This window comes from Lacinutrix venerupis (assembly GCF_001971745.1).
GTDB lineage: Bacteria > Bacteroidota > Bacteroidia > Flavobacteriales > Flavobacteriaceae > Lacinutrix > Lacinutrix venerupis.
Genome location: NZ_CP019352.1, coordinates 2313015 through 2774387, shown reverse-complemented (window position 1 = coordinate 2774387; position 461373 = coordinate 2313015). Strand labels below are relative to the sequence as shown.

Below are 461373 nucleotides of genomic sequence, written 5' to 3'. Positions count from 1 at the left end.
TTAGGCGACTTTTATACAGACAAAGCTAGATTGTTAGCAGATTTAGTAGAGAAATATGCAGCAGGTGAAATACGTTTAAGCTTAAGACAAAATATATTAATTCCGTTTGTAAAAGCAGATTTGATTCCGTTTTTCTATCAAGAATTAAAAAAGTTAGGTTTTGCAGAAGCTGGTTATAATAAAGCGGTAGACATTACAGCTTGTCCAGGAACAGATACTTGTAATCTTGGGATTGCTAGTAGTACAGGAATTGCGGAAGAGTTGGAACGTGTTATAAAAGCAGAGTATCCACAGTATTTATCTAATAACGATTTAGTAATAAAAATTAGTGGTTGTATGAATGCTTGTGGACAACACAATATGGCAAATATTGGTTTTCAAGGCATGTCTATTCGTACAAAAGACAAGTTGGTTGCTCCAGCCTTACAAGTTTTATTAGGTGGAGGAAATTTAGGAAACGGAAATGCCTATTTCGCAGATAAAGTAGTAAAAATACCAAGTAGAAGAGGTCCTGAAGCGCTAAGAAGAATTTTAAACGATTTTGAAGCCAATGCTAACGGAAAGCTATTTGTGGATTACTACAAAGAAAAAGGTGAAAAGTACTTTTATCAATTACTAACAGATTTGTCAGATGTTGAAAACTTAACACAAGAAGATTTTATTGATTGGGGAACCGAAGAAGCTTATGTAAAAGCAATTGGAGTAGGAGAATGTGCAGGAGTTGTTATCGATTTAATTGCCACGTTATTCTTAGAATGTGACGAGAAAATTGAAGAAGCAGAAGAAGCCCTAAACAACAAAGTATATTCTGGAGCAATCTATGAAACTTACCGTTCTATGGTCAACGCAGCAAAAGCCATTTTGCTTTCAGAAAATGTAAAAACCAATACGCAAGCAGGTATTATTAGTCAGTTTGACGAGCTGTTTGTAAGTACAAATAAAGTAGAATTAGGAAACACCTTTTCAGATTTAATCTATCAAATAAAAGTATTTCCACCAACTAAAGAGTTTGCAATAAATTATTTACAATCGGCAAAAACCTTTTTACAGGTTGTAAAACAGTATCGCGAATCGCAATTAGTTGCTAAAAATTAAATCATTATGACACCAAAATTAACAGTCGTTGGCGCAGGTCCAGGAGATCCAGATTTAATAACCTTAAAAGCTATTAAAGCAATAGCATCTGCAGATGTAATTATGTACGATGCTTTAGTAAATAAGGAGTTGTTGCAATACGCATCAAAAAAAGCAGAGCTTATTTTTGTTGGTAAACGCAAAGGATGTTACGCTTATCAACAAAATCAAATTAACGAGTTAATTGTGGTGCGTGCTTTAAGAGGTAATCATGTGGTAAGATTAAAAGGAGGCGATCCATTTATTTTTGGTCGTGGAGCAGAAGAGCTAGAGTATGCTAAAGAATATGCAATTGAAGTTGCTGTGGTTCCTGGTATTTCTTCATCTGCAGCAGTACCAGCTTACCAAGGTATTCCGTTAACAAAACGTAATGCCTCTCAAAGTTTTTGGGTAATTACTGGAACTACAAAATCGCACGAAATTTCAAAAGATATCGCGTTAGCAGCACAGTCTACAGCAACAGTTGTTATTTTAATGGGAATGGGAAAACTTTCAGAAATTGTTTCCATTTTTTCTTCGGAAGGTAAAGCAGAAACACCTATTGCAATCATTCAAAATGGAACGCGTAAAGACGAAAAAGTTGGTATTGGTACAATCAGTTCTATTGAAGCTATAGTTAAAGAGAAACAATTGTCTTCACCAGCAATTATAATTATTGGAGAAGTAGTAAATCAACGTGTAGATTTAACTTCAATGTATGAAAAAGCAAATCAAACTAATAAAGTGTTACAACGTATTTCAGCATAAAAACTATGGAAAGAAATAATTTATATCCTGTGTTTTTAAAAGTGAAAAACTTACAGGTTTTAATAGTTGGTGGTGGATTTGTGGCAGAAGAAAAATTAACTTTTTTGCTTAAGTCAAGTCCAGATGCGAATGTGACTATGGTTTCTCCAATGTTTAGGGAAGATACTATTAAAATAGCCGAAACCGGAAATGTAACAAGAATAATAGATACGTATAACGATACTTATTTAGAAGGCAAGCATATGGTTGTAGCAACCACAGATAGTCCAGAGGTTAATGTGCAAGTTTACAATGCATGTCGTGCACAAAGTAAATTAGTAAATGTAGCAGATAATCCACCTTATTGCGATTTTTATATGGGAGGAATTGTAACTAAAGGAAATGTGAAAGTGGCAATTTCTACCAACGGAAAATCTCCAACAACAGCAAAACGTTTACGTCAGTTTTTTGAAGATGTCATACCAGAAAACATAGACGATATGGTTAAAAATCTTAATGAATATAGAAAAACTATAAAAGGAGATTTTGAGCAAAAAGTTGAAACTTTAAATGAATTTACTAAAGGTTTAGTAGAAAAAATAAAATAAAATGATTAAAACAGATATATTAATAATTGGAGCAGGACCAACAGGTTTATTTACAGTTTTTGAAGCTGGATTGTTAAAATTAAAGTGCCATTTAATTGATGCATTACCACAACCTGGTGGTCAATGTTCCGAATTATATCCTAAAAAACCTATTTACGATATTCCTGGTTTTCCAGAAATATTGGCAGGAGATTTAACTAGTAATTTGTTAGAACAAGGTAAGCAGTTTCAACCAGGATTTACCTTAGGAGAACGTGCCGAAACTATAGAAAAACAAGACGATGGAAGTTTTATTGTAACCACAAATAAAGGCACAAAACACCATGCGCCAATTGTTGCTATTGCTGGAGGTTTAGGTAGTTTTGAGCCTAGAAAGCCGAAATTAGAAAATATAGAAAAATATGAAGATAAGGGTGTTAATTACTTTATTAAAGATCCCGAAATTTATAGAGACAAAAAAGTGATTATCGCTGGTGGAGGAGATTCGGCTTTAGATTGGTCAATTTTTCTAGCAGATGTCGCTTCAAGTGTGACTTTAGTTCATAGAAGAAATGAGTTTAGAGGTGCATTAGATTCAGTAGAAAAAGTACAAGAATTAAAATTGCTGAATAAAATAAATTTAATTACACCTGCTGAGGTTACAGCATTACACGGTAAAGAGTTTATTGATGGTATTACCGTAACCAAAGATGGTATTGATACTGTTTTAGATACCGATTATTTTATTCCGCTTTTTGGTTTATCACCTAAATTAGGGCCAATAGGAAATTGGGGATTAGAAATTGAAAAGAATGCGATAAAAGTTAACACATTAGATTACCAAACAAACATTCCAGGTATTTTTGCTATAGGAGATGTTAATACTTACGAAGGTAAATTAAAGTTAATTCTATGTGGTTTTCACGAAGCGACTTTAATGTGCCAATCGGCTTATAAAATTTTAAATCCAGGTAAAAAATTCGTTTTAAAATATACCACTGTAAGTGGAATTAACGGTTTTGATGGTACAAGAAAAGAAGCACCAAAAGCAGTTGTAAAAGCCATTGGGTAATGCAAGACGTAACTTTACATATAACAGATAGAGAAGGAAAAAAGCATTCTGTTTTAGCGCCTACAGATATGGCAATGAATGTTATGGAAGTTATTCGCTCTTACGAGATTGCTCCAGAAGGTACCATAGGTATTTGTGGTGGTATGGCAATGTGTGCTTCTTGTCAATGTTATGTCAATTCTAATCACGATATTTGTGAAATGGAAGACGAAGAAGATGCTATGTTGTCTGAAGCTTTCAATGTAAAACATAACAGCAGACTAAGTTGCCAAATTCCTATAACTGAAGCTTTACAAGATTTAGAAATAGAATTGGCTCCAGAAGTGTAAATTAGAAAATATGCAAGAGACATTGCAAATTCCATTTAGGTTTAAAGAAAGAGTTGAAGATTTAGCAAAAGAATTATTTTATTGTGCTTTAGAAGAATTTGAGAAGCAAGAAGCGCTTTTAAATAATATAAAAGAATCTTTCTTTTATGTGTCTAAAGCATTACAATGTGGTGTTTGCGAAAATAAATGGGAACAATTTAATACCGAAATAAAAGCACTGAAATCTAAGCTGCAATTAGATGCGGAAGCTGCTTATAAAAACGATCCTGCTGCCAAAAGTATTAAAGAGGTCTATTTAGCATATCCAGGTTTTTATGCTATAACTATGTATCGTATTAGTCATATTTTATGGAAATTAGACATTCCGGTGTTGCCGCGCATGATATCAGAATACGCACATGGTGTAACAGGAACAGATATTCATCCAGGAGCAACCATTGGAGATTCATTTTTTATAGATCACGCAACAGGTGTAGTTATTGGAGAAACAGCGGTAATTCATGAAAATGTTATTATTTATCAAGGTGTTACTTTAGGAGGAATTAAAGTTGAAAAAGCTTTAAAGAATACAAAAAGACATCCAACTATAAAGAATAATGTTACTATTTATGCAAATGCTACTATTTTAGGTGGCGATGTTGAAATTGGCGAAAATAGTATTATTGGTGCTAACGTTTGGATAACAAAATCTATACCTGAAAATTCAATTGTAACTTATAAATCCGATATTAAAATCACTAATAATTTTAATAGATGAGTATTTTAAAACAAATAGGAAATACGCCATTAGTAGAGGCTTCTAATTTAGTTAATAAACCTAACGTAAAACTTTTTTTAAAATTAGAAGGTAATAATCCTGGAGGAAGCGTTAAAGATAGACCAGCCTTTAATATGATAGCTGAAGCTTTAAAACGAGGAGATATTAAAAAAGGAGGACGTATTGTAGAAGCTACAAGTGGCAATACTGGCATTGCCTTAGCCTATGTTGCTAATTTATTTCAATTAAATATTACTTTGGTCATGCCAGAAAACTCTACCGAAGAGCGTGTTAAAACAATGCGTGCTTATGGCGCAGAAGTAATTTTAACAGATGCCGAACGTGGTATTGAAGGTTCTAGAGATATTGCTTTTAATTTGAGAGATGAAAAAGGTTATTTGTTATTAAATCAGTTTGAAAATAACGATAATTGGAAAGCACATTATAAAACCACAGGACCAGAAATTTGGCGAGATACAAAAGGAGAAATTACACATTTTGTATCTGCAATGGGAACTACAGGAACTATAATGGGAACTTCTACTTTTTTAAAAGAACAAAATAAAAACATTCAGATTATTGGCGCACAGCCTGCAGATGGTTCTAGAATTCCAGGAATAAGAAAATGGTCTCCAGAATATGTGCCAAGTATTTTTAATCCTAAAAAAGTAGATAAAGTAATAGAAGTTAGCCAAGAAGAAGCAACAATTATGACAAAGCGTTTGGCTAAAGAAGAAGGTATTTTTGCTGGAATGAGTAGTGGAGGCTCTGTAGCTACAGCTCTAAAACTCATTGAAAGTATAGACCAAGGTGTAGTAGTTGCTATAATATGCGATAGAGGTGATCGTTACTTGTCCTCAAATTTATTTGATTAGTAATTCTTTATAAGTATTTATGCTTTATTTAATTTAGTTACTTTTGCGACCTAACTTTCTAATTAATGAGGTATTTATTACTTGCTTTTATTTTATTTTTTTCACTGAGCATTTCGGCTCAAGAAAAAGAAAAAAATCCTTTTACAGTAGATGCTAATTATTTCTACGGCACTATTTTAGAACATAATCCAGATATAGCTCATTTAATTACAGACCATCAATCAGGCTTAATTTTAAGTTATAACCAAAAAACCTTTGGAAAAAACGCTTGGGAAAGTAGATTTAATTATCCAGATTATGGTGCGTCTTTCATTTATCAAGATATGAAAAATGAATACCTTGGTGAAAATTACGGATTGTACGCACACTTTAATTTTTATTTTTTAAAACGAAATTTAAAATTCAGAATTGCTCAAGGTATCGCTTATAACACAAATCCTTACGATAAGGTTACTAACTTTAGAAATAATGCTTACGGCTCAGATTTATTAAGTTCTACTTATATACAGTTAAATTACGATAAGCAAAATATATTTAAAGGATTAGGATTACAAGCTGGTGTTTCAATCATTCATTATTCTAATGCTAATTTTAGAGCACCAAATAATTCAACAAATACATTTACTTTTAACATTGGAGCAAATTATATGTTTGGGTATGATGAGCAGCCGGAATATATAGCTTCAACAGAATATAAGAAATTTACAGAAAAAATAAAATATAACTTCGCTTTTAGAAGTGGTATAAACGAAAGTGATGTAAATAATTCTGGGCAATATCCTTTTTATATTTTTTCAGCTTATGCAGATAAACGTATTAATAGAAAGTCTGCTTTTCATGTAGGAACAGATGTGTTCTTTTCTACTTTTTTAAAAGAATTAATTAAATATTACTCAGTCGCTTTTCCTTTAGACAATGTGAGTGGAGATGAAGATTATAAACGTGTTGGCGTTTTTGTAGGTCACGAATTATTTATCAATAAATTATCCTTTGTAACACAATTGGGATACTATGTATATTATCCTTACGATTTTGAAGGTCGTGTTTATAACCGAATAGGTTTAAAACGTTATTTTGGAGATAAATTTTATGGCGCGTTAACACTAAAATCTCATGGAGCAAAAGCAGAAGCGGTAGAATTTGGAATAGGCATAAGGTTATGAGAAAAATAATATACATATTATCAATAATACTGTTTGCATCTTGTAATAGTGAGAATGCGCCAGACTGTTTTCAAAACTCTGGAGATATTATTGAAAAAGAATTTTTAGTTGAAGCTTTTACAGAAATTACAGTTTTTGAGCGCATAGAATTAATAGTTAAAGAAGGACCTGAGCATGAAGTATTAGTGCAAACAGGTGAATTTTTAATGGATGAAATAGAAGTAAAAGTAGAGAATGGAAGGCTACTTTTAAATAATAATAACGGTTGCAACTTAACTCGAGATTTTGGTATAACTAAGGTATATGTAACTGCGCCAAATTTAACAGAGATTAGAAGTAGCACAGGATTGCCAACCAGAAGTGATGGAGTGTTAACTTATCCTAATTTATTTTTAATTTCAGAAGATGATTCAGACGATTATCATACCGATGGTTTATTTATTATGAACATTCAAAATAGCTCTTTAAAATTTGTGGTTAATAACTTGTCTACTTGTTATATAGAAGGAAGTACAAGCGATTTAGATATTAGTTTTGCATCAGGAGATGCAAGATTTGAAGGTAGAAATTTTACCGCTCAAAATGTAAAAATATTCCACAGAGGATCAAACGATATTATTGTAAATCCACAAGTGTCTTTAATAGCTAACTTAGTAAGTACTGGAGATGTTATTGTAGTAAATACGCCTCCCGAATTAGATATTCAAGAACAATATACCGGTCGTGTTATTTTCGAGTAGTTAACTTGTTAACTCTCTAAACATACTCTCTAAACTAGCATTTTTTTGATTTAATTGAAGAATTTTCAATTCGTTATCATGAGCAAAATCAAATACATGAGAGCGCATATCTTCTTTTGTAGAGAAAGTAATTTCATAAATAAAATCATGAGTGTTTTCAACACTTTTTACATTAGGTAATCTTAGTAAAAAAGGCTCTTCTACTCTGTAATCAAATTCTACAATAACAATTTGTGCTTGTCCGTCGCGTAGCTCAGAAAGTTTTTTATTAGCAACAATCTCACCTTTATTAATAATAATTACGCGATCACACATAGCTTCTACTTCTTGCATAATGTGTGTAGAAAGAAAAACGGTTTTCTCTTTTCCTATAGTTTTAATAAGATTTCTAATATCTACTAGTTGGTTTGGGTCTAAACCAGTAGTTGGTTCGTCTAAAATTAAAACATCTGGATTGTGTAAAAGCGCGTTTGCTAAACCTACACGTTGTCTATATCCTTTTGATAAAGCACTTATTTTTTTGTGAGCTTCGGGTTTTAAACCTGTAAGTTCAATAACCTCTTCAATTCTAGATTTACTAACATTATAAATGTTAGCATTAAAAGCTAAATATTCTCGAACGTATTGTTCTAAATATAATGGATTATGTTCTGGAAGGTAGCCAACACTTGATTGTACTTGTTTTGCATGAGTTGTAATATTATGTCCGTTAACTTCAGCATCACCTTCAGTTGGATTTATATAGGTAGTTAAAATTTTCATCATTGTAGATTTTCCAGCACCATTAGGTCCTAGAAAGCCAACTATTTCTGGCTTTTTAACTTCAAAAGACACGCTGTTAAGTGCTTTTTGTTCACCATAAATTTTCGTTATATTTTCAACCTTTATAGACATCTTATAATATTTCTTCAAAAATAAACATTCTTTAATTTAAACAATACTTTGTTTAGAAATCTTTAATTTTTTATCTAAAACACTAAAATTCATGCGTTAGTATTTTGATTTGTTATTTTATTATTTACTTTAGCACTTTAATTACTTATCTGCATTTGCAGAAATATAATAATGACAACAATAAAAAACACATATTATAACTGGTTTTATTTCTTTTTTAGCGAAAAGAACGAGACTTGTTATATGTAATTTTGAAAACATATATTTTTAAAAAAGTCTCGATTTATATCGAGACTTTTTTTGTTTAAAACCAATAAATTTTGATTAAAACTGTAGCCATACAAGGAATAAAAGGATCTTTTCACCATATCGTGTCTCAAGATTACTTTGGAGCACAAACAGCTATTAACGAGTGTTTGTCTTTTGATGATACTGTAGATGCTTTATTAGTAGGTAAAACAGAAGCTGCAATTATGGCTTTAGAAAATTCTATTGCTGGATCAATAATACCAAATTATGCTTTAATAGATAACCATAATCTTCATATTGTTGGTGAGCATTATTTAGATATTCAGCACAATCTAATGGCATTACCCAATCAAAACATTGAAGATATAAAAGAGGTCTATTCTCATCCAATGGCATTATTACAGTGTAAAGCATTTTTTAAAAATTACCCACACATTAAGTTGGTAGAAGATAAAGATACAGCAGATGTAGCAAAACGAATACAGGAAAATAATCTTAAAGGAGTCGCAGCTATAGCAAGCAAATTAGCAGCTTCAATTTTTAAACTAAATATTTTAGCAGAAGGAATTCAAACTATAAAACATAACGAAACACGTTTTGTTATAGTAAAGAAAGAAAACTCTGAAATTTCTAAAAATGAGATAAATAAAGCTTCAATAAAATTTGAGCTAGATCATAAACGTGGTAGTTTGGCCACTGTACTTAACGTTATGAGCGATTGTAAGCTTAATTTAACTAAAATACAATCTTTACCTAAAATTGAAACACCTTGGCTTTATGCTTTTTTTGTAGATGTAACTTTTAATAGTTATAGCGACTTTGAAAAAGCAAAATCTATAATGGAAATTATGGCAACACATTTTAAAGTTTTAGGAGAATATAAAAACGCAAAAAAATAATGGAAGTCGCAAATAGGTTACATAGCGTTGAAGAGTACTACTTTTCTAAGAAATTAAAAGAAGTTAATTTTCTTAAATCTCAAGGAAAACCCATTATTAATTTGGGTATTGGTAGTCCAGATTTACAACCACCAGGAAAAGTAATTACAGCAATAGCTAATAGTTTCGAGTCGGTAAGTGCTCATAAATACCAAAGCTATCAAGGTTTACCAGAGTTGCGTGAGGCAATAGCAGCCTTTTATAAAACACATTTTCAGGTAAATGTTAGCGCAGTAACAGAGGTTTTACCATTAATGGGAAGTAAAGAAGGTATTATGCATATTTCTATGGCTTTTTTAAATCAAGGAGATGCTGTTTTAATACCAAATCCAGGTTACCCAACATATACCTCGGTTACAAAATTATTACAAGCAGAGCCTATATTTTACAATTTAGATGCAGAAAACAATTGGTGCCCAAATATAGAAGAACTTGAAAAACAAGACTTGAGTAAAGTAAAAATCATGTGGTTAAACTATCCGCATATGCCAACAGGTGCAAAAGCCACCAAAACAATATTTAAAACCTTAATAGCATTTGCTAAAAAGCATGATATTTTGTTGGTAAATGATAACCCATATAGCTTTATTTTAAATAAAGAGCCATTAAGTATTCTTAGTATAGAAGGAGCTAAAGAAATGTGTTTAGAATTAAATTCTTTAAGTAAAACATTTAATATGGCAGGTTGGAGAGTTGGAATGTTATTAGGTAATCACAAGCTATTAAATGCTGTTTTAAAGGTAAAAAGTAATATGGATTCCGGTATGTTTTATGGCATACAAAAAGGTGCGGTAGAGGCATTAAACTCTTCAAAGATGTGGTTTGTAAGTTTAAATAATGTTTATGAAAAACGCCGAAAGTTAGTATGGCAATTAGCGACAAAGCTAAATTGTAGTTTCGATGAAGACGCTAGTGGATTATTTGTTTGGGCAAAACTTCCACCATTTTTTAAATCTGAAGAATTTATAGATAAACTTTTAAAAGAAAATAGCATTTTTATAACACCAGGAACCGTTTTTGGTAGTCAAGGAGAAGGCTACGTGCGTTTTTCTTTATGCGCAACAATAGCAGAATTAGAAGAAGCAATTGCAAGAGTATGATAAATAAAATATACATAATAGGAGTAGGATTAATAGGTGGGAGCTTAGCTTTAGATATAAAGAAAAAAAGACCAGAAGCCACTATATATGGTATAGATAATAGTGAACAACATTTATTAGAAGCATTAGAGCTAAATATTATAGATAATAAAGCAACAATAGAGGATTTAGACAAAGCAGATTTGGTTATTTTATCTATTCCAGTAGATGCTGCTGTAGAATTATTACCAAAAGTATTAGATAAAGTTTCAGACTTTGGTTTAGTTGTAGATGTTGGTTCTACCAAATTAGATATATGTAAGGTTATAGAAAATCATCCTAAAAGAAGAAATTTTTTAGCCATGCATCCTATAGCAGGAACAGAATTTTCTGGACCCAAAGCGGCGATATCAAACTTATTTCAACATAAAACGAATATTGTTTGCGAAGTAGAAAAAACAGCGTTTAAGCTTCAAGAAAGAGCATTAAACCTTTTTACAGAAATTGGAATGCGTATGCGTTATATGAATCCTGAATCTCATGATAAGCATATCGCTTACGTTTCACATTTATCTCACATAAGTGCTTTTATGCTTGGTAAAACAGTAATTGAAAAAGAGAAAAACGAACGCGATATTTTTGATATGGCAGGTTCTGGTTTCGAGAGCACAGTTAGATTAGCAAAAAGTTCGCCAGCAATGTGGACACCAATTTTCAAGCAAAATAAAGCTAATGTTGTTGAAACTCTAGAAGATTACATTAAGAATTTAACTCAATTTAAAAACATGATGCAAAACGATGATTTTGAAGGTGTTTTTAATGAAATGAAGGACACAAATTACATAAAACAGATATTAAACGGAATAAAATAAATTAAAAATTAACTTGGTTTTAAAGCCTTGTATATCCTAAAGAGAAAGATTATGGAAAACAAAAAAGAAATGAGAAACTGGTTGGACGACATGAAATTAGATCATCCATTAGTAATCGCTGGACCTTGTAGTGCAGAGACAGAAGAACAAGTTTTAAAAATCGCTCACGAGCTAAAAGATACAGACGTAAGCTATTTTAGAGCTGGTATTTGGAAACCAAGAACACGTCCAGGAAATTTTGAAGGTGTTGGCGCTTTAGGCTTAAATTGGCTTAAAAAAGTTAAAGCAGAAACAGGAATGAAAACATGTACAGAGGTTGCAAATGCAGCACACGTTAAATTAGCTATCGAAAATGATGTAGATTTACTTTGGATAGGTGCACGTTCTACTGTAAGTCCATTCATTATGCAAGAATTAGCAGATGCTTTAGCCGGAACAGATAAAATAGTTTTAGTTAAAAATCCAGTAAACCCAGATTTAGCTTTATGGTTAGGTGGAATAGAAAGATTATATACTGCAGGTATTAAAAATTTAGGAGCAATACACAGAGGTTTTTCTACTTACGAGAAAACTAAATATAGAAATATTCCAGAATGGCAAATAGCTATAGAATTTCAAAATAAATTTCCAGACTTACCATTAATTAACGATCCATCTCATATAACAGGAAAAAGAGACATGGTTTTTGATGTTTCTCAAACTGCATTAGATCTTAATTTCGATGGATTAATGATTGAAACACACTACGACCCAGATAATGCATGGAGTGATGCTGCACAACAAGTAACACCAACTGCTTTGGTACAAATGATGGAAGATTTAAAAATTAGAAAACAAACTGATCCTGAAGCAGAATATAATAGTGAGTTAGCTAACCTAAGAGCTCAAATAGACGTTGTAGATAATCAATTAATAGATTTATTAGGAAAGCGTATGCATGTAGCAGATGGTATAGGAAAACTTAAAAAAGACAAAAACGTTGCTGTTTTACAAAGTAAGCGTTGGAATGAGATTTTAGGAAAAATGGTGCTGCAAGGTGAAGAAAAAGGATTAAGCGAAGAATTTGTTTTAAAATTATTTAAAGCGGTACATCAAGAATCTATTAATCATCAAGAAAAAATTATAAAAGGATAAATTTAGATTTGTAGGTTTTGATATTAATTCTATTTTTGAAGTCTCTTTGTAATTACAAAGAGACTAACCAAAATTAAATTAAATTAAACTTACATGAAAAAATTATTATTAGCAGCGTTATTAGTTCTTATTAGCTCATTTTCAATCGCTCAAGGAACTGAAGCAAAAGAAGTGAATGAAATAGACGAAGTTTACAAACACAACGGAGAAGTTGTTAAGGGTAAAGTTGTTAGAGTCGAAGAATATACAATTGTATTTGTGTATCAAGGTGAAGACACTGAGTATACTATTGGTAAATATGCAGTAGAAAAAATAAAGCATAATAGTGGTAGAGTAGAGGATATAACAGATAAAATTATTGTTAATAACAAAGATGATTGGGAAAACGTTGTTATACTTGAAGATAAGAGCTATATAGCAGGTTTAAAAAAAGGATCTGAAGTTAGAGGGAAGACTGGACTTATTAATTTTCAAACAGGAAATACTGGTGATAAAAAAGCTGAAAAAAAATTAAAAATGGCTGCAGCAAAAAATGGTCATCCGTTTATTTTGCTAACATCAGATAAGTCTACTGTTGGTGCAAGTTCTAACAGATTAGGTGGTTCGCAAGCAATAAAAAAAGGAGTCTCTTATATGTATTAAATTAATCCATATTGATTAATAAAAAAAGAGCTGCCTATGGTAGCTCTTTTTTTGTTTTACTTGATAATAATATCCATCTTTGTATTAATGACAGGACTAGTATATAAATCTACAGGAAGTTGGTACACGGTTAAAACCCAAAACGGTACTACTTACGAATGCCGTATTAAAGGTAAATTTCGTTTACAAGGTATAAAAAGTACAAATCCAATTGCAGTTGGCGATTATGTAGATTTCGAGCTGGATACTAAAAGCGACCAAGAAACAGGTGTTATTAATAACATTCATGATCGAGAAAATTATATTGTCCGCAAATCGGTAAACTTATCTAAGCAAACGCATATAATTGCCTCTAATATAGATCAGGTTTTTTTACTAATTACTATAGATAATCCACCAACATTTACAAGTTTTATAGATCGTTTTCTTGTTACGGCAGAAGCTTATTCGGTTAAAACAGTTTTAGTTTTTAATAAAATAGACACTTACAACGACGATACTATTTTAGAGGTTAAATATCTAGAGCATATTTATAAAAATATAGGATATAATTGTATTAGTATTTCGGCTAAAACAGGAGAGAATATAGATAAAATAAAAGCTTTAATGGAAGGGAAGGTAAGTATGTTTACAGGACATTCTGGAGTAGGCAAATCTACCTTGGTTAATGCTATAGAACCAAGTTTAGATTTAAAAACAAAATCTATATCTGCGCAGCACTCACAAGGACAGCACACTACAACATTTGCAGAAATGTTCGACTTAAGTTTTAATGCTAAAATTATAGATACACCAGGAATTAAAGGTTTTGGTGTAGTAGATATGGAAAAAGAAGAAATAAGCGATTATTTTCCAGAGTTTTTTGAGCTTAGTCAAGATTGTAAATTTAATAATTGTTTACATATTGAAGAACCCAAATGTGCAGTAAAAGAAGCTTTAGAAAGAGACGAAATTGCAGCATCACGATATAGAAGTTATGTGCAAATTATAGAAGGAGACGAGCAACATTATAGAACAGATATTTGGGATAAAGAATAGTATAGATAGTTTTTTTACAGTTTATAAAATTTTATAGGTTAGAAAAAGAGCAAACATGAAAATTGTAATACAAAGAGTAAGTAAGGCAAGTGTAACAGTTGAAGGCGAAAAAGTAGCTTCAATAGGTAGTGGATTGCTAATATTATTAGGTATTGTTGCAGAAGACACTCAAGAAGACATTAATTGGTTAACAAATAAAATAGCTAATATTCGCATATTTGAAGACGAAAATGGCATAATGAATAAATCGCTATTGCAAATAGATGGAGAGGCAATAGTTGTTAGTCAATTTACTTTACAAGCAAGCACTAAAAAAGGAAACAGACCAAGTTATATTAAAGCAGCACGACCAGAAGTTGCAATTCCTATGTATAACGCTTTTAATAGTACATTAGAATCTGTTTTAAAAAAACCTATACAAACTGGAAAATTTGGAGCAGATATGAAAGTAGAATTACTAAACGATGGTCCAGTTACAATTATAATAGATTCTAAAAATAAAGAGTAAATATGGACATTAAAAACGCACAACTAGAAGTAGATAATTGGATTAAAAACCATGGTGTTCGCTATTTTAATGAGCTTACAAACATGGTGCAACTTACAGAAGAAGTTGGAGAAGTAGCTAGAATTATAGCTAGGCGTTATGGAGAGCAAAGTGAAAAAGAAAGTGATAAAAGCAAAGATTTAGGCGAGGAATTAGCCGATGTTATGTTTGTTGTATTATGCTTGGCAAATCAAACAGGAATAGACCTACAAGAAGCTTTCGATAAAAAATTAGATTTAAAAACTAAGCGAGATCACGATCGTCATCATAACAATAAAAAACTTAAATAATTTTTTACAAACTTGCAAAAGCAAGTATTTATTAGTTTGGATATGAATATAAAACTCCACAAATCTTCAGTTAAAAATAACATGGCAATAGCAATAACAGGTTCAAAAAGCGAATCTAATAGATTGTTGTTACTGCAAGCATTATATCCAGAAATTAAAATAGAAAATATCTCTAACAGTGACGATTCTCAATTAATGTCTAAAGCTTTAGCATCTACAGAGCAAGTAATAGATATTCATCACGCAGGTACTGCAATGCGTTTTCTTACTGCATTTTTTGCTACTCGTGAAGGCAGAGAGACAATAATTACTGGATCTAAGCGCATGAAAGAGCGACCAATTAAAATTTTGGTAGACGCTTTAAATCAATTAGGTGCAGAAATTCAATATCAAGAAAACGAAGGTTATCCGCCACTTTTAATTAAAGGTAAAAAGCTAAAAAAACATAAAGTATCTTTAGATGCTAATGTAAGTAGTCAATACATTTCGGCATTATTACTTATTGCTTCAAAACTTGAAAACGGACTAGAATTAACTTTAAAAGGTAAAATAACATCTGTTCCTTATATTAACATGACTTTAGGTTTGTTGAATCAATTAGACATAAAAACTGAGTTTGTAGACAATGTTATTACAGTAAAACCATTACAAGAAAAAGTAGAACCTAAAACTTTAACTGTAGAGTCAGACTGGTCTTCGGCATCTTATTTTTATAGTATTATTGCCTTGTCTAAGGTTGGAACGGTTGTAGAAATTTCTGCTTACAAAAAAAATAGCCTGCAAGGCGATTCAGTATTATCAAATATTTATAAAAGTTTTGGAGTTACAACAACTTTTAAAGAACATGCTGTTATTATTGAAAAAATTAAAACTGTAAGCCCTCAAGATTTAATAAATTTTGATTTAGCAAACTCACCAGATATAGCGCAAACAATTGCTGTTTCGGCTTTTGCTTTAGGTTTAGAATGCAATTTAACAGGTTTACACACGCTAAAAATTAAAGAAACCGATAGGTTAGAAGCACTAAAAACCGAAATCGAAAAATTTGGTGGAGAAGTAAATATTACAGACAAAAGTTTATATCTTAAAAAATCTAAAGTAATTAAAGAAGATGTAAAAGTAGTAACCTATAACGACCATAGAATGGCAATGGCATTTGCTCCATTAGCTTTAAAAACCACTTTAGAAATTGAAGATTATATGGTAGTTTCAAAATCTTATCCAACATTTTGGGACGATTTAAAGCGGTTAGGAATTCAATTTAATGTAAATAATTAAATAATAATCGCTCATTTACTTGACAACGCCTATCTTGAGATTGTATCTTTGCAACTTTCTAAACTAAAACACGATAAGCATGAAAATGAAATTATCTCACTTTGACTTTGAATTACCAGAGGAGTTATTGGCAGAATATCCAGCAGAAAACAGAGACGAGTCTCGTTTAATGGTCTTAAATAGAAAAGATCAAACTATAGAACACAGACAGTTTAAAGACATTATTGATTATTTTGATGAAGACGATGTCATGATTTTAAATAATACAAAGGTTTTTCCTGCGCGTTTATTTGGTAATAAAGAAAAAACTGGAGCTAGAATTGAAGTCTTTTTATTACGTGAGTTAAACGAAGAGCAACGCCTTTGGGATGTTTTAGTAGATCCGGCACGTAAAATTAGAATTGGAAATAAATTATATTTTGGTGATGACGAAAGTTTAGTTGCCGAAGTAATTGATAATACAACATCTAGAGGAAGAACACTACGTTTCCTTTACGATGGATCTTACTCAGAGTTTCGTAAAAAATTAACTTCTTTAGGCGAAACACCTTTACCAAAATACATTAAAAGAGATGTAGAGCCAGAAGACGAAGAACGTTACCAAACTATTTTTGCAAAAAAGGAAGGTGCCGTAGCAGCTCCAACTGCAGGAATGCACTTTTCTAAGCATTTATTAAAGCGTTTAGAAATTAAAGGAGTAGATTTTGCTGAGGTAACATTACATGTTGGTTTAGGTACTTTTAACTCTGTAGAGGTAGAAGATTTATCTAAACATAAAATGGATAGTGAAGAAGTTACTATTGGACCAGAAACAGTAGAAACTATTAATAAAGCATTAAAAAACAGACGTCGTATTTGTGCTGTTGGTACAACTGCAATGCGTGCAGTAGAAAGTGCTGTGTCTTCAAACCAAACACTAAACGAAATAGATGGCTGGACAAATAAATTTATTTTTCCACCTTACGATTTTAGTATAGCAAATGCTATGATTACTAACTTCCATACACCAAAATCTACATTAATGATGATGACTTCTGCTTTTGCAGGACATGATTTTGTAATGCGTGCTTACGAAGAAGCTGTAAAAGAAAAGTACAAATTCTATAGTTACGGAGATGCAATGTTAATTATCTAATGCATTGTTCTTTTTAATATTAATATTAAAAAGCCTTGTCTATTTTAGACAAGGCTTTTTTTGTTTTATATTAGTTTAAGAAAAAATACCAACATGCCATATAGAATTTACGTTATAGAACTATCTAAACGCGTTTATACGGAAAACGCAAAGTTTAGAGCGGCAAATCCGCAGTTTAATGGTGTTTTACAGTGTTTATATGTTGGCATGACGAGTAAGACTCCTAAAGAGCGTTTTACGCAACATAAAACCGGCTATAGAAATAAAAAAGGATATAAGCTATCTTCAAATATTGTAGAGAAATACGGCTCGTATTTAAGACCAAGTTTATATAACCATATCGACCCAATTAAAACCAGAGCAGAAGCACTAAAAATGGAAGAGGCTTTAGCTTTAGAGTTAAGAAGAAAGCGATATGCAGTTTGGTTTAATTGATAGTTAAATGTCTAATATAGTTGTATAGTAGTACAAATAACCATCATCGTCAATTCCATTTACAATTATTTTTACTTTTTTTGTATAAGTTGAGTTTTTAATTTTGTAAGATATATCACCCTTATTATCAGATTTAAGTTGTGGTTTCCAATTAATTATTCCGTAGTGATCAAATTTTTCAGATTGTAAAGAATTATAAAAAGGAATTTTAAATTCTTTTTCAATATCAAAACCAGATGCAACTGTAAATGTTTTGTGATATCCTCTATTTATGTTGTTGTTTATTCCTTTTTTTCTGTAAATACTAATAAAACCACCAGCTGCACCAGCACCTAATCCTGCACCAGATTTAGAAATAAACATTTCTTCTATCTCACTCATTCTTACTCCGGCAAGAAACTCTAAACTGTTTGTTATTGGAGCGTTGTCTAAAAATACTTGGGTAGGGAATTTTGTAAAACCCATATTTCTATTAGAGAAAATAGTAAAACTACCATTAGCTTCAGCAACATCAAAACCTTCTGCTCTAATAAAATCTATAACTAATTGAGATGGATAGGCTTTTTCTATATTTACTCTGTCTTGCTGTCTAGAATTAAAATAATTATTAACTACTTTTTTCTCTTGTTTAACGTTTTCGATATTTACAGTATCTAATGCAACTACATCTGCAGATATAATAAAATTATCTGTATTTATATTTTGTAATATTTCAGGTTTTTGAATATTCTGTTTTAGTCTAGAAACATCTAAAGTATCTATATACGGTATTGGATATAAATTGTAATACGGAAAAACCTTTATAAGTTTTTTGTTTTTATTTCTTAAAACAAAATTAATTTTAGAGTCCTTACTTAAGTAAAGGTTAGTAAATTGAAAATAGTTCTCTTCGTCAGGTGTTGTTTTTATTTGAACAGCATTTAAAGGTGAAATTAATTCTAAAATGTTTTCTGGTTTGTACTCTGTTTTATTTAATTTCCCTTTGACTTGAAAACCAGTATCAAAAGGATAACGAATAATTGGAGGTGTATTTATAATTGAAGTAATGGATTGTCTGCTATTATGTTCAGAAATTAATAAAAGGTCCAGATTGTAAAGAGATTCTCTGGTAATTTTAGTTATATATTTATTATACTTATTCGTGTTCGAGCTAATGTAGGGATCGAATAAAATTTTACTTAAAATTGTATCTTCAAAATTATTGCCTTTAGTGTCTTTTGGTAAAATACTTATGCTAAAGTTTTTAGGAACCTTACTATTACTGCTAATTGTAATTGTTGTTGAGTCTCTTTTTTTATTAGTAGTTACAGACTGTACATTACCAATCTTTAAGCCGTTAGTGTTAAAAATTATGCGCTCTAATACTCTGTCATTATTTTCATTTAGAATAGTTATAATATTTATGCCACTAAATATTTCAGATTTTAATAGAGAAGCATTGTATTGCAAAGATTTTTCGTTGAATTCAATAGGTATGTTTTTTATGTTTCCGTCTCTATGAATTAAAAGTTTGTAGGTCTTCTCTTTTAAAGCTTTAATACTGCTTATATTGGTTTCTAGCTTAATATTATAAGAATCTTTTTTATCAGTAATTTTTATGTTTATTCCTTTCTCTTTAATATCAATTATTGGCTTTGAAAATATGACTTCATTATTTTTATTAATTATCTTAATTATATAATCTTTATCTATTTCGGGTTTAAAATTAAATTTACCATAACCGTCAATGTTAAGATTAATAACTTGTAAAGTTTTATCATTATTATCAAACAGAACTCCCTTTAAATTTGAGTTAGTTAATTTTAAATCTGAATGAAAATTTATTACAAGATTATTAAAAGTATCGTAGATTAAATTTCCTCCTTCGGGTTTTATTTGTAAAGATGTAACTGTTGTTTTGTTAATTTTTGTTTCAGAATTAACAACAAATGTTTTAACGTCAGAAAGGTCTAAGTTAAAATTACGCATCCAGTTTGTGGTGGTTTTTAAATAATATATTCCAGGTTCGTAATCTTTATCTATTTCAATTTGTCCATTAGAAACACCATCTTTCCCTAAAAAAACTTTCTGATCGACTAAAACACCAAATTCATTGTAAACGTTATAATAAATATTACTACTACTTCTATAGAGTTCTGAATTTTTATTAGAATATATGTAGGTTTGAAACCACAATGTTTCACCTAAAACTACATTAGATTTACTTAAGTGAGTATAAATAGTTTCAGGTTTGTTTTCTGAATTTTTTTTATAAACAGATGTGATGCTTTCATTCTGTGTGTTTTGCGAGAAAGAAAATAAAGCAATAGATAATAGAAAGTATAAAAAAGTATTTTTCATTAAATAATTATGCGTTTAATTTTTTAAATATAAAAAAACCTTTATCAGTTTATGAAAATGTTTTTAATTAATTGTTAACGAGCAATTTCTTGTATATATTAGACAATGAATAATTAACCAAGCTCATTAAGTTAGTTTAGTAATTTAAAACTTCTTTAATTAAGTATATATAGATTATGAGAAAAATTGTCTTTTTTTTTAATAGGTTTGATTTTATAATTACACCAACTGTACTTACAATAATTTTCGTGTATTTTAATATTATTAGTGTGAAATTTTCACATATTCTAGTATTTTTTTTATTAGCAATTATTATACATATTGTTTTAAAGAAATTAGCATTATATATTATTTCTTCATAAAAAATATTTAATAAAAAATAGATATTATCATTTTCTGTAACAAGAAAACGCCCTCAGAAATAAATCTGAGAGCGTTTTTTTATTACCTCACATAGTCAACTTTTGTTAATATCAGTGAGTTGTTTATCTATGGCGATTCGCCATTACATCATGCCTGGCATTCCACCACCCATTGGAGGCATTCCGCCACCAGCAGGAGCATCTTCTTTAATATCGATTAATGCACACTCTGTAGTTAAAATCATTCCAGCAACAGAAGCAGCATTTTCTAATGCGATTCTAGTTACTTTTTTAGGATCTATAATACCAGCTTTAAGCATATCTACATAAGTTTCGGTTTTAGCATCGTAACCAAAGTCTTTTTTACCTTCCATGACTTTGTTTACAACAACACTACCTTCTCCACCAGCATTTTCTACAATAGTTCTTAAAGGTGCTTCAATAGCACGTGCAACAATTTGTATTCCTGTAGTTTCGTCTAAGTTTTCTGTAGTAATTTTTTCTAAAACAGATTTAGCTCTTACTAAAGCAACACCACCACCTGCAACAATACCTTCTTCTACAGCTGCTCTTGTAGCATGTAAAGCATCATCAACACGGTCTTTTTTCTCTTTCATTTCTACTTCACTTGCAGCACCAACATAAAGTACAGCAACACCACCTGCTAATTTAGCAAGACGTTCTTGTAGTTTTTCTTTATCGTAATCGCTTGTTGTAGATTCTATTTGAGATTTAATTTGGTTAACACGGTTTTTAATCATGTCTTTATCTCCAGATCCATTTACTACAGTTGTATTGTCCTTATCTATAGTTATGCGCTCTGCAGTACCAAGCATTTCAATAGAGGCATTTTCAAGTGTAAATCCGCGTTCTTCAGAAATTACAGTTCCTCCAGTTAAAATAGCAATATCTTCTAACATTGCTTTACGTCTGTCTCCAAAACCTGGTGCTTTTACAGCAGCAATTTTTAAAGATCCACGTAATTTATTTACTACTAAAGTCGCTAATGCTTCACCATCAACATCTTCAGCTATAATTAATAAAGGCTTTCCTGTTTGTGCAACTGGCTCAAGAATAGGAAGTAAATCCTTCATTGTAGATACTTTCTTATCGTATAGTAATACGTAAGGGTTTTCTAAATCTGCAATCATTTTCTCACTATCTGTTACAAAGTAAGGAGATAGGTAACCTCTGTCAAACTGCATTCCTTCTACAACATCTACATAAGTGTCTGTTCCTTTCGCTTCTTCAACAGTAATTACACCTTCTTTTCCAACTTTTCCAAATGCGCTAGCAATTAAATCTCCAATTAACTCATCGTTATTTGCAGAGATTGAAGCAACTTGCTTTATTTTATCTGAAGAGTTTTTTACTTCTTTAGCTTGTTTTCCTAAGTCTTCAACTAAAGCTGTTACGGCTTTGTCAATACCACGTTTTAAGTCCATAGGATTTGCACCGGCAGCAACATTTTTTAATCCTTCTTTTACAATAGCTTGCGCTAAAACGGTTGCCGTTGTAGTACCATCACCAGCTAAATCGTTAGTTTTAGAAGCTACTTCTTTTACCATTTGAGCTCCCATGTTTTCTAATGGGTTTTCTAACTCAATTTCTTTAGCAACACTTACACCATCTTTAGTTACAACTGGCGCACCAAAAGAACGGCTAATAATTACATTTCTTCCTTTTGGTCCTAAAGTTACTTTTACAGCATTTGCTAATGCATCTACACCACGTTTTAGTCCGTCGCGTGCTTCTATATCAAATTTTATATCTTTTGCCATCGTTAAAATTTTAATTTTATTCCCTTAAAATTGAGAATTGTTTTGTTTTAATTTAATAATCTATTTACAAATAATGAGATTTCTGCGTTTACAGAAATAGGAATTATATAATAGCCATTATATCTTCTTCTCGCATCATTAAATAGTTTACACCATCTAACTTAATTTCAGAGCCAGAATATTTTCCATAAAGAACAGTGTCTCCTACTTTAACCGTTAGTGGTTCGTCTTTTTTTCCGTTTCCAATGGCAACTACAGTGCCTTTGTGTTGTTTCTCTTGTGCGCTATCTGGAATATATAATCCAGAAGCAGTTTGTGTTTCGGCAGGAAGTGCTTCTACTAGTACACGATCTGCTAGTGGTTTAATGTTTAATTTACTCATATTTGTTTTATTTATTCTGTTTAAAAACAGATGGTTTATTTTTATAATGATTTTTATACTAAAAATGTGCCATTAGCAGGCAACTGACAAACTTACAGATTGTAAAAATAGGATAGTAATAAAACAAAAAATGCCAACTTAATAGCTGGCATTTTTTAATTTTATATTTAGGTGTAATTATTCACCATCAGTTTCATTTGTAGTTGTATTTTCTACAGCAGGTGCAGGTGCTGGTGTAACAGGTGTAGATATAGCATCAGGATCTAATGCTTTAGATTCTGCTCCAACTCCTGTACGAGTTATTGTTAAGCTTGATGCAAGTATTAACACTACTAAAATACTAGCTAATGTCCATGTACTTTTGTCTAAGAAATCTGTTGTTTTCTTTACACCACCTAATTGTTGAGTTCCGCCTCCGCCAAAAGAAGAAGATAATCCACCTCCTTTAGGGTTTTGTACCATTATAACTACAATTAGTAAAAAAGCTACTACTACGATTAAAATTAATAATATTGTAAACATGTTATTCTTTATTGTTTTGTTCTTGTAATTCTTTTATTGCTTTAATTTGGTCTGCAAAGAAACCACTTTTTTCTGGATATTTCAAACTTAATATTTTATAAGATTGAATTGCTTTTTTGTAATTTTTTTGCTCAAGATAAATACGTGCTAAAGTCTCTGTCATTAGGGCTTCTGGCTGGATCATTTGTGCTTTAGCAATGTTCTTTTTAGAAGTGGCAACTTTTTTTGCAGCCAATTTAGGACTCTTTTCTATAAATTTTTCGATGAGATCAAACTTTTTTGCTTTAGCAAGTGCTTTAACAGATTGCTTTGGCTCGGTATCTTTATTAGTGCTTTTATTTGATTCAATATCACGATTTATAGGAGTTAGACGTGTTAAACTTAACCACTCGTTAAAGGAATGTGTTTCGGTTTTTTCAAACTGTAGTGGTTTACCTATATTTAAAATGTTTTCAGGCGTTTTTTTGTCTTCAGTTGTTATGTTTAAAGTTTGTGTGCTTTCACTTTTAGGCTCAAATAAATCTGGATTTAATATGTTTTTGGTTTCTTCAATTTGTTGTTTTAAAGCACTGTCAATGGTAATGCTTTTTTGAACCGAAATATCTTCGGCTTGAACTTTTATGTCTAATAAATTTGAAGTGTTTTGTTTTATAAATTGAGACACTTCATTTTGTGTAAATGTTTTAGAGGTAATAAAATCGAATAAAATACTTCTGTCTGTGGTGTAGGCGGCTGTTTTTTTTAAAGCATTATTGTATTTAAAACTTTCGGCGTTTTTTAATCCTTTTAAATGTAATGCTCTTGCAGATTGAAAATAAGGGAAATTGTCTACAACATTTTCTAAATCTGTAGTTGTTTCCTTATTAATATTCTGAGGCGATTTAATTATATTTAAAAACGTTGTCTGATTCATTTTTTTACCACTTAGCTAAAGATGCATTAAATATATCTTGAGTAATACGTTCAAAAATTTCTTCTAATGCTGTGTCTTTTATACTTCCTGTAAGTAGGGAGCTTCCTGCGTAATCGTAAAAGAAAGAAAAAGTTTGTTCAAAGTCATCATCTTCTGCTTTTTTATTATAAAAACGAACTCGTACGCTTACAGATAGTCTGTTTTGTGCAGCTGTATTATCTGCAGTTGCTGTAGTTGGTGAAATACGATATTCTGTAATTTCTCCTTCGTAAACTAAATCTCCATTAGAGTTAACAAGTTCTAAATTAGTTTGGTTTACTATTAAATCTTGTAAGGCAATGGTAAAATCTCTATCAATTCCAGGTTCTACTTGTGCAGCTGTATTTTGAAAATAATTAACCTGAAAAGATTTTACATTATCTTGAATGTTAGTTCCAGAAAAAGAATAAAAACCACAACTAAAAAACGTAAGTGATATTGTTAATAGTAGTAGAGCGTGTTTTATGTATTTCATATTTGTATTAAATTTATAAGAAAAGGCTATTTGTAATAACGAAAATTTAAAGATCAAATTGTTTAATTTTTCTATAAAGCGTTCGTTCGCTTATGCCTAATTCTTCTGCAGCTAACTTGCGTTTTCCACCGTGTCTTTCTAAAGATTTTTTAATTAATTCTAATTCTTTATCATGTAGAGATAAAGTTTCTTCTTCCTCAATTTCTTCTGCGAAATGATATTTGTCTTCAGTTTCGGCTTTGTATGCTTGTTCTTTTTTTACTTCTTGTGGTATTGCTAAAACTTGTAAGTCGTCTAAACTTTCTTCGGTATTATTATCGCCGTAAATTTTTTCAATTAAGCCTTCGTTGTCTTTTTGAACGTCTTTGGCATTTCCGCTTTTCATTAATTCCATGGTAAGCTTCTTTAAATCATTTAAATCGGCTTTCATATCAAACAATACTTTGTAGAGAATTTCGCGCTCACTACTAAAATCGCTTTCAGATTTTGTTTTGTTAATTACAGCAGGTAAGTTAGAGCTTCCTGATGGTAAATAACTCCTTAAAGTTTCGGCAGAAATGGCTCTATTTTGTTCTAAAACAGATACTTGTTCTGCTACATTACGTAATTGCCTAATATTACCACTCCAACGAAATTTTAGTAGAATTTGAATTGCATCGTCTGATAATTTTATTGTAGGCATTTTATATTTTAATGCAAAATCACTAGCAAATTTTCTGAATAATAAATGGATGTCTTCTTGGCGCTCTCGTAATGGAGGTAAATTAATTTCTACAGTGCTTAGTCTGTAATATAAATCTTCACGAAATTTTTCTTTTTTAATAGCTTCAAACATATTAACATTTGTTGCAGCTACTATTCTTACATTGGTTTTTTGTACTTTACTAGAACCTACTTTTATAAACTCTCCGTTTTCCAGAACACGAAGTAATCTTACTTGTGTTGTTAAAGGTAATTCTCCAACTTCATCTAAAAAAATTGTTCCACCGTCGGCAACTTCAAAGTAACCAGATCTTGTAGAGGTTGCTCCTGTAAAAGCACCTTTTTCATGGCCAAAAAGTTCGCTGTCTATTGTGCCTTCTGGTATTGCGCCACAGTTTACAGCAATATATTTATTGTGCTTTCTATGTGAAAGTTGGTGTATTATTTTTGGAATGCTTTCTTTTCCAACACCACTTTCTCCTGTAACCAAAACAGAAATATCTGTTGGTGATACCTGGATTGCCTTTTCAATAGCACGATTTAAAGTAGCGCTATTTCCAATAATCCCGAAACGTTGTTTTGTAGCTTGTATTGATTCCATATTAATAACCCATTTAAATGGGAATCTTTTTAAATTAGTTTTTACTTGCTTTATTAATGAGTTTCTTTAAAAATTTCTCCATTTTATCTTTTTTACTGTCAAAATCTAAAATGTTATTTCTATCCTCATCTAAAATATAAACATTTATAGTTGGTATTTTTGTATATGTAATTTTACCATCTATATTCTCACAACCTTCGCTATATGATGCTTCGTTTACAATTAAGGAACAGTTTTTAGTATTTACTTTTTTAATATTTATATTTTCCCATAAATATATTGTGCCTAAATCTACTTTTGCAGCTTCATTAAAAACACCAAATTCTTTATTTAAAAGTGTTATTAATTTTTTTGAGTTAAATGAAAGGTTAGAAGCTAATGTTTTAACTTTTATATTATTGTTAATTAAGAATGAGCTAGAATACACTTTATTTAGCTCTATTTTTAATTGAGCATAACTAGTTGTAAATAAAAATACAAATCCTAAAAATAAGATAGCGCTTTTATTCATAATCACGTTAATTGTTTTGCGAATAGCCTACGGCTTCTCCTATTAAAGTAGCGGTTGTACAATCTAAAACCTTAACCTTTACTAAATCTCCTACTTTATAATTTTCCTTAGGAAATACAGCAACAATATTTTGTGAAGTTTTTCCGGACCATTGTGCGTTAGATTTTTTAGACTCACGCTCAATTAAAACTTCAACTTCTTTGTTTAAATATTTTTTAATTTGAATTTCTCCATGTTCGCGCTGTAATTGAACAATTTCTGCAAGACGTCTTTTTTTGGTGGCTTCTGGTACGTCGTCATCTAGTTTTCTTTCTGCTAATGTGCCAGGACGTTCAGAATACATATACATGTAACCAAAATTATATTTAACATACTCCATTAAGCTTAAGGTATCTTGGTGATCTTGTTCGGTTTCGGTTGGGAAACCAGCAATCATATCTTGGCTAATGGAACAATCAGGAAGGATACGCTTAATATTATCTATTAAAGTAAAATATTCTTCACGTGTATGTAAGCGATTCATTTCTTTTAAAATACGGTTGCTTCCACTTTGTACTGGTAAATGAATATGCTTACATATATTATCGTATTTAGCCATGGTTTCAATAACATCTAAACTCATGTCTTGAGGATTAGAAGTAGAGAAACGAATTCGCATTTTTGGTTGTGCTTCTGCACAAATTTGTAATAGCTTTGAAAAATCTACAGCTGTAGCTTTCTGCATTTCAGTAGCTTTAGCAAAATCTTTTTTAAGTCCGCCACCATACCAAAGATAGCTGTCTACATTTTGCCCAAGTAAAGTAATTTCTTTGTAGCCTTTGTTCCAAAGATCGTTAATTTCTTCAATAATACTTTGTGGGTCTCTACTACGTTCTCTACCACGAGTAAACGGTACTACACAAAAGGTGCACATATTATCGCAACCACGAGTTATAGAAACTAATGCGCTTACACCATTAGTGTTTAAACGCACAGGAGAGATATCACCATAAGTTTCGTCTTTAGATAAAATAACATTTATGGCGTCATGTCCATCTTCAACTTCTGCTAATAGGTTTGGCAAATCTTTATAAGCATCTGGTCCAACAACAAGATCTACAATCTTTTCTTCTTCCAGAAATTTACTTTTTAAACGTTCTGCCATACAGCCTAATACACCAACTTTCATTTTTGGATTAGTACGCTTTACAGCATTGTATTTTTCAAGACGTTTTCTAACAGTTTGTTCTGCTTTGTCTCTAATAGAGCAGGTGTTTACTAAAACTAAATCGGCGTCTTCAAGTTTGTCTGTAGTATTATAACCTTGATCGTTTAAAACAGACGCAACAATTTCACTGTCGCTAAAATTCATAGCACAGCCATAGCTTTCAATATAAAGCTTTTTAGAATTTTGTTTTTTCTGCTCTAAAATTAAAGCGTCTCCTTGTTTACTTTCGTCTATTATTTTTTCCATATTTATTTCTCGTAAAAACGAAAATCTTATATTTTTTATCCGATACAATAAGTATGCAAAGATACGGTATTTTAAGATTTATGACAATCTGACAGTGTGTTAATTTTTTAATAAGAATTACTCGGTGATTTTATTGGTATATATTAAGGAGAATTTAAACGGTGTTAATGCATAAATAGCGATGATTAAAATTAATGCAACAAAAGGTCTTTTTTTAAATATTATCAAAGAAAAAAATCTTAAAATTTAATAGATTTTAATATAAATTAGGTTCATATATTTTTTTTGATATACATTTGTAACCTTAAAAACGTAAGAATGGCGAAGAATTTAGTAATAGTTGAGTCACCTGCGAAAGCAAAAACAATCGAAAAATTTCTTGGAAAGGACTTTAAGGTAGAATCGAGTTATGGGCATATTTCCGATTTACCTTCCAAAGAATTAGGAGTAGATGTAGAAGGTGATTTTGATCCAAAATACCAAGTATCCTCAGACAAAAAAGCAGTTGTAAAAAAACTAAAAGAATTAGCAAATAAAGCAGAAATGGTTTGGTTGGCTAGTGATGAGGATCGAGAAGGAGAAGCTATTGCTTGGCATTTAGCCGAGTCATTAAATTTAGATAAGAAAAAAACAAGACGTATTGTTTTTCATGAAATTACAAAATCTGCAATCCAAAAAGCAGTTGAGAACCCAAGACAAATAGATTACGATTTAGTAGATGCTCAACAAGCGCGTCGTGTATTAGATAGAATTGTAGGTTACGAGCTGTCTCCGGTATTGTGGAGAAAAGTAAAAGGAGGTTTGTCTGCAGGTCGAGTGCAATCGGTTTCAGTTAGATTAATTGTAGAGCGCGAACAAGAAATTAATGAATTTAAACCAGAAGCATCTTATAGAATTGATGCAGAGTTTTCTAATGAAGAAGGGCAGTCGTTTAAAGCTAAATTGCCAAAAGCAATTAAAACTAAAAAAGAAGCATTAGCCTTTTTAGAAAAAAATGCAAATACAACATTTAAGGTTTCAGATCTAGAAAAAAAACCAGCAAAAAAATCACCTTCAGCGCCATTTACAACATCAACATTACAGCAAGAAGCGTCACGTAAATTATATTTTTCTGTTAGTAAAACCATGACCATGGCACAACGTTTATACGAAGCCGGTTTGATTACTTATATGAGAACAGATAGTGTAAACCTATCTGATGAAGCAAAAAAAGGAGCAGCAAAAGAGATTATTGATGCTTACGGAAAAGAATATGCAAAAGAACGTGATTATAAAGGGAAATCTAAAAACGCACAAGAAGCTCACGAAGCGATTAGGCCTACAAACTTTGCAGTACACTCTGCAGGTTTAGACTATGATCAAACAAGATTATATGAGTTAATTTGGAAACGTTCTATAGCCTCGCAAATGAGCGAAGCAAAATTAGAGCGTACCAATGTTAAAATTAATGCTGCATCACATAAACAAACATTTACTGCAAATGGAGAGGTAATTACTTTTGATGGATTTTTAAAGGTGTATTTAGAAGGTACAGACGATGAAGATTTAGAACAACAAGAAGGTATGTTGCCAGCAATGAAAGTAAATGAGGTGCTTTTAAATAAAAATATCACTGCAACAGAGCGTTACACAAGAGCACCATATAGATTTACAGAGGCATCCTTAGTTAAAAAGTTAGAAGAACTTGGTATTGGTCGTCCATCTACTTATGCGCCAACAATATCTACAATACAAAATAGAAACTATGTAGAAAAAGGTACTGTTGAAGGTGTAGAGCGTAATTATACGCAATTAGTTCTTGAGGAAGGTAAAATAAATGATAATCTACTAACAGAAAAAGTTGGGTCAGATAAAGGGAAATTAGTTCCAACAGATATTGGTATTATTGTAACAAACTTTTTGGTCAATCATTTCGAAAGTATTTTAGACTATAGCTTTACAGCAAATGTAGAGAATCAGTTTGACGATATTGCAGAAGGTAAAGCAGATTGGAAAAAAGTAATGAAATCTTTTTATAAAGATTTTCATCCAAAAGTAATTGACGTTCAAGAAAATGCAGAAAGAGAATCTGGAGAACGTATTTTAGGAGAAGATCCTAAATCTGGAAAACGAGTAAGTGTACGTTTAGGTAAATTTGGTCCTATGGTACAAATGGGAACTGTAGACGATGATGAAGATCCTACTTACGCTAGTTTAGCTCCAGATCAGCAGTTAGCAAGTATTACCTTTGAAGAGGCTATGGACTTATTCAAACTTCCTAAAACTTTGGGAACATATAAAGGAGAGTCTGTAGAAGTAAATAATGGTCGTTTTGGACCATATGTAAAGTTTGGTGGAGCATACGTGTCGTTGCCAAAGGGAAGCGATCCTTTAGAAGTTGAATTAGATCAAGCAATAGAACTAATTAAGGAAAAAGAAAAAGCAGATGCACCTATATATATGTATAAGGATTTGCCTGTGCAAAAAGGAAAAGGACGTTTTGGGCCATTTATAAAATGGAACAATATGTTTATAAATGTCAATAAAAAATACGATTGGGATAACTTATCAGATGAAGATATTGTAGAGTTAATAGAAGCAAAGATTCAAAAAGAAATTGATAAAGTAATTCATAATTGGGAAGAAGAAGGTATTCGTGTAGAAAAGGCACGTTGGGGAAGATTTAATATAATTCAAGGAAAAGTAAAAATTGAATTACCTAAAACAACTGATGCTCCAGCTCTAACCTTAGAAGAAGTTAAAGGGATAATAGAGAAAAACGCACCTAAAAAAAAGGTTAGAAAGAAACCAGCAGCAAAAAAGAAAACTGCTACAAAGAAAAAAACCACTGTAAAAAAGAAATAAACTAGTATGAACTTTAATTTTTTGTCTCCAGTAACAGATGCAGTGTTAGCTCATAACGAGTTATTGTCTATGCAGGCATTAGGACGAAAATTGAAAATTCATTCTTCTCAAAATGGCATTCCAGACTTAGAAGGCGTTTCAATTGCTATAGTTGGAGTATTAGAAAATAGAAACGATGTTAATTATATAGGAGAAGAGTTTCAGCTTAATGAAATTAGGAAATCTTTTTATGCTTTATTTCCTGGAAGTTGGAATACAACAATTGCAGATTTAGGCGATATTAATAGAGGAGAGTCTGTTGAAGATACTTACTTTGCCTTAAAAACAACAGTTTCTATTTTAATTCAGAAAAAAATTATTCCTGTAATATTAGGCGGAAGTCAAGATTTAACATACGCTATTTATCGTGCATACGATAATTTAATGCCAATGGTTAATATTGTTAATGTAGATTCACGTTTCGATCTTGGAGATTCTGCAAAACCAATAAAAAATAATAGTTTTATAGGTAAAGTTATTTTGGATGAGCCATATAACTTATTTAATTATGCAACTATAGGTTATCAAACGTATTTTAACTCTCAAGAAGAAATAGATTTAATGGAGCGTTTGTATTTTGAAGCATATCGATTAGGAGAGATTTCTAACGATATCACCTTAGCAGAGCCAGCTATGAGGGATGCAAATTTGGTGAGTATAGATTTAGGGTCAGTAAAAGCTTCAGAAGTAAGTTTAAAACAAAGACTTTCTCCAAACGGCTTAGATGGAAAAGAAATTTGCGCTATTTCTCGTTATGCTGGAATAAGTAATAAGGTGTCTGCATTTGGTATATTTGAGTACAAACCTTCTTATGATGATGAAGTAACAGCAATGTTAGTAGCTCAAATGTTATGGTATTTTATAGAAGGTGTAAACTGTAGAATTAAAGATGATAATTTTTTAGATGATATTAATCACCAAAAATTCACTACTTTAGCAGACACAGAGCAGTTAGTGTTCTATAAAAGTACAAAAACAGGAAGATGGTGGGTAGAAATACCTTTTTTATCAAATGTTAATAATAAATTAAAAAAACATACGTTATTACCTTGCACGCACAAAGATTATATAGATGCATGTAATGGTAAAATACCAGCCAGATGGTATAAGGCGTATCAGAAAAACAGTTTATAAATAAAAAAAAAGGAGTAAACTTTAACATTTCCAAATCGTTTAAATGCAATTTTAACACGATGAAATGTATTTTTTTTTTGATTAAAAGTTGTTTTTTAAAAAATATATAAATATGTTTACGCTCTTAAAAAATTAGGAGTATATAATTAACCTCGAGTTTTACAATGAATATGAAGAAGTTTGTATTATTAACAGTAGTTTTAACACTTTTAGCCAGTTGTGGTTCTAAAGACAGAGGCCAATTAGTTGGTGTTAAAGGAAAGAAGTGGCATCCAGAGAAGCCTTACGGTATGACTTTGGTTCCTGGAGGAGCATTTATAATGGGTAAAGCTGATGATGATTTGGCTGGAATTCAAGATGCGCCAGCAAAAACAGTTACAGTAAGAGCCTTCTATATGGACGAGACAGAAATCACTAATAGTGAGTATCGTCAGTTTGTAGAATGGGTAAGAGATTCTACTGTTAGAACAAAATTAGCAATCTTAGCCGATGAAGTTGGAGAAACAGGAGAAAGTGGAGAGCCAGGAATTGGTCAGTTTGCTTTTAAAGACGCTAATGAAGAAGAAATGACACCTTATGAGCAGTATATGCTTGATAACTATAGTGGACTTGGAGAAACTGGTTATGAAGGAAGAAAACTAAATCATGATGTTGATTTGATTTTTGATACAGCAGAATATCCAGATGAGTACTATGTGGAAGTTATGGATACTATGTATTTACCAATAGAAGAGTCTTATAATGGTCAACGTACATGGGATGTAACTAAATTTAAGTTTCAGTATTCTTACATGGATATCGAAAAAGCTGCAAAAAACAAGAATTTACGTCGTAAAGATGTTATTATAAAAGAAGAAGTAGAAATTTATCCAGATACTACAGCTTGGATTAGAGATTTTGCTTATTCTTATAATGAGCCAATGCACAACGATTATTTCTGGCACGATGCTTATGGAGATTATCCAGTTGTTGGAGTATCTTGGAAACAAGCAAAAGCTTTTTGCCAATGGAGAACATTATTACATAACTCGTACAGAAAAGAAAAGAAAAGACATTACGTAAATTCATATCGTTTACCATCTGAAGCCGAATGGGAGTATGCAGCAAGAGGAGGTCTTCAAGCAGCAACTTTCCCTTGGGGAGGTCCATATGCTAAAAACGATAGAGGTTGTTTTATGGCAAACTTTAAGCCGTTAAGAGGAGATTATGCAGCAGATCAAGCATTATATACTGTAGAAGCAGACGCTTTCGAACCTAATGATTTTAATCTATATAATATGGCAGGAAACGTATCAGAGTGGGTAAACGCTTCTTACGATCCAAGTTCATACGAACATATGTCTACAATTAATCCAAGTGTAAACGAAGCTAATAACCAACGTAAAGTAGTTAGAGGTGGATCTTGGAAAGATGTTGCTTACTTCTTACAAGTAAGTTCAAGAGATTACGAATATGCAGATTCTGCAAGAAGTTATATTGGCTTTAGAACCGTACAAGATTATATGGGTACAGAAGTAACAGCTAATGCAAGACGATAATAAAACTCTACTAAAATTAAAAATTAACTACAAAAATTAAAACTTAGAAATTATGGCACAAAAAGGTAAAATCACAGTAACTAATATGATTTATGGATTAGGAGCAGCAATTGTAATTGTTGGAGCCTTATTTAAAATCCAACACTGGCCTTATGGTTCAGAAATCTTAACGTTAGGTATGATTGTGGAAGCTTTAGTATTTACATATTCTGCATTCGAAAGACAATCAGCAGATTTAGATTGGTCTTTAGTATACCCTGAATTAGCAGGTGGTGTAACAACAACTAAAAAAGGAAAATTAGTTGAAGAGCCTAAAGATGCTGAAGGTTTATTATCTAAAAAATTAGATAACTTATTAAAAGATGCAAAAATTGATGGAGAATTAATGGCTAGTTTAGGAAACAGCATTAAAAACTTCGAAGGAGCTGCTAAAGGAATTTCTCCAACTGTAGACGCTATGGCTGCACAAAAGAAATATGGAGAAGAAATGACTCTAGCTGCTGCACAAATGGAATCTTTAAACAGTTTATATAAAGTACAAATGGAGGCTGCAAGTCGTCAAGCTACAATTAACGAAGAGTCTGTAGAAAATGCTGCTAAATTAAAAGAGCAAATGCAATCTTTAGCATCTAACTTATCTTCTTTAAATGGAGTATATGGTGGAATGTTAACTGCAATGAACAAAAACTAATTAGTAATTAGTATAACTAATATTAATAATTAAAAAAACTAATTAGACATGGCAGGAGGAAAAGCATCTGCAAGGCAGAAAATGATTAACTTGATGTATTTAGTATTCATCGCAATGATGGCAATGAATATGTCAAAAGAAGTACTATCGGCATTTGGATTAATGGACGCTAAGTTCGAAGAATCTAACGAAGTAGCTACTGAGAAAAATACTGCTTTATTAGCAGATTTAGAAACTAAAGCTGAAGAAAAGAAAGAGGAATTTGCAGTACCTTATAATAAGGCAACTCAAGTAAATACAGTTTCAGATAAGTTTTTTAAATACATTGGTACTTTAAAAGCAGATATCCTTAGAGAAGGAAACTATTCTGTAGATCCAGAAACTGGAAAGTTACCATTTGAGGCAATGGATAAAACAGATATCCTTGACGAAATGTGGTTTACTGGAGACCGTGAAACTAAAAAAGGTCAAGAAGTTATTGCTAAAATTGAGCAATATAAAACTGATATTAAAAACATTCTTGGTACAGACGTTAAGTATCAAAAAGCTATTGAGCGTTTAGAAAAGCGTTTTTCTACAGCAGAGGTTAAAACAAAAGAAGGAGTAACTAAAAGTTGGTTAAACTATAACTTTCAAGGTTTCCCAGCAATTGCATCTTACACAAAGTTAACAGCAATGCAAAACGATGTTAAGATGACAGAGGCTAACATGTTTAACTTATTCTTAGGGAATAGTTTAGATGAAGCTGTTTCGTTAAAAAAATATCAAGCAATTGTATTAGCTGATAAGTCTGCATTCTTTGCAGGAGAAAAGTTTCAAGGTAAAGTTGTTTTAGGAAAATATGCAAACGTAACACCTACAAAATTAACCGTACAAGGAAAAGAAATAGATGTTTCTCAAGCTATTGACTCTACAGGAGCTGCTAAGTTAGATTTTAACGTAGGTAATGTTGGAGAACAAGAAATTAAAGGAACATTTACATTTTTAGAAGATGGTAAGCCTTTAGAAATTCCTATCGTTGGTAACTATGTTGTTGTTCCAAGACCAAATTCAGCAACAATTTCAGCAGATAAAATGAATGTTGTTTATAGAGGTGTAACTAACCCAATGACAATTTCTTTTGCTGGAGTTCCAGATAATAAAGTTTCTGCAAGTGCACCAGGTTTATCTAAAGCAGGTAAAGCAGGTAAATATACAATGGTACCAACATCAGGAAGAGAAGTTACTATTAATGTTAGTGCAACTTTAGACGATGGTTCAAGAGCAAGCGATAAAGCTACATTTAGAATTAAAGATATTCCTAAGCCAACAGGAAAAATGGCTGGTATGTCTTCAGGAAAATTACCTAGAGCAAACGTTGCTGCAGGTACTGTAAAAGCAGAATTAGAAGATTTTGATTTTGATTTACCATTAACTGTAACTGGATTTAAAGTTAAAGTTCCAGGACAGCCAAGTATTACTGTAAGTGGTAGCAAAATGAATGGTCAAGCAAAAGCTGCAATTAACAAAGCAAGAAGAGGTGATGCTGTTACTATTTTTGAAATTAAATCTAGATCATCTGGACCAAAAATGAAACCTGCATCTCCAATAGTTATAGAGTTAGCAAACTAATCAACTTTATAATTAAATTAATATAAAAAGAAGAAACAAATGAATTATAAATCTTTATTAGCAGTTGTATTTGGAGCATTAATGTCTACTAGTGCATTTGCTCAAGCTAACATTTTAAATGCTAAATCTCCAGCAGAGATTGGTGTGAGAACTGAAGAACAAAAAGCTTTAGACAACGATAAGCCTTTAGAATACGGTTATGTTGATGATAGAGATATTATGTTCGCAAAAATGACTTGGGAAAAAATTGTTTTAGACGAGCGTGTAAACTTTCCATTATACTATCCTGTAGATACAAATAATATTGGAAGTAACAGACGTTCTCTTTACGATGTTTTAACAAAGGCTATTGCTGAAGGTGAAATAGAAAACGTGTATAACGATTCTTATTTTTCAGCTAAACGTACAGCTAAAGAAATGCGAGATATAACTACTAAAATTGATACTTTAGATTATGGTTACGATCAATTTAATGCAGAAGGTCGAGTAGATCCAGAGTATATTACAAAAACTGAGATTTCTTCTTATCATATTAGCGCGTATCTTATAAAAGGATTATGGTATTTCGACAAGCGACAAGGTGAATTAAAATATCGTTTACTTGGTATAGCACCAGCAGCACCAGACGTAAATTTCTTGGATGCTGAGAATGCTAACAGCGAACCAAATCCATTATTTTGGGTATTCTATCCAGATGCTAGAGAAGTATTGCATGAAGCAAAATCTTTTAATGCTAAAAATAGTGCTGTACCATTTTCTTTCGATCACATTTTAAATGCACGTCGTTTTAATGGAGTAATCACTAGAGAAGAAAATGTATTTGGAGATCGTAAGGTCGAAGAGTATGTGCCTGAAAACGCATTAATGCAACTTTTAGAATCTGAAAGAATTAAAGAAAAAATTAGAAATTTCGAATTAGATATGTGGTCATACTAATTAGAAAAAGATAATATATTTTAAACGCTCACTTAAAAAGTGAGCGTTTTTTATTGCATAAGATTTAATTTTGTTAAACGTGTTTATTGTGTTTGTTTTTATAAAATTATAATACACTTTATTATATCTTCGTATTATGAAAGTAGATTATATTATAGTTGGTTGTGGATTAGCAGGAATTTCATTTTGTGAGCAATTATTAGCAAATAATAAAACATTTGTAGTATTCGATAATAACTCACAGCAATCATCTACTGTTGCAGGAGGTTTATATAATCCAGTAACATTAAAACGATTTACACCTGTTTGGCAAAGTAAAAAACAATTAGCTTTAGCTATACCAATGTATAATAGTATAGAACAAAGACTAAATGTTAAATTAGATTATAAAGTTCCTGTAAGAAAACGTTTTACATCTTTAGAAGAGCAAAATAATTGGTTTGCAAAATCCGATCAAGAAGGATTGTCGGATTACATGTCTTTAAACATTTATAAAAATGAAAATAAATCTATAACGTCACAATATAATTTTGGAGAAGTACTAGAAACAGGAAGAATAGATACTTCACTCTTAATTTCAGAATATAAAAAGCAATTAAAAAATAAAGGACAATTATTTTGTGAGAGTATAGATTATAATGTTATTCAATTCAATAATAATTCAATATCATATAAAGATATATTAACAACTCACATTGTATTTGCAGAAGGCTTTGGTTTAAAACAAAATCCCTTTTTTAATAGCTTGCCATTACAAGGTAGTAAAGGAGAATTAATAACAATTAAGGCGCCAGAATTAAAACTTGATTTTGTGTTAAAATCTAGTGTTTTTATTATTCCTTTAGGTTGTAGTATTTACAGAATAGGTTCCACTTACGACCATACAGATAAAACTAATGCTATTACATCCCAAGCTAGAGAAGAGCTTTTAACCAAGTTAAAAACACTTATTAATTGCGATTTTGAAGTTATCAATCAAGTTGCAGGAATAAGACCCACTGTAAAAGATAGAAGACCATTGGTTGGAACGCATCCTAAATATAAAAATATGCATGTTTTAAATGGTTTAGGGACAAGAGGAGTAATGATTGGGCCTTACGCAGCACAACAACTCTATAATCACATAGAGCAAAACTCTACTTTGGATAAAGACTTAGATATTGCTAGATTTAATTTGTAATAGAATTAATCTTTTTTAGCTAACGACTTATTGTATTTTATAAAGATATTAATCCAAATATTTCTAGATAATCTTACAATAATAGGATAAAATACTATTTGCGATGCTACAATTGAAATTATGGCAACATTAAGAGAGCAATTTAAAATAAGATAACTAATTACAAAAGCAGCAACAGCAAAAGCAATACCAACTCCATAGCTAACATACATAGAACCATAAAAAAATGAAGGTTCAATTTTATATTTTGTGTTACAATTGCTACATTTTTCATGCATGCTAAAAAGTTGAGTTATAGCATAAGGATTTTTATTTGTGTACATAGATTCTTCATGGCATTTTGGGCAAACACCAGTTATAATTGCGTAAATTTTAGATCCTTTATTAAACATATAATTTATGTATTTTTGCAAACATTAATTAGTTATACAAAGTTAAACTATAGTGTTTAATTTAATGTAACATAAGTCACAAATCAATGCTAAATATCCATAATTTATCTATTTCATTTCAAGGAGAATACCTTTTTGAAGATATTACCTTTAAACTAGGTAACGGAGACCGTGTCGGGCTTATAGGGAAAAATGGTGCTGGTAAATCTACTATGCTAAAAATTTTAGCAAAAGAGTTAGAGCCAGATTCTGGGCAAATAGCTGGTGACAAGGAATTAAAAATAGGGTTTTTAAAACAAGATATAGATTTTGTTTTAGGACGTACAGTTTTAGAAGAATCTTATCAAGCTTTTGTAGAGATTAAAGCTATTGAATCTCAAATGCAAGAGATTAATACTCAATTGGCAGAGCGCACAGATTATGAAAGTGATGGATATAATCAATTAATGATTGATTTAAATGAAATACAACACCAATATGAGATTCTTGGAGGTTATAGCTATCAAGGAGAAACAGAAAAAATTCTACAAGGTTTAGGTTTTAAACGAGAAGATTTTAATAAACTTACAGATACATTTTCTGGAGGTTGGAGAATGCGAATAGAATTAGCAAAATTATTACTTCAAAATAACGATGTATTATTACTCGATGAGCCAACAAACCACTTAGATATAGAATCTATTATCTGGTTAGAAGGTTTCTTAAAAAATTACACTGGTGCTGTAGCAATTGTTTCTCACGATAAAATGTTTTTAGATAATGTTACTAATAGAACAATAGAGATTTCTTTAGGACGTATTTATGATTACCCAAAACCATATACAAAATATTTAGTATTGCGTGAAGAGCTAAGAACTCAACAATTGGCATCTCAAAAAAATCAACAAAAACAGATTGAACAAACCGAAAAATTAATCGAGAAATTTAGAGCTAAAGCATCTAAAGCAACCATGGCGCAATCTCTTATTAAAAAACTTGATAAAATAGATAGAATAGAAGTAGATGAAGATGATAATAGTGTAATGACTTTAAATTTTCCAGTATCAATAACACCTGGAAAAGTGGTAGTAGAAACAGAAGATATTTCTAAAAACTATGGAGAGAATCAGGTACTATCAAACATCAATTTGTTAATAGAGAGAGATGCAAAAACAGCATTTGTTGGGCAAAATGGACAAGGAAAATCTACATTAGCAAAAATTCTAGTAGGCGATATTAAGCATGAAGGTAAGCTAAAACTAGGTCATAATGTTCAAATTGGTTATTTCGCACAAAACCAAGCCGAATATCTTGATGGTAGCAAAACTGTTTTAGATACCATGATTGATGCGGCTAATGAAACTAATAGAAGTAAAGTTCGAGACATTTTAGGTTCGTTTTTATTTAGAGGAGACGAAGTAGAAAAATATGTGCGTGTATTATCTGGTGGAGAACGTAATAGATTAGCACTTGCAAAATTAATGCTTCAGCCATTTAATGTGCTTATAATGGATGAGCCTACAAATCACTTAGATATTAAGTCTAAAAACGTATTAAAAGAGGCACTTCAACGATTTGAAGGAACATTAATTTTAGTATCACACGATAGAGACTTTCTTCAAGGTTTAACCTCTACAGTCTATGAGTTTAAAGATGAAAAAATAAAAAAGTATTTAGGAGATATTGATTATTATTTAGAAAAGAGACAAGTTGATAATTTAAGAGAAGTAGAAAAACGAACCGTTTCTAAAGATGCTCCAAAAGAAAAGAACAATCAATCTTACGAAGAGCAGAAAAAAGTAAAGTCACTTAATAATAAATTAAGTAATACCGAGTCTAAAATTAGCCAATTAGAAAAAGAAATAAAAGAAGCCGATGTCGAGTTAGCAGTTAACTACGATGAAACAGTTTCTAAACCTAACTTTTTTGAAAACTACCAGGCTAAAAAAGATGAGCTTAATAAACTCATGGAAAAATGGGAAGATATCACGCTTCAGTTAGAAGATTATAATTAATTCTTTTTAGGTTTTTTTTAACATTTGAGGTTTAAACTATAGTTTAATTTTGCAGTCTTACTTAAATTAAAACTATACCAAATGCGTAAAATTATATTATCGGTTATTGGCGTTTTGCTAATAATTGCTTCATTTTTATTTGCTCAAAAATTAATTGCCGATAAAAACAAACCAAAACCAGTTCAAGCTAAAGTCGTAAAAACAGTATTTACAGATACTGTACAAAATACAACCATACCAATTGTTATTGCTGCAAATGGTAATCTTGAAGCTAAACGTAGATTAGAACTTTACTCAGAAGTTCAAGGTATATTTAAAAGAGGTAACAAACTTTTTAAACCTGGGCAAGAATATAGAGCAGGACAAACTCTAATAAAAATTGATGCTGCAGAATATTATGCAAGCGTGCAATCGTCAAAAAGTAATTTGTACAATTCTATTTCTGCAATTATGCCAGACTTACGTTTAGATTTTCCGGATATTTATGATAAATGGCAAAATTATTTAAACGGATTCGATTTAAATAAAACTACTCCAAAGTTACCAGAAATGACTTCCGATAAAGAAAATTATTTCATAACAGGACGAAGTATAGTTTCAAATTACTATAACGTTAAAAATTTAGAACAGCGTTTGGCTAAGTATTCTATTACTGCTCCTTTTTCTGGAACTTTAACAGAGGCTTTAGTAACCGAAGGAACTTTAATTAGAAGTGGTCAAAAACTAGGAGAATTTATAGATACTTCTATATACGAAATGGAAGTAGCTATTAGTAAAACTTATGCCAGTTTATTAAAAGTTGGAGAATCTGTAACATTAAATAATTTAGATAAAACCGAAACATATACTGGTACAGTATCTCGTGTAAATGCGAGTATAGATCCTACAACACAAACCATTACTGCATATATTGAAGTTAAGCATGAAAACTTAAAAGAAGGTATGTATTTAGAAGCTAATTTAAATGCAAAAAAAGAAAGTGATGCTATAGAAATTGATAGAAACTTGTTATTAGAAAGCGAGCAGATATTTGTTGTAAAAGATAGCTTGTTAGATGTAATAGATGTAAAGCCTGTATATTTTTCAGATACAAAAGTGGTTTTAAAAAATGTGCCTAATGGTACTGTAATTCTTAAAAAAGCTGTACCTGGTGCATACTCAGGAATGTTGGTAAAGCCTTTTAAAGAAACAAGTAATACAAACAATAAGTATTAAACATGAGAAATCTTATAGCATATTTTATAAAGTATCATGTAGCTGTTAATATTTTTATTCTCGCTTTCGGAATTTTTGGTTACTTAGGTGTAACCTCTATAAAATCATCTTTTTTTCCTTTAACAGAATCTAAAATTATTAATGTTAATGTAACTTATCCAGGAGCTTCACCTCAAGAGATAGAAGAAGGTGTTGTGCTTAAAATAGAAGACAATTTAAAAGGATTAAAAGGTATAGATAGAGTTACATCTGTATCAAAAGAAAATAGTGGAACTATAACTGTTGAGATAGAAAAAGGAGAAAACATCGACTTTATGCTGTTGGAAGTTAAAAATGCAGTAGATAGAGTTCCGTCTTTTCCTACAGGTATGGAGCCATTAATTGTTGCTAAACAAGAGGCTGTAAGAGAAACTATTTCATTTGCTTTAAGTGGAGATAATGTGCCTTTAGCAACCTTAAAAGAAATTGGAAGACAGATAGAGAATGATTTAAGAGCAATTGATGGTATTTCTCAAATAGCCATATCTGGCTATCCAGAAGAAGAAATTGAAATTGCTGTAAACGAAACAAGTCTATTAGCTTATAATTTAACGTTTTCAGAGGTATCTCAAGCAGTTAGTACAGCAAATATTTTAACTACGGGAGGTACTATAAAAACAGATGCTGAAGAGTATTTAATTCGTGCAAATAACCGTTCTTATTATGGAGACGAACTGTCAAATATTGTTGTAAGAGCATCTGCAGATGGAAAAGTAGTAAGGTTAAAAGATGTTGCTATAATTCGTGATCGTTTTTCCGAAACTCCAAATGCAACCTATTTCAATCAAAAATTATCTGTAAATATTTCAATAACAAGTACAAATAATGAAGATTTAATTTCTTCTGCCGATAATGTAAAAGATTACATAGAAACATATAACCAAAAACATAATAATGTACAGTTAAGTGTTGTTAGAGATTTATCAACAACCTTAAACCAGCGTACAGATTTACTAACAGAAAATGCTATTGTTGGTATGCTATTAGTTTTATTGTTTTTATCTATCTTCTTAAATACGCGTTTAGCGTTTTGGGTTGCTTTTGGTTTGCCAATCTCATTCTTAGGGATGTTTATTTTTGCAGCTCAGTTTGATGTAACTATTAATGTGTTATCGCTTTTTGGTATGATTATCGTTATCGGTATTTTAGTTGATGATGGTATAGTAATAGCCGAAAATATTTACCAACATTACGAAAAAGGAAAAACACCAATTAAAGCAGCTATAGATGGAACAATGGAAGTAATTCCACCAGTAGTTTCTGCAATTATTACAACACTTTTAGCCTTTTCACTATTCTTGTTTTTAGATAGTAGAATTGGTGAGTTTTTTGGCGAAGTGGCAGTTATAGTAATACTTACTTTGGTAGTTTCGTTGGTAGAGGCTTTAATTATACTGCCAGCGCATTTAGCACACTCTAAAGCATTAAAACTAAAAGTTGTAGAAGAAAATCCTTCAAAAATAAAGCAGTTTTTCTCTAAAATGCGTGTTATTAATAAGGCAGGAGATAACTTCATGAACTTTTTAAGAGATAAATTTTATACACCTACAATTACATTTGTATTAAATTTTAAATTACTCTCTTTAGGTATCTTTTTAGCCTTACTAATTTTAACTTTTGGAGCTATTGGTGGCGGAATTATTGGAGTAACAATGTTTCCATCTATTGCAAGTGATCGTGTTTCTATTGAATTAGACATGCCTAACGGAACAAATGAAAAAGTTACCGACTCTATTATTTCTATGATTGAAGAAAAATCTTTTATAGTAAATCAAGAACTAACAGAAAAGTATTTAAAAGGAACAGGTAAGCAGCTTTTTGAAAACACAATTTTAACAATAAATAGTAGCTCTAGTGCTAGTTTAAGTATTAATATGTTACCAGGAGAAGAGCGCCCAGACGCTATAAAATCTTCATTAGTAGCAAATAGATTAAGAGAACTAGTTGGTCCAGTAATAGGTACAGAACGATTAATTTTTGGTTCGGGAGGTAATTTTGGAGGTAGTCCAGTTTCAGTATCACTTTTAGGTAATAATATAGAAGAACTAAAAGCGGCAAAGGTTGAGTTAAAAGAAGTTTTATCTACAAATCCTTTATTAAAAGATATTGAAGATAATGATCCAGCCGGAATTAAAGAAATACGTATAGAATTAAAAGAAAGTGCTTACTTGTTAGGTTTAAATTTAAGTACAGTTATGGCTCAAGTGCGATCTGGTTTCTTTGGTACTCAAGCACAACGTTTTCAAAGAGGGCAAGACGAAATTAGAGTTTGGGTACGATACGACAGAAGTAACAGAGCATCTATAAACGATTTAGACGATATGCGTATTGTAACACCAAATGGAGAGCGCGTAACATTAAAAGATATTGCGACTTATACAATAGAAAGAGGTGATGTAGCAATTAATCATTTAGAAGGACAACGAGAAATACAAGTCTCTGCCGATTTAAAAGACCCTAATACAAGTACAACTGATATTTTAGCCGATTTAAAAAACATAACAATGGTGGATTTAAAATCTAAATATCCAACCATTTCTGCTTCTTTTGAAGGGCAAAATAGAGAAAAAGAGAAATTAAACAGTTCTTTAGCAAAAGCAGGAATTCCTATTTTATTTCTCATTTATGTTGTAATTGCATTTACGTTTAGAAGCTATAGCCAACCATTATTACTTATGCTTTTAGTGCCATTTAGTTTAACTGCGGTTGCTTGGGGACATTGGCTTCTAGGCTTCTCAGTAAACATTTTATCACTTTTAGGAATTATAGCCTTAATTGGTATTATGGTTAACGATGGTTTAGTATTTATAGGAAAATTTAATACCAATTTACGAGAAGGCTTGGAGTTTGATAAAGCACTTTTAGACGCTGGAAAATCTCGTTTTAGAGCTATTTTCTTAACATCATTAACCACTGTTGCAGGTTTAGCTCCATTATTATTAGAAAAAAGTAGACAAGCACAATTTTTAAAACCAATGGCAATTTCAATTTCATTTGGTATTGCTTATGCTACAGTGTTAACACTTTTAGTATTACCATTATTTCTTTCGTTTAGTAACTCAATTAAACAAAAAGGAAAATGGTTAATAACTGGAAAAAATGTAACAAAAGAAGAAGTAGAAAGAGCTATTAAAGAACAAAAAGAAGAAAATGAACATTAAAAATATTTGGTTTTTAGTAATTTTAAGTTGTGTTTCTTTAACTAAGGCACAAACCATATTAACGCAAAACGAAGCCGTTAAATTAGCTTTAGAAAATAATTATGATATTCAAATAGCTAATAACGCAGTTGAAGTTGCAGAGAATAATTCTAATATTTTAAACACTGGTTTCTTGCCAACTGTTGTTGGTAATGCTGGAGCAACATATAATTTAGATAATAATGAGTCTACTTTTTCAGACGGTAGAGTAACTACTTTAAATGGAGCAGAAAGTTCTCGTTATAATGCTTCTATAGATTTAAATTATACCATTTTTGATGGCTTAGGCAGACGCTATAATTATAAAAGTTTAAAAGAAGAATATCAATTATCCGAGTTACAGGCTAGAGAAACAATAGAGAGTACAATAATTCAATTGTTCTCAGTGTATTATAATGTAGCACAATTATCAGAAAATGTTTCAGCATTAGAAGAAACTTTAAAAGTTTCAAAAGACCGTTTAGTTAGAGCAGAATATCAATTTGAATATGGGCAAAATACCAAACTAGGTGTCCTAAACGCAGAGGTAGATATTGTAAACGATAGTATTAATATTATTAATGCTGTTCAAGATTTAAAAAACGGAAAGCGAGATTTAAATGTTGTCTTAGGTAATGTACTTCAAAATGAATTTAAAGTAGAAACCGAAATTAATTTTGCATTAGAATTCCAAAAGGATAGTTTGTTTGAAAAAGCAAAAACAAGAAATATAGCATTGCTTCAAACGGAAAAGAATATAGCTATAAGTCAATTAGGTATAAAATCTGGTCAATCTGCTTATCTTCCAACAATTGGTTTAGTAGGAAGTTATGGCTGGAATAAAAGTGAAAATAACGCAGTATCTTTTGTTGCTGGATCTGTAAATACAGGTCTCTCTGCTGGCCTAAATTTAACTTGGAATATTTTTGATGGAGGTAGTACAATTACACGTGTTAGAAATGCAAAAGTAAATTTAGAAACACAAAAACTTCAAAAAGAAAATATCTTAATTAGTATTACGCGCGATTTTAATAATGTTTGGGCTGAATATAAAAATAAACTTGAAATTTATAATTTACAAGAAAACAATATAAATACAGCTCAAAGTAATTTCGATCGTACTCAAGAAAAATTTAAAATTGGACAAGTAAATTCTATAGAGTTTAGGCAGGCTCAGCTTAATTTATTAAATGCGGAATTAAGCAGAAATCAAGCAAAATATGCTGCAAAATTGGCAGAATTAGATTTGTTACAATTAAGCGGAGAATTACTTAATACAGAGTTTTAAAAGGGTAAAATGGTATTTGGTCGTAAATTTTTATTTTTAAATTAATTAAAACTTACCGTTTATCGAAAAAATTTGCAATTAGTGGTGCTTTAGTTTAAATTTGATATATATTAATCCCAATAGACTAACCACCATGAAAAATCTTCAACTTACTTTAATTTTTCTGTTTGCTTCATTATTAAGTTTTGCTGGAATTTCAAATAAAGAAAAGGAAGCTTTAATTGCTTTGCATACTTCAACAAATGGAGAGCAATGGACTAAGAAATGGGATTTAAATGCAGATGTTAGTACTTGGTATGGTGTAAAAATAGAGTCAGATAAAGTTGTTGGTATAAATTTACAATTCAATAATTTAAATGGTACTATTCCTCAAGAAATTGGGAATCTTACAGCATTACAGAGTATAAATTTTGGTCTAAATAAACTTTCAGGAGAATTACCAAATTCTCTATCAAATTTAAAAAACTTAAAGTCTCTAGAGTTATTTTTAAATAATTTTAAAGGAAACATTCCTTCTTTTTTAGGAGCTTTAAATAATTTAGAAGTTTTAGCATTATATAGCAATAGTTTTACAGGAGAAATTCCTTCAGAATTAGCCAAACTAGTTAATTTAAAAACATTGCAATTAGGAAGTAATTTTTTAACAGGAATAATTCCTAGCCAATTAGGTCAATTACATGAACTTGAAACATTAAGTTTAATAGACAATAATTTAGAAGGCGATATTCCTTTAGAATTAACCGATTTAAAAAACCTAAAAGAGCTAATACTTTCAGATAATAAATTAACAGGAAACTTACCATTACAATTTAGCAAATTAAATAAGTTAGGAACATTAATGGTTAGCGATAATAATATGAATGTAGAGTATGCTACGGTTGTAGAAGATAGAGCTAGTGTTAAAAGCGCTATTATTACGTTTAATGATACTTACGTAGTAGAAAGAGACTAATTTCCTTATATAGATAAAAATCTTAATTTAAAGAGCTAACATAATTGTTAGCTCTTTTTTATTTTTGTAATAAATTTTAAAATGATTGAGCATTATTTTCAATGTCCTTATTGTTGGGAAACCATCTCAATGCTTTTAGATAGTAGTGTTAGAACACAAACTTATGTAGAAGATTGCGAGGTATGCTGTAATCCAATTCAATTAACACCACACTTTGAAGAGTCGCAACTTGTTGGTTTTGAAGCAATAAATATTGAACAATAAATTTTATCAAATAAATGCTTGTTATATATAAAAATGGTTGTATATTTGCAGTCCTAAATAATTGGTCGGCATTATGAACCGAAAGTTAAAAGCTAAGAAATTATTTAAGATATTAAATCGCGGGATAGAGCAGTAGGTAGCTCGTCGGGCTCATAACCCGAAGGTCACTGGTTCGAGTCCAGTTCCCGCTACTAAAAAAAAAGCTTTTCAAGAAATTGAAAAGCTTTTTTGTTTTTATATAAGTTTTAGATTAAATGCTTATAAGGTAGTTTTTCTCAAAAATTTTATCGTAAATATCCTTGCTAAACATATATAATTGTGCTGGTCTTTTAGAGACGCCAACTTGTTTTTCATCTAATGCAATTATATACTTTTTGTTTATTAACTTTCTTCTAAAATTTCTATTGTCTATTTCTATTCCTAATATAGATTCGTATAAATCTTGAACATCATTAATAGTAAATTTATCTGGAAGTAATTTAAATATAATAGGTTCCGATAGGCACTTAACTTTTAAATCCTCATAAGCTTCTTGTATTATTTCTTTATGATCAAAACCTAAGTCTGGTAATTTGTTAATAGGAAACCATGCAGCGCTATATTTATTGTTTGTTAAAGAAACGTCTTCTGTTTTTAATAAAAAATAATAGGCTACTGTAATAGTTCTGCTGTTAAATTTTTCATTTTCTATCCAAGGTAAATCTTTTTCACTAGTTAAACGATTCGGGTTTCCAAAAGCCTTAAATTGTTTTTTATATTGGTTTGTTAAACCAGTTAACTCTCTTAAAACTCTGGTTGCTGTTTCATCTAAAGTTTCATGTTTATAAACGTGATAACCAGTTAATACATAATCGTCTACCAAGACGTTGTTATTGGTTTCTAAGTAGCGTTTTATTAATAAAACATTTAAGGATTTTGTGTTAACGTCATATCCAAAAACAACACAGTCAACAGATAGGTTTAATATTTTTTCGGGATTCATAAATGATTTCTATTTTAAATATGTGTTTTAATTTTTTCGTATTAATAAAATCGAATTTTATTAAACGTCATTTAAACACTAGCAATATTAATGTTTTATTTTGATAAAACACTAATATTTTAATCAATTTAGCATATAAAAATGATAATTTAACATATGTTTTTTGATATAAATTAGGTTTTTAATAATTTTTTGTGATACATTTGAAAAACAAACGTAAAAATGACGTTTATAATTTTAGTTGTTTTCTAATACTCCTTTAAAATGGAAAAATTAATAAGAAAAAATGTTCTCAATAGTCTAAATGTTAAAACAAGAGAAGGTTTTAATCGTTTCTTTATAATATGTGCTATGTTGATGCTATTATCATCTAGTTCAATATATGCTCAAGAAAATGAGGCTGATAATAAAAGTATTAGTGAAAACAATTACTCGCCATTTAGTTTAAGTGCTCATCTAAAAAACATGCATACTTGGCATGGTTTTGTAGTACATCCAGGTGCAATGTTAGCGAGTAGTTTGGAATATAATTCTAAAAACAAAAAATTCACTTTTGGTTTTTGGGGAGGAGCGAGTTTTTCATCTGTAGATGTAAAAAATATAAATACTGGTGAAAACGAAAGTGCTTATTATAAAGAAGTTTCAATTTATACAAAATATCGTTTTTCAGATAAATTCTTTATCGAAGCTGTAACACATAATAATTATACAGGAGTAGAAGAAAGAGGAGATAAGTTAAGTTACTGGAGCTATGATAAAACGCAAGGTTACAATTTTGTGGATTTAAATTTTGGCTACAATGTAACACCTAACACCTTATTATATTTCGCAACTATCATAAATGGTGGTTCTGGTGATTATGAAATTCAAGATAATGGAGATTTAAAAGATTCTTGGACACATTACTTTGAGGTTAGTAGTAAAGTATGGCAAAATAGTAATTCTAGTTTGTCTGTTTTTGCAGGAGGTGCTTGGTCTTTTATTACCAATAAAACGTTTTATACAGAAGGAGCAGGAAATATTATAAATGTTGGTGCTACTTATAATAAGCAGTTTGCTGTTTTAAAACATACCATTCCTGTAGATGTAACATTAATGTGGAATCCAGAACAAGAAAAAACAGTAATTCAATTAGATGTTACTTTGTTTTAAATAGAAAAATACGCTTAACTTTAATTGCATTTTAATTATTAAACTTAAAATTATGAAAACAAAAACTTCAACATTCAATTTTAAAAAATTGATTTTCCCATTACTGCTGCTTTTGTTAGTTTTTAATTTATTTAGTTGTGCAGAACAACTAGACCAATCTGAGACTTCTTCTAATGCTTCGGAAGAAATCGGAGATGTTTTTGATAGTAAAATCGATTTAACAGGTAAGAAAATTGGTTATTGCTCACCTTCATTAAATGCACCTTATTATCAAGCTTTATGGCAAAGCATAAAATCTACTACCGAAAAAAATGGCATGCAATTTTTATCTGCGGATGGTCAAGATGATATCAATAAACAAATTGCAGCTGTAGAAGATTTAATTACTAAAGGAGTAGATGCTTTATTACTAAATCCTAAAGATCCAGATGCTTTAGTGGGAGTTACTAAAATTGCTAAAGCAGCAGGTATACCTGTTTTTATTATTGACAGTTCTATTAGTCCGGAAGCAGAATTTGTAACTACTATACAATCTAACAATTTAGCCAATGGCGAATTAGCAGGCGAATGGTTAGCTAAAAAATTTGGAAACAAACCAATGAATATCGCTTTATTAAGCGGAAATGCAGGAAATCCTGTTGGTCGTACGCGTAAACAAGGATTGTTACAAGGGATTACTGAAGAACAATTACGTACACAAGGAAAAATAAATCTTAATGTAAAAACACAAGCTTATACCGAATGGTCTTATGCTGGCGGACTCAAAGCTATGGAAGATATTTTAGTAGCACATCCAGATGTTAATGTGGTCATTACAGAATCGGATGTTTGTGTGTTAGGTGCTATTAAAGCGATTGCTCAAGCTGGTAAAACCGATGATATCTTAATTGTTGCTGGAGCAGATGGACAAAAAGAAGCCATAAAATACATTATGGAAACCGATTTTTATGGTTGTACTGCAATGAATAGTCCTGTGCAAATTGGTAAAAATGCAGTGCAATTTGCGGTAGAGTATATGAATGGTAAAACCGATTTTGATAAAAAATCGTACACAGCGCCTTTATTAATTACCAAAGAGAATGCTGCTAAGTACTACAATCCTAAAGCAATATTTTAATCCTGATAGATATGAAAAATGCAACAAACGAATATCGTTTAGAAATGTCAGGAATTTCCAAAAGTTTTGGTGTTGTTTCTGTACTTAAAGATGTGAACTTAAAAGTAAAGTCAGGTGAAATTCATGCTTTATTAGGTGAAAATGGTGCTGGTAAATCTACTTTAATTAAAATATTAAGTGGTGTGCATCAAAAAGATGCTGGTAAAGTAGTTTTAGACGGACAAGATATCCATCCTAAAAACACACATGAAGGCCAGGTTTTAGGAATTAATGTAGTCTATCAAGAATTGTCTTTAGTGAATGATTTATCGGTTGCTGAAAATATTTATTTACACAAATTAGGAGCTAGTAAATCTTGGATGAACTGGAAAGGTATTATTAAAGATGCACAAGAATTATTAGATTCTTTAGACTTTAAAATTGATGCTTCCGCAAAAGTAAAAGACCTAAGTATTGTACAAAAACAAGTGGTTGAAATTGCTAAAGCTATTTCAGAAGATACTAAAATTTTGGTTTTAGATGAACCAACAACAGTATTTGATCCTAAAGATGTTAAAAAACTGTTTCAAATTCTTTTCCGATTAAAAGAACAAGGCGTTTCTATTATATACATATCACATCATTTAGACGAAATTTTCAAAATAGCAGATACCGTTACAGTACTTAGAGATGGTGTAGATACAGGAAGTATGCCTATTTCTGAAACAGATAAAGATGGCGTTATTCGCTTAATGATTGGTCGTGAGTTAAAAGATTTATATCCAAAAAGAGAGATTAAAATAGGAGAGGTACCCATCTTTCAAGTAAAAAACTTAACTGCAAAAGAAACCATGGTACATAACGTTTCTTTTGAAGTGAAACCTGGTGAAGTACTTGGTATTGCTGGTTTAGGTGGAAGCGGAAGAACAGAAACTGCTAAATTAATTTTTGGTGCAGATAAAAAGAAATCTGGAGTTTTAACGCTAGAAGGAGAAGTAATTAAAACCAATTCTCCAGTAGATGCTGCTGGTTATCAAATAGGTTTTGTTTCCGAAGATAGAAAAGAAGAAGGTGTGTTTTTACCACTATCTATTAGAAGAAATATTAGTGTTACTAGTTTTAAGTCTATTTCTAGTAAACTAGGCTTTATAAACGTAGAAAACGAATACAAAAAGGTATTGGGTTTAATTGAAAAATTAAACATTAAAACACCAAACTCAGAGGTTAATGTAAAAAATCTTAGTGGTGGTAATCAGCAAAAAGTAGCACTAGCAAAATGGTTGAGTATTGATAGTAAAGTCATTTTTATTGATGAACCAACTAGAGGAGTAGATGTTGGTGCAAAAATTGAAATCTATAACCTTATAAATGAGGTTGCTAAAAAAGGTGTTGGTGTTGTGGTAATATCTTCAGACATGCCAGAGATTATGGGGATTTCAGATCGTATTCTCGTGATGCATGAAGGAACCATTTATGGCGAATTACAAAAAGAACAATTTTCAGAAGAAAACATTTTACGTTACTCTATTGGAGAACCATTAAAACAATTAAACTAATTAAATATTTACGTTATGGCTTTAACATTAAAACAACAGCTTAGTGCTCCAGGAGGAATACTAAAGTTCTTAGTCAAGTATAATACAATATTCATTTTTATATTATTAGTCATTTTTTCTGCACTAATATCAGATGTGTTTTTTACTTCCGTAAACCTTTCTAACTTATTAAAGCAAGTGTCTGGTATTGGTATCATTAGTATTGGTATGCTACTAGTAATTCTAACAGGTGGTATTGACTTGTCTGTAGGTTCTATGGTAGCATTATTAGCGGTTACTTTTGCTATTTTGGTCAATATTTTTGCCCTACCATTGGCTATTTTAATGACCATTGTTATTGGTTTTGGTTTAGGAAGTATTTCGGGTTACCTCGTTGCTTATCAAAAAATGGCGCCTTTTGTAGCCACATTAGCTTTAATGACAATTGCTAGAGGATTAAGTTTTATTTATTCTAAAGGTTCTCCTGTAACCTTCACTACAGTTGGAGGTAAATTTATGTCTGACTTTGCAAACAATGCTACTTTAGGTATTCCAAACATTGCAATTGTGTTTTTTATAATCGTGATCTGTGCTATGGTTATGTTGCGATACAATGTTTTTGGACGATTAATTATCGCAATTGGAAGTAATGAAGAAGCCTCTCGTTTATCTGGAATTAAAGTCAATAAATACAAATTTTTAGTCTATGCTATTTCTGGAGCTTTAGCAGCAACTGCTGCTATTATTGTAGCTTCTAGAACCAATTTAGGATCTCCAAATATGGGAATGGCTTGGGAGCTAGATGCTATTGCTGCTGTAGTTATTGGTGGTGCTAGTTTAAATGGAGGAAAAGGAACTGCAATAAACACCTTAATGGGTGTCCTTATTTTAGGACTAATAGGAAACATTTTAAACTTATTAAATGTGCCTTCGTATCCACAACAAGTGGTTAAAGGTGCTATCATCATTTTCGCAGTATTATTACAAAGATTCGAAAGCAAATAAATATAAATTCTGTAATGGAAAACTTAAAATTAAACACGAAAAACCTTTCTGCTATTTCAGAACGAATTGCAGTACCAAAATATAATAGAGAAACAATTAAAACGGGTATTGTACATGTTGGTATTGGCGGATTTCATAGAGCGCACGAAGCCTTTTATACCGATCAATTATTACAAGATGAAAACATAAAAGATTGGGGAATATGTGGCGTGGCTTTATTAGATTTTGATACTAAAATTTACAACACATTAAAGGAACAAGATGGTTTGTATACTTTAATTGTTAAAGAGTTAGATGGTAAACATACCAAACGTGTTATTGGTGCAATAACCGAGTATTTATTTGCGCCTGAAAACCCATCAAAAGTCATTGAAAAAATGGCGAGTCCTGAGGTTAAAATTATCACTTTAACAATTACAGAAGGCGGTTACAATTATAATGAAGCGACTAAAGCATTCGATTTTGAAAATCCGTTAATTATTCACGATTTAAAACATCCTAATGCTCCAAAAACCATATTTGGTTATCTAACACAAGCTTTAAAATTAAGACAAGAACGCGGATTAAAAGGCATTACTATTCAGTCTTGCGATAATATTCAAGGTAATGGTCATATGACACAAAATATGTTATTAAGTTATGTGTCTAAAGCAGCACCTGGTTTAACCGATTGGATTATGGATAACGTCTCTTTTCCAAATGCAATGGTAGACAGAATTACACCTGTAACTGCAGTAGAAGATATTGCACATTTAAAAGAAATTTCAGGAATTGAAGATGCTTGGCCAGTTGTTTGCGAACCTTTTAAACAATGGGTTATTGAAGATAACTTTATTGCAGGAAGACCAGCTTGGGAAACTGTAGGAGCTCAATTTGTAGAAGATGTTGTGCCTTACGAGAAAATGAAACTAAGTTTATTAAATGCAGGACATTCTGTATTAGGTTTGTTAGGCGCATTAATAGGATATCATACTATTGATGAAGCAGTAAATAATATTAATATTAGAACCTTTTTAAAGCAGTATATGGATGAAGAGGTAACGCCAACTTTAGGAGATTTAGAAGGTGTTGATCTAGATGCCTATAAGCAATCGTTGTTAGAGCGCTTCGGAAATATAAATATTAAAGATCAAATTGATCGTATTTGTTCAGAAACTTCTGCAAAATATCCCATTTTTATTCTACCAACTATTCAATCGCAATTAGCAAATAATGGTGATATAGTATTGGCAGCATTTGTAACAGCAGCTTGGGCAATTTACAGTTTGGGTACTAATGAAAACGGAAACTCTTTAAATATAAAAGATGCTTTAAAACAAGAGTTAAACCAAAAAGCAAAAGAAGCAAAACAGAATCCAACTGCCTTTTTAGAGTTAGAAACCGTTTTTGGTGACTTACAGCAAAATGTATTGTTTTCTGAGGCTTACATAAAAGCGTATAACAATATCAATAACAACGGAATAGAATATTGTATAAAACAAATTAATAGTAATTATTAAATAGTAATTAGTATGAAAAATATAGTATGTTTTGGTGAGGTGTTATGGGATGTGTTTCCTACACATAAAAAAATAGGAGGAGCACCTTTAAATGTGGGTTTACGTTTAAAATCATTAGGGAATTATGTTTCTATAATGAGTAGAATTGGTAAAGGTGAAAATGGAAAAAAAATACTTTTTCATATAATTGATAATGATATAAACACAGAAAATTTACAAGTTGATTGCGAATTAAAAACAGGGGAAGTTAAAGTATCTCTTGATAGTCATGGCTCTGCTTCATATGTAATAGAGTCACCAAGAGCTTGGGATTGTATAGAGTTAACCGAAGCAGCAACTATGTATGCAAAAAATGCTGATGCTTTTATTTATGGAAGCTTAGTAACCAGAAATACTACGTCTAAAAATACTCTGTATGAGCTTTTAAAACTTGCTAAATACAAAATTTTTGATGTAAACCTTAGAGCGCCTTTTTATACAATTGAAATTTTAAAACATTTAATGAGTGAAGCAGATTTTATGAAGTTTAATGATGATGAAATTTTTGAAATTTGCAACGCTTTAAGTTTTAATTCTGAAGATATTGAAGAAAATATAAAATTTATTGCAACACAAACAAATACAAAATCTATATGTGTTACTAAAGGTAGTAATGGAGCAGTTTTATATTACAATGATGAATTTTATAGTAATAATGGTTATGTAATAGAAGTGATTGATACTGTTGGAGCTGGAGATTCATTTTTAGCAACGTTAATAAATAAATTATTAAAACAAGTTAACCCGCAAGAAGCTTTAGATTGTGCTTGTGCTGTTGGTGCATTAGTTGCTGGTAGTGAAGGAGCTAACCCAATAATAACTCAAGAACAAATCGCGAAATTTATTAATTCTAATAATAGTTTTGCGACTAAATAGTTGATTAATAGCATATCAATTGTTTAAAGCTTTATGAATTTTCATAAAGCTTTTTTTGTTTCTTTTTTTTTCTAGTGAATGTTAAAAGGTGACGTGCTTTTTAATAACTATTAAAATTCTAACAAAATCACTACAAAATAGTTTAGGGTAATTATAAATTAATATTTAGTGGATTCACGTTTTATTTAAAATAGAAAATCTATTTAGTTTTATCAAAATGCATAAATATGTTAATCCAAACATTTCTAGATAGTCTTAAAATAATTGGTAAACAGAGTATCATAAATATAATTAAAACAACATAAGATGTGTATAAAGAGAGTTTTAAAAGTATATAAGTGATAAATAAACACACTGCTCCAAAAATAAGGCCAATAGGGTAGCTAACATACATGGCTCCAAAAAAAAATGAAGGTTCAATTTTATATTTTGTATTGCAATGGCTACAACGCTCTTGCATTGTTAAGGTGCTAGTAACATTATAAGGATTTTTTACTGTATACATGCTTTCATTTTGACAAACAGGACAACTTCCTGTAAAAATGCTATTAATTTTTGTGCCTTTTAAAAACTTCATAATCAATAAATTTAAAAGTAAAATGCTTTATTAGTAAATTTTATTTTACAAAATTAAGATTATTTGCTTTTAGTAATGTTGTTTAAATGATGCGAGTATTTGTATATTTAAGACATATTTTTGAGTTATGAAAAATTTACCAGTTTTAAGTATAAACCAGTTCGAGCAACAAGAGAGCTTAGTCAATTTTTATAGTAACGATTTAAGTATACATTTAAAAAAAAACGCAAAAATTGTACATAAACCTCATAGTCATGATTTTTATTTATGCGTGTGTTTTGCGGCTGGAGAAGGAACTCACGAAATAGATTTTAATAGTTATAATATAGCAAAAGGAAGTGTGTTTTTTTTACGTCCAGGACAAACGCATCGTTGGCATTTTTCAAGTCCTGCAAAAGGATTTATTTTTTTTCATACTGCCGATTTTTTTCATTTTCAATTTACCAATACTAATTTAAGTCAGTTTCCTTTTTACTTTTCATTAGAAAATACGCCTAAATTGCAACTTGATGATTTTCAGCTAAATAATGTGGTAAAACATTTTGATGTTATTAATAAAGAATATTACGGTCAATTAGCCTTTAAAAAGCAAAAATTAGCGAGCTTAATCAACTTAACTTATATAGATTTATCAAGATATTATACAGCAAACGTTTCAAAAAAAGATGTAGCTTCATCATCTTATTTAAGTATTTTAAATGCCTTAGAGAGAGAAATAGAATTACATTATAAAACAGAAAAAACAGTTAAATTTTATGCAGATGCATTAAATATTACAACTAAGCATTTAAATAGAGTTACAAGAGCGACAATAAATAAAACCACTTCAGAATTTATTTTAGACCGTGTAATTTTAGAAGCAAAACGATTAATAGTTCATTCTAATAATTCTTTGTCTTTAACTGCAGAAGTATTAGGTTATTTTGATTATGCTCATTTTTCAAAACTATTTAAGACTAAAGTTGGGATTACAGCTATAGCATTTAAAAAGAAACACACATATTAAAAGTATTTTTTGTCAATAATTTTTTTGTCTTCAGCATTTGTTTCTGAAATAAATTTCATGAATAAATAAATAGATAAATAATGACAAATAAGAATAAGTACTGTAAATGTTTTGCTATAGAAAAAATACTCGTTAATAGGAGATAAACTAATACTAAATAAAGATGCTATGCCAGACGCAAAAATTAAACCAGTATTTTCATAGTTGTTATTTAGGAATATTCTTGCAAATATTATAACATATATAAACAGACAAGTAGCACAAATTAGAACATAAATTATATTATGATTTGGAATGTAGCTTATTATTAAACTTACTACAGAATAAATTACATATCCAACTAATAAGCAGCCTATTATTACTGATAAAGTAATTAATTTTTTTAAATCAATTTTATGTAAATATTTCCTTAATATTATACAGTATAGTAATAAATAAAACCCTGTTAGTGAGCTTATTACTGTAAAATAATCTTGAAATGAGTAAAACGAGAGATAATTAGCAATAATTTGCGAGAGTAAAGTAATTATAAAAAGCACATTTGCGTTTTTTTTAGTTAAGCTAATGTATTTTAATAAAATAGTTACAACTACTATTGGAGAGATGTATATAAGTTCTGCTCTCTCCTTTAAAATACTAAAAACAATGCATGTTATAAATGTTGCAAAAAACAATACATCAAAAATGTTTGCTTTTTTTAAAATTGATAAAGCGTTTATGTTTTTGTCAGTCATTTATGTAATTTTATTCCATATACCTTATTCCGTTTTCCGTACATTAAATTTAATAAATTTAATAACAACATGTTTAATTATAAATGATTTATTACTGCAAAAAAAAAGTTGCTCGCATACGAACAACTTTTTTATTAAAATTAAGTTTTTAAAATACTACTTTAAACGCTCTAATAATTTTTCTGCAACTAACTCAGACGATGCTGGATTTTGTCCAGTAATTAAATTACCATCTTGAATAGCGTAAGCCGCCCAATCTTCTTTTTTAGAGTAGATTCCACCATTTTCATTTAACATGTCTTCTACTAAAAACGGAACAACGTCTGTTAAACCAACAGCAGCTTCTTCAGAGTTAGTAAATCCTGTTACTTTTTTACCTTTTACTAATGGTTCTCCATCTTTTCCTTTAACACCTTTTAATGCAGCAGGAGCATGGCATACAAATGCTACAGGCTTCTCTTGACTGTTAAATTTTTCAATTAAAGCAATTGACGTTTCATCGTTTGCTAAATCCCATAATGGACCATGACCACCTGGATAAAATACAGCATCAAAATCGTCTGCATTCATATCTGCTAACTTGTGTGTATTCGCAATTAAAGCTTTAGCTTCTTCATCTTTATTGTAACGCTCAGTATCTTCTGTTGCTGCGTCTGGTGAGTCACTACTTGGATCTATTGGTGCAGCACCACCATTTGGTGTTGCAATGGTAATTTTAGCACCTTTGTCTAATAATGTGTAATATGGATTTGCAAATTCTTCAACCCAAAATCCTGTTTTCTTTCCTGTGTCTCCTAATTTATCGTGAGATGTTAATACAAATAATACGTTCATTTCTTTTTCTTTTTCTTTTTTTGTTTCTGTTTTTTCTTCTAAAACGGTTTTAGAAGTTGTGTCGCTTGTTTTGTCTTTACAACTTGAAGCTGTAATAATAGTGAGCGCTAAGGCTATAGTTTTGATTACTTTCATTTAAATGTTTAAAATTTAGTAGGCCATTTTTACAATCTTCTCTGCATCTTCTGGCATTAAAGCTTGACGCTCACCTAATTTCCAACCTCTAGTTTTAAAACGTTTGGCAACTTCTTCAGCTGTTCCTTCGTAATCTTTTGTGTAGTCTGATAACTTCGTATCAATACCAAGTTCATGGAAAAAAGCTTCGGTTTTTGCAATAGCTTCATAGGCTTTATCGTCTGTGCTACCTTCTGTAATATTCCAAACACGTTCACCATATTGTGCTAATTTTTCCTTTTTAGCTTCAAAATTATATTTGTAATGACTTGGTGCAATTACAGCTAAGGTACGTGCGTGATCAATACCAAATAAAGCGGTTAACTCGTGACCCATCATGTGGATTGCCCAATCTCCTGGAACTCCTTTTTGAATTAGTCCGTTTAACGCCATCGTACAACTCCACATAAAGTTAGATGCTGCTTGGTAATTTGTAGGATCTTTTAATACTGTTGGTGCAACTTCTACTAATGTTTGTAATATACTTTCTGCAAAGCGATCTTGTAATAATGCGCCAATTGGATACGTCATGTATTGCTCTAAAACGTGTGTAAAGGCATCGGTTAATCCGTTTGCTAATTGACGTTCTGGAATAGAGGTAATTACTTGCGGATCTAATATTGAAAACTCAGGAAATAAACCTGGTCCACCCATGGCAAGCTTTTCTTTAGTTTCTTCACGTGTAATTACTGCTCCAGAATTCATTTCAGATCCTGTTGCAGGTAAGGTTAACACAGTTCCAAATGGCATTCCTTTTTCGGTTCTAATATTTTTAGTTAAAATATCCCAAGGTGTATCACCATCATACACAGCAGCTGCAGATAAAAATTTAGTTCCGTCAATTACAGAGCCACCACCAACTGCTAGTAAATAGGTGATATTTTCGTCTTTAATTACTTTTAAAGCATCCATTAAAGTTGCGTATTCTGGATTTGCAGGAATACCTCCAAACTCAGTGACATCAACGTCTGCTAAAGCGGTTTTTACTTGGTCGTAAATTCCGTTTTTCTTAATACTTCCTCCACCATAAAGCAATAATACTTTAGCATCTGCTGGAATTTCTTCTTTTACTTTTTCTATGGTATCCTTTCCAAAAATAATTTTTGTAGGATTTTTAAAATCAAAATTGTTCATCTTCTTTTTCTTTTTTGGTTATTATATTTTTACAATCATTTTTCCTTTGTTTTTACCTTCAAATAAATCGATAAAAGCTTGAGGAATATTATCGAAACCATCAACAATAGTTTCGGTATAGGTTAATTTTTCTTCGGCTAACCAACCTGCTAATTTTTGAATGGCTTCCGGGAATTTTTCAGCATAATTACTTACTATAAAACCTTGCATCAACGCACTGTTTTTTACTAAGAATGGTTGTACACTTAAGCTAGTAGGTAATTCAGTTTCATTATAAACCGAAATGGCGCCACAAATTATAATTCTTGCAAATTGATTTATACTGAATAAAACAGCATCTGAAATTGGTCCGCCAACATTATCAAAATACACATCTACACCATTTGGCGCAGCTTCTGCAATTGCAGATTTCATGTCTTTTGTTGTGTTGTAATTTATACCTTCATCAAAACCGAATTTACTTTTTAGCATCTCGATTTTTTCATCTGTACCAGCAATACCAATAACGCGTAAACCTAGAATTTTAGCTATTTGTCCAACAACACTACCAACTGCTCCTGCAGCTCCTGAGACTACAATAGTTTCATCTTTTTTAGGTTTTCCTATTTCGGTTAATCCTAAATAAGCTGTTAAACCTGTCATACCTAAAACACCTAAATAAGTACTCAAAGGTGCTTTTTCTGGATCTACTTTATTTAAACCTTCACCATTAGACACTTGTTGTGTTGACCAGTTTAACATACCAGAAACGTAATCTCCAATTTGGAATTTTTCGTTTTTAGATTCTAAAACTTTAGCCACAACACCAGAGTGTACAGGTTCGTTTAATTTAAAAGGTTCTACATAAGATTTTGCATCGCTCATTCTTCCTCTTAAATATGGATCAACCGAAACGTAGGCTGCTTCTAATAAAATCTCTCCATCTGAAATGGTTAGCGTTTTATCTTCTTCTACAAATTCAAAATTTGAAAGTGTAGGTTTTCCTTCGGGTCTACTTTTTAATTTTATCGATTTCATATGTGTTTTTTATTCAATTACGGTTACCAACTTGTCCATAGGTTTTCTAACCTTTTCAAGATTTACTAACCAATCTTCATCTTCTTTTCTATAACCAACTGGTAATAATACAGCACTACGTAATCCTTTTGCGCGTAGTCCTAGAATTTGATCTACAGCTTCTGCATCAAAACCTTCCATTGGTGTTGTGTCTACACCTTCGTAAGCAGCAGCAACTATAGCATGAGCAAAAGCAATGTACGCTTGTTTTGCAGCATGGTTAAAGTTTTCTTCTGCATCTTTTTGAGGATAAGAGTTTAATAATTGTTGGCGGTAATTTTCCCAACCTTCGTTTTTAAAGCCACGAATATCATTGGTTAAATCGAACATATAATTAATGCGCTCTTTTGTGTAAGTGTCCCAAGCAGCAAAAATGAATAGGTGCGAACAGTCTGTAATTACAGATTGATTCCAGCCAACTTCTCTTATTTTTTCTTTAATGTCTTTATTTTTAATTACTATAATCTCAAAAGGTTGTAAACCTGATGATGTTGGAGCTAAGCGTGCAGCTTCTAAAATACGTTCTATTTTATCTTCGGAAACTTTCTCACCATTCATGGCTTTTGCTGCGTATCTCCAGTTTAATTTGTCTAGTAATTCCATAGTTTTTTAGTTGTTTTTTGTGATTCGTTTTATATCGTTTGAAGTAATAATGACTTCAGAATAATTTTTACTATTTGCCAGATTAATCATGGCTTGTGCCATACGTTCTGGGTTTGTTATTTTGTATTTCTTTAATTTTCCGAAGAATAAAGGTTGAATAACTTTAAATACAGCTTTGCCAATAGCTTCTAAAGTGCGACTTTCTTTACGGTCACCACCAATTAAAGACGGTTGAAAAATAAACGTTTTTTTAATGTCTTGCTTTAACACATCGCGTTCCATTTCGCCTTTTGTTTTATTGTAAAACACACTGCTTTTTGCATCTGCACCCAAGGCTGAAATAACTAAAAAAGTATCAATATCATTGGCTTTAGCTAATTTTGCTGCTGAAACAGGAATACCATAATCTATTTTTTTATATAAGTCCTTATCTGGTGTTTTTGCTTTGGTGGTACCAATACAACAGAAGACTTGGTCTCCAGTAAAATCGTTTTTAAATTGCTCGATTTCTAATAAATCACCAATAAACTGGGTGACTTTACTAGGTAAACCTTCAATTTTAGAACGCGAAAATAACTTGATGCTTTTATAGCGTTCATCATCTATAAGTTGGTTTAATAATAAACCACCTGTTAATCCTGATGCACCTAATATAATTGCTGTTTTTTTCATATTATTGACATACTTTTATACTGCTCCAAGCAGATTGATAAGCTTCTTCTAAATGCGTTTTGTCTAATGTAAAAACACCTCGTTTTTGAATAATCATTAAAAACGATAACGGATTTATAGCATAGGCATATAGTAAATAATCAGACAACGGTTTTATAATACCTTCTTGTCTACCACGTTCCCAAAGGTCGAGTAGTGGCTGTAAGTGCTTAATACCTTCTTGTCTGCTTTCTTCATCTATCATTGGTGTATTATCACATTGCGCTAAAAACATAGCATTTTCGCACTCTTTAAGTTTAAAATCTGCAATACGATTCCAAATGAGTTTAAAACCTTCTTCAACAGACATTGTTTCATTATACGTTTCAAAAGCGTAGCTTGTGTATTGAGCTTTAACTTCTATGTAAGTTTGATTAACAAGGTCTTGTTTATTTTCAAAATACAAGTATATAGTAGCAGGTGAGACCTTAGCCATTTTTGCTATTTTACTCATTGGAGTCGCGTGAAAACCGTTGTTGTTTACCAACTCGATTGTCGCTTTTACCAATGCGTTTCGTTTGTCTATACTTTTTTGAAGTTTTGCCATTTCTGTTTAAATTCTGATGCAAAGATATGTAAAAATGAACGTTCATTCTTTTTTTTAACAAAGGTTTATACTTTAAAAGAAAATTACGTTAAACTTTTGAAAATTAGTCGTTAAAAACAATCCTGTAATATAGTTTTGTAAAAATAGAAACCAAAAATTACTATGAGCAAACAACACCTTTTAACACCTTATAAAAAAAATATATCATTAAATAATAGAGTCGTTATGGCACCAATGACGCGTAGTCGTGCAGATAATGATGGTAAAGTACCAACCAACGATTTACACGGTTTGTATTATGAGCAACGAGCATCGGCTGGATTAATAATTACCGAAGGATCTCAAGTGTCTAAACAAGCTGTTGGTTATATAAACACACCAGGAATCCATACCGACGAACAAGTAGAAGGTTGGAAAAAAGTTACACAACGTGTACACGATAAAGACGGGAAAATTTTCATTCAATTATGGCATGTAGGCCGTATGTCTCATCCAGATTTTCATGACGGCGATTTACCAGTTTCGGCTTCAGCTATAAATCCAAGTGCTAAATCGTTTACACCAGATGGTTTTAAGGATACAGTAACGCCAAAAGCAATGACTATTGAAGAGATTAAACAAACGGTTAAAGATTTTCAAGATGCAGCAGTAAACGCAGTAGAAGCTGGTTTTGATGGTGTAGAAATACACTCGTCTAACGGTTATTTATTTCAGCAATTTTTTAATGCTTGTTCTAATGAAAGAACCGATGAATATGGAGGTTCTATTGAAAATAGAGCGCGTTTCTTTTTCGAAGTTTTAGACGCCATGAAGGAAGTGATTCCGCAGGAAAAAATAGGAGCACGTTTTAATCCATCGTTACATGGCATGTCTGGAATTACTGTAGACGAAGAGACTATTCCTACGTTTGAATACATCATTAAAAAGTTAAACGATTACAACTTAGCGTATATTCACTTATCAGAACCTTTTACAGATGTCTCTGAAGTGCCTTTTGCTGTCACAGACATTGCGAAACATTTTAGACCATTATACAATGGAACATTAATGATTAATACCGATTTTGATCAAGACAAAGGAAACCAAGTTTTAGAAGCTGGTGATGCCGATTTAGTAGCCTACGGAAAGCCATTTATTTCTAATCCAGATTTAGTGGAGCGTTTTGAAAATAATATTGAATTAGCAGATTGGGATAAAGATACATTTTACACCACAGGACCTGAAGGTTACACAGATTACCCAAAGGCATAACACCAATAAATAATAAATATAAAAAGCGTCTAATTAGTTTTTAGACGCTTTTTTGTTTGTGCGTAAAATATTGATTTATATTTAATTGTGTTTTATTTTTAAAAGTGAAGGTCTAAATGTTATAAATATAATCGTGTAAATAAATAATAGTAATAAGTACCAAGTATTAGATACTAAATCTAAGTAATCTATTTTACCATTCGAAAAGCTTAAAATCATTAAGACTTGTGCGCCATAAGGTAAAATACCTTGCACAATACACGCAAAAATATCTAAAATTGAAGCTGTTTTTTTATTGTCTAATCCATACTCATCGTTTATAGTTTTAGCAATTGGACCAGCAATAATTATTGATACTGTATTATTTGCAATTGCCATGTTTATGGTACCAACTAAAGAGGCAATTCCCAACTGTGCTGACGTCTTGTTTTTAATCAGTTTTTTAATATTGTTTAATATGTAATCTATTCCTCCATTTTTAGAGACTAAAGCAGCCAAACCACCTGTTAATAGCGATAGTAAAAATATTTCGGTCATGCTTGTAAAACCTGTGTATGCTATTTTGGTAGATTCAATTAACGTGAAATCGCCGTAAATAATCCCTAAAAGTCCACCAGCAATAACACCTAAAAGTAAAGTTACAAATACGTTAATTCCTATGATAGATAGTATAATAACTAGTAAATAAGGCAGTATTTTAATTACAGAATAGCTGTAAACTGTTGTGTCTTCAACGTTAGTTTCTAATCCTAAACCTTGAATAATTAGTATCGCAATAGTAAATAAAGCTGCTGGTAACGCTATTTTAATGTTCTGCTTAAATTTATCACTCATTTTACAACCTAAAGATTGTGTTGCAGCAATGGTAGTGTCTGATATTACAGATAAGTTATCACCAAACATACTTCCTCCTAAAAGTGCACCGCAAAGTATGGCTAAATCCACACTACTTTTATCTGCAAAACCAATAACAATAGGAGCTAAAGCTACAATTGCTCCAACCGAAGTTCCTGTAGAAACTGATAAAAATGCAGCAATGACGAACACACCAAAGTAAATGTATTGTATGGCTATAAAATCTAATCCTAAATTAACAATAGCATCAACGCTTCCTGTGGCTTTGGTAATAGCCGCAAATGCACCTGCTAATAAATAGATTAAACACATGGTTAAAATCTTATCATCGCCACAACCTTTTAAAAGCGTTTCAATTTTAGAATTTATAGATTGTCTAAACATTAAAAATGCGACAATAATACCAACTATAACTGCAATTGGAGCAGGAAGCGCATAAAAGTCGTTTTGATAAATTCCAACACCTAAAAACGTGAATACAAATACGAATAGCGGAATTAAAGCTGAGAGTTTTGGAGTAATTTGTTGTGGACTTGCCATTTTTCTTTTTCATTTTAAAAAGGAAATAGCAATCAAAATAATAAGAAAGATGAGTTAACATTTGTTCCAATTAATTGGCTTATCTATTTAGCACCTTGCTTGTTATTGCAGGTTGCTATCTCCTTTTAGAGATTCTTGATAATTAATTTTAAGTCTGCAAAAGTAGGGCAGAAAGTAATACGTAATTATTAAAAAGTGTTAATTTTTAAATCTATTTTTCAAAGAATTAGTAAGCGCTTACTAATTTTATTTTTAAATTAGTAAAATAAAACTAATTTATATTGAAAGAAAAAAGCAAATTAAAAGCAATTTCATTATTTAACAGCAACGGTATTGCTAATGTGTCTATGAAACAAATTGCAGATGCACTTAAAATTAGTGCTGGAAATTTAAGTTATCATTATAAAAATAAAGAAATGTTATTGGCTTCAATTTATGACGATATGTATAATGAAACTTTAGATTATATTCTTCCAAAAAACACATATATTACTTTATTTCATTTTGAAGAAATGATGCTAAGGTTTTCTAATTTACAGCAACGCTATTCTTTTTTCTTTAATGATGTAGTTCATATTATAAAAACCTATCCAAAAATCGCAAAACAGTATGAGAAATCTAGCTTAACACGATTTAAGGAGGCGAGAAAGTTAATGGAATATTATATTGAAACACAACGGTTAAAACCAGAAGATAATATAATAGATTATAATAAAACCATACATACCATTTGGATGACAAGCACCTTTTGGCAAGCACAAAAACTTGCTATACAATCTCCAAATTATACTATAAATCAATGCTCATCTATCGATATGCTTTGGCAATTGTTATTACCATATTTAACCAAAAAAGGTAGAGACGAATACCTACAATTAAAACAATTTGTAACTAGAACTAACTAAATTTTATCCCTTATGAGAACTATAGATTCATTATTATCAGAATATGCAGAAAGTCACCAAAAGAAGCTAAATATAGCTATACATTACATTTGTGTGCCACTTATCTTTTTTAGTTTAATAGGTTTGTTAGCAGCAATACCAATGCCTAATAGTATTACTAGCGCTTTGCCTGTAAGTGTTTTACCATATGCCCATTTTGGTACAGTTGTTATTGTATTAGGTCTAATTTATTATTTACGACTTTCAACAGTATTATTCATAGGTATGCTAATATTTTCTGCAATCGTTTTATTTTTAATAAATCTAATAGCTAGTTTAAATTTTGCGCCATTATGGTTAATAATGCTTGTTATTTTTGTTGTAGCATGGATTGGACAATTTATAGGACATAATCACGAAGGAAAAAAGCCATCATTTATAAAAGATTTACAGTTTTTAATGATTGGTCCAGCTTGGACAATGAGTCATTTATTTGATGCTTTAGGTGTAAAATATTAGCCTCGATTTTAATAATTTGTAGGAGTTTATTATTGCAATTATTACTCTCATTTATTATTGTGCTTAGTGTTTAATTAACAATTTATTAGATTTATAGTTTAAGACGTTCTGTAACTTTGTAATGTTAATATGAAGAAGAAAATCCTTGTATTAGGATTAAGCATTACAAGTTATGAAAACATCACACACACTATATTCTATATTAGATCTTGCATTAGTCTCGCAAAACCATACATTAAAACAAACTTTTAATAATGTATTAAAGCTTGCTCAAGAAGCAGAAAAATATGGTTATACACGTTTTTGGTTAGCAGAACATCACAACTCCGAAAATATTGCAAGTAGCGCAACTTCAATATTAATTGGTTATGTAGCGCAAGGTACAAATACATTACGTATTGGTTCTGGAGGTATTATGCTACCTAATCATTCGCCATTAATAATTGCGGAACAATTTGGTACATTAGGTTCGTTATATCCAGATAGAATAGATCTTGGATTAGGTCGTGCACCAGGAACCGACAGAGAAACAGCTCAAGCCATACGGTCTGATTTTATGCAGGCAGCACATTCGTTTCCAAATGAATTAGATAAAATACAACGTTTTTTTTCTAAAGATAATGTGCCTTCTAAAGTTCGTGCTACTGTTGCCGAAGGTGTAAATGTGCCTGTTTATATTTTAGGTTCTAGTACAGATAGTGCGCACTTGGCAGCAAAAAAAGGATTGCCTTATGCTTTTGCAAGTCATTTTGCTACTACACATTTATGGGATGCTTTAAATATTTATCGTAAAGAGTTTAAACCTTCACAAGAATTACAAAAACCTTACGTAATGGCAGGTGTAAATATTATTATTGCCGATACAGACGAAGAGGCACAGCGTTTATCTACATCATTAATACGATTAATTGTAGGAATATTAACTGGTAAACGTGACTATGTACAGCCACCAACAGCTTTAACAGATGATTTAAAGGAAGTTTTAAATCATCCGCAAGTTCAACAGATGTTAAAATATTCTTTTATTGGTAGTAAGTCTACTGTAAAATCTCAAGTAAAAACGTTTATGGAACAATCTCAAGTAGATGAATTAATAGCTGTTTCTCATATTTATGATATTGATGCTAGAATAAAGTCTTATAAAATGTTTTCTGAAATAATGAAAGAGCTTAATTAATTCTTTTTATTTAAACCAGCGCCTCTGTACTTTCTCCAACTTGTGCCTTTAGTACAAGGACAATCGCTAATACCTTGTAGAAAATCTATTCCAATGGTAATAGAATGTGTGCCAGAATTAAAACCAGACAAATCGTTAATTGTTACTTGGTATGAATAGGCAAAATAAAAACCGCTTTTCATTACACCTGCCATAGGTCCAATATTTAATGGTTTTCCAATTTGATCGTTTAAAAAACGATAAGATCCGCCAACCCAATAATAATCTTCTTTACGATTAAATTTTCTATATTTTACATTAATATCTGTACTAGAACGGCCATCGTTATTATATCTTTGATAAAATATAGATGGTTCTATTTCAGTATTCTTTCGTGTTTGAATTATGTAACCAGTATAAGCTTGGAAATTTAATAGTTTACTTGGTTCAATTCCTGTAAAAGCATCAATATCTTTTTCTAAAATATTATTTGCATTTAAGCTTAAATAAAACATTTTATAGCGATAAAGAGCGCCAACATCAAAGTTATTATTGTTTATAGCTCTATCGTCTACAATACTTGGATCTACAATAGGCATCTCTTCTGTACCTTCAAAATTTTCTATATCTATTCTAAAACTATTAATGTTGTAAGATAAACCAAACGATAAATATTGACGTGATTTATAGTCTAATACTAAATGTTGAGCAAACGAAAATTTAGCTCCTTTTTGGCGCGTATTTCCGTTTTTGTCATTATACAATGAAATACCAACACCAGAGCGGTTAGCGATTCTAAAATCTGCATATAGAGCTTGATTGTCTGGTGCATTTTTAATGCCAACCCATTGTGTTAATCCGTTAGCTCTAATTCTTAAATTATCTCCAATTCCTGCATAGGTTGGTGAAATAACAAAATCATTATCTGCTAAATATTGTGTCCAAACGGGTAAATTAAGTTCTTGTCCAAAACTATTAGAAACGATAAAAAGAACGATATATAATGTGATTTTTTTCATGATAATAAATTTTAAGTTCTTTTATCTATATAGTGTAAAATGTCCTACGTATTCTTTCTTTAAGAGTTCGCTATTTGGTCTTACTACATACCAATAGTCACCTGTTGGTAATTCTGTGCCATTATAGCGTCCATCCCAATAATGTCCAACTCGGTAGGTTGCTACTTTTCGACCATAACGATCGAAAATATCGAAGGTTAAATCTGGAAAATCATCTACACAACCTGGAGCCCAAGTATCTGCAGTACCATCACCATTTGGAGAAAAGTAATTAGGTATACAAGGTCCAATTATATCTATATTTATTGAGGCTTGAGCTTGGCATCCTGAAGTGTCTGTAACAATAATGGTGTATGTGCCAACTTGTGTAACAGTAAATTCGTTTGTAGTACCGTAATTTTGGTTATTAAACGTATAGCTGTAAGTTCCAATACCACCGGTAGTTTGCGCAATAATTTCACCAGGAGCATCACCTTCAATTAAATTTAAAGCAAGAGGTTGAAAGTTTTCAATAGTGAAAAATTCGGTGTATTGTATGCAACCGTTTTCATGCGTAACCTCTATATAATGTTCTGCTCCAGACGCATAGTCTACATTGGTAAATACATTACTTGTTTGGGAGCCAATACCATCTAAAGAATAGGATAATACGCTTGTATCTGTAATACTTTCATCTACATATACTGTAACAATATTTGTAAGTGAGTTGTTGTCACATAAATATTCAAGAGTTATTATTGGATCTAACTTAACAGCTTCAGGGAACGTAATATTCCATTCGGATTCACAACCTAAATCATCTATAACATACACAACATGATCACCTCCGTTTAAATTTGTAAAATCAAAAACAGTTTGCGTAGCTGTCCCAACAGTATATGTTCCATTAATATCGTCTAAAGCCACGCTATAAGGTAAACTGCCTCCAGAGATTTCTATACTAAAAGCACCATTTGCTTCGCCTTCACAAGTTTCTTCAAACATAGAATCTGGTACAATTTGTAGAATTACAGGAATAGGATCTGTAATTGTAAATGTATCTGTATAGAAACAACCTAAAATATCTTGTGCAATAAATTGATATGTTCCTGGTGCTAAATTTTCAAAAACATTAGTATCGAAAAATTGATCTAATTGTGGAGAAATAGCATATTTAATAATACCTGTTCCACCGGAAGCGTTAATTGTTAAAATACCATCATTGCTTCCGCTACAAGTAATTTCGTTTACTTCAAAATCTACTTGTAATGGGTTGGTAGGCTCTGTTATTGTTACTGTTTCAGATGTTGTTAAACAGTTGTCACTAATAATATTTACAGTATATGTTCCTGCGGTTAATCCTGTAAAAGATGCAGGACTGTCTGTTGTTGTTGTAATGTTATTAGAAGCATCTTCTAGCTCGTAAGTGTAATTTCCTAAACCACCTTGAGCAGTTGCTACAATACTTCCGTTGCTATCACCAGCACAATTAATTGTAGGATTATCGCTTTGTAAGTTAATTACTAAATCTGGTAGTGTATCTATAGTAATTTCATTAGAAACATTAGCAATACAACCGTTGGCATCTCTTACATAATATTGGTATGTTCCAGGAGTAACAGCTATTGTTGTCGAACTTGTAAATGTTCCTAAAATGTTAGCAAAATTACTAGTGTCACTATAAGTATAAATTCCTGTTCCACCATTTGCCGATAAAGTAAGCTCGTAAGTAATAGGGCAAGTTTGTGTACTTGTGTTAACTAAATTCGCGGTAATTGGTGTTGGTTCGTTTATAACAATTGTAGGAGAGTTTAATTCACAATTATAACCATCTGTAATGGTTATAGAATATGTTCCAGCACCTAAGTTATTAAAAACATTACTGTTTTGTGGTCCAGAAATACTCGTTGTAGGTGAATCTGTATTTAAAGTATATGTGTAATTAGAACCTTGTCCGCCAGTTACATTGCTAACTGTAATACTTGCGTTTTGATCTCCATAACAATCAACAGTATTAGCACTTGCTGTAAATGTTGCGTTTATAGGATTTGGTGTATTTAATGTTATGCTTTCTGAAACAATACAACCTTCATTATCTCTTACATTAACAGTATATGTTCCTGCAGATAAATTTTCGAAAGCTCCATTAGAACTATATGGAACGGTTGCGTCTCCTGTTAATTCATATTCTAGATTTCCCCAACCGCCAGAAGCAACAGCAGTTATTGTTCCAATATTATTATCGCAAGTAACATTAGAAGTTTCTGTAACAGTAAGTGTTAATGCTTCAGAAGGTGAGCTAATAACAACTGTTGAGGTTGCAGAACAAAATGGATTTTCGGTTTCTATAATTTCTACTGAAAAAGTTCCTGCTTGCATACCTGAAACAGTAAGTGGATTTGTTGAGGTGTTAGCATTAACTACACCAGTAACTGATGCTCCAGAACTATCAAAAACATTATAGGTATAAGCACCAGTGTAACCACTAACGTTAATATCAAAAGTTCCAGAATTGTCTCCAAAACAAGTTACAGAAGTTGGTGAAGTTGTAAATGTTGGAGCAGTAGCAGCAGCTAATGAAACAGTAACATCTTCTGTACATGATGTAACGTTATCTGTAACTGTTACCACATAAATACCAGATGGTACTCCAGAAAATATGTTTCCACTTAAACTTATTGATGATGGATTTGGACTAATACTATAACTAAATGATCCAGAGCCATTTAAAGCATCTATTGTAATTTCTCCATCATCATCATTACAAGTTGGTAATGCCGTTACATTAGGAGTAATTGTAATTGGAGCAGGAATGTTTACAGTTACCGTATTGCCACAACCATTGGCATCTTGAACTTCTATAGTATATGTTCCTGAGTATAAATTTGAAATTGTAAATGGAGCATTTTGAGATTGAAAAGCACCACCATTAAAACTATAACTATATGGAGCAATACCAGGATTATCTAGTGTTACATCAATTTCAAAATTTCCTTCATCTGTAGTACATAAATCGTCTACTGTAGCAGAAATAACAGGAGTGTCATCCATTGGTAAAATCACCACTGGACTTGAAATAATACAACCATAAGCATCTATTACATGTACATAATAGTTTCCTGCATCTTGATTAAATGTACTTGCCGTTGCCCAAGCAGGATCTGAAGCTGTTGGAGCAGTAGCAGTTGTTGTTATTTGATATTGATATGGAGCTGTTCCGTTTTGTGCCACAGCACTTATAACTCCAGAATTAGGGTTACAATTTGCATTTTGATCTACTGAAGTGGTTAAGCTTAATAAAAATGCAGATTCTGTAATATTAAAAGGAACTGTAACTATGCCACAACCAGCGTTTGTTCCAGACGTTTCTGTTATTGAAACAAAGTAGTTACCAAAAGGTAACGGACCTAAATTTGTTTCAGTAAAAGAACCGTTTGCAGTTACAGTTCCTGTACCTGAAACACCTGTGGTTTGTAATGATAATGAATTAAAAATTTCGAAAGAAATTGCAGTATCTACACTATAAATGCTATTTACAGTAAAAGAAACATTTCCATCTGCACTACCAGTACATGTAATATTGTTAGCGCTTACTGCATCAACTGTAAGTGTTGAGTTTGTTGGTATTGGAGTAGTTGCAGGCTCATAATAACTACACATTGTCGATTCATCATAAACTATAAATGTATAGGTTACTCCAGAGGTTAAACCTGTAAATGTTGCCGATTGACTACCAGGACTATCTTCTGGTAACCATGTTCCCGTAGGATAAACAGTACTTGGGCCTTCGTAAATACTAAAATGAAATGGTCCTGTACTACTTAAAGTAGAACCAACACTTACTTCGGCTTCACCACCAGTTGTACAATCTACAGTTGTAGTTATATCTATATCTAAATCTGTTGGAGGAGAAGCTACTAATACATCTTGCTGTAAAATAGAACAACCATTAGCATCTACTATATTAATTTCATATAAGCCAAAGTCTACAACATCAAAACTTACAGAAGTAGAACCTGTATTATTTAATTCAGAATTTGAGTATCCATTTGTTCCTGTTACAAAGTAATTATAAGGTGCGGTTCCACCGGTTACTGAAGTAACAATTACCGATCCTTGAGAAACACCAGTACTTGTACACGTAATATCTACAGTATCGTATGTCATTACAATAGGATCTGGTTCACTAATAGTAATGGTTTCTGTTCCTGTACAAGAATTAGCGTCTGTAATTGTTATTGTATAAGTTCCGGCAGTTAATCCAGATGTTTGAGTTCCATAGTTTACACCAGTAGTGTCATTATTAACGTTAATTGTAAATGGAGCTGTACCAACAGTATCGTCAATAGTTATATCAATTGAAGCATTAGCATCTCCATTACAAATAACACTTTGTGATTCTACTACAGCACTTAATGCAGGAGGAGTAATAGGAGTTATAGTAATTTCATTAGATTCTGCAATACAGTTATTAGCATCTGTTATTTGAAATTGATATGTTCCTGGTGTTGAAGTTGCGTAATTAAATGTTGGTGGAGTAGTACCTAAATCTGTGTATGTTCCACCATCTATAGAAACAGCATAAGTATATGGAGCAGTACCAGTAATAGTTCCAGAAATTTCGGCATCTGGTGTTGCAGTACAGTCTAAATTTGAAGTTAATACCACATTTACAGTTGGTGTTACAATTGGATCTATTGTTATAGATTCACTATAAATACAATCGTTTTCATCTCTAACTTGAAAAGTATAAGTATCTGGAGCTAATCCAGAAAATATTGTAGCTGTTTGGTATGCTGTTGCACTAGATGTTGGAGCAATAATTTGATATTCTAAAACACCAGTTCCTCCAGTAGCTGTTAAAGTAACGTCTGCAGTGTTAGTTGGACAAGTTATAGGAGATACATTAAAAGTTAAATCTGTTGGAGGATTTAAAGGCTCTATAGTAATATCGTTACTTGTTTGTGTACAATTGTTGGCATCTTGCACAGTAATTGTATAAGTGCCAGCAGTTAAATTTGAAAATACACTGCCAGTTTGAAACGTAACACCATCTATACTATATTGATAAGGAGCGTTACCACCTGAAACTTGAGTTACACTAATTGTTCCGTTTGTAGAACAAGTATAGTCTGTTGTTAAAGTCGCTGTTACGTTTATTGGGTCGCTTTCAGAAATAGTAACTGTTTGCGGATCTGTATTACAAACTGAAGTTCCAACAGTATATAATAGAACGACATCGTAATTTCCTACAGCTAAACTAGTAAAAACTGGAGAGTTAAAAAATGTAACACCACCATCAATACTATATTCTATAGAGTTTCCATTAGCGTTTGTTACGTTAACTTCAATGCTTCCTGTATCTAATCCTGCACAGGCAATATCGTTGGTAATTACGTTAAAATCTGGTTCAGGAATAACATCTATTGAAATTGTAGTATTAGCACTACAGTTGTTAGAATCTACAACAGTAATATCGTAAACTCCAGCAGTTGTAACTACTATTTCTGGTACAGTTTGAAAATCTGTTGTACTATTTACAAAGTAGAAATATGGTGGTGTGCCACCTTCTGGATAAACAGTTATTTCACCGTCTGTACATGTTAGCGGACTTGTAATCGCTGCTGTTGTTGTTAATAGTGGTGGCTCAGTAATTGTTATATCTTCAGTATAAGTACAACCATTTTCAGTTTCAACTGTAACTGTATAATCGCCAGGATTTAAGTTTTCAAAAGAATACGTGTTATCTACTATTGGACCAACATTATTTATTGAGGTTGCATTTTGAAATAATTCAAAAGAATATTGAGGATCTACATCGTTAGCAGCTAAATAAATGCTGCCTAATTCTCCATGACATAAAGGTTGAGTAACAATTGATGAAACTGTAAAATTTCGATCTCGAATTTGCACATCTAACACACTAAAAATACATGGGTTTGTATCGACACCAATTTGTCTAATATAAACATTATAAAATCCTGCTGTATTGATAGTAAAAATATTACTAGTTTGAAATGTAACGTTATCTAAACTGTACTCATATCCAGAAGGAACATTGTTTACAGTAATACTTCCTGGTGTAGTACAAATTATATCTGTTGCAACTACTGTTGGTTCAAGTAAGTTTTGGTAAACATTAAAATGAAATTGCACAAAGCAACCACCTTGATAGTTAATTGTTAATCTAAATTGTCCAGCAGTATTAGCTATATAGTCTGATCCTGTTGCTACTTGATTCCATACACATGCATTATCTTCATTTGCACAATCTGGATTTGAAACGGCAGCACAACTAGATTCGTCTAATTGTTCCCAAATTATTGACGTTGCTCCAGCAATATTAGTTTGTATGTCTCTAAAATCTCCTGCACCACATAAAAATATATTTGGTAATAATTCACCATCGTTAGGGCAAGTAACAACCTCATCGGCATATGGAATTACAGGATTATCTATTTCGCCACCATAAAGCTCAACATTAAATTGTTGCTCTATAGATTGACATGGCGCAATAGCAGTATTATATACGTAATAAGTTCCTGTTTCTGTAACTGTTATAGATTGATTTGTACCAATTACAGGTGATCCTGTGGGACTTGTAGACCATGAGTACGAATCGTAACCATCTGCGGCAGTGATTTCTAAACTAGAACCACAAAGAATTTCGTCTTGAATAAATTGGCAATCTAAATCGGTTAAGAAATTTGTTGCTTGTGGAGTAAGTAGGCATCCTGTATTGCTACTTAAACTTGGGTCGTCTGTAATTTCAAACGTTGGATTAAAAAAACCATTGTAGCTCGCAAATGCTTGATTATTTATAATATTTGAACAAGCATCTGCTAACTCATTACAGTTATCAACCACTTGAACTTCAATTCTAATTTCGTAAACAGGATCGTTTTCCTCAACTAAAGAATCTTCAATATTAAAAACAATTTCTCTTGTAGTAGGATTGTAACTAGCAACAGTTACACCTGGCGGAAGTACTAAATCTGTAGGATAATTAAAAATTATATTTACAGGTAGAACATCTCTAATTTGAAAATTTGTAGCATTATCATTTCCTGTATTTTGAAAACCAATAACATAGTTTAAAGAGTCTCCTAAATCTACTATTTGTCCGCCAATGTTATTACCAGCATCATCCTCTACAATTTTTGTTAAAACAATATTTGGTTCGATTATTTCTACAGCAAAGGCGAAAAAATACTGAAAATAAGTATCTCCAGCAGTTTCAAGTCTAACTGTTGCTGATGTAGCATCATTTGCAATAACAGAATTTCCAGGATTTGGAATAGCCATAACTCCGGTGTCGAAACCTAAAGTATTTGTACTATTTGGTACTCTATTGTTTACCGGTGTCGCATCGAGTTGAGTAACTGAACTATTAAAAAAGTTGTTAACAGGACGATCTGCGGCAGATAAATTTATACCATTAAGCAGCATTTGATCACCTAAAATAGGACTATCTCCTTCTAATGTAGCAAACGCAAAATTAGCTCTTACTGGAGCAGGAGCTGGTACTGTTCTAAATCCATCTATTAAAATATCTGCAGTTGGATTTTGTGATGCACTAATGGCACTAAAACCATCGAAACTTGTTATTGATTTTCCTGGTAAAGTAGGATCTTCATAAACCACAAAAAGAGACCAACCTGCCGATTGACCAGTACCATTGTATGGGTTAAAGGTTGATGTTTCTCCAGTGCCAGAAGATACGTTAGCAACGGTGTAAGTGCCTAAATCGGCACCAGAACCAAAAGCGGTAACAATATCTGTTACATCTGCATAACATGCATAAGAAAAGCTGTTTCCTCCATCTACAGAATTGCCATTAGCATCGAATATAACAGTACCTTGAATGTCATTATAACCACCACTTGGGCCTTTAAATTTTACATTTGTAATAGGCTCGTTTCCAGGATTTACTGCACCCCAATAAAGTCCTGCATATTTAATTAAATAGCAGTTTGGATTAGGAATGTTTAAATCTGCACTAGAGGAGCTAAAGGTTGTGTTGTCGCTATCAATGTCGATATAATTCATATCAACATTATGATTGTAAACATTATTGTTATTAAAGGCATTATTATTTGGGCCAAGAATGTTGTTACCTATTAATATAATGTCTCCTTTTAAATCTTCATCGAATCTAGGTGTAAATGGTTCAAAATTTTGTCCAAAGGATTTGAGGCTAAGGAAAAGTAGTGAAACAATAAATACTGCTTTAACATAAGTAGGGATTTTCATGTTTTTTCTGTTTTTGGAACAATTTTATTTTTATCTATTAGGCATTGCTAAAAACAAAATATTATTATTAGTTTTCTATTTTCACGATTGACATTTGTTGGTTATATAAGTTAGTCCCTTTAGCGTTTAAGGATTGATTAGCGTCTTGAATATTATCGAATTTTTTATGATAGATGTAATATTTACTAGAATTTACATCGTAGAAAAAATTCACGTTTTTTTCTCCAGACTGTACTACTTTAGTTAAAAAGTCATCACGTTTACTAACGTCACTATGTACAGCGATTACGAGGTAATATCCGCTTTCTTCTTTATTTATGTTTTTAAGAATTTGGATATTATCACTTTGTTTTGTTCCAAAATCGAAATCATCTTGAGTAAGTTGTTCTTGACTTGAAACAGTATTGTTTTTAATGTTTTGTAATGCAGCTCTATCTTGTACATAGCGCTCATCATCATTATCGAACGAAGCTCGTTTAATTCGTCTTCTACGTTCGTATTCTGTAGATACATTAATATCTTTTAATTCGGTATTTAATTGGTTTTTTGCTTGTATTGCTTTGTTTTGTTCTTGTTCTAATCTCTCTATAGTTTTTTTATAGTATAGGTTTACATTTTCTAATGTTATAATGTTTTCTTCTTGATTTTCATTGTATAAATCTTTTAGTTTTTTAATTTCTTCATTTCGATTTTTAATTACAGTTTCTAACGCATCTTTAATTCTATTTAAATTGTTGTTTTCTTCTGTAATACTTTTAAATGGCTTTGGTTTAACAGTAAGACCTTGTTCGCTTAAATCGTTTTCTTCTTTTAAATCTTTTAAATCTTGATCTTTAATTTTTACAATTTCATCAAACTGTTTTAGTAATTGATTTTGTGTGGTTTTTGATGCTTCTGCTTGCTGTGTTATTGCTAGCATTTCTTTTCCTAACTTCTCTGTTGGGTTTAAAATAGCATCATCTAAAACTTCTGTTTCTTTTGTAGCTTGTGTTTCAGCTTTTACTTGCTGTTCAGCTAATAGTTTAGCTTGTTGTTCTGCTAAAAGTTTAGCTTGAGCATCGGCTTCGGCTTTTGTTTGTTGTTCTGCTAGTAATTTAGCTTGAGCATCGGCTTCGGCTTTAGCTTGTTGTTCAGCTAATAGTTTAGCTTGAGCATCTGCTTCGGCTTTAGCTTGTTGTTCAGCTAATAATTTGGCTTGAGCATCTGCTTCGGCTTTAGCTTGTTGTTCTGCTAATAGTTTAGCTTGAGCATCTGCTTCGGCTTTAGCTTGTTGTTCTGCTAATAGTTTAGCTTGAGCATCGGCTTCGGCTTTTGCTTGCTGCTCTGCTAGTAGTTTAGCTTGTGCATCGGCTTCAGCTTTAGCTTGTTGTTCTGCTAATTGTTTAGCTTGAGCATCGGCTTCGGCTTTAGCTTGTTGTTCTGCTAATAGTTTAGCTTGAGCATCTGCTTCAGCTTTAGCTTGTTGTTCTGCTAATAGTTTAGCTTGAGCATCGGCTTCGGCTTTAGCTTGTTGTTCTGCTAATAGTTTAGCTTGCGCTTCAGTTTCAGCTTTTGCTTGTTGTTCTGCAACAACTTTTGCATTATTAGCTTTTCTTTTTCTAGCAGCAATTCTTCTACGTTTATTATTGTTTTCTGAAATTAAACTGCTTACTTCGTCGCCACTGCTATATTCATATCTTTCGGTGTTTTTAAATCTATAAGCTATAGATATTTCATGAGATGAACCAAAATCTGTTAAGTCACCAAATGGTTTTTCAAAATTATACTCGATAGCAATTTGTGGAGAAATATTTAAACCAAGTCCGCCAGAAGCTCCATAAACAGTATTGTAACCAATTTGTGCCCAAATACCTTTTGGAACCGTAAGCATTGCGATACCTGAAATAATAGTTTCGTCTTTTCTAAATTCTGATTTTACTAAGCCAGAAAATTTACTTTCGTCAAAAAAACCACGTGAAGATAAATAACCAGTATACATAATATGACCTTGAATGGCTTGCTCTGGATTATCTTCTATAAGAGCAGATGAGTTAAAGTTATATGATACTATATTTTTTAATGAAACTCCAAAATCGAAAAATCCAGTTCCGTAATTAATTGCTGGATTTACGGTAAGTATAAAGTTTTCTGGAATGTTTTCTAATGAAGGATCAATAAAATTGGTTACAACTTCACCATCGTTTAAACCACTTTTATATGCACCTATGTTTAAACCAAATGTAAGGTTGCTATCTCTTTGTAATCTAGCATTGTATGCAAAATTTAAAATACCTCCAAAGGTAGTAAGTACTCCATAATTTTGTTGAAAAACACCTAAACCAGCACCTATGTTTTCTCCAAATCTACCAGAGTAACTAGCTAAATAGGTTAGTGGTGCGTTTTCAAATTGTGTCCATTCTCTTTTGTTAGATATGCTTATATATTTATTTTGTTCTCTAACAAAACTAAATGTTGGATTTATTGTAAATCTATTAAATGTTAATGAGTTTCTTATAGGAATATTAAGTGCAACAACACCATCATCTACTACTTCTTCTTGAGAAATTAATAGCTGTATAGAACAGATACATAATACTAAAACGAGAAATAGTGTTTTCATATTATTTGATGATTGTTATTGAGCCTTTTTTAACCTCATTATCTTGTGTTGTTATTATGTAATAAAACACTTTATTTACGTTTGTAAGTTCTAAATCGTTTTCTGGCCAATTGTTTAAATAGTCTTTTGTTTGTAATACTATTTTACCACGATTGTCCATTATTAAAACTTCGGTATTTGTACCTGTTACATATTTTGTAGGTAAGGTCCAGGTGTCGTTTATTGTATCTCCATTAGGACTAATAAGGTTAGGAATTTTTTCTACATCTGGAAATGGATCAAAAGCTTCATTAATTGTAAATGTAAATGTTCTAGAGCCTTCGCAACCTGAAGTTTCTGTGATAATTACTGTGTAGTTTCCAAAATTTGATGCATTAAAACTATTTCCTGTCGCTTCTGGAATTAATGTGTTGTCTAAAAACCATTCGAATGCTGGACTCGTTGCTGTAGAAGTAACTGTAATGTTTAGTGTTTCGCCTTCTTCAATTGTATTGGTTTCTTCTACATTAATAGAGGCTTCAAAAAGTTCGCTTATTAAATCTATAACTCCCGAAACCGAGCAATCGCCTAAATCTACTTGTACGGCATAGATACCAGATTCTGTAGTTTCATACATTTGGTTTGTTGCTTCTGGAATACTAACTCCATCTTTAAACCATTGGTAACTATTTCCATTTATAGCACTTAAAACAGTAGGACCTTGATCTGGACAAAATGGATTACCTAAGCTAGATGAAATTCCTGCAGTTGTTTCTCCAGAAGTTACTTCGGTTATAGTTACTCTGTTTGAAAATGAATTAGAGGTACATGAGCCATAATCTGTTTCTACAAAATATGTGCCTTCTTGGTTAACAGAAAGTGTTGCTCCATTAGATACAAATACAGATGTGGTTGGGCTAGTTTCTTTATACCAACTATATGTTAATGAAGGATAGTTTAATGGTGAATTATTATTTCCTGTTCCTGGATTATCTATAGATAATAAATAACTACCGCCAGCACAATAAGCACCAGTTGATACTAAATTATTAATAGTAAATGGAGCATCTTGAATTTTATAGTAAGCAGCAAAAGAAGCAGATCCAGAACTTGTAGCTACTGGTGCAGTACTTTTTATTCTAATTCTATAATTTTCGCCAGCTGTTGTGGTTGGTATTGAAAAATTTAATGTTGCTGGAGATGTAGTTACACTTCCAGCAGTAGAGGTGTATATTGTTGTTGCATTAGAAAAATCACCATTTTCGTTAGATAATTCTATTAAAAATTGATTGGAAGCATTTAAACCGCTTTCAGGAGAAAAAACAAATGTAGTAGAGAAATTATTAAATTCTGTATTTGCGCATGCTTGAGTGAAACCTAAATTAGGAGTTCCTATTACTATTTGTGAGTTTATTTTTTCTTGGGAAGTAAGAATAAAAAAACATAGTAATAAATACAGTTGTTGTTTTGTTTTGTTGGTATACATTTTTGTAGCTTTCTATCCTATAGGCAATTATGTTGTTTTTTAGCGAAATTTTAGTTTAGGATTTTATGGTGTTTTAATCGTCTCTAGAAGCTACAATTTGATTTATTCTTAATCTGTAATCTGGATTTTTTGCATTGTTTGAATCTATAAAAGTTTCAGAATCTGGCCCTTTAGAGTATACATTATTAAACGCTCTGCTTCCGTACCAATTTTCTAAATCTTCGTTGTTGCTTTTGTTTTTAATAAATATATTTCCATTACAGTTGTTAAAATACGTTCTTGAGAATACGATTTTATCTAAATTATCACTGTTAATATTTATTTTGTTATCTAGTATTACAGCAGGATTAAATCCGGATATTACACTTTTATCAATTTTGAAAGTTGCTGTTTCTCCTATAAAAATGGCTTCGTTTACCAAACCAACTTTTATATCGTATTCTAAGTCGTTACTTATATTGTATAGAGTTAAATTTTTAGCATCTACTACCGTTTGGCATTTAGAGAAGTCTGTATTTGGTACTTCATCATGATTTAATACATACAGTGCTCTAGAGGTTTCAGGTCCTGAAACATATGGAGATTTTACAGCTAAAGAGTTTGTAAGATTGCATTGCGATCCATAATTTATTTCATAATCATTATAATTAGATTTATATGATACAAATTGATTTAATGTTAACGAGCCGCCTAAAATTTTAAACGAGCTACCTTGACAATAACTTACCATTACATTATTTAGCTTAGTTTTTCTACCAACACCTGCTAAAGTAAGTGCACTTAAATAACCATACTCTTTTGTTCTTTTACCTGCATATTCAATTCTAACAAAATTTAAAATTCCAGAATCACTATCAAGGTTGTCTCCTCCATAACTAATGTGTTTAGCGTCTAATGTTTCTAAGCCATATGCTATTTTTGCATTATTATCTATTATATTGGTTTGTGCATCTCCAAGAATTATTAATCCTCCCCAATCTCCAGGTTTTTTAACGCTTCTATTAGATGTAAACACAATAGGATCTGTGCTTTTTCCGTCTGCAATTATTTTAGAACCATTAGTAATAGTTAAAGATCCTTTTGTTTTAAAATCTCCTAAAATTACTGTGCCAGGTTCAATTGTTAATGTCGTGCTATCTGTAACAAAAACATCTCCAACTAAAAGGTAAGTATCACTCTTATATAATTTTGTGTCATTGGCTATATTTCCAGTAAGTATTTTAGTTGCTTTATTGTAAACAACTTTATTTGGTTTAAACTCGGTCCAAGATTTTAACCAATTTTCATAACCAGTTATTCCTTTTTCTTGTTGAGCAAAAAGAGTGCCTAATGTTGTAAACAAAAGTAAGATGAGTAAGTAGTTTTTTTTCATCACGGTTAAATTTTTTATTATAGATTATTGGGGATAATATATAGTTCAATTTTAATTAAAATAAGTATGAAACACAAATAATATCGATAAAATGCATGAAATTTAAAAATATTTATGTATTTTCTTACAGAATTATATGTTTTTCATATTTTGTATAAGTATTAAGATGAAAAATGTTTTGGCTATTAATCGACTTTAAAATCATTATAAGTATGTAGCGATTTTAAAGTTTCTTCATAAAATAAAATTGCTGCTATTAAGTCTTTAGAATCTGAATATGGTAAAATTGATTTTTGAAACTGAATTGTACTATCAAAATATTCAACTGAAGCTTTTTCATTAGCTTCTAATGCTTTTTTATTTTCCTTAGTTTCAGGAATTCCTAAGCTTGACATTGTAACATTTGGTTTGGTAGCAAAGGCAATATTTGGTAAAATATTTACAATAACTTCAATGCGTTCTGTATACAAAGTAAGTAAGTCTCCTTTAGGAATTTTTTTAAGCTCTTCAAGAGAATGATATTTACTAATACTAACTTTACCAGTAATAAGTTTAATTTTTGCTTTTTCTTTTTGTGCATAACCGATACTTAATATCATAAAAAAAATAGCGGTAAAAAGGATGTTTCTTGTTTTCATTGTAATGTCCATTTTAACATATAATTATGACAAAACTATGTAAAATATTACACAAAACTATCCTGTTTTTAAATTTTTTTATCGAACAAGTGTTAATTTTATCGGTTTAAATGCATTCTAATTAGATAAAATGCAAAATATAACGTTGTAAAACGTGACATTGAATACGGTGTGTATGTTAGCATTAAATTGGAGAAGCTAAGGTTTGTAGCAATAATAAAAAACTTGTTTATCAAATTTTTTTAAATTACTTGTAGAGGTGAAAAAATATTTACTGTATAAACACCTCTAGAATTCAATTACTTAATTTTGTGTTAAATTAAGAGTTTTACAAAGGCAATTATTGTCAGGTTTGTTTTAAAAATATAAGTTTGCCATCCCAAAAATATATTTTTTTTAAATGAAAAACTTAACCCTAATACTATATTTTATAGTAGCAAATAGTTTTGCACAAGTTGGTATAAATACTACTACACCAGATCCTTCTTCAATTTTAGATGTAGCAAGTACAGAAAAAGGAATTTTAATACCTAGAGTTAGCTTAACTTCTGCGACAGATGTAACTACTATAGCATCTCCAAAGGTGAGCTTGCTAATTTATAACACAGCAACAGTTTCAGATGTAACGCCAGGTTATTATTATTGGAGCGGTACAGAATGGTCGCAAATAGCAACAGTTAAAAATGTAAATGGAGCATGGAATATTTCTGGAAATGATTCTACAGATGATACTGTAAATTTTATTGGTACAACAAATAATCAAAATATAGTTTTTAAACGTAATAATATTCAAGCAGGTTTGTTAAGTTCAAGTAACGCTTCTTTTGGAGTTAATAGTTTGCCACTTAGTGCAACAGGAACAGACAATGCTAGTTTTGGAGTTAATGCAATGTCTTCTAATGTATCAGGAAGAGAAAACACAGCTATTGGTCAAAACGCTTTAAGAGATAATCAAAATGGAAATAGTAATACAGCTGTTGGTTACAATACACTTATTGGTAATACTGCAAATTCTAATACAGCTATAGGCTCAAGCTCACTTGTAAATACTACTACTGGTTCTGGTAATACAGCTGTTGGTGCATTGTCATTAAATCAAAATAATACAGGAGCTAATAATACCACAATAGGTTTGCAGTCAATGACCCAAAATACAACAGGTACAAATAATACTGCAAGTGGTTATTTTGCATTGTTCGATAATACTACAGGAACACACAATACTGCAAATGGCTCAGAATCTTTAACTTTTAATACTAGTGGAGATTATAATACCGCTATTGGTACAAACGCACTTTATTCTAATAAAACAGCTAATGAGAACACAGCTATTGGTGCAAATGCATTATATGCTAATGTAACTGGATTTAATAATACTGCTTTAGGTACAAATTCGCTTAAAGATAATACTGCTAGTAATAATACTGCAGTTGGTAAAGATGCTTTAAATACTAATACTACGGGTAGTAGTAATGTTGCGGTTGGAGTGTTGGCGTTATCAGGAAATAACGGGCATTATAATACAGCAACAGGAGTAAACGCACTTGCTGGAAATACAACTGCTAGTTTTAATACAGCAAATGGTTATAATTCGTTAAACGTTAATACCACAGGAAATAGAAATACAGGAACAGGTTCAAATTCGTTATTTAAAAACGAAACAGGAGCAGGAAATACAGCTATAGGATCAAGTTCTTTATACGAAAATGTTTCAGGAGGTAACAATACAGCGGTTGGTAGTAATTCTTTATTTAATAATACAGGAAGTAGTAATACAAGTATAGGTGCTAATGCACTTTATAGTAACACAACTGGTTTACATAATACTACTAGTGGTGTAAATTCAATGTATTATAATACTTCAGGTAATGGTAATATAGCTAGTGGTGTAAATGCATTGCATAAAAACACTACAGGTAATTATAATGCTGCATTAGGTTTTGGAGCTATGCAGTCTAATACCGAAGGTGGTTATAATGTAGCCATAGGTACAAACACTTTAAATTCTAATACAACAGGTAATTATAATACTTCATTGGGTAGTTCTTCTTCAAATTCTAACACATCAGGATTGTATAATACAGCTGTAGGATATAATGCATTTCCTTCTAATACAACAGGAACAAGGAATGTTGCATTAGGATACAATTCTCTTACCGATAATACTACAGGTTATTATAATATTGGAATAGGATTCAATTCCAACAACTCTTCAAACCCAACAGCAGTTGGTTCAGGAAACAACAATATAGCTATTGGTTATAATGCGGTTGTTCCAGATATAGATGCAAGCAATCAAGTTAGAATAGGAAACACTACAGTAACCTACGCAGGAGTTCAAGTAGCTTGGACTATAACATCAGATGAACGTTGGAAAAACACAATTGAAGATTCAGACTTGGGTTTAAACTTTATTAATACCTTAAGACCTGTATCTTATTTCAGAAATAATAGCGATAGTAATAAATTAGAATATGGTTTTATTGCTCAAGAATTAGAAGAAGCTTTAAAAAATAACAGTTCTAAATCTAATGGAATAATCACCAAAGATAGCGAAGGCATGTTAAGTGTTAGGTATAACGATTTAATAGCGCCTATGGTTAAAGCTATACAGCAGCAAAATAATGAAATTGAATTGTTAAAAGCTGAAAACAAAGCTTTAAAACAAAAACAGCAAGCTATTGAAAATGAGGTTTTAGAAATAAAAAAACTATTGCTTAATAAAGATTAATTAGTTTCAAATTTTTAAAAATTTATAATAACATTAAGAAGCATTTTCAATTAAACATCATTAATTTGATCTCTTATTTTTTTCAATAACTAAAGAGCGTATTATGACAAATAAAATGATTGGTATAGTTGGTGGTGTAGGTAGTTACGCAGGAATCGACTTAATAAAAAAAGTGTACGATTTAACCGAAGCAACTTCAGATCAAGAGCATTTACCTGTGTCTATGCTATCTGTTCCTCATAAAATTATAGATAGAACTAAATATCTTTTAGGCGAAACGCAAACCAATCCTGGTATTGCAATTGCCGAAATTATAGCCTCTTTAATAGCAAGTGGCTCTACCATTATTGGTATTCCTTGTAATACAGCTCACGCCAAACCTATTTTAAGTTTAATTGAAAAAAGTATTCCAGAATCTTGCGTTTTAGTGAATTTAATAGAGGAAGTTGGGCTTCATATTTCTACAAAGCATCCAGAAATTACCAAAGTCGGAGTTTTAGGGACTACAGGAACCATTTTAGCAAAAGTGTATCCTGAAGTATTATCTAAATATAATATTGAAGTCATTCAACCTTCAGAGGATATCCAAGACCTTTTTGTGCATCCTTCAATTTACGATACATCTTACGGTATCAAAGCATTTTCTAATCCTGTAAACGAAAAAGCTAAAGAAAACCTGAGCATGGCAGCAACCTATTTGTCTAGAAAAGGAGCACAAGCAGTAATTTTAGGTTGTACCGAAATTCCGTTAGCCATTCAATACGATAAAATTGAAGATAGTTTAATTATTGATGCCACTACAGTATTAGCAAGAGCATTAATTAGAGAGTCTAAAAAAATGAATTAAAAATTTTTATTTTTATCAGAAACAGCAAAAACTCCCCAATCAGCAATAGATTGCACAACAGGAATTAACGTTTTACCAAAGTCGGTTAATGAATATTCAACTTTTAAAGGCGGTTTAGAGGTGTAAACCTTTCTTTTTACAATACCATCTTCTTCTAAGGTTTTTAATTGTAAACTTAGTGTGCGTTCTGTAACCGTGGGCATTTCTTTTCTTAACTCGTTGTATCTAAGCGTTTTGTTAATTAAATGAAACATAATTACCGTTTTCCATTTTCCACCAATAATTCCCATGGTTAAACTTGCGCAGCATGGATATTCTTTTCCCTTAAACGTATACATAACGATTCTTTTAGTATTTAATCTTTAGCAAATATAAAACACTATACTATTTTATACAACTATACTTTTTATAGTAAATTTAACATTTTCCTAAATGTGTTGATATTGTTGTGTTTACATCATTTTAAACAGTAATAAATTATACTATCATTTTTGACCGTTATTGTTAGTAATACATACTACAGTTACTTTTGCACTATACTTTTTATAGTAAAATCAACTCAAAAAAAAACATACAAATGAATTTAAAAGAAATTTTAAACTGGAGATACACAACTAAGGAATACGATGCAACCAAAAAAATATCTGAAACAGATATGGCTGAAATCAAAAACTTATTAAGAATGAGTCCTTCTAGCGTAAACCTACAACCTTGGCACTTTATTGTTGCAGAAACTACCGAAGGTAAAGCACGCATTGCAAAAGGAACACAAGGTTTTTTCAGTTTTAACGAACCTAAAGTAACTAATGCTTCAGCTGTAGTTTTATTCTGTGTAAAAACAGATGCGGATGATGCATATTACCAACATATTGCAGATACCGAAGATAAAGACGGAAGATTCCCAAATGAAGATATAAAAAACGGATTCTTAGGTGCTGTAAAAGCTTTTGCAGGTATTCATAAATACGATTTAAAAGACCAACAACATTGGATGGAAAAGCAAGTATATCTTAACATTGGTAGCTTTTTATTAGGAGTTGCAACTTTAGGAATTGATGCAACACCAATGGAAGGTATTGATGTAAAAGCTTTAGATGAAGAATTCGGATTAAGAGAAAAAGGATACACATCTTTAGTCGCTGTGTCATTAGGATATCATGCTGAGTCAGATTTCAATTCAACTGAAAAAACACCAAAATCTAGGTTACCAGAAAGTGAAATATTCACTTTAATATAAATACGATTATTTTTAAATATATAGACATGAAAAAATATATCCTAATCGCAATAGCAATAGTTGCTGGTAGTTTTGCAAACGCACAAACACCAACAACAGACGATATTAAGTCTGTAAATGAAGTAGTAACCGCAGACAACGTAGAATGGGGTTGGTTAAATCCGTTACGAGGTGATAAAAGTCCAGCAGCAGGAAAACTTTGGGGAGACCGAACCAAAAACGAACCAGCAGGATTTTTAGTAAAATTCAAAAAAGGATTTTCATCACCACCACACATTCACAACATTACATATCGTGGTGTAGTCATTAAAGGCTTATTGCATAATGACGATGAAAATGCCGAGAAACAATGGTTACCAGCAGGTTCCTATTGGCAACAACCAGCAGGAGAAGCACATATTACTGCTGCAGATGATAACGAAAATATGGCGTTTTTAGACATTCAAGAAGGTCCGTATTTGGTAAAACCAACATCAGAAGCCTTTGATAATGGTGAAAGACCTGTAAATGTTGACAAAACAAATTTGGTTTGGTTAAATGCTAACGACATCCAATGGATAGCTTCAAAAAGTAATGTACAAACCGCTTTTTTATGGGGAAGTCACGAAAAGAATCAATTACGTGCATCGTTAATTAAATTACCAGCTGGTTTTAAAGGAAAAATCAAAAACTTAAGTCCTAATTTTAGAGCTGTAGTTATTTCTGGAGGAATTTCACATCAGTTTTCTAAAAAAGAAGATAAAAAGGAATTAAATGCACCATCTTATTTTGGTGCTGAGGAAAATGGAACGTCATTCATTTCAGCAGAAAAAGAAACGGTTATTTATATTAGAAGTAACGGAAACTACAAAGTGACTTCAAAATAATTTGATTAATAGTTGAATCCCTAATTATTGATTAATAGCAGGAAAAAGTCACAGTTTTGTGGCTTTTTCTATTTTATATATTTTGTAACTTTATAAAAAAAAAGATGGCTAGAACGATTATTGAAAACATTGTGATTGCGCAATATAAAAACCAAACATTTTTTGAGTTTTGCCAGTACACAACCATTCGTTTTTTTGAAATCGTCTATTTCGAAGAAGGTTCAGGAACCATAAAAATTAATGGTAAAACAGTAAATTATACAGCCAATAGCATTTTTGTGTTTATTCCAGATGATATTTATATCCTAAATCCAGAAACAGAAACTTCTACGGTAGCCATTAAGTTTCTAAAGAGTTTTTTTAGAAATACAGCTTCGCAAAATGAAACATTACCTGTTAACGATTGGTTTCGTAAAATTGAAGAAATCTTAAATAGTGAAAGTCATGAACTTCGTGAAATGCAGTTTGAAACCGAAGCAGATCGTTTGCATTTAGTCGCTTTAGTAAACATGGTAGCAACTGAATATCTAAATAAACAATCCTTTGATATCTTCATCATTCAAAATTCATTATCAGTTATTTTACATCTTATTGCTCGAAATATTCAATTCATAAATACTTCCGATTCTGTAAAAGAAGTGAAATCGTCTAAAATTCAGCGAATTATAAATTACATTCATTCTAATATCTATAATTCAGATTTGTTATCGACTAAAAGTTTAGCAGAAGAATTTCATATGGCAGATAATTACATCAGTGAATATTTTAAAAAGCATACCGATGTGTCTTTAAAAAAGTACATCATCAACTACAAATTAAAATTGGTAGAAACCAGACTAAAATATACCGATTTGCAATATTCCGAAATCGCAGCAGAACTCGGTTTTACAGATTCTAGTCATTTAAACAAAACGTTTCAAAGCTATAAAGGCACCAGTTTAAGTGCTTTTAGAGCCAATTTAGCCTAATTTTTTACTAAAACCTCTTTTTTTACTAATACCACTTTGTTTTCTACCAAAATAAAGCTTGGTTCCTATTTTAAATTTGCAGTGTAATTAATACACATACTAACAACTTAAAATAAGATACCATGGACTACAAGAATTTTCAAACATTTACAGCAAAGCAAAACGGAGGAATTTTAACCGTAGATATTAACTTTGGACCAGTAAACGTACAAGGACAAGAAATGCTTGCAGATTTAAGCAGTCTTTGTTTACGATTAGAGTGCGATAGAAGCGTGAAAGTAGTTGTTTTTGAATCTTCAAATCCAGATTATTGGGTATGTCATTATGATACCAACTTATTAAAAGATATGTCTATCGAGGCTGTACCAAGAAACGAAGTCCAGTTATTGGACTTACAAGCTGTATTAGAAAGATTAAGCAACGTACCACAAGCAACTATCGCCAAAATTGAAGGTTTTGCGCGTGGTGGCGGTCACGAAATGGCATTGGCACTAGATATGCGTTTTGCGGCTAGAGGTAAAGCCAAATTCATGCAAATGGAAGTAGGTATGGGCATTTTACCTTGTGGTGGCGGCGCTTCACGTATGGCAAGACAAACAGGATTAGGAAAAGCATTGGAAATTATTTTAGGAGCAAGAGATTGGGATGCAGACGAAGCTGAAAAATTTGGAACTATTAACAAAGCTTTAGACGCAGACGAAATAGGACCTTATGTAGATGCTTTGGCAGAGCGTATCTCCAAATTTCCAGCAGATTCTATTGCAGCTAGCAAACGTGCGGTATATGCGTCTATAGACTTACCAATTAAAGAGGCTTTAAAAGAAGAAGCCTACCAATTGTTTCAGGCTACAAGTAGAACACCAGCCATAAAAAGATTCACCTACGCCGATGAAAATGGCGCTCAGTTTGACCATAACAACCAAAAGAATTGGGAACAAATGGTAATGGATATTCAAGAAGTAAATTAATAAAACAAGAATTATAATTAAATAAAAAAGAAGATTAGATATGAAAGCAATGCTTATAAACAACTACGGAGAAAACGGAAATTTCGAAGTATCAGAAATAGCAAAACCAACAGTAAAGGCAAATCACGTATTGGTAAAAATAGCGGCATCTAGTGTAAATACAATTGACACTATGATTAAGAATATGGGAACCGATTTACCATTATCACCAGCTACACCAGCCTTATTAGGTATGGATTTCTCAGGAACTATAGAATCGGTTGGCGATGGCGTAGAAGGTTTTAAAGTAGGCGATGAAGTATACGGTTGCGCTGGCGGATTAGCCGATTTACCAGGAACCTTAACGGAATATATTGTAGCGGATAGCAACCTTGTAGCGCACAAACCAAAAGGCTTAACAATGCGCGAAACTGCAGCTTTACCATTAGTAGCTATTACAGCTTACGAAGGTTTAACAAGAGCAGGCGTAAAAGAAGGTCAGAAAGTATTGGTACACGGTGGTTCCGGTGGTGTTGGTCATTTAGCGGTGCAGTTGGCAAAGTATTTTGGAGCAGAAGTTTTTGCTACTGGTACTGGTGATAATCAAAAAGCTATTGTTGAAAAATTTGGAGCAACTTTTATCGATTTTAAAACTGAAAAAGTAGCCGATTATACTGCAAAATATACCAATGGTGGTTTTGATGTGGTTTTTGATACGGTTGGTGGTGCAAACCTTACCAATTCTATTGAAGCTGTTGCCTTAAACGGACATATTTCTACTACGGTGTCGTTGTGTGAGTTAGACTTAACTCCGTTGCATTTTAAAGGAGCATCATTACACGTGGTATTTATGCTAATACCAATGTTGCACAATTTTAAAAGAGATGCACACGGAAATATTTTAGAGCGTTTAGCTGAAATTTCTAATGAAGGACATTTAACGCCAATAGTAGATGAAAACAAGTTCTCGTTAGAAGAAGTTGGTGATGCTTACGCACATTTACAAAGCGGAAAAGCTATTGGTAAAATAGTAGTTGAGAACTAAAAACAATAGGGATTTGCAATGTATCCTTATGGTTGATTAATAGTGTTAAATGCCTCTTTTTAGAGGCATTTTTCATTTAAAACATAGCAAAACCTTGTTTTTTACTAAAACCTCCATTTTTACTACCAAAGCTGAACAGCTCTTTGTGCGTAATTTTGTTATAGATAAAAAATACAATAGCAGTAGCTATATTTAAAACATATAATTATGAAAACAATAGAACATACAAATGCACTTGCAGAAGCTCGTGCTTTAGAAGTACCATCAAGAGAATTATCCTTAAGACGCGATCCATCAGTTGCTCAATTTTGGAATGAAAACCGTAAATTGTTAGAAGCTGCTTGGGCAGAATGGGAAATTGAAAACAAAGACGATTTACTAGTTCCTGACGAAACTTTGCTAGACCCACGTTTACGTAAAGCAATTAAGGAAGCTTGGGAAAATCCAGAAAAAGAATCTGCTGTTGCCGATTTATGGAAAGAAATAATTCCAGGCGTTTATGAAACACAGTTTTTTGATTTAGAGCGTTTAGCGGATTTTCGTCAGTATTTAGAAGACGTAGTAAAGTCAGAAATTCCTAAACGTGCGCCTTACGGTATTCAATTAAACCGTTACGGAATGATGTTAGATCCTAGATCTGAAGGATATTTAGCAACACCAAGCTTTCAGGCATTTTATAATGATATAATGGACCGTTATATGCGCCCGATTTCTCGATTATTATTGGGGACTTACGGTTACGACAATCAAACTTTTGGATTTTCAATACAATATAATCCAGATAAAGACAAAGATTTACATGCGCATACCGATGCTTCTGCGGCTACCTTGAATATCAACATTAACTTACCGGATGAAAAGTTTACAGGATCTGAAGTCGATTTTTATTATAAAGCTTCAGGAAATACGGTTCAAGCTATTTTTGAGCCAGGAAAAGCCATCATCCATAGAGGTAATGTGCCACACGCAACACACCCAATTACAAGTGGACAACGTAGTAATTTAGTTGTGTGGCTATACGGAGATCGTATGCAAATACCACGAGGTAGTACTAGCAGTTACGGAAATAGTAGCAGTGACACCATTAAAGATGTTGCTTTGGAAAGCGTAACCGCTCGCCAACGTTGGAGTTTGCCAAATGGTCCTAAAGATACCGTTGCACCATTTTAATTAAAGCAAGCGTAGTTTATTATATTAAACAAAAATTAAATTATTAAACTGGCAATAGTTGTATTGCCAGTTTTCATCAACATAAAAAATACAATGAAACATATATTAATAACAGGAAGTACAGACGGTATAGGAAAACTAACCGCTTTAAAATTAGCAGAAAACGGAAACGCAGTTTATATTCACGGTAGAAGTGAAGCTAAAGTAAACGATACAATTAGCGCAATAAAAACCGCTTCAAAAAATGATAATGTAAAAGGATTTGTGGCAGATTTTTCAGATTTAAATGCTGTAAAACAAATGGCAGAACAAATTAAAAATGAAGTACCAAGTCTAGATGTTTTAATTAACAATGCAGGAGTTTTAAAAACACCTTCTGTTAAAACAAAAGAAGGTTTAGATATAAGAATGGCTGTAAATTATTTGGCACCTTATATTTTAACAGAAAATATTATTTCGGTTCTAGAAAAAGGGTCAGCACCAAGAATAGTAAATTTAAGTTCTGCAGCACAATCTTCAGTTAAAAAAGGCATTTTAACAGGCGATGTATCTATCAGTGCCAACGAAGCTTACGCACAAAGCAAACTGGCACTAACTATGTGGAGTTTTTACTTTGCAAAACAACATTCAAATATTACAACTATAGCTGTAAATCCAGGTTCATTACTAAACACTAAAATGGCTAAAGAAGCCTATGGTCAGCATTGGTCTCCAGCAGAAAAAGGCGTTAATATATTATTTGATTTAGCAACTTCTGATGCTTATAAAGACGCTACGGGAAAATATTTTGATAACGATAAAGGTAGCTTTAGTAATGCACATCCTGATGCTTATAATGAAGATAAAATTATAGATTTATTGAGGATAACTAAATCGTTGTTGAGTAGTATTTAATACCATAAAATATTGATCAAAAAACATTAACAACATTTTAACTTCGATTGGTTCGGTTTGTTCCGAACTTAAATATATATTTGCATAGAAATTTTATTAGACTATTAATTTTTTGTTGAAAAACAACTAAAATAATTAAGACTGATGGACAATATATGTAATGAAAAAATGCGCTTAGTAGAAAAGCTTGGAGTGCATTTAGAAACCAGGGAGCAACTTGCTCCTGTTGCTGCAAGAATTTTAGCATATATAATTCTTACAGGAAAAAAAGGAACCACTTTTGAAGAGATGGTTATCGTATTGTGCGCGAGTAAGAGCACAATTTCTACACATCTTAATCATTTACAAGATTTAAACAAAATAGAGTACTTTACTAAAACTGGTGATAGAAAGAAATATTTTATAATTAATAAAGATTCTGTAATTCAACATATAAATAATTTAATTAAAGAGTGGCAAGAAGTAAGAGAGCTACATGCAGAAATTAAAAATTATAAAAACACAATAAACTTAAATAAAATTGAAAATGATAACGAAAAATTCGATTTAAGTTTTCATGACGATTACATCAAATTTATAGAAGAAGCCTCCGCTTCCATAAATGAGTTAAGAGAAAAATTAGTAAACACAAAATTTGAGATTTAAAACCAAAAAAAATGAAAAATAGAATATTAAATAGCATATCACTACTAAGTATTTTCTTAGTTATTGTAAGTTGTGGAAATAACGAAAAAGCCCAACCTGCAGCAACAGCAGCTGCTCCTGCACCTTTTCCTGTTGCGCAGCTAGAAACAAAAACCGTAACTGGTTTTACAGAATACCCAACAACTATAGAAGGTAAAGTGAACAGTGATGTTAGAGCAAAAACCTCTGGATATATAGAAAAAGTATATGTAGACGAAGGACAAAAAGTGCGTAAAGGACAAGTGCTTTTTAAATTAGAAACGCAATCTTTAAGCCAAGATGCAGGCGCAGCAAAAGCACAAGTAAATGTAGCACAAGTTGAGGTTGATAAACTAATTCCTTTAGTAGAAAAAAATATTATTAGTCCAGTACAATTAGAAACTGCTAAAGCTAATTTAGCTCAAGCAAAAGCGAATTATAGTGGTGTAACTGCAAATATTGGTTATGCGACAATTAAAAGTCCAATAGATGGTTTTGTAGGTGCTATTAATTTTAGAGAAGGTGCATTAATAAGCCCAAGTGATGTTACACCATTAACAACAGTGAGTCAAATAGACGAAGTATATGCTTTTTTTAGTTTTAACGAAGCACAATATATAGATCATTTACAGCGCTCAGAAGGTCAAAACAAAGCAGAGCGTATAAAAAACTCACCAGACTTAACTTTAGTTTTAGCTAATGGTAAAGAATATTCTGAAAAAGGACGTATTCAAACTAGTACAGGACAAATTAATCAAAGTACAGGTACTATTCAAATTAGAGCTGCCTTTAAAAATCCTAACGAAATTTTAACCAATGGAAACAGTGGTAAAATTAAGTTCCCAATTGAATATAAAGACGCTATCGTGGTACCACAAACTGCAACTTTTGAGCAGCAAGGTAATGTTATGATTTACAAGTTAGGAGAAAATAATAAAGTTGAAACTTCAATTTTAAAAATTAAAGGTACAGTAGATAACTTATATGTTGTCGAGTCTGGTTTAAAACCTAGCGATAAAATTGTAGTTTCCGGTATTGGGAAACTAAAAAGCGGTATGGCCATTGCGCCTCAAGAGACCTCTTTTGAAGAAGCAATTAAACCAGTTGCCACTTTATTTAGAAATTAAATAACCACCAAACATATATATCATGTTAAAAACATTTATTGAAAGACCAGTACTTTCAACAGTAATCTCTATTATCATAGTTATGCTAGGTGTTATTAGTATAACTACTTTACCAATAGAGGAATATCCAGATATTGCACCACCAACAATTAAAGTAACAGCAAGTTACACAGGTGCGAATGCAGAAACAGTTTTAGAGAGTGTAATTGTACCAATCGAAGAGCAAATTAATGGTGTAGAAGGTATGACGTATATTACCTCTACTGCATCAAACACTGGTACAGCCGAAATTACAGTATATTTTGATCAAGAAACAGATGCAGATATTGCTGCAGTAAACGTTCAAAACCGTGTGGCTAGAGCCACACCATTACTACCATCAGAGGTAACACAAACAGGAGTTGTAACGCAAAAGCAAGAAACTAGTGCGCTAATGTTTATCTCCATGTATTCTGAAAGTGAAAATTACGATGCAACCTTCATTCAAAATTATTTAAAAATTAACGTTATTCCAGCAATGCAACGTATTAGTGGTGTTGGAGATGTTAGTGTATTTTCACAACAAGATTACGCGATGCGAATTTGGTTAAATCCAGAAAAATTAGCGTCTTATAATTTAATACCTTCAGATATTTCTGCAGCTTTAGCTGAACAAAACTTAGAAGCAGCAGCTGGATCTTTAGGAGAAAATAATGGAGAATCATTTTCATATACACTAACATATAGTGGTCGTTTTAAAGACGAAGCACAATACAGTGATATTGTTATTAAAGCCTTAGGAAATGGAGAGTTTTTACGTTTAAAAGATGTGGCAACCATCGAGTTAGATGCACAATCTTACGCATCTAACGCTATGAGTAAAGGTCATCCAGCAGTTTTTATGGGAATTTTCCAGACTAAAGGTTCTAACGCACAAGAAATTATTGAAAACATTAAGTCTACTTTAGAACAAGTTAAAGCAGATCTTCCAGAAGGTTTAGATATTTTTGTACCATACGATACAAGTTTATTTTTAAATGCCTCTATAGATAAAGTAATTAGCACTTTATTAGAAGCCTTTTTACTGGTATTTTTAGTAGTATTTATATTCTTACAAGATTTTCGTTCTACATTAATTCCTGCAATTGCAGTACCAGTATCTATTATTGGTACCTTCTTTTTCTTGAATGTTTTTGGGTATTCTATTAACTTATTAACATTGTTTGCCTTAGTACTGGCTATTGGTATTGTAGTAGATGATGCTATTGTTGTTGTAGAAGCCGTCCATGCTAAAATGGATGATGGCGAGCATAACCCTAAAAAAGCAACTATAACAGCAATGAGTGAAATCTCTGGTGCCATTATTTCTATTACATTAGTTATGGCAGCAGTATTTATTCCTGTAACTTTTGTAACAGGACCAACAGGAGTATTTTACGAGCAATTTGGTGTAACCTTAATTATAGCCATTTTAATTTCGGCAGTAAATGCCTTAACCTTAAGTCCAGCATTGTGTGCTTTATTATTAAAAGAACATAAAGAAGACGAAGAGTTAAAAGGAAAAGGACCATTAAAGCGTTTTTATACTTTATTTAACCGTGGTTTTAATGCTACAGTTAATAAATATGGTAAATCACTTCAGTTTTTATACAAAAGAAAATTTGTATCGGTTTTATTATTAATTATTGCTGTTGTCGGAATTTATTGGGCTTCAACTACAACGCCAACAGGTTTTGTGCCAGATGAAGATAGAGGAATTGTGTTTGCTAATATCGAATTACCTCCAGGAGCATCATTAGATAGAACAGATGCAGTTGCAAGAAAATTATACGCTCAAATTGAAGGTATAGAAGGTATAGAGGCTGTTAACTTTATTAAAGGTAGAAGTTTAATTAGTGGAGCAGGTACAAACTTTGGTTTTGGTATTATAAAACTTGATAATTGGGAAGACCGTGAAGATCCTTCATTATCTTCTCAAGCAATCACAGGAAAATTATTTGGTGTAGCCGCAGGAATACCAGATGCTAATATTATATTCTTTTCTCCTCCAAGTATTCGAGGATTTGGTAACTCATCAGGTTTTGAGATTAACTTATTAGATAAGTTTGGAGGTGAGTTTACAGATCTAGATAAAGCTAATAAAGATTTTTCAATGGCTTTAATGAGTCATCCAGAAATTAAATATGCAACATCATCTTTTAGTACTAGCTATCCACAGTATGAAATGGAAGTTAATGTACCATTAGCTAAAGAAAAAGGCGTGTCTGTAAGTAGTATATTTTCAACTTTACAAGGCTATATTGGTGGAATTTATGCTTCAGATTTCTCTAGATTTGGAAAACAATTTAGAGTATATATTCAAGCTTTACCAGAAGACAGAGCAGATAAAGATGCATTAAATAGTATGTATGTGCGTACAAATACTGGTGAAATGACGCCAATTACACAGTTTGTAACCTTAGAACGTGTGTATGGACCACAATCGGTAACGCGTTTTAACTTATTTAATTCTACCATGATTTCTGGTGCTACAAACGAAGGTTTTAGTACAGGTGATGCCATTAGAGTTATTGAAGAAGAAGTTGCAAAATTACCAAGTAATTATACAGTGGCATATTCTGGTTTAACACGTGAAGAGGTTAATGCAGGAAACCAAACGACGTTTATATTTATACTTAGTATTCTGTTTGTATACTTTTTATTAAGTGCACAATATGAAAGTTACTTATTACCATTTGCTGTCATATTCTCATTACCATTTGGTGTCTTTGGAGCTTATATTTCGACTAAGTTTTTAGGACTAGAAAATAACATATATTTTCAAATTGCCTTAATCATGCTTATTGGTCTATTGGCCAAAAACGCCATACTTATTGTCGAGTTTGCTTTGGCCAGACGAAAAAATGGCGAGAGCATTGTAGATGCTGCCATACATGGAGCCAAATCACGTTTACGTCCAATTTTAATGACTTCGTTTGCTTTTATTTTAGGATTAATGCCATTAGCATTAGCCAAAGGTGTTGGGTCCGAAGGAAACAACTCGATTGGTACAGGAGCAGCAGGAGGAATGTTGATTGGTACTATTTTAGGAGTATTTGTTATTCCAATCTTATTTATATTATTCCAATGGTTACAAGAAAAAGTTTCAGGTAAACCAGCAGTACAAACTATTGAAGATTAAAACAATGAAATCAATAATAAAACATAGAAATTTAAGTAAAGGTGCATTAATACTAGTTGTAGCATTAACACTGCAAAGTTGTTTTGTAGCTCAAGATTATGTGAGACCAGATTTAAATACTGAAACCGAAGCACTTTACAGAACCGATAATTTGCCAACAGATAGCGTATCTATTGCAGATGTGTCTTGGAAAAGTTTATTTACAGACCAATATCTTCAACAGTATATAGAAGAAGGTCTTCAAAATAATATGGATGTACGTATTGCTTTGCAGCAAATTTTAGCTGCCCAAGCTTATGTAAAACAAGGTAAAGCAGGTTATTTACCATCTGTTAGTGTTGGAGCAAATGCAACACACCAAGAGCTGTCAGAAAATAGTCAATTTGGATCTCTATTTAATGGAGCAATTGATACGTACGATATTACAGCAAACTTATCTTGGGAAGCTGATGTTTGGGGAAAGATAAGAAGTAATAAAAGAGCAACACAAGCTGCATATTTACAAAGTGTAGCTGGACATCAAGCAATTAAAACACAATTAATTTCTAGCATTGCTAATACCTATTATAATTTATTAGCTTTAGATGCGCAATTAGAAATAACAAAACAGACTATTGAAACTAGAGAAAGTGGAGTTACAACTATTAAAGCATTAAAAGATGCAGGACAAGTTACACAAGTTGCGGTAGATCAAAATATTGCACAATACAACAGCGCAAGAGCATTACAAGTAGATATTGAAACAGCTATTTTTAAAACTGAAAATACGCTAAGTATATTATTAGGTAAAACACCGCAACACTTTGAAAGAAGTAGTTTAGATATTCAAAAAATAGAACAAGAACTTGTACTTGGAGTACCTACAACGTTGTTAAGTAATAGGCCAGATGTTATGGCTGCCGAGTATGATTTAATACAATCTTTCGAGCTAACAAATGTAGCTAAAAGTAGTCTATATCCTTCATTAAAATTAACAGCATCTGGTGGATTAGAAAGTTTAGAATTGGATAAATTATTAAATGCTAATTCTTTATTTGCTACTTTAATTGGTGGTATAACACAACCAATTTTTAATCAACGAGCTTTAAAAACTCAAAAAGAAGTTGCTATTGCACAGCAAGAGCAGGCATTATTAACATTTAAAAAGACCTTGTTAGTTGCAGGAGGAGAAGTGTCTAATGCCCTTTTTAGCTATGAGTCTGAAGTTAATAAATTCGAGTTTAGAAAAAATGAAGTAGAAGCTTTACGTACAGCCGAAGCCAATTCTAACGAGTTACTTAAAAACGGTTACGCAAACTACTTAGACTTATTAACAGCAAGAGAAAGTGCTTTAAGTGCAGAGCTTAATGTTATAGATAGTAAACTGCAACAATTAGTTTCGGTTGTAGATTTATATGAAGCATTAGGTGGAGGATGGAGATAATAATATATTTACAAATCTACTTATAGAGTTGTATATTTATTCAAATTTTATTTCTCATGATTAATAGCTTAAGTGTATGGATAACTTAATTGCATTTTCAATTGCTGTATTTACAGCCTTTTTTGCCATAACCAATCCAATATCAAACATGACGGTTTTTTTATCGTTAACAGAAGGTGCAGACAAGAAAACAAAACATGATATAAATAGACGTTCAAACATAATTGCCTTTGTAATTGTTGCAGTTTTTGTACTATTAGGAAAATATATTTTCGAATTATTTAATATTAGTATTCCAGCTTTTAAAATTACAGGTGGTATATTAATATTTTTTATAGGGTTCGATATGCTTCAGTCTAAACGTTCCAATGTAAAAAGTCTTAAACATGTTCATATCGATGAGAATATTGCAGTTTCGCCTTTAGCAATTCCTATCTTAGCAGGACCAGGAACCATTGTTACAGCTATGAATTTTGTGGCAAATGTAGAAACTATACATATAATTCTAGTTATTCTTATCTTTGGTTTAATGAGTTTATTAACTTATTTTACGTTTAGATTAAGCGATCTTATTGTTAAAATTGTGGGTAATAATGTTATTTCTGTAATAGGAAAAATTATGGGATTAATTATAGCAATTATTGGTACTGGTATGATTATTACAGGTATTAAAATTGCTTTTAATTTAGTAGCATAATAACCGTCAAAGTTGAATAATAAAAGTTGTAATTTAATGAGTTAATATTTTATTCATTTATAACTACTTTAGTAATATGAAAAAAATATTAGTGCTTTTTGCACATCCTAAATTCGAAAAATCTAGAGTAAATCAAACTCTAATTAATCATATTCAAGACAAAGAAAATGTGACTATTCACGATTTGTATGAACAATATCCAGATTTTCATATTGATGTTAATGCAGAAAAAGAGCTATTAAATAAGCACGATATAATTATTTGGCATCATCCATTTTATTGGTATAGCTGTCCGCCACTAATGAAACAGTGGATTGATATGGTTTTAGAGTTTAATTGGGCTTATGGTCCAGAAGGTAAAGCTCTGTATAAAAAAACCTGTTTAAATGTTATAACAACAGGAGGTTCTAAAGAAGTGTATTGCTCAGAAGGCTATAACAGTTTCACAATAAGACAATTTTTGAGACCGTTTGAACAAACTGCCATTTTGTGTGGTATGGATTATTTTCCACCTTTTGCAGTAATGGGAACACATAATTTAAGCGATCAAGCTTTAAATGATTATAAAAACTACTACGGCAAATTAATAGATGTTTTACAGTCTAATTTATCGCTTAAAGATATCGAAAGCAAATCATTTATAAACGATATTCCACAATTAAATAGCTTATAAACTATGACAGGAAGTATACTTTTTGAAGCAATAGTTTTTTTGGCAGGAGCTATTATTTGTGTATCTATAGCTAAGCGATTAGGCTTAAGTTCTGTTATAGGATATTTACTTGCAGGTGTTTTAATAGGTCCATATATTTTAGGTTTTATTGGAGAAGAAGGTGAGGATATTTTACATTTTGCAGAATTTGGCGTAGTTGTTATGTTGTTTTTAATAGGATTAGAAATTGAGCCAAAAAACTTCTGGAATATGCGTAAAGCTATCCTTGGAATGGGAAGTATTCAAGTAGGTGCTACTATGTTGTTATCCTACATTTTGTTTACTTTATTAGGTTTCGATTGGAAGGTGTCTCTAGTAATATCAATGGCTGTTGCATTGTCATCTACCGCAATTGCTTTGCAAACGATAAAGGAAAAAGGAATGATGGAAACAACCTTTGGGTCATCATCGTTTTCCATTTTATTGTTTCAAGATATCATTGTAATTTTTATGCTTGGTTTTATTCCTTTATTAGCTAATACAGAGAATGGTGATTCTTCAAAAATTCATTCTGAACAAGCCAGTTTATTAGAAAGTTTGCCTATGGGTTTTCAAACCTTAGCCATAATACTATCTGTAGTGTTAATTATTATAGCAGGTCGTTATTTAATAGTGCCCATGTTAAGAAAAGTGGCAAAAACTGGAGTTAGAGAGTTACTTATTGCAGCAGCACTGTTAATTGTTTTTGGTATTTCATTTTTAATGGAATTTGTTGGTATAAGTCCGGCATTAGGTGCGTTTTTAGGAGGTGTTGTGTTGTCTAATAGTGAATTTAAACATGAACTTGAAAGTACATTAGAACCTTTTAAAAATCTACTGCTAGGTTTGTTTTTTATGGCAGTTGGAGCATCTATTAACTTTATTGTTATTGCAAAAAGTCCTTTAACTATTGGAGGAATTTTAATTGCAATTATTATTTTAAAAGCATTAGTTTTATTTATAACAGGTCATATTTTTAAATTAAAATTAGACCAAAAGCTACTACTAACTTTTACTTTGTCGCAAATTGGAGAATTTGCTTTTGTACTACTGTCATTTGCTTTTGGACTTAATATTTTATCACAAGAACAAATGGATATAATGCTTGTAATTACAGCATTAAGTATGTCTTTAACACCAATATTAAGTATTATAAACGAACGTTTCGTATTACCAAAATTAGGAACTAAGGAGTTTATAAAAAGGCCAATGGATCATATTGCCAAATCTCAAAAAATTATATTAGTAGGTTTTGGACATTTTGGGAGTACAATAGGCCGTTTTTTGCGCTCACACGGTGTAGAAGCAACTATTTTAGATCACGATTCTAACCGCGTAGATTTTCTTAGAAAAATGGGATTCGAAGTCTATTACGGTGATGCTACGCGACTAGATTTATTAGAATCTGCAGGTATTGCAGAGGCAAAAATAATAATCTGTGCAACAAATAAAATTAATGTTTCTAAAGCAATTAGTAAAATTGTTAAAGAAAAATATCCTCATGTAGAATTAATGATACGTACAAAAAATAGATATGATGCGTACGAGCTGCTTAATCTAGGTCATCAAAATATTTATAGAGAATCTTTAGAAACGTCTTTAACTTTAGCTAAAGATGTTTTAAGTAAAATGGGTTTTAGAAAATATACTTTAAACAGGCAAGTTCAAAATTTTATTAAATATGATGAAAACAGTTTAAGACGTTTAGCTTTAGAATCAGATAGAAAAGACGATTATATCTTTAAAGCAAGAAAAGAATTAGAGCAACAAGAGAAATTTTTAAATGAAGATTTTAAACGAGGCCTTGTAGATTTCGATAACCATTGGGATGGAGACCATATAAGAAAACAGTTAGAAAAATCTAATGAATAGTAAACTTTTAAAATTTATAAAACGAATGATATTAAGCATTGTAATTTGTATTGCTGCGATAATACTAATTGTGTTTTTATTTATGCAATTTAGCCCACAATTTGGAGGAAAAGCATCGAAAGATGCTATTGCTACATATAAAATGTCTGAAAACTATAAAGATGGTATATTTAAAAATACTAACGAAGTTAAGCTTGATATGAGTTTAAAGGATATGGGAAAATCGTTATTAGGATTTTTTAAAAGCCAGCCCAATACAAAACCGAACCAGGACTTACCATTAATAAAAATAGATTCTCTAAATGTAGCAAATTATAAAGGTTTAACACGATTGGTTTGGTTTGGTCACTCTACGTTTTTATTACAAACCGAAGGAAAAACAATTTTAATAGATCCTATGTTAGGAGAAGTACCATCTCCACATCCTGCTTTAGGTAGCAAACGGTTTAATAACGAATTGCCAATTACTATAGAGAAGTTACCAAAAATTGATGCTGTACTTATTTCTCACGATCATTACGACCATTTAGATTATGAATCTATAAAAGCGTTAAAAGATAAAGTAGAGCATTTTTATATGCCACTTGGTGTAGGTGCTCACTTATTAAAATGGAAAGTCGATAAAAATAAAATTACTGAACTAGATTGGTGGCAAGAAACAACTTTTAAAGGTTTAAAATTCGTTTGTACACCAGCACAGCATTTTTCGGGAAGAGGTCTATCAGATAGAGCTAAAACACTTTGGTCTTCTTGGATTGTTCAGTCGAGTACAGATAATATTTTCTTTAGTGGAGATAGTGGTTATGCAGATCATTTTAAAAGCATAGGAAAAAAATATGGCCCGTTTGATTTTGCAATGATAGAATGTGGTCAATACAACAAAATGTGGCCAGAAATTCATATGTTTCCTGAGGAAACCGTTCAAGCAGGAATAGATGTTAAAGCGAAAAAAATTATGCCAATACATTGGGGAGCATTTAAATTAGCAATGCATACCTGGACAGATCCTATAGAGCGTTTTACAAGAACTGCGCAGACTAAAGATATAACAGTTGTTACGCCAAAAATAGGTGAGCAAATTTTCCCTAAAGATACTACATATACTGCTAAAAATTGGTGGAAATAACTAATGCAAAAGTATATACCAAATATTGAATTTAACTCTAAAAAAACAAATAATTCTGGTATAGATATTCTTACAATAAAAAGTCTTGCAAAGCGAAAGGATTTGGTTAGAGACCATCATCCAGAAAAAGCCCACCAAGTTGCTTTTAATATGATTGTTTATTATACAGCAGGTGAGAGCAAACAATTAGTAGATTTTGTATGGCATCCTGTAAAGAAAAATACTATTATTCATTTATCAAAAGGTCAAATAAATGCTTTTCAATTCACTGAAAATTTAGAAGGATATATTTTATTGTTTACAGAAGACTTTTTAAAGAAACAAATACATTCATTACCCAAAAACGAAATTATACGGCTCTTTAATGCACATTTATTTTCTCCAGTTATTCAAGTACCCGAAGATGCTAACGTATTAAAATATTTTCAACTTTTTTATGAAGAATACATTAATGTAAACGAAGATTATAATCAAAATAATCTATACGCATCATTACATGCTATTATATTTTCTAAGTTAGAGCATTTAAAGCAAAACGAAACATTGCACTTAAGGTATGAAAGAAAAGTTGTAATTTTTTTAAATTTCAAATCATTATTAGAAGCTAATTTTAGTACAAATAGAAATGCCGATTTTTATGCCAAAAAATTAAATATTACTTATAAGCATCTTAATGAAATTTGTAAAGAAATATTAAATGTTACTGCAAAGCAATTTATAGATGCTTTTGTTATACTTGAAGCCAAAAGGTTACTAATTAATTCTGAAATTAAAAGCACAGAATTAGCTTATAAACTCGGTTTTCAAGAACCTACAAATTTTGTAAAATACTTTAAGAAGCATACTAAATTTACCCCAAATAGCTTTAAAAAAGAATATATTTAGAGTTTAAGGTTCGATATTTACCATTTTTATTATCATATTCATCTTTAAATAATTTACTTACTAATTTAATTTTGTTGTTATAATTTAAAACTTAACAACATGTCCGATGTAAGAATATGCCCAACTTGTGGAGCAAAAGCGAAATACAAAATAAAAGATGAAAAAGAAACATTTACCGCTATTCAAGATGAAGAAGCTTTTAAAAAAGTGGGTCAAATGAAAAAAGCTATGGAGAAATTTAAAATCAAAGCTGAAAATTTAGAGAAAGAGTTACAAGAATTAAAATCAAAAAAATGAAAATAGCAATTACATCGGTAACTGGGCAGTTAGGATCTGCAATAGCCACACAATTAATAAAAGAAATAGGTAAAGAGAATGTTATTGGTATTGCCAGAACTCCAGAAAAAGCAAAACACTTTGGAATAGAAATTAGAAAAGGAGACTATAATAGTCGAGAGCAGTTTAATAATGCTTTAGTTGGAGTAGACACAGTATTGTTAGTTTCTGGGATGGATGCGCCAGAAAAACGAATAGAACAACATAGAAATGTTATAGAAGCGGCTAAATTAAATGGAGTAAAAAAGATTGTTTATACAAGTATAGTAGGTGCAGAGCAAGGTAATGCATTTAGTCCTATCGTGCAGAGTAATAGGCAAACCGAAAAAGATATTCAAGAATCGGGACTTAATTGGGCTATTGGTAGAAATGGAATTTATATTGAACCAGATATTGAGTATATTGAAAACTATATTAAAGAAGGAGAAATAAGAAATTGTGCGCAAAACGGAAAATGTAGTTACACAAGTAGAAAAGAATTAAGTTATGCTTATGTTAATATGCTTTTAAATGATAAACTCAATGATAAAATTTATAACTTGGTAGGCGAAGCAATTACACAAACAGAACTTGCTAATTATATTAATAAGGTTTATGGAACAAATCTTATATTTAACTCAATCTCTGTAGAGGCATATACAAAAGAGAGAAAAACGGAATTAGGCGATTTTATGGGAACAATTATTGCTGGTATTTACGAAGGTATTTTAAATGGCATATATAATTTAAAATCCGATTTTAATATAGTAACAGGAAGGCAACACAAATTAGCTTTAGAAATAATAAAGGAAATAAAACATAATTAATAACAGTATGAGTAGTGTCGAGTATTTTACTAAAGTTAGAGAACAAACAATCTCCTTTTGTAAACATTTAAGTATAGAAGATTACTCTATACAGGTGGCTACATTTGCTAGTCCTGCAAAATGGCATTTAGCTCATACTACTTGGTTTTTTGAGACTTTTATATTAAAAAATTATGTACAAGATTATGTGGAATTCGATGCTAATTTTAATTTTTTATTTAATAGTTATTATAACAATGTAGGTAGCAGAATATTACAAGCTAATAGAGGTAATATGTCGCGTCCTAGTATAGATGAAGTATACAAATATAGAGCACATGTAGATGCTAAAATGCAAGATTTTTTAATAAACCTTAACGATGAAAAAATTCTAGATTTAGTAACATTAGGTTTAAATCATGAGCAACAGCATCAAGAATTATTAATTACAGATGTAAAATACATGTTTGGTCACAATCCTATTTTTCCTGTTTATAACAAAGATTATAATTTAATAAAAGATGTTAATTTAAATAAAAATAGCATAAAAATTAATTCAGGATTGTACAAAATTGGATATCAAGGAAATGATTTTTGTTACGATAATGAATTGGGTGTTCATCAAGTATTTGTAGATGATTTTGAAATAAATAATTATTTAGTTACAAATGGCGATTATATAGAGTTTATAGAATCTGGAGCGTATTCAGATTTTAATTTGTGGTTAGACGACGGTTGGTCTTGGGTGAATAAAAATAAAATTAACGCACCAATGTATTGGCATAAAATAGATAACGAGTGGCATAATTATACTTTAGCAGGATTGCAAAAAGTAGATAAAAAGGCCATATTATGCCATATAAATTATTACGAAGCTCATGCATTTGCAGAGTGGAAAGGCATGAGGTTGCCAACAGAGTTTGAATGGGAAATTGCGGCGCAACAGCTTAATTGGGGAAAACGTTGGGAGTGGACAAATAGTGCGTATTTGGCATATCCAAATTTTAAAAAGGAAAATGGAGCTGTAGGCGAGTATAATGGAAAATTTATGAGTAATAGAATGGTGCTTCGTGGAGCATCTGTTGCCACCTCAAAAAACCATAGCAGATATACGTATCGTAATTTTTTTAACCCAACAGAAAGATGGCAGTTTACTGGAATTAGATTAGTAAAATAGATGATAGATATATTTAAAAAAGAAATAAAACAAGGGTTAGAAAGTAATCCAAAAACACTGCCTTCAAAATATTTTTACAATAAAAAAGGAGACGCATTATTTGTAGAAATAATGAATTTACCAGAATATTATTTAACGCGTAGTGAATTAGATATTTTTCAGAATAAAACTCAAGAATTAATAACTGCTTTGCAATTAAACGTTAATACTCATTTCGAACTAATAGAACTGGGAGCTGGCGATGGTTTAAAAACAAAAAAGCTATTAAGCACTTTAAATAAACAAAACTATAAGTTTGATTATTTACCAATAGATATTTCATTAAATGCTTTAAATCTTTTAAAAAAGGATCTTTTAGGAACCTTGCCAGACGTATCTGTAAAAACACAACAAGGAGACTATTTTGAAATATTGGCTTCTTTAAAACAAAGTAATAAGCCCAAAGTAATTTTGTTTTTAGGTTCTAATATTGGTAATATGAATGATGAAAAAGCAGAACAATTTATATATAATTTGGGTGCTAATTTAAAACCTGGAGATAAATTGTTGCTTGGTGTAGATTTAATAAAATCTAAGGATATTGTTTTACCAGCGTATAACGACGAAAAAGGAATTACTGCACAATTTAATCTTAATTTATTAGAAAGAATAAATCAAGAATTAGATGGAGATTTTAATTTGAATAAATTTAAACACCAACCAGAATACAACGAAACTCAAGGAATAGCAAAAAGTTTTATTGTTAGTACAGCAAACCAAACTGTAAATATTAAAGCCATTGGAGCGTCTTATAATTTTGAAGCTGGTGAAAAAATTCACACTGAAATTTCTAGAAAATATAATGATGCATTAATTAAAAATATTATATCTAATACAGATTTTGCTTTAGATACTAAAATACTAGACAGTAAAAAATACTTTGCAGATTATATATTAACAAGAAACTAAAATGCATAAAACAAATCTTGCTATTTTAGGTTTAGGAAGCCGCTCTACCATATTTTATTTAAACGAATTAAATATTTTATATAATAAAATTAAAGGATGTTATAGTACTTGTCCGTTTATATTATTAAATACAAATTTTAATACTATTAACTCTTTGTTGCCTAACCCATCTAGTCAATTAGATAAGATTTTAAGCGCTTATATAAACAAAATTGAAGCTTTAGATATAACGCATCTTTTAATTCCAAATATTACACTTCACGAAACTATAGATAGAATAAAAACAAAAAAAAATATTCTTCATCCTATTGCTTTAACTATAAAAAAAATTAAACAAAACAATTGGAATACAGTTGTTCTATTTGGTTCTTTTTTTAGTATGAATTCTACATATATTAAAAATGCATTTAATGCAAATGGTATAAAAGTGGTTTTGCCTTCTCAAGAAGATATGTTGTTTATTGATGAGGTGAGAAAGAGAATTTATTCTGAAACAGAATCTATGCAATTAATTGAAAAATATCATTCTTTATTACATAATTACTCAGTAATACATCCTGTTATTTTGTGCTGTACAGAGTTATCTATTTTAAAACCAAAAAATAATGCGCTTATACTAGATATGGCAGAAGTGCAATTACAAGAAGCTGTACAATTTGTTATGTAAAAATTAAATTTTCACATAGAAATCTTATAAAATTATTTTAGTATATACTATAAAAAAACAAAGCACAACCTTTTAAGATTGTGCTTTGTAAGATTAGACTAATTTTAAAATATTTTAAAACCTGTAGGTTAATACTCCGGCAAAGTTTCTTGGATCTGTTTGGTTAATATAGCTTGTTCTGTAAGCGTTGTAACCAATATTATCGAATACATTATTAACTAACACTCTAAAATTAAAGTGCTTATTAAAATTATAAGCCGCTTGAGCATTAACTTGTGTATAAGCATCTACATTAAATGGTTCTTGGTTTGGTACAATACCTTCGTGTGTAACTGCTCCCGCACTCCAATCGTTAATTGGTCTTTCTCCTGTATAATAAATACCTGCTCCAAACGATAAACCTTCTAATTTTTGTTTAAAGCTATAATTAGCATAAGCATTAAAAGTATGTTTTGGAGTGTTTAATGGAGCAGAACCATAAACATAAGATGTGTGCTCTTTATACTGTGCATCTATGTATGAGTAACCAGTAATAACTTCAAGGTTTTCTAAAACACGACCACTAAGTTCTACTTCAACACCTTTACGTTCATCGTTTCCACCTTTAGCATAGTATCCTGTTTCTATCCAGTTTTCGTCGTAAACAGGTAGGTTAATATCTTTGTTATTAATTTTAAAATAGGTGAAATTAAAACGTAATCTGTTGTTTAACCAGTTGGTTTTAATACCAGTTTCAAACTGGTCGTAACGCTCGTTACCTAATTCTTCTCCATTTACATCTAAACGTGTTCCTGTTCTTGGGTAAGAACTATTGGTATAAGAAGCAAATACATTTATGTTTTTAAAAGGCGAAACTATAATTCCTCCTAATGGGTTAAAAGCATCACTCTCGGTAGTTTCTGTTTCTGTAATTGTTCTTGTTTTACTATAACGTAAACCTATAAAGGCTTTTAAATATTTATTAAAAGTAACAACATCTTGTGCTACAAAACCTAAAGCTTTAGATTTTGCTCCTGCTGTAGTTAGCGCAGAAAACTCAATATCGGTTGGTAATATTTTACTGTTGCTAGTAAATACATCTATAGTATCTATAGTTGCTACACGTTGTGATGTTGTGCCGTAATCGCTTGTACGATAATCAAAACCAACTTGAAAAGTATGTGCTATGCTTCCGGTTTTTAAATCGTCTCCAATTAAATCAAACTGTATTACACTATTATTATCTTCTCTTGTAGATGTAGAGTAACCTCTAGATCTTTGGTTGTACATTGCATTCCCTAATTCATCACTAACTACGCCTCCTAAACTTGCGCCTTTATCATCTAACTCTAAATTAGACTTGTAAAAAGCTCCTTTTAAACTTAACTTATCACTTAAAGTTCTATCTATTCTTAAAGAGTATGTTGTGTTTGTTGTTAAAGATTTATCATCTTCATAACCTAAAAATTGATCGTATGGTAAATCGTAAATTAAATTTTGATCATTTTCACCAAGATTTACTGTACCTACATCTGGAGTTCTACTATCTTCAAAATAATCTAATTCAAAAGTAAGTGTGGTTTTATCATCGGCTTTCCACTCAAAAGAAGGATTAATATAAAAACGGTCAGAGTCAATACCACTTCTATAACTATCTGCACGTTCTAAAGCTCCGTTTATTCTAAAGGCTGTATTTTCGGTTTCAGTTAATGGCCCATAAACATCAAATGTTGTTCTTGCTTGTCCGTAACTACCACCGCGTAAAGATACATTTCCACCAAAAACGTATTTAGGTGTTTTTGTTACAAGATTTATAATTCCTCCTGGGCTTCCTAAATCTGTAGCAACACCTTGTGTTATAGATGCTGCACCTTTTAATACTTGAATGTTATCTACACCTTGCATATCTGTTAAGACACCAACTCCTCTAAAATCTGAATGTACTCGTACACCATTTTTTAATATTGGAATTCCTCTAAATCCACGAGAAGACATACTTTCTCTTTTGTTACCATAGGTAGCAAAAGTATAAACACCAGGAACGTTTTTTGTTGCGTCCGAGATAGTTAAATTACCTTGTTGTTCAATTAATTTATCTGAAATTATAGAAATACTTTGAATTTGTTCGTAAGGCGCCAAAGGTAACCTTGTTAAAGCTTCAATTTTATCTGGATGCTCAAAGCGGTGTCCAAACACTTCTACTTCTTGTAAATCGCCATCATTTTGTAATTTGAAAGTTAAAGTTACACTTTCGTTACTATTTAATTTTACTGTATTGGTTTGTGTTTTGTAGCCAACAGAAGATACTTTTACAATGTAAGAACCTTCGGCTAAATTAATGAATTCAAAATACCCATTTTCATCTGCCGAAACACCTTTACTAGTGCCTTCTAACATAACAGATGCAAAAGGAATATTATCGTTTAAATTGTTTGTTACTGTTCCACTTATTTTAGATTGTGAAAACGAAAATTGTATAGCAAATAATACTATAAAGCTTATGTTTTTTAACATGATACTATTTAGATTGGTTTTAAATAAAGCGCAAATATAATATCCAAAAGTAAGTTTACAAAGTTTATTTAGACTAAATCTAAATAAATTTTATACTAAATTGATTACTAATTATTTAAAACGTATTATTTTTTTTAATTAAAATTGTGTTAAATCGTTTTAGTATTTCTAACTAATCGTTTAGTTTTGTACTGTAGTTAATTATTTAGTTTTTGTAGAGAAACAAAATGGCTAGAAAAAAACAGTATAATGAAGTAGAAGTACTAGAAAAGGCAATGAATCTTTTCTGGAAAAATGGTTATAAAACTACTTCTATGCAAATGCTCGAACAAGAAATGGGAATAAATAAATTTTCAATTTATTCTAGTTTTGGTAATAAGCACGGTTTATTTCTTGAAAGTTTAAAGCAATATAAATCTAGAGTAAATACAGTTTTAAAAAAATTTAAGGATGGTACTAATGGTATCGATGATATAAAAACTTTTTTTTACGATTCTGTTAGGTCTAATTTTAAAAAAGAAAATGAAAAAGGCTGTTTTTTAACTAATACTTATAATGAGTTTTGCGAAACAGAAGATGAATTAGTTAAAGAACAAATGGATACTTTTATGAATAGTTTAAAAGAAATTATTATTGAAAAGTTACAAATGGATTCTAATAAAAGCAAAGAAACTGTATTAAAACAAGCTAATTATTTGTTGTTAGCAAAACATGGTTTAGCTGCTGCTGCCAGAGTAAATACTAACGAAGAGATTGAAGATTATATAGAAATGACATTTAAAAATTTATAAAACATTTTTTTTACACAATAACTAAACAATCGTTTAGAAATAAAATAATATTAACTTAAACAAAACAAATTATGACAACTTTAAAAATTCACAACATTGAAACTGCTCCAGAAGAAAGCAAAGCATTATTAGAAAATTCTCAAAAAGCTTACGGAATGATACCTGGTTTACACGGTGTTTTAGCATCGTCACCACAAATTTTACAGGCATACCAAACATTACACGAGTTATTTACACAGTCTTCTTTTAATAACGACGAGTTAACAGTTGTATGGCAAACAATTAACGTAGAGCATTCTTGCCATTATTGTGTACCAGCTCATACTGGAATTGCAAAAATGATGAAAGTTGATGATGAGATTACAGACGCTTTACGTAATGAAACAAAGTTAGAAGACGAAAAATTAGAAGCTTTAAGAACAATGACACTATCTATTGTTAGAAATAGAGGTAATGTTTCACAATCAGATTTAGACGCATTTTATAATGCAGGTTACCAAGAAAAACACGTTTTAGACATTATTTTAGGATTATCACAAAAAACAATAAGTAACTATACAAATCATATTGCAAATACACCAGTAGACGAAGCTTTCAAAAAATTTGCTTGGTCTAAATAATTTAAAAATTATACCAAACAACTGTATTTACAATAACGTAAATTAAAATTTTTAGAATATGAAAGAGAAATTAAAAATAGATATTGTTTCAGATGTGGTTTGTCCGTGGTGTACCATTGGATACAAACGTTTGGAAAAAGCTATTGCAGAACTAGATTTGCAAGATAAAGTGGATATAGAGTGGCAACCATTTGAGTTGAATCCAAATATGCCTGCTGAAGGTCAAAACGTTATAGAACATATTGCTGAAAAATATGGAGCGACTTTAGAACAGCAAAAAGAATCTCAACAACGCATGGTAGAAGCTGGTAATGAGCTCGGATTTACTTTTGATTATTATGATGATATGAAAATGTCTAACACTTTTAATGCACACATATTATTAGAATATGCTAAAGATTTTAATAAACAAACCGAATTAAAAATGCAGTTAACTAAAGCTTTTTTTAGCGATCGTAAAGATGTATCTAAAATAGATGTTTTAAGGCAAGCACTTTTAGAAGTAGGATTAAATGCAGATGAAGCTTTAGCAAAATTGAAAAATGAAGAAGCACAATTAGAAGTTAGAAAAAAGCAAGATTATTGGAAAAATATGGGAGTTAATTCTGTGCCAACCATTGTTTTTAATCGTAAAAGTGCAGTAACAGGAGCGCAACCTGTAGATACTTTTAAGCAAGTATTATTAGAGCTAACAGATAAGTAAGTGTTTAAATAAATTGGTGTTATTAGTACATCTATCAAAATTTTAATTAACAATTACAATTTTATAAAATTACAAACTGAAATTAATGAAAAAAGATAGAAGAAATTTTATTAAAAACCTTGGTATTATGGGAACAACAGGAATGTTAATGCCAAATTTAGTATTAGGACAGACAAAAGAAAATAACAATATTATGGAAAACAAAACGAGACCGAAAGTATTATTTTTTGATGTTAACGAAACGCTTTTAGATCTTACTCAAATGAAAACTAAGGTAGGAGAAGCCTTAAATGGTAGAGAAGATTTATTATCGCTTTGGTTTACTACAATGTTGCAATATTCTTTAGTAACTACAGCAAGTGGGCAGTATGAGCATTTTGGATATGTTGGAGCAGCAGCATTGCAAATGGTTGCTGCAAATAATGGAATTTCAATTTCAGAAGAAGAAGCTAGAAATATTATTGTAAATTCTTTAAGAGGCTTACCAGCTCATCCAGAAGTTAAAGAAGCATTATCTCAATTAAAAAAGGATGGTTATAAATTAGTATCGTTTACAAACTCTTCTAACGAAGGTGTTAAAAAGCAATTTGAAAGTGCAGGCTTAACAGAGTATTTTGAAGAGCGATTAAGCGTAGAAGATATTGGTAAGTTTAAACCATTTACAGATACTTATACTTGGGCAGCTAGAAAAATGGGTGTACAGCCAGAAGAGTGTATGCTTATTGCAGCACATGGTTGGGATGTTGCAGGTGCAGTTTGGGCTGGATGGAGAGCAGCATTTATTAGCAGACCAGGTCAACAATTATTTCCGCTTGCTCCAAGAACAGAAATTGTAGAGTCAGATTTAAAGAAAGTAGCACAATTACTTGTAAAATATAAGTAAGCATTAAAATAAAAAAATCTTAATTAAAGATTTCTTATTTAATATTTAAAGCTTGAATTGGTTTAAAATTTTAAACCAATTCAAGCTTATTTTTTTATGTTTTTTGTTCAGTTATCCAAATCGGTTATTAATTAACGTTATATAGGCAGAGTTTTTATAAGCATATTTATAAATTTGTTATAAACGTCCTTATACAATTTAACTTATGGCTAGATGGTTACGCATATTTTTAATTAGTTTACTTGCAATAACAATGTTATTTGTTGCTTTAGTTTTAAGTACAAATTATCTAATAAAACAAAAAATAGAAAACTTTTTAGACTATAGGTTACCTTCCTATATTACACATACAAATAGTAGTATTAAACTAAATTCTTTTGAAGGAACAATTACAATAAATAATCCTGTAGTAAATATTAAAAATCAAGAAGATAACACTTTACATACTAAAATAGATTTAGATAAAATTATAATTGAAGACGTTAGTTATTGGGATTATATTTTTAAAAATGAAATTCATATTGAAGATATTAAATTATTAAAACCTAATATTTTATATTATAAAGATGTGTTTAATAAAGCAAAAGAAAGGGATACAACGTCAAGTATTATAAAAATTTTTAAGCCTTTTATTATCGACGAATTAAGTATAGATAATACTACGCTTTATATTTATAATCAAAGTAAAGATTCTCTTTTATTGTATGTTGAAGAAGGAATGGTAGAGATTGATGATATTGTAATTAATGCAGAAACTATAACAAAAAAAATACCAGCTACCTTTAAAAATTATGAGTTTAAAGCAGATTCAATTTTTTTAAAAGCTAATAATTTTGAGAACTTAACAACATCAAAAATTAAACTAAAAAATAAGGATGCAATAATTAAAAATATAAAGTTTCAAACCAAATATAGCCGTAAAACCTTATCGAATATTATTAAGAAAGAACGTGATCACTTTAACTTAAATATAGATAGTTTAAATCTTACACAAGTTGATTTCGGATTTAAAAACCGAAAACTATTTGTAAAAACAAGAGCTATAAATATAAACGAGCCTAATTTAAACATCTTTAGAGATAAATTAGTTGCAGATGATTTGAGTATAAAAAAACTATATAGTCATTCTCTTAGAGATATTCCTTTTAATTTAACCATAGATTCCATAAAAATAAATAAAGGTAAAATTGATTATACAGAGAAGGTAAAAGTCGAAAATAATGGCGGTCAAATAGAATTTAAAAATTTTAATGCAACAATAACAAATGTTAGTAATACATATAATTCTCCAGTTAAAACGACTTTAGATATTACTGGATATTTTATGGATGTTACACCATTTAAAGCAAATTGGACGTTTGATGTTAATAATAAAAATGATGATTTTGTATTTAAAATGGATATGGATGCTTTAGAGTTTCCTAGAATAAATGAGTTTACAGAACCCAATTTAAAAGTAAGATTTAAAGGGAAAACCAATAAAATGTATTTTACTATAGATGGAAATAAAACAAAATCTACTGTAGATATGAAGGTAAATTATCAAGATTTAGAAATTAATATTTTAAATAAAAACGGGAACCAAAAAAAGTGGTTGCTATCTAAAATTGCAAACTTATTTGTATCTAAAGATAGTAAAGATAAAGACAATGATTTTAGAGAAGCTATTACAGATGTAGAAAGAGACCAAACAAAATCCGTTTTTAATTTTATTTGGCTTAATACAAAACAAGGTCTTTTAAAAAGCATGACTGGAGATGGAGAAAAACAAGAAAAATAGGTTAACGCTGTTCTCTTTTCTAAACTAATTCAATTAAGTATTAGTATTCTAATTTATAAAATCACGTATTAAAGTAACTCTAAAATACGTTCTAAAGCCATTCCTCTAGAACCTTTAATTAAAATTGTCGCATTTTCTATTTGTAAAGAATTAAAGTTTTCTTTTAACGCATTAAAGGAAGAAAAGCTTTTAATTTTAGTTGAATTACTTTTAGTGTTATTAAAATTTTCTCCAACTATATATATGCTATCAATATCTAATTTTGATGCTAAATCGGATATATTTTGGTGTTCTTTCTCAGCTTCATTTCCTAACTCAAACATATCTCCTAAAAAAGCAATTTTGGTATTGTCTTTAAGTTTACTTAAATTTTCTAAAGCAGCTTTCATGCTTGTTGGGTTTGCATTGTATGCATCCAGAATAATCTTTAAGCTTCCATTTTCTATTATTTGAGACCTATTATTGCTAGGAGTGTAGTTTTCCAAGGCAGTTTTAATATCCATTAAAGGAACATTAAAATATTTGCCAATTATAGAAGCAGCACAAAGATTAGTAAAATTGTATTTTCCTATAAGTTTAGACTCTATTAAAATGTCATCAATTTTAAATGTTACAAAAGGATTAGCTGATACACTTTCTATTTTAAAGAAATTAGAATTTGTTTCAGAGAAGCCAAACTTTTTAATGTAAGAGTTAAGTTTTTCAATTTGTATGCTGTCATCTGCGTTTAAAAATATATAATTATTGTTTTTAATTAAATAGTTATATAATTCACTTTTTCCTTTAATAACACCTTCAACACCTCCAAAACCTTCTAAATGTGCTTTTCCAAAATTAGTAATATATCCAAAATCTGGTTTTGCTATATTGCACAAAAAGTCTATTTCTTTTAAATGATTGGCTCCCATTTCTACAATGCCAATTTGGGTGTCTTTAGACATTGCTAAAAGTGTTAATGGAACACCAATATGATTATTTAAATTACCTACAGTAGCAGTGGTTTTGTATTTTTTAGAAAGAACAGCATTTATTAATTCTTTAGTAGTGGTTTTACCATTACTTCCTGTTAATGCAATTATAGTGGTTTTTAAGTAAGTTCTGTGATAAGAGGCTAAAGCTTGTAACGTTTCTAAAACGTTATTTACTAATATTGTTTGTTTAGATGTATTAAATTTAACTTCATCTATTATTACATATTTAGCTCCTAAATCTAATGCAGTTTGAGTAAAAGTATTTCCATTAAAATTATCTCCTTTTAAAGCAAAAAACATACTGTTTTTTGCTATTTTTCTAGTATCTGTAGAAGTGCCATTACAGGTTAAAAATAATTCGTGTAGTTGTTCTATTTTCATAAAATAAAAGTATAAAAAAAGTCCTAACTAAACGTTAGGACTTTTAATATTATTTAAAACTATTTGTTAGTTTTTAGTCTTGTTTTTAGATTTAGATTTAGAACCTACTCTAGACATAGCACATCTAAACCCAATATAGTCTGTTGCCATATTTTGAGGGAAGTAACGTCTTTGAGCTGGATCTAACCAATATTCTCTATCTTTCCAAGAACCTCCTTTAAATACACGCGCTTCGTCGTTTATTAAAGATGTTCTTTTGCTACTTTTATCCCATTCTCTAATCATATTTCCTGCAGAATCAACTTCAGTTCTATGTTTTGGAGAATTATACATTTTGCTAGTAGTTACTTCTTCTTGACCTTCAATTTCTTCAAAATCATCATAACCACGAGAAGAGCGTCTATCTCCATCTCTAAAGTTACGGTTGTCACTTCTATCAAAGTTTGTTCTTAAGTAAGTTTCATCTTCATCTACAGGTACTTGAGCAATTTCTCCTGGTAAATCTCTAGCTACTACTTTTCCATTAGGTAATGTATCAAAAACAATTTCATCTGTAGTAACAATTTTAACTGTACCATCTTCTGTAATTGCATTTTTAGTATAAACGTTTCCTCTATAGTAGTTAAAATCATTAAACTCATCATCTACAATAGGTCTGTAAACATCAGCAACCCATTCTGCAACATTTCCAGCCATATCATATAATCCGTAATCATTTGGAGCGTAAGATTTTACTTGACCAGTAATATCTGCACCATCGTCAGACCAACCTGCAATTCCACCATAATCACCTTTTCCTTGCTTAAAGTTTGCTAATTGATCTCCTTTTACCTTACGGTTTCCAGAACGAGTGTATTGTCCATCCCAAGGATATTTTTTACGACCTCTATAAACATTATAACTTCTAACTTCAGATAAACCTAAAGCAGCGTATTCCCATTCAGTTTCTGTAGGAAGTCTATATTTAGGAGAAATTATACCTGTTTGTCTAGAAGCATAAACATTAATTTCTTCACCATTAGCATCAGTTTGTGGCTTTAATCTACCACCTCTTAAAATATCTTCATTACCTCCAAAAGTTTGTGTTGGAGCATTTATGTATGTATCTGTACTAAAATTAGCATCTGCAGTTGCTTCGTATTGGCTATCTTGTTTTAAGTATCCTTCTTCTTGTAATGCTTTTTCTTGAACTCTATCCGATCTCCAGTTAGCATACTCAACAGCTTGAATCCAGCTTACTCCAACTACAGGATACTGTCCGTAACCTGGGTGACGTAAATAGTTTTCTGTCATTACTTCATTATAACCTAAACGGTTTCTCCATACTAAAGTATCTGGTACTACACCTTCATATATTTTTCTAAAGTTTTCATCTTCTGGTGGGTATACTTGCTTAATCCAATCTAAATACATTAAGTAATTTTGGTTGGTAACTTCAGTTTCATCCATGTAAAAAGATTGAACGTGTTGTTGGTTAGGTGTGTTATTCCAATCGTGCATAACATCATCTTGAACACGTCCCATTGTAAAGGTACCTCCTTCTATAAACACAGTTCCTGGAGGTGTTTCTTGTTCTTTAAATTTTGTGTTGTATTGAAATCCGCCTTCTTTAGCATTAATTTCCCAACCAGTGGCACTATCTACATTCGATCCGCCAGATCTACCACATCCAACCAAGGTTAGTGATACAGCTAATAGCATTAAAACCCTTGATACAATTACTTTTTTCATACTTAATATGTTTATGTAAGCTAATTATGTTTTTTTTTGGAGACGCAATATAATAATTCTACCTAACTCTACAAGTTATTTTGCAAAATTAACTTAAAAAAATATTACACTTCAACCTATTTATTTACTTTACATCGATTTAAAATTTGTTTTTAAAAACGTTTTTTAACGATGTTTTGAAACATTATAACGTCTGTTTTTTTAATTTATTATTGTAATTTTGAAACGTTTTTATGAAAATGTTAAAATTATAATAATAACATTTAAATAATCACGTTATTTAAAGCAATGAAAAAGATATTATTTGTTATTACAGTACTGCTATGTACTCTAGTATATTCGCAACAAAAGAAATTTAATTTAACTTGGACTGATTCTAAAACTTTAAGCACAGGAAGTTATAGCTTAACGCTCCCTAGTTTTTTGCCTGAAGAAAATTATAGTATCAACCCAAAAACAGGAATAAGTTTTGTCGCTCAATGGGATGTTAGCTCAAGTATTAACGAAGATAATGTTACATTATCTAACGTTAAATATGCTTCAATTTCAAAATCAGAATTAAAAGATCTTGATTTAAAAACGATTCCATCTACTCTTCAATATAGTTTAAAAAATGCTATAGCAAGAGAAAATAGATATGCTCTTCTTACAGTCTCTAGTATTATAAAAACGGGAACAAATGCGTACAAAAAAATTACTTCTTTTACTGTAAACTACGAAAACTCTAATATCTCTTATAGAACTAATAATAATCAAACCATTACTAATTCTGTATTAAGCTCTGGAACTTGGTATAAATTTGGAATAGATAAATCTGGTGTTTTTAAATTGTCTAAAAGTTTTTTAAATAGTTTAGGTATTAATACAGATGTTATCGATCCAAGGACAATTAAAATTTATGGTAATGGTGGGCAAATGATACCTTATTTAAATAATGAGAATTATCCTTTAGATCCTGTAGAGAACGCTATAAAAGTGGTTGGTGAGCAAGATGGTGTTTTTAACGATGGAGATTATGTAATGTTTTATGGAGTGGGGCCTAAAGGTATTGTTGATAATTCAATTATTAATACAAATATAAACCCATATCAAGATGTAACGTATTATTATTTAAATGTTGGTTTTGGTTTTGGAAAGAGAATTCAAAACATGATTGAACCTACGGCCAACGCAACAGTTAATATTTCAACATTTCAAGATTATAAATTTCATGAAGTTGATGAGTTTAATTTAGCTTTTGTTGGAAGAAGATGGTTTGGTGATAAATTGGATGTAGAAACAACTAAATCTTTCGATTTTAATTTTCCTAACATTGTTACAGAAGAATCGGTTAAGTTTAAATTTTTTGGAGCATCTACATCTGGAAGTTCTGCAAATTGGACAATTAGTGCTAATAATAATGTTATTACAACTTTAACAACTCCAGGGATTAACTTAAATGACGATATTTACGGAGTAAATGTAAGCTATAATGGTGATGTTAATGTAAGTTCAGATAATATTTCTATAACAGTAGATTACGATAAATTAGGAGTGCCTAGTGCTGTAGGATATATAGATTATATATCAATTGAAGCAACAAGAAATCTAAATTTTATTGGCACACAATTTGAATTTTACAATCGAATTTCTGCTGAAAATACAGGAGTAGGAATGTACACTATAAGTAATGCGGCTAATCTTTCTGAAGTTTGGGATATTACAGATATAAATAATATTACTACAAAACTTAATTCTGAATCTACATTAAATTTTAAAGCAAATTTAGGAAGTTTAAAAAAATATGTTGCGGTAACGCCGTTTAATTTGTTTGAACCTTTAAATTTAGGAGTGTCAACAGTTTTTAATCAAAACATAAAAGGTACAATATTTAAAAACGCTCAAGGAGATTTTCAGGATATAGATTACGTAATAGTATCACCAAACTCACTTATTAGTCAAGCAAGTCGTCTAGCACAAATAAATAGAGAGAAAAATAATTTAAATGTAAAGGTAATTAGCTTAGAAGCTATATATAGTGAGTTTAATACTGGTAATACAGATATTGCTGCTATTAGAAATTTAGCTAAATACGTTTATGATAATGCAAGCTCAGCAGATAAAAGAATTAAATACCTATGTCTTTTTGGAGATAGTTCGTTCGATTATAAAGGAAGAGTAGCTTCAAATACATATAATACACCATCTTGGCATGCTTATGAGAGTTTTAACCTAACAGGTTCATACGTTTCAGATGATTTTTATGGAATGATGGATCCAAATGAAGGTACAATGATTTCTTCAGATAAACTAGATATTGCAGTTGGTCGATTCCTTGCCGATTCTCCAGATCGCGCTAAAGAAATGGTAGATAAAGTTGAAGTCTATTATTCTACTGCCGCATTAGGTAGTTGGAGGAATAATTTTTTAGCAATTTCAGACGATGTTGATGATGTTTATGAAGCAGAATTGCAAGAAACCACAGATCAAATTGCCGATGATATTACAGCAGCAAAACCATTTTTAAATCCAGTTAAAGTTCACACAGATGCATACCAACAAGAAGCCTCTTCTGGTGGAGATCGTTATCCTTCTGTAACTACAGCAATAGCTAATGCTGTAGAAAATGGAGCTTTAGTGGTTAATTATTTTGGTCATGGAGGAGAAGATGGTTGGGCATTCGAGAGATTGTTTCAAAAACCAGATGTACAAGCTTTAAGAAACGAGTGTAAATTAAGTTGTTTTGTAACCGTAACTTGTGAGTATACACGTTTCGATAATCCATTAAGAGTTACAGCTGGAGAATTAGTATATTGGAATAAAGATGGAGGAGCTATTTCGCTAGTATCCACAACACGTCAAATTTATTTTTCGGTTGGTGTAAATTTTAATAAAAAATTAGAGGAATATCTATTCTCCTATAATGATTCCGATATTTATGAAGATCATGAGTATCCTTCTATAGCAGAAGCTTTAAGGTTAACTAAAGTAAGTAATAGTATAGCTGGTGTAGGGCAAAAAACTTTAGTTTTTAGTTTTGGTGACCCAGCATTAAAATTAGCATTTCCAAAACCTAATGTGCGTTTAACAAAAATAAACGATGTCCCAATAGCAGGTAATAATGAGGTGTTAGAGGCATTAAGTTATGCGAAACTTTCTGGCGAAGTTACAGATGTTGCAGGAAATGTTTTAACAAACTATAACGGAAAAGTAGTTACAACTATTTACGATAAGCCTATTACAAGAGAAACATTAGGTAATGATTACACGTATGATGGACCAAACCTTATTATTATGGAATTCGAAACATTAGGAGAAGTGATTTTTCGAGGGCAATCTACTGTTACTAATGGTGAATTTGAATTCGATTTTATTGTGCCAAGAGATATTGGTGTGCCAGTTGGTTTTGGTAAAGTAAGTTTTTATGCATCTCAAGAAGGGTCTGTTAACGATCAATCTGGTGCTGCAGTAAATACACTACAAATTGGAGGTGTAAATGAAAACGCGGCAGAAGATAATATAGGTCCAAATATAAGTCTCTATATGAATGATGAAAATTTCGTTTCAGGAGGTGTTACAAACGAATCTCCAACATTACTATTAAAATTACAAGACGAAAACGGAATTAATACTGCTAGTGGTATTGGTCATGATATAGTAGCTATATTAGATGGAGATGAAGTAAATCCATATGTGCTTAATAATTATTATGTAACAGAGTTAGATGATTATACTAAAGGATCTTTAACGTATCCATTTAGGGATTTAGAGCCAGGTTTACACACCTTAACATTAAAAGCATGGGATGTTTACAATAATTCTTCTACCGCAGAGTTACAGTTTAGAGTATTTAATGAAGATGAAAGTTTAATAATAGAAAACGTATTAAACTACCCAAACCCATTTGTAAATTATACAGAGTTTTGGTTTACTCATAATAGCTCAGAAACTTTAGATATATCCGTGCAAATTTTTACCGTTTCAGGAAAATTAGTTAGAACATTAAACGGTCAAACCAATGGAGACGCATGTTTAAATTGTGGAAAAGCAGCAAATTCTACATCTAGAGATATTGTTTGGGATGGTAGAGACGATTTTGGTGATAAAATAGGAAAAGGAACTTATGTCTATAAATTAAAAGTGCATTCTAGCGCTACAAATAAAACAGTAGAAAGAATAGAGAAACTTGTAATACTATAATAAAGATTTATATTTGTCAAATAAAAAAAATTATGAAAAAGAATATATTAGTACTAATGGTGTTTGCTTTTGCTTTAAAAAGTTATTCACAAACACCTGCAAATTCATTTGTAGTTCAACCTTATCAAGACACAAGGGTAATAACTACAGGTGTACCTTTTTTATTAATAGCGCCAGATGCTAGAGCAGCTGCAATGGGAGATATGGGTGTTGCCACCTCACCAGATGCCTTCTCTCAGCAATGGAATCCTGCAAAATATGTTTTCTCTACAGCAAAATCTGGAGTAGGAGTTAGTTATACTCCATATTTAAGCAAATTAGTTAACGATATATTTCTTGGTAATGTTACCTATTTTAATAGAATAAACGAGCAAAGTGCATTTGCAGCAAGTTTTAAATATTTCTCGCTTGGAGATATTGAATTTGTTGAAGATGAAAACTCTATCCCATTAATTCAATCACCAAATGAGTTAACGTTAGATTTATCTTATACATTAAGATTAAGTGACCAATTTGGTATGGCTGTAGCTATGCGTTATTTACGTTCAGATTTAAAATTAAATTTAGGAGATAATGATGCAACAGCAGCAAGTACATTTGGTGTAGATATAACAGGATATTATCAAGGAGAAGAGGAAGCTTATAACGATTTTAATGGTCGTTGGAGAGGTGGTTTTGCCATCCAAAATTTAGGACCTAAATTTAAATATGATGAAGGTGGTCAAGAAAATTTTCAACCAACAACTTTACGTTTAGGAGGTGGTTTCGATTTTATTTTCGATCAGTATAACAAATTAGGAGTAACAGCGGAGTTTGCAAAACTTTTAGTGCCAACACCTCCAGTTTTAGGAGATAGAATAGAATATACCGAAAGTGGTGAAACACCAGGTTATCAAGCAGACGAAGACATAACAGTTGCAACAGAAAACAATTATATTATAGATGGTCAAGATAATAATGTAGATTTTGTTTCAGGAATATTTCAATCTTTTGGTGATGCTCCAGGTGGATTTAAAGAAGAACTACAAGAATTTACTTATGCTGTTGGTTTAGAATACTTATATCAAGAATCTTTTGCCTTTAGAACAGGTTACTTTAACGAGCACGAAACAAAAGGAGCTCGTAAGTTTTTTGCTTTAGGAGCAGGTTTTAAATACAATGTATTAAATATCGATTTATCATATTTATTCTCTGCATCAAAGGTGCAAAGCCCATTAGAAAGTACATTGCGTTTTTCTTTAACATTTAATCTTGGAGAAGGAGAATATACAGAGTATTAATAATTTATTTATATTTATACAAATTAAAACTATTGCCCAAAGCAATAGTTTTTTTGTCTAATTTAGTTTTTAGCCCTTTTTAAATATAATATATGAAAGAAGTTAAAATAGAATCGAAACTATATATTTTCGATTCTTTAAAAGAAACTCCAGAAAATATTCAAAGCCTAATGCAAGAAGCAATTAAAGCAAGAGAAAACGCTTACGCTCCATATTCTAACTTTCATGTTGGAGCAGCTATTCTTTTAGATAATGGAGAGATTGTTTCTGGTAGTAATCAAGAAAATGCTTCTTATCCTTCTGGTTTATGTGCAGAACGTACAGCAATTTTTTATGCCGGAGCAAAATTTCCAAAGGCAAAAATTATAAAAATGGCAATTACAGCAGCGTCTAAAAACCAAAAAACTAGCGAGCCAATTCCTCCATGTGGAGCTTGTAGGCAAGCTATTGCAGAGTACGAAACAAAACAAAATCAGCCTGTAGAAATTTATTTTATGGGAGAAGTTGGTAAGGTTATGAAGTCTAATTCATTAGCCAACCTATTACCATTTGGATTCGATTCTTCAAATCTATAACGTTTTCGTAAATAATTTGTCAATTTTCGCTTTTGCATTACCAATTCAAAGTATTACTTTTGTTAGTGCAACTCAATTTTTTAAATTGAAATAATTGATTAATACCAGTTTTTAATTGGTAATAAAAAAAAATGAACGATTTATTTTTTTATAATAAACACCAAAAATGCAGAAAATAACTAAAGAAGTTTACCTTAAATGGTATGAAGATATGTATTTCTGGAGAAAGTTTGAAGACAAACTTGCTGCAGTTTATATCCAACAAAAAGTTCGTGGATTCCTTCACTTATATAACGGTCAAGAAGCAGTATTAGCAGGAGCTTTACATGCAATGGATTTAACAAAAGATAAAATGATTACTGCATACCGTAATCACGTTCAACCTATAGGTATGGGTGTGGATCCTAAGCGTGTTATGGCAGAGCTTTATGGTAAAGCAACCGGAACATCTAAAGGTTTAGGTGGTTCTATGCACATTTTTTCTAAAGAACACCGTTTTTATGGAGGACATGGTATTGTTGGAGGTCAAATTCCATTAGGAGCAGGAATTGCTTTTGGAGACAAATACCACGATAAAGATGCTGTAACTATTTGCTGTTTTGGTGACGGAGCTGCAAGACAAGGTTCTTTACACGAAACATTTAACTTAGCAATGTTATGGAATTTACCTGTTGTTTTTGTTTGCGAAAACAATGGTTATGCCATGGGTACAAGTGTAGAGCGTACTGCAAACCATACAGATGTTTGGAAGTTAGGACGTGGATACGAGATGCCTTCTGGGCCAGTAGATGGAATGAATCCTATTAAAGTAGCTGAAGCTTTTGATGAGGCAATTACAAGAGCTAGATCTGGTGGCGGACCAACATTTTTAGAAGTAAAAACATACAGATATAGAGGTCACTCAATGTCTGATGCACAACATTATAGAACAAAAGAAGAAGTAGAAGAGTACAAGAAAATAGATCCTATTAAACAGGTTAAGGATATAATTCTTAAAGAAAAATACGCTACCGAAGACGAAATAAAAGAAATAGATAAGCGTGTTAAAGCATTAGTTTCAGAATGTGAGAAATTTGCAGAAGAATCTCCATATCCAGAAAAGAGTGTTATGTACGATTCTGTTTATGAGCAAGAAGATTATCCATTTATAGAGCATAAAATAAAATAAATAAGCTATGGCAGAAGTAATAAATATGCCGCGTTTAAGCGACACAATGGAAGAAGGAACTGTAGCAAGTTGGCTTAAAAAAGTAGGTGATAAAGTAGAGGAAGGCGATATATTAGCTGAAATTGAAACAGACAAAGCTACCATGGAATTTGAATCTTTTAATGAAGGTACATTACTTCATATTGGTATTCAAGAAGGAGAGACAGCAAAAGTAGATTCACTTTTAGCTATTATTGGAGAAGAAGGTGAAGATATTTCAGGTTTATTAGAAGGCGGTTCTGCAGAAGAAAAACCAACAGAAAATAAATCTAAAGAAGAAGATAAAGTTGAAGAAGAGTCTGATAACTCAACAGCAACCGAATCAACATCTGAAAGTTTACCAGAAGGAGTTGTTGTTGTAACAATGCCACGTTTAAGTGATACTATGGAGGAAGGTACTGTAGCAACTTGGTTAAAGAAAGTTGGTGATACAGTAGAGGAAGGCGATATTCTTGCAGAAATAGAGACAGATAAAGCAACAATGGAGTTTGAATCTTTTCAGTCTGGAACTTTACTTCATATAGGTTTAGAAGAAGGAGATTCTGCTAAAGTAGATTCGCTTTTAGCAATTATTGGCCCTGAAGGAACAGATGTGTCTTCTGTAGCAAAAAACTTTTCAGTAGAAGGTGCTTCAGCTAAAAAAGAAGAAGCACCAAAAAAGGAAACGCCTAAAAAGGAAGCTCCAAAAACAGAAGCTAAAAAAGAAGCACCTAAAGCTTCAGCTTCGACATCAAATTCTACACCAGATGGTGGTAGAGTATTTGTTTCACCTTTAGCTAAAAAAATGGCAGAGGAGAAAGGTATTCAGCTTAATCACGTTAAAGGAACAGGAGAAAATGGTCGTATTGTAAAGCGAGATATAGAAAACTTTACTTCTACTCAAGCATCATCGGCATCAGCAGCTAAATTTGTACCTACTGGTCAAGAAGATTTTGATGAAGTTCCAAACTCTAACATGCGTAAAGCTATTGCTAAAAACTTAGCAAAATCTAAATTTACTGCACCACATTACTATTTAAATGTAGAGTTTGATATGGAAAATGCTATTGCTTTTAGAAAGCAATACAATTCTGTACCAGATACAAAAATATCTTATAATGATATTGTTGTAAAAGCATGTGCATTAGCTTTAAAACAACATCCACAGGTTAACTCTCAGTGGTTTGACGATAGAATGAAATTAAATAACCATGTACATATTGGTGTTGCAGTAGCAGTACCAGACGGTTTATTAGTACCAGTAGTTAAATTTGCTAACGAGCAAACTTTACCACAAATTGGTGCAGCGGTTAGAGAATATGCTGGTAAGGCAAGAAATAAAAAACTTGCTTTAGACGAAATGGAAGGTAGTACTTTTACTGTTTCTAATTTAGGAATGTTTGGTATAGATAGTTTTACTTCTATTATTAATCAACCTAATTCAGCAATTTTATCTGTTGGAAATATTGTAGAGAAGCCAGTAGTTAAAAACGGACAAATAGTTGTTGGTAATACAATGAAATTATGTTTAGCTTGCGACCATAGAACGGTAGATGGAGCAACAGGAGCACAATTTTTACAAACATTAAAAGGATATATTGAAAATCCAGTTACAATGCTAGTATAATTTTACCATTAAGAGGTAAACCAATAATCTTAATAAAACTAAAAACCTATTTCATAAATATGAAGTAGGTTTTTTTTATCTTTAAACTCAAATAAAAAATAACATGAAAATAATAACTACGCTTAGTGTTTTAGCTTTATTTATAGGTTGCGATTCTGCTAAAAAAACATCTAATACAACTATTCAAAATACCACCGAAAAAACAACGCAAACGGTAGAGAATAAAAAGGAAGATCAAGATTTTATAAATGCTGCAGAAATAAAAGAAATAGTGTCTTTTTTAGCTTCAGATGATTTGAATGGTCGAGACACCGGAAGTGAAGGTATAGACAAAGCAGCAACTTATATTGAGACAGCATTTAAAGATTATGGTTTAAAGCCATATTTCGATACGTATCGCGATAATTTTAAAGTCGAAACACTCGACGCTTTTAATGTTGTTGGGTATTTAGAAGGAACAGATGCTAAGCTTAAAAACGAATTTATTATTATTGGAGCCCATTACGACCATATTGGTTCTGGTAAAGATGTAAATGGAGATACTATTGCCAATGGAGCGAATGATAATGCTGCGGGAACGAGTGGTGTAATAGCTTTGGCAAAATATTTTTCTGAAAATAAAAACAATAAAAGAAGCATTATTTTTACAACATTTACTGCTGAAGAAAAAGGATTATTAGGCTCAAAACATTTGGCGGAAAGACTAAAGGAAAGTGAAATTAAGCTGTACACAATGATTAATTTAGAGATGATTGGTGTACCTTTTAAAGATAGAGACTATCAAGCCTTTATTACAGGACACGAATTATCAAACCTAGGAGAAAAAATGAATAATTATGCAGGTGAAAAACTTATTGGAGCGTCAGATGTTTCAAAAAAATATGGGTTGTTTAAAAGGTCAGATAATTATGCTTTTTACCAAGCTTTTAATGTGCCAAGTCACACTGTGTCGTCTTGCGATTTAACTAATTTTGATTTTTACCATCATGTAGATGATGAGGTAGATAAATTAGATTATAATTTTATGGCAAGTCTAATAAATAAATTAGCACCAGTAATAAAAACAATGGCAAATACAGCATCACAAGAAATTAAAATGCATGAATAGTAAAAATATTATAATTACCGGAACAAGTAGAGGTATTGGTTTTGAGTTGGTACATATCTTAGCTAATCAAGGTCATAATGTATTGGCGCTATCAAGAAACGCACAGCCAGTAAGTAATCTTCAGTTTGATAATATAGAATCTTTTGCTTTCGATTTAGGAAAAAAAGAAGACTATAAAAAGGTTGAAGATTACGTGACTAAAGAGTGGAAGCATGTAGATATTTTAATTAATAATGCAGGAGCATTGTTAAATAAACCATTTGCAGAAACCTCTATGGAAGATTTTGAACACGTTTATAAAACAAACGTATTTGGTGTTGCCGAAATGACGCGTCGTGTTTTACCATTTTTAAAAAGCGATGGACACGTAGTCACCATTAGTTCTATGGGAGGTGTACAAGGTAGTGTTAAGTTTCCTGGACTGTCTGCATATAGTTCTAGTAAAGGTGCAGTGGTAACGCTTACAGAGCTTTTAGCCGAGGAGTATAAAGAAACTGGACCAAGCTTTAATGTACTTGCTTTGGGTGCAGTACAAACAGAAATGCTAGAAGAAGCTTTTCCTGGCTATCAAGCACCTACAACAGCTTTAGAAATGGCAGAATATATTGCAGATTTCTCTTTAAATGGTAATAAGTATTATAACGGTAAAATGTTACAGGTCTCTAATTCTACACCTTAAATTTCGAGATTTCGAATTTTTATAACGTGTTTGTGTATGAAAAGTGCGTGTTTGTGTCAGAGGATTTTCGGAACGAAAATCGGAAGAAAGCAAACACGCACTTTCCTTTTGGTTAATCACTAAAATAAGCATTTTTTATACACAGTGTTAGCTACAGTTATTTATAGATTATTTTTTTCGAAATTGTTAGATTTTCAGAGGAAAACGTTAGAAAGTAAATTCCATTTTTTAACATGAATGGACTAAAGTCGATAAGGTTTAAATTTTCTATTTTTATAGAGTATAATTGTTTGCCAGTTATATCATGAATTTTTAAATTCTTAAAACCTGCTTTTATATCAATTTGGATAAAAGAGTTTTCGGAAACAGGGTTGGGATATATTTTAATCTTATTTTTCCAATCAAAGTCTTCAACTCCAAGTTCAGCTTCGCATTGAAATTCAACCAATTCAATTGACTCTGAATAAACAATCAAGAAAGTATCCATAGAGTCATCATCACACACTACAGTTACTGTTTTTTGTAAATATTCATTTATGAATATGGGAAATGAAGGATATACTTCAGTAATTGAATTGTTTAAAAAAATCAAATCAGAATTTGGTGGGTTGCTATTGGTAATCAGATGATTTATAAAATCCGTTTTATTAAAATCAGGTGCAGGAATATTATCAGTGATTAGTCTTACATAGTAACGATAAAAGCCATCTTGCCAAACACAAGGAGTATCTTGAGAAAAACTCTGTAAAGAAATTAAAGTAATAAATATTAACGTGATTTTTTTCATAATTGTAGCTAATGTCACTCGAATATGATTCCGTTTTAATAAATTATATTCAACGTTATATAAATTCGAAGTTAGCAAATTTTTTTTTTACAAAGCCAAGTTCTTGTATAAATGAAAAAGCAAGTAATTTTTTTTTTAGTTGATTAAGTATTAAAATGCTTTAAATCAACGTAAATTTAATAGGGTTCATTAATCTCCAAGTGCCACGTATTTTGGACGATTTTTTTAAAATAATTAAAAACTTTTTCTCATTACTACTGCAAACCAACGTAATTTTTCCTCTCTCTATTTGTAATTTTGGTTCAGGATTTGCTTCATATTTTACCTTTTGTAAAACAATATTATCCCATTCAATACCAAACGCAATTCCTTTTTTAATAGCTTTTCTAAAACTTTCAATAGCTCCAGTTTTAAACTCTAAAATTATAGAGTCTACTCCAGGTATGTTTTCTTTTGGATTTGCCGTTTTAACTAGCGGAATAAGGTATTTAATATCTTCTTTTGTTGGTAGACTTCTTAGTATTTTTTTTTCGTTCTGTTTTTTTAAAGCTTTAAATACAGTGGTAACCAGTTTAGTTTTTTCGAATTTTTCTTGAGAAAATATATTTTGAGATATAAATAAGGATATGATTAACAATAAAATATATTGTTGGTTTTTCATGTTTTTAAATTTTATTATTTTTTAACTGCTAAAAACTTTGTTTTAAAGTCTTTTACAACTACATCACTAATTAATATTTGTTTTGGTAATATGTTGTTTAAACTTTATTTAGGTTCTAAGCAAATATACCTTAAAATTAAACTAGTGAATTGTTATTAATTAGTAAATACTTAGTGGTTCTCACTTATGTTTCTATTTTTGCATGGAATTAAATTAGTTACAGATGTTGGATTATGTGGTAATAGGAGGAGCGCAAGCAGGATTAGCAATGGCTTATCATTTAAAAGCAATGAACAAAGAGTTTATTGTTGTTGATGGTGAAAAGGAGATTGGTGCCTCTTGGTTAAATAGGTGGGATTCTTTAAAATTATTTACACCTACCGAATATAATCACTTACCAGGCTATAAATTTAATGCTCCAAAAGGACATTATCCTACCAAGTTTGAAGTGGCTAATTATTTTAAATCCTACGTAGATAAATTTAAAATTCCAGTACAACTAAATACGTTGGTTACAGCTGTACGTAAAACAGAAAAAGGGTTTTATATCGAGCATAAAAATGGAGAAATTGAAGCTAAAAATGTTATTGTAGCAACCGGACCATTTCATATACCTTATACGCCGCCTTGCCATACAAAAATTTCGGAAAGTGTACTGCAAATGCATAGTAATTACTATAAAAATGCAGACCAATTACAAGATGGAGATGCGCTTGTAGTTGGTGGTGGAGATTCTGGTTACCAAATTTTAAACGAAATTTCTAAAAATAAATCAAGAAACGTTTATTTCTCTGGAGATACAAATGTAAAATCTATACCACAACAATTTTTAGGTAAAACATTATGGTGGTGGTTTACATTAGTAGGCTTTTTAAGTTTTAGTAAATATAGTTGGATTGGAAAAAAAATTAATTCTTCTACACAGCCAGTTATAGGTACAGACGTAAAAGAGATATTATCTAGAGACAATGTTATTGCTGTTGGGAGAACTAAAGATGCTTTAAATAATGATATTTTTTTTAAAACTAAAAAAGTATCGACAATTAAAAACATTGTTTGGGCTACAGGTTATCGCCCTAATTTTAACTGGATTCAAGGTTTAGAATTAGATGCAGATAATTATCCAAAAAATTACAGAGGAGTAAGTAATATAGAAGGCTTATATTTTATAGGATTACCATGGATGTATACACGTGGCTCGGCAACTTTAGGAGGAGTAAGTAAAGATGCAGATTATTTGGCTGGTGTTATTAGCAATAAAAATTGATAGTTTTATTTATTAAATTTGTTTAAAACACAAACATTTGCCAATTATAGCAGCAAACTATAAATAAGTACTACCTTTACACAAAAAAAGAGGTGATGTTTATAAAATAGATGTTCATCTTAAAACGCCAAATTAAGGCTCTCAAGTAAACACTATTTATGTCATTTAAATTATTAGGGCTGTCCGAGCCTATACTAAAAGCAATTAGTAAAAAAGGATACAATACACCTTCACCAATACAAGCAAAAGCAATACCACCAGTTTTAGATGGATACGATGTTTTAGCATCTGCACAAACAGGAACAGGAAAAACAGCAGGTTTTACTTTACCAATGTTACATATACTAAGCGAAAACCCTAAAGAAAAATTTAGACCTATTCGCGCATTAGTATTAACACCAACTCGTGAATTAGCTGCACAAGTATATGCTAATGTTAAAGAATATAGCGAGTTTTTAAATTTAAGAAGCGCAGTTATTTTTGGTGGTGTAAACCAAAAACCACAAGTAGCAACTATTAGAAAAGGAGTAGATGTTTTGGTGGCAACACCAGGTCGTTTAATAGATTTAAACAATCAAGGTTTATTATCTTTAAAACGTGTGGAAATATTTGTTTTAGATGAAGCAGATAGAATGCTTGATATGGGCTTTTTACGTGATATAGAACGTGTCATGAAACTAATGCCAGATAAAAGGCAAAACCTTATGTTTTCTGCAACGTTTTCTAAGGATATAAAAAAGTTAGCTTTTAATATTCTTAAAAATCCTGTACAGGTTGAAGCTACTCCAGAAAATACAGCAGTTGAAGCTATATCCCAAAAAATATATCGTGTAGCAAAAGGTTTAAAAACCGATTTGGTAATTAAATTAATTTCCGATGGTAATTGGAAACAAGTACTTGTGTTTACACGTACAAAACACGGAGCCAATAAATTAACTAAGAAAATGATTAGCTCCGGAATTACCGCTGCAGCAATTCATGGAAATAAAAGTCAAGGCGCAAGAACCAAAGCTTTAAAAGGTTTTAAAGACGGTACAATTCGCGTAATGGTAGCAACAGATATTGCCGCACGTGGATTGGATATTCCATTATTACCACATGTTATTAATTTTGAAATACCCAATATTTCTGAAGATTATGTACACAGAATAGGAAGAACAGGTAGAGCAGGAGCTAAAGGAGAAGCTATATCTTTAGTCTCGGCAGACGAAACACAGTATTTACGTGATATTGAAAAGCTAATTGGAGAAAAATTACCAGTAGAAATAATGGAAGGTTTCGAGCCAGATCCCAATGCATCAACAGCACCAATAAAACCAGGGCAAAATAGACAGCCAAGAAATAAAAAGGCAAAAGGTCCTGGAGATAGGTCTAAAAAGAATTCTAACTCAAGAAATGGAGGAGGAAGAAACCGTAGTAAAAGTAGAGGATCTGTAAATAATAAAAGATCTGGTGGAGATAGACAATCTAGAAATTAAAATGACCGAAGAATTAAAACAAAAAATAATAGAAGTCTGTAATAAAAAAATAGCTCAAAAAGGAGATAACGTTGGAGTTTCATTTTATGCGTTTTTTAAAAACAAAAATGACAATCCAAAATTGCTAATGGAGGCTGCTACTTGGTGGATTGAAACGCACCAATTAGACCATTTTGAGAAAGCTATTAAAATAAAACAAATGGTATTATAAATGTCACAACCTAATAATCCACTTCACGGAATTAAACTTGAAAAAATTGTAACCGATTTACAAGCGCATTACGGTTGGGAATATATGGGTTATAATATAAAAATTAAATGTTTTACAGATAACCCATCAGTTAAATCTAGTCTTAAATTTTTACGTCGTACACCTTGGGCTCGAAAAAAAGTGGAAGATTTTTATCTAAATTACTTAAAACAGAAAGGCGAATATTAATCTTCGTCATCCTCTTCAAATTCAACAATTGTTACATCAAATTCAGCATCTTTAAATTCATCACGACTTATCCAATACTCTGAAGTTGTAATTGTATAAGAATTGTCGCCATTATGTTTTAAATTCCAAATAATGTTCTCGGCTTCGTCAAAAGCTTCCTTTCCTTCTAAAGCATCGTTAAATAAGCGTTTTATTACATTACTTGGTGCTAAGGTTGCATTAAGTGCTTTTAACACTACTTCTTTATTAACATTTTTGTTTGGAGAAATTTCAAATTCAACCAAAGTTGCTTTTGCACTTGGAAATGTTCCATTGTATGCTTTGTGAAGCAGTTGGTTGATATTGTATAATTGATGATGTAATGAGATGTCTGCATATTCTTCAGAAATTTTATCTAAAAGCATTTCATGAGAAATCTGTTCAATTTGATTTTCATTTAATTTATCAGACAATTTATAGTCCAAAATAATAGCGGCAGCTTCTTCTGGCTCAAAGTCTGAAATTGCCATAAAAAGTAATTCTATTAGTTCTTTTTCAGAAGTGTTTTCTCCAGCATCTTCAAAACCAAATTTATCTAATAATGAAACATAATCTGCTTTAGACCATGCATTTTGTAAAGCATCTACAGCTTTTACACTGTTAATTATAATATGATATTTCATTGTATTATTTTTATTAAAATATAATACAAATAGAACTGATAATCAGGGATTTTTGGTTAAATAAAACATAAATTATAGCATGAGTCTAAGTGCTTCTTTTTTGCTTAAATTACTTAACGGTGTAGCTGCCACAAATTCTAAAACCCAATTAGGATTTGTGCGACTATATTCTCTTAAAACCCAACCAATGGCTTTGTTTATAAAAAATTCTTTAGAGCCCAAAAGGTTATTAATGGTGTAAGCCATTAAACTAGAATCTAAATCTGTTTTGTATTTTAATTGAAATAATAACGCAGAACGTTGCAACCATATATGTTCTGAATTTAACCACTTATCAACGTATTCTTTTTGTAATTCGGGAAAGATTTTAAAGTAGTTGCCTAATAGTTTTACTGCTATAAAATCTACAGTATCCCACCAAGATTTATTAGTTATCATAAACTCGAATAAAGCAATATCTTTTTGTTCTGTTTGCTTTAAATATTTAAAAGAAAGTTCTTGTGCAAAATATTGAAATTCTCTTTCTGGTTTTGCCCAAAGTGTTTTTACTATGGTTTCTAATTCTTCTTTTTTTGGAAGATAGGTTTTAACTAAAAATGGTTTTTGAATGCTTCTTCTTACTTCCGTTTTAATACCATAAGTTAAAAATTGATCTCGCATATAAGCTTGCTGCTTTAATGCTATTTGGGAATTTGCATTACGAGAGAATTCAGTTTCTAAAACACTTATTAAATTATTCATTTTAATTGCCTTAAACCTTCGTAAATTATAATGCTTACAGCGTTTGCTAAGTTTAGACTGCGTACATGTTCGTTGTAAAGCGGAATTTTAAATAAAGCGTTTTCATGTTTTTGAATGATAGGTTTTGGTAAGCCTTTAGATTCTTTTCCAAAAATTAAAAACATATCGTCTTCAAATTTAATATCCCAATGTTGTTTTGTACCATGACTTGATAAAAAAGCCATTTTCTTGTCTTTATTTATTTTAAAAAAATCTTGAATACTATCATAATATGTAACGTTAAGATGTTGCCAATAATCTAGTCCGGCTCGCTTTAATCTCGCGTCTGTAATTTCAAAACCAAAAGGCTTTACTAGGTGTAGATTAGAACCAGATGCTAAAGCTAGTCTGCCAATGTTTCCTGTATTATTAGGTATTTCGGGTTCTATTAAAACAATGTTTAAAGCCATAATAATTATAATAAGTAAAGCCCAAACTTAGTATTAAGTTTGGGCTTTACAAAGTAATAATTTAATTTAAATTATTGCTTGTTCTGTTGCTTTTTGATAGTTGCTTTATCAATATCAAATTTATTTGTTTTTATATCCGTGTTCCCAGTTGGGTTGGTAGGATTTGTTTGTGTTTTTGTAGTTTTAAATTTCTTTTTGTCTTTTATAGTTCCCATAATATTTTTGTTTTATTGATTCTATACTAATATACAAATCATCAATAAAAATATATCACAAGGCTTAGTTAAAACATTGACTGTCAATGTTAAACTATCTTAAAATTAGATTTGTAAAATTATTTATTTTGGTAACACCTTCGCTTTTTAAGTGTTTTATAAACGCAGAACCTATAATCGCTCCTTTAGCATATTTTGTAGCTTGTTTAAAAGTTTCACTATCACTAATACCAAAACCTATAATTTGAGGATTTTTTAAGTTCATATCTGCAATGCGTTTAAAGTAATTAGTTTGTGCTTCGCCAAAACCAGAGCTGCTACCAGTTACACTTGCGCTGCTTACCATATAAATAAATCCATTTGAAATGGAATCTATAAAATTAATACGTTCTACAGAGGTTTGCGGAGTTATTAAAAACACATTTATTAAACCATATTTTTCAAAAATAGCTTTGTATTCTTCGTTATAAACATCTACAGGCAAATCTGGAATTATTAAACCATCAATACCAATATCTTGACACTTTTTACAAAATGCTTCTACACCATATTGAAGCATAGGATTAAAATAACCCATAAGTATTAATGGAATAGATACGGTTTTACGAATGTCTTTTAATTGATTAAAAAGAACATTGGTTGTCATTCCGTTTTTTAATGCTTGTGTAGAACTTGCTTGTATTGTTGGTCCATCTGCTAATGGGTCGCTAAAAGGTAGTCCTATTTCAATCATATCTACACCATTTTTTTCAAGGTTTTCTATTATTGAGACTGTGTCGTCTAGTTTAGGGAAACCTGCAGAAAAATATATAGAAAGTAACTTTTTATTTTCTTTTAGTTTTTGATTAATTCTATTCACAATTTATAATTTGAAATGATTAATATAAGTATCAAGATCTTTATCTCCACGACCAGACAAACTTAATACAACAATATCGTCTGGTTTAAATGTTTTATGTCCAAAAACAGCTAGTGCGTGAGAACTTTCTATTGCAGGAATGATGCCTTCTAGTTCGCATAATTCTAATCCAGCAGTCATAGCTTGATCGTCTGTAACCGAAACAAATTCGGCACGTCCAGTTTTAAATAAATGAGCATGCATTGGTCCAACACCCGGATAATCTAGTCCAGCAGAAATAGAATATGGTTCTGTAATCTGTCCGTCGTTAGTTTGCATTAATAAGGTTTTACTACCATGAATAATACCTTCTTTACCTAATGCAGAGGTTGCTGCACTTTCTCCAGAGTTAACACCTTTTCCTGCGGCTTCAACGGCTATTAAATTTACATTAGTGTTTTCTAAATAATGATAATAAGCACCGGCAGCATTACTACCTCCACCTACACATGCTATTACATAGTCTGGTGTGCTTTTTCCTTCTTTTTCTTGTAATTGCCACTGTATTTCTTCTGAAACTACAGCTTGAAATCTAGCTACCATATCTGGATATGGATGAGGTCCAACAACACTTCCAATAATATAATGTGTGTCTACAGGATTATTTATCCAATCTCTTATGGCTTCATTAGTAGCGTCTTTTAATGTTTTACTTCCAGATAATGCTGGTACAACTTTAGCGCCTAGCATTTTCATTCTTGCAACATTTGGTGCTTGACGTGCAATATCAATTTCTCCCATGTAAACAATACATTCCATGCCCATAAGTGCACAAACAGTTGCTGTTGCTACACCATGTTGTCCTGCTCCAGTTTCTGCTATAATTCGTTTTTTACCTAAACGCTGAGCCATTAAAATTTGACCAATTGTGTTGTTAATTTTATGAGCTCCAGTATGGTTTAAGTCTTCTCGTTTTAAATAAATTTTTGTGTTGTATTTTTTACTTAATCGCTTTGCAAAGTAAAGTGGAGATGGGCGCCCGACGTAATCTTTTAATAATTGGTTGAACTCTTCTTTAAAAGAAGGTTCTTGCATTACTTTTAGGTAATTTAAGCGTAGCTCTTCTACATTTGGATAAAGCATTTCTGGAATGTATGCGCCTCCAAAATCACCGTAGTAACCTTTGTTGTTGATGTTATATTTCATTTTCTTTTTCAATGAGTAAAGTAATTTCTACCTTAAATAGTAATTATCTTATATAGTTAGCATCTATTAATTTTTTTTGAAAAGCTTTTAGCTTTGTAATGTCTTTTAATTTTGCAGCAGTCTCAAATTTGCTGTTTAAATCTAATGTGCAGCAAAGTTCAGACTCTGGTCTTTTTAAAAATAAAAGTAAAGCATCCAACTCTTTAGGACCTATGCCACCACTTAAAAAATAAGGCTTAATGGATGGGTATTTTTTTAAAACATTCCAGTTAAAAGTATAGCCATTTCCACCAGGTTCTTTGCCTTTTGTATCGAATAAATAATAATCACAAACGTCTTCAAAAGGTTCTAAAACATTAAAGTTAAATTGGTTTTTAATTGAAAACACTTTTATAACAATAATATCTAAAGCTTTTAATTTAGAACATAATTCTGGTGTCTCGTCACCATGTAATTGTACACCTTGTAGATTATGTTTTTCTACTTTTCCTCTAATATAGTCGAAGGTAGAATTTACAAAAACACCTATTTTTTTAATGTTCTCTGGTAGTTCTGGTATTACACTATTAAAGTATCGTGGTGATTTTTCATAAAAAATGAAACCCATATAACTTGGATTAAGTTCTGCAACATCAAGGATGTTGTTTTCATTTTTCATTCCACAAATTTTTAGATTCATTTTAAATCGTTTATAAATTTTTGGGCACTATTGCCTGCATTATCTGTTTTCATAAAATTTTCACCAATTAAAAAGCCTTTATAGCCAAAAGGCTGTAAGGTTTTAATGGCTTCTATACTGCTTATTCCACTTTCTGATACTTTTACGAAATCATCTGGAATTTGTTCGCTCAATAGTTTGCTTGTTTCTAAGCTAACTTCAAACGTTTTTAAATTTCTATTATTTACACCAAGCATATCTAGGCTAGGCATGATTGATTTTTGTAATTCTGCTTCATTATGCACTTCTAAAAGCACATCTAAATTTAGGCTTTTTGCAAACTCAGAATATTGCTTAATTTCAGCTTTAGTTAAAATGGCTGCTATTAGTAAAATAACATCTGCACCATAAGCTTTAGCTTCAATAATTTGATATTCGTCTATAATAAATTCTTTACGTAGTAATGGTAAATTGCAACTTGCTCTCGCGGTTAATAAATCGTCTAAAGAGCCACCAAAATATTTTCCATCTGTTAAAACAGACATGCCGCAAACTCCAGCATTTTCGTAACCTTTGGCTACATCGAATACGTTTAGAGTGTTGTTAATTACTTGTTTTGAAGGTGATCTGCGTTTGTGTTCTGCAATTATTCCTGTATTACTGTTTTTTAATTTATTAGCTAAAGAAATGGTTTCTTTATTAAAAAGGATTGATTGTTCTAACTGTGCTACTGGAATAAGTTGTTTTCGAAGGTTTACTTCTATACGTTTATCATTAACTATTTTGGTTAAAATATCCATTATTTACTTAATTGAATTAAACGTTCTAAACTAGCTTTTGCTTTGCCGCTTTCTAAACTCTCTTTTGCTAATTCAAATCCTTCTTGATGAGAAATGTTTTTTACTGTAGCAATAGCTAATCCTGCATTGGCAAAAACAACATTATTTTGTGCTTCTGTTCCTTTATTATTAATTATATTTTTGAAAATTTTTGCAGCTTCTTTTACTGTTGCTCCTCCAAAAATATCTGCTTGTTCCAATTGTTCAACTTTTAAATCTGATGGTTCTATTATGGTTTCTGCATTATTAGAAATAATTTTAGTTTTTCCTGTTAAAGAAATCTCATCGTAGCCATCTAAAGCATGTACAATACTATAATTTTTATCTGTGTTTTGATATAAATAACCGTATAGTCTTTGCAATTCTAAATTAAAAACTCCAACCATTTGATTTTGCGGAAAAGAAGGATTTACCATTGGGCCTAACATGTTAAAAAATGTTTTTACACCCAATTCTTTTCTAATTGGAGCTACATGTTTCATGGCTGGATGAAATAATGGAGCATGTAAAACACATATGCCTGCTTGGTCTAAAGCGTATTTTAAAAAGTCTGCTTTTTTTGAAAAATGAATACCTAAAGCTTCCATAACATTTGAAGATCCTGAAGCAGATGACACACCATAATTACCATGTTTTGCAACTTTTACTCCAGCTCCAGCAGTTACAAAAGAAGAGATTGTAGAGATATTAAAAGTGTCTTTTCCATCTCCACCAGTTCCACACAAGTCTATAGTATTAAAATTAGATAAATCTATTCTTATGCATAACTCTAAAAGAGCATCACGAAATCCTTTAAGCTCTTCTAAGGTAATGCTACGCATCATAAATACAGTTAGAAAAGAAGCAATTTGGCTTTGGTTATATTGCCCTTTAGAAATGTTTATTAACACATTTCTAGCCTCTTCGCTCGAGATGTTTTCGTGATTAATTAATCTGTTTAATATTTTTCTCATTTTATTTCCGCGAAAGCGATTAACTTTATTATTTTAAATGTTTTTATGCTTTAATATGCAAAATATATTTGTCTTCTATTAAAAGCGCCGGATAAATTTAATTGTTTTAGCTTTTTACCCAATTGTCTAGAATTTGTTTTCCTAAAGGAGTTAGTACACTTTCAGGATGATATTGTACTCCTCTAACATCGTAAACTTTATGTCTTAAAGACATTACTTGCCCATTCTCATCAAAAGAAGTGGCTTCTAATTCTTCTGGTAAATTAGCATTAACAACCCAAGAATGATACCTGCCTACTTCTATGGTTTTCTCCATGCCTTTAAATAAAACTTCATTATCTACAGTAATATCGACTTTTGCAGCTACACCATGAAAAACACTTTCTAAATTTATTAGTGTACCTCCATAAACTTCGCCAATTGCTTGTTGTCCTAAGCACACTCCAAAAATACTTTTTGTTGGACCGTATTGTTTAATTATTGCTTTTAATAAGCCAGCTTCGTCTGGTATTCCTGGACCAGGAGATAGTACTATTTTATGAAAAGAGTCAACTTCTTCTAAAGTTAATTTATCGTTTCTTTTTACAGTTACTTCACAATCTAAATCCTCTAAATAATGAACCAAATTATATGTAAAACTGTCGTAATTATCTATTACTAATACTTTTTTCATATTAAATTTCTTTTGCTAATTCAATAGCATTTGTCAATGCTCCTAATTTATTATAGACCTCTTGTAACTCATTCTCTGGATTAGATTTAGAAACTAATCCAGCTCCAGCCTGCCAATGTAATTCGTGGTTTTTACTTAAAAAAGTTCTAATCATTATTGCATGATTATAATTACCATTAAAATCCATAAAACCAATAGCTCCACCATAAAAAGCACGGCTTGTTTTTTCATATTTTTCTATTAATTGCATGGCTTTATGTTTTGGCGCTCCGCTTAAAGTTCCTGCAGGAAATGTGTCTGCAACAACTTGCATAGTAGCAGTATTGTCGTGAATTTTTCCGGTAACCTTACTAACTAAATGAATAACATGAGAGAAGAATTGGGCTTCCTTATAAGTTTCAACTTTTACTTGGCTGCCATGTCTACTTAAATCGTTTCTGGCTAAATCTACTAGCATTACATGTTCAGAGTTTTCTTTTTCATCTTCGGCAAGCTTTTTTGCTAATCCAGTATCTTTTTCATCATTTCCAGTACGCTTAAAAGTACCGGCAATAGGATGGATTTCTGCGATTCCTTCGTTTACTACCAATTGGGCTTCAGGAGAACTTCCAAAAATTTTAAAGTTGCCATAATCGAAATAAAATAAATATGGAGATGGATTAATGCTACGTAATGCACGATAAACATTAAACTCGTCTCCTTTAAACGTTTGAGAGAATTTTTTTGATAAAACAAGCTGAAAAACGTCTCCTCTTGCACAGTGTTTTTTAGCTAATGCAACATGATCTTTATATTCGTCGTCTGTAAGATTTGATTTTATTTTTGAATCTGTAGAAAATTCAAATGAAGCAAAATTAGTAGACTTTATAATATGTAATATTTCATCTATATTGCTAGCATTATCATTAAAACAATGAGCAAAAATATAAGCTTCGTTTTTAAAATGATTAATTGCAATAATGTTTTGATAGACAGCATAGTAAATATCTGGTATATCTATTGAGTTTTCTTTTTTTGAAATTTCTATATCTTCAAAGTACTTTACAGCATCGTAAGCAGTATATCCAAAAATACCATTGTTTATAAACTTAAAATCATGATCGGAATTTACTTTAAAACGTTTAGTAAACTTATGGATCATTTTAGGAACATCTTTAGTACGATTTCTAAGTATACTTCCATCTGGAAATTTTTGTTCAATTGTGTCTCCAGATACTTTTATAGAAGCAATAGGATTAAAACAGATATAAGAGAAACTGTTATCGTTTGCATGATAATCACTACTTTCTAGTAAAATACTATTGGGAAATTTATCTCTAATTTTTAAATAGATACTAACTGGAGTAATAGTATCTGCAAGAATTTTTTTGTAATTAGTGTAAAGGCTAAAAGTTTTCATTTAATGCTGAATTTATATCAATAACTCATTTTTTATGAGATGTTGCTTTTATGTTAATTAATTCTGAGAAAAAGTTCAGAATGTAAAAAGGCTTGTCGTGAGACAAGCCTTTTTGTATAGTTATATAAATAATACGTATTAGGATTAGTTCACGAAGTTAAAGTTTCGAGAATTCCACCACCAAGTATTATTTAAAAAAATGTTCATAATATATTCTAAAGCGTCAAATATATAAATTGGATTTCAAGAATCAAAATTAAATTTAATGTAAATATTTGTTAAAAATGGTTAATGTTTACAATTCTGTGATTATTTTTATAAAATGATGAGATATGTTTTATTATTATTCCTGCTAATTTTTGCTTGCAAGCAAAATACAAGCCAAGAAGATGTAAAGTTAGAAACAGAAACAGTTGCAAATGTTCAAAATGCTAATCAAGATATTAACTTAAAAGATATAGACTTAAAAGTTTATAATTTTAACGAGCTTGAACCATTGTTAAATAAGACCGAAGACAAGATTTATGTAGTGAATTTTTGGGCAACATGGTGTGCGCCATGTGTTAAAGAATTACCTTATTTTGAAGCTTTAAATGAAAACTATAAAAATAAAAACGTAGAAGTATTATTAGTAAGTTTAGATTTTCCAAAGCAATACGATACTAAACTAAAACCATTTATAGCAAAGCACAAGTTAAAATCTGAAATAGTAGTTTTAAACGATGTGGACGCAAATACTTGGATACCCAAAGTAGATAAAGAATGGACAGGAGCTATTCCTGCAACAATAATATATAATAAAAATAAAAGAGTGTTTTTTGAAAAGTCTTTTACCTTAGAAGAACTAGAATTGGAAGTAGATAAATTTATAAACTAAAAAATAGAAAAATGAAAAAAGTATTAAAATTAATGTTGTTAACAACAGTTGTTTTTGGCATTTGGTCATTTACAAACGTAGAAAATGATAAAGGTTATAAAGTAGGAGATGTAGTTGCCGATTTTAAACTACAGAATATAGATGGTAGAACGGTTTCTATGTCGGATTTTGACGATGCAAAAGGTTTTATAATCACATTTACGTGTAATACATGCCCTTATGCAGTAGCCTATGAAGATAGAATAGAGGCGTTAAATAAAATGTATGCCGAAAAGGGTTATCCTGTAATTGCAATTATGCCTAATAACGTAAAAGTAAAGCCAGGAGATAGCATGGAGGCTATGAAAGAGCGAGCAATGGAAAAAGGTTTTACTTTTCCATATTTAATGGACGAAGGTCAACGTGTATATCCACAGTTTGGAGCAACAAAAACACCTCATATTTATGTAGTACAAAAAACAAAAAAAGGAAATGTTGTTAAGTACATTGGTGCTATAGATGATAATTATCAAAACGCAGAAGAAGTAAAAAAGAAATATGTTGAAGATGCTGTAAATGCATTATTAAATGGGAAAGAAGTTGAAGTGACTGAAACTAAAGCTATTGGTTGTACAATAAAAGTTTAGAAATAAAATATTTCTATAAAAAAACCTGAAGTTGTAACACTTCAGGTTTTTTACGTCTATATCTTAATGAAACGTTAATTTCATTAACTTTGCAATTAAAAAAAACTATAAATGTCAGATTTATCACAAGAGCAATGGGCTAAACAATTAAAAGCAGATGAAAATGCTTTTATACTAGATGTAAGAACAGAAGAAGAAGTTGAAGATGGTTTTATTCCTAATGCAAAAAATTTAAACATATTTAAAGGCCAAGCTTTTATTTATGAATTGGAAGCCTTAGATAAAAGTAAGAACTATTATGTGTACTGCAGGTCTGGTGGCCGTAGTGGACAAGCATGTGCTATAATGAATGAAATGGGTTTTGAGAATGCTTATAATTTATTAGGAGGTTTTTCAGAATGGACGGGAGATGTCGAGAAATAAAAAAACAAACAAAAATTAAATGAAAAATTCAGCCACTATAATTGTTTTAATACTAGCTATTTGTCTTTTTAGTTGTTCTACAAAAACAGAGCAAGGAATTACTGTAGTGTCTACAGAAGAAATTGAAACTTTAAAAGATTTAAATAACGTACAATTAGTAGATGTAAGAACTCCTGTAGAGTATCAATCTGGACATCTTTTTAACTCTCAAAATATAGATTATAATTCTCCTACTTTTGAGGCAGATATATCAAAATTAGATAAAGAAAAGCCTGTAATATTATATTGCCAAAAAGGAGGTAGAAGTGCCAAATGTGCAGAGATAATGCTTAAGGCTGGTTTTAAAAAAATATACGATTTAAAAGGAGGTTATTCAGAATGGGAACATACAGATTTGAAAGTGAATCTTTAATCTCTTTATATAAAACAAATAAAAAACCTCTAAGTATTATTGCTTAGAGGTTTTTTTTATAATTTATTTTCCAAATAAATGAATTTCTGTAAATTCTTTATTAATAGAAATAGATTGGCAACCATTAGTATAAACTTGCTCTAAATCGATTTCCACATTGTCTATCTCAAGAGAGGTAATTGTAAATGGTAAATTGTGAAATATAAGATTAAACTTAGTGTAGTTTGCATTATAATCTCCACGTTTATGTTGTTGTAGAATTAGCTCTTCTTTTTTACCTGTTACTTTAAAAGTGCGTAAACTAAATCTTCCTTTTTTATAATCATAACCGTCATGAGCGTCATCATATAAATTAGATGTTTCTTTTCCTTTTTTATAATAGATGTCTAAAGTAATTTCATCAAAATCTTTTTCGCCAACATATTGTTGTACTGGATATTTTGGTATAACAGCTCCTTCTTTAATAAACATTGGCATACTGTCTAAGTCTGCATCTACCCAAAATTCTTTTCCGCCTTCTACAACTTCATCTGTCCAGAAATTATACCACTTTCCTCTAGGAATATACATTCTTCTACCTTTGGCATTAGGCTCTAAAATAGGACAAACCAATATTTGTTCTCCATAAATAAACTCATCACTTCTATAGTGAGTACCAGTATCTTCTTGATCAAATAATACTAAAGATTTTAAAATAGGTGTTCCCTCACTAATATATTGCCAAAAAGCAGTGTATAAATAGGGTAGTAATTGGTATCTAAGTTCAACAAATTTTCTTACAATACCTGTAATTTCTTCGCCAAATACCCATGGTTCTTGATCTCCATGATCTCCAGAAGAATGTACTCTACAAAAAGCATGAAAAACACCTAATTGAATCCAACGAGCAAATAACTCTCCTTGTGGTTGTTCTGCAAAGCCTCCAATATCGCTTCCTGCAAAAGAAAAACCAGACATTGCCATACGTTGCGCTTGATTGTTGGCTATTGATAAATGCTCCCATGTTGCCACATTATCTCCCATCCAAGTAGAAGTATAGCGTTGGGCTCCAGAATATGCAGATCTAGTAATTACAAAAGGCCTTTTTGGATATGCATACTTTTTTAAACCATGATAGGTAGCACGAGCCATTTGCGTTCCATATATATTGTGAGCTTTTCTGTGAGAACAAGGATTGCCATCGTAATCATGGCGAACATCGTCAGGGAAAGATTTATTAGGAACATCCATTACGGCAGGTTCATTCATGTCATTCCACACACCTTTTACTCCTATTTCTTCAATTAATTCTTTAAATAAGCCAGACCACCATTCTCTAACTTCTGGTTTAGTAAAGTCTGGGAAATAACATTCTCCAGGCCATACTTTACCTTTCATATATGGGCCGTCTGCACGTTTGCAGAAGTAATCTTTATCTAATGCTTCTTTAAAAACGTCGTATTCTAAATCTATTTTAATTCCTGGGTCAATAATTACTACGGTTTTAAAACCATCGTCCTCAAGTTCTTTAACCATTCTTTTTGGGTCTGGAAAATGCTTTTTGTCCCATGTAAAACATCTAAAACCGTCCATGTAATCGATATCTAAATAGATAGCGTCACAAGGTATTTGTAAATCTCTAAATGTTTTTGTTATTTCTTTTACATTAGCTTCTGGATAATAAGACCATTTACATTGGTGGAAACCTAAAGCCCATAAAGGAGGTAAAGCATGTGGTTTTCCTGTTAAATCGGTATAATTTTTAACAACATCTTCCATTTTAGGCCCATAAATAAAATAGTAGTTCATTTCTCCTCCTTGAGCCCAAAAACTAGTTACATTTCTTCTTTCGTGTGCAAAGTCAAAATAGGTTTTAAATGTATTGTCGAAAAAAATACCATAAGATTTATTGTCTTGGATGGCAGTATAAAACGGTATAGCTTTATATATTGGATCTGTATTTTTACCAAAGGCGTAAGAGTCTGTAGCCCAATTTTCAAAACGTTTTCCTTTTAAATTAACATCTACGGGTTTATCGCCTAAGCCATAAAAGCTTTCTGCTTTTTGGCAAGCTTTACTCATTTTTACTATATCGCCACCATATTCGTATGATTCTTCCCAATGAAAACCAATTTCATCTTCGTTAATTATTTTTTTGTCGATGGCATCAAATAAAGCAACTTGTAAGTTTGATTTTCTAATTTCACAAATTAGTTTTTTTGTAGTTATAACATAATGTGTGTCATTATCATCTACATTTAAAAAACTATAACCTCTGCTAGCATGCATAGTTATGCCATAGGAGAAATCTTTTTCAAATTTACCAGTTGTACTATATCTAAACCTAATAACGCTATCTCTTACTACTGTTACTTGAAGTGCGACACCGTTTTTTGTAGAAAAATGTAGTGTGTCTACATCTTTGTTATAATTTATTATTTCTGAAGGAAATAAATTTCCTTTTTGTTCTAGTTCAGTATTTACTATCATGGAATAGATTTTTTATTTTCCAACAGAAAATTAAAAACGAGAATTTTACTCATCTTGTTTATATCCTGTGGGTTAACACAAAAAAACGGAAAACTTAGCAAAATAAAAACATTATTAATCACCATTTATTAACGCAAACGATGTAATTACGCTTTTCTTAAAATAAGCGTTTTAAATTATGAATACTTCAAGGCAATCATTGCTAAGGGAGGTAAATTTACTTCGGCAGAATGTTTTCTAAACTGCCATGCTTTAGCATTTGTTCTTATAACTTTATTGTTAAAGTTGCCAGAGCCATAATAGATTTTATCGTCACTATTAAAAATTTGTTTTAATGTTCCTTTTTTAGGTAAGCCTATTCTGTAGTTTTCTCTTGGAATAGGTGTCATATTACAGATAATAATAAGGTTGTCTTTTGGTTTGTTTCCTTTTCTAATGTATGCTAAAACTGAATTTTCAGCATCATTATAATCTATCCACTCAAAACCATCTTGCGAGAATTGCTTTTCTGAAAGTGCTGGCTCAGTTTTATAGAGCGTGTTTAATGCTTTTATAAGTTCTTGTGTGCCTTTGTGCGGTTTGTATTGTAATAAATGCCAGTCTAAACTATTTTGAAAATTCCATTCTTCGCTTTGTCCAAACTCTGCACCTTGAAATAATAATTTTGTACCAGGATGTGTAAACATATAGCTATACAATAAACGTAGATTTGCAAACTTTTGCCATTCGTCTCCAGGCATTCTATTTAAAATAGATTTTTTACCATAAACAACTTCATCATGAGATAATGGTAGCATAAAGTTTTCTGTAAACGCATAGGTTATAGAAAAAGTAATATCGTTTTGATGATGTTTTCTATAAGCAGGATCTTTTGAGAAATAATCTAATGTATCGTGCATCCAACCCATCATCCATTTCATGCCAAAACCTAAGCCTCCTAAAAATACAGGTTTTGAAACACCAGGAAATGCAGTAGATTCTTCGGCTATTGCTTGAACATCTGGAAAGTTTCCGTAAATGGCTTCATTTAATTCTTTCATAAAAGCTATTGCTTCTAAGTTTTCTCTTCCTCCGTAAATATTGGGTTCCCATTCTCCTTCTTTTCTGGAGTAGTCTAAAAATAACATTGAGGCAACAGCATCCACACGTAAACCGTCTGCATGAAACTGTTCAAGCCAAAATATGGCATTACTTATTAAAAACGATTTTACTTCGTTTCTCCCATAGTTAAATATTAAACTTTTCCAGTCTTGGTGATAGCCTTTGCGTTTGTCTGGATGTTCGTACAGGCAAGAGCCATCAAAAAAACCTAAACCATGTGCATCTTCGGGAAAGTGAGATGGTACCCAATCTAGAATTATACCTATATCGTTTTGGTGTAATTTGTCTACTAATAATTTAAATTCTTCGGGATAACCAAATCGTGAAGTTGGAGCAAAATATCCTGTTATTTGGTATCCCCAACTTGGGTCGTATGGAAATTCCATTATAGGCATAAGTTCTACATGCGTAAAATTCATTTCTTTTACGTATTTAACTAAATCGTCTGCTAATTCTACATAAGATAGAAAACGATTTTCTTCAATTTGTTTTTTCCAAGAACCTAAGTGAACTTCGTATACTGAAAATGGAGCGTTTATGGCATTTTTCTTTTTGCGTGATGCCATCCAGTTTTTGTCTTTCCAATTGTAATTATCTTCCCATACAATGGAAGCAGTTTTTGGATTGTGTTCGTAACGTCTGGCATATGGGTCTGCTTTTTCAGTTTTAATTCCATTATTATGGCTTTCAATTTTGTATTTGTAAGTGGTTCCTTTGCCAACATTTGGAATAAATCCTTCCCAAATTCCGCTTTTATCCCAACGTACAAATAAATTATGCTCTCCTTCTTGCCAGAAGTTAAAATCTCCAATAACTGAAACTTGTTTTGCTGTTGGTGCCCAAACTGAAAAATACGTACCATCTACACCATCTAATGTTGTAATGTGAGACCCAAATTTTTCGTAGAGTTTAAAATGTTTTCCAGCTTTAAATAAATTAATATCGAAATCTGTAAATAAGCTGTGCGCTATTACTTTAGACATATAATATTTTTATGGTAATTGTAAAAATTGATTATTTTATAATAGTTCCTTTTGGGATTATTGCACCTTTTTTTATTACAACTATACCATCTTTTATTTGGTAACTATCTGTTTCAATATCTTTTAAATGTTTTCCTCCTTCAATTTTTACATCGTCTCCAATTCTACAATTTTTATCTATTATACAATTGTTTATGTAGCATCGGTCTCCAATTCCTAATAGAATTTGTATGTTTTCTTTTTCAATTCTTTCTAAGGATTCGTACGAATCATTACCCATCATATAAGTATTTAGGACAACAGATTCTTTACCAATTCTAGAACGAATACCAATAACGCTTCTTTCGATTTTAGCAGCGTGAACTATGCAACCATCTGCTATAACTGTTTTGTTTAATAGGGTGCCAGAAATTTTAGATGTTGGTAGTATTCTTGCATTTGTATAAACTCTATCATCGGCATACAAATTAAATTTTGGTATATCGTCTGTTAAACCTAAGTTGGCTTCGAAAAAAGAGTCTATTGTACCAATATCTGTCCAGTAGCCTTCGTATTGGTAGCTATAAGTTTTATGATTGTGTATGGATTGCGGTATAATTTCTTTACCAAAATCGTTAGTATCTGGGTTTTGCATTAACTTAATTAATAAGTCTCTATTAAAAATATATATTCCCATAGAGGCTAAATAATTTCTTCCTTCAGCTTTCATTTCATCACTTACATCTGAAGTCCAATCTGGTAATAAATCTGCTGCTGGTTTCTCTATAAAGGAAGTAATTATATTTTGGTCGTTTGTTTTTAAGAGTCCAAATCCAGTTGCATCTTTTGCATTTACTGGATGGGTTGCAATAGATATTTCTGCATTACTTTCTTCGTGTTTAGCAATCATATCTTCTAAATCCATATTATATAACTGGTCTCCAGAGAGTATTAAAGCATATTTAAAGTCATTACTTAAAAAATGATGCATGCTTTGTCTTACTGCATCTGCAGTACCTTGAAACCATTTGTCGCTTTGCATGGTTTGTTCTGCTGCTAAAACATCAACAAAGGCAGAGCTAAAAAAACTAAAGTGATATGTGTTTTTTATATGTCTATTTAAAGAAGCAGAATTAAATTGTGTTAAAACATAAATCCTTTTAATATCAGCATTTATACAATTTGAGATTGGTATATCTACTAATCTATATTTTCCTGCAATTGGTACTGCAGGCTTAGACCTGTCTGCAGTTAAAGGATATAATCTTGAGCCTTGTCCTCCTCCTAAAATAATACTTAAAACTTTGTTGTTAATCATGGTTAGTTTATTAGCGATTTATATAATTCTGAATATTTTTTTGCTGAATTATCCCACGAATGGTCTATGTTCATTATCCTTTTTCTTGTTTTCTGAAATGCTTTTTCATTTTTATAGAATGTAGTAGCTCTAGTTATAGCGTTACAAATATCTTCAACACTAGTGTTTTTATGTGTAAAGCCAAACCCACTATCTTTAATATCTATAATTGTGTCTTTTAATCCTCCTATGCTTCTCACAATTGGTATTGTGCCGTAGCGCAAGGAGTACATTTGGTTTAATCCACATGGTTCTACTCGAGAAGGCATTAATAAGAAATCGGCTCCGGCGTATATATTATGAGAGAGTTTCTCGTCGTAACCAATATACGCATTGTAGTTGCCAATATGTTTTTCTTTTAAAGCTTCTAATTTATATTCAGTGTCTTTATCGCCAGAGCCTAAAAGCAAAATTGAAATATCGTTTTTTTGTAAAGCAATATTAAAAGTTTCAGGAAATAAGTCTGAACCTTTTTCGTCTACAAGTCTCCCAATAAAAGCGAATAAAGGTTTATTAATATCTAAATTAAAAGTATTACAAAGCCATTTCTTATTAGCTTGTTTTCCTTTAATAATATTATTTATGGAATATTGTTTTTTTATATATGTATCGTTTTCGGTATTCCAAACATTAGTGTCGATACCGTTTAAAATACCTTTGCATTTTTGAGATTCATCACTTAGTAAAGACTCTAGACCGTTAGCAGCAATTTTAAGTTCTTCCATGTAACTAGGAGAAACTGTAGTTACTGCCCAAGCACATTTTATTGCGGAAGCTAAAGGATTTATTGTACCACTCCAATCTAATAATCCTACTTTATCAAAATTAAATTCGGGTATTAAATTTACTTTCTCATGAGAAAACCAACCTTGGTATTGTGCATTATGAATTGTAGAAACTACCGGAATCTTGTTTAAAGTTTTGTATTTGTAGCTTTCTTGAAGCATAAATGGAGTTAATCCTGTGTGGTGATCATGGCAATGTATAATGTCCGGTTTTGTTTTTAATGTAAGAATCCAATCTAGAGCAGCAACCTGAAAAGCTAAAAAACGCGTAGAGTCGTCATAAGAATAAATATAGTTTTTAAAGATTAATTCAGGTATGTCAATCAAAAATAAATCAAAACCAATATTTAGATTTACTGGTTTTAGTACTCGAAAACTGTAAGTGTCTTTGTCTAAAAGTATAGTATGCTCATAAATACTTTCAAACTCGTTTTTTTGAGTAAAATTAATATCATAAAAAGGCATTATAACCTGCGCAGTTTCACCCAATAAATTTTGATATTTTGGAAGAGCACCAACAACATCTGCTAGTCCACCAACTTTAGCTATAGGGTAACATTCTGCACTTATATGTATTATTTTCATTTTATAGTATTCAATGTTGTCTCTAAAGTACTAAATTGTAATAAATAATTCTTTATTGTTGTCGTGTTTTTGTTGATATATTAATAATGATGCATTTAAATAGTATTTAATTTATCTTATTGTTAAATATAATTAAGATTTGATATCTGTTTTGCAAAAAGGCTTTAAGCTTTATTAAAATCTTTTTTCTTTAGTAAATTAACACAAATATATATTATTTTATCTATATTTGGTGAACCAATCTGGTAAACCAATTCTAATTAAAGATAAAATATTATGAAAAAATATATTGCATTTATATTTTTTGTTATTGTTTTTAGTTGTTCTAAAAGTGATGATACTAATGTTTCCTCTCAATCTAATTTACCAATAATTAATGTAGATTCTGAAGAAGATAGTACTCCTGTGTATGCAGATGTTAATTTTAGTAATTGGAAAATTACATTGCCAGTAGATGAGAATAATAATGGAAGTCCAGACGAGTATCAACCTACAGATTTAGTTAATTTTGGTTATCAATCTTTGGCTCCAGTTATGCCATTTATGTATGATGATGTTAATGACAGTTCTCTTGTTTTTTATACTTACCCAGATGTTTCAACAACAAATAGTTCTTACTCTAGAACAGAATTAAGAGAGTTAATAAACCCTACTAACTCTAGAGATAATTGGTCTTTACAGCAAGGCGGAATAATGGAAGGTCGCTTAAAAGTTGTAGATATATCTGAGGACAATGAAAATAATAATAGGCAATACCATAATACAATTGTAATGCAAATTCATGGTATTATATCTGAAGAAGATATGGAAGCTCATAATTTTTCATCAAATAATGGGCCACCATTAATAAAAATACGTTGGATAGACGGTTTTATTTATTCTTATAAAAAATCTTTAGTAGATGAGAATACATCTGGAGATGATTTGTTGGAAACTTCTAGCGCGACTTGGGTAGATGCTTCTACAAATATGGGATATGTTGGTTTTGAGGAATTTAATTTTAAAATTAAGGCCTCGATAGGAAAATTAGAACTTCAATTGAATGATAATGATCCTTTAGTTTATGAAGATGTAAGCTTATCTAAATGGCCATTTGAGAATTATTTTAAAGCTGGAAATTATTTGGGAAGCACAAATCCAAATGCATTTTCATATGTGAAATATTATAATTTAAGTGTAACGCATTAAACTCAAGCTAACTTTTAAAAATTAAAAAAAATATGAAAACAAAACTACTTTTAATAGCAGTGCTTTTTTTAAGTTTTGCCCAAGCACAGACAACTCTTACTTTAGGGACGGGTACATCTGCATCAGCAACTAGAGGTCCTTTTCAGCGTTCAAACGATGGGTCGTCTTCTGTTTTTTCGAGAGCAAGTATATATTATTCGGAGGCAGAATTATCTGCTTTAGCTCCATCTGCGACAATTTCTCAAATAAATTTTGATTTGGGTTCTACAAATATAATTACGGCCTCTGGCGATGCCACGATGACTATTTACATGAGGAATTCTAATGCAGCAGAAGTTGTGGCGCTAGATAGTAGTTGGGATGATGCTATAAATGGAGCAACTCTTGTTGGAAGTTATACTTTTAATACATCTAATAATTTTCCAGGAGTCGAAGGATTTATGAGCTTTGTTTTGTCTACAGCTTTTAATTATACAGGTGGTGCTCTAGAAATAGCTGTGGATTGGGATTGTTCTAATTTAGTGCCGGCAGATGCAGCACAGCCAAATTTATTGTTTTCAGGTAATGGATCTTTAAATTGGCATTGGGATACAACAACTGTTCAGTCTTTAAATTATAGAGCTGGTTCATCATCAGCGCCAACTACATTAAATCAAAGAAAAGCCGAACGTGTTAATACGCAAATTGTTTTTACATCTTCTACAACTGCGCCTTCTGTTGGTCAAGTAATAGGCGAATTCCCTGAAATGGATGGTGGTATGGAAAATCAAGTGGCAGACGCAACTATGAGTTCTGCAGGTAGTGGAGAGGCAGGAATTGCTCAAACCGAATGGACGGTGTCTTCAACAGGTAACTCTTCTGTTTATGAAATGACAGATGATGCAACATTAGCAAGAACTGGAGATTTCTCTGCAGCATGGGCTGTAGCGGTAGGAGCTAATAATGTTAGGATGCAATCACCTTCTCCTACAAATCCTCCAATACTTACAAATACTCAATATACTGTTCAATATTTTTATTCAGCTCCAACAAATCCAACAGACGATTTAGATGCAGGAATTTATTTAAATAATACTTCAGGAGGTGTTGCATCTAATACAACAGATGTAACTGTTTTTGCTCCTAATACTTATACAAAAACTTATAGAACCTTAACAACAGGCTCTACTTTTAATGCTTCTAATTGGGCTGTAGCAAGATTAGATGGAGACGATAATGGGTATACAGATACAGTAAGAATAGACGATTTTGTAGTGTATTCTGGATCTTATGATGATGTAGCGCCTAATAGCCCAACATCTGGTGTTTATGCTAATAATTCAGGAGTAGCTTCAGTTGGTTGGACTGCTCCAATTGGAGGTGTAGATAATGGAGGTTATGTAGTTGTTAAGTACACTTCAATGCCAAACGATGATAACGATCCCAACCAAAATGGTATATATGAGTATGGAAATACAATTACAAATGGTACAGGTGGATTAGAAGGGACTGTTGTATATATAGGTACCGATACAAGTTTTACAGATACATATTTAACAGGTAATTACTACAAAATTTATGCAGTTGATAAAGCTTTTAATTATTCAAATGAAATAGTAGTGTCGGATACAACTTTAAAGGTGGTAGAGAATGATACTTTAGATTTTAAAATATATCCTAATCCTGTTGTAGACTTTATAAATATTGAGTCTAATAATACAAAAATATCTTCAATTTCGATGTATGATATATTAGGCAACAATGTACTCTCTTTAAACAAATTAAATAATAATCGTTTAAACATCTCAAGCTTAAATGCTGGTGTGTATATTGTTAAAATCGAAGCAGACGGAAAAAGTTTAATTCAAAAAATAATAAAACAGTAATTAATAAAACACAAATAGTCTATAATTAGATTTTAGTTTTTTAAAATTTACAAATTAAAGTTTCTTATGAAAAAAATAACATCAATATTATGCTTATTAATTCTGCTAATAGCATGCAGTAAACCTACTATAGATAACCAAATTACGGTTAGTAATGTAGAGGAATTAAATCTGGCTTTAAAAGAAGTGAAAGCTGGAGATAATATTGTGTTAACAAATGGAACTTACAAGGATGTCGAAATTATACTTACTGGCGAAGGAACCAAAAATCAACCAATTACTTTAAAAGCAGAAACACCTGGAAAAGTATTTATAGAAGGCACATCTAGTTTAGAAATTAGCGGAAATTACATAGAAGTGAGCGGTTTATTTTTTAGAAACGGACACTCGCCAAAAACAAATGTTATCGCATTTAGAACAAGTGAAAAGGAAGTAGCTAATCACTCTAAAGTTACCAATTGTGTTATTTTAGATTATAATAATTTAGAGCGCGATCAAGACAATCTTTGGGTGCAGTTATATGGTAAACACAACGAATTTAGCAACTCTTATCTTGCTGGTAAAACAAATGGTGGTCCAACATTAAGAGTCGATTTAAAAGGAAACCAAAGTATTAGAAACTTCCATAAAATTATTAATAATCATTTTGGTCCAAGACCAAGAAAAGGTGGTGCAAGAGGTGAAACAATTCAGTTAGGAAGTAGTTTTACATCAATGAGTCCAAGTAACACGTTAATTGCAAATAATTTATTTGAAGAATGTAATGGTGAAGTTGAAATTATTTCAAGTAAAACCAATTTCAACATTATCAAAAACAATGTGTTTTATAAAAGTGAAGGTTCTGTGGTTACGCGTCACGGGAATTACGTTACTGTAGACGGAAATTATTTTATTGGTGATGGTGTAAACGATCAATATGGTGGAATAAGAATTATAAACACAGGTCATTGGGTAATTAACAACTTATTTTACAAAATAAAAGGTAAGAATTTTAGAAGTCCGATTGCTATAATGAACGGAATTCCAAAATCGCCATTAAACCGTTACAACCAAGTTACAGATGTTGTGGTAGCTTACAATACGTTTGTAGATTCTAGCTCGCCTTGGCAATTTGGTGTAGGAACAAATATTGCACAAGCGGACGTGTTACCAAAGTCGGAAATTAGATCTGCAAGACCTTTAAGAACCGAAGTTGTAAATAACATTATTTATAATTCTGAAGGTGATGCAAATCCAATTATCGAGCACGATAAAGCAGATGGCGTAACCTTTGCTAGTAATGTTATCGATAATAATGGAGTGGAGGTTGAAAATGACCATGGATTAATTACGAAAGATTTAACCTTAACAGATATTGGTTCAAATTTATCTGTTCCAACTTCAGGATTCGATGATGTAGAAGTGTATAAAGGCTACGATTTTGAAACCATTATAAATGATTTATTAGGAAATTCTAGAGAAAAATCGAATACAATCGGAGCAATTGCAAAAGCTGGAGACATAAATTTAGACTTGTTAGATAAATCTAAGTATGGTGCAGATTGGTTTTCAAATGAAGTAGAAGAAAAAGAAGCTACAACACATGCAGTTACAAATACTTCAGAATTGGTGAGTAAACTTAAAGCAGCAGAAAGTGGAGATATTTTAAGCTTAAATGATGGTGTTTATAATATTTCAGAATCGTTAATCGTAAACAAAACAATAACCATTCAATCTAATGGAAGTGCTGAAATTGTTTATGCAGGAGCAGCAAATACGCCAGCTATCGAATTACATCCTTACGGAAAACTAACTGTTAAGAATATTAAATTAAAAGGAACAGGTTCTCAGCAAGCATTCGCGAGTTTAAAAAAGAACATGTCTAATCATTTTGGATTGGAAGTTTTAGATTCAGAAATCAGTAATTTCAATTATGCTTTAAAAGTGTATAAACAATCTTTTTCCGAAGAAATTATCTTTAGAAATACTTCAATTTCAGACTGTGAAAACGGTTTAGAATTATCTGAAGAAACAAACGATAGAGGTGATTATAATACCGAGTATTTAACTGTTGATAATTGCACATTCACAAACGTAAAACAAAACGTTATCGATTATTATCGTGGTGGTTATGATGAGTCTACAATTGGTGGAAACCTTCTAGTAACTAATAGTACGTTTACAAATTCTGGAGCAAAAGAGAAAAACGGAATGTTGCTAAATCACAGAGGAATTGTTAATGTAAACATCAATAACAATACATTTAAAAACAATAACGTAAAGTTTGTTTCAATCCTTTGGGGAGCAAAAAACAATGTGGAATCTAACAATGCTTTAATTAATTCTGGTCAAATTAAAACAGAAGAAAACTTAAAACAAACATTAATGTACTAACAAATTCTTGCACATGTGCTGAATTGGTTTCAGTAAAGTAAGAACCTCATAAAAGCTATAATCTTATAAAATATCCAATGAAAAAACTATCTTTTTTAATAATAGCAATTTTAACAATTGTATCATGTAAAAATGAAACAAAAGTTAATGATAATAAGACTTCAGATTCAATTTCAGATTCAATTTCTAAATATCCAAGTGATGTTATTCCGTTTATGGATAAATGGAAAATCCTTTTAGGAGATGGTACCTATGTTGATGATTTAGTAGGTTTTCAAAAAGACGATTTCTTTTATGTAGAAACAGAAAACGATGTAGATTGGGTTGTTTATAAAACACCAAATTCTGGAGTAACTTCAAGAACATCTAGTAATACAAGAACAGAATTAGGAGAAAAAAGACATTGGATTCCAGAAGAAGGCGGAAAACTAACAGGAACTTTAAAAGTAAAACACGTGTCAACTACAGGTGATGCTACAGCAGCTTCTTCATATTCGGTTGTTGTTGGACAAATTCATAGTGACGAAGGTCATGAAAACGAACCACTAAAAATCTATTATAAAAAATTTCCAAGCCATACAAAAGGTTCTGTATTCTGGAATTATGAAATTAATACTGCAGGAGACAATATTGGAAGATTCGATTATTCTACACCGGTTTGGGGACACGATTTTTCTGTAGTAGGAACAGATGCTACAACATATCCTGAAGAACCAGCAAACGGCATTGCTTTAAATGAAGAGTTTAGTTACGAAGTAAACGTGTATAAAGGTATTATGTATTTAACTTTTACAAGTGAAGGTCACGAGACAGTAACTTTTACAAAAAGTTTAATTAAGTCAGATTTTGCTACAAAAGAAGACATACCGGAGCAAATAAAAAGAGTATACGCCAATAGAGAAAAAGGTGGAGGTGTTGAAAGAGATACTGCATATGCAGGAGAAATAAATTACTTTAAACAAGGTGCTTACAATCAAGCAAATTATAAATCTACTAAATCTGAGGTTTATGGAGGTGACATTGCTAAGCAATACCAAAACGGAAGTTATGCTGAGGTTTGGTTTAAAGAAGCAACAGTAGGAGAAGCAATAGCACCAAAAAATTAGCATTTTGAATACAGTTGTGTTTGTCATGGGAGTTTCGGGTTGCGGAAAAAGCACCATTGGAAACTTATTGGCTAAAGAATTGAATATTCCTTTTTTTGATGGAGACGATTTTCATCCAGAAAGTAACATCAAAAAAATGTCTAATGGTCAAGCTTTAAATGATGATGACAGGCAAGGTTGGTTAGAGACTTTAAACAACTTGGCAAAAAAGCAAATTAAAAACAATAGTTGTGTTATTGTTTGTTCTGCTTTAAAACAAAAATATCGAGATACGTTAAGTTTTGGTATTAAAAATCAAACCAAATGGATTCATTTAACAGGAACATTCGATCAAATTTATAAACGTATGCAAAATAGGGCAAATCATTTTATGCCTTCAGCATTACTTAAAACGCAATTTGAAACTTTAGAAAATCCTGAAAATGCAATTTCAATTGATATTAGTCTTACGCCAGAACAAATTATTAAAAAGATAAAACAAAATATAATGAAGACGTCAGAATTTGGATTGTTTGGTTTAGGTGTTATGGGAAAAAGCCTATGCCGAAACTTAGCCAATAACGGCTTTAAAATTTCTATGTTTAATAGACATGTAAATGAGGTAGAAGTTGATGTTGCCAAAAATTTTAAAGCACAATATCCAGAATTATCACAGGCTGAAGCTTTTGATGATATTTCAGAATTTGTAAATTCTTTACAACAGCCAAGACGCATTATGTTAATGGTAAATGCTGGTAAAACAATTGATTATGTGATTGAAGATTTACTGCCACATTTATCTGAAAATGATATTATTATCGATGGCGGAAATTCTAACTACAAAAAAACAAAAGAACGTTACGATTATTTAAAATCTAAAGGCATTCACTTTATAGGAACTGGCGTTTCTGGTGGAGAAGAAGGCGCTTTAAAAGGTCCTTCTATTATGCCAAGTGGAGACAAAGAGGCTTACAATAAAGTCGCTCCTTTTTTAGAAACTATTGCCGCAAAAGATAAAAATGGTTTGCCTTGTTGTACCTATGTTGGTCCAAAAGGAAGTGGTCAATTTATAAAAATGGTACACAATGGTGTTGAGTATGTTGAGATGCAATTATTGGCAGAAGTAACAACCATTTTAGAAACTTTAGGTCAAAATCCTGATGAAATTTCTCAAACTTTAGAGTCGTTTAAAAACGATGCGAGTAGTTATTTGTTAGAAATAACAACCGATATCTTTAAAAAGAAAGAAGGAGACGATTGGTTGGTAAAAAAGATTTTAGATAAAGCAGGAAATAAAGGCACAGGAAACTGGACAACCATCGCATCTGCAGAACTTGGTGTGCCAAGTACACTAATTAGTTCGGCTTTATTTTCAAGATATATTTCGTTTTATAAAGAGGAGAGACTTCAATTGAATTCAATATTTAATTTTGAAAATACTTCAAAATTAAGTGTTACAACTAACGAGGTTTTAGAAGCTTATCAATTTGCCAGAATTGTTAACCATTACCAAGGATTTAAATTGATTGCGGAAGCTTCAGAGAAGTTTCAATGGAATCTCAATTTAAGTGAAATTGCAAGAATTTGGACAAACGGATGCATTATTAGGTCAACTTTAATGGAAGAATTGGTTAGTGTTTTTAAGGAAACCACTAATATTTTAACCAATAAAGAATTAGTCAATAAGTTGAAAAAGTTTAAGCCATCAACAAAGAAGGTGGTTTCAGAATGCTTATTAAAAGATTTAACAACACCAGCTTTAAGCGAAGCTATTCAGTTTTTTAACGGAATCACCACAGCATATGCTTCGGCAAATGTAATACAAGCACAACGCGATTATTTTGGTGCGCATACTTACCTAAGATTAGATGATGACTCTGCAACACCGCATCACACAAATTGGAATTTAAACTAATTAACAACTAACAAATATTATGGGAGAAAGCACAACCAAAAAATCATTTCTTAAAAAAATTATAGCAATAATATTAGGTTTCGGACCTGGTATTTTTGCTATTGGTTACACTATTGGTACAGGTAGCGTAACGTCCATGATTGTTGCTGGAAGTAAGTTTAATATGGATTTGCTTTGGGTATTATTTTTAAGTTGTTTGTTTTCTGGTGTATTAATGTTTGCCTACGGAAATTATGGATTAATAACTGGTGAAACTGCACTTTACGGATTTAAAAAACATTTAAAATTTGGTAAAGCGTTAGCAATATTAATAATTGTGGGTATCACCTTTGGTCAATGGAATTCCTTAATGGGAATTTTAGGAATTTCATCTAATATTATTTATGAAATTTTAGCAATAAATTTTGATGGCTTGATTGATTATGAATACGAAACTGTATTAATAACAGCTATTACAGTTATAGTTATCTTCTATCTTTTATTGTTAGTAGGTAAGTATACCTTTTTCGAAAAAATACTTGTCATTTTTGTAACAATGATGGCTTTATCTTTTATACTATCGTTGTTTTTTGTGCAACCATTACCAATAGATGTTATTAAAGGTTTAGTTCCAAAAATCCCAAATGTTCCCGGAGGAAAAATGTTAGTAGCAGCTTTTGTTGGTACAACTATGGCTTCGGCTACTTTCCTGTCAAGACCATTATTTGTAAAAGGTAAAGGTTGGACTATTAAAAATTTAGACCAACAAAAAAAAGATTCAATAACCGCTGCTATTTTAATATTTTTTATAAGCGGAATTATTATGGCTGTAGCAGCTGGAGCTTTGTTTTATGATGGTAAAGAAGTAAACCATGTTTTAGATATGGCAAACACTCTAGAGCCAGTTGCAGGTAAATGGGCGGTTACTATTTTCTTTTTTGGTGCGTTAAGCGCAGGATTATCTTCTATTTTTCCATGTTTGTTAATTGCACCTTTATTAATTGCAGATTATCAATCGGGAGAGTTAGATACTAATTCTAAACAATTTAGAATAATCACTTTTATAGCTTGCTTAGTCGCTATAATTGGTCCAGCTTTTGGTGCCAACCCAATAGAAATTCAAATATTATCTCAGGTATTTAATGTATTTGTATTGCCTGCAGTAATATTAGGAATTATACTTATTGTAAATAATAAAAAAGTAATGAAAGCGTATAAAACAAGCATAGGAATAAACATTGGTTTATTTGCAGCGTTATTCTTTTCGTTAGTAATTTCTTATAATGGAATTGTAGCATTAACCGAATATTTTTAAAAAATAAAACATTATAAATATGATTAAAAAAAACATCAAATCAATAGCTGTAATCTTAATGTCTGGATTATTACTAAGTTTAAACGCTTGTAAAGATAATTCTGAAAAAACAGTTGTAGTAGAAGAAGAAAAAAAAGTTACGTATCCAAGTGATGTAATTCCTTTTTTCGACCATTGGAAATTAATTTTAGGAGATGGATCAAATGTAGGTATTGCTAACAATTTTGAAAATAAAGACTATTTTTATACTACAAACGAAAATGGTACAAATTGGGTAGTTTTTAAAACGCCTAACGCCGGTAATACACACGGTACTTCTAATAACACAAGAACCGAGTTAGCACAAACAAAAAAGTGGTATCCAAAAACTGCAAACGATAAATTAACAGCAACACTTAAGGTCATGAATGTGTCTGCAACCGGAGATGCACGTGTTGCAGCATCTCATGCTGTGGTTGTTGGGCAAATACATAGTGCAGATAAGCATGAAAACGAGCCATTAAAAATATTTTACAAAAAATATCCAGGTCATACAAAAGGATCTGTGTTTTGGCATTACGAAATTAATACTGCTGGAGACGATAATTCTGGTCGTTGGGATTATTCATCTGCTGTTTGGGGAGACGATTTTTCTGTTGTAGGTGAAACCGAAAATACTTACCCAGAAGAACCAAAAGATGGTATTGCTTTAGGTGAAGAATTTAGCTATGAAGTGGTAGTTAAAGATGGTATTATGAGTTTAAAATTTACTAGCCCTAATCATGAAACTAAAACATTTACTAAAAATTTAATAGAATCTGAATACACTACAAAAGCAGATATTCCAGAACAAACTCAAAAATTATTTGTACCAATAGGGCAGGATGGTGTTGAGCGTAAAGAAGCTTATGCTGGAGAAGGTTGCTTTTTTAAATTAGGAGCCTATAATCAAACAAATGGTAAATCTCCAGAAGTTAATAAAAACTGGTGCTCAGGTGCAGAAACTCATAATGGAGATATTAAAAAACAATATGCCGATGGTAATTATGCAGAAGTTTGGTTTAAAACAGGAAGCATTTCAATTAGTGATAAAGCAGTGTCTAATCAAGGATATTTTAGTAAAAACGATAAAGTAAAATAAAAATATAGCAATGATAAATAATAAACTTTCAGGAAAGAATGTATTAATTACAGCAGGAGCTCAAGGTATTGGCGAAGCAATAACCAAACATTTTATTGATAGCGGATCTAATGTGGCTATTCATTATTTTTCTAGTGCAGATACTGCCAATACACTAGTGGATTATGCAACAAAAAAAGGACTTAAAGCTGTTGCAATTAGTGGAGATTTAACCAAAGAAGGAGATGCTAATAACGTAGTTAATAAAACAGTTGAAGCCTTAGGTAGTTTAGATATTTTAATTAATAATGCAGGTTCATTGGTGGCTCGTAATTTATTAGAAGATTTAAAAACCGATTTTTGGCACAAAGTTATGGATATAAATATGACGTCTATGATGTTAGTTACTAGAGCAGCTGGACCACACTTGGCTAAAAACGAAAGCAGTAGTATTGTTAACTTAGCATCGCTTGCAGGTCGTAAAGGTGGTCATCCTGGTTCTTTGGCTTATGCCACAAGTAAAGGTGCTATTTTAACATTTACAAGAGCATTAGCAACAGAGTTTGGTCCTCAAGGAACACGAGTAAATGCTGTTGCTCCAGGATTAATTTTGGGTACATCTTTTCATAATACACATACAACTAAAGAGTCTGCTGCAGCTACTATTGCAGGAATTCCAATTGAACGTGCAGGTAATGCAGATGATGTTGCGAGAGCTGTATTATATTTAGCATCAGAGTATGATGGATTTATAACAGGAGCAACTTTAGATATAAACGGTGGTGTTTATAATATGTAATTTTATAAAAAGTAATCTTTTTTTGGTAACCAAAATATTATAGTATATTGGTAAACCAAATTGGTAAACCAATTTATTATGAGAAAAAATATAACTTTTAGGGTTGTTTTTATATTTATTTTATTCGTAATGCTTTCGTGTAAAAATGAAAGCACTACGAGTTCTGAAAAAATTTCAGAAACAAAAACTGAAGGAACTCAACAACATCCTAAACTTATTTTAACTGCTCAAGGTGTAAAAGATATTAGAGCGCAATTAGGAACAATTCCTATTTTCGATAAATCTTTAGAGGCAGTAAAAAAAGAAGTTGATGCTGAAATTGAAGCAGGAATAGATGTGCCAATTCCTAAAGATTATTCTGGTGGTTACACACACGTTGTACATAAAAAGAATTGGTTTATACTTCAAAAAGCAGGTTTATTATATCAAATTTTAGATGACGAAAAATATGCCAAGTATGTAAAAGACATGCTTATGGAATATGAAGCATTGTATAAAACCTTACCATTGCATCCAAAAACAAGATCTTATGCTAGAGGAAAATTATTCTGGCAATGTTTAAACGATTCTAATTGGTTGGTATATGTGAGTCAAGCTTACGATTGTATTTATAATTACCTAACGGAAGAAGAACGTAACAAATTAGAAACTAATTTATTCAGGCCGTTTGCAGATCATATTTCTGTGGATAGTCCGCAATTTTACCAACGAGTACACAACCATAGTACTTGGGGAAATTCAGCTGTTGGAATGATTGGTTTGGTTATGGATGACGAAGAATTAATCAATCGTGCCTTATACGGAATTAAAGATTTAAAATTAGCTGCTAACAAAAAAGACGATGATGGTGGTTTTTTAAACAAGGACGGAAAAGCAGGTTTTTTAGCGAATATTGAAGAGCCTTTTTCACCAGATGGTTATTATAATGAAGGACCATATTACCAACGTTATGCGATGTATCCGTTTTTAGTTTTTGCGGAAGCATTACACAATGTAAAACCAGAACTTAAAATTTTTGAATATAAAGAAGGCGTACTTTTAAAATCTATAAATGCATTACTAAATTTATCTGATGCAGATGGTGATTTTTTTCCATTAAACGATGGACAAAAAGGAATGTCGTATTACACAAACGCTTTGGTAACTGCTGTAGATGTATCTTATCATTTTGGGGAACAAGATCCTGGATTGTTATCAATTGCTAAAGAACAAGATAAAGTATTGTTAGATGACTCTGGTTTAGCAGTTGCACTTGGTATTAAAAACGGAAAAGAAAAACCGTTCGCTAAAAAATCTATCAATTTATCTGATGGTCCAGAAGGAAAACAAGGTGGTGTTGGTATTTTAAGAAATGAAAATTTAGAACTCGTTTTTAAGTACGCAGCACAAGGTTCAAGCCATGGTCATTATGATAAATTGTCATATTCTTTATATGAAAATGGAGAAGAAGTCATTCAAGATTATGGTTTATCTCGTTTTGTAAATATCGAACAAAAAGGTGGTGGGAATTACCTAAAAGAAAACAAAACTTGGGCAAAACAAACCATAGCACATAATACTGTAACGCAGAATGAAACGTCTCATTTTACCGGTAAATATGATATTGGAAGTTTGCATCATTCCGATTTAAATTATTTTTCTTCAGATAATGAAATGGTACAAGTAGTAAGTGCAATTGAAAAAAATGCCTATCCTGGTACAATAATGCTTCGTACGATGGCTATAATTAAAGATGAAGATTTCGAAAAGCCATACATGCTTGATATTATGAAGGTCACTTCAGCAACAGCTAACCAATACGATTTTCCTTTTTATTATTTTGGGCAGGTATTACAAACAAATTTTGAATATAATTCACCTAAAACATTAAAACCTTTAGGTTCTAAAAATGGATATCAGCATTTATATGTAGAAGGCTCAGGAAAAGCTTCTAAAGACAACACTAAGTTTTCATGGTTTAATAATAACAAGTTTTATTCATTAACAACAGAGACTACATCTAAAGATGAAATAGTACTTGCAAGAATTGGAGCCAACGATCCAGAGTTTAATTTACGTCGTGATCCAGCTTTAATTTTAAGAACTAAAAATTCAAAAAAAAGAACGTTTGTGTCTGTAATAGAATCTCACGGCAGCTACAGTCCTGTTTCAGAATCTGCAATAAACTCTAATAGCAGCATCAAATCAATTAAAACAATTTTAGATACAGAAGATTATACAGCAATTGAGATTACTAATGTAAATGGTAGTGCTAAACTATTTATTACATCAAATAGAAACGCTTTAAAACAAAAAAAACATAACATAACAATTAACGGTAAGAATTATGAGTGGTCAGGTTCTTATTATTTCAACTAAAATAAAACAACTAAAAATTAAACAAAAATGAAAAGATTTAGCGAAAAGTACATTGTAGCAAAAGATATGGAATGGGAAGAACTTGGTGGAGGAGTTTCTAGAAAGTTTTTAGGTTACGATAACCAAATCATGATGGTAAGTGTAAAATTTGAAAAAGGAGCTTTAGGCGCACCGCATCAACATTTTCATACGCAAGCTACTTATTGTGTATCAGGAAAATTTGAATTTGAAATTGATGGTGTTAAACAAATTGTAGAAGCTGGAGATGGCGTTTATATCGAGCCAAATTTACTACACAGTGCAGTTTGTTTAGAAGAAGGACAATTAATAGATACGTTTAGTCCTGTAAGAGAAGATTTTTTAAGTGGAGTTGGTCCATCATATTTTGGCGATAAAAAATAATTAGAAATAATTTTTTTTTATAAAATTACACATTTCCTACATGGTAGTGTAATTCTTACTATTAAAGACAATGTTCACTATTTTAACTTAAATATCTTCTATTTTAACATTTAAATTTTACGAAAACGTTGTATTTAACATTTTTTTATATATATTTGGTAAACCAAACTGGTTCACCAATTTGGTTTACCAAAATATTAACTAACATAAAATTAAAATTTAATTATGAATTTAAAAGCTAAGTCGGCATTAATTGCAATACTCTTTATGTGTATTTCAGCCTTTGCCCAAGAAAACTTAACCATTAAAGGTCAAGTGATTTCATCAGCAGATAATATGGCTCTTCCAGGAGTTAATGTTATTATAGCTGGGACAAGTAACGGAACAAGTACAGATTTTGATGGAAATTACCAAATTAATGCTAAGTCAGGTGATGTTTTACAAATTTCTTATGTTGGTTATGTTACTCAGTTATTACCTATAACAGCAGATAAAACAACAATAAATGTTGCTCTTGTAGAAGATTCTAATACTTTAGATGAGGTTGTAATTGTAGGTTATGGTACTCAAAAGAAAAGTCACTTAACTGGAGCTATTTCTAAAGTTAAAAATGAAACACTAGACCAAATCGCAGTATCTCGTGTTGATGATGCTTTAATTGGGCAGGTTTCAGGTGTTAACATTCAATCTACAAATGCAGAAGCTGGTGGTGCTCCAACAATTACTATTAGAGGTGTTGGGTCAATTGCAGCAGATTCTGGACCTGCAGTTGTTGTAGATGGTGTAGTAGTAAATTCAGAATTTCTTGGTAACCTGAATATGAATGATGTTGAATCTTTTGAAGTTTTAAAAGATGCAGCTTCGGCAGCAATTTACGGTAGTGAAGGAGCTAATGGTGTTATAATGATTACTACTAAAAGTGGTAAAGCTGGAAAAACAAAATTTAGCTATCAAACTTACACTGGTTTTAAAGATGCTCATGGTAGTGATGATTACAGAAAAAGTGTAGCAGATTGGGCTGAAAAAGAACAAGCAGCTACAGGTACACTTTCTGGAGAAACGCTATATGCACAATTATTAGTGGCTACAACAGGTGTAGATAGAGATTGGCAAGATGTTTTCTTTGATGGAGGTGTTACAACAAGTCACTCTTTCTCTGCTCGTGGAGGATCTGAGTCTACAAAATTTAGTACATCTTTAAGATATTTACACGATGAAGGTGTTGTAATAACAGATGATTATAAGTTATATACAGCTAACGTAAAGGTAGATACAAAACTAGGAGATAAGTTTAAGTTTGGAATTAACGCAACGCCTTCTTATACTAAGCAAAGACAATTGCCAACTTCTATACATAATCCAATGCGTCAATCGCCTTGGTTACCAATTTACCATACTGCAGAAACACTTCAGTTTGTAGATACTTCTAATTATCCAAACGTTGGAGTTGGTGATTATTTTTACGAAAATCATTTAATCAATTTAGATTTAGATAATGATGGAAGTACAGAGAGACCTCGTACATCTGGAGATTCAAATCCTTATGCACAATATGTAGAGAGAGAGCATTATGAGTACAATACAAAATTATATGGTTCTACATATTTAAGTTATGAAATTTTAGAAGGTCTTACAGCAAAAACATCTTTAGGTATTACTTTAGAACAAAGAAAAAGAACTAGATGGGATGGGACTAAGCACCATGCGGCAGGAACAAGTAGAGCTGCATATAGTTTACAAAATAGATTCAGATCTAGAATAATCTCAGATAATACATTACACTATTCAAAAAATCTTGGTAATCATGAGTTTGATTTACTTGCGGGTATGACTATACAGCATAGAAAAGCAGAGATTAGTCAAGTAGAAGGTAGTGGTTATAACAATGACCTTCTTAAAAATATTAATGGAGCAGATCCAACAACAGTAGTTTCTGAAGAAATTAATACCGAAAGAAAGAAAGTAGGTTATTTTGGTAGAATTAATTATGCTTATGACGATAAATACTTATTATCTTTCTCTTTTAGACGTGATGGTAGTTCTGTATTTGGTTTAAATAGTAAATATGGTAATTTCCCTGCAGCTTCTATTGGTTGGAATGCTCATAATGAAGATTTCTTAAGTGAAAGTGACCTTATAAGTAGATTAAAACTTAGAGTAAGTTATGGTCTTACAGGATCAGAGAACTTTAGTGTAGGAAACGATGTTGTAAATGTTTGGCCTTATTTAGCATTATTACAAACAGCTAATACTGTTACTCAAGGAAGTGCAGCAGGTGTAGCACCATTAAATATTGCAAATCCAGATTTACAGTGGGAAGCATCTAAAGAATTTAATCCAGCAATAGATTTTGGTTTTTTCAATAATAAAATTTCAGGATCTTTAGATTATTATACAAGAACAAGTGATGAGTTACTTTTAAGTAATCCAGTATCTTATGTAACTGGTTTCCAAGAAGGAATTGTTAACTTAGGAGAAGTGCAAAACCGTGGTTGGGAATTAGAATTAAGAACTAAAAATATATCAACTGAAAAATTCTCTTGGAATTCAACATTAATAGCATCAACTAACCAAAACGAGTTATTAAGTTTTGGAGACTCTAACAATGCTTTAATTGAAGATACTTACGGTAGAAACTCACAATGGATTAACAGAGTAGGTGAGCCAATATCTTCTTTTTGGGGATATGTAGTAGACGAAGATGTTTTTGATGAAACTTCTTTTAGAACTACTTATGTAGATAATCCTTGGAATAGAATTAATGGAGAGTCTGATGATACTATTGTAAAAGATTTAAATGGTGATGGTATAATTACTGAGGCAGATAAAACTATCTTAGGAGATCCTTATCCAGACTTAGTTTATAGTTTTACAAACGAATTTAAATATGGAAACTTCGATTTTTCATTTATGGTGCAAGGTAGCTTAGGAGCTCAAGTTAACAATATTGGAGACCAGTATTTCTACAATTGGTTTGGAAATAGAACTAGAAGTGGAGGAGAAGCTCAAGCAGTTGCAGATGGTTTAATACCACACGAATCTTTTATTCAAGAAAAAGTTTTAACTAGTGATGTTATTGCAAGTGCAGATTATTTCTCATTACGTAATGTAAACGTTGGTTATAATTTTTCAGATGATGTTCTTACTAGACTAGGCGTAGATAATTTAAGACTTTATGCAACGGCTCAAAACTTAATTTATATTACAGCAGATGATTATCACGGTTTTAACCCAGAGCATATAGACGGTGACAACCCTAGAGCTTACGGTTCTCAAAGAGCAGGAACACCTATATACAGTACATTATCATTTGGTGTAAACATCGACTTTTAATCTAAAAAAAAAACAATTATTATGAAACATTTAAAATATTTAATCTTTGCAATCTCAGGATTAGTTGTCCTATCCTGTAGTGACGATTTTTTAAACCCAGTACCAGATACCGTAATTACAGTTGATTCTTTTTTTCAAACAGATGAAGATGTGTTAGCTGGAATTATAGGAATCTATGATGCGCTTCAAGGAACAAATGAAAATACAGAAACAAATATTGGTAGAGCAAATCGTGGAGTCCAATTTGAGCATCTTTTAACAGAACACCGTACAGATAATACAAGAAATGCAACATTAGAAGGTTCTAAGTCAGATTTTCACAGATATGTAGTAAATGCAAATAATGTAGAGTCTGAAGATTACTATCAGTCTATGTACGAGGTTATTTTTAGAGCAAATAACGTTTTATCTTTTATAAACGTTGCAAATGTAGAGAACCAATCAAAATATGCAGCAGAAGCTAGATTTTTAAGAGCATATGCTTATTTTAAATTAGTTAGATTATATGGAGATGTACCACTAGTAACATCTGTTATTACAGCAGCAGATACAGAGACACCATTTATTAGAGTGGCATCAGATCAAATTTACAATCAAATAATAGCAGATTTTCAAGATGCAATTAACAATTTAGATAATACATATAAGTCTAGGGCTTCTAAAGCAGCAGCACAAGCATTATTAGCAAAAGTATATTTAACTCAAGGTACAAACTATGTTGCAGCACAACAATTATGCGAAGAAATAATTGGTACATCTTACTCTTTAGAGTCTAATTTTAGCGATGTTTTTTATTCAGAATTAAATAACGAGTTGCTATTTGTTATAGCTTATGCTAGTGGAGTTCCTTCAGAGAGTCAAAGTTTCTCTTCAGAATTTACTTCAGGATCTCGTAGACAAGGAAGAGAAGATGGGCAAAACATTGTTAACGCAAATCTTATAGATGATTTTATGATGTATGGTGGAAATAGAGGAGCTGTTTCTTATGTAACTTTTCCAGATGCAACAGAAGTAGCAAAGTTTTTACCAGAAGGATCAGATGTAACAGTAAATCCTCCAACATATGGTACTAACCCTAGAGATGCAGGGAATGATTATATAGCACTTCGTTATGCCGATGTATTATTAATGCATGCAGAAGCAATTTTAGCCGGTGCAGCAGAAACTTCAAATGGTCCAGCAATAGACTCTTATATGGAAGTTAGAGTAAGAGCAGGTTTCGATCCAGTTGCAGATAGACCAACAGTACTTACTAAAGAAGCATTATTAGCAGAAAGAAGAGTAGAATTTGCATTCGAAAACCAACGTTGGTTTGATTTAATTAGATTTAATGTTGCAAATAGCGTATTAGGAGCACATGCTACAGAAATGGGATATGTGTTTACATCAAGATCTTTACTGTTACCAATTCCATCAAGAGAAATAAACTTAAGCGGAGGACTGTTAACACAAAATCCAGGATATTAATATTTAAAAAATTAAACAATGAAAAATAAAATAAATATTTTCCGTAAAACAACATTATTGCTCTTAAGTGTAGTAGCAACTAGTTTTCTTTTAAGTTGTGAAGATGCTTTTAGAGATGATTTGCCTGATTCGAACTCTCAACTAGATACTAAATTTCCAGAAGCAAATTTCTCTTATTCTGCCGACGATGAAAATGATTTTACAGTAATAAGCTTTCAAGACCTTTCATCAGAATCTAATGGTTACTTGTGGGATTTTGGTGTTGGAGATCCATCAAGTTCAACTTTACAAGATCCTGTAGTTACTTTTCCTGGTGAAGGAACATATCCAGTAACATTAACTACTAACGACTCTAATGGAGTTACAAGTTCTATTACTATCGATGTGGAAATTGTAGAACCAGAAATACCAGATGCAAATATTCCAACTATTGCAGAACCAGGTTTCGATCAAGGTAATGATAGTAGAGACGCATGGAGAAATCCAGATTTAGGAGGAGTAATTCAAATTACAAGTTCAGGTGGTTATTTTGAAGGTTCGAACGCTGCAAAATTACCAGATCCAGGGAGTGATAGAATAGGATACCAATTACTTACAGACTTTACGCCAAATACAGATTATGTTTTAACTTTTAAATATAGAATGAAAGACGATCAAGATGGTTTAGGAGTACTTAATGTTCACATGTTAACAGAAACAAATGATCCTGCAGATATTGCTGCAAATACTATTGAATCTGTTTCTTACACAGAAAGTGCAACAAATACATCAGAGTTGCAAAATGGTATATTATTATTTAATTCTGGAGCAAATACATCATTAGCAATCTACTTCGATAATTTAGTAGATGAAGCTTATATTGATTCTTTTGAACTTGATTTACAATAACATAAAAATCTAAAGACTGAAATAAATGCGATTAAAATTAAATATAACAATATTACTTGTGCTAATTTCAGTCTTTAGTGCTAATTGCCAGGTAACTAAAACTTCAGAAAACAACAGTGTTGAAGTTTCTTCAAAGAAAAAGAAGAAGAAAAAGAAAAAGAAAAAAAAGAAGTTTAAACTACCAGACATAGATTTAACACATTGGAAAGTTACAACACCTGCTGGAGATGGAAAAAAACCACAAGAGGTATCACCTCCAGAAATTTTTGATTATGCAACAAATAAGGATTTAATGCCTTACATGTATAACGATTCAACTCGTGGAGCAATAGTATTTAGTGCATATCCAAGTAAAGCAACTACTAAAAACACAAAGTACTCAAGGTCAGAACTTAGAGAACAAATGGTGTCTGGAGAGAACAACGTAAATTGGACCTTCAAACAAGGTGGTAAAATGAAAGGGAAGTTGGCTATAGACGAAGTTTCTCGAGATAAAGATGGTAAATATCATCGTATAATTATAATGCAAATTCATGGTAGGTTAACTAATGAGCAAAAAGAGTTAATTGGAGAAGACGATAATAATGCGCCACCAATGTTAAAAATCTATTGGGACAAAGGTAAAATTAGAGTAAAAACTAAAGTATTAAAGAATTTAAATGCCACTTACGAAGAAATGCTACATGAAGATGCTTGGGGAAATGATGAAGGTTTTAATTTCGAACAAAAAGTAGATTTCAGAAAATTTACACTCGAAGTTCAAGTATCAGAAGGTAAAATGGTTATTATTTTAAATGATAACGAATATAAAGTTTACGAAAATATTCATATGAGAAAATGGGGAATCTTTGAAAACTATTTCAAAGCAGGAAATTATTTTCAAACAAGAGATGAAGGCGCTTTTGCTAAAGTTAGATATTACGAACTAGAGGTATCACATTAGCATTTATTTGAATTAGTCTGAAACCAATGTGTCTTGAAACTAAGTTTTACTGATCTTAAATTAGATCAGTAAAGTTTAGTAAAAATAGATGTTAAAGAGCGCTTATTTTAGTAGATATGTCTTAAATTAGCATTTATATATTGGTAAACCAATTTTAAACTTATGAAATTAGAGATACTAACAAATACAGATAATTTTGATGTGCAAAAGCACATAATCGCAAGTATAAGAGATTTAATAAACTTAAAAAATCTTGAACCTGGAGATAAATTACCTTCAGAAAGAATGCTTGCAGAAAAATTTGAAGTATCTAGAGGTAATCTAAGAAATGCAATTCAAAAGTTAGAACTTTACGGGTTGTTAGAGTCTATTCCTCAAAGTGGAACTTTTGTTGCTAATATTGGAATCATTGCCTTAAATGGAATGATTGACGACATACTTCGATTAGAAAAACCAGATTTTAAAGCCTTAGTAGAAACTAGAATCTTATTAGAACTTAAGGCAGTAAGACTAGCAGCTCTTAGAAGAACAGATGAAGACTTAAGAGCAATAAAAAAAGCTTTAGACGCTTATTCAAAAAAAGTATTAAATGGTGAAGATGCGGTGCAAGAAGATTTAATGTTTCACCTAGCCATAGCTAAAGCAAGTGGTAATAGTAGTATAAATACATTTATGTTAATTATTACTCCAGAAATTATTACCAATTTCGAAAAGCACCATGTGTGTGATAAAGGCTTGGCTCAATTAGGAATAAAAGAACATGAAAACATATTTGAAGCTATAAAAATTCAAAACCCAAAATTAGCAAAACAAAAAATGAAAGAGCATTTTAGCGAACTATATAAGTATTGCTATAACGTTTAATATAAACAATAAATTTATATAATAAGTACATGAAATTTAAAGGATTAAGATGGTGGGTTGTAGGTTTAGTAGCTTTAGCTGCAGTAATAAATTATATAGATAGGCAAGCCTTTGGAGCGCTTTGGCCAGATATTGCTAAAGAATTATTCCCAGAGATGGGACCAGACGATACGAAAGCAATTTACGGAACTATTTCTGCGGTATTCATTCTATCATATGCAGCAGGTCAAACCATATTCGGAAAAATTTTCGATTGGGTAGGAACAAGAATTGGTTTTGCATTATCCATCGGAGTTTGGTCCATAGCTACTATGGTTCATGCCTTTGCAAAAGGTATGATAAGTTTTTCAATATTTAGATCAATTTTAGGTATTGCAGAAGCAGGTAATTGGCCTGGAGCCGCAAAAGCAAATGCAGAATGGTTTCCTACTAAAGAACGTGCCTTCGCACAAGGCTTATTTAATTCTGGTGCAGCCGTTGGTGGAATTGTAGCTTATCCTATTATAGGACTTCTTTCTGCTTACCTATCATGGCAAGGTATATTTATCTGTGTTGGATTAATAGGGTTTTTATGGTTATTACCATGGTTTTATATTGTAAAAGCATCACCAAAAAAACATCCTTGGTTAACAGAAGAAGAAAAAACATATATTTTATCAGGTCAAAAAAATCAAGATATAGACGAAGATGGAAATTACGATGAAGGTTACGCTCCAAGTACCGGAGAACTTTTAAAACGTAAGGAAAGTTGGGGAGTTATAATTGCATCTGCAGCTATCGATCCAATTTGGTGGTTGTTTATAGTTTGGATTCCTATATACCTTAACGAAGTTTTTGGGTTAGATGTAAAAGAAATAGCATTTTCAGCTTGGGTACCTTATGTTGGAGCAATGTTAGGAGCTTGGTTTGGAGGTCTTTTAGCACAAAATAGATTAACTGCTGGCTGGACTGTAAATAAAACACGTAAAATGGTAATTACTTTAGGATGTTTAATTATGATTCCTTGTTTCTTTTTATTAAAAGCACCAGGATCTGCAATTAACGCTGTAATTATTATGGCAGTATTATTATTTGGTTTTCAAACAGCAATTGGAAATGTACAAACATTACCAAGTGATATGTTTAGCGGAAAAATAGTAGGAACTTTATCTGGCTTTGCAGGAACTGCTGCTAAATTAGGAGCTTTTGGTCTTACTATATTAGTTCCTATGCTAACTTTAGGAGGAAATTATACTTATGCCTTCTTAATAGGAGGAGCTTTAGCAGCTATAGCATTATTGGCGGTTTGGATTTTATGTCCAAAAATAGAACCTTTAAAACCTAAGGTATAATAAGTAACAAAAAATAAAATAATTTAATTTAAACTTTAATATAATAAAATGAGTAACAAAGGAAAAGTAGCTATTGTCACAGGAGCAACAGGAGGAATAGGATTTGAAGTAGCAAAAAGATTAGGTAAAGATGGATATACTGTAATTTTAAACGGTATTGATGACGAGGCAGGAGCAGAGAGACTTAAAGAATTAACTGCTGAAGGAATTACTGCCGAATATCATGGTTTTGATGTTACTAAAGAAGAAGAAGTAACAAAAAACATTAAAAGCGTAGGTGAAAAATATGGTAGAATAGATGTTCTTGTAAATAATGCAGGAGGATTAGGTGGCCGTTCTCGTTTCGAAGAAATGACAACAGATTTTTATAGAAATGTAATGGCATTAAACCTTGATTCTGTATTTTTTGCATCAAGAGCAGCGATTCCATATCTTAAAAAAGGAGAACACCCATCAATAATTAACTATACTTCTAATGCAGGTTGGACAGCAGGTGGACCAGGAGCAGGTATTTATGGTACATCTAAGGCAGGAGTTCATGCAATAACAAGAGCTTTAGCAAAAGATTTAGCAGAATATGGAATTAGAGCAAATGCTGTATCTCCTGGTACTATAGACACACCATTTCATGCGCAAATTAAAGCAACAAAACCAGAAGTTTTTGCTTCATGGGCTAACAATATCATGTTAGGTAGATTAGGTCAACCAGAAGATGTTGCTGGAGTTGTTTCTTTCTTAGCAAGCAAAGATGCATCTTTCATAACTGCTGAAACTATCCAAATTGGTGGTGGTCAAGCTTTAGGTATCTAAGATAATATTTTATAAAATTATAAATGCCTTTCAGAAATGAAAGGCATTTTTTTGTAAATTAATAAAAAAAATAAACCAACTATGCATCAAACCGTAACATTTGGAGAAGTATTAATGCGCCTTTCGCCATTGGGAAATAAAAAATTTATGCAATCTAATCGATTAGAATTTTATTTTGGAGGAACAGAAGTTAATGTTGCTATATCACTTGCAAATTTTGGAGGAAAAGTTAGGCACGTTTCTTCTATTTCAAACGATTTTATAGGAGATACAGCAAAATCTTATTTAAGAAAATTTGGTGTTAGTACTTCAGATATTGCTCGCTCAAATCGTCCTTTGGGAGTGTATTTTTTAGAAGTTGGTGCCGTAATGCGGCCAAGTTCTATTTCTTATAATAGATCACATTCTGCTTTTTCAGAAATTAATCCAGAAATGGTTAATTGGGAAAAATCACTTAAAAAATGTACATGGTTTCACTGGACAGGTATAACACCAGCACTTTGTGAGGGCGGATATAAAACCTTAAAAGAAGGACTAATTTTGGCTCAAAAAAAAGAAATAGAAGTCTCTGTCGATCCAACTTATAGAAGTGGATTATGGAAGTATGGTGCAAACCCTAAAGAAACACTGTCAGATTTATTACAATATTGCACTATTTTTATTGGAGGTATAAACGAAATGAACGAAATTTTGGGTGCAACATATCAATATTCTAATGAAGATTTTATAGAAGCAAGTAAACAGTTAATTAAAGAGTTTCCTTCAATTAAAAAAACATTCGACAAAATTAGAACACCAATTAATGCTTCTTGGCATAAAATACGTTCTAGAATGTGGAATGGAGTAGAATTTAGAGAAACTAATGATTTAGATATTACACATATTGTAGATAGAATAGGTACGGGAGATGCGTTTGCAGCAGGATTAATACACGGACTTCAAAACTTTAACGATGATAACAAAGCAATGGAATTTGCAGCAGCGGCTAGTGCTTTAAAACACACTTATGAAGGCGATGTTAATTTTTCTACAGTAGATGAAGTTATGAATATTATAAACGGTAATACCTCTGGTAGATTTAATAGATAATTAATAATTTATTTGTCTGAAGATTTTCTAATAATTAATTCAGCCTTTAAAATATTTTTTTCTAAAGTAGGCTTCCAATTTTTATCTTTAATTCTTTTAATAAAAGTCTCAGCAGCAATTTTTCCTATTTGTTTACTATGTTGTTTTACAGTAGTAATAGAAGGTGTTACTAAAGATGTAAATGGCTCGTTTCCAAAACCAACTAAACAAATTTCTTCAGGGACTTTTATGTTTTTTTCATTTAAAACCTGTAAAGCTCCTAATGCAGCATAGTCACTAGCAGCGTAAACCGCATCTGGGCGCTGTTTTAATTTTAATAATTTTTTCATTTGTAATCTACCATCTTCTAATGTTAAATTACTTTCAATTAAAAGTTCATTATCAATAGGTAAATTATGTTTTTTAATAGCATCAATATAGCCTCTAATTCTATTATTAAAAATTCTAGTTCTTCTATATCCTCCAATATGAGCAACTCTTTTGCAACCTTTAGCAATTAAATGCTCTATAATCATATGGCTACTTTGGTAATCATCAATACCTATATAATCAACATTTAAATCATTTTCACCACGATCAAACAAAATTAAAGGAATGCCTTTAGATTTTATTTTTTCATAATAAGATAAATCTACAGTTTCATTTGCCATCGAAGCTATAATACCATCTACTTGAGTAAACAATAAAGTATCTATGCTTCTACATTCCTTTGCAAAAGATTCGTTAGATTGTGTAATAATTATATTATAACCAGCTTTGTTTAAAACTGCTTCCATATGTTCTATAACAGAAGAGAAGAAGTTACTATTTGTTTTAGGTACAATAACACCAACTAGGTTACTTTTTCCTTTACGTAAAGCACTAGCCAAATGATTTGGTTGGTAATTAAGATTTTTTGCTACTTGTCTAACAGCTTTTTTTGTTTTATCACTAATACGAGAATCATCATGAAGTGCTTTAGAAACAGCAGCAGGAGAAATATTTAAAACATTAGCAATGTCTTTTATGGTCGTTCTTTTTTTATTCACTAAAGTTTTTTATATTTGCTTAAACGTTTAAACAAAAGTATTGTTTTAACACATAAAATCAAAATATCACTGTTTTGATTTTATTTTTTAAAATCTGCTTAAACGTTTAACCAACAAATAACTAATTAAATTTATAAAATGAAAAAAGTAGTAACTTTTGGAGAAATCATGTTAAGATTAGCTCCTCAACAATTTTTAAGATTTTCTCAAGCATCGAGTTTTGATGTTGTATATGGAGGAGGAGAATCGAACGTAGCAGTTTCATTAGCAAACTACGGTGTACCTGTAGATTTTGTAACGCGTTTACCTAAAAACGATATTGGTGAATGTGCAATGATGGAGATGCGTAAAAGAGGAGTAGGTGTCGATAAAATTATATATGGTGGTGACCGTTTAGGTATCTACTTTTTAGAAACTGGAGCGGTTAGTAGAGGTTCTAAAGTAGTTTATGATAGAGCACACTCTGCAATTTCTGAAATCGAACCAGGTATGGTAGATTGGAAAGCAGTATTTAAAGATGTTGCTTGGTTTCACTGGACTGGTATTACACCAGCAATCTCTCAAGGTGCAGCAGACGCTTGTTTAGAAGCAGTAAAAGTGGCTAGTGAAATGGGAGTTACTATTTCAACAGATTTAAATTATAGAGCAAAACTTTGGACATATTGTGATGATGCGCATAGAGAAAAAATAATGACAGAGTTAACATCTTACTGTGATATTGTCTTAGGGAATGAAGAAGATGCAGAAAAGCACTTTGGTATTCATCCAGAAGGTTTAGATGTACATAAAGATGGGCACGATGTAAAAGCGGAAGCATTTTTATCAGTTTGTAAGCAAATGATGGAAAAATTTCCAAGAGCTAAAAAAGTAATAACTACTTTAAGAGGTTCTATTTCTGCTTCACATAATACTTGGGCTGGTGTTTTATATGATGGAAAAAAAATGTACGAAACTCGCCAATATCAAATTACAGATATTGTAGATAGAGTTGGTGGAGGAGATTCTTTTATGGGAGGATTAATTTATGGTTTATTAAAATATCCAGAAGACGATCAAAACGCATTAGACTTTGCAGTTGCAGCTTCTTGTTTAAAACACACAATTAAAGGAGATGCTAACTTAGTAACTGTATCTGAAGTCGAAAAATTAATGGGTGGTGATGCGTCTGGACGTGTAGCAAGATAATTTGTTATGATAATAGATACGCTTAAAAACGCAAGTACATACAGTAGTTTGCATCCTCTATTTGCTAAGGCATTTAACTATATAAGCCAAAAAGATATTTTAAATATTGAAGATGGTAAATATGACATTGCCGAAGGATTAAAACTTATTGTAGCTACAGGTGAAGCAAAATCGAAAGACGAAAGTTTGAAAAAATTTGAATGTCATGATGAGTATATCGATATTCAAATTTGTGCTAAAGGATTAGAAACTATAGCTTGGAAACCAAGAGAGAAATGTTCTATAAAAAATGGAGATTACGATCCGGCAAGAGATAGACGTTTTTTTAAAGACGAACCAGACACGTTTTTTCAACTTACAGACAATCAATTTGCTATTTTTTATCCAGAAGATGTTCATGCACCTATGATTGGAAATGATGTAGTAAAAAAATTAGTGTTTAAAGTAAAAATTTAATCACTTAAAAAACTAAAAATAAAATTATGGCAAACTATACAAGAATAGAAGTTGCAAATGTTATGAAACAAACAGGAATGGTTCCTTTGTTTTATAACTCAGATATAGAAATAAGTAAAAAAGTAATAAAAGCTACTTACGATGGAGGAGCACGTTTACTAGAATTTACAGCAAGAGGAGATTTTGCTCACGAAGTTTTTGGAGAACTTAACAAATGGGTTCTTAAAGAATTACCAGGAATGATTATGGGTGTTGGTTCTGTTACAGATGCCGCATCTGCTTCACGTTTTATGGCTCTTGGTGCTAACTTTATTGTAACACCAGTATTAAGAGAAGATATTGCAATTGTTTGTAATAGACGTAAAGTAGCTTGGTCTCCAGGTTGTGGGTCTTTAACAGAAATTTGTAGAGCAGAGGAATTGGGTTGCGAAGTGGTAAAACTTTTTCCAGGTGGTATTTACGGGCCAGATTTTGTTAAAGCAATAAAAGGTCCTCAACCTTGGACTAGCATTATGCCAACAGGAGGAGTTTCTCCTACTAGAGAAAACCTTGAAGGTTGGTTTAAAGCTGGAGTAACCTGCGTTGGTATGGGATCAAAACTAATTGCAAAAGACGCAAACGGTAATTATGATTTAGCTAAAATTGAAGCAGATACAAAAAATGCTTTAGCAATTATTAAAGAACTTAGATAATGAATACAATGAGCTCCATTATAACTTTAAAAGAAATATCTCGTTTATCTGGCTATTCAATTTCCACAGTGTCAAAAGCTTTAAATGGTAAGCTTGATATTAGTTTAAAAACAAGAGCTCTAATAAAAAATATAGCCGACGAGCATAATTATATACCAAATAATTATGCCGTTGGTTTAAGAAAAAAGCGCACAGGCGCATTAGCGGTAATAATTCCGCAGGCAAATACAAATTTCTATAGTTGGTTTTTATATACTGTAGAGAAACTAGCTTATAACAATGGTTTTAAAATTGTTTTATTTCAGTCTTTCGAATCACCAATAAAAGAACAAGAATGTATTAAAAATAATAACGATGGTAGTGTAGATGGTGTTATTTTGTTAACTAAGAATAAAGTTAAAATAGAAAATTATAATCACCCAATTGAGTGTATACAAATAACCGAAAGTCTCACTCAAGAACAGTTACAAAATTACTGCCTAACAGGTTTTAATGCACTTTTAAAAAATATTGCCTAATTTCCTTTTCTTTAAAAACTAACACCACTTAAATGCTTAAAAAAGCAATCCAGTATATGGTTATAAGTGCATTAGCATTTACTTTCTTAAATGTTTTTGTAAAATCATTACACAATTTTAGCGTCTATCAAATTGTATTTTTTAGATCCTTAGGCTCATTATTTTTTACAATACCATTTTTATTAAAAAATAAAATCTCTCTTAAAGGAAATAAAAAAGCATTGCTGGTAGCTCGAAGTGTTTTTGGTCTTATTTCTATGACCTTGTTCTTTTTGTCATTAAAATATATTGCTATGGGAGCAGCAGTTTCTTTAAGATATATAGCTCCTGTTTTTGCAGCTTTTTTTGCTGTATATTTTTTAAAAGAACGTGTAAAACCTATTCAATGGTTATTTTTTATTTTAGCTTTTTCTGGAGTATTGGTGTTAAAAGGTTTTGATAATAAATTACAAATTGAAGGTGTGGTTTTTGCATTAATATCTGCAATCTTTGCCGGATTAGTTTACATAACTATTAGAAAAATAGGGAGCAAGGATCATCCTGTGGTAGTTGTAAATTATTTTATGATTATTTCAGCGGTTATAGGTGGTATTCTTTCTATTAATAATTGGCAAACACCACAACTAAACGAATGGCTTATATTTTTAAGCCTTGGTGTGTTTGGTTATTTTGGACAGGTATATATGACAAAAGCACTACAGTTGGGGGAAACAAGTAAATTAGCTCCTTTAAAATATTTAGAAGTTGTTTTTTCAATGCTAATAGGATTAATTTGGTTTAGTGAAAACTATACTTTATTCAGTTTACTAGGAATAGGATTAATAATTTCAGGTTTATTACTTAATCTATTTGTTAAGGGTAAATAGAAAACTTAAAGTATCAAGTTTCTTTTTTATTTTCATAATTTAAACTTTAAGGTTATAACTATTTCGTAATACTTTTTTTAAGAATTAGGAGATGCTTCAATAATAGTTTTATAAAAGCACAGTTTCTAAATTTTAATTTAAGAATTTTGCGTAAATTAACCTTTATATGAAAAGCACTTTAAACTCAAAACAAATAAAAACTTTTATTTATTCACTTTCTATACTTCTATTTTTTGGGCAATTAGAGGCTCAAGAAATTTCTAAAAGTATTTATATGACATCTAATTTAGGGTCAGATAAAAATACAAATGCACAAAAAATTCTAGAAGCAATAGTTAATGCTTCTCAAAAAGATAATAATGCAGCATTTATAGCTTTAGGAAATAGCACAAGAAAAAATGGTTTTCCAAAAAATGAAACTCTACGTAAAGCCGAAGAAGATTTTCTTAAAACAGAAGTACTAAAACCACTTTCAAATTTTAATGGTCAGGTTATATTTATTCCAGGTAAAAACGAATGGAATAAAGGCGGGCATAAAAATATAGACGATTTAGAGTCTTATTTACAAGATAATAGTGAAGCAAAATTTTGGCCAAACGATGGATGCCCAATAGAACGCGAAACCTTAAGTGACGAGGTAGAGTTGGTAATGGTAGATACACAATGGTATCTTGAAGATTGGGATAAATATCCTTACATAAATAATAAATGTGAAATAAAAACTAGAGAACAGTTTTTTCTAGAATTTAAAGACGAACTTAAAGACGAGCAGAATAAAACTATTGTGGTGGCATTACATCATCCTGTATTAACTGCAACACGACAAGGTTTAATAAATAGAATGGGTGGTTTATCTAAACAAGCCTATTACCATAACGATATGCAATATCTTGTAGGGACATTAGAAACTTTAGCTAGTCAATTTAACGATGTAATTTTTGTATCTGGTGCAGATAAGAATTTACAGTTTTTAATGGATGACGACATACCACAGATAATTAGTGGTGCTGCCGGAAAAACGACCAAGACAAATGCAGAGGTCGACAAAGGTTATTTTGGTACTAACCAACCAGGTTTTGCAAAACTTAATGTGTTTAAAGATGGTAGCTCGGAAGTAGAAATATATACATTAGAAGGTGAGCAAACTAAAAAAGTGTATTCAAAACAAATTAAATTAAAAAAGGGAACTTTAGAAGATTTTAGCTATCATAAAAATAGCGATTTTGGCAGCACTCAAAAAGCTTCAATTTATACAAAAGAAGAAGTAAATAAATCTGGGTTTTATAAATGGTTTTTTGGAGAGCACTATAGAGATATTTATGGTCGTGAAATAGAAGCGCCAGTACTTTTTGTAGACAGCTTACCACATAACGTAAAAGCCATTACAGAAGGAGGAGGAAACCAATCTAGAAGTTTAAGACTTATAGATGATAATGAAAACGAATATACCGTAAGAGAACTTAGAAAAAGTGGTGTAAGATTCATTCAATCTAAAATTAAAAACCATTATGTTTTAGATTATATGGAAGATACAGTTGCAGAGGAGATAGTACAAGATTATTATACAACAGCACAACCATATGCGCAATTTGCAATTAACGAGCTTTTAGATGCTATAGATATTGCACACGCAAATCCAAAAATTGTCTATTTACCAAAACAAGAACGATTAGGTAGGTTTAACGAGAACTATGGAGATAAATTATATATGTTCGAAGAACATGTTGGAGACGAAAACAAAGAATTTAAGACTTTTGGAAATGCAGACGATATTATTAGTACAAAAGATATGCTACTTGAACTGCAAAACGATAAAGATGCTAAAATTGACGAAGACAGTTATTTAAGAGCTCGATTGTTCGATATGCTTATTGGGGATTGGGATAGACATGAAGATCAATGGCGTTGGGCTTTACACGAGCAAAATAATGGCGAGTTATTATACAAGCCAATCCCTAGAGATAGAGATCAAGCATTTTCTAAATACGATGGTGTTTTTCCATTTATTTTAAAAGCAGTGTCACCATTAGCCAGAAACATGCAAACCTATGCTCCAGAAGTTCAAAATGTAAAAACATTTAATAATGCTGTATATTATTTAGATAAAAATTTTATTAATACTTCAAGCTGGCAGGATTGGGAAAAGCAAGCAAAAAATATTCAAAATAATCTTACAGATGAGGTTATTGATAATGCTTTTGCTAATCTTTTAAAAGACACTAAAGATGAAAGTATAGACAATATAAAATCCATTTTAAAGCAAAGACGCGAAAACATGGTGTCTATTGCTAAAGATTATTACAACTATTTTAAAGAACACGAAATTATTGTAGCAACCAATAAGGATAATACTATAAACGTTTTAAGGCTGCCAAATGGAGAGACCAAAGTAACAGTTTTACAAAAAAATAAAACCATTTTTGAAAACACTTATACAAAAGAAGAAACAAAAGAAATATGGTTATATGCTTTAGATGGGAATGATAATATTACAGTTTCTGGAGAAGGAAATAATTACATAAAATTAAAAGTGTTTGGAGGAGAAGAAAATGATATTTATAATATAGAAAATAAAAGAGCAGTTAAGGTTTACGATTATAAATCAAAGAAAAACACCTTTAATACACCTGTAAGTAAAAAACTTTCAGACTCTTATAATATTAATAATTACAATCCTCAAAAACGTAAATACTCTAATAATGTTTTATTACCTACAATTGGTTTCGATCCAGATGCAGGATTTAATGCGGGCTTAACAAATACATATACAACTTATTCGCTATTACGAAATCCATTTACCACACAACACACATTTAATGCATCTTATTACTCTGCAACTCAAGGATTCGAGTTTTCTTATAATGGAGAATTTGCCCATATATTTCATAACTGGAATTTAGGATTAGATGCTAGAGTAACAAGCGAAAATTTTGCAACAAATTTCTTTGGGATAGGTAATGAAACACAGTACAATGAAGATGCTGTAGACATGGATTTTAACCGTACAAAAATTAAACAATGGCATTTTCAACCGTCTTTAATTTATAAAACTAGTGGTAATGTAAGTGCACATTTAGCCGCACGAATAGAATCTCACGAGGTTGCAAATATAAATAATGGTTTTGCGCAAACATATTTTAATGCTAATGACGATGTTTTCGAAAATCAAATTTATGCAGGAGCAGAAGTAGGAGTAGAATTTAATAATAAAAAGGGATTATTAAGTTTACCTAAAAGAGGAATTGCTTTAGGTATTTTAGCAGGATATAAGCAAACATTAGATTCAGAATTCGATAACAAGTTTACATATGTTAAACCTACAGTATCTTTTATTTATCCTCTTCACGAAAGTGGTCTAGCAACTTTAGCAACAAAAGCTCAGGCAAACTTTATTTTTGGCGATAATTATGAATTTTATCATGCTGCTACATTGGGAGGTAACACAAGTTTAAGAGGATATAGAAACGAACGCTTTTTAGGTAAAACATCATTTTTTCAAACAACAGACCTTAGACTTTGTCTTATAGAGCAAGAAACTGGATTTATTCCACTTAGAATAGGTGTTACAGGAGGATACGATTTAGGACGTGTTTGGATTGAAAATGAAAATTCTAACAAATGGCATAGTAGTTATGGAGGCTCTATTTTTATAAACGGTTTTCAAGCATTTACAGCAAATATTGGGTACTATACAAGTACAGAAGATAGCCGTATTATATTTACTGCTGGATTCCGTTTCTAAATAGAAAAGAAAAATTTTAATTAAACTTTAAAGTACAACTAAATAATATTTAGTTGTACTTTTTTGTTTTTTTACCTTTTTCAATCAAAATAAGAATTTGAAGTTAAGTTTTTCTTAAATATTGGCGAAACATGTCATTTCATTCTTTATTGGCCATAACAATCAATAGCTTTGTTGTTTAACTATAATAAAAAATTATGAGTCAAGTAAAAGCAAATGATACCGTAAAAGTACATTACACAGGAAAGCTTAAAGATGGTCAAGTGTTTGATAGTTCAGAAGGACGCGAACCATTAGAGTTTACTCTAGGAAAAGGTATGTTAATTCCTGGGTTTGAAAATGCGGTAATTGAGATGAAAGTGAATGACAAGAAAACAGTTAATATTCCTGTTAATGAAGCTTATGGAGAAGTAAATCCAGACTTATTTCACAACGTGGAAAAAGCAATGTTACCAGCAGAAGTAAAACCAGAAGTTGGTTTAGGATTAGTATCAAAAGATCCTCAAGGTAACGAGCACCAGTTTAGAATTGCAGAGGTTAATGAAGACCATATTATTGTAGATGGAAATCATCCTTTAGCAGGAAAAGAATTAGTATTCGATTTAGAATTAGTAGAGATTAAATAATTTGTAGTATTGCATAAAAAAAACGTTGTAAGCAATATGTTTACAGCGTTTTTTTGTACACTAAATATTTTAAATTGATAATTTCTCATTACTTTCCAAAAAATAAAAACGCCCTAAAATCAATGCTTTAGGGCGTTTAATGTGGAGCCGGAGAGAATCGAACTCTCGTCCAAACAAGTAACAAAGTAGCTTTCTACACGTTTATTCTTTTCTTGTTTTTTCGATTAAAAGCTGGTTAAAGACAACCTACTTTTAACTTATCTTTTTAATCTCGAAATGGCATCAAAGCGCTACCAAATCTATATTGACTTTTACGATATCTCTAATGGAACGCCGCCAATCAAGGCTTTCCGGAGACATAAAGCTTGCTCACCTTGTGAGCCGAGGCTTAATCCTACTATAATTCAGATTAGGCAGCTAAAGCGTAGTTATTCTCGCCGTTTAAAAAGTTGATCTAGCCTTTAACGTGTTTCAAAATCATTACACGACGTGCTTACTAGTTTATTAATCTCGCTGTCAAAACCAGGCGGCCCCAATTAAAAGAAACAATTAAAAAATCTAAACTCATATTAGAATTTTTTAAACATTTCATTTTTTAAAAATAGTTTTAATGGCGTTACCCATTTTTGCTTTTAATGGCAAAAACGTGTCAGGCTCTCAGCAGTCGCTTTTTTTGAGAAAAACAAAAAAGAGCTTCAACAATGCCTCCATCCTTAACGCACAAACCAAGAAATAGGACTGTAAATTTCAAGGGTAGCAAAACTACTAAAAATATTAACTCAAAAGCCATACCAATTAACTTTTATCATTTCATTATGAAAATGTGTCATTGTAAATGTATAACTTTAAAATAAAAAAATGATAAAAACAGGAACAAGCGTAAAATGGAGTTGGGGAAACGGAACCGCTAAAGGCACCGTAGAAAAAACATATACTACATCTGTAACAAAAACAATAAAAAAAACAGAGGTTACCAGAAATGGAGAGTCTGGTAACAAAGCTTTGTATATTAAACAAGACGATGGAAATTATGTTTTAAAACTAGAAAGCGAAGTTTCTAGAGCAGATTAAATTTATTTGCGAAAGCCTTTTAATAAAAGTAATTTAGCGAAAATAATAATTACACATTATCAATGAAATTCGCCATAATAAAAGAACGTAAAAACCCGCCAGACCGTCGTGTAGTTTTTTCACCTCAAGATTTAAAAACATTAAAAAACAATTTTCCAGAGGCAGAAATTGTTGTCGAATCTTCAGATATTAGAGTCTTTAATGATTCAGAATATCAAAAACTAGGTTTTCAAGTTTCAGAAGATGTAACGGATGCAGATGTTATGTTTGGTGTAAAAGAAGTGCCTTTAGACGCTTTAATACCTAACAAAAAATACTTTTTCTTTAGTCATACAATTAAAAAACAACCGTACAATAGAAAACTTCTAAAAGCAATTTTAGAAAAAAATATAGAAATGTACGATCATGAAACTATAGTAAAACAAAACGGTGCTAGGTTAATTGGTTTTGGTCGTTATGCGGGCTTAGTTGGTGCGTATAATGGATTTAGAGCTTTAGGCTTGCGAGATAATTTATTTAACTTACCAAAAGTAGAGACGCTTAGGGATTTAGACGCTGTAAAGGCAGAGCTAGATAAAATAACAGTACCCAATATTAAAATATTACTTACAGGTACAGGAAAAGTAGCGTATGGTGCAAAAGAAATTTTAGACCATTTAAAAATAAAACAAGTTAGTGATGCCTTGTACTTAACTAGTGAGTTTACAGAACCTGTTTATGTTATGGCAGACGTAATGGAATATGCTAAACGTAAAGACGGTAAAGTAGGAGATAAATTAGCATTTTATAAAGATGCATCAGATTACGAAAGTAACTTTATGCCTTATGCTAAACACACAGATTTCTTTATAGCAGGACATTTTTATGGCGATGGTGCACCATATTTGTTTACAAGAGAAGATGCTAAACACCCAGAATTTAAAATTAATTTAATAGCCGATATTTCTTGCGATATAGACGGTCCTGTAGCAAGTACAATTAGGCCATCTACAATTGCAGATCCTTTTTATGGTTATGATGCCAAAACAGAAAAAGAAGTTGCTTTCGATGCAGAAGGTGCCATTACAATGATGGCTGTAGACAATTTACCTTGCGAGTTGCCAAAAGATGCAAGTGAAGGTTTTGGAGGCATGTTTTTAAAGCATGTAATTCCATCTTTCTTTAATAATGATGAAAAAGGTATTTTAAAACGTGCTAAAATGACAACAAGTGATGGTAAATTAACACCAAGATTTGCTTATTTACAAGATTACGTAAACGGTAAAGAATAATAAAACGTCCGGTTAGGAGTTTTAACAAGCAACTTGTTATATTTATAAATACAAAATAAAGACTATGAAATTTATAAAATATGTATTCACTTTAGCTATTTTAATTATGTTTTCCTCTTGCGAGAACGATAATAATATTCCTTTAAACGAAAGTTCGGAAGCTGGTGATACTAATCCTTTTCTTCAAAATTTTGGAAGCGCAATTCAAGCACGCTTTTTAGGTACTGTTGTAAACGAAGAAAATAACCCAATTGCTGGCGTAACTATTAATATAGGTTCTCAGTTTGCAGTAACAGATGCAAATGGAGCATTTTCTATACCACAAGCAACTGTATATCAAAAATTTGCTAATATTAAAGCAACTAAGTCAGGATTTATAGATGGTTCGCGTTCTATAGTGCCATCTACAGGAGTTAACCAAGTTAAAATAATGTTGTTAAGTTTAGACAGTGTGGCTACAATTACTGCAGGTCAAGCTTTTACTTTAGGCTTAACAGATGGAACAGAAGTTGAACTCCCAGAAAGTTTTATAAACCAATTTGGTGGTCCTTATCAAGGTAATATAGATGTTATTATTAAGCATTTAAGTGTAGATGATGCAAATATGAAATACCAAATGCCAGGAACGCTTTTAGCCGAAAATGCAGAAGGTGCTTTAAGAGTTTTGGAAACTGTAGGAATGATTGCTGTAGAGCTAAGAGGAGAAGCAGGAGAGGAGTTAAATATTGCTCCTGGACAAACAGCAAAAATTAAAATTCCTGTAGGAAGTAGTGTTACAAATCCACCTGTTACAATACCATTATGGTCTTTTGATGAGGACAATGGTTATTGGAAAGAAGAAGGGTTTGGTGAGTTAGATGGAGATAAATTTGTGGCAGAAGTATCACATTTTTCATTTTGGAATTGGGATTTTCAATATCCTGCAGTTAATGTTTGTATAACTTTGGAAGATGCAAACGGAAACGTGTTACCAAATACAGAATTAGATATATACTCTTCAGCATTAAACGCAACAGGAACGTATGGTTTAACAAATGCAAATGGTGAAGAATGTGGATTAGTACCACAAGACGAAGAGATAACATTAATAGTGCCTAATTATGGTTGTCAAGGAGTTAATTTTACTACTACTATTGGTCCATTTGCTGCAGATGAAAATATAACCATTACAGTCTCGAATAGTACGGCATTAACCACTAATTTTTCTGCTACATTTAATAATTGTAGTGGAGAGCCAATTACAGATGGTTACCTTAATTTATTTTATAATAATATAAATCATTTTATTCCTGTTACAAATGGTATAATTTCTCAGGTAATAACATATTGTTCTTCGGATACAGCTTTTACAGCACAAGTTTTTGACTTTACCAATAATCAATCTTCAAATATAATTAGTGGTAATTTTTCATCACCAAATACAGATTTAGGAACTGAAATGTCATGTGTAGAATTAATAGATACAGATAGCGATGGTATTACAGATATATTAGAAGATTTAAACGAAAATGGTAATTTAGAAGATGATGATACAGATCAAGATGGTACTCCAAATTACCAAGATGTAGATGATGATGGAGATGGTATTAATACAATAGACGAAGATGCTAATAATGATGGTAACCCAATGAATGATGATACCGATTTAGATCAAACACCAGATTATTTAGATGATATAGATAATAGCTCTAATATGTTTGATGCCGAAATTTATGAAATAGGTTGTGTCATGGGTAGTTATACTTACGATTTCTCATTGTATTACGAGAGTGGAGATTTTCCAAACTTTAATTATGCATATTATGAAACTTTGCAAGATGCGCAAGTAGAAGTTAATGCTTTATCCATGCCCTATACATCAACACTTTCTGGTGTACCACAAACCTATTACGTAAGAGTTGAGAGTGGTTTTACAGGACAAAACACAATAGGTGTTATTACAGCTTTGGGCTATCCAGATAGTGATGGTGATGGTTTGCTAGATTGTGAAGAAACATCTGGAATAGATTATCCAGAAACAACTTGCAACCCTAATGGAAATATAACAAATCCTAATTTAGCAGATAGCGATGGAGATGGATTAACAGATTGTGAAGAGGTTTCTGGAGTGGATGATGCTTCCACACTTTGTGTACCAGAAGGTATAACAGATCCTAATCTTTTAGATACCGATGGAGACGGTAATAACGATTGCTAAATAACATATAAAATTTTACTTTTTAATATTATAAAAAAAGGCTTCCAATTTGGAAGCCTTTTTATTTGCGAAATTCTATTTAAAATTAAGATTTTAAAAGCTCAATCATTAAATCCATTTCTTGTTTTAGCTTATCGTTACTACCGCTAAAGCCAACAGATTTGAAGTTTATTTTTCCACTTGGCCCAATAATTACTTTTGTTGGAATTCCTGTTATACCATATTTGTTAGCCACTTCATACTTGTTACTGTCTTTTATTTTTTCATCTATTAATACATGAAAATCGTAGTTATTGTCTTTAATAAATTTGGCAACATCTTTTTCACGATTAGCACCGTTTTCAAAAGTATCTACAAATAATAATACAACGTTTTCATCTTCCTTATACTTTTCAACTACTTCTTGCATTCCAGGAAAAGATGCTTTACAAGGTCCACACCATGTTGCCCAGAAATCTAAAATTACAGTTTTTCCTTTTAATTCATTTAGAGCTATATTTTTGCCTTCTAAATTTTTTAAAACAAATTGTGGTGCCTCTTCATCAAGCATAGACTTTTTTAATTCGGCTAATTCTTTTTTGCGATTTTTTTCTTTTAGATCTGCAATTATTAAATTAAAATCTTGAATACTTTTATTAGGGTTTACTTTTGTGTAAGCTGTTTTATAGTACTCGGTTATTTTTTTTGTGCTATTTCCTGAGTTTAAAAAACTATTTGCTTTTTTAGCAGCTAATTCATATTGCTCATCTGCCATCAAAAATTGAATGTAACGTTCGTTTAGTTCTGCTTCTTTTCCTTCTCCAATAGCTTGAGATTGATACTTAATGGCTTCTTTTATATTCCCTAATTTAAATTGTATTAAAGCATAAGTATCTGCATACATATTATACGTGCTATTTAAACTGTTTTCATATTGTTTTTTAGATAAATATTGAGGCTTATTGGATAAATCGGTTTTGGTAACAGTTATTAAATCTAAAGAAGCTTTAGATAGTTTAGAAGCCATTTCTAAATTCTCACCACTTTCTGCAGCTGGCCAAGCAACACTGTTATATAAGCCAGCTTTTTCTTGTTTTCCTTCAATTTTATCTGCATAAACTTTAAAATTAGCTTCGTCGCCAGCCTTAAATTTTTCAGCAGCTAAACCAGTAGCGGCATAGGTTAAAGAGGGATTCATGCCAAAACTGGTTTCAATTTCACTAAAAATTTTCTCTTTTTCAGCTAGTGTTTTAGCATCGTAAAAGTTGTTCATTAGCGATTGTTGCTTAGCTTTACCTTTAGGAAATTTAGTCATAGCAATTTGAGAGACAGAATCCATTGCTGCTCTGTTTCTAAGGTTTGCATAGATGGTAGATATATTAGAGTAATCTTCTTCGGTTAAATTATTTTTAGAAGTTATGTCGCTAATGTAAGATTCTGCTAATCTCTTTGCTTTATCTTTATTTTCTATTTGTGCTAATTGTATATGTATTAATCTCCAGTTTTCTTTAATTTCTGGATTAGTATTTATTGCTTTTTCTAATGCTTTTAAGCTGTTTTCTTCAGATCCTTTTAAACCGAAGTCGCTACCATTACCTAGTTTGTAATATTCTATTGCAGCATTTGCTCCTTTGGCAATTTCTTCATTTTTATTATAAACAGGAAATAAATAACCTTCTTTATTATTGTTGTCAAATTTATCATCTATTTTAAAATGAAATGATATTGCACTTACTGAATCTGGAACAGTAATAACGGCTTTGTTGTCATTAAAATTTAAATCGTAAGCATATGGTTTAGATTGCACTAAATTATAAAAGATGCTTTCGTCTATTTTTTTATCTCCATTGTAAGTAATAGTAAATGGTTCATTTTGAATAATTTTATTTGTAGACATTTCAAATTCTCCCATTGTGAGTGTGCTTTCTTTTTCTTCATTATTACATGAAAAAAAGAGGAATACTAATAGTAAAAAATAGGCTGGTAAGTTTTTCATATTGTTTAAAATTAAAAATTTAGATTCCTAAATTTAATGAAAACAAGCGGATAAATATGTTATATCGTATCCTATAATTTTAATTCTCAATATTCTAGCTGTTAAATATTAAATGTCCAAGAGTTAAAAACAATAACTGTTTATTTGTTATTAAAACGGCACTCATGATTTTTTTTTACAGAGGAGTGCCATTATGGTTTACTTAATTATCCATTATTCCAATCTATTTTTCTTGAAACAAACATTACTAATGCTAGTATTATAAATAAGCCTATGCTACCTACAACTAATGCGTAACTTTCTAGTTGAATAATTATGTATATAAATGTATATAATGCGGTTAAAGAAAGGCCAATAAATACTGGAAATTTCCAAGTCTTTAAAATCGATTTAGAGTATAATGTAATAAGTGCGATTACCGATGTTCCTGCAATTAAATAGGCTTTTAAAAAGTTACTATGTTCGCTAATAGAAACAAGTAAAGTGTAAAACATGGTAAGTGCTAACCCAATCATTAAATATTGAAAAGGATGAATACCAATTTTACTTAATGTTTGTATTAAAAAGAATAATAAAAACGTTAAGCCAATAACTAAAAATCCATATTTAGCAGAGCGCTCGCTTTTGGTATATTCGTCTACTGGAATCATAAAATTAACACCAAAAGCAAACTCTTTTAAGTCTGGTAAATATCCAAAGTGTTGTTGAGAAAATGGTCTGTTAAGATCTAGTATGTTCCATTTGGCATTAAAACCATCGCTTGTAAATTTATTATCATTATATGGTAAAAACTCACCAAAAAAGTTAGCATCTTTCCAATTGGAGTTTATGTTAGCCTTAGTTTCTTTACCAATAGGTATAAATCTTATTTGTTCGCTTCCTTTTACATTAAAATTAAAGCTGAAATTTACATTATTTTTAAAAACGTCCTCGGTTAATTTTTTTAAGTTTTTTGTTTCAAGTGTATGCATAGCTAAGCTATTATAGCGTTGCTCTTTTTTGTCGCTATAATTTGAAGCTAACTCGTATAAATTATTATTAAATTGAAGTTTAGCAGTAGTAACACCTTTAAGATTAGAGGTTTTTACCATAAGTTTTGCTTTGTCCCATAAAACATGTTTAGGGTTTATTTCTCCTAACGAAAAATCTGGATTTTTAAAGTTTCCGTTTAAAGTTATTTTACTATCGTAAACAGCAGTTTTAAAAATACCACGTTCTTTTTTTTCAGGATTTACAGTTGAAGCAATATCTAATTCTGAAGGAAAAAAATAGGCATAATTTATGTTTTCAATAGTTTCGGTGTAAGATTCATTAGTTTCCTTATTTGTTACCGTTTTTTGAGTAAACACTTTATATGGTATTTTTAAAACTGGACCGTAAAGAAGCACTTCATTTCCCCATTTATCATTTATTTCTTTTACAACACTTTCTTGTCTTCTAGAGCGCTCATTAATTAAATTCTGAATAAAAAATAATGGTATTAATAAAATTAATGTTAGAAAACCAACCATTGCTAGTCTTGCAGTGATTGATGTTTTTAACCAATGTCCAAATTTGTTTGTGTTCCTATTGTGTAGGTTGTTTGTGTTTTGTGAGTCTTGCATAATTGTTGTTTTAAAAGTACTTTGTATTTCAAAGTGATTAATTAAAAAAAAGGATTTAAGATTTATGTATTAATTTTTCTAGTGCGTTAATATGTTTTTTAAACTCTACTTTACCTAATTTGGTAGTGCTATATCTTGTATTTGGTTTTTTTCCGATAAATTGTTTTTCAATTTTTATGTATTCGGCTTTTTCTAGTGCTTTAGTATGGCTTGCTAAATTACCATCGGTAGCGCCTAAAAGCTCTTTTAATGTGTTAAAATCTGCATATTCGTTTACCATTAAAATAGACATGATTCCAAGTCTAATTCTATGGTCGAATAGTTTATTTATGTTTGTTATTATGCTCATACATTTCCCGATTAACAGGAGTGTTTTATAATGTTTTATTTTTGGTAGTTTATTTCTTCTCGATCAATACGCTTCATCTTTTTTAGAAGAAAAGTTGCACCTGCTGCAAATAATCCAAATATAAGGGCTACAGGAATTAACATAACTACAGCTTGTTCTGTAGTTTTGCGCTTACTCATTTGTTTTACAATAGCTATGGAACTTTCGTTTATTTCTTTATTATCAATAATCCCATTATTATCTTTATCGTAAAAGGCAACTTGCTCCTTAAATTTATTGTTAGAATAATAAGCATAAGTTAAACCACAACAATAAATAAGAATTGTAGTAATAATTCCAACTTTTAATATTCTATTCATTTTGTATCGTATTTAAAGTGCATAATAGCACCATAGATAATATGCATTACTCCAAAACCTAAAACCCAAAGGTAAAACCCATAACCAGGATAGTATGCCGCAATAAGACCTAAAATAATTTCAATAAATCCTAAGTATTTAATATTACCAATACTATATTTTGATGCACTTACAAGAGCTAAACCATAAAAAATAAGCATTAAACCACCAGTTTGGCCATATTTTCCTTGGGCTAAAATAATTAGAATGTATAAACCACCAGCTATTAACGGAATTAAAAAATTAAAAATTAAACGTCTTGAAGAAGCATCCCAAATTTTTTCTCCATTTTTTTTTGCTTTTCTAGTGGTAAGAAAAATACCAGTAACAATACTAAATAGTGCTACCAAAAATAAAACCAGCATAACTGTTCTAAAAATCCAGCCATCTAAAAGTAATGTTCCATAGCTATATGTGTTAACTAAGTAGTAAGTAACTGCTGCACCAATTAGAGCGTATATTCCAGCCATAATGCCAGATAAACCACTTAACGAAATGAATCGAGAACTTTTATTCATGAGATTTTTTATCTCACTGATGTCTTTTAAATAATCTTTGTTGCTCATAATAAAGTACTTTGAATTACAAAGTAAATTAAATTATTTAAATGTAACAAGTTAAATAATTTATAATTTTTATCTATTTCTCTTTTAGCAATGTTGTACCAAGAAATTATTTTGGTTAATTTTAAAATCTAATTAAAAAAAATAAAACCATGATAGTTACACTTTTAACAATAGCCAATATAGCAGGAGGAATATTATTAGGTTTAGCGACATTAGATAAGTGGGACGGCGAGCGTAATTTCTTTAATAAAATAGCCGCTACTTTAGCGCCTTTTCAAACTATTATAGGTGGAGCATTAGTAGTTTTAGCGTTAATAAGATTATTTGGTAATGGAGGATTAATATTTAACATTATAAGTTTATTAGGAGGTTTTTTATTATTAACTCATGTTATAGTTAAAGCTCCTGCTTTTAAGGATACATTATATAAATTATCTGATAAGTTAATGCCATTTAAAGCTAGTATTGGAATTGCTTTAATAGTTATTGGTATAATTACCTTATTTTAATAAATATAAAATTGTGAATCCAGCCGAAGCTTATATTTTAAATCAGCCAGAGCCATATCGAGCCATGTTATTACATGTTCAAGTTATAATTGAACATACTATTCCAGAAGTTGAGTTAAAATATAAGTGGAGAATTCCTTGTTATTATGTTGGTAAAAAACCAATATGCTATTTAAATGCAAGCCATAAACATGAATTTGTAGATGTTGCTTTTTGGCATTCTAATTATATAACTAAATATACAGAGCATTTGTTTAGTGAGAAACGTAAGGTTGTAAAATCTTTACGCTATAAATCTTTAGAAGATATAAAAGATGCTATTTTAATTTCTGTTTTACAACAAGTAAATAACAGCGAAGAAAATGGTTTCTATAAAAAAGAATAAAAAAATTAGAATGTTGTTGGACCATGTTTAAATATGGCATAAACCGTTGAAATAAAAAATATTAATAAAAGAACGATTAATGCTATTGCTATAGTTTTTAAAATAGGCTCACCGCCAACATTTATGTAATCATTATCATAAATATTTTTTAAAACATAATTACGTTTTTCTTTATTTGGATATCTAATTTTTAATATTAAATATCCTATAATGTAAAGTATAAAATGATTCAAAATTTATTTTGTTGTTAGCTTTTGTTAAATATGCTAAACTCTAAATATAGTCCCAAAAGATATTACACGTTCTAAAAACCAAAAATGTTGAGAGGCGCTTTCGTTTGTGTTACTGGTAGTTCTAATATCTGGCATATTTATGTATCCAGCTCTTAAATCTCCTTGGATAAAAAAGTGCTTAAAGAAAGTAAAGTTTAATCCTGCATTAAAATGGATACCATAACCAGATAAATGAAACTCATCATATCTTTCTTTAAGAAGTAGCGTTGTGTTCGTTTTTGGGTATAATGCTCCAGCTCCAAGGCCTTCTGTTATATTTATTTGGAATTTATCTGTATTTGGTAAATGTATAAAGCTAGAAATATCGTCATGTCTTGCAAATTCTAAATACGCATAATTTAAACCGTTGGTATGTTCAAACTGAAGAAAATATCTAGACATGAAATAGTCGCTTCCATCATAATTACCATTAAACATACTACCAGGCTCTTGTTCAGGTAAATTAACAGTTCCAGAAATACTTTTAAAATCATCTACGTTTAAAACATATTTCATATGGTCTATTCCTAAAGCAACAGAGTAATGATCATTTATAAAATAACCTAACTTAAAATTGGTTTGTGGAATGGTAATACGGCTTGGGTTAATATAATCAATATGCCAACCTTTAGGCTTATCTACTGCCGATGCATTATTTATTGTAAAATTGTAATTTTCACCTTTAAAATTAATATCAGATCTTGAGTAAGCCTCTCTGTTTCCTCCCCAACTAATATAAAATTTACCTTTATTGGAACTTGTGTATTTGGTTGTTATCTCTTCTTGAGAAAATGCAAAAAGAGTAGCAAAAAATGAAACTAAAAGAAATAGTTTTTTAGTGTGTAAATGTTTCATTAAAGAGGGTAAAATAAATTTAAAGTGAATTTACAACTTTGCGTATTGCAGTTAAATTAGTTAATAATGTTTCTAAGTTATCTAAATGAAGCATGTTTGCACCATCACTTTTTGCATTAGCAGGGTCAAAATGTGTTTCTATAAATAAGCCATCTACATTATTTACAACACCTGCACGAGCAATAGTTTCTATCATATCTGGTCTACCACCAGTAACACCAACACTTTGGTTTGGTTGTTGTAATGAGTGTGTTACATCTAGTACTGTTGGAGCATATTGTCTCATGGTTGGAATACCACGAAAATCTACAATCATGTCTTGGTAGCCAAACATAGTACCACGATCTGTAATCCAAGCTTTATCGCTACCAGAATCTTTTACCTTTTGTACAGCATGTTTCATGGCTTCAGGACTCATAAACTGTCCTTTTTTTAGGTTTACAACTTTTCCTGTTTTTGCAGCAGCTACAACTAAATCTGTTTGGCGTACTAAAAATGCTGGAATTTGTAATACATCTACATATTGTGCAGCTAATGCGGCGTCACTAGTTTCGTGTATATCTGTAACTGTAGGTACGTCGAATTTTTCTGAAACTTTAGCTAATATTTCTAATGCTTTTTCGTTTCCAATTCCTGTAAAACTATCTATTCTACTACGGTTTGCTTTTTTAAAGCTTCCTTTAAATACGTATGGTATTTGTAGTTTGTTGGTTATCTCTACAACACGTTCGGCAATTCTAAATGCCATTTCTTCTCCTTCTATGGCACATGGTCCACATAATAAAAAGAAGTTATTTGACTCTGTATGTTTTATTTTTTGGATGTCTTGCAATTGCATAAGCTAAGTTCTTAATTAAGGCAGCAAAGATAATACTAAAAAACCGATTTTAAGCAAGCCTACATTAGCGATTCCCTTTCCTTTTTTATTTAATATTAAGTGATAATTACTTTATAATTGTAATGATATTTTTACACCCACACTAATGCGCACAAAAGAATATATAAAATAACGCGACCTTTTGTAGCTTAGTCTTTTACATAAATTTTAGTACTAATTTTAATAGGCTACAACAGGAAATGCTTAAAAAAAAAATAAAAGTATATAAATCAATAAAAATTAAGTACCTTTGCACGCTTAAAATAAGGCACTAATACTATGGCTAAAATTAAAAATATCGCAATTATTGCGCACGTAGATCACGGTAAAACAACTTTGGTAGATAAAATTATGTACCACTGCCAACTGTTTCGTGAAAATGAAAACACTGGAGATTTAATTCTTGATAATAATGATTTAGAGCGTGAGCGTGGTATTACCATTACGTCTAAAAACGTTTCGGTTGTATACAAGGATACTAAAATTAATATTATTGATACACCTGGTCACGCCGATTTTGGAGGTGAAGTAGAGCGTGTTTTAAACATGGCTGATGGTGTTTTATTATTAGTAGATGCTTTTGAAGGCCCAATGCCTCAAACGCGTTTTGTATTACAAAAAGCTATTGACTTAGGTTTAAAGCCTTGTGTGGTTGTAAACAAAGTTGATAAAGAAAACTGTACTCCAGAAGAAGTGCATGAAAAAGTTTTTGACTTAATGTTTGAGTTAGGTGCAGAAGAGTGGCAGTTAGATTTTCCTACAGTTTACGGTAGTGCAAAAAATAACTGGATGAGTGATGACTGGAAAAAAGAAACTGAAAACATCGAGCCATTATTAGATATGGTTATTGAGCATATTCCTGAGCCTAAAATTGAAGAAGGAACTACACAAATGTTAATTACATCTTTAGACTTCTCTAGCTTTACAGGTCGTATTGCAATTGGACGTTTAACTAGAGGTGAGTTAAAAGTAGGACAAAATATTTCTTTAGTTAAAAGAGATGGTTCTATTGTTAAAAATAAAATTAAAGAGCTTCATACTTTTGAAGGTCTTGGTCGTTTAAAAGTAGAAGAAGTACAAACTGGTGATATTTGTGCAATTGTTGGTTTAGAAGGTTTTGAAATTGGTGATACTGTTGCCGATTTTGAAAATCCTGAAGGACTTAAAACTATCGCTATTGATGAGCCTACAATGAGTATGTTATTTACAATTAACGATTCTCCGTTTTTTGGTAAAGACGGAAAATTTGTAACATCTCGTCACATTAAAGACCGTTTAGCTAAAGAATTAGAAAAAAACTTAGCACTTAGAGTACAAGATACAGATAGTGCAGATAAATTTATGGTTTTTGGTCGTGGTGTATTACACTTATCGGTTTTAATAGAAACTATGCGTCGTGAAGGTTACGAGCTTCAAATTGGACAACCACAAGTAATTATTAAAGAAATTGATGGTGTTAAATGTGAGCCAGTTGAGGAAATGACTATAGATTTACCTGAGAATGTTTCTGGTAAAGCTATTGAAATGGTTACTATGCGTAAAGGAGAAATGTTAAGCATGGAAGCTAAAGGTGAACGTATGGTTTGTGAGTTTATAGTACCATCTCGTGGTATTATTGGTTTACGTAACCAGTTATTAACTGCTACTGCTGGTGAGGCTATTATGGCACACCGTTTTAAAGAGTACCAACCATTAAAAGGTGGTATTCCAGAACGTCAAAATGGATCGTTAGTATCTATGGAGAAAGGTACAGCTATTCCTTACTCTATAGATAAATTACAAGATAGAGGAAAGTTTTTTGTAGATCCAGGTGAAGATATTTACGAAGGTCAGGTTATTGGAGAAAATTCTCGTGGTGATGACATGACAGTAAATATTACAAAAACTAAAAAATTATCTAACGTACGTTCTTCTGGTGCAGATGATAAAGCTAAAATTGTTCCTGCAATTAAATTCTCTTTAGAGGAAGCTTTAGAATATATCCAAAAAGATGAATATGTTGAGGTAACGCCTAATCACTTAAGAATACGTAAAATATACTTAACAGAAAACGAGCGTAAAAGAAATAAAATTATATAATTTTAAAAAGAAATTATAATAAATAGTTTAAAGAGAAATACCTTGTGGTATTTCTCTTTTTTATGAGATTAATTGTGATTTTTACTAATATAAATATCGCTAATACACTTAAATTAAAATAGTCCGTTAAAGCTTAAATTAAGCGGAATAAAATATTTGAAGATTATGGAATTATTTGGAATTACTGGTACAGAATACATAGGCTACTTAGCCTCATTTATGGTGTTACTTTCTTTTACGATGAAAGATGTAAAAAAATTACGCATGGTAAACATGACAGGTTGTATTTTATTTATTATTTATGGTTTTTTAATGCCAACATTAAGAATAGGTCTGCCAATAATAATAGCTAATTTTGCTATTTTTTGTGTTAATTTTTACTACTCCTTTATCAAAAAACCGGAAGTAAAAGCATAATCCAATTTTAGCATAATTTTAAAAGCCACTATTTAGTTGCTCTTTTTGTTCGAAAAATTAAAAAAATTGTATTTTGCAATACCCTAACCAACAATTTTTACTATTTATACTGTTCATAAATACTCAGCAAAACATCTAAATATTTGGAACAACTTTATCTCCAAAGCAAAGAATAGTACCTTTTTATTTAAGCGTGAGTTTATGGAATACCATAGCGATAGATTTCAAGATTTTTCGCTTATAGTCTTTAAAGATGAAAAATTAATAGCAGTATTACCAGCAAATAGAATTGAGAATAAATTATTTTCCCATCAAGGCTTAAGTTATGGCGGATTAGTTGTTTTAAAAGAAATTAGAACAATTGAGTATTTAAAAGTATTTAAGGCGCTTTTAAACTGGTTAAAAACCGAAGGAATTATAGAGGTTTCTATAAAACAATTACCTTTTATTTACAATAAACATTTAACAGAAGAGTTTGAGTATTTATTACATGAATTAAACTACAAAGTAGTTGTAAATAATAGTTATTATGTTTTAGATGATTTGGTACACTATAAACCAAATCGAAATAGATTAAGAGGTATAAAAAAAGCTGAAAGTAATATGAAGCTTTTACAAACTGGGCTAGATGTTTTTTGGGAGCATATTTTAACTAAAAATTTGAAAGTAAAATTTGGAGTAAAACCAATTCATAGTTTTAAAGAGATAAACTTGTTAAAATCTCTATTCCCAAATGAAATTAAGTTTTATGCTGCAGCAAATACTAATGGTATTCAAGCAGGAGTAGTATTGTTTATTACAGATAATGTCGTGCATTTTCAATATAGTTCTGGAAAGGAGGATAGAAATGAAACCGGTGCATTAGATTTTTTATTTAATGCGATAATAAAAAAATATTCACATTATAAGTTTATTAGCTTTGGCAGTTCATCAACAGATAATTCTTATAAAATAGATAAAGGTTTAGCATATTGGAAAGAAAGTTTTGGAGCTTATTTAATACCACAGCGTACTTATAATATTAATACTAATTCAGAAATTAATTTAGAAAATATTATAAAATGATTAAGTTTCTAGATTTACATAAAATAAATGCACGCTTTGATGTTCAATTAAAAAAAGAATTTCAACAGTTTGTAGACTCTGGATATTATGTGTTGGGAGATGGTACAACTGTTTTCGAAAACAATTTCGCAAACTATTGCAAAACAAAGCACTGCATAGGTGTTAGTAATGGTTTAGATGCTTTAATATTAATTTTTAAGGCCTATATGCAATTAGGTAAACTTAAAATTGGAGATGAAGTTTTAGTGCCAGCCAATACATATATTGCTTCTATAATTTCAATTTTAGAAGTTGGCTTAAAACCTATTTTTATAGAACCAAATCTAGATACTTTTAATTGGGAAGCTTCTACAATAAAAAACCATATTACAAATAAAACTAAAGCAATATTAACAGTACATTTATATGGCCAATTAGCAGATAGCGAAGCTATTTTAAAATTAGCACAAAACAATAAATTATTATTAATAGAAGATGCTGCTCAAGCTCATGGAGCTGAAAATGAATTTGGGAAAAGAGCAGGTAACTTAAGTCATGCTGCTGCATTTAGTTTTTATCCAAGTAAAAATTTAGGAGCACTTGGTGAAGCTGGTGCTATAACAACCAATGATAGCGAACTTGCAGAAGTAATTTTAGAGCTAAGAAACTATGGTTCGGCTTTAAAATACCAAAACGTAAGACTTGGAGTTAACAATAGAATAGACGAGATACAAGCACGATTTCTAAATATAAAATTAGATTATTTAAATGTAGATAACGAAAGGAGGCGAGAGATAGCTAAACAATATTTATCTCTAATAAAAAATGAAAAAATTAAGCTTCCGTTTTATAATGGTTCAAAAAACCATAACTTTCATTTATTTGTTATTTTAGTAGAAAATAGAAGTAAGTTTATGGAGTTTTTATTGGATAAAGGCATTCAAACATCCATACATTATCCTAAACCACCTCATAAACAAAAAGCATTACATATGTTTTCTAAATTACAATTACCTGTTACCGAATTTATTCATAAAAACTGTGTAAGTTTACCTATAAATCCTGTTTTATCTCAGGAGCAAGTTTTAAAAGTAATAACCGCTATTAATACATATTAATTGAAATTTATTTTAAAATATATAGATAATAATGTATTAGTTAAGGTTGCTTCTCTAAATTCTGTCTCTGTATTTATAAAAATTATTTCTGGATTTTTAACCTCTAAATTTATAGCTATTTTTGTTGGTGCAGAAGGATTAGCACTCATTGGTAATTTAAGAGATTTTGCTAGCGCTGCACGTACATTTTCTATTTTAGGGATGTATAATGGTGTTGTTAAATATGTAGCTCAATTTAAAACTAATAAATTGGAGCTTAGTAAAATACTCTCTACCACATTATATCTTGGCTTTATAGCTACCGGTCTTGTTAGTATTTTTAGCTATTACTACTCAGAAGAAATTAATACCTACCTTTTTAAAGAATATAACGACTATGGATATGTAATAAGAATATTTGCTATTGTATTACCTTTCTACGCATTAAATATGATGGCTTTTTCTATACTTAATGGCTTTTCAAAATTTAAATACCTTATCCTCTTTAATATTTTTGGGCAAATATTAGGAGCTGCTATTACTATAATTTTAATCTGGCAAAATCAAATAGATGGTGCATTAATAGCAGTGGTTATTGCAGAGTCAATGTTATTTTTAATAACATTAGTAGGAATACTAAATAGGCAAAATTTTATACCATTAATAAAGGCCTCAAATTTTAATTTCGGATATGTAAAAAAATTAAGTGCTTATTCTGTAATGGCACTTTTCTCGGCTATATTGTTACCATTTATAGCAGTAAAAATTCGAGGCTATATAACCGATGAATTAGGACTGCAAAAAGCAGGGATGTGGGAAGCTATGAACCGTATTTCTAAATACTATTTAATGTTTATAAGTTCTCTATTAGCTTTATATATCTTACCAAGATTTTCTGAGATAAACACCATAAAAGGTTTTAGAAAAGAAGTGTTTAATTTTTATAAAACTATTGTACCAGTCTTTGCTTTAATTTTGGCAGTTATTTATTTATTAAGAAATTTTATTATTCAAATATTATTTACAAATGAATTTCAGCCAGTTGAAGAGTTGTTTTTATGGCAATTATTAGGAGATTTTATTAAAGTATTATCTATGATAATTACTTACCAATTTTTAGCCAAAAAAATGTTTTGGCATTATATTATAGTTGAAGCTTTTTCTGTTGCTGTTTTATACTTAACAAGTATTTATTTTATTGATGCATTTGGAGTTGTTGGTGCCACTATTGCACATTTTGCTACTTTTGTCTTGCACTACGGAATAGTATTATTAATTTTTAGTAGTTCTCTTTTTGGAGTATTGCCTAAAAACGAAGAAAACGATGATTAATAAATTAGCATCAAAAATTTACTTTTTTATATTTAGAGCAGTCTGTGCTGTAAAATCTAGCAATAATAATATTGATGGAAATTTTAAAGCGCACCAACCGGTAGTTATTAGAGGAAAAGGACATGTAAAGTTTGGTGATAAAGTAAATATAGGAGTTATTAATTCTCCATTATTTTATAATACTTATGCTTATATTGAAGCTAGAAGTAATGATGCAGTTATATCATTTGGAAATAATATAAATATTAATAATTCATTTAGCGTTGTTTCAGAAAAAAGTATAACCATAGAAGATAATGTTTTAATTGGCTACAATTGTTCAATAATTGATAGTGATTTTCATAATTTAGAACCATCCAACCGAAATAATAATACCCAAAAAAAAGAAAGTGTTTTAATTTCTAAAAACGTATTTATAGGTAATAATGTTTCAATTTTTAAAGGTGTAACTATTGGAGAAAATTCTGTTGTAGCAGCAAGTTCTGTAGTTACAAAGTCTTTTCCTTCTAATGTAGTAGTTGGTGGGAATCCTGCAAAAATTATTAAAACACTTTAATATTATTTATTCCATTTTTCGAGGTATAATTTTGCACACGAAATATAATTATGCTCACGTTCAATAAACCTTCTTGCTCCTTTAGAAATTTCAAGAATTTTATCCGGATTCAAAATTAGCCATTCTAGTTTTTCTACTAAATAATCGACATTTGGTAAAGCATTAATTGCAACAGTATTTTCTTTTAAATTATAATAATCTAACCATTCTTGTTCTGCACCAGTAAACACTACTTTGCCTTTAGCCATAGCTTCTAAGGCATTGTAACCTTGGTCGTAACCATAAACTTGATCTAGTAGAATATGAGTTTCATTATAAATTTTTATATACTCGTTGTATGGCAAATTTTCTGTAATCTTAATAGATACTTTTTCAGGATATTTATCTTGGATAATTTGTAAAGCTTTTTCAAAAAAAGAAATTCCTTTTTTTATACTTGAATGTGTATTAATGCCTAAAAAAATATTGATTTTACCATTAATATTAAGTGGATTGTATGGAATTTTTTTGATGTTAATCGGGTTTGCAATTAAGCCTAAATAATTAATTTCATTTTGCATGGGTATATGGTAATCTATATCTGATGCAATGGTTCCTAAACTATTTGTTTTTAAAAAATCATGAAGTTTTTTAAAAGGTTCGGTAGTATATTTTAGAGAAAATACAAATCTATGTTTTAAAGACTTATCATTTAAATATGGAGTTAAAATAGAGTATTTAAGTTCTTCTTTTAAATAGTATTTTACAACTGTGTAATCGTCTCCACAACATAAAACAAAGAGTTTTTTGTTTTGAGAAATAAGTTGTTTTAAAAATTTAATTTGTGTTTTTGGCTCAATAAATAAAGCATCTTCATTTATTAATTGTACAACATCAAAACCTTTAAACTGTGGTAATAATTTTTTAAACCTATAAGCATTTTCAATTTTAATAAAATCAGTTTTAAAAAATCTAATGGATAAGTTGTTTAACTTGTTTAGTAATAACGAAGATTTAATTTTAGAATTATAATTAATGTCTGTCTTAAATTTTTTCATACCATCGCCAGAGCTTACAATTGTTACATTGTGCCCAAGTTCTACTAAGCCTTCTTTTAAAGAACTGTGTAGTCTACTATACTCTCCAACTAATAGAATCTTCATTTATATTTTATACATTTGTTTTCAAAGATATATTAATGAGTAATGCTACCAAAACTAATTTAAATTTAGAAATTCTGTTGTCTACCATGAACAGAAATTCTTTAGATTTTTTAGCGCATCTTTTTCCTAATAAAAATTATCAGGATTATAATTTACTCATTATAAATCAAACCACTAAGGATTGTTTACTAACGTCTAATTTTAAAAATATTCGTGTAATTAATTCCTTTAAAAAAGGTCTTTCAAATAGTAGAAACTTAGCTTTAAAAAATGCGATTGGTGATATTTGTTTAATAGCAGATGATGATGTTATTTATAATGTAAATTTTGATAAAATAATACTCAATAGTTTTATTGTTAACAATAATAGCGATGTTATTACATTTAAAATGAAAGATCTTATTGGTAAAGATTTTAAAAAATATACTATAAGCAAGTGGCATAACGAATCTTCTATAAAGCAAGTTAATTCTGTTGTTATAGCTTTTAAATTAAATAATATAAAATATAAAAATATAACCTTTAATCCTTTTTTTGGTTTAGGTTCTATGTTTAAAACAGGAGAAGAGTATGTTTTTTTAAGAGATTGTTTAAAAGCAGGTTTAAAATTATGGTTTGAATCTGCTTATATATTATCTCATAAAATTAATAGTTCGGGAAGAGATTCTGGTAGCGATAGACTAGTGTTTGCTAGAAGTGCTCTTTTTTATAAATATCACGGTTTTAAAGCTTATTTAAAAGTTGTACATTATCTTTTGCTTATTAAAAGAGAAAGACTTATTAATAATAAAATGTTTTTTAAAAAGTTAAAGGTTGGATTGCAAGGTATTTCAGCATATAAAAAATTATTAAAATCGGGTCAAGAAACAAGGTAATTATATGAAAAAAACAACAATAGATAATGTTACAATAATAGATATACCTAAAATAATAGATGCAAAAAGAAGAGGTAATTTATGTGTTATTGAAAATGAAGTTTTGCCATACAAGGCAGAGCGTATTTATTATCTGTTTGATGTGCCAAGTGATGCGAGTAGAGGTGGACATTCTCATATAAATTGTCATGAGCTATTAGTGGCTTTAAGTGGTAGTTTTGATGTGGTGGTTAAAGATGGTAAAAACCAGAAAACAATTACATTAAATAAACCAGATAAAGGATTGCTAATTGTAGATGGTATTTGGCGAGAACTCGATAATTTTTCGTCTGGAGCAGTCTGTTTAGTAGTTGCATCAGAAACTTATAGTGAGGCAGATTATATAAGAGAATATACCGAATTTTTAAAATCTAAGCAGTAATAATGTGTTTGTAAGCATAACACATAAAGGTAATTCTATAAGCTTGTAATAAAGAAATTGATGGTGCTTTACCTAATAAGTTTTTTTTCATTTTAGTTTTAAATAATTTATAAAATAAACTAAAAAGCCAAACCAATTTTAATGTTTTAATTTTTGAAAACAAACGCAGCAAATCATTACTGTGGTTATTAAAACCTTCAGTTTTGTAAAAATGAAGTAAGGTTAATGCTGCTTGTTCTTTCTTTTTTAAATAAAGACTACTTTCTTCTATCCCAAGATGATATACTTCATTATCTATGTGGTAAATATTAACATTGTTATTTTGAAGTAATGCACCAAAATAATTATCGAAGCCATAGCCTTTGTTATCTTCAATTTTAAGGTTAACAGTATTAAATACTTTTTTTCTTATTAAATAATTTGCAGAAATTATTACTTTATATGGAGATAAGTTTCTTTTAACTGCAATAACTTCTTCTTTTGTAGTTCCGTATTTCCAGCGTAAAAGATATTGTTTTTTGGGTTTAGCCTTATAATATGCAAAACCACCAAAATACGCATCATGCTTTAGTTTTATAGCGTCTATATAATTAGATATAAAAGATTTAGATTTAGGTAAAACATCCGCATCTAAAAATAAAAGCCATTCGTAATTTGCTTTTAAAGCTAATTCTTGACGTGCTTTTACTCGTCCATTATTTGTTTTATTTACTAAAACAGTGGTGTTGCTTAAATTATTTGTAGAATTAATGTGTTGTGTGCTGCCATCTTCTAAAACCAAAATTTCAAAAGGGACATTGCAATTGCTTAACTGCAAATGTATTGTTGCAATTAGTTTTGAAACATCATAGTTATATGTTGGAATTAATACTGAGAGCATATTTTTTTTCAGCTTTAAAAATACTGCTTTTTAATAGTAAGAAATAAGAAATTGTCTTTTAAATTTTTAACACCTAAATTCTTAATAAATTGGTAAATTGCGATAGTTTAATTTTTTATATTTTTCTTTTGGATAAGCAGGCCATTTCAGATGTTATTTACAATCATATTTTTGCCAATAAGCAATCTTTAATAGATCAGTTTAATAAAAGCAAAGAGGCAATTGGCTATTTTTATATAGACAATGTTTTACCAGAAGATTTAGCTTTGGAGTGTGCAAAGGTTTTTCCTAAACCTGAACAAATGAAAATGCTTAAGTCTTTACGCGAGTATAAACATGTGTCTGCCCAAATGGATAAACATCATCCGCTTTTAGAGCATGTAATTTATGCTTTTCAAGATGAAAGAATAGTAAAGCTTATTGGTGATATTTGTAGTATTCCTGTGCTGTATGCAGATGAATCATTGTATGCAGGAGGTTTATCTTTAATGGCTAAAGATAATTTTTTAAATCCTCATTTAGATAATTCTCACGATGCAAACCGAGCACGTTGGAGAGTTTTAAACTTATTATATTATGTAACACCTAATTGGGAACAAAAAAATGGAGGACATTTAGAGCTTTGGCCCAACGGACCTAAAAACGATGCTATTGAATTAGAAAGTAAATTTAATAGGTTAATTGTCATGGCTACACATTCTAGTTCATGGCATTCTGTAAATAAAGTAAAGGTAGATAATAACCGTTGCTGTATTTCTAATTACTATTTTAGTGATAATGCTTTATGTGAAACCGATAAGTTTCATGTTACTAAATTTCGTGGTAGGCCTAACCAAACAGTTACAAATCTAATATTAGATTGTGATGCTAATTTAAGAATGCTTGTAAGAAAAATTTTTAAAAAAGGAGTCCGAAAAAATCCACACGTTTATAAAAATAAGTAATTAGGATTTGCGTTGTACAACCTCAAAAACTTGATTTTCATCACATTTTAAAGTCTTACTTGGATATTTTAATAGTAAAGCATAGTCATGCGTCGCCATTAATATAGTGTTTCCATTTTTATTAATATCCTGTAAAACTTCCATAACTTCAACACTAGTTTGCGGATCTAAATTACCTGTAGGTTCATCGGCAAGAATAAGCTCAGGATTATTAAGTAGTGCGCGTGCAATAGCAATACGTTGTTGCTCTCCACCAGAAAGTTCATGAGGGAATTTAAAGCCAGTAGTTTTCATGCCAACTTTACTTAAAACCTCTTCTATTCTTGTTGCCATACTATTTTTGTCTTTCCATCCTGTGGCTTTTAAAACAAATTCTAAGTTAGCATTTACAGTTCTATCTGTTAAGAGTTTAAAATCTTGAAAAACAACACCTAATTTTCGTCTTAAAAAAGGAATATCTTTTTCCTTTAAAGTTTTTAAATTAAAGTCTACAATACTTCCATCGCCTTTTTTTAAAGGGATATCTGCATATAAGGTTTTCATAAAACTACTTTTTCCAGAACCAGTCTTTCCTATTAAATAGACAAAATCACCTTTGTTAATTTCCACATTAACATTAGATAAAACTAAGCTTTCGCCTTGAAAAATAGAAGCATCTTTAAATTCTAGAACAGTTTGAGACATATATTTGTAGTTATTTTTATGTAAAGTATTTAGACTTCAAATCTAAAAAATTAATAACAACAAAGTAAACAATTAACGGTAAAAATGGAAATGCAAACCTACTATTCGATCCAAAAGCAACTAAAGCTTGTGCTAATGCACCAGAGAATACAATACAAACTATAAATAGATTGAAATTAAAAACTTTACATTTTGTTTTAAAAAACAAAAACAGTGTTTTTAAAGAGAAAATAATAAACAAAATATTAAATAGTATTAAAATATGTTTTTGAATTTGAGACCAAAATAAACCAAACAAAATTTTAGCTTTGCTATTAGCAAATTTTTTGTAATTCCATTTCATACTATCTGCATTTCCAAAAAATAAATAGAAAGATTTAAAAACTTGTTTGGCATATAAATCTGGATGTTCTTTAAATAAGGTCTTAGAAATCCTGCCAAGTTCTGCCGATAAATCTTGAGGTGAAAGCTCTGTTTTTTCAATAAGCTCATCGTATGCGAACCAAACACTCATTGGTAGTTTTTTTGGAGCGAAAGCTGCTATAGAATCTCTTTTTCTGGTAAAAATATCGCGAATCAACGCATCTTCATCTGGAGCTTTATCAAAAAAAGAAGTTGCAGTTTGAGCTAGATTTATTCCAAAATAGTAAGTGTTTGTAAAATATCCAATATTCTTTTTATTAAAATTGTTCCATGAAAAATAAGTAAGAAAAGGAATAAGAATAACTAACATACTTTTTAAAATGGTATGTTTTAAATTACTTCTAAAATGTTTAACTAAATAAAATAAAGCAAAACCTAAACTAAAGTAAATAAACAATGGTTTTGTAAGGTATAACCAGCTTAAAATAATAGAAAGCAAGAGGTAATATTTTTTAGAGGTTTCAGCCATAAATAATTTATAGTTTTCAATAATCCAAAAACTGAAAATGACTAAAAAAACGGTTAACGTTTCGGTTAAAATTGCAAATTCATAAAACAGAAAATGTAAAAACGAAGTGGTTATAAATGTAATCCAAAAAGCTGTTGTTTTATTCTTAGTTTTTCTTAAAGAAAAATCGAATAAAAAATAAGTGCTTAATACTCCTAAACACAATTGAAAAAATATGGTGACTAATAAGCTGTTATTAGCTATCGCAATTAATAACGAATAGCCGGGAGTTCTATTTCCTGCATAGTTTTCAATATTAAATTGTGAAAGTAAATTGCCCAAAACAATATAATCTTGGCTATCTGGAAAAATGCTTATATTATTATAAAGCAGAGCAATAAAAATACGTGCTATTAGCGCGTAAATTAATAAGATAATTAATGCGTGTTTATTAATAAATACTTGTAATTTATTTAGCATAATTACTATAAAGTTTAAGCAATGCAAAAGGTGTTTTTAAGAAATCTATAAAAGATATCCTGGTATCTTTAGTGTCATGCCATTGATTAAGTGGGACTTCTATAATGTTAGATTTGCAATACGCTTTTCCGTGTAGTTTTTTTGTTCGAGCCAATAATTCTACATCAAACAGCCATTTTGTTTTAAAAGGTTCTTTAAAAATGGAGAGCGCTAAATCTCTTTTTATAATTTTTGCTCCACATTGTGTATCGTAAATATCTAATTTTAATATTAGTGAGTCTATAAATGTGGCAACCATTCTCCCAAAAAAGTGTCTATAAAACTTTCGTTTAATAGAAGCACCTAAAACCTTTACTCTAGAGCCTAAAACGAAAGTTTTATTTTTAGTTTTGGCGATGTTAAGAAGTCTAGAAATCTCAGATAAAGAGGTAGATAAATCGGCATCAAGATAGCCAATATAGTTGTATTTTTTATTGGTTTGTAAAACTGCTTTTCTAATAGTTTCTGCTTTACCAGAATTTGTCTCAAAATTTAAAATGGAAACATTGGGTAATTCTTCATTTAAACTATTTAAAACAGCAAAAGTGTTATCTGTACTGCCATCGTTAGCAAAAAGTAAATTGAATGCATTATTTTGCTTTTGAAACGTTTTAAAAGTTTCAATATCAAGTCTATTTGCTTCATTAAAACAAGGAATAATAATACAACAATCTACCATAAAATATATTGAAATTACTTGGTAAAAGTATCATTAATAAGTTTAAGCACAAAAGTTATTTTTTCAATTTTTAATAAGTTGGTTTATAATTATAACAAATTTCTAACGTTAACATATTAGGATTAATTTATCTTTGATTTTTAAATTTAAAACACCTAGTCGATGACTAAAAAACATATAATTTCTCTCTTTTTTGTATTAAGTCTAGCTTTAACTTCTTTTGCGCAGCAATCTGCAGCTTACACAAACAATTTTGTAGCCTATCAAAAAGCATTAGCTTTATATAACAATCAGCAATATTTAGCATCTCAGGCAGCTTTTAAGGAAATAAAAAAAACAGCAACAGACAGAGCGATAGAGTCTGACTGTGCTTATTACATTGCTAATTGTGCAGTACGTTTAAACCAAAGAAATGCAGATACTTTAATAGAAGAATTTGTAGAGGATTACCCGACAAGTACTAAAAGAAATACAGCTTTTGTAGACGTTGCAGATTACTATTTTGAAAACGGAAAATTTGCGCATTCCGAAAAATGGTATAGTAAAGTAGATGAAAATGCGCTATCGCAAAAAGAACTTGAAAAATTTAACTTTAATAGAGGTTATACAGCTTTTTCTACTAAAAATTTTACAGCTGCAAAAAAGTATTTAAACCGTGTTGAAAATTCTCAAAAATATGGATCTCAAGCCAAATATTATATTGGTTTTATGGCTTATGAAGGTGATGATTATGATAAAGCAAACGAATATTTTACACAGGTTGAAGGAGAGGATAAGTACAAAGAAAAATTAAGCTATTATCAAGCAGATTTAAATTTTAAACTTGGGAAATTTGAAAAGGCAATTGAATTAGCAAAAGCACAGTTGGAAAGTACTAACGATGTAAACGAAGTATCTGAACTTAATAAGATTATAGGAGAAAGTTATTTTAACCTACAAAAATATACTGAAGCTATTCCGTATTTAAACGAATATAAAGGTAAAAAAGGTAAATGGAATAATACCGATTACTATCAATTAGGTTATGCTTATTACAAGCAAAAAGATTACGATAAAGCTATTTCAGAATTTAACAAAATTATAGATGGAAATAATAGTGTAGCTCAAAACGCCTATTACCATTTAGGAGAAAGTTATGTGAATTTAAATAAAAAGCAAGAAGCGTTAAATGCTTTTAGAAATGCTTCACAAATGACTTACGATTTAAAAATCCAAGAAGATGCATGGCTTAATTATGCTAAAATTAGTTATCAAATAGGAAACCCATATCAATCTGTACCACAGGTTTTAACTAGCTATTTAGATAAATATTCTAAAACTAAATATAGAGAAGAACTCGAAGCGTTATTAATAGACTCTTACATTACTTCAAAAAACTATAAAGAAGCTTTAGAGTTATTAAAAGGGAAAAACAGTTTCGAGAACAAGGTTGCGTACCAAAAAGTAGCTTATTATAGAGGAATTGAATTATATAATGAAAGTAATTATAGCGAGGCAGAAAATATGTTCGATGCTTCTTTAAAAGAACAGCAAGATTCAAAATATACTGCTAAAGCAACATTTTGGAAGGCAGAGGCAGATTATAACTTAACAAATTATGATGATGCTTTAGTTGGTTTTAAACAGTTTCAACAACAAACAAACGCAAGTCAAGCTTCAGAGTTTAAAAACTTAGATTATAATTTAGCCTATACGTATTTTAAACAAAAAGATTATGCGCAAGCTGTGCAGTATTTTAAAAATTTTATAGAAAAAAATAAGGAAGATAAAATTAGATTAAACGATGCTTACTTACGTTTAGCAGATAGTTATTTTGTTACAAGCTCCTATCAAAACGCTATTGCAATGTATAGCGAAGCTTTAAAAATTAATAAAATTGAAATGGATTATGCTTTTTTTCAAAAAGCAATGAGTTATGGTTTTTTACAAGAAACGGATAAAAAAATATCAGATTTAGAAACTTTTATAACTAAATATCCAACGTCAAAATTACGTGACGATGCTATCTATACATTAGGGAATGAGTATATTAAATCTGGTGATTTGTCTAAAGGTATGGAGATGTATAATCAAATAATTTCAGATTATAGTAATGGAACATTTACATCTAAAGCGTTATTACGCCAAGGTTTAGTTTATTACAATAAAAGTGAGAATGAGCAGGCATTAACTAAGTTAAAACAAGTAGCTGCAAATTATCCTAATTCTCCAGAAGCAAATCAAGCAGTAGCAACAGCACGTTCAATTTATATAGATTTAGGTCTTGTAGACGATTATGCAGCTTGGGTACAAACTTTAGAATATGTAGAAGTTACAGATGTAGATTTAGATAATGCCACGTACCAATCTGCAGAAAAAAAATATTTAGATGGTAATACAAACGATGCTATTAAATTGTTTAATAATTATTTAAACGATTTTAAAAACGGATTACATTCAAACCAAGCGCATTTTTATTTAGCACAATTATATTTCAAAAAAGATTTAAAAGAGAATGCAAAACCACATTATAAATCAGTTTTAAATGCTTCACAAAGTGAATTTACAGAAGAAGCTTTATTACGTTTATCACAAATTATTTTAGATCAAAAAAACTGGGAAGAAGCTATACCTGTTTTAAAACGATTAGAGACCGAATCTAATTTTCCTCAAAATAGTTTATTTGCACAGTCTAATTTAATGCAGGCAAATTACCAATTAAAAAAGTATGATGCTGCTGTCGCTTACGCGGAAAAAGTACTAACTAATACAAACTTAGATAATAAAGTAAAAAGCGATGCATATGTTATTATTGCTCGTTCTGCAATACAAACAAACGATGAGGTTAAAGCAAAAGAAGCTTATTCAGAGGTAGAACTTACAGCAACTGGAGAAACAGCAGCCGAAGCATTATATTATAACGCTTACTTTAGAAATAAAGAAGGTAGTTATGAAACATCAAATGCAATAGTACAACGTTTAGCAAAAGATTTTTCTGGCTATAAATTATACGGCTCAAAAGGTTTAATAATTATGGCAAAAAACCAATATGCTTTAGGCGATGCCTTTCAAGCAACTTATATTTTAGAAAGTGTTATTAAAAACTTTACAGAGTTTCCAGATGTAATAGCAGAAGCTCAGGAAGAGTTAAATATAATTAAAACAGAACAGGCTAAAACAAATGCCTCTGTAGAAACTGAGGATTAAAAAATTGTACAGTTACCATAATTTAACTCCTTTCAAATTTAAATTAAGAAATAAATAAAAGAATATATGTTTAATAAAAAGCAATTCTTATTAATAATAATAGTTTTAGCAACAACATTAACATTTGCACAAGAACGTGAACAAGACACGTTAAATCCAGATGTAATTAATGTAATAAAGCCTTATACGCCAACAATTTCAGATGCTTTTAAAGTAAAAGAAGTGCCAACGTTGGATGATGAAGAAACTTCTACAAAAAAAGAAGTTAAATACAATATATTTTCCTTTCCAGTAGCCTCAACATTTACACCTGCAAAAGGAAAAGCTGCGGTGGTTGATAAAGCAAAAAAGGTAAAATTATTCGATAATTATGCAACATTAGGTGTTGGAACATATACAACTATTTTAGGCGAAGTATATTTAAATCACGAAATAAACAATGGAGAGAATATTAGTGCACACTTGAGTCATCATTCTTCTGCTGGAGGAATAGATGATGTATTAACTAATGATGATTTTTTAGATTCTAAAATAGATTTAAGTTACTCTCAGTTAAATAATGATTTTAATTGGACCGTTGCCGGAGGCTTTGGTATGCAATCTTTTAATTGGTATGGGTTACAACAGCCGCTATTTAACCAAGTGACAGCTAATAGTCTAGATGTTGGGCACAATTATACGAACGCTCATATAACAGGAGAAGTAAATATAGAAGATGGTATTTTTAAAGGCGCAAATGTTTTATTTAGACGTTTTGGCGATAACCAAGGATCTGGAGAAAATAGATTTAAACTTAGCGGTACAGCAGATTTATATATTAGCGACGAAATCGTTTCTACAGAAGTAAGTTTAGATTATTTAGGAGGTAATTTTGAAAATAACTACGCTAATACAGCAGAAGTAAATTACAGTAACATTCAAGTAGGTATAGCGCCAACATATCAACTAAAAAGAGATGATTTAACTGTAGATTTAGGTGTAGTATTAACCTATTTAAATAATACCGAAGCAAGTAAAAGCAGCTTCTTTATTTATCCAAATATTAGTGCGAGCTATAGGTTAGTAGATGAGTATATAGTAGCTTTTGGAGGTGTAAAAGGAGGTTTAATACAAAATTCGTATTATAATTTTGCAGACCAAAATCCATTTGTATCTCCAACATTATTTATAGTCCCAACAGACCAGCAGTATAATGCTTATGCCGGTTTAAAAGGAAAACTATCAAACACCTTAGGTTATGCTGTTAGTGGTAGTTATAAATCTGAAAAAAATAAAGCTTTATATACTAATAATCCATTAACTGCAGTACAAGATTATACATATGGTAATTCTTTTGGAATAACTTACGACGATGTTACAACTTTAGCCTTTAAAGGAGAGTTAAGTGCAGACGTTAATAGAAATTTTACATTAGGAATTAAAGGAGAGTACTTTGTTTACAATACTAAAAATGAAGCTGAAGCTTGGAACTTACCAGACATAAAAGCATCTTTATTTATGGATTATCAAATAAATGAGCATTGGTTTACAGGCGCAAGTATGTTCTTTGTAGGAGAACGAAAAGATGTTTTTTCAGATTTAAGAACAACAGTTATTTCAAACGAGCCAACAATGCTTAGTTTAGATAGTTATTTCGATGCAAATGCGCATGTAGGCTACCATGTAAACGATCGTATTTCAGTATTTGTAAAAGGAAATAACCTTATTGGAGAAAACTATACAAAATGGCAAAATACTCCAGTTCAAGGTATTCAGTTTTTAGCAGGAGGAACATATAAGTTTGATTTTTAATATATAGCTATTATTAGAGATAAAAGAATAATCTCTTAAACCAATATTTAGTGATCTTGTAATAAAACTTTTATGCCTATATTTAGCATCCAAAAATATAGAGATGAAAAACCTTATAATAGCTATTACTTTACTTGCAATATTAAGTTGTAGCCAAGATAAAACAGCAGCAGATTCTATTGTTGTAAACGCTAATGTATATACAGTAGATTCAAATTTTAATAAAGCGGAAGCATTTGCTATTTCTAATGGCAAATTTGTAGCAGTAGGTAGTGCTTCAGAAATTAAAGAAAATTACACTTCAGATAATATTATTGATGCCAACGGCAAAACAATTGTACCAGGATTTATAGATGCGCATTGTCATTTTTATGGATTAGGCTTAAATCTGCAAACTGTAAATTTAGTAGGCACAAATAGTTTTGATGAGGTCATGAAACGAATTATTGACTTCCAAAATAAAAAAAATGCTACATTTATTATAGGTAGAGGTTGGGACCAAAACGATTGGGAAGATAAAACTTATCCTAATAAAACACTTTTAGATAAACTATATCCTAACACTCCTGTTGCAATAACAAGAATAGATGGTCACGCCATGCTTTGTAACCAAGCAGCATTAGATTTAGCAGGAATTACAACAAAAACAAATGTTAGTGGTGGAGAAATAAAAGTAGAAAATGGAAATCTTACAGGAATACTTATAGATAATCCTATGGAGTTAGTAGAAGCTATTTTTCCAAAACCCACTAAAAAAGAACAAGTAAATGCGTTATTAGATGCTCAAAAAATTTGTACAAATTTAGGCTTAACTACCGTAAGTGATGCCGGATTAGATAAACAAGTTATTGAGTTAATAGATAGTTTACAACGAGCAGAAACGTTGCAAATGCGTGTTTATGCCATGATAAGTAATAAAAAAGAAAATCTTGACTATTACTTAAATAAAGGAAAAATTAAAACCGAAAGACTAAATGTGCAATCTGTAAAAGTTTATGCAGATGGCGCTTTAGGTTCTCGAGGTGCAGCTTTAAAAGAAGCTTATAGTGATGCTCATAATCATTTTGGTGCTATGGTAATTGGTGCAGATGCATATAAAACACTAGCGCATAAAATAGATAAAGCAGGTTACCAAATGAACACACATGCTATTGGAGATTCGGCAAACAGTTTTGTGTTAAAAACCTACGAGAAAACACTAGCAAATCAAAAAAATAGACGTTGGAGAGTGGAGCATGCGCAAGTAATAACAGATAATGATTTTAATTATTTTGCAAACCAAAATATAATACCTTCTATACAGCCTACACATGCGACTAGCGATATGTATTGGGCAAAGGACAGAGTAGGAGAAGAACGTATTAAAGGCGCTTATGCATACAAAACCTTGTTAAATAAAAGTGGTAAAGTAGCTTTAGGAACAGATTTTCCTGTAGAACAAGTAAGCCCGTTTTTAACATTTTATGCCGCAGTTGCTAGAAAAGATTTAAAAGGATATCCAGAAAACGGATTCCAAAAAGAAAATGCTTTGTCAAGAGAAGAAACTTTAAAAGGAATGACTATTTGGGCTGCTTATTCTAATTTTGAAGAAGAAGAAAAAGGAAGTATAGAAACAGGAAAGTATGCCGATTTTATAATATTAAATCAAGATATTATGGAAATTGCAGAAGAAAAGATACCTTTAACAAAAGTGCAACAAACCTTTATTAACGGTGTGGCACAATAATTGTTTTTAGAAAATAAAATATAAATTATGAAAAAAATATATACAGTATTATTGTTTTTTATATGTGCTTCAGCAAGTTTTGCTCAAGTCGATGCATATAGCGAAGATGTAAAAAAGTGTGTTAAAAGTAACGGTACAATGTCTTATTACGAAGATGTAATGGAGCAAATGTACGATATGCTTAAAGTACAATTTACAGATGAAAATGTACCAGAAGCTGTTTGGGCAGAAATTAAAAAAGGCAAACAAGACGCAATGGACGAGTTAGCTCAAATGATTGTGTCTGCATATAGAGGTCATTTTACACACGAAGATGTTAAAAACATGAATAATTTATATGCTTCTAAGGCAGGAAAAAATATGTTTAAAAAAGATGCACTTACAGAAGGTGATAAAGTTGTTTTAAACGAATTCTATAAAAGTGATACTGGGCAGAAAATTTTAGGATCTCAAGATTCTATGAACGAGTCTATGAGCAAAATTTCCGAGATGTGGAGTAGCGGTGTGTATCGTGGCGTTATAGCACAATTATCAGAAAAAGGCTATAATCTGTAGCCTTTATTCTGCTACATATAGCTTTGCCAAATAATCAAAATGATCGCCTTCGGCAATTAGTTCACATTTTAAGCCAACCGTAGCACAAGCAATATTTAAAGTGCTAAAATCAAGATATAGCCATTTCATTGGCTCTTCTTTGTCGCCTTTATAACTTAAAAAGTAATCTAATTCTCCGTAATATCCAGAATTAAGATCTTGCCAAAAACCACCATCTTCATCTTCATACATATATTTTATATCGCTAGAATCTATTAAAATTTGACCTTTTTCATTTAATAAACTCTTTAAATGATTTAAATATATTGGTAAATTTAAAATTGTTTGAAATATTCCAGTACCATTCATTAATAACAAAATGGTATCAAAATTTTGTTTCTCTTCTAAAAGTGGCAATAGTTTAGTGTTTAAAACACCTCTTTTTTTACAAACCTCAATAGCGCCTTTAGATATATCTATAGCTTTAACTTTAAAACCTTTTTCTTGTAGCCATAAACTGTGACTACCGGCACCGCAACCAACATCTAAAACCTCTCCTTTAGCTAGTTTTAATGCTTTTTTTTCAAGTTTTGGCATTTCGGTATAGCTTCTAAATAAGTAATCTAGAGGTAAAATATCTTCGTCTGATATGTTCGTGGAAGTAATAATATCTTCGGTACTATTTTTATTGTAAAAATCTAATATAGCTTTACCAAATATGTCCTTTTTCATTTAATTGTATTGTTAGACTTTTGTTGTATTAATCTATTTACATAAATATAACTTTAGTCATAGTTTCTTTGTAAAAACGAAAACATTATTTTTGTTTTCTATGAAAGAACTTTTAAATAATCTTCCAAAGCTTGCCAAAGATAAGCATAAGGAGAATAAAACTTTTTTTACGAAGCTAAAAAAAAAGCCACCTAAACAATTAGATTATATCATGCAGGAATTGCATGATGAAGAATTTAAAAAAACCGATTGTTTAACCTGTGCTAATTGTTGTAAAACTACTGGTCCATTGTTTACAGATAAAGATGTTGAGAGAATTTCAAAACATTTTAAAATGAAAGCACAAAAGTTTATAGAACAATTTTTAAGAGTAGACGAAGATAACGACTATGTTTTACAAAGTGTGCCATGCATTTTTTTAGGTGCAGATAATTACTGTTCTATTTACAGTGTAAGACCAAAAGCTTGTAGCGAATTTCCGCATACCAATAGAAAGAAGTTTCAACAAATATCTAATTTAACAATTAAAAATGTTGCTATTTGTCCTGCCGCTTTTAATATTGTTGAGAAAATGAAAGAAAAAATAAAAGTTTAATGCTACTATTTTTAGCTCGATTATAAGCTTACAGCTAAGTTTTTCTTTTTAAAAATTGAAATAAATTATTTGTTTATCTTTAAAATAAAATTTTTTGGAAACTATAATATCTTATTTCGAAACGATACCATCTCTTCATAGAAGTATTATTCTTGTTGGTGGAATTACATTATTCTGGGTTTTAGAAGGCATTTTGCCATTATTTAATTTTAGTTATAAAAAATGGAAACATGCTTGGCCAAATCTGTTTTTTACATTTACAACAATTATAGTAAATTTTGCTCTGGCATTTTTATTATTAAAAACAGCAGATTGGGTAACTAATAACAATTTTGGAATTATTAATTGGTTACCAGAAATGCCGTTGTGGTTATATGTAATATTAGGATTATTATTACTGGATTTTATTGGCGCTTATTTAGCACATTTTACAGAGCATAAAATAAGTGTATTGTGGATGGTACATTTAGTACACCATAGCGATCACGAAGTAGATACAACCACTGCAAACAGGCATCATCCTTTAGAAAGTATAATACGTTTTATATTTACGCTAGCAGGAGTTTTTGTTATAGGAGCTCCAATAGGTATTGTTATGTTATATCAATCTATGTCTTTAATTTTCACACAATTTACCCATGCAAATATTAAAATGCCTAAGCAATTAGATAAAGTGTTAAGTTATGTTGTAGTTTCTCCAGATATGCATAAAATACATCATCATTTTAAATTACCTTATACCGATTCTAACTACGGCAATATATTTTCTATCTGGGATCGTATTTTTGGAACCTACATGTATTTAGACAGAGAGAAAATAGTATATGGAGTAGATACTTTTCCTAATGCCGAAGAAAATGCAAGTTTAAAGCATCTTTTAAAACAACCTTTCCATAAATATAGAAAACCTACTCATTAGGTTGTATTTTTTTTAATGTTTTGCTAATTAAAACATATATTCTTTAGTTTTTTAACAAAACTTATGTTTTATGCTAATGGATTATACCAAAAAATTTATTAAGTGATTGATTATCAGATAAAATTGCATTTTGCCGACTATATTGGGCTTTTCGGCTAAATTACCCTAAATTATATATGAAACACAGATGTATAAGTAGTATTTGCTTTACTTTTGTGTACCTGAAACTAATTGATTTTTAGCAAAATTTAATAATTAGTAAAAATTTCAGTCATGAAAACCCAAAAAATCCTAAATTTACTTGTATTCGCTTTATTGTTAGGCATGTCTTCCTACGGACAGCAAGCACCATTAACAAATATTCAAAAAAATATTAATGAACGTGCTTCCGGTTTAGAACAAACTTTAAACTTTACATTAGATACATTATCACTTAAAAGTGATAAAAATATATTACGTGTTTCTTTTTTAAGTCATGATGAAAAAGATACAGTATTTATAGATGTTGATGCACCAGAAGTTAAAATTCCACTATACCACTTTAAAAAAGGACGTTATACTATTGTTGTTTATAGAGAAGATGTTTTAATTACAGTAGGAGCAAATAGATTAGTAGATATACCTAAGCCCAAAAATGCTATAGAAGACTTAGAGGAGAGTATTTTAAGATCGAGTTTAAGTGAAGAAGAGCAAATAGCTAGGAATATGAAACCACTTAAAAAGGAGCCTAAAGTTGTCGAGCAAGTGGATACTCGTGTAGCAGAAGCTAAACCAGAAGAAACTAAAAAAGTAGAAAAGGCTAAGGCGCAAGTAAGCACTCGTAAACAAAGAGAGCCAAAAGTTGTTTCTAATGTAAATAAGAAAAATATATTTGAAATTGCAGCAGAAAGAGAAGAAGCCAAAAAAGCTGCAAGACTTAAAAATGAAAACAGTAGAGACGTTGCAGAGGTTGAAAAACCAACACCACCAACAAGGCAAACTACCGAAATAGAAATTAAAAAAGTAACCTACAACCTTTCAGACGTGCAAGGAAAAAATGTAGAGAAACAAACTCGTGCAGATTATAGAAAAAATAATTTACGTCCTAATGGAACCAGATACGAGAATTAATTATAAAGTAAATATTTACTTCTAATTTTTTTAAATTTATCTAAGCCATCTTTCCAGGTGGCTTTTATATTTTCTATACTTTCTCCAGCTTCAATTTGGTTTTGTAATTGTTTTGTTCCTGCAAGTTTTGTAAAGAATCCGTTAGTTAAAAAGAATTTACTTTTATCGCTTGTAGCATTATAAGCATTTATTAAATAACTTAAATCTAAGCTATTTAATTTAGGAGAGTTAGTTAAGTTAACACCATAACATACTTTGTTTTCATGTTTTGGGTACTTAGATCCAAAGTTAGGTTGAGGTGTAAAGCTAAAGTCCGTTTTAGGTAAAAAAGGAGCGCCATAAATTTGGAACTGTAATTCTGTGCCACGACCAACGCTTATGTTTGTGCCTTCAAAAAAGCAAAGACTTGGGTATAAGTTTATGGCAATATCATTAGGTAAATTAGGAGACGGTTTAATAGGTAAACTATATGTAAATTTATGGTTGTAGTTTTTCATTGTTATAACAGTAAGCTCACATTTTATATTGTTATTTAGCCAATTTTCACCATTAATCATTTGCGCATATTCACCAATCGTCATACCATGTATTACAGGAATAGGATGCATACCAATAAAGCTTTTATGTTCTTCTTCTAGAATAGGACCATCAATATAATGTCCATTTGGGTTTGGTCTGTCTAAAATTATTACAGGAATATTAGCTTCGGCACAAGCCTCCATAACATAATGTAATGACGAAATGTAAGTGTAAAAACGAGCTCCTACATCTTGAATATCAAAAACCACAACATCTAAACCTTTTAACTGTTCTGGCGAAGGCTTTTTATTACTACCATAAAGAGATACTATAGGTAAACCGGTTTTAGTGTCAAAACCATCTTTAACCACTTCACCGGCATCAGCTTGACCTCTAAAACCATGTTCTGGAGCAAACACCTTTTTTATATTAACATTAAGAGAAAGTAAAGAGTCTACAAGGTGAGTGTTCTTTTTATTTTTAAAAGTAGAAGCAGTATGTTCTTTAAACACAACACTTGTTTGGTTTGCTACAATGCCTACATTTTTATTTTTTAATAAATTTAAATAAGCTTCAGTTTGGTTTGCACCAACAATAATAGGTTTAAAGCTTTCTAGATTATCTTTTTTGCTTAGAGTGTTTTCATTTTTTACATCTAGCTTTTCGCTAATTGTTTCAAATTTATTAGTCTTTCCGCAAGAAATTCCTAAAAAAAGAAATAATAAAACAGTATTTTTACACCACATTAATTGTACACTCATAACTTTTTTGAATTTAGAATATTTTATAGCTAAACGCATTATAGACAGTAAAGCGTATAAAAGTAGTATATCGGCACCAATAATAAAAATTGGTATCGTGGCAATTGCATTGGGAATTATAGTAATGATGATTGCTATAGCCACCGGAATTGGTCTTCAGCAAAAAATAAGAGACAAAGTAGTAGCTTTTAATGGGCATGCAACAATTGCTAAATACGATACAAATAACTCTCAGGAAAGCGAAAATCCTATATCAATAAACCAAGATTTTTATCCAAATTTCAATAGTGTAGAAGGAGTAAAACATATACAAGGAGTTGCAACAAGACACGCTGTTTTTAGACTAGAAGATACTTTTGAGAGTGTTGTAATAAAAGGAGTTGGTGCAGACTACGATTGGCAATATTTAAAAGAATATTTAGTAGAAGGTGAGTTACCAGATTTTTCTAATAAAAGAAACGAAAATCTTTTAATATCTCAATACTTTGCAAACAGGCTAAACTTAAAAATAGGAGATACCGTAAATGCTTATTTTTTAAGAAAAGACCTTAACAAAGCACCTAGAATCCTTCCTTATAAAATTGTAGGTATTTATAATTCTGGTTTTAAAGAATTCGATCAGCAATTTGCCATTGGAGACATAAAACACATTCAACGTTTAAATAAATGGGAGCCAGACCAAATAGGAAATTTTGAAGTTTTTATAGATAATTTCAATGCTTTAGACGAAAAAACAAAAGCTATTTTTCAAGAAACACCATCTACTTTAAACGTGGTATCTGTAAAGCAAAAATTTAGTTTAGTATTCGAATGGATTGGAATATTCGATAAGAATATAGCAGGCATCATTGGTATCATGATTCTTGTAGCAGGTATTAACATGATAACTGCATTACTTGTACTAATTATGGAACGAACACAAATGATTGGTATCCTTAAAGCCATGGGAAGCAGTAGCAATAGTATTAGAAAAATATTTGTTTACAATGCAACCTATCTTATAATTATAGGCCTTTTTTGGGGTAACCTAATAGGATTAAGTTTACTATATGCGCAAAAATATTTTGGTATATTAAAGTTTCCAAACCCAGAACAGTATTACATGACAATTATTCCAGTATACATAAGCTTAGATTACATATTGTTATTAAATCTAGGCACATTTGTACTCTGCTTAGCAATGCTGTTAATACCATCTTACATTATAACCAAAATATCTCCAGTAAAAGCTATTCGTTTCGAATAAAATAATTTGGGCGTTACCTAAAGGTCGCGTTTTCCGCAGTCGCTCTCTGCGAGGAGCTCCAACAATGCTCCAACCGCTAACGCGTTCCACTATATAAAATCTCTTTTATTTAATAAAGTATAGTTCTCTTAAGTTTAGGCTTTTTATTACTTTTGCACCAATAAAAAAAATTACATGCAATACGCAAAAAACATTCTAGAAACTATAGGTAATACACCATTAGTAAAAATAAATAAGTTAACAGCAGACCTACCTTGCTTAGTGCTTTCAAAATACGAAACCTTTAACCCAGGAAACTCTGTTAAAGACCGTATGGCATTGCAAATGATTGAAGATGCAGAAGCAGACGGCCGTTTAAAACCAGGCGGAACCATTATAGAAGGAACTTCTGGAAACACAGGAATGGGCTTAGCATTAGCAGCCATTGTAAAAGGTTACAAATGCATCTTTGTAATTAGCGATAAACAATCTAAAGAAAAAATGGATATACTTCGTGCTGTAGGCGCAGAAGTTGTAGTTTGCCCGACAGATGTTGAGCCAGAAGATCCAAGATCATACTATTCAGTATCAAAAAGATTAGGTGAAGAAACACCAAATTCATGGTACGTAAACCAGTACGATAATCCAAGTAATACCAAAGCACATTACCAAAGCACAGGACCAGAAATCTGGAAACAAACCGAAGGTAAAATTACACACTTTGTTGTTGGAGTAGGAACAGGCGGAACCATATCTGGAGTTGGTAAATATTTAAAGGAGCAAAATCCAGACATTAAAATTTGGGGAATAGATACTTATGGTTCTGTATTTAAAAAATACCATGAAACAGGAATTTTCGACGAAAAAGAAATTTATCCATACGTTACAGAAGGTATTGGAGAAGATATTTTACCAGAAAATGTAAATTTCGATGTCATTGATGGTTTTACAAAAGTAACCGATAAAGATGCGGCAGTTTACACGCAGCTTTTAGCAAAAGAAGAAGGTATGTTTTTAGGCAACTCTGCAGGAGCAGCCATAAAAGGTTTACTACAGTTAAAAGAGCACTTTACTAAAGACGATGTAGTTGTAGTATTATTTCACGATCATGGTTCTCGTTATGTAGGTAAAATGTTTAACGACGACTGGATGCGTAAAATGGGATATATAGAGTAACAAATTCCTGCGAATGCAGGAATCTCAAAATAGAAAAGCAAAAAGCACAGTTTATAAACTGTGCTTTTTTTATGAATTTTATAAAAGGTTCGTTTAACGGTCTTGTATATGGCTCGTAGCGTGTAAAATAGCGATTGCCTTTCGGTTAAGCACAAGCCAGTTTTTTAAATTTTTATATTTACTTTTTCTCAAATATAATTAAATTTAAAAAACTGGCGACTTCATAAATAAACCTTACCTTTGTCTTGGTAACTAATTAGCTATGAGCTATATAAGTTGTTGTGCATAGTGCTTTCCACGTTCAGATTGTCATTCCAAATTGGTTTTCCGATGTTTGTTATTTAATTCAAAAGTGAGCGTTGGCAAGACATACTCTTTTACAGTTTTGGTGGTGCGTTGGCTTTAGCGACTGTAAATGTGTATGGCCTTGAGCGTTGGCATTTTTAGTATCGATTTTTCAAGTTAGCACCAAACTTTTACACAATGTTGCTCAATTCCACTTCATTTTCTGCAATCTCACAGCATTTAAAATTGCCAAAAGTGCCACGCCAACATCAGCAAAAACAGCTTCCCACATTGTTGCTAATCCACCTGCTCCCAAAATCAGTACAATTACTTTCACTCCAAAAGCCAAACCGATATTCTGCCACACAATTTTTCGAGTAGAACGAGCTATTTTAATTGCTCTTACCACTTTAGATGGTTGGTCAGTTTGAATAATCACGTCTGCGGTTTCAATAGCGACGTCGCTACCTAAACCACCCATTGCAATTCCGACATCACTTGCTGCTAAAACTGGTGCGTCGTTTATTCCGTCGCCAATAAATGCAACTTTATTTTCTTTGTTCTGTTTTAAAATTTCGACTTCGTTCAATTTATCTTCTGGTAATAATCCACCTTTGGCTATTTCAATATTTAATTCTTTTGCGACTTTTTGTGTGATGGAATCTTTGTCGCCAGAAAGCATCATAATTTTATCAATCCCAACTTTATGCAAATTGGTGATTGTTTCTTTGGCATCTTCTTTCAATTCATCCGCAATAACTACATAACCAGCAAATTTTCCATCGATAGCAACTAAAACAATCGATTCTACAATCGAATCTGTTTCTTTGGCAACTTCTATCTTATTGGCTGTCATTAAAGCTTTGTTCCCTACTAAAACGGTTTTTTTGTTTACAGTTCCTTTCAAACCTTTTCCAGCGATTTCTGAAACTTCAGTTGCATTAAAATCTTGGTCATCTGCTTTGTATTCCAAAATGGCTTTAGCGATTGGATGTGTAGATTGCTCTTCCATCGCCATTAGGTATTTCATAAATTCGGTTTCTTCCAAACCGATTGCTTTTACTTCTTTTATTTTGAAAACACCTTTTGTAACTGTTCCTGTTTTGTCCATTACCAACGTGTTAATTTTGGTCATTGCATCGAGGAAAGATGCACCTTTAAACAAAATTCCGTTTTTTGAAGCTGCTCCCAATCCGCCAAAATAGCCTAATGGAATTGAGATTACCAACGCGCAAGGACAAGAAATTACCAAGAAAATCAATGCACGATATAACCAATCTCTAAAGATATAATCATCTACAAAAAAGTAAGGTAAAAACGTAACACCAATCGCTAAAAACACAACGATTGGTGTATAAACTCTTGCGAATTTTCTTATGAATAATTCCGTTTTTGATTTACGAGCTGTGGCATTTTGTACCATATCGAGAATACGAGCAATGGAACTGTCCTTAAATTCTTTGGTGGTTTCAATTTCAATAACGCCATCGAGATTAATACTTCCCGCAAAAACTTTTTCGTCTTTGGCAATAGTGTCTGGTTTGCTTTCGCCTGTCAAAGCAGCTGTATTAAATGAGCCTTTTTCAGAAAGTAAAATGCTGTCTAAAGGTACTTTTTCGCCAACACGAACCTGAACCTTTTCGCCAATTTCAACAGTTTCAGGATTAACCGAAACATAATCATTATTTCGATATACTAATGCTTTGTTTGGTCTAACATCGAGAAGTGCTTTTATGTTTGATTTGGCTCTATTGACTGCTGCATTTTGAAACAACTCGCCAACTGCATAAAACAACATTACAGCAACGCCTTCGGGATATTCGCCAATAATAAATGCACCAATAGTTGCGATTGACATTAAAAAAAATTCGGTAAAAACATCGCCTTTCGTTATACTTTTCCAACCTTCTTTTAAAACTGGAAACCCAACAGGTAAATAAGCAATTCCGTACCAAATAATGCGAATCCAATTCTTAAAAAATGCAACATCAAAATAATCTAATCCAATACCAACGATGAGCATAATTAAACTCACTATCGCTGGAATATAGGTTTTAAAATTACTGGAATTGTTACCGTGATTATGACCGTCGTCGTGACTGTGTTCCTTTTCTGAATGGGCTTTTAGGTCTTTTAAATCAATTTGTTGTTTTTTCATTTAAAATACTATTGGTTAATCCAAAGTTTTGCGTTTTTCTTATTTTCTAAATCGAAAAATTTCACATCGGAACTTGTGAAAAAATCGGTTGCTTTTGCTACCCATTCTTGCCATTTGTTTTCGCCAACGAATGCCATTTTTCCGTAATCTGAAAGATGTGAAGCATCGGTTTTTATATCTTCCCAAAACCCTTTAATGGTGTAACCATCAAAATTTTCCATTTCAAAATAAAATTCTACCTTATCGTAATTTTCCAAAATGTTATGAATGCGTGAATGAATATTTTCCACATCGGCTTTTGAGATTTTTCCACTTAATTTCGCTGAAATCAAATTGCTTTTTTCTGAATTTAATATTTGTATCATCGTTTTTTATAAATAATTTAGTATAAATATACTGTGAATTTAAGTGCAACAGAAGTGCATTTATTGTCCGCTACATTTGTCGCAAATACCTTTTACGACCAAATTTATATCTTCGGAAATATAACCGTTTGGCACTTTAATCTGCGGAATTTTATGCTCGGTTAAACAAATAGTTTCGTTACAATTGTTGCAATGAAAGTGCAAGTGTAAATCGGTTTCAATCTCGCAATTGCAACCTTTTTCGCACAATGCATATTTTGTAATTCCTGTGCCATCGTCTATTTGATGTACAATGTCTTTTTCTTCAAATGTTTTTACAGTTCTGTACAATGTCGTTCTATCGGCTTTGTCAAAAGCATTTTCAATATCACTCAACGCTACTGCCACTTCTTTCCCTGCAAGAAACTTATAAATTAGCAAGCGCATTGCTGTTACACGTATATCTTTTGACTCTAAAAATTGTTCTATCGTTTGCATAACTAATCGTGGTCTTCGTTTCCAAATGGTTTGATTATTACGCCAACACTAAAAATAAATCCATCTGTTGGTGCGTAGATTTCAGGAAACTCTGGGTTTTCGTGTGGTGGCAAAACCAAAGGTGTAAACCTGCTTTGTCGTCTGTCTGTAAAATTCTCAAAATTCACGAAAACGCTACCAAATTTAAAGTTTCGCATTGCCAATAATCCCATTGTTACAAAATCTGTCGTTTCCGTTCCGTTGGATAGAAATTGTTTTCCTGTGTAAAACGTTTCGTAACCTATTCGCCATTTGTCAGATTCGTACATCAAAATACTTCCAGCATTGTGTTTAGCAGTTAATGGTTTTTGTGGATTTCCCGCCAGATAGTTCAACTTGGTATCGATAAAAGCATAATTTAAAAACCACCTGAAATCTTTGTAAGTGAATTTTATGTTTGTTTCTGCACCTTTGCTCAAAATTTCGTCAGTTGCATTTTCATACTTAAAAAAGCCATTATCCGTATTATTTAGCAATAAACCATTATTAATTGCAGTAAGGTAAAATAATTGATTTACTGAAAAACCAATGGTTTCAAACAATCGAGTTTGGTAATTGAAATCAAGATTTACACCGTAAGAACGTTCTGCTTTTAGTGCATTTTTATCTATTGCGAGTACATTTTCAAAATTGACAAATTCTGCTTCTTCGGTAAAAATATCTGGTATTTTGTAACCCAATCCACCACCAATTCTGCTCGAAAATCCAGTAGTATTTTTATATAATAATGAAACTCTCGGAAGTGGAAAAAAACCAAAATCAGTATTATAATCTGCTCTCAAACCAGTTTCTAAAATCCAACTGTCTGAAATATCGTAGATGTTATTTGCAAAAGCTCCGTAGGTTACATCGGTTTGGTCACGTTGTAAAGTCGCATCATCATTTTCATCAAAGTTTGATGTATATAAATTTACTCCGAAAATCCAATCTGCTTTTTCAGTTTCTTTTTGATATGAAATTTCCGTGAATGAATTTATTTGTTTGCCATCAAAAGTGAAGTCTGGAATGGCTAAATTTCTGTCGAAAAATGAAACACTATTTTTAATATTGAAAGAACTCACGGAATCTAATTGTGTTTTGTAAACCGCTTGACTGCTCAATCTTTTTGATGTGTTTTCTTCGGTATATTGATGAATTCCGTTTTCGCCATTTTCTATTTTTGTAATGTCGCCACCAATTCTTTCGTCATACGTTCCGTTTAAACCGAACCAAAATGTTGTTTTGTCCGAAGGATAATAAAATATTTTTGGGTTGAATGAAATAGATTTGGTCTTGGGCAAATTGCTGAAACCATCATCTTCTGGGTCATATGCTTTTTGGTAATGACCTGAACCGTACAACGAAACGCCAAATTTCTCGTTTCGTTTACTGTAAAATACGTTTGCGGTGCTTCCCAAAGCTTGTGTTTGTGTGAGCATAATATCTAAATCTGGTTCAAAATCAGGCGTTTTTGAAACCATATTTATTAAACCTGCAATTGCACCACCACCATAAAGCGTTGAGGAACTTCCTTTAATAATTTCAAATTGTTGCAAGTCTAAAGGCGGAATTTGCAGAATGCTCAAACCGCTTGAAAAACCACCATAAAGAGGAAAACCATCTCTCAAAAGTTGTGTGTAGCGACCATCAAGACCTTGAATTCTGATATTTGTGTTTCCGCTACTTAACGAAGTTTGTTGCATTTGTATTCCTGTACTTTCTCGAAGTACCATTGAAATATTTGTTGGGTTCATTATAGCTTTTTCGCTTAATTCTTCCGCTCCAATGTATTCAATCCTCGTTGGGATTTTCTTTACGGTTCTTGTGCTTCGCGAAGATTGAATCACAACTTCGTCTAATTCGTTTCCGCCACTTTTTAATTTGAAAATTAAATCTGAATTATTGGGGATTTGTATAGTAGTTTTTAATGTTTCAAAACCTATATAGGAAATGATAATTTGATGTTGTCCGTCTGGAATATTAGTAAAAGTTGCGATACCATCAAAATCAGTTACCGCTCCTTTTTCCAATTGTTCAAAATAAACGGTTGCTCCCAATAGTGGTTCGCTTTCGGATTCCGTGATTACTTTAATTTGGATATCTGATGTCTGTGCTTTTGCAAAAAAGCACATAATTATTGTGAGCAAAATGCTCAATATGTATTTATTCATTGAAAATGTAAAATTGATTAACTAAAAATTTTGGACTTATTTTTTAGCTATTCAATTGTGGCGGTTGCCAGATATTGGAATGAAAATCAAATCCGTAGATGGATTGATATGCTGATACGATTTCTGTAGAAATTTGATTTTTTAATGCTAAATTATAGGTGTGAATCGGCTCGTAAGTGATTGCTATTCCGCAGCAATTACAAATACAGGTAATCGGACACGTATCATCGCTATCATTTTGATGATTGTGATTTGCGCTTATTTCGTCTTTATGCAGGTCTTCGGAATTATTTCCGTCAGAACAAGGTTTTATTGACAAAACAAGAATTATCAGCGATAATATGATTGTTACAAATTTCATTGCCACAAAGATAAAAATTTATTGATGCAATGGTGTTGCAAAGTTTTCATTCCGATTGTCAAGCACGGATTTGCGCGTTGGCAAAAAACAGCTCTTTTATTTTTTTAAGCGTTGGCTTTTTGCGGCTGGAAAAAATAAATGTGCTGTTTGTGCGCTGGCTTTTCTGCCTAAATGTTGATGGTTTGTACGATTTCACGCATTATGCACAATATTTCGTTGATATAAAATCGTTTCAATGTTTTATATCATACGTTAAACGAAGTTAGCAGAAAAAAATAACAAAGTCAACATTGTAATGCGCGAAAATGCGTACATTTAAAAATGCAAGAAGACTTCTTACATTATCTCTGGAAACATAAAAAAATAATTTCCACAAACTTAAAAACAACTAAGGGAGAGTTAATTACCATAGTTGCAGTAGGCAAACATAACCATAATACAGGTCCAGATTTTTTTAATGCTCAAATTTTAATAGATAATCAATTATGGGCAGGAAACCTGGAAATACACATAAAATCTAGCGATTGGTATTTGCACAATCATGAAATAGATAGTAATTACGACAATGTAATATTGCATGTGGTGTGGGAGCATGATACCGAGATTTTTAGAAAAAACAATACCGAAATTCCTACACTAGAATTAAAAAATTACGTTACAAAAACAGCATTAAATAACTATCAAAAATTATTTAGTAATACGCAAAAATGGATAAATTGCGAATACGATTTTGCATCTATTCCAGAATTTACATTTAATAATTGGTTAGAACGTTTATATTTTGAGCGTTTAGAACGCAAAGCAGTTAATATAGAATCTATATTAAAACTTAGTACTAATAATTGGGAAGCTGTTTTATTTAAATTGTTAGCTAAAAATTTTGGATTAAAAGTTAATGGAGATTCCTTTTTTAGTATTGCTAATAGTTTTGATTTTTCAATAGTTAGAAAGCAACAATCTAATTTATTAAGTTTAGAAGCTCTGTTTTTTGGTCAAGCTGGATTGTTACAAACAGATTGCCAAGAGCCATACTATTTAGAATTAGAAAAAGAATATAAGTTTTTAAAACAAAAATTTAATTTAAGTGCTCAAAATGTAACTGCGTTGCAATTTTTTAGATTAAGACCGCCAAACTTTCCAACAATTAGATTGTCTCAATTAGCTAACATCTATTTTATACATCAAAATGTATTTTCAAAATTGTTAGAAATTAAAACTTTAGAAGACTTCTATACTTTTTTTCAAATAGAAACATCTGTGTTTTGGGAAACACATTATACATTTGGTAAGGCATCTAAAGCCTCAAAAAAGAAGTTAACAAAGGCATTTATAGATTTGTTATTAATAAATACTATAATACCAGTTAAATTTAGTTACGCTAAACAATTAGGTAAAAATATAGACGAAGAAATTATAAAATTACTTCAGCAAATTAATTCAGAAAAAAACAGTGTAATAAATAAGTTTAATAGTTTAAAAAATGTTTCAAAATCTGCGTTACAATCTCAGGCATTAATTCAATTAAAAACCGAATACTGCGATAAAAATAGATGCTTAAAATGCGCAATAGGAAATTCACTTTTAAATAAAATTTAAATCAAATAAAAGATTTATTACCTTGCAGTATGCAAATAGCAAGAAATACATTATTGTTTTTTCAAAAACACGGTTATCATGTTTGCCAAAGAATTGCAGATAGATTAGGTATTCGTGCAAAAATTGTACGCACTTCTTTTATGTATTTAACTTTTGTAACATTAGGTTTTGGTTTTGCACTGTATTTATTTATGGCTTTTTGGATGCGCATAAAAGATATTGTTTATACCAAAAGAACTTCAGTTTTCGATTTATAATAAATGAAAAACTTTTTAATAAATATTTTTAAAACTAAAATATATTTAGCATTAGCGCTATTAGTTTTTGTTTTATTAGTAGGCGTTTTAGGTTTTAAAATTATTTCAGAATACTCATGGGTAGATGCTGTATACATGACGGTTATTACCATAACAACTGTTGGTTTTGGCGAGGTGCAGCCATTAGATGATAACGCCAAAATTTTTACCGTATTTTTAATATTATCTAGCGTTGTTATTGTAGGTTACGCACTTTCTATTATTACAGAATACATATTGAGTAGCAATAATTTAGAGGATTTAAAAAAGAAAAAAATGCAAAAGAAAATTGACGAGTTACAAAACCATACCATAATATGTGGTTATGGCCGCAACGGAAGACAAGCAGCTAAAAAATTACTGTCTTATAATAAACCTTTTGTTGTAATAGAAAAAAACAAAGAAATTATAGAAAGTAATCAAGACGATAAAGTGTCAATGGTTTTTGGTAATGCTAATGAAGACGATGTGTTAATTCAAGCAGGTTTAGACCGTGCAAGTACATTAATAACAGCATTGCCAAGTGATGCAGATAATTTATTTGTAGTACTTTCTGCTAGACAGTTAAATAAGAAAGCTTGTATTATAAGTAGGGCGTCCCAAGAAACATCATACCAAAAATTAAAATTAGCAGGAGCAAATAATGTTATTTTACCAGATATTATTGGTGGTGACCATATGGCTTCATTAGTTGTTGTTCCAGATTTAATAGAATTTATAGATAATTTAGCTGTTGGTGGAAATGAAGATGTTAATATAGAAGAAATCGATGTAGATAAGCTTTACAATACATCTAGTAAAGTACAAACAATTAAAGATTTAGATTTACGAAATAAAACAGGTTGTACAGTAATAGGTTATAAAGGCAGTGATGGAGAATATATTGTTAATCCAGAAGCCGAGATTAAATTAGTACCACATTCTAAGGTAATTGTTTTAGGTCGTCCAGAGCAAATTCAAAAAATGAATTCTATTTACGAATTAGATTAAAGCAGCTTTTTAACAACTTCCATTTTAAATATTCAGCATTTTTTTGCATATTGCTACATTAAATTTAACATTAAACTAACAAAAACTAATTATGAAGAAGTATCTTCTCTCTATTTTTACATTAATATTACCATTGCTAACTTTTGCGCAAGATAGCACAGCAGATCAAATCGATTCTATATTTAAGAAATATACAGGTTGGTTTGTTGAAGGCATCTTTTCGGAAATTCCATTTACCGACACCATAAAAATTCCTTGGGTATTATTAGTATTAATTGGAGGCGCATTATTTTTTACTATATATTTTAAATTTATAAACTTTACTGGATTTAGAACCGCAATAAAAGTAGTTCAAGGTAAATATGAAGATATCGAAAAACACGGTGTAGATTCTCTTTATGGAGATCAAACACCTGGAGGAGATGTTATTGAAACTATGAAAAAAGAAGGTGCAGATGGTGAGGTTTCTCACTTTCAGGCACTAACAGCAGCATTATCTGCAACCGTAGGTTTAGGTAATATAGCAGGTGTTGCAGTAGCACTATCAATTGGTGGGCCAGGAGCAACATTCTGGATGATTATTGCAGGATTATTAGGTATGGCATCTAAATTTGCAGAATGTACATTAGGTGTAAAATATAGAGATGTTGGTGAAGACGGAACAGTTTACGGTGGACCAATGTACTATTTAACAAAAGGTTTAAAAGAAAAAGGAGCAGGAGGAATAGGTAAGGTTTTAGCAGTCCTTTTTGCAATATTTGTAGTTGGTGGTTCTTTTGGTGGAGGAAATATGTTTCAAGCCAATCAAGCAGCAGCGCAGTTTACAAAATTATTTAACTTAACAGGAGAAAATGCAGGAATGTATTTTGGTATTGTTATGGCTGTTTTAGTAGCTGTTGTAATTATTGGTGGTATTAAGCGTATTGCTTCGGTTACAGAAAAAGTAGTGCCGTTTATGGCAGGAATATATGTGTTAGCCGCTTTAATAATATTATTTGCTAACTTTACTTTAATAGATGATGCTTTTGCAGCAATATTTAATGGAGCATTTACGCCTTTAGCAGGTTTAGGTGGTATTATTGGTGTAATGATTCAAGGTGTGCGTCGTGGAGCTTTTTCTAACGAAGCAGGTGTTGGTTCTGCAGCAATTGCGCATTCTGCGGTACGTACAAAATATCCAGCGAGTGAAGGTATTGTTGCATTGTTAGAGCCATTTGTAGATACTGTAGTAATTTGTACAATGACGGCTTTAGTTATTGTAATTACTAACTTCGATGGTGGTTTTATGGAATATGGAGTAGAAATAAAAGAAGGTGTAGAAATTACTGCAACTGCTTTCGATAGCGTTATACCTCACTTCTCAATTGTATTAACTATTGCAGTTATATTATTTGCATTTAGTACTATGATCTCTTGGTCATACTACGGTATGCAAGGTTGGGTTTTCTTATTCGGAAAAGGAAAAATTACAGATTTAGTTTATAAAGTATTATTTCTATTCTTTGTAATTGTAGGAGCTTCAATTAGTTTAGGAGCTGTAATAGATTTCTCTGATGCCATGATTTTTGCTATGGTAGTTCCAAATATTATTGGTGTAATTATGTTGTCTCCAATAATTAAAAAAGAGCTTACAAAATATATGAATGCTATTAATAAAAAAGAAGAAGCATTAGAAGACGGAGCAACAGATTTAGTTGATGAAATGTAAAATCTTAAAAATATAAAATGAATATTAAATCCCATTTCAAGTTTTCAAAACAACAACGAAATGGGATTTTTTTATTGTTGGTTTTAATTATTGTGCTGCAATGTGTATATGCTTTTGTAGAATTTCCTTTAAAAGATGTTACGATTAATTCTAAAGAGTTAGAGGAATTTCAAGCAGAAATAGATTCTTTAAAATTTGTGGAAATTGAAAATAGAAAACCAAAAATTTATCCATTCAATCCAAATTTTATTACAGATTATAAAGGCTATGCTTTAGGAATGTCTAACGAAGAAATAGATAGGCTGCTAAATTTTAGAGCCAAAAATCAATGGATAAATTCTGCAAAACAATTTCAACAAGTAACAGAAGTTTCAGACTCTGTTTTTAATAGAATATCACCATACTTTAAATTTCCAGATTGGGTAACAAATCCTAAGCCCAAAAAACAATATGCTAAGTCTTTCAATACAAATAAACCAAAAACTGAAGCTCAAAAAATAGACTTAAATAAAGCAACAGCTGCTCAACTTCAAAGTGTTTATGGTATAGGAGAATATTATGCAAACAGTATTGTAAAATACCGTACTAAACAAAATGGATTTGTTTCTATGGTAGAATTAGGTGAGGTTTATGGTTTAAAACCAGAAACAATAGAAAAAATTAAAAAGTCTTTTACACTAAAAACGCCAAGAGAAATAAACAAAATAAACATCAATACAGCTACAAAGGCGCAATTAGTAACTGTTAGATATATAGATTACGAAATTGCGCATAATATTATAGAGTACAGAACACTACACGAAGGTATAAAGTCTCTTGACGATTTAATAAAAGTTAAAGACTTTCCGGTGAAAAAAATAGAGATAATTAAGTTATATTTACAACTTAATTAGAATATAATAAAAATGGATAACAGATACTTCACCGAAGAGCATAATTTATTTAGAGAAAGTTTGGCAGATTTCCTTAAAAAGGAAGTCGTTCCGCACATAGAAAAATGGGAAAAAACTGGACACATAGAGCGTTTTATTTGGGAGAAATTTGGTGAAATGGGCTTCTTTGGTATTGCATATCCAGAGACTTATGGAGGTATGGATTTAGATTTGTTCTATACCGTTATATTTTTAGAAGAATTACAAAAAATAAATTCTGGCGGATTTGCAGCTGCAATGTGGGCGCATGCTTACTTGGCTATGACTCATGTAAATGCAGAGGGTAGTGAAGAAATAAAACAAAAATACCTAACAAAAAGTATTACAGGAGAATACATTGGTGCTATGGCAGTAACAGAACCTTTTGGAGGTAGTGATGTTGCAGGAATGCGAACAACAGCTGTAAAAAAAGGAGATACATACGTGCTAAATGGCTCTAAAACATTTATTACAAATGGAGTATATAGCGACTATATAGTAGTAGCGGCCAAAACAAGCCCAGAACTTGGTAATAAAGGAATAAGTATGTTTATTGTAGATAGAGATACAAAAGGAGTAAGCGCTACTAAGCTAGATAAATTAGGATGGAGAGCAAGTGATACAGGAGAAATAGCATTCGATAATGTTACCATTCCAGCAAGCCACTTAATGGGTGAAGAAGGAAAAGGTTTTCCATATATAATGCAGCATTTTGCATTCGAACGTTTAATTATGGGAATCAATGCGCACGCTAGAGCAGAATTTGCTTTAGAATATGCTGTAAAATACATGGGAGAACGCCAAGCTTTTGGTAAATCTATAGATAAGTTTCAAGCATTACGCCATACAATGGCAGATTGTTATGCAGATATGGAGGTGTGTAAAGAATTTAATTATACAGTAGCAGCTAGATTAGATAAAAACGAATACGTTGTAAAAGAAGCAACCATATCAAAATTGCGTTCAACTAAAATGGCAGACGAAGTTATATACCAATGCTTACAAATGTTAGGAGGCTATGGTTATATGGAAGAGTATCCAATGGCACGCTTATTGAGAGATAGCAGACTAGGACCTATTGGTGGAGGAACCAGTGAAATTCTTCGTGAGATTATCGCTAAAATGGTAATTGATAAAAAAGAATATAAACCGGCGGTAAAACACTAATTTTTGCATTTGCAGAAATCTTATAATAAATAGGGAAAGGTCATCGTTTAAATATAATATAATCAACTTTTTTAAAATGAAATACCCAAATCAACTTCTATACATTCTATTTTTCTTATTTGCTACATCAGTATTTGCACAAAAAGAAATTAATAATCAAGTAGTAGATTTTTTTAAAGATGAACCCATAGAAAGCGCAAGTGTGTATATTCAAAATACTGCAATCGGTACTATTACAAATGCCGATGGTAAGTTTGTGCTTAGAATACCAAAAGAAAATGTTTCAGATACATTGGTAATATCATCTATCGGGTATTCAACCGAAAAAATACCTTTAGATCAGTTTGATGCATCAGATGCAATATATTTAGTAGAGGCAGTTGCATCTTTAGATGAAGTTGTATTAGAGGCAGAAGTTAGGCCAAAAACAGGAAACGATATCGTGTTAAAAGCTATTGAAAGGCTGTCTTCAACAATGCCAGACTCGTCTTATATTCAAAAAGGTTTTTTACGTCATAAAGAGCGTAATAAAAAAGAATTTAAATGGTTAATAGAAAGCGCAATTTCTGTTTACGATTCTAGTAATAGCGTTCCAGCTAAAGACTATTTAAAAATTAACGTAGATCAAATGCGTAAAAGTTACGATCTTAGAGATATAGATAGTCTATTTACATATGCATCATACTTAAACCAGAATACTAAAATAAAAACAAATCCTAGAAACTTAAAAAGAAGTCAAGTAAAAACAGCTCTTCTTGAAAAGTCTATAAAATGGAACGATAATAGAGTAAACGGACTCCAAAATATATTTCAAGGAAAACTTAATATGTTTAGAAATATAGATGGAAAAAAAGCCATATTCGGAGAAAATATTTTAGAAAATCATCAATTTAGATTAGATACTATTTTAGTAGATAACGAACGTAAGCTTTATAAAATAGAAATAAATAAAGGAGAAGAATACGTAGGTTTAGATACTAAAGGAATTTATAACGAAGGCTTCGAACCTAAAGGATGGTTGTATATCTATTATGATAACTTTGCAATTAAAAAAGTAGAATACGAATTATTAGCAGCTTCAAAAGAGCAAAAGAGTAGAAGTAAAAGATTGTTTGATACAAATGTGAATCATAAATTAATAATTAACTATAAGGAATTTCAAGATAAAATGTATCCAAATTATATTTACTACGAAACTCCAAAACTTGTAAATGTAGGCTTTAAACCTAAAAATAAGCAAGAAGAACACCTTGCAGAACAATACAATAAAGAAGAACGTTATTATTACACCGTTCAAGAAATACTGTTCTCAGATATTATTGTTAATCATGATGAAATAGAAGCAGAACTTAAAAAAGAATGGGATATGGATATTTTTTCTCCTAAACCATATAATAAAGAATTTTGGGAAACTTATAATGTATTATTAGAAAGCGAGGACGACGAAAAATTAATAGAAGACTTAAGTAAAAGAGCCTCATTATTTAAAGAATAATTTTTTTTGGGCGTTCCCAAGACATGCTAAAAAAGCATGACTTGGTCAGGCTCTCAGCTATATCTTTTTTGCGCATAAGCGCGCACAAAAAAGGATGCCGCTTCCATCCTTAACGCATAAAGTGCGCTGGCAAATTTATTATCGTTAATAAATAAACATTAATCATGTCTATAAAAGCCTTTACAGATTATCTTTTATTAGAAAGAAACTACTCAAATCTTACTGTAAAAGCCTATATAAACGATATAAGCTCCTTTCAATCTTTTTTAGCTAAAGAGTTTGAAGACTCTCAATTAAGTCTAGTAAACTATCCGCAAATAAGAAGTTGGATTGTACAATTGGTAGAGTCTAAAATTTCCAATAGAAGTATAAATCGTAAAATTTCCGCCTTAAATTCCTATTATAAATTCTTATTAAAAACAGGAGATATAGATAAAAATCCACTAGCAAAACATAAAGCTCTTAAAACAAGTAAAAAAGTTCAAGTACCATTTTCAGAAGCCGAAATTAATATAGTGCTAGATGAATTGAAATATGATGATGATTTCGAAGGATTAAGGAATAAATTAATCATAGAATTGTTTTACTCAACCGGTATAAGGCGAATAGAGCTTGTAAACTTAAAACTTTCAGATTTTAATAATAAAACATTAAAAGTACTTGGTAAACGCTCTAAGGAGCGCTACGTTCCTTTATTACAGTCTGTAACACAAACACTAGAAGATTATCTGCAAAAACGAAAAGAGCTAAAAGATATAAAAGATAATGAAGCTCTTTTTTTAACAAAAAAGGGAGTTAAAATATACGAAACTCTTGTCTATAGAATAATAAATGATTATTTTAGTCAAGCATCAAATAAAGTGAAAAAGAGTCCACATATATTAAGGCACTCATTTGCAACACACTTATTAAATCAAGGTGCAGATTTAAATGCTGTTAAAGAGCTTTTAGGGCATTCAAGTTTAGCTGCAACTCAAGTTTATACACATAATAGTATAGCCGAACTTAAAAAAGTTTATTCAAACGCACACCCAAGAAGTAAAAAATAACAGCTATTGTATAACAAATACTCAAAACGTAAACCCATATGTTTTAGAGTATATTAATAGCAGTATTTATGATAGTAAACACCCAAGCAGTAAATTTCAATGCAAATCCAGAATTGTTGAATTTTGTTAAAACACGAATGGATAAATTAGAAACCTATTACGATAAGGTCATAAAATCAGACGTATTTTTGAAAATAGAGAACACAAGCGGAAAAGAAAACAAAATTTTTGAAGCCAAAGTAAGTATACCTGGAGATAGTTTAATAATTAAAAAGCAATGCAAATCTTTCGAAGAAGGTGCAGATACTGCTATTGCATCGCTTCAAAGGCAATTAAAAAAGCGAAAAGAGAAATTAAGAGCACATTTATAAAAATATTTGTAAAAAATATTTTTGAATAACTAAATAAATATATACATTTGCAGTCCGTTAGAAATAGCGGGCTTTTTTTATTCGTAAAAAAAGAATAAAAAGCCGATGTAGCTCAGCTGGCTAGAGCAGCTGATTTGTAATCAGCAGGTCGTGGGTTCGAGTCCCTCCATCGGCTCTTAAAATTAAGAAAGTTTAAAAGCTTTTTTAAAGTTCTTTAAAAGATTGATAAAATTTAAAATTGGGGAGATACTCAAGCGGCCAACGAGGGCAGACTGTAAATCTGCTGACTACGTCTTCGCAGGTTCGAATCCTGCTCTCCCCACATTTTTACCAAGAAATGTAAATTTTAAATTTGAGAATTTAAATAATTGCGAGAGTAGCTCAGTTGGTAGAGCGTCAGCCTTCCAAGCTGAATGTCGCCGGTTCGAACCCGGTCTCTCGCTCTAATATTTAGCCGGTGTAGCTCAGAGGTAGAGCGTTTCCTTGGTAAGGAAGAGGTCACGGGTTCAATTCCCGTCATTGGCTCGATTTTTTAGAAAACAAAAATTTGAACACTAATATTATTATATAACTAAGATTAAATTATTTAAAACATGGCAAAGGCAACTTTCGATCGTTCAAAACCACACTTAAATATTGGTACAATTGGACACGTAGATCACGGTAAAACAACTTTAACTGCTGCTATTACTAAAGTATTAGCTGATGCAGGTTTATCAGAAGCAAGAGATTTCGATACTATCGATAACGCTCCAGAAGAAAAAGAAAGAGGTATTACAATTAATACTTCACACGTAGAGTATCAAACAGCTAACCGTCACTACGCACACGTAGATTGTCCAGGTCACGCCGATTATGTAAAGAACATGGTAACGGGTGCTGCACAAATGGATGGTGCTATATTAGTTGTAGCTGCGACTGATGGTCCTATGCCACAAACTCGTGAGCACATCTTATTAGGTCGTCAGGTAGGTATCCCAAGAATCGTTGTATTCTTAAATAAAGTGGATATGGTTGATGACGAGGAGTTATTAGAGTTAGTAGATATGGAGGTTCGTGAATTATTATCTTTCTACGAGTATGATGGAGATAATGGGCCTGTAATATCTGGTTCTGCTTTAGGAGCTTTAAATGGTGAGCAAAAATGGGTTGATACTGTAATGGAATTGATGGAGGCTGTTGATAACTGGATTGAAGAGCCATTAAGAGAGGTTGATAAAGATTTCTTAATGCCTATTGAAGATGTATTCTCTATTACTGGACGTGGTACAGTAGCAACTGGTCGTATTGAGACTGGTATTGCTAACACTGGAGATCCTGTTGAGATTATCGGTATGGGTGCAGAGAAATTAACTTCTACTATTACAGGAATTGAAATGTTCCGTCAAATATTAGATAGAGGTGAAGCTGGTGATAACGCTGGTATCTTATTAAGAGGTATTGAGAAGTCTCAAATTTCTAGAGGTATGGTTATTACAAAGCCAGGTTCTGTAACACCACACGCTAAATTTAAAGCTGAGGTTTATATCCTTAAAAAAGAAGAAGGTGGACGTCACACTCCATTCCATAATAACTACCGTCCACAGTTCTACGTACGTACAACTGATGTAACTGGTAACATTGCACTTCCTGATGGAGTTGAGATGGTTATGCCAGGAGATAACTTAACAATTACTGTTGAGCTTATCAATACAATTGCAATGAATGTTGGTCTTCGTTTCGCTATCCGTGAAGGAGGAAGAACAGTTGGAGCAGGTCAGGTAACTGAAATCTTAGACTAAGATTTAGTCTAATAAATATAGGGTTAAGGTGTCTCGTTTTCGTGGCACCTTGACTTATATTTACGGGTTTAGCTCAGTTGGTAGAGCACTGGTCTCCAAAACCAGGTGTCGGGAGTTCGAGTCTCTCAACCCGTGCTTATAGTTGTAAAGAGTTTTAATAACACTTTGTAACTAAAATAAATTTGAAAAATATAGAAATATATTTTTTATAAAATAAAGATTAAAAATGGCTGGAATAGTAAATTATATTAAAGAATCATTTGGTGAGTTGAAAAATAATGTGACTTGGACACCTTGGCCAGAAGTGCAAAGGTTAACAATATTAGTTGCTGTTTTTTCAATCATATTCTCTTTAGCAATTTGGGGAGTTGATACTGTTTTCAGTAAGGTTATTGCCGAGTACTTTAAATTAATAAGTTAGTATAAAGTTTATGGCTGAAGTAGGAGAAAAAAAGTGGTACGTTGTAAGGGCGGTAAGTGGTCAAGAAAATAAAATTAAAACTTATATAGAGAATGAAATTGCTCGTTTAGGTTTACAAGATTATGTTGAGCAAGTATTGGTGCCTACAGAAAACGTAGTACAAATAAGAAACGGAAAAAAAATAAATAAAGAGAAAGTATATTTCAGTGGTTATATAATGATTAAGGCAAACCTTACAGGTGAAGTTCCTCATATCATAAAATCAATAACTAATGTAATAGGCTTTCTAGGAGCTACTAAAGGAGGAGATCCTTTACCGTTAAGACAATCAGAAGTTAATAGAATGTTAGGTAAAGTAGACGAATTATCAGTAGATATAGATACAAGTGTAGCTATTCCATTTACAAAAGGTGAAACTGTTAAAGTTATAGACGGTCCTTTTAATGGTTTTGATGGTACTATTGAGAATATTAATGAAGAAAAACGTAAACTTGAGGTAATGGTTAAGATTTTCGGAAGAAAAACACCGTTAGAATTAAGTTATATGCAAGTAGAGAAAATTTAATAATTGTTACAACAATAAAGAAAGTATTAAGTCAGCTTCAACTATAGACTTAATATGAAACTAAATTATTTAAAATGGCAAAAGAATTAGGCAAAGTAGTCAAATTACAAGTAAGGGGAGGTGCAGCGAATCCGTCGCCACCGGTTGGACCCGCTTTAGGTGCTGCTGGTGTTAATATCATGGAGTTCTGTAAGCAATTTAATGCTAGAACTCAAGATAAAGCTGGTAAAGTTTTACCAGTTGTGATTTCTGTTTACAAAGACAAATCATTTGACTTTGTAATCAAAACTCCTCCAGCTGCAGTTCAATTATTAGAAGCGGCCAAAGTAAAAAAAGGATCAGGTGAACCTCATGTACGTAAAGTAGCTAAGGTAACTTGGGATCAAATTAAAACAATTGCAGAAGATAAAATGGTAGATTTAAATGCCTTTGAAATCGAATCAGCAATGAAAATGATCGCAGGAACAGCAAGATCTATGGGTATAACAGTTAAAGGTGGAGAAGCACCTAATTAACCTAAAAAGATTTTAAAATGGCAAAATTAACAAAGAAACGTAAAGAGGCTGTTGCTAAGATAGAAAAGGATAAATTATATTCTTTACAAGAAGCTTCAGCACTGATAAAAGAAATATCAAACACAAAATTTGATGCTTCAGTAGATTTAGCGGTACGTTTAGGAGTAGATCCTAGAAAAGCAAACCAAATGGTTAGAGGAGTTGTTTCTCTTCCACATGGTACTGGTAAAGATGTAAAAGTATTAGCATTAGTAACTCCAGATAAAGAAGCAGAAGCAAAAGAAGCTGGAGCAGATTTCGTTGGTTTAGATGAGTACCTTGATAAAATTAAAGGTGGTTGGACAGATGTAGACGTAATTATTACTATGCCTAGTGTAATGGGTAAATTAGGTCCTTTAGGACGTGTATTAGGTCCTCGTGGTTTAATGCCTAACCCAAAGACAGGTACTGTAACTATGGATGTTGCAAAAGCTGTTACAGAAGTGAAAGCTGGTAAAATTGATTTTAAAGTTGATAAAACCGGTATTGTTCACGCTGCTATTGGAAAAGCATCTTTTAGTGCTGATAAAATTGCAGGTAACGCAAACGAATTATTAACAACATTATTAAAACTGAAGCCAACAGCAGCTAAAGGAGTTTATGTAAAAAGCATTTTTATGTCGTCTACAATGAGTCCTAGTATTGCAGTTGATACAAAAATCGGTTAGTAGTTAAATACTTTATATCATGACAAGAGAAGAAAAATCACAAGTTATAGAAGAATTAACTGCACAATTAGCAGATAATGCTAATATTTATTTAGCTGATATATCAGGTTTAAACGCAGGTAGTACTTCAGATTTACGTCGTGCTTGTTTTAAAGCAAATGTAAAATTAGCAGTAGTAAAAAACACATTACTTGAAAAAGCAATGGAAGCTTCAGATAAAGATTTTGGAGACTTACCATCAACGCTTAAAGGAAATACATCAGTGATGTATTCTGAAACTGGAAATGCTCCAGCAAAAGTAATTAAGAATTTCCGTAAAAAATCTGAAAAACCTTTATTAAAAGGAGCTTTTATTGAGGAAACAGTTTATATAGGAGATGATCAACTAGATATGTTAGTTGATATTAAATCTAAAGAAGAATTAATTGGAGATATTATTGGATTATTACAATCTCCTGCTAAGAATGTTGTTTCTGCACTTAAATCTAGTGGAGGAAAACTTTCAGGAATTCTTAAAACATTATCTCAAAAAGAGGGATAATTTAACTAGTACGCACTTTATACTTAAATATTAAAAATTAAAAATTATTACAAAATGGCAGATTTAAAAGATTTCGCAGAACAATTAGTTAACCTTACAGTAAAAGAAGTAAATGAGTTAGCAACTATATTAAAAGATGAATATGGTATCGAGCCTGCTGCTGCTGCAGTAGCTATGGCAGGACCAGCTGCTGGTGGTGGAGACGCTGCTGAAGCTCAAACTGAATTTGATGTAATCTTAAAAGCACCAGGTAGCGCTAAGTTAGCTGTTGTAAAATTAGTTAAAGAATTAACTGGTTTAGGATTAAAAGAAGCTAAAGGTTTAGTTGATGATGCACCAAGTGCAATCAAAGAAGCTGTTTCTAAAGATGAAGCAGAAGCTCTTAAAACTCAGTTAGAAGAGGCAGGAGCAGAGGTAGAGCTTAAGTAAGCATTACCAATAATTTTTACAAAGGTTTAGGTCTTGAGAATGCTCTCAAAGACCTAGACCATTTGTCGTATATAGGTAATACCTATAAACAAGTATTTTTTTTTAATCAAAATTTCGTCCATTGATGTTAGTAACACAAGCTGAAAGATTAAATTTCTCGTCTATTATTAATAGAACTGAATATCCAGATTTTATGGATATTCAAATAAAATCCTTTCAGGATTTTTTCCAACTTGAAACAAAATCTGAAGAAAGAGGTAATGAAGGATTGTATAATACCTTCATGGAGAACTTTCCAATCACAGATACTCGTAATCAATTCGTTTTAGAATTCTTAGATTACTTTGTCGACCCACCAAGATATGCTATTGAAGAGTGTATAGAAAGAGGACTTACGTATAGCGTTCCATTAAAAGCAAGGTTAAAACTATACTGTACAGACCCTGAACATGAAGATTTCGAGACCATTGTTCAAGATGTGTACTTAGGAACAATACCTTACATGACACCTTCTGGTACATTTTGTATCAATGGTGCAGAACGTGTTGTAGTATCTCAATTACATAGATCACCAGGAGTATTTTTTGGTCAATCATTCCATGCAAATGGAACAAAATTATATTCAGCAAGAGTAATTCCATTTAAAGGATCTTGGATAGAATTCGCTACGGATATCAATCAAGTGATGTATGCTTACATCGATAGAAAGAAAAAATTACCTGTAACTACTCTATTTAGAGCTATAGGTTTTGAAAGAGATAAAGATATTTTAGAAATATTTGATCTTGCGGAAGAGGTTAAAGTATCAAAATCTGGATTAAAAAAAGTATTAGGTCGTAAACTTGCTGCTCGTGTATTAAATACATGGCATGAAGATTTCGTTGATGAAGATACAGGAGAAGTTGTATCTATAGAGCGTAACGAAATTGTATTAGATCGTGATACAGAATTAGATAAAGACAATATTGAAGAAATTCTTGAAATTGGAGTAAAAACTATTCTTTTACATAAAGAAAGTGCTCAACAAGGAGATTACGCAATTATACATAATACGCTTCAAAAAGATCCAACAAACTCTGAAAAAGAAGCAGTAGAGCATATTTATAGACAACTACGTAATGCTGAGCCGCCAGATGAGGAAACAGCACGTGGTATTATAGATAAATTATTCTTTAGTGACCAACGTTACTCTTTAGGAGAAGTAGGACGTTATAGAATGAATAAAAAATTACAGTTAGATATCGGAATGGATAAGCAAGTACTTACCAAAGAAGATATTATAACTATTATAAAATATTTAATTGAGTTAATAAACTCTAAAGCAGAGATTGATGATATTGATCACTTATCTAACCGTCGTGTACGTACAGTAGGAGAACAATTATCTTCTCAATTTGGTGTTGGTTTAGCACGTATGGCTCGTACTATTCGTGAACGTATGAACGTTCGTGATAACGAGGTTTTTACACCAATCGATTTAATTAATGCAAAGACATTATCGTCTGTAATTAATTCTTTCTTTGGTACAAACCAATTATCTCAATTTATGGATCAAACCAATCCACTTGCAGAAATTACGCACAAGCGTCGTTTATCAGCATTAGGACCAGGAGGTTTATCTAGAGAAAGAGCTGGTTTCGAAGTACGTGATGTACACTATACTCACTATGGAAGACTTTGTCCAATTGAAACTCCTGAGGGACCAAACATTGGATTAATTTCATCTTTATCTGTATATGCAAAAGTGAATTCTATGGGATTCATTGAAACACCATATAGAAAAGTAACAGATGGTGTTGTAGATATTAAAGGAACGCCTACATATTTAAGTGCAGAAGAAGAAGAAGAAAAATTAATAGCACAAGCAACTGTAAAAGTTGATGACGAAGGTAAAATTTTACACGACAAGGTAATTGCTCGTATGGAAGGTGATTTTCCGGTAATGGATCCAAAAGATATTCATTATACAGATGTTGCACCAAACCAAATTTCATCTATTTCAGCTTCTTTAATTCCTTTCTTAGAGCATGATGATGCCAACCGTGCATTAATGGGATCTAACATGATGCGTCAAGCCGTACCATTATTACGTCCTCAAGCACCAATTGTTGGAACAGGATTAGAAAGACAAGTTGCATCAGACTCTAGAGTATTAATTAATGCAGAAGGAGAAGGTGTTGTAGAATACGTAGACGCTAACGAAATCGTAATTAAATACGAGCGAAGCGATGATGAAGCTAAAGTAAGTTTCGATAGTGATATTACAAGATATCCTTTAGTAAAATTTAGAAAAACAAACCAAGGAACATCTATTAACTTAAAACCAATCGTAAAGAAAGGTGATAAAGTAAAAAAAGGACAAGTTTTATCTGAAGGTTATGCAACTCAAAAAGGGGAATTAGCTTTAGGAAGAAATATGAAAGTAGCCTTCATGCCTTGGAAAGGATATAACTTTGAGGATGCCATTGTAATTTCAGAAAAAGTTGTTCGTGAAGATATTTTTACATCTATTCATATTGATGAGTATTCATTAGATGTTAGAGATACAAAATTAGGTAACGAAGAGTTAACTAATGATATTCCTAACGTATCTGAAGAAGCAACAAAAGATTTAGATGAAAACGGAATGATCCGTATTGGAGCAGAAGTTAAACCTGGAGATATATTAATTGGTAAGATTACTCCTAAAGGTGAAAGCGACCCAACACCAGAAGAGAAATTATTACGTGCTATCTTTGGTGATAAAGCAGGTGATGTAAAAGATGCTTCATTAAAAGCATCTCCTTCATTACATGGTGTAGTAATTAACAAAAAGTTATTTGCTCGTGCTATTAAAGACAAACGTAAAAGAGCTCAAGATAAAGAAGATATCGCTCAATTAGAAGGTATCTATAATTCTAAATTTGATGCTTTACAAGCAGTATTAGTTGAAAAACTTTTCACAATTGTAAACGGAAAAACTTCTCAAGGTATATTTAACGATTTAGGAGAAGAAGTTTTACCAAAAGGTAAAAAATTCACACTTAAAATGTTAAATGCTGTTGATGATTATACGCACTTAACTGGTGGAACTTGGACAACAGATGAGCACACAAATAAATTAGTTGCAGATTTAATTCATAACTATAAGATTAAAGAAAACGACTTACAAGGTTCTTTACGTCGTGAGAAGTTTACAATTTCTGTAGGAGATGAATTACCAGCAGGTATCATTAAATTAGCTAAAGTTTACATTGCTAAAAAACGTAAACTAAAAGTTGGTGATAAAATGGCAGGACGTCACGGAAACAAAGGTATTGTTGCACGTATTGTACGTCAAGAAGATATGCCTTTCCTAGAAGATGGAACTCCAGTAGATATCGTATTAAATCCATTAGGAGTACCATCACGTATGAATATTGGACAAATTTATGAAACAGTATTAGGATGGGCAGGACAAGATCTTGGTCGTACTTTTGCAACACCAATATTCGATGGAGCTACTATAGACCAAATTAACGAATTAACAGATGAAGCTGGAATTCCAAGATACGGTCATACATACTTATACGATGGAGGAACAGGAGAGCGTTTCGATCAGCCAGCAACAGTTGGTGTAATCTACATGCTTAAATTAGGGCATATGGTAGATGATAAGATGCACGCACGTTCTATTGGACCATACTCATTGATTACTCAACAACCATTAGGAGGTAAAGCACAATTTGGTGGTCAGCGTTTTGGTGAGATGGAAGTATGGGCACTTGAGGCATATGGAGCTTCAAGTACGCTTAGAGAAATCTTAACAGTAAAATCTGATGATGTAGTTGGTAGAGCTAAAACTTACGAAGCTATCGTAAAAGGTGAACCAATGCCAGATCCAGGATTACCAGAATCTTTTAACGTACTTATGCACGAATTAAAAGGGTTAGGATTAGACATTAGATTAGAGGAATAAAAATAGTTTACAGTGTTCAGTCAGCAGGTTTACTGCGACTGAATACTGAATACTGAAAACTATAAAAAAATGGCAAGAAAGCAAGATAAGAATACAGTACAGAGATTTAACAAAATCTCAATTGGTTTAGCATCACCAGAGTCTATTTTAGCAGAATCAAGAGGTGAAGTTTTAAAGCCAGAAACTATTAATTATCGTACACATAAACCAGAAAGAGATGGTTTATTCTGTGAGCGTATTTTTGGTCCTGTAAAAGACTACGAATGTGCTTGTGGTAAATATAAAAGAATTCGCTACAAAGGTATTGTTTGTGACCGTTGTGGTGTAGAAGTAACAGAAAAGAAAGTACGTCGTGACAGAGTTGGGCACATTAATTTAGTTGTTCCTGTTGCGCATATTTGGTATTTCCGTTCTTTACCAAACAAAATAGGATACTTATTAGGCTTACCATCTAAGAAATTAGATATGATAATTTACTACGAACGTTATGTAGTAATTCAAGCAGGTAATGCTAAAAATGCAGAAGGAGAACCATTACAAAAAATGGATTTCTTAACAGAAGAAGAATACTTAAATATTCTTGAAACACTTCCGCAGGATAATAATTACTTAGAAGATACAGACCCAAATAAGTTTATTGCTAAAATGGGAGCCGAGTGTCTTATTGATTTATTAGCACGTATAGATTTAGATTCTTTATCTTTCCAATTACGTCATAAAGCAAATACAGAAACATCAAAACAACGTAAAACAGAAGCATTAAAGCGTCTACAAGTTGTAGAAGCTTTACGTGAGTCTAATTTAAATAGAGAAAACCGTCCAGAATGGATGATTTTAAAAGTTGTACCAATTATTCCACCAGAATTAAGACCTTTAGTGCCTTTAGATGGTGGTCGTTTTGCAACTTCAGATTTAAATGATTTATACCGCCGTGTAATTATTAGAAACAACCGTCTTAAAAGATTAGTTGAAATAAAAGCACCAGAAGTTATTTTACGTAACGAGAAGCGTATGTTACAAGAGTCTGTAGATTCTTTATTAGATAACACACGTAAATCTTCTGCTGTAAAAACAGATTCTAATAGACCTTTAAAGTCGTTATCAGATTCACTTAAAGGTAAGCAAGGACGTTTCCGTCAAAATTTATTAGGTAAGCGTGTTGATTATTCTGCACGTTCTGTAATTGTTGTTGGACCAGAATTAAAGTTATTTGAATGTGGACTGCCTAAAAATATGGCAGCAGAATTATATAAACCTTTCATTATTCGTAAATTAATAGAAAGAGGTATTGTAAAAACTGTAAAGTCTGCAAAGAAAATTATAGATAAAAAAGAGCCTGTGGTTTGGGATATTTTGGAAAATGTTCTTAAAGGACATCCAGTATTACTAAACCGTGCGCCTACGCTTCACAGATTAGGTATACAAGCATTCCAACCAAAATTAATTGAAGGGAAAGCAATACAGTTACACCCATTAGCATGTGCCGCATTTAATGCCGATTTTGATGGAGATCAAATGGCAGTGCACTTACCATTAGGACCAGAAGCTATATTAGAATGTCAACTTTTAATGTTGGCTTCTCATAACATTTTGAATCCAGCAAATGGTGCTCCAGTAACAGTACCATCTCAGGATATGGTACTTGGTCTTTATTACATGACTAAATTACGTACTTCAACACCAGAAGTACCAGTTAAAGGAGAAGGTTTAACTTTTTATTCTTCAGAAGAAGTAACAATAGCTTATAACGAAAAACGTGTAGATTTAAATGCACAAATTAAAGTTCGTACTATTGACTTTAATGAAGAAGGAGAATTAGTACCACAAATTATTGAAACAACTACAGGACGAGTACTTTTTAATGAAAAAGTACCGGCTGCCGCAGGTTATATAAACCAAGTACTAACTAAGAAATCTTTAAGAGATATTATTGGTGAAATATTAAAAGTAACTAGTGTTCCAGAAACAGCTGCTTTCTTAGATGAAATTAAAACTTTAGGATATTTATTTGCCTTTAAAGGTGGATTATCATTTAGTTTAGGAGATATTATTATCCCGCCAGAAAAGCAATCTATGATTGATGCTGCAAACACAAAAGTTGATGGTATTACTGGTAACTATAACATGGGACTAATTACCAATAACGAACGTTATAACCAAGTAATTGATATTTGGACTTCAACAAATGCAGAATTGACAGAACTGTCAATGAAGCGTATTAGAGAAGATCAACAAGGATTTAACTCGGTATTTATGATGCTTGATTCTGGAGCCCGTGGATCTAAAGAGCAGATTCGTCAGCTTACAGGTATGCGTGGATTAATGGCTAAGCCTAAAAAATCTACAGCAGGAGGTGGATCTATTATTGAGAATCCAATTCTTTCTAACTTTAAAGAAGGTCTTTCAATTTTAGAATACTTTATATCAACTCACGGTGCACGTAAAGGACTTGCCGATACCGCACTTAAAACTGCCGATGCAGGTTACTTAACACGTCGTTTAGTAGATGTTTCTCAAGATGTAATTGTAAACAGTGTAGACTGTGGAACATTAAGAGGTGTAGAAGTTACTGCATTAAAGAAAAATGATGAAATTGTAGAGAATTTAGGAGCAAGAGTTGTAGGACGTATTGCACTTAACGATGTCTACAACCCATTAACTGAAGAGTTAATAGTTGAAGCTGGACAGTTAATAGACGAGGACATTGCTAAGAGTATTGAAAATTCACCTGTAGATTCAGTTGAAGTTCGTTCTCCATTAAGTTGTGAAGCTAAAAAAGGAATCTGTGCACAATGTTACGGTAGAAATTTAGCAACAAATAAAATGGTTCAACGAGGTGAAGCAGTTGGTGTTGTAGCAGCACAATCAATTGGAGAACCTGGTACACAGTTAACACTTCGTACATTCCACGTAGGTGGTATTGCAGGAAACATTTCTGAAGAAAACAAATTAGTTGCTAAATTTGATGGTATTGCAGAAATTGAAGAATTAAAAACTGTAAAAGGTACTGATAAGGATGGAGAAGAAGTAAATATTGTTATTTCTCGTACTTCAGAATTAAAACTAGTAGATAAGAAAACAGGAATAACTTTAAGTACTAATAACATTCCTTATGGATCTACAATATTTATTGAAAGTGGAGATAAACTTAAAACTGGAGATGTAGTTTGTGAGTGGGATCCATATAACGGTGTTATTATTTCTGAATTTGCAGGAAAAGTAAGATATGAAAATATTGAGCAAGGTGTTACTTATCAAGTAGAAATTGATGAGCAAACAGGTTTCCAAGAAAAAGTAATTTCAGAATCAAGAAATAAAAAATTAATTCCTACACTTATTGTTGAAGATAGTAAAGGAGAAGCAATTCGTTCTTACAACCTTCCAGTAGGAGCACACATAATGATTGACGATGGTGAAAAAGTTAAGATTGGTAAAGTCTTAGTTAAAATCCCTCGTAAATCTGCTAAAGCAGGTGATATTACAGGTGGTTTACCTAGAGTAACAGAATTATTTGAAGCTCGTAATCCTTCTAATCCTGCAGTAGTAAGTGCTATTGATGGTGTGGTTTCTTTTGGAAAAATTAAGAGAGGTAATCGTGAGATTATTGTAGAATCTAAATTAGGAGATATTAAGAAATATTTAGTTAAATTATCAAGCCAAATTCTTGTGCAAGAAAATGACTTTGTAAAAGCTGGTATGCCTTTATCTGATGGTTCTATAACTCCAAATGATATCTTAAATATTAAAGGACCTGCAGCGGTACAACAATACTTAGTGAACGAAGTTCAAGAAGTTTATCGTTTACAAGGTGTAAAAATTAACGACAAGCATTTTGAAGTTGTTGTAAGACAAATGATGCGTAAAGTGAGAATTATTGACTCTGGAGATACTATTTTCTTAGAAGATCAATTAGCTCATAAAGCAGACTTTATTGAAGAGAATGATGCTATTTTTGGTAAAAAAGTAGTTGAAAACGCAGGAGATTCAACAAACTTAAAAGAAGGTCAAATAATTACTGCTTTCGAATTAAGAGATGAAAACTCTTTATTACGCCGTGAAGATAAGGCATTAGTTGAGGCAAGAGACGCACAACCAGCTACTGCAACTCCTATACTTCAAGGTATTACAAGAGCTTCGTTACAAACTAAATCGTTTATTTCTGCGGCATCGTTCCAGGAAACAACAAAAGTTCTTAATGAAGCAGCTGTAGCAGGTAAGGTTGATTCTTTAGAAGGATTAAAAGAAAATGTAATTGTAGGACACAGAATTCCAGCAGGAACAGGAATGCGTTCTTACGATAATATTATTGTAGGTTCTAAAGAAGAGTTTGATCAAATGATGCAAGCTAAAGAAGAGGTTAACTATAATTAATATATAGCCTACGCAGGTAGGAATCTCAATAATTAAAACAATAGTTTTAATATAATTTAAAAGTCCTGCTTTAATAGCAGGACTTTTTATTTAAAATATTATTTTATATTTAAAAAATAAATAAAACATGGCAGATAATAAAGATAACAAACCTAAGCAAGGTCAAATTAATATAGAGCTAGACGAAAAAGTAGCAGAAGGAACCTATTCTAATTTAGCTATAATTAATCATTCTGTTTCAGAGTTTGTAGTAGATTTTGTTAGTATTATGCCTGGAACTCCAAAAAGTAAGGTGAAATCCAGAATTATATTAACACCACAACATGCAAAAAGATTATTAAAAGCTTTAAACGATAATGTTCAAAGATTTGAAAAAACGCATGGTGAGATTAAAGATTATGAGCAACCTCCAATTCCATTAAATTTTGGACCAACAGGTCAAGCATAAATTTTAAGAAAAAAAATCTCTAAGTAATTTTAGAGATTTTTTTTTAAACAATAAGCATAATAGTTTTTAATTATTGAAATTGTTTTTATTTATAATTAAAAATTATCATTATTAAAAATTGTGTTTATTTAAACTGCACAATTATTAATTTTATTTTTATTGGCTACTAATAAGGCATTGGTTGTGCTAAAAGTGTCTTAAAACGCTTTAAAATTAATTTTAGCTATTCAAACTCCGAAACATAATGGAATTTTACTGTAGGATATTTTTGTTGTGTCATTTGTAAAGAAAAAGATGAATCTGCTAAAAATACTAATTGACCACGCTTATCTTTAGCTAAATAACGTTGTTTTACTCTTTTAAACTCTTTAAACTCTTCATTTTTTGGATCTTCAGGATCTACCCAACAAGCTTTATAAACATTTAAATTTTCATAAGTACATTTTGCGCCGTATTCATGCTCTAATCTATACTGTATTACTTCGTATTGTAATGCTCCAACAGTTCCAATAACTTTTCTACCGTTAAGTTCTAAAGTAAATAACTGTGCTACTCCTTCGTCCATTAATTGATCAATACCTTTGTGTAATTGTTTAGATTTTAAAGGATCTGCGTTATTTATGTATCTAAAATGTTCAGGCGAGAAACTAGGTACACCTTTGTAATTTAAAACCTCTCCTTCAGTTAAAGTATCTCCAATTTTAAAAGTACCTGTGTCTTGTAAACCCACAATATCACCAGGATAAGAGATGTCTACTATTTCTTTTTTTTCAGCAAAAAAAGCATTAGGACTAGAAAATTTAACCTTTTTCTTATGTCTAACATGAAGATAAGGTGTGTTTCTTTTAAACTCACCAGAAACAATTTTTATAAATGCTAATCTATTTCTATGATTAGGATCCATATTAGCATGGATTTTAAAAACAAAACCAGTAAATTTATCTTCATCAGGTTTAACCAGGCGTTCTTCACTTTGCTTAGCTCTTGGTTTTGGTGCTATTTCTACGAAACAATCTAATAGTTCACGAACTCCAAAACTATTTAAAGCAGAACCAAAAAATACTGGTTGTAAGTTACCATCTAGATAATTTTGATGATTAAATTGTGGGTAAATACCTTCGACTAATTCTAATTCTTCTCTTAATGTTTCAGCAGCTTTATCTCCTACTAATTTGTTTAATTCATTAGAGTTTAAATCTGAAATTTCAATGGTTTCTTCAATATTCTTTCTGCTATCTCCGCTAAAAAGATTAATATTTTTTTCCCAAATATTATATATACCTTTAAAATCATAACCCATTCCAATAGGAAAGCTTAAAGGAGTAACAGTTAATCCTAATTTTTGTTCTATTTCATCTAAAAGTTCAAAAGCGTCTTTACCTTCACGATCCATTTTATTAATAAAAACAATCATTGGTATATTACGCATTCTACAAACTTCAACAAGTTTTTCGGTTTGCTCCTCTACACCTTTTGCAACATCTATAACCACAATTACACTGTCTACAGCGGTTAAGGTTCTAAAAGTATCTTCAGCAAAATCTTTGTGACCTGGTGTATCTAAAATATTAATTTTTATCCCATCATACTCAAATGCAAGAACAGAAGTAGCGACACTAATACCACGTTGGCGCTCAATCTCCATAAAATCACTAGTAGCTCCTTTTTTAATTTTATTGCTTTTTACAGCTCCAGCTTCATTAATTGCTCCACCAAAAAGTAATAATTTTTCTGTAAGTGTTGTTTTCCCTGCATCTGGATGCGATATTATTCCAAAGGTTCTTCTTCTATTTATTTCGTCCTTAAATTTCATTACAATGTATTTTTGGCAAATATAGTTGTAATACAAATAGTAATGAAAATAGATTTAAAGTTTATAAAAAAGCATTTTATATAATGTTAATTCAATACTAATATTATAAGTTTAATAATTATGCTTACATTTTAAATTTGTACGATTTATCTGTTTTAAAAAGTATTTCAATGTTTTTAGTCGGTTTTTGTTGTGTTTTATCGAGTATTTAAACATATTATTATTATGTTTAAACAAAGAATATAAATTTAAAACTAGATTTGTTTTTGTTAAAGAACCGTTAAACGGATATAAATTCACTACAACGTATAAGTTTAAAATAATGTTGTATTGTTTTTATTTTAGTATGTAAATTAAATTTGTTTATATAATTTTACAGTGTGAATAAGATTGTTGATATTTCTTTTCATATAAATTTAAAAGTATTGATTTTTAAATAACCATATATTGGAAAAAAACTTTACACTACAACTATTTGAATTTCAAAAAATTAAAAACAATACTGTTTTTAATAATTCCCTATATATAATTGCTTCATTAATAGCTATTAGCTGTTGTGTTTTTCAAAATAAAAATAAAATATATTCATTCTAGATATGAAAAACTTTACTCAATTTTCGTTAAAATTTAATTTAACAAAGAATTTGTTAGCCGTGGTACTTTTTGTATCATCATTTACGATGTTTGGACAAAATATTGCTGCAACAGACGGAGGGACACCATGTTCTAATTGTGCGCCTACAGGTTGGGCAGATACAGGAGGAACACCTGATATTTCAAATAATACAACAGGTGCTGCTCCTGGTACAGGAGGAGGAAATGCTGATTGGGTCATAGCAGAAGGTAGCACAACTAATATAACTTTGCCATTGCCTCCTAATAATCATAATGATTGGTTGTCACTAAGAGATATTGGTACTGCAGGAGGAGAAGAATCTGTTGGAACTGATATAACAAATCTTACAATTGGGAAGGAGTATGAAGTAATAGCTTATTCTTTAACAGTTGTTACAGCTCAAACAGGGGAAAGTGGTTTTTATTATGCAGGAACTTATAACGATCAATATGCTTTTACAGCTGGAGGTGTTACTAATTCTGTTTCTCCTCTCTCTGTTAACACATGGGCAACTAATAAATTACGTTTTACGGCAACTGCTACTACAGAGCCATTATTAATAACTCCAGGTGCAAACGCGGCATTAACAACAGCAACAGCTGCTAATAGTGTTTTTATAGAAACTGTACAAGTATCTATTACTGTAGATGCTGTTAATGAGGTTCCAGTTGCAGATGATAATTCAGATATTACTGCAATAAACACGCCAACAACATTTAATGTAACTAGTACAGATATAGATGGGGATGGAAATATTGATCCAGCAACGGTAGATTTAGATACATCTACTCCAGGTATTCAAAATAGTATTTCAACTGCTGAAGGTGCATGGTCTGTTAATGGTTCTGGAGATGTTACTTTTACACCAGTAACCGGCTTTTTAGGTACAGCAAGTTTGCCTTATACAATTAATGATGATTATGTCTTAGATGGTAATAATCAGGCAGCTACTTCTAATCCGGCTACTATATCAGTAACAGTGTATCCGGATAATGATGGTGATGGTATTGATGATCAAACAGATTTAGATGATGATAATGATGGTATTCTTGATATTAATGAATTATCATGTTCTCCTGGCTTTGTAAATTTAGGGCAAACTTTTACAAACAATGATACAGGAACAAATGGAGGATCTGCTTCAGCAACATTAAATAATATATATCCTTTTGATGGAGTTGATGTTGTTTCTGCTACTTATGAGTTGTTGGGTTCTACTAATTGGGGTACAGGAGTTAATAGTGCAAGTACAGCTGGTGTAACAGGTGATTATATTAATACTCAACCAAATAATACAAATTTTCCTAATGGAGATATAGCTGTATATACGTACACTTTTTCTGAGCCAGTATATAATGTAGAATTTAAATTTGGAGGTTTAGATAACCAAGATAGAGCAGATTTTACGGCTTCTAATGGAGCTATCAATACACCTGTAATATTATCAGATATAAATTTAGGCGCTAATGGAGTATTTAGTGGACAAAGTGTGGTTAGTTCTGCAGGTGGAGCAAATGCACCTAATAATGCTATAAGAGCTTTTATTTCAGGACCTGTTACAGAGATAAGTATAGCTGTAGGGAAACAAGACGGAAATTCAGGAGCTGTTACTATGCAATTTTTTGAGTTAGAATATTGTGTAGCAAAGGATTCAGATGGTGATGGAACACCGGATATTTTTGACACAGATTCAGATGGAGATGGTTGTTTTGATGCGCTTGAAGGAGGTGATAATATTGAAGCAGTTAATGTTTTACCTAATGGACAATTAGATGGAGCAGTAGATTCAACAACTGGTGTACCTAATAATGTTGATGTTAACAATGGACAAACAGCAGGGACATCGATAGATAATACTCAATTTGATTCATTTGGACAATGTGATTCTGATGGAGATGGAGTAATTGATGCAAATGATATATGTAACGGTTTCGATGATACGGCAGATATTGATGGAGATGGAGTGCCTAATGGTTGTGATTTAGATAATGATAATGACGGTATTTTAGACGCAAACGAATGTTCACCTTCTAAAACTGTCGATATTCTAATACAAGCTACAGATTTAACATATACAGCGAGTGGTAATCCAGGAAATATTGGTGATACAGCAAGATATGCTAATGTAGGATCATACGAAGGTACTGCTATAGATTTAAGAATTACAGTTTTAGGGAATTCAGACCCAGCTAATTTAGAAGTAGATCTTTCGGGTGTTAGTTTTGATCCAGCAAATGGAGAACCTATAATTTATTACCCTATATATTTAGCAAGTACAGATCCAGCAATAACTGGTTTTGCTAATTTCGATTTTGAATTTTTAATAAACGGAACTAATAATCTTATTGAAGTACCAGCAAATATGGTATTTCAAGATATTGACGATACAACTCCAGGTGAGCTTGTTGAATTTAATAAAGCTGATATCTTAGATTATGAAGTGACTACTACAACTTCTTTAGTAGTAGCTAGTAGTGTTACTACATCTTCATTTGGTTCTGCAGGCTCATTTCTTAGAGTAACTTCAACTGGTAATTCTACAGGAGCAGCGGATGAAAACTTATGGTTTGGTATTCAAATGCCATTTGTAGATCAGTTTGATATTACTTTTGCTAAACGTCAGTTTGATACTGGTTACTTGTTTAATACACAATCGTTTACTAATCCATCAAGTACTACTCAGGTTACTCCAGGTTGTACATCGGATTACGATAATGATGGTATTCCGGATTATTTAGATGTTGATAGTGATAATGATGGTTGTTTTGATGCGTTAGAAGGAAATGAAAATATTTCTGCAACAGAAGTATCTGCTAATGGTCAATTAAACGGAACAGTTGATGCTAATGGTGTTCCAGATAATGTAACTAACCAAGCTAACGGACAAGGTGTTGGAGGTTCTGTAGATGGTACTCCTTCAGATAGTGATGGACAATGTGATTCAGACAACGATGGAATTATTGATGCTCTAGATCAATGTCCTGGTTTTGATGATAATGCAAATGCAGATGGAGATGCATATCCAGATGCATGTGATGATGACGATGATAATGATGGAATTTCAGATGCTGATGAAGGATTAGTAATCACTAATGCTGCTCCAGTATGTGGAACTCAAACAACATTAAATTTTAATAATGCATTTACCGAAGAATCGGGAGATGGTGATGCCGCTACTTTCTTATTAAACGAGACTTTTAGATTTTCAAATGTTGCTACTGGTATCGATGCGTTAGTAACGATAACAGAATTAAATGGAACAACAGTTCCTGTATTAGATGATAATGCCTCTAATCCAAATGCTTTCCAACCACGTTCAGCATTTAATCTTGCAACTTCAGGAACAAGAGCATATACAGAATATAGATTCGATTTCGTTTCTACAGGAGGAACAGTTGGTGTTAACGATGTAGTTATACCAAATTTCTTTGTAACATTTAACGATGTAGATGGTGGACAACGATATGGTGAGCAAAATTGGTCAGAATCAGCAGATAGTTATGCTGTAGACAATCCAACAGAACTTTTAATAACAGAAGAGAGTAATTTTATAGTTGGTACATCGGGTATTACAGAATATCCAGGTGTAACAGATAGCTTTCCACAAGTAAATTATTCAACGCAACATACAGGGAAATCTACTTACACTATTAGGTTAGGAGTAATAGCTAGAATAGATGGAGCTTCAGCTTCTGGAAGACAACATAATGTAACTTTTGATTGTCCTTCAAACTTTAATAATCCTTCAACGACTACAACTGTTGATTCAGATGGAGATGGTATTCCAAATCATTTAGATTTAGACAGTGATGGTGATGGATGTTTTGATGCTTTAGAAGGAAATGGAGGAATTACTCCAGCTCAATTAGATGCTAATGGTATGATTACGGGAGCAATAAATACAAATGGTATTCCTAATGCGGCCAATAGTGGAAATGGTCAGGCAGATGTAAGTGCTACTGATGATACAGTTCAAGCTTTTATTTGTAATCCTGTTGATACGGACGGTGATGGAGTACTTGATAACGTTGATATCGATGATGATAATGATGGAATATTAGATACAGTAGAATCTGGAGGAATTGACCCAACTGGAGATGATGACAATGATGGTATTCTTAACTATCAAGATGCAGATTTTTGTACACTAAATGGCCAAGGAATTTGCTCTAATTTAGACCCAGATAACGATGGTATTCCAAACCATTTAGATTTAGATGCTGACGGAGATGGTATTCCAGATAATAACGAAGCTCAAACAACTTTAGGTTACATAGCTCCTTTAGATGATGGAAGTGATAGTTCAACAGCTAATGATGGAATTCCAAATGTTACAGCAAATGGATTGCCAGTATCTTATAATTTTAATAATGAAGAATTAGGACTTCTTCCAGTAAATACAGATACAGTAGATAATCCAGATTATTTAGATTTAGATTCGGATAATCAAGGTGCTAATGATACTGTTGAAGCAGGATTAACATTAGATAATACAGATACAGATGGAGATGGTCTTGATGATGCTGTAGATACAACAAATGTATTAGTAGGCGGATTGCCAGATTATAGTGATCCAAATGGAACAATTAACGATACGGCTCTTTTACCAGATTCAGATGGAGATTTAGGTTCAGGTGGTAATGTAGATTTTAGAGATAAATCTACTCCAACAGATGCAGATGGTGATAATGTATTAAATCCAGACGATTATGATGATGATAATGATGGAATAACAGATGTAACAGAAGGATATGGTTTTTATACAAATGGAGAAGGAGTTTGTACAGGGTTAAATTATAATTTTACAGGAGGTACATATATTACAGGAACCGGAACCGGAATAGGAACAGTAAATGCTCAATATCGTTTTGTTGGTGTTGGGTCAGATTCAAATGGTACAGCAATAGATGCTATAGTTAGAGTAGTTCAAAAAAGTAATTCTGTAACTATACAATCTATCGATCAAAATTTAGGTGATAATAATGCGCTTCAACCTCGATTACGTTACGCAACTGGTGCTACTGGAAATTTATCAATTCAATTAGAGGTTAGATTTATACTTGCTTCTAGTCCTAATAGTGCTCCAGTTAGTGCAAATGTTGATAGAGTAGGTGGTTTTATTCAGGATATTGATAGTGGTAATGGAATTAGAGAATATTATAGAGTTCAAGATATTGTAGGTTATAGTTTAGGCGGACCAACAAATGTTATTGCATCAGATATAGGTTCTGGAGTTGTTCAATTCATTGCTAACGGTACAGGAAGTGCTCCAATAGAGCCTATTGATACAGCAAATATCTATAGAGTTTTCTTCCAAAAAAGAGATGTTAACTCTTTCAACTTTACTATTGGTGCAGCAAAAAGCACTAATAATCAAGTGGATAGATACTACTCTATTAGATTTGATGAATGTAGAATAGATCTTTATAATAATCCACAGCACGTGTTTTTCAATGCACCTGATACTGATGGAGATACAATCCCAGATTATTTAGATGAAGATAGCGATGGAGATGGATGTAATGATGCAGATGAAGCTTATGCAAATGCAGATACAGATTCTGATAATAATGGTAATTACGGTTCTGGAACGCCAACTGTAGATGCAGATGGTTTAGTAACAGCAGCAGGACTTAGTGGACCAAATGATAATCACTATTCAACTCAACCGGTTGCAATTACTGCCGGAGAAACATATTTACAAGGAATTATCACTTCAATCGATACTGTTCCAACAGATCAGAATGGAGTAGTAGGTGGTACCGCTACTTTCACAGCTACAGCTTCAGGAACAGCAGTAACAACAACACCAATAACTTCAGCTTCAACAGATTTAGAATACCAATGGCAGATTAGTACAGATGGAGGAGCTACATTTAGTGATATAGCTGGTGCTTCTGGAACAACAACTTCTGGAACTCAAGTTAGTTACACTACACCGTTATTATTAACTACTGATGATGGTAATATTTATAATGTGATTTTTACAAATGAGGCTAATATATGTCCTGAGGAAGCAAGTGCTACTTTAAATATAAATAATAGTGCACCAATTGCTGTGGATGATAACTATACTGTTGATGAGGATGATAGTGTAGAATTGACACCTTTAGATTTAGATACCGATGTAGATTTAGATACATTAGTTATAGAATCTATTAATGGAGAAACCTTAACACCTGGAACACCACAAACAATTCTTGTAACTAACGGAACAGTTGTAATAACAGATCCAAATAATACTCCAGCAGATCCAAGTGATGATTTAATTATCTTTACACCAGATTCAGATTATTATGGAACAGTTACAATACCTTACGTTATAAATGATGGGAATGGAGGTACAGATACAGCTAACGAAATAATTACTGTAACACCAACACCAGATGCAGAAAACGATACCGCAACAACAGAAGAAGATACACCAGTAAATATCGATGTATTAGACAACGACGATTTAGGTACAGAACCAACAACTATCACTGTAGTTACTACACCAGCCAATGGAACAGCAACTATTAATGATAATGGTACACCAGCAGATCCAAGTGATGACTATGTAGTTTACACACCAGATGCAGACTTCGATGGTCCAACCGATACGTTCGATTACACGATTACAGATGCTAATGGAAATGAGTCAACAGCAACGGTAACGGTTACTGTAACACCAACACCAGATGCAGAAAACGATACAGCAACAACAGCAGAAGATACACCAGTAGATATCGATGTATTAGACAACGACGATTTAGGAACAGAACCAACAACTATCACTGCAGTTACTACACCAGCCAATGGAACAGCAACTATTAATGATAATGGTACACCAGCAGATCCAAGTGATGACTATGTAGTTTACACACCAGATGCAGACTTCGATGGTCCAACCGATACGTTCGATTACACGATTACAGATGCTAATGGAAATGAGTCAACAGCAACGGTAACGGTTACTGTAACACCAACACCAGATGCAGAAAACGATACAGCAACAACAGAAGAAGATACACCAGTAGATATCGATGTATTAGACAACGACGATTTAGGAACAGAACCAACAACTATCACTGCAGTTACTACACCAGCCAATGGAACAGCAACTATTAATGATAATGGTACACCAGCAGATCCAAGTGATGACTATGTAGTTTACACACCAGATGCAGACTTCGATGGTCCAACCGATACGTTCGATTACACGATTACAGATGCTAATGGAAATGAGTCAACAGCAACGGTAACCGTTACTGTAACACCAACACCAGATGCAGAAAACGATACAGCAACAACAGCAGAAGATACACCAGTAGATATCGATGTATTAGACAACGACGATTTAGGAACAGAACCAACAACTATCACTGCAGTTACTACACCAGCCAATGGAACAGCAACTATTAATGATAATGGTACACCAGCAGATCCAAGTGATGACTATGTCGTTTACACACCAGATGCAGACTTCGATGGTCCAACCGATACGTTCGATTATACGATTACAGATGCTAATGGAAATGAGTCAACAGCAACGGTAACGGTTACTGTAACACCAACACCAGATGCAGAAAACGATACCGCAACAACAGAAGAAGATACACCAGTAAATATCGATGTATTAGACAACGACGATTTAGGTACAGAACCAACAACTATCACTGCAGTTACTACACCAGCCAATGGAACAGCAACTATTAATGATAATGGTACACCAGCAGATCCAAGTGATGACTATGTCGTTTACACACCAGATGCAGACTTCGATGGTCCAACCGATACGTTCGATTATACGATTACAGATGCTAATGGAAATGAGTCAACAGCAACGGTAACGGTTACTGTAACACCAACACCAGATGCAGAAAACGATACCGCAACAACAGAAGAAGATACACCAGTAAATATCGATGTATTAGACAACGACGATTTAGGTACAGAACCAACAACTATCACTGCAGTTACTACACCAGCCAATGGAACAGCAACTATTAATGATAATGGTACACCAGCAGATCCAAGTGATGACTATGTCGTTTACACACCAGATGCAGACTTCGATGGTCCAACCGATACGTTCGATTATACGATTACAGATGCTAATGGAAATGAGTCAACAGCAACGGTAACGGTTACTGTAACACCAACACCAGATGCAGAAAACGATACCGCAACAACAGAAGAAGATACACCAGTAGATATCGATGTATTAGACAACGACGATTTAGGTACAGAACCAACAACTATCACTGCAGTTACTACACCAGCCAATGGAACAGTAACTATTAATGATAATGGTACACCAGCAGATCCAAGTGATGACTATGTCGTTTACACACCAGATGCAGACTTCGATGGTCCAACCGATACGTTCGATTATACGATTACAGATGCTAATGGAAATGAGTCAACAGCAACGGTAACGGTTACTGTAACACCAACACCAGATGCAGAAAACGATACGGCAACAACAGCAGAAGATACACCAGTAGATATCGATGTATTAGACAACGACGATTTAGGAACAGAACCAACAACTATCACTGCAGTTACTACACCAGCCAATGGAACAGCAACTATTAATGATAATGGTACACCAGCAGATCCAAGTGATGACTATGTAGTTTACACACCAGATGCAGACTTCGATGGTCCAACCGATACATTCGATTATACAATTACAGATGCTAATGGAAATGAGTCAACAGCAACGGTAACGGTTACTGTAACACCAACACCAGATGCAGAAAACGATACAGCAACAACAGCAGAAGATACACCAGTAGATATCGATGTATTAGACAACGACGATTTAGGAACAGAACCAACAACTATCACTGCAGTTACTACACCAGCCAATGGAACAGCAACTATTAATGATAATGGTACACCAGCAGATCCAAGTGATGACTATGTAGTTTACACACCAGATGCAGACTTCGATGGTCCAACCGATACGTTCGATTATACGATTACAGATGCTAATGGAAATGAGTCAACAGCAACGGTAACGGTTACTGTAACACCAACACCAGATGCAGAAAACGATACAGCAACAACAGAAGAAGATACACCAGTAGATATCGATGTATTAGACAACGACGATTTAGGAACAGAACCAACAACTATCACTGCAGTTACTACACCAGCCAATGGAACAGCAACTATTAATGATAATGGTACACCAGCAGATCCAAGTGATGACTATGTAGTTTACACACCAGATGCAGACTTCGATGGTCCAACCGATACGTTCGATTATACGATTACAGATGCTAATGGAAATGAGTCAACAGCAACGGTAACGGTTACTGTAACACCAACACCAGATGCAGAAAACGATACCGCAACAACAGAAGAAGATACACCAGTAGATATCGATGTATTAGACAACGACGATTTAGGTACAGAACCAACAACTATCACTGCAGTTACTACACCAGCCAATGGAACAGCAACTATTAATGATAATGGTACACCAGCAGATCCAAGTGATGACTATGTCGTTTACACACCAAATGCAGACTTCGATGGTCCAACCGATACGTTCGATTATACGATTACAGATGCTAATGGAAATGAGTCAACAGCAACGGTAACGGTTACTGTAACACCAACACCAGATGCAGAAAACGATACAGCAACAACAGCAGAAGATACACCAGTAGATATCGATGTATTAGACAACGACGATTTAGGAACAGAACCAACAACTATCACTGCAGTTACTACACCAGCCAATGGAACAGCAACTATTAATGATAATGGTACACCAGCAGATCCAAGTGATGACTATGTAGTTTACACACCAGATGCAGACTTCGATGGTCCAACCGATACATTCGATTATACAATTACAGATGCTAATGGAAATGAGTCAACAGCAACGGTAACGGTTACTGTAACACCAACACCAGATGCAGAAAACGATACAGCAACAACAGCAGAAGATACACCAGTAGATATCGATGTATTAGACAACGACGATTTAGGAACAGAACCAACAACTATCACTGCAGTTACTACACCAGCCAATGGAACAGCAACTATTAATGATAATGGTACACCAGCAGATCCAAGTGATGACTATGTAGTTTACACACCAGATGCAGACTTCGATGGTCCAACCGATACGTTCGATTATACGATTACAGATGCTAATGGAAATGAGTCAACAGCAACGGTAACGGTTACTGTAACACCAACACCAGATGCAGAAAACGATACAGCAACAACAGCAGAAGATACACCAGTAGATATCGATGTATTAGACAACGACGATTTAGGAACAGAACCAACAACTATCACTGCAGTTACTACACCAGCCAATGGAACAGCAACTATTAATGATAATGGTACACCAGCAGATCCAAGTGATGACTATGTAGTTTACACACCAGATGCAGACTTCGATGGTCCAACCGATACGTTCGATTACACGATTACAGATGCTAATGGAAATGAGTCAACAGCAACGGTAACCGTTACTGTAACACCAACACCAGATGCAGAAAACGATACCGCAACAACAGCAGAAGATACACCAGTAAATATCGATGTATTAGACAACGACGATTTAGGAACAGAACCAACAACTATCACTGCAGTTACTACACCAGCCAATGGAACAGCAACTATTAATGATAATGGTACACCAGCAGATCCAAGTGATGACTATGTAGTTTACACACCAGATGCAGACTTCGATGGTCCAACCGATACGTTCGATTACACGATTACAGATGCTAATGGAAATGAGTCAACAGCAACGGTAACGGTTACTGTAACACCAACACCAGATGCAGAAAACGATACAGCAACAACAGAAGAAGATACACCAGTAGATATCGATGTATTAGACAACGACGATTTAGGAACAGAACCAACAACTATCACTGCAGTTACTACACCAGCCAATGGAACAGCAACTATTAATGATAATGGTACACCAGCAGATCCAAGTGATGACTATGTAGTTTACACACCAGATGCAGACTTCGATGGTCCAACCGATACGTTCGATTATACGATTACAGATGCTAATGGAAATGAGTCAACAGCAACGGTAACGGTTACTGTAACACCAACACCAGATGCAGAAAACGATACCGCAACAACAGAAGAAGATACACCAGTAGATATCGATGTATTAGACAACGACGATTTAGGTACAGAACCAACAACTATCACTGCAGTTACTACACCAGCCAATGGAACAGTAACTATTAATGATAATGGTACACCAGCAGATCCAAGTGATGACTATGTCGTTTACACACCAGATGCAGACTTCGATGGTCCAACCGATACGTTCGATTATACGATTACAGATGCTAATGGAAATGAGTCAACAGCAACGGTAACGGTTACTGTAACACCAACACCAGATGCAGAAAACGATACCGCAACAACAGAAGAAGATACACCAGTAGATATCGATGTATTAGACAACGACGATTTAGGTACAGAACCAACAACTATCACTGCAGTTACTACACCAGCCAATGGAACAGCAACTATCAATGATAATGGTACACCAGCAGATCCAAGTGATGACTATGTCGTTTACACACCAAATGCAGACTTCGATGGTCCAACCGATACGTTCGATTATACGATTACAGATGCTAATGGAAATGAGTCAACAGCAACGGTAACGGTTACTGTAACACCAACACCAGATGCAGAAAACGATACCGCAACAACAGAAGAAGATACACCAGTAGATATCGATGTATTAGACAACGACGATTTAGGAACAGAACCAACAACTATCACTGCAGTTACTACACCAGCCAATGGAACAGCAACTATCAATGATAATGGTACACCAGCAGATCCAAGTGATGACTATGTCGTTTACACACCAAATGCAGACTTCGATGGTCCAACCGATACGTTCGATTATACGATTACAGATGCTAATGGAAATGAGTCAACAGCAACGGTAACGGTTACTGTAACACCAACACCAGATGCAGAAAACGATACCGCAACAACAGAAGAAGATACACCAGTAGATATCGATGTATTAGACAACGACGATTTAGGTACAGAACCAACAACTATCACTGTAGTTACTACACCAGCCAATGGAACAGTAACTATTAATGATAATGGTACACCAGCAGATCCAAGTGATGACTATGTCGTTTACACACCAAATGCAGACTTCGATGGTCCAACCGATACGTTCGATTATACGATTACAGATGCTAATGGAAATGAGTCAACAGCAACGGTAACGGTTACTGTAACACCAACACCAGATGCAGAAAACGATACCGCAACAACAGCAGAAGATACACCAGTAGATATCGATGTATTAGACAACGACGATTTAGGTACAGAACCAACAACTATCACTGCAGTTACTACACCAGCCAATGGAACAGTAACTATCAATGATAATGGTACACCAGCAGATCCAAGTGATGACTATGTAGTTTACACACCAGATGCAGACTTCAATGGAACTGATACATTTGATTATACGATAACAGATGATAATGGAAATGAGTCAACAGCAACGGTAACCGTTACTGTAACACCACTATCAGATTTAGAAGATGATACAGTAAGTACAAACGAAGATACACCAGTAGTTGTAGACGTGTTTGATAATGATAATGATATCCCAACAGATGGCACAATCGTAGCAACAGATCCAGCAAACGGAACCGTTGTTATTACCGATCCAAACAACACACCAAATGATCCAAGTGATGATGTAGTAACTTACACACCAGATCCAGATTTTAGTGGAACAGATACATTTGACTATACCGTTTGTGATACAGCAACACCACAGAATTGTGAAACAGCAACGGTTACAGTAACAGTAGATCCAGTTGTAGACACAGAAGACGATATGGTGAATACAGATGAAGACACACCAGTAGTTGTAGACGTGTTTGATAACGATAATGATATTCCAACCGATGGAACAATCAGTGCAACCGATCCAGCAAACGGAACCGTTGTCATTACCGATCCAAACAACACGCCAAACGATCCAAGTGATGATGTAGTAACCTACACACCAGATGCAGGATTTACAGGAACCGATACATTTGATTACACAGTTTGTGATACAGCAACACCACAAAATTGTGATACAGCAACGGTAACGGTAACAGTAAATGCAGAAGATGTACCAGTAGCAGAAGACGATGCTGTCACAGTATCAGAAGACAGTACAGATAATGTTATTGATGTTTTAGCCGATAATGGCAATGGCTTAGATGATTTTGGAGCAGATGGACCAAACGCAGGAGCTATTACATTACCAAGTGGAACAACAACAGAAGGCGGAACAGTAACAGTAGACGATAATGGAACACCAGCAGATCCAACAGATGACACAATCTTGTACACACCAGCTGCAGATTTCAATGGAACCGATACATTCGATTATACGATAACAGATTCAGATGGAGACGAGTCAACAGCAACGGTAACAGTTACTGTAACACCACTATCAGATTTAGAAGATGATACAGTAAGTACAAACGAAGATACACCAGTAGTTGTAGACGTGTTTGATAATGATGATGATATCCCAACAGATGGCACAATCGTAGCAACAGATCCAGCAAACGGAACCGTTGTTATTACCGATCCAAACAACACACCAAATGATCCAAGTGATGATGTAGTAACTTACACACCAGATCCAGATTTTAGTGGAACAGATACATTTGATTATACAGTTTGTGATACAGCAACACCACAGAATTGTGAAACAGCAACGGTTACAGTAACAGTAGATCCAGTTGTAGACACAGAAGATGATATGGTGAATACAGATGAAGATACACCAGTAGTTGTAGACGTGTTTGATAACGATAATGATATTCCAACCGATGGAACTATCAGTGCAACCGATCCAGCAAACGGAACCGTTGTCATTACCGATCCAAACAACACGCCAAACGATCCAAGTGATGATGTTGTAACTTATACACCAGATGCAGGATTTACAGGAACCGATACATTTGATTACACAGTTTGTGATACAGCAACACCACAAAATTGTGATACAGCAACAGTAACAGTAACGGTAAATGCAGAAGATGTACCAGTAGCAGAAGACGATACAGTAACAGTATCAGAAGACAGTACAGATAATGTAATTGATGTTTTAGCCGATAATGGCAATGGATTAGATGACTTTGGAGCCGATGGTCCAAATGCAGGAGCCATTACATTACCAAGTGGAACAACCACAGAAGGCGGAACAGTAACAGTAGACGACAATGGAACACCATCAGATCCAACAGATGATACAATCTTGTACACACCAGCTGCAGATTTCAATGGAACCGATACATTCGATTACACAATAACAGATTCAGATGGAGACGAGTCAACAGCAACTGTAACAGTTACTGTAACACCACTATCAGATTTAGAAGACGATGTTGTGAGTACTAATGAGGATACACCAGTAGTTGTAGACGTGTTTGATAATGATGATGATATTCCAACAGATGGAACCATCACAGCAACAGATCCAGCAAACGGAACCGTTGTTATTACCGATCCAAACAACACACCAAATGATCCAAGTGATGATGTAGTAACTTACACACCAGATCCAGATTTTAGTGGAACAGATACATTTGACTATACCGTTTGTGATACAGCAACACCACAGAATTGTGAAACAGCAACGGTTACAGTAACAGTAGATCCAGTTGTAGACACAGAAGACGATATGGTGAATACAGATGAAGACACACCAGTAGTTGTAGACGTGTTTGATAACGATAATGATATTCCAACCGATGGAACTATCAGTGCAACCGATCCAGCAAACGGAACCGTTGTCATTACCGATCCAAACAACACGCCAAACGATCCAAGTGATGATGTAGTAACCTACACACCAGATGCAGGATTTACAGGAACCGATACATTTGATTACACAGTTTGTGATACAGCAACACCACAAAATTGTGATACAGCAACGGTAACGGTAACAGTAAATGCAGAAGATGTACCAGTAGCAGAAGACGATGCTGTCACAGTATCAGAAGACAGTACAGATAATGTTATTGATGTTTTAGCCGATAATGGCAATGGCTTAGATGATTTTGGAGCAGATGGACCAAACGCAGGAGCTATTACATTACCAAGTGGAACAACAACAGAAGGCGGAACAGTAACAGTAGACGACAATGGAACACCAACAGATCCAACAGACGATACTATAGTGTACACACCAGCAGCAGATTTCAGTGGTACTGATACATTTGATTATACGATAACAGATTCAGATGGAGACGAGTCAACAGCAACGGTAACAGTTACTGTAACACCACTATCAGATTTAGAAGATGATACAGTAAGTACAAACGAAGATACACCAGTAGTTGTAGACGTGTTTGATAATGATGATGATATCCCAACAGATGGCACAATCGTAGCAACAGATCCAGCAAACGGAACCGTTGTTATTACCGATCCAAACAACACACCAAATGATCCAAGTGATGATGTAGTAACTTACACACCAGATCCAGATTTTAGTGGAACAGATACATTTGATTATACAGTTTGTGATACAGCAACACCACAGAATTGTGAAACAGCAACGGTTACAGTAACAGTAGATCCAGTTGTAGACACAGAAGATGATATGGTGAATACAGATGAAGATACACCAGTAGTTGTAGACGTGTTTGATAACGATAATGATATTCCAACCGATGGAACTATCAGTGCAACCGATCCAGCAAACGGAACCGTTGTCATTACCGATCCAAACAACACGCCAAACGATCCAAGTGATGATGTTGTAACTTATACACCAGATGCAGGATTTACAGGAACCGATACATTTGATTACACAGTTTGTGATACAGCAACACCACAAAATTGTGATACAGCAACAGTAACAGTAACGGTAAATGCAGAAGATGTACCAGTAGCAGAAGACGATACAGTAACAGTATCAGAAGACAGTACAGATAATGTAATTGATGTTTTAGCCGATAATGGCAATGGATTAGATGACTTTGGAGCCGATGGTCCAAATGCAGGAGCCATTACATTACCAAGTGGAACAACCACAGAAGGCGGAACAGTAACAGTAGACGACAATGGAACACCATCAGATCCAACAGATGATACAATCTTGTACACACCAGCTGCAGATTTCAATGGAACCGATACATTCGATTACACAATAACAGATTCAGATGGAGACGAGTCAACAGCAACTGTAACAGTTACTGTAACACCACTATCAGATTTAGAAGACGATGTTGTGAGTACTAATGAGGATACACCAGTAGTTGTAGACGTGTTTGATAATGATGATGATATTCCAACAGATGGAACCATCACAGCAACAGATCCAGCAAACGGAACCGTTGTTATTACCGATCCAAACAACACACCAAATGATCCAAGTGATGATGTAGTAACTTACACACCAGATCCAGATTTTAGTGGAACAGATACATTTGACTATACCGTTTGTGATACAGCAACACCACAGAATTGTGAAACAGCAACGGTTACAGTAACAGTAGATCCAGTTGTAGACACAGAAGACGATATGGTGAATACAGATGAAGATACACCAGTAGTTGTAGACGTGTTTGATAATGATAATGATATTCCAACCGATGGAACAATCAGTGCAACCGATCCAGCAAACGGAACCGTTGTCATTACCGATCCAAACAACACGCCAAACGATCCAAGTGATGATGTTGTAACTTACACACCAGATGCAGGATTTACAGGAACCGATACATTTGATTACACAGTTTGTGATACAGCAACACCACAAAATTGTGATACAGCAACAGTAACAGTAACAGTAAATGCAGAAGATGTACCAGTAGCAGAAGACGATACAGTAACAGTATCAGAAGACAGTACAGATAATGTAATTGATGTTTTAGCCGATAATGGCAATGGATTAGATGACTTTGGAGCCGATGGTCCAAATGCAGGAGCCATTACATTACCAAGTGGAACAACCACAGAAGGCGGAACAGTATCAGTAGACGATAATGGAACACCAGCAGATCCAACAGATGATACAATCTTGTACACACCAGCTGCCGATTTCAATGGAACCGATACATTCGATTACACAATAACAGATTCAGATGGCGATGAGTCAACAGCAACAGTAACAGTTACTGTAACACCACTATCAGATTTAGAAGACGATGTTGTGAGTACTAATGAGGATACACCAGTAGTTGTTGACGTGTTTGATAATGATGATGATATTCCAACAGATGGAACCATCACAGCAACAGATCCAGCAAACGGAACCGTTGTTATTACCGATCCAAACAACACACCAAATGATCCAAGTGATGATGTAGTAACTTACACACCAGATCCAGATTTTAGTGGAACAGATACATTTGACTATACCGTTTGTGATACAGCGACACCACAGAATTGTGAGACAGCAACGGTAACGGTAACAGTAGATCCAGTCGTAGACACAGAAGACGATATGGTGAGTACGGATATAAATACACCAATAATTGTAGACGTGTTTGATAACGATAATGATATTCCAACCGATGGAACTATCAGTGCAACCGATCCAGCAAACGGAACCGTTGTAATTATAGATCCAAACAACACGCCAAATGATCCAAGTGATGATGTTGTAACTTACACACCAGATGTAGGATTTACAGGAACCGATACATTTGATTACACAGTTTGTGATACAGCAACACCACAAAATTGTGATACAGCAACAGTAACAGTAACAGTAAATGCTTGTTCGTCAACAGTTGATACTGATGGAGATGGTTTAACAGATTGTGAGGAAACTACTGGAATTGATGATCCATCAACACCATTAGATCCAAACGATTTTGGAGATGGAATATCTGATCCTAATGATCCATGTGATCCGTTTGGAGCATCAGTTATAGATACAGATGGAGATGGAGTAACAGATTGTCAAGAGATTTTAGATGGAACAGGAGTTGATAATCCTTGTGATTTTGACGCTGCTAATATTACAGTAGTTACCGCAGAACCTTATTTATCATCTGATTGTGATGGAGACGGTGTAACAAATGGAGATGAAGAAATTGACGGTACAGATATATTTGAGAATTGTAGTTTCTTAACAGATAGTGTTACGTTACCTCAATCTGCAGAATTCTTTAATGGTGATTGTGATAATGATAACGTAATCAACGGTATTGAATTCCCATTAAATGATACAGATGACGATGGAACACCAAACTGGTTAGATACAGATGATGATAATGATGGTATATTAACTATTAATGAAGATTATGCAGATGTCGATATTTCTGATGGAGAAGTAGATTCTACAGGAAATGATGACCCTACTGATAATGATACAGATAATGATGGAACTCCAGATTATTTAGATACTGATGATGATGGAGATGGAATACCAACTGCAGATGAAAACCCAGATGCTAACGGAAACGGAATTGGGTTTGGTGATGATGCTGCAGATAGTGATGGAGACGGACTACCAGATTATTTAGAGGTAGATAATGGTCAAGTAATAGGAGATATTGAAGTCTTTAATGCAGTAACGCCTAACGGAGATAATGATAATGATGTTTTCGTTATAAAAAACATCGAATTATTCCCAGACAACACTGTAGAAATTTATAACAGATGGGGAGTTTTAGTTTATGAAACTCAAGGTTATGGACAAAATGGTAAGTATTTTAAAGGCGAATCTGAAGGTAGAGTAACAATCAAGCAAAAAGAACAATTACCAGTAGGTACATATTATTATATTATAAATTATAATAATGGTGTCGAAGAGAAATCTAAAGCTGGTTACTTATACATTCAACGTTAATTAAACTAAATAATGAAGGCAGAGTAATTCTGCCTTCAAAATTAAATTATACCTCTTTATAATGAAAAATAGAATATTAATTTTAGTAATCCTTTTTAGTATTACATTTGCTGCAGAAAGTGTTGCGCAACAAGATGCGCAGTATACTCAGTACATGTATAATACAATGAGTATTAATCCAGCTTATGCAGGTTCTCGAGACGTAATTAGTATAGCAGGACTATATAGAACACAATGGGTAGGGCTTGATGGAGCACCAGATACACAAACCTTTAATATTCACTCTCCAATTGGTGATAGTGAAAAGGTAGGTTTAGGATTATCAATTATAAACGATAATATTGGTCCAACACACGAAACTTATTTCGATATTGATTTCTCATATACTGTTAACACTTCAGATGAAGGAAGATTGTCTTTTGGTGTAAAAGCTGGAGGTCATTTGTTAGATGTCGCTTATTCAGAGTTAAGTCAATTTAATGGTGGAGATCCATTATTACAATCAGATATTGAAAATAGATTCTCTCCAAATGTAGGTGCAGGAATTTACTATAGACAATCAGACAGATGGTATGTAGGTTTATCGGCACCAAATTTATTAGAAACTAAACATTTTGATGAATCAGCATTATCTGTAGCAAAAGAAAACATTAACTTATATTTAATAGGTGGTTATGTTTTTGACATTAATCAAGACCTAAAATTAAAACCGGCTATTCTGTTTAAGGGAGTTGCAGGAGCTCCATTACAAGCAGATTTAACTGTTAATGCATTATTAAAAGAAAAATTAACACTTGGTTTAGCTTATAGATGGAGTGCGGCGGTAAGTGCTTTAGTAGGATATCAATTAACAGATGGTTTAATGTTAGGCGTAGGTTACGATAGAGAAACTACAGATTTAGGTAAAACTCAATTTGAACAAGGTTCTTACGAAGTATTCTTAAGATATGAGATTTTCCAAAACCAAAAAATACTATCACCAAGATTCTTCTAATTTTAGAAATATATAATTATGAAAAATAGAATATATATACTACTTACAATTTTTGCCTTCACTTTTAGTATAAGTTTTTCTCAAGAGGAAGGAAAAACAATTACAGGTGTGGATAAGGAATATAATAACTTAAAATATAAAGAAGTTATTAGAGACCTAAATAAAGCAGTTAAATCTGGAGATAATAGTCCGGAAGTAATGGCAAAACTTGCTAATGCATACTACTTCAATGTTGAAATGGAAGAAGCTGCTAAATGGTATGGCGAATTATTAGCTCAAAATACAGCTGTAGATTTCGAATATTATTACAGATATGCAATGGCACTTAAGGCTACTGGTAAGTATGAAGATGCTAATAAATATTTAAAAAGATTTGCAGTTTTAAAACCTAATGACTCTAGATCTATAAAGTTTATGGAATCACCAGACTATTTAACTACAATAGATAAGTTATCTGGTAATTTTACAATAGAAAATTTAGATATAAACTCTCGTTTTTCAGACTTTGGAACCTCTTTTTATAACGACGGAATTGTTTTTGCTTCTTCTAGAGGAGAAGGAAAACTTTACAAATGGAACGAACAACCATTTTTAGATTTGTTTTACGTTAAAACAGGTGATGATAAGCCTAAACGATTAGGAGAGAAAATTAATACGAAATTTCACGAATCCTCTACATCGTTCACGAGTGATGGAAAGACAATGTATTTTACCAGAAATAATTACATTAATGGTAAAAAAAGAAAAAGTAGTGATAAAGTTGTAGGATTAAAAATTTATAAAGCTACCTTAAACGATGAGGGAAAATGGACAAATGTAACGTCTTTACCTTTTAATAACGATGAATATAACGTCGCGCATCCTGCTTTAAGTTTAGATAATAAAAAACTATACTTCGCATCAGATATGCCTGGAACAAAAGGAAAGTCAGATATATTTGTAGTAGACATTTTAGAAGACGGTAGTTATGGAGAACCAACAAATCTTGGAGATGTAATTAATACAGAAGGGCGTGAAAATTTCCCATATGTTAGTAATAACGGAACATTATATTTCTCTTCAGATGGGCACCAAGGATTAGGAGGTTTAGATATCTTTTATGCTAATATCACTAGTAATATAGAACAAATACAAAATTTAGGAAAACCAGTAAATAGTCCACGTGATGATTTCGAATTTATTATTGATGAATTTACAAACACTGGGTATTTAACATCTAACAGATATAATGGTAAAGGAGACGATGATATATATAAATTTCAAAGAGAAATTTGTAATCAATTAGTAGCAGGAACTGTTGTAGATAAAAATACAAACATTGTTATTCCAAATGCCAATGTAATAATTTATAACGATAGTAAAGAAAAAGTATATCGTTTTACAACAGATGTTAATGGTGCTTTTAGTTACAATACAGATTGTAAAAAAGGTAATTTTAGAGCTGTAGCAAGTAAAGAAGGATACGATTCTGAAGAAATAATCTATACCATAGATCCAGAAATTAGACTTGACATAGCTTTAAAACTTAATTTAACACCTAAAACAGTAATAGAGGAGCCAGCAACTGTTGGAGTAGATTTATTCGAACTATTAGACCTAAATCCAATTTATTTTAATTTCGATAAATCTAATATAAGGCCAGATGCTCAAATAGAGTTAGAAAAAGTTATAAACTACCTAAAACAGTATCCATCTGTTAGCATAGACGTTCAATCTCATACAGATTCAAGAGCATCTAATGAATATAACCAAGCATTATCAAATAGAAGAAATGTTTCTACTAAAAATTGGATTATACAAAGAGGAGGAATATCAGCTAGTAGAATTACAGGTAGAGGCTATGGAGAATCACAACTTACAAACCGTTGTTCAGACGGAGTAGAATGTAGTGAAGAAGAACACCAACAAAACAGACGAAGTATGTTTATAGTAACTAAAAATTAATTTGGTAATACTTATAAACTAAATAATCAATTTTAAAAAAAAGCACCTTATTTATAAGGTGCTTTTTTTGTTTTATATACTGTTTAAACAAAGACATAATCTCTTAATTTAGACTTAAAAGGAATTAATTTAAATTCCTATTTTGTAAATTTGTCCACTTCAATAATACACATGGCAGAAGAACAAGTAATTTTAGTAAACGAAAAAGATGAGCAAATTGGTTTAATGCCAAAAATGGAAGCACATGAAAAAGCGCTATTGCATCGTGCTTTTTCAGTTTTTATTTTTAATGATAAAAACGAATTAATGCTCCAGCAACGTGCATTAAGTAAATATCATACACCAGGTCTATGGACTAATACATGTTGTAGTCATCAAAGAGTAGGAGAAACAAACTTAGAAGCAGGAAAAAGACGTTTACAAGAAGAAATGGGTTTTGTAACTCCATTAATAGAGAAAACGTCTTTTATATACAAGGCACCTTTTGATAACGGTCTAACAGAGCATGAATTAGACCATATTATGGTTGGGCACTATAATGGTTTGCCAAAAATAAATAAAGACGAAGTAGAGGCCTGGAAATGGATGTCTCTTGAGGATGTAAAAAGAGATATAAAAAAACAGCCGGAACTATATACAGCTTGGTTTAAAATTATTTTCGATAAATTTTATAAATTTTTAAACATTGCAGATGAGAGTAACAGTTAGTAGAAAAGCACATTTTAATGCGGCTCACAGACTTTACAGAAAAGATTGGAGTGATGAAAAAAATGATTTAATTTTTGGTAAATGCAATAACCCCAATTATCATGGTCATAATTACGATTTAATAGTTAGTGTTACCGGAGAAATAGACACAGAAACGGGATATGTAATCGATTTAAAATTATTAAAAGAAATTATAGAAAGTGAAGTTGAAATAGCTTTCGATCATAAAAATTTAAATTTAGATGTCCCAGAATTTAAAGCATTAAATCCAACAGCAGAAAATATTGCCATTGTAATTTATAATAAAATAAAACCTAAATTACCTTCTCATTTAGATTTAGAAATTACTTTGTACGAAACGCCACGTAACTTTGTAAGCTATTCAGGTTAGTATGACAAAAGTAAAGTTATATCCAATAAAGTTTCAACCTATTTTTAAAGAAAAAATTTGGGGAGGAAACAAATTAAAATCAGTTTTAAATAAAAAAACAAATCTTCTTAATGTAGGAGAAAGTTGGGAAATTAGTGCTGTAGAAAACGATGTTTCGGTTGTTGCTAATGGCCAACTTAAAGGCAATACTCTTAACAGCCTTTTAGCGGAATATAAAGATGATTTAATAGGAGAAAAAAATTATAAATCCTTTGGTACTAAATTTCCTTTATTAATTAAATTTATAGATGCAAAAGAAGATTTATCAATACAGCTACATCCCAATAATAAATTAGCTGCTCAACGTCATAATTCATTTGGTAAAACTGAAATGTGGTATGTTTTAGAAGCCGACGAAGAAGCAAATTTAATAGTAGGCTTTAATGAAAAAATGACATCAGAAAAATATTTAAAGCATTTAAATAATAAAACACTTCCAGAAATTTTAAATTTTAATAAAGTAAAAAAAGGAGATTCTTATTTTATAGATGTTGGTTTGGTACATGCCATTGGAGCAGGAGTAATGCTTGCCGAAATACAACAAACTAGCGATATTACATACCGTGTTTACGATTGGGACAGAGTAGACGCTAAAGGTAACACTAGAGAACTACATAACGATTTAGCACTTGAAGCAATAAATTTTGATTATAAAGACAACTTTAAAATTGATTACTTCAAGAATAAAAATCAAACTAATAAACTAGTAACTTGTCCTTTTTTTATTACTAATTATTTGGCTTTAGAAACAAATACTATTACAAAAGAAAATACTTTTGATTCCTTTATTATATATATGTGCGTAAATGGAGAAGCCTCTATTAAAACAGATTATAGTACCGAAATAATAAAAAAAGGAGAAACAATACTTATTCCTGCGGTAATTAATACTTTTCAAATTATAGCAGAATCTGCAGAGCTGTTAGAAATTTATATTTAATATATAACAGTTCATTATTTTCGATCATTTATTCCAAATTTATTCTCTATTTTTGTAGCTCAAATAAATTTAAAATTATGGCAAATAAAAGAGACCTAAAAAAAGACATTAACTATGTATTAGGTGATATTATTGAAGCAGTTTATGTTTGGGAATATACTAACCCAGATAAGGAAACTAAAAAAAGCGAAGTTATTATTGACGATGCAATTATTATTTTTGATGAATTAATTGCAAAAGTTAATGCAAAAGACGTAGAAAATAAAAAAGCACACTTTAAGTCAATTAACTTAGAATTAGAGACTAAGGGTCGCGAATTAATAGAAAGAATAAATAAATTGTAAAAAGTTTAAAAAAAAGTTTGCAAATATCATTTACAAATTTATATTTGCACTCGCTTTGCCGATGTAGCTCAGCTGGCTAGAGCAGCTGATTTGTAATCAGCAGGTCGTGGGTTCGAGTCCCTCCATCGGCTCTAAAGTCTCTCAATAATTTGAGAGACTTTTTTTTGTCTAAAATTCTGGGATTTAGAGTAGATAAAAAAAGGTAAATACTACCAGCTCTTTTATTAATTTATAATAAAGTTGCGTTAGTTAAAAAGGATTATAAAAAAACGCTAAACTATCTCATTTTAATAGAAGATAAAGTTAAATCGTTTTAAAGTGTTTATAAATTAATAATTTTTTTAGCTAATAAAGACTCAAAAACTTCTGGAAATAATTCTTCTAAAATAATAACCTGCTCAGCATCAAAACGCATTGCATTTTTTAAATGGAAAGTTGCTTTTTCAAATTCTAATAATGTAAAATTTAAACCTGCTAACCTAAATTCTATTTCTGCATTTTCTGGATAGAATTCTGTAGCTTGAATTAAATTAAACGTTGCAGCTTCAGGTTCGCCTAATTGAGTTAAAATATCTGCTCTTATTAACCAAGTTTCTAGTTCGTAATTACCTAACTCTAAAGCACGTTTGTAACCACGCTCAGCTTCTTCAAGAAAGTTTAATCTATGGTTTATTTTGGCATAATATTTCCAGTACAATACATTTTCACCATCAATATTTATAGCTTTATTAATATAGTATAAAGCTTTTTGGTAATTTTTATTTTTACAATAAAATTTGGTTATAGCAATCCAACCTTTGTCTAAAAGAGGATCTTCATGTACTGTTTTGTAATAATAATGTACTGCTAAATCGTTGTTTCCTAATTTTTCGTGACAATTTCCAATTCTAAGTAAAGCGAAAGATGTAGGGTCTTCAAGAGAAAGTGTAATGCTGTAGTTTTCTATAGCTTCGTTATACATTTTTAGTTTTTCTAAAACTTTTCCTTTCTCTAAATAAGCACCAATAAAAGTATCGTCTGATATAATTGCAAAATCATATGCGCTTAATGCTTTTTCATAATCTTTTAATTCAAAATATTGACGTCCAAGTTGATGCCATGCAACTTCACAATAAGGATTTTTATCTAAATATATATTAAGATACTCTATAGCTTCGTTATTTTTATCTAAAAAGTCAAAACAATATATAATGTTGTAAAGAGAGGCATAATCATCAGGATTTGCTTCTAAACAACGCATAAAACTGTCTCTTGCCATATCGAATTTGTCTAAAAATAGATATTCCATGCCAATAAGAGAGTGTAAATCTGAAGTATCGTCTGCAAGGTCTAATGCACGATTTAAAATATCAATAGCTTCCTCGTGCTTATCTTCTTTAGAAAGTATATTTGCTTTCTGAATATAAATTTCTTCATTAGAAGGTTCAAGAACATACAATTCATTTAATAATGAATTAGCTTTAGCAAGTTCATTTTCAAAAACAAAAATTTCAACTTTAAAGAGTTTTAAATTTGTTGAGCTTGGATGCTGCTCTAAGCCTAATTTAATTGCTTTTTTAGCTAAAGCTACTTTACCTTGATTAAGGTAATGATGAATGATATTTTCAAATTCATTTGAGTCGAAAAACAAAACATTATTTGTTTTAAGCATAGACTCAAATTTAATAAGCGATACGTTATTATTTTCTTCTTCTTGGCTAAAATCCATAGGCATTAATTTAGCATTTCTATATAATAAATGTAACGCTCAAAGCTCTAATTTTATGATGTTACAAGTAAATGTTTTTAACAAAGTAATCAACAAAAGCAAAATACTTGTTGTTGTCTTATATTAAAAACACTGGCTTTTAATGTGTTAAGCTTGTTTATTTAAGTTGTATTTTGTTTAATACTTCAATAATAATGCCACAGCCTTTTATTATTTCATCGTTAGAGATAGTGAGTGGTGGAGTGATACGTACTGCTTTAGGTTCAAATAATAACCAAAATAATATTAAACCTTTATCTTGTGCATTTAAAATGAGTTGATTAGCTATTTCTGCAGTTGGTAAAATAGCAGCTAACATTAAACCTTTTCCTCTTATTTCTTTAATTAGCGAATGTTTTAAGTGCTTTCTAATTAGTTGTTCTTTTTCTAAGGCTTGAGACATTAAGTCACTTTCTGTAATTTCTTTTAATGTTGCTAACGCAGCAGCAGCAATAACTGGATTACCGCCAAAAGTGGTTATATGTCCTAATTTAGGATTGTCTTGTAGAGTATCCATTAATATTGACGAAGCTGTAAATGCTCCAATAGGTAAGCCTCCTCCAAGGCCTTTACCTGTTACTAAAATATCTGGAATACAATTGTAATTTTCAAAACCTGATAGTTTTCCAGTTCTCCCAATTCCAGGCTGTATATCGTCTAATATTAAAAGCGCTCCAACCTCTTTACAACGTTTTTTTACTTTTTGTAAATAATTGTTTTTTGGTTCTATAAAACCAGCACCACCTTGAATAGTTTCTAAAATTACAGCGGCTGTTTTTGTGGTAATGTGTTTTAAGTGTGGCTCATAATTATATGTTATATGGCTAATTTCTGGAAGTAAAGGTCTAAAAGGAGCTTTACGTTCTTCAAAATCCATTAAACTTAGTGAGCCCATAGTATTACCGTGGTAAGCATTATGCGCAGCAATAATCTGGCTTCTTCCTGTTGCTCTTCTTGCAAGTTTTAAAGCGCCTTCAATAGCTTCGGTTCCAGAGTTTACTAAATATGTTTTTTCTAAAGAATTTGGAAGGTGTTTTGCAAATAGCTTACATAATTCTACAGCTGGTTTCTGGATGTATTCTCCATAAACCATAACGTGTAAATAGTTATCTACTTGTTTTTTTATAGCTGAAACAACTTTAGGGTGTGAATGACCTAAAGGACAAGCCGAAACACCTGCAACAAAATCTAAATAGGCATTATTGTTTTTGTCGTAAATATAAGAGCCTTTAGCATGAGAAATTTCCATTGCTAAAGGATGTGGAGAGGTTTGTGCTTGATGTTTAAAGAAACTTTCTTTCATTCCTCTTCTTTTAATTCTAATGGTTTACCAAGAACTGGTTTTAATTCTTTAGCTCTGGTTTGTTTTGGTAAATTACTTTTTACAGTGTCTTGTTTAATAATCTTTTTAGGTATTTGCCTTGAGGCTTTTTGTGAAGCATCGTCGCGCGAATCTCCAAAACGAACTTTAGGTTTACTTTCTTCGTCTGCTTTATCTACACGGTTTAATAAATCTTCATCAAAAAATTCTTCATCAGGTACTGCAGGAGCTAAGCCTTTTATTACTGGTAAATTTAAAGGCGGATCATCTTTAAATAAGTCTTCTACACTTAAAGGTCTTTCTTCTTCTCGCCAATCAAAGTCTTTTAATCTCATGGCACCTTTAGGAATATCGTCTTCAGGATAGGTGTTTGCTTCTGTAGAAATTAAACGTTTATACATATTAATATCACCATCTTCAAAATACATTTCAATATTCGCAGATCGTGCTTTGTCTAATCCTACAAATTCATCATCTTCATTTCTAATAATAAAAATTGACTCGGCATTTTTAAAGATATTTACTTGTTTCATTTGGTTTTTATCATCAAACAAACCAATGAGGCGTTTTCCTTTTATCTGGCTGTAATAATTTTCGCTTATAGTGTCTTTACTTATTATAAAAGCATTTTCAAATACTATAAGAGAATCTATTTTTTCGGTTTCTGGATTAGATTTTAAATGAATAGTATCACCTGTAATTTGATTGGTTAAATTCCAAAGTATAGGTCTTCTTTTTACAGCAAATGCATCTTTTGAAGATAATCGAGATAAATTAATTAGTTGTGTTAAACCTGTTTGGTGATTAACGTGAATAGAATCAGACTTTCCACTAACATCAGATTTGTACAATTTTGCATTTCTAAAGGCTCTTGTAATTCTATTATTTTCTTTTCCAGTAACCATTAAGGTGTCGGAATGAATGTATATAGAATCGTTTTCTTGAACTGTAATTGCTAATGCTCGATTTGTTACAAATGCAGAATCTTTAGACTTATATACCTCGGCATAATGGCCTTTTATTATACTTTTATTAATAGTATCTGTAATTACTATATTATTGGAAGCCGATGCAAAATCTTTATTCCTATCAAAATACATGCTGTCACCTACTACTACACGGTTATCGTAATCTATTCTCGAGTTCTTTGTAAAGTAACCAGTGTCGTTATTTGTATTGTAGAAACCACGTTCGCAATATACTTTGCTTGTTTCTCCTACAATTTTAGAATCTCCATACATGTAAGCATGTCCAGTTTCCGAAAAGAAATCTAATTGATTAGTGGTTAAAACGTATTCTGGATTTACTAATTTAACAGTGTTTAAAAAGCGATATTTTTTTTGAGACATGTAATATCTTCCAACAGTACTTGTTATTGTTCCAGAACTATCTCTAACTACTTTGCCGTTTTCGTTATAAAAAGCTTCTTGTTTAGCACGGTCGAAAAAAAGTTTATCGGTAGTTAAAACGGAGCTAGGTTCGGTTAAAACAACATCTCCTTTGGCGAATGCTAATTGTGTTTTACCACTATACTCGGCATATTTAGCAACCATGGTAATGGTATCGCCTTGTACCATTTTTACATTTCCGTAGGCTTCAACAAAATTTTCTCTACCGTATAGCACGGCTTGGTCGCAGTACATATCTATACCATCATGGTAAACATGTACTTGTCCGGCATCACTACGCGTTAGAATTCTTGCGCCTGGATATTTTTCTTCGTCTATTTCACCAAAAGCACCAGAGTCTTTAATTTCAATGTTTTTACGTTGTTGCGCAAAACTGCTGAAAGAAACTAAACTTAAAAGAAATACTATTATTATTTTTTTAAACATCTTATAATTAGTGTTTGAGCAAAAATAATGATTAATATGAGTTGGCATTATCTATTAGGAAAATTTTAATATCAAAAAACCTATCTACATTACAGAAAATAGGTTTTATATATTTTTTTATACTAAGGAAGTTTAGTTAAAAAAGATTAAATGTTAAAAAATACCTATAGCCACCTTGGTTTATCATAATCCATGCAACTAATTTATTTGTGTCTGGATCAAACAATAATGCTTTCAATGGTTTTTCGGGTTCGTTTTTTTTATAATAAGCAAACACGTTAGCATCCTTTGTATACATTTTTTCTCCACCAATAGTTTCTTTTGCTAATTCTTCTTTAAAAGGCTCATAAATTTTATGATTTTTAAAAAAACGAATTGGTTTTGCATCAATATTCTCTATGCCCAAACTATCAATTGGTTTTCTAAAAGCAGAAAAGATTGTGTCGAAGCTTTCAAGTCTTCTTTCTCTTCTTTCTACAAGAGTGTCATTAAGTACGTAATCAAAATAAATATATTTGTTAAATAGAGTGTCTTTGGAAATTTGATTAGCCTCTTTATTTTCTATATATTTGGCTAGTGCTTTTAAAGATTTATATTTTTCTATTTCATCTGCTTTCCAATCTTTAAATTTTTTTTCTTGAGAATAGCTAGAAAATGATAGTGAAATAATAACTACTATAATAATTTTTTTCATTTTTTCATTTTTTCATTTTTAATAATCTAATTGAAGTGTAAATCGAAAATGATATGTAAATCACTAATGATAAAGTAACAATAATGCTATTATTAAGCTCAAACCAAGAAACTTTATAACTTAGCCATAAATAAGTTAGTATATAGCCAATTATAACATTTTTGTTTTTGTAAAATGAAATAAAAAATAAACCTAATAGACCTAAGGATAAAAATATATAATCTAAAAATGATAAGGCATTTTTAGTAAAAATTAACGTTAAGTTTATTAGCATTATTATCCCATTAAACATTTCTAGTTTACCAAATGGTAATATGACAGCTAAGAAGATGAATATTGATAAATTTTTTATTGTTAGTTTATTTTTCATCATTAATTACAATTATTATCTGGTGAAACTCCTCCATCAGTATCTTTAGTAACTCCTTCAGGAAGAGGTGTTAAATTTCGAATATATTCTCCTGCTCTTCCAGGAGTTGACCCAAAAAAGTAAATTGGATTTGCGTTACAAGTAGGCATAGGCAAGCCAGCTAAATTAGCGATATCAATACCTAAATCTGTACAGTTCTGACCATTAATATCATAATTAGAATTTGAAAAAGCTATTATATGATTGATAATTGATAGTAATGGGTAGGTAAATTCACCATTATTAAAATCAGTTGTAGATACGTTATCTATTGTTATACTAACATCATATGTCGTATTACTATTATTTCCCATAATTCCATCAACTGAATAATATAAACTAGGTAGACCATACACTGGATAAAAACCAAAAGTTGCAATATTTTCTCCTTGTTCAATAGAAATAAATGTATGACCAACTCCATCTGCACCGACTAAGGCATTCGATCCATCAACTGGTTCATCTACATAGATTGTTATTTTTGCATCCTGACCGGATTGACTTGTATCAAAACAATCTAAATATTGCGACATATTTTCTATTGGAGTGTCTGGACCTTCAACTATTATTTCAACCTGTTCTCCAAAAACATAAAGTATAATTGCATCTTCAAAAGTCAAACCAGTGTCATTCATCATTAAAATAAGTATGGCTTCTGCTATACTAGCGGCTTGCTGACATTCTGGAGAGGTTGTATTACCTTGTATATCTAAATCTAAAAGAAAACAACCGCCTTGTTCTTCTAAAAACTTCTTAATATACTGTCCTTTTGCCCAATTCGTTTTTATTTCTAACCATGCAGTCATTTCTGGTGTTAGATTTAATGCATTTGATAATTCGAAAATTAACATTGCAGTAGGAGATATTGGTGTTGTAGTAACACTATTGCTTCCATTGGTATAACCATTACCATAATTATTGTTAGACGTGTTTGTATTATTAGTATTGTTTGTTGTTGGGTTACCAGTGTTGTTAGATGAACCACTCGTCCAATTACAAAAAGAGGTTACATAAGTTGATATTTCTCCATCACAAGTTAGTCCGTTTGAATGTTCTATTTCACACTGACCATAAACAATAATTGTTTGTATAAAATCTACACAAATATATTCTGGATTTCCATTTGCATCAACTTTTTGAAATTGAGGTGTTAAATTTTGTTGCTCAATAGTAGACAATTCATCAAATTGTTTTGGTGTTATGTTATATTTTACAAAAAATGTTTCAACTTCTCCATTATCTAATACTGTAAACACAATGTTTTCTAGTTTCTCTTCATTATTTCTGTACATTGGGTAAGTATAATAAAGTTTTCCATTATTATTAATTAGCTTTCCATTATCTAAATCTATATAGACGCCAAAGTCATTATTATAAACAAATTTATTTTGGCTATTTAGTGTTAATTCTTTATTTTTTTGTATTTGTTTTACTTTTTCTGTAATTTTTATTGCTGTTCTAGTGTCTAATTTTTTTGAAGAAATATGCTCTACAGTAATATTGTTTTTTGTGGTTTTATCTAAATTTATAATATCATCATCATTTTGACAATTATAAGCTGAGATTGCGATAAGAAAAAGTAATGTTAGTTTAAAAAAGTTCTGTTTCATTATTTGTTTAGTTTTAAATATTTAATGAAGCAATATTACTTGTCTTTTAAATGGTCAAAGTCCTAGATATGTATAATGTTAAAGATTTCGGACATCTTTTTTATATTGTGAAGGGGTTTTATTAGTAAATTTTTTAAAAGCGGTATAAAAACTAGATTTAGAATTAAAACCAGATTCTAAGCCTATAGCTACAATTGTGTAATTATCGTATTCTTTATCTTGAAGTATCTGTTTTGCATTAATAATTCTTAAATTATTAATGTAATCATTAAAATTCATTTTAGAATTAGTATTTATTTGCTGTGAAATATAACCATCACTCAAGTCTAAATGTTTTGATAAATACTCTAAGTTTAAGTTAGGATTTAAATATAATTTACTACTAATAATTTCTTCTTCTAAATTTTTAAAGGTTTTAGTTTTTTTTGTTTTATCACTACTAATTTTTTTAATTCTTTTTTCTCTTATTAAAATACGTTCTTTTAATTGTTTAGATTTTGCTAACCCTGCATAACCTATCCAATAGACTAATATAGAGTTGCCAATCCACATAGGATAGAAAAAATAGGTGTTATTAATATTATGAATTGTAATAATAGAAATAGCAATTAGCCAACATATGCAAACCAGTATTCCTAAATAAATTAATTTTTTTAACCAATTGGTTTCAGTTTTTACCCATTTAATATCATAAGACAAATTATTTTCATACTGCTTAATCATTTTATGTGATAAAAACATAAGTAAAAGATTGAAAATAAAAGAAGCGAATTCTAAGTAAACATAAATACCTCTTTCAAAATGTGAATTTATTTTATTAATATCATCTGTAGAGATTCGATAATAAATATTTAGTATATGGACTAGAAGTACTATTACAAATGGTGTAAATAATAGTACGTTTTTTACTAAAGTTATTTTCTCTTTGCATGTTAATTTATACACATATAAATAGAACATTGGTAAAACTAACCAGTGCCAGGGAATAAAAATATATTTTAAGAAAATATATTGGTTTGTTATTGAAGTATCAATTAACCAATATTGAAAATTACTTAAAGATAAAAAAAGTACGGTTAACGCTAAATAAATTGTGCTTTTCTTTATTATTTTGTCTTGGGCAAAAACGTAAAAACTAAATATTACACCATGAATAACTCCAGATATAATGAGTATGTTAAAAATATTAAGATTAAGGGTTTCTAAATTCATTTAAATATTCAAGGCTAATTTAAAACTAAGATATAAAAAAACCTATCATTTTAAGAAGATAGGTTTTTTAAGTATAATTTTATAAGAAAATTAATCTCTAAAAATAGTTTGTTTTCTATCTGGTCCAACAGAAACAATTGAAATAGGAATTTCTAATTCTTTTTCAAGAAAATCTATATAATCGTTAAGTTCTTTTGGAAGTTGCGAGTATTTAGTCATTTTTGTTAAGTCTTCACTCCAACCTTTAAACTCTGTATAAATTGGTTCCACATATTCTGGTTCAATATTAAATGGTAAATGTTCTATAGTTTCACCTTTATATTTATAAGCTGTAGCTACTTTTAAGGTTTTAAAGCCAGAAAGCACATCGCTTTTCATCATCATTAATTGTGTAACACCATTAACACGACAAGTGTATTTTAAGGCTACTAAATCTAACCATCCACAACGTCTTGCTCTACCTGTAACGGCTCCAAATTCTTGACCAACTCTAGCCATTTCTTCACCATCTGCATCAAATAATTCTGTTGGAAAAGGTCCAGAACCAACACGTGTAGTATAGGCTTTAAAAATACCAAAAACTTCTTTTATTTTGTTTGGAGCAATACCTAAACCTGTACAAGCTCCTGCTGCTGTAGTATTAGAAGATGTTACAAATGGATAAGTACCAAAATCAATATCTAAAAGAGAACCTTGAGCACCTTCGGCCAAAATAGTTTTATCGTCTTTTAACGCTTGGTGCAAATACGCTTCGCTATCTATAAATTGTAATTCTTTTAAACGTTCTACAGATTCGAAAAATTCAACTTCCATTTCTGCTAAATCGTATTGTACGTCTACGTTGTAGAATTCAATCATTGCTTCATGCTTGTTAGCTAGAGCTCTGTATTTTTCTTTCCAGTCTGGCATCTCTAAATCTCCAACACGAATACCGTTTCTACCAGTTTTGTCCATATATGTTGGTCCAATACCTTTTAATGTAGAACCAATTTTCGCTTTTCCTTTTGAAGCTTCACTGGCCGCATCTAATAAACGATGTGTTGGTAAAATTAAGTGTGCTTTACGCGATACAATTAGTTTAGATTTATAATCAATGTTAAATTGATCTAATCCTTCTAATTCTTTAATAAAAACTACAGGATCGACAACAACGCCATTTCCTATAATATTCATAGAGTCTTTATGAAAAATTCCAGAAGGAATTGTACGTAAAACGTGTTTTATACCATCGAATTTAAGTGTGTGTCCAGCATTTGGACCACCTTGAAATCGTGCTATAATATTGTAATTTTTGGTTAATACATCGACAATTTTTCCTTTGCCTTCGTCTCCCCATTGTAAACCTAGTAGTAAATCTACTGCCATAGTAGTTAGTTGTTTTTAGTTGTTTTTCGGTTACCGTAAAAATATAGTGAGTGGTTTGTGATTTCAATATCAAAAACCTCTTCGATTGTTTTTTTTATAGATTGAATTCTTGGGTCGCAAAACTCGATTACTTCACCTGTATCTGTTAAAATAACATGATCGTGTTGTTTATCGAAATAAGATTTTTCGTAATGTGCTTGGTTTTTTCCAAACTGGTGTTTACGTACTAAACCACAATCTAATAGTAATTCTATTGTATTGTACAGTGTTGCTCGACTTACACGATACTTTTTGTTTTTCATCTTTAAATACAAAGATTCAATATCGAAATGCTCTTTGCTGTTGTAGATTTCTTGAAGTATAGCGTAGCGTTCAGGTGTTTTTCTGTGACCGTTAGCTTCTAAGAATGTTGTAAAAACATTCTTAACTATTTCTTGATTTTTTGTGTCTGTATTTGCGCTCATAATCTAAGTCACAAATTTACATTTTTTTTTGAGGTTATTCTATGTTTTTCTAATATAGAATAATGTGTTATTAAGCAGTTATTAACAAGGTAGGTTTTAAGCTCTTGAAACTTTCTCTATACCATTTATTTTTTTAAGATTATCCATTACTTTTTTTAATAGTGTTTTGTTTTTAACGCTAACATTAATTTTTCCAGAGAAAATACCATGATTACTTTGAAAACTAATACTAGTCATGTTTACATGCATGTTTTCTGAAATCATTTTAGTAATATCGTTTACTAAACCTAAATTATCTATGCCAGATAGATTAATTTTTGCATGATATTCTTGTTTAGAAGAGTCAATCCATTTTGCAAGCATAATTCTGTAGGCATAGTTAGATTGCATGCTTAAAGCATTTGGACAATTTTTTTTATGCACTTTTATACCATCATTTATGGTTAAAAATCCAAAAACATCGTCTCCCGGAATTGGATTACAGCAAGTTGCTAGTATGTATTCTAAAGTTTCTTCTTCTTTACCAAAAACAAGCATGTCGTAGCTGCTTGTAATTTCGTCTTTTTCAAGTTCTTCTTTAGATATTGAGTTTTTTCTGCTTATTTTATTTTTTATAAAACTAACTAATGCATTACTGCGCGAGGCAGCATATTCTTTAAGCATTGTATTACTAATGGTACCAATACCAACACGATAAAATAAATCTAAACTAGTTTTTAACTTAAAATAATTAACCATTTCGTTAATCGATTTTTCGTCTAACGTAATTTTAAGTTGTTTTAATTTTCTTCGTAAAACTTCTTTACCATCTTCGGCAATTAACTTTTCGTCTTCTCGTAATAGAGATTTTATTTTTCCTCTTGCTCGTGATGTTGTTGCGTAGTCTAACCAATTAGGATTGGGTTTTATGTTTTCGCTTGTTAAAATATCGACTTGATCACCACTGTTTAACTCGTGACTTAATGGCACCAATTTTCCATTTACTTTTGCGCCTCGTGTTTTCATACCAATTTCTGTATGTATACTAAATGCAAAATCTAAAGGTGTTGCACCTTTTGGTAACGATTTTAAATCTCCTTTTGGTGTAAAAACAAATATTTCTTTAGAGTAGAGGTTGAGTTTAAATTGCTCGACAAAGTCTACTGCATTGGTAGAGTGATTTTCTAGTGCTTCTTGAAGCCTATTAATCCACATGTCTAAATTATCTTCTTTGTCGTCTTTGTTTTTGTATTTATAGTGTGCCGCATAACCTTTTTCTGCAATTTCGTTCATGCGTTCACTTCTAATTTGCACTTCTACCCAACGGCCTTTTGGACCCATTACCGTGATATGTAGTGCCTCATAACCAGTAGATTTTGGAGAAGAAATCCAATCTCGTAAGCGTGTTGGATTTGGTCTAAAGTGATCTGTTACTACCGAGTATATTTTCCAAGCTAGGAATTTTTCATTTTCCTTATCGGATTTATAAATGATTCGTACGGCAAACTTATCGTAAACTTCTTCATAAGCAACGCCTTGTTTTTCCATTTTTCGTTTTATAGAAAAAATAGATTTTGGTCGTCCTTTTATTTCGTAATTTAAATGTTCCCTATCTAAAGATGTTTTTATAACATTATTAAATTCTTTTATATAAGCATCTTGTTCTTCTTTACTTTCTTTAGTTTTAAGAAGAATATCGTTATAAATTTCTGGCTCGGTATATTTTAAACTTAAATCTTCAAGTTCTGTTTTAATATTATATAATCCTATTCTGTGTGCTAAAGGAGCATAGATATATAGTGTTTCGCTGGCAATTTTTTCTTGCTTATCAGGACGCATAGAGTCCATAGTTTGCATGTTATGAAGTCTATCGGCAATTTTTATAATAATTACACGTACATCGTCATTAAGTGTGAGTAGCATTTTTCTAAAATTCTCAGCTTGAAGAGACACATCCATGTCTTTTTCTTTGCTTAAAGAGGAAATTTTAGTTAAACCATCTACAATTCTTGCAACTGTTTCGCCAAATAGTTTTTCTATATCTTTAACAGTGTAGTCGTCACTGTCTTCTACAACATCATGAAGTAGTGCTGCAGCAATAGAAGTGGCGTCTAATCCAATTTCTGAAGCAACAATTCTTGCCACAGCAATTGGGTGAAATATGTAGGCTTCACCACTTTTTCTGCGTTGGTCTTTATGTGCATCTACTGCTACTTCAAAAGCTTTACGTATAAGTTTTTTATCATCATCAGACAGTGATGTATAACTAACCTTTAAAAGATTTTTATAAGCTTTTGTTATAAGTGCATTTTCTTTTTCAATTTCTACTTCTGTCATAAAATTAAAAATAAGAATTAATTACGAATGCACAAGCAGTTTTTTTATTTTTATAAGAAGAAAATATAGCTAGTTAAATGGATGTGTTTGTATTAGTTATTCTTTATAAACCTCTAAGTTTATGCCTAAGCCATAATTGTTTAAGCCAGCTTTTAGTAAGTTAGATTTTTCAACGTTTTGTTTGTCGAAAAGTGTCCATTCTCCACCATTTAAAAATACACGTTTAACAAAGGTTCTTTTTTCAGAAATCTCATCTGTAAAAGGTAATAGCGGTCTAAAAGTTGTTGGTACTTTTACAATACCACGTGTAGTTTTAATTTCTTGATATTTTTTATTTGGTAAAAGTCTACCGTTTTTATCTGTATAACCTAATACTTGTAACGAAATAAATAAACCGTTTTTAGGCATGTAAATATCGTGTTGGGTAACATTAAATTCTAAAATTTTCTCGTTTTTTTCGTTAGCAATAAATACAATTTTATCGTAGGTTAAAACATCTCCAGGTAATCCGTTATTGTTTTCGTAGAAATTAACTTTAAATAGAGTGGAAAAGGATCTTTTTTCTGAGGTTTTTCTTTTTCGTTTATCCCAATCTTTAGCTTCAACTTTTATTGGTATTTGCAAACTGGATAAGCGTTGTGTTTTTGTAGGATTGTTATTAGGAAAATAAACTGCAATTTCGCTCTCTATTGTTGGTAGCCAACATTTGTAATAATCTTCGTGAACGGTAGGTTTTATTTTTTCTATTTTAAATTTCCCTTTTGGTTTGCTTAAAAATACTTCGTCTAGCGTATTTATACTTGGATGCATAACAATAGTTTTTGGTAAACTATCTGTTGTTAATTTTAAATCTTTAAAACCTATAGCCGATATAAATAACGAATCGATATCTTTATATAGCTTTTTTGTGAAGTAAAATTGTCCTGCATCATCTGCAAATAAACCGTTACCATTACCAAAGGAAATAGTAGCATAAGAAACTGGTTCTTGGCTGTTTGAAATTATAGTTGTGTTTTGAGCTTTAACGTAAAAACTTAAAATAAAACTAAAAAGGATGTAGTATATTTTATTCATAATAAATAAAGTATTAAAATTAATACCAGCGTTTTTTCTTCTTTTTAGACGCTTCACTTTTTCTTCCTTTTCTATGTTTTGAACCTTGTTTTTTATGTACTTGAGGTTTTGCTTTTGGGTCTAAAGGATAAGGATGGTCTTCTACAATATCTAATTGTAAATTAATAAGTTGTTGTATGGTTTTAATATACGTTTTTTCGTCTGCAGAGCAAAATGAATAAGCTGTACCTGTATTTCCTGCTCTTGCTGTTCTACCTATTCTATGTACGTATGTTTCTGGTACATTTGGCATATCAAAATTAATTACAGCATCAATATTATCTATATCTATACCACGTGCGGCAACATCTGTAGCAATTAAAATATTTACATTGTTTTGTTTGAAACTATTTAAAGCTTCTTGCCTTAAAGATTGGCTTTTGTCTCCATGAATAGATGCTACTTTATAGTTGTTTTTAAGTAGTGTTTGCTCTAATTTATCTACACCATATTTAGTACGACGAAAAATTATTATACGACCTTTTATTGTATTACGAAGTAAATGCAAACATAATTCTATTTTTTGCGGTTTTGGTACGTAATATAATGCTTGATTAACGTTTTTAGATGTTGAAGAATTTTGTGAAACTTCTACACGTCTTGGATTATTAAGTATTGTTTTTGCTAATTGTTCCACTTTATAAGGCATGGTTGCCGAGAATAAAAGTGTCTGTTTTTGTTCTGGACAAAGTCTTTCAATTTTATTTACATCATCAATAAAGCCCATATCTAGCATTAAATCTGCTTCATCAAGAACTAGTGTTTCAACATAATCTAAATTAACTACATCTTGTTTATGTAAATCTAACAAGCGACCAGATGTTGCAATTAAAACATCTACACCTTTTTTTAGGATGTCTTTTTGTGGTTCTATTGATGCTCCTCCAAAAATAACTGTAGATTTTAAATTTGTATATACTGCATACTCCTGAAAATTTTCTTGAATTTGAATGGCCAACTCACGTGTAGGACTTACAATTAAGGCACGTATTTTTTTTTGATTTTTTGCTACATCTTGTCTATTAAACAATAATTGAAGAATAGGTAAAGCAAAAGCGGCTGTTTTTCCTGTTCCTGTTTGCGCAGAAGCAATAACATCTTTTTTATCTAAAACTAACGGAATCGTGCGCTCTTGAATAAGTGTTGGGTTATCGTAACCTTTTTCGGCAATGGCACGAAGTAATGGTTTGTTAAGTTTTAAATCTTTAAATGACATGCAATAAATGTTTATTGCAAAGGTAGTTTTTTTATTACTTTAATGTTATAAGTAACAACGATATCGTTTTTTTACTTTTATATACACGTTATAAAACCAATAAACCAAAATCTTTTAGTTTTTGAAGCGGTTTAGAAAACCAAAAAAGTTCAAAATTTTGAAATTGATTTTCGTAATCTTTTTTTAATGCAGAAAAAGATTGCGGTTTTCCGTTTTTGGGCTTTAATGTTTCTAATGTGTCAAGAAGCCATTCGCCTTCAGCTTTATTTAAAGTAATTTGAAGTGTTTCGGTTTTATCATGAAATGTTAAATCTAAAAATTCATTTGTAAATCCTTTTTTTGTTTTTGTACGTTCTTCAACTAACGGTAAATGTCCTAACCATATAATTTTAGCGGTTGGTTTTGTGCTAAAAATGGTTTCGGTATTAAGGCAATCTTCAATATAATATGGTGTAATTGTGGTTTGTGGAATTTTAAAATTAAACCATTCTTGCAAGTCCATATCAAAGCCAATACCGTGCATAAAATTGAATAACGATTTTTTTAAACCGAAACTAAACATGTTATGGTCTATTCCTGTGCTATCGGTAAAATCTATATCATTGTTTGCAAATGATATATTTTTATAGTTTGGTGTAATACCGTAATTTGAAGGTTTTAGCCCAATTGGGCTATGGGCTGTTAATGCAAATTGATGCCAAAAACCAGATTGAATAATTCCTAATTCAAACAACTGTCTCACCATTTCTAAACTGTCAATAGTTTCTTGTACAGTTTGTGTTGGGTAGCCATACATTAAATAGGAATGTACCATAATGTTGGCTTGCGTAAAATTACGAGTAACTTGTGCTACTTGCTCTACAGTAACACCTTTATCTATAAGTTTTAATAATCTGTCTGAAGCGACTTCCAAGCCACCAGACACTGCAATGCAACCAGAGGCTTTTAATAAATAACATAAATCTTGAGTAAAGTTTTTTTCGAATCTAATATTGGTCCACCATGTAACCGTTAGCTGTCGTTTTAAAATCTCAATTGCTAAAGCTTTCATTAAAGCAGGAGGAGCAGCTTCGTCTACAAAATGAAATCCGTTTTCTCCAGTTTGCGCAATTAATTGCTCCATTCTATCAACTAAAAGGGAAGCTGTAATAGGTTCGTAAATTTTAATATAATCTAAAGAGATATCGCAAAAAGTACATTTTCCCCAATAACATCCGTGTGCCATTGTTAATTTGTTCCATCTGCCGTCACTCCATAGGCTATGCATGGGATTAGCAATTTCTATTACAGAAATATAATCTTCTAATAATAAATCTGAATAATCTGGAGTCCCAATTTCTAATTGCTTATAATCTTGTTTTGTAGTGTTGTTTTTATAAGTGACAGTGTTCTTTTCTAGTAGAAATGTACGCTTGTATGTGTTTTTTAAAAGATTTTGTTTTACTTCTGAATTGCACACGTTTTCATAAAGTAACTCGATTGGTAGCTCGCCATCATCTAATGTTATAAAATTAAAAAACTCGAATACTCTTTTATCTGTTACTTGACGTAACTCGGTATTAGGGAAACCTCCTCCCATAGCTACTTTTATTTCTGGATAATTGGCTCTAATATATTGTGCGCATCTAAAAGCACTGTATAAATTACCAGGAAATGGTACCGAGAAACACACTAATTTTGGTTGTGTTTTTAATAGTTTCTCTTCTAAAATTTTAAGAGTAATATTGTCTATAAAGGTTGGTTTACTTTGTAGGCTGTTATATAGCTCATCAAAATTATTGGCGCTTTGGCCTAAACGTTCTGCATAGCGACTAAATCCAAAATTAGGGTCTATACACTCAATAATAAAATCGGATAAATCTTCTAGATACAGCGTTGCTAAATGTTTAGCTTTGTCTTGCGTTCCCATTTCTCCAAAAGCCCAATCCATATCATCTAATTGATTAAATCTAGAGGCTTGTGGTAAGAAATTAGATGTGCAAATTTGTCTGGCTAAAGTTTGATTTTTGCCTTGTAAAAACCGAATTACAGCATCTAACGGTTGTAAATAGTCTTCTTTTAAAGTGTAAATACGTTGGCCGTTTTCTGTGGAAATGGAATTATTTTTAATTGCTAAATCAAATAATTTTTCGAATGTTTTTTTACTAAATAACTCCAAAATAACTTCAATTCCTAAATCCATTTGAAATGAAGAAATACCTTTTGTATTTAAAAACCCTTTTAAATATGCAGTTGCAGGATAAGGTGTATTTAATTGTGTAAAAGGAGGTGTTATAAGTAATAGGTCTTTCAAAATATTGAATTAATTTATACAACAAAGATAACTGTATACAATAAGCTTTTTTAAGCTGATGAATTTTTTTTAATTTTTAAAGAGTACTATAGTTTACTTTCATTATTTAAAATACTAGCAACCGCTTGTTTGTATTTAACTGGATTTCCAGCTTTTTTAATAGCTTTATATGTTTTTTGAGGATTTGAAAATGATTGAGAAAAGAATTCCCAAAAACCTAACATTTTCATTTTAATAGGTGTTGGTCCAGATAAATATTCATCGTATTGTTGATAAATAGTATCGTGAAATTCGCTAAAAATCTCCCAGCGCTTTTTAGGGTATTCCGTTGTGTCATTTTTAATCATAGCAGGTAAAAATGGATCTGCAATTAATCCGCGACCAATCATAAAATGATTGATGCTTGGAAAACGAGTTTCTATCTTTTTAAAAGTATCTACACTAGTAATATCTCCATTGTAATATAGTTTGTGTTTTGTGTTTGTTATGCAGCGCTCAAAAGCATCTAAATCTACTGGGCCTTTATATAATTGTTTGCCAATGCGAGCGTGAATAGCAATATTTTTAAGTGGATAATTATCAAGAATAGGGAAGGTGTCTAAAATTTCTTCGGCATGTTCGTATCCCATTCTCATTTTCATTGATATTGTGATATCACTTTCGTTGTGTGCCTTTTTTAATATCTCATTAATTTTTGTAGGATTGCAAATTAAGCCAGAACCCATTCCGGATTTTGTAACCATAGGATACGGGCAGCCTAAGTTCCAATTTAATTCTTTATAACCTAAACTCTGTACATATTTAATGACAAATAAAAACTCATCGGCATCATTTGTCATTACTTGCGGTATAACTTCTAAACCAACGTTATTTTCTGGTTGTAAATCTAGTTGATAAGAATTTTTTATTTTCAACTTTCCATTTAATCGAATGTAAGGTGCATAAAACGTATCTATACCACCAAAATATTGATGAAATGCATTACGAAACCTAAAATCGGTAAAGCCTTGTAAAGGAGAAGATAATAATGTGATTGACATCTATATGAATAAGTTGTACAAATATAGTTTAAATAGAAAAACCACTTTTAGAAGAAGTGGTTTTTCTATTAAAATAAATGTTGTTTATAAAATATTCATGTTTATTCTGTAGCCTTAATTAATGTTTTTAATCCACCAACAACAGGCAAGGTTAAACGCGTTTTATCTAGATCTATAGTTAATTCAGTTCCTGGTTTTGGATGTAATGTAAATTCTTTATCACTAGAAAAAATAATTAATCCAATTTGTTGTCCTGCACGAATAATTTGATCGTCTGGTTGTAGGTTAAATGAAACCTCATAAAATTTCCCAGGTTGTAAAGGTTCGCTTTCTCTTAAAGACTTATGGTTTTGTGGGTCTGCCCAACCTCTTGTAATAATATTATCTGTTATTACTTTTGCATCATCTGTATAAGGTAAAGACACTAAAGCAATAGATAAATTTGCAGCAGCTTTACTACTAGATAAGCTTACTGTAATCTTACTTTCACCAGAAATATGAAGTGGTGTTTTTAGCTTTGGTGTAGTATATAATAATCTGTTTTTAGAGTTTGTTGCTTGTGCATGTTCTTTAGCAGAAATATTAAAATCGTCTACTAGCGTTTCAGTTTTCTGTTTTTTGTTTTGCTTTGTAGTTAGTGTTCCAGAGGTGTTTCCTCCTTTATTTAAATACAATGTAACATCTTCTGCATCAGGATTTGGATAAGCATCATAAGCTGTAGGTTGGTCCATTTTATCATTTTCTCTAACAATCCAAACTTGCTTGTCGTTTTCAACTCCATTGTCGATACCATGTAAATAATGTGTAAACCAACGATTCATCATAGTCATTGGAGGTGGTCCACCGTGACCATTTTGATGATAATATAATTGAGTTGGTAAACCCATTTCTTTTGCTTTTTGGTATATTCTATTACTATGCTCTGGCATTACATTCCAATCGTTAAAGCCATGAGACATTAATAAGGCAGCTTTCATAGGAGCCATTTGGTTTAAATAATCTCGGTTATCCCAAAAATCATTTAAATCTCCTGTTTGCCTGTCTATACCGTTTTTCATTTCGGTATCTCTTATTCGTTTATTATTTCCTGCACGTTTTTCCTCATCTCCACTATGAACAAAATCGTAAAGAACATCTATATCTTCACCTAAATAACCTCCAGGAGAACGTACTAAACCGTTAGATCTATAATAATGATAAGAGGAAGTGTTAGGTGCAATAGGAATTATAGCTTCTAAACCTTTAACGCCTGTTGTTGCTGCTGCTAATGGTAAGGTTCCGTTATAAGATGTTCCAGTCATGCCTACTTTTCCTGTAGACCAAAATGCTTTTACTTCTTCATTACCATTTCTTTCTGTATAACCTTTTGCTCTTCCACATAACCAGTCGATAACTGCTTTTGGAGCTAGTGCTTCGTTTGGACCGCCAATAGTTGGAGCACCATCACTTAATCCTGTTCCTGGAGATGATGAGTGTACAACAATATAGCCTCGTGGTACCCATTTTCTAATATGTGAGTTAGAAATAATTGGTCTTTTTCCACGACGTTTTACTTCTGGATGTACACGTTCTTTTCCAATTTCACCAAGTTCGTGTTGCACATCCCACATAACACCAGGAAGGTCATCTGCAACTCCTGCAAAATACGGGCTAGTAACATATATAATTGGTAGTTTTAAACCTTCGGTTTCTGTTTGTTTAGGTCGTGTAACTGCAACATGCATGCGGTCTGGTTTACCATCTTTATCTGTATCAAAAGAGGTTTCTACCCAAAGATCATGTCTTATCCAATCATTAGAATTAGTGAATCCTTGAACAGGTTGAGCTTCTCCGTTTTCAAAAACAGGAACAGTTTTTTCTTGGGAAAAACCAATAGATACGGTAAAAAATAAAATTGAAAATAAACCTAAAATATTGTGTTTTATAGTCATAATAAGTGCTTAATTGTATAGAAGCCTACAAGTTACTTTTTTTTTAGATATAGAAAAGAAAGAGAGTGTTAATGGAATTGTAAAGTTTAAAAAAAAAGCCACATCTGTATAGATGTGGCTTTTTAATATATCTTTAATTTTTTTAAGCTTTTTTAGCTTTAATAGAAATTTTTAATTTAACGTTATCATTAATCATTTTGTCTCCTAAATTTTCAGCAAATTTTCCAGAGTTATATTTAATGTTAAATTCTGTTCTATCAATAGTAAATTCATCACTTGTAATTGTCATCATATCTTCAGTTGTAACAACATTTACAGGAACAGTAATATTCTTTTTAATACCTTTTAACATTAAGTTTCCACTTACGTTATTTCCTTCAACACTAGTAATTTCGAATGAAGCGTTTGGGTGAGTTTCTGCTTCAAAAAAATCTGCACTTTTTAAGTGTTTAATTAAGTTAGCATTTTTTCCTTCGTCTTCAATGTCTGTACATGCAAGAGAATTAATATCAAAAATAAAGTTTCCGCCAACTAATTGGTCTCCTTTTGTTGTTGCAACACCGTTTGATACGTTAATTGTACCAGTATGTCCTCCAACAATTTTATTAGCCTCCCACATAACCATAGATTCTTCTGGAATGGCTTTGTATTTAGCTTCTACGGCAACTTCTACTACTTCTTTAGCTTCAGATGTTTCTGTTTTTTTCTCGCTTTTGCACCCAATAACTGTAAGACCTAAAGCTAATACTGTAAAAATATTTAATACTTGTTTTTTCATTTTTATTTGTTTGTTAATGGTTAAGTAACAAAAGTATAAAACATCCCATGGAAAACACTTAATTTTTTCATAAAAATATTTTAGTGCCAATTTGTTTAAAAATGAAAAAAATATTGTGACATTTTGACATTTTTATAATAATGGCAGTACTTTTGCCAATCTTAAAAGGTATTAAAAATAAATACGGAAATGAGTAAAGCAAAAGAAACAAAAGAAGATATAATTGAAGAGCAAATAGAAGATACAACAACTCAAGAAACTGCTGAGGTAGAAGAGTTATCTGTAGAAGATAAGTTAAAAGAAGAACTTGGTCAAGAAAAAGATAAGTTTTTAAGGCTGTTTGCAGAATTCGAGAATTATAAAAAAAGGACATCTAAAGAACGTATAGAGCTATTTAAAACAGCAAGTAAAGATGTCATGGTGTCAATGTTACCAGTTTTAGACGATTTCGAGCGTGCTTTAATGCATATAGAAGATGATAAAGAGGCCGAGGAGTTAAGAAAAGGAGTAGTATTGATTTATCAAAAACTTTTAACAACATTAAATCAAAAAGGTTTAGCAGCAATGGAAGTGAAAAATGGCGATGTTTTCGATTCTGAAATTCATCAAGCAATTACACAAGTTCCTGCACCAAGTGAAGATTTAAAAGGAAAAATTATAGATGTTGTTGAAAAAGGTTACTTGCTTGGAGAAACTGTAATTCGTTTCCCTAAAGTAGTTATTGGACAATAAAAATTATTCAACGTACATTTACCAGTAATTTATTTACTGAAAAAGTATAGAGAAATCACAATTAATAAGTATTCAGAAAAAAATAAGGACAGTTTATAAAAAAGCTGAAATTTAAAACTGAAAACTAGAAGGAAGTATGGCAAAAGCAGATTATTATCAAACATTAGGCATTAGCAAAAACGCTACAGCTGCAGAAATTAAGAAAGCTTATAGAAAAAAAGCTATTGAGTTTCACCCAGATAAAAACCCTGATGATTCTACAGCAGAAGCAAAGTTTAAAGAAGCAGCAGAAGCTTACGAAGTTTTAAGTGACGAAAATAAAAAGGCACGTTACGACCAATTTGGTCATCAAGCATTCGAAGGCGGCGGTGGCTTTGGCGGCGGCGGAGGAATGAATATGGACGACATATTCAGTCAGTTTGGAGATATTTTTGGAGGCGGAGGAGGTTTCTCTGGCTTTGGAGGTGGCTTTGGTGGCGGTCAACAACGTCGTGTCAAAGGAAGTAATTTACGTATTCGAGTAAGACTAACATTAGAAGAAATAGCTAATGGTGTTGAGAAAAAAATAAAAGTAAAGCGTAAAGTTCAAGCCGAAGGGACAACATATAAAACTTGTGGAACTTGTAATGGATCTGGGCAAGTAACAAGAGTAACAAACACCATTTTAGGACGTATGCAAACAGCAAGTCCTTGTACAACCTGTGGAGGAGCTGGACAAATTATAGATAAAAAACCAGCAGGAGCAGATGCTCAAGGTCTAATTGTAAAAGAGGAAACTATTTCTGTAAAAATTCCAGCAGGAGTTGTAGATGGTATGCAATTAAAAGTTTCTGGAAAAGGAAACGATGCTCCAGGAAATGGAATTGCAGGAGATTTATTAGTAGCAATACAAGAGCAAGAGCATGAAACACTACAACGTGAAGGTGATAATTTACATTACGATTTATATGTAAGCTTGCCGGATGCTATTTTAGGAGCTTCAAAAGAAATTGATACCGTAACAGGTAAAGTAAGAATTAAGATTGAAGCAGGTTTACAGTCTGGTAAAATTTTACGTTTAAGAGGAAAAGGTATTCCTAGTATTAACGGTTATGGTAAAGGAGACTTGTTAGTACACGTTAATGTATGGACACCAAAAACATTAAGCAAAGAACAGAAAACGTTTTTTGAAAAAATGAAGGAAGATGAACATTTTACACCTAAGCCAGAACATAGTGATAAGTCATTTTTTGAGAAGGTAAAGGATATGTTTTCTTAAAACGTATTTATATAATAAATAAGAAAATCTGTAATTTTTTACAGATTTTTTTTGTTAAAAAAAGAAGTTATTTGTTCTAAAAACCAATAGTTAAACAAAAAATAGTATATTTGATTTATCATTGGTTTGCGCCAATGGTAATTTTTCTTTTTCATAGCAATTTTTTCCCATCCTTTATTTGCGTAGAGGGTGGGTTTTGTTTTTTTAGAATATTACGTTTAAATACAATAGTAGAATAAAATATTTTTAAAGTTTATAGCAATTGTATTTTATTATCTTATATAATAAAAACATAGATGTATACTCGTTTTATCTTTTTTACAGCGTTAAAAAATTTTAAAACAGTAAGTATAAGACTCTACATTTTCTATCTTTACGGCAACAATACCAAATGTTTTAAAATTTTTTGGTGTAACAACTATACTATATGGCTAACTTATTAGAAGCACAATCAGTTTCTAAAAATTTTGGAGATTTTACAGCACTTAATAATGTTTCTATTTCTGTTGAAAAAGGAAGCATCTTTGGTTTATTAGGACCTAACGGAGCAGGTAAAACAACATTAATTCGAATTATAAATCAAATTACAATGCCAGATAAAGGTAAGGTAATTTTAGATGGAGAACCTTTACAAAGACATCATATACAAAATATTGGTTATTTGCCAGAAGAGCGTGGGTTATATAAATCTATGAAAGTAGGAGAACAAGCTTTGTATTTAGCACAACTTAAAGGCTTAGAAAAATCTGTAGCTAAAAAGCGTTTATTACAATGGTTTGAAAGATTGGAAATTGGAGATTGGTGGAATAAAAAAATTCAAGAGCTATCAAAAGGAATGGCACAAAAAATTCAATTTGTAGTCACAGTTTTACACGAGCCAAAACTATTAATTTTTGATGAGCCTTTCTCAGGATTTGATCCTATTAATGCAGATATTATTAAAAATGAAATTTTAAGGCTTCGAGATAATGGAGCTACTGTTATTTTCTCTACACATAGAATGGAATCTGTCGAGGAGTTATGCGATCATATAGCTTTAATTAACAAATCGAATAAAATTATAGATGGTAATTTATTAGATATAAAAAGGCAGTTTAAATCTAATACTTTCGAGGTAGGTATTAATACCAATAATGTATTACAGTTGCAGCAATCTCTTTCAGAGAAATTTATTGTTTCTCCTGCAAATTTTAAAAGTTTAAATAATGAATTAAAACTAAAAGTTAAACTGCCAGAAGACGAATCAGCAAATCACTTACTAAGTTATTTAACAACACAAGGAGAGGTTTCTCATTTTGTAGAAGTAATACCTAGTGCAAGTGATATATTTATTCAAGCTGTAAAGAATAATTAAAGATTATGAATCATCTACCACTAATAATAAAAAGAGAATATCTAACTAAAGTTAGAAATAAAGCGTTTATAGTTATGACTTTTTTAAGTCCGTTAATTATGATTGCTTTATTTTCTGTAGTAGCCTACTTGTCGCAAGTAAATAATAATAAACAAAAAAATATATCTGTTTTAGATCAGTCTGGAAAAATTGAATCTATATTTTTAGATAAAGAATTTGTTAAGTATAATATTTTAAAAGATATTACTTTAGAAAACGCAAAGATAATTGTAGAAGAACAAGAGGATTACGGCTTACTTTATATTTCTAATTTTACTACAAAAACAGGAGATGTTGAAGCAAGTGAGAATATAAATGTAGAGGTACAATTTTATTCTACAGAGACACCTTCGCTTAGTATAATTTCTGCATTAGAGCATAAAATAGAAAAACGCCTTAAAGAAATTAATCTTGAAAGCAAAGGCGTTAATATTAATACATTAAGAACATCTGAAGTTAATGTAACAATAAACCAAGAAAATTTTACAGGAGAAAAAACTTCTAAAGCAGACAGTGTAGTTAAACTAATTTTTGGTGGTGCAGCAGGATACTTACTCTTCATGTTTATTATAATTTATGGTAACATGATAATGCGCTCTGTAATAGAAGAAAAAACAAGTAGAATAATAGAAGTCATTATATCATCGGTTAAACCTATACAACTTATGTTAGGTAAAATTGTAGGTACAACATTAGCTGGTATAACTCAATTTGGTATTTGGTTAATTTTAGGAAGCATTCTTATGGTAATAGCTTCTATAATTTTTGATATTGATTTTAGTCAAATAAATACACCGCAACAAGAATTAGTATCGCAAGCTATGCAAAATCCAGATGCTAATGCAGATGCTCAATTATTTATTAATGCATTTTTTAATATGCCTTTAGTAAATTTAATTATTGCATTTCTATTCTTTTTTATTAGCGGTTATTTATTATATAGTTCTTTATATGCTGCTATTGGTGCAGCAGTAGATAATGAAACCGATACGCAACAATTTATGTTGCCAATAATAATGCCTTTAATATTATCTGTTTATGTTGGTGGTTTTACAGTAATAGAAGATCCTCATGGAACAGTAGCAACCATATTTTCATTTATACCTTTTACTTCTCCAGTTGTTATGTTAATGCGTATTCCTTTTGGAGTACCAATTTGGCAACAAATTCTTTCTTTGTTAATATTAATTGGTACATTTATGTTTACCATTTGGTTGGCTTCAAAAATTTATCGAGTAGGTATTTTAATGTATGGAAAAAAACCAACATATAAAGAACTTTTAAAATGGATTAAATATTAAAGATGCAAGATAAGGTTAAAGATAAAATAGAAAATACCGTAGAAGAAGTAGGAGAGGTTATTGCAGAAAGTAGCGCTTGGGAGACCTTTATAGATTTTCTAAATAAAGTATTGTATACATTTAAAGATGTAGATGGCAAGACTACTGGAGAATTAAAAGTAAAATACATATTACTGTTAATTCTAGTTTTAATTTTAACAACTTATGTATTACGTTGGGCTAAGAAATTGCTTACTCGCAAAATGCCAGATAGCGATAAAGCAAAATTTAATACTGTTTTTTCTTTTGGAAGATGGCTTATATATATTATTGTTTTCTTAGTAGCTATAAGTTCTTTAGGTATAGATATAACAGCGGTTTTTGCTGCATCAGCAGCACTGTTAATAGGTATTGGTTTGGCACTTCAAACTTTATTTCAAGATATTATATCTGGAGTATTTATTTTAGTAGATCAATCTGTTCATGTAGGAGATATTATAGAAATAGAAGGTAAGGTAGGAAGAGTAGAAGAAATAAAATTAAGAACAACACGTGCTGTAACGATAGATAATAAGGTCTTAATCATTCCTAATCACTTATATCTCACAAATAGTTTGTATAATTGGACTCAAAACGGATCTTCTACTAGAGAAAGTGTAGACGTTGGTGTTGCGTATGGTAGTGATGTGCAATTAGTTAAAAAGCTTTTAATAGATGCAGCAAAATCTTCAAAGTTGGTTTTTAAAAATCCACCACCAAGTGTTGTTTTTATGAACTTTGGAGAAAGTTCTTTAGATTTTAGAGTAGCATTTACAGTAGAAGATAGTTTTAATGCAAGAATACCAAAAAGCGAAATACGTTTTGCAATAGACAAATTGTTTAGAGAAAATAATATTAGTATTCCGTTTCCACAACGAGATATTCATATTATTCAGAAAGAAAATGATGATGTCCAATTAACAATGAATTCAAAAAAATAAAAAACAATATATGAATAGGCATACTGCTAAATGTGTTATTATAGTATTATTAATTTTAGTATTTCAAAATACTCATGCCCAACTTACAGATTTGGCACGTTTAGAATATTCATATATACCTAAAAGTAAATCCGAAGACAATTTTAATAGATTTAGAGCTCTAATTAATTATCCTATAAAAACACAAACAGACTGCTATCTAGTGGTTGGTGGAGAATATAGCAGGATTGCTTTAAATTTGGAAGATAACTATCCTTTTGATATATCTAATTTAAACCGCTTACATGTAATAGATTTAAATATAGGTTATACTTTTAAATTAAATAACGATTGGAGATTAGGAGCTAAATTATCGCCAAGAATAGCTTCAACATTAACACATAAATTATCTGGAGACGACTTCTTTTTAAATGGTGGAGTTTATGCAATAAAAGATAGAACTAAAGAAGAATCTTTAAAAAGACCATACCGTCTAATTTTAGGTTTAACCTATAATAGTACTACAGGAATTCCATTACCATTACCTTTTATTAGTTATTACAGGCGTGTAAACGAAAATTGGTCTTTTAATTTAGGTGTGCCAAAAACCAATGTTAAATATTTTTTTAACGAGCGTAATATAGTTCAAACCTTTGTTGGTATAGATGGTTATTTTGCTAATATTCAAGATAATATTGTGTTAGATGGCAATCAAGCAGAAAATATATCGTTATCAGTTATTGTTGCAGGTTTGGGTTACGAGTATTGTTTTACAGACCATTTAATATGGTATGCATATACCGGCCATACTATAAGCATGAGTAATAGATTAAGAGATAATAATAGAGACGATATTTATAGACTAGATAAAGTAAATGCGTTTTATTTAAGAACAGGGATTAAATTTAAAATATAATGTCAAAAATTTTAGTAATAGAAGACGAAGCAGCAATTAGAAGAGTTTTAGTAAAAATTCTTTCTGAAGAAAACGATAAATATGAAGTTTTTGAAGCTGAAGACGGTTTGGCAGGTATCGATAAAATAAAAAAAGACGATTACGATTTAGTGCTTTGCGATATTAAAATGCCAAAAATGGATGGTGTTGAGGTACTTGAAGCAGCAAAAAAAATAAAACCAGAAATACCAATGGTCATGATATCTGGGCATGGCGATTTAGATACAGCAGTAAATACTATGCGTTTAGGTGCTTTTGATTATATCTCAAAACCACCAGATTTAAACAGGCTATTAAACACAGTACGCAATGCTTTAGATAGAAAAGAACTTTTTGTAGAAAACAAAATCTTAAAAAAGAAAGTTAGCAAAAAGTACGAAATGGTAGGCGAAAGCGATGCCATATCTCAAATTAAAGGCATTATAGACAAAGTAGCACCAACAGATGCTCGAGTATTAATAACAGGACCAAATGGTACAGGAAAAGAATTGGTAGCACATTGGTTACACCAAAAAAGTGATCGTGCTAAAGGCCCAATGATAGAGGTAAACTGTGCCGCAATACCTAGCGAGCTTATAGAAAGTGAATTGTTTGGTCACGTAAAAGGCGCATTTACAAGTGCAGCAAAAGACAGAGCAGGAAAATTTGAAGCCGCAAATGGAGGCACAATATTTCTAGACGAAATAGGAGACATGAGTCTATCTGCCCAAGCAAAAGTATTACGCGCCTTACAAGAAAGCCGTATACAACGTGTAGGTAGTGATAAAGATATTAAAGTAGACGTTCGTGTAGTAGCAGCAACAAATAAAAACCTTAAAAAGGAAATAGAAAACGGTAAGTTTAGAGAAGACTTATACCATAGATTAGCCGTTATATTAGTAAAAGTTCCAGCGTTAAACGATAGGCGTGGAGATATACCATTACTAATAAACCATTTCGCAAAAAAAATCTCTGCAGAACAAGGAACAGCACTAAAAACATTTTCAGAAAAAGCTATAAAATTATTACAAGAATACGACTGGACAGGTAATATACGCGAGTTACGTAACGTAGTAGAACGCTTAATAATTTTAGGCGGCGCAGAAGTTAGCGAGCAAGACGTAAAACTATTTGCAAGCAAGTAAACACAAACAAAACGTATTATAACAAAAACCAATCTAATAAAAACGATTGGTTTTTTTGTTTTAAAAATAATGATAAGCCACTAACAATTTAAAAACCTTAAAATAATTATTACTTTTAATAACAAAACGCATTGCGTATATTTAAGCTTAAAATTAATTTATGAAAGACATTAATATAAAAGACCACATAATAACATCAAAAATAGAACTGTCTAATCTACCAACACTATTAGATTTAGAAGAAAAAGATGACGAAGTAAAAGACAAACTAAAAAAAGTACGAAAAAAACTAGGTAAACTTCAAGACACGCTATACGCACACGGCAAATATTCAGTATTAGTATGTTTACAAGGTATGGATACCTCAGGAAAAGACAGTTTAATACGCGAGGTGTTTAAAGATTTTAACGCACGCGGTGTCGAGGTCATGAGCTTTAAAGTACCAACCACATTAGAGTTAAAACACGATTATTTATGGAGGCACTATATCGCATTACCAGCACGCGGAAAATTTGGAGTACACAACCGTACACACTACGAAAATGTATTAGTTACAAGAGTACATCCTAACTATATTTTAGGTGAAAACCTACCAAATGTAAATACCGTAGACGACGTAAACGAAGCCTTCTGGGATAAACGTTTCGAGCAAATTAATAACTTCGAAAAACACCTCGTAGAAAACGGCACCATAATATTTAAGTTTTTTATGAATCTCTCTAAAGAAGAACAAAAAAACAGGCTACTACGTCGTTTAGATTTAAAAGAAAAAAACTGGAAATTCTCAGCCGGAGACTTAAAAGAGCGCAAACTATGGGACGATTATATGTTTTGCTACCAAGACGCCATAAATAGAACATCAAAAGCCCACGCACCATGGTTTAATATACCGGCAGACAATAAGCCAGCAGCAAGATTAGCCGTAGCAACAATACTATACGAGACACTAAAAAAGTACGACGATATCCAAGAACCAGAATTAGACGCAAAAACAAAAGCAAATATAGATTTATACCGTCAACAATTAAATAACGAATAATATTTGGGCGTTACCTAAAGGTCGCGCTTTCCATTATATCTTTTTTTTGCCATATACGGCAGCAAAAAAAAGGATGCCATTACAATCGCTAACGCACACACCATGAAACTAAAACTTATAATTGCAGCACTATTTTTATCAGTAAACGTATTCGCGCAAAACGATAAAGAAACCCTAAAAACCATTTACAGTCAATCCCTAACAAACGGTAAAGCTTACCAGTGGTTAGACCATTTATCAAACCAAATAGGCGGTAGGTTATCCGGTTCTGTAAATGCAGAAAAAGCAGTGCAATACACAAAAACCGAATTACAAAAATTAGGTTTAGATAAAGTATGGCTACAAGAAGTAATGGTACCAAAATGGGAACGAGGCGAAAAAGAAATAGGCTATTTTACAACACTAGGAAAACAAGTAAATGTAAATATTTGTGCTTTAGGAGGTTCTGTTGCCACACCAAACAACGGTTTAAAAGCAAAAGTAGTCGAAGTAAAAAGCTTCGAAGAATTAGCAAAACTAGGCACAAGTGTAAAAGGAAAAATAGTATTTTTTAATGGCGCAATGAATCCAGAATTAATACATACCTTCGAAGCCTATGGCGGTTGCTCAAAACAAAGATATGCAGGCGCTTACGAAGCAGGAAAATTAGGAGCACTTGGTGTTATTGTAAGATCACTAAACCTACGCCAAGATAACCTTCCGCACACAGGTAGTATGGGTTATCTAGATTTGCCAAACAACCAACGCATACCAAGCGCAGCAATAAGCACAAACGATGCCAATGCATTATCTGCAGCACTAAAAACCGATAAAAATTTAGAATTTTACTTTAAACAAAACTGTAAACAATTTGACGATGTATTATCATATAACGTCATAGGAGAAATTACAGGAAGCCAGTTTCCAAACGAGTATATGGTAGTTGGTGGTCATTTAGATTCTTGGGATTTGGGCGATGGTTCTCATGATGATGGCGCAGGAGTTGTGCAATCTATTGATGTTTTACGATTGTTAAAAGAAAGTGGTATTAAACCAAAACGCACCATAAGAGTTGTTTTATTTATGAACGAAGAAAACGGCTTACGTGGTGGTAAAAAATATGCCGAAGAAGCAAAACGAAAAAACGAAAATCACGTTTTTGCTTTAGAGAGTGATTCAGGAGGATTTACACCAAGAGGTTTTAGTTTCGATTGTAGTGAAGCCAACTTAAATAAAGTACTTAGCTGGGAACCATTATTTAAACCATATTTAATTCATTACTTTGAAAAAGGATATAGCGGCGCAGACATTGGGCCATTAAAAAACGACAATATTGTTTTAGCAGGACTACGTCCAGACTCACAACGTTATTTTGATCATCATCATGCTGCAAACGATACGTTTGATGCTGTAAATAAAAGAGAACTAGAGTTAGGTGCAGCAACCATGACGAGCTTAATTTATTTGTTCGATAAATATGGTACATCAAATATTAGCGATATAAAAGAGATAAAAAATTAAATAATGCCAAAACCAATATTGCATCAAATTCATCCTATTTTACCAGTAAAAAATGTAGTAGAAGCACTCACTTTTTATGTAAAAAAATTAGGATTTAAAATAGCCTTTGCAGACGACTCTAAAAACCCAACGTATGCAGGTGTTATAAGAGATAATATAGAAATTCATTTACAATGGCATGATGAAAAAGAATGGGAGTCTGGTTTTAATACACCAATGTTACGTATTGTTACAGAGCATATAGAAAATTTATATGAAGAATATAAATTTAGAGGTGTTTTTAATAACAAGACAGCTTTAAAAAAAACAGATTGGCAAACACGTGAATTTGCATTTTACGATTTAGATAATAACGGATTGACTTTTTATCAAAACTTATAACTGTTTTTCCTTTACTTCTTGTTTTTCGTGTGCATCTTTTCCATATTCTTTTCTGTAAATCTTTACCAAAATTAAGAATAAGCTTACTAATAATGGGCCAAAAATCAGTCCAATAAATCCAAATAGAGGAACGCCAATAATTACACCAATTAAAGTAATTAAAGGATGTACTTCATCCAGTTTTTGAAGCACAAAAAGTCTTATTATATTATCTGTAGAACCAACTACAACTATTCCATATATTAAAATTGCCCAACCTTGAAAATTATTACCAGAAGAAATAGTAATTAAAAAAACTGGTAAAATACCAATTAATGTTCCAACAAAAGGAATCATAGAGCCAATAGTAACTATCACAAACCAGAAAAAAGGATCTTGTATTCCAAAAATTAAAAAACCAATAAGAGCAATAATACCTTGAGCAATTGCAACTAAAGGAATACCTATAGCATTTGCTCTAACCATAGAGCGTACTTCTTGCCCAATTTCAATTAAGTTGCTTTCTCCTAAAGGAATATATTTTAATAATGATGTTTTTAAATCTTTACTATTGGTTAGCATATAATATAGCACAAAGCCCATTATACCTAAAGAAATAAAAATATTAAATGTTCCTCCTGCAAAACTCTGTAAATTAGTAGTAACCCATTCTGTTATACTGTTAGTATCTATTTGAGAATTTAGATCCATACCAACTAAATCTTCAACTTTTTCTAGTTGACTTTTGGCTGCACTTAAAAATTGTTCGCTGTTTTTTGTAAAGTCGCTAATTTTATTGCCTAGCATAAGTATAATTCCAGCAACAGGAATTATAATTACTATAAAAGAAAAAAGAAGGAGTATTATGGCAGATAGGCTGGTGTTCCATTTTTTGTCGTTAACCATTTTTTTCATCCACTTATGTAATAACACATAAAGTGTAACAGCACCAAGAAAGCCGCCAAAATAAGGAAACATTTCTCTAAAAATAATACTGCCAATAAATAGTATTAAACTAATTATAAAAATTTGTCTAATGGTAACAGGAGCAATTTTATTCATTTATTAAGTATTGGTTTTCATAAATATAGTAATACTTAATAAAACAAACTAAGCTATAGCAAAATAAAATAGCACCATAATTATGGTGCTATTGTCTAGTTATATTTTTGCTTTTTTTGGTTTTAAATCTATTTGAATTTGATTATTTAAAATATCTTCAAAAGTTTCTCGCTTTCTAATTAAATGCGCTTCTTTATTATGCCATAAAACTTCAGCAGGACGGTAACGAGAATTATAGTTGCTAGCCATAGAATAGCAATAAGCTCCGGCATTTTTAAACGCTAATATATCACCTTCATTAATTTCGTTAATACGTCTATTATTGGCAAATGTATCGGTTTCGCATATATAACCAACAACACTGTAAAAACGTTCTCTTCCTTTAGGATTAGAAATGTTTTCTATCTCATGTTGAGAACCATAAAGCATAGGTCTAATTAAATGATTAAAACCAGAATCTATTTGGGCAAAAACTGTTGAGGTAGTTTGTTTTACAACATTTACTTTTGCTAAAAACTGTCCAGCTTCACTTACTAAAAACTTTCCAGGCTCGAAAGCTAAGGTTAACTCTTTACCATAGTTTTTACAAAACTCATTAAATCTAATTGATAGTTTTTCGCCAAATTCTTCAATATTAGTTTCAATATCTCCTGGCTTATAAGGCACTTTAAAACCTGATCCAAAATCTATAAAATCTAAATTTTTAAAGTTTTTAGCTGTTTCAAAAAGTATTTCACTAGCATATAAAAAGACATCTATATCTAAAATATCACTTCCAGTATGCATGTGTATACCGTTAATATTCATCTTTGTGTTTTCTACAATACGTAAAATATGTGGAATTTGATGTATAGAAATACCAAACTTGCTATCTATGTGTCCTACAGAAATATTAGTGTTTCCGCCAGCCATTACATGAGGATTTATACGAATACATACAGGAATATCTGGATGTTTGGTTCCAAATTGCTCAAGTATAGATAAGTTGTCTATATTTATTTGGCAACCTAGTATTGCGGCTTTCTCTATTTCCTCAAGAGAAACACCATTAGGAGTAAAAATAATTTGTTCAGCTTTAAAGCCTGCTGTAAGTCCTAACTGTACTTCTTGTATAGATACTGTATCTAATCCAGCTCCAAGCGTTTTCATTAATTTTAATATAGAAATATTAGATAATGCTTTTACAGCATAGTTAATCTTTACTTTATTTACAGAGCTAAAAGCAGATGTGAGACGTTTATATTGCTGTGAAATAACATTAGAATTGTAAACATAAACAGGACTCCCGAAGTCTTCAGCTATTTTAAGTAATTGCGTATTGGTCATTGATAATTTTTTTTTCAAAGCTATTATTATAGATTAACGCTACAAATATTTAATTTAAAATATTACACATTTTAAACATATTGTTAAATAATTAACAATAAAAAATACAATTAAGATTTTCACAATTAAATATTAGGGTAAGTAATTGTGATTATTTACTTTTGTGTTTCTAAAATTTTACTCTAAAACAGATGAATTTACACGAATATCAAGGAAAAGAATTATTAAGCAGCTTTGGCGTACGTATTCAACGTGGTATAGTTGCACAAAATGCTGATGAAGCAGTAGCTGCAGCAAAAAAATTAACCGAAGATACTGGTACAGGTTGGCACGTAATAAAAGCACAGGTTCACGCCGGTGGTCGTGGTAAAGGTGGTGGTGTTAAGTTAGCAAAAAACTTAGACGACGTTAAAACTATTGCTGGAGAAATTATAGGAATGGATTTAGTTACACCACAAACTTCTGCAGAAGGTAAGCGTGTACACCAGGTTTTAGTAGCAGAAGATGTTTACTATCCAGGAGATTCTGAGCCAGAAGAATATTACATGTCTGTTCTTTTAAATAGAGGAACTGGGCGTAATATGATTATGTATTCTACAGAAGGAGGTATGGATATTGAAACTGTAGCAGAAGAAACACCACATTTAATTTTTACAGAAGAAATAGATCCTGCGACTGGAATTTTACCATTTCAAGCACGTAAAATTGCTTTTAACTTAGGTTTATCTGGATTAGCATTTAAAGAAATGACAAAATTTGTTACTTCATTATATAAAGCTTATGTAGAGTCGGATTCTTCTTTATTTGAAATTAATCCAGTATTAAAAACTAGTGATAGTAAAATAATGGCTGTAGATGCTAAGGTATCTTTAGATGCGAATGCATTATATAGACATAAAGATTTAGCTGAATTACGCGATTTACGTGAAGAAAGCCCAATAGAAGTTGAAGCTGGTGAATTAGGACTTAACTATGTAGACTTAGACGGAAACGTTGGTTGTATGGTAAACGGTGCTGGTTTAGCAATGGCAACAATGGATTTAATTAAGCAAGCAGGTGGTGAGCCAGCAAACTTTTTAGATGTTGGTGGTACTGCAGACGCAAAACGTGTTGAAGCGGCTTTTAGAATTATCTTAAAAGATCCAGAAGTAAAAGCTATTTTAATTAACATCTTTGGAGGTATTGTACGTTGCGATCGTGTAGCTCAAGGTGTTGTAGATGCTTATAAAAACATGGGAGATGCTATAAACGTTCCAATTATTGTGCGTTTACAAGGTACTAATGCAGATATTGCAAAAGAACTTATAGACAGTTCTGGATTAGATGTAATGAGTGCTACAGAATTTCAAGAAGCAGCAGATAAAGTACAAGCTGTTTTAGCTTAATACTTTTACAGTATATATATTAAAGAGTAACCGTTAAGGTTGCTCTTTTTTTTTATATTTATAATTCAAAATATATTATTAAATAGTATTGAAACTAAATACACATAATAAATAATGATAGAAGATATAGTAAAAATTTTTAAAGAAACCTTTAATTATAAAGGAAAGACTGGAAGAAAAGAATATTGGACTTATTTTATTTTAATTTTTGTTGTGTTTAATATTTTTATACTTTCAATACCTTTTGGGTTACTAGAAGCTTGGTATTTAAAAGCTAATAATATAGAGCCTAACGGATTGAATTTTAGAGGAATAAGAAGCGTTATTAATTTGGTGTTTTTTATACCATTAATAAGTGCAACAGTAAGAAGATTAAGAGATGCTGGAGTTTCTGTTTGGTTTACATTAATACCAGTATTAAATCTTATTCTTTGTATGAAAACAAGTGAAAATGAGTAATACTATAGTATAACTTATGTTTTCGGTTTTAAAAAAAAACATTAAATTATATATAAAAAGAGCAACTTAATCGTCGCTCTTTTTTTTATCTCTTGGTTTATTAAAATTCTTCTTATTGTTTTTTGAAGTTGATTTTATTTTATTCGCAATGTTATTTTTGGATGTTTCACCTTTTTTAGGCATTGGCCCACGAAGATGTATAATTAAGCCATTTAAAAAATTTCTTAAAATTTGATCACCACATTCTACATAGTTTGGATGGTCTTCTCGTCTAAAAAATGCATTTAGTTCACTTTTAGAAACTCTAAAATCTACAAGCTCTAAAATTTTAATAATATCGTCGTCACGCAGTTTATGTGCGACTCTTAGTTTTTTAAAAATATCGTTATTTGTCATGGCTTAAATTTTTAATTATCAGTGAGTTGTGGTGTTTTTTGCTCCTTTTTAAGAGTAACACTTTGATAAACAGCACTTAAAATCGATGTAAAGCTAAGTATTTTTCGACAAGCGACGTGCTTTCTACGATAATAAATTGGCTTTTATTCTTAATTTTATACTGTATAATTTAATTCCCTCGCATTATGCCTAACAGAGTAGAAAAACTTAGTTTATTATCAGAAATGATTGCCTTTGCTAAGTCTGATAAATCCCTAAAAACTATAGAATATAATTTTTTGCTTGGTGTGGCAAAGCAATTAGAAATATCAAAAGATGACTTTAATTACCTAATTAAACATCCAGTAAATAGAATGCACTTAAAATCTCATAGCGAGCGTATTGTGCAGTTTCATAGGTTGGTACTACTAATGCATATTGATGATGAACGCACTCAAGAAGAAATTGCAAAATTATACAATTACGGACTTAGAATGGGATTAAACCATGAATGCATTACTAAAGTATTATATTTAATGGAAGGTTTCCCAGATAGAATGGTACCTGCCGATGTGTTGATTGATATTTTTAAAGTTCAATATAATTAAATAGGAAATTTTTGCAACTTGTTTTAGCTATTTAAGTAACTGTCAAGTTGTTTTTTTATAAAATAGTTCCATCCATCTATACCACTTTCTCTTTCAAATTCTGGAATATTACTTGGAAATGGCTCTAAAACAGTTGCTGTTAATTTTAATATAGATTGATTTTGGTTTCCTGAAATTTCGAAACAGGTAGAGGATTTTCCTGTAATACCTTCAAACTCCCAAGTATATGTAATTTTATTTTGTAGCACAACATTTGTTACTGTCCAAATATGATTAAAATCTCTAGTGTGAGATTTTATATTAAACTGTGTTGTAAAACCAATTTCTGTTTTAAAATCTGGAATGTTGTTAAAATACCATTCTCGCATTTCTTTTGGATTTGTTATAGCTTCCCAGAGTTTTTCTTTAGAAACGTTGTAGAAATGTTCTATAATTATTGGTTGTTGTTGGTTCTCCATGATGCTATGTTTTTAAATCTTCTAATTTGCTTTGGTAACTTTTTATTTCATCACGTAATTGAGCTGCAATAATAAAATCTAAAGCTTTGGCAGCTTGTTCCATAAGTTTACGTTTCTCTCGTATTTTTTTCTCTAATTCAGGTTTGGTTAAGTACTCGCTTTCTGGTTCTGCTGCACGTGCTGCTTCTAGTTCGTAACTATAAGTACTAACAGAGTTTTTACTTAACGCGCTGTCTAAGCTTTTGTTTAGGGCTCTTGGAGTAAGGTTGTTTTTGGTATTGTATGCAATTTGTTTTTCTCGACGGTATTCTGTTTCATCAATAGTTTTTTGCATGCTTTTAGTAATTTTATCTGCATACATTATTGCTTTTCCGTTAAGGTGTCTGGCAGCACGCCCAACGGTTTGCGTAAGAGAACGATTGGAGCGTAAAAATCCTTCTTTATCTGCATCTAAAATAGCAACTAAGGACACTTCTGGTAAGTCTAAACCTTCACGTAATAAGTTTACACCAACAAGAACATCGTAAATACCTTTTCTTAAATCTTGCATAATCTGTACTCGCTCCAAAGTATCTACATCACTATGTATGTAATTTACACGTACATTTATTCTGCTTAAGTATTTGGTTAATTCCTCGGCCATACGTTTTGTAAGTGTAGTTACCAGTGTGCGTTCATCTTTTTCAACGCGTTGCTGTATTTCTTCAATTAAATCATCAATTTGGTTTAGACTTGGTCTAACTTCAATAATTGGATCTAATAATCCTGTTGGCCTAATAACTTGTTCTACATAAACGCCATCGGTTTTTTGTAGTTCATAATCTGCAGGTGTTGCACTTACATATAATACTTGGTTTTGTAAAGCCTCGAATTCTTCAAACTTTAATGGTCTATTATCCATTGCCGCTGGAAGCCTAAAACCATAATCAACAAGATTAACTTTTCGGCTTCTATCTCCTCCATACATGGCATGTACTTGAGAAATTGTAACATGACTTTCGTCTACAACCATTAAATAATCGTCTGGAAAATAATCTAGTAAACAGAAAGGTCTTGTTCCTGGTAGTCTGCCATCAAGATAGCGCGAGTAGTTTTCAATACCAGAACAATACCCTAATTCTCTAATCATTTCTAAATCGAATTCTGTACGCTCTTTTAATCTTTTAGCTTCAAGATGTTTGCCTATATCTTTAAAATAATCATGTTGTTTAACTAAGTCATCTTGTATGTTTCTTATGGCGCCTTGTAATACATCTGGAGAGGTAACAAACATGTTTGCTGGATAGATATTTAATCTATCATATTCTTCAATAACTTCGTTGGTTTGTATATTAAATTGCTCTATTAATTCAATTTCATCACCAAAAAAATGAATCCTAAAAGCGTCGTCGGCGTAACTAGGGAACACATCTACAGTATCTCCTTTTATTCTAAAATTACCATGTTTAAAATCTGCCTCTGTACGCGAATACAAACTTTGTACTAATTGATGTAATAATTTTGTACGTGAAATTTCTTGATCACGTTCTATAGAGATAACATTTTTTTGAAATTCTATTGGGTTTCCAATACCATATAAGCAAGAAACAGAAGCTACTACCAAAACGTCTCTACGACCAGAAAGTAGAGAAGAGGTCGTGCTTAAACGCATTTTCTCAATTTCTTCATTTATGGATAAATCTTTTTCTATATATACACCAGATGTTGGTATGTATGCTTCTGGTTGGTAATAATCGTAATAGGAAACAAAATACTCAACAGCATTATCAGGAAAAAATTGTTTAAACTCGCTGTAAAGTTGTGCTGCAAGAGTTTTATTATGAGCCAGAACAAGAGTGGGTTTCTGTACTTTTTCTATAACATTAGCAACAGTAAATGTTTTTCCAGAACCTGTAACACCAAGTAAGGTTTGGTATTTTTCTTTAGCATTTAGGCCATTTACCAATTGTTTTATTGCAGTTGGTTGATCTCCTGTTGGATTAAATTCTGATTGTATTTTGAATTTCATAAAACAAAATTACGGAATAAAACATTAGTTTTATTTTAATGAAGCGTTAAGGTTTTTTATAATAGTTTACTAATGTTCAATATTATGTAAATTAAAAAAGCACGAGTATATACTCGTGCTTTTTATGCTATTACTTAATCTATAAGTACGTTTAGTGGTACTTGTAAAAATTGAATTAGCTACAAATCTATTAAGATTGTTTTTATAAAAAATTGATGTATGGTAATAAATTAAAATTAATTTAATTTTTTTCTAATTCTACTTAAGCTTTCTGTTGTAATACCAAGATAAGAAGCAAGATGATAATTTTTTACATTTTTTTCGATATCCGGATATGTGTTTATAAACTCTAAATAGCGTTCTGTAGCAGATTGCGATAGATTAGCCAATATTCTCTTTTGAAAAGCAGCATAAGCACGTTCTAACTTAATTCTAATAAATTTATGGATTTGAGGAATCTTATTATACAAAAGCTCTCTGTTATTTTTTGAAAGTGCATAAAGTGTACAATCTTGAAGTATCTCTAAATTCATTATTGCTTTTTCTGATGAAAAATAGGCAGTGTAATCTGTTATCCACCAGTCTTTTATTCCGAACTGTACGGTGTGTTCTTTTCCATGAATATCTATATGAAAAGTTCTAAGACAACCACTTTCAACATAATACATATTATCTACAAAGTCACCTTCTTTTATTAATATAGTTCCTTTTTTTAGAGTAGTTTTTTTTAAAGAAGAAGTTATAATCTCTATTTCTTTTTCAGAAAAAGACATGTTTTTAAAAATTTCTGAAACTTTCAAACTATTAGATTTCATTTTAAAAACGGTTTATTATAAATATATTTTACTCTAAATGTATTAAAAAAAAATAGTATTTGAAATGTTTGAAAATACTTATATGTATTTGCTAACGGAAATAAAATTTATCTTTGATTTTTGATATGGAAAAAAACAAAAAGAATAAAACACCTTGGCCAACAAAAGCTGCAATGGACCAGATTTACAAAAAGCAACTTTGGGGAAGTAATGGTTTAAGTTTTTATTCTGGAGAAGGCTCGCATAAGCAAGATATAGTAAATCCTTACATAGAAGTATTAACAACTTTTTTTAAATCTTTTAAAGAGCCAATTTCTGTTGCAGATTTAGGTTGTGGTGATTTTAATATTGGTAAGCAATTAATAATGTATACAAAATCCTATGTTGCGGTTGATATTGTTGAGGCATTAATAAATTATAATAAAACCCATTTTAAAGCTAAAAACTTAACTTTTAGATGTTTAGATATAGCTAAAGACCAATTGCCGTTAGCCGATTGTGTTATATTAAGACAAGTACTTCAACATCTATCTAATAAAGAGGTAGAAAGTATAGTTAACAAATTGTATGCATTTAAGTATGTAATTATTACAGAACATTTGCCAGAAGGAGATTTTATTCCAAATAAAGATATTATTTCTGGACAAGGTATTAGATTAAAAAAACAAAGTGGAGTAGATGTGCTAGCAGCTCCATTTCTATTTAAAGTTAAAAATGTAAAGCACCTATTTACTGTTAAACTTGAAGAAAATAAAGGAGTTATTAAAACAGTTTTGTACGAAGTTTATTAACAAATAATTTAAGTGTAAACTAAAAAAAACTAGTTATTGTTTTTGCCATTAAACCATTTAAACTCGTTGGTTCTAATTACATAACCAATGCGTATAGCACTTTGCGATTGTTCATAATTTAATAAGCCTTCTGCTTGACCTACAAACCATTCTAACATTAAATATTGATTAGAAATATTATTCTTAAATGGATTAAAATAAATGCGAGATCTAACGGAGCCTTTACCGTGTAAATTTAGTCCTTTACGTAATCTAATATCAAATATTAATTTATCTGGCTTAAATGTGTGAGATGCGTTTACTTCTCCTAAGCCTACGTATTCTAAAAGATTAGGATTTCCTTCTCTGTAAGCAAAGGGAACCCAAGCTTTAAAACTTGCAATAGTATTAGTTGAAATTTTTGTAGTATACTCTAAACTTAATCTATTCCAGCTTCTTGAAGATATACTATCTCGTCCGTTAGATTCATGCTCAAAAGATAAAGTTGCCAAACCTTTTAAACGTTCCTCTTTATCATAAAGTATTTTACCTAAAGCTATAGATGGATTAAAATTGATATCCTTAAAAGGAAAAGACTCTTCGTAAATATTCCAAAAAGATTTTTGTGTGTATGTAAGGTAAAGGTATGTGTCCCATGGCAAACGACTTCTAGTAAGTATTTGCTTAAAACTAATTTGGTATTTAGCATCTGCGGTAGCGCTATTAATTTCTTTATTTATTGGAACACCTGTAATAAAATAATTATCCTTATGTATTGAAAAATAAGGTGTTTTTGCAAGAGAGTCTTGCAATTCTTTTTTTGTGTATGCTTGTGTATGAGCTTCGTTAATAAAGAAAATTAAAAATAATAGAAATATAACTGTACTATTAGACTTTAAATATTTTTTAGAATACATGTGTTGTTATTTTATAAGGTTTAAAAAAAAAATAGTGTAAAAAGCTTTTTATAGCACATTCTTATTTTATAAATATTAATTATAATTATTTGTATTCTAAGATTAACGAATTTAGCACAAAAAAAGGATAAAGGCAATTAACAAAAAACCACCTTAAAAAGGTGGTTTTTGTATTTCCGCGTAAGCGTATAAAATTTTACTTTATCATTTCGTAACTTCTCTTTACAAAATCTGAAAGTTCTTTTCCTTTTAATAAACCTTGAGATAAACGTGCTAAGTCTAAACTTTGTGTTATTAAACGTTCTTGTTTTTTCTTGGTCTTTGTATTTAAAATTTCACCAACCAATTCAGAATTTGTATTTACAACTAGGTTGTATATTTCTGGCATATTACCAAACATATTCATTCCACCACCACCAGTAGCTTGCATTTCTTTCATTCTACGCATAAATTCTGGTTGTGTAATCATAAATGGTGCAGCATCACTGTCTTGAGGCTCTAATTGTACCATAAATTTATCTGAAGGAATTACTTCTTTTAATAGCTCGTCTAACGCTTTTGTTTGGTCTTCGTCTAGTTTAGAAATTGTAGTATCTTCCTTTTTAATAAGTTTATCAATAGAATCTGCATCTACACGAGCAAATGTTATGTTCTCTTTAGAGCTTTCTAATTTTTGCATTAAATGCGAAACTATAGGAGAATCTAGTAATAATACCTCGTAACCTTTAGCTTTAGCAGCTTCAATATAAGTGTGTTGGTCGTCTTGATTACTAGCGTAAAGAATAACCATTTTACCGTCTTTATCGGTTTGGTTAGCATTAATAGCGTTTTCTAGCTCTGTATATGTGTAATATTTATTGTCTACTGTTGGATATAAAGCAAAAGCATCTGCTTTGTCAAAGAATTTATCTTCAGACAACATTCCATATTCAATAACTACTTTAATATCGTTCCATTTTGCTTCAAAATCTTCACGGTTATTATTAAATAACGATTTTAATTTATCTGCAACCTTACGTGTAATGTAAGATGATATTTTTTTAACAGCTCCATCTGCTTGTAAGTATGAACGAGAAACATTTAATGGAATATCTGGAGAATCTATTACACCACGTAGCATAGTTAAAAACTCTGGTACGATACCTTCTACATTATCTGTAACAAATACTTGGTTTTGGTATAATTGAATCTTATCCTTTTGCATGCTCATGTCTTGAGTCATCTTAGGGAAATATAAGATTCCTGTTAGATTAAACGGATAGTCTACATTTAAATGAATGTGGAATAAAGGCTCTTCAAACTGTGCTGGATAAAGCTCTCTATAAAAGCTTTTGTAATTTTCATCCTCTAATTCTGATGGTTGCTTAGTCCATGCTGGATTAGGGTTATTAATAATATTATCTACAGTAATTTTTTTCTGTGGCTCAGTAGTTTCTTTACCTTCAGCGTCTTTAGTTGTTTCTGGAGTATGATTTGGATCGTTAACTTCTTTAGTTCCAAATTTAATTGGAATAGGCATAAACTTATTATACTTAGATAGTAAACTGCCAATTCGAGCTTCTTCTAAAAACTCTGTAGAGTCTTCTGCAATGTGCAGAATAATTTCTGTTCCTCTATCGGTTTTATCGTGAGGAACTAATGTAAATTCCGGAGAACCATCACAAGTCCAATGTGCCGCAACAGTATCTTCTTTATGAGATTTTGTAATAATTTCTACTTTTTCTGCTACCATAAAAGCAGAGTAAAAACCAAGACCAAAATGACCAATAATACCAGAATCTTTAGCAGAGTCTTTGTATTGGTCTAAAAATTCTTCGGCTCCAGAGAAGGCTACTTGGTTAATGTATTTTTCAACCTCTTCAGCTGTCATACCTAAACCTTGATCAATAATATGAAGTTTTTTTCCTTCCTTGTCAATTTTAACTTCAATTATTGGATTTCCATATTCAGCTTTGCTTTCTCCAATACTAGTTAAATGCTTTAATTTTAAAGTTGCATCTGTACCATTACTTACAAGTTCACGTAAAAATATTTCGTGATCACTATATAAGAATTTTTTAATTAATGGGAAAATGTTTTCCACTGAAACATTAATATTTCCTTTTGCCATGATAAATTTATTTGTCATTCCTGCTATTGCAAGAATCTTAATTAATATGTTTTTATTTGTTATGGATGATTAGACAACAAAAATGCCAATTGTATAAAGGTGACAAGATGACATTTTAAGCTATGATTTTTTTTAAAAACAAATAGCAGAAGCTATGCATGCATAATGAATAGAATAAATTTTTGGAAAGCTTTTATTCGAATAACTTAAATTGCGTTTCTGTTTTTAAATTAAAAATAATTATTCCATTTGTGTGGAAGTGAAATAAAAGACTTTTAAATGTACAATTCAAAAATAATAGGGCTTGGTAAATATGTGCCAGACAATGTAGTGACTAATGATGATCTATCTAAAATGATGGATACAAATGATGAATGGATTACCGAGCGTACAGGTATAAAAGAGCGCCGTTGGGTAAAGGAAGGAACAGGAGACACTACTGCAACCATGGGAGTAAAGGCAGCAAAACAAGCTATTGAACGTGCAGGAATAGATAAAGATGATATAGATTTTATAATTTTTGCAACACTTAGTCCAGATATGTATTTTCCTGGTCCAGGAGTACAAGTACAGCATGCATTAGGTATTAAAACAGTTGGTGCTTTAGATGTTAGAAACCAATGTTCTGGTTTTGTATATGCTATATCTGTTGCAGATAATTTTATTAAAACAGGAATGTATAAAAATATTCTTGTTATTGGTAGCGAGTTGCATTCTCATGGATTAGATAAAACAACTCGAGGAAGAGGAGTAACAGTAATATTTGGTGATGGAGCAGGAGCAGCAATATTAACAAGAGAAGAAGATACTACTAAAGGTATTTTATCAACGCACTTACATTCTCAAGGAGAACATGCCGAGGAATTAGTTTTAGTAGCTCCTGGAATGGGAAAACGTTGGGTTAATGATATTATAAAAGATAACGATCCAAACGACGAGAGTTATTTTCCGCATATGAATGGGCAGTTTGTTTTTAAAAATGCCGTAGTTCGTTTTAGCGAAGTAATAATGGAAGGTTTAGCAAAAAATAATTTAAGTAAAGATGCTATAGATATGTTGATTCCACATCAAGCAAATTTAAGAATAGCTCAATTTATACAGAAAAAATTTGATTTAAGTAATGATCAAGTTTTTAATAACATTCAAAAATACGGTAATACTACTGCAGCTTCTATACCAATTGCTTTAACCGAAGCTTGGGAGGAAGGCAAAATAAAAGAAGGAGACCATGTAGTTTTAGCTGCTTTTGGTAGTGGTTTTACTTGGGGAAGTGTAATTATTAAGTGGTAACACATAAAATATAACAATAAAAAAATCCCAATGTTATAAGGCATTGGGATTTTTTATTATAAACAAAAACTTAAGTTATTATCGAATTTTAAAGTGGAAGACTAATTCAAATTTAATTATTCGTATTTATAAGTTGTGTTCTATTTAAGATGCGTGTTTTCATTTTTTATTGCGTTAAACAAATGCACTTTAACAGACTTTAACGTTTATGTGTGTTTTAAAATGAAAATCCCAATGCATAACATTGGGATTTTCTGCTATTAATCATATAAACTAACGTGTTTACGAACGTTTTAATGGAAGACTAATTCAAACTAAATGTATTCGTTAACTGTGTTGCTTTTTTATATAGACGCTCAAAATTAAATTTTATTACACTGAAAATCAGCATTTAACATATTTTAACACTGCGTGCATAATAAATGATAAAACATAAAAAATCCTGAAGCTGTTGCTTCAGGATTTAATTGCTATTAATCAACTCGATAACTATTTAATGAAAAACTGTATTAAAGAATTAATTGATACAAAGATATAACGTTTTTTTGTTTGTAACTTATTGATTTTCAATATTTAGTATTTATTTAACTATTATTTGGATTTTTTTTGGTTTAAAATTCTTACAAAATCAAAAACCCAAGACTGATCAAGTCTTGGGTTTTCTTGTTTAATAGCAATACATACACTAACCATTAACTTTCTGTATTGCCATTAAAACTAATTAGCATCTTAAATATTTTCTATAAAAATCCGCCTCCAGATTTTTCATTATTATCTCTGTTTTTTCTCGACTTTGCTCTGTATTTACCTCCTCCAAATCTATAAGATAAACCTGCAAAAATAGTTTGGCTTTCCCAATTAAATGCGCCTACTTGTTTAAATGGTCTATTGCCTGTAAAGCCAAATTCTTGAGTATTAAAAATATCGTTAAAATTTAAACTAAAAGAGCCTTTGCCGTCTGCAAAATCATGTCTAGCTCCTAAATTTACAAAGTACATAGGTTCGCTTTTAAACTGTAAGTCTTCTGCAGCACCACGATAAAAAGCAAAAGCAGATAAGCTTAATTTTTTAGTTACTTTAAAGTTATTAAATATTCTAAAATTATAAGCAATATTATCTACTTCAATAACATTAGTTTGAATGTCTGCAATTGTAGCAGTTTCTAATGGAGTAGAAAGAACTTCTGTAATACCTTTTTGTGTTTGTAAATAGGCATCAAAACTAGCATTTAAACTCCACCATTTTGTTGGTCTATAATTGCTAGATAATTCTACACCGTACGCAGCAGTATCATCATAATTATTATGAGTTAAAATTTGACGTCCCGAAGTAACATCGGTTCTGTCTATAGTTATACCTTGGTTTATTTCGTCTTGTATGGCTCTATAAAAAACACCTCCTGTAATACTACCGTTTTCTAATTGTCTAGTATAATTTAACTCTATAGAATTAGTAAATTGTGGTTCTAAATTTTGGTTTCCAAAAGAAGATATTAATGGAGTGCTCCACTCTCTAATAGGATTTACTTGTCCAATTCCTGGTCTATCTACGCGACGACTAAAACTTAATTGGTATGAGTTTTTTTCGGATGGAGTATAGGTAAAAAATGCAGAAGGATATACTTGAAAATAATCATTATCAAAAGAAATTAAATTTGTTTCTCCGGTTGCTTCTGTAGATAAAGCATCTGCTATAACTTGAACATTTTCTGCACGAACACCAATTTGATAGGTCCATTTATCTAAAGTTTTACCATAAGTAGCATATGCAGAGTATATGTCTCTAGTGTAGTCGAAAACAGTGCTAGGTGTTGGCCTAAATACGCCCATTTGGTTTAAGGAAATTCCTGTAGAATTGTAATCTATATTTGTATTAAATAACCTAGCCTGTAAACCTAATTCTAATTTAGCTGTATCACTTAGCGGATTAACATAATCTAAATTTATGGTTGTACTTTTTCTATCTGTTGTTACAAAATCTAAATAATTGTTTAAATCTGTTGCACCCGAAAACCTAAAATCGGCATCTTCTTGTTGGTCAAAAACATTATAATCTACTTCTAATTCTATATTTGATCCTTCTTTTTCAAATTCTAATTTATAATCAAAATTGTATTGAGACGAATTATTATCGTTTACATTATTAAATGTTTGATATTGGTTTAGGCTTGGTGTGTTATAAAATAAGGCATCTGTATTGCCTAAGTTTTTAGAGTCTGTAATACTTTGGTTTGTAAAAAAAGAAATGGTGTTTTTATCATTTAAATAAAAATCTACACCAGCTTTAAATAGATGGTTTTTTCTATTATCAAGAAAACTAAATTGTTGCTCAGAGTTGTTATCTGGTCTGCTAATTAATCCTGTATTGTTATTTTTAGCAATGTTATTTCCATAACTACCATAGAAGTTTAATTTTCCGTTTCGGTAATTCATATCTATAGAGCTATTAAATCTGGCATTATCTTGGTAATTTAAACCTAAGTTAATGTTTCCGTTAAAGCCAATTTTTATATTCTTTTTTAAGACTATATTTATTAATCCACTCATACCTTCTGGATTATATTTAGCAGAAGGATTAGTAATTAACTCGATACTTTTAATAGATGTTGATGGTATTTGTTTTAATAATTGTGCTGCAGGAATATTAGAAAGTTTTCCGTCTACCATAACGCGTACATTTGCATTACCACGTAAGCTAACTGCGCCAGATTGAGAGTCGACACTAACGCTTGGTAGATTGTTCATAATATCGCTTGCAGTAGGTCCAGAAGTTGTTAAGTCTTTTCCAACTGTTATTACTTTTCTGTCTACTTTTTGCTGTATTGTAGAAACTTCTGCAGTAAGTTCTACCTCGTCTAAGCTTGTGGCGGATTCAAATATTTTAACTTCTCCAAAATCAATTTTATTATTGTCTTTGTCTATGGTTATTTTTCTACTTACAGTTTTAAAGCCTAAATATTCTATACTTACAGTTGTAGTACCTTCTGGAATGTTATCCATGTAAAATGTCCCATCGTCGTTAGTAATGCTTCCTGTAATAATTTTTCCGTTTAAATCGCGAATTACAATATTTACGTAAGGTATAGGTTGATTAAGTGTTCCGTCTAAAACTTTACCTGTTATAATTCCGTTTTTAAAAATTAAAGGATTTTTTGTTGCCGTTTGTGCTTGTACTAAAGTTGCTATTAGAAATAAGCAAATACCTATTAGTTTTTTCATTGGTTTGGTTGATTTTTGATTGATTGATGTTTGTTATTAATACTATAGACGACTACTTTTATAATTTGTTACGCTTATTTGCGTAACTTTTAAAATTTTAACACAATTAAATATGAGTAAGAAAACATTAGTTATTGGTGCTTCAACAAAACCAGAAAGATATTCTAATATGGCTATTAAAAAGTTAAGTAATTATAAGCATGAAACTGTAGCTTTTGGTTTGCGAGAAGGAGTGGTAAATGGTATTGTAATAGATACAGAATTAAAACAATATGATAATATAGACACGGTAACATTGTATTTAAATCCTAAAAGGCAGGAGCAGTATTACAACTATATATTGTCTTTACAGCCAAGGCGCGTAATTTTTAATCCAGGAACAGAAAATCCTGAGTTTTATTCAATTTTAAGAGATAACAATATTGAGTTTGAAGTTGCCTGTACCTTAGTAATGCTTTCTACAAATCAATATTAATAATTTTGAATTTAATTATTTGAGAAAATAAATTAACAAGTTTTAAGTATAAAATTACTTTCTTTTAGAAATTAACAACAAACCAAGAAAAGTAACTAACCCATTTAATGGTAAAATTTCCCAATGAAATGCATAGTTACCTATAAAACTGTTAGAAAAAGCGGCAGGCGCTAGTGTTATTAAATAGGTTATTGTTATTGATACCAAACCAATAATCCACACATATTTGTCTTTAATATTTCTTTTAGTTAAAATTCCAAAAGCAAAAAGACCAAGTAAGGGACCGTAGGTAAACGTTGCAAATTTAAAGAGGTTGCTTACCACGCTTCCTTCTAAATAATTAAAAATTACAACAACAACAATAAGTAAAATAGATACAGCTACGTGCACTTTTTTGCGTAAAGGTTTTTGCGCTTCAATTGGTTTTTTTTCAATGTCTAAAAAATCTACAGAAAAAGATGTGGTTAAAGATGTTAAGGCACTATCTGCACTACTATAAGCAGCAGCAATTAAACCAATAATAAATGTTATAGCTAAACCTTTTCCAAGACCTTGATTCATAGCTATTTCTGGAAAAAGTAAATCTGTTCTAGTTACGCCATTTAACTCTGGTATTGCTACACTAAATTGATCTGCGTAAATAAATAATAAAGCACCAAGTGTTAAAAAAATAAGATTTACAACAACTAATAAAACAGACATAGAAAGCATGTTCTTTTTAGACTCGTTGGCAGTTTTACAGGTTAAGTTTTTTTGCATCATATCTTGGTCTAAACCTGTCATAGCAATAGTTATAAAAATACCACCAATAAAATATTTCCAGAAATTAATCTTACTATTAAAATCATCGAAATAGAAAATTTGACTTTTATTTTTAAAGGTTTCCTTAGTAAATGTTTCGGCTAAAGTCCAATCTAATTTATTTAGTATTAAAATAATAGCTACAATAACGCAAGTTAGCATAGCAATAGTTTGTAAAGTGTCTGTCCAAATAATTGTTTTAATACCGCCTTTGTTAGTATAAAGCCAGATTAATAAAATAGAAATAACTACTGTTATCCAAAACGGAACACCTAAACTTTCAAAAACAATATACTGCATTGCTAATGCTACTAGATAAAGTCTAAAAGAAGCACCGGTTACTCTAGATAATAAAAAGAAAAAGGCACCAGTTTTATAACTTACAACACCAAAACGATCTTCTAAATATTGATAAATTGAAGTAACGTTTAAGCGATAGTATAAAGGAATAAGTACAAAAGCAACTACTAAGTAGCCTACAAAAAAGCCAAACACACCTTGCATATATGCAAACTCTTGACCGGCAATTAATCCTGGAACAGAAATGAAAGTTACACCAGATAAAGAAGCGCCAATCATTCCAAAAGCAACTAAATACCATGGAGCAGATTTGTTAGCTTTAAAAAATGCTGCATTTGTATCTTCCTTTCCTGTAAAATATGAGATTAAAATAAGTACACCAAAGTAGGCTGCAATTAGGAGTAAAATTTGAGTAGCTGTCATGAAAATTATATTCTTGCTGCCAAAATACAAAATAAGTTTACAGATGTAAGTTAGTAGTTTAAAAATTGTGAAATATAATGAGTAGAATTACCTAAGCTTATAGTATTTAGATGCACGAAAATTAGTGAAAGTCTTGACTAATTTTTAAATTCGCAGTCTATGGAATTCTCATCAAAACTTTTAGAAAATGCCGTTAACGAAATATCGCAATTACCAGGAATTGGTAAGCGTACAGCATTGCGTTTAGCATTACATTTACTAAAACAACCTAAAGAGCAAACAGCAAATTTATCTCAAGCATTATCACAAATGCGAGAAGATTTAAAATTTTGTAAATCGTGCCATAATATTAGTGATGTAGAAATTTGTGAAATATGTTCTAATCCATTACGAAAAAAAGATATTATTTGTGTAGTAGAAGATGTACGTGATGTAATGGCAATAGAAAATACAGCATCTCATAAAGGCTTGTACCATGTTTTAGGAGGAAAAATTAATCCAATAGAAGGCATTGGACCTCACGATTTAAATATTGTAAGTTTGGTAAATAAAGTTAAAAGTGGTAGCGTTAAGGAGCTTATTTTTGCTTTAAGTCCAACTATGGAAGGCGATACTACAAACTTCTATATCTTTAAACAATTAAATGGTTTAGAAGTGCAAACATCAACCATAGCAAGAGGAATTTCGGTTGGAGATGAGTTAGAATATGCCGATGAAATTACACTAGGACGCAGTATTTTAAATCGTATTCCTTTTGAAGCCTCACTAAAACAATAATTGCATTTGCAACTTTCAGTAATCATACTAAATTATAATGTACGCTACTTTTTAGAGTTGTGTTTACAAAGTGTAGAAGCAGCTATTAAAGATTTTGAAGCAGAAATTATTGTAGTCGATAATAACTCTCACGACGATAGTTGCAAAATGGTAAAAGCAAATTTTCCTAACGTAAAACTTATTGAAAATAAAGAGAATTTAGGCTTTTCTAAAGGTAATAATATTGGTGTAAAATTAGCAAAAGGAGAATTTGTATGTATTTTAAACCCAGATACGGTTGTTGGTGAAAATACTTTTAAAACGTTATTAAGTTTTGCTAAAATGCAAGATAATGTTGGTATTGTAGGTTGCAAATTAATAGATGGTAACGGTATATTTTTACCAGAAAGTAAGCGTAATGTTCCAATTACAAAAATAGCAATACAAAAAGCATTAGGTAACGATGCGCATTATTACGCAAATCATTTAAATGAAAACGAAATTGGCGAAACAGATGTTTTTGTAGGTGCTTTTATGCTATTAAAAAAAACTGTTTATAACGAGGTAAAAGGTTTTGACGAAGACTATTTTATGTACGGCGAGGACATAGATTTAAGTTATAAAATTAAAAAAGCAGGCTATAAAAGTTATTACTACGGGAAAACAAGTGTAATACATTATAAGGGAGAAAGTACTTTAAAAGATAAAACTTATGCAAAACGGTTTTATGGTGCAATGCAAATATTTTATAAAAAACATTTTAAAAATAATTGGTGTTTTGATGCCTTAGTTTTTTTAGGAATACAATTTGCGCAATGGTTTGGTAAAACTAATTCTACAAAAATTTTAAATTTTAAAAACTATGCTCTAGTTTCAAATAATAACCAAGAGGCAGTAATAAAAATTTTATCAAAACCTGTTGATGTTGTTTTAGATATTTCTAAAATTAAAAACAATACACAAGTAATTTTTGATGCTAATTATATTAGTTATCAAACAATTATAGATGAAATGGAAACTTCAGAAAAAAATAAAAATTTATCGTTTAAAATACTTCCAAAAAACGCTAATTTTATACTCGGAAGTCATTCCTCCAAAAGTAGAGGTGAGGTAATACGCTTTTAAGTACCAAAATATTAAAAATGTAAAAATATTATTATATTGAATAGTCAGATAAATCGACTATTTTTTAGTAATTTTGCATTCTAAAATTATAAAAAGACACATTTATTATTAATATGGCAAAGTTTGAACTAAAATTACCGAAAATGGGAGAAAGTGTTGCAGAAGCAACAATTACTTCATGGTTAAAAGAAGTTGGAGATACTATAGAACAAGATGAAGCAATTTTAGAAATTGCAACAGATAAAGTAGATAGCGAAGTACCAAGTGAAGTAGATGGCGTTTTAGTTGAGGTGCTATTTAATGTAGACGATGTTGTACAAGTAGGACAAACCATTGCTATTATTGAAACAGAAGGAGAAGGTAGTGCTACTGCCGAAGCTCCAAAGGTTGAAGAAACTTTAGTTGAAGAAGCGCCAGCTGCTGCAGCAGAAGTTTCTCAAACAGTTGTAGCTGCACAAGAAAGTACAGCTCCAATTACTTCTAATGGAGATAGATTTTATTCTCCTTTAGTAAAAAATATGGCTAAAGCCGAAGGTATTGCTCAAGCAGAATTAGATACTATTACAGGAACAGGAAAAGATGGCCGTGTTACTAAAGCAGATATGCAAGCATATATTGCAAATAGAGGTAAGCAATCGGTTCAAAACGTAGCGCAAAACGCTCCAATACAAAAAGCAACACCAGAAACTAAAGTGGAAAAGAAAAAATCTGCAGCTCCTGTGGTTTCTGCTGAAGGTGATGAAATTATAGAGCTTAGTAGAATGGGCAAATTAATTGCACACCATATGGTAGAAAGTGTGCAAACAAGTGCACATGTACAAAGTTTTATTGAAGCAGATGTTACAAATATCTGGAATTGGAGAAAAAAGGTAAAAGATGGTTTTATGAAACGTGAAGGAGAAAACCTTACGTTTACGCCAATTTTTATGGAGGCAATTGCAAAAGCATTACGCGATTTCCCAATGATGAATATTTCTCTTCAAGGCGACACAGTTGTTAAAAAGAAAAATATTAATCTGGGTATGGCAGCAGCTTTACCAGATGGCAATTTAATTGTGCCAGTTATTAAAAATGCAGATCAACTTAATTTAGTTGGCATGACAAAGCAGGTAAACGATTTAGCAAAACGCGCAAGAGAAAATAAATTAAAGCCAGACGATATACAAGGAGGAACTTATACTGTAACAAACGTAGGTACTTTTGGTAGTATTATGGGAACTCCAATAATTAACCAGCCACAAGTAGGAATTTTAGCTTTAGGAGCAATACGTAAAGTGCCAGCAGTAATAGAAACACCAGATGGCGATTTTATAGGTATTCGCTACAGAATGTTCTTATCGCACTCTTACGACCATCGTGTTGTAAATGGAGCACTTGGTGGACAATTTGTTAAAGCAGTAAAAGATTATTTAGAAGCTTGGGATACTAAACGTGAGATTTAAATAAATTTCTGCATACGCCGATATGTTAAAATAATATATAAATTAAAAGCACAGTTTTAGAACTGTGCTTTTTTTTATGTTTTGGAAAAAAGTTCGTTTAACGGTCTCAACCGTTAGTTATGCATTTTTAGAAAATGTTATTGGCTATTTTATTCTATTAAAAATTTAATAGTATTTCCATTTTCAAATTTCAAGAAATATAATCCATTTGTAAAATCTCTAATGTCAATTTTTTCATTATTAGAAATAACTCCTTTTTTAATTTTGGCTCCTAAAACATTGTAAATTGTATATTTTTCATTTCCAGTTAATCCTGAAATATAAATATAGTCATTAGATGGGTTTGGATATATTTTAAAAGAATTGTCCAGCTCGAATTTGTTCGTACTCAAAGATGGGTCAGTAGAACGCTCGTAAGTGAATCCGCCACCAGCACCACCCGATGTCCAAGCAGTTATTTTAGTGTCGATATAAATGTCATCAGTTATTAAGTGAAGTACAACATCAACATCAATTATACTTTGAGGATCAGCTGAATGAGTATTGTCCCATGTATTAAATGTTAATGTGCTAACACCATCAGCAATAGTGCCAATTGCCCATTCTGTATCTAGTGGACTAGTATAATTATTATTGTCAAATTCAGTTTCTTGTGCGATGTTAAAAATACCTCGATTATCAGCTCTAGTTAAAATAACATTAGCCGTAATTGCGTCTTGATTTGCTGGTAGCGTCCAATCAGCATAATCTGTTTTTGTCACTGTAATAGTAGGTCCTGTCCATTCAGTTTGACCATATATTTGACTAAAACTTAAAATAAAAATTGTAGTTAAAATGTAAAATTGTTTCATGGTTTTAAATTTAAAAATTAATATCTGGTTTTGATGTTTATAATATTTCGTTGATAAAAATCAACGTTTTATATCAAACGTTAAACGAAGTTAGCCTATTTATTTTATAAAATCAAGTAGAGTGTAGTTAGTGTTTTTTTAATTTCTTATTCTTAATAATTCGATTTCTAATTCTTCTTTAGATTTTTTTTCAATAGTATTTAAAGTCGAATTTAAAATGTTGTTTTTCTCGTAAGGATCATTAATTAAGTTGTACATTTCCTCTTTTCCATTAGCAAATACTAATAATTTATAAGTGCCATTGCTAATGGTCCAAGCATCATTTTTTTCATTCTTCATTTCAGAATATTGATACTTTCTAATTGATTTTTCTTCAGATAAAAGCGGCTTAAAGCTTTTGCTATCATTTATTTCATTAGTTTCTACACCTGCTATTTCTGCTATTGTAGCAAACATATCTGTTGTAGTAATTAAATTATCATCGATACCTTTTCTTTTAACTCCCTTTCCAGATATAAATAAAGGCATATTTATGCCACCTTGATATAGACTTCTTTTTACTTGATTCGAAGCATATGGATCTTGAGTAACTACGGGTTCTGTACCGTTATCACCCATAAAAATAATAATAGTATTTTCTCTTTCTTCTTTTGATATGGAACTTAGAAGTTTTCCTATTTGATAGTCCATAGCCTCAATAGAAGCCATAAAGTAAGGTGTTGGGTCTGTGTCTTTAGTGTAAGGTGGTAAGTAGCCTTGACTATGCATTTCTGCAGGAGGCACATGAAAAGGCGTATGTGGCGCATTATATGCTAACCACATAAACCAAGGTTTTTCTTGTTTGTTAATCCAGTTGAATGCTAAATCTGTAAATTTTTTGGTAGTATATTCTGTAGAGGTCGTTTGTTTTCCTTTTTCCGATAAAGGCCAATTATAATAATCCTTTACAGAACCTATAAATATGCCTGCGTAATAGTCGATACCAAATGTTTCGGGATTAATAGTAGTATCATAACCAGAAATATGCCATTTACCAACTACAGCTGTTGCGTATGTATTGTTAGTGTTTTCGTTAATATATTTTTGCAATAAAATTTCACTTTCATTTAATTTTTGGTTAGCCCATCTTACATCTGTTCGGTATCCATATTTACCTGTAATCATAGATGCTCTTGTGGGAGAACATGTAGGGTATGTCCAGAAGTTATTAAAACTTAAACCTGCTTTTCTAATAGCATCTATATTGGGTGTATGTGGTTTAATAATGCCTTCGGCATATCCTGCTAATGCATCTTTTCCCATATCATCTGCTATTATAAATAGTATGTTTGGTTCTTTATTGGATGGTTTATTTTGGGTTGTTTTACAATTAAGGAATAAAATTGCTGTTAATATATATAATGTCTTTTTCATTAATATTTGGAAGTGAATTGTAATAATAAATAATGTGTTTTGTTATTAAACTTTAAACGAAGTTACTCTATTTAATTTGTAAACTCAAAAGGTTGGTATTACGTTGTTTTTAAACGTTAGTAATGTGAAACATTTCTTAAAATACTTTAATATGAATACTACAAAAACACTTTGGCACACTAATTGAAATATAAATAGTAATTACTGCAACGACGATTTTAGAGTGTGGTTACTTTTAAATTAGAGTGGTAATTACCATATTTTTGGTTGGTTAGTATGAAAAAGCGTCTCTAGTAGGCGCTTTTTCTATTATATAATGTTTTGTTTTTAAATGATTTTTTTATTTGTGACTTAATACAAAGCGCTTAATGTGAAAGTTTTCATAAAATAAAATTATATAAATACTTTAATTATAAATGGCACGTTATTTGAACTAGTAGATGTAATTACTGCAACGACAATTTTAGAGTGTGGTTACTTTAATTTAAGAGTAGTAATTATCATATTTTTGGTTGGTTAGTATGAAAAAGCGCCTTTAATAGGCGCTTTTTCTATTTCTAAAAACTCATTTTGTTTTATGGTGTAAAAAAAGGCTTACAATTTTGTAAGCCTTTTTTTAATTTTTAAATGTTTATTTTATAAACGAAACTATGGTTTCAATTAACTCTGGAGCTAATGCTCTATTTGCTTCGTTGTAAGATTTTGAATTCTCTAAATCATCACCTTCAATAGGTACTAAAATATGATTCATTTTATCAATAATTTTTAATTGAGCTTTAGGTGCAGCATCATGTAAAAGTTTAGCTTCAGCTTCAGAAACTTGTAAATCTTTAGTGCCGTTTATAATTAATATAGGCATGTCTAGTTTTTTTATTTCAGTTTGCGGATTGTAAGACATCCAGTTAGACATAAATGGTTGTATTTCTAAACTAAAAATACTTGCTAAAGCTGGAGGAAAGTTTTTAGTGGTTTTACCTTCTTCTAAAACTTTAACAATACGTTTAGTGTCTTCTAAAAACATTGGAGCTGTTTTTTCAACTTGCTCAATAAGTACGCTACCAATAGATTGGCCTGCTCCGGCAAGAGAAATAAAACCGTCTGCACCATCTTTAGCGGTTAATAAGCCAATTAAACTACCTTGGCTATGTCCGGCAATATAAATTTTGTTATAGTTTTTAGTGTTTTTAAAATAATTAAGAACAGATTTTGCATCAACTACAAAATCATCAAACATTATATTTTTATCTACATTGCCTTTTCTTATTTGTTTTACTATGCGCTTATCGTAGCGAAAAGTAGCAATGTTTTTTTCTGATAAGCCTTGTGCTAATTTTTTTAAAGAATTTGATTTTAAAAAGTTTTGATTACCATCTCTATCTGTAGGTCCTGAACCTGCAATTATGATAACTAAATCTGGTTTTTTTATACCGTTGGGAAGGAGTAAAGTTCCATCAATTATTTTGTTTACAGCAATCTCTTGCGCTGTATAGTTTTTTTCTTGGGCCGAAGTAAAACCTAAACTTCCAAAAAATAATAATGCAATTAGAAACCTTGTTTTCATAATATTATATGTTTATACTTTTTATTTTACAAATAGAATGCCATTTGCAATATTTTAAAACAAATTTACTGTTTAATTTTATATAAAAAAGCACGATAAATTTACTTAAGCAAATGTGTGTTTTGTCGATTTAAATAGCTCTTTTGTCTATTTATGTTAAAATTTTGTGCATTTCGTCGAAAATCAATGTGTTTAAACGTCTAAAAATTAAAAACTACCCTACATTTGGAGTGTACTAAGAAACATACTTTTTAGTCAATGGATTAATTAATTAATATTTGCATCGCTTTTTGTTGATATAGTAACCCTAAATCTAACCAAAAATATAAAGCAAATACATAAAACCAAAGTTGAGGGACTTTGGTTTTTTTGTGCGCAAAACTTTAGTAAATAACTCTAAATGTTAAATTAATTCTTGGTTTTACTTCCTTTTTGGTCTTAGCAATTTGATGCAGCCAAAAATGTTGTGTTTCACCTTTCATTAATAATAAACTGCCATTTTCTAATAATAGTTTATGTTTTAAATTTTTATCATTTTTATATTTTAGGCTAAAGTGTCTGGCAGCTCCTAAAGTTATAGATGCTATTACAGGATTCTTTCCTAATTCTTTTTCGTTGTCTGCATGCCAACCATTACTGTCTTTACCATCTCTATATAAATTAGCTAAACATGTTGTGAAATTTACATCTGTTAGAGTTTCAATTTTACTTTTTATTGTTAATAATGTTTTGGTAAATGGTTCTGGGTGCATAGTAATGTTAGAGTAACTATACGTTTTTTTATTATTGGCAAAAAGAGCTGTTAATCTAGGTTGTGCATATGTTTTGCCAAAAATTGTAATATTATCTTGTCTCCAATTGGTTTCGTTTAAAATAGTATTATAAAAATCTAGTGCTTCGCTTTTAGAAAAAAAAATTGGATAATAGCTAATATCTGAGTTTGGTAAATTAAGATGTATTTCTTTGTGAGAGAACATAAAGCGTATTCTAATTTATAGGTTGGAGTAAGCTATTAGTTTATATAAATGATTATTTCTCTAAATTAGCATAAAAATTATTTGTTATGAGATTTGTATTAAGCTTTTTGCTAACGCTATTTTCTTTTGTTGCTTTTGCACAATTACCAAAAGGTTTTGTGTATGCTAAAAATGAGATTCCAACCGTAAATGTTGATTTACAATATTGCGGCGATTATAATTTTGTTGGCTCTATTATCGATGGTTATAATGCCAATGTAGCTATAATGACTAAGCAAACTGCATTAGCTTTAAAAAAAGTGCAGCAAGAATTGGCTAAACAAAACTTATCTATTAAAATATACGATGCTTATAGGCCACAACGAGCAGTAAATCATTTTGTGCGTTGGGCAAAAGTAATTAACGATACCTTGATGAAGCAACAGTTTTATCCAAGAGAAGATAAACGTAATTTATTTAAAAAAGGTTATATAGCATCTAAATCTAGACATAGTAGTGGTAGTACATTAGATGTTACAATTGTTGATTTGGAAACCGGTAAACCTCTAGATATGGGATCTCCCTATGATTTTTTTGGTAAAGAATCTTGGGTTGAAAATAAAGATTTAACCAATGAACAATCTAAAAACAGGCAAACATTACAAAAAGTTATGCTTGCCAATGGTTTTAGAAATTATGCCCAAGAGTGGTGGCATTTTACCTTAAGAGGTGAGCCATACAGAAATCAGTACTTCGATTTTTTAGTTGAATAATAATATTTAATTATTAAAACCATTTAAAATATAGTCCAGATACAACAACAGCAATAACTAAAAGCACTAATGCTATAATAACAAATGTAGATACGCCTTTTGTTGTTTTGTCTTTTTGTAAAATATAATCTCCTCTATCTTCGTTTTCGTCTTTAATTAAACTCATAATTTTTCTTTTTTATTTATTAATATATACTGTTTTTTTGTTAACAAATTCGTGTATACCTTCTTGAGACAACTCTCTACCATAACCAGAAGCTTTTGTGCCTCCAAAAGGTAATCTTGGGTCAGATTTTACCATATCGTTTATAAAAAATGCGCCATCTGCTATTTCTCCTATTTTTAGTTTTGCAGCCTCTGTGTTTTTTGTAAAAAGCATAGTGCCTAAACCAAACCTACTGTTAGAAGCTAATTCTATGGCATGATCCATACTGTCAGCCTTAATTATAGGTGCAACTGGTCCAAAGGTTTCCTCGGTAAAAACCTTCATATCGCTAGTTACTTCTATAAGTATGGTTGGTGAAAAATAGGCGTTATCTCTTTTGTTTCCTAATAAAACTTTAGCACCTTTTTTTACAGAGGCATCCACTTGTTCTTGTAAGTCTTTAGCTAAATCTTCTCTAGCTAAAACAGAAATTTCTGCATCTTCTTTTATTGGGTCTGTGTAATTTAACGCTTCTACTTTTTCTTTAAACTGTTTTATAAATTCGTTATAAATACCTTTTGTTACAATAAATCTTTTAGCAGCAATACAACTTTGTCCAGAGTTTTGAAATCTGGCTTTTACAATTGTGTCCATGTGTTTTTCTAAATCTGCGTCATCAAGAATAATACAAGCATTGTTTCCGCCAAGTTCTAAAACCGATTTTTTTAAAACCTTACTAGCGGTTGTAGAAATGCTGATACCAGCTTTTTCACTTCCAGTTACAGAAACGGCTTTAATAATTTTATTTTTAATTAATTCTTCAATATTGTCATGGTCTGTTAATAAGGTTTGAAAACAACCTATTGGGTATCCTGCTTGTTCAAAACAATTTTGGATGGCTAAAGCACATCCAGTAACATTAGATGCGTGCTTTAGTAAAGCAGTGTTTCCAGCGGTTAGCGTTGGTACTGCAAACCTAAATACTTGCCAAAAAGGATAATTCCATGGCATAACACCAAGAATAACACCTAAAGGATCGTAGCTTATAAAGCTTTCTTGAGCTTCGGTTTCTATAATCTCATCAGCCAAAAATGATTCTGAATTTTTACTATAAAAATCGCATAAAAGAATACACTTTTCAATTTCTGCACGACTTTCTTTAATTGGTTTACCCATTTCTTCAGTCATTAATCTACTATACTCTTCTAGATTGTTATTTAAAACATCTCCAAGTTTTACTAATAGCTTTGTTCGAGATTTTATTGTGGTAGTTTTCCACTCATTATAAGTGCTTTGTGCATTATTTAATATAGAATCTATCTTATCAACGGAAAAGCGTTGAAATTTATTTAATTCGGCACCATTATATGGATTAATTGTTGTTATTGTATTCTTCATTTTTCGGTTGTTTCTTTGATAAATTTCTATAATTTTTCTTAAAAAACATTGTTTTAATGTTATATTAACAAAGATTTAGCAATTCATTTATGTTTATTTTAAGAAAATTGTGTGTGTTCTTTTGTAACTTTACATTATACTTAATAGCCTATTAATTAGGAAAGTAAAAAATATTATTAACCATAAAAAGAAAAACAATCATGAATAACGGAAATGCAGCATTAGGAATATTATTAGGCTCTGCAATAGGAGCAACTTTAGGAATTTTATTTGCACCAGATAAAGGAGTAAATACTAGAAGAAAATTAACAGAAGAGGCTACTAGTGCTAAAGATAGAGTTGTTAGTAGTGCTACAGATTTAAAAGAACAACTTGCAAGCAGCATGGTTTCTGGAAAAGAAACATTGGATTCTCAATTAGAGAGTGTGGTGCAAAATGCTAGTTATAAAGCCGAAGATATTATAACATCGTTAGAGCAAAAACTTGAAACTTTAAAAGCTAAGAATAAGAAATTACAGAAAACATCATAATATATGTCTGTATTCGATTCTATAAATGAAGCATCAAATAAAGCACTAGACCAATCTGAAGAATATTTAAAAAAGTCTCACGATTATTACAAGCTTAAAATATTTCAACAGCTTTCTATGTCTGTAAGTATGATATTTAAAGTTGTTGCTATTGGAGGCGTTTTTCTAATTGGGCTAACTTTTTTATCAATTGCTTTAGCATTTTACTTAGGAGCTTTATTAAATAGTTACACTCTAGGTTTTGTTATAGTAGGTTTAACCTACGCTATAATTTCTAGTCTGTTATATGTTTTTAGAGGCTCTATAGATTCTAAAGTAATTTTAAAATTATCTAAAACATTTTTTAAATAATGAAAAAAACATTTCTTAATTTTAATGACATTGAAGTAGAACTTAGAAGGCTCGATCTTGAAAGAGAAATAGCAAAAGAAGAACTAAAATCTGTTAAAGGAGATTTAAAGGAAAGTTTGCAACCTGCAGAATGGATGCAAACCGGTTTAAAAGTTGCAGGCAAGATAGGATCGATGATGTTACTTAAAAAACTATTTAGAAAATAACACATTATTAAAATAACTACAAAAAACCGGCTACTGCTGGTTTTTTTAGTTTATAACATTACTTTTTTAAGCTATTAGAGTCATAAAATTTATTTGATTTTTTTAGATTTAATTGAAATTAAAAACCAACAATATGAACATTTTTGAAGCATTAAGAAAAGACCACGACATCCAACGCGAGTTGTTGAAAAAATTAGTTGAAACCTCTGGAGATACAAAGGAAAGAGATGATATTTTTAAAAAAGTAAAAAAAGAATTAGTCATCCATGAAGATGGAGAAGAGCGTTATTTTTACATTCCTTTAATAGATGACGATTTAACACAAGAACAAGCTAGGCATGCTATTGCAGAGCATCACGAAATAGACGAATTGTTAGAGCAATTAGAAGAAATGGATTACGATTCTCCAGGATGGTTAAAAATTGCAAAAAAATTAAAGCATGATGTAGAGCATCATTTAGAAGACGAGGAGCGTACCATTTTTCAAATGGCAGGAAAAGTTTTAACAGAAAAAGAAAAAGCCTCTCTATCTAAAGAATATCAAGATTATATTAAATCTCAAAGGTAAAATGTCATGGCAAATCCAAAAGGTGAAAACGAAAAATTCTTAAAACAACTTTGGAGTGCGCCAGAAATTGCAATAGAGCAATTAAATTTGGTTTATACCAATGATGATGCTTTAAAGATAAAACGAAAACGTAAGCAAAAAACTTTTGTTTACGAATTTAATGGTAAGCCATTAAAAGATAAAAATGAAATAGAAAGAATAAGTAGTTTGGTAATTCCACCAGCGTGGGAAAATGTAAACATATCTTATATTAAGAACGCGCATTTGCAGGCAACAGGAAGAGATGCTAAATATAGAAAACAATATAGGTATCATCCAGTTTGGAATAAAATTAGAAATCAAACAAAATTTTATAGGATGCAATTTTTTGGAGAGTTACTTCCTCTTATTCGTGAGCAAATAGATATTCATTTAGATCAAAAAGGATGGCCAAAAAATAAAACATTAGCTCTCGTTATAAAACTTATGGAAGAAACTCACATAAGAATAGGTAATGAGCAATACGCAAAACGGAATAAAACATATGGTTTGTCTACCTTAAGAACAAGACATGTAGAAGTACAAAAAGATAAAATTAAATTTAATTTTATAGGAAAAAAAGGAAAGCAACATTCTATAAGTTTACGTAATAAAAAATTGAGATATTTAATTAATAAATGTCAAGAGTTGCCAGGTTGGGAGCTTTTTAAGTATTACGACAGTAACGGAGATAAACATACTATAGATAGTGCTATGGTAAACGACTATATTTTTTCTCTATGCAATCAACATTTTACAGCCAAAGATTTTAGAACTTGGGCAGCTTCTGTTATATTTTTAGATACATTATACGATTTAGGATTGAGTAATAACGAAGAGCAAAAAGCTAAAAATATTTTACAAGCTTATGATGCTGCTGCAAAAGGCTTAGGCAACACGAGAAATGTTTGTAAAAAGTATTATATACATCCTGTAATTGTAGAGAGTTACAATTCTGGTAAAATAGAGGACGCTTTTAAAATAATAGACAAAGAACAAAAGCTAAAAGAATATTTTACATTTACAGAACAAGCTTTACTTTTTTTAATAGAACAATTTAAACCAGATTTTTTAGATTAAAATGTGAGTTTTATTTATATAATTTTAAGAAGTTTTTATGTTAAATATATTAGTAATTTTTTAGGACAATTATAATTCTCTTTAAGCAAAGATGTGCTTCAAATAATTCATAATTTTATATTGAAAGTAAGATAGATAAAACTTTCAAAAACAAATTATTAACAACAAAAAATATAAAATTATGGGAACTTACACAGAAGAAGTAGGAAAGAAATTAAATGAATTATTAGAAAGAACCTATGATGCTGAAAAAGGCTATAAAAAAGCAGCAGAGAATATCAATCATACAGGTTTAAAAAACTATTTTAATTCTAAAGCGCAACAACGATACGATTTTGGACACGAACTAAAAAGCGAGATTAAAAGCTTTGGACAAGAAGTGGATAAAGGAGGAAGTATAAAAGGTAGCTTACATAGAGCTTGGATGGATACTAAAGCGTTGTTTTCTAGTGAAAACGAAGAAAGTATGTTGGAGGAATCTATTAGAGGAGAAAAAACTGCTGTAAGCGATTACAACGAAGTAATAAATGAAACAAGCCTACCAGCATCTACAAAATCTATTTTACAGGATCAACGATCTAAAATAGAAGCTGGATTAAACACAATAAAAGGACTAGAAGACATAGTTGATTAATTATTTTTTTGGTTGGTTAAAATAATTTTTTAACTAAAAAGGGATATCAAATTTTTGATATCCCTTTTCTTATTTTAGAATAAAAATGTCTAATATTTATTTAGCGAGATTTTTCTGTATCGTTTAGGGCTGCAATTATATTTATGTTTAAATATTTTACAAAAGTAACTTCTACTAGTAAGACCTATAGAGTAAACAATTTCCGAAATATTTAAATCTGTTTCTAATAAAAGTTTTTCGGCTTTTTCAACACGTATGTTTCTAACAAAGTCTGCAACAGTTGTGTCATGCATAGCTTTAAAGCCTTCTTGTAATTTTGCAGGAGACATGCTAATTTTTTGACATAAACTGTTAATAGTATGTTGTAACTCTGGATTAGTAACAATAAAGTCTGTTAAAAGTCTCACCTTTTGAAGTTCGGATTTAGATAAAGTAGAGGTGATTTTATTATTGTAAACTTCGTTATAAAATTGCTCTAAATAAAGTGCTAGAATGTATAAGTATGTGCTTTTTGTTTTAAGAAGTCCAGTTAATGGAGTAGTGGTGCTATCTGTATTAGTTTTCCTTAACTTATCGGAAACTTTTAAATTATAAGCGTTTAATTTTGTGTGAGATTTATGTGTTTTTAAATAATTAACTAAATTTTCAATCTCTAAGTTAGCATTTACATTATTTTGTGTAAAGCTATTAAAGTACTCGGTATTGTTAATTTCAATTAAATCAAATGTAAAATTAAAATCTTTTTTAATGATAATATTTTGCTGAGTGTTTAAGTTGTTAAGTAATATTGTAGGTCTTAATTCTTCAGTTTTATTATATTTTTCGTTGTCATTAGATTTAAAAAAGCTTGTGCCTTGTGTGCAATATGCAAAAAATAAGCTGTCTTTTGCTTGGGTTTCAAACTCGAAAACTAAATCGTTATTTAATGCTATGTTAAACTTATATACTACAATGCCATTATTTAAAATGTATTGTTTTATTTCTCCTTTACCACAAAGCTCGTCTAGTTTTAATGTATAAACTCCTTTTGTTTCTGTAAGAAGACCGCCTAATTTTTCTTTAAGTTTAAAAATGTTTTTAGGTAAAGTATCTATAGTTGTAATGTTACTCATTTTGTTTAATCAATTTTAAAATTAAAAAGGGATATTGGTTTGGTTACAAAAAAACTTAATTTGTACTTTATTGATTAACAAATTTGAAACGATGAATAACACTATTGAGCACATTTTATAAATGGATAGCGCATTTTTTTTTGTTATTTCGGTTTTAAATTAACCATTATGCAGATTTATTTTCATTTTTTCTAAATTGAGTTAAATATTGTTTTGGACTAAGCCCATATTTTGTTTTAAATAATTTCGAAAAATAACTTCTGGAGTTTATGCCTATTTTATATGTAATTTCAGTAATGTTTAACTCAGAATTTTCTAATAAATTTTTGGCATATTCTATTTTATGGTCTCTAATATATTCGTTTACAGAGGTTGAAAATAGCAGTTTAAAACCTGCTTGTAATGTGTTTTGGTTTAAGCCAACACGTTTCGCTAAGGCATTTACGCTAATTCTTACATCTATTTCATTTTTTATAATTTGTACCGCTTCTTCTATTTTAGATACAGTAGCTTTTCTTAACAGTTTATGTTTACCAGGATTATTATTTTTCTTTGTAAATTGGTTTAGGTATTGAGTGATTATTTCGTAAGTTTTACCTTCTAAATAAACAGATTGCATAAAATCTGTAAGATCACAGGATTTAAAATCTTCTATTAGTTCTGCAATCTCTAAAGAATAATAACTTTTAAAATGAAATTTATTAATACCGTTTAAATCTCGAAATAAAGTTTCTAAATCTTCATCCATATCACCAATAAATTTTTCAATTTTTTCTTCAAAAAGTTTACGGTTTATTTGAATATAAAAAAAGGTATTAGGTTTGTTTTTATTAAAATTAAAAGTTTGAGCCTCGTTAGTAGCTGGACTTACAAGTAAGCTTTCAAGCCTGTTTAATTTTAAGTCATTTTCAGAATCTTTAAATTTAACTTCAGTGTCTAGGTTAAAAAAAAACTTTAAAGGATTTATTTTGTCTTTTTCAAAAGTGATAGATAGATTTTCATTAATTAAAAAATCGGCAATAATAATGCCTACGCCAAAATCAAATTCAATAGCTTTAAAATAGCCATCGCCAATGTTTTTAGGAAAATCGAAACATAATTCGTTATTATCCTCTTCGTAATCTGTATTTATTGTTTTAGAGAGCTTTAACACAATGTTTTTTATAACATCGTGTTTTAATGTTTGAGAAATTGGCATTGTTTTGTTGGTTAAATTAAAGTAAATGCTATTTAAAAAGGATTATTTTTTACTAATCCTTATTTCTCGCATCAAAATTGCTGTCTTCTTTTTCTAGTAGTTTAGCTATTTGAGAAGGTGATTTTATTAAGTGAAAATCCTTATTAACTACTAATATAGAGTAGCTTAAAGTTTCTGGATTTGCGGTAAGTATTTTAATCCAATCATCTTCAGATAGGTTTACGGCATCACCATAATTTTTTTTGTAATCTGGATGATCTTGGTCTACTAACTCGCTAATAGTAATATTAAGTTTGCTAGTAATATTAGCCCATTCTGTTCCTGTTATTTTCGTTTTTGAAACATCAATTGTTTTTATGCTTTGTTGAGAAGATTCAGTGTAAGGTAAACTCTGTTTGCCTAAAGAAGTTTCAGAGTTATAATATAATACAGTTTCTTTTTCGTTGGTTACCATAGTATTCATAATTTCAGTTAAATTATTTAGAATTTTCTTTAAATTTAAGTTTATAGATTAACATTATGTGTCTAATTAACATCTTTTTTTGACTGTTTTAGTATAATTTTAAGAGTATTATTCTCATTTATTAGCGCATAAATTCTGTTGATAACTTAACATTATGCTTTCTATTAAAAAAAGCTATTTTTGTAATATAAAAATACGATTATGTCTGATACAATAGAAAAAGTAAAATGCCTAATTATAGGATCTGGACCAGCAGGATATACTGCTGCTATTTATGCTGCCAGAGCAAATATGAAACCAGTTTTATATCAAGGAACACAGCCTGGAGGACAGTTAACAACTACTAACGAAGTTGAAAATTTCCCTGGTTATCCAGAAGGAATTACTGGACCTGCAATGATGATGGAACTTCAAGCGCAAGCACAACGTTTTGAAACAGATGTACGTGACGGCTGGATTACAAAAGTTGATTTTTCTGGAGATGTCCATAAAGTATGGGTAAATGAGGAAAAAGAAATTCACTGCGATACCGTTATTATTTCTACTGGAGCTAGTGCTAAATATTTAGGTTTAGATTCTGAGCAAAAATATTTAAAGCTTGGTGGTGGAGTATCGGCATGTGCAGTTTGCGATGGATTCTTTTACAAAAATCAAGAAGTTGTAATTGTTGGAGCAGGAGATAGTGCTTGTGAAGAAGCACACTACTTATCTAAATTGTGTAAAAAAGTTACAATGCTTGTTAGAAGAGACGAATTTAGAGCATCTAAAATTATGGCTGCGAGAGTTCAAAATACAGAAAATATCGAGATACTTTTTAATACTGAAACAGATGAGGTTTTAGGAGACGGACAAGTTGTAACTGGCGTTAGAGTTGTTAATAACCAAACTAATGAAAAACATGAAATTCCTGCAACAGGATTTTTTGTAGCTATTGGGCACAAACCAAATACAGATATTTTTAAAGATTTCTTAGACTTAGACGAGACAGGTTATATTATTAATGCAAAACCAGGAACATCTAAAACAAATGTAGATGGTGTTTTTGTAAGTGGAGATGCTGCAGATCATGTATATAGGCAAGCTATTACAGCAGCTGGAACAGGTTGTATGGCTGCTTTAGATGCTGAGCGTTATTTAGCTGCTAAGGATGCAAGTTTTGAGGTTAGTACTTCTACATATAACTAGATAATATTACTATGTAATAAAAATAAAAAAGCCGAAGCAACAGCTTCGGCTTTTTTATTATAAATATATTTATTGTCTATTTTTTCCTTAAAATAGCTTCATCTTCAAAAGTCTTTAATTCTATTTTTGGACTACCATAAATATATGTTTCTGTAGTACCAGAGGCTTCAATAATTAAATTTTTAGAGGCTTCAATATGTGCGTCTGCTCTGCCTTCTGTATGTAAAGTGCAATTTTTAACGGTAAGTTTTTCAGCTTTTAAAACTGAAGAATTATCGATGTTTACATTTAAATCTGTAGCATCACCTTCTAATCTTGCATTAGCACGTTGTAACATGTCTACTGTAATAGCATCAGAGTTTATAAGAGCTTCAATTCCTGTATTGTCACTTAAATCTAAAATGGTAGATTTAGAAGTGATATTTAATGCTGCTTTTGTTTTTCCTGCTGCAACGTATTGAAAATTTTCAGCTTCAATGGTTAAAAATACTTTTGCAGATTCTTTGGTTCTTAAAATTAAGTCCGTAACATTTATAGGGCTAATTGTCGATAATTGAGCGTTTTCTTTTAGTTCTATAATATTTAATTCATCTTTAAATATTACAGTTATTTCCATTGCTTTGCTAGATGTAATTCTCTTATTAGTTTTAAAACTTAAGCTTCCTTCGTTTACAGCAAATTGTATTACTTCGTGTAAATTATCGTCTGTTCGTACTTGTATTGATGGTACATCGCCTTGCTTTATGTTAATCTCAAAATCGTTATCTATAACCAAACGGTTAAAAGCGTCTATTTCTGTAGTTTGAGTAGTAACATTTCTGCTACCTTTTATTTTTTCTGTGCTTTGAGAAAAAGCAGAAAAACTAATTAAGCAAATAAGAATAAGAGTGTGTAGTTTTGTTTTCATGTGTTGTTACAGTATTTCTACTGCGTTAAATAAAAGAATGCAGCGGAAACTTTAAAATTAATTGTTCGACAAATATATAACAAAAACCATCCCAAACTTTTAAAAAGAATGGGATGGCTGCGGTTGGTTGTATTTTTTTGGTTGATGTTTTTGTTATACTAAAACATTTAAAATTAAAATAATTACTAATTCTGCAATGTAAATCATAACTGTTTGGTTTTTTTGATTGATTATTTATTATCCGGATCTGATGTTATTTTAATACCATCTTCGTTTATATTAACTTCAACGTTATTGGTTTTACTTTTTACGCCATCCTCATTAAGTTCTATAGAATTTGCTTTTGCTTCAGCTTTAATGCCATCAGAATTTATTTTTAATTTAGCGCCTTCGTTGTTAATATTAACATCAATTTCAAAATCGTCGTCATCTTCGTTGTCTTCGTTGTCACAATCGTTACAAATTAGCTTACCATTAGCAACTTCAAGAAAATGACCTTCCTTTGTTTTAGATAATAAACCATTTCTTATATGAAATCTATGTGTGTTTTCATCGGCAAATAAAGTGGTTCCAATAGGTAAATATATTGTAATTTCAACTTCTTGATTTCTTTTAATATCGTCATTTGGTATTATAAAATGATTGTCTAAAAGTAATTCGTTACCAACTAGTTCGTATTGATAAATAATGTTGTTTGCTAGTTTTTTAGCAGATTCAAACGATTCGTTTCTAGAAGTTTTAATTACTTTAATTTTAGCAACACTATCTCTTGTAGAGCGCACTCTAAATTGTACGCCTCTAGAGTATGTTATTTTATTTCCGTTGTCGTTAAAAGCAGTTTCATAATCATGAAAGTTTTTGTAGTAACCATCGGCATAAACTTCATTATCTCTCATAGATAAGTAAAGAGTATCTTTTTTGGTAATGTTTTCAAATCGCTCTGTAGTAATCGAAGGTGCTTTTTCTTTATAAGATAAGCCTTGTCTAACACCAACAACTGCTAAACCTATAATAGATAATAACCAAACACCCAACAGTGTGAACTTAGCAACATTGCCAATAGATTTAAGATTGGTTATTAAAATTTTTAGTCCTAAATAGAATAAGAGTAAAAAAGGAATTACAAAAGAGAAAAACCCTAATAATGCAACTAGAAAAAATGGAATGCCAGAACTATTTGCTAATTCTAAAAAGTCTGGACTCATATTAACAGAGTTTCTATTTCCAAAAGCACTAATAAAAAGGGCTACGGTTGCAGCAATGGCTCCTACAGCACCTACAAACATTAAAATAAGACCAATAAATTTTGCGAATATTTTTAATATAAACATAAAGATATCTGCAATGGTATCGAAAAAGGTTTGCGAGCTAGATTTTATTTTACTTGTAGATTTATTAACATCTATTTTTTTTAAGTTATCACTTGCGTTTTCAAAGCCTTTTTTAAGATTGTCTCCTGCGTTTTGAAGTGTTGGGCCTACACTTTCTGAAACACTTTCAAAACCATCACGAATTTTTTTTTCGATGTTAGAAATGGTAACGTTTTCTCCTGTCATTAATATTTTTTCCGAAGTTGTTTTGGCCTCTGGAACTAATATCCAAAGTAATATGTAAATAAGTATACCTGTTCCAAAACCAAAAATAAGAACAATCCATATTAGTCTTACCCATAAAGCATCTATACCAAGATAGTGCCCTAAACCAGAAGAAACACCTCCAACATAAGAGTTTTCTGTATCTCTATACAGTTTTTTAGAACGTCCTTTTGTATAGCTTTTTTGTTGTGGCTCGTCTTCAAATATTTCGTCATCAACAAGGTAGTCTTCGGGTTGTCCCATTATGGCTATAACTTCGTCTACTTGTTTGTTTCCAATAACTTGTTTGTTGTTTATAATGCGTTCTGTAAATAGTTCTGCAATACGAGCTTCTATATCTGCTATTATTTCAGAACGTCCTTGAGAATCTGTAAATGAACGTTTTATAGCCTCAAGATAGCGCTGTAATTTTAAGTATGCATCTTCATCTATGTGAAAAAATATACCTGCTAAATTTATGTTGACTGTCTTATTCATTAGTGTTGTTTTTTGATGGTGTAACGATGTTAACTGCGGTTTGTAATTCGTCCCAAGTTGTGCTTAATTCTTTTAAAAACAGTTGTCCTGTTTCTGTTAATCCGTAATACTTTCTTGGTGGTCCAGAAGTGCTTTCTTCCCAACGGTAATTAAGAAGTCCAGCATTTTTAAGTCTAGTAAGTAGTGGGTAAATAGTACCTTCTACTACAAGCAATTTAGCGTCTTTTAGTGTGCCTAAAATTTCTGCGACATAAGCATCTTTATCTTTTAAAACAGATAAAATGCAGTACTCTAAAACACCTTTACGCATTTGTGCTTTTGTGTTTTCTATCTTCATATTCTCATGAAATTTAATGTTGTTAAACTGTTCATTTTTTGATTGATTTATTATTGATGAATTATTTTAAAAATTTAATAGAAAATGGATACTCGTAACTATCTCCATCTCTTGCTTTAATACTAGCTTTTATTATAAAAACAATTTCTAGAATGAAAGCTATTACTGCTAAAAAGCCTAAAGAACCACCTATGTAAAATAATGGAGTAGGTTTACTTATGTTAAAATGAATGCCGTTAAAAAGATTAAAATCCATAAAATCTAAACCGCTTAATAAACTAAAAGCAAAAAATGGAATAGTAATTAAACCTATTATTAACGAGTATATTAAAATACTTATTTGAAAGTTAATTGCCTGTTTACCATGCTCGTCTATAAATTCAGACTTTTCTTTATTTATTATCCATAATACTAAAGGTCCTAAAAAGTTTCCAAAAGGAATTATAAACCTTGAAAAGGTAGATAGATGTATAAACGTGGCAATATTTGTATGGTTATTTTCTTTCATTTTAAAAAGTATATAATAGTTTCTTATGCAAATATATGTCTAAAAAAAGGTATTATGTTACGCATAGTACTAAAAATTAACAAAATTTTAACATGTTGTAGTGTTGAATTTTTTCAATAATTTTGAGAAAACCAAAAAATAAATATGAAGCTTACACCAAGTAAAATAAACACTTTCAACTTTTTTAAATTACCATCAGTATTTTTTACCGGAGTTAGAGTTAAAACTATAGATAATAACACGTGTACTGTAAAAGTTAAGCACCGTTGGATTAATCAAAACCCATTTAAATCTATGTTTTGGGCAGTGCAAGGTATGGCGGCAGAGCTTACAACTGGTGCATTGGTTTTGGCAAAAATTAGAAGTTCGGGTAAAAATATTTCTATGTTAGTATCTAATAACAATGCTACTTTTACTAAAAAGGCAACTGGTAAAATTACATTTACTTGTAAAGATGGACATTTAATAGACGAGGCATTAAAAAAAACCATTGCTACAGGAGAAGGTCAAACTTTTTGGATGCAATCTATAGGTACAAATCAAGATGGAGTAATAGTATCTACATTTAATTTTGAATGGAGTGTAAAAGTTAAAAATAAAAAATAACTGTAACATTTTATTTAATAAGCCAACATATAAAGGTGTAACCAAAAACTTAAAATTATGACAGCACACGAAATAGACTATAGAATTTACGGAGAAGAAATGCAATATGTAGAAATAGAGCTTGATCCACAAGAAGGAGTTATTGCAGAATCTGGTAGTTTTATGATGATGGACGATGGCATAAAAATGGAAACCATTTTTGGAGATGGCTCTAAAAAAGATGAAGGTTTCTTTGGTAAAATTTTAGGAGCTGGAAAGCGTATTTTAACTGGAGAAAGTTTGTTTATGACAGCTTTTTACAATGCCTTAGACGGTAAACGTAACGTTTCTTTTGCATCTCCATATCCTGGAAAAATTATTTCTATAGATTTAACAGAGTTTAAAGGAAAATTTATTTGCCAAAAAGATGCTTTTTTATGCGCAGCCAAAGGAGTTAGTATAGGAGTAGAATTTAGTAAAAAATTAGGCAGAGGACTTTTTGGAGGAGAAGGTTTTATAATGCAAAAGTTAGAAGGTGACGGTATGGCGTTTGTACATGCAGGAGGAACTACAGCAAAAAAAGAATTAAAAGCAGGAGAGACATTACGTGTAGATACGGGTTGTATTATTGGCTTTACACAAGATGTTAATTACGATATAGAGTTTGTTGGTGGTATTAAAAATACTGTATTTGGAGGAGAAGGATTGTTTTTTGCAAAGCTTCAAGGTCCAGGTACAGTGTACATACAGTCATTGCCATTTAGTAGATTAGCCGGTCGTGTTTTATCTAGTGTTTCAAGAGGAGGAAAAAGTAAAGGAGAAGGTAGTATTTTAGGAGGATTAGGAGATTTGTTAGATGGTGATAACAAATTTTAAATATGTTAATTGGGAATTTTTTAACTGTTAAAATAGTATCTAAAACGATTTCGAATTGTTTTTTTTACTACATTTAATCGAATTTATAAACCGTTTGCCTATTCAACAAATTTACTTTTATTACTTAATTAAACACAATAATACTATGGCAAGAGCAATGTTCGAGTACACCAAAACAATACTTAATAAAGTTAGTTTTGATGCCAACTTGTTTTGTAAGGAGGTTCAAAAAGCACTTCAACGTTTATTACCTTACGAAGTTGAAGAAATAAAGATTTATATAGAATCTTTAATACATAAAAACCCAGATTTAAATCAATGTCTAATTTATTTAAAAGCATAAAAAAAAGCGACTGTAAAGTCGCTTTTTTTACGTTAAATATTTAGTAAAATTAATATTACAACTTTATCTTTGCGAAAAATAATAATAGCCTGAAACAATTAACTCTTATAGTACTTTTAGTGTCTTTTGCAGCTAGACCTGTTTACCATGTTGGTTATGTGGCTTATTTTCAATTAAATATAGATTATATAATTGAAACCTATTGTATTAATAAAGATGAACCTGAGTTGCAATGTAATGGTAAATGTCATTTAACAAAGCAGTTAGCAACAGCAACAACAGATACAAAAAGTGACATTGCAGTATATAATTTAGCAGAAGCTTTTTTTCCTGTATTCTACTCAGAATATAATTATAACAAAATTTCAAAAATAGTTTTTACTACAAAAACTAAAACACCTTTAAAATCGAATCAACTGTATACTTACATGTTCGATTATTCACATTTTAAACCTCCTATTGTTTAAATTTTATTTCCACTAGTCTTTAATTATAAAGACTTAAAAATTATTACAATACATAAAATTTAAACAAATGAAAACTTTAAAATTTACATTTGCGCTATTGTTATGCGCAACAATATTTGCGTGCTCATCAGACGATGATAGCGCAGAAGCCTTAATTGGGCAAACAGGACCATTAACATTAAAATTCGATAATGGAGTAGGAGACCAAGATTTTATTTTTGGTACAACTTATAATAAATCTAATAACGAATCTTTTCAATTAACTAATTTAAAATACATTATTAGTAACGTAAGAGTAAAAGACTCTAATGGTAATACATTTATGTATCCTGTTGAGGATAATGCCTTTATTATTAGCGAAGCTAATGGCAATAATGCTGGAGAAATATATTTAACGTTAGATAATGTTACAGCTGCTAACTATACAGAAGTAACTTTTGGTGTTGGTATAGATCAAGAACGTTTTGCTTTAGGCGCAGAAGGGCAAGGAGATTTTTTAGATGAAGCATCAGACGAAGGTATGATGTGGAGTTGGGCTTCAGGTTATAAATTTATTAGATTAGATGGTACTTTTTCTACTACTTCGGTTACAAACGAGCCTTTAAATGTGCATATGGGAAGCGTTGGTTCCTCATTAGATAATTATAGAGAAGTTACACTAACATTTCCAAACACTGTTATAGTTAGACAAGACACTTCGCCAGAAGTACACATAAAAGCAGATATAGCAAAAGTATTTGATGGCGCTACAACTGCGAATTTTGCAGATGGATACGATCAAGTACATGTTGATGAAGTAGAAACACCAATTATAGCAAATAATATAAATGGTATGTTTTCGGTACATCACGTACACAACGATTAATTAGTAATTAAAACCATTGGAGATTTTTATCTTCAATGGTTTTACTATAACAATAATTATGAAAAAAATAATTATTTTTTTTATAAGTATTTTGGTGTTGTTTTCGTGCTCTAATTCTGAAAATATAGCAACTTACGAAGCGGTCCCTTTAACGGTAGATTGGCCTTCAAACTTCCCAGAAATCACTTATAATTTAGACAATAATCCTCTTACCGATGCTGGTGTAGAACTTGGTAAGAAACTATTTTACGAAGGTAGATTGTCTTCTAACAATGCTATAGCTTGTGCTTTTTGTCACGAACAAGCTTTTGCTTTTACACATCATGGACATAATTTAAGCCATGGCGTTAATGGCGGTATAGGTTTTAGAAACGCACAGCCCATTCAAAATATGGCATATCAAACTTCATTTATGTGGAATGGCTCTGCAACGCATTTAGATTTGCAGCCTATAATTCCCATAACGAGTGAAGTTGAAATGGGAGAGACATTAAGTAATGTGGTACAAAAACTAAGCTCAGATTCTTATTACCAAGAGCAATTTGCTCGTGCTTTTGATGATGGAGAAGTTAGTTCAGAAAATATATTAAAAGCCTTATCTCAATTTATGTTGGTAATGGTCTCTTCTAACTCTAAGTACGATAAATATGTTAGAAACGAAGAGAATACAACACTTACATTAATAGAACAAGATGGTTTAAATACATTTGAAGCTAAATGCGCGTCATGTCACGCTACAGATTTGTTTACAGACCAGAGTTTTAGAAATAATGGTTTATCTATTAATCCGCAGCTAAACGATTTAGGACGTTATGAGATAGGAAACAATCCAGACGATTTGTACAAATTTAAAGTGCCAAGTTTACGTAACGTAGAAGTAACTTATCCATACATGCACGATGGTAGATTTGCGACATTAGAAGCTGTTTTAAATTTTTACGATTCAGGACTTGCAGATAATGGTAATGTAGATGCATCATTACTAAAAGCGGACGGTAGTTATGGTATAGACCTTTCGGATTACGAAAAAGAAAGTATAATCGCTTTCTTGAAAACATTAACAGATTATGAATTTTTAGAAGATGAAAGATTTGCAGAATTTTAAAAAAATAGTAGTATTAACTTTATTTGTTTTTTTAATAACAAATAATAGTGAAGCACACGAGAAAAAAGGTAGTTGTAGTAACCACGAAACATTTTCTTTTTTTTGTGATTTATGTGGTTGTTCTACAAGTAGTGGAAGTTTTGGATTTGGTACATTAAGTAATGCAAATTTTGTAGGTGTAAGATATATTTATCAAAATTTTGAATCTAAAAACGGTATTTTTGAAAACTCTCCAATTAGTAAGGAAAGTTTTAATACTTACCAATTATGGGCACAAATACCTATAAATAATTCTTTTTATGTGTCTGCAAATTTACCTTATCAAGACTTAACAAGAGACTTTAATAATGTAAAAGAAAATATAAATGGTATTGGAGACGCTAGCCTTATAGGTTGGTATAAATTACCATTTTATAAAAAACAAGACGAAAATACTGTAGACTTTAATAACGAAAAAATAGCTTCAGGTCACTCTTTACAGTTTGGTGTAGGTGTAAAACTACCTACAGGAAAGTTTGAACAAAGATTATCGGATAATGTAAATCCAGGTTTTCAAGTTGGAACAGGAAGTGTAGATGGAATTTTTTCTTTAGGCTATAATTACGGAGGGAACAAGTATGGTGTAAACACATTAATAAGTTATTATTTAAAAGGAGAAAATAAAAACAATTACCAGTTTGGCAATCAGTTAAGCTATTCGGTAAATGTTTTTAGGGCTTTCTCTACACAGAAAATGAATATTATGCCATTTGTAGGCATCTCGGGAGATGTTTATAATGAAATTGAGCAGTATGGAGAAGCATTAAAAGATACAGATGGAACTATAGTTAATGCCTCTTTTGGTTCCGAATTAGCAATCGAAAAATTTATTTTTGGAGCCAGTTATACATTGCCATTAAGCCAAAGTTTGTTTGGTGATAATGTAGAGTCAAAACAACGTATTTCGGTTTATGTTAATTTTGCCTTATAAGTTGTAGTCTTATATAAAAAAAAGCGACTTTAATAGTCGCTTTTTTTATATGCTTAAGTTTAAATTATTTAGCAATAGGACTAATTATTTGTACATTTTGAAATGTAATAGCACCTCTAATAATTCCAGAAATTACATCTTGTAGCGCTTCTATAATTTGCATTTTTAGTTCACTTTTATGGTAAATAATACTTACCTCTCTTGCTGGAGAAGGTGCGCTAAATGGTTTTAAATTATTTCGTGTTTTTTCGCTAATATCTAAAGTATGTAAATACGGTAGGAGTGTCATGCCTAAACCTTCGTTAGAAAGTTTAATTAATGTCTCAATACTACCACTTTCTAATTGAAAACTATCATCGTTATGATCCTTAAATACACGACATAAATTAATTACACCATCTCTAAAGCAATGCCCATCTTCAAGAAGTAACATGTCATCAATATCTAAATCGTCTGTAGTAATTGTTTTTTTTGTGCTTAAACGATGACTTTGAGGTATATAAGCCATAAAAGGTTCAAAATATAATACACGTTCTTTAATAGAATCGTTTTCTAAAGGAGTTGCAGCAATAGCAGCATCTAAATGGCCATCGTTAATTTTTGTAATTATATCTTCGGTAGTAAGCTCTTCTATTTTAAGCTTAACTTTTGGGTACTTTTTTACAAACGTTTTTAAAAACATTGGTAAAAGTGTAGGCATAACCGTAGGTATAATACCTAATTTAAATTCGCCACCTATAAAACCTTTTTGTTGGTCTACAATATCTTGTATTCTATGCGACTCGTTTACAATATTTTTTGCTTGGCTAACTATTTTTTTTCCAACTTCGGTTAGTTCTATTGGTTTTTTACTTCTATCAAAAATTAAAATATCTAATTGGTCTTCTAATTTTTGTATTTGCATACTTAATGTAGGCTGTGTTACAAAGCATTTTTCGGCAGCTTTTGTAAAGTTTTGGTGTTCTGCAACCGCAAGAACATATGATAGTTGTGTTATGGTCATTTATATAGTTTTAAACTATAAAAATATAAAATGTATCAATAAAATTTATAATAATTAACATTTATTTTCTTGGTAACTTTGTTTAAGCAAATAATAACATAGAAAATAAGAAATTATGAAACTAAATAGTTTAGGATTAGAAACAAATAAAGCAAAAGATATAGCTGGAGATTTAAATAATTTACTTGCAAATTTCCAGACCTATTACCAAAATTTAAGAGGTATCCACTGGAATATAAAAGGAAAGAATTTTTTCGATTTACATGTTAAATTTGAAGAATTATACACAGATGCAAATATGAAGGTAGATGCATTAGCCGAGCGTATTTTAACTTTAGGCGAGACACCTTTACATACTTTTGAAGATTATATTAATACAGCAAAAGTACCTGTTGGAAAAAATATTTCTAAAGACGAAGACGCTGTACAATTAATTGTAAACTCTTTATCAGAATTATTGCAAATTGAAAGGCTAATTTTAGATAAATCTGGAGATGCAAACGATGAAGGTACAAGTTCTATGATGAGTGACTTTATTTCTGAACAGGAAAAAACAGTTTGGATGATGAATGCTTGGTTAGGAGAAAGTAACTAGTATAACTAATTATAATATAAATAAAAAAGCACAGTTTAAGACTGTGCTTTTTTATTTGAATTTTAAAAGTTCGTTTATCGGTCTCGGCTATGATTAGTTGCGTGGGTTATCACTTAACTATGCAAGTACACACCAAGTTGGAAATTCCGAAGGAATTTCCAAAGTAGGCGAGAACAAGCAATTACTTATAGCCATTGTTAGCTTTAGTACTTTCAGTGTTTTTTTCAATCCTTAATTTTCTACAACATATATGCTGTTTAAAAAGTTTGAAGGACCTTCATCTAAAACTAATTCAGCTTCATTATTAATTAATAATTTATTAGGACCGTAATTAGCTGAAATTAATTCTCTGACTATTGTATATACATTGCCATCTACTACTTTTAAATCAACAATATGTGATTCAAAACCTTCTGGTGAAATATAATAAGAATCATTATTTTTCTTAATTTCTCTACGCCAACTAACATTATCATAATTAACTATAGTATAGATATCGCTTGAATCAAAAGTTAAGCCTATAATAGAAACTGGGCTAGATATTTCTGAGCCTGTGATAATATTTTTGTAAAAACCTGTAACATCAACACTTCCTATAATAGAACCATATGTAAAGATTTCACTTTCATTTGTTATCATATCATATGCTAAGTAACCTGAGTCAATTGGATTAAAACTATTGTTGATAAAAACACCTAACTTATTATTATCGTTTTTTGAAAAAATGTAAATATCATCATTAACTATTTTGATAGAAGATTGTTGATGTCTAAAAATACAATTTTCAAGAATAACCGTTTTAACACCATTTACCCAATAAACTAAATCATAAGTTGACGGATTTGATATATTCTTTAAATATCCTAAAAAATATTCATCGTCGCCTACAATTAACATATCTGTTATGAATTCTACTTCATAATCTGCTTCTTGAAATTCATCATTTAAATTGGTTAAGTTGCCGTTTTTCCAAAATAAAAAATTGTTGTCAAACAATTGAAAAGAATTATCTCTTCCAAAAACATATACATTATCGTTTTGATATATAATTTTTGAAGCAATAGTATTATTAAGTCCTCCATTATTGAGGGTTATTTCTGAGTTGTTTTTCCAATAAGTAGCGTTTGCCTCTTTTTGTCCAGCAACATATACATCTATTGAGTTTTGAGTAGTTGATGCTAACAAATTGTCATCATTATTACAACTCATAAAAGTGAATAAAACTGTAATTGAAATAATTGAAAGTAATTTTCTCATAATTTATTTTTTTTGGTTCTTATATTTAAGATGCGAAAACTCTTAAAAGGTTGCGTTCATCTTATAAGTATAATTTACTTTTATTCAAATACGATTGCTTATATTTCAGAAATTTGCCGGTTTTGTAATGCCCTTGTGTATTAAAGCTAATGCTTCATTGATATAAAATCGTTTAAATGTTTTATATCATTCGATAAACGAAGTTATCTATTAATTTTAACAATGTCAAATTAGTCTATTGTTTTAAGTTTCTAAAACGCTCTAACAAAGTTGGATGCGAATAATGCATAAAAACGTATGCAGGATGCGGTGTTAAATTGCTTAAACTATTTTTAGATAGTTTTTTAAGCGAAGTAATTAAAGGTTCTGCTTTGTATGTTTTTTTTGCATAATCGTCTGCCTGATATTCAAATTTTCTTGAAAACCAATTCATAATTAAACCAGTAATTGTAGATATTGGAGAATATAAAATACCAAAGGCAATTAAACCAATATGAAAACTAGGTTGTGCTACACCTAATGCTTGAGAAAGTAATGGATTGCCAATTAATAACGATAATACATACAACATTAAACCAGTAAGTAGTAAAGAGGTTACAAGATTAAAAATAATGTGTTTCTTTTTATAGTGTCCAACTTCGTGTGCTAAAACGGCAACTATTTCTTCCTCTTCTAAATCTTTAATTAAAGTATCGTATAGTGTTACTCTTTTCTCACTACCAAAACCAGAAAAATAGGCATTAGCTTTTGTACTTCGTTTAGAGCCATCTATAACAAAAATTTTATCTAAATTAAAGCCTACATGTTCTGCATACCTAGAAATAGCATCACGTAAATTGCCGGACTCTAAAGGCGTTTGCTTGTTAAATAAAGGAACAATTAATCGGGAGTAAAACAGATTAACAAATAAAGTAAAGACTCCAATTAAAACCCAAGCGTATAGCCAAAAATATTGCCCGGATATTTGGTAAAATAAAACTAATAAGGTTAAAATACTACCGCCAACAACAATGCCCATTAACCAACTTTTTAACTTATCTAGAATAAATAGTTTTTTTGTGGTTTTATTAAAGCCAAATTTTTCTTCAATTACAAAGGTTTTATAATATGTAAACGGTGTGGCAAGTACATCGCTTCCTAGCATAATAATGCCAAAAAATATAAGTGTTATTATAATATTGTTTGATGTGAAATTACGAGCCAAAGCATCTACAAAGGCAAAGCCGTCTAAAATGAAAAAAGCTAAAGTTGTAATTAAGGAAAAGGACGCTGTTACTATAGAGAACTTGTAATTTGTTTTTTTGTAATTCTGAGATTTTTGGTACTCTTCTGTATTGTAAACATCTTTTAGCTCTTCTGGTATAGCATCGTTATAATGCTTAGCATTTAGTAAATCTAATATTTGGTCAACACAAAAACTAATAATTAAAATTGCAATAAGTATATAGAATAAAGTGGTTTCTGTCATGTTTAAAAATACAGTTTATTATATTAAAAGTATTAAAATAGAGGTGTTTGGTGATTTTTAAATATAAATTAATTTATAAGTTTTTATTTAAAATCGCGTTGTCTCTTAGCTTCAAATATTAAAATTCCAGCTGCTACAGATACATTCATAGAGTCTATAGCGCCTTGCATTGGTATACTGATGTTTTGTTTTGCAGCTTGCCTCCACGCTTGGCTTAAACCTGTAGCTTCTGTACCAACAACAATTGCAGTTGGTTGCGTGTAATCTTGCTTATGGTAGTCTTGAGATTCTTGTAAAATTGCAGAATATATATTAATGTTTTTAGCTTTAAGAAAAGCAATTATATCTTGAGTAGAACCTGTTGCAATTTGGTTGGTAAATAAACAACCCACACTAGATCGAATTATGTTTGGGTTGTATAAATCGGTTTTAGGATTTGCAATAATTACAGCATCTACATTTGCAGCATCTGCAGTACGTAAAATAGCACCTATATTTCCTGGTTTTTCGGGAGCTTCAGCAATTAAAATTAACGGATTGTTATTTTTAAAACTTAAGGCTTCAATAGTGTTTGTTTTACTTTCTGCTATAGCAATAATACCTTCGGTAGTTTCTCTGTAAGCTATTTTTTGGTAAACTTCTTTGCTAATTTCTATAACTTCTGCATTACCAATATTAAGTGTTTTTAAATTTTCGATATTAAATAATTCAGCATAAAACATAATAGTTTTAATCTTGTAATTGCCTTTTGTAGCTAATTCCATTTCACGAGCACCTTCAATTACAAACAATCCAGTTTTTTTACGTTCGCGAGATTTATCTTTTAATAAAACTATTTGTTTTACTAATGTGTTTTGGGTGCTATTTATTTGTTTATCAATCATTAAAGAAATAATATCTGTATATTTATAGGAAGAAACAAATTTAAGCTAAATCTATTGTTTATACATAAAATATGCATGTATTTTAAATCTTTTAAAATATGAATAAGTAGGAATATTTACTTTTTAATTGTTTTATTAATAATTAACCAACATAACCACGCTATCATGAAAAAACAATTACTATTCGTTTTATTTTCATTACTAATATCTTCAATAATTTATGCTCAAAATGCATCTTTCCAAATATCACCAACTTGCGATGGTGCGGTGGTGAACATTACTGGAGAATCTGGAGGTACTTTTACTTTTAATCCTACACCAACAGATGGTGCAGTTATAGATGCAACCACTGGAACAGTAACTAATGCAATATCTGGAGGTACTTATACTATTGAGTATACAACAAGTGGAACTCAGCCAGTAACGAGTTCAGAAACTTTTACAGTTCTTTTAACTCCTAATGCAAACCAACCTAGTGATTATGAAATATGTGACAACGATGGTGATGGTTTTGCCGAATTTGACTTGACCATAATGAATCAACAAATTCTTGGAGGTCAAGATCCTAATAGTTTTATTGTTTTATATTACTTAACTCAAGCTGATGCTGATGCACAAGTGAATCCGCTTTCAAGTCCTTTTACAAATTATACAAATCCGCAAACAATTTATGCTGTAGTAAATTCTACTTCAGGAAACTGTGTTTCTAATGTAGTGACGTATAATTTGATAGTGAACTCACTAAATATAAATCCACTAGCTTTTGATATGGAGACTTGTGGCTATGGAAATGGTGTTGGTGTTTTTGATTTAACTATTTTCGAAAGTCAGATTACCAATGGAAATTCAAGTTTATTAGTCTCTTATTTTGAAAGTTCTAACGATGCTGTTGCAAATACTAATCCAATAACAAACCCAACATATTACGAGAATTTTAATTCACCATATTACCAAACAATTACTATAAGAATTGAAGATCCAAATTCTGGATGTGTAAATGTAAGTAGTGAACTTTATTTATATGTAAACGAATTACAAGTTGTGCAACCAACACCTTTAATTGCTGCAGATCCAGATAATGATGGTTTTACTCCTTTTGACCTGCATTTAAAAGATAATGAGATTACTGGAGGCGTTCCAAATTATATAGTAACTTATCACGAAACGCAGGTTGATGCAGATAATAATACAAATGCATTAAGCTCTCCGTACACAAATATTGTACAAAATTATCAAACTGTTTATGCAAGAGTTGAGAGTACTTATGATAATTGTTCTGCCACTGTACCATTACAACTATTAACAGAGTATGTGCCTTTTCAAATTAATGAAACAAGTCTTGATGCATGTGATGGTTCTGCCACTGGAGTTGTTATGTTCGATTTAACAACAGCTAATCCAGATATTTTAAGTAGTGTTATTGCAAGTGATTATACTGTTGCTTATTATGAGGTTTACGATGATGCAATATTACAAACTAATGCCATTACAAATCCTTCTACTTACAGTTACAGTCCTAATATTCCTATTATTTATGCAGGAGTAACAGAAACTTCTACAGGTGAATATGTGTTTACTACTATCAGTTTAAATGTAAATCCATTACCAACTATAAATTTTAATGGAGATTATTCAATTTGCGATGGTACATCAATAGTTTTAAACCCTAATACTAATGATGCTAATTATGTTTTTCAATGGAGTACTGGAGAAACTTCTCAAGAAATTGTTGTAACAACAGCTGGTACATATACTGTTACAATAACTAATCCTCTTACAGGTTGTACAAATAGCGATTCTGTAAATGTAGGAGTGGGAACTGTTTTTGCAATAGGAACACCACAAGATTTAATTGCTTGTGATGGAAATGCAGTTTTCGATTTAACAACTACATTACCAGAAATAATTAATGGAGAAGATCCTAACACGTTAACTATAGGTTTTTACGAATCTCAACAAGATGCATTTAATAATGTAAATGAAATTCAGAACCCAACTGCTTATACATCACTTTCAGGTTCTCAAACTATTTATGTGTCGGGTTATTTTAATGGAAGTCAAATAGTATGTCCTGCAATTACTAGTTTTAATTTAGTAACAGAAAATTGTCCGGTGCTAGTGGATTGTGCACAACCAATTACAAGCTCATTTTGTTACGTTAATAATAATACACAACAATTTACTTACACAAGTATTAATGGTACACCGCTACAATTAGTTATTGTTTCTGGACAAGTAGAAAATAATTACGATGAGCTAATAGTTTTAGATAGCGATGGTGTTACAAATTTAAATGCTACACCTTATGGAAATTCTGGAGATGTATCAAACCTAACATTTATTGCCTCTGGAGATTCTATAACTATTTATGTAGATTCAGATTTAAGTATTAACTGTCAAGACAATGGCTATACATCAATAGACTATGTAGTAACTTGTTTTGATACAGCAGCAGTTCCCAACTGTAATGCTTCACTAATAGAGCCACAAGATTTAGCAGTAGATGTAAATGAAAATACAGATTTAACATGGAGCCCAGCTACAGGATTAGTAACAGGATACTATTTAACAGTTGCATTAGCAGATGGCACTGTAGTTTTAAATAATTTAGATGTTGGTAACGTAAATACATACAATGTTGGAACATTAAACTACAATACACAATACTTTGTAACCATTACACCTTATAACGCTAACGGTAATGCAACAACATGTATTACAGAAAGTTTTACTACCAGAGCAGATCCAAATGTAATAGTAGATTGTGCGCAAGGAAATGCTGTAAATACTACTTTTTGTTATATAAATAATGAAACACAACAATACAATTTTTCTAGTAGTGATGGTTCAACTCTATATATTGTATTTAATTCTGGAAGTACCGAAAATAATTTTGATGAGTTAATTGTATTAGATAGTGATGGCGTAACAAACTTAAATGCAGATAATCCATATGGTTTAAACGATGATGGAGACTTAACAGGATTAACATTTACAACAACAGGAACAACTGCAACAATTTATATACAGTCTGATGGCTCCGTAATTGGTTGCGAAAACGATGTTATAGATTTTGATGTGTTTTGTAGTGCAAACATTGGTTTTATTGAAGTTAATGCTTTTTTAGATGATAATAATGATGGTGTTTTTAATGGTACAGATACACCATTTACAAATGGATTTTTTACTTACGAGGTAAATAATGACGCTAGTATAAATACAGTAGAATCTAATACAGGAAGTTTTACAATTGTTAATCAAGTAGAAACTAATACGTACGATATTACTTTTGCTACTAATACTGGTTACGAGAATTGCTTTACAATTTCAACAGCTTTATTTGAAAATGTTTCTGTTGCTAATGGAAGTACTATAACAGTAGATTTTCCTATAACTCAACAAATGCCATGCGAAGATTTAGCGGTATATTTAATACCATTTAGTGCACCAAGACCAGGATTTAATTATTGGAACGACTTAGTTATAGAAAATTTAGGTTCCACAACAATAGCATCTGGAACAGTTACTTTTATTCACGATCCACTAGTAAATTACGTAGACGCTACAGCTTTTAGCTCGCAAGTATCTGTAACACCAAATGCAACAGGAGCAACAGTAGATTTTACAAATCTTTTACCAGGAGAATCAAGAGTTATTTGGTTTAGATTATATACACCTCCAACAATAAATTTAGGAGAATTTGTAACGAGTTCTGCAACATATTCTACGGCAAGTAACGATGTTGTTCCAGAAAATAATATTTCAGTAATTTCTCAAGAAGTTATAGGCTCTTACGATCCTAATGATATAACAGAATCTCATGGGCGTGAAATAGTATATAATAGTTTTATTACAACAGACGAATATTTGTATTACACAATTAGATTTCAAAACATTGGAACAGCCGAAGCTATAAATGTTAGAATAGAAAATACAGTAGATCCATTATTAGATGTTAGTACATTACAAATGTTAAATTCTAAACACGATTATGTATTAACGCAAAACGGAAATCAATTAACATGGGTGTTCGATAATATTAATTTACCAGCACAGTCACAAGATGATTTTGGAAGCAATGGTTACGTATATTTTAAAATTAAACCATCTGCAGGTTATGCAATAGGCACAGTAATTCCAAATTCAGCAGAAATTTATTTCGATTTTAATGCTCCTGTTATTACTAATACTTTTGAAACCGAATTTATAGCACAACCATTATCTGTAGATGAGTTTAATACTAATGGCTTTACACTATATCCAAACCCATCAAATAGTATTGTAAATATTAAACTAAATAATATTACGAAAGAAGATGCTTTTGTAGAGGTAATTGATGTTCAGGGAAAAATAGTTATAAAAAATACTATAACAGAATCACTTCAACTTAATGTAAAAAATCTTGAAGCAGGCGTTTATTTTGTGAAAGTGAATCAAAATAATAATCAAATAATTAAAAAATTAATAGTAGAATAAGAATTCCATAAATATAAGTTAAAAGCTTCAGTTAACACTGAAGCTTTTTTTTGTAATCATTAGATTTGTTTTACGACAGATAAAAAAACCAACAAAAATTTAAATGATGAAAAATTACATTATTGCTGCAGTTCTACTAATTATAGTTTCGGCTTGTAAAGAGAATAAAAAAACTGAAGTAGTAGAAACAACAGATTATAAAAACGAAGTTTTAGACGTTACAACTTCAGTTTATCCAGAAAACCTTACTAAAGTGTTTAATGCTCATGGAGGAATAGATGTATGGAAATCTATGAAATCTCTAGAATACACTCAAAATAAAGACGGTGGAGAAGAAGTAACTATTACAGATTTAGATACTAGAAAAGCATTGTTAGATGCTCCAAACTATAGTATAGGTTTCGATGGAGAAAAGCCATGGTTATTAAATAAAACAGAAACAGGATATAAAGGTTACGACCCAAAATTTGGTTATAATTTAATGTTTTATTTTTATACAATGCCTTTTATTTTATCTGATGATGGTATTAAATATTCTGATGCAGAACCACTTACATTTGAAGGTGTAACATATCCAGGAATAAAAATATCTTACGACAATGGAGTAGGAGCTACACCAGAAGATATTTATGTATTATATTATAATTCAGATACTTACATAATGGAATGGTTAGGTTATACTGTTAACTTTGTACCAGGAATAGATACTGAAGAATTACATTTTAGACGTTACGGCGATTGGCAAAAAGTTAATGGCTTATTAATGCCAAGTACAATAACAGGTTATGGTTTTGAAAACAACCAACCAACAACACCAAAATCTCCTAATGTCTTTACAAACGTAAAAATTACGCAAAAAGCACCAGATGCTTCAATGTTTGTAAAGCCAGAAAAGGCAAATTTTGTAGATTAAATTACACTAAATAAAAACTAAAAAAAACAACAAATTTAAATGAAACACTTATTGTACATCTTAGGTATTGCGCTATTTTTTATTTCATGTAAAAATGAAACAAAAAAAACTGAAGATAAACCAAAAATGGAGACTGAAGCAATTTCAGAATTAGCAAAAACTAATTATCCAGAAGCACTATCTAAAGTTTTTGAAGCTCACGGAGGAATAGATAATTGGAATAGAATGGAAGCTTTAGAGTTCGCTTTAACAAAACCAACAGGAAAAGAAGTAACAAAAGTTAACTTAAAATCTAGAGAATCTTTAATTACAATGCAAAACCACACTATAGGTTTTAATGGTTCTAATGTATGGTTAGATAGTAAAGCAGAAGAGGAATATAAAGGTAACCCTAATTTTTACTATAATTTAATGTTTTATTTTCATACTATGCCTTTTGTTTTAGCAGATAATGGTATTAACTATGAAACCGCTAAACCGTTAATTTTTGATGGCATAGAATATCCTGGTATAAAAATTAGTTATAATGATGGTGTTGGATCATCTTCTAAAGATGAGTATATATTATACTATAATGCTGAAACTTTTAAAATGGAATGGTTAGCATATACAGTAACATACAAAACTCAGGCTAAAAGTGAAAAATGGTCATTTATTAAATATGGAAACTGGCATACTATAGAAGGTATTTTACTACCTGAAACTTTAACATGGTATATAGTTGAAGATAATGTACCAGTAAAAAAACGTAACGATTTACAGTTTACAGATGTTAAATTATCAAGTAAAGCTTTTTCAGCAGAAACATTTAAAAAACCAGAATCTGCTACAGTAGCACAATAATATAGAGTGATATACTATAATAAAAAAAGCGACCTATAGGTCGCTTTTTTTATTACGTAATCTTAGCAATAGTTAATGGTTTGTATTAATTAAAGAAGAAAAATGAGTTTCTTTTGGATTAAAAAAGTTTCCAGTAAACATAACATTATCTAATGCTTGACTTAAATCTATTTTAGAACTTAACTCCGAAAACTTATAAACCTTATTGTTTTCGCTGGTTAAAGCAACAAAATTACTAGTGTCAAAATTGTTTGTAGAATATGAAATTGTTTTTATACTATTTGTAACTACATCGAGTTTATTTTGAGTTGAATAAGAATTATCAATCCCTATAGTAGATATAAACAATGGCTGATTTTTAGTATTATTCTTTTTGTTTTGAGAAAAACTAATAAATGGCAGTAATAAAAATAGTAATAAAAGTCTCATAATTTTAATTTTTATACTTGTTAGAATAGCGCTTGTATAACTCCGTTTGGTGAGATTCTAAACTAATATCTCTACCTTGAATATAAGCTTTTTCTAATTTATTTGTTCGCATATCTAAGGCGTCACCTTCGCTTATAAAAAGAGTAGCATCTTTACCAACTTCTAGAGAGCCAACTTTGTCTTCTATTCCTAATATTTTTGCAGTATTATATGTAATTAAGCTTAAGGCTTGCTCTTTATCTAATCCGTAAGCTGCACAAGTTCCTGCTAAAAAAGGAAGGTTTCTAGCATTCATACGCTCCATGTCACCAGAATTTTCCAAACCTACTAATATTCCTGCATTTACTAATTCGTTGGCTAATTTAAAAGGCAAGTCATAATCATCATCATCATTCTTTGGTCTACTGTGTACTCGCTGTAGCAATACTGGAATATTATTTTCTTTTAATAAACTTGTTACTTTATGTGCTTCATAACCACCAACAATAACAACATGTTTAATGTTGTTTGCTTTTGCAAAATTAATAGCATCTGTTATGCCTCTTTCTGCATCTACATGAATGTATAATTTTTTAGAACCATCTATAAGACCTTGCAGAGCTTCAAAAGGTAAATGTTTTGGAGATTTATTACTCGCTTGGTATGCTTTATTATTTAAAAAATAAGTTGTTAATTCTTCAACTTCATTTTTATAATCTTTATTTTCTTTTAGCATTGTAGGTTCTCCAAGCCACCAGCGGCCACGAGAAAATGCATTTGGCCAATTTAAGTGTATGCCATCATCTTCTTTAATAGCTGCGTCTTCCCAATTCCATGCATCAAAATGTACTACAGATGAGGTTCCCGAAATGCGTCCTCCACGAGGTGTTATTTGGCCTAATAAAACACCGTTTGGTCTCATAGATTCTACTACTTTAGATTCGGTATTGTAGGCAATTAGACTTCTAATATGTGGGTTCATGGCTCCAACTTCATCCACATCGTCACTAGCACGTACAGCATCAACTTCTACTAAACCTAAAGTAGAATTTGGAGCAATAAAACCAGGATAAATATGCTTTCCTTGAGCTTGTATAACGTTACCTTGGCGTGCTATTTTCATCATAGCACTACCAACAAAAGTTATTTTTCCATTGTTAAACATAATTAACGAGTTTTTAATTACGTTTCCATTTCCTAAGTGTGCAGTAGCACCTTCAATAGATATAGCAGTGGTTTGTTTTGGAGCTGGTGTTTGTTGAGCAATTAAAACTACTGAAAATAGTAGAGTAAAAGCTAATATTTTATATTTTAAATTTTTCATCTGAAAATATGATTTTATAATTTTAATTAATCCAATTGTAAGAGTAAGTATAATTATGAAATACTAGAAGTTAGTATCACAATGAAAATGCTCTTTTTCTTTTTTCTCAATTGGTTTAGTTTTTAAGCCTTTGTTTTTAGCTTGCAACATTAAATTTGTTAGTTCATTTTTTTCTTTTTTGATAGCTTCTCGTAATTGTTTATCTCTATCAATATCAAAATATGTAACACCTTCAATAATTGTTTTTTCTGCTTTGGCATAAATTGAAAGCGGATGATCGCTCCATAACACGACATCGGCATCTTTTCCAACTTTAATACTACCAACACGGTCGTCTATATGTAATAGTTTTGCTGGATTTAAGGTTACAAATTTCCAAGCGTCTTCTTCACTAATATCTCCATATTTAACAGATTTTGCTGCTTCTTGGTTTAAGCGTCTAGACATTTCTCCGTCATCACTATTAATAGCTACAGTAACGCCTGCATTATGCATTATTGCAGCATTAGTTGGTATGGCATCGTTAACTTCATATTTATATGCCCACCAATCGCTAAAAGTAGAGCCACCTACTCCATGTGCTTTCATTTTATCGGCTACTTTATAGCCTTCCAAAATGTGTGTAAATGTATTGATGTTAAAGTTAAATTTTTCGGCAACTTTCATTAACATATTAATTTCGCTTTGTACATAAGAGTGGCAGCTAATAAAGCGTTCTTTATTTAAAATTTCGGCAATAACTTCCATTTCTACATCCTTTCGGTATGGTTGTCCGCTTTTCTTTTTAGCATCGTATTCTTTCGCGCGCTGAAAGTAATCTGTATATACTTGTTCAACACCCATTCTTGTTTGTGGAAAACGAACGGTATTATTACTTCCCCAATTACTTTGTTTTACATTTTCTCCTAAAGCAAATTTTATAAATTTTGGTGAGTTTTTGTAAATAAGATTATTAGCTGTTTCTCCCCATTTCATTTTAATAATAGCAGAACGACCACCAATAGGATTTGCCGATCCATGTAGCACCTGTGCAGAGGTTACGCCACCGGAAAGATTATAGTAGATATTAATGTCTTCTGGATTTATAACATCTTCTTGTGTTACTTCGGCGGTAGAATTGTGTCCGGCTTCGTTAACAGATGAAGTGGCAATATGTGTATGTTCGTCTATAATTCCGGCTGTTAAATGTTTGCCTTTACCGTCTATTATTTTTGCATTAGATATATTTAAGTTTTGTCCTATTTTGGAAATTTTTCCATCTTTAATTAATACATCGGTATTTTTAAGAATTCCTTCTTCTTCATTAGTCCAAACAGTAACATTTTTAAATAAAAGTGTTTCTTGTTTTGGTAAACTTTCAAAACCATAAGCCATATTTGGATAGGTTACTGGATAAAACTTATCGACTTTTAGTTCATTATCATTTTTATCATCTTCTTTTTCTTTTTTGTCTTGAGATTTAGAATCTGTTTTTTTTGTAGCTACAAAAACGGTGTCATTTCCGTTTGGAAAAATAGCTTTACCATTTAAGACAGACGTATCTTTAATATTTGCAACTAAACGAATAAATTCTTGCTTTGTAGTGTCTGTTGTTGAGAAAGTTAAGTTTAACCAGTCGTCGTTAAAACTAATTTTAGATCCTAATTTTTTATCATTAGTTTTAACTTCAGATTTTAGTTTTTCAAGTTCACCTTTAATTGTTAATTCGTAATCTGTGTTTTTTAAATTAAAAGTATAGTTACCTCTAATATCTTTAGTATCTATTGTTTTTAATTCGTTTTTAACACCAGTTACCCAATTTTGATAAATAGTTGTTTTCTTATCAAAAATATCTCCAGAAGTTACAAGGAAGTTTGCATAAGCACCTGTTTTTAAAGTTCCTATTTCATTACTTTTTCCAATAATTTTAGCAGGAATTGTGGTTAAAGCAGCTAATGCTTTTTCTTTAGATAAGCCAGCTTCAATTGCTTTTAAAAGATTAGGCATAAACTCCTTTGCTTCTTTTAATTTATAGGTTGATAATGCAAACGGTACATTATTATCTGCTAAAATTTTTAGATTATATGGTTTTTGGTTCCACTCACGCAAATCTGATAATTCTACAGACTGTGCTAAAAATGGATTTTCCATATCATAAGCATCTGGAAAATTAATGGGTAAAATAAAAGTTCCATTTGTAGCTTTTATTTCTTTTACATATTCATATTCATCACCACCACCAACAAAAACATATTGTGTGTTAAATTGATCTCCAATATTATCTAAGCGTAAAGCGTTCATTTTACTCCCAGCTTCAATAATTTGTACTTGATTTTTATTTTTATTAAAAGCTTCTAAAGTTCTATCTGTTTCTTTTGCGGCTCCTGTAGCGTACCATTTTGCATCCATATATACTTGACGCAGCAGTGCAAAAGCGCCCATAATAGAAGTAGGATAAGCTTGTTTAGATGTTTTGCTTTTTTGGGTGCCTAAATATTGTGCAGACTGTTCTTTAAGAATTCTATTTGCATCTGTACCATTAGAGTTTAATGCAATTAAAGTTCCTGTTCCGCGAATAATACCATCATCTATATGCGTATTTACAACACCAAAACCAGCTTGTAATAACTTTTTAGCTTCTGCAGTATCGTACTTAAATAAATCTATAGCATTTTGTTCTGCTCTAATATGGTCATTCCAGTAATATCCTTCTCGAGTTGCATCATACTGTGGACGACGAGAATTATTATCTGGTCCTTTAGGTTTTTCTACGCCAAAAGTAGAATATAAGTCTATAAAAGATGGATAGATACTTTTACCAGACAAATCTGTAATTACTGCATTTTTAGGAATTGAAACACCGTTGCCAACAGAAACTATTTTACCGTCTTTAATCACTAAAGTTCCCTTCTCGATTACTTGAGTAGGAGAAACATAGATTTTGGCGTTAGTTAATACCGTGTAGTTTGTGTTTAACGTTTTTACACCGTCATTTTTTGGAATGTTTTCTTGTGCAGAAAGACTTAAAAAACACACCGTAAAAATAAATAATAGATAATTTTTAATCATGATTAAATATAAAAGAAAATTAAGTTTTAAAGATAGTACATTACAATGGCTTTATTGTAAACTGTAAATGTTAAAGTGTTTTGTTTTGTAGGTAATTTACCAGCAAAGCAACAACATAACTATAACTTTTCATACCTCCTTTTTGGTTGTTTGCTACTAAAAAAGTATTGTAAGTATTTTGAAATAAAGGTTCTATTGGGTTTTTATGGGCGTCCCAAAATTCCCGAACTTCTTGATAGTTTTTTAAAATTCCTGGGTTTATAGTTTTTACAAGAGCTTCATATTGCTCTGGACTTCTTCTGTAAATTTCATGAAGGCAATGGCGTAAACCAAATGTAAAACCAGAATATTTAAAATAAACATCTTTATTGTGTGTAGCAGCTAAAAAGCCTATAAAATTGGCTTCGTTTTCTGCAGCATAACCTAATTGGTGTGCCACTTCGTGAGATGCAGTTGTTGGTATTTTAAAAACAGGAATATAACTATTTACTTGAGCCTCGTTGGTTAACGGATTTAAATAACCACTAAAACCCATATAAGTTAAAGGCATACTTAGTAGAGATTTTTTTATGCTTTCTCCATTATATTCTAAATGTGGAAATGTTTTTTGTAATGCAGAATAACCTTGAGGAACAAGTTCTATAACTTTAGATTTAGAATAAGGAAACTCAATTTTAATTGTATCGTTTTTTGCAATTTCTAAATGAATAAAATTAGATTTTTGTATTAAATTTTTAGTGACATTAATAAGTTCTTCTGTAGTATAATCTGCTTTTAAATTTAGGTTTTTATGTAATGGTAATCGATAATAATTTATAGCCCAAAATAAATGAAACGCAATGTATATTATGGATAAAGCCGCAAACACGTCTATAATCCAGTTTTTTACATCTTTATACATTCTTTTTCTATTAATTATAAGCCATCTTATAATATAAATAATAGCAAAGACATATATAAAGTCTCCAAAAGAAAATGGTAACCAACCTAAAGTGTATCTAAACAGTTTTGAAACTATTGGATATAAAGCTTTACTATAATAAGTTTCTACAAACTCTGGAAATTGCGAGAGTAATTTTATAATTAAAAAAGCAGGAATTATAGAAACTGCAATTAGAATTTTTTTGTTTTTCAGCATACTTCAAAAATAGTTAATTTTCTGTTAGACTTATTAGGTTTTTATATCGCAACAAGTCTTTTTTGTACTTTAGCAACTCATAAAAATAATTATAAAATGAATACTGAAATAAGAGCCTTAGAACCAAAACAATTATGGAATAAATTTGCCGACTTAAATGCAGTGCCAAGACCTTCTAAAAAGGAAGAGCGTGTAATTGCATTTATGAAAGATTTTGGTGAAAAACTAGGTCTAGAAACGATTGAAGATGAAGTAGGAAATGTTATTATTAAAAAGCCTGCAACAAAAGGTATGGAAGATCGCGTAACTGTGGTTATGCAATCTCATTTAGATATGGTACACCAAAAAAATGCAGATACAGAATTCGATTTTGACACTCAAGGTATCGAAATGTACGTAGATGGCGATTGGGTTCGTGCAAAAGGTACCACATTAGGTGCAGATAATGGACTAGGTGTAGCCACTATTATGGCCATTTTAGAAAGTACAGATATTGCACATCCAGCTATTGAAGCGCTTTTTACTATAGATGAAGAAACAGGGATGACTGGTGCTATGGGTTTAAAAGGTGGATTATTAACTGGAGGCATATTACTAAATTTAGACACAGAAGAAGATGATGAAATAGGAGTAGGTTGTGCCGGCGGAATAGATGTAACTGCAACAAGAACTTATGAAGAAGAAGAAACACCTGAGTTTAAAATTGGTTATCAAATTACAGTTAAAGGTTTGCAAGGTGGACATTCTGGAATGCAAATACACGAAGGTTTAGGTAATGCTAATAAAATTATGAACCGTTTATTATTTGATGGTTTTGAAAACTTTGGTTTACGTATTTCTGAAATTGATGGAGGTAGCCTACGTAACGCAATACCAAGAGAAAGTAAAGCAATAGTAGCTATAGATGCTATGCATGAAGAAGCGTTTAATACTGAAATGCAACAACTAGCAAACACTATTAAAACCGAATTAAAAACTATGGAGCCTGATTTAGAAGTTGTTGTTTCTAAAATAGATACTCCAGAAAAAATAATGGATTTAGGCGTTCAAGAAGGTTTAACGCGTGCCATTTATGCGGCATTAAATGGTGTATATCGCATGAGTGCAGATATTAAAGACTTAGTAGAAACCTCTAACAATGTTGCACGTGTTATTGTAAAAGATGGTGCCATTAAAATTGGTTGCTTAACTCGCTCCTCGGTGGAAAGTTCTAAATTTGATTTAGCCAATACACTACGAGCAACTTTTGAGTTAACAGGTTGTGAGGTTGAATTATCTGGTGATTATCCGGGTTGGACACCAAATATGGATTCGTCTATTTTAAAAGTTTTAGATAGCTTATACGAAAAGATGAATGGAGAAAAAGCTCATGTTGCTGCTTGTCACGCTGGTTTAGAATGTGGTATTCTTGGTCAAAACTATCCGGATATGGAAATGATTAGTTTTGGACCAAACATTAAAGGTGCTCACAGTCCAGATGAGAGAGCTCAAATTTCTTCAGCACAAAAATATTGGAAATTTGTTTTAGAAATTTTAAAAGAGATTCCTAAAAAGTAATTCGTTCTTTTGTAAAAGAATTTTTATAAAAAAGTAAAAAGCACAATTTTAAGTTGTGCTTTTTTGTTTAGTTATATAATTGCAAATAAAAAGCCTTTTAAAATTAATTAAAAGGCTTTTTTGTATTGGGTATAACAGTAGTTATTATTTAATACCTTCTATTTCAATATCAAAATATAAATCGGTATTTGGTGCTACTCTTGGCGCACGACCTGCAGCTCCATAACCTAAATAACTAGGAACGTAAACTCTAGCTTTATCTCCAACATTCATTTTTAACATTGCTTCTCTAAATCCAGAAACCAAAGTTGCAGACTCATTGTAAACTGAAGGGAAAGGCTTGTAAGCTCCTCCTTTGTCTTGTTGCTCGTTATATTGGTTCATTTCTTTAGCAACTTCTGCATAGGTTGTGTAAAGTAAGTTGCCATTCATAAAGTAAGCAGAGCAATTTACTAATACTGTATCCGAGCTTTTTGGTTTAGCTCCGTTAGGTGCTTTGTCTAAAATCATAACCATTCCTGTTGGCGACTCGAAAACTTCACCTTTCATGTCTGCATTTGCTTTTATAAAATCTTGAGCGGCAACTTTAGATTTTTCTTTAGCCTCTTCTTCTTGCTTTTTAAGAGTTTCTTCAATACGTTTTGGTAAAAGCGGTTCTTTTTCTGTAAATACTTTTGCAGCATCAAATGCTTTTGCATCAGCACCTTTTCTAATAATTTTTAAAGAATTAATTACCACATCTGTTGTAGGTGTTGTGTTTCTACTTCCAGATACTGGTACATTAGAAATAGAGTCTTGTACTTCAAGTCCTTTTACTAATTCTCCAAAAACCGCATGACAACTAACACCACGTGCGCTACAATCTTTTAAACTGCCATCTTCACCAAAAGCATTTCCTCTTACATATGGTACTTCAGTTATAAAAAATTGAGAGCCGTTAGTATTTAAACCACCAGAATTAGCCATAGATAAAATACCAGGCTTATCGTGTTTTAAATCTTTATCAAATTCACTGTAAAATTTATAGCCAGCACTACCCATTCCTGTTCCGGTTGGGTCTCCACTTTGAATCATAAAATTATTCATAACTCTGTGGAAAATGATACCATCGTAAAATGGTTTTCCTTTTAAAGAATCTTCTAATTTAGGGTGTGTTCCTTCAGCTAAACCAACAAAATTTGCAACCGTTACTGGTACTTTTTTGTAAAATAATTTAGCAACCATTGTACCTTTTGTAGTGTTAATTTCTGCATACAATCCATCTTCTAAATCTGGATATTGATCTTGGCAAGAGAATGCACTCATACTTACCAATAAGGCGATAATAAAAAGTTTCATAGTGTGTTTAATGTTATTCATCTTTTAATAATTATTTTTTTGTTGTGATTGAATTTATTGTGACTTTACTAATTAATGGTGTGTTTCTACCAATTTTGTTTTCATCTCCATAATAGCCATAAGCTTTTTGTGAAGGAAATATAAAAGTAAATGTTTCTCCAGCTTTCATTAACTTTAGGCCTTCTCTTAAGCCTGTAAAAAGTTCCTCTTTATCCATAGCATAATTTCTATTTTTTAATTCTGAAGCAGTATAAATAGTTTGACCATTTAATGCCGAAAGATTAAAATCGAAATTTACAATATCTCCAAATTTAGGAGTCATTGAGTTTGTAGTGTTTACTACAGAATCCTTAGATACCCAAAAACCATATTCTGAAGCTTTAAATTGCATGCTATCATGAGCTTTAATATAATTTTCGATAGCTTTTTCTTCAGCTTTTAAAAGTTTTTTGTTTCGTATCGCAGATTCTTTAATAAAAGAGCCTGTTTTTACAGTTTCTGGCTTTCTGGCTTCTGGTGATTTACAAGCGAATAAGCTTATAAAAATAAAGCATGTAAGCAAAAGTTTATTCATTATTTAGAGCTTTACTATAAGCAGGTAATATACTAATAAATTTTTCAACAGTAGATTCTAAAGAGGTGTCGCTTTTTCCACCAGCAGCATTAGTATGTCCTCCTCCTTCAAAGTGTGCACGAGACATTTCGTTTACAGAAAAATCGCCTTTAGATCTTAAAGATATTTTAATAATGCCTTGATTTTTGTCTTCAATAAAAATAGCAGCTAAAACGGTTTTGTTTAAAGACAAGGCATAATTTACAAATCCTTCGGTGTCTCCTTTTTTATAATCTAAGTCACGTAACTCTTGTTGAGAAAGCGTAATGTAAGCAGTTCTATACTCTGGTAGAACTTTTAAATTACTTAGAGCACAACCTAGTAGTTGTAAACGATTATAGCTATTAGTATCGTAAACGTTGTTGTGTATTAGTGTATTATCGGCACCTTTATCTATTAAATTAGCAATAATTCTATGCGTAGTACTAGTTGTAGAGCGAAATCTAAACGAACCAGTATCTGTCATAATACCAACATAAAGGCAAGTTGCTATATTATTATTTAACTTATCTAAAGCATTTAGTTTATCTATAAAGTGATATACCATCTCGCAAGTAGAACTCATAGATACATCGCTAAACATATATTTAGCATAATCGTCTGGTTGTTGATGGTGATCTATCATTATTTTTAAACCTTTACTATTAGCTAAGAGCGCTTCCATGTTTCCAGTTCTATGAAAAGCATTAAAATCTAAAGTAAAAATTATGTCTGCTTCATTTATAAAAGCTTCTGTTTTTTCTTTTTCGGTTTCATGAATTTCTATAGTCTCTACTTTTGGTAGCCATTTTAAAAAATCTGGAAAATCATTTGGAGCAATAACTTTTGCATTATGGTTTAATTGTAACAAATATTGTAAAAGCCCTAAAGTAGAGCCAATAGCATCTCCATCTGGGTTTTTATGAGGTATAATTGCAATTTTTTTTGGAGTAGCAAGAAGCGATTTTATCTCCAGAATATCTTGTGTAGTCATAGGTCGCGAATATACAATATTTTAGTATGGATTACTCTTGTTTTTTTGAAGAAATACACTACTTTTGCACCAAATTTATAAAAAAATATTATGGCAACAAATAGAACATTTACAATGCTTAAGCCTGATTCTGTTGAAAAAGGAAACATTGGTGCAATCTTAGAAAAAATTAATGCTTCTGGTTTTAGAATCGTAGCAATGAAATTAACACAAATGACAACAGCAGATGCTGAAGCATTTTACGCAATACATAACGAAAGACCTTTCTTTGGTGAGTTAGTGGAGTACATGACTCGTGGACCTATTGTAGCTGCAATCTTAGAGAAGGATAATGCTGTTGAAGATTTTAGAACTTTAATTGGTGCTACTAATCCTGCAGATGCTGCAGAAGGAACTATACGTAAGTTATATGCTGCTTCTATTGGTGAGAATGCCGTACATGGTAGTGATAGTGACGAAAATGCTGCAATTGAAGGAGCTTTTCACTTTTCAGGAAGAGAAATGTTCTAAGCATTTAACCGATAAAAATAAACACTTAAGCCTAATTTTAACACGTTAGGCTTTTTTTGTACCTAATAATCAAGTACTTTAGCGTGATTTAAAAAAAAACTATGAGATTATTAAAAACTACACTTATCCTTAGTTTAATGTTTACCTTTTTTTCTCAAGCGCAAAATCGAGAAAAAGCAATTGAAAACTTTAAACAAAAAACAAATGCTTTAATTACAATTAATAAGCATTCTAATGTTCCAGATTTTATTAGATTTTCGAATACGAGTCCTTATAAAATAACAGGAAGTTCTCTTTCTGAAAAAGCATTTAATTTCTTAAATGAAAATAAAGATATTTTTAGTGTAAATGATGTAAAAAGTGACTTTAAATTAGAGTCTTCAGAAATTGATAATATTGGTTTAAAACGAGTAATTTTAAATCAATATTATAATAATATACCAGTTTACGATGGAAAATTATTATTTCATTTTAATACAGAAAAAAATATAACTGCCATAAACGGTAATTATATTTCAGGCATTAAACTAGATGCTACACCAACATTATCAAAAACTGAAGCAAATGCATTAGCTATTGAAGCAATAATTAATCAAGAGATTAATTTTTCTGGAGAAACATTATTAGTACATAATAGTAAATTATATGTGTTTCAAAAAGGATTAGCACAAGGTTATAAAGGTGCAAATTATTTGGTTTACGAGGTAGAGGTAAGAAATAATGCAGATGTTAGAGAGTATGTTTTTGTAAATGCACATACAGGAACAATTGTGGAGCAGTTTACAGGTATTGCTCATGCATTAGACCGTGTGGTTTATGAAAATAATTTAAGTACAGTAGCATGGCAAGAAGGTGATGCTTTACCTGGTAGTTTAACAATCTGGCAACGTAATGAGGTAGAAGCATCAGGGCATATTTATAACTTTTTTGAAAATGCTTTTAATTATACTTCTTATGATGATGCAGATGCGCAAATGGTAACAATTAATAACAATCCAAATATTAATTGTCCTAATGCAAACTGGAATGGTACAACAGCTAATTATTGTGATGGAACTGCATCTGATGATGCTGTTGCTCATGAATGGGGACACGCATATACAGAATATACAAGTGGCTTAATTTACCAGTGGCAATCTGGAGCAATAAATGAATCTTATTCTGATATTTGGGGAGAAACTGTAGATTTATTAAATAATTATGAAGATGCAGATGAGAGTTTGGCTTTAAGAATAACTTGTAACAATAGTGATCGTTGGAAAGTAACAGAAGACGCAACTGCTTTTGGAGGCGCAATACGAGATATGTGGAATCCAAATTGTAATGGTCATCCTGGCAAAGTTACCGATGCTCAATATTGGTGTAATACTACAGATTCTGGAGGAGTACACATAAATTCTGGTGTACCAAACCATGCTTATGCTTTATTAGTAGATGGCGGTACATATAATGGACAAGTAATAGGAAGTATTGGTTTTACTAAGGCAGCACATATTTTTTGGAGAGCGCAAAGTCAATATCTTACAGCTACAAGTGATTTTTTAGATTTAGCTAATGCCTTAGAGGCTTCTGCAAACGATTTAATTGGTGTTAATTTAGAAGGTTTATCTACAACTTCAACTCCAGCAGGTCCTTCGGGAGAAATTATAACAGCTTTAGATGTACAACAGGTTACTAATGCTGTACTTGCTGTAGAGTTACGTATTGAGCCAACGCAGTGTGGATTTACTTCTATTTTAGGAGATACACCACCAATTTGCGATACCGGATTAAATAATCCAATCTTTTTCGAAGATTGGGAAACAGGAATGGATGGCTGGAGTGTTTCTCAAGTAACAGTATCACCAACTTGGACGTCAAGAGATTGGCAATTAGAAACGTCTTTACCAAGCGGTAGAGCAGGAACAGGTATTTATGCTGTAAATGCACCAATAGGTGAAGTGTATGGAGGTGATTGTCAAACCGATTTTCAAAATGGAAGTATGCAGTTAGAAAGCCCAATCATTACAATGCCAGATGTTACAACAGGTGTTTTTGAAATGGCTTTTAATCATAATGTTGCAACAGAACCTAATTGGGATGGTGCAAATATTAAATATAGTTTAGATGGCGGTGCTTGGACACTTGTTCCATCTGCAGCTTTTTTAACCAATGCTTATAACGGAGCTATTAATGGAGGTCAAAACGATAATCCTTTGAGTGGCGAAGATGCTTTTACAGGTTCTGATGAAGGATCAAATAAAGGAAGTTGGGGAAGTAGTAGTATAGATTTATCTTCTTTGGGTGTCACAGCAAATAGCACAATACAGTTTAGATTTGATTTGGGTTCTGATGGTTGTAATGGATTAATTGGTTGGTATTTAGATGAGGTTACAGTTTATAATTGTACTTACTCTCTTTCTACTAAAGATTTTGATGCTATAAATAATTTTGTAAAAGTATTCCCAAATCCATCAAATGGAATCTTTAATTTACAGAAAACAGGACAGCTAAATTTAGAAAAAGCAGAAATTTACGATATAAATGGACGTTTTATTCAATCTGTAGATTTATCTAATATGAATGATGTTAAGGCAATAGATTTATCTAATGTAGCTTCTGGATTATATTTTATGACTGTAAGTTCTAAAGAAGCTAAAACAGTTATTAAATTAATGAAACAATAGGTAATAAAAAAGATAAAAAAAAAGCGCAACCAATGGTTGCGCTTTTTTTTATTACAAATACGTAATTAGGTAATTGTTTTAAAATAGAAAAGCCCACTAAAAGTGGGCTTTTCCTGTAATAAGGTAAATTGAATATATATAATTATATAACTTTTACGTTTACTGCGTTCATACCTTTACGACCTTCTTGAAGATCGAATTCTACTGCATCTCCTTCACGAACTTCGTCGATTAATCCAGAAATGTGTACGAAATGGTCTTTGTCTGATCCTTCTTCAGTTATAAAACCGAAACCTTTAGAATCATTGAAAAATTTTACTGTGCCTTGAGCCATTTTAAAAAAATTTAATTTATAATAAGTAACAAAGATACTATTTTAAATTTAACAATCTATTTTTATTTTATTAAGTAACAATTAATTAACCTTAAGCCTAAAATAATATTAGCGTAGCACTATTTTTTTTATAATATCTTTACCAAGTTCTTCATTTAAAAGTTTAATTATTTTATCTTTTCCATAGCTTAATTCTTCACGTAAAGCACTAGAACTTAGTTGTACATAAAGTGTTTCGTTTTTTAAGTCAACAGTTGTGGTGTAATTATTTACTCCATTTCCCATTAATTTTACCCAAGCATCGCGAACATTTACTTTATTTAAACCTTTTTCTAATTTGTTACTTTCAACAAAGTCTTTAAGTGCATCTTGAATGTTTAATATACTATTATTTCTTTTTGCCATGTTAATTTTCCACTGTTGTGGTAATTATTTTATTGGTTAATATTTATTGGAGTAAAGCGTTTGTATAAATACACATCATTTCTTTTGTTAGCAATTTTTAATCTATTTTCATTTGCCATTAAAATGGTTTCTTTCCAGTTTGCATATTTAGTTGAATAATACAAGTTTAAACTGTCGTTTTCTATTTTTATTTGAAACGTTTCAGTATCTTTTGATGTTTCATATTTACCATCAAAACGTGGTTTCATTTTTTTTCTAAATCCTTTTAAACTATCGTTTACCAATATATAATCTACAGTTTGGTTAATCTTGTACTCTTTTTTGTCACCGTTAGATAGTGTTACGCTTTCAATTTCCCAATAACCATCAATATATTGTACTAAGTTTTCTGGGTTTTTAGAGCAGCTAAAAATTGTTGTAAGTAATATAATAAATAGAATTTTCTTCATTTTTAATTGTAATATATTATTGTGTTTTTTTTATCTACAATTTAAATATTTCATAAGATTGGTGTACTTGTTTTACTGCGTTTTCAGTACGTTCAGCATGTGTGTCGCTAATAAAAAGTTGTCCAAAATTTTCATCATCTACTAATTTAATTAATTGTGTAACGCGTTGTTCATCTAACTTATCAAAAATATCATCTAATAACAAAATTGGATTAACACCACTTTGTTGCTTTATAAAATCGAATTGTGCTAGTTTTAAGGCAATTAAAAAAGACTTTTGTTGTCCTTGACTACCAAATTTTTTAATAGGATGGTTATCTATATTAAAGATTAAATCATCTTTATGTATGCCTACACTAGTGTATTGTATGGCTTTGTCCTTATTTATAACCTGCATAAGCAAAGTATTTAAATCTGTATCAAATAAATCGCTTTTGTAAACTAAATTTACAATTTCATTGCCATTACTAATTGCTTGGTATCTTGCTTTAAAAATAGGAATAAAGGTTTTTAAAAAAGCGTTTCTTTTGTTAAAAACTTTGGTTCCGTAATCTGTTAATTGATTATTGTAAACTTCTAAAGTGTCTTTATTAAAAGTATTGTTTAAGGCAAAATATTTTAATAAACTATTACGTTGAGCAAGTATTTTATTATATTTAATTAAATCGTCTAAATACAATTTATCGCTTTGCGAGATAACACTATCTATAAATTTTCTTCTTGTATCGCTACCTTCGGTAATTAAATCTCTATCTGCAGGCGAAATTATTACTAAAGGTAAAAAGCCAATATGGTCACTAAATTTGGTATAACTCTTTCCGTTTCTTTTTATAACTTTTTTTTGGCCGCGTTTTAAACTAACTACAATTTTTTCTAATTTACTCTCTTTGTCATATTCTCCATTAACAACAAAAAACTCTTGATCATGTTTTATGTTTTGTGAAGCTACAGGATTAAAGTAACTTTTACCAAACGAAAGATGGTAGATAGCGTCTAAAATATTTGTTTTCCCTACACCGTTATTGCCTACAAGACAATTAATTGTGTCGTTAAATATTAGAGATTTACTCTCAAAATTTTTATAATTTACTAAAGAAAGCGACTTTAAAATCATATACTAATTATACAAATCTAGTAGTTGTTATTTTTACAAATAGATGCGACTTGCAAAATAACAAATAAATAAGCTTTTATATATGAAGAAAAATTTTATTTTTGCGACGCATAAATAAAACTATACATGGCAACTTATAAGAAAAGAGGTTATAAACCAAAAACAGAAAAAGAACAGGAAGTTATTGAGGAGAACTTAGGAGAAAACTCAACAACTGCAGAAGTATTTGATGCCTTAGACGAATCGGCTTCTAAAACAGAAGATTTTGTTGCTGCTAACCAAAAATATATCTTTATAATTATTGGAGTAGTTGCTGCTTTAGTTTTAGGGTATTTAGGATACAAGAAATTAGTTCAAGAACCTGCAAATGCAGAAGGGATGAATGAAATGTACTACGCGCAAAAACAATTTAACGAAGCTGTAAGTGGTGTATCTAGCGACTCACTATACAATGTAGCACTTAATGGTAGCGATGGTAAATATGGTATGTTAGATATTATAAAAGAATATAGTGGTACACCTGCTGCTAATTTAGCAAATTATTATGCTGGAATGGCTTACTTAAACTTAAAAGACTATAAAAATGCTATTACGCATTTAGATAAATTTGAAAGTGAAGATGAAGCTGCAGGACCAATGGCAAAAGGATCTATAGGAGATGCTTTTATTCAATTAGAAGATCCAGAAAATGCTTTAGATTATTACTTGCAAGCTGCAAAAATGAGAAATAATGAATTAACTGCTCCTACATACTATTACAAGGCTGGAGTTACTGCCTTAAATTTAGGAAGAGCGTCTGAAGCTTTAGGTTATTTTAATACAATTAAAGAAACTTATCCTAATGCACCAGAAGCAACATCTGTAGATGTATTTATAGGAAAAGCAGAAGCAATGACGAATAAATAAGCATGGCAACAATAAATAATAATTTATCGGAATACGATAAAGCATCAATCCCAAACGCGAAAGATTTTCGGTTTGGGATTGTTGTTTCAGAATGGAATGATAATATAACCGAAGGACTTTATAAAGGCGCTTACGAGACTTTAGTAGAGCATAATGTTTTACCAGAGAATATTACGCGTTGGGATGTTCCTGGAAGTTTTGAACTTATTTACGGTTGCAAGAAAATGCAACAAAAAAATGTAGATGCTGTAATAGCTATTGGTAGTGTAATTCAAGGTGAAACTAAACATTTCGATTTTGTATGCGAAGGTGTTTCACAAGGAATAAAAGACCTAAATGTTTTACATGATATACCTGTAATATTTTGTGTTTTAACAGATAATACCGAGCAACAAGGTATAGAGCGTTCTGGAGGAATACATGGTAATAAAGGTACCGAAGCTGCTGTAGCTGCTATTAAAATGGCTGTTTTAAATAAGAAATAGATATCTCTCTGGCTGTTTACATCTTCAGTTTTTACTTTTTTTAATGCTTAATTTAATTTAAAGTATAAGTCTTTAAAGTTCAGTCTTACACATTTTCTTTTTTTACAAGAAGTATATCTGTTAACAATTTTAGCTTTTCATTATATAAATTCTTTTGTATTTTCAGTACTTTTGAGTGTATCTCAATAGTATAAAATAGTATAGTGTTTAATAATAGAAAAAATAAAACGTTTAATTATAATCCTAGATTTCATAAAGATGAAGTTAAGGATGTTGACTTAGCAGAAAAAACTAAAACAGAGGTTGGTTCGCAATGGAAGCGTACCCGAAAAACCGGAGCCGGAAAGCGTAAAATAGGTTTACCTGGTTTACTTCTATTGTTAGGCATTATTATTGCAATAATGTTCTATCTGGAATCAAAACTATAATTACTATGGCATTTATTAAACTAAAACAAAATAAGAAGTATAATTATAAACCTCGTTTTTATAAAGGAGAAGGAAGCCCGTATGCTATGAAAGGTAAATTTGATGCAGAGCGTACTACACTTGAAGCTTCTGGTGGTTTAAAGTCTAGATTTGTTAAAGCTGTAGACGAGTATAAGAATTCTCCAGACAAAGCAGTTAACAGACGCGTTTATATAATTGTAGCTATTTTAGTGCTACTTTTTCTTTTTATAATAGATTTTGACCTCACTATATTTTTTTAAGTCGTAAATGGCAGATATTATTCAATTATTACCAGATCATGTTGCAAACCAAATAGCTGCAGGAGAAGTTGTACAACGTCCAGCCTCTGTAGTTAAAGAGTTACTAGAAAATGCAATAGATGCTGGTGCAACTACTATAAAACTTGTAATAAAAGATGCAGGTAAAACACTTGTTCAGGTTATAGACAATGGCAAAGGCATGAGTGTTACCGATGCAAGATTAAGTTTTGAACGTCATGCGACATCAAAAATTAAAACTGCAGACGATTTATTTCAGTTAAACACTAAGGGATTTAGAGGAGAGGCGCTAGCTAGTATTGCTGCAATTGCCCATGTAGAACTAAAAACAAAGCAAGAGCATGAAGATGTAGGTACGTGTATAGAAATAGAAGGTAGTAAAGTAAATAAGCAAGAGGTTGTGGTTACTCCAAAAGGAACATCAATTTCTGTAAAAAACCTTTTTTATAATATTCCTGCAAGACGTAATTTTTTAAAATCGAACACTGTAGAAACAAGACATATTATAGATGAGTTTCATCGTGTTGCTTTAGCACATTCTAATATTAGTTTTGTTATGTTTCATAATGGAAGTGAAACATTTAATCTGCCAGAAAGTAATTATAGACAACGTATTGTAAATATTTTTGGAACAAAAACTAATGAAAAGTTAGTGCCTGTAGATGAAGATACCGAAGTATTAAAAATTTCAGGTTTTGTAGGTAAACCCGAGTTTGCAAAAAAAACCAGAGGAGAGCAATTCTTTTTTGTAAATAATAGATTTATAAAAAGTGCCTATCTTAATCATGCTATAGGTTCGGCTTTTGAAGGCTTACTTAAAGATGGCGCTCACGCTAGTTATTTTTTAAATTTAACGGTAAATCCACAAACTATAGATATAAATATTCATCCTACTAAAACTGAAATTAAGTTTGACGATGAACACACACTATATGCTATTTTACGATCTGCGGTAAAGCATAGTTTAGGACAATTTAATATAGCACCAGTTCTAGATTTTGATCGTGATGCTAATTTAGATACACCATATAGCTACCAACAAAAAGGAACACCTTCTGTAGAGGTAGATAGAAGTTTTAATCCTTTTAAAGAAGAAAAACAATCTATTGGTACAGCAAGTACTTCTTACAAAAAAGCGCCAGCTTCAAATTGGGAAAGTTTATACGTAGGTTTAGAGTCTAAAGGCACGCAAACACAACAAGATTTTAGTGAAGTTCATTTTGAAAGTAGTAGTAAAAATGAGTCTATTTTTGAGAATGAAAATCAAGTAGAACAAAAGCAAACCACTTATCAATTTCATAATAAGTACATTGTTAGTACTATTAAGTCTGGTATGTTATTAATAGATCAGCATCGAGCACATCAACGTGTATTGTATGAGGATTTTTTAAAAAATATGACAGTTAAAGAAGCGATGAGTCAACAATTATTGTTTCCATTACAACTTCATTTTTCTCCTTCAGAAATCGAAATTATTAATCAATTAAAAACAGATTTAGAACATACAGGTTTTATATTTCAAACTATAAAAGGAGAATTATTAGAAATTGCTGGAGTTCCAGTAAGTGTTCCAGAGAGTGAAGTTTCTATAATATTAGAGCAATTAATAAGTGACGTGGAAAATGAAGTGCCAGATAGTAACTTTAGTGCCACCGATTTATTAGCTAAATCTTTGTCTAAAAGTTTAGCAATAAAAGCAGGACAAAGTTTAACACTTATAGAACAAGAGCATTTAGTAAATTCATTATTTGCTTGTAAGGAGCCAAATGTATCTCCAACTAATAGAACAACTTTTGTTACGATGACTGTAGATGAGTTAGATAAAAAGTTTATATAAAATTATTAGTATTTCTAAATTTTAGAAAGAAAAAATATGAATAGAATAACCGAAACAGTAAAGCATTTATTAATAATAAACGTAATTATGTTTGTAGCAACACTAGTAATTGGTGAAGCTCGAATGTTCGATTTATTTGCTTTGCATTATCCAGAAAATGGCATTTTTAAGCCTTGGCAAATAGTAACACACATGTTTATGCATGGCGGTTTTACGCATATATTGTTCAACATGTTTGCGCTTTGGATGTTTGGTACTGCAGTAGAGCAACGTTTAGGTAGTAAAAAGTTTTTAATATTATATTTTGCTGCTGGTTTAGGAGCTGTTTTATTTCAACTCGGATTTTATTATTTTGAGTATTCTCAAATTGTACCAGAATTGCAAGCTTCAGGTGTATCTACAGAAGCTTTAATGGATATTTTTAGAACAGGAAAATGGAATTTTCCCACTACCGCTTTGCAGGTGGAACAAATTAATGATGCATTTCAAGTGTATAATGCTACAATGGTAGGTGCTTCGGGCTGTATTATGGGTGTTTTAGTAGCTTTCGGAATATTAAATCCTAATGCAGAGTTAATGCTAATTTTCTTACCAATACCTATTAAAGCTAAATACTTTATACCTTTATTAGTGGGTTATGATATTGTATCTGGTTTTTTAGGAAGTCCTTCAGTTTTTGGAATGAATATAGCCCATTGGGCTCATGTTGGAGGAGCAGTTGTTGGATTAATAGTTATGCAATTTTTAAAAAAGAATACCTTTAATAAGTATAGAATAGATTAATTGTTATGAGCAATTTAGACCAGTTAAAATATAAGTTTAAAAACCTTAATGTACTTGAAAAAATAATAGCTATAAATGTTATTATTTTTTTAATTGTTATAGTATTAAAACCAGTTATTTCGGGTGTTTTGTCTTATTTAGAATTGCCTCCAAGTTTTAACGAGGCTATACTTCAACCTTGGTCTATAATTACATATTCCTTTTTGCATTATAAATTATTACATCTCGTATTTAATATGATTTGGTTGTATTTTATAGGTAGATTATTTCTTAATCTGTTTAGTGCAAAAATGGCATTAAATCTTTATTTTTTAGGCAGTATTGCTGGAGCTTTAATGTTTTTACTATGCTATAATATTTTTCCAGAATATTTTGCAAATAAATATTTTCCATTAATTGGAGCAAGTGCAGCCGTAAGAGCAATCTTTATATTTTTATGTGCATATATGCCTAATACCGAAGTACGTTTAATTACATGGAATGTTAAAATTTGGTACATAGGAGCAGTATTAGTACTATTCGATTTTATAGGGCTTTCAGGAGCAAATGCAGGAGGTAGTTTAGCTCATTTAGGTGGAGCTCTTTTAGGTTTTGTTTATGCAAAACAATTAGTAAAAGGTAACGATATTGGTAAAGGTTTTGAACGATTATTAGATAGTATTACTAATTGGTTTAAAACTAATAAAAAAGGAAATCTTAAAACGGTTTATAAAGATAAAACTAAGGTTGGCGGTTATACTAAAGGAGAATTTAGCGAGTTTAATAACCAAAAAAAAATAGATATTATTTTAGATAAAATAAGTAAAAGTGGTTACGAAAGTTTAACTGCTGCAGAAAAAGAATTTTTATTTAAAGCCGGCAAATAAAATTATGCGAAAATTAAAGTTTTTCGAAAAAGTAATGTTTTTAGCTAACTCTGTAGTAGCTTTTATTTTGCTGCTGTCTTATATAGTGCCATTACTTTCTCCAAAAACTTTTGCAGCAATTTCTGTTTTAGGCTTAGGTGTGCCAATTTTAATACTATTAAACGTTTTGTTTTTTGTGTATTGGTTAGTAAAAATAAAAAAGCAGTTGTTGCTATCCTTATTCGTTTTAACTATTGGTTATTTTATTTTTGGCTCGTTATATAAGTTTTCAGAATCTAAAACAGTTGTAGATAAAAACAATATTTCTGTAATGAATTACAATGTGAGATTATTTAATCTCTACAAATGGATTCCTAATGAAGATGTAGAAGAAAATATAGTTAGCTTTATTAAACAAGAAGCGCCAGATGTATTAGCTTTACAGGAATATCACCCAAGAGAAAGTACAAAGCTCTCTTTCTACAAGTATAAGTATGAAAAACTGCTTGGAAAAAATAAAAAATACGGACAAGCCATTTTCTCAAATTATCCAATTGTAAATTCTGGATCCATAGAGTTTCCTAATACGTTTAACAATGCTATTTATATTGATATTGTAAAATCTAAAGACACTATAAGAATTTATAATATTCATTTACAATCACTACGTATTGATCCAAAATTAGAAACTTTAACAACTAAAGAGTCTGAGAAATTATTTAATGGAATTGGTAATACATTTAAAGTACAAGAGTTACAAGCAGAATTATTTTTAAAGCACAAAAGCAATTCAAAGTATAAGTCTATTATTTGTGGCGATTTTAATAACACTGCCTTTTCTTATGTTTATAAACAAGTTAAAGAAGAGTTTAAAGATACTTTTAAAGAGGCAGGAAATGGTTTTGGTAGAACTTATAATTTTAAGTTTTTTCCAATGCGAATAGATTTTATTTTTACAGATCCTTCTTTTAAAATTAATGCATTTAAAACTTACGATGTTGAATATTCAGACCACTATCCAATAATGACAAAAGTGAGTCTTTAGTATAAAAAATAATTGCTGTAATATTTTTTACATCATCCAGCAGTCTACACTATCTGCAATAATATGAATGCATAATCCAATACCAATCCATCTTGTTTTTTTAGGGAATACTAAAAATAAATATATTGGTATTAAATAGATGCTATGTAAAGGATGAAAATTAATACTACATCTATTAGCTTCAAAAATAGGTGTTGCAAGCAAATGATCTAGATCAATTAGCATTCCTAGTATCATTATTAAATATGCTTTTTTCCATTGAGATTTAAAGCATAGTAAAGCTATAATTAAAGGTAAAATAAAATGAATACCATAATGTACAATAGATTGTATCATTAAAATATATTTTGGGCAGTTAAATAACTTATAGTATTTGGTCCTTCGTTAAAAAGTAAATCTAAAATACTTAAATTATTAATATAACCATGTTTAGTATCGAATACTTGTGTATAAGGTTCTAATGGTAAAATGATTTCTTTTTTAGCATTTACCAAGTTTCTTAAGTCTTTTAAATTTGTTGGGTTTTTTTCAAAAACTTCAGTTTTAGAAATATTAGTTTCTAACTGAAGACATTCGCAAATGGTTTCAAAACATTTTAAATTAAAATCTAAAATAGAGTCGAAAGTTTCAGTGAATAATGGCTGTAATTCGTCTATATAAAACTCGTAAAATGGAGAAGTTCTATAAGCAGATTCTAAAGATTTAAAGTGGTTGTCTTGCCAATTGTAGTTATTAGCAATTGTAACTTCGCTATATTTTTGCCTGTTTTTTTGACTAAAGTTAACAGGAACGCTTAGTTGTAATTTTCCATTAGCAGCATAAATATAACAACGGTTTCTGTAGGTTTGCTTTTGGTAGTTGTCTTGAGTTTCCATTACAATATTTTCAGCTTTAGCAACAGCTACAAAAGTTGCTATACTAGGAAAATAGGTTGGATGGAGTAGGACATTCATTTTGTTTATGCGTTAATTTTTTTCTTACAATATCTTTAGCAATATTAGAGTTAATAGAAACTTTAATCAAATTTATAAACTAACAACGCATTTATGTATAAACTATAGTTTAGCTTTTTTACGTTTTCTAAATCTATTAAAAGCAATTAAACCAGCAATTAAAACTAGAACAGGTATTAAAAACGATGTTGCTTTTCCTGTACCATGAACTGTTGTAAATAGTCTATCCCAGCGTATTTTTTTCTTTATAGTATCAAAACTCATCCACACTAAAACAGGTTTCCCAACAACATGATCGAAAGGTACAAATCCCCAATACCTAGAATCGATTGAGTTTTGTCTATTGTCTCCCATCATCCAGTAGTAGTCTTGTTTAAAAGTATAACTTTTAGCAACCTCACCATTGATTAGAATTTGGTTTCCGCGAGAAGTTATATTGTTTCCTTCGTATTCACCAATTACACGTTTGTATAACGGTAAATTTTGTATAGTTAAATCTAAAGATTCTCCTTTTTTAGGAATGTATATTGGTCCAAAATTATCGGCTGTGAATGGAAATTCCGAATCTTGCGGAAACAATCTACTGTCTGGAGTTTTAGAGTTTACTTTTTCTACAGAAATTACATTTGGGTCTTTAGCTACTTTTTCGGCAAGTTCTTGTGTCATGTTGCCAATGTAATTTGTATTGGCTACAGTCATGTTCAAGCGATTGAAAAAGCGTTGATTTAGTCTTCCAGAAACTTCAGTTTTTAAAGAGTCTCTTTTAATTATATTTAGATTTATATCTTGGCTAGCATTTATAAAGTCTTTAATTTTAGGATCGTCTAAATACTTGTTTTCAATATAATAAGTTTCACTTCCACTGCTTTCTGTAATTTCATATTTATTAAAGAGTTGTCTAATATCTCCTTTTGTTTTTACAGTATAAAAGAATTGTAGTCGAGCTCTATCTGGTAGTACATTTTTTTCGCCATTTATATATACAATACCTTCTCTAAGCTCTAAAGTGTCTCCAGGAATACCTACGCAGCGTTTTACTAAATTAGTTTTCTTGTCTATAGGTTTATAGTAATTTCTATCTGGTGTAAACACATTCATATCCAGTAAAGTATCTGCAGGTTGGTTAAACACAACAATTTCATTTCTTGTTATATTTTGAAAACCAGGCAGTCGCATATAAGGTAGTTGTAACTTATTTTTCCAAGAGGTGTTACGTTCTTCATATTTATCGCTAAATAAGTACGATTTCATTTTTGTTTTAGGAATAGAATCGTGTACCATTGGTAATGCTACCGTAGTCATAGGTACTCTTGCTCCATAATGAAATTTACTAACAAATAGAAAGTCTCCTACAAGTAATGTTTTTTCTAGTGAAGATGATGGAATAACAAAAGGTTGTATAAAATAAGTATGTACAATTGTTGCTGCAACAATAGCAAATAATATAGAACTTATCCAATCTCCAGCACTACTTCCTGCTAGTAAACTTCTGTTTTCTATATAATTAACATCTGCAACATAGTTTAAATAAAAGTTATAAAAACCTAAAGATACAATAGCAAGAATGGTGTCTAGTCTTGAGTTTTTTCCAAAGCTTCTAGCGGTTTCTACCCAAACAACTGGAAACATGATAAGATTTACAATAGGTAAGAAAAGCAATATTGTCCACCACCAAGGTCTATTAATTATTTTCATTAAAATAACAGCGTTATAAATAGGCACAAACGCTTCCCAAGCTTGTCTTCCTGCTTTAATATATAACTTCCAGGTAGCTAAGCCATGTATAACTTGAATAATTAAGAAGAATATAATCCATTGTGTTCCGTCCATAATCTATATTTTGTACTAATATTTAATAGTTTTATTAGTGTTTTTGCTACTGCAAATGTTACATTTTTATTTAAAGTTAACCAATATTTAACACATCTTTCATTGTGTAAACACCAGTTTTGCCGTGTAGCCATTCTGCAGCAATTACGGCTCCTAAAGCAAAACCTTGTCGGTTATGTGCAATATGGTTTATTTCTATAGTATCCACTTCACTTTTGTAGGTAATATTATGAGTTCCTGGAACATTTTCAATACGCTTAGCAGTAATAGGAAGTACGTTGTCTTTATTACCATCTAGTTTCCATGAAGTGAAATTATTGTGGTTCTCAATAATATCTTCGGCTAAAGAAATAGCTGTGCCACTAGGAGCGTCTAGTTTTTGTGTATGGTGTATTTCTTCAATATCAACATTGTAATCTTTTAATGAAGACATCATTTTTGCTAATGTTTTATTAAGCTCGAAAAAAATATTTACGCCTAAACTAAAATTAGATGCATATATAAATGCTCCTTTTTTTTCTTCACAAAGACTTACAATTTTATTGTAATTGTCTAACCAACCTGTTGTTCCAGAAATAACTGGAATATTATGGTTTATACAGTTAGAAATATTTGTAAATGCAGCTTCTGGAATACTAAAATCTATGGCAATATCTGCAGCAGTAATTTCAGAATTTAAAGCTTCAGATGTTTTTATAACAATTTCGTGGCCTCGACTTAAAGCGATAGCTTCAATTGTTTTTCCCATTTTTCCATAGCCAAGTAAAGCAATTTTCATAATCTATACTTTTAATCTAGTTTAAAATTCATTGTTAAACCAACGGTTCCTTTTCTTTCAAACTCATCAAGTTTATAATGCGGTTTAAAACTTAAATTATCGTCTACATTATATTGTAGTAAATGTGCATCTACATTAGCATCAATAATATTTAAAGCATATAATCCAACGGTTACTAAAAGTGATAGTTCTTTATTTCGTCTGTAAGATTTTTGTGCTTCACGTAAGCCATCGTCTGTTAACCTATCTTGAAATTCATCATCATTAAAGCCTGCTAATCTACGTTTGTAAGCATCACGTACACGATTGTATTGCTTATTATTGTCTATATAAAAATAAACACCAGTTCCAATGGCTGCATAAACAATAGGAATTTTCCAATACTTTTTATTATAAGCTTGCCCTAAACCAGGTAAAACAGCAGAGTAGAAGGCTGCTTTAGATGGACGAAGCGGATCGATTTCCTTTCTTACCAATAAAGAATCTGCTGGATTAATAACCAGGCCTTCCTCAATTTCTTGAGTTTGTTCTTTTTTGTTTTCTTTTGAAGTTTTACTGTTTTTTTCTTTTTCTTCTTGCGCTAAAGCCGAAAAACTAAATAGTAAACAAAAAACAGATATGAGAATTTTATTTGTCACCTTGGACTAACTTTTTAATACGATTGAAATCTTCTTCAGAATGAAAAGGAATTGTTATTTTTCCTTTACCATTACTAGATATTTTAACGTCTATTTTGTGGCCAAAGTATTCTGAAAATGCTGCCATTCCTTTTTTAACATATTTTGGCAACTCTTCTTTTGTTGCTTTTTTAGGTATAACAACTTCATTTGTACTATTATAGTTTTTAACTAAAGCTTCTGTTTCTCTAACAGATAACTTGTTAGCTAATATTTTTTCGTAAATATCTAACTGTATGGATTGGTCTTCAATGTTAATAATTGCTCGTCCATGTCCCATTGATAAAAAACCATCTCGCATTCCTGTTTGAATAATAGGATCGAGTTTTAACAAACGTAAGTAGTTTGCAATTGTAGAACGTTTTTTTCCAACACGTTCACTCATTTGTTCTTGAGTTAATTGAATTTCATCAATTAAACGTTGGTATGATAATGCAATTTCAATAGGATCTAAATCTTGACGTTGGATGTTTTCAACCAATGCCATTTCCAGACTTTCTTGGTCGTTTGCAATACGAATATATGCAGGAATAGTTTCTAGCCCAATAGATTTACTTGCGCGAAAACGACGTTCTCCAGATACTAATTGGTATTTTTCAAAACCTAATTTTCTAACAGTTATAGGTTGTATTACACCTAATTCTTTTATAGAAGATGCTAATTCGCGTAATGCTTCTTCGTTAAAGCTTGTTCTTGGTTGAAAAGGATTCATTTCTATAGCATCCAATTCTAACTCTACAATATTACCAATTACTTTATCTGCGTTTTTGTCTTGTACAGATTGTATGTCGTTACTAGGGTCTTTTAATAAAGCCGAAAGACCTCTACCTAAAGCCTGTTTCTTAGTTGCCTTCGCCATAGTTTAGGAGTTTTTATTTATTACTTCTTTTGCTAAACTTAAATAATTAGCCGCACCTTTACTAGACGCGTCGTAGTTAATTATATTTTCACCATAACTTGGTGCTTCGCTAAGCTTAACATTACGTTGTATTATGGTTTCAAAAACCATATCGTTAAAATGTTTTTGTACTTCTTCAACTACTTGGTTAGATAGGCGTAAGCGCGAATCGTACATAGTTAATAGTAAACCTTCTATATCTAAAGCAGTATTGTGTATTTTTTGTACACTTTTTATAGTATTTAATAATTTACCTAAACCTTCTAAAGCAAAATATTCGCATTGAATAGGTATAATTACAGCATCTGCTGCAGTTAAAGCATTTAAAGTTAGTAAGCCTAGAGATGGTGCACAATCAATTATAATAAAATCGTACTCATCCTTTATATCGTTTAAAGCTTTTTTAAGCATGTACTCTCTAGAGTCTTTATCTACAAGCTCAATTTCTATGGCAACTAAATCTATATGCGCAGGAATAATATCTAAGTTAGGCGTATTTGTATTTACAATAGCTTCTTTTGCAGAGTTTGTATGCTCTAAAAGTTGGTAAGTTCCAACCTCTACAGTTTCTACATCTATACCTAATCCAGATGTTGAATTTGCTTGTGGATCTGCATCTATAAGCAATACCTTTTTCTCTAAAACGCCTAAAGAAGCTGCTAAATTAACTGAGGTTGTTGTTTTCCCAACACCTCCTTTTTGATTGGCAATGGCAATAATTTTACCCATTAAATGATTTGGTTTTATTAGTGAACTTAAAATAAAAAAGTCCAGCGTAAAAATACAACTATTTATGAGTTAATAAAACCGAAGTTGTTAACAGTTGGTTAAACTTTTTTAGTTGCATTTTTAAAATTACATTAGTCTATATTTAAAAAATGTATTAAGGCATAAATATTGTAATGTTATATTAATGTATAATAGATTAAAGTTTTTATTCGCTATTTTTAAGAAAATTAAATAATATAATGAAGTATTTATCTCAATTAACACTTATATCTTTTATTTTACTCTTTCTTACACAGTGTTCTGCACAAGATGTGGTCACGGCAGATCAAGGAAGTTTTGGAGTTGATAAAAAAAATAAAATTATTGTTTGGCATCAACAGAATTTAGATGCCATACTCTCAAAAAATAAGAATATAGTAAGTATTAACTTTAATGAGGATTTTTCTTTAAAAAACACTTCTAAAAAGTTGTCTTATAACGAAGGTATTAGTGTAACTAATGGCGATGATTACACGTTGTATATTTCTAAAATACCATTAATTCATATTACCATAGATACAGAAAATATGACTAACGAATCTAAAATCGCTGGTAATTTTACCTACTACAATAATAAGGAATTTATTGAAAGTGTAATGGGAGTGAGGTATCGAGGTAATTTGTCTTTAAGCTTTCCTAAAAAATCTTTTGATATAGAATTTTGGACAGATAAAACTTCTCAAGAAAAAAAAGATTTAAAATTTAACGGTATGCGATCTGATGATGATTGGATTCTTGACGGGATGTATAACGAACCTTTGCGTTTACGCTCGGATGTGGCGACTAATTTATGGTTAGATATACAAAAACCTTATTATTTAGATAAAGAACCAGAAGCTAAAAATGGTTTTGAAGTTAAGTATGTTGAACTATTTAAAAATAACGAATATTATGGTATTTATCAATTCTCGGAATCTGTAGATAGAAAGCAATTACAAATTAAAAAAAGTGAGGGCAATGTAGTTAATGGAGAATTGTATAAGGCTAATTCTTACGATGGAGGACCAGATTTTACTAAAGCTCCAGAGAAATTTAATAATCTTTTTCCACATTGGAGTGGTTGGAGAACAGAATATCCTTTTATAAACTATAAATCGCATTTTGAAAACTTATTCGAACTTCAACAACTTGTTGTTAAAGGTACAGATGAATCATTTTCTAATAATATTGCTAATAAGGTTAATATTGAAAATGTTATAAATTATTATTTGTTTGTTAACGCAATGCGAGCAACAGATAATTTAGGTAAAAACTACTATTTAGGAAAGTATAATAAAAATGAACCTTACTTTTTTGTTGCTTGGGATTTAGATGGTGTTTTAGGAATTATACGAGATGGAGAAAGAGAACATGTTTCAGATTTTGTTTTAGGAAATGGGCTTTTTAATCGTTTAATAAAGTTAAATCCAAACAATTTTAATCAGAAATTAAAAGACAGATGGATAGCATTAAGAGCAAACGAATTTAGTAATGATGCCTTACTATCTAGAATAGATAAAGTTTATAATAAATTTACAAAAGAAAAGATATACGAGAGAGAACAATTAGTATGGATAAATAAACTTAATGAGAATACAAATAAGGAGCATTACGAGTATTTAAAGACATCTTTAGAAAATAGATTAACCTTTTTAGACAACCACTTTAAATCTTTATAATTACTTTGCTAATGGTTTTTTTAAGCCAGCATCATCTATTATAAATTCTTGATTATTTTCTATTAATAATCCTTTTGTTTGTCCTGTAAATTTTATGTAACCATGATTAACGTCTGTAATAATAATTTTTCCGTTAAAATCTGTAGTAATAGAATCTACAGGAGTATGGCCAATAATTATTTTTTTTGCATCGTAAAATTTTAAAACTCTATCAAGCTCTAATGGTGTAATTTTGTCGTATTGAAATCTCCTTTTCACAAGTCCGCGATACCAAAAAGGGCCTTTTAAACTATAAAGAAAATTTACTTTTTCATCTATTAAATTTTCGATGCCAGTAAAATGAGTGCGAACAAGTTTATTTATTTGTTCTAAACTTAATTTATAATCCAAAATTTCTGGGCTTATTCCGGCATGAACAAAAAGGTAGTCTCCAATTTTTTCAATTACATTTTTTGTGGCTAGCCATTTTCCTATTTCAGAACGTGTAGAATATAAATATTTAATAGCTTCTTTTTTATCTTCTAATTGACTAATTTCTTGTGCAGCTTTTATATACTTACCACGGTTATACCTGTGATCTCCAAAAAAATTAAGTATTTCGTGGTTGCCTAATATAAAATGCACTTGCCCATTATGTTTTTGGGCTTGTTGCTCAAGTTTATAAATAAGCCAAAGTACTTGAGTAACATTTCTGCCTCTGTCCATAAAATCTCCACCTAAAACTAAATGGCCATTTCCAAAAATCCAATTATGGTTTTCATCTATAATTTTATTAGCATATAAAAATCCAGCAAAGGCATTGTATTTTCCTTCAATATCTGAAATAACCACCATTTTCTCAGGTAGATTATATACGGTTTCGGGAATATTGTACTCTTTTTGTAATGGCACAAAAAAGGTGTCTTTTTCTATATTATCTACTTTAACACGAATTGAATCTCTATTAAAAAAAGGAGTAACTAAAAGTTTACTTTCTGAAGTTACACGATATAAAGTGTCGTTAATAATGTATGGGCCATCGTTACCGCTAAAACGAATTTGTCTTTTCTTTTTTTTTAAAAATGTCTTTTCAACTATACTATCTTTTTTTTGTGCTTTTGGATATGTAATGTCTTGAGCAAAAACAATAACAGGAAAGGAAACAGTAAAACATAACAATAAACCAATGGCGAATAAGTTTGTATGTTTTAAATGAAAGTGTTTCATGATCTACAATAAGTTATCAATTTTTGTTCCATTTGTAATGTACTAAAATGTTTTAAAATAGGTAAGTTAACATTACTTGAACACCGCTTACAGTATAATTTCTATTAATATTTTGAGATATTGAAGAAGAATCTGAACTAAACTTTAGTTTTGGTTGATAAAGAAGTTCAAAGTTAAAATCGCTATTCAATAATTTAATTTCACTACCAATTTTAAAATTATATCCAACAGTATTATTTACAGTTAAATCTTCTGAAAAACTATTAGATGATAATATCGTTAATTTTGATTGGTTAATAATATAAATACCATTAGCTCCTAAGTAAGGTTTAAATGTATCGCTTATATTATTAAAAGCATAGTTTATACCAATTTGAATAGGTATATAACTTGTTTTATTAATTAAAACATTAGATAGGTTTTGTTCTTTTCCTAAAAGATAACTTGCATCAAGATTAAAGAAAACAGTGTTCTTTTCTTTATTTGGATAAACAAGTAGTTTAACACCAAATATTGCAGAGTTGTGGTTAGCTTCATTATTAAAACCTAAATTAGAGTAATCAGCAATTAAAGATGAAAAACCTGCAGAAACACCAAACCTGATTTTGTCATCAAAAGTCTGCATACTTATTAATTCGTTTTCAGTAAAAACGGTGTCATTCGACAGGTCGCAACTATTGTATGTTGCTACTATTTCTTTTAATAATTTAATGTCTATATTATGGTTTCTGTTAAAAGCTGTTTCTTTGGCTGCTAGGCAGTTTGTTACAAATAAAATTATATTACCATATTTAAAATACCTTTTATTGTTTTTTAATCCTACGGTGTTAAATGGGATTTGTCTAATATCAATGCTTTCTTTTTCAAGAAAATAATTATATTCATTGCTTTGGTAGAGTGATAATTTACCTTCAATTAACGTTTCGAATAAAAAAGCACTATTATCAATGTTTTTTGTAAGGTAATTTTTACCGTTTATTACTACACTACTTATTTCATTAGCGTTTATGTATAAATCATTACTATCTTCATTTCTTTTAAGCGTTATCCCATCATAATAGTTGTTTTTAGCTTTATGGAATTGTGCTTCTTCGGTTATAATTTCTCCATTTTTTTTAGTGATTGTCATTGTTTGGTTTTGCGCAAAAATGCTAAAAGTGCAAAATAAGAGAGGAAGAATAAATAAGTGTAATTTCATTGTTTTTTTTAAAATAATATGAATAATTAAAGAAATAAAGAATCTAAAGCCATTAAAATATCAGGATTTCCATAGAAAGTATATAGTTTGCCATCGGGTTTTATTATTATATGGTTAATATCGAAAATAGATTTAGAGAAAAAAGTATTTAAAATAAAATTTTCATTGTCTATATAAACCTTTCTTTTTTTCGATTTTACTTCTTTTGAATTTTTTGAGATTACTAAAAAAGATTGATATTTTTCATTGGTTGTATTTGTGTATTTAATATAATCCCAATATTGCTTATTATTTATCGCTTTTTTTAGCGCTTTTCTCTCTTTATTAAATGTATGGATTGCAATATTTTTTTTGGGATTAAATTCATTTCCAATCAATTTTTTTAATTTACTATGTATTATATTTAATTGATTGTTATTTAGCTGTGAGAATCCTAACCTAGGAGTAATTTTATTTGTTATAGTATTATCATTCTCAGTCTTTACAATATAATTTTTTACTTTATCATATTGTAGAAATGTCTCCTCAGAAATTTGAATTCCGTATTTATCTTGATAGATAATATTTTTTTCTGTTTGTGAAAAACTCAAAAAAGAAAAAAGACAGGTACAAACTATTAAAAATGTTTTTTTCATTTACTCTATAAGTATTTCTAAAATAGTTATTGCTGCCTCACTAATTTTAGTTCCTGGTCCAAATACGGCAACAGCACCAGCATCAAATAAATATTGATAATCTTGCTTTGGTATTACACCTCCTACAATAATCATAATATCTTCTCGGCCATATTTTTTTAACTCTGCAATTACTTGCGGAACCAATGTTTTATGTCCTGCGGCTAAACTAGAAACTCCTAAAATATGTACATCGTTTTCAACAGCTTGTTTTGCTGCTTCATGAGGTGTTTGAAATAGTGGGCCAATATCTACATCGAAACCAACATCTGCATAACCAGTGGCTACAACTTTAGCGCCACGGTCGTGCCCATCTTGTCCCATTTTAGCAATCATAATACGTGGTCTACGGCCATCTTGTTCTGCAAACTGGTCTGCTAATTGTTTTGCCTTTTCAAAACTTTTATCCTCTTTTATTTCTTTACTATACACACCAGAAAATGATTTTATTTGCGCTTTATACCTACCGTAAACAGCTTCTAAAGCATCACTAATTTCTCCTAAAGTAGCACGTTCTCTTGCTGCTATTACAGCTAAAGCTAATAAATTTTCTTTTTTAGATTGTGCTGCTTGTGTTAAATTTTCGAGAGCTTTATTTACTTTTTTTGTGTCTCGATTTGCTTTTGTTTTTTCTAAGCGCTCTATTTGTTGCTTTCTAACAGTTTGATTATCGACTTCTAAAATATGAAGCGGATCTTCTTCGTCTAAAACATATTTATTAACACCAACAATAATATCTTGTCCAGAGTCTATTCTTGCTTGTTTTCTTGCTGCAGCTTCTTCAATCCTTAATTTAGGTATGCCTGCTTCTATAGCTTTAGTCATGCCTCCAAGTTCTTCAACTTCTTCAATTAAAGACCATGCTTTTTGCGCGATATCATGTGTTAGTTTTTCTACATAATAACTTCCTGCCCAAGGATCTACAGATTTAGTAATATGTGTTTCTTCTTGTAGAAATATTTGAGTATTTCTTGCAATTCTTGCCGAGAAGTCTGTTGGTAATGCAATAGCTTCATCTAATGCATTTGTATGTAAACTTTGTGTGCCGCCAAAAGCAGCAGCTGCTGCTTCTATGGTAGTACGAGCTACATTGTTAAAAGGATCTTGTTCTGTTAAACTCCAGCCGCTTGTTTGGCAATGAGTACGTAATGCTAATGATTTTTGATTTTTAGGGTTAAATTGCTTTACTAATTTTGCCCATAACATCCTAGCTGCTCTCATTTTAGCAATTTCCATAAAATGATTCATGCCTATAGCCCAAAAGAATGATAATCTTGGTGCAAAAGTATCTATATCCATACCTGCAGCTAATCCTTTTTTAATGTATTCTAAACCATCAGCTAATGTATATGCTAGTTCTATATCGCAAGTTGCTCCAGCTTCTTGCATGTGATAGCCAGAAATACTAATGCTATTGAATTTTGGCATATTTTTACTAGTGTACTCAAAAATATCCGAAATAATTTGCATTGATGGTGTGGGAGGATAGATGTATGTATTACGCACCATAAACTCCTTTAATATATCATTTTGTATGGTTCCTGCTAATTGTTCTGGTTTAACACCTTGCTCTTCGGCGGCAACAATATAAAAAGCTAATATTGGTAAAACGGCACCATTCATAGTCATAGAAACGCTCATTTTATCTAGCGGAATCTTATCGAAAAGCACTTTCATGTCTTCTACACTATCTATGGCTACTCCAGCTTTACCAACATCTCCAACTACGCGTTCGTGATCGCTATCGTAACCTCTATGTGTAGCTAAATCGAAAGCAACAGATAGACCTTTTTGTCCTGCCGCTAAATTTCTTCTGTAGAAAGCATTACTTTCTTCAGCTGTAGAAAATCCTGCATATTGTCTAATTGTCCAAGGTCTACGAACATACATTGTAGAGTATGGTCCACGTAAATTTGGTGCAATACCAGCTACAAAGCCTAAGTGTTCTAAATGTTCTAAATCAGACTTAGAATAATTAGATTTAATTAATATATCTTCAGCAGTAGTATAATTATTTACTGTTTTAGAATCCTGACTTTTAATTTCAGGTTTTATGGAAATATGTTGAATATCTTTTCTACTCATTAATCATGATTATGTCCTTCGTGACCTGGTCTTGTAGATGTTTTAACTGGAGCAGTTTTTGAAGGTGTTTTATTTAAGTCTATACCATTAAGAGCTGGTGTTGCTGGTTCAGCTGGAGTTTTTGGATTTGGATTGGTTAATTCTTCTAAATTTACATCAAGTAACTCTGAGTAGAAAAAAGCCATTGCAACATGTGTTTTTAAAGCTCCATCTACTTGAATATGTCTTGAGTTTCCACTTAGAAGAGGTAATATTAAACGAGGCTCAAAGCTATTGGTAGACAATAGAGCATTATAAGTAGTGTTAATACTCTTGTCTTTTATATTTTTTGCAATACAGTTTATTAAGGTGTTTGAGTTGTTTAAAGAAGTGGTGCCATTTTCTGTTACCCACAAATTAGTTTTCTCCTTTAATATTTTAGCAATATTTAAACTATGTTCGCTAGCGATAGTTTTAATGTTTAATCGACCTCTTTGTTTAAAATTTATAAAATTAGAGTATGATTTTGCAATATTTCTGTTTTGCATATCATAAGTATTAACAATATCATTTTCAAAAGAGTAAACAGCTTCTTTTAGTAAATTTTCATCAGGTAAATCGCAAGCTAATAGGTTTGGTTTTTCGGCATATTTGTAATCAATTTGGTTACTGTTATTGCAGTTAAAGCATGTAATTAATGTTACTAAAGTTAAAAGTTTAAAAATTGTTTTCATTTGTAAAATAATTATTCAGTTTTTAATCGATTTTGTTCAATAGTTTCTGCTAATCTTTTTTCTAAAATGGGTTCAATTAACGTTTTCCTTGTATTTGTTTTTAAAAAAGGATAGAGTTCTAGTTCGTTTTTCATTCTATCGTCTTTATTTGGGTGCTTATTTGTGCCTAATAATGTAATCTCTCCGCAATCAAAACTAGCTTGCTCTTTTGCTGCGCTTTCTTTTATTTTTTTTTGAATTTGCCCTTCTTTTAGTTGTTTTAAAAAACCACCGTTAAGTTCAATGTCTTTAAATAGTGTTAAGGCTTTTTCTGCTAATTGCTGCGTTAAACTTTCTATATAATAAGCACCATCGGACGCATTTTCTACAATATTAAAATAGCTTTCATGCTTTAAAACTAAAAGTTGGTTTCTAGAAATACGCTCGCCAAACTCATTGTTTTTATGATAAATGGCATCGTAAGGAAGGTTGCAAATGGTATTTGCTCCACCAAGAATAGCACTCATACATTCTGTAGTTGTGCGTAACATGTTTGTGTTGTAATCGTATACAGTTTTATTACGTTTTGTAGGAGTTGCTATTATATGGCATTCTTCTAAAATATTATATTCTGTTGCTAGAGTTTTCCATAATACACGTAATGCGCGAAGCTTTGCTATTTCAAAAAAATAGTTAGTACCAACCGAAACTTTAAAAGTGATTTTAGAGTTTAAGTTGTTTTTAAAATAATTTAAATATTCGTTAGCATGTGCTAAACTGTAAGCCAATTGCTGTATAATGGTTGCTCCTGCATTTTGGTATAAACTTAAATCTACGCTAAGCGAGTTGTTGTTTGTTGAAATAATATTGCTTAAAATACTAAAATCGTCTTGTAAATTGTTAAACCAATTTCCTGATTTAGCAAGATTACCAACGGTGTCTGTTAAAACGGAAACACCTGAAATAGCAGTTAATTTTTTTGTGTATTCTAAATCTAAAAATTGTAACTCAAAATATAATGGAGTAGTAGAGGAGTCTATGTCTTTTATTAAGAGTTCTATAGATACATCTTTGTTTGGTACAATAAAATATATGCTTTCTGCACCTTTTTTAATTGCATTTAAAGCTTTTTTATTGGATTTTTCGACATCGAAAACAAAAATAGTTTCACAAATAGACCATGTATTTGATGCTACTTCTAAAAAAGGTTGGTCTTCAAAATCATTTATATGATAAAATGGTTTAACATTAATATCTTCACTTGTGTTCCAAATTAAAGTGTCGTTGTAGTCTGCACCTTTTAAATCTACTTGTATTTTTTGTTTCCAAGCTTTATCAGAAACAGTATCAAATTCATTAAATAACTTTTTACTCATCTGTTTTAAAATTTAAACTGTCTTGATATTCAATAATATAAATGTCTTCATTATCACGCTTCATGTAATACTCTTCGCGAGCAAATTTCTCTAAACCTTCTTCTTTTTTTAGCTCTTTAATTGCCTTGTTGTCTTTAATAATTTCTTTTCTGTAATAATTCTTTTCATTTTCTAATTTCTCAATATCGCTATTAAGTTCATTATGGATTAATAAAGAATTACTGTCCCAAAAAAGCATCCACAAAGCGAATCCTATAAAAATAATTAAAAATTTATTTTTAAAATATTTAAGCATTAATTTAGTTTTTCGTTAATTATTGTACGTACAATATCAACAGCAACAGTATTATATTTATTGTTTGGTATTATTAAGTCTGCATACTCTTTCATTGGCTCAATAAATTGTTGATGCATTGGTTTTAATGTTGTTTGGTAACGTGTTAAAACCTCGTCTATATCTCTACCTCGCTCAGCAATATCTCTTTTTACACGTCTAATTAAACGCTCATCGCTATCTGCATGAACAAATATTTTAATATCGAACATATCTCTAATTTTAGGTTTGCTAAGAATTAGAATACCTTCAACAATCATTACATGTTTTGGGTGTGTAGTAATTGTTTCTTTTGTTCTATTATGATCTACAAAAGAATATACAGGTTGTTCTATACTATTACCAGCTTTTAAGGTGGTAAGATGTTGTCTCAATAACTTAAAATCTATAGACTTTGGGTGATCAAAATTAATTTTAACACGCTCCTCGTAAGACAAATCTGAAGTGTCTTTGTAATATGAGTCTTGAGATATTATACCAACTTCTCCTTCTGGAAGTTCATTCATTATTTGCTCTACCACAGTGGTTTTACCACATCCAGTACCACCAGCAATTCCTATTATAAGCATGTTTTGTTTTGTTAGATTTAATCAAACAAATTTAGGAATTTGAAACAAAATATTAGCGCTCAATCTTCGAAACTTCTTCTTCAGTTATTAACGAGTTGTTTTTGTTTCCCCAACTGTTTGTAATATAATTCATTACGCTAGCTATTTCTTTATCACTTAAACCTTGTGCAGCCATAGTTGTATTATACTTTACGCCATTAACTGTAATTTCACCAGAAAGGCCGTATTTAATAGCTTTTATACTTTTTATTCTATTGTTTTTAAGATAATCCGAATTAGCTAAAGGCGGAAAAGTTTTTGGTACACCTTCTCCATTTGGCATGTGACATTGTATACAAAAGTCGTTGTAAATTTCTTTGCCTTCAGAAAAATCTTGTCTAACTGAAATTAAATTTTCTGCGATTTTTTTATCTGAAGAATTGCAAGAGCAAATAAAAATTAAAAGACATAAAATGAAGCTGATGTTTTTCATACTTAACTTCTTATTAATTTAACTATTCCTAAATTTTCTACACCAACATAAATAAAACCATCAGGTCCTTGTTCTATAGAACGTACTCTACCAATATCGTCAAGAAGTCTTTCCTCTTTAATAACCTTTCCGTTTTTTAATGTGCAACGATCTAAATAGCTAAATTTTAATGAGCCAACTAAAAGGCTACCTTTCCAGTCTCCATATTTATCTGAAGAAATAAAAGCCATACCACTTGGTGCAATAGATGGATCCCAATAATGTAACGGTTGCTCCATTCCTTCTTTTTCTGTTTCGTCTGTTATTGAGGTTCCAGAATAATTTTTGCCATAAGTTATAACTGGCCAGCCGTAATTTTTACCTTTTTCAATAATATTTATTTCATCTCCACCTTTAGGACCGTGTTCGTGAGACCAAATAGCTTTAGTTTCAGGATGCAATTCCATACCTTGTGGATTGCGATGTCCATAAGACCAAATGGCTGTTTTAGCATTTTCTGAGTTTACAAACGGATTATCTTCAGGTATTGTGCCATCATCATTCAAGCGGTAAATTTTACCGCCATCTTTAGTAATATCTTGCGGATTTTCATCTCTATTTCCACGCTCACCAATAGAGAAAAATAAATAGCCGTCTTTATCAAAAACAATACGAGATCCAAAATGTTGACCTCTTGTGGTATTTGGTTCTGCTTTGTAGAGTAGTTGTTTTTCAATTAAAGAATCGTTTTTAATTTTTGCTCTCATAATCGCAGTATTACCTCCTTTTTCTTCACCTTTTGGTGAAGCATAAGAAAAATAAACCCAACCGTTATTTTTATAATCTGGATGAATGTTAATATCTAATAAACCTCCTTGGCCTCGAACATAAATATTAGGTAATCCTTTGATTTCTTTTTTTATTTTATTTTTAAAATGAATAATCTTTCCCTCTTTTTCTGTAATTAAAATAGATGCATCTGGAAGAAACACAAATCCCCAAGGATTAATTAAATCTGGTACAATTATTTCGTGAGAGTTTTTATTATTAACAGGATTTTTGTCTTGAGCACACGAGGAAAGTGAAATAAAAAAAAGTAATATGTAAGTTAATTTTCTTGTTTTCATTTTTTAATTTAAAAGTTTTCTACAATTTACAATAAAAATAGTTTGTTATTTAAATAAGTAAAGTATATTTGCACTTCTAAAATTTAATGTTTTAGTTTAATAAATATTTTCGGGGTGTAGCGTAGCCCGGTTATCGCGCCACGTTTGGGACGTGGAGGCCGCAGGTTCGAATCCTGCCACCCCGACAAAAAAAGCTTTGCAATATTGCAAAGCTTTTTTTGTTTTAATTTTTAATGAAATAAAATTACAGTTTTACTTCATTATAAATTAAGGATTGGTAGACCATAAAGCTGCACTTTTAAGCATTGCTCTTCGAGGAAGTTTTAAACCAGCAACTATTAATTCTGCAAAATCTTCAGGTTGTAAAACACTGTCTTCAGAATTTTTATCTGCGATGCCTAAATTTATAGACATGTCTGAGGCTATTGTGCTTGGTGTTAATATGCAAACTCTAATGTTGTTTTTGCGAACCTCTTTCATTAAAGATTCAGACATTCCTATTACTGCAAATTTAGATGCAGAATATGCCGATGTGCTTGCATTACCATTTAATCCTGCTGTTGAAGAAATGTTTATAATGTCTCCTTGGTTTTTATCTATTAAATAAGGAAGAACTTCTTTTGTAACATAATACATTCCCATAAGATTGGTTTGTATTATTTGGCTCCATTGGTTAACATCCATGTCGTTAAGTGTTCCAAAAGCAGCAATGCCTGCATTGTTTACTAGAATATCTATAGTGCCAAACTCTTTTATTATGGTTTTAATGTTAGATTTCACTTCATCATAATTACTAACATCAAAAACTGAATAAATGGCATTAACTCCATAAGTTTTTAATTCTGTAACGGTTTCTATTAAGACAGCTTCATTTCTTCCTGTTATAGCGATATCAATACCTTCTTTTGCGAAAGCGATAGCTGTAGCTTTGCCTAAACCTCTGCTTCCTCCTGTAATTATTGCTTTTTTGTTTTTTAATGTATTCATTCCTTCTTTATAATTGTAATTAGTTATGTTTTTTATTTACTTTATTATATATCTTAATGGTTTTTATTGAATGCAGAAAAACTTAATTAAAAGCTTCACGTAATGCTGCTATAAAATCTTCAACACTTTTTATTTTGTTAAATACTTTATCATCAACTTTTAAAAGAGGTATTCGATTTTCGAATAAATTTTCTTTGTCTGCTCTAAACTCTTTAATTATTTTAAGATAGTTTATACTGTCTTTATCTATATTGTATTCTGTAAAAGCAATTTTGTTATTAGTTAAAATACGTTTTGTATCTGGACAAATTAAACAATCATCTTTAGTAAAAATTGTAACCTTTTTGTCTTTAATGGCTTTGTCTAGTTTAAAATCAATAGCTTCATGGTCTTTGTTAAATTCTAAAGCATAGGCGACTTCGTTTACAACAAAAACAGAATCATAATTACCTTCTGTTCCATTTAATTGTATTAAAGTCATTAATTTAATTTTACTATTTGCAGCAATATTTCTAATAATAGGTCTGTTACTGCTTCTTCTAAAATCTTTAGTATCTACTTTTAAAAAAACATCGTAAGAAATAGAATCTGTATTTGTTGCATAGAGTGTTATGCGTTTACCTTTTTTCTCCTCTGAAAGCTTTACATATTTATGGTTATTTTGTCCAAAACTATTTAATAATATAGATAGGAATATAATAAGCGTAAGGTATGTCTTCATATTTATAATTGATATCAAAGTAAAAATAATATAATACGTCTATATTTGCATAAATCGTACCATAATTTGGTGCTAAATTACAAATATAGATGCAATTAAATCTTACAAAACCAGTTTGCTTTTTCGATTTAGAAACCACAGGAGTTAATATTTCTAAGGATCGAGTAGTTGAAATTTCAATTTTAAAAGTATTTCCAAACGGAAATAAAGAAAGTAAAACTTGGTTGGTAAATCCAGAAATGCCAATTCCTCCCGAGGTTTCAAATATTCATGGAATTACAGATGAGCGTGTAGCAAACGAGCCAACATTTGCGGCCTTAGCAAAAGAAATTAATGCTATGATAAAGGATAGTGATCTTGCAGGATTTAATTCAAACCGTTTTGATATACCTTTATTAGCAGAAGAAATGTTAAGGGCAGAGGTAGATTTTGATATGAAAGGACGAGTTGCAATTGATGTGCAGACTATCTTCCATAAAATGGAAAAGCGTACATTAAGTGCTGCTTATAAGTTTTATTGCGATAAGAATTTAGAAAATGCTCACTCTGCTGAAGCAGATACATTGGCAACCTACGAAGTTTTAAAAGCACAATTAGACCGTTACGACGATTTAGAAAATGATACTAAATTTTTAGCAGAATTTAGCGCTCATAAAAAGTTTGCAGATTTTGCAGGATTTATAAATTATAATAAAGAAGGAGAAGAGTGTTTTAGTTTTGGAAAACATAAAAACAAAAGAGTTTTAGATGTTTTAGAAAAAGAACCTGGTTATTTTGGATGGCTTTTAAATGCAGACTTTCCATTGTATACTAAAAAAGTACTTACAGCAATTAAGTTAAGGACTTTTAATAATAAAATATAAAACTTATTATACAATAATAAAGAATACAATTATAAAAATGAAACTAATTTGTATAGGTAGAAACTACACAGATCATATTAAGGAGTTGGAAAATGAAAAACCATTAGATCCTGTAGTTTTTTTAAAGCCAGACACAGCTATTTTATTAAAAAAACAACCTTTTTTTATACCAGAGTTTTCTCAAGATGTACACCATGAAGTAGAAGTTTTGGTTAAAATAAATAGAGTTGGTAAGTATATTGATAAAAAATTTGCAAATAAGTATTATAATGAAATTGGTTTAGGTATCGACTTTACAGCAAGAGATTTACAAGCAAAGTTAAAAGAAAAAGGTTTACCGTGGGAAAAAGCAAAATCCTTTGATGGAGCAGCAGTAGTAGGTGATTGGTTGCCAAAAACAGAGTTTAAAGATTTAAATAACTTAAGTTTTAGTTTAAAAAAGAACGATAAAACTGTCCAGCAAGGAAATACCAATTTAATGTTGTGGAAAATTGATGAAATTATAGAATATGTGTCTAAATATTTTACTTTAAAGATTGGAGACATTATATTTACGGGAACACCAGCAGGTGTTGGCAAGGTAATTGCCAACGATAAACTAAAAGGATACATTGAAGATAAACAACTATTCTCTATAACAGTAAAATAAATGGAACAACATTACAAGCTACATAGATTACGTGAACTCGCAGATAATGATCAAGATTTTATTATAGCTTTAGCAGAAACTTTTCTGGAAGAAGTACCTGCAGATGCTAAAATATTAAAAGAAGCAGTAGAGAATGTAAATTTTCTTCAAAGCTATCAAACAGCTCATAAAATGAAACCAACAATTGATGTTTTCGAACTTGGAGTTTTAGATAAACTAATAGAAATTCAAGATTGGGGAAAATTTGAAATGTCAGACAAAAACGTTTCTTCTCAATTAGCAGACGTTTTAGCAGCGATAGAAAACGCTTCAAACGAAATTAAGTCAGATTTTAATTTATAAGCTATTACATGCAAGCCGAAATCATTACCATTGGAGATGAGATTCTAATTGGGCAAGTTGTAGATACAAACTCGGCATTTATAGGTAAATTATTAAATACCATTGGTATATCCGTTTACCAGATAACTTCCGTTCAAGACGAAAAACAACACATTTTAAAAGCTTTAGCAGAAGCAGAAGAAAATGCAGATATTATTATTGTTACAGGAGGTTTAGGCCCAACAAAAGATGATATTACAAAACATACTATTGCCGAATATTTTAATGATAATCTAGTTAGAAATACTGAGGTTACAAAAAATATAGAAAGACTATGGCGAGACTATGTTAAAAAACCTATACAACAAGTAAATTTAGACCAAGCACTTATACCATCAAAAGCAAAAGTTTTAATGAATATGGTTGGTAGTGCTCCAGGAATGTGGATTGAAAAAGACGAAAAAGTTTTTATATCCATGCCAGGTGTTCCATTCGAAATGATGGCACTAATGCAAGAAGAGGTAATCCCGAAGTTAAAAATAAAATACAAACGACCATATATAGTACATAAGACACTTATTACTTATGGAATAGGAGAAAGTATGCTAGCTGCAAAAATTGAAAGTTGGGAAAACAATTTACCTCACCATATAAAATTAGCATATTTACCCAATTTAGGCAAAGTAAGATTAAGATTATCTGGAAAAGGATTAGATGAAACAGTTTTAAACAACCAAATAAAACAACAAATAGAATACCTTTTACCATTAATAAAAGATGAATTTGTAGGTTTCGAAGAGGACGGAGATATAGAAGTGTTAATAGCAAAAGCATTAACTAAAAACAATAAAACTCTATCTATTGCAGAAAGTTGTACAGGAGGAAAGCTAGCAGAAACATTTACACAACACGCAGGAGCATCCTCTTTTTTTAAAGGCGGTACAGTTACCTATGCAACACAAAGTAAAATAGACATTTTAGGCGTTTCTAAATCTTTAATAGATAAACATTCTGTAGTTAGCGCACAAGTAGCAGAAGCTATGGCAGCCCAGTGTAGAGTTTTATATAAAAGTGATTATGCAATCTCAACAACCGGAAATGCAGGGCCAAATAAAGGAGACGCAGACGCAGAAATTGGAACAGTTTATATTGCTTTGGCAACAAAAAACAATGTTTTTTCACAAAAACTTGAGTTAGGTAATGATAGGAAAAGAGTAATAAACAAGGCTATAAATAAGGCTTTAGAGCTCTTAAAAAAAGAAATTTTTAAAAATTGATAAAAAACAGATTGTCAATACTAAAAGATTTCATATATTTGCACCTCGAATTTTAATAACAATTTAAAGTTATAAGTAATGTCAAGAGTTTGTGAACTTACAGGAAAGAAAGCAATGGTTGGAAACAACGTTTCGCATGCAAAAAATAAAACAAAGCGTACATTTGGTGCTAATTTAATAAAAAAGCGTTTCTTTATACCTGGAGAAGATAAGTGGGTAACTTTAAAAGTATCTACTTCTGCATTAAAAACAATTAATAAGGTTGGTATTGCAGCAATGTTAAAAGATGCAAAAGCTAAAGGATTTTATAAATAATAGCCAAGCTATAAAGTAATAATAAAATGGCAAAAAAAGGAAACAGAGTACAAGTAATATTAGAGTGCACAGAGCACAAAGAATCTGGACAACCAGGAACTTCTCGTTATATTACAACTAAGAATAAAAAGAACACACCAGATAGAATGGAGATTAAGAAATTTAATCCAATCTTGAAGAAAATGACTGTTCATAAAGAAATTAAATAATTACATAATACTTTATAAGTTATGGCTAAAAAATCAGTAGCATCGTTACAAACAGGATCTAAGAGATTGTCTAAAGCAATCCGTATGGAAAAATCTCCAAAAACTGGAGCTTACATGTTTGTTGAAAAAATTATGTCACCAGACTTAGTAAACGATTTCTTAGACAAGAAATAAACTTTACTTTTAATAATATATTTAAGCTGCTTTCTTAATAGAAAGCGGCTTTTGTTTTATATTTACATTTCATTTTAATGACAAAGTAGCAGTAATACAAAAAAGGCTTGACTATTGTTATTAAAATTTGGGCGTTACCTAAAGGTCGGGCTTTCCGCTATATCTTTTTGCAGAAAAAGCAAAAAGGATGCCGCTGCAATCCCTAACGCACATTATGTAAGGTTTAAGCCTTACAACTCAACAATAAATAACAAGATAGTAATGAGTTTTTTTAAAAAAATATTTTCTTCAGAAAAAAAGGAAACTTTAGACAAAGGTTTAGAGAAAACAAGTACAAGCTTTTTAGGAAAGTTAAGTAAAGCAGTAGCAGGAAAATCAAAAGTCGATGATGACGTTTTAGACAATCTTGAAGAAGTTTTAGTATCTAGTGATGTGGGTGTAAATACAACATTAAAAGTAATTACACGTATAGAAGAACGCGTTGCAAAAGATAAATACTTAGGAACCGATGAGCTTAACAGAATTCTTCGTGAAGAAATTGCAGGCTTATTAAGTGAAACCAATACAGGTAACGAAACAGATTACACTATCCCAGAATTAGAACCACAATCTAACGGCACAAAAACACCTTATGTTTTAATGGTAGTTGGTGTAAATGGTGTTGGTAAAACAACAACAATAGGGAAATTAGCTTACCAATTTAAAAAACAAGGCTTAAATGTAGTATTAGGCGCTGCAGATACCTTTAGAGCTGCTGCAATAGATCAATTACAAGTTTGGGCAGATAGAGTAGGTGTGCCAATGATAAGACAAGACATGGGTAGTGATCCTGCAAGTGTAGCCTTCGATGCTTTAGAATCTGGAGTAAAACAAAATGCAGATGTTATTATTATAGATACAGCTGGACGTTTACATAATAAAATTAACTTGATGAATGAGTTAACAAAAGTGAAACGTGTTATGCAAAAAGTAATTGGAGATGCGCCACACGATGTATTGTTAGTTTTAGATGGTTCAACTGGACAAAACGCATTTGAGCAAGCCAAACAATTTACTGCAGCAACAGAAGTAACATCTTTAGCGGTTACAAAACTTGATGGAACTGCAAAAGGAGGTGTTGTTATAGGTATTAGTGACCAGTTTCAAATTCCAGTAAAGTATATTGGTGTAGGAGAAGGTATTGAAGATCTGCAGGTTTTTAATAAATATGAATTTGTAGACAGTTTTTTTAAGTAGAAATCATTAGATAAATTTAGAAATAAAAAAATCCTTTAGAAGTTAATTCTAAAGGATTTTTTTATGTTTGTTTAATAAGTTTTTATTGAGCAGTAACCGTTACTGGTCCAACCCAATCACTAAATCCATCTGCTGTACCACAATTAGAGCGTATGTAAAAATCATAAGCTTGACCAGAAGTTACACCATTATAACTTAATCTAACAGGCTGAAAAGATGTAGCTGTTACAATATTAGTATTAAAAGCCGTTCCAACTGGTACTACAGCAATTTCCCAGCTGTTTTGCGAAGCTTCATGATCCCATGAAAAATCAAAGTATTTGCTCCCATCAGTATTTGTTCCGGTACCTTGAGAAACAAAATTATATGGATCCACACAATTAGGATTGGCTGGTTCATTTAATGTTGTAACGGTAATTGGTCCAACCCATGCACTGTAACCAGAATTTTCACAAATATTTCTAACGTAAAAGTCGTAAGCAGTACCGGCATTTAAATTTTCAATGCGAGTAGAACTTGGATAAATATTATCTGTTACATTTTTTATAGAACCAGAACCTATTGTAAAACCTTGTAAGCCATACTGTATTTGAGAACCATCAAAAGCTCCTTCACTCCATGATAAATCTACATGGTTATGAGTTACAGAATCTGGATAAAATTCTTGAGAAAAACTAGAAGGATCATTACAATAAGGGTTGTCTGCTAATGTTACAAACGAAAAATTAGCCCAATCGCTATAAGTTTGTGTACTGTTGCAAAATACTCTTGTGTAAAAAGTATATTGAGTAGATGGTTGTAAATCTTCAATATTTGTAAACTCATCTGGGACATTTAATTGTGTACCATTACCTTGAGAAAAACCAAACTCACCATACTCAACTTGAAATAAAGCAGCGTTTCCGCTTGCATTCCAGTTTAGTGTAGCAGTTGTATTAGTTAAATTGTTTACACTTAAATTTATTGGAGATGCACAAGCATTAACAATAGGTAATTCATTAGTGCTATCGTCTTTAGAGCATCCAATAATAAATAAAGACAATGTAAATAATAAAATAATTTTTTTCATAATATAATAACTGTTGGTTTGTTAGTGTGCGAATATATCTAAAGTTATTATAATTTTGAAATAGAAAAAGATCTTTATTGATTATATTTTTATGTGATATTTAGTTAATTATTAAATTAATTTTTTCCCACAATTCGTTATCAAAAGTTGAAAGTGCAAAGTTAGAATCGTCAGCAGCTTCACCCATTCTTATAATTACTAAATCTCTACTAGGAATAATGTATATTTTCTGGTCGTTTTTACCAAGAGCAGCATACATATCATTTGGCGCATTTGGAATTAGTTCTCCATTAAATTCGAATTGACTTTGTGGTAAATGAAAAGAGTTTTTACCATTTAGCCACCATAAATATCCGTAGGATTCATTAATATTTTGAGACGTATTAATTGCATCGTTTATAAAACTTTCCGAAACAATTTGTGTATCCTCCCATTTTCCATTGTTAGATATCAACAGTCCAAAGCGAGCCATACTTCTAGTGTTACTAAAATACACGTTTAAATCATCTAACATAATCCAAGCTCCAGACATGCCAATTTTATCTTTTAATTTAGTATTAAAATAATTGGTCCATGTTTGGTTACTTGCTTGTGCAACTACATCTTGAAGTTTTACATAAACATTATGGTATGCCCATCTTTGTCCTGCATCTTCAATATATTGTAAATTTTCTGGAGATACAGACTCTCCTAAACTATCATCAAGACCAGAAGTCATGGTAAGTAAATTTTTGCAAGAAATTAAATCTTCCTTTGCTAATGGAGCACTTGTCCAACCTGTGCCTAAATAATTAGAAACTTTATTGTTTATATTAATTAATCCTTCATCTTGTGCAATTCCGGTTAGAGTTGTTGTTAATGTTTTTCCTGCGCTTGCCCAATACCAATTTGTATTTTCAGCATGGCCATTAAAGTAGTGTTCTATTACAATTTTTCCTCTATGTAATACAATAAAACTTTTTGTGTTTTTTTCATTTAGGAAATCTAATAACGATTGAACATTGTTTTCGTTCCAGTTTAAATTTGAAATTTCTTTAGTATCCCAAGAAGAAGAATTTAAGGGAGGAAAATACAAATCTGCTTCGTTAGCTGTTACTTGTGTAGTATTGTTAGTGCTGTTAGAAGAACAACTAAGGATTGTTATTAAAAAAAGTATATATAAGTTTTTCATAATATTAAATAAGACAAGCTAAAGATAAAAAGGTTTAATTAAGATTGTATCTTTGCAGTCCAAAATTAAGATATGCGTACTAAATCACTTAAAAAAAACAAAATAAACGTAATAACACTAGGTTGTAGTAAAAATGTTTACGACAGTGAGGTGTTAATGGGACAATTAAAAGCCAACGGTAAAGAGGTTGTACATGAAGAAGAAGGTAATGTTGTAGTAATTAACACATGTGGTTTTATTAATAATGCCAAAGAAGAAAGTGTTAATACTATTTTGGAATACATGAAGAAGAAGGAGGAAGGAGATGTAGATAAAGTTTTTGTTACTGGTTGTCTTTCTGAAAGATATAAACCAGATTTACAAAAAGAAATACCAAACGTAGATCAGTATTTTGGAACTACAGAACTACCAGGGCTTTTAAAAGCCTTAGGAGCCGACTATAAACACGAATTAATAGGTGAACGTTTAACAACAACACCAAAAAATTACGCTTATTTAAAAATTGCCGAAGGTTGCGATAGACCATGTAGTTTTTGTGCAATTCCTTTAATGCGTGGGAAACACAAAAGTACACCTATTGAGGATTTGGTAACCGAAGCTGAAAAATTGGCAGCAAATGGTGTTAAAGAGTTAATTTTAATAGCTCAAGATTTAACATATTATGGTTTAGATTTATATAAAAAAAGAAACTTAGCAGAGTTACTTGAAAACTTAGTTAAAGTTGAAGGTATCGAGTGGATTAGATTACATTATGCCTTTCCTTCTGGTTTCCCTATGGACGTTCTTGATGTTATGAATCGAGAACCAAAAATTTGTAATTATTTAGATATCCCTTTACAACATATAAACGACGATATTTTAAAAAGTATGCGTCGTGGAACTACACATAAAAAAACAACTAAATTACTTAAAGAATTTAGAAATGCAGTTCCAGAAATGGCTATTCGTACAACTTTAATTGTTGGATATCCTGGAGAAACACAAGAACAATTTGAGGAATTAAGAGAATGGGTTCGCGAAATGCGTTTTGAACGTTTAGGATGTTTTACTTATTCACACGAAGAAAACACACATGCTTTTAATTTAGAGGATGATGTGCCACAAGAAATAAAACAAGAACGAGCTAACGAAATTATGGAAATTCAGTCTCAAATTTCTTGGGAATTAAATCAAGAAAAAATAGGACAAGAATTTAAAGTGGTTATCGATAGAAAAGAAGGAGAGTATTTTGTTGGACGTACCGAGTTCGACTCTCCAGATGTAGATAATGAAGTTTTAATTAACGCAACAACAACCTATTTAAAAACTGGAGAATATGCAACTGTAAAAGTTATTGAAGCTGCAGATTTCGATTTGTATGCAGAAGTTGTAACTAAATAAAAAAAATAAAAATTATAGCGAAGCTAGAGCACTATAAGCATCTATACTAGAAAAATTACTTTCAGTAGGAAAAACATTATATTCTAATACCTCTACAACTTTTATTAGCTTATCAAATTCTTTTTTCTTGTAAATGTGCTTAAGGTTTTCATCTACTTTAAAATACATTTGAGTTGTATTTGTAACAGGATCTTTGCCAAAGAAAAATAAAATTTCATTTTTCTTTGGTTTAAAATACGTGTAATCTTCGGTAATATTACCTTCTTTTAAATAATAAATTTTAAGATTTATTTTTTTTGCACTAACATCATTTTGAATGTTTAATTCTTTTGGATGTAATTTGTATCTCGTAACTTTTAGTGAGTTACTGTTGTTGTTTTGTGCAAAAATAATAGAGGTAAATAGAAAACATAGGAGTACAAGGGAATACTTCATTTAAGGGATATCGTTAAGGGTTGCTATTAATCTCTGCTAATTAAATAATAAATGTTGAATTAATCTAATTTTTATTTAAATTTTTAATTAAAAAATTGTCAAAAATAATTTTAGTAGTTTATTTTTCAATATTTATTTCTAACTAATTATTTATTGTAAATTATTAACTTTTCAATTAAATTTAAATTCAAAAATTAAAATTTTTATGGCACGAACAGAATCTAATAGTTTCGAAAACGGAACTTTGGCACCAGAATTTTCTTTAGAAGATGTTGTTACAGGCAAAACAATGAATTTGCAACAATTAAAAGGAAAAAATGGAACCGTTATTATGTTTATTTGTAACCACTGTCCTTTTGTTGTTCATGTAAATAAACAACTAGTTGAAATAGCTAATAATTACTTAAAAAAAGGAATTAGTTTTATTGCAATAAGTAGTAATGATGCTAAAGCATATCCTCAAGATAGGCCAGAATTAATGAAACAGGTTGCGGCAAATTTAAAATATCCTTTTCCTTATTTATACGATGAAACACAAGAAGTAGCTAAAGCTTATGATGCCGCTTGTACTCCAGATTTTTATGTGTTTAATGCAGACTTAAAAGCAACTTATCATGGCCAATTAGATAACTCTAGACCAGGAAATGGTATTACTGTAAACGGAGAAGATTTAAGAAAAGCTATAGATGCTATTTTAAATAACGAAGCGCCTTTAGAGAACCAAAAACCTAGCCTTGGTTGTAATATAAAATGGAAGTAAAAAATGATATTACTTATAGAAATTTAAAGTACTTTTGCGTAAAATTTTAAAAAATGCGCCAAACAACAAACACTATATTAATGATTCGTCCAGTCGCTTTTAGAATGAACGAACAAACAGCAGTAAATAATTATTTTCAGGAAGATATACAGTTAAAAAATGCCGAAATTAATGCAAAAGCACAAGAAGAATTTGATGCGTTTGTAGAAAAATTAAGGGCTGTTGGTGTTAATGTAATTGTTGAAGATGACGATATTTTAATGGACACTCCAGATTCTATTTTTCCTAATAATTGGGTGAGTTTTCATGAAAACGGTAACGTAGGTTTGTATCCTATGTTTGCAGAAAATAGAAGGAGAGAACGAAGAGAAGAGGTTTTTGCACGTTTAGAAAAAGAAGGTTTTAAAATTAATGATATAATAGATTATACAACAGCTGAAAATGAAAATGTATTTTTAGAAGGAACTGGAAGTTTATTATTAGATCGTGTAAATGATAAAGCTTATTGCGCGCTTTCTCCAAGAGCAGATGAAGGTTTGTTTATAGAATTTTGTGAGGATTTTGAATATACACCAGTTGTATTTACTGCAAACCAAACAGTAGATGGTAAACGTTTACCTATTTACCATACAAATGTAATGATGTGTTTAGCAGAAACTTTTTCTGTAATTTGTTTAGATAGTATCGATGATAAAAAGGAACGCAAAAACGTTATAAAAAATCTTAAAGCAGACGGAAAAGAAATAATTAATATTACAGAAGAGCAAATGGCTAATTTTGCTGGTAATATGTTACAAGTAAGAGGGAAAGATAATAAGCTCTATTTAGTTATGAGTCAAGCAGCTCATAATTCCCTATCTCAAGCACAAATAAATATTATAGAAAGACATTGTGAAATTTTATCAAGCTCTTTAGAAACTATTGAGACTTGTGGTGGTGGAAGTGCTCGTTGTATGATGGCCGAGGTATTTCTACCAAAGATGTAGTTCAAGTGTTTATTGGGTTTTCGATTCTAGTTTTAGGTAGTTCTATAAAAAATGTACTACCTATATTTACTTCGCTATCTACCCAAATTCTGCCTTGATTTAGTTCTACTAATTCTCTGCAAATAGTTAACCCTAAACCTGTTCCTTTTTCGTTTTCAGTACCAATAGTTGTAAATGTGTTGTTACCAAATAATTTATGTTGGTTTTCAACAGAAATACCAATACCAGAATCTGCAACACTAATTATAGCATTGCCATTTTCTATTTTATTAGATATTGTAATTGTATCATTTTTTACGCAAAATTTTACAGCATTTGCTAATAGATTTTGAATAATAATTTCTACCATACTTCTATCTGCATACACAAAATCGCGCATAGTATTATCTATTAAAATAATACTTTTCTTTTGAGTTTTTTGTTCTATTAATTTAATTTTTTCATGAAACACTTGTTGTATATCAAATAAAGAAGGTTTAGGTTTTAAAGACTGCATTTGCGACTTAGACCAGTTTAATAAATTAAATAATAGAAGTGAAGCATTGTTGGCATTTTCACTTAGCTCTGGTAATAAACTATGAAATTCATCTTGCGATAATTGACCATCTTTAAGCAAGTCTATAAAGCCTTTTGTAGAGGTTAGCGAATCTTTTAAATCGTGAGAAACAATAGAGAAAAGCTTATCTTTAACATTATTTATACTTTCTAAATGTTTACTTTGCTCTAAAATTGCCTCATTTTGTAATTCTATTTTTTGATTTTTAACTTCTAATTCTCGAGTATATTTTGCTCTATTATTTCGTTTTAAAAAGAATAATATAAAGAACACTAATACTACTGCAAAAGCTGCTAAAACAGCGTAGAATATTAGCTTTAAGCGATCGAGCTTTTGCTTACTATCTACATCTTGGGTTTCTATAGGAGCGATAGTTTGTGCTTGTAAAATAGTATCGTTTTCAGCTTCATTATTAGTAGCTTCATCTAAAACTATTTCCTCAAAATTTGTTTTTTCGGCATCAAGACTAGATTTAATTTTAAAATATTCTCTTTGCCAACCAAAAGCACTTTCAAATCTACCTTTTGTAGAATCCAACGTTTTCATAAGTTTATAGTTTTTTAATAACTCTAACTTATTATTTTGTTGTCTTCCTAAATTTCCAGCTTCAAGAAACTGTTGTTCAGCTATTTTATAATTTTTCTTAATTAAATTTAATTCGCCTAAATTATTTAAGGTTTTTAAAATGCCACTTTCATTTTTTAATTTCCTGTTTAGTTTTATACTTTCAACTAAATAATCTCCAGCAGTTTTTAAATCTTCACTTTTTAAATATGCACCTCCTAAATCTGCAAGTATATTTGCTTTTAATTCATTGTCATTAGACTCAATGTAATTAAGAGCATTTTCATAATAGCGTATAGTTCTTTTATAGTCGTTTTTTTCTAGATATAATTTAGCTAAATCTACATTGTTTTCAATAATTCCGTCAACATTATTTATACGTTCTTGTATCTCTAGACTTTGTAAATAATAATCAATTGCTTTTTCTGTAACATGAGTTTTGTTGTAAGCTTTAGCGATGCTTTTGTAAGCAATTGCTAAATCTTCAAATAATGCTCTTTTTTCAAGTTCATTAATACCGTCGTGAGCATATTTTAAACCTTTTTTGTAATTACCACGTTCAATTTCTAAAACACCCAATTGGTTTTTTACTTTAGCTAAAGCCAGTGTGTCTTGTAATGTTTCAAATATTTGTTTTGCTTTATGGAATTCGCTAGATGCATTAATATAATCGTCTTTACTATTATAAATTAACGCTTTGTAATACGTAATATCAGCAAGACCTTTTTGGTAATTTAAATTTTCAGATAGCATTTGCGCGCCTTTAATATATTTTAAAGCGCTATCATAATCTTTACTTTTATAAAGTAAATTTATAATTTTTAAAGACGTTTTTACTTTTGTAGTATCTGGATTTTGAAAAGTTAACTCTATACGTAAGCTTTCTAGTTCTTCTTCTTGAGAAAAACCTGACAAAGAAAATAAAACAAAAAAGAGAACAATCAGTCTACTCATAATACCAGCAAACATAGCACAAAAGAGTACTAAGGGTTTATGCTTTTTGTAAAGGCTGCTTATAAATTATATAAGCAAGTTGTTAATAGCTAGTTTAAATTATTGCATGTTGGTAGTAACATACGTTTCAAAAGTTGCAAAAAGCTGTTAGTTATACTAATTTATTGGTTTTAAAGTCAAAATATTAGTTGAAATGATTGTGCTAAATTCGTATAATGTAATATACCGATAAATAGAGAAAGCTATATAAAATCATTCGGTTTTTTTAAAATAATGTTTCATCTATTTTTGGGTTGCTATATCTAATAATTTATGTCAATTAATACTATATTTGTTGCTTTAAAAATTAAACAAAATGAACCTTCAAGCAACATTAACAAGAGTAGTAAAACAAGCTGTACATTCTATATTTAACGCTAATTTAGAAAGTGTAGAATTTCAAGCAACACGTAAAGAATTTGCAGGCGATATTACAATAGTAGTATTTCCTATGCTACGAGTAGTTAAAGGTAATCCTGTAAAGATTGGAGAATCTATAGGAGAATATCTAGTTGAAAATGTTGAAGAAGTAAAAGCATATAATGTCGTTAAAGGTTTTTTAAATGTTGAGATTGTAGATGCATATTATGTTGATTTTTTTAATACAATAAAAGATAATAACTCTTTTGGCTTTACATCTCCTAAAAAAGATGAAAAAGCAATAATGGTAGAATATTCTTCGCCAAATACTAACAAACCGTTGCATTTAGGTCATATTCGTAATAATTTATTAGGATATAGTGTAGCCGAAATAATTAAAGCATCTGGAAAGAATGTATATAAAACACAGATTATAAACGATCGTGGTATTCATATATGCAAAAGTATGCTAGCTTGGCAACGTTTTGGAGAAGGTGAAACACCAGAATCAACAGGTTTAAAAGGCGATAAATTAGTTGGTAATTACTACGTAAAATTCGATAAGGAATATAAAAAAGAAATAGAGGCTTTAATTGCTGAAGGTAAAACCAATGAAGAAGCAAAAAAACAAGCTCCTATATTAATAGAAGCTCAACAAATGCTTCAAAAATGGGAGTCTGGAGATAAAGATGTTGTTGCTCTTTGGGAAAAAATGAATCAATGGGTTTACGATGGATTTAGTATTACTTATAAAAATCTTGGAGTAGATTTCGATAAATTATATTACGAAAGTGAAACTTATTTATTAGGAAAAGAATTTGTAGATGAAGGTTTAAAAACCGGAGTTTTTTATAAAAAAGAAGATGGATCTGTATGGTGTGACTTAACAGAAGATGGACTTGACGAAAAAATAGTATTACGAAGTGATGGAACAGCGGTATACATGACGCAAGATATTGGTACAGCTATACAACGAATAAAAGATTTTCCAGATGTAGGTGGTATGGTTTATACCGTAGGAAACGAGCAAGATTACCATTTTCAAGTGTTGTTTTTAATCTTAAAGAAATTAGGATTCGATTGGGCTAAAAACCTATATCACTTAAGTTATGGTATGGTAGATTTACCTAGCGGAAAAATGAAGAGTAGAGAAGGAACTGTTGTAGATGCAGACGATCTAATTACGGATATGGCAAGTACAGCACAAGAAATCTCAGAAGATTTAGGTAAACTAGATGGATATAGTGATGAAGAAAAAGCAAACTTGTATAAAACCATTGGTTTAGGTGCTTTAAAATATTATATTTTAAAAGTAGATCCTAAAAAACGTATTCTTTTCGATCCAAAAGAGTCTATAGATTTTCAAGGAAATACAGGACCATTTATACAGTATACTTACGCTAGAATACAATCTATTTTACGTAAGGCAGAGGCAATTAATGGAGTTTCTTCAAGTAAAATTGAAAAAACCTTTGCTTTACAGGATAAAGAAAAGGCAGTGCTTAAACAACTACAACTTTTTCCAGAGGTAATACAAAATGCAGCGCAAAACCACAGTCCTGCTTTAATTGCAAATTATATTTACGAATTAGTAAAGGAATATAACTCGTTTTTTCAAAATTTACCTATAGTAATGGGTAACGATGATAAAGCATCTGTAGTATTTAGAGTCCAATTATCTAAAACGGTAGGAAATACAATTAAAAACGCTTTTAAGTTATTAGGTATTAGTGTTCCGGAAAGAATGTAGATTTATAAATGTTTAGTTTAGTTTTTTTGAGTTAAACTAATAGTATAACAAAGCAACGTATTAATTGTTTAAGTTGTTAATTTGTGGCTAAAAATTAATAATGGTTTTTATTACTTGCTTATTTTTTGGATTTATAATTGCGGCTTCTGGTAGTATTGTACCAAGTTTTTTAAATCTTACAGTTGTTAAATTTAGTTTAAAGAGTGGAGTTAAATCTGCTTTATATCTAATAGGCGGTTATGCAACGGTACTATTTTTTCAAGCTAATATTGGTGCATATTTATCTAATATTTTAATGGAAAATTCCCAGTACATTACTATAATACAAAAAATAGGTACTGGTATTTTAATTTTATTATCAATTAACTTTTTTAGATTACACTATACCATAAAGAAAAAAGTAAAAAAAGAAGAAATTGATAAATCTAAAGCCTATTTGCACGGTATAGGTATGTCGCTTTTAAATACTACAGCAATACCATTCTATTTTACATCTATTTCATTTTTAATAGGATTAGATTATTTTGAGTATTCTTTTATAAACAGCTTATTTTTTTCAATTGGTTCTACGGCAGGTTCCTTTTCTTTATATGCTTTGTATGCTACTGTAGCTAATAAAATAGAACACAAACTTACTTATATAGCAACTAAAATGGACTTTATTTTAGGTTGTTTAACAGGAACCATAGGTATTGGTAACATAGTTTATATGTTGTTTTTTAACTAAACTAAGTTTTTAATCCTAATAAATATTCTGCAGCAACAAAAGGAGTGGTTTTATTGTTTTCAATAAGTTCAAGTTGTTGTTCTAGTTCTATTTTAATCTTAGAGTTAGTAAAAAAGTCGTTTTTAAGTTGCTCTTCAATAGTTTGAATTAACCAAAATTTATTTTGCTGGTTTCGTTTAGAATAAAAATAGTTGTTATCGATAGTTAGTTTTTTATACTCTAAAATCATAGAGTAAATGGCTTCAATGCCTTCATTTTCAATGGCACTACAAGTCATAACTTTTGGTTGCCAATTAGAAGTTTTTACAGGATATAAATGTAGAGCACGGTTAAATTCAACTTTAGCTAGTTTTGCTTGCTTTAAATTTTTACCATCTGCTTTGTTAATAGCAATAGCATCTGCCATTTCAATTATACCACGTTTTATACCTTGTAATTCGTCTCCAGCACCAGCGAGTTTTAATAATAAAAAGAAATCTACCATACTATGTACAGCGGTTTCACTTTGTCCAACACCAACAGTTTCAATTATAATAGTATCAAAGCCTGCGGCCTCACACAAAATTATAGATTCTCTCGTTTTTCTTGCTACACCTCCTAGCGAAGTGCCAGAAGGACTAGGACGAATAAAAGCATTTTTATCTTTTACCAAATCTTCCATTCGTGTTTTATCACCTAGAATGCTTCCTTTAGTTATCGAGCTACTAGGATCTACTGCTAAAACCGCTACTTTTTTACCAATATTAGTTAAGTAACTTCCAAAGGATTCAATAAAAGTGCTTTTACCTACACCAGGAACTCCGGTAATTCCAATTCTAACAGATTTATTTGCATGTGGTAAACACGCTTTTATAATAGCATTAGCTTGCTCTAAGTGTTCACTATTTTTACTTTCAACTAATGTAATTGCTTGACTTAAGGCTGTAATATTTCCATTTAATATGGCTTTAACTAAATCTGATGTAGATTTTTTTTGTCGTCTCTTTTCTTTAATTTTAGAAATAGCAGCAATGCTGGTTGTTTCTGGAGCAGAAATTCCATCATTCTCTTTTAATGCAGATTTTTTAAATTTAGCCACGAATTTATTAATGTTAATGTAAAAATACTAAAAAGCTCTCGACTGGAGTATGTTGATAAAAAGTATTGTATAATAGCTTAACATCTTTGCTAATTTAAAAGTAAGACTGTTTACAAAATACTATTTTAATGGTACAACAACTTTAGCTTTGTCCCAAGCCATTGTTAAAGATAAATTATCTGTAGAGTTATCAAAAGCAATGGTAAACTGTTCTACAGGATTTTCTAAATGTTGAACAGGAGTGGTATAAGTAATAACATCAAATTCAGGAATACGCATAGGTTTCATAGTCTCATCGACTCCCCATTTATATTGTTTAGTATTAAACATTACTTGCCAAGCAGTATCGTTTGGGATTGTCCATAATGTGTATTTACCTTTAGGTAATGAGTCATTACCAATTTTTAAAGCCTTATTAGTTTCAAACGTAGTAGCCTCGTTTGCTCCTGTTCTCCATACTTCGTTAAAAGGAACTAAAGCACCAAAAACCTCACGATTTCTTTTAGATGGCCTATTATAGAATACTTCTAATTTTAAATCGTCAACAGCAAAAACTACTGTTTTTTTTGGACTCTTTCTTTCTTCAAAAATACCAGTTTTAGTAAAATAGAAATACCCAAGTATTCCAAAAATAACGATTAATAAAAAAACGATAAATCGTTTCATAGGGACTTTTTATTTAGATTAATTAAGATGATAAAGATACTGTAAAACTGAAGGCTGGTCAATATCTTAACGCTATTTTAATAATATTTGTTGCTATATTTATAAAAAAAAATAAACTTTTTTGCAACATCCCAAAAATTGTATCGTCTTTATAATGAGTTCGAAATAAACTAACCAAAAACCAATAAGTGAAAATCGTTCAATCAAGTATTATTGATTTATGTAAACAAAACAATCGCAAAGCGCAATTGCAATTGTACAACCAGTATTGCGATGGTATGTACTGCGTGGCTAAACGTTTTGTTAATCATACAGCAGAGGCAGAAGATATTGTACAAGAGTCTTTTATAAAAGCCTTCTCAAAACTGCACCAGTTTAAAGGCGATGTAACTTTTGGAGCTTGGTTAAAACGAATTGTTATTAATAAAAGTATCGATTATCTCAAACTAAAAAAGCAGCGTTTAGTTGAGCTTGAAGACGTTCATTTAAAAGTAATCGATAACTCCAATAATAACAATTGGATGGTAGAAGATGCTACAAGTCTAGACGACATAAAAAAGGCAATTAATATGTTACCAGATAAGTACAAATTTGTTGTTATGTTGTTTTTAATTGAAGGTTATGATCACGAAGAAATTTCCGAAATATTAAATATAACGCAAGTAGCATCACGAACACAATTGTCTAGAGGAAGAGTTAAATTACAAGAATTACTAAAACATAAAAATTATGGCTAAAGATATTAGAGACATGTTTAAAGCAGATAATACACTGCAAAACGATAGTATGCCAAACGGTCATGAAGCAAGATTTTTAAGCAAGCTAGAAACTGCAATGCCAGAAAAGAAAACTAAAAAAATTAACTGGTTGTCTATTGCGGCTAGTGTTATTGTGCTTTTAGGTTTAAGTTTTGGAGCAATTCAGTTTTTTAATTCTCAAAACCCTAAAAATACAACTGTTGTAGAAGTAGACCCAATAGAAACAAAAACAATTGGTGATATATCTCCAGATTTAAAAAAAGTTGAAGATTATTACCTGGCTAATATTAATTTAGAATTATCTAAAGTAAAATTAACACCAGAAAACAAAGATTTATTCGATGGTTACATAAAGCGATTAGACGAGCTTAAAGCAGAATATAACAGGCTAAACGTGGAATTAACAAAACAAGGTCCAGATGAGTTAACTGTAGATGCTCTTATTAGTAACTTAAAGTTAAGGTTAAACCTAATGCATCGTTTAAAAGAACAATTAAAAGACTTGAATTCGGTTAATGAAAATCAAATTTAAATTATATACTAAAACCATTAGTATAAAAAAACTAAAAAAATGAAACTAAAATATATATACTTAACATTACTTTTTTTGTTAGTTACAAGTGCAGCTTTTGCTCAAAACACACTACAAAAAAATAAAAAAACTATAAAGGTTAATAAAAACGCTATAATAAATTTAGAATCCAGTCATACCAACATAGAGGTAGATACTTGGAGTAAAGATTATGTAGAAATTGAAGCCTATATAGAGAGTAAAAAACACAGTAAAGAAGACCTTAAAAAAGTTTTAGACGCTTGGGATCTAGAAATAAACGGTAACCAAGACGAAGTAACAATTCGTTCTAAAGGCTCGCAAGGTTTATGGTCTAAAGAAATTAGTTTAAATATTTTAGATGAAGAATCTATAGAGGCTCTATCTAACTTAAAAATCGATTTAAATTTAGAGCCATTATTAGATGGTTTAAACAATTTAGAATCTTTAAAAAACTTACCAGAAGCCTTAAGTGTGTTGCGTATACCTAAATCTCCAGATGGAAATTATAATCTTGATTTCGATTTCGATAAATACCAGGATGAAGGAGAAGCATATTTAGATTCTTGGAGTAAAAAATACAGAAAAGAATATGGTGAAGAATACGAACAAGAAATGCGTGAATGGGCAAAAAGTATTAAACAATCAGATTTAGATCAATTTGAAAAGGAGATGGAAGATTGGGGAGAAAACTTCGGAAAAGAGTTTGAAAAGACTTTTGAGGATGGTTTTGGTAAAGATTTCGAAAAGAAAATGGAAGCTTGGGGAGAAAACTTTGGTAAACAATTTGAAGAAAAATTTGCTCCAGCAATGGAAAAATGGGGAGAAGAATTTGGAAAAGCTTTCGAAGAAAAAATGGAAGAAGCCTTTGGCGATTCAAAATCTAAAAATCTATTTGATGATGTCTCTAAAAAAACATTAGATGTTATTAAAACCATAAAAATTAAAATGCCCAAAAAAGCAAAATTAAACCTCAATGTTAAACATGGAGAGCTTAAAATGGCATCTGTAATTAGCGATCCAAAAATTACTGTCTCTCATGGTAAATTTTTAGCAAATAATATTAATGGAAGCAATGCTTCCATTAATATTTCTTATGCTAATGCGTCTATAGAATCTTGGAATGAAGGTGCTTTAAAACTAAACTACGTGTCTAAAGCAAAAATAAATAATGCTAAAGATTTAATGTTAAACGCAGTATCATCTAATATTGATATAGAAAGCTTAAGTGGAAATTCTCTTATAGACGGTAGTTTTGGAGATTTATATATTCAGAGTATTTTAGAAGATTTTAATAATCTAAACATTGTTTTAGAAAATAGTGATGCACTATTAAATTTACCAAAGACCATAGATTACAACTTGTACTTTAAAGGGAATCATTCAAAATTCAATAAAAGGCAAACAAATAATAAAACAGTAAAGCATGCTCCAAACAATAGTAATACAAATAAAACTATTGTAATAAATGCAAAGTATAGTAACGTTATTGCCGAATAAATTATATTTTTGAATTCAACTTAGAGTACCGTTTACACGGAAATAAAATGAATTCAGAAAATATTAAAACCTTCTTTAAAAAGATAGCTTCGCAAGACATTTTTGTTATCGATGCTACCATTTCTAAACATAATTATACTCCAATAGATTTATCTGAAACGAATACAGAACTTCAAAGTTTCAATAATTCATCTTCCACAGCTTGGGAAATTTATATTACCAACTACTTAAGACTTAAAAATAAAAAAGTTGCCTTTGGTGGCTACTTAGAGAAGCGTAATCTATATAACCGCAGCGATTACTTTAATAATCAAAATCCAGAAACCGAACGTAATATCCATATAGGTTTAGATTTATGGGTAGAGGCAGAAACACCTGTTTTATCTGCTTTTAATGGAGAAATACATAGCTATAAAGATAATACCAATTTTGGAGATTATGGTCCAACCATCATTCTGAAACATGAATTAAACGGTTCTATATTTTATACACTTTATGGGCATTTATCTCGCGAATCTTTAATAGGTTTAAAAGTAGGAGCAAAGGTTAGACAAGGTGATGTTATAGCAAAATTAGGAGACGCTAATGTTAATGGAGATTATGCGCCACATTTGCATTTTCAAATAATAATAGATTTACAAGGTAATACAGGTGATTATCCAGGTGTTTGCTCGCTAAATAATTTGGAATTTTATAAACAAAACACTGTTAATCCTGAAATAGTTTTAGGATTGTAATTTTGGAAATTTGTTAGTTGTTTTTTGTTAAATGAATATTCAAATCATTTTAATGGTTTAAATCAGACCATAAACAAATTTAGCTTTTTTCTTAAAATTCAAGTTGTAACTCTTACAACTAATTAATTAAACACGTTACGCTGTGCAGCAGTTTTACCAAAATAAAAGCCAGCAAAAACAGCTACAATTTCAGCTAATATAAACCATGTTTCTTTAGGTAATCCAAACGTAACTAAAGCAGTTGCTATAATCATTATTCCTGCAACTATATATGCAGGAACCATACTTGTTTTAGAAATTAAGCCTGCTACAAACATGCCAACCACAATACCCATAAAATGTCCTAAAGCAACAAATATCTTTGCGCCAACAGGTATGCTAGCCATGTTATTTTTTATCCATTCCATATCGCTTGGGTTTGCACCTTCGGGTAGTGGGAAAAGGTTGTGACCAAGAACGCTTTCAAAAAGATGAACAGTTACTCCGGCAACTATAAAACCTACAATTGTTGCTAATATGTTTCTAAGCATGATGTTTTTTGTTTGTATAATAAAATTACAAAATATTATTTAATTTGTATTGGTAATAAGGTTGAATTACTACTGTATAAAAAATCCCGAAGTAATTAACTTCGGGACTTTTTTATTTAAATCCATATGGATTTTATATCTAGTATGTAATCGTAAAAGAAATACAGTTTTTATTCGTTAACTAAAACCCATTCGCCTTTAGCAATTAAAGGTTCGGCTTGTTTATATTTAACTGTTTTGTTTTCACCACTCATAACATGCTTAATAGTAACACGATCATTACGTCCAATTTTTGGTTGGTCGCGCACAATAGTTTCTACTACTTGTTGCTGTTGTTGTGTGTTTCCTGCTTGTCTATTTTGAGCAGAGCGCTCATCTAGATTAGGAATTTCTGCTTTTTGTGTTTGTAAATTTTCTTTCTTTTTTACTTCTCTAGCTTCACTAATAGCGTTTGTATTTTCGCTTGGTAATTCGCCTTTAAATAAGAAAGAAATAACATCTTTATTAACCTGATCAATCATGACCTTAAAAAGTTCGAAAGCCTCAAACTTATAAATTAATAATGGATCTTTTTGTTCATGTACAGCTAATTGTACAGATTGCTTTAACTCATCCATTTTACGTAAATGTGTTTTCCAAGCATCGTCAATAATAGCAAGTGTAATATTTTTTTCGAAATCTGTAACTAATTCTTTTCCTTGAGACTCGTATGCGCGTTCTAAGTCTGTTACAACTTGTAACGTTTTTGTACCATCTGTAAACGGTACAACAATACGTTTGTATTTATCGCCTTGCGTTTCGTAAACATCTTTAATTACTGGAAAAGCAACTTCTGCATTACGAGCCATTTTTGTTTTGTAATGCTCAAAAGCAGCATTGTAAATACGTTTTGCTAATTCTGTTGCAGAGAATTTATTAAACTCGTCTTCTGTAACAGGAGATGCCATTGAGAAATAACGAATTAATTCGAATTCGAAATTTTTAAAATCGTTAGCACCTTTATTAGTTTCTGCAATACCTTCAGACGTGTCAAAAATCATGTTTGCTAAATCTACACGTAAACGTTCTCCATTTAAGGCATTAAAACGACGTTTGTAAACAACCTCACGTTGCGAGTTCATAACATCATCATATTCTAATAAACGCTTACGAACACCAAAGTTATTTTCTTCAACTTTTTTCTGTGCACGTTCAATAGATTTAGAAATCATAGAATGTTGAATTACTTCACCTTCTTGTAATCCCATTTTATCCATCATTTTAGCAATACGTTCGCTACCAAAAAGACGCATTAAATTATCTTCAAGAGAGACATAAAATTGAGAACTTCCTGGATCTCCTTGACGACCAGCACGACCTCTTAGCTGTCTATCTACACGACGAGAATCGTGACGTTCTGTACCTACAATAGCTAAACCACCTGCAGCTTTTACTTCGTCGCTTAATTTAATATCTGTACCACGACCTGCCATGTTTGTTGCAATAGTTACCTGTCCAGCATTTCCTGCTTGTGCTACAATATCTGCTTCTTTTTTGTGCTGCTTTGCATTTAATACGTTGTGATTAATTTTACGAATACTAAGCATTTTACCAAGCAACTCTGAAATTTCAACATTGGTTGTACCAATTAAAACTGGTCTTCCTGCTTGAGATAGGCTTGTTACTTCGTCAATAACTGCGTTGTATTTTTCACGTTTAGTTTTATATACTAAATCTTCTTTATCTTTTCTGGCAATTGGTCTGTTAGTAGGAATTTCTACAACATCTAATTTGTAGATTTCCCAAAGTTCTCCAGCTTCTGTTACCGCAGTACCTGTCATACCAGACAGTTTACGATACATTCTAAAGTAATTTTGAAGTGTTACTGTTGCAAATGTTTGTGTAGCATCTTCAATTTTTACATTTTCTTTTGCTTCAATCGCTTGGTGTAAACCATCGCTATAACGACGACCATCCATAATACGACCTGTTTGTTCATCTACAATCATTACTTTATTATCCATAACAACGTATTGGTTGTCTTTTTCAAATAAAGCATATGCTTTTAATAATTGATTTAAAGTATGAATACGTTCAGATTTTATTCCAAACTCTCTAAAAAGATCTTCTTTCTCGTTAGCTTCCTCTTCTGTAGATAATCCTTTTGCTTCAATTTTAGCAATCTCAATTCCAATTTCTGGCATGATAAAGAAATCTGGATTGTCTTTACCAGATATGTATTCTACTCCTTTATCGGTTAATTCAATTTGATTGTTTTTTTCTTCAATAACATAATACAAAGCTTCATCAACTTTTGGCATCTCACGATTGTTATCTGCCATGTATTGATTTTCTGTTTTTTGAAGAATTTGTTTAACACCTTCTTCACTTAAAAACTTAATTAAGGCTTTGTTTTTTGGTATACCTCTGTATACGCGTAGTAATTGAAAACCACCTTCTTTAGTATCACCTTCTGCAATTAACTTTTTAGCTTCAACTAAGGTTTGTGTTAATTGTTTACGTTGTACTGAAACAATATCTTCTACTTTTGGTTTTAAAGCATCAAACTCATGTTGGTCTCCTTTAGGAATTGGACCAGAAATAATTAAAGGTGTTCTAGCATCATCTACTAATACAGAATCTACCTCATCTACAATAGCAAAGTGGTGTGGGCGTTGTACTAAATCGTCTGGCGAGTTAGCCATGTTATCACGTAGGTAATCGAAACCAAATTCGTTATTTGTACCATATGTAATATCTGCATTATAAGCTTTTCTACGACCATCACTATTTGGTCGATGATAATCGATACAGTCTATTGTCATGCCATGGAATTGAAAAATTGGTGCCATCCATGCCATATCTCGTTTTGCTAAGTAGTCGTTTACGGTTACTAAATGCACACCTTTTTGTGCTAAAGCATTTAAGTATACTGGTAAAGTTGCTACTAATGTTTTTCCTTCTCCTGTTTGCATTTCTGCAATTTTTCCTTGGTGCATAGCAATACCACCTATAAGTTGCACGTCGTAATGGATCATGTCCCAAGTAATGGCTTTGCCTACGGCATCCCAAGAGTTTGACCATGTTGCTTTATCACCATCTAAAGTTACATAATCTCCCATTCCAGAAACTTCTCTATCAAAAGCATTAGCAGTAACTGTAATCTCGCTATTGTTTGTAAAACGTTTTGCGGTTTCTTTTACAACAGCAAAAGCTTCTGGTAAAATATCGTTTAATGTTTTTTCTACTGCTAGGTAAGATTCGTCTTCAATTTTATCAATTTCTTGGTAAATGTCTTCACGTCTATCTATATCTTCAGTAGCTTCAGCTTCTGTTCTAAGCGCTTCTTTACGTTCGTTAAAAGGTTTACGTGTTTCGGCAATAATAGCTTTAAATTCTACTGTTTTAGCCCTTAAATCGTCGTGAGATAAAGCTTCTAAAGTACTTTCAAAGGATTTAATTTTATCTACTAAAGGTAATATAGCTTTTACATCTTGTTTGGATTTATCTCCAACAAATAGCTTTAGTACGGAATCTAAAAAACTCATAGTTTTATATTTTATATTTTGGTTGTTTTATTTTTAAGAAAAAACAAAACATTGTTTTTGTTATTATTTGTGAAATTCTTTTTTGAAATTAAGAATAACACAGTTGTTATTTTTCCCTTTTTTTAAAAAGGGCTTAAATATACGTTTTTAGCTATGGTTAGCTAAATTTTAAAGCACAAAAAAAGCCTCTAATAGAGACTTTTTTCTTTAATTTTTATTGAATATGATTTAATCTAATCATATTTTAATACTCGTCCTCATTCCAGAGGTAGTCTTCGTCTGTTGGGTAGTCCGGCCAGATTTCTTCGATAGAATCGTAAGAATCTCCTTCATCTTCAATTGCTTGTAAATTTTCAGTAACTTCTAAAGGCGCTCCGGTTCTAATAGCGTAATCGATAAGTTCGTCTTTAGTTGCTGGCCAAGGCGCATCACTTAAATGAGATGCTAATTCTAATGTCCAATACATTTCTTAATGGTTTTATTTTTTGCAAAAATAAATTTTTAGTTTAAATAGTCAAGAAAAAAGTGAATTATTTTTCAGTAATAAAAAAGAACGTCATTTTTCACTGAAACTATTTGAGCCTAAATATTTTGCAGTGTTATTTAATATTAGCTTTTAAAGTTTGTTTTCCTGTGTAACTTTAATGTTTCTCTGGAATCCATTTTACCTCATCTGCTTGCAAGTCTTGAGTCAACTTTCGTGCCAATACAAAAAGATAGTCAGAAAGACGGTTTAAATAGGTGAGTGCTTCTGGTAAAAATGGTTCTATATCATTTAAGGCAGACGCTAGTCTTTCCGCTCGACGGCAAACACAACGTGCTACGTGACAGAATGACACTGTTTGGTGACCTCCAGGTAATACAAAATGCGTCATTTGTGGTAGTTCCTCATTCATATTATCCATTTCACGCTCTAATAGCTCGATATCTTCAGTAGTAATTTTATTTATATTTAAACGTTCTTTTCCGTTTTTTAAAACCATTTTATCAGGATCTGTTGCTAGTATAGCGCCAACCGTAAAAAGTTTATTTTGTATTGTTATAAGAATGTTTTTGTAAAGCTGATTTATTTCTTGATCACGTATTAGGCCTATGTAAGAGTTTAATTCGTCTACGGTACCATAACTGTCTATTCTTATGTGATGTTTTGGTACACGCGTACCACCAAATAATGCTGTGGTGCCTTTATCTCCTGTTTTTGTATATACTTTCATGTTTTTTAATTTATGGAAAGTTTCATTCTTTTCAAAGTTAAAATTTAAATTTACAAACGTATTGTAAAGTGTTCTTTGGCTTGTTCTTTTCTAAAAAATACAATGCCCCAAAAAAAAGTGTCTATTGTAACGGTTACTTGGGGATGTTGTTTTATAATTTCCCAAGCTTCGGTCATTTGTTTTGACCAATAAATATCGTCAAAAATAAAAACGGAATCGTTTGTTGCTGTTGGTAATAAGGTTTCAAAATAATTTAAAGTGGCTTCTTTTTGGTGATTGCCATCAAAATAAATTAAATTGTATTTGTTTTCTGTTAGTGGTTCAATTACTTTTTTAAAATCTCCAGTAAGTACTTTTATGTTTTTTAAATTGAAGTTTTTAAAACTTTGTTTTGTAAATGCTGAAATGTTTGGGCAGCCTTCAATTGTGGTAATTTGTGCATTGGGATTACCTAGGTGCATGGCATGTGTTGCAATACCCATAGATGTACCTAACTCTAAAATATTTTGAAATTGAAAGTAGTTTACTAAACGGTAAAACAATTTGGCACGATGGTTTGTTGTGCCTACATTTTTTGCAATTTTAGATATAATACGTGTATTGCTTTTTGTGGTTTGCGATCCTGCACCTAAATCTGTAACTTCAATAGTTTGCTGGTTTTGTAATAGTGTTTTTTTATAGTTTTTTAACTTACTATAGGCATTATGTTTTTTTTTACTGTAAAAGCATTTTGTTACTAAGCTATAAACAAAAGGAGATTGTACGCCGTGTTGGTTTGTAGAGCGTAGCCAAAATTTTATGTAGGCAATAATAAGTTTTCGCATGGTTTACTCTTCCATTTTTTCTGCTAGTTCTAGCCAGCGCATTTCTTTTTCTTCAATGCTATCTAATATTACTTGGAGTTTGTTTGATAGCTCGTTAATTTCATCTGTAGATAAGTCTGGATTTAAGAATTTTTTTTCTAATTCTATTTTATCAAACTCTAAAGATTTTATTTTGCTCTCTAAGTTTTTATATTCTTTTTGTTCGTTATAAGATAGTTTTACATTACTGTCTTTTTTCCAGTTTTTCTTTTCTTTTTTCTCTTCGTCTGTGGTTTCAGAAACAACAGGTTTGCTGTCTTCATATGCTCTAAAATCGCTATAATTACCAGGAAAATCTTCTACAATACCTTCGCCACGAAAAACAAAAAGATGATCTACAATTTTGTCCATAAAATAACGATCGTGAGATACTACAAGTAAACAACCAGGAAAGTCTAATAAGAAACTTTCTAATACGTTAAGGGTAACAATATCTAAATCGTTAGTTGGTTCATCCAGAATTAAAAAGTTAGGATTTTGTATTAAAACAGTACAGAGGTATAAGCGTTTACGTTCGCCACCACTTAATTTCTCCACAAAATCATACTGTTTTTTTCTATCGAATAGAAAGCGTTCTAATAATTGTTGAGCACTAATTTGGCGCCCTTTTTTTAATGGTATATAATCACCAAATTCTCTTACAACATCTATAACTTTTTGTTGCGGTTTTGGTGTAATACCACCTTGCGTATAGTAGCCAAATTTTACAGTTTCACCAATAATAATTTTTCCAGAATCTGGCTCTGCCGTTTGAGTAAGTATGTTTAAAAATGTAGATTTACCTGTGCCGTTTTTACCAATAATACCAACTCGTTCACCTTTTTGAAACATATAATTAAAGCTGTCTAAAATAACTTTGTCTTTGTAAGATTTGGATATTTTTTTTAGCTCTACAATTTTACTTCCCAAGCGCTCCATATTTAATTCTAATTGAATTTCATGGTCTTTTCTGCGTTGGCTAGCTTTATGTTTTATTTCGGTAAAGTCGTCTATTCTAGATTTAGACTTTGTAGTACGTGCTTTTGGCTGGCGACGCATCCAGGTTAATTCTTTTTTAAAAAGTTGTTTGGCTTTGCCTACTTCTACATTATGTTGTTCTATTCTAGCTTCTTTTTTTTCTAAATAATAAGAATAGTTTCCTTTATAAGAATATAACTCACCATGATCAAGTTCTATTATTTCGTTACAAACACGTTCTAAAAAATAACGGTCGTGTGTAACCATAAAAAGCGTGATGTTTTCTTTTGCAAAAAACTCTTCTAGCCATTCTATCATTTCTAAATCTAAATGGTTGGTAGGCTCATCTAGAATTAAAAGGTCTGGTTTGCTTAAAAGCGCGTTGGCAAGCGAAAGACGTTTTTTTTGTCCGCCAGACATACTACTTACTTTTTGTTGTAGATTTTCTAGTTTTAGTTTAAAGAGAATTTGTTTGTATTGCGTTTCAAAATCCCATGCGTTTTTAATATCCATTTGCTCGAAAGCAGCTTGATATGTTTCTGTATCTTCAGGGTTTAAAAGTGCTTTTTCGTAATTTTTAATTACATCTAAAATAGGATTATCGCTATTAAAAATGGTGTCTTGAACAGTTAGATTAGAATCTAAATATGGTTCTTGAGGTAGAAAAGAGACTTTAATATCTTTTCTAAAAATAACATTACCAGTATCTGGTTCGTCGGTTTTTTCAAGAATATTTAGAATAGATGTTTTACCTGTACCATTTTTAGCAACAAATGCTACTTTTTGGTCTTTATGGATACTAAAAGAAATGTCTTTAAAAAGCGTTAACTCTCCATAAGACTTCGATATATTTTCAACGGTTAAATAGTTCAATGGTCAATTTTTTTACAAAGAACGGATAAAAAACCAAAAAATCCGACAAAAGTTTTGTTATTCACGACGAAAAGCTATATTTGTGTCAATTAAAAGCACCCAAAAATGAATAAATTTATAGTGGCTATTGCTATACTATTCAGTGTATTATGTTCTTCATGTATCACTAACAAAGATGTGGTTTATCTTCAGGATAAAGGTACGATTGTTAATGATTCTTTACATTTAAAAGATATGGGAAAACCATATCGTGTTCAAATTAACGATATTCTTAGCATAAATATTAAATCTACAGACTCAGAATTGGCTAAATTAGTAGCTATTTTTAATCCTACCGAAAGAATAGGAAATGTGAATGGTCAAGAAACTTTATATTATGATGGCTTTACGGTAGATTTACACGGTAATATTGAGTTTCCTATTTTAGGAAAAATTAATGTTCTAGGCTATACTACAGATGAAATTAATGCAAAAGTAAAACAAGCTTTATTAGATAAATATTTAAAAGATGTTTCTCAAATTTTTATAACTGTAAAACTTGCAGGATTACGTTATACTGTTTCTGGTGAAGTAGAAAGCACAGGAGTTTTAACCTTATATCAAGATCGTGTTAATATAATTGAAGCTTTAGCAAACGCAGGAGATATAAAAGATACAGGAGATAGAACAGATATTTTAGTAGTAAGGCAATATCCACAAGGTCAAAAAATTCATCATATAGATTTAACAGATATGGCAGCAATGCAATCTCCATATTACTATATACAATCTAATGATATGATTTTGGTAAAACCATTAAAGAGAAAATCTTTAGGAGCTGGGCAAACTGCGACACAGACTTTAACTACTATAGCTTCAATATTTTCTGTTTTAGTGTCTACTTATTTTTTAGCTAAAAACCTTTAAAAGGAATTATTTTATGAATGATGAATTTGAACTTTTAGAGTCCCAAGCACAATCACCTTTTGATGTAAAGGCTTTTTTAATACGTGCTTTAAGTTATTGGAAATGGTTTGTGTTGTGTATTGGCTTAGGTATTTTTATTGTATATCAACAAAACATTAGAAAACAACAATCTTATAGATTAAGTACTCAAATTTCTATTGAAGATGATAAAAATCCACTTTTTACATCAAACACAAGCTTAACATTTAATTGGGGAGGCGTTTCTGGTAAAGTAAAAACAATTATGACAACTTTACAGTCTAGATCTCATCACGAAAAAGTTGTAGATACTTTAGCATTTTATAAAAAATATTTAAAGCAATCACGTTTTAGAAAAGACGATATTTATAAAGCTGCACCATTTGAAATTTCTTTAACACCAAATACTTACCAGGTATTAAACCATCCAATAAAAGTTACTTTTTTGGGAGGTGATAAATTAGAAATTCAAACAGAATTTGAATCTCCTACTTTAAGAACTCAGAATTTTGATACTAAAGAACATGAAACTATTAGTGCTACTAATGGTGTTAAAACATATCCAGCAACTTTAGGTGAGCCAATTAATTTGCCGTTTTTAAAAGGAACGATTACAAAAAGGGATAAACGCGATTTTAATGCTGGCGATGAGTATTATATTGAATTTAGTGATTTTGATGCTGTAGTTCGTAACTATAAAAATAAACTTAAAATAGATAATCCTATTAATTCCGCAATACTTAATTTAAGTATGACGGATGTTAACACAGCTAAAATTGTAGACTATTTAAATAAAACAGTTGATATTTTAAGAAAAGACCAATTAGATAAGAAAAATCTTTTTGTAACTAATACTATTGCATTTATAGATAAACAATTAGCTCGAGAAAAAGAAAATTTAATTTCTAGAACCGATTCTTTAAATAATTACCGCGAAAAAAATAAGATTTTTAATCTAGATGAAGAAAGTATTCAAATAAATGAAAAGCTTTCTGAATTAGAAACTGAAAGCGATAATATTAACCGAAAAATAGCTTATTACAGAAGCTTAAAAACGTATTTAGAGACAAGTAATAGTTTTACCGAGTTGCCTGCTCCATCTATAGCAGGAATTGATGATACTAATATTTTAAATAATATAGCAAAAATTAATGCACTATCTGTACAGAAATCAAAATATGAAAGTACAGTAAGAAGTGACGCTTCAGTTTTTGTAGATTTAGATAATCAAATTGAAGCATTAAAATCTGTATTGTTAGAGAATATAAGCTCTGCTACTTCAGGTTTACGTCGCGAACTTAATTTTGTAAATGGTAAAATAGGACAGAGTACAAGTAAAATAAAAAAACTTCCAAAAGACCAACAGCAATTGTTAACTATACAACGTCAATACGCATTAAGTGAACAAACATATAATATGTTTTTAGCTAAGCGGGGTGAGGCAGATATTATAAAATCGGCTAGCGTAAGTGATGTTCAGGTTGTAGATCCTGCAAAAGATACAGGAGCAATACCTATAGATTTAAAATTAAGTGCGCGTTATATTTTTGCTTTTTTAGGAGGTTTAATTATCCCACTATTAGTCGCGTTTTTAGTTACTTTTTTTGATAATAAATTACATAACCCACAGAGTTTAGAAAAATTATCAAAAATTCCATTATTGGGTGTTATAGGTAAAAATACAACAGTAAATAACTTAGCTGTACACTTAAAACCAAAATCTACTGTTGCAGAAGCATTTAGAGGTTTAAGATCTAGTTTGCAATACATGTATAAAAAACAAGCAAATGAAAGTTCTAAAACGATAATGCTAACCTCTTCGGTAAGTGGAGAAGGTAAAACATTTTGTTCTATTAATTTAGCTACAGTTTTTGCATTAAGCGGAAAGAAAACAATTTTAGTAGGCCTAGATTTAAGAAAGCCAAAAATATTTGATGATTTTGAGATTAAAAATAATATTGGTTCAGTAAACTATCTTATTGGTCAAAAAAGCTTAGAAGAGATTACTCAACAAACAAAAATCGAGAATTTAGATTTAATTGTATCTGGACCAGTACCGCCAAATCCATCAGAGTTACTAATGGGTGATATTATGGATCAATTTATAGCAGAATTAAAAGAAAAATACGATTACATTATTTTAGATACGCCACCAATTGGGCTAGTTGCAGATGCTATAGAATTAGTAGAATATGTAGATGCAACACTATACGTGGTAAGACAAGATTATACTAAAAAAGGTATGTTAAGTCTTATAAACGATAAATTTAAACGTAAAGAATTAAGTAATATAAGCTTTATCTATAATTTCTATAACCAAAAAGGAAAATATGGTTATGGGTACGGATATGGTTACGGTTATGGTTATGGGTATGGTACCTATGGTAACGGTTATCATGAGGATGAAGAGAAAAATAGAGGGTTGTTAAACAGAATAACTAATATTTTTAAATTTAAAAAGTAGTGTTAGAAAGCAACTATAAATATCATACAAAAGACCTCTCTCAATACCAGTTTTTAATTACTGGAGGTGCCGGATTTATAGGCTCTAATATTGTTAACTATTTATTGAAAAATAATGCAAAACACGTGCGTGTTTTAGATAATTTATCTAATGGCTACAAAGCCAATATCGAATCTTTTTTAAACTTGCCAAATTTTGAATTTATAGAAGGAGATATATGCGATTTAGAGACTTGTAAACAAGCGATGATAGATATAGATTATGTTAGTCACCAAGCAGCATTAGGTTCTGTACCACGTTCTATAAACGATCCTATAACAAGTAACAATGTTAATGTGTCTGGTTTTTTAAACATGTTAGTTGCTTTAAAAGAGAGTAAAACAGTAAAACGTATGGTTTATGCTGCATCAAGTTCTACATATGGTGATAGTAAAACTTTACCAAAAGTAGAAGATACCATTGGTAAGCCTTTATCTCCTTATGCAGTTACTAAATATGTAAACGAGTTGTATGCAGATGTTTTTGGAAAAACATATAATACAGATGTAGTGGGCTTGCGTTATTTTAATGTATTTGGACCAAAACAAAGCCCAAATGGTGCCTACGCAGCAGTTATTCCGCTATTTATGGAAGCTGTAAATAAAAATAAAGCAGCAACAATTAATGGTGACGGTAAACAAACTCGAGATTTTACATATGTAGATAATGCTGTTCAGGCAAATGTTAAAAGTTTTTTCGCTTCAGATAAAGCAAAAAATGAAGTTTTTAATATAGCATGTAGCGAAAGAATAAGTGTTAATAAACTTTGGGATATAATAAATGTTTCAGCAAAAAAAAATATCAAAGCAAAATTTGGCCCAACCAGAGCAGGCGATGTAAAAGACTCTTTAGCAGATATTAGTAAAGCTAAAGAAATGTTAGATTATCAGCCACAGTTTTCTGTAAAAGAAGGTTTAAAACTTACTTGGGACTATTTTAAAAATAATGAAAGTGAATAAACCCGAAATAGTACAAGATTGGCTATATACCATTTCTCCAAAACGGAAATTAATTGACCTAAATTTTAAAGAAATTTGGAGATATCGCGATTTGCTATTTTTATTTGTAAAGCGAGATATCATTACTCAATATAAGCAAACTATTTTAGGACCGTTATGGTATTTTATTCAGCCTTTATTTACTTCGGTAATATTTACTTTAATTTTTAATAATTTAGCTTCTATACCAACAGGATCTGGCATACCATCTTTTTTATTTAATTTAGCAGGTATTACGTCATGGAATTATTTTAGTGCCTGTTTAACAGGAACGAGTGATACTTTTAAAGCCAATCAAAACATTTTTGGTAAAGTTTATTTTCCAAGAGTTATCACACCACTATCTGTAGTGTTTTCTAATCTCTTAAAATTCGGAATTCAGCTATTAGTATTTATAAGCTTCTATATTTATTTTGTTTTTTTTACAAATCAAGCTGCTAATGCAGTACCTCAAAGTGCTTTAGTTTTATTACCTTTTCTAATAATTTTTATGGGCTTATTTGGTTTAGGTTTCGGGATGATTTTATCATCTATGACAACCAAGTATCGCGATCTAACTTTTTTAATAAGTTTTGGTGTACAGTTGCTTATGTATGGCTCTGCAGTAATGTACCCATTATCTTACTTTAAAGAAAAAGTGCCAGAATATTCATGGTTGGTAGAATATAACCCAATGACCACTATTATAGAATTGTTTAGATATATGACTTTAGGTGTTGGTGCGTTTTCACTAAATAATTTTTTATATGCCGGAATAATTAGTGTTGTTATTTTTTTAGTTGGGTTGATTATTTTTAATAAAACCGAGAAGAGTTTTATAGATACCGTTTAATATGGCAGATCAAGACATTATATTAAAAGCCGAAAACATTTCTAAACAATACCGTTTAGGGCTTGTAGGTACAGGTACGATTTCTCACGATTTAAATCGTTGGTGGCATCGCATACGAGGCAAACAGGATCCTTATTTAAAAGTAGGAGAAAGTAACGACCGTAGTACTAAAGGACAAAGTGAGTATGTATGGGCTTTACAGGATATTAATTTTGAAGTTAAACGTGGTGAAGTATTAGGGATTATTGGTAAAAACGGAGCAGGAAAATCTACATTACTAAAAATACTCTCAAAAGTAACAGGACCAACAACTGGAGAAATTAAAACACGAGGTCGTATAGCCTCTCTTTTAGAAGTTGGTACAGGTTTTCATGGTGAAATGACTGGTCGCGAAAATATCTATTTAAATGGTGCTATTTTAGGTATGACAAAAAAAGAAATTGCCTCTAAAATAGATGAGATTATAGATTTTTCTGGGTGTGAACGTTATATTGATACACCTGTAAAACGCTATAGTTCTGGTATGACTGTGCGTTTGGCTTTTGCAGTGGCAGCTTTTTTAGAGCCAGAGATTTTAGTTGTTGATGAGGTTTTGGCTGTTGGTGATGCAGAGTTTCAGAAAAAAGCTATTGGGAAAATGCAGGATATTAGTCGTGGTGAAGGTAGGACTGTTTTATTTGTGAGTCATAATATGGCGGCGGTTAAGAGTTTGTGTACTAGATGTATTGTATTAGAGAATGGTAAGGTGGTTTTTGAAGGTGACCAAAATAAATCTGTTAATTACTATTTATCAGTTGAAAAAAATAAAGAACAGTCAATTTTAGAAGAAAGAACAGACCGCGTTGGAAATCAAAAACTAAAAATAATAGATGTCTCATTTTTTAATAATTTAAATGATCAAGTTTCTGAAGTAATTTCTGGAGAATATTTAAAAATTAGAGTTAAAATAAAAAAAAGTAATTTTAAAATTGATTATAGTAAGCTTATTGCTGCAGTAAGTTTTTTAGATAATGACTTTAATATTTCTCTATCTTATATAAGTGATGAGACTGGTTTTAATTTTTTTAATTTAGAAAACAAAGATTATTTTGATTTAATAATACCTAATCTATATTTAAGAGCAGGGAATTATAGAATAAGATTATTAATTACAGAATTTGATACAAAACCAAACAATTTTATAGATTTAATCGAAAATGCAGTTTCAATTAATGTTTTAGCTGGAGATTTATGGAACACTGGTAATTTTAATAGAGAAGGAAATCATGCAATTTTACCAGGAAATTTTGAAATTAAATATTTATGAGAGTCTGTGAAATTTTAATAAATGTGTTTAAAAATTATGCAACAGTTAGTTTTTTAATAAAAACATCCAGAAATGCATTTAAGTAGCACATTAAATAAAACCAAAGTATTTCATGTTTTTGATGATGATAAGTTTATTGATCCTGCGATAAAACTATTTGAGAAGACAGTTCCAGGGTTGTCGGAATATTTTATAATAGCATCAAATCAAAAGTCACTCAAATATGTAAAATCTAAGAGCATTACAGTTTTAAATTTTTCAGAGAGTAGCGTTAAAGAAGAATTTGTAAACTTTATAAACGACAGTGATATTAAAGTTGTTTTTTTTCATGCGTTAAATTTACCAAAACAATTATTGGTTAATTCTTTAAAACCTGAAATTGTTAAGGTTTGGTTTATTTGGGGATATGATTTGTATGGTACATGGATGTCGATAAAAAGAAATTTATATAGTCCAAAAACAAAACAGTTTGTAAAAGAAAATTCTAGAGATTTAACTTTTAAAAATAAATTACTTTATAATCAGTTTTCACTCTGGTTATTTTTAAAAAGAAAAAAAATAGAGTTTTTTCTTCCTAATAAAATATTATCTATTTTAAACAATAGATATGATATAGAATACTATAATGCAGTAAAAAACATTGATATTGTTGTTCCTGTGGTGCCCACTGAATACAAAGTTTTAAAAAAATTAAAAATTTCTCCAAAGCTGGCACCATTTAGTTATTTGTGTATAGAAGATATTTTTAACAATAAATTAAACCAAAATGTTCTAAATTCCAGAGATATTTTAATAGGAAATTCAGGAAACCCAACAAATAATCATGTTGATGCTTTTAATAAATTAAGAAAACTAAATTTAGGTAATAGAAAAATAATAGTACCATTAAACTATGGAGGAACTAAAAAATACATAGATTTTGTTATCGAAAAAGGAACTTGTTTTTTTGGAGAAAATTTTGTGCCACTTTTAAATTTTATGCCGTTAGAAGAATATAATAAGATTCTGTCAAGTTGCGGTTTTGCAATATTTAATCACATTAGACAACAAGCTGTAGGTAATATTATTGCATTGGCATATTCTGGAACTAAAATTTTTTTAAATAAAAAGAGCCCTGTCTATTTTTATTATAATACTATTGGTAGCAAAATATATACAACTGATAGCATAAACCAATTAAGTTTAGAAACTAACTTAAGTGTTACAAATTATAAAATAAATCAAAAGGTTTTCTATGAAGTATATTCTGAGGAAGCTGTGAAAAATAAAATAAGAAATTTACTAAAAACGGTTAATAATGAAGTAATTCATAAAGCCACTTTTTCAAATTCTACACCTAAAGTACAATGACAAATTCTTTAGTCTCCATAATAATTCCAACCTATAATAGAGCGCTTTTAATAAGCGAAACACTTGATTCTATTATTGCACAAACCTATACCAATTGGGAGTGTATTGTGGTGGATGATGGTAGTACAGACGACAGTTTTAAAATAATTGATTCTTATTGTAAAAAAGATAAGCGTTTTCAGTTACACGAAAGACCTTTAAATAAACCTAAAGGAGCAAATGCTTGTAGAAATTATGGGTTAAGACTTTCAAAAGGGAAATATCTTATTTTTTTTGATAGTGATGATTTAATGATAAAAACCTGTGTTAGTAATAGAGTAAAAGCAATTGAAGGCTCTAAATATGATATGGTGATTTTTTCAATGGGACGGTTTGAAAATATTAATAGTCTAAAAATTGATAAAGATAGAATTGTAATAAATAAAAATATTGAAGATACTATATTAGAGTTTTTAAAAGGAAGTTTACCTTGGCAAGTCAGTAGACCTATTATAAAATCAGATTTCATAAAATCCAGTGCTGTCAGGTTTAATGAAAAAATGTATAGGCTGCAAGATGTTGAATTTTCTATTCAAGTTTTACAGAAATTAAGACCTGTTTATATTTCAATTGATAAAACAGATAGTTATTACCGATTTAATGAAGTTATAAGAGGACAATATTTTACTAAACATTTTAGTAACCAATTATTTATAAGTTTAAAAGAGTATTATTTATCAATTTTCAAATTATTTGATAGTAACTTTTTGTTAAAAAACAGAAGAATTTTTATTCAACAATTTTACGGTTTTGTAAAAGGACATTCACGAAATTATACTTCCTTTAAAAATATTAATTTTTTAATTAAAAAGTTTGGAAAAGAATTAAAACTTACGCAAAAACAAAAAATTGTTTTTATAGGTATTTTTTTTATTAATAAACATTTTTACGGTAAAAGAGGGACATATAGGATAACTAAATATTTTGATAAAATAATTAAAAAATGAAACCCTTAGTTTCCATAATAATACCAACTTACAGAAGAGCTCATTTAATAACTGGTGCGTTAGATTCCATTATAGCACAATGTTTTAAAAATTGGGAATGTATTATCGTTGATGATGGTAGCGATGAATTAACTATAAAAACTCTAAAAAAATTTATTAAAAAAGATTCTCGAATTAAACTGTTATCTAGATTAAATAATACTCTAAAAGGACCAAGTGCTTGTCGAAATTTAGGTTTACGAAATGCAAAAGGTAAGTATATCCAATTTTTTGATGATGATGATGTAATGTATTATAACCTTTTAAGTGATAAAATTGAAATAATGGAAAAGAATAATTTGGATGTATTGGTATCTCCAATGGATTTTTTTTCTGTTGATAAGAATAAGACGTTATTTAAAAATAAAGTTGCAGCCAAAGATACTACTAAAGCGTATTTACTTGGTGAAATTTCGTGGTATGTAAGTGGACCATTATGGCTAAAGTCATTTTTAACAGAAAATTTTGATGAATTTGTTCAAACTTTAGATGATTGGGATTTTAATTTAAGGAATATTTATAGAAAACCTAAAATAGGTTATACCGCTAATTCTTATCAACGTTATAATTTATATGAAAAAGGTAATACATTGAGTACGCTAGCCCAAAAAGGAGATGAGAAACAAATTAACTCAGTATATTATGTTTATAGTAAACACTTCCTATTACTAAAAGAAAGTAAAAAATTAACTAAAGATATTTATATTAGATTTTATAAACTTTTAACTCCTTTATTACGTGAAAGTTTAATAATAAAAAAACCAGTTTCAAATAAGATATTTAATTTTTTACTACAAAACATAAAAATATTTATAATACCTAAATTTATTAAAATATATACCGGTTTTTATTTTTATAAATTTTTTAATAAAGGATATAGGTTAGTTAAATTTTAAAATTATGAATCCAACCATAACAATTATAATAGCCACTTATAATCGAGCAAGTTTTATTTTAAATATGCTTAAAACTATTCGTGCTCAAACTTTTAAGTCTTGGGAATGCATAATTGTAGATGATGGTGGTACAGATAATACAGAGGAAGTTATTTCTAATATACTTAAAGAAGATAATAGATTTAAGTACTTAAAGAGGCCAAACAATTATAAAAAAGGATTGTGCGGTAGCCGTAATTACGGTTTAGATATAGCAAAAGGAGATTATATTGTTTTTTTTGATGATGATGATTTGGTGCATCCTAAAATATTGGAAATCACACAAAATATAAATGTTAAACACAATGTGGATTTTTGTCATTATCAAAAACAATCTTTTGTTAACGACATTCCAGAATTCCAAAACACAAAAACCGAAATTATTGGTAATATAAACACAGATAATATTGAAGCTGTTGTTACAGGTAAAATTGGTCTAGCTTCTTGTACCGTTTTATGGAGAAAAGAGTGCTTTAAAAGCTGTCGTTTTAATGAGGATTTACAATATGCCGAGGAATGGGAATGTTACATAAAAATTATTAGTAATGGCTTTAAAGGAATAATAATAAACAATGTTTTATATTATAATAGAAAGCATCAAAACTCCAATACTGGAGAATTTTGGTCTAATAATCCTAAAAGAGTAAACTCTAAAAAAGAAGCCATTTATTTAGTTTTAAAAAGCATTAAAAACAATCAATTACTTTCAAAAAATATTGAAAATTATTTAGTTAATCAATCCATTCATTTTAGAGATTTTAAATTTTTTAAAAAAATCATTTCCGAAAGTAATATGTCATTAAAAGAAGGAAATGCAAGAACAATAAAATATTATTTATTTCCTTTTTGGATAATTGAGCAGAAATTGAAAAGAGGATTAAAAAAGAGTAATGTATAATGAATTTTAGAACTATTCTATTAAGAGTGTTAAAATATGTGCCATTTTCTTTTTTAAAAGTGGTGATTCTAAAGCATATTTTAGGTTACAAAATTGGTAAAAACGTTACTATAGGTAAAGCTTATTTTAATTGTAAAAAGGTAACTATTGGAAACAATGTAAAAATAGCTAATGGTAATAATTTTACTTGTAATACCTTAATAATAGGAGATAATACTGTGTTCCATTCTAACAACAATATTGTTGGTAGTGGTGTCTTTAAAATTGGAAACAATTCTAGAGTGATAAACAATCATTATTTTGATGTTTGGAATAACATTACTATAGGAAATAATACATGGATTGCAGGAAAGAATTCTGAGTTTTGGACACATGGATCCATCCATACCAAAACAGGAAAAAATCTAGATATAGAAATAGGAGATCCTACCTATGTTAGTTCTTCTTGTAAGTTTGCACCTGGTGTGAAAATAGGCTCTATAAATATAGTTGGATTAGGAAGTGTGGTTACTAGTAATTTTTTAGATAATAAAAATATAATAGCTGGTAATCCTGCAAAAAATGTAAAAAATAATATTGACTGGCGAGAGAATTGGTAATTTATGAGTACTAAAAAAAACATATTAGTAATAGCAGAATCTATAGATGTAAATGCTACAAGTGGTGCAAAAGCCAATGTAGCATTAATTAATGCTTTGCTTTTATGTAACTATAGTGTAACAGTGCTTCACTATACACGAAAGAAGATACTACTTTCTCAAATAAACTGTATTAAAATTGAAGAAGAAAAAAGCAGTTTAAACTATTTTTTAAGTCGCGCACAACGTGTATTCCAAAGAGCTACTAAAATAAATATATCTAAAAGTTTAGAGAACATTTTCGGGCACTCATTTACTTTTTATAACGATTCTAAAAGCATTGCAAATGCTACTAAAAAGTATTACAACAATCATGATTTAATAATAACTTTAAGTCAAGGTGCTAGTTTTAGACCACATCATGCTATGTTAAGTTTGCCTAGTTTACATAGTAAATGGTTGGCTTATGTACATGACCCTTATCCATTTCATTTGTATCCAGAACCTTACAATTGGGTAGAGGCAGGTTATAAGCAAAAAGAACTTTTTTTTAGGAAAGTTTCTGAAAGTGCCAAATATTCTGCATTTCCAAGCCAATTACTTAAAGAATGGATGGGACAATTTTATCCTAAGTTTTTAGAAACAGGATTAGTTATACCACATCAAAATTCAAAATTTAAAAATCTAAATTATACACCACTAGACTATTTTAATTCAAAAAAGTTCACCTTACTTCATGCAGGTAATTTAATGATGCCAAGATCACCAATTGGACTAATAGAAGGTTTTAAAATTTTTCTTAAAAAACATCCTGAAGCAAAAAAAGAAGTTAAATTATTAATGTTAGGAAATGCTGATTACTATAAACACACACTTAACGATTACAATAAAAATATTAAAGAGCTATACGTAAGTGATGGCTATGTATCTTTTAATGAAGTTTACAAATTGCAAAAACAAGTATCTATAAATATTATTATAGAAGCCAAATCTTATATCAGTCCGTTTCTGCCTGGTAAATTTCCACATTGTGTAGAAGCTAATAAACCAATATTACATTTAGGTCCGAGAAGAAGCGAAACTAGAAGATTATTAGGTGAAAATTATCGTTATTTTTGCACCATTGATGATTCAAAAAAAATAGCTGAGTTAATAGAAGAATTATATATAATTTGGAAGACAAACAAAAAAGAGTTGAGACTTAACAGAAAAGATTTAGAAACTTATTTGTCACCAACTCAATTGGAATCGATATTAAGAACTATAGTGTGATGAAAAAAATTTTAATATCTGCATACGCAGTCTATCCTGAAATAGCTTCAAGTGAAGGTGTTGTAAATAAAAATTGGATAGATATTATTAAAAAAAACAATGTAGAGCATATTTTATTTTCATCACAAACAAGTGTATTAAAAAAAAGAAATACATATTTAAGGCAAATATTTTCTTTTTATAAATCAAATCGAAATAGTTTAAAAGGTATTTTATATCTATTATTAAATAAATCTTTTAAAATTTTTGTTAATTCAAATGAAGTTGATTCATTATATCAATATCTATGGTTAAAATTTCAAAAGAAATCTTACAATAAAATAATAAAAAAAGATATCGTTGTTTGGGTTAGAGTTTTACCAATGTTTTCTGTATTGCCAGTAATCAATAATTTAATTAAAACTCCTATTATAATAAACATTAATGATCCTTTAGATTTAAATAATTCTCGAAATAATAATGGAGAGAAAATACTTTTGAATGCGATTAAAGAAACGCAATGTTGGACTTTTCCTTCTTATAAATTGGCTATGCAAATAGCTGAAAAATATAATTTAGATAAAGAAAGATGTTTCGTAATCCCTCACGCCATGCAAGAGCAGAAAGTTCTTTATGAAAAAAGAGATAAACCAAAAACTAAAAAACTAAAATTTGTATATACAGGCACCTTTTACAAAAGCGCATTTACAAAAGAATTTGGAGATGGTTTACAAAAGTTTTATAAAACTTCAAAAGGAAAAGAAATTGAATTTACTTTCATATTAAGTCAATACGATAATGCTTCTATAGAGTGGATAAAAAAAACATTACCAGATGCTAAAATTTTATTTAAATTAAGTAGAGAAGAAGTATTAAAAATTATTAGATATGTAGATTGTATGCTTGTTGTAGATGCTTTTACACATCAAAATTTGTTAAAAGGTAAATTAATTGAGGCTATTTCGTTCGGTATTCCAATACTAGGTATCAGCTATAAAAATGCAGTAATGGATAATGTTTTGAAAGAATATGGGTGCCTAACCGGATATCAGGAAATTGAAGATGATATTTTTAACAAATTGGAGCAAACATACAATAATATAAAAGATGATAGTTGGAACAAACAGTTTTACATTGAACGAAAAAATGTAATGCAAAAAATTTCAGAGGATTATATTTATAAAGCAACTATTGATATTTCAGATTATGCATACAAACGGTTTATGTGGACATCTGGTATAGTTACTGAAAAACCAAAAAATATTTTAAATTACAATTGGCCATAAATTTATGACATTAATAATAGCAGAAATAGCACAAGCACACGATGGCAGTTTAGGTATGGCACACGCCTATATAGACGCTGTTGCAAAAACAGGAGTTAATGCAATTAAATTTCAAACCCATATAGCAGAAGCAGAAAGTAGTATTCACGAACCGTTTCGTGTAAAATTTTCTAAACAAGACAAAACACGTTTTGAGTACTGGAAACGTATGGAATTTACATTAGAAGAGTGGCAAGGTATTAAAGCTCATTGTGATGCTGTTGGTTTAGAATTTATGAGTTCGCCATTTAGTAACGAAGCTGTTGATTTGTTAGAGAAAGTAGGTGTAAAGCGCTATAAAGTAGGCTCTGGAGAGGTTAATAATTTTTTGCTTTTAGAAAAAATTGCTCAAACAAGAAAACCGGTAATTATTTCATCAGGAATGAGTTCTTTTAAAGAATTAGATGCTACAGCACAATTTTTAGAAAAAAGAAAAGTTGACTTTTCAATCTTACAATGCACTACATCTTACCCAACAAAACCAGAACAGTTTGGTTTAAATGTAATTCAAGAATTAAAAGAACGGTATCAAGTACCAATTGGTTTTTCAGACCACTCAGCATCCATAGAAGCTTGTATTGCAGCAACAGCATTAGGTGCAGAATTATTAGAGTTTCATGTGGTATTTAATAAAAATATGTTTGGACCAGATGCTAAATCCTCATTAACGTTAAAAGAAACAACCAAGCTTGTTAAAGCGGTTAAAAACATCAATATTTCTTTAAGTAACCCAATAGATAAAAGTAAAAATGAGCAATTTCAAGAATTAAAACATATTTTTGAAAAATCATTATCAGTAAATAAAGACTGTCCAGAAGGGCATATTATTACATTTGATGATTTAGAAGCAAAAAAACCAAAAGGATTAGGTATAGATGCAAGTGAATATGAAAATGTAATAGGAAAAACCTTGGAACATACTTTAAGTAAGTGGGATTTCTTAAATTTAAAAGATTTAAAATAAATAAAAATGCCTAGAAAAATATGTGTTGTCATTACTGCTAGACCATCTTACAGTAGGATAAAAACCGCTTTAATTGCAATAAAAAATCATCCCAAATTAGAACTGCAATTAGTAATTGCTGGTTCTGCTTTATTAGGACGGTATGGTAATGCAGTCGATTTTATAGAGAATGATGGTTTTGTAATTGCCGAAAAAGTATTTATGGTTTTAGAAGGTGAGAACCCAACAGCAATGGCAAAAACAACAGGTTTAGGTGTTATGGAGTTATCTAACGTGTTTTATAAATTGCAGCCAGATGCGGTTATCACTATTGCAGATCGTTTTGAAACCATTGCAACTTCTATAGCGGCAGCCTATCAAAATATTCCTTTAATTCATATTCAAGGAGGAGAAGTTACAGGTAATATAGACGAAAAAGTAAGACATGCCAATACAAAGTTAGCAGATATTCATTTGGTTGCTTCTCAAGACGCTTATGAGCGTGTAGTGAAAATGGGAGAAAGACCAGAGACAGTTTTTAATACTGGCTGTCCATCAATAGATTTAGCATTAGAAATTAAAAATAATCCAGCTATACATTTTGATCCTTTCGAAAAATATGGAGGTGTAGGAGAATATATAAATTGGAAAGACGGCTATATTGTAGTGATGCAACATCCTGTAACTACAGAATATAAATCTGCAAGAGAAGATGTATTAAAAACGCTGGAAGTTATAAATGATTTAGATATTCCGACTTTTTGGTTTTGGCCAAATGTAGACGCAGGTTCAGATGGAACTTCAAGCGGAATAAGAAGTTTTAGAGAAATAAAACAACCAAAAAATATTCATTTCTTTAAAAATATGGAACCTAACGATTTTTTAAAATTATTAGTAAATAGCAAGTGTTTAATAGGGAACTCTAGTGTTGGTATTAGAGAATGTTCTTATTTAGGTGTACCAGTTGTTAATATTGGAACTAGGCAAAATAGAAGAAAACGCGGTAATAATGTTGCCGATGTATCTTATAATAAAGATGAAATTAAAAATGCAATTTTAGAGCGTATTGCTAATAAAAATATTACTTCAGAGTCTATTTATGGCGATGGTGATGCAGGAATAAAAATTGCTGAGGTTTTAGCAAATACGACTTTAGAATTTCATAAAACTATTACCTATTAATATGAGAATTTTAGCCATTATTCCAGCTAGAGGTGGATCAAAAGGAATAAAGAAGAAAAACATTAGATTAGTTGATGGGCAACCATTAATTAGTTACACTATTGAAACAGCTCAAAAAAGTAACTTAATTACAGATTTATACGTATCTACAGATGATGATGAAATTATTGAAGTTGTAAAATCTTATAATTGTAATTTTATAAAACGATCCAAAGAAAATGCATCAGATACAGCAGCAATAGAACCAGTAATAATTGAAGTTTTAGAGCACCTAAAAAAGGAATATGATATCATACTATTATTACAACCTACGGCTCCAATTAGAGAGGTAGAAGATATAGATAATGTTATAAAAATGTTTAATGACGAAAAAGATTTAGAGAGCGTAGTTTCTGTGATAGAACTAAAAGACATTCATCCTGCAAGAATGTATACTTTGTCTTCAAAATCAAATATGATTGCACTAAATAAAGGTTTTGAACGCAGTAGAAGACAAGATTTAGAACCAGTTTATTTAAGAAATGGAGCTATTTATGCAACACGAGTAAGTACTTTTATTAAAAGCAAAAAACTCATTTCCGCAAACAAAAAAGCATACATTATGCCAGAATCTAAATGGGCAAATGTAGATACTCCTAGAGATCTTTTAATAGCAGAAGTCTTAATTCGTGAATGGAAAAAAGGGAAATTATAATGCACACAATAATCTCTGGAATAGAATCTATCTCTCAAAACACTGAAAATGTTTTGCGTAAAGTATCTACTTATCAATTTAAAACAATAGAAACAAAACAGCAATTAATAGAAGCTTTACATTCTTGCGATATTTTTTGGTTCAGATTGAATCATAAATTAACTAAAGAGATTTTAGAAAATTCGAAATGTAAATTCATTGTTTGCGCTGTAACAGGATTGGATCATATAGATTTAGAATCATGTAAAGAAAATAATATTACCGTTATTAGTTTAAAAGGAGAATTTGAATTTTTAAAAGAAGTTAGAGCCACTGCAGAACATACTATAGGTTTATTATTGACACTTATTAGAAAAACAAAAAATGCTTACAGTCATGTCGAGAATGGAAATTGGGATAGAACACAATTTCAAGGTACAGAGTTGTATAAAAAAAAGGTTGGTATTATTGGATTAGGAAGATTAGGGAAAATAGTAGCAGAATATTACAATGTAATGGGAATGCATGTTTTTTATTATGATATTAATAAGCAAGAAAAATACGAAAATAAATATACTGCTGTAAATTCTATAGAGGCACTTTTTAAAGAAATTGATGTATTATCCATTCATTTACCTTACAATACTTCAACACACTTTATTTTAAATGAAAAGAATTTAAATACCTTAAAAAAGAATGCTTTAGTTGTTAACACCTCAAGAGGTGGTGTAATTGATGAACAAGCATTATTAAATTTATTGAATACTGATAAAATAGCAGGTTACGCTACTGATGTTTTATATGGAGAACCAGATATTATTAACCATCCATTAGTAAAATATGCTAAAAAAAATAATAATGTAGTTATTACACCTCATATTGGAGGTAATACTTTTGAATCTATTGAAAAAACGGAGTTATTTGTTATTCAGAAATTAAAAAAAATAGTAGAGCAATGTCAAAAATAGGTATAGTAATAGCAGATGGCGTTGGCTATAGAAATTTTATTTTAAGTGATTTTATTAAAGAAGCTGTAAAAGAATATGATGAAGTGGTTATTTACTCTGGACTAATAGCAGATGTTTATACGCACTTAAAATTTAAAAATTTATATGTAAGAGAGCTCGATATCTTTAGAGAAAAAAAGAATACATGGTTTTATAGGAAATTAAAAGAAGTTGCTCACATGAAAAAGCACCTTTCTTTTTTTGGTATTAAAACTAGTTATAATAATGGTAAACCAGAAAAAATAAATACGCCAACAAGTTTTTTAATTTACTTAGCTTATATAATAACAAAATTTTTTCATTCAGAAAAAAACATAGCTTTTTATGAAAAATTACAATTTAATACATTTAAAAATAATAATATATATATAAAATATAGAGATTTTTTAGTTGAAGATAAACCGGATAGTTTAATATTTACGCATCAGCGTCCTTATAATTTATCACCTCTATTGTATGCCGCTCAAAGATTAGATATAAAAACTTTGAGTTTTATATTTAGTTGGGACAA

At 30.9% G+C, this 461373-nt stretch carries 399 protein-coding genes, 8 tRNA genes, 1 other RNA gene and 1 riboswitch (2 of these 409 running past the window's edge); of the genes, 253 read left to right on the top strand and 155 right to left on the bottom strand.

The genetic code is table 11. From position 1 onward, the window contains the following. The 9 genes from BWR22_RS12540 to BWR22_RS12500 form a co-directional block, all read left to right on the top strand. A protein-coding gene (locus tag BWR22_RS12540) for a HEPN domain-containing protein (RefSeq protein ID WP_076734004.1) crosses the window boundary here: on the top strand, positions 1-1095 show its 3' portion. The gene continues 999 nt to the left of window position 1, outside the view; only the last 1095 of its 2094 coding nucleotides appear in the window; its start codon lies beyond the left edge, outside the window; it ends in the stop codon at positions 1093-1095. Between the two features lie 6 nt (positions 1096-1101). Then, positions 1102-1881, top strand: coding sequence for a uroporphyrinogen-III C-methyltransferase (cobA, locus tag BWR22_RS12535; protein WP_076734003.1), 780 nt, complete (start codon positions 1102-1104; stop codon positions 1879-1881). A gap of 5 nt (positions 1882-1886) precedes the next feature. Continuing rightward, positions 1887-2468 (top strand): precorrin-2 dehydrogenase/sirohydrochlorin ferrochelatase family protein, encoded by a 582-nt coding sequence (locus BWR22_RS12530; protein WP_076734002.1) that lies wholly within the window; start codon positions 1887-1889, stop codon positions 2466-2468. Between the two features lies 1 nt (position 2469). Then, complete coding sequence (locus tag BWR22_RS12525) at positions 2470-3519, top strand: NAD(P)/FAD-dependent oxidoreductase (protein WP_076734001.1); 1050 nt, start codon at positions 2470-2472, stop codon at positions 3517-3519. Beyond that, the gene (locus BWR22_RS12520) at positions 3519-3848 is read left to right on the top strand and encodes a 2Fe-2S iron-sulfur cluster-binding family protein (RefSeq protein ID WP_076734000.1); all 330 of its coding nucleotides are present in this window, start codon (positions 3519-3521) and stop codon (positions 3846-3848) included. The genes BWR22_RS12525 and BWR22_RS12520 overlap by 1 nt, the downstream gene beginning before the upstream one ends. Positions 3849-3858: 10 nt before the next feature. Beyond that, positions 3859-4605 carry a serine O-acetyltransferase EpsC gene (epsC, locus tag BWR22_RS12515; protein WP_076733999.1) on the top strand — a complete coding sequence of 249 codons (747 nt, stop codon included), beginning with the start codon at positions 3859-3861 and terminating at the stop codon, positions 4603-4605. Further along, complete coding sequence (gene cysM, locus BWR22_RS12510; RefSeq protein WP_076733998.1) at positions 4602-5480, top strand: cysteine synthase CysM; 879 nt, start codon at positions 4602-4604, stop codon at positions 5478-5480. Before epsC ends, cysM begins: the two co-directional genes overlap by 4 nt. Before the next feature lie 65 nt (positions 5481-5545). After that, on the top strand, positions 5546-6643 hold the full coding sequence (locus BWR22_RS12505; protein ID WP_076733997.1) for an acyloxyacyl hydrolase: 1098 nt from the start codon (positions 5546-5548) through the stop codon (positions 6641-6643). Continuing rightward, on the top strand, positions 6640-7383 hold the full coding sequence (locus BWR22_RS12500) for a head GIN domain-containing protein (protein WP_076733996.1): 744 nt from the start codon (positions 6640-6642) through the stop codon (positions 7381-7383). The genes BWR22_RS12505 and BWR22_RS12500 overlap by 4 nt, the downstream gene beginning before the upstream one ends. Here BWR22_RS12500 and gldA read toward each other — a convergent pair whose 3' ends face one another. Then, entirely contained in the window at positions 7384-8277 is an 894-nt protein-coding gene (gldA, locus tag BWR22_RS12495) for a gliding motility-associated ABC transporter ATP-binding subunit GldA (protein ID WP_076733995.1), read from the bottom strand. A 320-nt stretch (positions 8278-8597) separates the two neighbouring features. Between gldA and BWR22_RS12490 the strand changes: the two genes are divergently transcribed. The 11 genes from BWR22_RS12490 (at position 8598) to BWR22_RS12440 (ending at position 17914) form a co-directional block, all read left to right on the top strand. Beyond that, entirely contained in the window at positions 8598-9425 is an 828-nt protein-coding gene (locus tag BWR22_RS12490) for a prephenate dehydratase (RefSeq protein WP_076733994.1), read from the top strand. After that, complete coding sequence (locus BWR22_RS12485; RefSeq protein ID WP_076733993.1) at positions 9425-10564, top strand: pyridoxal phosphate-dependent aminotransferase; 1140 nt, start codon at positions 9425-9427, stop codon at positions 10562-10564. The genes BWR22_RS12490 and BWR22_RS12485 overlap by 1 nt, the downstream gene beginning before the upstream one ends. Beyond that, entirely contained in the window at positions 10561-11415 is an 855-nt protein-coding gene (locus tag BWR22_RS12480) for a prephenate dehydrogenase (protein ID WP_198033380.1), read from the top strand. The genes BWR22_RS12485 and BWR22_RS12480 overlap by 4 nt, the downstream gene beginning before the upstream one ends. Positions 11416-11466: 51 nt before the next feature. Further along, positions 11467-12549 (top strand): bifunctional 3-deoxy-7-phosphoheptulonate synthase/chorismate mutase type II, encoded by a 1083-nt coding sequence (locus BWR22_RS12475; protein ID WP_076733992.1) that lies wholly within the window; start codon positions 11467-11469, stop codon positions 12547-12549. A gap of 93 nt (positions 12550-12642) precedes the next feature. Continuing rightward, on the top strand, positions 12643-13191 hold the full coding sequence (locus BWR22_RS12470; RefSeq protein ID WP_076733991.1) for a hypothetical protein: 549 nt from the start codon (positions 12643-12645) through the stop codon (positions 13189-13191). Positions 13192-13278: 87 nt separating this feature from the next. Next, entirely contained in the window at positions 13279-14229 is a 951-nt protein-coding gene (rsgA, locus tag BWR22_RS12465) for a ribosome small subunit-dependent GTPase A (protein ID WP_076733990.1), read from the top strand. A gap of 55 nt (positions 14230-14284) precedes the next feature. Further along, entirely contained in the window at positions 14285-14737 is a 453-nt protein-coding gene (dtd, locus tag BWR22_RS12460; protein ID WP_076733989.1) for a D-aminoacyl-tRNA deacylase, read from the top strand. 2 nt (positions 14738-14739) lie between these two features. Further along, on the top strand, positions 14740-15066 hold the full coding sequence (locus BWR22_RS12455) for a nucleotide pyrophosphohydrolase (RefSeq protein ID WP_076733988.1): 327 nt from the start codon (positions 14740-14742) through the stop codon (positions 15064-15066). A gap of 42 nt (positions 15067-15108) precedes the next feature. Next, positions 15109-16344, top strand: coding sequence for a 3-phosphoshikimate 1-carboxyvinyltransferase (locus BWR22_RS12450; RefSeq protein ID WP_076733987.1), 1236 nt, complete (start codon positions 15109-15111; stop codon positions 16342-16344). 85 nt (positions 16345-16429) lie between these two features. Beyond that, a complete protein-coding gene (gene queA / locus BWR22_RS12445; RefSeq protein ID WP_076733986.1) occupies positions 16430-17479 on the top strand; it encodes a tRNA preQ1(34) S-adenosylmethionine ribosyltransferase-isomerase QueA in 1050 nt (349 codons plus the stop codon). Between the two features lie 93 nt (positions 17480-17572). Further along, positions 17573-17914, top strand: coding sequence for a ribose-5-phosphate isomerase (locus BWR22_RS12440; protein ID WP_076733985.1), 342 nt, complete (start codon positions 17573-17575; stop codon positions 17912-17914). Between the two features lie 3 nt (positions 17915-17917). Here BWR22_RS12440 and BWR22_RS12435 read toward each other — a convergent pair whose 3' ends face one another. The 9 genes from BWR22_RS12435 to miaB all read right to left on the bottom strand — a co-directional run bounded on the left by BWR22_RS12435 (position 17918) and on the right by miaB (position 27995). Continuing rightward, positions 17918-20254 (bottom strand): hypothetical protein, encoded by a 2337-nt coding sequence (locus BWR22_RS12435; RefSeq protein WP_076733984.1) that lies wholly within the window; start codon positions 20252-20254, stop codon positions 17918-17920. Between the two features lie 505 nt (positions 20255-20759). Then, positions 20760-22397 (bottom strand): chaperonin GroEL, encoded by a 1638-nt coding sequence (gene groL / locus BWR22_RS12430; RefSeq protein ID WP_076733983.1) that lies wholly within the window; start codon positions 22395-22397, stop codon positions 20760-20762. Between the two features lie 103 nt (positions 22398-22500). Further along, positions 22501-22779, bottom strand: a complete 279-nt coding sequence (locus BWR22_RS12425) for a co-chaperone GroES (protein WP_076733982.1) — start codon at positions 22777-22779, stop codon at positions 22501-22503. A gap of 177 nt (positions 22780-22956) precedes the next feature. Beyond that, positions 22957-23301, bottom strand: a complete 345-nt coding sequence (gene secG / locus BWR22_RS12420) for a preprotein translocase subunit SecG (RefSeq protein ID WP_076733981.1) — start codon at positions 23299-23301, stop codon at positions 22957-22959. 1 nt (position 23302) lies between these two features. After that, positions 23303-24214, bottom strand: a complete 912-nt coding sequence (locus tag BWR22_RS12415; RefSeq protein WP_076733980.1) for a hypothetical protein — start codon at positions 24212-24214, stop codon at positions 23303-23305. 4 nt (positions 24215-24218) lie between these two features. Next, positions 24219-24728, bottom strand: coding sequence for an LptE family protein (locus tag BWR22_RS12410; protein WP_076734433.1), 510 nt, complete (start codon positions 24726-24728; stop codon positions 24219-24221). A gap of 46 nt (positions 24729-24774) precedes the next feature. Then, the gene (locus BWR22_RS12405) at positions 24775-26031 is read right to left on the bottom strand and encodes a sigma-54 interaction domain-containing protein (RefSeq protein WP_076733979.1); all 1257 of its coding nucleotides are present in this window, start codon (positions 26029-26031) and stop codon (positions 24775-24777) included. A gap of 34 nt (positions 26032-26065) precedes the next feature. Continuing rightward, positions 26066-26542 (bottom strand): hypothetical protein, encoded by a 477-nt coding sequence (locus BWR22_RS12400; RefSeq protein ID WP_076733978.1) that lies wholly within the window; start codon positions 26540-26542, stop codon positions 26066-26068. A gap of 7 nt (positions 26543-26549) precedes the next feature. Further along, positions 26550-27995, bottom strand: a complete 1446-nt coding sequence (gene miaB / locus BWR22_RS12395; protein ID WP_076733977.1) for a tRNA (N6-isopentenyl adenosine(37)-C2)-methylthiotransferase MiaB — start codon at positions 27993-27995, stop codon at positions 26550-26552. Between the two features lie 318 nt (positions 27996-28313). On the opposite strand from miaB, the gene topA reads away from it, so the two are divergent. The 7 genes from topA to BWR22_RS12360 all read left to right on the top strand — a co-directional run bounded on the left by topA (position 28314) and on the right by BWR22_RS12360 (position 37968). Beyond that, the gene (gene topA, locus BWR22_RS12390) at positions 28314-30839 is read left to right on the top strand and encodes a type I DNA topoisomerase (protein WP_076733976.1); all 2526 of its coding nucleotides are present in this window, start codon (positions 28314-28316) and stop codon (positions 30837-30839) included. Positions 30840-30845: 6 nt separating this feature from the next. Further along, complete coding sequence (locus tag BWR22_RS12385) at positions 30846-32012, top strand: formimidoylglutamase (protein ID WP_076733975.1); 1167 nt, start codon at positions 30846-30848, stop codon at positions 32010-32012. A gap of 170 nt (positions 32013-32182) precedes the next feature. Further along, positions 32183-33550: a T9SS ring complex lipoprotein PorK/GldK gene (gene porK, locus BWR22_RS12380; protein WP_076733974.1), complete on the top strand. Its 1368-nt coding sequence runs from the start codon at positions 32183-32185 to the stop codon at positions 33548-33550. Positions 33551-33602: 52 nt separating this feature from the next. Continuing rightward, entirely contained in the window at positions 33603-34241 is a 639-nt protein-coding gene (gene porL, locus BWR22_RS12375) for a type IX secretion system motor protein PorL/GldL (RefSeq protein WP_076733973.1), read from the top strand. Positions 34242-34289: 48 nt separating this feature from the next. Next, positions 34290-35852: a type IX secretion system motor protein PorM/GldM gene (gene porM, locus BWR22_RS12370; protein ID WP_076733972.1), complete on the top strand. Its 1563-nt coding sequence runs from the start codon at positions 34290-34292 to the stop codon at positions 35850-35852. A gap of 39 nt (positions 35853-35891) precedes the next feature. Then, positions 35892-36788 (top strand): type IX secretion system ring subunit PorN/GldN, encoded by an 897-nt coding sequence (porN, locus tag BWR22_RS12365; RefSeq protein WP_076733971.1) that lies wholly within the window; start codon positions 35892-35894, stop codon positions 36786-36788. Between the two features lie 136 nt (positions 36789-36924). Then, positions 36925-37968: an NAD(P)/FAD-dependent oxidoreductase gene (locus tag BWR22_RS12360; RefSeq protein ID WP_076733970.1), complete on the top strand. Its 1044-nt coding sequence runs from the start codon at positions 36925-36927 to the stop codon at positions 37966-37968. A 5-nt stretch (positions 37969-37973) separates the two neighbouring features. Here BWR22_RS12360 and BWR22_RS12355 read toward each other — a convergent pair whose 3' ends face one another. Next, on the bottom strand, positions 37974-38360 hold the full coding sequence (locus BWR22_RS12355; protein ID WP_076733969.1) for a DUF983 domain-containing protein: 387 nt from the start codon (positions 38358-38360) through the stop codon (positions 37974-37976). 86 nt (positions 38361-38446) lie between these two features. Between BWR22_RS12355 and BWR22_RS12350 the strand changes: the two genes are divergently transcribed. From BWR22_RS12350 to BWR22_RS12320, 7 genes are all read left to right on the top strand, one after another. Then, positions 38447-40354, top strand: coding sequence for an ABC-F family ATP-binding cassette domain-containing protein (locus BWR22_RS12350; RefSeq protein ID WP_076733968.1), 1908 nt, complete (start codon positions 38447-38449; stop codon positions 40352-40354). Positions 40355-40435: 81 nt separating this feature from the next. Next, on the top strand, positions 40436-41569 hold the full coding sequence (locus BWR22_RS12345) for an efflux RND transporter periplasmic adaptor subunit (RefSeq protein WP_076733967.1): 1134 nt from the start codon (positions 40436-40438) through the stop codon (positions 41567-41569). Positions 41570-41571: 2 nt separating this feature from the next. After that, on the top strand, positions 41572-44769 hold the full coding sequence (locus BWR22_RS12340) for an efflux RND transporter permease subunit (protein ID WP_076733966.1): 3198 nt from the start codon (positions 41572-41574) through the stop codon (positions 44767-44769). Then, positions 44759-46075 carry a TolC family protein gene (locus BWR22_RS12335; RefSeq protein ID WP_076733965.1) on the top strand — a complete coding sequence of 439 codons (1317 nt, stop codon included), beginning with the start codon at positions 44759-44761 and terminating at the stop codon, positions 46073-46075. The genes BWR22_RS12340 and BWR22_RS12335 overlap by 11 nt, the downstream gene beginning before the upstream one ends. 133 nt (positions 46076-46208) lie before the next feature. Then, complete coding sequence (locus BWR22_RS12330) at positions 46209-47027, top strand: leucine-rich repeat domain-containing protein (protein WP_076733964.1); 819 nt, start codon at positions 46209-46211, stop codon at positions 47025-47027. A gap of 81 nt (positions 47028-47108) precedes the next feature. Further along, positions 47109-47291 carry a CPXCG motif-containing cysteine-rich protein gene (locus tag BWR22_RS12325; protein WP_076733963.1) on the top strand — a complete coding sequence of 61 codons (183 nt, stop codon included), beginning with the start codon at positions 47109-47111 and terminating at the stop codon, positions 47289-47291. A gap of 118 nt (positions 47292-47409) precedes the next feature. Then, a tRNA-Met gene (locus BWR22_RS12320) sits at positions 47410-47482 on the top strand. 59 nt (positions 47483-47541) lie between these two features. On the opposite strand, the gene BWR22_RS12315 is transcribed toward BWR22_RS12320, so the two are convergent. Further along, entirely contained in the window at positions 47542-48273 is a 732-nt protein-coding gene (locus BWR22_RS12315; protein WP_076733962.1) for an NUDIX hydrolase, read from the bottom strand. 264 nt (positions 48274-48537) lie between these two features. Between BWR22_RS12315 and BWR22_RS12310 the strand changes: the two genes are divergently transcribed. Genes BWR22_RS12310 through BWR22_RS12285 form a run of 6 tightly spaced genes read left to right on the top strand, consistent with a single transcriptional unit; the run spans position 48538 to position 55475 of the window. Then, a complete protein-coding gene (locus BWR22_RS12310; protein ID WP_241828207.1) occupies positions 48538-49425 on the top strand; it encodes a hypothetical protein in 888 nt (295 codons plus the stop codon). A gap of 52 nt (positions 49426-49477) precedes the next feature. Continuing rightward, positions 49478-50542 carry a substrate-binding domain-containing protein gene (locus BWR22_RS12305; protein WP_076733961.1) on the top strand — a complete coding sequence of 355 codons (1065 nt, stop codon included), beginning with the start codon at positions 49478-49480 and terminating at the stop codon, positions 50540-50542. A gap of 11 nt (positions 50543-50553) precedes the next feature. Further along, the gene (locus BWR22_RS12300) at positions 50554-52077 is read left to right on the top strand and encodes a sugar ABC transporter ATP-binding protein (RefSeq protein WP_076733960.1); all 1524 of its coding nucleotides are present in this window, start codon (positions 50554-50556) and stop codon (positions 52075-52077) included. 15 nt (positions 52078-52092) lie between these two features. Next, a complete protein-coding gene (locus BWR22_RS12295; RefSeq protein ID WP_076733959.1) occupies positions 52093-53061 on the top strand; it encodes an ABC transporter permease in 969 nt (322 codons plus the stop codon). Positions 53062-53075: 14 nt separating this feature from the next. Beyond that, positions 53076-54560 (top strand): mannitol dehydrogenase family protein, encoded by a 1485-nt coding sequence (locus BWR22_RS12290; protein ID WP_076733958.1) that lies wholly within the window; start codon positions 53076-53078, stop codon positions 54558-54560. 12 nt (positions 54561-54572) lie between these two features. Further along, complete coding sequence (locus tag BWR22_RS12285) at positions 54573-55475, top strand: PfkB family carbohydrate kinase (protein ID WP_076733957.1); 903 nt, start codon at positions 54573-54575, stop codon at positions 55473-55475. Positions 55476-55674: 199 nt separating this feature from the next. Here the strand turns inward: BWR22_RS12285 and BWR22_RS12280 are convergent, their stop codons facing one another. After that, positions 55675-56052, bottom strand: a complete 378-nt coding sequence (locus BWR22_RS12280) for a DUF983 domain-containing protein (RefSeq protein ID WP_076733956.1) — start codon at positions 56050-56052, stop codon at positions 55675-55677. 127 nt (positions 56053-56179) lie between these two features. Here BWR22_RS12280 and BWR22_RS12275 point away from each other — a divergent pair, with 127 nt between their 5' ends. Then, on the top strand, positions 56180-57058 hold the full coding sequence (locus tag BWR22_RS12275) for an AraC family transcriptional regulator (RefSeq protein ID WP_076733955.1): 879 nt from the start codon (positions 56180-56182) through the stop codon (positions 57056-57058). Here BWR22_RS12275 and BWR22_RS12270 read toward each other — a convergent pair. The 7 genes from BWR22_RS12270 to BWR22_RS12240 all read right to left on the bottom strand — a co-directional run bounded on the left by BWR22_RS12270 (position 57055) and on the right by BWR22_RS12240 (position 62851). Further along, positions 57055-57792 carry a hypothetical protein gene (locus tag BWR22_RS12270; RefSeq protein WP_076733954.1) on the bottom strand — a complete coding sequence of 246 codons (738 nt, stop codon included), beginning with the start codon at positions 57790-57792 and terminating at the stop codon, positions 57055-57057. The genes BWR22_RS12275 and BWR22_RS12270 overlap by 4 nt on opposite strands. Before the next feature lie 156 nt (positions 57793-57948). Then, complete coding sequence (locus BWR22_RS12265) at positions 57949-58761, bottom strand: type 1 glutamine amidotransferase domain-containing protein (RefSeq protein WP_198033379.1); 813 nt, start codon at positions 58759-58761, stop codon at positions 57949-57951. Positions 58762-58776: 15 nt separating this feature from the next. After that, positions 58777-59934: an iron-containing alcohol dehydrogenase gene (locus BWR22_RS12260; RefSeq protein WP_076733953.1), complete on the bottom strand. Its 1158-nt coding sequence runs from the start codon at positions 59932-59934 to the stop codon at positions 58777-58779. Positions 59935-59955: 21 nt separating this feature from the next. After that, complete coding sequence (locus BWR22_RS12255; RefSeq protein WP_076733952.1) at positions 59956-60951, bottom strand: NADP-dependent oxidoreductase; 996 nt, start codon at positions 60949-60951, stop codon at positions 59956-59958. A gap of 9 nt (positions 60952-60960) precedes the next feature. Then, complete coding sequence (locus BWR22_RS12250) at positions 60961-61593, bottom strand: nitroreductase family protein (protein WP_076733951.1); 633 nt, start codon at positions 61591-61593, stop codon at positions 60961-60963. A gap of 6 nt (positions 61594-61599) precedes the next feature. Beyond that, positions 61600-62265 carry an NAD(P)H-binding protein gene (locus tag BWR22_RS12245; protein WP_076733950.1) on the bottom strand — a complete coding sequence of 222 codons (666 nt, stop codon included), beginning with the start codon at positions 62263-62265 and terminating at the stop codon, positions 61600-61602. Position 62266: 1 nt separating this feature from the next. Further along, positions 62267-62851: a TetR/AcrR family transcriptional regulator gene (locus BWR22_RS12240; protein WP_076733949.1), complete on the bottom strand. Its 585-nt coding sequence runs from the start codon at positions 62849-62851 to the stop codon at positions 62267-62269. Positions 62852-63013: 162 nt separating this feature from the next. Between BWR22_RS12240 and BWR22_RS12235 the strand changes: the two genes are divergently transcribed. Further along, on the top strand, positions 63014-64102 hold the full coding sequence (locus BWR22_RS12235) for an alkene reductase (RefSeq protein WP_076733948.1): 1089 nt from the start codon (positions 63014-63016) through the stop codon (positions 64100-64102). A gap of 81 nt (positions 64103-64183) precedes the next feature. On the opposite strand, the gene BWR22_RS12230 is transcribed toward BWR22_RS12235, so the two are convergent. Then, a complete protein-coding gene (locus BWR22_RS12230) occupies positions 64184-65497 on the bottom strand; it encodes a Na+/H+ antiporter NhaC family protein (RefSeq protein ID WP_076733947.1) in 1314 nt (437 codons plus the stop codon). Positions 65498-65547: 50 nt separating this feature from the next. Beyond that, positions 65548-65644: riboswitch (SAM-I-IV-variant riboswitch) on the bottom strand. A gap of 134 nt (positions 65645-65778) precedes the next feature. Here BWR22_RS12230 and BWR22_RS12225 point away from each other — a divergent pair. The 3 genes from BWR22_RS12225 to BWR22_RS12215 all read left to right on the top strand — a co-directional run bounded on the left by BWR22_RS12225 (position 65779) and on the right by BWR22_RS12215 (position 68077). After that, on the top strand, positions 65779-66402 hold the full coding sequence (locus BWR22_RS12225; protein ID WP_076733946.1) for a TetR/AcrR family transcriptional regulator: 624 nt from the start codon (positions 65779-65781) through the stop codon (positions 66400-66402). A gap of 12 nt (positions 66403-66414) precedes the next feature. Beyond that, a complete protein-coding gene (locus BWR22_RS12220) occupies positions 66415-66900 on the top strand; it encodes an Mpo1 family 2-hydroxy fatty acid dioxygenase (protein ID WP_076733945.1) in 486 nt (161 codons plus the stop codon). Positions 66901-67072: 172 nt separating this feature from the next. Continuing rightward, positions 67073-68077: an LLM class flavin-dependent oxidoreductase gene (locus BWR22_RS12215; protein ID WP_076733944.1), complete on the top strand. Its 1005-nt coding sequence runs from the start codon at positions 67073-67075 to the stop codon at positions 68075-68077. Here the strand turns inward: BWR22_RS12215 and BWR22_RS12210 are convergent. The 6 genes from BWR22_RS12210 to BWR22_RS12185 form a co-directional block, all read right to left on the bottom strand. Beyond that, on the bottom strand, positions 68074-69075 hold the full coding sequence (locus BWR22_RS12210) for a PorP/SprF family type IX secretion system membrane protein (protein WP_076733943.1): 1002 nt from the start codon (positions 69073-69075) through the stop codon (positions 68074-68076). The genes BWR22_RS12215 and BWR22_RS12210 overlap by 4 nt on opposite strands. 21 nt (positions 69076-69096) lie before the next feature. Further along, complete coding sequence (locus BWR22_RS12205) at positions 69097-77307, bottom strand: T9SS type B sorting domain-containing protein (RefSeq protein ID WP_076733942.1); 8211 nt, start codon at positions 77305-77307, stop codon at positions 69097-69099. A 67-nt stretch (positions 77308-77374) separates the two neighbouring features. Next, positions 77375-79906, bottom strand: coding sequence for a PorP/SprF family type IX secretion system membrane protein (locus BWR22_RS12200; RefSeq protein ID WP_076733941.1), 2532 nt, complete (start codon positions 79904-79906; stop codon positions 77375-77377). A 1-nt stretch (position 79907) separates the two neighbouring features. Continuing rightward, a complete protein-coding gene (locus BWR22_RS12195; RefSeq protein ID WP_076733940.1) occupies positions 79908-81371 on the bottom strand; it encodes a T9SS type B sorting domain-containing protein in 1464 nt (487 codons plus the stop codon). Between the two features lie 73 nt (positions 81372-81444). Beyond that, on the bottom strand, positions 81445-82743 hold the full coding sequence (locus BWR22_RS12190) for a hypothetical protein (RefSeq protein WP_076733939.1): 1299 nt from the start codon (positions 82741-82743) through the stop codon (positions 81445-81447). Between the two features lie 185 nt (positions 82744-82928). Next, complete coding sequence (locus tag BWR22_RS12185; protein ID WP_076734430.1) at positions 82929-83381, bottom strand: hypothetical protein; 453 nt, start codon at positions 83379-83381, stop codon at positions 82929-82931. A 400-nt stretch (positions 83382-83781) separates the two neighbouring features. Between BWR22_RS12185 and BWR22_RS12180 the strand changes: the two genes are divergently transcribed. Both BWR22_RS12180 and BWR22_RS12175 read left to right on the top strand, forming a co-directional pair. After that, entirely contained in the window at positions 83782-86112 is a 2331-nt protein-coding gene (locus BWR22_RS12180; protein WP_076733938.1) for a tail fiber domain-containing protein, read from the top strand. Positions 86113-86215: 103 nt separating this feature from the next. Continuing rightward, the gene (locus tag BWR22_RS12175; RefSeq protein WP_076733937.1) at positions 86216-86959 is read left to right on the top strand and encodes an aspartate/glutamate racemase family protein; all 744 of its coding nucleotides are present in this window, start codon (positions 86216-86218) and stop codon (positions 86957-86959) included. Here BWR22_RS12175 and BWR22_RS12170 read toward each other — a convergent pair. After that, positions 86956-87297, bottom strand: a complete 342-nt coding sequence (locus BWR22_RS12170; RefSeq protein WP_076733936.1) for a winged helix-turn-helix transcriptional regulator — start codon at positions 87295-87297, stop codon at positions 86956-86958. The genes BWR22_RS12175 and BWR22_RS12170 overlap by 4 nt on opposite strands. Positions 87298-87536: 239 nt before the next feature. Here BWR22_RS12170 and nfsB point away from each other — a divergent pair, with 239 nt between their 5' ends. The 21 genes from nfsB (at position 87537) to BWR22_RS12065 (ending at position 109643) form a co-directional block, all read left to right on the top strand. Continuing rightward, on the top strand, positions 87537-88196 hold the full coding sequence (gene nfsB, locus BWR22_RS12165; protein ID WP_076733935.1) for an oxygen-insensitive NAD(P)H nitroreductase: 660 nt from the start codon (positions 87537-87539) through the stop codon (positions 88194-88196). A gap of 26 nt (positions 88197-88222) precedes the next feature. Further along, the gene (locus BWR22_RS12160) at positions 88223-89062 is read left to right on the top strand and encodes a DUF4437 domain-containing protein (protein ID WP_076733934.1); all 840 of its coding nucleotides are present in this window, start codon (positions 88223-88225) and stop codon (positions 89060-89062) included. A gap of 104 nt (positions 89063-89166) precedes the next feature. Further along, positions 89167-90030 carry an AraC family transcriptional regulator gene (locus tag BWR22_RS12155; RefSeq protein WP_076733933.1) on the top strand — a complete coding sequence of 288 codons (864 nt, stop codon included), beginning with the start codon at positions 89167-89169 and terminating at the stop codon, positions 90028-90030. 122 nt (positions 90031-90152) lie between these two features. Beyond that, positions 90153-90998 (top strand): enoyl-CoA hydratase/isomerase family protein, encoded by an 846-nt coding sequence (locus tag BWR22_RS12150; RefSeq protein WP_076733932.1) that lies wholly within the window; start codon positions 90153-90155, stop codon positions 90996-90998. Positions 90999-91038: 40 nt separating this feature from the next. Continuing rightward, positions 91039-92022 carry a zinc-dependent alcohol dehydrogenase family protein gene (locus BWR22_RS12145; RefSeq protein WP_076733931.1) on the top strand — a complete coding sequence of 328 codons (984 nt, stop codon included), beginning with the start codon at positions 91039-91041 and terminating at the stop codon, positions 92020-92022. Between the two features lie 207 nt (positions 92023-92229). Next, positions 92230-93192: a 2OG-Fe(II) oxygenase gene (locus tag BWR22_RS12140; protein WP_076733930.1), complete on the top strand. Its 963-nt coding sequence runs from the start codon at positions 92230-92232 to the stop codon at positions 93190-93192. Positions 93193-93285: 93 nt separating this feature from the next. After that, positions 93286-94086, top strand: a complete 801-nt coding sequence (locus BWR22_RS12135) for an SDR family NAD(P)-dependent oxidoreductase (protein WP_076733929.1) — start codon at positions 93286-93288, stop codon at positions 94084-94086. 144 nt (positions 94087-94230) lie between these two features. After that, the gene (locus tag BWR22_RS12130) at positions 94231-94731 is read left to right on the top strand and encodes a GbsR/MarR family transcriptional regulator (RefSeq protein ID WP_394333221.1); all 501 of its coding nucleotides are present in this window, start codon (positions 94231-94233) and stop codon (positions 94729-94731) included. 11 nt (positions 94732-94742) lie between these two features. Beyond that, a complete protein-coding gene (locus BWR22_RS12125; RefSeq protein WP_076733927.1) occupies positions 94743-95876 on the top strand; it encodes an efflux RND transporter periplasmic adaptor subunit in 1134 nt (377 codons plus the stop codon). 22 nt (positions 95877-95898) lie between these two features. Then, complete coding sequence (locus BWR22_RS12120) at positions 95899-99036, top strand: efflux RND transporter permease subunit (RefSeq protein ID WP_076733926.1); 3138 nt, start codon at positions 95899-95901, stop codon at positions 99034-99036. Positions 99037-99040: 4 nt separating this feature from the next. Further along, positions 99041-100459 carry an efflux transporter outer membrane subunit gene (locus BWR22_RS12115; protein ID WP_076734429.1) on the top strand — a complete coding sequence of 473 codons (1419 nt, stop codon included), beginning with the start codon at positions 99041-99043 and terminating at the stop codon, positions 100457-100459. Positions 100460-100535: 76 nt separating this feature from the next. Then, positions 100536-101156, top strand: coding sequence for a MarC family protein (locus BWR22_RS12110; protein WP_076733925.1), 621 nt, complete (start codon positions 100536-100538; stop codon positions 101154-101156). 76 nt (positions 101157-101232) lie between these two features. Then, positions 101233-101829, top strand: coding sequence for a glutathione-regulated potassium-efflux system oxidoreductase KefF (kefF, locus tag BWR22_RS12105; protein WP_076733924.1), 597 nt, complete (start codon positions 101233-101235; stop codon positions 101827-101829). A 3-nt stretch (positions 101830-101832) separates the two neighbouring features. Further along, on the top strand, positions 101833-103719 hold the full coding sequence (locus BWR22_RS12100; protein WP_076733923.1) for a monovalent cation:proton antiporter-2 (CPA2) family protein: 1887 nt from the start codon (positions 101833-101835) through the stop codon (positions 103717-103719). Positions 103720-103744: 25 nt separating this feature from the next. Then, positions 103745-104845: an MBL fold metallo-hydrolase gene (locus BWR22_RS12095; RefSeq protein WP_076734428.1), complete on the top strand. Its 1101-nt coding sequence runs from the start codon at positions 103745-103747 to the stop codon at positions 104843-104845. Positions 104846-104848: 3 nt separating this feature from the next. Beyond that, positions 104849-105730, top strand: a complete 882-nt coding sequence (locus BWR22_RS12090; RefSeq protein WP_076733922.1) for a helix-turn-helix domain-containing protein — start codon at positions 104849-104851, stop codon at positions 105728-105730. A gap of 99 nt (positions 105731-105829) precedes the next feature. Then, positions 105830-106027, top strand: a complete 198-nt coding sequence (locus BWR22_RS12085) for a hypothetical protein (RefSeq protein ID WP_076733921.1) — start codon at positions 105830-105832, stop codon at positions 106025-106027. Further along, on the top strand, positions 106024-106872 hold the full coding sequence (locus BWR22_RS12080; RefSeq protein ID WP_076733920.1) for an NAD(P)H-binding protein: 849 nt from the start codon (positions 106024-106026) through the stop codon (positions 106870-106872). Before BWR22_RS12085 ends, BWR22_RS12080 begins: the two co-directional genes overlap by 4 nt. Before the next feature lie 7 nt (positions 106873-106879). Beyond that, complete coding sequence (gene egtB, locus BWR22_RS12075; RefSeq protein WP_076733919.1) at positions 106880-108028, top strand: ergothioneine biosynthesis protein EgtB; 1149 nt, start codon at positions 106880-106882, stop codon at positions 108026-108028. Then, positions 108029-108976 (top strand): L-histidine N(alpha)-methyltransferase, encoded by a 948-nt coding sequence (locus BWR22_RS12070; protein ID WP_076733918.1) that lies wholly within the window; start codon positions 108029-108031, stop codon positions 108974-108976. A gap of 1 nt (position 108977) precedes the next feature. Beyond that, positions 108978-109643: an aspartate/glutamate racemase family protein gene (locus tag BWR22_RS12065; RefSeq protein ID WP_076733917.1), complete on the top strand. Its 666-nt coding sequence runs from the start codon at positions 108978-108980 to the stop codon at positions 109641-109643. A 114-nt stretch (positions 109644-109757) separates the two neighbouring features. Here BWR22_RS12065 and BWR22_RS12060 read toward each other — a convergent pair whose 3' ends face one another. Continuing rightward, positions 109758-112136 carry a TonB-dependent receptor gene (locus BWR22_RS12060; protein ID WP_076733916.1) on the bottom strand — a complete coding sequence of 793 codons (2379 nt, stop codon included), beginning with the start codon at positions 112134-112136 and terminating at the stop codon, positions 109758-109760. A gap of 227 nt (positions 112137-112363) precedes the next feature. Here BWR22_RS12060 and BWR22_RS12055 point away from each other — a divergent pair, with 227 nt between their 5' ends. From BWR22_RS12055 to BWR22_RS12035, 5 genes are all read left to right on the top strand, one after another. Further along, complete coding sequence (locus BWR22_RS12055) at positions 112364-112927, top strand: TetR/AcrR family transcriptional regulator (RefSeq protein ID WP_076733915.1); 564 nt, start codon at positions 112364-112366, stop codon at positions 112925-112927. 71 nt (positions 112928-112998) lie between these two features. Then, complete coding sequence (locus BWR22_RS12050; RefSeq protein WP_076733914.1) at positions 112999-113547, top strand: carboxymuconolactone decarboxylase family protein; 549 nt, start codon at positions 112999-113001, stop codon at positions 113545-113547. A gap of 58 nt (positions 113548-113605) precedes the next feature. Beyond that, complete coding sequence (locus tag BWR22_RS12045) at positions 113606-114250, top strand: DsbA family oxidoreductase (protein ID WP_076733913.1); 645 nt, start codon at positions 113606-113608, stop codon at positions 114248-114250. Positions 114251-114335: 85 nt separating this feature from the next. Continuing rightward, positions 114336-115133, top strand: a complete 798-nt coding sequence (locus BWR22_RS12040; protein ID WP_076733912.1) for a haloacid dehalogenase type II — start codon at positions 114336-114338, stop codon at positions 115131-115133. 205 nt (positions 115134-115338) lie between these two features. Then, complete coding sequence (locus BWR22_RS12035; RefSeq protein WP_076733911.1) at positions 115339-116913, top strand: hypothetical protein; 1575 nt, start codon at positions 115339-115341, stop codon at positions 116911-116913. A gap of 68 nt (positions 116914-116981) precedes the next feature. Here BWR22_RS12035 and BWR22_RS12030 read toward each other — a convergent pair whose 3' ends face one another. Continuing rightward, positions 116982-118265: a UDP-N-acetylmuramoyl-tripeptide--D-alanyl-D-alanine ligase gene (locus tag BWR22_RS12030; protein WP_076733910.1), complete on the bottom strand. Its 1284-nt coding sequence runs from the start codon at positions 118263-118265 to the stop codon at positions 116982-116984. Between the two features lie 66 nt (positions 118266-118331). Further along, on the bottom strand, positions 118332-119996 hold the full coding sequence (gene gldJ / locus BWR22_RS12025; protein WP_076733909.1) for a gliding motility lipoprotein GldJ: 1665 nt from the start codon (positions 119994-119996) through the stop codon (positions 118332-118334). Between the two features lie 288 nt (positions 119997-120284). On the opposite strand from gldJ, the gene porU reads away from it, so the two are divergent. From porU to BWR22_RS11990, 7 genes are all read left to right on the top strand, one after another. Next, positions 120285-124175, top strand: a complete 3891-nt coding sequence (gene porU, locus BWR22_RS12020; RefSeq protein WP_076733908.1) for a type IX secretion system sortase PorU — start codon at positions 120285-120287, stop codon at positions 124173-124175. Positions 124176-124207: 32 nt separating this feature from the next. Beyond that, positions 124208-125455 (top strand): type IX secretion system outer membrane channel protein PorV, encoded by a 1248-nt coding sequence (porV, locus tag BWR22_RS12015; protein WP_076733907.1) that lies wholly within the window; start codon positions 124208-124210, stop codon positions 125453-125455. Positions 125456-125547: 92 nt separating this feature from the next. After that, on the top strand, positions 125548-126030 hold the full coding sequence (gene cdd / locus BWR22_RS12010; RefSeq protein ID WP_076733906.1) for a cytidine deaminase: 483 nt from the start codon (positions 125548-125550) through the stop codon (positions 126028-126030). Positions 126031-126196: 166 nt separating this feature from the next. Next, positions 126197-127198 (top strand): pyruvate dehydrogenase (acetyl-transferring) E1 component subunit alpha, encoded by a 1002-nt coding sequence (gene pdhA / locus BWR22_RS12005; RefSeq protein WP_076733905.1) that lies wholly within the window; start codon positions 126197-126199, stop codon positions 127196-127198. 7 nt (positions 127199-127205) lie between these two features. Then, a complete protein-coding gene (locus tag BWR22_RS12000; RefSeq protein WP_076733904.1) occupies positions 127206-128843 on the top strand; it encodes a pyruvate dehydrogenase complex dihydrolipoamide acetyltransferase in 1638 nt (545 codons plus the stop codon). Positions 128844-128946: 103 nt separating this feature from the next. Beyond that, the gene (locus BWR22_RS11995) at positions 128947-129951 is read left to right on the top strand and encodes a M28 family metallopeptidase (RefSeq protein ID WP_076733903.1); all 1005 of its coding nucleotides are present in this window, start codon (positions 128947-128949) and stop codon (positions 129949-129951) included. After that, positions 129944-130630 (top strand): SDR family NAD(P)-dependent oxidoreductase, encoded by a 687-nt coding sequence (locus tag BWR22_RS11990; RefSeq protein ID WP_076733902.1) that lies wholly within the window; start codon positions 129944-129946, stop codon positions 130628-130630. The genes BWR22_RS11995 and BWR22_RS11990 overlap by 8 nt, the downstream gene beginning before the upstream one ends. Before the next feature lie 157 nt (positions 130631-130787). Here BWR22_RS11990 and BWR22_RS11985 read toward each other — a convergent pair whose 3' ends face one another. Further along, positions 130788-131417 carry a T9SS type A sorting domain-containing protein gene (locus tag BWR22_RS11985; RefSeq protein WP_076733901.1) on the bottom strand — a complete coding sequence of 210 codons (630 nt, stop codon included), beginning with the start codon at positions 131415-131417 and terminating at the stop codon, positions 130788-130790. A 160-nt stretch (positions 131418-131577) separates the two neighbouring features. Beyond that, positions 131578-132078 (bottom strand): hypothetical protein, encoded by a 501-nt coding sequence (locus BWR22_RS11980; protein WP_076733900.1) that lies wholly within the window; start codon positions 132076-132078, stop codon positions 131578-131580. Between the two features lie 223 nt (positions 132079-132301). Here BWR22_RS11980 and BWR22_RS11975 point away from each other — a divergent pair, with 223 nt between their 5' ends. From BWR22_RS11975 to BWR22_RS11960, 4 genes are all read left to right on the top strand, one after another. Further along, the gene (locus BWR22_RS11975) at positions 132302-133345 is read left to right on the top strand and encodes a flavin-containing monooxygenase (RefSeq protein WP_076733899.1); all 1044 of its coding nucleotides are present in this window, start codon (positions 132302-132304) and stop codon (positions 133343-133345) included. Positions 133346-133503: 158 nt separating this feature from the next. Beyond that, the gene (locus tag BWR22_RS11970) at positions 133504-134823 is read left to right on the top strand and encodes a DEAD/DEAH box helicase (protein ID WP_076733898.1); all 1320 of its coding nucleotides are present in this window, start codon (positions 133504-133506) and stop codon (positions 134821-134823) included. A 1-nt stretch (position 134824) separates the two neighbouring features. Next, positions 134825-135034 carry a DUF6500 family protein gene (locus BWR22_RS11965; RefSeq protein WP_076733897.1) on the top strand — a complete coding sequence of 70 codons (210 nt, stop codon included), beginning with the start codon at positions 134825-134827 and terminating at the stop codon, positions 135032-135034. Then, on the top strand, positions 135035-135262 hold the full coding sequence (locus BWR22_RS11960; protein ID WP_076733896.1) for a VF530 family protein: 228 nt from the start codon (positions 135035-135037) through the stop codon (positions 135260-135262). On the opposite strand, the gene BWR22_RS11955 is transcribed toward BWR22_RS11960, so the two are convergent. From BWR22_RS11955 to BWR22_RS11910, 11 genes are all read right to left on the bottom strand, one after another. Then, positions 135259-135924, bottom strand: coding sequence for a hypothetical protein (locus BWR22_RS11955; RefSeq protein WP_076733895.1), 666 nt, complete (start codon positions 135922-135924; stop codon positions 135259-135261). The two genes, BWR22_RS11960 and BWR22_RS11955, sit on opposite strands and share 4 nt — an antisense overlap. A gap of 72 nt (positions 135925-135996) precedes the next feature. Continuing rightward, a complete protein-coding gene (locus BWR22_RS11950) occupies positions 135997-136665 on the bottom strand; it encodes a DNA alkylation repair protein (protein WP_076733894.1) in 669 nt (222 codons plus the stop codon). Further along, complete coding sequence (locus BWR22_RS11945; protein ID WP_076733893.1) at positions 136662-137114, bottom strand: tRNA (cytidine(34)-2'-O)-methyltransferase; 453 nt, start codon at positions 137112-137114, stop codon at positions 136662-136664. The genes BWR22_RS11950 and BWR22_RS11945 overlap by 4 nt, the downstream gene beginning before the upstream one ends. 71 nt (positions 137115-137185) lie before the next feature. Then, positions 137186-137329 (bottom strand): hypothetical protein, encoded by a 144-nt coding sequence (locus BWR22_RS14440; protein WP_198033378.1) that lies wholly within the window; start codon positions 137327-137329, stop codon positions 137186-137188. A 94-nt stretch (positions 137330-137423) separates the two neighbouring features. Continuing rightward, the gene (gene trpA, locus BWR22_RS11940) at positions 137424-138188 is read right to left on the bottom strand and encodes a tryptophan synthase subunit alpha (protein ID WP_076733892.1); all 765 of its coding nucleotides are present in this window, start codon (positions 138186-138188) and stop codon (positions 137424-137426) included. A gap of 3 nt (positions 138189-138191) precedes the next feature. Continuing rightward, positions 138192-139373 (bottom strand): tryptophan synthase subunit beta, encoded by a 1182-nt coding sequence (gene trpB / locus BWR22_RS11935; protein ID WP_076733891.1) that lies wholly within the window; start codon positions 139371-139373, stop codon positions 138192-138194. Between the two features lie 43 nt (positions 139374-139416). Beyond that, on the bottom strand, positions 139417-140052 hold the full coding sequence (locus BWR22_RS11930; protein ID WP_076733890.1) for a phosphoribosylanthranilate isomerase: 636 nt from the start codon (positions 140050-140052) through the stop codon (positions 139417-139419). Further along, positions 140049-140831, bottom strand: a complete 783-nt coding sequence (gene trpC, locus BWR22_RS11925; protein WP_076733889.1) for an indole-3-glycerol phosphate synthase TrpC — start codon at positions 140829-140831, stop codon at positions 140049-140051. Before trpC ends, BWR22_RS11930 begins: the two co-directional genes overlap by 4 nt. Then, on the bottom strand, positions 140831-141823 hold the full coding sequence (gene trpD, locus BWR22_RS11920; RefSeq protein WP_076733888.1) for an anthranilate phosphoribosyltransferase: 993 nt from the start codon (positions 141821-141823) through the stop codon (positions 140831-140833). Before trpD ends, trpC begins: the two co-directional genes overlap by 1 nt. A gap of 106 nt (positions 141824-141929) precedes the next feature. Continuing rightward, the gene (locus tag BWR22_RS11915; protein WP_076733887.1) at positions 141930-142496 is read right to left on the bottom strand and encodes an anthranilate synthase component II; all 567 of its coding nucleotides are present in this window, start codon (positions 142494-142496) and stop codon (positions 141930-141932) included. Position 142497: 1 nt separating this feature from the next. Beyond that, positions 142498-143895, bottom strand: a complete 1398-nt coding sequence (locus tag BWR22_RS11910) for an anthranilate synthase component I family protein (RefSeq protein WP_076733886.1) — start codon at positions 143893-143895, stop codon at positions 142498-142500. A gap of 322 nt (positions 143896-144217) precedes the next feature. On the opposite strand from BWR22_RS11910, the gene BWR22_RS11905 reads away from it, so the two are divergent. The 4 genes from BWR22_RS11905 to BWR22_RS11890 all read left to right on the top strand — a co-directional run bounded on the left by BWR22_RS11905 (position 144218) and on the right by BWR22_RS11890 (position 146233). Further along, positions 144218-144772, top strand: coding sequence for a TlpA disulfide reductase family protein (locus BWR22_RS11905; RefSeq protein ID WP_076733885.1), 555 nt, complete (start codon positions 144218-144220; stop codon positions 144770-144772). 11 nt (positions 144773-144783) lie between these two features. Further along, on the top strand, positions 144784-145398 hold the full coding sequence (locus BWR22_RS11900; RefSeq protein ID WP_076733884.1) for a thioredoxin family protein: 615 nt from the start codon (positions 144784-144786) through the stop codon (positions 145396-145398). A 111-nt stretch (positions 145399-145509) separates the two neighbouring features. After that, positions 145510-145821 carry a rhodanese-like domain-containing protein gene (locus BWR22_RS11895; RefSeq protein ID WP_076733883.1) on the top strand — a complete coding sequence of 104 codons (312 nt, stop codon included), beginning with the start codon at positions 145510-145512 and terminating at the stop codon, positions 145819-145821. A gap of 19 nt (positions 145822-145840) precedes the next feature. Next, on the top strand, positions 145841-146233 hold the full coding sequence (locus BWR22_RS11890) for a rhodanese-like domain-containing protein (RefSeq protein WP_076733882.1): 393 nt from the start codon (positions 145841-145843) through the stop codon (positions 146231-146233). Positions 146234-146296: 63 nt separating this feature from the next. Here BWR22_RS11890 and BWR22_RS11885 read toward each other — a convergent pair whose 3' ends face one another. The 4 genes from BWR22_RS11885 to BWR22_RS11870 all read right to left on the bottom strand — a co-directional run bounded on the left by BWR22_RS11885 (position 146297) and on the right by BWR22_RS11870 (position 153492). Next, the gene (locus tag BWR22_RS11885) at positions 146297-148702 is read right to left on the bottom strand and encodes a glycoside hydrolase family 31 protein (RefSeq protein ID WP_076733881.1); all 2406 of its coding nucleotides are present in this window, start codon (positions 148700-148702) and stop codon (positions 146297-146299) included. A gap of 176 nt (positions 148703-148878) precedes the next feature. After that, entirely contained in the window at positions 148879-150786 is a 1908-nt protein-coding gene (gene glgB / locus BWR22_RS11880) for a 1,4-alpha-glucan branching protein GlgB (RefSeq protein ID WP_076733880.1), read from the bottom strand. Between the two features lie 31 nt (positions 150787-150817). Continuing rightward, positions 150818-152083, bottom strand: coding sequence for a glucose-1-phosphate adenylyltransferase (locus BWR22_RS11875; RefSeq protein WP_076733879.1), 1266 nt, complete (start codon positions 152081-152083; stop codon positions 150818-150820). Between the two features lie 2 nt (positions 152084-152085). Beyond that, positions 152086-153492 carry a glycogen synthase gene (locus tag BWR22_RS11870; RefSeq protein WP_076733878.1) on the bottom strand — a complete coding sequence of 469 codons (1407 nt, stop codon included), beginning with the start codon at positions 153490-153492 and terminating at the stop codon, positions 152086-152088. Between the two features lie 276 nt (positions 153493-153768). Between BWR22_RS11870 and BWR22_RS11865 the strand changes: the two genes are divergently transcribed. The 18 genes from BWR22_RS11865 (at position 153769) to BWR22_RS11780 (ending at position 178595) form a co-directional block, all read left to right on the top strand. After that, positions 153769-154680, top strand: a complete 912-nt coding sequence (locus BWR22_RS11865) for a polysaccharide lyase family 7 protein (RefSeq protein ID WP_076733877.1) — start codon at positions 153769-153771, stop codon at positions 154678-154680. 32 nt (positions 154681-154712) lie between these two features. Continuing rightward, positions 154713-156545, top strand: coding sequence for a T9SS type A sorting domain-containing protein (locus tag BWR22_RS11860; RefSeq protein WP_076733876.1), 1833 nt, complete (start codon positions 154713-154715; stop codon positions 156543-156545). 66 nt (positions 156546-156611) lie between these two features. Beyond that, positions 156612-158918 (top strand): chondroitinase-B domain-containing protein, encoded by a 2307-nt coding sequence (locus tag BWR22_RS11855; protein ID WP_076733875.1) that lies wholly within the window; start codon positions 156612-156614, stop codon positions 158916-158918. Between the two features lie 77 nt (positions 158919-158995). After that, entirely contained in the window at positions 158996-160024 is a 1029-nt protein-coding gene (locus BWR22_RS11850; RefSeq protein ID WP_076733874.1) for a polysaccharide lyase family 7 protein, read from the top strand. A gap of 4 nt (positions 160025-160028) precedes the next feature. Further along, on the top strand, positions 160029-161918 hold the full coding sequence (gndA, locus tag BWR22_RS11845) for an NADP-dependent phosphogluconate dehydrogenase (protein ID WP_241828206.1): 1890 nt from the start codon (positions 160029-160031) through the stop codon (positions 161916-161918). A 19-nt stretch (positions 161919-161937) separates the two neighbouring features. After that, a complete protein-coding gene (locus BWR22_RS11840; protein ID WP_076733872.1) occupies positions 161938-163212 on the top strand; it encodes an Nramp family divalent metal transporter in 1275 nt (424 codons plus the stop codon). A 19-nt stretch (positions 163213-163231) separates the two neighbouring features. Continuing rightward, entirely contained in the window at positions 163232-164332 is a 1101-nt protein-coding gene (locus tag BWR22_RS11835; protein ID WP_076733871.1) for a polysaccharide lyase family 7 protein, read from the top strand. 10 nt (positions 164333-164342) lie between these two features. Further along, the gene (locus BWR22_RS11830; protein WP_076733870.1) at positions 164343-165110 is read left to right on the top strand and encodes an SDR family NAD(P)-dependent oxidoreductase; all 768 of its coding nucleotides are present in this window, start codon (positions 164343-164345) and stop codon (positions 165108-165110) included. A gap of 78 nt (positions 165111-165188) precedes the next feature. Beyond that, positions 165189-167468, top strand: coding sequence for an alginate lyase family protein (locus BWR22_RS11825; protein WP_076734427.1), 2280 nt, complete (start codon positions 165189-165191; stop codon positions 167466-167468). Positions 167469-167495: 27 nt separating this feature from the next. Beyond that, positions 167496-167870, top strand: coding sequence for a cupin domain-containing protein (locus BWR22_RS11820; protein WP_076733869.1), 375 nt, complete (start codon positions 167496-167498; stop codon positions 167868-167870). Positions 167871-168095: 225 nt separating this feature from the next. After that, positions 168096-171203: a SusC/RagA family TonB-linked outer membrane protein gene (locus BWR22_RS11815; RefSeq protein WP_076733868.1), complete on the top strand. Its 3108-nt coding sequence runs from the start codon at positions 168096-168098 to the stop codon at positions 171201-171203. A gap of 21 nt (positions 171204-171224) precedes the next feature. Continuing rightward, a complete protein-coding gene (locus BWR22_RS11810) occupies positions 171225-172670 on the top strand; it encodes a RagB/SusD family nutrient uptake outer membrane protein (protein WP_076733867.1) in 1446 nt (481 codons plus the stop codon). An 18-nt stretch (positions 172671-172688) separates the two neighbouring features. Next, on the top strand, positions 172689-173558 hold the full coding sequence (locus BWR22_RS11805) for a PKD domain-containing protein (protein WP_076733866.1): 870 nt from the start codon (positions 172689-172691) through the stop codon (positions 173556-173558). A gap of 25 nt (positions 173559-173583) precedes the next feature. Beyond that, entirely contained in the window at positions 173584-174501 is a 918-nt protein-coding gene (locus BWR22_RS11800; protein ID WP_076733865.1) for a polysaccharide lyase family 7 protein, read from the top strand. 162 nt (positions 174502-174663) lie between these two features. Continuing rightward, on the top strand, positions 174664-175365 hold the full coding sequence (locus tag BWR22_RS11795) for a FadR/GntR family transcriptional regulator (RefSeq protein WP_076733864.1): 702 nt from the start codon (positions 174664-174666) through the stop codon (positions 175363-175365). Positions 175366-175394: 29 nt separating this feature from the next. Beyond that, positions 175395-176696, top strand: coding sequence for an MFS transporter (locus BWR22_RS11790; RefSeq protein WP_076733863.1), 1302 nt, complete (start codon positions 175395-175397; stop codon positions 176694-176696). Between the two features lie 48 nt (positions 176697-176744). After that, a complete protein-coding gene (locus BWR22_RS11785; protein WP_076733862.1) occupies positions 176745-177506 on the top strand; it encodes an SDR family NAD(P)-dependent oxidoreductase in 762 nt (253 codons plus the stop codon). Between the two features lie 81 nt (positions 177507-177587). Beyond that, a complete protein-coding gene (locus tag BWR22_RS11780) occupies positions 177588-178595 on the top strand; it encodes a sugar kinase (RefSeq protein WP_076733861.1) in 1008 nt (335 codons plus the stop codon). Between the two features lie 8 nt (positions 178596-178603). Here BWR22_RS11780 and BWR22_RS11775 read toward each other — a convergent pair whose 3' ends face one another. Then, positions 178604-179623: a LacI family DNA-binding transcriptional regulator gene (locus BWR22_RS11775; RefSeq protein ID WP_076733860.1), complete on the bottom strand. Its 1020-nt coding sequence runs from the start codon at positions 179621-179623 to the stop codon at positions 178604-178606. Positions 179624-179761: 138 nt separating this feature from the next. Here BWR22_RS11775 and BWR22_RS11770 point away from each other — a divergent pair, with 138 nt between their 5' ends. From BWR22_RS11770 to BWR22_RS11740, 7 genes are all read left to right on the top strand, one after another. Further along, positions 179762-180808, top strand: a complete 1047-nt coding sequence (locus BWR22_RS11770; RefSeq protein ID WP_076733859.1) for a sugar kinase — start codon at positions 179762-179764, stop codon at positions 180806-180808. Between the two features lie 6 nt (positions 180809-180814). Next, complete coding sequence (locus tag BWR22_RS11765) at positions 180815-181264, top strand: YhcH/YjgK/YiaL family protein (RefSeq protein ID WP_076733858.1); 450 nt, start codon at positions 180815-180817, stop codon at positions 181262-181264. 26 nt (positions 181265-181290) lie between these two features. Continuing rightward, positions 181291-181956 carry a bifunctional 4-hydroxy-2-oxoglutarate aldolase/2-dehydro-3-deoxy-phosphogluconate aldolase gene (locus BWR22_RS11760; protein ID WP_076733857.1) on the top strand — a complete coding sequence of 222 codons (666 nt, stop codon included), beginning with the start codon at positions 181291-181293 and terminating at the stop codon, positions 181954-181956. A gap of 8 nt (positions 181957-181964) precedes the next feature. Beyond that, a complete protein-coding gene (locus BWR22_RS11755; RefSeq protein ID WP_076734426.1) occupies positions 181965-182474 on the top strand; it encodes a LacI family DNA-binding transcriptional regulator in 510 nt (169 codons plus the stop codon). 32 nt (positions 182475-182506) lie between these two features. After that, positions 182507-183340 (top strand): DMT family transporter, encoded by an 834-nt coding sequence (locus BWR22_RS11750; protein WP_076733856.1) that lies wholly within the window; start codon positions 182507-182509, stop codon positions 183338-183340. Between the two features lie 166 nt (positions 183341-183506). Beyond that, the gene (locus tag BWR22_RS11745; RefSeq protein WP_076733855.1) at positions 183507-187082 is read left to right on the top strand and encodes a metallophosphatase; all 3576 of its coding nucleotides are present in this window, start codon (positions 183507-183509) and stop codon (positions 187080-187082) included. 197 nt (positions 187083-187279) lie between these two features. Next, the gene (locus BWR22_RS11740) at positions 187280-187708 is read left to right on the top strand and encodes an FKBP-type peptidyl-prolyl cis-trans isomerase (protein WP_076733854.1); all 429 of its coding nucleotides are present in this window, start codon (positions 187280-187282) and stop codon (positions 187706-187708) included. Between the two features lie 139 nt (positions 187709-187847). On the opposite strand, the gene ssrA is transcribed toward BWR22_RS11740, so the two are convergent. Next, positions 187848-188242, bottom strand: a transfer-messenger RNA (tmRNA) gene (gene ssrA / locus BWR22_RS11735). A 324-nt stretch (positions 188243-188566) separates the two neighbouring features. Between ssrA and BWR22_RS11730 the strand changes: the two genes are divergently transcribed. The 3 genes from BWR22_RS11730 to BWR22_RS11720 all read left to right on the top strand — a co-directional run bounded on the left by BWR22_RS11730 (position 188567) and on the right by BWR22_RS11720 (position 192247). Then, positions 188567-188779: a hypervirulence associated TUDOR domain-containing protein gene (locus BWR22_RS11730; RefSeq protein ID WP_076733853.1), complete on the top strand. Its 213-nt coding sequence runs from the start codon at positions 188567-188569 to the stop codon at positions 188777-188779. A gap of 62 nt (positions 188780-188841) precedes the next feature. Continuing rightward, positions 188842-190050, top strand: coding sequence for an NAD(P)-dependent oxidoreductase (locus BWR22_RS11725; protein ID WP_076733852.1), 1209 nt, complete (start codon positions 188842-188844; stop codon positions 190048-190050). Positions 190051-190114: 64 nt separating this feature from the next. Then, positions 190115-192247, top strand: a complete 2133-nt coding sequence (locus tag BWR22_RS11720; RefSeq protein WP_076733851.1) for a carboxypeptidase-like regulatory domain-containing protein — start codon at positions 190115-190117, stop codon at positions 192245-192247. 85 nt (positions 192248-192332) lie between these two features. On the opposite strand, the gene BWR22_RS11715 is transcribed toward BWR22_RS11720, so the two are convergent. The 5 genes from BWR22_RS11715 to BWR22_RS11695 form a co-directional block, all read right to left on the bottom strand. Next, positions 192333-194222 (bottom strand): TlpA family protein disulfide reductase, encoded by a 1890-nt coding sequence (locus BWR22_RS11715; RefSeq protein WP_083678301.1) that lies wholly within the window; start codon positions 194220-194222, stop codon positions 192333-192335. A gap of 206 nt (positions 194223-194428) precedes the next feature. Further along, on the bottom strand, positions 194429-195826 hold the full coding sequence (creD, locus tag BWR22_RS11710) for a cell envelope integrity protein CreD (RefSeq protein WP_076733849.1): 1398 nt from the start codon (positions 195824-195826) through the stop codon (positions 194429-194431). Positions 195827-195881: 55 nt separating this feature from the next. Then, positions 195882-196175, bottom strand: coding sequence for a winged helix-turn-helix domain-containing protein (locus BWR22_RS11705; RefSeq protein WP_076733848.1), 294 nt, complete (start codon positions 196173-196175; stop codon positions 195882-195884). 35 nt (positions 196176-196210) lie between these two features. After that, positions 196211-196534, bottom strand: a complete 324-nt coding sequence (locus BWR22_RS11700) for a hypothetical protein (protein ID WP_076733847.1) — start codon at positions 196532-196534, stop codon at positions 196211-196213. Next, positions 196531-197139, bottom strand: coding sequence for a hypothetical protein (locus tag BWR22_RS11695; RefSeq protein WP_076733846.1), 609 nt, complete (start codon positions 197137-197139; stop codon positions 196531-196533). Before BWR22_RS11695 ends, BWR22_RS11700 begins: the two co-directional genes overlap by 4 nt. Before the next feature lie 149 nt (positions 197140-197288). Here BWR22_RS11695 and BWR22_RS11690 point away from each other — a divergent pair, with 149 nt between their 5' ends. Together BWR22_RS11690 and BWR22_RS11685 are read left to right on the top strand one after the other, a co-directional pair. Further along, on the top strand, positions 197289-197648 hold the full coding sequence (locus BWR22_RS11690) for a hypothetical protein (RefSeq protein ID WP_076733845.1): 360 nt from the start codon (positions 197289-197291) through the stop codon (positions 197646-197648). Positions 197649-197661: 13 nt separating this feature from the next. Next, positions 197662-198033 carry a DUF1801 domain-containing protein gene (locus BWR22_RS11685; protein ID WP_076733844.1) on the top strand — a complete coding sequence of 124 codons (372 nt, stop codon included), beginning with the start codon at positions 197662-197664 and terminating at the stop codon, positions 198031-198033. A 5-nt stretch (positions 198034-198038) separates the two neighbouring features. Here the strand turns inward: BWR22_RS11685 and BWR22_RS11680 are convergent, their stop codons facing one another. Genes BWR22_RS11680 through kdsA form a run of 3 tightly spaced genes read right to left on the bottom strand, consistent with a single transcriptional unit; the run spans position 198039 to position 199998 of the window. Then, positions 198039-198266, bottom strand: coding sequence for a hypothetical protein (locus tag BWR22_RS11680; RefSeq protein ID WP_076733843.1), 228 nt, complete (start codon positions 198264-198266; stop codon positions 198039-198041). Positions 198267-198299: 33 nt separating this feature from the next. After that, positions 198300-199160 carry a hypothetical protein gene (locus BWR22_RS11675; RefSeq protein ID WP_076733842.1) on the bottom strand — a complete coding sequence of 287 codons (861 nt, stop codon included), beginning with the start codon at positions 199158-199160 and terminating at the stop codon, positions 198300-198302. Positions 199161-199179: 19 nt separating this feature from the next. Further along, a complete protein-coding gene (gene kdsA, locus BWR22_RS11670) occupies positions 199180-199998 on the bottom strand; it encodes a 3-deoxy-8-phosphooctulonate synthase (RefSeq protein WP_076733841.1) in 819 nt (272 codons plus the stop codon). A 318-nt stretch (positions 199999-200316) separates the two neighbouring features. Here kdsA and typA point away from each other — a divergent pair, with 318 nt between their 5' ends. The 6 genes from typA to BWR22_RS14495 all read left to right on the top strand — a co-directional run bounded on the left by typA (position 200317) and on the right by BWR22_RS14495 (position 206562). Beyond that, positions 200317-202116, top strand: a complete 1800-nt coding sequence (typA, locus tag BWR22_RS11665; protein WP_076733840.1) for a translational GTPase TypA — start codon at positions 200317-200319, stop codon at positions 202114-202116. A gap of 165 nt (positions 202117-202281) precedes the next feature. Beyond that, complete coding sequence (locus tag BWR22_RS11660) at positions 202282-202533, top strand: uroporphyrinogen decarboxylase (protein ID WP_076733839.1); 252 nt, start codon at positions 202282-202284, stop codon at positions 202531-202533. Between the two features lie 201 nt (positions 202534-202734). Further along, positions 202735-203598, top strand: a complete 864-nt coding sequence (locus tag BWR22_RS11655; RefSeq protein ID WP_083678299.1) for a hypothetical protein — start codon at positions 202735-202737, stop codon at positions 203596-203598. Then, a complete protein-coding gene (locus BWR22_RS11650) occupies positions 203595-204695 on the top strand; it encodes a DegT/DnrJ/EryC1/StrS family aminotransferase (RefSeq protein ID WP_076733837.1) in 1101 nt (366 codons plus the stop codon). The genes BWR22_RS11655 and BWR22_RS11650 overlap by 4 nt, the downstream gene beginning before the upstream one ends. Continuing rightward, positions 204696-206006 (top strand): O-antigen translocase, encoded by a 1311-nt coding sequence (locus BWR22_RS11645; protein WP_076733836.1) that lies wholly within the window; start codon positions 204696-204698, stop codon positions 206004-206006. It abuts the gene before it with no gap. Then, positions 205999-206562, top strand: a complete 564-nt coding sequence (locus BWR22_RS14495) for an acyltransferase (RefSeq protein ID WP_076733835.1) — start codon at positions 205999-206001, stop codon at positions 206560-206562. The genes BWR22_RS11645 and BWR22_RS14495 overlap by 8 nt, the downstream gene beginning before the upstream one ends. Before the next feature lie 2 nt (positions 206563-206564). On the opposite strand, the gene BWR22_RS11635 is transcribed toward BWR22_RS14495, so the two are convergent. Beyond that, entirely contained in the window at positions 206565-207704 is a 1140-nt protein-coding gene (locus BWR22_RS11635) for a glycosyltransferase (RefSeq protein WP_076733834.1), read from the bottom strand. A 35-nt stretch (positions 207705-207739) separates the two neighbouring features. Here BWR22_RS11635 and BWR22_RS11630 point away from each other — a divergent pair, with 35 nt between their 5' ends. Both BWR22_RS11630 and BWR22_RS11625 read left to right on the top strand, forming a co-directional pair. Further along, positions 207740-208579 (top strand): glycosyltransferase family 2 protein, encoded by an 840-nt coding sequence (locus BWR22_RS11630; protein ID WP_076733833.1) that lies wholly within the window; start codon positions 207740-207742, stop codon positions 208577-208579. A gap of 4 nt (positions 208580-208583) precedes the next feature. Beyond that, positions 208584-209000, top strand: a complete 417-nt coding sequence (locus BWR22_RS11625; RefSeq protein ID WP_076733832.1) for a sugar 3,4-ketoisomerase — start codon at positions 208584-208586, stop codon at positions 208998-209000. Here the strand turns inward: BWR22_RS11625 and BWR22_RS11620 are convergent. Further along, a complete protein-coding gene (locus tag BWR22_RS11620; RefSeq protein ID WP_076733831.1) occupies positions 208990-209880 on the bottom strand; it encodes a glycosyltransferase family 2 protein in 891 nt (296 codons plus the stop codon). The two genes, BWR22_RS11625 and BWR22_RS11620, sit on opposite strands and share 11 nt — an antisense overlap. A gap of 128 nt (positions 209881-210008) precedes the next feature. Between BWR22_RS11620 and BWR22_RS11615 the strand changes: the two genes are divergently transcribed. Beyond that, positions 210009-210824, top strand: a complete 816-nt coding sequence (locus BWR22_RS11615) for a 2OG-Fe(II) oxygenase (protein WP_076734425.1) — start codon at positions 210009-210011, stop codon at positions 210822-210824. Here BWR22_RS11615 and BWR22_RS11610 read toward each other — a convergent pair whose 3' ends face one another. The 3 genes from BWR22_RS11610 to BWR22_RS11600 are packed head-to-tail and all read right to left on the bottom strand — an operon-like array spanning position 210825 to position 213577. After that, positions 210825-211508 carry a cell division ATP-binding protein FtsE gene (locus BWR22_RS11610; RefSeq protein ID WP_076733830.1) on the bottom strand — a complete coding sequence of 228 codons (684 nt, stop codon included), beginning with the start codon at positions 211506-211508 and terminating at the stop codon, positions 210825-210827. A gap of 16 nt (positions 211509-211524) precedes the next feature. Continuing rightward, positions 211525-212859, bottom strand: coding sequence for a glycosyltransferase family protein (locus BWR22_RS11605; protein WP_076733829.1), 1335 nt, complete (start codon positions 212857-212859; stop codon positions 211525-211527). Continuing rightward, positions 212849-213577, bottom strand: coding sequence for a glycosyltransferase (locus BWR22_RS11600; RefSeq protein ID WP_076733828.1), 729 nt, complete (start codon positions 213575-213577; stop codon positions 212849-212851). Before BWR22_RS11600 ends, BWR22_RS11605 begins: the two co-directional genes overlap by 11 nt. A 162-nt stretch (positions 213578-213739) precedes the next feature. Here BWR22_RS11600 and BWR22_RS11595 point away from each other — a divergent pair, with 162 nt between their 5' ends. The 4 genes from BWR22_RS11595 (at position 213740) to BWR22_RS11580 (ending at position 220835) form a co-directional block, all read left to right on the top strand. Next, positions 213740-216763 carry a tetratricopeptide repeat protein gene (locus tag BWR22_RS11595; RefSeq protein ID WP_076733827.1) on the top strand — a complete coding sequence of 1008 codons (3024 nt, stop codon included), beginning with the start codon at positions 213740-213742 and terminating at the stop codon, positions 216761-216763. Positions 216764-216829: 66 nt separating this feature from the next. Continuing rightward, entirely contained in the window at positions 216830-218554 is a 1725-nt protein-coding gene (locus BWR22_RS11590) for a TonB-dependent receptor (protein WP_076733826.1), read from the top strand. Between the two features lie 103 nt (positions 218555-218657). After that, complete coding sequence (locus BWR22_RS11585; protein ID WP_076733825.1) at positions 218658-220280, top strand: amidohydrolase; 1623 nt, start codon at positions 218658-218660, stop codon at positions 220278-220280. Between the two features lie 27 nt (positions 220281-220307). Continuing rightward, on the top strand, positions 220308-220835 hold the full coding sequence (locus BWR22_RS11580) for a DUF2059 domain-containing protein (RefSeq protein ID WP_076733824.1): 528 nt from the start codon (positions 220308-220310) through the stop codon (positions 220833-220835). A 3-nt stretch (positions 220836-220838) separates the two neighbouring features. On the opposite strand, the gene BWR22_RS11575 is transcribed toward BWR22_RS11580, so the two are convergent. Next, positions 220839-221546, bottom strand: a complete 708-nt coding sequence (locus tag BWR22_RS11575) for a class I SAM-dependent methyltransferase (RefSeq protein WP_076733823.1) — start codon at positions 221544-221546, stop codon at positions 220839-220841. Positions 221547-221646: 100 nt separating this feature from the next. Between BWR22_RS11575 and BWR22_RS11570 the strand changes: the two genes are divergently transcribed. From BWR22_RS11570 to BWR22_RS11560, 3 genes are all read left to right on the top strand, one after another. Next, positions 221647-222141 carry a YkgJ family cysteine cluster protein gene (locus BWR22_RS11570; protein ID WP_076733822.1) on the top strand — a complete coding sequence of 165 codons (495 nt, stop codon included), beginning with the start codon at positions 221647-221649 and terminating at the stop codon, positions 222139-222141. A gap of 94 nt (positions 222142-222235) precedes the next feature. Further along, complete coding sequence (locus tag BWR22_RS11565; protein ID WP_076733821.1) at positions 222236-223060, top strand: sterol desaturase family protein; 825 nt, start codon at positions 222236-222238, stop codon at positions 223058-223060. A 273-nt stretch (positions 223061-223333) separates the two neighbouring features. Continuing rightward, complete coding sequence (locus BWR22_RS11560) at positions 223334-224170, top strand: hypothetical protein (RefSeq protein ID WP_156875599.1); 837 nt, start codon at positions 223334-223336, stop codon at positions 224168-224170. Here the strand turns inward: BWR22_RS11560 and BWR22_RS11555 are convergent. Beyond that, a complete protein-coding gene (locus BWR22_RS11555; RefSeq protein ID WP_241828205.1) occupies positions 224167-225450 on the bottom strand; it encodes an exo-beta-N-acetylmuramidase NamZ family protein in 1284 nt (427 codons plus the stop codon). The two genes, BWR22_RS11560 and BWR22_RS11555, sit on opposite strands and share 4 nt — an antisense overlap. A gap of 7 nt (positions 225451-225457) precedes the next feature. On the opposite strand from BWR22_RS11555, the gene BWR22_RS11550 reads away from it, so the two are divergent. Continuing rightward, the gene (locus BWR22_RS11550) at positions 225458-226696 is read left to right on the top strand and encodes an ABC transporter permease (protein ID WP_076733819.1); all 1239 of its coding nucleotides are present in this window, start codon (positions 225458-225460) and stop codon (positions 226694-226696) included. A 174-nt stretch (positions 226697-226870) separates the two neighbouring features. Beyond that, positions 226871-227851 carry a PLP-dependent cysteine synthase family protein gene (locus tag BWR22_RS11545; protein ID WP_076733818.1) on the top strand — a complete coding sequence of 327 codons (981 nt, stop codon included), beginning with the start codon at positions 226871-226873 and terminating at the stop codon, positions 227849-227851. 490 nt (positions 227852-228341) lie between these two features. Here BWR22_RS11545 and BWR22_RS11540 read toward each other — a convergent pair whose 3' ends face one another. The 5 genes from BWR22_RS11540 to BWR22_RS14490 are packed head-to-tail and all read right to left on the bottom strand — an operon-like array spanning position 228342 to position 233686. Further along, positions 228342-230294, bottom strand: a complete 1953-nt coding sequence (locus BWR22_RS11540; RefSeq protein WP_076733817.1) for a heavy metal translocating P-type ATPase — start codon at positions 230292-230294, stop codon at positions 228342-228344. A gap of 8 nt (positions 230295-230302) precedes the next feature. Then, a complete protein-coding gene (locus tag BWR22_RS11535) occupies positions 230303-230659 on the bottom strand; it encodes a SpoIIAA family protein (protein ID WP_076733816.1) in 357 nt (118 codons plus the stop codon). 60 nt (positions 230660-230719) lie between these two features. Further along, positions 230720-231136 (bottom strand): Fur family transcriptional regulator, encoded by a 417-nt coding sequence (locus BWR22_RS11530; protein WP_076733815.1) that lies wholly within the window; start codon positions 231134-231136, stop codon positions 230720-230722. A gap of 2 nt (positions 231137-231138) precedes the next feature. Beyond that, positions 231139-233325: a TonB-dependent receptor gene (locus BWR22_RS11525; protein ID WP_076733814.1), complete on the bottom strand. Its 2187-nt coding sequence runs from the start codon at positions 233323-233325 to the stop codon at positions 231139-231141. 43 nt (positions 233326-233368) lie between these two features. After that, complete coding sequence (locus tag BWR22_RS14490; RefSeq protein ID WP_076734423.1) at positions 233369-233686, bottom strand: DUF6660 family protein; 318 nt, start codon at positions 233684-233686, stop codon at positions 233369-233371. Between the two features lie 321 nt (positions 233687-234007). Between BWR22_RS14490 and BWR22_RS11515 the strand changes: the two genes are divergently transcribed. The 24 genes from BWR22_RS11515 to BWR22_RS11400 all read left to right on the top strand — a co-directional run bounded on the left by BWR22_RS11515 (position 234008) and on the right by BWR22_RS11400 (position 256984). Beyond that, complete coding sequence (locus BWR22_RS11515; RefSeq protein WP_076733813.1) at positions 234008-235282, top strand: DUF2851 family protein; 1275 nt, start codon at positions 234008-234010, stop codon at positions 235280-235282. Between the two features lie 29 nt (positions 235283-235311). Continuing rightward, positions 235312-235539: a PspC domain-containing protein gene (locus BWR22_RS11510; RefSeq protein ID WP_076733812.1), complete on the top strand. Its 228-nt coding sequence runs from the start codon at positions 235312-235314 to the stop codon at positions 235537-235539. 3 nt (positions 235540-235542) lie between these two features. Then, on the top strand, positions 235543-236568 hold the full coding sequence (locus tag BWR22_RS11505) for a potassium channel family protein (protein ID WP_076733811.1): 1026 nt from the start codon (positions 235543-235545) through the stop codon (positions 236566-236568). Positions 236569-236659: 91 nt separating this feature from the next. Then, on the top strand, positions 236660-238276 hold the full coding sequence (locus tag BWR22_RS11500) for an alanine/glycine:cation symporter family protein (RefSeq protein ID WP_076733810.1): 1617 nt from the start codon (positions 236660-236662) through the stop codon (positions 238274-238276). Between the two features lie 17 nt (positions 238277-238293). After that, entirely contained in the window at positions 238294-239169 is an 876-nt protein-coding gene (locus BWR22_RS11495; RefSeq protein ID WP_076733809.1) for a ComEA family DNA-binding protein, read from the top strand. A 12-nt stretch (positions 239170-239181) separates the two neighbouring features. Further along, positions 239182-240354 (top strand): acyl-CoA dehydrogenase family protein, encoded by a 1173-nt coding sequence (locus tag BWR22_RS11490; protein WP_076733808.1) that lies wholly within the window; start codon positions 239182-239184, stop codon positions 240352-240354. A 76-nt stretch (positions 240355-240430) separates the two neighbouring features. Continuing rightward, a complete protein-coding gene (locus BWR22_RS11485; RefSeq protein ID WP_076733807.1) occupies positions 240431-241849 on the top strand; it encodes a carboxypeptidase-like regulatory domain-containing protein in 1419 nt (472 codons plus the stop codon). A gap of 164 nt (positions 241850-242013) precedes the next feature. Continuing rightward, a complete protein-coding gene (locus tag BWR22_RS11480; RefSeq protein ID WP_076733806.1) occupies positions 242014-242898 on the top strand; it encodes a tyrosine-type recombinase/integrase in 885 nt (294 codons plus the stop codon). 68 nt (positions 242899-242966) lie between these two features. Further along, positions 242967-243269, top strand: a complete 303-nt coding sequence (gene hpf / locus BWR22_RS11475; protein ID WP_076733805.1) for a ribosome hibernation-promoting factor, HPF/YfiA family — start codon at positions 242967-242969, stop codon at positions 243267-243269. A gap of 101 nt (positions 243270-243370) precedes the next feature. After that, positions 243371-243444 (top strand) — tRNA-Thr (locus BWR22_RS11470). 65 nt (positions 243445-243509) lie between these two features. Further along, a tRNA-Tyr gene (locus BWR22_RS11465) sits at positions 243510-243591 on the top strand. Between the two features lie 48 nt (positions 243592-243639). Next, a tRNA-Gly gene (locus BWR22_RS11460) sits at positions 243640-243712 on the top strand. A gap of 10 nt (positions 243713-243722) precedes the next feature. Then, positions 243723-243794: transfer RNA gene (locus BWR22_RS11455), tRNA-Thr, on the top strand. A 68-nt stretch (positions 243795-243862) separates the two neighbouring features. Then, complete coding sequence (gene tuf / locus BWR22_RS11450; RefSeq protein WP_076733804.1) at positions 243863-245050, top strand: elongation factor Tu; 1188 nt, start codon at positions 243863-243865, stop codon at positions 245048-245050. A gap of 62 nt (positions 245051-245112) precedes the next feature. Then, positions 245113-245185, top strand: a tRNA-Trp gene (locus BWR22_RS11445). A 91-nt stretch (positions 245186-245276) separates the two neighbouring features. Then, on the top strand, positions 245277-245471 hold the full coding sequence (secE, locus tag BWR22_RS11440; RefSeq protein ID WP_076733803.1) for a preprotein translocase subunit SecE: 195 nt from the start codon (positions 245277-245279) through the stop codon (positions 245469-245471). A 10-nt stretch (positions 245472-245481) separates the two neighbouring features. Further along, positions 245482-246036 carry a transcription termination/antitermination protein NusG gene (gene nusG, locus BWR22_RS11435; protein ID WP_076733802.1) on the top strand — a complete coding sequence of 185 codons (555 nt, stop codon included), beginning with the start codon at positions 245482-245484 and terminating at the stop codon, positions 246034-246036. Between the two features lie 74 nt (positions 246037-246110). Further along, positions 246111-246551 carry a 50S ribosomal protein L11 gene (gene rplK / locus BWR22_RS11430; protein WP_076733801.1) on the top strand — a complete coding sequence of 147 codons (441 nt, stop codon included), beginning with the start codon at positions 246111-246113 and terminating at the stop codon, positions 246549-246551. Positions 246552-246568: 17 nt separating this feature from the next. Beyond that, positions 246569-247258, top strand: coding sequence for a 50S ribosomal protein L1 (gene rplA, locus BWR22_RS11425; RefSeq protein WP_076733800.1), 690 nt, complete (start codon positions 246569-246571; stop codon positions 247256-247258). 19 nt (positions 247259-247277) lie between these two features. Next, positions 247278-247799: a 50S ribosomal protein L10 gene (gene rplJ, locus BWR22_RS11420; protein WP_076733799.1), complete on the top strand. Its 522-nt coding sequence runs from the start codon at positions 247278-247280 to the stop codon at positions 247797-247799. Positions 247800-247853: 54 nt separating this feature from the next. After that, positions 247854-248228 (top strand): 50S ribosomal protein L7/L12, encoded by a 375-nt coding sequence (gene rplL, locus BWR22_RS11415; protein ID WP_076733798.1) that lies wholly within the window; start codon positions 247854-247856, stop codon positions 248226-248228. A gap of 124 nt (positions 248229-248352) precedes the next feature. Next, on the top strand, positions 248353-252165 hold the full coding sequence (gene rpoB / locus BWR22_RS11410) for a DNA-directed RNA polymerase subunit beta (RefSeq protein WP_076733797.1): 3813 nt from the start codon (positions 248353-248355) through the stop codon (positions 252163-252165). A 69-nt stretch (positions 252166-252234) separates the two neighbouring features. Further along, positions 252235-256536: a DNA-directed RNA polymerase subunit beta' gene (gene rpoC, locus BWR22_RS11405; RefSeq protein ID WP_076733796.1), complete on the top strand. Its 4302-nt coding sequence runs from the start codon at positions 252235-252237 to the stop codon at positions 256534-256536. A gap of 127 nt (positions 256537-256663) precedes the next feature. Beyond that, complete coding sequence (locus tag BWR22_RS11400; protein WP_076733795.1) at positions 256664-256984, top strand: DUF3467 domain-containing protein; 321 nt, start codon at positions 256664-256666, stop codon at positions 256982-256984. 223 nt (positions 256985-257207) lie between these two features. Here BWR22_RS11400 and BWR22_RS11395 read toward each other — a convergent pair whose 3' ends face one another. Continuing rightward, a complete protein-coding gene (locus BWR22_RS11395; protein ID WP_076733794.1) occupies positions 257208-258797 on the bottom strand; it encodes a peptide chain release factor 3 in 1590 nt (529 codons plus the stop codon). A gap of 596 nt (positions 258798-259393) precedes the next feature. On the opposite strand from BWR22_RS11395, the gene BWR22_RS11390 reads away from it, so the two are divergent. From BWR22_RS11390 to BWR22_RS11355, 8 genes are all read left to right on the top strand, one after another. Next, complete coding sequence (locus BWR22_RS11390) at positions 259394-278254, top strand: Ig-like domain-containing protein (protein ID WP_156875598.1); 18861 nt, start codon at positions 259394-259396, stop codon at positions 278252-278254. Between the two features lie 61 nt (positions 278255-278315). Then, positions 278316-279248: a PorP/SprF family type IX secretion system membrane protein gene (locus BWR22_RS11385; RefSeq protein ID WP_076733792.1), complete on the top strand. Its 933-nt coding sequence runs from the start codon at positions 278316-278318 to the stop codon at positions 279246-279248. Positions 279249-279266: 18 nt separating this feature from the next. Then, positions 279267-281192, top strand: a complete 1926-nt coding sequence (locus BWR22_RS11380; protein ID WP_076733791.1) for an OmpA family protein — start codon at positions 279267-279269, stop codon at positions 281190-281192. A 171-nt stretch (positions 281193-281363) separates the two neighbouring features. Next, on the top strand, positions 281364-281900 hold the full coding sequence (gene idi / locus BWR22_RS11375; RefSeq protein WP_076733790.1) for an isopentenyl-diphosphate Delta-isomerase: 537 nt from the start codon (positions 281364-281366) through the stop codon (positions 281898-281900). Next, a complete protein-coding gene (locus tag BWR22_RS11370) occupies positions 281884-282291 on the top strand; it encodes a 6-pyruvoyl trahydropterin synthase family protein (RefSeq protein WP_076733789.1) in 408 nt (135 codons plus the stop codon). The genes idi and BWR22_RS11370 overlap by 17 nt, the downstream gene beginning before the upstream one ends. Position 282292: 1 nt before the next feature. Further along, positions 282293-283270: a type I phosphomannose isomerase catalytic subunit gene (locus BWR22_RS11365; protein WP_076733788.1), complete on the top strand. Its 978-nt coding sequence runs from the start codon at positions 282293-282295 to the stop codon at positions 283268-283270. 77 nt (positions 283271-283347) lie between these two features. Beyond that, a complete protein-coding gene (locus BWR22_RS11360; protein ID WP_076733787.1) occupies positions 283348-283614 on the top strand; it encodes a hypothetical protein in 267 nt (88 codons plus the stop codon). 57 nt (positions 283615-283671) lie between these two features. After that, positions 283672-283745: transfer RNA gene (locus BWR22_RS11355), tRNA-Thr, on the top strand. A 191-nt stretch (positions 283746-283936) separates the two neighbouring features. On the opposite strand, the gene BWR22_RS11350 is transcribed toward BWR22_RS11355, so the two are convergent. The 15 genes from BWR22_RS11350 to BWR22_RS11275 all read right to left on the bottom strand — a co-directional run bounded on the left by BWR22_RS11350 (position 283937) and on the right by BWR22_RS11275 (position 304958). After that, the gene (locus BWR22_RS11350; protein ID WP_076734422.1) at positions 283937-285322 is read right to left on the bottom strand and encodes a tetratricopeptide repeat protein; all 1386 of its coding nucleotides are present in this window, start codon (positions 285320-285322) and stop codon (positions 283937-283939) included. A 157-nt stretch (positions 285323-285479) separates the two neighbouring features. Then, positions 285480-286664 carry an aspartate aminotransferase family protein gene (locus tag BWR22_RS11345; protein ID WP_076733786.1) on the bottom strand — a complete coding sequence of 395 codons (1185 nt, stop codon included), beginning with the start codon at positions 286662-286664 and terminating at the stop codon, positions 285480-285482. Next, the gene (locus BWR22_RS11340) at positions 286661-288517 is read right to left on the bottom strand and encodes an OstA-like protein (RefSeq protein ID WP_083678295.1); all 1857 of its coding nucleotides are present in this window, start codon (positions 288515-288517) and stop codon (positions 286661-286663) included. Before BWR22_RS11340 ends, BWR22_RS11345 begins: the two co-directional genes overlap by 4 nt. A gap of 136 nt (positions 288518-288653) precedes the next feature. Next, complete coding sequence (locus BWR22_RS11335; protein ID WP_076733785.1) at positions 288654-289211, bottom strand: hypothetical protein; 558 nt, start codon at positions 289209-289211, stop codon at positions 288654-288656. A gap of 372 nt (positions 289212-289583) precedes the next feature. Further along, complete coding sequence (locus BWR22_RS11325; RefSeq protein WP_076733783.1) at positions 289584-291230, bottom strand: hypothetical protein; 1647 nt, start codon at positions 291228-291230, stop codon at positions 289584-289586. 78 nt (positions 291231-291308) lie between these two features. After that, positions 291309-292442, bottom strand: a complete 1134-nt coding sequence (locus BWR22_RS11320; protein WP_076733782.1) for a helix-turn-helix domain-containing protein — start codon at positions 292440-292442, stop codon at positions 291309-291311. A 90-nt stretch (positions 292443-292532) separates the two neighbouring features. Further along, a complete protein-coding gene (locus BWR22_RS11315; protein WP_076733781.1) occupies positions 292533-293807 on the bottom strand; it encodes an adenylosuccinate synthase in 1275 nt (424 codons plus the stop codon). A 5-nt stretch (positions 293808-293812) separates the two neighbouring features. Continuing rightward, a complete protein-coding gene (locus tag BWR22_RS11310) occupies positions 293813-294271 on the bottom strand; it encodes a Fur family transcriptional regulator (protein ID WP_076733780.1) in 459 nt (152 codons plus the stop codon). Between the two features lie 96 nt (positions 294272-294367). Beyond that, positions 294368-296587 carry a RelA/SpoT family protein gene (locus BWR22_RS11305; RefSeq protein WP_076733779.1) on the bottom strand — a complete coding sequence of 740 codons (2220 nt, stop codon included), beginning with the start codon at positions 296585-296587 and terminating at the stop codon, positions 294368-294370. A gap of 96 nt (positions 296588-296683) precedes the next feature. Then, on the bottom strand, positions 296684-297661 hold the full coding sequence (locus tag BWR22_RS11300; RefSeq protein ID WP_076733778.1) for a peptidase associated/transthyretin-like domain-containing protein: 978 nt from the start codon (positions 297659-297661) through the stop codon (positions 296684-296686). Between the two features lie 19 nt (positions 297662-297680). Further along, the gene (locus tag BWR22_RS11295; RefSeq protein ID WP_076733777.1) at positions 297681-298916 is read right to left on the bottom strand and encodes a DEAD/DEAH box helicase; all 1236 of its coding nucleotides are present in this window, start codon (positions 298914-298916) and stop codon (positions 297681-297683) included. 88 nt (positions 298917-299004) lie between these two features. Beyond that, positions 299005-301209: a B12-binding domain-containing radical SAM protein gene (locus BWR22_RS11290; protein ID WP_076733776.1), complete on the bottom strand. Its 2205-nt coding sequence runs from the start codon at positions 301207-301209 to the stop codon at positions 299005-299007. An 86-nt stretch (positions 301210-301295) separates the two neighbouring features. Then, on the bottom strand, positions 301296-302249 hold the full coding sequence (locus tag BWR22_RS11285; RefSeq protein ID WP_076733775.1) for a tRNA dihydrouridine synthase: 954 nt from the start codon (positions 302247-302249) through the stop codon (positions 301296-301298). A gap of 101 nt (positions 302250-302350) precedes the next feature. After that, complete coding sequence (locus BWR22_RS11280) at positions 302351-304180, bottom strand: Xaa-Pro dipeptidyl-peptidase (RefSeq protein ID WP_076733774.1); 1830 nt, start codon at positions 304178-304180, stop codon at positions 302351-302353. Between the two features lie 142 nt (positions 304181-304322). Next, entirely contained in the window at positions 304323-304958 is a 636-nt protein-coding gene (locus BWR22_RS11275) for a YceI family protein (RefSeq protein WP_076733773.1), read from the bottom strand. A 189-nt stretch (positions 304959-305147) separates the two neighbouring features. Between BWR22_RS11275 and BWR22_RS11270 the strand changes: the two genes are divergently transcribed. From BWR22_RS11270 to BWR22_RS11225, 10 genes are all read left to right on the top strand, one after another. Next, positions 305148-305690, top strand: coding sequence for a nucleotide exchange factor GrpE (locus BWR22_RS11270; RefSeq protein WP_076733772.1), 543 nt, complete (start codon positions 305148-305150; stop codon positions 305688-305690). A 136-nt stretch (positions 305691-305826) separates the two neighbouring features. Then, on the top strand, positions 305827-306948 hold the full coding sequence (dnaJ, locus tag BWR22_RS11265) for a molecular chaperone DnaJ (protein ID WP_076733771.1): 1122 nt from the start codon (positions 305827-305829) through the stop codon (positions 306946-306948). Positions 306949-307375: 427 nt separating this feature from the next. Then, on the top strand, positions 307376-308302 hold the full coding sequence (locus BWR22_RS11260) for an ABC transporter ATP-binding protein (RefSeq protein WP_076733770.1): 927 nt from the start codon (positions 307376-307378) through the stop codon (positions 308300-308302). Positions 308303-308307: 5 nt separating this feature from the next. Beyond that, complete coding sequence (locus tag BWR22_RS11255) at positions 308308-309642, top strand: ABC transporter permease (RefSeq protein ID WP_076733769.1); 1335 nt, start codon at positions 308308-308310, stop codon at positions 309640-309642. A gap of 2 nt (positions 309643-309644) precedes the next feature. Further along, positions 309645-310601, top strand: a complete 957-nt coding sequence (locus tag BWR22_RS11250) for a mechanosensitive ion channel family protein (RefSeq protein ID WP_076733768.1) — start codon at positions 309645-309647, stop codon at positions 310599-310601. A 10-nt stretch (positions 310602-310611) separates the two neighbouring features. Beyond that, the gene (locus tag BWR22_RS11245; protein WP_076733767.1) at positions 310612-311496 is read left to right on the top strand and encodes a DUF6268 family outer membrane beta-barrel protein; all 885 of its coding nucleotides are present in this window, start codon (positions 310612-310614) and stop codon (positions 311494-311496) included. Beyond that, positions 311496-312659 (top strand): sigma-54-dependent transcriptional regulator, encoded by a 1164-nt coding sequence (locus BWR22_RS11240; protein WP_076733766.1) that lies wholly within the window; start codon positions 311496-311498, stop codon positions 312657-312659. The genes BWR22_RS11245 and BWR22_RS11240 overlap by 1 nt, the downstream gene beginning before the upstream one ends. Positions 312660-312819: 160 nt before the next feature. Continuing rightward, positions 312820-313698, top strand: a complete 879-nt coding sequence (locus BWR22_RS11235) for a PPK2 family polyphosphate kinase (RefSeq protein WP_076733765.1) — start codon at positions 312820-312822, stop codon at positions 313696-313698. A 102-nt stretch (positions 313699-313800) separates the two neighbouring features. Continuing rightward, a complete protein-coding gene (locus tag BWR22_RS11230) occupies positions 313801-315198 on the top strand; it encodes a M20/M25/M40 family metallo-hydrolase (protein ID WP_076733764.1) in 1398 nt (465 codons plus the stop codon). A 3-nt stretch (positions 315199-315201) separates the two neighbouring features. After that, positions 315202-315579, top strand: coding sequence for a VOC family protein (locus BWR22_RS11225; RefSeq protein ID WP_076733763.1), 378 nt, complete (start codon positions 315202-315204; stop codon positions 315577-315579). Here BWR22_RS11225 and BWR22_RS11220 read toward each other — a convergent pair. Both BWR22_RS11220 and lysA read right to left on the bottom strand, forming a co-directional pair. Further along, positions 315574-316620: an AI-2E family transporter gene (locus tag BWR22_RS11220; RefSeq protein WP_076733762.1), complete on the bottom strand. Its 1047-nt coding sequence runs from the start codon at positions 316618-316620 to the stop codon at positions 315574-315576. The two genes, BWR22_RS11225 and BWR22_RS11220, sit on opposite strands and share 6 nt — an antisense overlap. A gap of 99 nt (positions 316621-316719) precedes the next feature. Then, positions 316720-317946 carry a diaminopimelate decarboxylase gene (gene lysA / locus BWR22_RS11215; protein ID WP_076733761.1) on the bottom strand — a complete coding sequence of 409 codons (1227 nt, stop codon included), beginning with the start codon at positions 317944-317946 and terminating at the stop codon, positions 316720-316722. A 191-nt stretch (positions 317947-318137) separates the two neighbouring features. On the opposite strand from lysA, the gene sucC reads away from it, so the two are divergent. Next, positions 318138-319331, top strand: coding sequence for an ADP-forming succinate--CoA ligase subunit beta (sucC, locus tag BWR22_RS11210; RefSeq protein WP_076733760.1), 1194 nt, complete (start codon positions 318138-318140; stop codon positions 319329-319331). A 114-nt stretch (positions 319332-319445) separates the two neighbouring features. After that, positions 319446-319790 (top strand): DUF805 domain-containing protein, encoded by a 345-nt coding sequence (locus BWR22_RS11205; RefSeq protein ID WP_076733759.1) that lies wholly within the window; start codon positions 319446-319448, stop codon positions 319788-319790. Between the two features lie 66 nt (positions 319791-319856). Here the strand turns inward: BWR22_RS11205 and BWR22_RS11200 are convergent, their stop codons facing one another. After that, positions 319857-320186 carry a DUF1456 family protein gene (locus tag BWR22_RS11200; protein WP_076733758.1) on the bottom strand — a complete coding sequence of 110 codons (330 nt, stop codon included), beginning with the start codon at positions 320184-320186 and terminating at the stop codon, positions 319857-319859. A gap of 185 nt (positions 320187-320371) precedes the next feature. Between BWR22_RS11200 and BWR22_RS11195 the strand changes: the two genes are divergently transcribed. Next, positions 320372-320773: a hypothetical protein gene (locus BWR22_RS11195; RefSeq protein WP_076733757.1), complete on the top strand. Its 402-nt coding sequence runs from the start codon at positions 320372-320374 to the stop codon at positions 320771-320773. Between the two features lie 23 nt (positions 320774-320796). On the opposite strand, the gene BWR22_RS11190 is transcribed toward BWR22_RS11195, so the two are convergent. From BWR22_RS11190 to BWR22_RS11180, 3 genes are all read right to left on the bottom strand, one after another. Next, a complete protein-coding gene (locus BWR22_RS11190) occupies positions 320797-321231 on the bottom strand; it encodes an SRPBCC family protein (protein WP_076733756.1) in 435 nt (144 codons plus the stop codon). A 4-nt stretch (positions 321232-321235) separates the two neighbouring features. Continuing rightward, on the bottom strand, positions 321236-323239 hold the full coding sequence (gene uvrB / locus BWR22_RS11185; protein ID WP_076733755.1) for an excinuclease ABC subunit UvrB: 2004 nt from the start codon (positions 323237-323239) through the stop codon (positions 321236-321238). Between the two features lie 236 nt (positions 323240-323475). After that, the gene (locus tag BWR22_RS11180; RefSeq protein ID WP_076733754.1) at positions 323476-324054 is read right to left on the bottom strand and encodes a Crp/Fnr family transcriptional regulator; all 579 of its coding nucleotides are present in this window, start codon (positions 324052-324054) and stop codon (positions 323476-323478) included. A 125-nt stretch (positions 324055-324179) separates the two neighbouring features. Between BWR22_RS11180 and BWR22_RS11175 the strand changes: the two genes are divergently transcribed. Continuing rightward, positions 324180-324845: a class I SAM-dependent methyltransferase gene (locus BWR22_RS11175; protein WP_076733753.1), complete on the top strand. Its 666-nt coding sequence runs from the start codon at positions 324180-324182 to the stop codon at positions 324843-324845. Positions 324846-324874: 29 nt separating this feature from the next. On the opposite strand, the gene BWR22_RS11170 is transcribed toward BWR22_RS11175, so the two are convergent. Continuing rightward, positions 324875-325741 carry a phospholipase A gene (locus BWR22_RS11170; protein ID WP_076733752.1) on the bottom strand — a complete coding sequence of 289 codons (867 nt, stop codon included), beginning with the start codon at positions 325739-325741 and terminating at the stop codon, positions 324875-324877. Positions 325742-325937: 196 nt separating this feature from the next. Further along, the gene (htpG, locus tag BWR22_RS11165; RefSeq protein ID WP_076733751.1) at positions 325938-327851 is read right to left on the bottom strand and encodes a molecular chaperone HtpG; all 1914 of its coding nucleotides are present in this window, start codon (positions 327849-327851) and stop codon (positions 325938-325940) included. Between the two features lie 279 nt (positions 327852-328130). Here htpG and BWR22_RS11160 point away from each other — a divergent pair, with 279 nt between their 5' ends. Next, positions 328131-329141 (top strand): 3-oxoacyl-ACP synthase III family protein, encoded by a 1011-nt coding sequence (locus BWR22_RS11160; protein ID WP_076733750.1) that lies wholly within the window; start codon positions 328131-328133, stop codon positions 329139-329141. Positions 329142-329881: 740 nt separating this feature from the next. On the opposite strand, the gene BWR22_RS11155 is transcribed toward BWR22_RS11160, so the two are convergent. Continuing rightward, entirely contained in the window at positions 329882-332359 is a 2478-nt protein-coding gene (locus BWR22_RS11155) for an outer membrane beta-barrel family protein (protein ID WP_076733749.1), read from the bottom strand. 112 nt (positions 332360-332471) lie between these two features. Between BWR22_RS11155 and BWR22_RS11150 the strand changes: the two genes are divergently transcribed. Next, a complete protein-coding gene (locus BWR22_RS11150) occupies positions 332472-332834 on the top strand; it encodes a CoA-binding protein (protein WP_076733748.1) in 363 nt (120 codons plus the stop codon). A gap of 54 nt (positions 332835-332888) precedes the next feature. On the opposite strand, the gene BWR22_RS11145 is transcribed toward BWR22_RS11150, so the two are convergent. After that, positions 332889-334358 carry a sodium:solute symporter gene (locus tag BWR22_RS11145; protein ID WP_076733747.1) on the bottom strand — a complete coding sequence of 490 codons (1470 nt, stop codon included), beginning with the start codon at positions 334356-334358 and terminating at the stop codon, positions 332889-332891. A gap of 159 nt (positions 334359-334517) precedes the next feature. On the opposite strand from BWR22_RS11145, the gene recR reads away from it, so the two are divergent. The 3 genes from recR to BWR22_RS11130 all read left to right on the top strand — a co-directional run bounded on the left by recR (position 334518) and on the right by BWR22_RS11130 (position 337681). Then, on the top strand, positions 334518-335135 hold the full coding sequence (recR, locus tag BWR22_RS11140; protein WP_076733746.1) for a recombination mediator RecR: 618 nt from the start codon (positions 334518-334520) through the stop codon (positions 335133-335135). 6 nt (positions 335136-335141) lie between these two features. Then, positions 335142-336239 (top strand): glycosyltransferase family 2 protein, encoded by a 1098-nt coding sequence (locus BWR22_RS11135; protein ID WP_076734421.1) that lies wholly within the window; start codon positions 335142-335144, stop codon positions 336237-336239. 113 nt (positions 336240-336352) lie between these two features. Then, the gene (locus BWR22_RS11130; RefSeq protein ID WP_076733745.1) at positions 336353-337681 is read left to right on the top strand and encodes a dihydrolipoamide acetyltransferase family protein; all 1329 of its coding nucleotides are present in this window, start codon (positions 336353-336355) and stop codon (positions 337679-337681) included. A 149-nt stretch (positions 337682-337830) separates the two neighbouring features. Here BWR22_RS11130 and BWR22_RS11125 read toward each other — a convergent pair whose 3' ends face one another. The 4 genes from BWR22_RS11125 to BWR22_RS11110 all read right to left on the bottom strand — a co-directional run bounded on the left by BWR22_RS11125 (position 337831) and on the right by BWR22_RS11110 (position 342483). Continuing rightward, entirely contained in the window at positions 337831-338532 is a 702-nt protein-coding gene (locus tag BWR22_RS11125; RefSeq protein ID WP_076733744.1) for a T9SS type A sorting domain-containing protein, read from the bottom strand. A 138-nt stretch (positions 338533-338670) separates the two neighbouring features. Then, positions 338671-339945 carry a sulfatase-like hydrolase/transferase gene (locus BWR22_RS11120; RefSeq protein ID WP_076733743.1) on the bottom strand — a complete coding sequence of 425 codons (1275 nt, stop codon included), beginning with the start codon at positions 339943-339945 and terminating at the stop codon, positions 338671-338673. 631 nt (positions 339946-340576) lie between these two features. Further along, positions 340577-341506 carry an alpha/beta hydrolase gene (locus BWR22_RS11115; RefSeq protein WP_076733742.1) on the bottom strand — a complete coding sequence of 310 codons (930 nt, stop codon included), beginning with the start codon at positions 341504-341506 and terminating at the stop codon, positions 340577-340579. Between the two features lie 383 nt (positions 341507-341889). Continuing rightward, the gene (locus tag BWR22_RS11110) at positions 341890-342483 is read right to left on the bottom strand and encodes an alpha-ketoglutarate-dependent dioxygenase AlkB family protein (RefSeq protein ID WP_076733741.1); all 594 of its coding nucleotides are present in this window, start codon (positions 342481-342483) and stop codon (positions 341890-341892) included. Between the two features lie 86 nt (positions 342484-342569). On the opposite strand from BWR22_RS11110, the gene BWR22_RS11105 reads away from it, so the two are divergent. Further along, positions 342570-343235 (top strand): M15 family metallopeptidase, encoded by a 666-nt coding sequence (locus tag BWR22_RS11105; protein WP_076733740.1) that lies wholly within the window; start codon positions 342570-342572, stop codon positions 343233-343235. Positions 343236-343248: 13 nt separating this feature from the next. Here BWR22_RS11105 and BWR22_RS14435 read toward each other — a convergent pair whose 3' ends face one another. Together BWR22_RS14435 and BWR22_RS11100 are read right to left on the bottom strand one after the other, a co-directional pair. After that, positions 343249-343401, bottom strand: a complete 153-nt coding sequence (locus tag BWR22_RS14435) for a hypothetical protein (protein WP_198033377.1) — start codon at positions 343399-343401, stop codon at positions 343249-343251. A gap of 12 nt (positions 343402-343413) precedes the next feature. After that, positions 343414-344778 carry an NAD-dependent succinate-semialdehyde dehydrogenase gene (locus BWR22_RS11100; RefSeq protein WP_076733739.1) on the bottom strand — a complete coding sequence of 455 codons (1365 nt, stop codon included), beginning with the start codon at positions 344776-344778 and terminating at the stop codon, positions 343414-343416. Positions 344779-344978: 200 nt separating this feature from the next. Between BWR22_RS11100 and BWR22_RS11095 the strand changes: the two genes are divergently transcribed. From BWR22_RS11095 to BWR22_RS11070, 6 genes are all read left to right on the top strand, one after another. Further along, positions 344979-345308, top strand: a complete 330-nt coding sequence (locus BWR22_RS11095; RefSeq protein WP_317042518.1) for a YtxH domain-containing protein — start codon at positions 344979-344981, stop codon at positions 345306-345308. Positions 345309-345311: 3 nt separating this feature from the next. Further along, on the top strand, positions 345312-345659 hold the full coding sequence (locus BWR22_RS11090; protein WP_076733737.1) for a hypothetical protein: 348 nt from the start codon (positions 345312-345314) through the stop codon (positions 345657-345659). Then, positions 345659-345865, top strand: coding sequence for a hypothetical protein (locus BWR22_RS11085; protein WP_076733736.1), 207 nt, complete (start codon positions 345659-345661; stop codon positions 345863-345865). Before BWR22_RS11090 ends, BWR22_RS11085 begins: the two co-directional genes overlap by 1 nt. A 133-nt stretch (positions 345866-345998) precedes the next feature. Beyond that, positions 345999-346433, top strand: a complete 435-nt coding sequence (locus BWR22_RS11080; protein ID WP_076733735.1) for a hemerythrin domain-containing protein — start codon at positions 345999-346001, stop codon at positions 346431-346433. Positions 346434-346439: 6 nt separating this feature from the next. Then, entirely contained in the window at positions 346440-347531 is a 1092-nt protein-coding gene (locus BWR22_RS11075) for a DNA topoisomerase IB (protein ID WP_076733734.1), read from the top strand. A gap of 181 nt (positions 347532-347712) precedes the next feature. Next, positions 347713-348165, top strand: coding sequence for a ferritin-like domain-containing protein (locus BWR22_RS11070; RefSeq protein WP_076733733.1), 453 nt, complete (start codon positions 347713-347715; stop codon positions 348163-348165). Positions 348166-348254: 89 nt separating this feature from the next. On the opposite strand, the gene BWR22_RS11065 is transcribed toward BWR22_RS11070, so the two are convergent. The 3 genes from BWR22_RS11065 to BWR22_RS11055 form a co-directional block, all read right to left on the bottom strand. Continuing rightward, on the bottom strand, positions 348255-349277 hold the full coding sequence (locus BWR22_RS11065; protein ID WP_076733732.1) for a helix-turn-helix domain-containing protein: 1023 nt from the start codon (positions 349275-349277) through the stop codon (positions 348255-348257). 166 nt (positions 349278-349443) lie between these two features. Further along, positions 349444-350475 carry a helix-turn-helix domain-containing protein gene (locus BWR22_RS11060; protein ID WP_076733731.1) on the bottom strand — a complete coding sequence of 344 codons (1032 nt, stop codon included), beginning with the start codon at positions 350473-350475 and terminating at the stop codon, positions 349444-349446. A gap of 52 nt (positions 350476-350527) precedes the next feature. Continuing rightward, a complete protein-coding gene (locus BWR22_RS11055) occupies positions 350528-350938 on the bottom strand; it encodes an arsenate reductase family protein (RefSeq protein WP_076733730.1) in 411 nt (136 codons plus the stop codon). A 201-nt stretch (positions 350939-351139) separates the two neighbouring features. Here BWR22_RS11055 and trxB point away from each other — a divergent pair, with 201 nt between their 5' ends. Further along, positions 351140-352123 carry a thioredoxin-disulfide reductase gene (gene trxB, locus BWR22_RS11050; RefSeq protein ID WP_076733729.1) on the top strand — a complete coding sequence of 328 codons (984 nt, stop codon included), beginning with the start codon at positions 351140-351142 and terminating at the stop codon, positions 352121-352123. Between the two features lie 76 nt (positions 352124-352199). Here trxB and BWR22_RS11045 read toward each other — a convergent pair whose 3' ends face one another. The 4 genes from BWR22_RS11045 to BWR22_RS11030 all read right to left on the bottom strand — a co-directional run bounded on the left by BWR22_RS11045 (position 352200) and on the right by BWR22_RS11030 (position 355947). Further along, complete coding sequence (locus tag BWR22_RS11045) at positions 352200-353030, bottom strand: GIN domain-containing protein (RefSeq protein ID WP_083678293.1); 831 nt, start codon at positions 353028-353030, stop codon at positions 352200-352202. A gap of 230 nt (positions 353031-353260) precedes the next feature. Next, positions 353261-355102, bottom strand: a complete 1842-nt coding sequence (locus BWR22_RS11040) for a PspC domain-containing protein (RefSeq protein ID WP_076733728.1) — start codon at positions 355100-355102, stop codon at positions 353261-353263. Then, positions 355095-355439 carry a PadR family transcriptional regulator gene (locus tag BWR22_RS11035; protein ID WP_076733727.1) on the bottom strand — a complete coding sequence of 115 codons (345 nt, stop codon included), beginning with the start codon at positions 355437-355439 and terminating at the stop codon, positions 355095-355097. Before BWR22_RS11035 ends, BWR22_RS11040 begins: the two co-directional genes overlap by 8 nt. Before the next feature lie 61 nt (positions 355440-355500). After that, the gene (locus tag BWR22_RS11030; protein WP_076733726.1) at positions 355501-355947 is read right to left on the bottom strand and encodes a DUF4870 domain-containing protein; all 447 of its coding nucleotides are present in this window, start codon (positions 355945-355947) and stop codon (positions 355501-355503) included. A 144-nt stretch (positions 355948-356091) separates the two neighbouring features. On the opposite strand from BWR22_RS11030, the gene BWR22_RS11025 reads away from it, so the two are divergent. From BWR22_RS11025 to BWR22_RS10995, 7 genes are all read left to right on the top strand, one after another. Beyond that, complete coding sequence (locus BWR22_RS11025) at positions 356092-356553, top strand: DUF4442 domain-containing protein (RefSeq protein WP_076733725.1); 462 nt, start codon at positions 356092-356094, stop codon at positions 356551-356553. Positions 356554-356610: 57 nt separating this feature from the next. Further along, entirely contained in the window at positions 356611-357408 is a 798-nt protein-coding gene (locus tag BWR22_RS11020; RefSeq protein WP_076733724.1) for a TIGR00266 family protein, read from the top strand. A 145-nt stretch (positions 357409-357553) separates the two neighbouring features. Then, complete coding sequence (locus tag BWR22_RS11015) at positions 357554-357751, top strand: hypothetical protein (protein WP_076733723.1); 198 nt, start codon at positions 357554-357556, stop codon at positions 357749-357751. Positions 357752-357870: 119 nt separating this feature from the next. Then, the gene (locus BWR22_RS11010) at positions 357871-358218 is read left to right on the top strand and encodes a hypothetical protein (RefSeq protein ID WP_076733722.1); all 348 of its coding nucleotides are present in this window, start codon (positions 357871-357873) and stop codon (positions 358216-358218) included. Between the two features lie 67 nt (positions 358219-358285). Then, positions 358286-359083, top strand: a complete 798-nt coding sequence (locus BWR22_RS11005; protein ID WP_076733721.1) for an MbnP family protein — start codon at positions 358286-358288, stop codon at positions 359081-359083. 58 nt (positions 359084-359141) lie between these two features. Then, positions 359142-360188 (top strand): cytochrome-c peroxidase, encoded by a 1047-nt coding sequence (locus BWR22_RS11000; protein WP_076733720.1) that lies wholly within the window; start codon positions 359142-359144, stop codon positions 360186-360188. Next, positions 360166-361158 carry a transporter family protein gene (locus tag BWR22_RS10995; RefSeq protein ID WP_394333220.1) on the top strand — a complete coding sequence of 331 codons (993 nt, stop codon included), beginning with the start codon at positions 360166-360168 and terminating at the stop codon, positions 361156-361158. The genes BWR22_RS11000 and BWR22_RS10995 overlap by 23 nt, the downstream gene beginning before the upstream one ends. A 64-nt stretch (positions 361159-361222) precedes the next feature. On the opposite strand, the gene BWR22_RS10990 is transcribed toward BWR22_RS10995, so the two are convergent. Continuing rightward, positions 361223-362161: a LysR substrate-binding domain-containing protein gene (locus BWR22_RS10990; RefSeq protein ID WP_076733719.1), complete on the bottom strand. Its 939-nt coding sequence runs from the start codon at positions 362159-362161 to the stop codon at positions 361223-361225. Between the two features lie 115 nt (positions 362162-362276). Between BWR22_RS10990 and BWR22_RS10985 the strand changes: the two genes are divergently transcribed. Next, entirely contained in the window at positions 362277-362756 is a 480-nt protein-coding gene (locus tag BWR22_RS10985) for a Dps family protein (protein WP_076733718.1), read from the top strand. A gap of 231 nt (positions 362757-362987) precedes the next feature. On the opposite strand, the gene BWR22_RS10980 is transcribed toward BWR22_RS10985, so the two are convergent. The 3 genes from BWR22_RS10980 to BWR22_RS10970 form a co-directional block, all read right to left on the bottom strand. Beyond that, positions 362988-364013: a hypothetical protein gene (locus BWR22_RS10980; RefSeq protein WP_076733717.1), complete on the bottom strand. Its 1026-nt coding sequence runs from the start codon at positions 364011-364013 to the stop codon at positions 362988-362990. Between the two features lie 235 nt (positions 364014-364248). Further along, a complete protein-coding gene (locus BWR22_RS10975; protein ID WP_076733716.1) occupies positions 364249-365481 on the bottom strand; it encodes a M48 family metallopeptidase in 1233 nt (410 codons plus the stop codon). Positions 365482-365564: 83 nt separating this feature from the next. Beyond that, positions 365565-366365: a TrmH family RNA methyltransferase gene (locus tag BWR22_RS10970; RefSeq protein WP_198033375.1), complete on the bottom strand. Its 801-nt coding sequence runs from the start codon at positions 366363-366365 to the stop codon at positions 365565-365567. Between the two features lie 165 nt (positions 366366-366530). On the opposite strand from BWR22_RS10970, the gene BWR22_RS10965 reads away from it, so the two are divergent. The 3 genes from BWR22_RS10965 (at position 366531) to BWR22_RS10955 (ending at position 372597) form a co-directional block, all read left to right on the top strand. Next, entirely contained in the window at positions 366531-370841 is a 4311-nt protein-coding gene (locus BWR22_RS10965; RefSeq protein WP_076733715.1) for a T9SS type A sorting domain-containing protein, read from the top strand. A 103-nt stretch (positions 370842-370944) separates the two neighbouring features. Continuing rightward, on the top strand, positions 370945-371754 hold the full coding sequence (locus BWR22_RS10960; protein WP_083678291.1) for a DUF6503 family protein: 810 nt from the start codon (positions 370945-370947) through the stop codon (positions 371752-371754). 39 nt (positions 371755-371793) lie between these two features. Then, the gene (locus BWR22_RS10955; protein WP_076733714.1) at positions 371794-372597 is read left to right on the top strand and encodes a DUF6503 family protein; all 804 of its coding nucleotides are present in this window, start codon (positions 371794-371796) and stop codon (positions 372595-372597) included. 72 nt (positions 372598-372669) lie between these two features. Here BWR22_RS10955 and BWR22_RS10950 read toward each other — a convergent pair whose 3' ends face one another. From BWR22_RS10950 to BWR22_RS10935, 4 genes are all read right to left on the bottom strand, one after another. Continuing rightward, positions 372670-373026, bottom strand: a complete 357-nt coding sequence (locus BWR22_RS10950; RefSeq protein WP_076733713.1) for a hypothetical protein — start codon at positions 373024-373026, stop codon at positions 372670-372672. 4 nt (positions 373027-373030) lie between these two features. Beyond that, positions 373031-374329 (bottom strand): amidohydrolase family protein, encoded by a 1299-nt coding sequence (locus tag BWR22_RS10945; protein ID WP_076733712.1) that lies wholly within the window; start codon positions 374327-374329, stop codon positions 373031-373033. Positions 374330-374392: 63 nt separating this feature from the next. After that, entirely contained in the window at positions 374393-377377 is a 2985-nt protein-coding gene (locus tag BWR22_RS10940; RefSeq protein ID WP_076733711.1) for an amidohydrolase family protein, read from the bottom strand. Positions 377378-377447: 70 nt separating this feature from the next. After that, positions 377448-378515: a DUF3810 domain-containing protein gene (locus tag BWR22_RS10935; protein WP_076733710.1), complete on the bottom strand. Its 1068-nt coding sequence runs from the start codon at positions 378513-378515 to the stop codon at positions 377448-377450. 96 nt (positions 378516-378611) lie between these two features. Here BWR22_RS10935 and BWR22_RS10930 point away from each other — a divergent pair, with 96 nt between their 5' ends. Next, complete coding sequence (locus BWR22_RS10930; protein ID WP_076733709.1) at positions 378612-380072, top strand: aminoacyl-histidine dipeptidase; 1461 nt, start codon at positions 378612-378614, stop codon at positions 380070-380072. Between the two features lie 144 nt (positions 380073-380216). Here the strand turns inward: BWR22_RS10930 and BWR22_RS10925 are convergent, their stop codons facing one another. The 3 genes from BWR22_RS10925 to BWR22_RS10915 are packed head-to-tail and all read right to left on the bottom strand — an operon-like array spanning position 380217 to position 382996. Further along, positions 380217-381410 (bottom strand): peptidylprolyl isomerase, encoded by a 1194-nt coding sequence (locus tag BWR22_RS10925; RefSeq protein WP_076733708.1) that lies wholly within the window; start codon positions 381408-381410, stop codon positions 380217-380219. Between the two features lie 31 nt (positions 381411-381441). Beyond that, positions 381442-381984, bottom strand: a complete 543-nt coding sequence (gene gldI / locus BWR22_RS10920) for a gliding motility-associated peptidyl-prolyl isomerase GldI (RefSeq protein ID WP_076733707.1) — start codon at positions 381982-381984, stop codon at positions 381442-381444. Continuing rightward, positions 381977-382996 carry a DHH family phosphoesterase gene (locus BWR22_RS10915; protein WP_076733706.1) on the bottom strand — a complete coding sequence of 340 codons (1020 nt, stop codon included), beginning with the start codon at positions 382994-382996 and terminating at the stop codon, positions 381977-381979. The genes gldI and BWR22_RS10915 overlap by 8 nt, the downstream gene beginning before the upstream one ends. A 90-nt stretch (positions 382997-383086) precedes the next feature. Between BWR22_RS10915 and BWR22_RS10910 the strand changes: the two genes are divergently transcribed. Together BWR22_RS10910 and BWR22_RS10905 are read left to right on the top strand one after the other, a co-directional pair. Beyond that, the gene (locus BWR22_RS10910; protein ID WP_076733705.1) at positions 383087-383506 is read left to right on the top strand and encodes a nucleoside-diphosphate kinase; all 420 of its coding nucleotides are present in this window, start codon (positions 383087-383089) and stop codon (positions 383504-383506) included. A gap of 101 nt (positions 383507-383607) precedes the next feature. Continuing rightward, positions 383608-386172, top strand: a complete 2565-nt coding sequence (locus BWR22_RS10905; RefSeq protein WP_076733704.1) for a M4 family metallopeptidase — start codon at positions 383608-383610, stop codon at positions 386170-386172. Between the two features lie 142 nt (positions 386173-386314). On the opposite strand, the gene BWR22_RS10900 is transcribed toward BWR22_RS10905, so the two are convergent. From BWR22_RS10900 to recF, 4 genes are all read right to left on the bottom strand, one after another. Continuing rightward, entirely contained in the window at positions 386315-386506 is a 192-nt protein-coding gene (locus tag BWR22_RS10900) for a cold-shock protein (protein WP_013870486.1), read from the bottom strand. A gap of 108 nt (positions 386507-386614) precedes the next feature. Continuing rightward, positions 386615-386911, bottom strand: a complete 297-nt coding sequence (locus BWR22_RS10895) for a DUF721 domain-containing protein (RefSeq protein ID WP_076733703.1) — start codon at positions 386909-386911, stop codon at positions 386615-386617. A gap of 29 nt (positions 386912-386940) precedes the next feature. Further along, positions 386941-387360 (bottom strand): lipocalin family protein, encoded by a 420-nt coding sequence (locus BWR22_RS10890; protein WP_076733702.1) that lies wholly within the window; start codon positions 387358-387360, stop codon positions 386941-386943. A gap of 34 nt (positions 387361-387394) precedes the next feature. Beyond that, complete coding sequence (gene recF, locus BWR22_RS10885) at positions 387395-388474, bottom strand: DNA replication/repair protein RecF (RefSeq protein WP_076733701.1); 1080 nt, start codon at positions 388472-388474, stop codon at positions 387395-387397. A 126-nt stretch (positions 388475-388600) separates the two neighbouring features. Here recF and BWR22_RS10880 point away from each other — a divergent pair, with 126 nt between their 5' ends. The 8 genes from BWR22_RS10880 (at position 388601) to BWR22_RS10845 (ending at position 395102) form a co-directional block, all read left to right on the top strand. Continuing rightward, on the top strand, positions 388601-389380 hold the full coding sequence (locus tag BWR22_RS10880; protein ID WP_076733700.1) for a tetratricopeptide repeat protein: 780 nt from the start codon (positions 388601-388603) through the stop codon (positions 389378-389380). 2 nt (positions 389381-389382) lie between these two features. Beyond that, the gene (ribH, locus tag BWR22_RS10875) at positions 389383-389865 is read left to right on the top strand and encodes a 6,7-dimethyl-8-ribityllumazine synthase (protein WP_076733699.1); all 483 of its coding nucleotides are present in this window, start codon (positions 389383-389385) and stop codon (positions 389863-389865) included. A 203-nt stretch (positions 389866-390068) separates the two neighbouring features. After that, positions 390069-390293, top strand: a complete 225-nt coding sequence (locus BWR22_RS10870) for a hypothetical protein (RefSeq protein WP_076733698.1) — start codon at positions 390069-390071, stop codon at positions 390291-390293. Positions 390294-390298: 5 nt separating this feature from the next. Next, complete coding sequence (locus tag BWR22_RS10865) at positions 390299-390574, top strand: riboflavin synthase subunit beta (RefSeq protein ID WP_076733697.1); 276 nt, start codon at positions 390299-390301, stop codon at positions 390572-390574. Between the two features lie 7 nt (positions 390575-390581). After that, positions 390582-392429 (top strand): DNA mismatch repair endonuclease MutL, encoded by a 1848-nt coding sequence (gene mutL, locus BWR22_RS10860; protein WP_076733696.1) that lies wholly within the window; start codon positions 390582-390584, stop codon positions 392427-392429. A 36-nt stretch (positions 392430-392465) separates the two neighbouring features. Next, positions 392466-393212 carry a rhomboid family intramembrane serine protease gene (locus tag BWR22_RS10855; protein ID WP_076733695.1) on the top strand — a complete coding sequence of 249 codons (747 nt, stop codon included), beginning with the start codon at positions 392466-392468 and terminating at the stop codon, positions 393210-393212. A 5-nt stretch (positions 393213-393217) separates the two neighbouring features. Continuing rightward, positions 393218-394078: a rhomboid family intramembrane serine protease gene (locus BWR22_RS10850; protein ID WP_076733694.1), complete on the top strand. Its 861-nt coding sequence runs from the start codon at positions 393218-393220 to the stop codon at positions 394076-394078. 4 nt (positions 394079-394082) lie between these two features. Then, entirely contained in the window at positions 394083-395102 is a 1020-nt protein-coding gene (locus BWR22_RS10845) for an endonuclease/exonuclease/phosphatase family protein (protein WP_076733693.1), read from the top strand. A 27-nt stretch (positions 395103-395129) separates the two neighbouring features. Here BWR22_RS10845 and BWR22_RS10840 read toward each other — a convergent pair whose 3' ends face one another. From BWR22_RS10840 to BWR22_RS10810, 7 genes are all read right to left on the bottom strand, one after another. Then, entirely contained in the window at positions 395130-395438 is a 309-nt protein-coding gene (locus BWR22_RS10840; RefSeq protein WP_076733692.1) for a DUF6122 family protein, read from the bottom strand. Next, positions 395438-396055, bottom strand: a complete 618-nt coding sequence (locus tag BWR22_RS10835; protein ID WP_076733691.1) for a WbqC family protein — start codon at positions 396053-396055, stop codon at positions 395438-395440. The genes BWR22_RS10840 and BWR22_RS10835 overlap by 1 nt, the downstream gene beginning before the upstream one ends. 102 nt (positions 396056-396157) lie before the next feature. After that, positions 396158-397885 carry a signal peptidase I gene (lepB, locus tag BWR22_RS10830; protein WP_076733690.1) on the bottom strand — a complete coding sequence of 576 codons (1728 nt, stop codon included), beginning with the start codon at positions 397883-397885 and terminating at the stop codon, positions 396158-396160. A 76-nt stretch (positions 397886-397961) separates the two neighbouring features. Continuing rightward, complete coding sequence (dapB, locus tag BWR22_RS10825) at positions 397962-398663, bottom strand: 4-hydroxy-tetrahydrodipicolinate reductase (RefSeq protein WP_076733689.1); 702 nt, start codon at positions 398661-398663, stop codon at positions 397962-397964. Positions 398664-398674: 11 nt separating this feature from the next. Continuing rightward, entirely contained in the window at positions 398675-399301 is a 627-nt protein-coding gene (locus BWR22_RS10820; protein ID WP_076733688.1) for a DUF5683 domain-containing protein, read from the bottom strand. Next, the gene (locus tag BWR22_RS10815; protein WP_076733687.1) at positions 399291-400199 is read right to left on the bottom strand and encodes a ParB/RepB/Spo0J family partition protein; all 909 of its coding nucleotides are present in this window, start codon (positions 400197-400199) and stop codon (positions 399291-399293) included. The genes BWR22_RS10820 and BWR22_RS10815 overlap by 11 nt, the downstream gene beginning before the upstream one ends. A gap of 3 nt (positions 400200-400202) precedes the next feature. Beyond that, positions 400203-400967, bottom strand: coding sequence for a ParA family protein (locus BWR22_RS10810; protein WP_076733686.1), 765 nt, complete (start codon positions 400965-400967; stop codon positions 400203-400205). 239 nt (positions 400968-401206) lie between these two features. On the opposite strand from BWR22_RS10810, the gene BWR22_RS10805 reads away from it, so the two are divergent. Further along, complete coding sequence (locus BWR22_RS10805; protein ID WP_076733685.1) at positions 401207-402664, top strand: CotH kinase family protein; 1458 nt, start codon at positions 401207-401209, stop codon at positions 402662-402664. Here BWR22_RS10805 and BWR22_RS10800 read toward each other — a convergent pair whose 3' ends face one another. The 10 genes from BWR22_RS10800 to BWR22_RS10755 all read right to left on the bottom strand — a co-directional run bounded on the left by BWR22_RS10800 (position 402665) and on the right by BWR22_RS10755 (position 412376). Continuing rightward, positions 402665-403870 carry a metallophosphoesterase gene (locus BWR22_RS10800; RefSeq protein ID WP_083678289.1) on the bottom strand — a complete coding sequence of 402 codons (1206 nt, stop codon included), beginning with the start codon at positions 403868-403870 and terminating at the stop codon, positions 402665-402667. It abuts the gene before it with no gap. Positions 403871-403922: 52 nt separating this feature from the next. Next, positions 403923-404999, bottom strand: coding sequence for a porin family protein (locus BWR22_RS10795; RefSeq protein WP_076733684.1), 1077 nt, complete (start codon positions 404997-404999; stop codon positions 403923-403925). 95 nt (positions 405000-405094) lie between these two features. Beyond that, a complete protein-coding gene (locus BWR22_RS10790; protein WP_076733683.1) occupies positions 405095-405703 on the bottom strand; it encodes a hypothetical protein in 609 nt (202 codons plus the stop codon). Beyond that, positions 405704-407827, bottom strand: a complete 2124-nt coding sequence (gene scpA / locus BWR22_RS10785; RefSeq protein ID WP_076733682.1) for a methylmalonyl-CoA mutase — start codon at positions 407825-407827, stop codon at positions 405704-405706. After that, complete coding sequence (locus BWR22_RS10780) at positions 407827-408540, bottom strand: hypothetical protein (protein ID WP_076733681.1); 714 nt, start codon at positions 408538-408540, stop codon at positions 407827-407829. The genes scpA and BWR22_RS10780 overlap by 1 nt, the downstream gene beginning before the upstream one ends. Before the next feature lie 11 nt (positions 408541-408551). Then, complete coding sequence (locus BWR22_RS10775) at positions 408552-409895, bottom strand: methylmalonyl-CoA mutase subunit beta (RefSeq protein ID WP_076733680.1); 1344 nt, start codon at positions 409893-409895, stop codon at positions 408552-408554. After that, the gene (locus tag BWR22_RS10770; protein WP_076733679.1) at positions 409888-410190 is read right to left on the bottom strand and encodes an FtsB family cell division protein; all 303 of its coding nucleotides are present in this window, start codon (positions 410188-410190) and stop codon (positions 409888-409890) included. The genes BWR22_RS10775 and BWR22_RS10770 overlap by 8 nt, the downstream gene beginning before the upstream one ends. Next, entirely contained in the window at positions 410190-410798 is a 609-nt protein-coding gene (gene udk, locus BWR22_RS10765) for a uridine kinase (protein WP_076733678.1), read from the bottom strand. The genes BWR22_RS10770 and udk overlap by 1 nt, the downstream gene beginning before the upstream one ends. A gap of 52 nt (positions 410799-410850) precedes the next feature. Next, positions 410851-411270: a c-type cytochrome gene (locus BWR22_RS10760; RefSeq protein WP_076733677.1), complete on the bottom strand. Its 420-nt coding sequence runs from the start codon at positions 411268-411270 to the stop codon at positions 410851-410853. Positions 411271-411272: 2 nt separating this feature from the next. Beyond that, positions 411273-412376: a PQQ-dependent sugar dehydrogenase gene (locus BWR22_RS10755; RefSeq protein ID WP_076733676.1), complete on the bottom strand. Its 1104-nt coding sequence runs from the start codon at positions 412374-412376 to the stop codon at positions 411273-411275. A 110-nt stretch (positions 412377-412486) separates the two neighbouring features. Here BWR22_RS10755 and BWR22_RS10750 point away from each other — a divergent pair. Next, positions 412487-412561: transfer RNA gene (locus BWR22_RS10750), tRNA-Pro, on the top strand. 82 nt (positions 412562-412643) lie between these two features. Here the strand turns inward: BWR22_RS10750 and BWR22_RS10745 are convergent. Continuing rightward, positions 412644-413363, bottom strand: coding sequence for a 3-ketoacyl-ACP reductase (locus BWR22_RS10745; RefSeq protein ID WP_076733675.1), 720 nt, complete (start codon positions 413361-413363; stop codon positions 412644-412646). 82 nt (positions 413364-413445) lie between these two features. Further along, positions 413446-414084 carry a glutaredoxin family protein gene (locus tag BWR22_RS10740; RefSeq protein WP_076733674.1) on the bottom strand — a complete coding sequence of 213 codons (639 nt, stop codon included), beginning with the start codon at positions 414082-414084 and terminating at the stop codon, positions 413446-413448. Between the two features lie 89 nt (positions 414085-414173). Here BWR22_RS10740 and BWR22_RS10735 point away from each other — a divergent pair, with 89 nt between their 5' ends. The 8 genes from BWR22_RS10735 (at position 414174) to ftsY (ending at position 419128) form a co-directional block, all read left to right on the top strand. Continuing rightward, positions 414174-414947, top strand: coding sequence for a 3'-5' exonuclease (locus BWR22_RS10735; protein ID WP_076733673.1), 774 nt, complete (start codon positions 414174-414176; stop codon positions 414945-414947). A gap of 37 nt (positions 414948-414984) precedes the next feature. After that, a complete protein-coding gene (locus BWR22_RS10730) occupies positions 414985-415596 on the top strand; it encodes a fumarylacetoacetate hydrolase family protein (RefSeq protein WP_076733672.1) in 612 nt (203 codons plus the stop codon). Next, positions 415597-415938: an Hpt domain-containing protein gene (locus BWR22_RS10725; RefSeq protein WP_076733671.1), complete on the top strand. Its 342-nt coding sequence runs from the start codon at positions 415597-415599 to the stop codon at positions 415936-415938. 8 nt (positions 415939-415946) lie between these two features. Beyond that, on the top strand, positions 415947-417194 hold the full coding sequence (locus BWR22_RS10720; RefSeq protein ID WP_076733670.1) for a competence/damage-inducible protein A: 1248 nt from the start codon (positions 415947-415949) through the stop codon (positions 417192-417194). A 78-nt stretch (positions 417195-417272) separates the two neighbouring features. Beyond that, positions 417273-417509 carry a 50S ribosomal protein L28 gene (rpmB, locus tag BWR22_RS10715; protein ID WP_076733669.1) on the top strand — a complete coding sequence of 79 codons (237 nt, stop codon included), beginning with the start codon at positions 417273-417275 and terminating at the stop codon, positions 417507-417509. A 26-nt stretch (positions 417510-417535) separates the two neighbouring features. Next, positions 417536-417718: a 50S ribosomal protein L33 gene (gene rpmG / locus BWR22_RS10710; protein ID WP_076733668.1), complete on the top strand. Its 183-nt coding sequence runs from the start codon at positions 417536-417538 to the stop codon at positions 417716-417718. A 21-nt stretch (positions 417719-417739) separates the two neighbouring features. Next, positions 417740-417892 carry a DUF4295 domain-containing protein gene (locus BWR22_RS10705; protein WP_076733667.1) on the top strand — a complete coding sequence of 51 codons (153 nt, stop codon included), beginning with the start codon at positions 417740-417742 and terminating at the stop codon, positions 417890-417892. Between the two features lie 261 nt (positions 417893-418153). Beyond that, positions 418154-419128, top strand: a complete 975-nt coding sequence (gene ftsY, locus BWR22_RS10700; RefSeq protein WP_076733666.1) for a signal recognition particle-docking protein FtsY — start codon at positions 418154-418156, stop codon at positions 419126-419128. 82 nt (positions 419129-419210) lie between these two features. Here ftsY and BWR22_RS10695 read toward each other — a convergent pair whose 3' ends face one another. Both BWR22_RS10695 and BWR22_RS10690 read right to left on the bottom strand, forming a co-directional pair. Then, the gene (locus BWR22_RS10695) at positions 419211-420197 is read right to left on the bottom strand and encodes a fibronectin type III domain-containing protein (RefSeq protein ID WP_076733665.1); all 987 of its coding nucleotides are present in this window, start codon (positions 420195-420197) and stop codon (positions 419211-419213) included. Between the two features lie 100 nt (positions 420198-420297). Then, complete coding sequence (locus BWR22_RS10690; protein ID WP_076733664.1) at positions 420298-421368, bottom strand: serine hydrolase domain-containing protein; 1071 nt, start codon at positions 421366-421368, stop codon at positions 420298-420300. A gap of 72 nt (positions 421369-421440) precedes the next feature. Here BWR22_RS10690 and rimO point away from each other — a divergent pair, with 72 nt between their 5' ends. After that, a complete protein-coding gene (gene rimO, locus BWR22_RS10685) occupies positions 421441-422748 on the top strand; it encodes a 30S ribosomal protein S12 methylthiotransferase RimO (protein ID WP_076733663.1) in 1308 nt (435 codons plus the stop codon). Between the two features lie 12 nt (positions 422749-422760). Here the strand turns inward: rimO and BWR22_RS10680 are convergent, their stop codons facing one another. Next, entirely contained in the window at positions 422761-423183 is a 423-nt protein-coding gene (locus tag BWR22_RS10680; RefSeq protein ID WP_076733662.1) for a hypothetical protein, read from the bottom strand. A gap of 205 nt (positions 423184-423388) precedes the next feature. On the opposite strand from BWR22_RS10680, the gene BWR22_RS10675 reads away from it, so the two are divergent. Together BWR22_RS10675 and ctlX are read left to right on the top strand one after the other, a co-directional pair. Continuing rightward, entirely contained in the window at positions 423389-423943 is a 555-nt protein-coding gene (locus BWR22_RS10675; protein WP_076733661.1) for a thioredoxin family protein, read from the top strand. A 53-nt stretch (positions 423944-423996) separates the two neighbouring features. After that, positions 423997-424929, top strand: coding sequence for a citrulline utilization hydrolase CtlX (gene ctlX, locus BWR22_RS10670; protein ID WP_076733660.1), 933 nt, complete (start codon positions 423997-423999; stop codon positions 424927-424929). 1 nt (position 424930) lies between these two features. On the opposite strand, the gene BWR22_RS10665 is transcribed toward ctlX, so the two are convergent. Further along, entirely contained in the window at positions 424931-427003 is a 2073-nt protein-coding gene (locus tag BWR22_RS10665; RefSeq protein WP_076734417.1) for a tetratricopeptide repeat-containing sensor histidine kinase, read from the bottom strand. Positions 427004-427358: 355 nt separating this feature from the next. On the opposite strand from BWR22_RS10665, the gene argS reads away from it, so the two are divergent. Next, positions 427359-429152, top strand: a complete 1794-nt coding sequence (argS, locus tag BWR22_RS10660; RefSeq protein ID WP_076733659.1) for an arginine--tRNA ligase — start codon at positions 427359-427361, stop codon at positions 429150-429152. Between the two features lie 100 nt (positions 429153-429252). Beyond that, complete coding sequence (locus BWR22_RS10655; protein ID WP_076733658.1) at positions 429253-429879, top strand: LysE family transporter; 627 nt, start codon at positions 429253-429255, stop codon at positions 429877-429879. 1 nt (position 429880) lies between these two features. Here BWR22_RS10655 and meaB read toward each other — a convergent pair whose 3' ends face one another. Continuing rightward, positions 429881-430957: a methylmalonyl Co-A mutase-associated GTPase MeaB gene (gene meaB, locus BWR22_RS10650; RefSeq protein ID WP_076733657.1), complete on the bottom strand. Its 1077-nt coding sequence runs from the start codon at positions 430955-430957 to the stop codon at positions 429881-429883. Positions 430958-431077: 120 nt separating this feature from the next. Further along, positions 431078-431623, bottom strand: a complete 546-nt coding sequence (locus BWR22_RS10645) for a DUF2911 domain-containing protein (RefSeq protein ID WP_076733656.1) — start codon at positions 431621-431623, stop codon at positions 431078-431080. 194 nt (positions 431624-431817) lie between these two features. On the opposite strand from BWR22_RS10645, the gene BWR22_RS10640 reads away from it, so the two are divergent. Genes BWR22_RS10640 through BWR22_RS10625 form a run of 4 tightly spaced genes read left to right on the top strand, consistent with a single transcriptional unit; the run spans position 431818 to position 435168 of the window. Beyond that, positions 431818-432360, top strand: coding sequence for an RNA polymerase sigma factor (locus tag BWR22_RS10640; RefSeq protein ID WP_076734416.1), 543 nt, complete (start codon positions 431818-431820; stop codon positions 432358-432360). Next, positions 432353-432913: a hypothetical protein gene (locus BWR22_RS10635; protein ID WP_076733655.1), complete on the top strand. Its 561-nt coding sequence runs from the start codon at positions 432353-432355 to the stop codon at positions 432911-432913. Before BWR22_RS10640 ends, BWR22_RS10635 begins: the two co-directional genes overlap by 8 nt. Before the next feature lie 39 nt (positions 432914-432952). Beyond that, complete coding sequence (locus BWR22_RS10630; protein ID WP_076733654.1) at positions 432953-434431, top strand: DUF4097 family beta strand repeat-containing protein; 1479 nt, start codon at positions 432953-432955, stop codon at positions 434429-434431. Between the two features lie 47 nt (positions 434432-434478). Continuing rightward, positions 434479-435168 carry a peptidoglycan DD-metalloendopeptidase family protein gene (locus tag BWR22_RS10625; RefSeq protein ID WP_076733653.1) on the top strand — a complete coding sequence of 230 codons (690 nt, stop codon included), beginning with the start codon at positions 434479-434481 and terminating at the stop codon, positions 435166-435168. A 122-nt stretch (positions 435169-435290) separates the two neighbouring features. Here BWR22_RS10625 and BWR22_RS10620 read toward each other — a convergent pair whose 3' ends face one another. The 6 genes from BWR22_RS10620 to BWR22_RS10595 form a co-directional block, all read right to left on the bottom strand. Continuing rightward, positions 435291-435698: a hypothetical protein gene (locus tag BWR22_RS10620; RefSeq protein ID WP_076733652.1), complete on the bottom strand. Its 408-nt coding sequence runs from the start codon at positions 435696-435698 to the stop codon at positions 435291-435293. A gap of 170 nt (positions 435699-435868) precedes the next feature. Next, the gene (secA, locus tag BWR22_RS10615; protein WP_076733651.1) at positions 435869-439225 is read right to left on the bottom strand and encodes a preprotein translocase subunit SecA; all 3357 of its coding nucleotides are present in this window, start codon (positions 439223-439225) and stop codon (positions 435869-435871) included. Positions 439226-439469: 244 nt separating this feature from the next. After that, the gene (locus tag BWR22_RS10610; protein WP_034057512.1) at positions 439470-439691 is read right to left on the bottom strand and encodes a DUF2795 domain-containing protein; all 222 of its coding nucleotides are present in this window, start codon (positions 439689-439691) and stop codon (positions 439470-439472) included. Positions 439692-439866: 175 nt separating this feature from the next. Next, positions 439867-440439 (bottom strand): cob(I)yrinic acid a,c-diamide adenosyltransferase, encoded by a 573-nt coding sequence (locus tag BWR22_RS10605; RefSeq protein ID WP_076733650.1) that lies wholly within the window; start codon positions 440437-440439, stop codon positions 439867-439869. 50 nt (positions 440440-440489) lie between these two features. Further along, a complete protein-coding gene (locus BWR22_RS10600; RefSeq protein ID WP_076733649.1) occupies positions 440490-441263 on the bottom strand; it encodes an O-methyltransferase in 774 nt (257 codons plus the stop codon). A gap of 3 nt (positions 441264-441266) precedes the next feature. Next, positions 441267-443132: an ABC-F family ATP-binding cassette domain-containing protein gene (locus BWR22_RS10595; RefSeq protein WP_076733648.1), complete on the bottom strand. Its 1866-nt coding sequence runs from the start codon at positions 443130-443132 to the stop codon at positions 441267-441269. Positions 443133-443237: 105 nt separating this feature from the next. On the opposite strand from BWR22_RS10595, the gene BWR22_RS10590 reads away from it, so the two are divergent. The 17 genes from BWR22_RS10590 to BWR22_RS10510 all read left to right on the top strand — a co-directional run. Then, a complete protein-coding gene (locus BWR22_RS10590; RefSeq protein WP_076733647.1) occupies positions 443238-444038 on the top strand; it encodes a polysaccharide biosynthesis/export family protein in 801 nt (266 codons plus the stop codon). 13 nt (positions 444039-444051) lie between these two features. Beyond that, on the top strand, positions 444052-446520 hold the full coding sequence (locus tag BWR22_RS10585; RefSeq protein WP_076733646.1) for an exopolysaccharide transport family protein: 2469 nt from the start codon (positions 444052-444054) through the stop codon (positions 446518-446520). Beyond that, positions 446520-447518: an SDR family oxidoreductase gene (locus BWR22_RS10580; protein WP_076733645.1), complete on the top strand. Its 999-nt coding sequence runs from the start codon at positions 446520-446522 to the stop codon at positions 447516-447518. The genes BWR22_RS10585 and BWR22_RS10580 overlap by 1 nt, the downstream gene beginning before the upstream one ends. Beyond that, positions 447505-448389: an ABC transporter permease gene (locus tag BWR22_RS10575; RefSeq protein WP_076733644.1), complete on the top strand. Its 885-nt coding sequence runs from the start codon at positions 447505-447507 to the stop codon at positions 448387-448389. Before BWR22_RS10580 ends, BWR22_RS10575 begins: the two co-directional genes overlap by 14 nt. Position 448390: 1 nt before the next feature. Then, a complete protein-coding gene (locus tag BWR22_RS10570) occupies positions 448391-449695 on the top strand; it encodes an ABC transporter ATP-binding protein (protein WP_076733643.1) in 1305 nt (434 codons plus the stop codon). A 72-nt stretch (positions 449696-449767) separates the two neighbouring features. Beyond that, entirely contained in the window at positions 449768-451045 is a 1278-nt protein-coding gene (locus BWR22_RS10565; protein WP_076733642.1) for a TDP-N-acetylfucosamine:lipid II N-acetylfucosaminyltransferase, read from the top strand. Further along, positions 451042-452031, top strand: a complete 990-nt coding sequence (locus BWR22_RS10560; RefSeq protein WP_076733641.1) for a glycosyltransferase family 2 protein — start codon at positions 451042-451044, stop codon at positions 452029-452031. Before BWR22_RS10565 ends, BWR22_RS10560 begins: the two co-directional genes overlap by 4 nt. Beyond that, entirely contained in the window at positions 452028-452966 is a 939-nt protein-coding gene (locus BWR22_RS10555; protein ID WP_076733640.1) for a glycosyltransferase family 2 protein, read from the top strand. Before BWR22_RS10560 ends, BWR22_RS10555 begins: the two co-directional genes overlap by 4 nt. 4 nt (positions 452967-452970) lie before the next feature. Next, positions 452971-453903 (top strand): glycosyltransferase family 2 protein, encoded by a 933-nt coding sequence (locus tag BWR22_RS10550; protein WP_083678285.1) that lies wholly within the window; start codon positions 452971-452973, stop codon positions 453901-453903. Then, a complete protein-coding gene (locus BWR22_RS10545; protein ID WP_076733638.1) occupies positions 453903-454502 on the top strand; it encodes an acyltransferase in 600 nt (199 codons plus the stop codon). Before BWR22_RS10550 ends, BWR22_RS10545 begins: the two co-directional genes overlap by 1 nt. Positions 454503-454505: 3 nt before the next feature. Continuing rightward, positions 454506-455753, top strand: coding sequence for a glycosyltransferase family protein (locus BWR22_RS10540; RefSeq protein ID WP_076733637.1), 1248 nt, complete (start codon positions 454506-454508; stop codon positions 455751-455753). Then, entirely contained in the window at positions 455753-457018 is a 1266-nt protein-coding gene (locus BWR22_RS10535; protein ID WP_076733636.1) for a glycosyltransferase family protein, read from the top strand. Before BWR22_RS10540 ends, BWR22_RS10535 begins: the two co-directional genes overlap by 1 nt. A gap of 4 nt (positions 457019-457022) precedes the next feature. Then, positions 457023-458021, top strand: coding sequence for an N-acetylneuraminate synthase family protein (locus tag BWR22_RS10530; RefSeq protein WP_076733635.1), 999 nt, complete (start codon positions 457023-457025; stop codon positions 458019-458021). A 6-nt stretch (positions 458022-458027) separates the two neighbouring features. Then, positions 458028-459182, top strand: coding sequence for a UDP-N-acetylglucosamine 2-epimerase (gene neuC / locus BWR22_RS10525; RefSeq protein WP_076733634.1), 1155 nt, complete (start codon positions 458028-458030; stop codon positions 459180-459182). Position 459183: 1 nt separating this feature from the next. Then, entirely contained in the window at positions 459184-459876 is a 693-nt protein-coding gene (locus tag BWR22_RS10520) for an acylneuraminate cytidylyltransferase family protein (RefSeq protein ID WP_076733633.1), read from the top strand. Next, complete coding sequence (locus tag BWR22_RS10515; protein WP_198033374.1) at positions 459876-460823, top strand: NAD(P)-dependent oxidoreductase; 948 nt, start codon at positions 459876-459878, stop codon at positions 460821-460823. Before BWR22_RS10520 ends, BWR22_RS10515 begins: the two co-directional genes overlap by 1 nt. Beyond that, positions 460811-461373 carry the 5' portion of a hypothetical protein gene (locus tag BWR22_RS10510; RefSeq protein WP_076733631.1) on the top strand. It continues 829 nt past the right edge of the window, so only the first 563 of its 1392 coding nucleotides appear in the window; its start codon is at positions 460811-460813; its stop codon lies off the right edge, out of view. Before BWR22_RS10515 ends, BWR22_RS10510 begins: the two co-directional genes overlap by 13 nt.

Bases quoted from the DNA above. Each gene is read 5' to 3' on its own strand.
- cobA (WP_076734003.1), top strand. From the start codon at position 1,102: ATGACACCAAAATTAACAGTCGTTGGCGCAGGTCCAGGAGATCCAGAT.
- BWR22_RS12530 (WP_076734002.1), top strand. From the start codon at position 1,887: ATGGAAAGAAATAATTTATATCCTGTGTTTTTAAAAGTGAAAAACTTA.
- BWR22_RS12525 (WP_076734001.1), top strand. From the start codon at position 2,470: ATGATTAAAACAGATATATTAATAATTGGAGCAGGACCAACAGGTTTA.
- BWR22_RS12520 (WP_076734000.1), top strand. From the start codon at position 3,519: ATGCAAGACGTAACTTTACATATAACAGATAGAGAAGGAAAAAAGCAT.
- epsC (WP_076733999.1), top strand. From the start codon at position 3,859: ATGCAAGAGACATTGCAAATTCCATTTAGGTTTAAAGAAAGAGTTGAA.
- cysM (WP_076733998.1), top strand. From the start codon at position 4,602: ATGAGTATTTTAAAACAAATAGGAAATACGCCATTAGTAGAGGCTTCT.
- BWR22_RS12505 (WP_076733997.1), top strand. From the start codon at position 5,546: ATGAGGTATTTATTACTTGCTTTTATTTTATTTTTTTCACTGAGCATT.
- BWR22_RS12500 (WP_076733996.1), top strand. From the start codon at position 6,640: ATGAGAAAAATAATATACATATTATCAATAATACTGTTTGCATCTTGT.
- gldA (WP_076733995.1), bottom strand. From the start codon at position 8,277: ATGTCTATAAAGGTTGAAAATATAACGAAAATTTATGGTGAACAAAAA.
- BWR22_RS12485 (WP_076733993.1), top strand. From the start codon at position 9,425: ATGGAAGTCGCAAATAGGTTACATAGCGTTGAAGAGTACTACTTTTCT.
- BWR22_RS12480 (WP_198033380.1), top strand. From the start codon at position 10,561: ATGATAAATAAAATATACATAATAGGAGTAGGATTAATAGGTGGGAGC.
- BWR22_RS12475 (WP_076733992.1), top strand. From the start codon at position 11,467: ATGGAAAACAAAAAAGAAATGAGAAACTGGTTGGACGACATGAAATTA.
- BWR22_RS12470 (WP_076733991.1), top strand. From the start codon at position 12,643: ATGAAAAAATTATTATTAGCAGCGTTATTAGTTCTTATTAGCTCATTT.
- rsgA (WP_076733990.1), top strand. From the start codon at position 13,279: ATGACAGGACTAGTATATAAATCTACAGGAAGTTGGTACACGGTTAAA.
- dtd (WP_076733989.1), top strand. From the start codon at position 14,285: ATGAAAATTGTAATACAAAGAGTAAGTAAGGCAAGTGTAACAGTTGAA.
- BWR22_RS12455 (WP_076733988.1), top strand. From the start codon at position 14,740: ATGGACATTAAAAACGCACAACTAGAAGTAGATAATTGGATTAAAAAC.
- BWR22_RS12450 (WP_076733987.1), top strand. From the start codon at position 15,109: ATGAATATAAAACTCCACAAATCTTCAGTTAAAAATAACATGGCAATA.
- queA (WP_076733986.1), top strand. From the start codon at position 16,430: ATGAAATTATCTCACTTTGACTTTGAATTACCAGAGGAGTTATTGGCA.
- BWR22_RS12440 (WP_076733985.1), top strand. From the start codon at position 17,573: ATGCCATATAGAATTTACGTTATAGAACTATCTAAACGCGTTTATACG.
- BWR22_RS12435 (WP_076733984.1), bottom strand. From the start codon at position 20,254: ATGAAAAATACTTTTTTATACTTTCTATTATCTATTGCTTTATTTTCT.
- groL (WP_076733983.1), bottom strand. From the start codon at position 22,397: ATGGCAAAAGATATAAAATTTGATATAGAAGCACGCGACGGACTAAAA.
- BWR22_RS12425 (WP_076733982.1), bottom strand. From the start codon at position 22,779: ATGAGTAAATTAAACATTAAACCACTAGCAGATCGTGTACTAGTAGAA.
- secG (WP_076733981.1), bottom strand. From the start codon at position 23,301: ATGTTTACAATATTATTAATTTTAATCGTAGTAGTAGCTTTTTTACTA.
- BWR22_RS12415 (WP_076733980.1), bottom strand. From the start codon at position 24,214: ATGAATCAGACAACGTTTTTAAATATAATTAAATCGCCTCAGAATATT.
- BWR22_RS12410 (WP_076734433.1), bottom strand. From the start codon at position 24,728: ATGAAATACATAAAACACGCTCTACTACTATTAACAATATCACTTACG.
- BWR22_RS12405 (WP_076733979.1), bottom strand. From the start codon at position 26,031: ATGGAATCAATACAAGCTACAAAACAACGTTTCGGGATTATTGGAAAT.
- BWR22_RS12400 (WP_076733978.1), bottom strand. From the start codon at position 26,542: ATGAATAAAAGCGCTATCTTATTTTTAGGATTTGTATTTTTATTTACA.
- miaB (WP_076733977.1), bottom strand. From the start codon at position 27,995: ATGGAAAAAATAATAGACGAAAGTAAACAAGGAGACGCTTTAATTTTA.
- topA (WP_076733976.1), top strand. From the start codon at position 28,314: ATGGCGAAGAATTTAGTAATAGTTGAGTCACCTGCGAAAGCAAAAACA.
- BWR22_RS12385 (WP_076733975.1), top strand. From the start codon at position 30,846: ATGAACTTTAATTTTTTGTCTCCAGTAACAGATGCAGTGTTAGCTCAT.
- porK (WP_076733974.1), top strand. From the start codon at position 32,183: ATGAAGAAGTTTGTATTATTAACAGTAGTTTTAACACTTTTAGCCAGT.
- porL (WP_076733973.1), top strand. From the start codon at position 33,603: ATGGCACAAAAAGGTAAAATCACAGTAACTAATATGATTTATGGATTA.
- porM (WP_076733972.1), top strand. From the start codon at position 34,290: ATGGCAGGAGGAAAAGCATCTGCAAGGCAGAAAATGATTAACTTGATG.
- porN (WP_076733971.1), top strand. From the start codon at position 35,892: ATGAATTATAAATCTTTATTAGCAGTTGTATTTGGAGCATTAATGTCT.
- BWR22_RS12360 (WP_076733970.1), top strand. From the start codon at position 36,925: ATGAAAGTAGATTATATTATAGTTGGTTGTGGATTAGCAGGAATTTCA.
- BWR22_RS12355 (WP_076733969.1), bottom strand. From the start codon at position 38,360: ATGTTTAATAAAGGATCTAAAATTTACGCAATTATAACTGGTGTTTGC.
- BWR22_RS12350 (WP_076733968.1), top strand. From the start codon at position 38,447: ATGCTAAATATCCATAATTTATCTATTTCATTTCAAGGAGAATACCTT.
- BWR22_RS12345 (WP_076733967.1), top strand. From the start codon at position 40,436: ATGCGTAAAATTATATTATCGGTTATTGGCGTTTTGCTAATAATTGCT.
- BWR22_RS12340 (WP_076733966.1), top strand. From the start codon at position 41,572: ATGAGAAATCTTATAGCATATTTTATAAAGTATCATGTAGCTGTTAAT.
- BWR22_RS12335 (WP_076733965.1), top strand. From the start codon at position 44,759: ATGAACATTAAAAATATTTGGTTTTTAGTAATTTTAAGTTGTGTTTCT.
- BWR22_RS12330 (WP_076733964.1), top strand. From the start codon at position 46,209: ATGAAAAATCTTCAACTTACTTTAATTTTTCTGTTTGCTTCATTATTA.
- BWR22_RS12325 (WP_076733963.1), top strand. From the start codon at position 47,109: ATGATTGAGCATTATTTTCAATGTCCTTATTGTTGGGAAACCATCTCA.
- BWR22_RS12315 (WP_076733962.1), bottom strand. From the start codon at position 48,273: ATGAATCCCGAAAAAATATTAAACCTATCTGTTGACTGTGTTGTTTTT.
- BWR22_RS12310 (WP_241828207.1), top strand. From the start codon at position 48,538: ATGGAAAAATTAATAAGAAAAAATGTTCTCAATAGTCTAAATGTTAAA.
- BWR22_RS12305 (WP_076733961.1), top strand. From the start codon at position 49,478: ATGAAAACAAAAACTTCAACATTCAATTTTAAAAAATTGATTTTCCCA.
- BWR22_RS12300 (WP_076733960.1), top strand. From the start codon at position 50,554: ATGAAAAATGCAACAAACGAATATCGTTTAGAAATGTCAGGAATTTCC.
- BWR22_RS12295 (WP_076733959.1), top strand. From the start codon at position 52,093: ATGGCTTTAACATTAAAACAACAGCTTAGTGCTCCAGGAGGAATACTA.
- BWR22_RS12290 (WP_076733958.1), top strand. From the start codon at position 53,076: ATGGAAAACTTAAAATTAAACACGAAAAACCTTTCTGCTATTTCAGAA.
- BWR22_RS12285 (WP_076733957.1), top strand. From the start codon at position 54,573: ATGAAAAATATAGTATGTTTTGGTGAGGTGTTATGGGATGTGTTTCCT.
- BWR22_RS12280 (WP_076733956.1), bottom strand. From the start codon at position 56,052: ATGAAGTTTTTAAAAGGCACAAAAATTAATAGCATTTTTACAGGAAGT.
- BWR22_RS12275 (WP_076733955.1), top strand. From the start codon at position 56,180: ATGAAAAATTTACCAGTTTTAAGTATAAACCAGTTCGAGCAACAAGAG.
- BWR22_RS12270 (WP_076733954.1), bottom strand. From the start codon at position 57,792: ATGACTGACAAAAACATAAACGCTTTATCAATTTTAAAAAAAGCAAAC.
- BWR22_RS12265 (WP_198033379.1), bottom strand. From the start codon at position 58,761: ATGAAAGTAATCAAAACTATAGCCTTAGCGCTCACTATTATTACAGCT.
- BWR22_RS12260 (WP_076733953.1), bottom strand. From the start codon at position 59,934: ATGAACAATTTTGATTTTAAAAATCCTACAAAAATTATTTTTGGAAAG.
- BWR22_RS12255 (WP_076733952.1), bottom strand. From the start codon at position 60,951: ATGAAATCGATAAAATTAAAAAGTAGACCCGAAGGAAAACCTACACTT.
- BWR22_RS12250 (WP_076733951.1), bottom strand. From the start codon at position 61,593: ATGGAATTACTAGACAAATTAAACTGGAGATACGCAGCAAAAGCCATG.
- BWR22_RS12245 (WP_076733950.1), bottom strand. From the start codon at position 62,265: ATGAAAAAAACAGCAATTATATTAGGTGCATCAGGATTAACAGGTGGT.
- BWR22_RS12240 (WP_076733949.1), bottom strand. From the start codon at position 62,851: ATGGCAAAACTTCAAAAAAGTATAGACAAACGAAACGCATTGGTAAAA.
- BWR22_RS12235 (WP_076733948.1), top strand. From the start codon at position 63,014: ATGAGCAAACAACACCTTTTAACACCTTATAAAAAAAATATATCATTA.
- BWR22_RS12230 (WP_076733947.1), bottom strand. From the start codon at position 65,497: ATGGCAAGTCCACAACAAATTACTCCAAAACTCTCAGCTTTAATTCCG.
- BWR22_RS12220 (WP_076733945.1), top strand. From the start codon at position 66,415: ATGAGAACTATAGATTCATTATTATCAGAATATGCAGAAAGTCACCAA.
- BWR22_RS12215 (WP_076733944.1), top strand. From the start codon at position 67,073: ATGAAAACATCACACACACTATATTCTATATTAGATCTTGCATTAGTC.
- BWR22_RS12210 (WP_076733943.1), bottom strand. From the start codon at position 69,075: ATGAAAAAAATCACATTATATATCGTTCTTTTTATCGTTTCTAATAGT.
- BWR22_RS12205 (WP_076733942.1), bottom strand. From the start codon at position 77,307: ATGAAAATCCCTACTTATGTTAAAGCAGTATTTATTGTTTCACTACTT.
- BWR22_RS12200 (WP_076733941.1), bottom strand. From the start codon at position 79,906: ATGAAAACACTATTTCTCGTTTTAGTATTATGTATCTGTTCTATACAG.
- BWR22_RS12195 (WP_076733940.1), bottom strand. From the start codon at position 81,371: ATGTATACCAACAAAACAAAACAACAACTGTATTTATTACTATGTTTT.
- BWR22_RS12190 (WP_076733939.1), bottom strand. From the start codon at position 82,743: ATGAAAAAAAACTACTTACTCATCTTACTTTTGTTTACAACATTAGGC.
- BWR22_RS12185 (WP_076734430.1), bottom strand. From the start codon at position 83,381: ATGAAAACAAGAAACATCCTTTTTACCGCTATTTTTTTTATGATATTA.
- BWR22_RS12180 (WP_076733938.1), top strand. From the start codon at position 83,782: ATGAAAAACTTAACCCTAATACTATATTTTATAGTAGCAAATAGTTTT.
- BWR22_RS12175 (WP_076733937.1), top strand. From the start codon at position 86,216: ATGACAAATAAAATGATTGGTATAGTTGGTGGTGTAGGTAGTTACGCA.
- BWR22_RS12170 (WP_076733936.1), bottom strand. From the start codon at position 87,297: ATGTATACGTTTAAGGGAAAAGAATATCCATGCTGCGCAAGTTTAACC.
- nfsB (WP_076733935.1), top strand. From the start codon at position 87,537: ATGAATTTAAAAGAAATTTTAAACTGGAGATACACAACTAAGGAATAC.
- BWR22_RS12160 (WP_076733934.1), top strand. From the start codon at position 88,223: ATGAAAAAATATATCCTAATCGCAATAGCAATAGTTGCTGGTAGTTTT.
- BWR22_RS12155 (WP_076733933.1), top strand. From the start codon at position 89,167: ATGGCTAGAACGATTATTGAAAACATTGTGATTGCGCAATATAAAAAC.
- BWR22_RS12150 (WP_076733932.1), top strand. From the start codon at position 90,153: ATGGACTACAAGAATTTTCAAACATTTACAGCAAAGCAAAACGGAGGA.
- BWR22_RS12145 (WP_076733931.1), top strand. From the start codon at position 91,039: ATGAAAGCAATGCTTATAAACAACTACGGAGAAAACGGAAATTTCGAA.
- BWR22_RS12140 (WP_076733930.1), top strand. From the start codon at position 92,230: ATGAAAACAATAGAACATACAAATGCACTTGCAGAAGCTCGTGCTTTA.
- BWR22_RS12135 (WP_076733929.1), top strand. From the start codon at position 93,286: ATGAAACATATATTAATAACAGGAAGTACAGACGGTATAGGAAAACTA.
- BWR22_RS12130 (WP_394333221.1), top strand. From the start codon at position 94,231: ATGGACAATATATGTAATGAAAAAATGCGCTTAGTAGAAAAGCTTGGA.
- BWR22_RS12125 (WP_076733927.1), top strand. From the start codon at position 94,743: ATGAAAAATAGAATATTAAATAGCATATCACTACTAAGTATTTTCTTA.
- BWR22_RS12120 (WP_076733926.1), top strand. From the start codon at position 95,899: ATGTTAAAAACATTTATTGAAAGACCAGTACTTTCAACAGTAATCTCT.
- BWR22_RS12115 (WP_076734429.1), top strand. From the start codon at position 99,041: ATGAAATCAATAATAAAACATAGAAATTTAAGTAAAGGTGCATTAATA.
- BWR22_RS12110 (WP_076733925.1), top strand. From the start codon at position 100,536: ATGGATAACTTAATTGCATTTTCAATTGCTGTATTTACAGCCTTTTTT.
- kefF (WP_076733924.1), top strand. From the start codon at position 101,233: ATGAAAAAAATATTAGTGCTTTTTGCACATCCTAAATTCGAAAAATCT.
- BWR22_RS12100 (WP_076733923.1), top strand. From the start codon at position 101,833: ATGACAGGAAGTATACTTTTTGAAGCAATAGTTTTTTTGGCAGGAGCT.
- BWR22_RS12095 (WP_076734428.1), top strand. From the start codon at position 103,745: ATGATATTAAGCATTGTAATTTGTATTGCTGCGATAATACTAATTGTG.
- BWR22_RS12090 (WP_076733922.1), top strand. From the start codon at position 104,849: ATGCAAAAGTATATACCAAATATTGAATTTAACTCTAAAAAAACAAAT.
- BWR22_RS12085 (WP_076733921.1), top strand. From the start codon at position 105,830: ATGTCCGATGTAAGAATATGCCCAACTTGTGGAGCAAAAGCGAAATAC.
- BWR22_RS12080 (WP_076733920.1), top strand. From the start codon at position 106,024: ATGAAAATAGCAATTACATCGGTAACTGGGCAGTTAGGATCTGCAATA.
- egtB (WP_076733919.1), top strand. From the start codon at position 106,880: ATGAGTAGTGTCGAGTATTTTACTAAAGTTAGAGAACAAACAATCTCC.
- BWR22_RS12070 (WP_076733918.1), top strand. From the start codon at position 108,029: ATGATAGATATATTTAAAAAAGAAATAAAACAAGGGTTAGAAAGTAAT.
- BWR22_RS12065 (WP_076733917.1), top strand. From the start codon at position 108,978: ATGCATAAAACAAATCTTGCTATTTTAGGTTTAGGAAGCCGCTCTACC.
- BWR22_RS12060 (WP_076733916.1), bottom strand. From the start codon at position 112,136: ATGTTAAAAAACATAAGCTTTATAGTATTATTTGCTATACAATTTTCG.
- BWR22_RS12055 (WP_076733915.1), top strand. From the start codon at position 112,364: ATGGCTAGAAAAAAACAGTATAATGAAGTAGAAGTACTAGAAAAGGCA.
- BWR22_RS12050 (WP_076733914.1), top strand. From the start codon at position 112,999: ATGACAACTTTAAAAATTCACAACATTGAAACTGCTCCAGAAGAAAGC.
- BWR22_RS12045 (WP_076733913.1), top strand. From the start codon at position 113,606: ATGAAAGAGAAATTAAAAATAGATATTGTTTCAGATGTGGTTTGTCCG.
- BWR22_RS12040 (WP_076733912.1), top strand. From the start codon at position 114,336: ATGAAAAAAGATAGAAGAAATTTTATTAAAAACCTTGGTATTATGGGA.
- BWR22_RS12035 (WP_076733911.1), top strand. From the start codon at position 115,339: ATGGCTAGATGGTTACGCATATTTTTAATTAGTTTACTTGCAATAACA.
- BWR22_RS12030 (WP_076733910.1), bottom strand. From the start codon at position 118,265: ATGAAAATAGAACAACTACACGAATTATTTTTAACCTGTAATGGCACT.
- gldJ (WP_076733909.1), bottom strand. From the start codon at position 119,996: ATGAAAAAAGTAATTGTATCAAGGGTTTTAATGCTATTAGCTGTATCA.
- porU (WP_076733908.1), top strand. From the start codon at position 120,285: ATGAAAAAGATATTATTTGTTATTACAGTACTGCTATGTACTCTAGTA.
- porV (WP_076733907.1), top strand. From the start codon at position 124,208: ATGAAAAAGAATATATTAGTACTAATGGTGTTTGCTTTTGCTTTAAAA.
- cdd (WP_076733906.1), top strand. From the start codon at position 125,548: ATGAAAGAAGTTAAAATAGAATCGAAACTATATATTTTCGATTCTTTA.
- pdhA (WP_076733905.1), top strand. From the start codon at position 126,197: ATGCAGAAAATAACTAAAGAAGTTTACCTTAAATGGTATGAAGATATG.
- BWR22_RS12000 (WP_076733904.1), top strand. From the start codon at position 127,206: ATGGCAGAAGTAATAAATATGCCGCGTTTAAGCGACACAATGGAAGAA.
- BWR22_RS11995 (WP_076733903.1), top strand. From the start codon at position 128,947: ATGAAAATAATAACTACGCTTAGTGTTTTAGCTTTATTTATAGGTTGC.
- BWR22_RS11990 (WP_076733902.1), top strand. From the start codon at position 129,944: ATGAATAGTAAAAATATTATAATTACCGGAACAAGTAGAGGTATTGGT.
- BWR22_RS11985 (WP_076733901.1), bottom strand. From the start codon at position 131,417: ATGAAAAAAATCACGTTAATATTTATTACTTTAATTTCTTTACAGAGT.
- BWR22_RS11980 (WP_076733900.1), bottom strand. From the start codon at position 132,078: ATGAAAAACCAACAATATATTTTATTGTTAATCATATCCTTATTTATA.
- BWR22_RS11975 (WP_076733899.1), top strand. From the start codon at position 132,302: ATGTTGGATTATGTGGTAATAGGAGGAGCGCAAGCAGGATTAGCAATG.
- BWR22_RS11970 (WP_076733898.1), top strand. From the start codon at position 133,504: ATGTCATTTAAATTATTAGGGCTGTCCGAGCCTATACTAAAAGCAATT.
- BWR22_RS11965 (WP_076733897.1), top strand. From the start codon at position 134,825: ATGACCGAAGAATTAAAACAAAAAATAATAGAAGTCTGTAATAAAAAA.
- BWR22_RS11960 (WP_076733896.1), top strand. From the start codon at position 135,035: ATGTCACAACCTAATAATCCACTTCACGGAATTAAACTTGAAAAAATT.
- BWR22_RS11955 (WP_076733895.1), bottom strand. From the start codon at position 135,924: ATGAAATATCATATTATAATTAACAGTGTAAAAGCTGTAGATGCTTTA.
- BWR22_RS11950 (WP_076733894.1), bottom strand. From the start codon at position 136,665: ATGAATAATTTAATAAGTGTTTTAGAAACTGAATTCTCTCGTAATGCA.
- BWR22_RS11945 (WP_076733893.1), bottom strand. From the start codon at position 137,114: ATGGCTTTAAACATTGTTTTAATAGAACCCGAAATACCTAATAATACA.
- BWR22_RS14440 (WP_198033378.1), bottom strand. From the start codon at position 137,329: ATGGGAACTATAAAAGACAAAAAGAAATTTAAAACTACAAAAACACAA.
- trpB (WP_076733891.1), bottom strand. From the start codon at position 139,373: ATGAAATATAACATCAACAACAAAGGTTACTACGGTGATTTTGGAGGC.
- BWR22_RS11930 (WP_076733890.1), bottom strand. From the start codon at position 140,052: ATGAATCTAAAAATTTGTGGAATGAAAAATGAAAACAACATCCTTGAT.
- trpC (WP_076733889.1), bottom strand. From the start codon at position 140,831: ATGGATATTTTAACCAAAATAGTTAATGATAAACGTATAGAAGTAAAC.
- trpD (WP_076733888.1), bottom strand. From the start codon at position 141,823: ATGAGAAAAATATTAAACAGATTAATTAATCACGAAAACATCTCGAGC.
- BWR22_RS11915 (WP_076733887.1), bottom strand. From the start codon at position 142,496: ATGAAAAAAGTATTAGTAATAGATAATTACGACAGTTTTACATATAAT.
- BWR22_RS11910 (WP_076733886.1), bottom strand. From the start codon at position 143,895: ATGAAAACTTTTAGCCTTTACACTAATTACAAAAAAATTCTTGCAGAT.
- BWR22_RS11905 (WP_076733885.1), top strand. From the start codon at position 144,218: ATGATGAGATATGTTTTATTATTATTCCTGCTAATTTTTGCTTGCAAG.
- BWR22_RS11900 (WP_076733884.1), top strand. From the start codon at position 144,784: ATGAAAAAAGTATTAAAATTAATGTTGTTAACAACAGTTGTTTTTGGC.
- BWR22_RS11895 (WP_076733883.1), top strand. From the start codon at position 145,510: ATGTCAGATTTATCACAAGAGCAATGGGCTAAACAATTAAAAGCAGAT.
- BWR22_RS11890 (WP_076733882.1), top strand. From the start codon at position 145,841: ATGAAAAATTCAGCCACTATAATTGTTTTAATACTAGCTATTTGTCTT.
- BWR22_RS11885 (WP_076733881.1), bottom strand. From the start codon at position 148,702: ATGATAGTAAATACTGAACTAGAACAAAAAGGAAATTTATTTCCTTCA.
- glgB (WP_076733880.1), bottom strand. From the start codon at position 150,786: ATGTCTAAAGTAATAGCGCACAGCTTATTTACAGATTTCGATATTAAT.
- BWR22_RS11875 (WP_076733879.1), bottom strand. From the start codon at position 152,083: ATGATTAACAACAAAGTTTTAAGTATTATTTTAGGAGGAGGACAAGGC.
- BWR22_RS11870 (WP_076733878.1), bottom strand. From the start codon at position 153,492: ATGAAAATAATACATATAAGTGCAGAATGTTACCCTATAGCTAAAGTT.
- BWR22_RS11865 (WP_076733877.1), top strand. From the start codon at position 153,769: ATGAAAAAATATATTGCATTTATATTTTTTGTTATTGTTTTTAGTTGT.
- BWR22_RS11860 (WP_076733876.1), top strand. From the start codon at position 154,713: ATGAAAACAAAACTACTTTTAATAGCAGTGCTTTTTTTAAGTTTTGCC.
- BWR22_RS11855 (WP_076733875.1), top strand. From the start codon at position 156,612: ATGAAAAAAATAACATCAATATTATGCTTATTAATTCTGCTAATAGCA.
- BWR22_RS11850 (WP_076733874.1), top strand. From the start codon at position 158,996: ATGAAAAAACTATCTTTTTTAATAATAGCAATTTTAACAATTGTATCA.
- BWR22_RS11840 (WP_076733872.1), top strand. From the start codon at position 161,938: ATGGGAGAAAGCACAACCAAAAAATCATTTCTTAAAAAAATTATAGCA.
- BWR22_RS11835 (WP_076733871.1), top strand. From the start codon at position 163,232: ATGATTAAAAAAAACATCAAATCAATAGCTGTAATCTTAATGTCTGGA.
- BWR22_RS11830 (WP_076733870.1), top strand. From the start codon at position 164,343: ATGATAAATAATAAACTTTCAGGAAAGAATGTATTAATTACAGCAGGA.
- BWR22_RS11825 (WP_076734427.1), top strand. From the start codon at position 165,189: ATGAGAAAAAATATAACTTTTAGGGTTGTTTTTATATTTATTTTATTC.
- BWR22_RS11820 (WP_076733869.1), top strand. From the start codon at position 167,496: ATGAAAAGATTTAGCGAAAAGTACATTGTAGCAAAAGATATGGAATGG.
- BWR22_RS11815 (WP_076733868.1), top strand. From the start codon at position 168,096: ATGAATTTAAAAGCTAAGTCGGCATTAATTGCAATACTCTTTATGTGT.
- BWR22_RS11810 (WP_076733867.1), top strand. From the start codon at position 171,225: ATGAAACATTTAAAATATTTAATCTTTGCAATCTCAGGATTAGTTGTC.
- BWR22_RS11805 (WP_076733866.1), top strand. From the start codon at position 172,689: ATGAAAAATAAAATAAATATTTTCCGTAAAACAACATTATTGCTCTTA.
- BWR22_RS11800 (WP_076733865.1), top strand. From the start codon at position 173,584: ATGCGATTAAAATTAAATATAACAATATTACTTGTGCTAATTTCAGTC.
- BWR22_RS11795 (WP_076733864.1), top strand. From the start codon at position 174,664: ATGAAATTAGAGATACTAACAAATACAGATAATTTTGATGTGCAAAAG.
- BWR22_RS11790 (WP_076733863.1), top strand. From the start codon at position 175,395: ATGAAATTTAAAGGATTAAGATGGTGGGTTGTAGGTTTAGTAGCTTTA.
- BWR22_RS11785 (WP_076733862.1), top strand. From the start codon at position 176,745: ATGAGTAACAAAGGAAAAGTAGCTATTGTCACAGGAGCAACAGGAGGA.
- BWR22_RS11780 (WP_076733861.1), top strand. From the start codon at position 177,588: ATGCATCAAACCGTAACATTTGGAGAAGTATTAATGCGCCTTTCGCCA.
- BWR22_RS11770 (WP_076733859.1), top strand. From the start codon at position 179,762: ATGAAAAAAGTAGTAACTTTTGGAGAAATCATGTTAAGATTAGCTCCT.
- BWR22_RS11765 (WP_076733858.1), top strand. From the start codon at position 180,815: ATGATAATAGATACGCTTAAAAACGCAAGTACATACAGTAGTTTGCAT.
- BWR22_RS11760 (WP_076733857.1), top strand. From the start codon at position 181,291: ATGGCAAACTATACAAGAATAGAAGTTGCAAATGTTATGAAACAAACA.
- BWR22_RS11755 (WP_076734426.1), top strand. From the start codon at position 181,965: ATGAGCTCCATTATAACTTTAAAAGAAATATCTCGTTTATCTGGCTAT.
- BWR22_RS11750 (WP_076733856.1), top strand. From the start codon at position 182,507: ATGCTTAAAAAAGCAATCCAGTATATGGTTATAAGTGCATTAGCATTT.
- BWR22_RS11745 (WP_076733855.1), top strand. From the start codon at position 183,507: ATGAAAAGCACTTTAAACTCAAAACAAATAAAAACTTTTATTTATTCA.
- BWR22_RS11740 (WP_076733854.1), top strand. From the start codon at position 187,280: ATGAGTCAAGTAAAAGCAAATGATACCGTAAAAGTACATTACACAGGA.
- BWR22_RS11730 (WP_076733853.1), top strand. From the start codon at position 188,567: ATGATAAAAACAGGAACAAGCGTAAAATGGAGTTGGGGAAACGGAACC.
- BWR22_RS11725 (WP_076733852.1), top strand. From the start codon at position 188,842: ATGAAATTCGCCATAATAAAAGAACGTAAAAACCCGCCAGACCGTCGT.
- BWR22_RS11720 (WP_076733851.1), top strand. From the start codon at position 190,115: ATGAAATTTATAAAATATGTATTCACTTTAGCTATTTTAATTATGTTT.
- BWR22_RS11715 (WP_083678301.1), bottom strand. From the start codon at position 194,222: ATGAAAAACTTACCAGCCTATTTTTTACTATTAGTATTCCTCTTTTTT.
- creD (WP_076733849.1), bottom strand. From the start codon at position 195,826: ATGCAAGACTCACAAAACACAAACAACCTACACAATAGGAACACAAAC.
- BWR22_RS11705 (WP_076733848.1), bottom strand. From the start codon at position 196,175: ATGAGCATAATAACAAACATAAATAAACTATTCGACCATAGAATTAGA.
- BWR22_RS11700 (WP_076733847.1), bottom strand. From the start codon at position 196,534: ATGAATAGAATATTAAAAGTTGGAATTATTACTACAATTCTTATTTAT.
- BWR22_RS11695 (WP_076733846.1), bottom strand. From the start codon at position 197,139: ATGAGCAACAAAGATTATTTAAAAGACATCAGTGAGATAAAAAATCTC.
- BWR22_RS11690 (WP_076733845.1), top strand. From the start codon at position 197,289: ATGATAGTTACACTTTTAACAATAGCCAATATAGCAGGAGGAATATTA.
- BWR22_RS11675 (WP_076733842.1), bottom strand. From the start codon at position 199,160: ATGAAACATTTACACACTAAAAAACTATTTCTTTTAGTTTCATTTTTT.
- kdsA (WP_076733841.1), bottom strand. From the start codon at position 199,998: ATGCAATTGCAAGACATCCAAAAAATAAAACATACAGAGTCAAATAAC.
- typA (WP_076733840.1), top strand. From the start codon at position 200,317: ATGGCTAAAATTAAAAATATCGCAATTATTGCGCACGTAGATCACGGT.
- BWR22_RS11660 (WP_076733839.1), top strand. From the start codon at position 202,282: ATGGAATTATTTGGAATTACTGGTACAGAATACATAGGCTACTTAGCC.
- BWR22_RS11655 (WP_083678299.1), top strand. From the start codon at position 202,735: ATGGAATACCATAGCGATAGATTTCAAGATTTTTCGCTTATAGTCTTT.
- BWR22_RS11650 (WP_076733837.1), top strand. From the start codon at position 203,595: ATGATTAAGTTTCTAGATTTACATAAAATAAATGCACGCTTTGATGTT.
- BWR22_RS14495 (WP_076733835.1), top strand. From the start codon at position 205,999: ATGATTAATAAATTAGCATCAAAAATTTACTTTTTTATATTTAGAGCA.
- BWR22_RS11635 (WP_076733834.1), bottom strand. From the start codon at position 207,704: ATGAAGATTCTATTAGTTGGAGAGTATAGTAGACTACACAGTTCTTTA.
- BWR22_RS11630 (WP_076733833.1), top strand. From the start codon at position 207,740: ATGAGTAATGCTACCAAAACTAATTTAAATTTAGAAATTCTGTTGTCT.
- BWR22_RS11625 (WP_076733832.1), top strand. From the start codon at position 208,584: ATGAAAAAAACAACAATAGATAATGTTACAATAATAGATATACCTAAA.
- BWR22_RS11620 (WP_076733831.1), bottom strand. From the start codon at position 209,880: ATGCTCTCAGTATTAATTCCAACATATAACTATGATGTTTCAAAACTA.
- BWR22_RS11610 (WP_076733830.1), bottom strand. From the start codon at position 211,508: ATGTCTCAAACTGTTCTAGAATTTAAAGATGCTTCTATTTTTCAAGGC.
- BWR22_RS11605 (WP_076733829.1), bottom strand. From the start codon at position 212,859: ATGCTAAATAAATTACAAGTATTTATTAATAAACACGCATTAATTATC.
- BWR22_RS11600 (WP_076733828.1), bottom strand. From the start codon at position 213,577: ATGGTAGATTGTTGTATTATTATTCCTTGTTTTAATGAAGCAAATAGA.
- BWR22_RS11595 (WP_076733827.1), top strand. From the start codon at position 213,740: ATGACTAAAAAACATATAATTTCTCTCTTTTTTGTATTAAGTCTAGCT.
- BWR22_RS11590 (WP_076733826.1), top strand. From the start codon at position 216,830: ATGTTTAATAAAAAGCAATTCTTATTAATAATAATAGTTTTAGCAACA.
- BWR22_RS11585 (WP_076733825.1), top strand. From the start codon at position 218,658: ATGAAAAACCTTATAATAGCTATTACTTTACTTGCAATATTAAGTTGT.
- BWR22_RS11580 (WP_076733824.1), top strand. From the start codon at position 220,308: ATGAAAAAAATATATACAGTATTATTGTTTTTTATATGTGCTTCAGCA.
- BWR22_RS11575 (WP_076733823.1), bottom strand. From the start codon at position 221,546: ATGAAAAAGGACATATTTGGTAAAGCTATATTAGATTTTTACAATAAA.
- BWR22_RS11570 (WP_076733822.1), top strand. From the start codon at position 221,647: ATGAAAGAACTTTTAAATAATCTTCCAAAGCTTGCCAAAGATAAGCAT.
- BWR22_RS11560 (WP_156875599.1), top strand. From the start codon at position 223,334: ATGAAAACCCAAAAAATCCTAAATTTACTTGTATTCGCTTTATTGTTA.
- BWR22_RS11555 (WP_241828205.1), bottom strand. From the start codon at position 225,450: ATGAGTGTACAATTAATGTGGTGTAAAAATACTGTTTTATTATTTCTT.
- BWR22_RS11545 (WP_076733818.1), top strand. From the start codon at position 226,871: ATGCAATACGCAAAAAACATTCTAGAAACTATAGGTAATACACCATTA.
- BWR22_RS11540 (WP_076733817.1), bottom strand. From the start codon at position 230,294: ATGAAAAAACAACAAATTGATTTAAAAGACCTAAAAGCCCATTCAGAA.
- BWR22_RS11535 (WP_076733816.1), bottom strand. From the start codon at position 230,659: ATGATACAAATATTAAATTCAGAAAAAAGCAATTTGATTTCAGCGAAA.
- BWR22_RS11530 (WP_076733815.1), bottom strand. From the start codon at position 231,136: ATGCAAACGATAGAACAATTTTTAGAGTCAAAAGATATACGTGTAACA.
- BWR22_RS11525 (WP_076733814.1), bottom strand. From the start codon at position 233,325: ATGAATAAATACATATTGAGCATTTTGCTCACAATAATTATGTGCTTT.
- BWR22_RS14490 (WP_076734423.1), bottom strand. From the start codon at position 233,686: ATGAAATTTGTAACAATCATATTATCGCTGATAATTCTTGTTTTGTCA.
- BWR22_RS11515 (WP_076733813.1), top strand. From the start codon at position 234,008: ATGCAAGAAGACTTCTTACATTATCTCTGGAAACATAAAAAAATAATT.
- BWR22_RS11510 (WP_076733812.1), top strand. From the start codon at position 235,312: ATGCAAATAGCAAGAAATACATTATTGTTTTTTCAAAAACACGGTTAT.
- BWR22_RS11505 (WP_076733811.1), top strand. From the start codon at position 235,543: ATGAAAAACTTTTTAATAAATATTTTTAAAACTAAAATATATTTAGCA.
- BWR22_RS11500 (WP_076733810.1), top strand. From the start codon at position 236,660: ATGAAGAAGTATCTTCTCTCTATTTTTACATTAATATTACCATTGCTA.
- BWR22_RS11495 (WP_076733809.1), top strand. From the start codon at position 238,294: ATGAATATTAAATCCCATTTCAAGTTTTCAAAACAACAACGAAATGGG.
- BWR22_RS11490 (WP_076733808.1), top strand. From the start codon at position 239,182: ATGGATAACAGATACTTCACCGAAGAGCATAATTTATTTAGAGAAAGT.
- BWR22_RS11485 (WP_076733807.1), top strand. From the start codon at position 240,431: ATGAAATACCCAAATCAACTTCTATACATTCTATTTTTCTTATTTGCT.
- BWR22_RS11480 (WP_076733806.1), top strand. From the start codon at position 242,014: ATGTCTATAAAAGCCTTTACAGATTATCTTTTATTAGAAAGAAACTAC.
- hpf (WP_076733805.1), top strand. From the start codon at position 242,967: ATGATAGTAAACACCCAAGCAGTAAATTTCAATGCAAATCCAGAATTG.
- tuf (WP_076733804.1), top strand. From the start codon at position 243,863: ATGGCAAAGGCAACTTTCGATCGTTCAAAACCACACTTAAATATTGGT.
- secE (WP_076733803.1), top strand. From the start codon at position 245,277: ATGGCTGGAATAGTAAATTATATTAAAGAATCATTTGGTGAGTTGAAA.
- nusG (WP_076733802.1), top strand. From the start codon at position 245,482: ATGGCTGAAGTAGGAGAAAAAAAGTGGTACGTTGTAAGGGCGGTAAGT.
- rplK (WP_076733801.1), top strand. From the start codon at position 246,111: ATGGCAAAAGAATTAGGCAAAGTAGTCAAATTACAAGTAAGGGGAGGT.
- rplA (WP_076733800.1), top strand. From the start codon at position 246,569: ATGGCAAAATTAACAAAGAAACGTAAAGAGGCTGTTGCTAAGATAGAA.
- rplJ (WP_076733799.1), top strand. From the start codon at position 247,278: ATGACAAGAGAAGAAAAATCACAAGTTATAGAAGAATTAACTGCACAA.
- rplL (WP_076733798.1), top strand. From the start codon at position 247,854: ATGGCAGATTTAAAAGATTTCGCAGAACAATTAGTTAACCTTACAGTA.
- rpoB (WP_076733797.1), top strand. From the start codon at position 248,353: ATGTTAGTAACACAAGCTGAAAGATTAAATTTCTCGTCTATTATTAAT.
- rpoC (WP_076733796.1), top strand. From the start codon at position 252,235: ATGGCAAGAAAGCAAGATAAGAATACAGTACAGAGATTTAACAAAATC.
- BWR22_RS11400 (WP_076733795.1), top strand. From the start codon at position 256,664: ATGGCAGATAATAAAGATAACAAACCTAAGCAAGGTCAAATTAATATA.
- BWR22_RS11395 (WP_076733794.1), bottom strand. From the start codon at position 258,797: ATGAAATTTAAGGACGAAATAAATAGAAGAAGAACCTTTGGAATAATA.
- BWR22_RS11390 (WP_156875598.1), top strand. From the start codon at position 259,394: ATGAAAAACTTTACTCAATTTTCGTTAAAATTTAATTTAACAAAGAAT.
- BWR22_RS11385 (WP_076733792.1), top strand. From the start codon at position 278,316: ATGAAAAATAGAATATTAATTTTAGTAATCCTTTTTAGTATTACATTT.
- BWR22_RS11380 (WP_076733791.1), top strand. From the start codon at position 279,267: ATGAAAAATAGAATATATATACTACTTACAATTTTTGCCTTCACTTTT.
- idi (WP_076733790.1), top strand. From the start codon at position 281,364: ATGGCAGAAGAACAAGTAATTTTAGTAAACGAAAAAGATGAGCAAATT.
- BWR22_RS11370 (WP_076733789.1), top strand. From the start codon at position 281,884: ATGAGAGTAACAGTTAGTAGAAAAGCACATTTTAATGCGGCTCACAGA.
- BWR22_RS11365 (WP_076733788.1), top strand. From the start codon at position 282,293: ATGACAAAAGTAAAGTTATATCCAATAAAGTTTCAACCTATTTTTAAA.
- BWR22_RS11360 (WP_076733787.1), top strand. From the start codon at position 283,348: ATGGCAAATAAAAGAGACCTAAAAAAAGACATTAACTATGTATTAGGT.
- BWR22_RS11350 (WP_076734422.1), bottom strand. From the start codon at position 285,322: ATGGATTTTAGCCAAGAAGAAGAAAATAATAACGTATCGCTTATTAAA.
- BWR22_RS11345 (WP_076733786.1), bottom strand. From the start codon at position 286,664: ATGAAAGAAAGTTTCTTTAAACATCAAGCACAAACCTCTCCACATCCT.
- BWR22_RS11340 (WP_083678295.1), bottom strand. From the start codon at position 288,517: ATGTTTAAAAAAATAATAATAGTATTTCTTTTAAGTTTAGTTTCTTTC.
- BWR22_RS11335 (WP_076733785.1), bottom strand. From the start codon at position 289,211: ATGAAAAAAATTATTATAGTAGTTATTATTTCACTATCATTTTCTAGC.
- BWR22_RS11325 (WP_076733783.1), bottom strand. From the start codon at position 291,230: ATGAAACAGAACTTTTTTAAACTAACATTACTTTTTCTTATCGCAATC.
- BWR22_RS11320 (WP_076733782.1), bottom strand. From the start codon at position 292,442: ATGAATTTAGAAACCCTTAATCTTAATATTTTTAACATACTCATTATA.
- BWR22_RS11315 (WP_076733781.1), bottom strand. From the start codon at position 293,807: ATGGCAGTAGATTTACTACTAGGTTTACAATGGGGAGACGAAGGCAAA.
- BWR22_RS11310 (WP_076733780.1), bottom strand. From the start codon at position 294,271: ATGAGCGCAAATACAGACACAAAAAATCAAGAAATAGTTAAGAATGTT.
- BWR22_RS11305 (WP_076733779.1), bottom strand. From the start codon at position 296,587: ATGACAGAAGTAGAAATTGAAAAAGAAAATGCACTTATAACAAAAGCT.
- BWR22_RS11300 (WP_076733778.1), bottom strand. From the start codon at position 297,661: ATGAATAAAATATACTACATCCTTTTTAGTTTTATTTTAAGTTTTTAC.
- BWR22_RS11295 (WP_076733777.1), bottom strand. From the start codon at position 298,916: ATGTCATTTAAAGATTTAAAACTTAACAAACCATTACTTCGTGCCATT.
- BWR22_RS11285 (WP_076733775.1), bottom strand. From the start codon at position 302,249: ATGTCAATCACATTATTATCTTCTCCTTTACAAGGCTTTACCGATTTT.
- BWR22_RS11280 (WP_076733774.1), bottom strand. From the start codon at position 304,180: ATGACTATAAAACACAATATTTTAGGTTTATTTTCAATTTTATTTTTT.
- BWR22_RS11275 (WP_076733773.1), bottom strand. From the start codon at position 304,958: ATGAAAAAACAAGTATTAAATATTTTTACAGTATTAGCTTTAGGTCTT.
- BWR22_RS11270 (WP_076733772.1), top strand. From the start codon at position 305,148: ATGAGTAAAGCAAAAGAAACAAAAGAAGATATAATTGAAGAGCAAATA.
- dnaJ (WP_076733771.1), top strand. From the start codon at position 305,827: ATGGCAAAAGCAGATTATTATCAAACATTAGGCATTAGCAAAAACGCT.
- BWR22_RS11260 (WP_076733770.1), top strand. From the start codon at position 307,376: ATGGCTAACTTATTAGAAGCACAATCAGTTTCTAAAAATTTTGGAGAT.
- BWR22_RS11255 (WP_076733769.1), top strand. From the start codon at position 308,308: ATGAATCATCTACCACTAATAATAAAAAGAGAATATCTAACTAAAGTT.
- BWR22_RS11250 (WP_076733768.1), top strand. From the start codon at position 309,645: ATGCAAGATAAGGTTAAAGATAAAATAGAAAATACCGTAGAAGAAGTA.
- BWR22_RS11245 (WP_076733767.1), top strand. From the start codon at position 310,612: ATGAATAGGCATACTGCTAAATGTGTTATTATAGTATTATTAATTTTA.
- BWR22_RS11240 (WP_076733766.1), top strand. From the start codon at position 311,496: ATGTCAAAAATTTTAGTAATAGAAGACGAAGCAGCAATTAGAAGAGTT.
- BWR22_RS11235 (WP_076733765.1), top strand. From the start codon at position 312,820: ATGAAAGACATTAATATAAAAGACCACATAATAACATCAAAAATAGAA.
- BWR22_RS11230 (WP_076733764.1), top strand. From the start codon at position 313,801: ATGAAACTAAAACTTATAATTGCAGCACTATTTTTATCAGTAAACGTA.
- BWR22_RS11225 (WP_076733763.1), top strand. From the start codon at position 315,202: ATGCCAAAACCAATATTGCATCAAATTCATCCTATTTTACCAGTAAAA.
- BWR22_RS11220 (WP_076733762.1), bottom strand. From the start codon at position 316,620: ATGAATAAAATTGCTCCTGTTACCATTAGACAAATTTTTATAATTAGT.
- lysA (WP_076733761.1), bottom strand. From the start codon at position 317,946: ATGACCAATACGCAATTACTTAAAATAGCTGAAGACTTCGGGAGTCCT.
- sucC (WP_076733760.1), top strand. From the start codon at position 318,138: ATGAATTTACACGAATATCAAGGAAAAGAATTATTAAGCAGCTTTGGC.
- BWR22_RS11205 (WP_076733759.1), top strand. From the start codon at position 319,446: ATGATAGAAGATATAGTAAAAATTTTTAAAGAAACCTTTAATTATAAA.
- BWR22_RS11200 (WP_076733758.1), bottom strand. From the start codon at position 320,186: ATGACAAATAACGATATTTTTAAAAAACTAAGAGTCGCACATAAACTG.
- BWR22_RS11195 (WP_076733757.1), top strand. From the start codon at position 320,372: ATGCCTAACAGAGTAGAAAAACTTAGTTTATTATCAGAAATGATTGCC.
- BWR22_RS11190 (WP_076733756.1), bottom strand. From the start codon at position 321,231: ATGGAGAACCAACAACAACCAATAATTATAGAACATTTCTACAACGTT.
- uvrB (WP_076733755.1), bottom strand. From the start codon at position 323,239: ATGAAATTCAAAATACAATCAGAATTTAATCCAACAGGAGATCAACCA.
- BWR22_RS11180 (WP_076733754.1), bottom strand. From the start codon at position 324,054: ATGAAATCTAATAGTTTGAAAGTTTCAGAAATTTTTAAAAACATGTCT.
- BWR22_RS11175 (WP_076733753.1), top strand. From the start codon at position 324,180: ATGGAAAAAAACAAAAAGAATAAAACACCTTGGCCAACAAAAGCTGCA.
- BWR22_RS11170 (WP_076733752.1), bottom strand. From the start codon at position 325,741: ATGTATTCTAAAAAATATTTAAAGTCTAATAGTACAGTTATATTTCTA.
- htpG (WP_076733751.1), bottom strand. From the start codon at position 327,851: ATGGCAAAAGGAAATATTAATGTTTCAGTGGAAAACATTTTCCCATTA.
- BWR22_RS11160 (WP_076733750.1), top strand. From the start codon at position 328,131: ATGTACAATTCAAAAATAATAGGGCTTGGTAAATATGTGCCAGACAAT.
- BWR22_RS11155 (WP_076733749.1), bottom strand. From the start codon at position 332,359: ATGAAAAAACTAATAGGTATTTGCTTATTTCTAATAGCAACTTTAGTA.
- BWR22_RS11150 (WP_076733748.1), top strand. From the start codon at position 332,472: ATGAGTAAGAAAACATTAGTTATTGGTGCTTCAACAAAACCAGAAAGA.
- BWR22_RS11145 (WP_076733747.1), bottom strand. From the start codon at position 334,358: ATGACAGCTACTCAAATTTTACTCCTAATTGCAGCCTACTTTGGTGTA.
- recR (WP_076733746.1), top strand. From the start codon at position 334,518: ATGGAATTCTCATCAAAACTTTTAGAAAATGCCGTTAACGAAATATCG.
- BWR22_RS11130 (WP_076733745.1), top strand. From the start codon at position 336,353: ATGGCAAAGTTTGAACTAAAATTACCGAAAATGGGAGAAAGTGTTGCA.
- BWR22_RS11125 (WP_076733744.1), bottom strand. From the start codon at position 338,532: ATGAAACAATTTTACATTTTAACTACAATTTTTATTTTAAGTTTTAGT.
- BWR22_RS11120 (WP_076733743.1), bottom strand. From the start codon at position 339,945: ATGAAAAAGACATTATATATATTAACAGCAATTTTATTCCTTAATTGT.
- BWR22_RS11115 (WP_076733742.1), bottom strand. From the start codon at position 341,506: ATGAAAACAAGGTTTCTAATTGCATTATTATTTTTTGGAAGTTTAGGT.
- BWR22_RS11110 (WP_076733741.1), bottom strand. From the start codon at position 342,483: ATGTTCTCTCACAAAGAAATACATCTTAATTTACCAAACTCAGATATT.
- BWR22_RS11105 (WP_076733740.1), top strand. From the start codon at position 342,570: ATGAGATTTGTATTAAGCTTTTTGCTAACGCTATTTTCTTTTGTTGCT.
- BWR22_RS14435 (WP_198033377.1), bottom strand. From the start codon at position 343,401: ATGAGTTTAATTAAAGACGAAAACGAAGATAGAGGAGATTATATTTTA.
- BWR22_RS11100 (WP_076733739.1), bottom strand. From the start codon at position 344,778: ATGAAGAATACAATAACAACAATTAATCCATATAATGGTGCCGAATTA.
- BWR22_RS11095 (WP_317042518.1), top strand. From the start codon at position 344,979: ATGAATAACGGAAATGCAGCATTAGGAATATTATTAGGCTCTGCAATA.
- BWR22_RS11090 (WP_076733737.1), top strand. From the start codon at position 345,312: ATGTCTGTATTCGATTCTATAAATGAAGCATCAAATAAAGCACTAGAC.
- BWR22_RS11085 (WP_076733736.1), top strand. From the start codon at position 345,659: ATGAAAAAAACATTTCTTAATTTTAATGACATTGAAGTAGAACTTAGA.
- BWR22_RS11080 (WP_076733735.1), top strand. From the start codon at position 345,999: ATGAACATTTTTGAAGCATTAAGAAAAGACCACGACATCCAACGCGAG.
- BWR22_RS11075 (WP_076733734.1), top strand. From the start codon at position 346,440: ATGGCAAATCCAAAAGGTGAAAACGAAAAATTCTTAAAACAACTTTGG.
- BWR22_RS11070 (WP_076733733.1), top strand. From the start codon at position 347,713: ATGGGAACTTACACAGAAGAAGTAGGAAAGAAATTAAATGAATTATTA.
- BWR22_RS11065 (WP_076733732.1), bottom strand. From the start codon at position 349,277: ATGAGTAACATTACAACTATAGATACTTTACCTAAAAACATTTTTAAA.
- BWR22_RS11060 (WP_076733731.1), bottom strand. From the start codon at position 350,475: ATGCCAATTTCTCAAACATTAAAACACGATGTTATAAAAAACATTGTG.
- BWR22_RS11055 (WP_076733730.1), bottom strand. From the start codon at position 350,938: ATGAATACTATGGTAACCAACGAAAAAGAAACTGTATTATATTATAAC.
- trxB (WP_076733729.1), top strand. From the start codon at position 351,140: ATGTCTGATACAATAGAAAAAGTAAAATGCCTAATTATAGGATCTGGA.
- BWR22_RS11045 (WP_083678293.1), bottom strand. From the start codon at position 353,030: ATGAAAACAAAACTACACACTCTTATTCTTATTTGCTTAATTAGTTTT.
- BWR22_RS11040 (WP_076733728.1), bottom strand. From the start codon at position 355,102: ATGAATAAGACAGTCAACATAAATTTAGCAGGTATATTTTTTCACATA.
- BWR22_RS11035 (WP_076733727.1), bottom strand. From the start codon at position 355,439: ATGAAGATAGAAAACACAAAAGCACAAATGCGTAAAGGTGTTTTAGAG.
- BWR22_RS11030 (WP_076733726.1), bottom strand. From the start codon at position 355,947: ATGAAAGAAAATAACCATACAAATATTGCCACGTTTATACATCTATCT.
- BWR22_RS11025 (WP_076733725.1), top strand. From the start codon at position 356,092: ATGAAGCTTACACCAAGTAAAATAAACACTTTCAACTTTTTTAAATTA.
- BWR22_RS11020 (WP_076733724.1), top strand. From the start codon at position 356,611: ATGACAGCACACGAAATAGACTATAGAATTTACGGAGAAGAAATGCAA.
- BWR22_RS11015 (WP_076733723.1), top strand. From the start codon at position 357,554: ATGGCAAGAGCAATGTTCGAGTACACCAAAACAATACTTAATAAAGTT.
- BWR22_RS11005 (WP_076733721.1), top strand. From the start codon at position 358,286: ATGAAAACTTTAAAATTTACATTTGCGCTATTGTTATGCGCAACAATA.
- BWR22_RS11000 (WP_076733720.1), top strand. From the start codon at position 359,142: ATGAAAAAAATAATTATTTTTTTTATAAGTATTTTGGTGTTGTTTTCG.
- BWR22_RS10995 (WP_394333220.1), top strand. From the start codon at position 360,166: ATGAAAGATTTGCAGAATTTTAAAAAAATAGTAGTATTAACTTTATTT.
- BWR22_RS10990 (WP_076733719.1), bottom strand. From the start codon at position 362,161: ATGACCATAACACAACTATCATATGTTCTTGCGGTTGCAGAACACCAA.
- BWR22_RS10985 (WP_076733718.1), top strand. From the start codon at position 362,277: ATGAAACTAAATAGTTTAGGATTAGAAACAAATAAAGCAAAAGATATA.
- BWR22_RS10980 (WP_076733717.1), bottom strand. From the start codon at position 364,013: ATGAGAAAATTACTTTCAATTATTTCAATTACAGTTTTATTCACTTTT.
- BWR22_RS10975 (WP_076733716.1), bottom strand. From the start codon at position 365,481: ATGACAGAAACCACTTTATTCTATATACTTATTGCAATTTTAATTATT.
- BWR22_RS10970 (WP_198033375.1), bottom strand. From the start codon at position 366,365: ATGATTGATAAACAAATAAATAGCACCCAAAACACATTAGTAAAACAA.
- BWR22_RS10965 (WP_076733715.1), top strand. From the start codon at position 366,531: ATGAAAAAACAATTACTATTCGTTTTATTTTCATTACTAATATCTTCA.
- BWR22_RS10960 (WP_083678291.1), top strand. From the start codon at position 370,945: ATGATGAAAAATTACATTATTGCTGCAGTTCTACTAATTATAGTTTCG.
- BWR22_RS10955 (WP_076733714.1), top strand. From the start codon at position 371,794: ATGAAACACTTATTGTACATCTTAGGTATTGCGCTATTTTTTATTTCA.
- BWR22_RS10950 (WP_076733713.1), bottom strand. From the start codon at position 373,026: ATGAGACTTTTATTACTATTTTTATTACTGCCATTTATTAGTTTTTCT.
- BWR22_RS10945 (WP_076733712.1), bottom strand. From the start codon at position 374,329: ATGAAAAATTTAAAATATAAAATATTAGCTTTTACTCTACTATTTTCA.
- BWR22_RS10940 (WP_076733711.1), bottom strand. From the start codon at position 377,377: ATGATTAAAAATTATCTATTATTTATTTTTACGGTGTGTTTTTTAAGT.
- BWR22_RS10935 (WP_076733710.1), bottom strand. From the start codon at position 378,515: ATGCTGAAAAACAAAAAAATTCTAATTGCAGTTTCTATAATTCCTGCT.
- BWR22_RS10930 (WP_076733709.1), top strand. From the start codon at position 378,612: ATGAATACTGAAATAAGAGCCTTAGAACCAAAACAATTATGGAATAAA.
- BWR22_RS10925 (WP_076733708.1), bottom strand. From the start codon at position 381,410: ATGAAACTTTTTATTATCGCCTTATTGGTAAGTATGAGTGCATTCTCT.
- gldI (WP_076733707.1), bottom strand. From the start codon at position 381,984: ATGAATAAACTTTTGCTTACATGCTTTATTTTTATAAGCTTATTCGCT.
- BWR22_RS10915 (WP_076733706.1), bottom strand. From the start codon at position 382,996: ATGACTACACAAGATATTCTGGAGATAAAATCGCTTCTTGCTACTCCA.
- BWR22_RS10910 (WP_076733705.1), top strand. From the start codon at position 383,087: ATGGCAACAAATAGAACATTTACAATGCTTAAGCCTGATTCTGTTGAA.
- BWR22_RS10905 (WP_076733704.1), top strand. From the start codon at position 383,608: ATGAGATTATTAAAAACTACACTTATCCTTAGTTTAATGTTTACCTTT.
- BWR22_RS10900 (WP_013870486.1), bottom strand. From the start codon at position 386,506: ATGGCTCAAGGCACAGTAAAATTTTTCAATGATTCTAAAGGTTTCGGT.
- BWR22_RS10895 (WP_076733703.1), bottom strand. From the start codon at position 386,911: ATGGCAAAAAGAAATAATAGTATATTAAACATTCAAGATGCACTTAAA.
- BWR22_RS10890 (WP_076733702.1), bottom strand. From the start codon at position 387,360: ATGAAGAAAATTCTATTTATTATATTACTTACAACAATTTTTAGCTGC.
- recF (WP_076733701.1), bottom strand. From the start codon at position 388,474: ATGATTTTAAAGTCGCTTTCTTTAGTAAATTATAAAAATTTTGAGAGT.
- BWR22_RS10880 (WP_076733700.1), top strand. From the start codon at position 388,601: ATGGCAACTTATAAGAAAAGAGGTTATAAACCAAAAACAGAAAAAGAA.
- ribH (WP_076733699.1), top strand. From the start codon at position 389,383: ATGGCAACAATAAATAATAATTTATCGGAATACGATAAAGCATCAATC.
- BWR22_RS10865 (WP_076733697.1), top strand. From the start codon at position 390,299: ATGGCATTTATTAAACTAAAACAAAATAAGAAGTATAATTATAAACCT.
- mutL (WP_076733696.1), top strand. From the start codon at position 390,582: ATGGCAGATATTATTCAATTATTACCAGATCATGTTGCAAACCAAATA.
- BWR22_RS10855 (WP_076733695.1), top strand. From the start codon at position 392,466: ATGAATAGAATAACCGAAACAGTAAAGCATTTATTAATAATAAACGTA.
- BWR22_RS10850 (WP_076733694.1), top strand. From the start codon at position 393,218: ATGAGCAATTTAGACCAGTTAAAATATAAGTTTAAAAACCTTAATGTA.
- BWR22_RS10845 (WP_076733693.1), top strand. From the start codon at position 394,083: ATGCGAAAATTAAAGTTTTTCGAAAAAGTAATGTTTTTAGCTAACTCT.
- BWR22_RS10840 (WP_076733692.1), bottom strand. From the start codon at position 395,438: ATGATACAATCTATTGTACATTATGGTATTCATTTTATTTTACCTTTA.
- BWR22_RS10835 (WP_076733691.1), bottom strand. From the start codon at position 396,055: ATGAATGTCCTACTCCATCCAACCTATTTTCCTAGTATAGCAACTTTT.
- lepB (WP_076733690.1), bottom strand. From the start codon at position 397,885: ATGGACGGAACACAATGGATTATATTCTTCTTAATTATTCAAGTTATA.
- dapB (WP_076733689.1), bottom strand. From the start codon at position 398,663: ATGAAAATTGCTTTACTTGGCTATGGAAAAATGGGAAAAACAATTGAA.
- BWR22_RS10815 (WP_076733687.1), bottom strand. From the start codon at position 400,199: ATGGCGAAGGCAACTAAGAAACAGGCTTTAGGTAGAGGTCTTTCGGCT.
- BWR22_RS10810 (WP_076733686.1), bottom strand. From the start codon at position 400,967: ATGGGTAAAATTATTGCCATTGCCAATCAAAAAGGAGGTGTTGGGAAA.
- BWR22_RS10805 (WP_076733685.1), top strand. From the start codon at position 401,207: ATGAAGTATTTATCTCAATTAACACTTATATCTTTTATTTTACTCTTT.
- BWR22_RS10800 (WP_083678289.1), bottom strand. From the start codon at position 403,870: ATGAAACACTTTCATTTAAAACATACAAACTTATTCGCCATTGGTTTA.
- BWR22_RS10795 (WP_076733684.1), bottom strand. From the start codon at position 404,999: ATGACAATCACTAAAAAAAATGGAGAAATTATAACCGAAGAAGCACAA.
- BWR22_RS10790 (WP_076733683.1), bottom strand. From the start codon at position 405,703: ATGAAAAAAACATTTTTAATAGTTTGTACCTGTCTTTTTTCTTTTTTG.
- scpA (WP_076733682.1), bottom strand. From the start codon at position 407,827: ATGAGTAGAAAAGATATTCAACATATTTCCATAAAACCTGAAATTAAA.
- BWR22_RS10780 (WP_076733681.1), bottom strand. From the start codon at position 408,540: ATGAAAACAATTTTTAAACTTTTAACTTTAGTAACATTAATTACATGC.
- BWR22_RS10775 (WP_076733680.1), bottom strand. From the start codon at position 409,895: ATGAGTAAAAAGTTATTTAATGAATTTGATACTGTTTCTGATAAAGCT.
- BWR22_RS10770 (WP_076733679.1), bottom strand. From the start codon at position 410,190: ATGCTTAAATATTTTAAAAATAAATTTTTAATTATTTTTATAGGATTC.
- udk (WP_076733678.1), bottom strand. From the start codon at position 410,798: ATGCTTATAATAGGAATTGCTGGTGGTACTGGATGTGGTAAAACCACT.
- BWR22_RS10760 (WP_076733677.1), bottom strand. From the start codon at position 411,270: ATGAAAAACATCAGCTTCATTTTATGTCTTTTAATTTTTATTTGCTCT.
- BWR22_RS10755 (WP_076733676.1), bottom strand. From the start codon at position 412,376: ATGAAAACAAGAAAATTAACTTACATATTACTTTTTTTTATTTCACTT.
- BWR22_RS10745 (WP_076733675.1), bottom strand. From the start codon at position 413,363: ATGAATACATTAAAAAACAAAAAAGCAATAATTACAGGAGGAAGCAGA.
- BWR22_RS10740 (WP_076733674.1), bottom strand. From the start codon at position 414,084: ATGAAGACATACCTTACGCTTATTATATTCCTATCTATATTATTAAAT.
- BWR22_RS10735 (WP_076733673.1), top strand. From the start codon at position 414,174: ATGCAATTAAATCTTACAAAACCAGTTTGCTTTTTCGATTTAGAAACC.
- BWR22_RS10730 (WP_076733672.1), top strand. From the start codon at position 414,985: ATGAAACTAATTTGTATAGGTAGAAACTACACAGATCATATTAAGGAG.
- BWR22_RS10725 (WP_076733671.1), top strand. From the start codon at position 415,597: ATGGAACAACATTACAAGCTACATAGATTACGTGAACTCGCAGATAAT.
- BWR22_RS10720 (WP_076733670.1), top strand. From the start codon at position 415,947: ATGCAAGCCGAAATCATTACCATTGGAGATGAGATTCTAATTGGGCAA.
- rpmB (WP_076733669.1), top strand. From the start codon at position 417,273: ATGTCAAGAGTTTGTGAACTTACAGGAAAGAAAGCAATGGTTGGAAAC.
- rpmG (WP_076733668.1), top strand. From the start codon at position 417,536: ATGGCAAAAAAAGGAAACAGAGTACAAGTAATATTAGAGTGCACAGAG.
- BWR22_RS10705 (WP_076733667.1), top strand. From the start codon at position 417,740: ATGGCTAAAAAATCAGTAGCATCGTTACAAACAGGATCTAAGAGATTG.
- ftsY (WP_076733666.1), top strand. From the start codon at position 418,154: ATGAGTTTTTTTAAAAAAATATTTTCTTCAGAAAAAAAGGAAACTTTA.
- BWR22_RS10695 (WP_076733665.1), bottom strand. From the start codon at position 420,197: ATGAAAAAAATTATTTTATTATTTACATTGTCTTTATTTATTATTGGA.
- BWR22_RS10690 (WP_076733664.1), bottom strand. From the start codon at position 421,368: ATGAAAAACTTATATATACTTTTTTTAATAACAATCCTTAGTTGTTCT.
- rimO (WP_076733663.1), top strand. From the start codon at position 421,441: ATGCGTACTAAATCACTTAAAAAAAACAAAATAAACGTAATAACACTA.
- BWR22_RS10680 (WP_076733662.1), bottom strand. From the start codon at position 423,183: ATGAAGTATTCCCTTGTACTCCTATGTTTTCTATTTACCTCTATTATT.
- BWR22_RS10675 (WP_076733661.1), top strand. From the start codon at position 423,389: ATGGCACGAACAGAATCTAATAGTTTCGAAAACGGAACTTTGGCACCA.
- ctlX (WP_076733660.1), top strand. From the start codon at position 423,997: ATGCGCCAAACAACAAACACTATATTAATGATTCGTCCAGTCGCTTTT.
- BWR22_RS10665 (WP_076734417.1), bottom strand. From the start codon at position 427,003: ATGAGTAGACTGATTGTTCTCTTTTTTGTTTTATTTTCTTTGTCAGGT.
- argS (WP_076733659.1), top strand. From the start codon at position 427,359: ATGAACCTTCAAGCAACATTAACAAGAGTAGTAAAACAAGCTGTACAT.
- BWR22_RS10655 (WP_076733658.1), top strand. From the start codon at position 429,253: ATGGTTTTTATTACTTGCTTATTTTTTGGATTTATAATTGCGGCTTCT.
- BWR22_RS10645 (WP_076733656.1), bottom strand. From the start codon at position 431,623: ATGAAACGATTTATCGTTTTTTTATTAATCGTTATTTTTGGAATACTT.
- BWR22_RS10635 (WP_076733655.1), top strand. From the start codon at position 432,353: ATGGCTAAAGATATTAGAGACATGTTTAAAGCAGATAATACACTGCAA.
- BWR22_RS10630 (WP_076733654.1), top strand. From the start codon at position 432,953: ATGAAACTAAAATATATATACTTAACATTACTTTTTTTGTTAGTTACA.
- BWR22_RS10625 (WP_076733653.1), top strand. From the start codon at position 434,479: ATGAATTCAGAAAATATTAAAACCTTCTTTAAAAAGATAGCTTCGCAA.
- BWR22_RS10620 (WP_076733652.1), bottom strand. From the start codon at position 435,698: ATGCTTAGAAACATATTAGCAACAATTGTAGGTTTTATAGTTGCCGGA.
- secA (WP_076733651.1), bottom strand. From the start codon at position 439,225: ATGAGTTTTTTAGATTCCGTACTAAAGCTATTTGTTGGAGATAAATCC.
- BWR22_RS10610 (WP_034057512.1), bottom strand. From the start codon at position 439,691: ATGTATTGGACATTAGAATTAGCATCTCATTTAAGTGATGCGCCTTGG.
- BWR22_RS10605 (WP_076733650.1), bottom strand. From the start codon at position 440,439: ATGAAAGTATATACAAAAACAGGAGATAAAGGCACCACAGCATTATTT.
- BWR22_RS10600 (WP_076733649.1), bottom strand. From the start codon at position 441,263: ATGCGAAAACTTATTATTGCCTACATAAAATTTTGGCTACGCTCTACA.
- BWR22_RS10590 (WP_076733647.1), top strand. From the start codon at position 443,238: ATGAATAAATTTATAGTGGCTATTGCTATACTATTCAGTGTATTATGT.
- BWR22_RS10585 (WP_076733646.1), top strand. From the start codon at position 444,052: ATGAATGATGAATTTGAACTTTTAGAGTCCCAAGCACAATCACCTTTT.
- BWR22_RS10575 (WP_076733644.1), top strand. From the start codon at position 447,505: ATGAAAGTGAATAAACCCGAAATAGTACAAGATTGGCTATATACCATT.
- BWR22_RS10570 (WP_076733643.1), top strand. From the start codon at position 448,391: ATGGCAGATCAAGACATTATATTAAAAGCCGAAAACATTTCTAAACAA.
- BWR22_RS10565 (WP_076733642.1), top strand. From the start codon at position 449,768: ATGCATTTAAGTAGCACATTAAATAAAACCAAAGTATTTCATGTTTTT.
- BWR22_RS10560 (WP_076733641.1), top strand. From the start codon at position 451,042: ATGACAAATTCTTTAGTCTCCATAATAATTCCAACCTATAATAGAGCG.
- BWR22_RS10555 (WP_076733640.1), top strand. From the start codon at position 452,028: ATGAAACCCTTAGTTTCCATAATAATACCAACTTACAGAAGAGCTCAT.
- BWR22_RS10550 (WP_083678285.1), top strand. From the start codon at position 452,971: ATGAATCCAACCATAACAATTATAATAGCCACTTATAATCGAGCAAGT.
- BWR22_RS10545 (WP_076733638.1), top strand. From the start codon at position 453,903: ATGAATTTTAGAACTATTCTATTAAGAGTGTTAAAATATGTGCCATTT.
- BWR22_RS10540 (WP_076733637.1), top strand. From the start codon at position 454,506: ATGAGTACTAAAAAAAACATATTAGTAATAGCAGAATCTATAGATGTA.
- BWR22_RS10535 (WP_076733636.1), top strand. From the start codon at position 455,753: ATGAAAAAAATTTTAATATCTGCATACGCAGTCTATCCTGAAATAGCT.
- BWR22_RS10530 (WP_076733635.1), top strand. From the start codon at position 457,023: ATGACATTAATAATAGCAGAAATAGCACAAGCACACGATGGCAGTTTA.
- neuC (WP_076733634.1), top strand. From the start codon at position 458,028: ATGCCTAGAAAAATATGTGTTGTCATTACTGCTAGACCATCTTACAGT.
- BWR22_RS10520 (WP_076733633.1), top strand. From the start codon at position 459,184: ATGAGAATTTTAGCCATTATTCCAGCTAGAGGTGGATCAAAAGGAATA.
- BWR22_RS10515 (WP_198033374.1), top strand. From the start codon at position 459,876: ATGCACACAATAATCTCTGGAATAGAATCTATCTCTCAAAACACTGAA.